Source organism: Streptomyces sp. CB02009, assembly GCF_001905825.1.
Taxonomy (GTDB): Bacteria; Actinomycetota; Actinomycetes; order Streptomycetales; family Streptomycetaceae; genus Streptomyces.
This window is the reverse complement of record NZ_LIVV01000001.1, coordinates 259,596-716,266: the sequence shown is the minus strand read 5'-3', so window position 1 is coordinate 716,266 and position 456,671 is coordinate 259,596. Positions and strand designations below refer to the sequence as shown.

383 protein-coding genes, 2 tRNA genes, 8 pseudogenes and 1 riboswitch (2 of these 394 cut by a window edge) are annotated in these 456,671 nt (G+C 73.2%); of the genes and pseudogenes, 202 read left to right on the top strand and 191 right to left on the bottom strand.

All coding sequences use genetic code 11. The features are described 5' to 3' along the window. From AMK27_RS03170 to AMK27_RS03145, 6 genes are all read right to left on the bottom strand, one after another. On the bottom strand, positions 1-2,409 hold the 5' portion of the coding sequence (locus tag AMK27_RS03170) for an ATP-binding protein (protein WP_073903874.1). It extends 435 nt beyond the left edge of the window; 2,409 of the gene's 2,844 nt are visible here — the first part of the coding sequence; it begins with the start codon at positions 2,407-2,409; the stop codon falls past the left edge of the window. A 658-nt stretch (positions 2,410-3,067) separates the two neighbouring features. Then, positions 3,068-3,487, bottom strand: a complete 420-nt coding sequence (locus AMK27_RS03165; protein ID WP_073902471.1) for an ACT domain-containing protein — start codon at positions 3,485-3,487, stop codon at positions 3,068-3,070. A gap of 36 nt (positions 3,488-3,523) precedes the next feature. After that, the gene (locus tag AMK27_RS03160) at positions 3,524-4,708 is read right to left on the bottom strand and encodes a thiolase domain-containing protein (protein ID WP_073902470.1); all 1,185 of its coding nucleotides are present in this window, start codon (positions 4,706-4,708) and stop codon (positions 3,524-3,526) included. Continuing rightward, positions 4,698-5,768, bottom strand: coding sequence for a thiolase domain-containing protein (locus AMK27_RS03155; RefSeq protein WP_073902469.1), 1,071 nt, complete (start codon positions 5,766-5,768; stop codon positions 4,698-4,700). Before AMK27_RS03155 ends, AMK27_RS03160 begins: the two co-directional genes overlap by 11 nt. Next, complete coding sequence (locus tag AMK27_RS03150) at positions 5,765-6,754, bottom strand: OB-fold nucleic acid binding domain-containing protein (protein WP_073902468.1); 990 nt, start codon at positions 6,752-6,754, stop codon at positions 5,765-5,767. The genes AMK27_RS03155 and AMK27_RS03150 overlap by 4 nt, the downstream gene beginning before the upstream one ends. A 70-nt stretch (positions 6,755-6,824) precedes the next feature. Continuing rightward, complete coding sequence (locus AMK27_RS03145; protein WP_073903873.1) at positions 6,825-7,634, bottom strand: crotonase/enoyl-CoA hydratase family protein; 810 nt, start codon at positions 7,632-7,634, stop codon at positions 6,825-6,827. 164 nt (positions 7,635-7,798) lie between these two features. Here AMK27_RS03145 and AMK27_RS03140 point away from each other — a divergent pair, with 164 nt between their 5' ends. Beyond that, entirely contained in the window at positions 7,799-9,424 is a 1,626-nt protein-coding gene (locus AMK27_RS03140) for an acyl-CoA synthetase (RefSeq protein WP_073902467.1), read from the top strand. Between the two features lie 25 nt (positions 9,425-9,449). Here AMK27_RS03140 and AMK27_RS03135 read toward each other — a convergent pair whose 3' ends face one another. Further along, positions 9,450-9,863 carry a VOC family protein gene (locus AMK27_RS03135; protein ID WP_073902466.1) on the bottom strand — a complete coding sequence of 138 codons (414 nt, stop codon included), beginning with the start codon at positions 9,861-9,863 and terminating at the stop codon, positions 9,450-9,452. 173 nt (positions 9,864-10,036) lie between these two features. Continuing rightward, positions 10,037-10,732, bottom strand: coding sequence for an NADPH-dependent F420 reductase (locus tag AMK27_RS03130; RefSeq protein ID WP_198955789.1), 696 nt, complete (start codon positions 10,730-10,732; stop codon positions 10,037-10,039). Positions 10,733-10,808: 76 nt separating this feature from the next. Here AMK27_RS03130 and AMK27_RS03125 point away from each other — a divergent pair, with 76 nt between their 5' ends. Next, complete coding sequence (locus AMK27_RS03125) at positions 10,809-11,159, top strand: winged helix-turn-helix transcriptional regulator (protein ID WP_073902464.1); 351 nt, start codon at positions 10,809-10,811, stop codon at positions 11,157-11,159. Between the two features lie 40 nt (positions 11,160-11,199). Here the strand turns inward: AMK27_RS03125 and AMK27_RS03120 are convergent, their stop codons facing one another. Continuing rightward, on the bottom strand, positions 11,200-12,726 hold the full coding sequence (locus AMK27_RS03120; RefSeq protein WP_073902463.1) for an alpha/beta fold hydrolase: 1,527 nt from the start codon (positions 12,724-12,726) through the stop codon (positions 11,200-11,202). Between the two features lie 103 nt (positions 12,727-12,829). Between AMK27_RS03120 and AMK27_RS03115 the strand changes: the two genes are divergently transcribed. Beyond that, positions 12,830-13,645 carry a pentapeptide repeat-containing protein gene (locus tag AMK27_RS03115; RefSeq protein ID WP_241847286.1) on the top strand — a complete coding sequence of 272 codons (816 nt, stop codon included), beginning with the start codon at positions 12,830-12,832 and terminating at the stop codon, positions 13,643-13,645. 25 nt (positions 13,646-13,670) lie between these two features. Here the strand turns inward: AMK27_RS03115 and AMK27_RS03110 are convergent, their stop codons facing one another. Beyond that, the gene (locus AMK27_RS03110) at positions 13,671-14,447 is read right to left on the bottom strand and encodes a GNAT family N-acetyltransferase (protein ID WP_073902461.1); all 777 of its coding nucleotides are present in this window, start codon (positions 14,445-14,447) and stop codon (positions 13,671-13,673) included. Between the two features lie 287 nt (positions 14,448-14,734). Here AMK27_RS03110 and paaK point away from each other — a divergent pair, with 287 nt between their 5' ends. Further along, positions 14,735-16,024, top strand: coding sequence for a phenylacetate--CoA ligase PaaK (gene paaK, locus AMK27_RS03105; RefSeq protein ID WP_073902460.1), 1,290 nt, complete (start codon positions 14,735-14,737; stop codon positions 16,022-16,024). Positions 16,025-16,163: 139 nt separating this feature from the next. Next, positions 16,164-17,780, top strand: coding sequence for a serine/threonine protein kinase (locus AMK27_RS43350; protein WP_073902459.1), 1,617 nt, complete (start codon positions 16,164-16,166; stop codon positions 17,778-17,780). On the opposite strand, the gene AMK27_RS03095 is transcribed toward AMK27_RS43350, so the two are convergent. Beyond that, positions 17,759-19,285 carry a fatty acyl-CoA synthetase gene (locus tag AMK27_RS03095; RefSeq protein ID WP_073902458.1) on the bottom strand — a complete coding sequence of 509 codons (1,527 nt, stop codon included), beginning with the start codon at positions 19,283-19,285 and terminating at the stop codon, positions 17,759-17,761. The two genes, AMK27_RS43350 and AMK27_RS03095, sit on opposite strands and share 22 nt — an antisense overlap. Positions 19,286-19,442: 157 nt before the next feature. Between AMK27_RS03095 and AMK27_RS03090 the strand changes: the two genes are divergently transcribed. After that, complete coding sequence (locus AMK27_RS03090) at positions 19,443-21,875, top strand: penicillin acylase family protein (protein ID WP_073902457.1); 2,433 nt, start codon at positions 19,443-19,445, stop codon at positions 21,873-21,875. Positions 21,876-21,905: 30 nt separating this feature from the next. On the opposite strand, the gene AMK27_RS03085 is transcribed toward AMK27_RS03090, so the two are convergent. Both AMK27_RS03085 and AMK27_RS03080 read right to left on the bottom strand, forming a co-directional pair. Then, a complete protein-coding gene (locus AMK27_RS03085; protein WP_073902456.1) occupies positions 21,906-23,003 on the bottom strand; it encodes a calcium:proton antiporter in 1,098 nt (365 codons plus the stop codon). A gap of 41 nt (positions 23,004-23,044) precedes the next feature. Next, on the bottom strand, positions 23,045-23,449 hold the full coding sequence (locus tag AMK27_RS03080) for a MarR family winged helix-turn-helix transcriptional regulator (protein ID WP_073903872.1): 405 nt from the start codon (positions 23,447-23,449) through the stop codon (positions 23,045-23,047). Positions 23,450-23,602: 153 nt separating this feature from the next. On the opposite strand from AMK27_RS03080, the gene AMK27_RS03075 reads away from it, so the two are divergent. Further along, the gene (locus AMK27_RS03075) at positions 23,603-24,571 is read left to right on the top strand and encodes a nitroreductase/quinone reductase family protein (RefSeq protein WP_079188163.1); all 969 of its coding nucleotides are present in this window, start codon (positions 23,603-23,605) and stop codon (positions 24,569-24,571) included. 51 nt (positions 24,572-24,622) lie between these two features. On the opposite strand, the gene AMK27_RS03070 is transcribed toward AMK27_RS03075, so the two are convergent. Then, positions 24,623-25,327, bottom strand: coding sequence for a GNAT family N-acetyltransferase (locus AMK27_RS03070; RefSeq protein ID WP_073902454.1), 705 nt, complete (start codon positions 25,325-25,327; stop codon positions 24,623-24,625). Between the two features lie 254 nt (positions 25,328-25,581). Here AMK27_RS03070 and AMK27_RS03065 point away from each other — a divergent pair, with 254 nt between their 5' ends. Then, on the top strand, positions 25,582-27,075 hold the full coding sequence (locus AMK27_RS03065; RefSeq protein WP_073902453.1) for an MFS transporter: 1,494 nt from the start codon (positions 25,582-25,584) through the stop codon (positions 27,073-27,075). Positions 27,076-27,112: 37 nt separating this feature from the next. Here the strand turns inward: AMK27_RS03065 and AMK27_RS03060 are convergent, their stop codons facing one another. Together AMK27_RS03060 and AMK27_RS03055 are read right to left on the bottom strand one after the other, a co-directional pair. Further along, positions 27,113-28,669, bottom strand: coding sequence for an acyl-CoA synthetase (locus AMK27_RS03060; RefSeq protein WP_073902452.1), 1,557 nt, complete (start codon positions 28,667-28,669; stop codon positions 27,113-27,115). Then, entirely contained in the window at positions 28,666-29,790 is a 1,125-nt protein-coding gene (locus AMK27_RS03055) for an NAD(P)H-dependent flavin oxidoreductase (RefSeq protein WP_073902451.1), read from the bottom strand. The genes AMK27_RS03060 and AMK27_RS03055 overlap by 4 nt, the downstream gene beginning before the upstream one ends. Positions 29,791-29,961: 171 nt before the next feature. On the opposite strand from AMK27_RS03055, the gene AMK27_RS03050 reads away from it, so the two are divergent. Continuing rightward, entirely contained in the window at positions 29,962-31,779 is a 1,818-nt protein-coding gene (locus AMK27_RS03050; RefSeq protein ID WP_073902450.1) for a serine hydrolase domain-containing protein, read from the top strand. 16 nt (positions 31,780-31,795) lie between these two features. Here AMK27_RS03050 and AMK27_RS03045 read toward each other — a convergent pair whose 3' ends face one another. From AMK27_RS03045 to AMK27_RS03015, 7 genes are all read right to left on the bottom strand, one after another. Next, on the bottom strand, positions 31,796-32,704 hold the full coding sequence (locus AMK27_RS03045) for a LysR family transcriptional regulator (RefSeq protein ID WP_073902449.1): 909 nt from the start codon (positions 32,702-32,704) through the stop codon (positions 31,796-31,798). A gap of 37 nt (positions 32,705-32,741) precedes the next feature. Next, complete coding sequence (locus tag AMK27_RS03040) at positions 32,742-33,941, bottom strand: glycine C-acetyltransferase (protein ID WP_073902448.1); 1,200 nt, start codon at positions 33,939-33,941, stop codon at positions 32,742-32,744. Positions 33,942-33,944: 3 nt separating this feature from the next. Continuing rightward, positions 33,945-34,979: an L-threonine 3-dehydrogenase gene (gene tdh / locus AMK27_RS03035; RefSeq protein WP_073902447.1), complete on the bottom strand. Its 1,035-nt coding sequence runs from the start codon at positions 34,977-34,979 to the stop codon at positions 33,945-33,947. A 236-nt stretch (positions 34,980-35,215) separates the two neighbouring features. Beyond that, on the bottom strand, positions 35,216-36,832 hold the full coding sequence (locus AMK27_RS03030; protein ID WP_073902446.1) for a phytoene desaturase family protein: 1,617 nt from the start codon (positions 36,830-36,832) through the stop codon (positions 35,216-35,218). A gap of 357 nt (positions 36,833-37,189) precedes the next feature. Beyond that, on the bottom strand, positions 37,190-39,574 hold the full coding sequence (locus tag AMK27_RS03025; RefSeq protein ID WP_073902445.1) for a serine/threonine-protein kinase: 2,385 nt from the start codon (positions 39,572-39,574) through the stop codon (positions 37,190-37,192). Between the two features lie 26 nt (positions 39,575-39,600). Then, positions 39,601-40,464: an oxygenase MpaB family protein gene (locus tag AMK27_RS03020; RefSeq protein WP_073902444.1), complete on the bottom strand. Its 864-nt coding sequence runs from the start codon at positions 40,462-40,464 to the stop codon at positions 39,601-39,603. A 145-nt stretch (positions 40,465-40,609) separates the two neighbouring features. Then, complete coding sequence (locus tag AMK27_RS03015; protein WP_073902443.1) at positions 40,610-41,980, bottom strand: FAD-binding oxidoreductase; 1,371 nt, start codon at positions 41,978-41,980, stop codon at positions 40,610-40,612. 230 nt (positions 41,981-42,210) lie between these two features. Between AMK27_RS03015 and ppnP the strand changes: the two genes are divergently transcribed. Continuing rightward, entirely contained in the window at positions 42,211-42,492 is a 282-nt protein-coding gene (ppnP, locus tag AMK27_RS03010; RefSeq protein WP_073902442.1) for a pyrimidine/purine nucleoside phosphorylase, read from the top strand. Here ppnP and AMK27_RS03005 read toward each other — a convergent pair. The 5 genes from AMK27_RS03005 to AMK27_RS02985 all read right to left on the bottom strand — a co-directional run bounded on the left by AMK27_RS03005 (position 42,471) and on the right by AMK27_RS02985 (position 50,326). Beyond that, a complete protein-coding gene (locus AMK27_RS03005; protein ID WP_073902441.1) occupies positions 42,471-44,129 on the bottom strand; it encodes a sodium/solute symporter in 1,659 nt (552 codons plus the stop codon). The two genes, ppnP and AMK27_RS03005, sit on opposite strands and share 22 nt — an antisense overlap. Beyond that, positions 44,126-44,773, bottom strand: a complete 648-nt coding sequence (locus AMK27_RS44300; RefSeq protein ID WP_079188162.1) for a DUF485 domain-containing protein — start codon at positions 44,771-44,773, stop codon at positions 44,126-44,128. Before AMK27_RS44300 ends, AMK27_RS03005 begins: the two co-directional genes overlap by 4 nt. A gap of 233 nt (positions 44,774-45,006) precedes the next feature. After that, positions 45,007-46,197, bottom strand: a complete 1,191-nt coding sequence (locus AMK27_RS02995; protein WP_073902439.1) for an acyl-CoA dehydrogenase family protein — start codon at positions 46,195-46,197, stop codon at positions 45,007-45,009. 218 nt (positions 46,198-46,415) lie between these two features. Then, the gene (locus AMK27_RS02990; RefSeq protein ID WP_073902438.1) at positions 46,416-46,616 is read right to left on the bottom strand and encodes a hypothetical protein; all 201 of its coding nucleotides are present in this window, start codon (positions 46,614-46,616) and stop codon (positions 46,416-46,418) included. A gap of 275 nt (positions 46,617-46,891) precedes the next feature. Continuing rightward, the gene (locus tag AMK27_RS02985) at positions 46,892-50,326 is read right to left on the bottom strand and encodes a BTAD domain-containing putative transcriptional regulator (RefSeq protein WP_073902437.1); all 3,435 of its coding nucleotides are present in this window, start codon (positions 50,324-50,326) and stop codon (positions 46,892-46,894) included. Between the two features lie 282 nt (positions 50,327-50,608). On the opposite strand from AMK27_RS02985, the gene AMK27_RS02980 reads away from it, so the two are divergent. Next, positions 50,609-52,690, top strand: coding sequence for a SpoIIE family protein phosphatase (locus AMK27_RS02980; RefSeq protein ID WP_073902436.1), 2,082 nt, complete (start codon positions 50,609-50,611; stop codon positions 52,688-52,690). 33 nt (positions 52,691-52,723) lie between these two features. Further along, the gene (locus AMK27_RS02975; RefSeq protein WP_073902435.1) at positions 52,724-53,749 is read left to right on the top strand and encodes a PHP domain-containing protein; all 1,026 of its coding nucleotides are present in this window, start codon (positions 52,724-52,726) and stop codon (positions 53,747-53,749) included. Positions 53,750-53,792: 43 nt separating this feature from the next. Here the strand turns inward: AMK27_RS02975 and AMK27_RS02970 are convergent, their stop codons facing one another. Together AMK27_RS02970 and AMK27_RS02965 are read right to left on the bottom strand one after the other, a co-directional pair. Continuing rightward, positions 53,793-55,190, bottom strand: a complete 1,398-nt coding sequence (locus AMK27_RS02970) for an NADP-dependent succinic semialdehyde dehydrogenase (RefSeq protein WP_073902434.1) — start codon at positions 55,188-55,190, stop codon at positions 53,793-53,795. Between the two features lie 160 nt (positions 55,191-55,350). Continuing rightward, positions 55,351-56,016: a ThuA domain-containing protein gene (locus AMK27_RS02965; RefSeq protein ID WP_073902433.1), complete on the bottom strand. Its 666-nt coding sequence runs from the start codon at positions 56,014-56,016 to the stop codon at positions 55,351-55,353. A 244-nt stretch (positions 56,017-56,260) separates the two neighbouring features. Between AMK27_RS02965 and AMK27_RS02960 the strand changes: the two genes are divergently transcribed. After that, entirely contained in the window at positions 56,261-57,067 is an 807-nt protein-coding gene (locus tag AMK27_RS02960) for a class II aldolase/adducin family protein (protein WP_073902432.1), read from the top strand. On the opposite strand, the gene AMK27_RS02955 is transcribed toward AMK27_RS02960, so the two are convergent. Continuing rightward, a complete protein-coding gene (locus AMK27_RS02955) occupies positions 57,031-57,699 on the bottom strand; it encodes a TetR/AcrR family transcriptional regulator (RefSeq protein WP_073902431.1) in 669 nt (222 codons plus the stop codon). The two genes, AMK27_RS02960 and AMK27_RS02955, sit on opposite strands and share 37 nt — an antisense overlap. Before the next feature lie 103 nt (positions 57,700-57,802). Here AMK27_RS02955 and AMK27_RS02950 point away from each other — a divergent pair, with 103 nt between their 5' ends. The 4 genes from AMK27_RS02950 to AMK27_RS42930 all read left to right on the top strand — a co-directional run bounded on the left by AMK27_RS02950 (position 57,803) and on the right by AMK27_RS42930 (position 62,449). Next, positions 57,803-60,340: an FHA domain-containing protein gene (locus tag AMK27_RS02950; protein ID WP_073902430.1), complete on the top strand. Its 2,538-nt coding sequence runs from the start codon at positions 57,803-57,805 to the stop codon at positions 60,338-60,340. 4 nt (positions 60,341-60,344) lie between these two features. Then, positions 60,345-61,145: a hypothetical protein gene (locus AMK27_RS02945; RefSeq protein WP_073902429.1), complete on the top strand. Its 801-nt coding sequence runs from the start codon at positions 60,345-60,347 to the stop codon at positions 61,143-61,145. Further along, positions 61,145-62,128 (top strand): serine/threonine-protein kinase, encoded by a 984-nt coding sequence (locus AMK27_RS02940; RefSeq protein ID WP_073902428.1) that lies wholly within the window; start codon positions 61,145-61,147, stop codon positions 62,126-62,128. The genes AMK27_RS02945 and AMK27_RS02940 overlap by 1 nt, the downstream gene beginning before the upstream one ends. Before the next feature lie 165 nt (positions 62,129-62,293). Continuing rightward, positions 62,294-62,449: a hypothetical protein gene (locus AMK27_RS42930; protein WP_198955788.1), complete on the top strand. Its 156-nt coding sequence runs from the start codon at positions 62,294-62,296 to the stop codon at positions 62,447-62,449. Here AMK27_RS42930 and AMK27_RS42610 read toward each other — a convergent pair. Together AMK27_RS42610 and AMK27_RS02930 are read right to left on the bottom strand one after the other, a co-directional pair. Further along, positions 62,433-64,421 carry a hypothetical protein gene (locus AMK27_RS42610; protein WP_073902427.1) on the bottom strand — a complete coding sequence of 663 codons (1,989 nt, stop codon included), beginning with the start codon at positions 64,419-64,421 and terminating at the stop codon, positions 62,433-62,435. The genes AMK27_RS42930 and AMK27_RS42610 overlap by 17 nt on opposite strands. Before the next feature lie 57 nt (positions 64,422-64,478). Further along, a complete protein-coding gene (locus AMK27_RS02930; RefSeq protein ID WP_073902426.1) occupies positions 64,479-65,459 on the bottom strand; it encodes a helix-turn-helix transcriptional regulator in 981 nt (326 codons plus the stop codon). Between the two features lie 164 nt (positions 65,460-65,623). Between AMK27_RS02930 and AMK27_RS02925 the strand changes: the two genes are divergently transcribed. The 3 genes from AMK27_RS02925 to AMK27_RS02915 all read left to right on the top strand — a co-directional run bounded on the left by AMK27_RS02925 (position 65,624) and on the right by AMK27_RS02915 (position 67,998). After that, complete coding sequence (locus AMK27_RS02925) at positions 65,624-66,019, top strand: RidA family protein (protein WP_073902425.1); 396 nt, start codon at positions 65,624-65,626, stop codon at positions 66,017-66,019. A 165-nt stretch (positions 66,020-66,184) separates the two neighbouring features. Beyond that, positions 66,185-66,742, top strand: coding sequence for a hypothetical protein (locus tag AMK27_RS42605; protein WP_158076892.1), 558 nt, complete (start codon positions 66,185-66,187; stop codon positions 66,740-66,742). Positions 66,743-66,969: 227 nt separating this feature from the next. Next, entirely contained in the window at positions 66,970-67,998 is a 1,029-nt protein-coding gene (locus AMK27_RS02915; protein ID WP_073903871.1) for a hypothetical protein, read from the top strand. 215 nt (positions 67,999-68,213) lie between these two features. Here AMK27_RS02915 and AMK27_RS02910 read toward each other — a convergent pair whose 3' ends face one another. Then, a complete protein-coding gene (locus tag AMK27_RS02910) occupies positions 68,214-69,608 on the bottom strand; it encodes a streptophobe family protein (RefSeq protein ID WP_079188158.1) in 1,395 nt (464 codons plus the stop codon). A 277-nt stretch (positions 69,609-69,885) separates the two neighbouring features. Here AMK27_RS02910 and AMK27_RS02905 point away from each other — a divergent pair, with 277 nt between their 5' ends. Beyond that, on the top strand, positions 69,886-71,313 hold the full coding sequence (locus AMK27_RS02905; RefSeq protein ID WP_198955787.1) for a DUF6777 domain-containing protein: 1,428 nt from the start codon (positions 69,886-69,888) through the stop codon (positions 71,311-71,313). A 51-nt stretch (positions 71,314-71,364) separates the two neighbouring features. Here AMK27_RS02905 and AMK27_RS02900 read toward each other — a convergent pair whose 3' ends face one another. Then, complete coding sequence (locus tag AMK27_RS02900; protein ID WP_073902423.1) at positions 71,365-71,583, bottom strand: hypothetical protein; 219 nt, start codon at positions 71,581-71,583, stop codon at positions 71,365-71,367. A gap of 100 nt (positions 71,584-71,683) precedes the next feature. On the opposite strand from AMK27_RS02900, the gene yczR reads away from it, so the two are divergent. Both yczR and AMK27_RS02890 read left to right on the top strand, forming a co-directional pair. After that, the gene (yczR, locus tag AMK27_RS02895; RefSeq protein WP_073902422.1) at positions 71,684-73,153 is read left to right on the top strand and encodes a MocR-like transcription factor YczR; all 1,470 of its coding nucleotides are present in this window, start codon (positions 71,684-71,686) and stop codon (positions 73,151-73,153) included. Positions 73,154-73,217: 64 nt separating this feature from the next. Beyond that, positions 73,218-73,721, top strand: coding sequence for an FBP domain-containing protein (locus AMK27_RS02890; protein ID WP_073902421.1), 504 nt, complete (start codon positions 73,218-73,220; stop codon positions 73,719-73,721). A gap of 117 nt (positions 73,722-73,838) precedes the next feature. Here AMK27_RS02890 and AMK27_RS02885 read toward each other — a convergent pair whose 3' ends face one another. Next, positions 73,839-75,047 carry an acyl-CoA dehydrogenase family protein gene (locus AMK27_RS02885; protein WP_241847285.1) on the bottom strand — a complete coding sequence of 403 codons (1,209 nt, stop codon included), beginning with the start codon at positions 75,045-75,047 and terminating at the stop codon, positions 73,839-73,841. 135 nt (positions 75,048-75,182) lie between these two features. Between AMK27_RS02885 and AMK27_RS02880 the strand changes: the two genes are divergently transcribed. Next, positions 75,183-76,379 (top strand): CaiB/BaiF CoA transferase family protein, encoded by a 1,197-nt coding sequence (locus AMK27_RS02880; RefSeq protein ID WP_073902420.1) that lies wholly within the window; start codon positions 75,183-75,185, stop codon positions 76,377-76,379. 79 nt (positions 76,380-76,458) lie between these two features. Beyond that, the gene (locus AMK27_RS02875) at positions 76,459-77,130 is read left to right on the top strand and encodes a GntR family transcriptional regulator (RefSeq protein ID WP_073902419.1); all 672 of its coding nucleotides are present in this window, start codon (positions 76,459-76,461) and stop codon (positions 77,128-77,130) included. Between the two features lie 34 nt (positions 77,131-77,164). Here AMK27_RS02875 and AMK27_RS02870 read toward each other — a convergent pair whose 3' ends face one another. Further along, a complete protein-coding gene (locus AMK27_RS02870; RefSeq protein ID WP_073902418.1) occupies positions 77,165-77,593 on the bottom strand; it encodes a VOC family protein in 429 nt (142 codons plus the stop codon). A 39-nt stretch (positions 77,594-77,632) separates the two neighbouring features. Between AMK27_RS02870 and AMK27_RS02865 the strand changes: the two genes are divergently transcribed. The 3 genes from AMK27_RS02865 (at position 77,633) to AMK27_RS02855 (ending at position 81,053) form a co-directional block, all read left to right on the top strand. Next, on the top strand, positions 77,633-78,211 hold the full coding sequence (locus AMK27_RS02865; RefSeq protein ID WP_073902417.1) for a 3'-5' exonuclease: 579 nt from the start codon (positions 77,633-77,635) through the stop codon (positions 78,209-78,211). Positions 78,212-78,260: 49 nt separating this feature from the next. After that, entirely contained in the window at positions 78,261-78,854 is a 594-nt protein-coding gene (locus tag AMK27_RS02860; protein ID WP_073902416.1) for a TetR/AcrR family transcriptional regulator, read from the top strand. A gap of 135 nt (positions 78,855-78,989) precedes the next feature. Further along, complete coding sequence (locus tag AMK27_RS02855; protein WP_073902415.1) at positions 78,990-81,053, top strand: galactose-binding domain-containing protein; 2,064 nt, start codon at positions 78,990-78,992, stop codon at positions 81,051-81,053. 65 nt (positions 81,054-81,118) lie between these two features. Here the strand turns inward: AMK27_RS02855 and AMK27_RS02850 are convergent, their stop codons facing one another. After that, a complete protein-coding gene (locus AMK27_RS02850) occupies positions 81,119-82,405 on the bottom strand; it encodes a YncE family protein (RefSeq protein ID WP_073902414.1) in 1,287 nt (428 codons plus the stop codon). A 255-nt stretch (positions 82,406-82,660) separates the two neighbouring features. Here AMK27_RS02850 and AMK27_RS02845 point away from each other — a divergent pair, with 255 nt between their 5' ends. Next, positions 82,661-83,335 carry a CBS domain-containing protein gene (locus AMK27_RS02845; protein WP_241847284.1) on the top strand — a complete coding sequence of 225 codons (675 nt, stop codon included), beginning with the start codon at positions 82,661-82,663 and terminating at the stop codon, positions 83,333-83,335. Between the two features lie 88 nt (positions 83,336-83,423). Here the strand turns inward: AMK27_RS02845 and AMK27_RS02840 are convergent, their stop codons facing one another. From AMK27_RS02840 to AMK27_RS43340, 5 genes are all read right to left on the bottom strand, one after another. Next, on the bottom strand, positions 83,424-83,723 hold the full coding sequence (locus AMK27_RS02840) for a DUF1876 domain-containing protein (RefSeq protein ID WP_073902413.1): 300 nt from the start codon (positions 83,721-83,723) through the stop codon (positions 83,424-83,426). A 173-nt stretch (positions 83,724-83,896) separates the two neighbouring features. Then, complete coding sequence (locus tag AMK27_RS02835; RefSeq protein WP_107425462.1) at positions 83,897-84,718, bottom strand: maleylpyruvate isomerase family mycothiol-dependent enzyme; 822 nt, start codon at positions 84,716-84,718, stop codon at positions 83,897-83,899. Positions 84,719-84,812: 94 nt separating this feature from the next. Beyond that, positions 84,813-84,959: a hypothetical protein gene (locus AMK27_RS42600; RefSeq protein WP_158076891.1), complete on the bottom strand. Its 147-nt coding sequence runs from the start codon at positions 84,957-84,959 to the stop codon at positions 84,813-84,815. Positions 84,960-85,167: 208 nt separating this feature from the next. Further along, positions 85,168-86,517: a diaminopimelate decarboxylase gene (lysA, locus tag AMK27_RS02830; RefSeq protein WP_073902411.1), complete on the bottom strand. Its 1,350-nt coding sequence runs from the start codon at positions 86,515-86,517 to the stop codon at positions 85,168-85,170. 14 nt (positions 86,518-86,531) lie between these two features. Further along, positions 86,532-86,942 (bottom strand): SAV_915 family protein, encoded by a 411-nt coding sequence (locus AMK27_RS43340; RefSeq protein WP_073902410.1) that lies wholly within the window; start codon positions 86,940-86,942, stop codon positions 86,532-86,534. 474 nt (positions 86,943-87,416) lie between these two features. Here AMK27_RS43340 and AMK27_RS02820 point away from each other — a divergent pair, with 474 nt between their 5' ends. Continuing rightward, complete coding sequence (locus AMK27_RS02820; RefSeq protein ID WP_073902409.1) at positions 87,417-88,112, top strand: type 1 glutamine amidotransferase domain-containing protein; 696 nt, start codon at positions 87,417-87,419, stop codon at positions 88,110-88,112. A gap of 89 nt (positions 88,113-88,201) precedes the next feature. Next, positions 88,202-89,167: a LysR family transcriptional regulator gene (locus AMK27_RS02815; RefSeq protein ID WP_079188156.1), complete on the top strand. Its 966-nt coding sequence runs from the start codon at positions 88,202-88,204 to the stop codon at positions 89,165-89,167. Between the two features lie 7 nt (positions 89,168-89,174). Here AMK27_RS02815 and AMK27_RS02810 read toward each other — a convergent pair whose 3' ends face one another. Next, positions 89,175-91,247 carry a heavy metal translocating P-type ATPase gene (locus AMK27_RS02810; RefSeq protein ID WP_079188155.1) on the bottom strand — a complete coding sequence of 691 codons (2,073 nt, stop codon included), beginning with the start codon at positions 91,245-91,247 and terminating at the stop codon, positions 89,175-89,177. A gap of 95 nt (positions 91,248-91,342) precedes the next feature. Here AMK27_RS02810 and AMK27_RS02805 point away from each other — a divergent pair, with 95 nt between their 5' ends. Continuing rightward, positions 91,343-91,714: an ArsR/SmtB family transcription factor gene (locus tag AMK27_RS02805; protein ID WP_073902408.1), complete on the top strand. Its 372-nt coding sequence runs from the start codon at positions 91,343-91,345 to the stop codon at positions 91,712-91,714. A 3-nt stretch (positions 91,715-91,717) separates the two neighbouring features. Here the strand turns inward: AMK27_RS02805 and AMK27_RS02800 are convergent. Next, positions 91,718-92,083 (bottom strand): annotated as a pseudogene (locus tag AMK27_RS02800) (iron chaperone). 168 nt (positions 92,084-92,251) lie between these two features. Between AMK27_RS02800 and AMK27_RS02795 the strand changes: the two are divergent. After that, positions 92,252-93,052, top strand: a complete 801-nt coding sequence (locus tag AMK27_RS02795; protein ID WP_073902407.1) for a sulfite exporter TauE/SafE family protein — start codon at positions 92,252-92,254, stop codon at positions 93,050-93,052. 130 nt (positions 93,053-93,182) lie between these two features. Here AMK27_RS02795 and AMK27_RS02790 read toward each other — a convergent pair whose 3' ends face one another. Then, positions 93,183-93,386 carry a cold-shock protein gene (locus AMK27_RS02790; protein ID WP_030213732.1) on the bottom strand — a complete coding sequence of 68 codons (204 nt, stop codon included), beginning with the start codon at positions 93,384-93,386 and terminating at the stop codon, positions 93,183-93,185. A 167-nt stretch (positions 93,387-93,553) separates the two neighbouring features. Then, positions 93,554-94,255, bottom strand: coding sequence for a 2-phosphosulfolactate phosphatase (locus tag AMK27_RS02785; RefSeq protein ID WP_073902406.1), 702 nt, complete (start codon positions 94,253-94,255; stop codon positions 93,554-93,556). 6 nt (positions 94,256-94,261) lie between these two features. Between AMK27_RS02785 and AMK27_RS42595 the strand changes: the two genes are divergently transcribed. Further along, complete coding sequence (locus tag AMK27_RS42595) at positions 94,262-94,429, top strand: hypothetical protein (RefSeq protein ID WP_158076890.1); 168 nt, start codon at positions 94,262-94,264, stop codon at positions 94,427-94,429. Between the two features lie 164 nt (positions 94,430-94,593). Then, on the top strand, positions 94,594-96,480 hold the full coding sequence (locus AMK27_RS02775; RefSeq protein WP_073902404.1) for a propionyl-CoA synthetase: 1,887 nt from the start codon (positions 94,594-94,596) through the stop codon (positions 96,478-96,480). A 16-nt stretch (positions 96,481-96,496) separates the two neighbouring features. Here AMK27_RS02775 and AMK27_RS02770 read toward each other — a convergent pair whose 3' ends face one another. Further along, positions 96,497-96,775: a hypothetical protein gene (locus AMK27_RS02770; protein WP_073902403.1), complete on the bottom strand. Its 279-nt coding sequence runs from the start codon at positions 96,773-96,775 to the stop codon at positions 96,497-96,499. 201 nt (positions 96,776-96,976) lie between these two features. On the opposite strand from AMK27_RS02770, the gene AMK27_RS02765 reads away from it, so the two are divergent. The 8 genes from AMK27_RS02765 (at position 96,977) to AMK27_RS02730 (ending at position 102,582) form a co-directional block, all read left to right on the top strand. Then, positions 96,977-97,480 (top strand): hypothetical protein, encoded by a 504-nt coding sequence (locus AMK27_RS02765; RefSeq protein WP_241847283.1) that lies wholly within the window; start codon positions 96,977-96,979, stop codon positions 97,478-97,480. Between the two features lie 59 nt (positions 97,481-97,539). Next, positions 97,540-97,695 carry a CsbD family protein gene (locus AMK27_RS02760; RefSeq protein WP_382505626.1) on the top strand — a complete coding sequence of 52 codons (156 nt, stop codon included), beginning with the start codon at positions 97,540-97,542 and terminating at the stop codon, positions 97,693-97,695. 228 nt (positions 97,696-97,923) lie between these two features. After that, entirely contained in the window at positions 97,924-98,079 is a 156-nt protein-coding gene (locus AMK27_RS42925; protein ID WP_198955786.1) for a DUF6131 family protein, read from the top strand. A 57-nt stretch (positions 98,080-98,136) separates the two neighbouring features. Next, positions 98,137-98,961 (top strand): YhjD/YihY/BrkB family envelope integrity protein, encoded by an 825-nt coding sequence (locus AMK27_RS02750; RefSeq protein ID WP_073902400.1) that lies wholly within the window; start codon positions 98,137-98,139, stop codon positions 98,959-98,961. 225 nt (positions 98,962-99,186) lie between these two features. Continuing rightward, on the top strand, positions 99,187-99,555 hold the full coding sequence (locus tag AMK27_RS02745; protein ID WP_073902399.1) for a PRC-barrel domain-containing protein: 369 nt from the start codon (positions 99,187-99,189) through the stop codon (positions 99,553-99,555). A 272-nt stretch (positions 99,556-99,827) separates the two neighbouring features. After that, complete coding sequence (locus tag AMK27_RS02740) at positions 99,828-100,421, top strand: snapalysin family zinc-dependent metalloprotease (RefSeq protein ID WP_073902398.1); 594 nt, start codon at positions 99,828-99,830, stop codon at positions 100,419-100,421. A 156-nt stretch (positions 100,422-100,577) separates the two neighbouring features. Then, complete coding sequence (locus AMK27_RS02735; protein ID WP_073902397.1) at positions 100,578-101,831, top strand: hypothetical protein; 1,254 nt, start codon at positions 100,578-100,580, stop codon at positions 101,829-101,831. Further along, entirely contained in the window at positions 101,815-102,582 is a 768-nt protein-coding gene (locus tag AMK27_RS02730) for an alpha-ketoglutarate-dependent dioxygenase AlkB (RefSeq protein ID WP_073902396.1), read from the top strand. Before AMK27_RS02735 ends, AMK27_RS02730 begins: the two co-directional genes overlap by 17 nt. A 10-nt stretch (positions 102,583-102,592) precedes the next feature. Here the strand turns inward: AMK27_RS02730 and AMK27_RS02725 are convergent, their stop codons facing one another. Then, a complete protein-coding gene (locus AMK27_RS02725; RefSeq protein ID WP_073902395.1) occupies positions 102,593-104,008 on the bottom strand; it encodes a short-chain fatty acyl-CoA regulator family protein in 1,416 nt (471 codons plus the stop codon). Positions 104,009-104,375: 367 nt separating this feature from the next. Between AMK27_RS02725 and aceA the strand changes: the two genes are divergently transcribed. From aceA to AMK27_RS02690, 7 genes are all read left to right on the top strand, one after another. Further along, positions 104,376-105,677 (top strand): isocitrate lyase, encoded by a 1,302-nt coding sequence (gene aceA / locus AMK27_RS02720; protein ID WP_073903860.1) that lies wholly within the window; start codon positions 104,376-104,378, stop codon positions 105,675-105,677. Positions 105,678-105,777: 100 nt separating this feature from the next. After that, positions 105,778-107,376, top strand: a complete 1,599-nt coding sequence (aceB, locus tag AMK27_RS02715) for a malate synthase A (protein ID WP_073902394.1) — start codon at positions 105,778-105,780, stop codon at positions 107,374-107,376. A gap of 122 nt (positions 107,377-107,498) precedes the next feature. Beyond that, entirely contained in the window at positions 107,499-108,392 is an 894-nt protein-coding gene (locus AMK27_RS02710; RefSeq protein WP_073903858.1) for a 3-hydroxybutyryl-CoA dehydrogenase, read from the top strand. A gap of 644 nt (positions 108,393-109,036) precedes the next feature. Next, positions 109,037-110,512 (top strand): xanthine dehydrogenase small subunit, encoded by a 1,476-nt coding sequence (locus AMK27_RS02705; protein WP_073902393.1) that lies wholly within the window; start codon positions 109,037-109,039, stop codon positions 110,510-110,512. Next, positions 110,509-112,953, top strand: coding sequence for a xanthine dehydrogenase molybdopterin binding subunit (gene xdhB, locus AMK27_RS02700; protein WP_073902392.1), 2,445 nt, complete (start codon positions 110,509-110,511; stop codon positions 112,951-112,953). The genes AMK27_RS02705 and xdhB overlap by 4 nt, the downstream gene beginning before the upstream one ends. A 1-nt stretch (position 112,954) precedes the next feature. After that, a complete protein-coding gene (gene xdhC / locus AMK27_RS02695; protein WP_107425461.1) occupies positions 112,955-113,758 on the top strand; it encodes a xanthine dehydrogenase accessory protein XdhC in 804 nt (267 codons plus the stop codon). Between the two features lie 11 nt (positions 113,759-113,769). Further along, positions 113,770-114,159, top strand: coding sequence for a hypothetical protein (locus tag AMK27_RS02690; protein ID WP_143204804.1), 390 nt, complete (start codon positions 113,770-113,772; stop codon positions 114,157-114,159). On the opposite strand, the pseudogene AMK27_RS44125 reads toward AMK27_RS02690, so the two are convergent. From AMK27_RS44125 to AMK27_RS02665, 5 genes and pseudogenes are all read right to left on the bottom strand, one after another. After that, positions 114,114-114,317: pseudogene (locus AMK27_RS44125) on the bottom strand (DUF1048 domain-containing protein); the annotation flags it as partial. The gene AMK27_RS02690 and the pseudogene AMK27_RS44125 overlap by 46 nt on opposite strands. Before the next feature lie 2 nt (positions 114,318-114,319). Next, a pseudogene (locus tag AMK27_RS44295) lies at positions 114,320-114,601 on the bottom strand (DUF1048 domain-containing protein); the annotation flags it as partial. After that, the gene (locus AMK27_RS02675) at positions 114,598-114,924 is read right to left on the bottom strand and encodes a PadR family transcriptional regulator (protein WP_073902389.1); all 327 of its coding nucleotides are present in this window, start codon (positions 114,922-114,924) and stop codon (positions 114,598-114,600) included. The pseudogene AMK27_RS44295 and the gene AMK27_RS02675, both read right to left, overlap by 4 nt. 119 nt (positions 114,925-115,043) lie before the next feature. Beyond that, on the bottom strand, positions 115,044-116,126 hold the full coding sequence (gene corA / locus AMK27_RS02670) for a magnesium/cobalt transporter CorA (RefSeq protein ID WP_073903856.1): 1,083 nt from the start codon (positions 116,124-116,126) through the stop codon (positions 115,044-115,046). A 134-nt stretch (positions 116,127-116,260) separates the two neighbouring features. Next, positions 116,261-116,476 carry a hypothetical protein gene (locus tag AMK27_RS02665; protein WP_073902388.1) on the bottom strand — a complete coding sequence of 72 codons (216 nt, stop codon included), beginning with the start codon at positions 116,474-116,476 and terminating at the stop codon, positions 116,261-116,263. A 337-nt stretch (positions 116,477-116,813) separates the two neighbouring features. On the opposite strand from AMK27_RS02665, the gene AMK27_RS02660 reads away from it, so the two are divergent. From AMK27_RS02660 to AMK27_RS02645, 4 genes are all read left to right on the top strand, one after another. Beyond that, the gene (locus AMK27_RS02660) at positions 116,814-117,317 is read left to right on the top strand and encodes a GNAT family N-acetyltransferase (RefSeq protein ID WP_073902387.1); all 504 of its coding nucleotides are present in this window, start codon (positions 116,814-116,816) and stop codon (positions 117,315-117,317) included. A gap of 145 nt (positions 117,318-117,462) precedes the next feature. Further along, positions 117,463-118,347, top strand: a complete 885-nt coding sequence (locus AMK27_RS02655; RefSeq protein WP_241847282.1) for a DUF4394 domain-containing protein — start codon at positions 117,463-117,465, stop codon at positions 118,345-118,347. Positions 118,348-118,570: 223 nt separating this feature from the next. Further along, positions 118,571-119,224, top strand: a complete 654-nt coding sequence (locus tag AMK27_RS02650) for a hypothetical protein (RefSeq protein WP_073902386.1) — start codon at positions 118,571-118,573, stop codon at positions 119,222-119,224. 229 nt (positions 119,225-119,453) lie between these two features. Further along, positions 119,454-120,122 carry a class F sortase gene (locus AMK27_RS02645; RefSeq protein WP_338014279.1) on the top strand — a complete coding sequence of 223 codons (669 nt, stop codon included), beginning with the start codon at positions 119,454-119,456 and terminating at the stop codon, positions 120,120-120,122. 259 nt (positions 120,123-120,381) lie between these two features. Here the strand turns inward: AMK27_RS02645 and AMK27_RS02640 are convergent, their stop codons facing one another. Beyond that, positions 120,382-121,650 carry an MFS transporter gene (locus tag AMK27_RS02640; protein WP_198955785.1) on the bottom strand — a complete coding sequence of 423 codons (1,269 nt, stop codon included), beginning with the start codon at positions 121,648-121,650 and terminating at the stop codon, positions 120,382-120,384. 197 nt (positions 121,651-121,847) lie between these two features. On the opposite strand from AMK27_RS02640, the gene AMK27_RS02635 reads away from it, so the two are divergent. Next, complete coding sequence (locus AMK27_RS02635; RefSeq protein ID WP_073902384.1) at positions 121,848-122,612, top strand: maleylpyruvate isomerase family mycothiol-dependent enzyme; 765 nt, start codon at positions 121,848-121,850, stop codon at positions 122,610-122,612. 140 nt (positions 122,613-122,752) lie between these two features. On the opposite strand, the gene AMK27_RS02630 is transcribed toward AMK27_RS02635, so the two are convergent. The 4 genes from AMK27_RS02630 to AMK27_RS02615 all read right to left on the bottom strand — a co-directional run bounded on the left by AMK27_RS02630 (position 122,753) and on the right by AMK27_RS02615 (position 127,014). After that, on the bottom strand, positions 122,753-123,403 hold the full coding sequence (locus AMK27_RS02630; protein ID WP_073902383.1) for a fasciclin domain-containing protein: 651 nt from the start codon (positions 123,401-123,403) through the stop codon (positions 122,753-122,755). A gap of 135 nt (positions 123,404-123,538) precedes the next feature. After that, on the bottom strand, positions 123,539-125,122 hold the full coding sequence (locus AMK27_RS02625) for a sulfite oxidase (protein WP_073902382.1): 1,584 nt from the start codon (positions 125,120-125,122) through the stop codon (positions 123,539-123,541). A gap of 263 nt (positions 125,123-125,385) precedes the next feature. Continuing rightward, positions 125,386-126,273 carry a PhzF family phenazine biosynthesis protein gene (locus AMK27_RS02620; RefSeq protein WP_073902381.1) on the bottom strand — a complete coding sequence of 296 codons (888 nt, stop codon included), beginning with the start codon at positions 126,271-126,273 and terminating at the stop codon, positions 125,386-125,388. Positions 126,274-126,444: 171 nt separating this feature from the next. Beyond that, the gene (locus AMK27_RS02615; protein ID WP_073902380.1) at positions 126,445-127,014 is read right to left on the bottom strand and encodes a CGNR zinc finger domain-containing protein; all 570 of its coding nucleotides are present in this window, start codon (positions 127,012-127,014) and stop codon (positions 126,445-126,447) included. A 100-nt stretch (positions 127,015-127,114) separates the two neighbouring features. Here AMK27_RS02615 and AMK27_RS02610 point away from each other — a divergent pair, with 100 nt between their 5' ends. Then, positions 127,115-128,287, top strand: a complete 1,173-nt coding sequence (locus AMK27_RS02610) for an epoxide hydrolase family protein (RefSeq protein WP_073902379.1) — start codon at positions 127,115-127,117, stop codon at positions 128,285-128,287. Positions 128,288-128,452: 165 nt separating this feature from the next. On the opposite strand, the gene AMK27_RS42920 is transcribed toward AMK27_RS02610, so the two are convergent. Next, positions 128,453-128,626: a hypothetical protein gene (locus tag AMK27_RS42920; protein ID WP_198955784.1), complete on the bottom strand. Its 174-nt coding sequence runs from the start codon at positions 128,624-128,626 to the stop codon at positions 128,453-128,455. 79 nt (positions 128,627-128,705) lie between these two features. After that, a complete protein-coding gene (locus AMK27_RS02605) occupies positions 128,706-129,014 on the bottom strand; it encodes a hypothetical protein (RefSeq protein WP_073902378.1) in 309 nt (102 codons plus the stop codon). 686 nt (positions 129,015-129,700) lie between these two features. On the opposite strand from AMK27_RS02605, the gene AMK27_RS02600 reads away from it, so the two are divergent. Then, positions 129,701-131,242, top strand: a complete 1,542-nt coding sequence (locus AMK27_RS02600; protein ID WP_079188253.1) for a M4 family metallopeptidase — start codon at positions 129,701-129,703, stop codon at positions 131,240-131,242. Positions 131,243-131,352: 110 nt separating this feature from the next. On the opposite strand, the gene AMK27_RS02595 is transcribed toward AMK27_RS02600, so the two are convergent. Further along, the gene (locus AMK27_RS02595) at positions 131,353-132,543 is read right to left on the bottom strand and encodes a serine hydrolase domain-containing protein (RefSeq protein WP_073902376.1); all 1,191 of its coding nucleotides are present in this window, start codon (positions 132,541-132,543) and stop codon (positions 131,353-131,355) included. 186 nt (positions 132,544-132,729) lie between these two features. Between AMK27_RS02595 and AMK27_RS02590 the strand changes: the two genes are divergently transcribed. After that, a complete protein-coding gene (locus tag AMK27_RS02590) occupies positions 132,730-133,086 on the top strand; it encodes a hypothetical protein (RefSeq protein WP_073902375.1) in 357 nt (118 codons plus the stop codon). Here AMK27_RS02590 and AMK27_RS44455 read toward each other — a convergent pair. Next, a complete protein-coding gene (locus AMK27_RS44455) occupies positions 132,984-133,409 on the bottom strand; it encodes a transposase (protein ID WP_445194828.1) in 426 nt (141 codons plus the stop codon). The genes AMK27_RS02590 and AMK27_RS44455 overlap by 103 nt on opposite strands. Positions 133,410-133,877: 468 nt before the next feature. Here AMK27_RS44455 and AMK27_RS02585 point away from each other — a divergent pair, with 468 nt between their 5' ends. Both AMK27_RS02585 and AMK27_RS02580 read left to right on the top strand, forming a co-directional pair. Then, positions 133,878-135,695, top strand: a complete 1,818-nt coding sequence (locus AMK27_RS02585; RefSeq protein WP_445194836.1) for an alpha/beta fold hydrolase — start codon at positions 133,878-133,880, stop codon at positions 135,693-135,695. 308 nt (positions 135,696-136,003) lie between these two features. Then, positions 136,004-136,903, top strand: a complete 900-nt coding sequence (locus AMK27_RS02580) for a DMT family transporter (RefSeq protein ID WP_241847281.1) — start codon at positions 136,004-136,006, stop codon at positions 136,901-136,903. A gap of 34 nt (positions 136,904-136,937) precedes the next feature. Here the strand turns inward: AMK27_RS02580 and AMK27_RS02575 are convergent, their stop codons facing one another. Beyond that, a complete protein-coding gene (locus AMK27_RS02575) occupies positions 136,938-138,317 on the bottom strand; it encodes an STM4012 family radical SAM protein (protein ID WP_073903848.1) in 1,380 nt (459 codons plus the stop codon). 261 nt (positions 138,318-138,578) lie between these two features. Here AMK27_RS02575 and AMK27_RS02570 point away from each other — a divergent pair. After that, positions 138,579-139,424 (top strand): annotated as a pseudogene (locus AMK27_RS02570) (DUF1152 domain-containing protein); the annotation flags it as partial. Between the two features lie 119 nt (positions 139,425-139,543). Here the strand turns inward: AMK27_RS02570 and AMK27_RS02565 are convergent. The 5 genes from AMK27_RS02565 to AMK27_RS02545 form a co-directional block, all read right to left on the bottom strand. Next, positions 139,544-140,422 carry a DUF389 domain-containing protein gene (locus AMK27_RS02565; RefSeq protein WP_241847280.1) on the bottom strand — a complete coding sequence of 293 codons (879 nt, stop codon included), beginning with the start codon at positions 140,420-140,422 and terminating at the stop codon, positions 139,544-139,546. A gap of 360 nt (positions 140,423-140,782) precedes the next feature. Then, complete coding sequence (locus tag AMK27_RS02560) at positions 140,783-141,388, bottom strand: GNAT family N-acetyltransferase (RefSeq protein ID WP_073902372.1); 606 nt, start codon at positions 141,386-141,388, stop codon at positions 140,783-140,785. Next, on the bottom strand, positions 141,381-141,998 hold the full coding sequence (locus AMK27_RS02555) for a hypothetical protein (protein ID WP_073902371.1): 618 nt from the start codon (positions 141,996-141,998) through the stop codon (positions 141,381-141,383). The genes AMK27_RS02560 and AMK27_RS02555 overlap by 8 nt, the downstream gene beginning before the upstream one ends. After that, positions 141,988-142,653 carry a TetR/AcrR family transcriptional regulator gene (locus AMK27_RS02550; RefSeq protein ID WP_073902370.1) on the bottom strand — a complete coding sequence of 222 codons (666 nt, stop codon included), beginning with the start codon at positions 142,651-142,653 and terminating at the stop codon, positions 141,988-141,990. Before AMK27_RS02550 ends, AMK27_RS02555 begins: the two co-directional genes overlap by 11 nt. 115 nt (positions 142,654-142,768) lie before the next feature. Then, positions 142,769-143,104 carry an SCO4225 family membrane protein gene (locus AMK27_RS02545; RefSeq protein WP_073902369.1) on the bottom strand — a complete coding sequence of 112 codons (336 nt, stop codon included), beginning with the start codon at positions 143,102-143,104 and terminating at the stop codon, positions 142,769-142,771. A gap of 298 nt (positions 143,105-143,402) precedes the next feature. Here AMK27_RS02545 and AMK27_RS02540 point away from each other — a divergent pair, with 298 nt between their 5' ends. Then, the gene (locus tag AMK27_RS02540) at positions 143,403-144,038 is read left to right on the top strand and encodes a VOC family protein (protein WP_073902368.1); all 636 of its coding nucleotides are present in this window, start codon (positions 143,403-143,405) and stop codon (positions 144,036-144,038) included. A gap of 151 nt (positions 144,039-144,189) precedes the next feature. On the opposite strand, the gene AMK27_RS02535 is transcribed toward AMK27_RS02540, so the two are convergent. From AMK27_RS02535 to AMK27_RS44445, 5 genes and pseudogenes are all read right to left on the bottom strand, one after another. Further along, complete coding sequence (locus AMK27_RS02535; RefSeq protein WP_073902367.1) at positions 144,190-144,915, bottom strand: peptidylprolyl isomerase; 726 nt, start codon at positions 144,913-144,915, stop codon at positions 144,190-144,192. A 526-nt stretch (positions 144,916-145,441) separates the two neighbouring features. Then, positions 145,442-145,752: pseudogene (locus AMK27_RS43330) on the bottom strand (IS5/IS1182 family transposase); the annotation flags it as partial. A 10-nt stretch (positions 145,753-145,762) separates the two neighbouring features. After that, positions 145,763-145,948 carry a hypothetical protein gene (locus AMK27_RS42590; RefSeq protein WP_158076889.1) on the bottom strand — a complete coding sequence of 62 codons (186 nt, stop codon included), beginning with the start codon at positions 145,946-145,948 and terminating at the stop codon, positions 145,763-145,765. Further along, a complete protein-coding gene (locus AMK27_RS44450; RefSeq protein WP_445194827.1) occupies positions 145,945-146,340 on the bottom strand; it encodes a LuxR C-terminal-related transcriptional regulator in 396 nt (131 codons plus the stop codon). The genes AMK27_RS42590 and AMK27_RS44450 overlap by 4 nt, the downstream gene beginning before the upstream one ends. 11 nt (positions 146,341-146,351) lie before the next feature. Beyond that, the gene (locus AMK27_RS44445; protein ID WP_445194826.1) at positions 146,352-146,576 is read right to left on the bottom strand and encodes a hypothetical protein; all 225 of its coding nucleotides are present in this window, start codon (positions 146,574-146,576) and stop codon (positions 146,352-146,354) included. 598 nt (positions 146,577-147,174) lie between these two features. On the opposite strand from AMK27_RS44445, the gene AMK27_RS02520 reads away from it, so the two are divergent. The 3 genes from AMK27_RS02520 (at position 147,175) to AMK27_RS02510 (ending at position 150,125) form a co-directional block, all read left to right on the top strand. Further along, the gene (locus AMK27_RS02520; RefSeq protein WP_158076888.1) at positions 147,175-148,194 is read left to right on the top strand and encodes a 3-dehydroquinate synthase family protein; all 1,020 of its coding nucleotides are present in this window, start codon (positions 147,175-147,177) and stop codon (positions 148,192-148,194) included. Beyond that, positions 148,191-149,159: a BadF/BadG/BcrA/BcrD ATPase family protein gene (locus tag AMK27_RS02515; protein ID WP_079188152.1), complete on the top strand. Its 969-nt coding sequence runs from the start codon at positions 148,191-148,193 to the stop codon at positions 149,157-149,159. The genes AMK27_RS02520 and AMK27_RS02515 overlap by 4 nt, the downstream gene beginning before the upstream one ends. Before the next feature lie 138 nt (positions 149,160-149,297). Then, complete coding sequence (locus AMK27_RS02510; protein WP_158076887.1) at positions 149,298-150,125, top strand: TIGR03619 family F420-dependent LLM class oxidoreductase; 828 nt, start codon at positions 149,298-149,300, stop codon at positions 150,123-150,125. Position 150,126: 1 nt separating this feature from the next. Here the strand turns inward: AMK27_RS02510 and AMK27_RS02505 are convergent, their stop codons facing one another. Then, entirely contained in the window at positions 150,127-151,326 is a 1,200-nt protein-coding gene (locus AMK27_RS02505; RefSeq protein ID WP_073902363.1) for a hypothetical protein, read from the bottom strand. A 103-nt stretch (positions 151,327-151,429) separates the two neighbouring features. Here AMK27_RS02505 and AMK27_RS02500 point away from each other — a divergent pair, with 103 nt between their 5' ends. Then, entirely contained in the window at positions 151,430-152,152 is a 723-nt protein-coding gene (locus tag AMK27_RS02500; protein WP_073902362.1) for an SDR family NAD(P)-dependent oxidoreductase, read from the top strand. Positions 152,153-152,319: 167 nt separating this feature from the next. On the opposite strand, the gene AMK27_RS02495 is transcribed toward AMK27_RS02500, so the two are convergent. After that, positions 152,320-152,571, bottom strand: a complete 252-nt coding sequence (locus AMK27_RS02495) for a hypothetical protein (RefSeq protein WP_073902361.1) — start codon at positions 152,569-152,571, stop codon at positions 152,320-152,322. A 327-nt stretch (positions 152,572-152,898) separates the two neighbouring features. Here AMK27_RS02495 and dhaK point away from each other — a divergent pair, with 327 nt between their 5' ends. From dhaK to AMK27_RS02450, 9 genes are all read left to right on the top strand, one after another. Then, positions 152,899-153,891, top strand: a complete 993-nt coding sequence (dhaK, locus tag AMK27_RS02490) for a dihydroxyacetone kinase subunit DhaK (protein ID WP_073902360.1) — start codon at positions 152,899-152,901, stop codon at positions 153,889-153,891. 26 nt (positions 153,892-153,917) lie between these two features. Next, positions 153,918-154,553 carry a dihydroxyacetone kinase subunit DhaL gene (gene dhaL / locus AMK27_RS02485; protein WP_073902359.1) on the top strand — a complete coding sequence of 212 codons (636 nt, stop codon included), beginning with the start codon at positions 153,918-153,920 and terminating at the stop codon, positions 154,551-154,553. Then, positions 154,550-155,029, top strand: coding sequence for a PTS-dependent dihydroxyacetone kinase phosphotransferase subunit DhaM (locus AMK27_RS02480; protein WP_073902358.1), 480 nt, complete (start codon positions 154,550-154,552; stop codon positions 155,027-155,029). The genes dhaL and AMK27_RS02480 overlap by 4 nt, the downstream gene beginning before the upstream one ends. A 110-nt stretch (positions 155,030-155,139) precedes the next feature. Then, positions 155,140-155,345, top strand: a riboswitch (cobalamin riboswitch). Positions 155,346-155,374: 29 nt separating this feature from the next. Beyond that, positions 155,375-156,073: an energy-coupling factor ABC transporter permease gene (locus tag AMK27_RS02475; protein WP_073902357.1), complete on the top strand. Its 699-nt coding sequence runs from the start codon at positions 155,375-155,377 to the stop codon at positions 156,071-156,073. Next, complete coding sequence (locus AMK27_RS02470; protein ID WP_073902356.1) at positions 156,070-156,531, top strand: energy-coupling factor ABC transporter substrate-binding protein; 462 nt, start codon at positions 156,070-156,072, stop codon at positions 156,529-156,531. Before AMK27_RS02475 ends, AMK27_RS02470 begins: the two co-directional genes overlap by 4 nt. A 6-nt stretch (positions 156,532-156,537) precedes the next feature. Next, positions 156,538-157,287 carry a cobalt ECF transporter T component CbiQ gene (gene cbiQ, locus AMK27_RS02465; protein WP_073902355.1) on the top strand — a complete coding sequence of 250 codons (750 nt, stop codon included), beginning with the start codon at positions 156,538-156,540 and terminating at the stop codon, positions 157,285-157,287. Continuing rightward, positions 157,284-158,144: an energy-coupling factor ABC transporter ATP-binding protein gene (locus AMK27_RS02460; protein ID WP_073902354.1), complete on the top strand. Its 861-nt coding sequence runs from the start codon at positions 157,284-157,286 to the stop codon at positions 158,142-158,144. Before cbiQ ends, AMK27_RS02460 begins: the two co-directional genes overlap by 4 nt. A 328-nt stretch (positions 158,145-158,472) precedes the next feature. Next, on the top strand, positions 158,473-160,488 hold the full coding sequence (locus AMK27_RS02455) for an NADPH-dependent 2,4-dienoyl-CoA reductase (protein ID WP_073902353.1): 2,016 nt from the start codon (positions 158,473-158,475) through the stop codon (positions 160,486-160,488). 32 nt (positions 160,489-160,520) lie between these two features. Further along, on the top strand, positions 160,521-161,057 hold the full coding sequence (locus AMK27_RS02450; RefSeq protein WP_073902352.1) for a PadR family transcriptional regulator: 537 nt from the start codon (positions 160,521-160,523) through the stop codon (positions 161,055-161,057). Between the two features lie 42 nt (positions 161,058-161,099). On the opposite strand, the gene AMK27_RS41590 is transcribed toward AMK27_RS02450, so the two are convergent. Further along, positions 161,100-161,489, bottom strand: a complete 390-nt coding sequence (locus AMK27_RS41590) for a hypothetical protein (RefSeq protein ID WP_073902351.1) — start codon at positions 161,487-161,489, stop codon at positions 161,100-161,102. Between the two features lie 172 nt (positions 161,490-161,661). On the opposite strand from AMK27_RS41590, the gene AMK27_RS02440 reads away from it, so the two are divergent. Further along, the gene (locus AMK27_RS02440) at positions 161,662-163,053 is read left to right on the top strand and encodes an FAD-dependent oxidoreductase (RefSeq protein ID WP_073902350.1); all 1,392 of its coding nucleotides are present in this window, start codon (positions 161,662-161,664) and stop codon (positions 163,051-163,053) included. Positions 163,054-163,124: 71 nt separating this feature from the next. Here the strand turns inward: AMK27_RS02440 and AMK27_RS02435 are convergent, their stop codons facing one another. Then, entirely contained in the window at positions 163,125-164,465 is a 1,341-nt protein-coding gene (locus tag AMK27_RS02435; RefSeq protein WP_073902349.1) for a DUF2252 domain-containing protein, read from the bottom strand. Between the two features lie 184 nt (positions 164,466-164,649). Here AMK27_RS02435 and AMK27_RS44115 point away from each other — a divergent pair, with 184 nt between their 5' ends. Then, on the top strand, positions 164,650-165,408 hold the full coding sequence (locus AMK27_RS44115; protein ID WP_073902348.1) for a GntR family transcriptional regulator: 759 nt from the start codon (positions 164,650-164,652) through the stop codon (positions 165,406-165,408). Positions 165,409-165,489: 81 nt separating this feature from the next. On the opposite strand, the gene AMK27_RS02425 is transcribed toward AMK27_RS44115, so the two are convergent. Together AMK27_RS02425 and AMK27_RS02420 are read right to left on the bottom strand one after the other, a co-directional pair. Next, entirely contained in the window at positions 165,490-167,025 is a 1,536-nt protein-coding gene (locus tag AMK27_RS02425) for an amino acid permease (protein WP_073902347.1), read from the bottom strand. A 63-nt stretch (positions 167,026-167,088) separates the two neighbouring features. Continuing rightward, positions 167,089-168,063: a hypothetical protein gene (locus tag AMK27_RS02420; protein ID WP_073902346.1), complete on the bottom strand. Its 975-nt coding sequence runs from the start codon at positions 168,061-168,063 to the stop codon at positions 167,089-167,091. A 302-nt stretch (positions 168,064-168,365) separates the two neighbouring features. Here AMK27_RS02420 and AMK27_RS02415 point away from each other — a divergent pair, with 302 nt between their 5' ends. The 5 genes from AMK27_RS02415 (at position 168,366) to AMK27_RS02395 (ending at position 173,444) form a co-directional block, all read left to right on the top strand. Next, entirely contained in the window at positions 168,366-169,925 is a 1,560-nt protein-coding gene (locus AMK27_RS02415) for an FGGY family carbohydrate kinase (protein ID WP_079188150.1), read from the top strand. Continuing rightward, a complete protein-coding gene (locus tag AMK27_RS02410) occupies positions 169,922-171,349 on the top strand; it encodes an FAD-dependent oxidoreductase (RefSeq protein WP_073902345.1) in 1,428 nt (475 codons plus the stop codon). The genes AMK27_RS02415 and AMK27_RS02410 overlap by 4 nt, the downstream gene beginning before the upstream one ends. A gap of 40 nt (positions 171,350-171,389) precedes the next feature. Further along, positions 171,390-172,616, top strand: coding sequence for an FAD-dependent oxidoreductase (locus AMK27_RS02405; protein WP_073902344.1), 1,227 nt, complete (start codon positions 171,390-171,392; stop codon positions 172,614-172,616). 37 nt (positions 172,617-172,653) lie between these two features. Further along, complete coding sequence (locus AMK27_RS02400) at positions 172,654-173,130, top strand: NUDIX domain-containing protein (RefSeq protein WP_073902343.1); 477 nt, start codon at positions 172,654-172,656, stop codon at positions 173,128-173,130. Positions 173,131-173,192: 62 nt separating this feature from the next. Beyond that, positions 173,193-173,444 carry a hypothetical protein gene (locus AMK27_RS02395; RefSeq protein WP_073902342.1) on the top strand — a complete coding sequence of 84 codons (252 nt, stop codon included), beginning with the start codon at positions 173,193-173,195 and terminating at the stop codon, positions 173,442-173,444. A gap of 96 nt (positions 173,445-173,540) precedes the next feature. Here AMK27_RS02395 and AMK27_RS02390 read toward each other — a convergent pair whose 3' ends face one another. Further along, positions 173,541-174,788, bottom strand: coding sequence for a cytochrome P450 family protein (locus tag AMK27_RS02390; protein WP_073902341.1), 1,248 nt, complete (start codon positions 174,786-174,788; stop codon positions 173,541-173,543). Positions 174,789-175,110: 322 nt separating this feature from the next. Then, on the bottom strand, positions 175,111-177,036 hold the full coding sequence (locus AMK27_RS02385; protein ID WP_073903846.1) for an NAD-binding protein: 1,926 nt from the start codon (positions 177,034-177,036) through the stop codon (positions 175,111-175,113). Between the two features lie 333 nt (positions 177,037-177,369). Here AMK27_RS02385 and AMK27_RS02380 point away from each other — a divergent pair, with 333 nt between their 5' ends. Together AMK27_RS02380 and AMK27_RS02375 are read left to right on the top strand one after the other, a co-directional pair. Continuing rightward, positions 177,370-178,689 (top strand): D-alanyl-D-alanine carboxypeptidase family protein, encoded by a 1,320-nt coding sequence (locus tag AMK27_RS02380; protein ID WP_073902340.1) that lies wholly within the window; start codon positions 177,370-177,372, stop codon positions 178,687-178,689. A gap of 90 nt (positions 178,690-178,779) precedes the next feature. Further along, entirely contained in the window at positions 178,780-179,511 is a 732-nt protein-coding gene (locus AMK27_RS02375; RefSeq protein WP_241847278.1) for a DUF6058 family natural product biosynthesis protein, read from the top strand. On the opposite strand, the gene AMK27_RS02370 is transcribed toward AMK27_RS02375, so the two are convergent. Together AMK27_RS02370 and AMK27_RS02365 are read right to left on the bottom strand one after the other, a co-directional pair. Further along, positions 179,474-181,852, bottom strand: a complete 2,379-nt coding sequence (locus tag AMK27_RS02370; protein WP_073902339.1) for an ATP-binding cassette domain-containing protein — start codon at positions 181,850-181,852, stop codon at positions 179,474-179,476. The genes AMK27_RS02375 and AMK27_RS02370 overlap by 38 nt on opposite strands. Before the next feature lie 213 nt (positions 181,853-182,065). After that, on the bottom strand, positions 182,066-182,308 hold the full coding sequence (locus AMK27_RS02365) for a DUF5133 domain-containing protein (protein ID WP_073902338.1): 243 nt from the start codon (positions 182,306-182,308) through the stop codon (positions 182,066-182,068). A gap of 141 nt (positions 182,309-182,449) precedes the next feature. Here AMK27_RS02365 and AMK27_RS02360 point away from each other — a divergent pair, with 141 nt between their 5' ends. Then, positions 182,450-183,487, top strand: a complete 1,038-nt coding sequence (locus AMK27_RS02360; protein ID WP_073902337.1) for an NAD-dependent epimerase/dehydratase family protein — start codon at positions 182,450-182,452, stop codon at positions 183,485-183,487. Between the two features lie 164 nt (positions 183,488-183,651). Here the strand turns inward: AMK27_RS02360 and AMK27_RS02355 are convergent, their stop codons facing one another. Then, complete coding sequence (locus AMK27_RS02355; protein ID WP_073902336.1) at positions 183,652-184,512, bottom strand: glutathione S-transferase C-terminal domain-containing protein; 861 nt, start codon at positions 184,510-184,512, stop codon at positions 183,652-183,654. Between the two features lie 433 nt (positions 184,513-184,945). Here AMK27_RS02355 and AMK27_RS02350 point away from each other — a divergent pair, with 433 nt between their 5' ends. The 4 genes from AMK27_RS02350 (at position 184,946) to AMK27_RS02335 (ending at position 189,012) form a co-directional block, all read left to right on the top strand. Further along, a complete protein-coding gene (locus tag AMK27_RS02350; RefSeq protein WP_073902335.1) occupies positions 184,946-185,401 on the top strand; it encodes an RrF2 family transcriptional regulator in 456 nt (151 codons plus the stop codon). 158 nt (positions 185,402-185,559) lie between these two features. Further along, a complete protein-coding gene (locus AMK27_RS02345; protein WP_079188149.1) occupies positions 185,560-186,936 on the top strand; it encodes an acyl-CoA dehydrogenase in 1,377 nt (458 codons plus the stop codon). Between the two features lie 203 nt (positions 186,937-187,139). Beyond that, complete coding sequence (locus tag AMK27_RS02340; RefSeq protein WP_073902334.1) at positions 187,140-188,012, top strand: universal stress protein; 873 nt, start codon at positions 187,140-187,142, stop codon at positions 188,010-188,012. Positions 188,013-188,163: 151 nt separating this feature from the next. Continuing rightward, positions 188,164-189,012, top strand: a complete 849-nt coding sequence (locus tag AMK27_RS02335; protein WP_073902333.1) for a CAP domain-containing protein — start codon at positions 188,164-188,166, stop codon at positions 189,010-189,012. A 16-nt stretch (positions 189,013-189,028) separates the two neighbouring features. On the opposite strand, the gene AMK27_RS02330 is transcribed toward AMK27_RS02335, so the two are convergent. The 6 genes from AMK27_RS02330 to AMK27_RS02305 all read right to left on the bottom strand — a co-directional run bounded on the left by AMK27_RS02330 (position 189,029) and on the right by AMK27_RS02305 (position 196,797). Next, on the bottom strand, positions 189,029-190,588 hold the full coding sequence (locus AMK27_RS02330) for a sigma-70 family RNA polymerase sigma factor (protein ID WP_073902332.1): 1,560 nt from the start codon (positions 190,586-190,588) through the stop codon (positions 189,029-189,031). Positions 190,589-190,685: 97 nt separating this feature from the next. Then, positions 190,686-190,976, bottom strand: a complete 291-nt coding sequence (locus tag AMK27_RS02325) for a hypothetical protein (protein WP_073902331.1) — start codon at positions 190,974-190,976, stop codon at positions 190,686-190,688. Between the two features lie 130 nt (positions 190,977-191,106). Continuing rightward, the gene (locus AMK27_RS02320; protein WP_073902330.1) at positions 191,107-193,326 is read right to left on the bottom strand and encodes an NADP-dependent isocitrate dehydrogenase; all 2,220 of its coding nucleotides are present in this window, start codon (positions 193,324-193,326) and stop codon (positions 191,107-191,109) included. Positions 193,327-193,369: 43 nt separating this feature from the next. Continuing rightward, positions 193,370-194,440 carry a phosphatase PAP2 family protein gene (locus AMK27_RS44110; RefSeq protein WP_073902329.1) on the bottom strand — a complete coding sequence of 357 codons (1,071 nt, stop codon included), beginning with the start codon at positions 194,438-194,440 and terminating at the stop codon, positions 193,370-193,372. Positions 194,441-194,609: 169 nt separating this feature from the next. Beyond that, positions 194,610-194,900 (bottom strand): hypothetical protein, encoded by a 291-nt coding sequence (locus tag AMK27_RS02310; protein WP_073902328.1) that lies wholly within the window; start codon positions 194,898-194,900, stop codon positions 194,610-194,612. 55 nt (positions 194,901-194,955) lie between these two features. Then, the gene (locus AMK27_RS02305; protein ID WP_073902327.1) at positions 194,956-196,797 is read right to left on the bottom strand and encodes a glycoside hydrolase family 15 protein; all 1,842 of its coding nucleotides are present in this window, start codon (positions 196,795-196,797) and stop codon (positions 194,956-194,958) included. Between the two features lie 216 nt (positions 196,798-197,013). Here AMK27_RS02305 and AMK27_RS02300 point away from each other — a divergent pair, with 216 nt between their 5' ends. From AMK27_RS02300 to AMK27_RS02260, 9 genes are all read left to right on the top strand, one after another. Next, a complete protein-coding gene (locus AMK27_RS02300) occupies positions 197,014-197,733 on the top strand; it encodes a glycosyltransferase family 2 protein (protein WP_241847277.1) in 720 nt (239 codons plus the stop codon). Between the two features lie 563 nt (positions 197,734-198,296). After that, positions 198,297-199,046, top strand: a complete 750-nt coding sequence (locus tag AMK27_RS02295) for a glycosyltransferase (RefSeq protein ID WP_073902325.1) — start codon at positions 198,297-198,299, stop codon at positions 199,044-199,046. 5 nt (positions 199,047-199,051) lie between these two features. After that, positions 199,052-200,503: a glycosyltransferase family 4 protein gene (locus AMK27_RS02290; RefSeq protein ID WP_073903844.1), complete on the top strand. Its 1,452-nt coding sequence runs from the start codon at positions 199,052-199,054 to the stop codon at positions 200,501-200,503. Further along, positions 200,500-203,184 (top strand): lipopolysaccharide biosynthesis protein, encoded by a 2,685-nt coding sequence (locus AMK27_RS02285; protein WP_073902324.1) that lies wholly within the window; start codon positions 200,500-200,502, stop codon positions 203,182-203,184. Before AMK27_RS02290 ends, AMK27_RS02285 begins: the two co-directional genes overlap by 4 nt. Continuing rightward, the gene (locus tag AMK27_RS02280) at positions 203,181-205,010 is read left to right on the top strand and encodes a glycosyltransferase family 4 protein (protein ID WP_073902323.1); all 1,830 of its coding nucleotides are present in this window, start codon (positions 203,181-203,183) and stop codon (positions 205,008-205,010) included. Before AMK27_RS02285 ends, AMK27_RS02280 begins: the two co-directional genes overlap by 4 nt. After that, on the top strand, positions 204,992-205,876 hold the full coding sequence (locus AMK27_RS02275; protein WP_073902322.1) for a PIG-L deacetylase family protein: 885 nt from the start codon (positions 204,992-204,994) through the stop codon (positions 205,874-205,876). The genes AMK27_RS02280 and AMK27_RS02275 overlap by 19 nt, the downstream gene beginning before the upstream one ends. After that, positions 205,873-207,561, top strand: a complete 1,689-nt coding sequence (locus tag AMK27_RS02270) for an ArnT family glycosyltransferase (protein WP_073902321.1) — start codon at positions 205,873-205,875, stop codon at positions 207,559-207,561. The genes AMK27_RS02275 and AMK27_RS02270 overlap by 4 nt, the downstream gene beginning before the upstream one ends. Beyond that, positions 207,548-208,642 (top strand): glycosyltransferase family 4 protein, encoded by a 1,095-nt coding sequence (locus tag AMK27_RS02265; RefSeq protein WP_073902320.1) that lies wholly within the window; start codon positions 207,548-207,550, stop codon positions 208,640-208,642. Before AMK27_RS02270 ends, AMK27_RS02265 begins: the two co-directional genes overlap by 14 nt. Then, complete coding sequence (locus AMK27_RS02260; protein WP_107425460.1) at positions 208,639-209,913, top strand: beta-galactosidase; 1,275 nt, start codon at positions 208,639-208,641, stop codon at positions 209,911-209,913. Before AMK27_RS02265 ends, AMK27_RS02260 begins: the two co-directional genes overlap by 4 nt. Here the strand turns inward: AMK27_RS02260 and AMK27_RS02255 are convergent. The 5 genes from AMK27_RS02255 to AMK27_RS02235 form a co-directional block, all read right to left on the bottom strand. Beyond that, on the bottom strand, positions 209,904-210,698 hold the full coding sequence (locus AMK27_RS02255; protein WP_073902318.1) for a class I SAM-dependent methyltransferase: 795 nt from the start codon (positions 210,696-210,698) through the stop codon (positions 209,904-209,906). The two genes, AMK27_RS02260 and AMK27_RS02255, sit on opposite strands and share 10 nt — an antisense overlap. Next, the gene (locus AMK27_RS02250) at positions 210,698-215,338 is read right to left on the bottom strand and encodes an aminotransferase class I/II-fold pyridoxal phosphate-dependent enzyme (protein ID WP_241847276.1); all 4,641 of its coding nucleotides are present in this window, start codon (positions 215,336-215,338) and stop codon (positions 210,698-210,700) included. Before AMK27_RS02250 ends, AMK27_RS02255 begins: the two co-directional genes overlap by 1 nt. Positions 215,339-215,479: 141 nt before the next feature. After that, positions 215,480-216,514 carry a LacI family DNA-binding transcriptional regulator gene (locus tag AMK27_RS02245; RefSeq protein WP_073902317.1) on the bottom strand — a complete coding sequence of 345 codons (1,035 nt, stop codon included), beginning with the start codon at positions 216,512-216,514 and terminating at the stop codon, positions 215,480-215,482. A gap of 106 nt (positions 216,515-216,620) precedes the next feature. Beyond that, positions 216,621-216,950, bottom strand: coding sequence for a putative quinol monooxygenase (locus AMK27_RS02240; RefSeq protein WP_073902316.1), 330 nt, complete (start codon positions 216,948-216,950; stop codon positions 216,621-216,623). Between the two features lie 45 nt (positions 216,951-216,995). After that, positions 216,996-217,757 carry an IclR family transcriptional regulator gene (locus AMK27_RS02235; protein ID WP_073902315.1) on the bottom strand — a complete coding sequence of 254 codons (762 nt, stop codon included), beginning with the start codon at positions 217,755-217,757 and terminating at the stop codon, positions 216,996-216,998. Positions 217,758-218,094: 337 nt separating this feature from the next. Here AMK27_RS02235 and AMK27_RS02230 point away from each other — a divergent pair, with 337 nt between their 5' ends. From AMK27_RS02230 to AMK27_RS02200, 7 genes are all read left to right on the top strand, one after another. Further along, positions 218,095-219,870: a VanW family protein gene (locus AMK27_RS02230; RefSeq protein WP_079188147.1), complete on the top strand. Its 1,776-nt coding sequence runs from the start codon at positions 218,095-218,097 to the stop codon at positions 219,868-219,870. 120 nt (positions 219,871-219,990) lie between these two features. Then, entirely contained in the window at positions 219,991-221,022 is a 1,032-nt protein-coding gene (locus AMK27_RS02225; protein WP_073902313.1) for a serine hydrolase domain-containing protein, read from the top strand. A 76-nt stretch (positions 221,023-221,098) separates the two neighbouring features. Continuing rightward, the gene (locus AMK27_RS02220; protein ID WP_073902312.1) at positions 221,099-222,544 is read left to right on the top strand and encodes a glyceraldehyde-3-phosphate dehydrogenase; all 1,446 of its coding nucleotides are present in this window, start codon (positions 221,099-221,101) and stop codon (positions 222,542-222,544) included. Between the two features lie 128 nt (positions 222,545-222,672). Then, positions 222,673-223,455, top strand: a complete 783-nt coding sequence (locus AMK27_RS02215) for a DUF817 domain-containing protein (RefSeq protein ID WP_073902311.1) — start codon at positions 222,673-222,675, stop codon at positions 223,453-223,455. A 214-nt stretch (positions 223,456-223,669) separates the two neighbouring features. After that, positions 223,670-223,873, top strand: coding sequence for a cold-shock protein (locus tag AMK27_RS02210; RefSeq protein WP_015031667.1), 204 nt, complete (start codon positions 223,670-223,672; stop codon positions 223,871-223,873). A 231-nt stretch (positions 223,874-224,104) separates the two neighbouring features. Beyond that, the gene (locus AMK27_RS02205; protein ID WP_073902310.1) at positions 224,105-225,559 is read left to right on the top strand and encodes a DEAD/DEAH box helicase; all 1,455 of its coding nucleotides are present in this window, start codon (positions 224,105-224,107) and stop codon (positions 225,557-225,559) included. Between the two features lie 105 nt (positions 225,560-225,664). Continuing rightward, a complete protein-coding gene (locus tag AMK27_RS02200) occupies positions 225,665-226,045 on the top strand; it encodes a MazG-like family protein (RefSeq protein ID WP_073902309.1) in 381 nt (126 codons plus the stop codon). Here the strand turns inward: AMK27_RS02200 and AMK27_RS02195 are convergent. From AMK27_RS02195 to AMK27_RS02180, 4 genes are all read right to left on the bottom strand, one after another. Further along, positions 226,032-227,225 carry an ABC transporter permease gene (locus AMK27_RS02195; RefSeq protein WP_073902308.1) on the bottom strand — a complete coding sequence of 398 codons (1,194 nt, stop codon included), beginning with the start codon at positions 227,223-227,225 and terminating at the stop codon, positions 226,032-226,034. The two genes, AMK27_RS02200 and AMK27_RS02195, sit on opposite strands and share 14 nt — an antisense overlap. After that, positions 227,222-227,992, bottom strand: a complete 771-nt coding sequence (locus AMK27_RS02190; RefSeq protein ID WP_073903840.1) for an ABC transporter ATP-binding protein — start codon at positions 227,990-227,992, stop codon at positions 227,222-227,224. Before AMK27_RS02190 ends, AMK27_RS02195 begins: the two co-directional genes overlap by 4 nt. An 86-nt stretch (positions 227,993-228,078) precedes the next feature. After that, positions 228,079-229,179 (bottom strand): peptidoglycan-binding protein, encoded by a 1,101-nt coding sequence (locus AMK27_RS02185; RefSeq protein WP_073902307.1) that lies wholly within the window; start codon positions 229,177-229,179, stop codon positions 228,079-228,081. Beyond that, on the bottom strand, positions 229,176-229,829 hold the full coding sequence (locus tag AMK27_RS02180; RefSeq protein ID WP_073902306.1) for a hypothetical protein: 654 nt from the start codon (positions 229,827-229,829) through the stop codon (positions 229,176-229,178). Before AMK27_RS02180 ends, AMK27_RS02185 begins: the two co-directional genes overlap by 4 nt. 134 nt (positions 229,830-229,963) lie before the next feature. Here AMK27_RS02180 and AMK27_RS02175 point away from each other — a divergent pair, with 134 nt between their 5' ends. From AMK27_RS02175 to AMK27_RS02165, 3 genes are read left to right on the top strand one after another with little or no spacing between them, the layout of a single operon-like run. Next, positions 229,964-230,659, top strand: coding sequence for a response regulator transcription factor (locus tag AMK27_RS02175; RefSeq protein WP_073903838.1), 696 nt, complete (start codon positions 229,964-229,966; stop codon positions 230,657-230,659). Next, positions 230,656-232,239: an ATP-binding protein gene (locus AMK27_RS02170; protein WP_445194825.1), complete on the top strand. Its 1,584-nt coding sequence runs from the start codon at positions 230,656-230,658 to the stop codon at positions 232,237-232,239. The genes AMK27_RS02175 and AMK27_RS02170 overlap by 4 nt, the downstream gene beginning before the upstream one ends. Then, on the top strand, positions 232,236-232,730 hold the full coding sequence (locus tag AMK27_RS02165; RefSeq protein WP_073902305.1) for a GerMN domain-containing protein: 495 nt from the start codon (positions 232,236-232,238) through the stop codon (positions 232,728-232,730). Before AMK27_RS02170 ends, AMK27_RS02165 begins: the two co-directional genes overlap by 4 nt. A gap of 39 nt (positions 232,731-232,769) precedes the next feature. Here the strand turns inward: AMK27_RS02165 and AMK27_RS02160 are convergent, their stop codons facing one another. Next, positions 232,770-233,207, bottom strand: coding sequence for an ATP-binding protein (locus tag AMK27_RS02160; RefSeq protein ID WP_079188146.1), 438 nt, complete (start codon positions 233,205-233,207; stop codon positions 232,770-232,772). A 258-nt stretch (positions 233,208-233,465) separates the two neighbouring features. Between AMK27_RS02160 and AMK27_RS02155 the strand changes: the two genes are divergently transcribed. Next, positions 233,466-234,419, top strand: a complete 954-nt coding sequence (locus AMK27_RS02155) for a SigB/SigF/SigG family RNA polymerase sigma factor (RefSeq protein WP_073902304.1) — start codon at positions 233,466-233,468, stop codon at positions 234,417-234,419. Between the two features lie 18 nt (positions 234,420-234,437). On the opposite strand, the gene AMK27_RS02150 is transcribed toward AMK27_RS02155, so the two are convergent. Together AMK27_RS02150 and AMK27_RS02145 are read right to left on the bottom strand one after the other, a co-directional pair. Further along, the gene (locus AMK27_RS02150) at positions 234,438-234,980 is read right to left on the bottom strand and encodes an ATP-binding protein (RefSeq protein ID WP_198955782.1); all 543 of its coding nucleotides are present in this window, start codon (positions 234,978-234,980) and stop codon (positions 234,438-234,440) included. A 34-nt stretch (positions 234,981-235,014) separates the two neighbouring features. Further along, the gene (locus AMK27_RS02145) at positions 235,015-235,407 is read right to left on the bottom strand and encodes an STAS domain-containing protein (RefSeq protein WP_073902303.1); all 393 of its coding nucleotides are present in this window, start codon (positions 235,405-235,407) and stop codon (positions 235,015-235,017) included. Positions 235,408-235,660: 253 nt separating this feature from the next. On the opposite strand from AMK27_RS02145, the gene AMK27_RS02140 reads away from it, so the two are divergent. Together AMK27_RS02140 and AMK27_RS02135 are read left to right on the top strand one after the other, a co-directional pair. Then, positions 235,661-236,236, top strand: coding sequence for a DUF6328 family protein (locus tag AMK27_RS02140; RefSeq protein ID WP_073902302.1), 576 nt, complete (start codon positions 235,661-235,663; stop codon positions 236,234-236,236). A 44-nt stretch (positions 236,237-236,280) separates the two neighbouring features. Beyond that, positions 236,281-236,613, top strand: a complete 333-nt coding sequence (locus AMK27_RS02135) for a plasmid stabilization protein (RefSeq protein WP_073902301.1) — start codon at positions 236,281-236,283, stop codon at positions 236,611-236,613. 123 nt (positions 236,614-236,736) lie between these two features. On the opposite strand, the gene AMK27_RS02130 is transcribed toward AMK27_RS02135, so the two are convergent. Continuing rightward, entirely contained in the window at positions 236,737-238,155 is a 1,419-nt protein-coding gene (locus AMK27_RS02130) for an amidase (RefSeq protein WP_073902300.1), read from the bottom strand. A 189-nt stretch (positions 238,156-238,344) separates the two neighbouring features. Between AMK27_RS02130 and AMK27_RS02125 the strand changes: the two genes are divergently transcribed. From AMK27_RS02125 to AMK27_RS02105, 5 genes are all read left to right on the top strand, one after another. Next, positions 238,345-239,130, top strand: coding sequence for an ArsR/SmtB family transcription factor (locus AMK27_RS02125; RefSeq protein ID WP_073902299.1), 786 nt, complete (start codon positions 238,345-238,347; stop codon positions 239,128-239,130). A gap of 213 nt (positions 239,131-239,343) precedes the next feature. Beyond that, on the top strand, positions 239,344-240,804 hold the full coding sequence (gene rox / locus AMK27_RS02120; RefSeq protein ID WP_338014290.1) for a rifampin monooxygenase: 1,461 nt from the start codon (positions 239,344-239,346) through the stop codon (positions 240,802-240,804). A 55-nt stretch (positions 240,805-240,859) separates the two neighbouring features. After that, positions 240,860-241,555, top strand: coding sequence for a 4'-phosphopantetheinyl transferase family protein (locus AMK27_RS02115; RefSeq protein ID WP_073902297.1), 696 nt, complete (start codon positions 240,860-240,862; stop codon positions 241,553-241,555). Between the two features lie 87 nt (positions 241,556-241,642). Beyond that, positions 241,643-242,314, top strand: a complete 672-nt coding sequence (locus AMK27_RS02110; RefSeq protein WP_073902296.1) for a HEAT repeat domain-containing protein — start codon at positions 241,643-241,645, stop codon at positions 242,312-242,314. 86 nt (positions 242,315-242,400) lie between these two features. Further along, positions 242,401-243,420, top strand: a complete 1,020-nt coding sequence (locus AMK27_RS02105) for a HEAT repeat domain-containing protein (protein ID WP_073902295.1) — start codon at positions 242,401-242,403, stop codon at positions 243,418-243,420. Between the two features lie 115 nt (positions 243,421-243,535). Here the strand turns inward: AMK27_RS02105 and AMK27_RS02100 are convergent, their stop codons facing one another. Further along, positions 243,536-244,324, bottom strand: a complete 789-nt coding sequence (locus AMK27_RS02100) for an alpha/beta fold hydrolase (protein ID WP_073902294.1) — start codon at positions 244,322-244,324, stop codon at positions 243,536-243,538. Between the two features lie 83 nt (positions 244,325-244,407). Between AMK27_RS02100 and AMK27_RS02095 the strand changes: the two genes are divergently transcribed. Beyond that, positions 244,408-245,325 carry a DUF6891 domain-containing protein gene (locus AMK27_RS02095; protein ID WP_073902293.1) on the top strand — a complete coding sequence of 306 codons (918 nt, stop codon included), beginning with the start codon at positions 244,408-244,410 and terminating at the stop codon, positions 245,323-245,325. On the opposite strand, the gene AMK27_RS02090 is transcribed toward AMK27_RS02095, so the two are convergent. Both AMK27_RS02090 and AMK27_RS02085 read right to left on the bottom strand, forming a co-directional pair. Next, the gene (locus AMK27_RS02090; RefSeq protein ID WP_073902292.1) at positions 245,322-246,974 is read right to left on the bottom strand and encodes a TROVE domain-containing protein; all 1,653 of its coding nucleotides are present in this window, start codon (positions 246,972-246,974) and stop codon (positions 245,322-245,324) included. The two genes, AMK27_RS02095 and AMK27_RS02090, sit on opposite strands and share 4 nt — an antisense overlap. Before the next feature lie 236 nt (positions 246,975-247,210). Continuing rightward, positions 247,211-248,482 (bottom strand): erythromycin esterase family protein, encoded by a 1,272-nt coding sequence (locus AMK27_RS02085; RefSeq protein WP_073902291.1) that lies wholly within the window; start codon positions 248,480-248,482, stop codon positions 247,211-247,213. A gap of 58 nt (positions 248,483-248,540) precedes the next feature. Between AMK27_RS02085 and AMK27_RS02080 the strand changes: the two genes are divergently transcribed. Next, positions 248,541-249,311 carry a TioE family transcriptional regulator gene (locus AMK27_RS02080; protein WP_073902290.1) on the top strand — a complete coding sequence of 257 codons (771 nt, stop codon included), beginning with the start codon at positions 248,541-248,543 and terminating at the stop codon, positions 249,309-249,311. Positions 249,312-249,436: 125 nt separating this feature from the next. On the opposite strand, the gene AMK27_RS02075 is transcribed toward AMK27_RS02080, so the two are convergent. The 5 genes from AMK27_RS02075 to AMK27_RS02055 are packed head-to-tail and all read right to left on the bottom strand — an operon-like array spanning position 249,437 to position 254,191. After that, positions 249,437-250,120, bottom strand: a complete 684-nt coding sequence (locus tag AMK27_RS02075) for an HAD family hydrolase (RefSeq protein WP_274535730.1) — start codon at positions 250,118-250,120, stop codon at positions 249,437-249,439. After that, on the bottom strand, positions 250,117-251,208 hold the full coding sequence (locus tag AMK27_RS02070; RefSeq protein WP_073902289.1) for an ABC transporter ATP-binding protein: 1,092 nt from the start codon (positions 251,206-251,208) through the stop codon (positions 250,117-250,119). Before AMK27_RS02070 ends, AMK27_RS02075 begins: the two co-directional genes overlap by 4 nt. A 3-nt stretch (positions 251,209-251,211) precedes the next feature. After that, entirely contained in the window at positions 251,212-252,186 is a 975-nt protein-coding gene (locus AMK27_RS02065) for an ABC transporter permease subunit (protein WP_073902288.1), read from the bottom strand. Next, a complete protein-coding gene (locus AMK27_RS02060; protein WP_073902287.1) occupies positions 252,174-253,073 on the bottom strand; it encodes an ABC transporter permease in 900 nt (299 codons plus the stop codon). Before AMK27_RS02060 ends, AMK27_RS02065 begins: the two co-directional genes overlap by 13 nt. Next, the gene (locus AMK27_RS02055; RefSeq protein ID WP_241847356.1) at positions 253,073-254,191 is read right to left on the bottom strand and encodes an ABC transporter substrate-binding protein; all 1,119 of its coding nucleotides are present in this window, start codon (positions 254,189-254,191) and stop codon (positions 253,073-253,075) included. Before AMK27_RS02055 ends, AMK27_RS02060 begins: the two co-directional genes overlap by 1 nt. Before the next feature lie 330 nt (positions 254,192-254,521). Between AMK27_RS02055 and AMK27_RS02050 the strand changes: the two genes are divergently transcribed. Beyond that, a complete protein-coding gene (locus AMK27_RS02050) occupies positions 254,522-255,271 on the top strand; it encodes a GntR family transcriptional regulator (RefSeq protein WP_073902285.1) in 750 nt (249 codons plus the stop codon). Between the two features lie 150 nt (positions 255,272-255,421). On the opposite strand, the gene AMK27_RS02045 is transcribed toward AMK27_RS02050, so the two are convergent. The 4 genes from AMK27_RS02045 to AMK27_RS02030 form a co-directional block, all read right to left on the bottom strand. Next, positions 255,422-255,506, bottom strand: a tRNA-Leu gene (locus tag AMK27_RS02045). 219 nt (positions 255,507-255,725) lie between these two features. Continuing rightward, a complete protein-coding gene (locus AMK27_RS02040) occupies positions 255,726-257,474 on the bottom strand; it encodes an acyl-CoA dehydrogenase family protein (RefSeq protein ID WP_073902284.1) in 1,749 nt (582 codons plus the stop codon). Between the two features lie 77 nt (positions 257,475-257,551). Beyond that, positions 257,552-258,175 (bottom strand): PadR family transcriptional regulator, encoded by a 624-nt coding sequence (locus tag AMK27_RS02035; protein WP_073902283.1) that lies wholly within the window; start codon positions 258,173-258,175, stop codon positions 257,552-257,554. A gap of 63 nt (positions 258,176-258,238) precedes the next feature. After that, the gene (locus AMK27_RS02030) at positions 258,239-260,062 is read right to left on the bottom strand and encodes a glycoside hydrolase family 15 protein (protein ID WP_073902282.1); all 1,824 of its coding nucleotides are present in this window, start codon (positions 260,060-260,062) and stop codon (positions 258,239-258,241) included. Positions 260,063-260,985: 923 nt separating this feature from the next. Between AMK27_RS02030 and AMK27_RS02025 the strand changes: the two genes are divergently transcribed. Further along, positions 260,986-261,903, top strand: a complete 918-nt coding sequence (locus AMK27_RS02025; protein ID WP_073902281.1) for a S1 family peptidase — start codon at positions 260,986-260,988, stop codon at positions 261,901-261,903. Between the two features lie 87 nt (positions 261,904-261,990). Here AMK27_RS02025 and AMK27_RS02020 read toward each other — a convergent pair whose 3' ends face one another. After that, the gene (locus AMK27_RS02020; RefSeq protein WP_073903828.1) at positions 261,991-263,331 is read right to left on the bottom strand and encodes an MFS transporter; all 1,341 of its coding nucleotides are present in this window, start codon (positions 263,329-263,331) and stop codon (positions 261,991-261,993) included. A gap of 37 nt (positions 263,332-263,368) precedes the next feature. Beyond that, positions 263,369-264,850, bottom strand: coding sequence for a glutamate--cysteine ligase (locus AMK27_RS02015; protein WP_073902280.1), 1,482 nt, complete (start codon positions 264,848-264,850; stop codon positions 263,369-263,371). Between the two features lie 217 nt (positions 264,851-265,067). Here AMK27_RS02015 and AMK27_RS02005 point away from each other — a divergent pair, with 217 nt between their 5' ends. Beyond that, positions 265,068-267,404, top strand: coding sequence for a DUF4139 domain-containing protein (locus tag AMK27_RS02005; RefSeq protein ID WP_241847275.1), 2,337 nt, complete (start codon positions 265,068-265,070; stop codon positions 267,402-267,404). A 6-nt stretch (positions 267,405-267,410) separates the two neighbouring features. Continuing rightward, positions 267,411-269,033 (top strand): mucoidy inhibitor MuiA family protein, encoded by a 1,623-nt coding sequence (locus AMK27_RS02000; RefSeq protein WP_079188143.1) that lies wholly within the window; start codon positions 267,411-267,413, stop codon positions 269,031-269,033. A 65-nt stretch (positions 269,034-269,098) separates the two neighbouring features. On the opposite strand, the pseudogene AMK27_RS44440 reads toward AMK27_RS02000, so the two are convergent. Both AMK27_RS44440 and AMK27_RS01990 read right to left on the bottom strand, forming a co-directional pair. Beyond that, positions 269,099-269,257 (bottom strand): annotated as a pseudogene (locus AMK27_RS44440) (hypothetical protein); the annotation flags it as partial. Between the two features lie 34 nt (positions 269,258-269,291). Then, a complete protein-coding gene (locus AMK27_RS01990) occupies positions 269,292-269,747 on the bottom strand; it encodes a Fur family transcriptional regulator (RefSeq protein WP_073902279.1) in 456 nt (151 codons plus the stop codon). Between the two features lie 248 nt (positions 269,748-269,995). Between AMK27_RS01990 and katG the strand changes: the two genes are divergently transcribed. Further along, positions 269,996-272,185 (top strand): catalase/peroxidase HPI, encoded by a 2,190-nt coding sequence (gene katG / locus AMK27_RS01985; protein ID WP_073902278.1) that lies wholly within the window; start codon positions 269,996-269,998, stop codon positions 272,183-272,185. A 79-nt stretch (positions 272,186-272,264) separates the two neighbouring features. Here the strand turns inward: katG and AMK27_RS01980 are convergent, their stop codons facing one another. The 6 genes from AMK27_RS01980 to AMK27_RS01955 form a co-directional block, all read right to left on the bottom strand. Then, positions 272,265-272,849: a GAF domain-containing protein gene (locus AMK27_RS01980; RefSeq protein WP_073902277.1), complete on the bottom strand. Its 585-nt coding sequence runs from the start codon at positions 272,847-272,849 to the stop codon at positions 272,265-272,267. 25 nt (positions 272,850-272,874) lie between these two features. After that, complete coding sequence (locus tag AMK27_RS01975; protein WP_073902276.1) at positions 272,875-273,720, bottom strand: S8 family peptidase; 846 nt, start codon at positions 273,718-273,720, stop codon at positions 272,875-272,877. Further along, entirely contained in the window at positions 273,717-276,884 is a 3,168-nt protein-coding gene (locus tag AMK27_RS01970) for an adenylate/guanylate cyclase domain-containing protein (protein WP_241847274.1), read from the bottom strand. Before AMK27_RS01970 ends, AMK27_RS01975 begins: the two co-directional genes overlap by 4 nt. A 246-nt stretch (positions 276,885-277,130) precedes the next feature. Then, positions 277,131-277,349, bottom strand: coding sequence for an aroma-sacti cluster domain-containing protein (locus tag AMK27_RS01965; protein ID WP_073902274.1), 219 nt, complete (start codon positions 277,347-277,349; stop codon positions 277,131-277,133). Then, positions 277,346-278,101, bottom strand: coding sequence for an iron-containing redox enzyme family protein (locus AMK27_RS01960; RefSeq protein WP_107425457.1), 756 nt, complete (start codon positions 278,099-278,101; stop codon positions 277,346-277,348). Before AMK27_RS01960 ends, AMK27_RS01965 begins: the two co-directional genes overlap by 4 nt. Further along, positions 278,098-279,285, bottom strand: a complete 1,188-nt coding sequence (locus AMK27_RS01955; RefSeq protein WP_073902273.1) for a radical SAM protein — start codon at positions 279,283-279,285, stop codon at positions 278,098-278,100. The genes AMK27_RS01960 and AMK27_RS01955 overlap by 4 nt, the downstream gene beginning before the upstream one ends. Before the next feature lie 743 nt (positions 279,286-280,028). On the opposite strand from AMK27_RS01955, the gene AMK27_RS01950 reads away from it, so the two are divergent. From AMK27_RS01950 to AMK27_RS01925, 6 genes are read left to right on the top strand one after another with little or no spacing between them, the layout of a single operon-like run. Next, the gene (locus AMK27_RS01950) at positions 280,029-281,234 is read left to right on the top strand and encodes a glycosyltransferase (RefSeq protein WP_073902272.1); all 1,206 of its coding nucleotides are present in this window, start codon (positions 280,029-280,031) and stop codon (positions 281,232-281,234) included. Continuing rightward, on the top strand, positions 281,206-282,240 hold the full coding sequence (locus AMK27_RS01945; protein WP_241847273.1) for a DUF6895 family protein: 1,035 nt from the start codon (positions 281,206-281,208) through the stop codon (positions 282,238-282,240). The genes AMK27_RS01950 and AMK27_RS01945 overlap by 29 nt, the downstream gene beginning before the upstream one ends. A gap of 20 nt (positions 282,241-282,260) precedes the next feature. Then, complete coding sequence (locus AMK27_RS01940) at positions 282,261-283,475, top strand: radical SAM protein (protein ID WP_073903818.1); 1,215 nt, start codon at positions 282,261-282,263, stop codon at positions 283,473-283,475. Between the two features lie 2 nt (positions 283,476-283,477). Then, positions 283,478-284,437, top strand: coding sequence for a DUF6895 family protein (locus tag AMK27_RS01935; RefSeq protein WP_073902271.1), 960 nt, complete (start codon positions 283,478-283,480; stop codon positions 284,435-284,437). Continuing rightward, a complete protein-coding gene (locus AMK27_RS01930) occupies positions 284,434-285,978 on the top strand; it encodes an MFS transporter (RefSeq protein ID WP_079188141.1) in 1,545 nt (514 codons plus the stop codon). The genes AMK27_RS01935 and AMK27_RS01930 overlap by 4 nt, the downstream gene beginning before the upstream one ends. Beyond that, the gene (locus AMK27_RS01925) at positions 285,975-288,305 is read left to right on the top strand and encodes a prolyl oligopeptidase family serine peptidase (RefSeq protein ID WP_073902270.1); all 2,331 of its coding nucleotides are present in this window, start codon (positions 285,975-285,977) and stop codon (positions 288,303-288,305) included. Before AMK27_RS01930 ends, AMK27_RS01925 begins: the two co-directional genes overlap by 4 nt. Before the next feature lie 212 nt (positions 288,306-288,517). On the opposite strand, the gene AMK27_RS01920 is transcribed toward AMK27_RS01925, so the two are convergent. From AMK27_RS01920 to AMK27_RS44105, 6 genes are all read right to left on the bottom strand, one after another. Beyond that, positions 288,518-290,389, bottom strand: a complete 1,872-nt coding sequence (locus AMK27_RS01920) for an AfsR/SARP family transcriptional regulator (RefSeq protein ID WP_073902269.1) — start codon at positions 290,387-290,389, stop codon at positions 288,518-288,520. 241 nt (positions 290,390-290,630) lie between these two features. Continuing rightward, the gene (locus tag AMK27_RS01915) at positions 290,631-293,771 is read right to left on the bottom strand and encodes a helix-turn-helix transcriptional regulator (RefSeq protein WP_073902268.1); all 3,141 of its coding nucleotides are present in this window, start codon (positions 293,769-293,771) and stop codon (positions 290,631-290,633) included. Positions 293,772-293,844: 73 nt separating this feature from the next. Next, the gene (locus tag AMK27_RS01910) at positions 293,845-294,045 is read right to left on the bottom strand and encodes a hypothetical protein (RefSeq protein ID WP_073902267.1); all 201 of its coding nucleotides are present in this window, start codon (positions 294,043-294,045) and stop codon (positions 293,845-293,847) included. A gap of 159 nt (positions 294,046-294,204) precedes the next feature. Beyond that, positions 294,205-297,417, bottom strand: a complete 3,213-nt coding sequence (locus AMK27_RS01905) for a type 2 lanthipeptide synthetase LanM family protein (RefSeq protein WP_073902266.1) — start codon at positions 297,415-297,417, stop codon at positions 294,205-294,207. A 167-nt stretch (positions 297,418-297,584) separates the two neighbouring features. After that, positions 297,585-298,268: a transcriptional regulator gene (locus tag AMK27_RS01900; protein WP_231075880.1), complete on the bottom strand. Its 684-nt coding sequence runs from the start codon at positions 298,266-298,268 to the stop codon at positions 297,585-297,587. 3 nt (positions 298,269-298,271) lie between these two features. Then, positions 298,272-300,695, bottom strand: coding sequence for a SpoIIE family protein phosphatase (locus tag AMK27_RS44105; RefSeq protein WP_274535729.1), 2,424 nt, complete (start codon positions 300,693-300,695; stop codon positions 298,272-298,274). A gap of 404 nt (positions 300,696-301,099) precedes the next feature. Here AMK27_RS44105 and AMK27_RS01885 point away from each other — a divergent pair, with 404 nt between their 5' ends. Next, entirely contained in the window at positions 301,100-301,585 is a 486-nt protein-coding gene (locus AMK27_RS01885) for a VOC family protein (RefSeq protein WP_073903814.1), read from the top strand. A gap of 54 nt (positions 301,586-301,639) precedes the next feature. Here AMK27_RS01885 and AMK27_RS01880 read toward each other — a convergent pair whose 3' ends face one another. From AMK27_RS01880 to AMK27_RS01870, 3 genes are all read right to left on the bottom strand, one after another. Continuing rightward, complete coding sequence (locus tag AMK27_RS01880; RefSeq protein WP_073902265.1) at positions 301,640-302,191, bottom strand: hypothetical protein; 552 nt, start codon at positions 302,189-302,191, stop codon at positions 301,640-301,642. Positions 302,192-302,316: 125 nt separating this feature from the next. Beyond that, a complete protein-coding gene (locus tag AMK27_RS01875; protein WP_073902264.1) occupies positions 302,317-303,483 on the bottom strand; it encodes an alanine--tRNA ligase-related protein in 1,167 nt (388 codons plus the stop codon). Positions 303,484-303,786: 303 nt separating this feature from the next. Further along, entirely contained in the window at positions 303,787-304,368 is a 582-nt protein-coding gene (locus AMK27_RS01870) for a helix-turn-helix transcriptional regulator (protein ID WP_073902263.1), read from the bottom strand. Between the two features lie 47 nt (positions 304,369-304,415). On the opposite strand from AMK27_RS01870, the gene AMK27_RS01865 reads away from it, so the two are divergent. Together AMK27_RS01865 and AMK27_RS01860 are read left to right on the top strand one after the other, a co-directional pair. Then, the gene (locus tag AMK27_RS01865) at positions 304,416-306,017 is read left to right on the top strand and encodes an MFS transporter (protein WP_079188140.1); all 1,602 of its coding nucleotides are present in this window, start codon (positions 304,416-304,418) and stop codon (positions 306,015-306,017) included. A gap of 183 nt (positions 306,018-306,200) precedes the next feature. Further along, on the top strand, positions 306,201-307,253 hold the full coding sequence (locus AMK27_RS01860; protein ID WP_073902262.1) for a terpene synthase family protein: 1,053 nt from the start codon (positions 306,201-306,203) through the stop codon (positions 307,251-307,253). Between the two features lie 66 nt (positions 307,254-307,319). Here AMK27_RS01860 and AMK27_RS01855 read toward each other — a convergent pair whose 3' ends face one another. From AMK27_RS01855 to AMK27_RS01835, 5 genes are read right to left on the bottom strand one after another with little or no spacing between them, the layout of a single operon-like run. Next, on the bottom strand, positions 307,320-308,783 hold the full coding sequence (locus AMK27_RS01855; protein ID WP_073902261.1) for a cytochrome P450: 1,464 nt from the start codon (positions 308,781-308,783) through the stop codon (positions 307,320-307,322). Continuing rightward, positions 308,780-309,403 (bottom strand): GTP-binding protein, encoded by a 624-nt coding sequence (locus tag AMK27_RS01850; protein WP_073902260.1) that lies wholly within the window; start codon positions 309,401-309,403, stop codon positions 308,780-308,782. Before AMK27_RS01850 ends, AMK27_RS01855 begins: the two co-directional genes overlap by 4 nt. Further along, positions 309,384-309,740, bottom strand: coding sequence for a DUF742 domain-containing protein (locus tag AMK27_RS01845; RefSeq protein ID WP_073902259.1), 357 nt, complete (start codon positions 309,738-309,740; stop codon positions 309,384-309,386). Before AMK27_RS01845 ends, AMK27_RS01850 begins: the two co-directional genes overlap by 20 nt. After that, on the bottom strand, positions 309,737-310,144 hold the full coding sequence (locus tag AMK27_RS01840; protein ID WP_229312772.1) for a roadblock/LC7 domain-containing protein: 408 nt from the start codon (positions 310,142-310,144) through the stop codon (positions 309,737-309,739). Before AMK27_RS01840 ends, AMK27_RS01845 begins: the two co-directional genes overlap by 4 nt. A 1-nt stretch (position 310,145) precedes the next feature. Beyond that, positions 310,146-311,546 carry a sensor histidine kinase gene (locus AMK27_RS01835; protein WP_079188139.1) on the bottom strand — a complete coding sequence of 467 codons (1,401 nt, stop codon included), beginning with the start codon at positions 311,544-311,546 and terminating at the stop codon, positions 310,146-310,148. 637 nt (positions 311,547-312,183) lie between these two features. Here AMK27_RS01835 and AMK27_RS01830 point away from each other — a divergent pair. The 5 genes from AMK27_RS01830 to AMK27_RS01810 all read left to right on the top strand — a co-directional run bounded on the left by AMK27_RS01830 (position 312,184) and on the right by AMK27_RS01810 (position 317,766). After that, entirely contained in the window at positions 312,184-313,059 is an 876-nt protein-coding gene (locus AMK27_RS01830; protein WP_073902257.1) for a peptidoglycan-binding domain-containing protein, read from the top strand. A 62-nt stretch (positions 313,060-313,121) separates the two neighbouring features. Continuing rightward, the gene (locus tag AMK27_RS01825; RefSeq protein WP_073902256.1) at positions 313,122-314,555 is read left to right on the top strand and encodes a choice-of-anchor A family protein; all 1,434 of its coding nucleotides are present in this window, start codon (positions 313,122-313,124) and stop codon (positions 314,553-314,555) included. 267 nt (positions 314,556-314,822) lie between these two features. After that, positions 314,823-316,211: an MBL fold metallo-hydrolase gene (locus AMK27_RS01820; protein ID WP_073902255.1), complete on the top strand. Its 1,389-nt coding sequence runs from the start codon at positions 314,823-314,825 to the stop codon at positions 316,209-316,211. A 98-nt stretch (positions 316,212-316,309) separates the two neighbouring features. After that, on the top strand, positions 316,310-316,897 hold the full coding sequence (locus tag AMK27_RS01815; protein WP_073902254.1) for a rhodanese-like domain-containing protein: 588 nt from the start codon (positions 316,310-316,312) through the stop codon (positions 316,895-316,897). After that, positions 316,894-317,766 carry a sulfite exporter TauE/SafE family protein gene (locus AMK27_RS01810; protein ID WP_073902253.1) on the top strand — a complete coding sequence of 291 codons (873 nt, stop codon included), beginning with the start codon at positions 316,894-316,896 and terminating at the stop codon, positions 317,764-317,766. The genes AMK27_RS01815 and AMK27_RS01810 overlap by 4 nt, the downstream gene beginning before the upstream one ends. Before the next feature lie 115 nt (positions 317,767-317,881). On the opposite strand, the gene AMK27_RS01805 is transcribed toward AMK27_RS01810, so the two are convergent. From AMK27_RS01805 to AMK27_RS01795, 3 genes are all read right to left on the bottom strand, one after another. Further along, the gene (locus tag AMK27_RS01805) at positions 317,882-318,274 is read right to left on the bottom strand and encodes a VOC family protein (RefSeq protein WP_073902252.1); all 393 of its coding nucleotides are present in this window, start codon (positions 318,272-318,274) and stop codon (positions 317,882-317,884) included. Beyond that, complete coding sequence (locus AMK27_RS01800) at positions 318,271-318,573, bottom strand: ArsR/SmtB family transcription factor (protein WP_055601884.1); 303 nt, start codon at positions 318,571-318,573, stop codon at positions 318,271-318,273. The genes AMK27_RS01805 and AMK27_RS01800 overlap by 4 nt, the downstream gene beginning before the upstream one ends. Before the next feature lie 130 nt (positions 318,574-318,703). Further along, positions 318,704-321,823: a phosphocholine-specific phospholipase C gene (locus tag AMK27_RS01795; protein ID WP_073902251.1), complete on the bottom strand. Its 3,120-nt coding sequence runs from the start codon at positions 321,821-321,823 to the stop codon at positions 318,704-318,706. Positions 321,824-322,114: 291 nt separating this feature from the next. Here AMK27_RS01795 and AMK27_RS01790 point away from each other — a divergent pair, with 291 nt between their 5' ends. The 10 genes from AMK27_RS01790 (at position 322,115) to AMK27_RS01745 (ending at position 341,112) form a co-directional block, all read left to right on the top strand. Continuing rightward, positions 322,115-322,783 carry a macro domain-containing protein gene (locus AMK27_RS01790; RefSeq protein ID WP_073903812.1) on the top strand — a complete coding sequence of 223 codons (669 nt, stop codon included), beginning with the start codon at positions 322,115-322,117 and terminating at the stop codon, positions 322,781-322,783. 124 nt (positions 322,784-322,907) lie between these two features. Continuing rightward, positions 322,908-324,560 (top strand): ADP-ribosyltransferase domain-containing protein, encoded by a 1,653-nt coding sequence (locus tag AMK27_RS01785; protein ID WP_073902250.1) that lies wholly within the window; start codon positions 322,908-322,910, stop codon positions 324,558-324,560. 281 nt (positions 324,561-324,841) lie between these two features. Further along, entirely contained in the window at positions 324,842-326,209 is a 1,368-nt protein-coding gene (locus AMK27_RS01780; RefSeq protein WP_073902249.1) for a chitinase, read from the top strand. 140 nt (positions 326,210-326,349) lie between these two features. Beyond that, entirely contained in the window at positions 326,350-328,650 is a 2,301-nt protein-coding gene (locus AMK27_RS01775) for an RICIN domain-containing protein (RefSeq protein ID WP_107425454.1), read from the top strand. Next, positions 328,647-329,912, top strand: a complete 1,266-nt coding sequence (locus AMK27_RS01770) for a ThuA domain-containing protein (RefSeq protein ID WP_073902248.1) — start codon at positions 328,647-328,649, stop codon at positions 329,910-329,912. Before AMK27_RS01775 ends, AMK27_RS01770 begins: the two co-directional genes overlap by 4 nt. A gap of 319 nt (positions 329,913-330,231) precedes the next feature. Further along, positions 330,232-332,577, top strand: coding sequence for an alpha-N-acetylglucosaminidase (locus AMK27_RS01765; protein WP_107425453.1), 2,346 nt, complete (start codon positions 330,232-330,234; stop codon positions 332,575-332,577). Between the two features lie 51 nt (positions 332,578-332,628). Then, positions 332,629-333,231, top strand: coding sequence for a maleylpyruvate isomerase family mycothiol-dependent enzyme (locus tag AMK27_RS01760; RefSeq protein WP_073903808.1), 603 nt, complete (start codon positions 332,629-332,631; stop codon positions 333,229-333,231). A 214-nt stretch (positions 333,232-333,445) separates the two neighbouring features. Beyond that, the gene (locus AMK27_RS01755) at positions 333,446-337,354 is read left to right on the top strand and encodes a Pls/PosA family non-ribosomal peptide synthetase (protein WP_073902247.1); all 3,909 of its coding nucleotides are present in this window, start codon (positions 333,446-333,448) and stop codon (positions 337,352-337,354) included. Between the two features lie 44 nt (positions 337,355-337,398). Next, on the top strand, positions 337,399-338,805 hold the full coding sequence (locus AMK27_RS01750; protein ID WP_073902246.1) for a M1 family metallopeptidase: 1,407 nt from the start codon (positions 337,399-337,401) through the stop codon (positions 338,803-338,805). A 66-nt stretch (positions 338,806-338,871) separates the two neighbouring features. Then, positions 338,872-341,112: a hypothetical protein gene (locus AMK27_RS01745; RefSeq protein WP_143204802.1), complete on the top strand. Its 2,241-nt coding sequence runs from the start codon at positions 338,872-338,874 to the stop codon at positions 341,110-341,112. Positions 341,113-341,318: 206 nt separating this feature from the next. Here AMK27_RS01745 and AMK27_RS01740 read toward each other — a convergent pair whose 3' ends face one another. Continuing rightward, a complete protein-coding gene (locus AMK27_RS01740) occupies positions 341,319-343,205 on the bottom strand; it encodes an AMP-dependent synthetase/ligase (protein WP_073902244.1) in 1,887 nt (628 codons plus the stop codon). 302 nt (positions 343,206-343,507) lie between these two features. Between AMK27_RS01740 and AMK27_RS01735 the strand changes: the two genes are divergently transcribed. The 7 genes from AMK27_RS01735 to AMK27_RS01705 all read left to right on the top strand — a co-directional run bounded on the left by AMK27_RS01735 (position 343,508) and on the right by AMK27_RS01705 (position 350,032). After that, the gene (locus tag AMK27_RS01735) at positions 343,508-345,184 is read left to right on the top strand and encodes an FAD-dependent oxidoreductase (RefSeq protein WP_073902243.1); all 1,677 of its coding nucleotides are present in this window, start codon (positions 343,508-343,510) and stop codon (positions 345,182-345,184) included. 101 nt (positions 345,185-345,285) lie between these two features. Next, positions 345,286-346,776 carry an ATP-binding protein gene (locus AMK27_RS01730; protein ID WP_073903806.1) on the top strand — a complete coding sequence of 497 codons (1,491 nt, stop codon included), beginning with the start codon at positions 345,286-345,288 and terminating at the stop codon, positions 346,774-346,776. Beyond that, a complete protein-coding gene (locus tag AMK27_RS01725) occupies positions 346,773-347,126 on the top strand; it encodes a UBP-type zinc finger domain-containing protein (RefSeq protein WP_073902242.1) in 354 nt (117 codons plus the stop codon). Before AMK27_RS01730 ends, AMK27_RS01725 begins: the two co-directional genes overlap by 4 nt. Before the next feature lie 103 nt (positions 347,127-347,229). Further along, positions 347,230-347,778 (top strand): HIT family protein, encoded by a 549-nt coding sequence (locus tag AMK27_RS01720; protein WP_241847271.1) that lies wholly within the window; start codon positions 347,230-347,232, stop codon positions 347,776-347,778. 243 nt (positions 347,779-348,021) lie between these two features. Beyond that, complete coding sequence (locus tag AMK27_RS41030) at positions 348,022-348,309, top strand: LysR substrate-binding domain-containing protein (protein WP_079188250.1); 288 nt, start codon at positions 348,022-348,024, stop codon at positions 348,307-348,309. A 170-nt stretch (positions 348,310-348,479) separates the two neighbouring features. Further along, positions 348,480-349,052 carry an antibiotic biosynthesis monooxygenase gene (locus tag AMK27_RS01710; RefSeq protein WP_073902241.1) on the top strand — a complete coding sequence of 191 codons (573 nt, stop codon included), beginning with the start codon at positions 348,480-348,482 and terminating at the stop codon, positions 349,050-349,052. A 317-nt stretch (positions 349,053-349,369) separates the two neighbouring features. After that, complete coding sequence (locus AMK27_RS01705) at positions 349,370-350,032, top strand: deoxynucleoside kinase (protein ID WP_073902240.1); 663 nt, start codon at positions 349,370-349,372, stop codon at positions 350,030-350,032. Positions 350,033-350,116: 84 nt separating this feature from the next. Here the strand turns inward: AMK27_RS01705 and AMK27_RS01700 are convergent, their stop codons facing one another. The 7 genes from AMK27_RS01700 to AMK27_RS01670 form a co-directional block, all read right to left on the bottom strand. Beyond that, on the bottom strand, positions 350,117-351,547 hold the full coding sequence (locus AMK27_RS01700) for a lamin tail domain-containing protein (RefSeq protein WP_107425452.1): 1,431 nt from the start codon (positions 351,545-351,547) through the stop codon (positions 350,117-350,119). A 164-nt stretch (positions 351,548-351,711) separates the two neighbouring features. Continuing rightward, positions 351,712-352,872, bottom strand: coding sequence for a PQQ-dependent sugar dehydrogenase (locus AMK27_RS01695; RefSeq protein WP_073902239.1), 1,161 nt, complete (start codon positions 352,870-352,872; stop codon positions 351,712-351,714). A 214-nt stretch (positions 352,873-353,086) separates the two neighbouring features. Beyond that, positions 353,087-353,911, bottom strand: coding sequence for a class I SAM-dependent methyltransferase (locus AMK27_RS01690; protein WP_241847270.1), 825 nt, complete (start codon positions 353,909-353,911; stop codon positions 353,087-353,089). A 144-nt stretch (positions 353,912-354,055) separates the two neighbouring features. Continuing rightward, complete coding sequence (locus tag AMK27_RS01685; RefSeq protein ID WP_241847269.1) at positions 354,056-354,871, bottom strand: ABC transporter ATP-binding protein; 816 nt, start codon at positions 354,869-354,871, stop codon at positions 354,056-354,058. Further along, on the bottom strand, positions 354,868-357,738 hold the full coding sequence (locus AMK27_RS01680; protein WP_073902238.1) for an ABC transporter permease subunit: 2,871 nt from the start codon (positions 357,736-357,738) through the stop codon (positions 354,868-354,870). Before AMK27_RS01680 ends, AMK27_RS01685 begins: the two co-directional genes overlap by 4 nt. Before the next feature lie 12 nt (positions 357,739-357,750). After that, positions 357,751-358,998: an ABC transporter substrate-binding protein gene (locus AMK27_RS01675; protein WP_073902237.1), complete on the bottom strand. Its 1,248-nt coding sequence runs from the start codon at positions 358,996-358,998 to the stop codon at positions 357,751-357,753. 125 nt (positions 358,999-359,123) lie between these two features. After that, entirely contained in the window at positions 359,124-359,528 is a 405-nt protein-coding gene (locus AMK27_RS01670) for an NTP pyrophosphohydrolase (RefSeq protein ID WP_073902236.1), read from the bottom strand. 136 nt (positions 359,529-359,664) lie between these two features. On the opposite strand from AMK27_RS01670, the gene AMK27_RS01665 reads away from it, so the two are divergent. Beyond that, positions 359,665-361,128: a catalase gene (locus AMK27_RS01665; RefSeq protein ID WP_073902235.1), complete on the top strand. Its 1,464-nt coding sequence runs from the start codon at positions 359,665-359,667 to the stop codon at positions 361,126-361,128. Between the two features lie 101 nt (positions 361,129-361,229). On the opposite strand, the gene AMK27_RS01660 is transcribed toward AMK27_RS01665, so the two are convergent. From AMK27_RS01660 to AMK27_RS01650, 3 genes are read right to left on the bottom strand one after another with little or no spacing between them, the layout of a single operon-like run. Continuing rightward, entirely contained in the window at positions 361,230-362,270 is a 1,041-nt protein-coding gene (locus tag AMK27_RS01660; protein WP_073902234.1) for a ComEC/Rec2 family competence protein, read from the bottom strand. Then, positions 362,270-363,637: a hypothetical protein gene (locus tag AMK27_RS01655; protein WP_073902233.1), complete on the bottom strand. Its 1,368-nt coding sequence runs from the start codon at positions 363,635-363,637 to the stop codon at positions 362,270-362,272. The genes AMK27_RS01660 and AMK27_RS01655 overlap by 1 nt, the downstream gene beginning before the upstream one ends. After that, the gene (locus AMK27_RS01650) at positions 363,634-364,812 is read right to left on the bottom strand and encodes a caspase family protein (RefSeq protein WP_073902232.1); all 1,179 of its coding nucleotides are present in this window, start codon (positions 364,810-364,812) and stop codon (positions 363,634-363,636) included. Before AMK27_RS01650 ends, AMK27_RS01655 begins: the two co-directional genes overlap by 4 nt. An 89-nt stretch (positions 364,813-364,901) precedes the next feature. Here AMK27_RS01650 and AMK27_RS01645 point away from each other — a divergent pair, with 89 nt between their 5' ends. The 6 genes from AMK27_RS01645 to AMK27_RS01615 all read left to right on the top strand — a co-directional run bounded on the left by AMK27_RS01645 (position 364,902) and on the right by AMK27_RS01615 (position 373,308). Continuing rightward, positions 364,902-366,032, top strand: coding sequence for a DUF2235 domain-containing protein (locus tag AMK27_RS01645; RefSeq protein WP_079188137.1), 1,131 nt, complete (start codon positions 364,902-364,904; stop codon positions 366,030-366,032). A 161-nt stretch (positions 366,033-366,193) separates the two neighbouring features. Then, on the top strand, positions 366,194-366,640 hold the full coding sequence (locus AMK27_RS01640) for a hypothetical protein (RefSeq protein WP_073902231.1): 447 nt from the start codon (positions 366,194-366,196) through the stop codon (positions 366,638-366,640). Next, positions 366,637-367,281, top strand: coding sequence for a hypothetical protein (locus AMK27_RS01635; protein WP_073902230.1), 645 nt, complete (start codon positions 366,637-366,639; stop codon positions 367,279-367,281). Before AMK27_RS01640 ends, AMK27_RS01635 begins: the two co-directional genes overlap by 4 nt. 2 nt (positions 367,282-367,283) lie before the next feature. After that, positions 367,284-371,996, top strand: a complete 4,713-nt coding sequence (locus AMK27_RS44100; RefSeq protein WP_079188136.1) for a putative T7SS-secreted protein — start codon at positions 367,284-367,286, stop codon at positions 371,994-371,996. 28 nt (positions 371,997-372,024) lie between these two features. Next, positions 372,025-372,624: a pentapeptide repeat-containing protein gene (locus AMK27_RS01620; RefSeq protein ID WP_073902229.1), complete on the top strand. Its 600-nt coding sequence runs from the start codon at positions 372,025-372,027 to the stop codon at positions 372,622-372,624. A gap of 351 nt (positions 372,625-372,975) precedes the next feature. Beyond that, positions 372,976-373,308, top strand: a complete 333-nt coding sequence (locus AMK27_RS01615; protein WP_073902228.1) for a hypothetical protein — start codon at positions 372,976-372,978, stop codon at positions 373,306-373,308. Positions 373,309-373,338: 30 nt separating this feature from the next. Here the strand turns inward: AMK27_RS01615 and AMK27_RS01610 are convergent, their stop codons facing one another. Beyond that, positions 373,339-374,178, bottom strand: a complete 840-nt coding sequence (locus tag AMK27_RS01610) for a LysR family transcriptional regulator (protein ID WP_073903798.1) — start codon at positions 374,176-374,178, stop codon at positions 373,339-373,341. Positions 374,179-374,313: 135 nt separating this feature from the next. Here AMK27_RS01610 and AMK27_RS01605 point away from each other — a divergent pair, with 135 nt between their 5' ends. Beyond that, entirely contained in the window at positions 374,314-375,039 is a 726-nt protein-coding gene (locus tag AMK27_RS01605; RefSeq protein ID WP_073902227.1) for an SDR family NAD(P)-dependent oxidoreductase, read from the top strand. 150 nt (positions 375,040-375,189) lie between these two features. After that, a tRNA-OTHER gene (locus AMK27_RS42585) sits at positions 375,190-375,269 on the top strand. 22 nt (positions 375,270-375,291) lie between these two features. On the opposite strand, the gene AMK27_RS01600 is transcribed toward AMK27_RS42585, so the two are convergent. Continuing rightward, complete coding sequence (locus tag AMK27_RS01600) at positions 375,292-375,522, bottom strand: hypothetical protein (protein ID WP_073902226.1); 231 nt, start codon at positions 375,520-375,522, stop codon at positions 375,292-375,294. Positions 375,523-375,787: 265 nt separating this feature from the next. Between AMK27_RS01600 and AMK27_RS01595 the strand changes: the two genes are divergently transcribed. The 7 genes from AMK27_RS01595 (at position 375,788) to AMK27_RS01565 (ending at position 388,851) form a co-directional block, all read left to right on the top strand. Next, positions 375,788-377,314, top strand: a complete 1,527-nt coding sequence (locus tag AMK27_RS01595) for a Re/Si-specific NAD(P)(+) transhydrogenase subunit alpha (protein WP_073902225.1) — start codon at positions 375,788-375,790, stop codon at positions 377,312-377,314. Position 377,315: 1 nt separating this feature from the next. Next, on the top strand, positions 377,316-378,734 hold the full coding sequence (pntB, locus tag AMK27_RS01590; protein WP_073902224.1) for a Re/Si-specific NAD(P)(+) transhydrogenase subunit beta: 1,419 nt from the start codon (positions 377,316-377,318) through the stop codon (positions 378,732-378,734). 89 nt (positions 378,735-378,823) lie between these two features. Then, the gene (locus tag AMK27_RS01585) at positions 378,824-380,191 is read left to right on the top strand and encodes a pyridoxal phosphate-dependent decarboxylase family protein (RefSeq protein ID WP_073902223.1); all 1,368 of its coding nucleotides are present in this window, start codon (positions 378,824-378,826) and stop codon (positions 380,189-380,191) included. Between the two features lie 303 nt (positions 380,192-380,494). Further along, a complete protein-coding gene (locus AMK27_RS01580) occupies positions 380,495-382,117 on the top strand; it encodes a sulfatase-like hydrolase/transferase (protein WP_073902222.1) in 1,623 nt (540 codons plus the stop codon). A 440-nt stretch (positions 382,118-382,557) separates the two neighbouring features. Next, complete coding sequence (locus tag AMK27_RS01575) at positions 382,558-386,025, top strand: M28 family peptidase (RefSeq protein ID WP_241847267.1); 3,468 nt, start codon at positions 382,558-382,560, stop codon at positions 386,023-386,025. A 119-nt stretch (positions 386,026-386,144) separates the two neighbouring features. After that, positions 386,145-387,329, top strand: coding sequence for a cytochrome P450 family protein (locus AMK27_RS01570; protein ID WP_073902220.1), 1,185 nt, complete (start codon positions 386,145-386,147; stop codon positions 387,327-387,329). A 154-nt stretch (positions 387,330-387,483) separates the two neighbouring features. Beyond that, on the top strand, positions 387,484-388,851 hold the full coding sequence (locus AMK27_RS01565; protein ID WP_073902219.1) for an MFS transporter: 1,368 nt from the start codon (positions 387,484-387,486) through the stop codon (positions 388,849-388,851). 77 nt (positions 388,852-388,928) lie between these two features. Here AMK27_RS01565 and AMK27_RS01560 read toward each other — a convergent pair whose 3' ends face one another. From AMK27_RS01560 to AMK27_RS01530, 6 genes are all read right to left on the bottom strand, one after another. Beyond that, positions 388,929-390,821, bottom strand: coding sequence for a helix-turn-helix domain-containing protein (locus AMK27_RS01560; protein ID WP_073902218.1), 1,893 nt, complete (start codon positions 390,819-390,821; stop codon positions 388,929-388,931). A gap of 160 nt (positions 390,822-390,981) precedes the next feature. Next, on the bottom strand, positions 390,982-391,824 hold the full coding sequence (locus AMK27_RS01555; protein ID WP_073902217.1) for a 3-hydroxybutyrate dehydrogenase: 843 nt from the start codon (positions 391,822-391,824) through the stop codon (positions 390,982-390,984). 55 nt (positions 391,825-391,879) lie between these two features. Beyond that, entirely contained in the window at positions 391,880-392,362 is a 483-nt protein-coding gene (locus AMK27_RS01550; protein ID WP_073902216.1) for an NUDIX hydrolase, read from the bottom strand. Positions 392,363-392,438: 76 nt separating this feature from the next. After that, the gene (gene lnt / locus AMK27_RS43290) at positions 392,439-394,256 is read right to left on the bottom strand and encodes an apolipoprotein N-acyltransferase (RefSeq protein WP_241847266.1); all 1,818 of its coding nucleotides are present in this window, start codon (positions 394,254-394,256) and stop codon (positions 392,439-392,441) included. Between the two features lie 85 nt (positions 394,257-394,341). After that, positions 394,342-394,914 carry a hypothetical protein gene (locus tag AMK27_RS01535; RefSeq protein WP_073902215.1) on the bottom strand — a complete coding sequence of 191 codons (573 nt, stop codon included), beginning with the start codon at positions 394,912-394,914 and terminating at the stop codon, positions 394,342-394,344. Between the two features lie 289 nt (positions 394,915-395,203). Continuing rightward, on the bottom strand, positions 395,204-395,998 hold the full coding sequence (locus tag AMK27_RS01530) for a glutamate racemase (RefSeq protein WP_073902214.1): 795 nt from the start codon (positions 395,996-395,998) through the stop codon (positions 395,204-395,206). A 58-nt stretch (positions 395,999-396,056) separates the two neighbouring features. On the opposite strand from AMK27_RS01530, the gene AMK27_RS01525 reads away from it, so the two are divergent. The 5 genes from AMK27_RS01525 to AMK27_RS01505 all read left to right on the top strand — a co-directional run bounded on the left by AMK27_RS01525 (position 396,057) and on the right by AMK27_RS01505 (position 402,629). Further along, positions 396,057-397,280, top strand: coding sequence for a glycosyltransferase (locus AMK27_RS01525; protein ID WP_073902213.1), 1,224 nt, complete (start codon positions 396,057-396,059; stop codon positions 397,278-397,280). A gap of 410 nt (positions 397,281-397,690) precedes the next feature. After that, a complete protein-coding gene (locus AMK27_RS01520) occupies positions 397,691-398,194 on the top strand; it encodes a DUF6643 family protein (RefSeq protein ID WP_073902212.1) in 504 nt (167 codons plus the stop codon). A 54-nt stretch (positions 398,195-398,248) separates the two neighbouring features. Beyond that, positions 398,249-399,073, top strand: a complete 825-nt coding sequence (locus tag AMK27_RS01515) for an MOSC domain-containing protein (protein ID WP_073902211.1) — start codon at positions 398,249-398,251, stop codon at positions 399,071-399,073. Positions 399,074-399,286: 213 nt separating this feature from the next. Then, a complete protein-coding gene (locus tag AMK27_RS01510) occupies positions 399,287-399,895 on the top strand; it encodes an Rv1733c family protein (protein ID WP_073902210.1) in 609 nt (202 codons plus the stop codon). A gap of 328 nt (positions 399,896-400,223) precedes the next feature. Then, entirely contained in the window at positions 400,224-402,629 is a 2,406-nt protein-coding gene (locus AMK27_RS01505; protein WP_073902209.1) for a right-handed parallel beta-helix repeat-containing protein, read from the top strand. Here AMK27_RS01505 and AMK27_RS01500 read toward each other — a convergent pair. After that, positions 402,599-405,034 carry a hypothetical protein gene (locus tag AMK27_RS01500; protein ID WP_073902208.1) on the bottom strand — a complete coding sequence of 812 codons (2,436 nt, stop codon included), beginning with the start codon at positions 405,032-405,034 and terminating at the stop codon, positions 402,599-402,601. The genes AMK27_RS01505 and AMK27_RS01500 overlap by 31 nt on opposite strands. A gap of 134 nt (positions 405,035-405,168) precedes the next feature. On the opposite strand from AMK27_RS01500, the gene AMK27_RS01495 reads away from it, so the two are divergent. From AMK27_RS01495 to AMK27_RS01485, 3 genes are all read left to right on the top strand, one after another. Further along, entirely contained in the window at positions 405,169-405,996 is an 828-nt protein-coding gene (locus tag AMK27_RS01495; RefSeq protein WP_073902207.1) for a DeoR/GlpR family DNA-binding transcription regulator, read from the top strand. Positions 405,997-406,018: 22 nt separating this feature from the next. Beyond that, complete coding sequence (locus AMK27_RS01490) at positions 406,019-406,459, top strand: SRPBCC family protein (RefSeq protein WP_073902206.1); 441 nt, start codon at positions 406,019-406,021, stop codon at positions 406,457-406,459. Positions 406,460-406,623: 164 nt separating this feature from the next. After that, a complete protein-coding gene (locus AMK27_RS01485; protein ID WP_073902205.1) occupies positions 406,624-407,124 on the top strand; it encodes an SRPBCC family protein in 501 nt (166 codons plus the stop codon). Here AMK27_RS01485 and AMK27_RS01480 read toward each other — a convergent pair. Continuing rightward, positions 407,084-408,226, bottom strand: coding sequence for a PLP-dependent cysteine synthase family protein (locus AMK27_RS01480; protein ID WP_073902204.1), 1,143 nt, complete (start codon positions 408,224-408,226; stop codon positions 407,084-407,086). The two genes, AMK27_RS01485 and AMK27_RS01480, sit on opposite strands and share 41 nt — an antisense overlap. 185 nt (positions 408,227-408,411) lie before the next feature. Here AMK27_RS01480 and AMK27_RS01475 point away from each other — a divergent pair, with 185 nt between their 5' ends. Together AMK27_RS01475 and AMK27_RS01470 are read left to right on the top strand one after the other, a co-directional pair. Beyond that, entirely contained in the window at positions 408,412-408,738 is a 327-nt protein-coding gene (locus AMK27_RS01475; RefSeq protein ID WP_073902203.1) for a hypothetical protein, read from the top strand. 181 nt (positions 408,739-408,919) lie between these two features. After that, complete coding sequence (locus AMK27_RS01470) at positions 408,920-409,555, top strand: ATP-binding protein (RefSeq protein WP_073902202.1); 636 nt, start codon at positions 408,920-408,922, stop codon at positions 409,553-409,555. Between the two features lie 34 nt (positions 409,556-409,589). Here AMK27_RS01470 and AMK27_RS01465 read toward each other — a convergent pair whose 3' ends face one another. The 3 genes and pseudogenes from AMK27_RS01465 to AMK27_RS01455 all read right to left on the bottom strand — a co-directional run bounded on the left by AMK27_RS01465 (position 409,590) and on the right by AMK27_RS01455 (position 413,421). Beyond that, complete coding sequence (locus tag AMK27_RS01465; protein WP_073902201.1) at positions 409,590-412,157, bottom strand: FtsX-like permease family protein; 2,568 nt, start codon at positions 412,155-412,157, stop codon at positions 409,590-409,592. Between the two features lie 206 nt (positions 412,158-412,363). After that, positions 412,364-413,125: pseudogene (locus AMK27_RS01460) on the bottom strand (ABC transporter ATP-binding protein); the annotation flags it as partial. Next, positions 413,122-413,421, bottom strand: a complete 300-nt coding sequence (locus AMK27_RS01455; protein ID WP_073902200.1) for an SHOCT domain-containing protein — start codon at positions 413,419-413,421, stop codon at positions 413,122-413,124. The gene AMK27_RS01455 and the pseudogene AMK27_RS01460, both read right to left, overlap by 4 nt. Positions 413,422-413,621: 200 nt before the next feature. Between AMK27_RS01455 and AMK27_RS01450 the strand changes: the two genes are divergently transcribed. Together AMK27_RS01450 and AMK27_RS01445 are read left to right on the top strand one after the other, a co-directional pair. Continuing rightward, the gene (locus tag AMK27_RS01450; protein ID WP_073902199.1) at positions 413,622-414,206 is read left to right on the top strand and encodes a TetR/AcrR family transcriptional regulator; all 585 of its coding nucleotides are present in this window, start codon (positions 413,622-413,624) and stop codon (positions 414,204-414,206) included. Positions 414,207-414,241: 35 nt separating this feature from the next. After that, on the top strand, positions 414,242-414,826 hold the full coding sequence (locus AMK27_RS01445; protein ID WP_073902198.1) for a DUF4865 family protein: 585 nt from the start codon (positions 414,242-414,244) through the stop codon (positions 414,824-414,826). Positions 414,827-414,933: 107 nt separating this feature from the next. On the opposite strand, the gene AMK27_RS01440 is transcribed toward AMK27_RS01445, so the two are convergent. Continuing rightward, on the bottom strand, positions 414,934-415,704 hold the full coding sequence (locus tag AMK27_RS01440) for an SAM-dependent methyltransferase (RefSeq protein ID WP_073902197.1): 771 nt from the start codon (positions 415,702-415,704) through the stop codon (positions 414,934-414,936). A 240-nt stretch (positions 415,705-415,944) separates the two neighbouring features. Here AMK27_RS01440 and AMK27_RS01435 point away from each other — a divergent pair, with 240 nt between their 5' ends. Further along, positions 415,945-416,628 carry a DUF4232 domain-containing protein gene (locus AMK27_RS01435; protein WP_073902196.1) on the top strand — a complete coding sequence of 228 codons (684 nt, stop codon included), beginning with the start codon at positions 415,945-415,947 and terminating at the stop codon, positions 416,626-416,628. A gap of 9 nt (positions 416,629-416,637) precedes the next feature. Next, a complete protein-coding gene (locus AMK27_RS01430) occupies positions 416,638-417,111 on the top strand; it encodes an SRPBCC family protein (protein WP_073902195.1) in 474 nt (157 codons plus the stop codon). 122 nt (positions 417,112-417,233) lie between these two features. Here the strand turns inward: AMK27_RS01430 and AMK27_RS01425 are convergent, their stop codons facing one another. After that, positions 417,234-418,460, bottom strand: a complete 1,227-nt coding sequence (locus AMK27_RS01425) for an ROK family protein (RefSeq protein WP_073902194.1) — start codon at positions 418,458-418,460, stop codon at positions 417,234-417,236. Positions 418,461-418,583: 123 nt separating this feature from the next. Beyond that, positions 418,584-418,817 (bottom strand): hypothetical protein, encoded by a 234-nt coding sequence (locus AMK27_RS01420; protein ID WP_079188133.1) that lies wholly within the window; start codon positions 418,815-418,817, stop codon positions 418,584-418,586. Between the two features lie 292 nt (positions 418,818-419,109). Here AMK27_RS01420 and AMK27_RS01415 point away from each other — a divergent pair, with 292 nt between their 5' ends. Continuing rightward, positions 419,110-420,339, top strand: coding sequence for an MFS transporter (locus tag AMK27_RS01415; RefSeq protein ID WP_073902193.1), 1,230 nt, complete (start codon positions 419,110-419,112; stop codon positions 420,337-420,339). 60 nt (positions 420,340-420,399) lie between these two features. Next, the gene (locus AMK27_RS01410) at positions 420,400-421,146 is read left to right on the top strand and encodes a maleylpyruvate isomerase family mycothiol-dependent enzyme (protein ID WP_073902192.1); all 747 of its coding nucleotides are present in this window, start codon (positions 420,400-420,402) and stop codon (positions 421,144-421,146) included. Between the two features lie 58 nt (positions 421,147-421,204). Here the strand turns inward: AMK27_RS01410 and AMK27_RS01405 are convergent, their stop codons facing one another. Beyond that, positions 421,205-421,603: a MarR family winged helix-turn-helix transcriptional regulator gene (locus tag AMK27_RS01405; protein WP_073902191.1), complete on the bottom strand. Its 399-nt coding sequence runs from the start codon at positions 421,601-421,603 to the stop codon at positions 421,205-421,207. Between the two features lie 87 nt (positions 421,604-421,690). Here AMK27_RS01405 and AMK27_RS01400 point away from each other — a divergent pair, with 87 nt between their 5' ends. Beyond that, positions 421,691-423,241: an MFS transporter gene (locus tag AMK27_RS01400; protein WP_073902190.1), complete on the top strand. Its 1,551-nt coding sequence runs from the start codon at positions 421,691-421,693 to the stop codon at positions 423,239-423,241. Positions 423,242-423,259: 18 nt separating this feature from the next. Here AMK27_RS01400 and AMK27_RS01395 read toward each other — a convergent pair whose 3' ends face one another. Both AMK27_RS01395 and AMK27_RS01390 read right to left on the bottom strand, forming a co-directional pair. After that, entirely contained in the window at positions 423,260-423,925 is a 666-nt protein-coding gene (locus AMK27_RS01395) for a response regulator transcription factor (protein WP_073902189.1), read from the bottom strand. Beyond that, entirely contained in the window at positions 423,922-425,280 is a 1,359-nt protein-coding gene (locus tag AMK27_RS01390) for a sensor histidine kinase (RefSeq protein ID WP_445194824.1), read from the bottom strand. Before AMK27_RS01390 ends, AMK27_RS01395 begins: the two co-directional genes overlap by 4 nt. A 298-nt stretch (positions 425,281-425,578) precedes the next feature. Here AMK27_RS01390 and AMK27_RS43285 point away from each other — a divergent pair. Next, positions 425,579-425,752, top strand: a pseudogene (locus AMK27_RS43285) (GNAT family N-acetyltransferase); the annotation flags it as partial. Positions 425,753-425,777: 25 nt separating this feature from the next. On the opposite strand, the gene AMK27_RS01380 reads toward AMK27_RS43285, so the two are convergent. Next, on the bottom strand, positions 425,778-426,473 hold the full coding sequence (locus AMK27_RS01380) for a TetR/AcrR family transcriptional regulator (RefSeq protein WP_073902188.1): 696 nt from the start codon (positions 426,471-426,473) through the stop codon (positions 425,778-425,780). A 180-nt stretch (positions 426,474-426,653) separates the two neighbouring features. Here AMK27_RS01380 and AMK27_RS01375 point away from each other — a divergent pair, with 180 nt between their 5' ends. Then, on the top strand, positions 426,654-427,148 hold the full coding sequence (locus tag AMK27_RS01375; RefSeq protein ID WP_073902187.1) for a nitroreductase family deazaflavin-dependent oxidoreductase: 495 nt from the start codon (positions 426,654-426,656) through the stop codon (positions 427,146-427,148). A gap of 131 nt (positions 427,149-427,279) precedes the next feature. Here AMK27_RS01375 and AMK27_RS01370 read toward each other — a convergent pair whose 3' ends face one another. After that, the gene (locus AMK27_RS01370) at positions 427,280-428,701 is read right to left on the bottom strand and encodes a geranylgeranyl reductase family protein (RefSeq protein WP_241847353.1); all 1,422 of its coding nucleotides are present in this window, start codon (positions 428,699-428,701) and stop codon (positions 427,280-427,282) included. Positions 428,702-429,124: 423 nt separating this feature from the next. Here AMK27_RS01370 and AMK27_RS01365 point away from each other — a divergent pair, with 423 nt between their 5' ends. Both AMK27_RS01365 and AMK27_RS01360 read left to right on the top strand, forming a co-directional pair. Continuing rightward, entirely contained in the window at positions 429,125-430,489 is a 1,365-nt protein-coding gene (locus AMK27_RS01365) for a dipeptidase (protein ID WP_073902186.1), read from the top strand. 85 nt (positions 430,490-430,574) lie between these two features. Continuing rightward, positions 430,575-431,288 carry an MBL fold metallo-hydrolase gene (locus tag AMK27_RS01360; protein ID WP_445194823.1) on the top strand — a complete coding sequence of 238 codons (714 nt, stop codon included), beginning with the start codon at positions 430,575-430,577 and terminating at the stop codon, positions 431,286-431,288. 226 nt (positions 431,289-431,514) lie between these two features. Here the strand turns inward: AMK27_RS01360 and AMK27_RS01355 are convergent, their stop codons facing one another. Then, a complete protein-coding gene (locus AMK27_RS01355) occupies positions 431,515-432,549 on the bottom strand; it encodes an NUDIX hydrolase (protein WP_073902185.1) in 1,035 nt (344 codons plus the stop codon). 156 nt (positions 432,550-432,705) lie between these two features. Between AMK27_RS01355 and AMK27_RS01350 the strand changes: the two genes are divergently transcribed. After that, positions 432,706-432,888 carry a hypothetical protein gene (locus AMK27_RS01350; protein WP_073902184.1) on the top strand — a complete coding sequence of 61 codons (183 nt, stop codon included), beginning with the start codon at positions 432,706-432,708 and terminating at the stop codon, positions 432,886-432,888. A gap of 57 nt (positions 432,889-432,945) precedes the next feature. On the opposite strand, the gene AMK27_RS01345 is transcribed toward AMK27_RS01350, so the two are convergent. After that, positions 432,946-433,896, bottom strand: a complete 951-nt coding sequence (locus AMK27_RS01345) for an ROK family protein (protein WP_073902183.1) — start codon at positions 433,894-433,896, stop codon at positions 432,946-432,948. Positions 433,897-434,091: 195 nt separating this feature from the next. Here AMK27_RS01345 and AMK27_RS01340 point away from each other — a divergent pair, with 195 nt between their 5' ends. Then, entirely contained in the window at positions 434,092-435,126 is a 1,035-nt protein-coding gene (locus AMK27_RS01340) for a LacI family DNA-binding transcriptional regulator (RefSeq protein WP_073902182.1), read from the top strand. Positions 435,127-435,244: 118 nt separating this feature from the next. Here AMK27_RS01340 and AMK27_RS01335 read toward each other — a convergent pair whose 3' ends face one another. The 5 genes from AMK27_RS01335 to AMK27_RS01315 form a co-directional block, all read right to left on the bottom strand. After that, positions 435,245-436,534 carry a DUF6986 family protein gene (locus AMK27_RS01335; protein WP_073902181.1) on the bottom strand — a complete coding sequence of 430 codons (1,290 nt, stop codon included), beginning with the start codon at positions 436,532-436,534 and terminating at the stop codon, positions 435,245-435,247. Between the two features lie 171 nt (positions 436,535-436,705). Further along, entirely contained in the window at positions 436,706-437,668 is a 963-nt protein-coding gene (locus tag AMK27_RS01330; RefSeq protein ID WP_073902180.1) for an electron transfer flavoprotein subunit alpha/FixB family protein, read from the bottom strand. 54 nt (positions 437,669-437,722) lie between these two features. Then, positions 437,723-438,508, bottom strand: coding sequence for an electron transfer flavoprotein subunit beta/FixA family protein (locus AMK27_RS01325; RefSeq protein ID WP_073902179.1), 786 nt, complete (start codon positions 438,506-438,508; stop codon positions 437,723-437,725). A 199-nt stretch (positions 438,509-438,707) separates the two neighbouring features. Beyond that, entirely contained in the window at positions 438,708-439,238 is a 531-nt protein-coding gene (locus tag AMK27_RS01320) for a flavin reductase family protein (RefSeq protein WP_073903791.1), read from the bottom strand. A gap of 197 nt (positions 439,239-439,435) precedes the next feature. Further along, a complete protein-coding gene (locus AMK27_RS01315) occupies positions 439,436-439,798 on the bottom strand; it encodes a TlpA family protein disulfide reductase (RefSeq protein ID WP_241847264.1) in 363 nt (120 codons plus the stop codon). Between the two features lie 328 nt (positions 439,799-440,126). Between AMK27_RS01315 and AMK27_RS01310 the strand changes: the two genes are divergently transcribed. Then, on the top strand, positions 440,127-440,849 hold the full coding sequence (locus AMK27_RS01310; protein WP_073902178.1) for a lysophospholipid acyltransferase family protein: 723 nt from the start codon (positions 440,127-440,129) through the stop codon (positions 440,847-440,849). A gap of 36 nt (positions 440,850-440,885) precedes the next feature. On the opposite strand, the gene AMK27_RS01305 is transcribed toward AMK27_RS01310, so the two are convergent. From AMK27_RS01305 to AMK27_RS01280, 6 genes are all read right to left on the bottom strand, one after another. Next, positions 440,886-441,578: a B3/B4 domain-containing protein gene (locus tag AMK27_RS01305; protein ID WP_073902177.1), complete on the bottom strand. Its 693-nt coding sequence runs from the start codon at positions 441,576-441,578 to the stop codon at positions 440,886-440,888. Positions 441,579-441,604: 26 nt separating this feature from the next. After that, the gene (locus AMK27_RS01300; RefSeq protein ID WP_073902176.1) at positions 441,605-442,213 is read right to left on the bottom strand and encodes a transglutaminase-like domain-containing protein; all 609 of its coding nucleotides are present in this window, start codon (positions 442,211-442,213) and stop codon (positions 441,605-441,607) included. A gap of 75 nt (positions 442,214-442,288) precedes the next feature. Beyond that, positions 442,289-443,368: a threonine aldolase family protein gene (locus tag AMK27_RS01295; protein WP_073902175.1), complete on the bottom strand. Its 1,080-nt coding sequence runs from the start codon at positions 443,366-443,368 to the stop codon at positions 442,289-442,291. Continuing rightward, positions 443,365-444,126: an SDR family oxidoreductase gene (locus AMK27_RS01290; RefSeq protein ID WP_073902174.1), complete on the bottom strand. Its 762-nt coding sequence runs from the start codon at positions 444,124-444,126 to the stop codon at positions 443,365-443,367. Before AMK27_RS01290 ends, AMK27_RS01295 begins: the two co-directional genes overlap by 4 nt. A 35-nt stretch (positions 444,127-444,161) precedes the next feature. Next, the gene (locus AMK27_RS01285; RefSeq protein ID WP_073902173.1) at positions 444,162-445,577 is read right to left on the bottom strand and encodes a DUF6421 family protein; all 1,416 of its coding nucleotides are present in this window, start codon (positions 445,575-445,577) and stop codon (positions 444,162-444,164) included. 157 nt (positions 445,578-445,734) lie between these two features. Beyond that, positions 445,735-446,286 (bottom strand): GNAT family N-acetyltransferase, encoded by a 552-nt coding sequence (locus tag AMK27_RS01280; protein WP_073902172.1) that lies wholly within the window; start codon positions 446,284-446,286, stop codon positions 445,735-445,737. Positions 446,287-446,458: 172 nt separating this feature from the next. On the opposite strand from AMK27_RS01280, the gene AMK27_RS01275 reads away from it, so the two are divergent. The 4 genes from AMK27_RS01275 (at position 446,459) to AMK27_RS01260 (ending at position 449,647) form a co-directional block, all read left to right on the top strand. Continuing rightward, positions 446,459-447,040: a DUF5134 domain-containing protein gene (locus tag AMK27_RS01275; RefSeq protein WP_073902171.1), complete on the top strand. Its 582-nt coding sequence runs from the start codon at positions 446,459-446,461 to the stop codon at positions 447,038-447,040. A 118-nt stretch (positions 447,041-447,158) separates the two neighbouring features. Then, a complete protein-coding gene (locus tag AMK27_RS01270) occupies positions 447,159-448,100 on the top strand; it encodes a M56 family metallopeptidase (protein ID WP_073902170.1) in 942 nt (313 codons plus the stop codon). Between the two features lie 89 nt (positions 448,101-448,189). Next, the gene (locus AMK27_RS01265; RefSeq protein ID WP_073902169.1) at positions 448,190-448,873 is read left to right on the top strand and encodes a phosphatase PAP2 family protein; all 684 of its coding nucleotides are present in this window, start codon (positions 448,190-448,192) and stop codon (positions 448,871-448,873) included. Between the two features lie 129 nt (positions 448,874-449,002). Further along, positions 449,003-449,647: a TetR/AcrR family transcriptional regulator gene (locus AMK27_RS01260; protein WP_073902168.1), complete on the top strand. Its 645-nt coding sequence runs from the start codon at positions 449,003-449,005 to the stop codon at positions 449,645-449,647. A 27-nt stretch (positions 449,648-449,674) separates the two neighbouring features. Here the strand turns inward: AMK27_RS01260 and AMK27_RS01255 are convergent, their stop codons facing one another. After that, positions 449,675-451,114, bottom strand: a complete 1,440-nt coding sequence (locus AMK27_RS01255; protein ID WP_198955805.1) for an LVIVD repeat-containing protein — start codon at positions 451,112-451,114, stop codon at positions 449,675-449,677. Positions 451,115-451,386: 272 nt separating this feature from the next. Between AMK27_RS01255 and AMK27_RS01250 the strand changes: the two genes are divergently transcribed. Further along, entirely contained in the window at positions 451,387-452,037 is a 651-nt protein-coding gene (locus AMK27_RS01250) for a DUF305 domain-containing protein (RefSeq protein ID WP_073902166.1), read from the top strand. 190 nt (positions 452,038-452,227) lie between these two features. Here the strand turns inward: AMK27_RS01250 and AMK27_RS01245 are convergent, their stop codons facing one another. Next, the gene (locus AMK27_RS01245) at positions 452,228-452,593 is read right to left on the bottom strand and encodes an ArsR/SmtB family transcription factor (RefSeq protein WP_073902165.1); all 366 of its coding nucleotides are present in this window, start codon (positions 452,591-452,593) and stop codon (positions 452,228-452,230) included. 124 nt (positions 452,594-452,717) lie between these two features. On the opposite strand from AMK27_RS01245, the gene AMK27_RS01240 reads away from it, so the two are divergent. Further along, positions 452,718-453,803 carry an NADH:flavin oxidoreductase/NADH oxidase gene (locus AMK27_RS01240; protein WP_073902164.1) on the top strand — a complete coding sequence of 362 codons (1,086 nt, stop codon included), beginning with the start codon at positions 452,718-452,720 and terminating at the stop codon, positions 453,801-453,803. A gap of 143 nt (positions 453,804-453,946) precedes the next feature. Then, positions 453,947-455,029 (top strand): WD40/YVTN/BNR-like repeat-containing protein, encoded by a 1,083-nt coding sequence (locus AMK27_RS01235; protein WP_073902163.1) that lies wholly within the window; start codon positions 453,947-453,949, stop codon positions 455,027-455,029. A gap of 176 nt (positions 455,030-455,205) precedes the next feature. Here AMK27_RS01235 and AMK27_RS01230 read toward each other — a convergent pair whose 3' ends face one another. Next, positions 455,206-455,883 (bottom strand): uracil-DNA glycosylase, encoded by a 678-nt coding sequence (locus AMK27_RS01230; protein WP_073902162.1) that lies wholly within the window; start codon positions 455,881-455,883, stop codon positions 455,206-455,208. Positions 455,884-456,020: 137 nt separating this feature from the next. On the opposite strand from AMK27_RS01230, the gene AMK27_RS01225 reads away from it, so the two are divergent. After that, a protein-coding gene (locus tag AMK27_RS01225) for an N-acetylglucosamine kinase (protein ID WP_241847263.1) crosses the window boundary here: on the top strand, positions 456,021-456,671 show its 5' portion. 414 nt of this gene lie beyond the right edge of the window; 651 of the gene's 1,065 nt are visible here — the first part of the coding sequence; its start codon is at positions 456,021-456,023; the stop codon falls past the right edge of the window.

Genomic DNA, 456,671 nt, shown 5'->3' with positions numbered 1-456,671 from the left:
CTCCAGGAGCTTCACGCGGTCGGCGGGCTCGGACACCTCGGCGGTCACGCGGAGCGCCTGGCCGATCGCGGAGGGCGCCCCGTACTGGCGGGCGCGGGCGACGGCCTCGTGGGCGGTGGCGAGGGCCTTCGACGGGGAGGTCGCCGCCTCGGCGAGCGCGAGGTGGAGCTGCCAGGGGCAGCAGGAGGGGTTGCGCTTGCCCCGCGGGTCGAGGCGCCTGCCGACGGCGGCCAGCTCCTCGGCGGCCTCCTGGGTGCGGCCGGTGGCGAGCAGCAGTTCGGCGTGGACGGTCTCGCAGTCGGGGATGGTGACGGCTGCGGGGAACGGCTCGCCGAAGTCGTGCTCGCGGGCGACCTGCACGGCCTCTTCCGTACGGCCGCGGGCGATGAGGACCTCGATCATGACGCCGGTGGCGTACCAGAGGGCGGGGGTGCGGGCGCCGACGCGCTCGGCGAGGCGGAGTCCGGCGCGGGCGAAGTCCTCGGCCTCCATCAGCCGGCCGCGCCGGAAGCGGATGTAGCCGATGAGGGTGTACGCGAAGGCGAGGTGCGCCCCGCGCCAGCCCTGCTTCTCGAATTCGGCGGTTCCGGCGGCGAAGAGCTCCTCGGCGCGGCCGGGCCGGTCGGCGTAGAGGTGGAGCAGGGCCACGAGGACCGGGACCTCGAAGCCCCGGCTCTCGTCGGCCCAGGTGAGGCCGCCTTCGAGGGCGCGCTCGGCCTCCTTCAGGGCGAGCGAGGCGGGTTCGGCGCGCAGGGTGGCGTCCCAGGCGCGGAGCCCGATGATGTACCGCTCGGTGACGTCGCGGCCGGTGAGCCGGTCGGCGAGCGCCGCGAGGCGCCGGGACCGGGCGGGCGACTCCGGTTCGTCGGCGCGCAGGGCGTCCCACATGAACTTCTCGGCCTGCATCCGCAGTCGGCTGCGGGCGTCGGTCGCGACCCGGGCCTCCTCGCCGAGCAGCTCGGAGGCCTCGACGAGGCGGTCGCTGTGGGCGAGGACCTGGGCGAGGCGGTAGACGATGCCGTGGCGGAGCGCCGGGTCGCCGACCGGTTCCTCCAGGGCGGCCCGCAGATGGTTGACGGTGGTGGCGGGCTCGGTGAGGAGCGAGGAGCAGCCGAGTTCGTAGAGGACGGCGGCCCGGTCGCCGGGGGCGGGCGGCTCCCGCAGGGCGCGGGCGAGGAAGCGGCGGGCCGCGTCGGGGGCTCCGGCGCGGAGGTTCTCGCCGGCGGCGGCGCGCAGCTGGGCGACGACCCAGGGGTCGCCCTCGGGATGGGTCTCCAGGAGGTGGCGGGCGGCCGCGGTGGGGCCGAGCCCGGCGTCGACGACGCACCAGGCGGCCTGACCGTGCAGGGCGACGCGGGTGGCGTCCGGGATGGAGCGGTAGACGGTGGTCGCGATGAGCGGGTGGACGAACTGGAGGGGATCGTCGGCCTGTTCGGCCTCGGCGAGGACGCGCGCCTCGCGGAGCCGGGCGGCGCAGTCGGCGACGGCCTCGTCCCCGAGACCGGCGACGGCGCCTGCCAGCTGGGGTGAGATCTCGGTGCCGAGGACCGCGCAGGCCCAGGCGAGGCGGACGGTGGCGGGTCCGAGCCGTTCGAGCCGGGTGACGAGGCCGCTGCCCTTGAGGGCGGCGGAGAGGTCGGGGAGTTCGTGGGCTCCGTCGGCGGTGGGTTCGAGGCCCTGGTCACGGACCTTGGCGGCGAGTTCGACCGCCTCGAAGGGGTTGCCGGCGGTGACGGACCAGAAGTCGCGGCAGAAGCTGTCGTCGGCGTGGGCGCCGACGCGGTCGCGGACGAGCCGGGCGACGGCGGACGAGGTCAGCGGGGCGAGGTCCAGAGGGCGCTGGCCGGACCGTCGTCCGGTGAACTCGACTCCCTCGGCGGGGAGTTCGTCGGGGCGGTAGGCGACGACGAGGAGCATGGGCAGCTCCTCGGCGCGCGGGGCGAACGCGGCGAGCCAGCCGAGGGACTCGGGGTCGGCCCAGTGGACGTCGTCCAGGACCACGACGAGGGGCGCGCGGCGGACGGCGAGGTGGGTGAGGACCCAGTCGAGTCCGTCGCGCAGACCCTGCGGGTCGGGCGGGGAGCCTTCGGCGGAGGCGCGGAGCCCGAGTGCGGGGCCGACGATGTCGTACCAGGAGCCGAGACGCTCGCGGAGTTCGGCGTCGGCGGCGTGGGCCAGCTGCGGCTGGAGGAGCTGCCGGGCGACGTGGAACGGGACCCGCTGCTCCTGGTCGCCGCCGCGCGCGGAGAGCACGGTGCAGCCGCGGGCGCCGGCGCGGCGCCGGATCTCGGTGAGCAGGGTGGTCTTGCCGAGGCCGGCGGGGGCGGCGTAGGCGAGTATGCCGCCGCGGCGGAGGACTTGGGGGCGCGCGGCGGTCGCGGCGCCGTCGTCGGCCGCGGAGGTGAACACGGAACCGGGGCCGGGCCGGTGCTCCGGAAGCGACGCGGGTCCGGCGCCGCTGTCGGGCACGGGTCGCAGCCCGGTACGGCCGCCGGGGCCCCGGTGGTCCGCGGACGGTGTGGGCAGCGGGCCGGTCGCCTGATCGGTGTCCTGGGCGGAGGATTCGTCGGGGACGGCGACGAGGTGCGGGCCGCGCGTCTCGCGGGGTGAGGGTACGGCGACCGGCCACAACGGCTCGTCCGACAGACCGGTCAGGAGGTCGAGCGCCTCCTCGGCTGCGGCGAGCGCGGCCTCGCGCTCGAAGAGGCCGGCTCCCTGACGGACCGACGCGCCTTCCTGACGTGCCACGTTCCACCCCCACACAGGGGGCGCGCGCCCGGCGCACGGTGAGGAGTGCCGAGCGGGAAGCCCCGCGAAAGTCCCAGCGTACGCCCGAAGGAGTGAGGTGGGGCGGTCAAACGGCCAAGCAAAATCCCGCCGTGTCGCAGCTGGCATATTCGGTTCGGCGCGGAGCGGTGGAAAGCGCCTTCGCCGCGGCCGTCGCGGCCGCGTCCGCCCTGGTCGGGCCGGTGTCGGCGGACCGGGTGACCTGCGGCTCCCGGCCGGCGGAGGTGCCGTCGGACGTCCGGTGTCCGACGGCCTCGCCCGGGTGCCCCGGCGACCGTCCTCAGGCCTGCCCGCGGGGGTCGCCGGATCCGCCTGCCGTGAGCCCTTCGAGCACGGCCAACGCCTCGTCCGCGCGCGCGTGTTCCACGAAGAGGTGGTCGTGGTGGAAGCCCGCCACCACGTTGCAGCTGAGTCCCTCCCCGGCGAGCGCGCCGGCGACGGCGGCCGTCAGTCCGACGGCGTCGAGCGCGGAGTGCACGCGCAGGGTGATCCGGCCCGCCACGTAGTCGTACGGGAGGCCGGCGGCGTCCGCCTCCTCCTGCCGTACGACGAGGGTGAGGCCCTCGTCCTCGGTGACGGTGACCACCGGTGCGACCCCGGCCGGGGCGGGGCCTTCCACCGTGGTGAAGACGTAGCGGCCGGGGTCGAGCTCCGGCCGCATCCCGGCGAGCAGCCGGGTGAGATCACGTTCCGCGTTCATGGCCGCCAGGGTAGGCGCCCGGCCCGGCGGCGCGGCTCACCCGGTGGGCGGGGTGTCTCCCACGAGCCACATGGCGAAGAACTGGGCGCCGCCTCCGTAGGCGTGGCCCAGGGCCCGGTGGGCGCCGTCGACCTGGTGCTCGCCCGCCTCGCCGCGCACCTGGAGCGCGGCCTCGGCGAAGCGGATCATCCCGGACGCCCCGATGGGGTTGGTGGAGAGCACTCCGCCGGACGGGTTCACGGGCAGGTCGCCGTCGAGTTCGGTCACCCCCGCCTCGGTGAGCTTCCAGCCCTCGCCCTCCTCCGCGAAGCCGAGGTTCTCCAGCCACATCGGCTCGTACCAGGAGAACGGCACGTACATCTCGACGGCGTCGATCTCACGTCGGGGGTCGGTGATGCCGGCCTGCCGGTAGACGTCGGCGGCGCAGTCCCGGCCCGCCTGCGGAGAGACGAAGTCCTTGCCGGCGAAGAGGGTCGGTTCGCTGCGCATCGCGCCGCCGTGCACCCAGGCGGGCGGGCGGGGCGAACGGGCGGCGCCCGTCCGGTCGGTGAGGACCATCGCACACGCGCCGTCCGACGAGGGGCAGGTCTCGGAGTAGCGGATCGGGTCCCAGAGCATCGGGGAGGCCTGCACCTTCTCCAGGGTGAGGTCGTGCTCGTGGAGATGGGCGTACGGGTTCTTGAGCGCGTTGCGCCGGTCCTTGTACGCGACGAGGGAGCCGATCGCGTCGGGCGCGCCGGTCCGCCGCATGTACGCGCGCACGTGCGGCGCGAAGAAGCCGCCGGCTCCGGCGAGCAGCGGCTGCTGGAAGGGCACGGGCAGGGAGAGGCCCCACATGGCGTTGGACTCGGACTGCTTCTCGAACGCCAGGGTGAGGACGGTGCGGTGGACGCGGGCGGCGACCAGGTTGGCGGCGACCAGCGCGGTGGAGCCGCCGACGGATCCGGCCGTGTGCACCCGGAGCATGGGCTTGCCGACCGCGCCGAGCGCGTCGGCGAGGTACAGCTCCGGCATCATCACGCCCTCGAAGAAGTCGGGCGCCTTGCCGATGACGACGGCGTCGATGTCCGCCCAGGTCAGCTCCGCGTCCTCCAGGGCCCGGACGGCGGCCTCGCGGACGAGTCCGGCGATCGACACGTCCCCGCGGGCGGCGACGTGCTTGGTCTGGCCCACGCCGACGACGGCGACGGGCTCCTTCGATGTCACGGCCTTACCGGACATGCGGCTCTCCTTCCAGGACGGCGACCAGGTTCTGCTGGAGGCAGGGCCCGGAGGTGGCGTGGGCGAGGGCGCGGTCGGAGTCGCCCCGGTGGATGCGGGCGGCGGCCTCGCCGAGCCGGATGAGGCCGGCGGCCATGACGGGGTTGGCGGCGAGCGCTCCGCCGGACGGGTTGACCCGCACGCTCCGGTCGAGGTCGAGGGCCCGGCGCAGGACGACCTCCTGGGAGGTGAAGGGCGCGTGGAGTTCGGCGGTGTCGACGGGGGCCTCGAAGGCTCCGGCGCGTTCGGCGGCGAGGCGGGTGGAGGGCGAGTCGGTGAGGTCGCGGACACCGAGGGAGTGGGCCTCGATGCGGTGGTCCATGCCCCGGATCCAGGCGGGGCGGGAGCAGAGTTCGCGGGCCCGGTCGCCGACGGCGAGGATCACGGCGGCGGCGCCGTCGCCGATGGGCGGGCAGTCGCCGGTGCGCAGCGGCTGGACGACGTACTCGCCCTGGGGGCGGGCGCCGGGCAGCTGGGCGTGGGGGTTCGCGGCGGCGTCCTCGCGGCTGCGGCCGGCGATCGCCGCGAGGGCGGGTTCGTCGGTGGCGCCCGCGTCGACGAGCGCCTGCGCCTGAAGGGCGGCGAGGGCGACCGAGTCCGGCCAGAGCGGGGCCAGGTAGTAGGGGTCGAGCTGGCGGGTGAGGACGTCGCGGACGGAGCCGGGCGAGCACTTGCCGTAGGAGTAGACGAGGGCGGTGTCGGCCTCGCCGGTGAGGAGCTTCACCCAGGCCTCGTAGAGCGCCCAGGCGCCGTCCGTCTCGACGTGGGACTCGGAGATCGGCGGCCAGGCGCCGACGCCGTCGAGTGCCATCGTGAAGGAGAAGGCGCGGCCCGCCAGGTAGTCGGAGGAACCGGAGCAGGTGAAGCCGATGTCGGAGGTCCTGAGGCCGGTCTGCCGCAGGACGTCGTGCAGGACGGGCATGACCATCTCGACCTCGGAGAGGTCGTCGGTGCGGCGGCGGTGGTCGCTCTGGGCGAAGGCGACGATCGCCACCTCGCGGGCCGGCCGGTGCGGCGTCACAGCAGCTCCTTGTAGGTGTCGTAGTCGGCGTCGGGCTCGCCGGTGGGCCGGTAGTGGTCGGGGTAGCGGCCTTCCTCGCTCCACACGGGCTCGACGCGCAGACCCATGCGGACCTGGTCGTACGGGATGCCGCCGATGCGGCCGTGGAGGGCGAGGCCGGCGCCGTCGAGGGCGATGTGGGCGTAGACGTACGGGACCTCGATGTCGAGGTTCTTCGCCTTGATGTTGACGATGCAGTACGTGGTGACGGTCCCGCGCGGTCCGACCTCGACCCGGTCGGTGGTGGCGACTCCGCAGGTGGGGCAGGCGCCGCGGGGCGGCACGTAGACCTTGGCGCAGGAGGGGCAGCGCTCGCCGACGGTCCGCCGCTCGCCGAGGGCGTGCAGGTAGCGGGTCTGGGCGCGGCCGGGGCTGTAGGTGTAGTCGAGGCGGGCGGGGGCGACGATGCCGGTGACGGGGTCGTCGAACCGGCCGTCGTGGGCGACCGGATCGGCGACCCGTTCGGCGACCGGGTCGGGGCCGGGTTCGGCGACCGGGTCGCTGTCGTGCGGCTCGAAGCACGCGATGTCCGTGATGGCACCGGACCGTTCGGCGGCCCAGCGGACACGGACGCGCATGCCGGTCCGGACGGCCTCGGGACCGGGGGCGTCGAGGGCGTGCAGGAGGGCGGTGTCGGCGCCGTCGAGACGGACGAGGACCCAGGCGAAGGGGGTCGCGAGGGGCTGCGCGGGGCGGGGCGCGGGGTTCCAGGCCCAGGTGGTGACGGTTCCGGTGGTGCCCACCTCGACGAGGTCGCGGAGCTCGGCGGCGGTGGCGGGGTCGTACTCGACGGGCGGGACGAGGACCTCGCCGGACTCGGTGCGGACGCCGAGGACGGTCCGCTCGCGGAGGCCGGTGAGGAAGGCGGACTGGACGGGGCCGAGGGAACGGGTGAAGGGGAATTCGACGACGAGGGGTGCGCGGAGGACTTCCGACGGAGGTGTCATGCGGGCTCCTTGTGGGCGGTCGGTGGTGGGTGCGGGGGCCGCTGCGCGGGGGTCTGACCCCGCTCGCCCGTCACTCCCGTCGGTACTCCGGCGTCCGCTTCTCGGCGAACGCCCTCGCCCCCTCCTTCGCGTCCGCCGTGTCGAAGACCGGCCAGCCGCGCTTGAGTTCGGCGGCCAGGCCCTCCGTCTCCGTCATCTCGGCGGTCTCGTAGACGGAGGCCTTCACTGCCTCGACGGCGAGCGGTCCGCAGGCGTTGATCCGCTCGGCGATGCCGAGGGCCGCGTCGAGGGCGGTGCCGTCGGGGACGACCCGGCCGACGAGGCCGATCCTGGCGGCCTCCTCCGCCGAGTAGGGGCGGCCCGTGAGGAGCATCTCGAGGGCGTGGGTCCGGGCGATCTGCCGGGGCAGGCGGACCGTGGAGCCGCCGATCGGGAACAGTCCGCGCCGGACCTCGAAGAGTCCGAAGGTCGCCGAGGCGGCCGCGACCCGGATGTCGGTGCCCTGGAGGATCTCGGTGCCGCCGGCGACGCAGTAGCCCTCCACCGCGGCGATGACGGGTTTGCGGGGGCGGTGGTGGCGCAGCATCGCCTTCCAGTGCAGGTCGGGGTCGGCCTTGAGCCGGTCCCGGTACTGCTCGCCCTCCATTCCTTTGCCGGCCAGGGCCTTGAGGTCCATGCCCGCGCAGAAGGAGCCGCCCGCGCCGGTGAGGACGACGGAGCGGATGCCGTCGTCGGCGTCGGCCTCCAGCCAGCCGTCGTAGAGGCCGACGAGCATCGGCAGCGAGAGGGCGTTCTTGGCCTCGGGCCGGTTCAAGGTGAGGACGAGCGTGGCGCCTTCGCGCCGTACGCCGAGGTGTTCGGTGCCAGCAGTGCCGCCCATGGGGGTCTCCCGTCTCCAGTTCTGGAACAGGTTGCAGTAGCCGGGGGTCCAGTTCAATAGTTTTCTGACACTCAGTCAGATTCTTCTGCGCACCCCCTTCCCCCTGTCGCCGGTCGGCGCTCTAATGACCGCCGAGTCAGTGCGAACCGGGGTCAGGAGGAACGGTGGAGTACAACCTTGCCGACCTGTTCGAATCGGTCGTCGACGCGGTCCCCGACCGCGAGGCGCTGGTGTACGTCGACCATCCGGGGACGGGCGAGGAGCGCCGGCTCACCTACGCCGGACTCGACGAGGCCGCCAACCGGATCGCGCACCACCTCGTCGACGCGGGCATCCGGCCCGGCGAACACCTCGGCCTCCACCTGTACAACGGCATCGAGTACCTGCAGACCGTCCTCGCCTGCCTCAAGGCGCGGATCGTTCCGGTCAACGTGAACTACCGGTACGTGGAGGAGGAGCTCGTCTACCTCTACCGGGACGCCGACCTGGCCGCACTCGTCTTCGACGCCGAGTTCACCGACCGGGTCGCGGCGGCGCTGCCGCAGACGGAGAAGCTGCGGCACCTCGTGCGGGTGGGGACCCCGCCCGAGAGCGCCGCGGAGGTGGACTGCGTCCCCTACACCGAGGCGGAGGCCGCCGGTTCACCCGCGCGCGGCTTCGGACCGCGCTCGGCCGACGACCTCTTCATCATCTACACCGGCGGCACGACCGGGATGCCCAAGGGCGTCCTGTGGCGCCAGGAGGACCTGTTCTTCGCCGGTCTCTTCGGCGGGGACCCCTCGGGCGAAGCGGTGAAGCGCCCCGAGGAACTGGCCGAGCGGGTCGCCGCCGGCGGCGCCGGCATCACCTTCTTCCCCGCGCCGCCCCTGATGCACGGCACCTCCACGCTGACCGCGTTCATCGCCTTCAACTACGGCCAGCGGGTCGTCCTGCACCGCAAGTACGTGCCGGAGGAGGTCCTGCGCACCCTGGAGAAGGAGAAGGTCTCCAGCATCTCCCTGGTCGGGGACGCGATGCTGCGGCCCCTCGTGGACGCGCTGCGCGGGCCGCTGAAGGGCACCGACCTCTCCGCCCTGTTCAGCCTGTCCTCGTCCGGGGCGATCATGTCCGAGACCGTACGGGCCCAGCTCCAGGAGCTGATGCCGAACGTCCTGCTCCTCAACAACTTCGGCTCGACCGAGTCCGGTTCCAACGGCCGCGCCACCGACGACTCCGGCCCCGCCAGGGGCTTCCGGCTGCACGTCAACGAACGCACCCAGGTCGTCGACCCGGCGACCCGCGCCCTGGTCGCTCCCGGTGAGATCGGCCGGCTGGCCCAGCGCGGCCACGTGCCGCTCGGCTACTACAACGACCCGGAGAAGACCGCCGAGACGTTCTTCGAGCGGGACGGGGTCCGCTGGGTGCTCCTCGGCGACATGGCGACCGTGGACGAGACCGGGGTGGTCACCGTCCTCGGCCGCGGCTCCCAGTGCATCAACACGGGCGGCGAGAAGGTCTATCCGGAGGAGGTGGAGCAGGCCCTGAAGTCCCACCCCGACGTGTACGACGCGCTGGTCGCCGGAGTGCCGGACGCCCGCTGGGGCAACCACGTGGCCGCGGTCGTCCAACTCCGCGCGGACGCGCCGCCGCTGGACCTGGAGACCCTCCAGACCCACTGCCGCCCCCGCCTCGCGGGGTACAAGGTCCCGCGCCAGCTGGTCCTCACCGACCGCATCCAGCGCTCCCCCAGCGGCAAGGCCGACTACCGCTGGGCCCGCACGGTGGCGGTGGAGGCGGACACGAACACCTAGGGGATGGCCTGTCGATCGGGCCGGGTCAGCTCTGCCCGGTGATGTTGACCATCCACGTGACGCCGAACCGGTCCGTGCACATGCCGAACACATCGCCCCACATCTGCTTCTCCAGGGGGACCGTCACGGTGCTGCCGTCGGACAGCCCGTTCCAGTAGCCGCGCAGCTCGTCGGCGTCGTCGCCGCTCAGGCTCACCGCGAAGCCGCCGGCCGGGGTCTGCTCGGTGCCCGGCGGATTGTCGGCGGCCATCAGCGTGAAGCCGCTGGGCGTCTCCAGCATGCCGTGCATGATCTTGTCGGCGTACCCGGGCGGCGCCTCGGCGCCGAACCCGCCGTACGTGTTGAGGTCGAGGCTGCCTCCCAGGACCTCCCGGTAGAACTCCAGGGCCTGCTTCGCGTCGCCGGAGAAGCTGAGGTAGGGGTTGAGTCGCGTGGTCACACCTGGCTCCTGTCATGTCGCACCGTGGCGATGTCGGGCACCGTCCGAGGGCGCCGCGCCACCGATCCTGCACCGGTGCCCGCCCGATCGGCCGAGGCGCGCCGCGCCTGGGCCGATCGGGCCATGCCGCGGACGCCCCCTCGGCACGCTGCCCCTGAGGCAGGCCGTTCCGGTCAGGCGGGATCGGGGGTGCCGGACGGGGCCTCGGCGCGCGCGGGCGTTCCTCCCGGCCCCTCCGCGAACTCGAGCGGCGGCGCCATCGCCCGGACGTCGGCGCCCTCCCCGACCCAGAGGCCGATGAAGAGGGCGGCCGTCGCCTCGAGCAGTCCCGCCCTGTCGAGGCCTCCCCCGGTCAGCGGTGCGCAGCCCGCGTCCCGCACCAGCCGCCGTACGAGCGTGAGCGCCGTGGCGTCGTCGCCGCACACCGGGACGGCGAGACGCTGCCCGTCGAAGACCGGAGGGTCCATCCTCCACACGTCCTCGTGGCACAGGTTGAAGGCCTTGACGACCCGGGCGGCGGGCGCCGCGGCCGCGAGGCGGCTCGCGGCCGAGGGGCCGCCGTCCGTGAGCAGCCGGAAGCCGGGCCCCACGGGGTTGGAGCAGTCGAGCAGTACCTTGCCCGCCAGGGTCGCCCGCAGTTCGCCGACGACCGTCTCCCCCGCCCCGTACGGCAGCGCGACGAGCGCCACGTCGCCGAACCCCGCCGCCGCGCGCAGGCTGCCGTACCCGGTCGCGCCGCCCAGGCGGCCCGCGAGGAGCCGTGCCCTCGCCTCGTCGCGGCCCCCGACGAGGACCTCGTGCCCCGCCCGTACCCAGTGGGTGGCCAGGGCGTCCGCCATGCCGCCCGTGCCCAGTACGCCGATCCTCATCGTCCGTCCCCTCTCCGCGCCGGAACTCGGCGCCTCGGGAACGACATTAGGAAGGCGGTCGGGCACCATCTGGTACGTGACTTCCGACGCCTATCTCGCCGACTGCCGCGCCCGTCTCGCCTTCGACCTGCTCTCCCACACCTGGAACGCCGTGGTGCTCTGGTCCCTGCGCCGGGGCCCGAGCCGCCACGGCGAACTCCGGGAGCGCATCGGCGGCATCAGTTCCAAGGTCCTCACCGAGACGCTGCGGCGGCTGGAGTTCAACGGCCTGGTGGAGCGGCGCGTCGAGGACGGCGCTCCGGCCAGGATCAGCTACGAACTCACCGATCTGGGAAGGAGCTTGCTCGGTCCGATCGACGCGTTCGGCGCGTGGGCCTTCGAGCACGGCGACGAGGTGATGGCGGCTCAGGAGCGGCACGAGGGGTGACGGCGGCCGTGGGGGCACGGCGCGTCGCCGGCGGAGGCCGTCACCTTCGGAGTCCGAACTCCCCCAGTGCGCGCAGGAACGCGTCCGGCGCGTCCGTGTGGACGAGGTGCCCCGCCCCGATCGTGACGAGCCGGGCGCCGGCGATGCGGTCGGCCAGCCAGGACAGCTGGTCCTGGCGGACGTGGCTGGTCGGGCCGCCGGCGACGACGAGCGTCGGGGCGGTGATCGCGGGGAGTTGCTCGCGCCAGGCGGGGTCGGGCTCGTTCAGCTGGGCGTCGGTGGCGGGGACGATCTCCCAGTCGAAGCCGAGCGGACCCGCGGGGCGTTCGAGCGGGGGGCGCGGCGGGTCGATCGGGAAGAACACGGGGACGTCCTCCAGGACGAGCCGCCCGATCAGGTCCGGTTCCACGGCGGCGAGGAGGTAGGCGGCCCCGCCGCCCATCGAGTGGGCGACGACGGTCGCGCCGCTGAGGCCGAGCGCCTTGAGGAATCCGCCGAGTTCGTCACGGAAGACGTCGAATCCGTAGCTGCCCGGCCGGTCGCTGAGTCCGTGTCCGCGCAGGTCGACCGCGTACACCCGGTGGTCGGCGGCGAGTTCGGCCGCGATCCGCGCCCAGGTGGTGCTGTTCTCGCCCCTCCCGTGGACCAGGACGACGGGCGGGGCGTCCTCGGAGCCCCGTACCCGGTAGGCGAGGCGGACGCCGTCCACCGTGACCGTGCGGACCTCCGGGTCGAGGAAGGCGGCGACGGGGCGGACGAACGCCTCCGCGTCGTCCACCCACGGGAAGTGTCCGGCTCCCGGCAGGACGACGAGCTCGGCGTCCGGGAAGAAGGCGGCGGCCTCGGCCGCCTTGGCCGGGGTGGGGCCGGCGTCGTACTCCCCCGCGAGGAGGAGCACCGGGGCCGTGAGCGCGCTGAGCGCCCGGCGGGTCGCCTCCGGGGTATACGCGCCCTCCGCGTGGTAGACGGGGGCCGCCTGCTGGTTCAGCTGCTCCACGTCGCGGGCCGCGTGGTCCTGGGCGGCGGCGTCCCAGCGGCCGTACGCGAAGGGCGCGGTGATCTCACGGACCCGGGCCTCCGGGGTCTCCGGGCCGATCGCGTCGAGCGCGGCCCTGGCCTGCGGGTACCAGGGCCGGTCGGCGAAGATCTCGACGGCCTCGTCCCACTCCTCGTCGGTGGTGCCGACACCGAGCGCGCGGCCCAGGCTGGTGACGAGCACCAGGGAGCGGACCCGCTCGGGGTGGGCGGCGGCGTACAGGGTGGCCAGGTTTCCGCCCGCCGAGTGGCCGAGCAGGTCGATCCGCTCCAGGCCGAGGTGGAGGCGGAGCGCCTCGACGTCGCCGACCTGCCGGTCACAGCGGTACGTGCCGGGGTCGGCGGGCTCGGCGCTCGCCCCGGTCCCCCGGGCGTCGAGCAGGATCAGGGCGCGGTGCGCGGCGAGTCCGCCCAGGTCACCGAGGTAGGCGGCGTCGCGCATCGGCCCGCCGGCGAGGCACACCAGGGGCTCGCCCTCCCCCACCGTCCGGTAGGCGAGCGCGGTTCCGTCGTACGAGGTGAACTGTGGCATGGCACCGATCCTCACGGACCACGAACGATCTTCGCAAGGACTTTGCCGGGGAGCGCGATACGGTGGGTGAACCGTCTCCGACCAGCGAAGGAACCCTCCCATCGTGCCCGAGACCCGGGATTCCGCACTGCGCGGCGACTGCGCCAACTGCTTCGGCCTCTGCTGTGTGGCGCTGCCCTTCGCGAAGTCGTCCGACTTCGCCGTGGACAAGGCGCCGGGCGAGCCCTGCCGGAACCTCCAGGAGGACTTCCGCTGCGGCATCCACACCCGGCTGCGGACGAGCGGGTTCCAGGGTTGCACGGTGTACGACTGCTTCGGCGCCGGCCAGCAGGTCTCCCAGGTCACCTTCGGCGGCGTGTCCTGGCGCGAGGCGCCGGAGACCGCGAGCCGGATGTACGACGTCTTCTACGTGATGCGCCAGCTCCACGAGCTGCTGCGCTACCTCACCGAGGCGCTGGGCCGCCCGGCGGCCCGTCCCGTCCACGCCGAGCTGCGGACGGCACTCGCCCGGGTCGAGGAGCTCACCGGCGGCTCGGCGGACGACCTGGAGAAGCTGCGGGTGCCGGAGGTGCGCGCCGAGGTGAACGAGCTGCTCCTGCGGACGAGCGGACTCGTCCGCGCCACGGCCGGCGGCAGGCCGAGGAGCCGGCGCGGGGCGGACCTGGTCGGCAAGCGGCTGCGCGGGGCGAAGCTGCGGGGCACCGACCTGCGCGGGGCGCTGCTGATCGCGGCCGATCTGACGGGCGCCGATCTGACGCTCGCGGACCTGATCGGAGCGGACCTGCGGGACGCCGATCTGTCGGGCGCGGACCTGACCGGCGCCCTCTTCCTGACGCAGCCCCAGCTGAACGCGGCGCGCGGGAACGCCGCGACCCGGCTGCCGGAGGGGTTCGAGCGACCCGCGCACTGGGCGTCCTGAGGCACGGCAGCGCGACGGGCCCGGTCTAACCGCCGTAGGTGTACGGGGTGGTGGTGGAGAGCGTGAGGAACCCGAGGCGCTGGAGGATGGGGCGGCTCGTGGCCGCCGCGTCGACCTGGACGTAGCGGTGACCGCGTTCGGCGGCGATGCGCGCGCGGTGGGCGACGAGCGCGCGGTAGAGGCCGCAGCCGCGCCAGGCATCGACGGTGCCGCCGCCCCAGAGGCCGGCGAAGTCGGTGCCGGGGCAGAGTTCGAGGCGTGCGGCGCTGACGGGTTCACCGTCGGCGAGGGCGAGGACGGCGGTGACCGTGTCGGGGTCGGCCGCGAGCCGGTCCAGGAGCTGGCGTTCGAGGTGGCTGCTGTCCGTGCCGAAGGCGCGTTCGTGGACCTCCGCCACCTGGCGCACCCCCGGCTCGTCGGTGACGGCCCGGAGTTCGACGCCCGCGGGCAGCGCCACGTCGTGCGGCAGCGCGGCGGCCTCGGTGGCCATCAGGGTCTCCGGGTCCTCGGCGGTGAAGCCCGCGGCGACGAGCCGCTCGGCGAGGTCGGCGGGGGTGTCGTGGGCGTACAGCTTCCACTCGAAGGGCAGCCCTTCGGCACGGTAGTGGTCGATCTGGCCGGCGATGGCCCGGTCGGCGTTCCCCGCGTCGAGAGCCGACCAGAGGACGCCGTTCCAGGCGTGCGCGGGTCCGGTCTGGCGGACGACGTCGCCGACGCGCTCGACCCGGCAGCCGGGCCCGTCGGGGCGGGCGTCGCGGCGGAGCTGGCGGTCGTACAGGTCACGGAGGTGCTGGGGTTCCATGCGGGCCACTCCAGCAGCCGGCCCCGCGCCCGGCAACGGGATTACCGGCTGGGGCCACGGAATGCCGGCGGGGCCACGGGATGTCGGCGGGGCCCGCCCGCCCACGGGCCCCGCGAGGGGCAGTCTTTCGGCCCTCTCGGCCCGAAACGCCCGGGACGGGGCGGGGGCACGACCCGGGAACCTTGCTCCGACCCCTTGCCAACCCCCCGGTGCGTCCGGTTTTACTGACCGGAACGGATCTACCGAATGATCGGTCGTCCGTTTTACGACCCCGGAGGAGTGGCGCGATGACGGAACTGCTGGACAGCGGCGAACGGCTCGGACGCGAGGAGCTCGCGGCCCTCCAGCTGGAGCGGCTGCGGGCGAGCCTGCGCCACGCGTACGAGAACGTGGACTTCTACCGGTCCTCCTTCGACGCGGCCGGGGTGACCCCGGACGACTGCCGTACGCTCGCCGATCTGGCCCGGTTCCCCTTCACCGCGAAGACGGACCTGCGCGACCACTACCCCTTCGGGATGTTCGCCGTCGCCCCGTCCCGGATCCGGCGCATCCACGCCTCCAGCGGCACCACCGGCCGGCCGACCGTCGTCGGATACACCGAGGGCGACCTCGACATGTGGGCGGACGTGGTCGCCCGCTCCCTGCGCGCCGCCGGCGCCCGCCCCGGGCACAAGGTGCATGTGGCCTACGGATACGGCCTGTTCACGGGAGGGCTCGGCGCGCACTACGGCGCGGAGCGGCTCGGGTGCACGGTGATCCCCGCGTCCGGCGGCATGACGGCCCGGCAGGTGCAGCTCATCCAGGACTTCCGTCCCGAGATCATCATGGTGACCCCCTCGTACATGCTGACGCTGCTCGACGAGTTCGAGCGGCAGGGCGTGGACCCGCGCTCCACCTCCCTCAGGGTGGGCGTCTTCGGCGCGGAGCCGTGGACGGAGGCCATGCGGAAGGAGATCGAGGAGGCCTTCGCGATCGACGCGGTCGACATCTACGGCCTGTCGGAGGTGATCGGCCCCGGCGTGGCCCAGGAGTGCGTGGAGACGAAGGACGGCCTGCACATCTGGGAAGACCACTTCTACCCGGAGATCGTGGACCCGTTCACGGGCGAGGTCCTGCCGGACGGCGAGGAGGGGGAGCTCGTCTTCACCTCGCTCACCAAGGAGGCCATGCCGATCGTCCGCTACCGCACGCGCGATCTGACCCGTCTGCTGCCGGGCACCGCGCGGGTGTTCCGGCGGATGGAGAAGGTCACCGGGCGCAGCGACGACATGATCATCCTGCGCGGGGTGAACCTCTTCCCCACCCAGATCGAGGAGATCGTCCTCCGCACCCCGGCCGTGGCCCCGCACTTCCAGCTCCGCCTCACCCGCGAGGGCCGCCTCGACGCCCTGACGGTACGCGCCGAGGCCCGCGCGGGCGCGACGGCCGAGCAGCGCGCGGAGGCCGCCCGGACGATCGCGGCGGCGGTCAAGGACGGGATCGGGGTCTCGGTGGACGTGGAGGTGGTCGACCCGGAGACGCTGGAGCGCTCGGTGGGCAAGATCAAGCGGATCGTGGACCTGCGGCAGGCGCCCTAGCCGATTACCCGTCATCTCTACGGCGGACACCGGCAGTTCGCGTGCGAACGGCCCCTGTGCATGTACCCGATCGCGTACGGTCTGTGTCAGGGGCGGGACCACTCAGGTCCCAGGCGACACGGGGAGCGGGGGACTCGGCATGGGCGGGCCACGGCTCGAACCGTTACAGGGGGACGACCCGCGCCGGCTGGGCGCGTACCGGCTGATCGGCCGGATCGGCTCCGGCGGCATGGGGCGGGTCTATCTCGGCCGTACCGTCAGCGGCCGGCTGGTCGCGGTGAAGACGCTGCTCGCCGACGGCGTGCCCGAGGAGTCCGACCGGCGGCGCTTCGCCCGTGAGGTCGCGCTGGCCCGCCGTGTCACCGGGGCCTTCACCGTCTCCGTGATGGACGCGGACGCGGAGGCCCCGAAGCCGTGGATGGCCACCGAGTACATCCCCGCCCCGTCGCTCGCCGAACTCGTCAGGGACGCGGGCCCGCTGCCCGCGCCGGCCGTGCGCTGGATCGCCGTCGGCATGGCCGAGGCCCTCGCCGACCTCCATGGCGCGGGCGTCGTCCACCGCGACGTCAAACCCGGCAACGTGCTGCTGCCCCTGTCCGGCCCCCGTCTCATCGACTTCGGCATCTCCCACGCCCTCGACCTGACCCGCACCACCCTGACGCTGGGCACGATGGCCTTCACCTCGCCGGAACAGGCACGCGGCGAGGCATCGACGGTGGCATCCGACATGTACTCCATGGGGGCGACGCTGCTCCATCTCGCGACGTCGCGGTTCCCGTACGGGCCGGTGAACGACGCGTTCCGGCTGCTGGCCATGGTCCAGCGGGCCGAGGTCGACGACCGCCTCCTGCCTGAGGAACTGCGGGAACTGGTCCTCCCGCTGCTCGCCCTGTCCCCGGCGGACCGGCCGACACCGGCGGTCCTGCTCGCCGGGTTCGCGAAGGACCCGACCGGCGGCAGCGAACTGCTCCCCACGGCGTGGACGGCCGCGATCAGGGCGCACCAGGACTTCGTGGCGCCAAGGACGGACGAGACGCCGGCGGCCGCGGAGGCCCCCGTGTCCGCGTCTCCCGACACGCCGGCGGAAGACTCCCTCGGGGCGCCCCCGGCCCCCAGCGCCCCGGCGGAATCCCATGAGGCGCCCACGCGCACGGCCCCGCCCCGCGCCCCCGCTCCCTCGTCCCGGCCCGCGCCGGTGTCCCGGGTGCCGCGGCAGCGCGTCCTGGGTGCGGTGGCCGGAGTGCTGGCCGTCGTGCTGGCGACGGGCGGCTATGTGGGCTACCGCCAGGGGCTGTTCGACGGTGGCGGACCCGAGTTCGCCGACCGGGCTCCCGTCGTCGGCGACTGCCTCGGGAACACCCGCACCGGCAAGGACACGTTCACTCCGAGCCGGCCCCGTGTGATCGACTGCGGCAAGCCCGGCGCCCGGACCGTCGTGAGCGGGGGACGCGCGGACGGAAGCTGCCTCAACGTGTTCGTCGTGGGCGAGCGCTGGGCCGCGCAGAAACTGTGCGTGTCACCGCACGTCGTGGCCGGTGACTGCCTCGACGCCGCCCAGGGCGACGTCGGATTCCTCTCCGCCACGGTGCTGTGGACGGAACGGGCCTGCGGCGAGGGGAAGCAGCTCAAGGTCGTCAAGGTCGTCGAGGCCCCGCAGGACGCGTTCACCGACTGCGGCGTCGATTGGAAGGCGCGGCCGGACAGCCTCCCGTACACGGAGACCTGGGACCGGGACTACTGCCTCAAGCCCGCCTGACCGTCCGCGTACCGCTCGCGCAGCTCACGCTTGAGGATCTTGCCGCTGGCGTTGCGGGGCAGTTCCGGGACGAAGTGGACGCGCTTCGGGGCCTTGAAGGGTGACAGGTTCTCCCGCGCGTGGGCGAGGAGTTCCGCCTCGCCGACCTCTCCGCGGGCCACGACCACCGCGGTGACCGCCTCGATCCATCGTTCGTCGGGGAGGCCGATGACGGCCACCTCGGCGACGCCGGGATGGGTGTAGAGCGCGTCTTCCACCTGGCGGGAAGCGACCAGCACACCACCGGAGTTGATGACGTCCTTCACCCGGTCGACGATCGTGAGATAGCCCTCGGCGTCGCGGACCGCGAGGTCGCCCGAGCGGAACCAGCCGCCCCGGAAGGCCTCCTCGGTCTCCTCCGGTTTGCGCCAGTACCCGTCGCACAGTTGCGGCGAGCGGTAGACGATCTCGCCGGGGGTGCCGTCGGGCACGTCCTTGCCGTCCTCGTCGACGACCCGCGCCTCGACGTGGCGGACGGGCCGGCCGCAGGAGTCCATCCGGCCCTCGTGCTCGTCGGGTCCGAGGACGGTGGCGAGCGGGCCGATCTCGGACTGGCCGAAGCAGTTGTAGAAGCGCAGTCCGGGGAGGCGCGCGCGCAGGCCCTCCAGGACCGGTACGGGCATGATCGAAGCCCCGTAGTAGGCCTTCCGCAGGGCCGACAGGTCGCGGTGCGCGAACTCCGGGCGGTTGGCGAGCCCGATCCACACCGTCGGAGGGGCGAAGACGCTGTCGGCGCGGCCCGCCTCGACCAGGTCGAAGAGGACGGCAGGATCGGGTCCGTCGACGATCGTGTTCTCGGCGCCGACGGCGAGGTACGGCAGCAGGAAGACATGCATCTGCGCGGAGTGGTAGAGCGGCAGCGCGTGCACCGGCCGGTCGTCCTCGTGCAGGTCGAGCGCCTCGATCGCGCTCGCGTACTCGTGGACGAGGGCCCGGTGGGTCATCGTCGCGCCCTTGGGCAGCGCGGTGGTGCCCGAGGTGTAGAGCAGCTGGACGACATCCCTGGCGTCGCGGTCGCTGTCGTACGCCTCCGGCTGCGCGAGCGCGTCGAGGAGCGAACCGGGCGCGTCCCGCAGCGCCTTGACCGCGAAGCCGTCCGGTACGCGCTCGGCGAGCGCGGGGTCGGCGAGGACCAGGGAGGTGTCGGACTGTTCCAGGAGGTACGCGAGGTCCTCGCCGGTCAGGTGGTGGTTGACCGGCACATGGATCAGGCCCGCCCGGGAGCAGGCGAGGAACGCGATGAGGTAGGCGTCCGAGTTGTGCCCGTAGGTCGCGACCCGGGCGGCCCCGGGCAGGCCGTGGCCGTGGTGCGGTTCCCGCAGGACGGCGGCCGCGGTGGAGACGGCCGCGTCCAGCTCGGCGTACGTCCAGGTCCGGTCGGCGTACCGGAGGGCGACCCGGTCGGGGACGCGCTGGGCGCTCATGCGCAGGACACCGTCGACGGCGCGGCTGAGGAGTCGATCCATGCGGTGATCCTCCGCGCGCACCGGGCGGAAGGTCAAGTACCGTGCGGGCGCGCCGGACAGGGCCGGACCTCGGATACCGAACGGGATGTTGACACAGCGGCGCGCGGCTGCGTGCATGGTCCAACCCGCAGTGCCCATCCGTCCGTTGGGAGGAACCTTGCACCTCCGTACCCGCCTGAAACACCTCGCGCTCACGGCGTCCGCCTTCGCCGTCGTCACCGCCACGCTGCCCGGCGCGGCGGCCGCCGACTCCGGGAGCCGGGGCCACCACCCGTCCGACCGGGGCCTTTCCGCGGTCATCCGGTACACCGAGTACGGCATCCCGCACATCGTGGCCAAGGACTACGCGAACCTCGGCTTTGGAACGGGCTGGGCCCAGGCCGCCGACCAGATCTGCGTGCTCGCGGACGGCTTCCTGACGGTGAACGGGCAGCGGTCGCGGTACTTCGGCCCGGACGCCGCCCCGGACGGCTCGCTGTCCTCCGCCTCCACGAACCTCTCCAGCGACCTGTACTTCCGCGGGGTGCGCGACGCCGGAACCGTCGAGGCGCTGCTCGCCACCCCCGCGCCGGCCGGTCCGAGCCGCGATCTCAAGGAGCTCATGCGCGGCTGGGCCGCCGGGTACAACGCCTGGCTGCGGAAGAACCGCGTCACGGATCCCGCCTGCGCGAAGGCCGACTGGGTCCGCCCGGTGTCGGCCCTCGACGTGGCCCGGCGCGGTTTCGCCGTCTCGGTGCTCGGCGGCCAGGGCCGCGCCGTCGACGGCATCACCGCCGCCCGGCCGCCGGCCGCTCCCACCGGCCTCGGGACCGGCAGGGGCGGGCGGACGCCCGTCCCGACCTCCGACGCCTCCGCGCAGACGCCCGATCCCGAGCGGGCCGCCGAGGCCGCGCGGGAGCTGTTCGCCGCCGAGAACGCCACGATGGGCTCCAACGCCGTCGCCTTCTCGGGGGCCGCCACGGCGAACGGGCGCGGCCTGCTCCTGGGCAACCCGCACTACCCCTGGCAGGGCGGCCGCCGGTTCTGGCAGTCGCAGCAGACCATCCCCGGAGAGCTGAACGTCTCGGGCGCCTCGCTCCTCGGGACGACCGTCGTGAACATCGGCTTCAACGACAAGGTGGCCTGGAGCCACACCGTCGCCACCGGTGTACCGCTCAACCTGCACCAGCTGGCGCTCGCCCCGGGCGACCCGACCTCGTACCTGGTGGACGGCCGGCCTGAGCGGATGACGCAGCGCCGGGTGACCGTCCCGGTCAAGGGCGGCGCCCCGGTCACCCGGACCCAGTGGTGGACCCGGTACGGCCCCGTCGTCGGCGGTCTCGGCGCGCAGCTGCCGCTGCCGTGGACGGCGAGCACGGCGTACGCGCTCAACGACCCCAACGCGAGCAACCTGCGCGGCTCCGACACGGCGCTCGGTTTCGGCAGGGCCCGCTCCACCCGGGACATCGCCGAGGCCCTGCGACGCACCCAGGGGCTGCCCTGGGTCAACACGGTCGCGGCGGACTCGTCGGGCCACTCCTACTTCAGCCAGGCGCAGGTGCTGCCCCGGATCACCGACGAGCTCGCGGCGCGCTGCTCCACGCCGCTCGGCCGGGCCACCTACCCCGCGTCGGGGGTGGCGGTGCTCGACGGCTCGCGGTCGGACTGCGCGCTCGGCTCCGACCCGGACGCGGTGCAGCCGGGCGTCTTCGGACCGTCGAGGATGCCGGTGCTGCGGGACACGCCGTACGTGGCGAACTCCAACGACAGCGCCTGGCTGACCAACGCCGACCGGCCGCTGACCGGCTACGAGCGGATCTTCGGCACGACCGCCACGCAGCGCTCGCTGCGCACCCGCGGGGGCGTCGAGGACGTGGCGGCGATGGCGGCGCGCGGCGGTCTGACGGTGCCCGACCTGCAGCGGCAGCAGTTCGCCAACCGCGCTCCGGCCGGTGATCTGGCGGCGGCCGACGCGGCACGGGCCTGCGGGACGGCGCTGCCGGACGATCCCGAGGCGTGCCGGGTGATCGGTGCCTGGGACCGGACGGTGGACACGGACAGCAGGGGCGCACTGCTCTTCGACCGCTTCTGGCGGAGGTTCACGGCGGCGGTGCCGTCGGCCCAGCAGTGGACGGTGCCGTTCTCGGCGGCGGACCCGGTCCGCACCCCGCACACCCTGAACACGGCGGCACCGGGCTTCACGAAGGCCCTCACGGACGCGGTGGCGGAGCTGCGGGCGGCGGGCATCCCGCTGGACGCACCGCTCGGCGCGCACCAGTTCGTGGTGCGGAACGGGGAACGGATCCCGGTGAGCGGCGGCACCGAGGCCCTGGGGATCTGGAACAAGACGGAGTCGGTGTGGAACCCGGCGGGCGGCGGCTACACCGAGGTCGCGCACGGGACCAGCCATGTCCAGGCGGTGGGCTGGGACGGCGGCCGGTGCCCGGTGGCCCGCACCCTGCTCTCGTACTCCCAGTCCTCGAACCCGGTGTCGCCGCACTTCAGCGACCAGACCCGGCTGTACGCGGGCGAGCGCTGGGTGACCTCCCGGTTCTGCGAGAAGGACATCCTGCGCTCGCCGGCGCTGCGGGTGGTGGTCGCCAGGGGCTGAACGGTTCCGCGCCGCCCGGCGCGGGGCCCGTCAGGGGCTGAACGACAGGAACACGAAGGCGGCGAAGATCGCGAGATGGACGCCGCCCTGGAGGAGCGTGGCCCGTCCGGGCACCACGGTCAGGGCACTCACCACGCCGGTGAGGACGAGCAGGACCATGTGGAGCGGGCCGAGACCGAGGACCAGGGGCCCGGACAGCCAGATCGAGGCGAGCGCGATCGCCGGAATCGTCAGGCCGATGCTGGCGATCGCGGAGCCGTAGGCGAGGTTGAGGCTGGTCTGGACGCGGTCTCTGCGGGCCGCGCGGACGGCGGCGAGCGTCTCGGGCAGCAGCACCATCAGGGCGATGACGACACCGACGACCGCCTTGGGGAGGCCCGCCGACTGGACGCCGTCCTCGATGGTCGGGGAGATCAGCTTGGCGTTGCCGACGACGGCGACGAGGGCGACCACGAGGAGTCCGAGGCTGGTCCAGGCGTCGCGCCGGGTCGGCGGGTCCGCGTGCTCGTCCTCCGACTCCTGGCCGGGACGCGGTACGGGGAGGAAGTAGTCCCGGTGCCGGACGGTCTGGACACCGACGAACACGCCGTACAGGCCGAGGGAGGCGACGGCGGCGAAGGCGAGCTGGACGCCGGAGAACTCGGGGCCCGGGTGGCTGGTGGTGAAGGTCGGCAGGACCAGCGTCATCGTGGCCAGGGTGCAGACGGTGGCGAGCGCGCCGCCGGAGCCCTCGGCGTTGAAGACAGCGACCCGGTTGCGGAGCGCGCCGACGAGGAGGGAGAGGCCCACGATGCCGTTGCAGGTGATCATGACGGCGGCGAACACGGTGTCGCGTGCGTAGGTCGAGGTCTTCTCGCCGCCTCCCACCATGAGCGAGACGATGAGTCCGACCTCGATGACGGTGACGGCCACGGCGAGGACGAGGGAGCCGTACGGTTCACCCACCCGGTGGGCGATGACCTCGGCGTGGTGGACCGCCGCGAGGACGGCCGCGATCAGGCAGAGCGCGATGAACCCGACGGCGAATCCCGGCAGATCGCGACCCCAGGCCGCGACAAGCGCAAGCGCCGCCACCACCGGCCCCCAGGTGGTCCACTGTCGTGTCAATGACGCCGTGCTCGAACTCATGATCCGCATCCTGCCACAAAGGGGGCTTTCGCCCGGTTCGGTCAATCCAAGGGGTCGCTGAGGCCGCGCTCGTACGCGGTGAGGGTCTCGAGGAACATCCGCCGCTGCGCCGCGTCGAGCGGGGCGAGGGCGGAGCGCCAGGCATCGGCGCTGCGGCCGAGCCAGCCGTCGATGGCGGCGGCGTGCGCCGGCGCGATGGAGACGATCTTGCGCCTGCGGTCGGCGGGGTCCTCGACCCGCTCCAGTACGCCCTTCTTCGCCAGGTCCCCCACCATGAGGCTCACGGTCGTCGGGGCGATCTCCAGGCGGGCGGCGAGTTCGTTGACGCTCAGCGACCCGTCGAACAGGAGATAGGCGAGCAGGGACAGATGGCGGGGCGCGAGCGTGAGCGTCTGCAGTTCCTCGGGAATCCTGATCCGCTTCGCCCGCGAGACCATGCGAGGCATGAGCAGCAGCAACGTCCGCACCGCCTCGTCGAGTTCCGGCCCGGCGGCGGCCTCGTCCCCCTCGTGTGCGGTTGACACGGTGCACCCTCCCTTTTAGCTTTGCTTTCAAAGCAAATAGATCCGTCGGGATCGATGCTACCGGAAGGCACAGCCATGCCCGATTTCAACCGACAGGTCATCGAGGAGTTCCGCGCCAACGGCGGCCGGGTGGGCGGGATGTTCGAGGGCGCGTCCCTGCTCCTGCTCACCACGACCGGCGCCCGCAGCGGGCGGGCGCACACCAACCCCGCCGTGTACGTGCGCGACGGGGCACGGCTGCTCGTCTTCGCCTCCAACGCCGGCGGCCCGAAGCACCCCGCCTGGTTCCACAACCTCAGCGCCGACCCGTACGTGACCGTCGAACTCGGCACCCCGGAGGGGACCGTCGAGCGCTTCGGGGCGACGGCGGTGGTGACGGAGGGCGAGGAGCGGGACCGGCTGTACGCGGAACAGGCGGAACGCGACCCGGGGTTCGCGGCCTATCAGGCGGCCACGGACCGGCTCATCCCGGTCGTCGCCCTGCACCCGGTCGACCTCGGGGACCCGGCGCGGCACCGGGCGATCGCCGACCACCTGGTCAAGGTCCACACCGAACTGCGCGCCGAGCTGACGGCGTTACGCGAGGGGCTGGGTTCCGCGGCGTCGGAGACGGCCGGTCCGGCTGACGCGGCGGATGTCGCCGGCCAGGCGGGATCGGCAGAGGCGACGGGCCCTGCAGGATCGGCGGCCACGGCCGACACCGTGGTACGGGGCACCCCGACGCTCGGCGGTCAGCTCGCCCGCCACTGCCTGACGTTCTGCGGCGCGCTGCACGCCCACCACCACAACGAGGACAGCGCCTTCGACCTCTTGGAGCGCGAGTTCCCGGAGCTGTCCGACTCGCTGGACCGGATGCGCGAGGAGCACAAGGTGGTCGCCCGCACGGTGGAGGAACTGGAGGCGCTCCTCACCTCGGGGGCCGCACCCGCGACCCTCCGTGCCGAGGTGGACCGGCTGGCCACCCGGCTGGAGGAGCACTTCACCTACGAGGAGGCCCAGCTGGTCCCGGCCCTCACGCGGTCCCGGCCCGAGCCCCGAACCTAGCCCCGGCGGCGGCCCGCACCCCCGCCCCGCCCTCCTCGCGGGCCTCGGTCCCTACGGCGTGCGGAAGCCGCGGAAGGTCACCTGCCTGCGCGTCACGAAGCCGAGCTTCTCGTAGAGGGCGCGGGCCCCGGCGTTCGCCTCGGCCACGTGGAGGAAGGCCCCTTCGCCCCGCGCCTCGATGCGTGCCGCGAGCGCGCCGACCAGGCGGGCGGCGTGGCCCTGCCCGCGCGCCTCGGGCGCGGTGCAGACCGCGCTGATCTCGGTCCATCCCGGAGGACGGAGCCGCTCTCCGGCCATGGCGACCAGGACGCCCTTCTCCCGGATGCCGAGGTAGGTGCCGAGTTCCGGGGTCCTGGACCAGAACGGCCCGGGCCGGGTGCGTTCGACCAGGTCCAGCATCTCGGGCAGGCTGTCCGCGCCCAGTTCGACCACGCCGTCGTCCGCCGCGTCGTCCGGGCGTCCTGACGCGCCGTCGCCCGGCCGGACCATCTGGCGGCCCTCCAGGACGAAGACCGGCTCCCAGTCCGACGGCGGGAGCACCGGGCAGCTGAACATGTCGGCGAAGGCACCCCGGCCGAGGAGTGCGGTGAGGTCGTCCCACTTCGCCGGATCCGGGTCGGTGGACACGGCGGCGAAGGTCGAGACGTCCGGCAGATAGGTGACGGCCTTGCCGACGCTGCGGGCCAGTGGGGCGTGGCGTCCCCTGAGGGACTCGCCCACGGGGTCGTCCAGTACGAAGGGATCGCGGCCCGCCATCGTGTTGTCCCTCTCAGTTCCGTGCCGTATGGGGAAGGCGGTCACCGTGGGAGACCTCCTCGCGCACGAAGTCTAGAGGGGGCCTCTCTGCGGGCCGCGGGCCCGGTCGGGTGACGGCCAGGTGGCGGGTTCGCGGGCCGGAGGCCGTGTCCGCGTCCGTGCGGCGGCACCGGGTGGGACAGCCTGGCACGGTTGCGCTCGACGCCCAGCGGCAAGAAGCGGTGTCATGCCCCCCGACGACAAGGAGCCGTGTCATGCCTCCCCCTGACGATGTGGTGATCGGCACCGTCACGACGAAGGTCCCGGCCCGGCTCGACCGGCTGCCGTGGTCGCGATGGCACTGGATGATCGTGATCGGCCTCGGCACCGTGTGGATCCTGGACGGCCTCGAGGTGACCATCGTCGGCAGCATGGCCGGCCGCCTCTCGGAGGAGGGCAGCGGACTGCCCATCACGGACGCGCAGGTCACCGGCACGGCCGCGGCGCTGTACGTGGCGGGCGCCTGCTCGGGCGCCCTGTTCTTCGGGTGGCTCACCGACCGCTACGGACGGAAGAAGCTGTTCCTGATCACCCTCGCGGTCTATCTGGCGGCGACGGCGATGACCGCGCTGTCGTTCTCCGTGTGGTGGTTCTTCCTCTTCCGCTTCCTCACCGGATTCGGCATCGGCGGCGAGTACGCGGCCATCAACTCCGCCATCGACGAACTCATCCCGAGCAAGTACCGGGGCCGGGTCGACCTCGTCATCAACGGCAGCTACTGGCTGGGCGCCGTCGGCGGCGCCCTGCTCTCGGTCGTGGCGCTGGACACCGACATCTTCGCGATCGACGTGGGCTGGCGGCTGACCTTCGGGCTCGGTGTCGTGCTCGGCCTCGTGATCCTGCTCGTCCGGCGGCACGTACCCGAGAGCCCCCGGTGGATGCTCATCCACGGCCGGTCGGAGGGCGCGGAGGAACTCGTGGCCGAGGTGGAGCAGCGGGTGGAGGAGGAGAAGCACACCCGGCTCCCGGAGCCGGACCGGTCGATCACCATCGAGCAGCGCCGCTCCATCGGCTTCGTCGAGATCGCCCGTACGCTCTTCCGCTCCTACCCGAAGCGGGCGGTCCTCGGCTTCTCCCTGTTCATCGGGCAGGCGTTCCTCTACAACGCCATCACCTTCGGCTTCGGCTCCATCCTGGTGAAGTTCTTCGACGTCCCGACCGGCAGCACGGGCTACTACTTCGCCGTGATCGCCTTCGGCAACTTCCTCGGTCCGCTGCTGCTCGGCCGTCTCTTCGACACCGTCGGCCGGCGCACGATGATCGCCGGAACGTACATCCTGTCGGGGCTGCTGCTCTTCGGCACGGCGTGGCTCTTCGACCGCGGCAGCCTCGACGCGACGACTATGACCGCCTGCTGGTGCGTGGTCCTCTTCTTCGCCTCCGCGGGCGCCAGTTCCGCCTATCTGACCGTCAGCGAGATCTTCCCCATGGAGACACGGGCGATGGCGATCGCGTTCTTCTACGCGATCGGAACGGCGGCCGGCGGCATCTCCGGCCCGCTGCTCTTCGCCGAACTGACGGAGAGCGGGGTCGTCGGGGACGCCGTCATCGCCTTCTGCGTCGGCGCCGCCCTCATGGTCCTCGCGGGTCTGGTCGCCCTGTTCTTCGCCGTAGCGGCGGAGGGCCGGTCGCTGGAGGACATCGCGACGCCGCTCTCGGCGAAGTCGACGCCCCAGGACGGCTCCCCGCCCGCGGACGCGACCCCCTGAAGGGGCGCAGTCCCCGGGCCGGGAGCCAGCCGGGTCGTCAGAGCGGGCGGTCGTGCCCCTCCCAGTACGGGTCGCGCAGGCGGCGCTTGTAGAGCTTGCCGTTGGGGTCGCGCGGCATGGCCGGGACGAAGTCGACCGACTTCGGGCGTTTGAAGCCGGCGAGGCGGTCGGCGCAGTGGGCCAGGATCTCCTCGGCGAGCGCCGCTCCGGGCGCGTGCCCCTCGGCCGCCTCGACGACCGCCTTGACCTCCTCGCCCCAGTCGGCGTGCGGGATGCCGAAGGCGGCGGCGTCGGCGACGGCGGGGTGGGCGAGGAGGGCGGCCTCGATCTCGGCCGGGTAGATGTTGACCCCGCCCGAGATGATCATGTCGATCTTGCGGTCGCGCAGGAAGAGGTAGCCGTCCTCGTCGAGGAGGCCGAGGTCCCCGACGGTGAAGAAGTCGCCGATGCGGTTCTTCGCGGTCTTCGCCTCGTCCTTGTGGTACTGGAATCCGCCGGTGTTCATCTTCAGGTAGACGGTGCCGAGTTCACCCGGCGGCAGGCGGACCCCGTCGTCGTCGAAGACGGCGAGTTCGCTGATGGGCCAGGCCCGGCCGACGGTCCCGGGCTTCTTCAGCCACTCCTCGGCGGTCGCGAAGGCTCCGCCGCCCTCGCTCGCGGCGTAGTACTCCTCGACGCACCGGCCCCACCAGTCGATCATCGCCCGCTTGACGTGCTCGGGGCACGGCGCGGCGCCGTGGATGGCGTGCCGCATCGAGGAGACGTCGTACCGGTTCCGCACCTCCTCGGGCAGGGCGAGCAGGCGGTGGAACTGGGTGGGGACCATGTGGGTGTGGGTGCAGTCGTACCGGTCGATGAGCCGGAGCATCTCCTCGGGAGTCCACCGGTCCATGAGGACCAGCGGGTGCCCGATGTGCAGGGCCGCGGCGGCGAACTGCAGCACCGCCGTGTGGTAGAGCGGCGAGCAGACGAGGTGGACGTTCCCGTCGGCCGGCCGGATGCCGAAGATGCCGAGGAAGCCGCCGAGGTGGGTCTCCTCGGGGAGCTTGCCGGGGAGCGGGCGGCGGATGCCGCGGGGGCGCCCGGTGGTGCCGGAGGTGTAGTTCATGACCCAGCCGAGGGTGCGGTCGGCGGGCGGGCTCGCGTCCTGCCCTTCGAGCAGGTCGCCGTACGCGCGGAAGCCGGGGATCGTCCCGACGGCGTACCGGTGGGTGGCGGGCAGTCCCGCCTCGTCGGCGGCGGGGGCCACGGCGTCGGCGAACCGCTCGTGGGCGAGGAGGACCTTGGCGCCGGAGTCGGCGACGATCCAGGCGATCTCGGGTGCGACGAAGTGGTGGTTGACCGGGACGAGGTAGAACCCGGCCTGGCTCGCGGCGAGATGGGCGGTGAAGAACTCGGGCCCGTTGGGCAGGACGACGGCGAACGCGTCGCCGCGTTCGAGGCCGGCCGCCCGCAGCCCGTGGACCAGTCGGTTGGCCTCGGCGTGCAGGCGGCCCGCGGTCCACTCCTCGCCGTCGGGTGCGATCAGGACCGTACGGCCGGGGTCCGCGGTGGCCTGGGCCCAGAATCCGGTGGCTGCGTTCGGCTGGCTCATGCCTCGCTCCGTCCGGCGATGCGGTTGATGCGGTCGACGGCCTTCTCGAAGCCGCGGGTGAGCTCGTCCACGACCTGCTGGACGCTGCGCTCGGAGTTCATCCGGCCGACGATCTGCCCGACGGGGGTGCCGAGCAGCGGTTCGACCTCGTACCGCTGGATACGGGAGACGGCCTCGGCGACCAGCAGGCCCTGGAGCGGCATGGGGAGCGGGCCGGGGCCCGCCGGGTCGTCCCAGGCGTCGGTCCACTCGGTGCGGAGCTGGCGGGCGGGCTTGCCGGTCAGGGCGCGGGAGCGGACCGTGTCGCCGGAACCGGCGGCGAGCAGCTTGGCGGTGAGGGCGCGGGAGTGCAGCTCGGCCTCGGTGGTGGTGAGCCAGACGGAGCCGAGCCAGACGCCTTGGGCGCCGAGGGCGAGTCCGGCGGCGATCTGCTCGCCGCTGCCGATGCCGCCGGCGGCGAGCACGGGCAGCGGGGAGACGGCGTCGACGACCTCGGGGGTGAGCACCATGGAGGCGATCTCTCCGGTGTGGCCTCCGGCCTCGTAGCCCTGGGCGACGACGATGTCGATCCCGGCGTCGGCGTGGTGCCGGGCGTGCCGGGGGCTGCCGGCGAGGGCGGCGACGAGGACGCCCTGGTCGTGGGCGCGGGCGACGACGTCCGGGGGCGGGGAGCCGAGGGCGTTGGCGAGGAGTCTGATCGGGTAGTCGAAGGCCACGTCGAGCTGGCTGCGGGCGACCTGCTCCATCCAGCCGGTGATGCGCCAGCCGGAGGCCTCGCCCTCGGCGAGTTCGGGCACGCCGTGCTTGGCGAGCGTGGCGCGGACGAACGCCCGGTGCTCCTCCGGGATCATGGCCTCGACCTCGGCCTCGGTGAGTGTCTGGTCTCCCGGGGCTTCGACCTTCTTGGCGGGCATCACGACGTCGAGGCCGTAGGGCAGGCCGTCGGTGTGGTCCTGCATCCAGTCCAGGTCGCGGGCGAGGTCGTCGGGGGCGGTGTAGCGGACCGCGCCGAGGACGCCGAACCCGCCGGCTCTGGTCAGTGCGGCGGCCACCGCGGGGAAGGGCGTGAAGCCGAAGATGGCGTGCTCGATCCCCAGGGTGCGACTCAGCTCCGTCTTCATGGGCGGCAGGATGCCGCAGCGGCGCGACGGAGGGAAGAGGTTTTCTGATGCATCGTCAGATTCTTTGGGGCGCCGGACGCTTCCGCGACCCGCCCGGGCTCCGGTAAGAAAGTTTCAGGATTTCCGGCGTGGCCGAAGTTTTCTTTCAAAGGGCTGTGGGAGAGGGTGGGCATGACGGAGGAGTCCAGGAGGGACCGGGGCCCGAGCCGCCGGGCGTTCGGCGGCGCGGCCCTCGCCCTGGGAGGTGCGCTGATGATCGGTTCGATTCCGGGGGCCGCGGCGGCGGACCCGGGGCCGGGCCCGGACGGCCGGGAAGCGACGGGCCCGGGAGCGGCCGATGGCGGAACCGCACCCGGCGCGCGCAGGACCACCCTGCGACGCGGGTCCGCCGCGCGGGCGGGACTCCTGCCGGAGCACCTGGACCGGCTGGTCACGGACGCCGAGGCCTTCCTCGCCCCCTCCCCCAGGCACCCCTGGTACGCGGGCGCCGTCCTGCTCGCCGGGCGGGGCGGGACGGTGGCCCTGCACCGGCCGATCGGCATGGCCGTGCGGTACGCGTCGTACGACGAGACGACCGACACCGGCGTGGAGCTGCCGCCGCACGAGCAGGTCCCGATGACCGAGGACACCGTCTTCGACCTGGCGTCGGTCTCGAAGCTCTTCACCTCGATCCTCGCCGTGCAGCAGATCGAGCGCGGGGCGCTGGAGCTCGAGGCGAGGGTCACCGCGTACCTGCCGGAGTTCGGCGGCGCCGGGAAGCAGGACGTCACCGTCCGTCAGCTGCTCACCCACACCTCGGGGTTCCGGGCGTGGATCCCGCTGTACAAGGCGCCGACGCGGGAGGGGAAGCTGCGGCTGATCTGGGACGAGGCGCCGGCGAATCCGCCGGGCTCGACGTACCTCTACTCGGATCTGAATCTGATCACGCTCCAGCTGATCCTGGAGAAGATCACCGGTCTCGGTCTGGAGGTGCTGCTCCACGACGAGATCACCGCTCCGCTCGGGATGCACCGCACTCGTTTCAATCCACCGCTCTCCTGGCGGCCGGGGATCGCCGCCACCGAGGACGCCCGCCCGCCCTGGTCCGGTCTCGACCGCGGCATGGTGCGGGGCGAGGTCCACGACGAGAACGCCCACAGCCTGGGCGGTGTCGCGGGCCACGCCGGGATCTTCTCCCGCGCCTGGGACCTCGCGATCCTCGCCCGCACCCTGCTCAACGGCGGGGCGTACGGCAGGTCCCGCATCCTCTCCCCCGCCTCGGTGGAGCTGATGTTCACCGACTTCAACACCGCGTTCCCCGGCGACGAGCACGGGCTCGGCTTCGAGCTCTACCAGCACTGGTACATGGGCGCGATGGCCACGCCCCGGACGGCCGGACACACCGGCTTCACCGGCACCAGCCTGGTCCTCGACCCGACGACCGACGCCTTCCTGATCGTCCTCGGCAACTCCGTCCACCCGGTGCGCTCCTGGCGCTCCGGATCGGCCCCCCGCGTCGCCGCGGCGGACCACCTGGCCCGCGCCGTCCCCGTCCGCCCCGACCGGGGCCGTACCGCCTGGTTCTCCGGGATGGCGAGCGCCACGACCGCCACGCTGACGCTCCCCCCGGTTCCGGACGCCGCCCGCCTGGAGTGCGCTCTGTGGTGGGACACCGAGCCGGGCGCCGACACGGCCGTCCTCGAGGCGTCGGCCGACGGCGGCACGACCTGGCGGCCGGTCCCCTTCACCACCGACGGCCGCACGGAGCACCCGGCGGGCGCGGTGGGCGGCTGGTCGGGCCGCGTCTGGCACACCGTGTCCGCGCCGCTGCCCGGGACGGACGCACTCCTGCGCTGGCGGTGCACGACGGACCAGCGGTACGTGGGGCGGGGCGTCTACGTGGACGGGCTGCGGCTTCTCGACGCCCGGGCACGCCCGGTGTTCGACGAGGCGCGACCGGCGGACGGGGCACGGATCACGGCGGACGGCTGGACCAGGTCCGCCGACTGACCCGCGGGGCCCGCCGTCAGGCGCCGGATTCCGAGGCCACGCCCAAGGCGGTCAGCACCGGGCTGATCAACGGATGGTCCTCCGCGCCCCGCCGGACGGCGGCGAACACCCTGCGGGTCGGGGCGACGCCCTCGATCGGACGGACCTCCACCCCCGTGAGCTCCATCCCGCGCAGGGCCGAACGCGGCACGAGCGCCACGCCGGCGGACGCGGCCGCGAGGGCGACGACGGCCCGGAAGTCGTCGGACGAGTGCTCGGGGTTCAGCGTGAACCCGGCGTACTCGCAGGCCAGGACGGTCACGTCATGGCAGGGGTTGCCGGCGGACTGGCCGATCCAGGCGTCCTTCGCGAGGTCGCCGAGCGCGACCCGCTCGCCGGCCGCCAGCGGGTGGCCGGGCGGCAGCACCGCGTCGAAGGGCTCCGCGTAGAGCGGGACGCGGGTCAGGCGGGCGTCGTCCTCGCCGGGCGCGCCCCGGTACTCGACCGCGACGGCCACGTCGACCTGCCGGTCGAGGACCATCATCAGGCTCTCGTCGCCCTCGGCGTCCCGCACCCGGACCCGGATGCCGGGGGCCGCGTCGGCCAGGGCCCTGATGGCCGGGGCCACCACGAGGCCGATGCCGGTGGCGAAGGCCGCGACCGTGACCGTACCGGCCTCGCCGGAGCCGTAGGCGGCGAGTTCCGACTCGGCACGCTCCAACTGGGCCAGGACGGCGTTGGCGTGGCTGAGCAGGATCTCGCCGGCCGGGGTGAGACGGGCGCCGCGGGCACTGCGGTCCACCAGGCGGTGGCCGGTCTCCTGCTCCAGCGCGGCGAGCTGCTGGGAGACCGCGGAGGGGGTCAGATAGAGCGCGGCGGCCGCCGCCGTGACCGTGCGGTGGTCGGCCACCGCACGGAGGATGTGCAACCGCCGCGCTTCGATCATTCCCCCAGTCTCGCAGGCCGGAGGGCATGCGAGCGCCTCAGCCCCGCAGGGCGGCGCGGGCGTCGACGAACGCGTCGACGGCCCGGTTCACGTCCTCCGTGGAGTGGGCGGCGGAGAGCTGGACGCGGATGCGGGCCTGGCCCTGCGGCACGACCGGGTACGAGAAGCCGATCACGTACACGCCGCGCTCCAGGAGCAGCTCGGCCATGCGGCCGGCCTCGGACGCGTCGCCGATCATGACGGGGGCGATGGCGTGGTCGCCGGGGAGGATGTCGAAGCCCTCCGCCGTCATCCGGGTACGGAACAGCTCGGTGTTGGCGCGCAGCCGGTCGCGCAGGTCGCCCGCGGACTCCAGCAGGTCGAGTACCTTGAGGGAGGCGGCGGCGATGACCGGGGCGAGGGTGTTCGAGAAGAGGTACGGGCGCGAGCGCTGGCGCAGCAGGGCGACGATCTCGGCGCGGGCCGCGACGTAGCCGCCGGAGGCTCCGCCGAGGGCCTTGCCGAGGGTGCCGGTGATGATGTCGACGCGGTCCATCACGCCGTGCAGCTCGGGGGTGCCGCGGCCGCCGGGGCCGACGAAGCCGACGGCGTGCGAGTCGTCGACCATGACCATGGCGTCGTAGCGCTCGGCCAGGTCGCAGATCTCGCCGAGCGGCGCGACGTAGCCGTCCATGGAGAAGACGCCGTCGGTGACGATGAGCTTGCGGCGGGCGCCGCCCTCCGTGGCCTCCTTGAGCTGCTGCTCCAGGTCGGCCATGTCGCGGTTGGCGTAGCGGAAGCGGCGGGCCTTGGAGAGCCGGATGCCGTCGATGATCGAGGCGTGGTTGAGGGCGTCGGAGATGACGGCGTCCTCGGCCCCGAGGATCGTCTCGAAGACACCGCCGTTGGCGTCGAAGCAGGAGGAGTAGAGGATCGTGTCCTCCTGGCCGAGGAAGGACGAGAGGCGCGCCTCCAGCTCCTTGTGCACCTCCTGCGTGCCGCAGATGAAGCGGACGGACGCCATGCCGTAGCCCCAGCGGTCGAGCGCCTCGTGGGCGGCGGCGACGACCTCGGGGTGGTCGGCGAGGCCCAGGTAGTTGTTGGCGCAGAAGTTCAGCACCTCGCCCGGGCGGCCGCCCGAGGTGACGGCGACGGTGGCCGACTGGGGGGTGCCGATGACGCGCTCGGGCTTGTGGAGTCCGGCCTTCTGGATCTCGTCGAGAGTGGCACGGATGTCGTCGCGTACGGAATCGAACATGGGTCAGGCTCCCGCAGTCCAGTCGAGGATGATCTTGCCGCTCTTGCCGGAGGCCGCGTCGTCGAAGGCGGCCTCGAAGTCGGTGTACGCGTACCGTCCGGTGACGACGGGCGAGAGGTCGAGTCCGCCCTCCAGGAGCACCGACATCGCGTACCAGGTCTCGAACATCTCGCGGCCGTAGATGCCCTTGATCGTGATCATGGAGGTGACGATCTTCGCCCAGTCGACGGCGAAGTCCTCGCTGGGCAGGCCCAGCATGGCGATCTTGCCGCCGTGGGTCATGTTGGCGACCATGTCGCGCATCGCGCGCGGGTTGCCCGACATCTCCAGGCCGACGTCGAAGCCCTCCTTGAGCCCGAGGGTGCGCTGGCCGTCGGCGATGGTCTGCTCGGCCACGTTGAGGGCGAGCGTGACGCCCGTCTTGCGGGCCAGGGCGAGGCGCTCCTCGCTGACGTCGGTGATCATGACGCTGCGGGCGCCGGCGTGCTTGGCGACGGCGGCGGCCATGATGCCGATCGGTCCCGCGCCGGTCACAAGGACGTCCTCGCCGACGAGCGGGAAGGAGAGCGCCGTGTGCACGGCGTTGCCGAAGGGGTCGAAGATCGCGGCGATGTCGAGGTCGACGGGGACGCGGTGCACCCACACGTTGGAGGCGGGCAGCGCCACGTACTCGGCGAAGGCACCGTCCCGGCCGACACCGAGGCCGATGGTGGCGCGGCAGAGGTGGCGGCGGCCGGCCAGGCAGTTGCGGCACTTGCCGCAGACGAGGTGGCCCTCGCCGCTCACCAGGTCGCCGGCGGTGATGTCGGCGACGTCACGGCCGACGGAGACGACCTCGCCGACGAACTCGTGGCCGACGGTCAGCGGCGTGGCGATCGTCTTCTGCGCCCAGCCGTCCCAGGAGCGGATGTGCAGGTCGGTCCCGCAGATACCGGTCCGCAGCACCTTGATGAGGACGTCGCCGGGACCGGTCTCCGGCTCGGGCACGTCCGTGAGCCAGAGTCCCGGCTCCGCCTTCAGCTTGACCAACGCCTTCAATGCCACGGCTCCCGACGTGCGTGTCCTGTGATGTGCGGGGTGCGGGCACGGCAGCGCGCCCAAGATCCCTGGAACAGAATCTTCCGTACGAAGCGCTCGCGGTCCATCGAGGATTTCTTAAGCGCGCTCGCAGATCAGCTTCACACCACAGGCGGGGGCGGGGCGACGTCAACGCGTCCGAACGGAGAGGCCCCCCGCGGGGGCCTTCCGTCCGGGCCGCGCGACGGGCCTCCGGGTCAGCGGCCGAGGGCCGCCATCGCCGCGTTGTGGCCGGGGATTCCGCTGACTCCGCCGCCCCGGATCGCGCCCGCGCCGCACAGGAGCACGTTGGCGTGGCGCGTCTCGACCCCCCAGCGGCCGGGGCTCGCGTCCGCACCGGCGCCGCCGCCCGTGCCGGTGCCGGCGTCCGCGCCCTCCGCCGCGCACGGGAAGGACAGGTCGCGGTGGAAGATGTGGCCGCCCGGGAGGCGCAGCTCGCGTTCGAGGTCGAGCGGCGTCTTCGCCTCGATGCAGGGACGGCCGTCCGCGTCGAGGGCGAGGCAGTCGGCGATCGGCTCGTCGAGGTGGGCGTCGAGCTGGTCGAGCGTCGCCGCGAGGAGCGCGGCGCGGGTGCCGTCGTTGTCGGCGGCGAACAGCCGGGCGGGGGTGTGCAGCCCGAACAGGGTGAGCGTGTGGTGGCCGGTGGCGGCGAGTTCGCCGCCGAGGATCGTCGGGTCGGTCAGGGAGTGGCAGTAGATCTCGGAGGGCGGCGCGGAGGGCAGCCTGCCGGCGGCGGCCTCGGCGTGGGCGGTGGCGAGCTGGCCGTACCCCTCGGCGATGTGGAAGGTGCCGGCGAAGGCCTCGTGCGGGTCGACGGAGCGGTCGCGGAGCTTCGGCAGCCGGGTCAGCAGCATGTTGACCTTGAGCTGGGCTCCTTCGGGGGCGGGCGGGGGTGCGTCGCCGAGGAGGGCGGCGAGGTCGCGGGGTGAGGCGTTGACGAGGACGTGACCGGCCTCGACGGTGCCCTCGCCGTCGGCGGTGCGGAAGGTGATCGCGGCGCGCTGCCCGTCGGTCTCGATCCGGGTGGCCTCGTGGCCGGTGCGGATGTCGGCCCCGGCGGCACGGGCCGCGTCGGCGAGGGCGTCCGTGAGGGCGCCCATGCCGCCGACGGGTACGTCCCAGTCGCCGGTGCCGCCGCCGATGACGTGGTAGAGGAAGCAGCGGTTCTGCAGGAGCGTCGGGTCGTGCGCGTCGGAGAAGGTGCCGATGAGGGCGTCAGTGAGGACGACGCCGCGGACGAGGTCGTCGGCGAACTCCCGCTCGACGGTGACGCCCAGCGGCTCCTCGAAGAGCATCCGCCAGGTGTCGGCGTCGTCCACCCGGGCGCGGAGTTCGGCGCGGGTGGGGAGCGGCTCCGTCAGGGTGGGGAAGATCCGGCGGGCGGCGCGGCCGGTGCGCTCGTAGAAGGCCTGCCAGGCCTCGTACTCGCGGTCGGACCCCGTGAGTTCGGCGAAGGAGGCGCGGGTGCGGTCGGCGCCGCCGCCGACGAGCAGGCCGCCGTCGCCCTTCGGGGTGTACGAGGAGATGGACCGCTTCCGTACGGCGAACCGCAGCCCGAGGTCGCGCACGATCTTCTCCGGAAGGAGCGAGACGAGGTACGAGTACCGGGACAGGCGGGCGTCCACCCCGGCGAACGGCCGGGTGGAGACGGCGGCCCCACCGGTGGAGCCGAGCCGCTCCAGGACGAGCACGGAGCGCCCGGCGCGGGCGAGGTAGGCGGCGGCGACGAGGCCGTTGTGTCCTCCGCCGACGACGACGGCGTCGTACGAGCGGGAGACGGGCCGGGCGTCCGGGAGCAGGTCAGGGGCAGTCATGGCTCATGCTCACACGGAGGCGGCGACCGGGGAAGAGGCCGGCACGCCGGGCCCACCGCCCCCGGGTTCCGCCCTATGGGGCCGGTCGCGGGGCGCGGCTCCTGCGGAGGGCGGGCGGGACGGGATCGGGGCTGCGGTGGCGGGCCCGGTCGGGTCTGGTCTGCGGCTGCCCTTTCCCTCGGGCCCGGTCGGCGGCAGGTCTGCCGCGAGCCCGGTCGGCTCCCGCATGCGGCCGTCCGGTCGGCTTCGGCCCGCCGTGGCAGGGCCGGGTCGCTCAGGGTTGTGGTGACGGGGCCAGGCCGCTCAGGGCTGCGGTGACGGAGCCAGTCGGCTGAGGCGCCGGAGGGGCCCGGCCGGTCAGGGTTGTGGTGGTGCGGTCGCCGCTCTCAGGTGGAGGGCGGCGGCCTCGGCGTGGCGGCCCAGGCGCTCCAGGCAGTGGGCCTCGTCGTCCAAGGCCGCGAGGGTGTCGGGATGGGCCGGGCCGATGAGCCGTGTGCGGGCCGCGGCGACCGCGCTGTGCGAGGCGAGCGCCTCCTCCCAGCGGCCGAGCCGGCCGAGGGCGACGGCGGTCTCCCGGCGGCTCAGCAGGGTGTCCGGGTGGTCCGGGCCGAGGACCCGCTCACGGTCCGCGTGGACGCTCTCGGACGCGGCGAGGGCCTCGTCCCAGCGGCCGAGCCGGCCGAGGTTGACGGCCAGGGCGTGGCGGGCGCGGAGGGTCTCGGGGCCGTCGGCGCCCTGCGCGCGGGTGCGTGCGGCGACGAGGTCGCGGCAGACGCCCAGCGCGTCCGCGGCCTGCCCGAGCCGGCCGAGGAGGACCCCGGTCTCGTAGCGGGCGGCCAGGGTGTCGGGGTGGTCGGGCCCGAGGGCGGCGGCGCGCGCGTCGGCGACCGCCCGGTACTGGGCGAGGGCCTCGTCGCCGCGCCCGAGCCGCCCGAGCGTGTAGGCCACTTCGCGCCGGGTCACGAGCGTGTCGGGATGGTCCTCGCCGAGCAGCCGCGCCCGCGCTTCCGCTACCTCCCGGGCCGTACGGTACGACTCCTCGTGGCGCCCGAGGCGGCCCAGCGTGAAGGCGAGGTTGTGGCGGCAGCGCAGGGTGTCCGGGTGGTCGGGGCCCACCGTGCGCTCGCGCGCGGCGAGCACCGTGACGTACACCTGGTACGCCTCGGGGTGCCGTCCGAGGCGGCCGAGCGCGTACGCCCGCTCCTGCCGGGCCGCGAGGGTGTCGGGGTGGTCCTCGCCGAGGACACGGGCGCGGGCGTCGGCGACCGTGCCGAAGACCCGCAGCGCGTCGGCGGGGCGGTCGAGCCGGGCGAGGGCGAAGCCGACCTCGTAGTGGCTGGCCAGGGTGTCCGGGTGGTCCTCGCCGAGGACCGCCGCGCGGTGCTCGGCGACGGACCGGTGCACGGACTCGGCCTCGTCCCAGCGGCCGAGCCGGCCGAGGCCCATGCCCGCCCGGTAGCGGCCGGCGAGCACGGCGATGAGCTCGGCGGACGCGGCGGGGCTCATCGGCGCGGGCGCGTGCGGCGCGGGCGTGCCGCCGGTGGTCGTGGCACCCGCGGTCGCGGCGGCGGTCGTCCATTCCGTGGTGAGGACGGCCGCGGCGGGGTCGTGGGCGACCGGGCGCGGCGCGCCTGCGGCGTCCGCGGGCCGGTGCCCGCCGGTGAGGGCCCGGACCCAGGCGGGCATGGGGACGGTCAGTCCGGGATCGGCACCGGTGCCGATCCCGGGCAGGGAGCCGGCCCCGGTCCCCGCCCCGGGTTGGGAAGCCGGGCCGGCGCCGGGCCCGCCCGTCGTGCCCGAGCCCGAGCCCGAGCCCGGCCCCGGCCCCGGAACCACGGTCGACCCGGCCTGCGACGCGCCGGCGACGCCGGCCGTCCCCGGCAGGGACAGCGCGACCCGCCCCGTCACGATCCGGCGGCGCAGGTCCCCCGCGTCGGCCGGCCGCTCCGCCGGTGCCTTGGCGAGCAGGTCGACGACGATCCGGTCGAAGTAGTCGGGGAGCTCGGCCCGGTGCGCGCGCGGCGGACTCGGCACCGTGTCGCGGTGTCCGATGAGGATCGCCCAGGAGTCGCCCAGGTCGAAGGGCGGGGCGCCGGTGGCGAGTTCGTACAGCACGCACCCCAGCGAGTAGAGGTCGCTGCGGTGGTCGATCTCGCCGCCGCCGATCTGCTCGGGCGACATGTAGTGGGGCGTGCCCATGGCGATGCCGGTGCCGGTGAGCTTGGACGTGAAGCCCACGTCCGCGCCGAGGCGCGCTATGCCGAAGTCGCAGATCTTCACCGTCCCGTCCCGCAGCCGCATGATGTTCGCGGGCTTCAGGTCGCGGTGCACGATCCCGTGCCCGTGGGTGTACGCGAGGGCGTCGGCGACCTGGTCGGCGATCTCGACGACGTCGTGGACGGGCAGCGGGTGCTGCGCGTTGGCGGCGAGGAGCTGGCTGAGGTTGCGTCCTTCGAGGAGCTCCATGACGAGGAAGAGCACCCCGTCGTACTCGCCGAAGTCGTGCACGACGGTGATGCCGCGGTGCTGGAGCGCGGCGGCCACCCGCGCCTCGCGCCGGAACCGCTCGCGGACCACGGTGAGGACCTGCGGGTCCTGCTGCGGTCCGATCGGCTTGAGGCACTTGACGGCGACCCCGCGGCCGAGCGCCTCGTCGGTGGCGCGCCACACCTCGCCCATGCCCCCGCGACCGATGACCTCGTGCAGGCGGTACCGGCCCTGGATCAGTCTGGAGTCCCCCATCGTGTGCTGCCGCCCCCGTCGATCTCCTACGCCTGTCCCGGCTCCTCCAGTATGGACGCCGGTTCGGACAGTGGGTACGGGGCGGGGTACGTGTAAGGGTCGGGTCGCGCTCCCGGGCCGAGCCGGTCCATGGCGCGGAGGATGTGCCCGGGCGGCAGCCGCCAGCGCAGCCGGGCGGGGACGCGGCGCAGCAGGGCGGCCGTGGTGGTCAGGCGGCGGGTGACGGTCTCCGGCGGCGGGGCGGGACGGCCGTAGAGCCGGTGGGCGTACGGGGGCAGGGTGTCGTAGGCGAGCGCCGCGACGCGCCGCCAGATCACCTCGCGCGCCGGTACCAGGAGGGGTTTCACCGGCGGCCGGCGCAGGAAGTCCTCGACGGTACGGGCGTCCGCGCCGGCCTGGAGCCGGGGCCGTACGGTCGCGAAGTACGCGGCGAGCGCGGCGGTGGAGCCGGGGACGGTGGCCGGGTCGAGCCCGACGAGCCGCGCCGAGGTGCGGTGTTCGTCGACGTACCGGTCGGCCTGGGCGTCGGTGAGCGGGATGCCCGAGCGGCGTGCGACCGAGAGGTAGGAGTCGGTCTCGGCGCAGTGCACCCAGAGCAGCAGCTCCGGGTCGTCCACGCCGAGCCGCCGGTGGATGCGGCGCACCCGTGCCCCGGCCGCCTCGGCGGCCTCGGTGGTCCCGTAGCTCAGGGTTCCGACGAAGTCGGCGGTCCGCATGAGCCGCCCCCAGGGGTCCTTCCGGAAGCTGCTGTTGATCATGACGCCGCGTACGGCGACGGGGTGCAGCGCCTGCAGCCACAGGGCCCGCACGCCGGCGATCCACATGACCGGGTCGCTGTGCACCTGCCAGGTCACGGAACGGGGTCCGAAGAGCCCCGGGTCGGCACTCAAGAAGCGTCCTCGCTCATACCGTTCAGGCTACGTCCGAACCGGCTCCGTGGAACCGGTCGTGCACGAGGGGCGGGCGGACGTCCGGGGAGCGCGGTCCCGGGATCGCCGGTGCGGGAGCGCCGGTGCGGGATCACCGATGCCGGCCTCAGGGCTCGATGTTCTGGTTCAGGTGGAACAGGTTGTCCGGGTCGTACGTCCGCTTGACCTCGACGAGGCGCTCGTAGTTCGCCCCGTAGTTGGCTCTGATCCGGCCCCGGTCGTCGTCGGCCATGAAGTTGATGTAGCCGCCCTCCTCGGAGTGCGGCGCGGTGGCCTCGTAGTAGTCGCGGACCCAGCCGATGTTGGCGTCGTTGGCGGAGGCGTCGGGCCACATGCCGGCGATGACGGTGGCGAACGAGGCGTCCCGGTAGGCGAAGGCCGTCGCGTCGGGGGCGACGCGGTGGCAGGCGCCGTTGATCGGGTAGATGTGGACCGTCGAGTTCACGGCGGGCAGCCCCGGGGCGTGCTCGACGTGCGCCGCGATCGCGGCGTCGGTCAGCTCGGTCACGAAGTTGGCCTTCCAGTAGTGCTGGAGGCCGGGCGGCACGAGGGCGTCGAAGGCGCTGTTCAGTGCCGGGTACGGCATGGGCCCGACGTGCTCGGCGACCACCGGCGCGAAGTCGTGGAGGGGCCGCAGGGCGTTCTCGCCCTCGTCGAGCGGTCCGGCCCAGCACGCCACGACCAGGGCGAAGGTGTCGCCGTGCCGGTCCTCCGGGATGAAGGGGAGCGGCGGGGCGATCTGGAAGGCGGGGAAGCCGCCCAGTTGCTCCGGGGCGTCGGCGATGTACTCGGCGAAGGAGCGGACGACGGTGGACGCGTCCTCCAGTTCGAAGAGCATCGGTCCGCCGTAGATGTCCTTGACGGGGGCGAGCCGGTACTCGAACGAGGTCACGGCGCCGAAGTTGCCGCCGCCTCCGCGCAGGGCCCAGAACAGGTCGGCGTTCTGCTCCTCGTCGGCGACGACGAGCCGGCCGTCCGCGGTCACCACGTCGGCCGAGACGAGGTTGTCGCAGCTCAGGCCGAGCCCTCGGGCCAGATAGCCGATGCCGCCGCCGAGGGTGAGCCCGCCGACGCCGGTGGTGGAGATGATCCCGCCGGTGGTGGCGAGGCCGAAGGGGTAGGTGGCCGCGTTGAAGTCGCCCCAGGTCGCCCCGCCCTCGGCGCGGGCGGTCCGCCCCACGGGGTCCACGCGGACGCCTCGCATCCCGGAGAGATCGGCCACGACGCCGCCGTCGCAGGTCCCGAAGCCGGGGACGCTGTGCGCGCCGCCCCGGACCGCCAGATCGAGCCCGTTCTCCCGCGCGAAGTCGACCGCGGCCATGACGTCGCCCGCGTTGACGCAGCGCACGATGACGGCGGGCCGTCTGTCGATCATGGCGTTGTGCACCGTGCGCGCCTCGTCGAAGGCGTCGTCTTCGGCCGTGACGACCGTTCCGCGTACCCGTTCGCGCAGCTGGTCGTTCGAGAGCTTGCCCATGGCCACCGCTCCTCGTTCGAATCATTTCCACGCTACGCCGATGGTGCCGGGCCTCAACCGGAGGCCCGGCACCGTCGGCACGGGTCCGCTCCGTCCAGTACGTGAGACCGGGTCGGTCGGGGATGTGCCGGTCTCGGCCGCGCCCTTAGGGTGCCCCTACGCGTGGCCGGTACACGTTGCCCGCCACCCCTCCCACTCACCCGATTCACCTGATTCGCCTGAGGATGCCCATGTTTACGGTCAACGAGTACTTCGACGGCACGGTCAAGTCGATCGCGTTCACGCAGGAGGGGGGCCCTGCCACCATCGGCGTCATGGCTCCCGGGGAGTACGAGTTCGGGACCGCCGCCGCGGAGATCATGCATGTGGTCAGCGGTGCCCTGACGGTGCGGCTGCCCGGCGCGGAGGAGTGGGAGACCTTCGCCGCCGGGGACCGGTTCGAGGTCCCCGGCGACAGCAGGTTCCAGCTGCGGGTCGCGGTGGAGACCGCCTACCTCTGCGAGTACCGCTGACCCTGCTCGGACGTCCGGCGGGACGCGGAGGCGCTGTCCGCCGCGGGGGTGCCCGCCAGGATCGTCTCCTCCACCGCTTCGTACCGCAGGCGCTGGCCGGCCGGGTCCCGTTCGCGGAGCACCGTGCCGAGCCAGCCCGCGAGGAAGCCCAGCGGGGCCGAGAGGATGCCCGACGTGGTGAACGGGAACCAGTTGAAGTCCTGGTCCGGGAAGATCGACTGGGGCGATCCTGACACCAGGTTGCTGCCGGTCATGAGCACGAACGCGGAGACGCTGCCCACGATGAGGGTGCAGAGCAGTCCCGTTCGGGAGTAGCGGCGCCAGAAGAGGCTGTAGACGAGGGCCGGTGCGACCGCGGACGCGCCGATGCAGAACGACAGGGTGAGCAGTGCCTGGAGGTTCAGGTGCCGTGCGCCGGCGGCGATCGCGATCGACACGAGCCCGACGCCCGCCGCGGCGATCCGGGCGATCGCCATCTCCGTGGAGCCCTTCAGTCGCGCCTTTCGGCGCAGCCCGTGCGTGACGAGGTCGTGCGCCAGGGTGTTGGCGCAGGCGAGGGTGATGCCGGCGACCGAGGCCAGCAGGGTGAGGAAGACGGCTGTCGCCACGGCCGTGAACAGCAGCGTCTCGACGGTCGTCTGGTCCGTCCCCATGATGGCCTGGCTGACCATGAGGAACGCCGTCTTGCCCTGCGGGTCGCCGGTGACGATCCCCTGGCGGCCGACGATCGCCGCCGCGCCGAAGCCGATGACGGTGATCAGCAGGCAGGTCACGACGACGGTCGACACGGCCCAGGACATCGAGCGCCGTACGGCTGTCGCGCTGCGGGCGGTGAACATGCGCATGGTGATGTGCGGCAGCACCGCCGCGCCGAGCACGACCGTCAACTGCGTGCTGATCATGTCGAGTTGATTGCCGCCGAACTGCAGACCCGAGGCGAGATAGGCGTCTCCCGCCCCGCTGCCGCGCTGGGCGGCGTCCAGCAGGGAGGGCAGGCTGAAGTCGAAGCGGTGGAGGATGAGCACGGCGATCGCGAGGGACGCGCCGAGCAGGGCGACGGTCTTGACGATCTGGATGAAGGCGGTGCCCTTCATGCCGCCGATCGCCGCGTACGCGATCATCAGCAGGCCCAGGAACACGATCGCCCCGGTCTTGAAGCCGTCGGATTCGAAGCCGAGGACGACGGAGAGGAGATCGCCCGCGCCCGCGAGCTGGAAGATCACCAGTGGCAGCAGGGCGGTCAGGGTGACCGCGGCCGTGACGATCCGCACGGCGGGGCCGGGCAGGCGCCGGGTGAGGACGTCGCCGATCGTGAACCGTCCGGCGTTTCGCAGCGGTTCGGCGAGCAGGAACATCATCAGGACCAGCGAGAGCACCGTGCTCAGGGCGAGCGTGACGCCGTCGTAGCCGACGAGCGCGATGATGCCGATGGTGCCGAGCACGGTGCCGGCGGAGATGTAGTCGCCGGCGATCGCGAGGCCGCTCTGCACGGGGGAGAGCGAGCGGTAGCCGGTGTAGAAGTCGCCCAGGTCGTCACGGTCGGGGCCGGTCATCACGCACAGCAGCAGCGTGACGGTGATGACCGCGATGAACGCGATCAGCGACATGGTCTGGGCCTCGGAGCTGAAGCCGGTCATGCGCGCCCACCTCCGGCGGACTGCCACACGGGGCGTCCGGAGCGGCTCTGGCGTTCCGGTCGGGGCGCGGCCGCCGCGGCCGCCTGCTCGGCGCGTTCGCGGATCGCTGCGGCGAGCGGGTCCACGCGCTTGCGGGCGATCCGCTCGTACAGCGCGATCGCGGCCAGGGCCACGGGCAGCTGGAGGAGTCCCAGGACCAGACCGGTGGTGAGACCACCGGTGATGCTGCCGGTCATCATCGAGGGGGCGTAGCCGGACAGGAAGAGGAAGACGACGAAGTAGCCGAGCGCGGTGAAGGTGGCGACGCGGCGGAGCCTGCGGTAGGCCGATCCGAGCCGGTGCAGGTCGTCACGCCCGCCGGCGGCGACGGGCGGTTGCGGTTGCCGCTCCGGCGGGGACGCGTACTGCTGGGCGGACGGGTCCCAGGGCTGCTGGGCGGGCGCGTCCCAGGGCTGTGCGACGTTCCCGGCCTGCTGCGCGGACTCCCACGCTCGCGGGGACTGGTCCCAGGCCGCCTGGGGGTCGGTGTCCCAGGGCGGCGGCCCGCCCACCCGGGGCGGGGACGCCGCCTCCTGGCGGTGCCGCCCGGCGTTCCGGTGCTGGGGTACGGGCGGTGGGCCGGGGAAAGGCTGGTGGTACGACATCGATCTTGCTCCTTGCCGCCCCGGGGGACGGGGGGTGGCGCCGGTGGTCCGCGAACGTTACTCATGGGTATAGCTCTCGCGTAAGGGGATTCCGACCGCTCGGTATGTCGGTTCGGTGACGATCCTGTGCGCGTGCCGACGAAACCGGCAGAAACCTCCGTCGTGGATCTTTCCGCAGGTCACGGGCGGGTCTCGGGCCTGAGTGACCGGTCACGGCGCCACCTGTCTTGGTGCTACCGGCGGACGCGGGGCATGCCCAGGCCGATCCACGAGATGATCTCGCGCTGGATCTCGTTGTTGCCGCCGCCGAAGGTGAAGATGACGGCCGAGCGGTAGCCGCGTTCCAGTTCGCCGTGGAGGACCGCGCCCGCCGACCCCTCCTTGAGGGCGCCCGCCGCGCCGACGACCTCCATGAGGGCCGCATAGGCGTCGCGGCGGGCCTCGGAGCCGTAGACCTTCACGGCGGAGGCGTCCTGGGGGGTGAGGGTGCCGTTCTGGACGGCGTTCACCATCTGCCAGTTGAGGAGCTTCATCGCGTCGAGCCGGGCGTGGGTGCGGGCCAGGGTGCGGCGCACCCAGGGCAGGTCGATGACGCGCCGGCCGTCGGCGAGCGGCGTGGCGGCGGCCCAGTGCTGGACGTCGTGGAGTGCGCGGATCGCCATCGTGCCGTGGGCGGCGAGCGTGACGCGCTCGTGGTTGAGCTGGTTGGTGATGAGCCGCCAGCCCTTGTTCTCCTCTCCGACCCGGCGCGAGGCGGGCACCTTGATGTTGTCGTAGTAGCTGGCGGTGGTGTCGTGCGAGGCGAGGGTGTTGATGATCGTGCAGGAGTAGCCGGGGTCGGAGGTCGGGACGAGCAGCATCGTGATGCCCTTGTGCGGCGGCGCGTCCGGGTCGGTGCGGACCGCGAGCCAGACCCAGTCGGCGGTGTCGCCGTTGGTGGTCCAGATCTTCTGCCCGTCGACCGTGTACGTACCGGTGGCCTCGTCCCCCTCGCGGACCGCCCTGGTCTTGAGGGCGGCGAGGTCGGTGCCCGCGTCGGGCTCGCTGTAGCCGATGGCGAAGTCGAGCTCGCCGGAGAGGATCCGCGGCAGGAAGTACGCCTTCTGCTCGTCGGTGCCGAAGCCCATGATCGTCGGTCCGACGGTGTTCAGCGCCATGAGCGGCAGGGGGACGCCCGCCTGCGCGGCCTCGTCGAAGAAGATGAACTGCTCCATCGGGGTCAGCCCCCGCCCGCCGTACTCGGTCGGCCAGCCGACCCCGAGCCAGCCGTCGGCGCCGAGCCGGCGCACGGTCTCCCGGTAGAAGCGCTTCTGCGCCGCCGGGTCCGCGTAGCGGGTGTGGACGTCCTCGGGGACCAGCTCGGCGAAGTAGGCGCGCAGCTCGGCGCGCAGGCTGTTCTGAGCGGGCGTGTATGCGAGGTGCATGGGGCGGGCCTCCCGTGGCGGCTGTCCTGCGGCGGCGTTGCTGCGGGGTCCTCGGCGTCACGTGGGCGGTGCGACGCGCGACGGCGGCCACGGTAGAACGTGTTTCACAAATGGGGAAGCCTCGGGGCGGCTCCGGACGCCCCTCGGCCCCGGTTCGCAGCTGGCGAACCGGGGCCGAGAGGTTGTCGAGAGGTACCGCGAGTCAGGGCCGGGGCGGCCTACGGCAGCAGCTCGTCCATGGAGGCGCGACCCTTCTCCGCCATACGGCGTTCCGCCCAGGCGAGGGTCTTCGGAGACACGTCACGGCCGGACGCGAGGACCAGGTCCTCGGCCGTGAACTCGCCCTCCGACCCGGAATGCAGCAGCCGGTCGGGCGTCGGGAAGTCCCCCTGGGACGTCTTGTCGGGCTCAGCGTTCATGCCGCCTCCTACGTGTTCGTCCGGCACTCGCCATTCTCGTGTCCGGCCACCGGGTCCGCATCCGGGAGCGACCGACGGACACCGGCGGCCCGCGACGGCCGGCTCCGTCCTCCGCACGGGGGCCGCCGACCGGCGCCCGGCGCGGAGGAGGGGGCCGCCCGAAGGCCGGCCGGTCGGTGCGGGACCGCGCGACGGTGCGGTCGGGGCGGTCGGGGCGGTCGGGGCGGTCGGGGCGGTCGGGGCCGTGGCTACGCCGAGTGTCACGGCGGCGCCGCTCAGCCGATGGTCCGTGCGTCCGGGGCCGCCCCCGCGTTCCGGACGAGCTCCGCGGCCGTGCGGGCCGCGAGCCCCGTCCCCTCCCCGTGAAGGCGGCCGTACGCCTCCGGGGTGAGCGCCGCCCGGAGGGTCTCCTCGGCTCGCGCCCTGATCAGCGCCTCCGTCTCGGGCGTGAAGGGCCGGAAGCCGCCGTCGGTTCCGGACCCGGCCTGGGCGTCGAACGCGCCGAGGAGCCGCGCCCCGGTCTCGGCGTCGCCCGGCCCGGCGCGCCCGCCGAGCGCCCACGCTGCCGTGGCGAACTGGGTGACGAGCAGGTACGGGGCGACCAGGTGGGCGAGGGTCTCCACCTCCGCGACGGCGCGCGCCAGCCGCTCCACGGCCCGGTCGTAGGCGCCGTCGAGGCAGTCGAGCCAGGCCCACGCCCCTCCGGCGAGACCCCAGAAGAGGCCCGGGGTCACGTCTCCGAACTCGACCTCCAGCCGGGTGAGCTGGGCCCGGGCGAGACCGGTGCGCCCGGTGTGGCCGTAGTGCTGGGTGAGCAACAGTCGTGCGGAGCCGGCGACCTCGGCGCCCCATTCCCCCGCCGCGTCGGCGGCTTCGACCAGGAGCTTTTCGGCCGCCGGATCCCCCTCCGGGTGGAGCCGGAGCCGTACGGCCGCGAGGCGCGCGGTGTAGAGCGGCACCTGGGAGCGCGCGCCGACGTGGGCGGCGGCGTCCGCGGCCCGCTCGAAGTCGGCGGCCGCCTCGCCGAGCCGGCCCGAGCGCTCGCGGGCCTCGCCCCGGGCGGCGAGCGATTCGGCGATGCCCCAGGAGTCCCCGGCTGCCTCGAAGAGGGCGAGCGCCTCGGTCGCGTCGTGGGGGCCGTGGACGACGAGCTTGGCCCTCATGAGCAGGGCGAAGGCCAGGTCCCAGCCGGGGGCGTGGTCGCGGCAGGCGTCGACGATGGCCGTCAGGGTGTCGCCGAGGCTCGCGAACTCGCCCGTCATGAGGCGGGCGAAGTACCACATCACGGCCGGCTGGCGGCAGGTCTGCGGCAGGCCGGGGCGGTACGCGGAGACCAGAGCGGCGAGCCTGGCGCGGGTCTCGGGGTGCTCGAACGAGGTGGCGCCCCGGCCGCCCTGGGTCGCGAGCGCGTAGAGCCGGCCGCCGCGCCGGGCCTCGACGAGTCGCTCGCCGTGCCACGGGGGCGGGACGTCCGTGCACCGGCCGTCGAACGGCTCGGCCGGGCGGACGGGCTCCTGGAACGGGTCGGGGCCGAGCCGGCCGGCCTCCACGGCCCATGTGCGGGCGTCGACCTGGTGGTGGCGCAGTTGCCAGAACCAGCTGAGGGAGTGGACGAGGCAGAGCACCTCCTGCTCCTCGCCGAGCGCGACGGCCGTCCGCAGCGCCCCGCGCAGATTGTCGTGCTCGCGCTCCAGGAGGGCGGTGGCGGCGACCTGTCCTGAGCCTCGCAGTTCGGGGTCGGCGGTACGGGCCAGCTCCCGGTAGTACGTGAGATGGCGCCGCTCGGCAGCGGGCCGCTCCCCCGACTCGTCGAGGCGCTCCCCCGCGTACTCCGCCACCGTCTCCAGGAGCCGGAACCGCATCCCCTCGCCGTCCCGGCCGGGACCGGCCACCACCAGCGACTTGTCGACCAGCGCACCCAGCAGATCCAGCACCTCAGGGGCGCCGCCGCCGGTGCACACCGCCTCCACCGCGCCGCCGTCCACCGCGCCGCCGTCCACCGCGCACGCCGTCGCCGGATCCGCTCCGTCCGCGCACACCGCCTCCGCCGCCGCGAGATCCGCTCCTCCCGAGAACACCGCGAGCCGCCGCAGCACCGCCCGCTCCGGCTGATCGAGGAGGTCCCACGACCAGTCGACCACCGCCCGCAGCGTCTGCTGCCGCGGCAGCACCGTCCGCGCCCCCGACGTCAGCAGCCGGAACCGGTCGTCCAGCCGCTCCGCGATCTGACGCACCGACAGCAGCCGCAACCGCGCCGCCGCCAGTTCGATCGCCAGCGGCAGACCGTCAAGGCGCCGGCACACCTCCTCCGCCGCCTCCCGGTCCTCCGCCACCGCGAACCCGGCGCGCGCCGCCGCACCGCGCTCGCCGAGCAGCCGCAGCGCCGTCCCCGTCGGCAAGGGACCCAGGGGCCGCACCACCTCCCCCGGCACCCCCAACGGCTCCCGGCTCGTCGCGAGCACCGTGACGTCCGGGCAGCGGGTGAGCAGCACGTGCGCGAGTTCCGCCGCAGCGGCGACCACGTGCTCGCAGTTGTCGAGGACGAGCAGCATGCGCCGCCCGGCGCAGTGTTCGACGAGCTCGGCGAAGGGGTCCTCCGGGTCCGTCGCGGCGACCGCCGCGCGGTGCCAGACGTGCGTCTCGCGCGCGCCCACCGCGCTGAGGACGGCCGCGAGGACCGTGGACTCCTCGCGTACGGAGGCGAGTTCGGCGAGGTGGACGGGGCCGTCCCGGTACGTCTCGGCGGCTTCGAGGGCGAGCCGTGTCTTGCCGACGCCGCCCGGCCCGGTGAGCGTGACGAGCCGCCGGGCACCCCAGTCCGCGGCGAGCGCGCCCAGGTCGTCCTCCCGGCCGATGAACGAGGTCAGCCGGGCGGGAAGGCCGACCGCCCGTCCCCTTCCGGTCGGCGCGGGCGGCGCAGCCGCGAGCAGCGCAGGCGCAGGCGCGGGCGCGGGCGCGGTGTCCGTCAGGAGTTCGGCGTGGAGGGCACGCAGTTCGGGTCCCGGGTCCGTCCCCAGCCGGCCCGCGAGGGCCGCGCGGACCTCCTCGTACCCGGCCAGGGCCTCGGCGGACCGCCCGGCCGCCCGCAGGGCCCGGATCCGCAGGGCCTGGAGGGGTTCGTCGAGCGGCTCTCCGGCCGCCAGGGCGGCGAGCGGCGCGAGGATCTCCGTGGCCCGTCCCAGAGCAAGGTCGGCGGCGAGCCGGTCGCGTCGCGCCTGGGTGTGCCGCTGCTCGACCCGGACGACGAGGGGGTCGGTGTCCCGGCCGGGCAGGTCCGCGAGGGCGGGGCCCCGCCAGAGCCCCAGGGCCTCGTCGAGGAGGCCGGCGGCCCGGGCGGGGTCCCCCGCGCCGAGCGCGGCGGAGCCTTCGGCGGCGAGCCGTTCGAAGCGGTGGAGGTCGACGGCGTCGGGGGTCGCGGCGAGCCGGTAGCCGCCTCCGGGCGCGGAGACGACGGCCTCCCGGCCCAGGGCCCGGCGGAGACGGCCGACGAGGGCCTGGAGCGCCGCCGTACGGTCCTGGTCCGGGTCCTCGGCACGGTCGGCTTCGCCCCACACCTGGTCGATCAGCGCGTGGGTGCCCACGGGTCGGCCGCCGGCCGCCGCGAGGGCGGTGAGCAGGGCGCGGAGCCTGGCACCGCTGAGGACGGCCTCCGTCCCGTCGTCGGTACGGAGGGCCTGGCACGGACCGAGAACACGGTAGGGCGGCAGCACCGGCCCATTCTGCCCCGGCGCGCGCCGGGGCCCGTCGGCATTTCGCCGCGGCGCCGCGGCGGCCGACCCGCCGAAGGCCCGGCACCTCGCTCTCGCCCGCCCGGCCGTCCGTCGGTCGGTCGGTCCGTCGGTCCGTCTGGCCGTCTGGCCGTCTGGCCGTCTGGCCGCTCACCCTTCCCCGCCTCCCTGCCGCACCCGTGTCGCTCCCCCGCCGAGGCGAACTCGCGCCACGCCGTGTCATCGCCATGGCGTCGGAGGGGTGCGGGTTCGACAATGGGGAGGATGACCGATGAAGACCGGCGTACGCGCAGTGGCGAGATCGGGCCCGCCGAGTGGCTCGCCATGAACCGGAACGGCAGCTTCGACTGGGATCTCGACACGGGCACCATCGATGTCGACACGTCCGGGCTGCTGGTCTTCGGGGTGGCCCCGGACGCCTTCGACGGCCGCCCGGTGACGCTGATCGCCCGCCTCGACCCCGAGGAGCGGACGAAGCTGGAGGCGGTCGTACGGGAGGCGGTCAGGAGCGGCGAGGTGTCGTACACCGCGCACTTCCCCATCCCGCAGGCCGACGGACCACCCCACTGGACGCATGTCCAGGCGCGGATCCTGCGCTCGCCGGACGGGCGGGCGCGGCGGATCGTCGGGGTCGTGCGGGACACGACCGCGGAGGTCACGCGCTTCGCGTTCGTCCAGGAGCTGGAGAAGCGCCGCGAGGTCCAGACGAACATCGTCGAACGGACGACGGCCGCGCTCTCGCGCGCGGTGACCGTGGACGACGTGACGGCCGCGCTGACCGGCCCCGGCGGGCTCGCCAGGCTCGGCGCGGACGGCCTGGCGCTCGGTCTCGTCGAGAACGGCTCGCTCAACATCATCGCGCTCAGCGGCGAAACCCTCGACGTGCTCGACGGCTTCCGGGTCCGGCGGCTCGACCGGGGCATGCCGCTCGCCGAGGCGGTGCTGAGCGGTCGGCCCCGGTTCGTCTCCTCGTTCCCCTCGCTCGGGCGGGACTTCCCCGAGCTGGCCCCCTACCTGGCACGGCTGGACTTCCGGGCGGCCTGCTATCTGCCGCTGGTGGCGCAGGCGCGGTCACTGGGCGGCATGGCGCTGTTCTACCGGGGCCGCACGTCGTTCAACGCCGACGAGCGCAACCTGGCCCTCGGGCTCGCGGCGATCGTCGCCCAGTCCCTCCAGCGGGCGATCCTCTTCGACGAGGAGCGGGAGCTCGCGACCGGGCTCCAGGCGACGATGCTGCCGCGCCGGATCCCGCGGATCACCGGCGGCGAGATCGCCGTGCGCTACCACGCCGCCTGGAGCGGACGGCAGGTCGGCGGCGACTGGTACGACGTGATCCCGCTGCCCCGCGGGCGGGTCGGGATCGTCGTGGGCGACGTCCAGGGCCACGACACCCATGCCGCCGCCATCATGGGACAGCTGCGCATCGCCCTGCGCGCGTACGCCGGGGAGGGCCACGCCCCGTCGACGGTGCTGGCCCGCGCCTCCCGCTTCCTGGCCGAGCTGGACACCAACCGCTTCGCCACCTGCACGTACGCCCAGGTGGATCTGGGCAGCGGCACCCTGCGGGCGGTACGGGCCGGGCATCTGGGGCCGCTGATCCGGCACACCGACGGCCGGGTCGGGCAGCCCAAGCTGCGGGGCGGGCTGCCGCTGGGGCTCGCGACGGTGTTCGGCGAGGAGGAGTTCCCGGAGACACGGCTGGACCTCGTCCCCGGAGAGACGCTGGTGCTGTGCACGGACGGGCTCGTCGAGCAGCCCGGGTCGGACATCGAGACCGGTCTCGTCGCGCTCTCGGGTGCCATCAGCAGCGGCCCGCCGCAGGCGGAGGCGCTCGCCGACCACCTCTCCGAGCGGCTGTGGGAGCGCTGGGGCTCGGGCGACGACGTGGCGCTCCTGGTGCTGCGGCGCAGCCCGGACCCGGGCACGCCCCGGGCGCCGCGCATCCATCAGTACATCCACCAGGCGGACCCGCAGGGCCTGTCGGACGCGCGTGCGGCCGTGGGGCAGGCGCTGCGCGACTGGGGCATGACGGAACTGGCGGACGACGCCGAGCTGCTGACGGGCGAGCTGCTCGTCAATGTCCTGCTGCACACCGAGGGCGGTGCGGTGCTCACCCTGGAGGTGCTGCCCGAACCGGTGCGGCGGGTACGGCTGTCGGTGCAGGACCGGTCGAGCGCCTGGCCCCGGCGGCGTACCCCGGGCGAGGCCGCGACCTCGGGGCGCGGACTGCTGCTGCTGGACGCGCTGGCGTCGCGGTGGGGCGTCGAGCCGCGCGGCGAGGGCAAGGCCGTGTGGTGCGAGATCGGTCCGGCGGAGGTGCCGGCGGACGCCGTGAACGGCGTCTGAGGAAGAACACCCGGAGAGGCGAGGAGCGACGTCATGGACCCTGTGGCCGCCCTGAACCGGATCGCGTTCCTCCTGGAGCGCGCCCAGGCTCCGGGGTACCGGGCCCGGGCCTTCCGTACGGCCGCCGCCGCGGTCTCCGCACTGCCGGACGGCGAACCGGCCGCGCGGGCGGCGGCGGGCACCCTCGAGTCCGTGAAGGGCCTCGGGCCGAAGACTGCGGCGGTGGTGCGCGAGGCGCTGGACGGGCAGGTCCCGGAGTATCTGGCGCGGCTGGAGGCGGAGTTGGAGGAGTCCCTGCGGACCGCCGGGCCGACGCACGGGGGCGAGGCGTTGCGGGCGGCCCTGCGGGGCGACTGCCATCTCCACTCGGACTGGTCCGACGGCGGCGCGACGATCGAGGACATGGGCCGTGCGGCGGCGGGGCTCGGCCATGAGTGGGCCGTGCTCACCGACCACTCGCCCCGGCTCACGGTGGCGCGGGGACTGTCGGCCGAGCGGCTCCTGGAGCAACTGGACGTGGTGGCGCGGCTGAACGAGGAGTGGGCGCCGTTCCGTCTGCTGACCGGGATCGAGTGCGACATCCTGGACGACGGTTCGCTGGACCAGGAGCCCGAGCTGCTCGACCGTCTCGACCTGGTGGTCGGTTCGGTCCACTCGAAGCTCCGGATGGACGGGAAGGCGATGACCCGCCGACTGGAACGGGCCGTGCGCAACCCGCTGATGGACGTGCTCGGGCACTGCACGGGCCGGCTGGTGGCCGGGGGGCGGCTGCGGCCGGAGTCGGAGTTCGACGCGGAGCGGGTGTTCGCCGCGTGCGCCGAGTCCGGGACCGCGGTCGAGATCAACAGCCGCCCGGAGCGGCTCGACCCGCCGCGGCGGCTGCTGCGGCTCGCCGTGGCGGCAGGCGCGTACGTCGCGGTGGACACGGACGCGCACGCGCCGGGCCAGCTGGAGTGGCAGATCCTCGGGTGCGCGCGGGCGGAGGAGTGCGGGGTGCCGGAGGACCGGGTGATCAACACCTGGTCGGCGGAGCGGTTGTCGGAGTGGACCCGGGCCTGAGGGGGGGACCCGGGCCTGAGGTGGGCGGCAGGCCCGCCGGCGGTCAGGCGCGCTGCCAGACCGTCGTCGCGTTGCAGAACTCGCGGATGCCGTGGCCGGAGAGCTCACGACCGTAACCGGAGCGCTTGATCCCGCCGAAGGGGAGGGCGGGGTGCGAGGCCGTCATGCCGTTGACGAACACGCCGCCGGCCTCCAGGTCGCGCACGAAGAAGGCGACGTCCTCGGCGGAGCGGGTCCAGACGTTGGAACTGAGGCCGAACGGGGAGTCGTTGGCGAGGGTCACGGCCTCCTCGATGTCACGGACCGCGTACACCGTGGCGACCGGCCCGAAGGCCTCCTCCTGGTGGATCCGCATCTCCGGGGTGATGCCGGTGAGGACGGTGGGGCGGTAGTACCAGCCGTTCGCGAGGGCCGGCTCCTCCGGCCGGTGTCCGCCGCACAGGGCGGTGGCGCCCCGCCGTACGGCGTCGTCGACGAGCTCCTCCAGGTCGGTGCGGCCCTGTTCGGTGGCGAGGGGGCCGACGTCGGTGGACTCGTCGAGGGGGTCGCCGACGGTGAGGGCGTTCATGGCGGCGGTGAAGCGCTCGGAGAAGTCGTCGTACACGTCCTGGTGGACGATGAACCGCTTGGCGGCGATGCAGGACTGCCCGTTGTTCTGCACGCGGGCGGTGACGGCCGTCTTCACCGCCCCGACGATGTCGGCCGAGGGCATGACGATGAACGGGTCGCTGCCGCCGAGTTCCAGGACGGTCTTCTTGACCTCGTCGCCCGCGACGGAGGCGACGGCCCGGCCCGCGGGCTCGCTGCCGGTGAGGGTGGCGGCGACGACCCGGGGGTCCCGCAGGACGCGCTCGACGTCGCGGGAGCCGATGAGCAGGGTCTGGAAGCAGCCCTCGGGGAATCCGGCGCGGCGGAAGAGGTCACCGAGGTAGAGCGCGGTCTGCGGCACGTTGGAGGCGTGCTTGAGGAGTCCGGTGTTGCCCGCCATGAGCGCGGGCGCGGCGAAGCGGATCACCTGCCAGAGCGGGAAGTTCCACGGCATGACGGCGAGGACGGGGCCGAGGGGCCGGTAGTGCACGCGCGCGATGTCGGCTCCGGAGTCCTGGACGTCGCTCTCCGCCGGGTGCTCGTCGGCGAGCAGCTGCTCGGCGTTGCGGGCGTACCAGCGCATCGCCTTGGCGCACTTGGCGGCCTCCGCGCGGGCTGCGGCGACGGGCTTGCCCATCTCGACGGTCATGGTGTGCGCGATGTCCTCGGTGTCCTCGTCGAGGAGACCGGCGGCGACGCGCAGCAGGCGGGCGCGTTCGGCGAAGGAGGTGGTGCGGTACTGGCGGTACGCATCGTGAGCGGCGGCGATCCGCCGCTCGACCTCCTCGGGCCCATGGGCCTCGTAGACGCGCAGCGTCTCACCGGTCGCGGGGTTCACGGTGGCGATGCCCATGACGGGTCTCCTCCTGACATCGGCCCCCGTCTGCACGCTTCCGCTAAGCGGGGCTCGGCGCAACAGGGGCGGCGCGGTGGGGTGACCCGAAAGGGGCGGCGACCTCGGGAAACCTGGGGAAAGCTCGGGAAACCTCGGGAAACACGGCCGACGGCGATTCTCAGGCGGTGAGCCAGTTCAGGGCTCCCGCGAGGTGGGCGCGGAAGACGGGGTCGCGGTACGTCTCCGGGGCGTGACCGAGCGCGGTGAAGAACACCCGCCCGCCGTCGATCTCCCGGCACCAGACCAGCGGGTGGTCGTCACCGTGGGTGCCGCCCCGGTACGAGGCCTCGTCGGCCCGCGCGAGGACCCGCACCCCGGACCCCGCGTCCCGCGGGTCGGACGTGAAGTTGTACCACTCGTCGGTCCAGTCCCAGCGGGCCGGCAGTTGCGCCGTCGCGGGGTGCTCGCGGTCGTCGACGAGGACGATGCCCGGCTGTATCTCGGGGTGGCCGTCGAAGCGGGTGCCGAGGAGCTCGCCGTAGAAGGGCCAGTCGGGCTCGGCGTTGGCCGCCGCGTGGACGGCGAGGAGGGCGCCGCCGCCCCTGAGGTACGCCTCCAGGGCGACGCGTCCCTCCGGGCTCAGGACGTTCCCGGTCGTGGACAGCAGGACGACGACGGCGCACCGGGCCAGACGCCCGGGCGTGAACGCGTCCGGGTCCTCGGTCGCCTCGGCCTTCCACCCGAGCTCGTGAGCCAGCTCCGTGAGCGCGGCGGCCCCGTCGGGGATCGAGTCGTGGCGGTAGCCCGTCGTGCGGGTGTAGATCAGGACGTCCGGGGTGGGCACGTGGGGCTCCAGGGGACGGGGACGGGGTGGCGGAGAGAGCTTCGGAGAGCGCTTGGGTAAGCACTTCGGTAAGCACTTCGGTAAGCGCTTTCTGAGCAGGTCGACCGTAGCGATCGAAAACCCCGGGCCGCAACCCTCGGCCCTCCGCGTGCCTGCTCCTCGCCATGGCTGATCCGTTGTCGTATCGGATACACCTCTGTATCTTTTGGCGCGCCCTGCCTCACCCGCTCTCCGAGGAGCCGTCATGAGCACCGTGCCGCCCGCGCTCGCCGCCGCCGTCGGGCCGTTGCCCGAAGGGGTCGTCCTTCCGCTGCCGCCCGTCTTCGACTCCGTCGAGGAGGAGCGCTGGTACCGCAAGGAGCAACTCGCCGCCGGTTTCCGCATCTTCGGGAGGTTCGGCTTCTCCGAGGGGGTCGCCGGGCACATCACCGTCCGCGACCCCGGCGACCCGAACGCCTTCTGGGTCAACCCCTTCGGCATGAGCTTCGGTCAGATCAAGGCCTCCGACCTGATCCTGGTGGACCACGAGGGGACCGTGCTGGAGGGGCGCAGGCCCGTGAACCGGGCCGCGTTCGTCATCCACTCGCGGGTCCACGCCGCCCGGCCCGACGCGATCGCCGCCGCGCACTCGCACTCCCTGTACGGCAAGGCCTTCTCCAGCCTGGGCATCCCGCTCGACCCGATCACCCAGGACGCCTGCGCCTTCTTCGAGGACCACGGGATCTACGACGACTACCGGGGCGTCGTCAACGAGACCGAGGAGGGCGAGCGGGTCGCCAAGGCGCTCGGCGACCACAAGGCGGTCATCCTCAAGAACCACGGGCTGCTGACCGTCGGTCAGTCCGTGGCCGAGGCCGTGTGGTGGTTCGTCACCATGGAGCGGTCCTGCCAGGCGCAGCTCCTCGCGATGGCGGCGGGCACCCCGCAGCACATCGACCGGGAGACGGCCCTGCTCACGCGCGGGCAGATCGGCGGGCATCTGGCCGGCTGGTTCCAGGCGCGCCCGCTGTGGGATCAGATCACGGCATCCGACCCGGACCTCTTCGACTGACCCTCGCCCTCGGCACCGGCGCCGGGAATCTCCCGCGTCGACGCCTCCAGGAGCGGGGCGAGGAACTGGCGCTCCAGGCTGCCCGGCGGCAGCTCCGCCGGCTCCACGTAGCTCTGCGCGAGTCCGCCCTCGCGCAGGGCGATGAGGAGGCGTGCGAACCGGTCGGCGTCCACGGTCAGTTCGCGCCCGGCACGGCGCAGGACGAGGGTGAGCCCGCGGGCGATCTCGGTCCGCAGTCGCGCGTCGTGGCGCGCGAGCACCCAGGCGGCCTGCGGGTCGCGGATGGCGTGCAGGGTGAACTCGGTGGTGACGAGGTACCAGTCCCGCTCGTCCGGTTCGACCCGGGCGGCGAGTTCCGCGAGCCGGGTCAGGGTGTACTCCTCCGCGGTGAGCGCGTCGATCGACTCGGCGAGCCGTCGCACGGTCCGGTCGCTGTGCTCGTCGAAGAGGGCGAGGAAGAGCTCTTCCTTGCTGGCGAAGTTCGAGTAGTACGCGCCCCGCGTGTATCCGGCGCGCTCGCAGATCTGCTCGATGGTCGTCGCGTGGAAGCCGTGCTCCGCGAAGGTCTCCAGGGCGGCCTTCAGCAGCGCCGCGCGGGTACGGGGCCGCCGCCTGGTGACACCTTTCGGCACGGGTGCCTCCTCCTTCGTCCTGGGCCGCTTCCCGCGGCGGACGACCACCCTACCGGCGGTCTCATCCCGGGCAGGGATGACCACCGGCGGATAAAATTCACGCATGGGAGAGCGGCCCGTCGTGCCCGCGGCGCCCGATCTGGTCCTCGAGATCGACGGGGACGCGACCCGGATGATTCCGGGCCGTGTCTATCGCATCGGGCGTGACCCCACCAGTGACATCGTGCTCGCGGACGCGCGCGCGTCCTGGCACCACGCGGTGCTGAGCGCGCCCGCCGGCCACTGGACGCTGGCGGACGAGAGCAGTACGAACGGCACCTTCACGGACGGTCTGCGGGTGGACGGGCCACGGGAGGTGGGTCCCGGGACGGTCGTGCGGTTCGGCCATCCGGAGGACGGACCGCGCGCGGTGCTGTCGTCGGGTGCGGCCCCGGCCGCCCCGGAGGCGATGCCGTCGGCCCAGCCACCGATGCGGCCCGCAGCGGAGCCGGAGGCACAGCCACCCGTACAGCCGGAAGCACAGCCGGAGACTCGTCCGCCGGTGCGGCCGGAGGCGGAGCCCGCCCCCGCGCCGTACTCCGCCGTGCCCTCCGACCCCGCCACCCCGCGGAACACGCCCCCGCCCCGGCCCTCCGCCGTCTCGCACCCCGCCGCCACCGGCACCTTCCGGCAGCCGACGTCCGTGCGGCCGCTGCCCGCGCACAGCATCCGGATCGGCCGTTCCCCGGACAACGACGTCGTCGTCCCCGACCTGGTCGTCTCCCGGCACCACGCCGAGCTGCGCGCCCACCCCGACGGCACCTACTGGATCCATGACCTGGGCAGCCACAACGGCACCTACCTCAACGGCGCCCCCGTCGCCGACGCCCGCGTGACGCCGGACGACATCGTCGGCGTCGGCCACTGCGCGTTCTGCCTCATCGGCGGCCAGCTCGTCGAGTTCACCGACACCGGTGAGGTCTCCCTCGACGTCCAGTCGCTCGCCGTCACCGTCGACCACGGGCGCAAGACCCTCCTCGACGAGGTGTCGTTCCCCGTGGGCGAGAGGTGCCTGCTCGGGGTCGTCGGGCCGTCCGGCGCTGGCAAGTCGACCCTCCTCGGCGCGCTCACCGGTCAGCGCCCCGCCGACCGGGGCACGGTGCTCTACGACGGCCGCGACCTGTACCGGGACTACGCCGAGCTGCGGCAGCGCATCGGTCTCGTCCCGCAGGACGACATCCTGCACCTCCAGCTGAGCGTGCGCCGGGCCCTCGGCTACGCCGCCGAGCTGCGCTTCCCCGAGGACACCGATCCGGACGAGCGGCGGGCGCGGGTGGACGAGGTCATCCAGGAGCTGGGGCTCGTGGAGCGCGCGCAGCAGCCGATCCACAGCCTCTCCGGCGGCCAGCGCAAGCGGGTGAGCGTCGCGCTCGAACTGCTCACCAAGCCGTCTCTGCTCTTCCTCGACGAGCCGACGTCCGGTCTCGACCCGGGCATGGACCGGTCCGTGATGCACATGCTGCGCGGGCTCGCGGACGACGGCAGGACGGTCGTCGTCGTCACGCACAGCGTGCTCAGCCTGGATGTGTGCGACCGGCTGCTCGTCCTGGCGCCGGGCGGCCGGGTCGCCTACTACGGGCCGCCCGCGGACTCCCTCGGCTTCTTCGGTTTCGACGAGTGGCCGGAGGCCTTCGAGGCGTTCGAGAACGACCGGGACCGCGACTGGGCCGGCCTGTACCGGTCCTCCCGCTTCCAGCGCCGCTACGTCGACGAGGCGACGGCCCGCCCGAACGTCCCCGTTCCGGGGGCCGCCCCGGTGGAGCGGGAACCGGCTCCGCCGCCGAAGGCGCAGAGCTGGGGCTCCCAGCTGCGGACGCTCGTGCGCCGGTACACCGCGGCGCTCTCCGCCGACCGCACCTTCCTCGCCATCATGATCGCGTTGCCGTTCGTGATGGGGGCGATGGCCAGGGCACTGTCCGAGGGCGGCTTCAACCAGGAGTCGACGCTGAACGTCCTGCTCATCCTCTGTGTGGGCGGTGTCCTCACCGGCGCGGCGAACGCCGTCCGCGAACTCGTCAAGGAACGCACGATCTACCGGCGCGAGAGAGCCGTCGGCCTGTCCCGCTCGGCGTACCTGGCCTCGAAGGTGGTCGTGCTCGGCACGATCACGGTCGTCCAGGCGGTCGTCCTGACCTTGGTGGCCCTGATCGGGGTCCCGCTGAACGTGCCCGGCGGCAAGGGTGTCCTCATGCCACCGCTCGTGGAGATCACCCTCGCCGTCGCGCTGCTCTCGTTCACGGCGATGATGCTCGGTCTGCTCGTCTCCGCCCTGGTCCGCAAGGAGGAGGTGACGATGCCGCTGCTCGTCCTCCTCGCGATCGTGCAGGTGGTGTTCTGCGGGGCGCTCCTGACCGTACGGGGGACGCCCGTCCTCGAGCAGCTGGCCTGGCTGGTGCCGTCGCGGTGGGCGTTCGCGGCGATGGGCGCCACGGTGGACATCGGAGCGGTCTCGCCGAGCGACAAGACGGCGGATCCGCTGATGGACCACACGGCGGCGGCCTGGCTCTTCGACATGGGCATGATGGTGGTGCTCTGTCTCGTCATCGGCCTGGTCGTGGCGCGGCTGCTGCGCCGCCACGAGCCGGTCGTCATGCGGAGGTAGGCCCGTGAGCGTCCCCGTACCCGAGTACGTGCCGGACTTCCGGCCCACCCATGTCGTACCGCGCGACGGTCTCGACGCCTGGGAGGGGCCGGATCCGGGGCTGCCCACGGCGCCGCTCGACGCGTTCCTGCCGGTACGGCTGGAGGAGCGGGCCGGTGACTGGGGGCGGATCCTCTGCTCCAACGGCTGGACGGCCTGGGTCGACGCGCGGCTGCTCGTCACCGTCCCGGACGATCCGCCGGCGGCGGGGCAGCAGCTCACCAGGACCGCCGATCCCCGCCCGCTGATCGCCCGCGCCGAGGACGCGCTCGGCCGCTACCGGCGGGCGGCGGAGGAGCTGGGGGCGGGGCGCCTCGACGGCGAGAACTTCCGGCTGCGGACGCGCGGGCTGCGGGTGGGCATGGTCGTCGACGGCGAGTCGGTGTGGCTGTACGACGCGGAGCACGAGCGGTGGGTGTACTGCGACGGCGTGGGGCTGAGTACGTACGCGGCGTCGTCGGCGCCCTCGGTCACCTCCCCGGTCTCCCCCGCCGCCGGCGCGGGCAAGCGCGACCAGGACGCGGAGGCCGACGGAGCCGACGGAGCCGACGGAGCCGACGGCCATGATCGGGCCGCCGCCGCGCCCCTCGACCACGAGCCGACCCAGGTGGTGCTGCGGGGCGACCCGCCGGCCGCCGACGCGCCCCCGGCCACCGGACCGCCGCCGACCCAGGCCGTGCCGCAGCCGCAGGCGGACCCCGCCGCGGCACCGCCGCCCACCCAGGTCGTGGAGCGGCCGCCGCCCCGAACGGCCGGTGAGGAGTGATGGCCGACGCGCCGCGCGACGAACCGGAGCTGCCGGCGGGCCGTCCCTCCGGGCTCCTCGGCAAGGAGATCGCGGGCTACCGGGTGGAGAGCGAGATCGGCCGCGGCGGAATGGCGGTCGTGTACCGGGCCCGCGATCTGCGGCTCGACCGGACCGTGGCACTGAAGCTGCTCGCCCCCGAGCTGGCCCGCAACGACACCTTCCGCCGGCGCTTCGCACACGAGTCGCGGGTCGCCGCCTCGATCGACCACCCCCACATCGTGCCGGTCTTCGAAGCGGGCGAGACGGAGGGCGTGCTGTACATCGCCATGCGGTACGTGGCGGGGCAGGACCTGGTGGCCCTACTGGACCGCGAGGGTCCGCTGCCGCCGGGGAAGGCGGGGCGGATCGCCGTACAGGTGGCGTCGGCCCTGGACGCGGCGCACGCGCACGACCTGGTCCACCGGGATGTGAAGCCCGGCAACATTCTGGTCGCTGAGGGCACGGACCGGGACCATCCGGAGCACGTGTACCTCACGGACTTCGGCCTGACGAAGAAGTCGCTGTCGCTGACGGGGTTCACCACGGTGGGCGAGTTCGTCGGCACGCTGGACTACGTGGCCCCCGAGCAGATCTCGGGAAAGCCGGTGGACGGCCGGTGCGACGTCTACAGCCTGGCGTGTGTGGTGTTCGAGACGCTGGTGGGAGCGCCACCGTTCCGCCGTGACACCGACTGGGCGGTGCTGTGGGCGCAGCAGTACGACCCGCCACCCCCGCTGTCCGAGGTCCGGCCCGGGCTGCCGGAGTCGGCGGACGCGGTGTTCGCGAAGGCGCTGTCGAAGACACCGGAGGAGCGGTACGGGACGTGCCTGGAGTTCGTGGCCGAGCTGCGGGCGGCGCTGACGACGGGCGGTGGCGGGCCGGTCGTGACGAAGGGCCGGGACCCGCTGACCCCGCCGCGCGACCCGCCCGCGTGGGCGCGGCCGGTGTTCCGGAGCCGTTAGCCAGTGCGGCGGTCGCCCCGCCTCACCACCCGGGTACCCGCCCCGCGTTCCTGAGTACCCGTCTGAGTACGCGGCCCCTTCGGCCCCGGAACCCGGGCGTGCGAAAGTGCGTCCGTACGGGCCGAGGGGCCGGGTGCGGCCCGGGGACGGGGAGAGGGGACGGACGTGGACCTGTTCGACGGAGAGCTGGGCGGCCGGGACGAGCACCAGGTGGACGCGGGGGGCGGCTGCTCCTGGTTCTCCGTGGTCCTGATCGGGCTCGCGATCCTCGTGGTCATCGGCATGAACTGGTTCTTCGACTTCGTCAGAAGCCTGTTCTGACGGTGTCCGCCGGAGCGGCGGCATCCGCACGCCCGAGGGCCTCCTCGACCAGGCCGCGCAGCTCCTTGTCCTGGACGATCCTGGGGTAGGACCATTCCACGCACAGGCGACGCTCCGACTGCCGCACCGTCAGCAGCGCCGTGCGGATCGCCGGGCTGATCACGCCCATGCGGATCACCGCCCTGAGGGCGTCCCGGAAGAACCCGTAGTCCTCTCCGCCGCCGGCGATCGGCAGGATGAACTCCTCCAGGACTTCCAGGGTCGGTCGGACCCTTCCGGTGATCTCCCAGAGCGTGATCGCCGCGGTCAGCCGGTACCAGTGCGGGCCGTTCTCCATCACGGCCCGCACCCCGTCCGCGTAGGGCGCCGCGTCATGACCGAACTCGGCCAGGGCGGTGAGGGATGCGCCCCAGGAGTCCTCCGCCTGCAGGACCGCCTCGCCGGCTGCCCTCAGCAAGGCTTCTCGGTCCCCGCCGATCCGCAGCACGGTCCGGGCCACCAGTGCGTGGTTGCCCGGATGGTCCAGGACCTGACAGGTGCGCACGGCGGGTGCGGCCGAAGCAGCGGCAGGTCCCATGGCCGCCAGCAGCCTGAGCACCGTGACCGAGGTCCGGGTGTCGGTGAGCAGCGGGAGGAGGTCGGGCAGCGCAGTTGCCCGTACGCCCCCGCCCCAGGCCTCCAGCACGCCGAGGAACGTGCGGGTCGCACCGGATGCGGGCCCGCTCTCCCGGATCGTCTCCAGCATGGCGGGCAGCAGGACGTCCGCGTGCGCGCGCAGGGGTGTCAGGACCTCCCAGGTCTCCGGCCGTCTGGGCTCACTGACGACGTAGCCCCGGCCCTGCTCCTCCTCCTGCGCGCGGAGTTGCTCGATCAGCCCCGGCAGGGCGCGCGTGTCGTCGATCCGCGTCAGTGCCCACCGGGCGAACTCCCGGACCGTTCCGTCCAGGAGGTCGTCGGACGCGTCGTCGTCGAGCAGTCCGGCGAGCGCGTCGGCGTAAGGGGCCGCCGCCCGGCCGAGCACCGCGAGGATGTTCGCCGCCCTCAGCCGTACGGGCCCGTCCGCGTCGGTCAGCAGTGCGCCGGCGAGCGGCAGCAGGACGGCCTCCGTGGACCGCTTGTCGGAGAGCAGGAGCCACGCCGCGTCGAGTGCCTCCCGGCACAGCGCGGTGTCCGCCGAGCGTCGGGACGTCTCGATCAGCGTGACGACGAAGGAGAGTGCGGCGTCGACGTCGTGCGCGAGCAGTTCGGCCGTCGACCGCACCAGGTCCTCGCGGGTCCAGGGGCCGTCGACGTCCGGGGTGTGCCAGACCTCTTCGAACCGCGGTCTCAGGGCGGGGTCGGAGAACACCGCGATCAGCCTGTCCATGTGCCGGACGGGCAGGTCGCGGTCGAGTCCCGCCGAGGCGTGCACGGCCGCCACCCACAGGACGGGGTCGTCGGTGTCCAGCAGGTCGGCCAGCACCGCCCGCACCTCATCGGCCCGCTCCCCGGCCCGTCCGGCGGCGACCTCCTCTCCGAGGGCGAGCAGCAGCGGCAGCCGTACCGTCGGGTCCGTCTCCACCCGCCATCGCTCCAGGAGTCTCCCGGTTCCCCCGGACAGTGCCGTCGCCGCCCGCCGTACGGCCGGCTCGGGGTCCGCGAGCAGGACCCACGCCCCGGACCAGTCCTCGCTGTTCGGTGCGGGTGTCCGCATCGCCACCAGCACGTCGACGAGTGCGCGGCGCACCACGACCGGCAGACCGGGGTCGGCGGCGAGGGCGATGACGAACGGCAGGGCCACCGCGGCCGCGGACGGCGGCTCGCCACCGTCCCTCGCGACGAGCGCGTAGAGGGGGTAGGTGTCCTCTTCCGTCGCCGCCGCCCCTGCCGTGACGAGTCGACGAAGAGCCCGCCGGACGTCAGCGACCGGTTCCGACGGGCTGCCCGTCTCAAGGCCGGCCCACTCCACCGCGTCGAGCGCTCTCAGCAACATCCCGTCCCCACACCCTCGTTCGCCCCCGCTTCGGCCCGCCGGGCCGCCTGCGCGGCCTCATTCTGCGGCATCGGGGGCCATGTAACGGTCGGCGAGCGCGGTGGCACGGTCGCGCAGGGCGGCACGCAGGGACTGCGGTGCCAGCGCTTCCGCGTCCATGCCGAGCTGCCACAGGGCCCATTCGGCGTGCCGTGCGTCCTGGTAGGTCAGCTCCAGACGCAGCCGGCCGTCCGCGTCCGGCTCTTCGGCGCGGACGGCCACGGCGGTGTCGAGCAGGTCCTCGCGGCGCGCCGGGTTCACCCGGACCAGGACGGTGAGGTGGCCGTCGCTGAGGAACCGCGCGGAGCGTTCCCGCCAGATCCGGTCCAGGTCGACCCGCTGGGGCCGCTCGGCCGTCTCGGCCAGTTCCTCGGCGGCCAGCACCCGCGACAGCCGGTACGTGCGGTCCGCCCCCGCTCGTGTGGCCAGCAGGTAGCCCCGGCCCCGCACCGTGACCAGACCGACCGGGTCCACCGTGCGCCACTCCGGTTCCTGGCCCGTGGCCGCGTAGTGGATGCGCAGCCTGTGTCCGGCGAGCACCGCGCGCCGGACCTCCCTCATCGTGGTGGCCGCCACCTCGTCGGCGACCGCCCTGCGCGAGAGCAGGTCCGCCTCCGGCTCGACCAGGAAGCGCTGGACGGCGTCGCTCGCGGTGGTCCGGTGGTTCTCGGGCAGCGCGTCGAGGACCTTCCGCACGGCCGAGGCCCGCGCCGAGCCGAGGCCGAACGCCTGCTCCCCGCGGCCCGGTCCGGCGGTCAGCAGAGCGAGGGCCTCGTCGTGGTTCAGTCCGGTGAGTTCGGTCCGGAAGCCGGGCAGCAGCGCGAAGCCGCCGTGCCGGCCGCGTTCGGCGTAGACGGGGACGCCGGCGGAGGAGAGCGCGTCGATGTCGCGCAGCACCGTACGGGTGGACACCCCCAGCTCGCGGGCGAGCGCGTCCGCGGTCAGGCGACCGCGCTGACGGAGCAGGAGCACCAGGGAAACCAGCCGGTCGGCGCGCATGCGAGAACGCTAACGGAATACATGACCAAGGGTGTCGTGATTTGTTGGCAGGCTCGTGAGCACGGCATCGGAGCGGGCGGCCGCCGCGGCGCTGGACGTACGGACTCCCCATGGAACGACATGGGTCGAACGAATCGAACGAATCGAATGGAGCTGATGTGGCGATGGAGCGAACCGCGGTCAACCCGGTGACGTGGTCGGTGGAGATGGGGTTCAACCAGGGCGAGCTCGTCTCCGGGCACACGCGGACCCTGTACGTCTCGGGCCAGACGGCGATGAGCGACGAGGGCAAGCCCCTGCACGACGGCGACATGGCCGGGCAGTTGGCGCTGAGCATCGACAACGTCGAGGCCGTGCTCGGTGAGGCCGGGATGTCCCTCGCGAACCTCGTACGGCTCAACGTCTACACGACCGACGTCGACCTGCTCTTCCGGCACTACGGCGAGCTGGCGGGCCGGTTGGGCGCCGCCGGGGTGGCACCGGCCACCACGATGCTCGGGGTGACGCGCCTGGCGGTCCCCGGCCAGCTGGTCGAGCTCGAGGGCACCGCCGTCGCGTGACGCGGCCCCGGCACCACTGCTCCTCGCGCCGGGCGCCCCGGCGGGAGGGGTCGGTCCGGGTTCCGCGGTACGCACGCCGGGACCGCCCCCGCGCGCGCTCGTCGACCTGCTCGCGCGGCTCTCCGGGAGCACTGTGGAGGTAGGCGTTCGAGGAAGGTGACGGGCATGGGAGTCACACCTGGTCAGCAGCCCCCGCCCTGGGGCGGTCAGCCGCCTCCCCCCGGCGGCGGCCCGGGAGGTCGTCCGCCGTCCCGGGACGGCGGACGGGGCGGTCCGCCGCCTCCCCCGGGCGGCGGCTGGGGCGGCGTGCCACCGCAGCCGCCGCGGAGGTCGAGGACCTGTCTGGTCGTCGGCCTCGTTCTCGGCGGCCTCGCGCTGCTCGCGGTGATCGGCCTCGTCGCCCTCGTGGTCTCGGTGGACGACCCCGCTCGGGACGATCCGGACGGGCCCGCCGGGGACGTGCGGATCACGGCCTGCCAGGTGGACGCCGGGACGAAGTGGCCGCACGCGCAACTGGACGTCACCAACCGCAGCAGCAAGCCGAGCGACTACGTCATCGGCGTGGAGTTCACGGCGGCGTCGGGCGAGCGCCTCACCGAGGCGCACGCCGCGGTCACCCACCTGGCTCCCGATCAGGTCGCCCACGAGCGGGCCCAGAGCCTGACCCAGGTCGACGAGCCCGTCGCCTGCCGGATCACCGAGGTGACACGGGTCGCCTCCTGACTCCCCACCCCGGTCTCCGGCGGCCTCCCTCCTCGTGGCGGCCCGGGAACGGGGTGACGCAGGGAACACGGGGACCGGGGCAACCATTCGGCACAGTCGTAGGTCTTCTGTTCGATCACGCCGGTGATCGAACCTACGAGGAGACCATCATCACCGCTATTCGCAAGACCCTCACCGCCACCGCAGTCGTCGGCGCCGTCCTGGCGGGTTCGGCCGCCTGCGGCACCGTGGAGCAGCTCTCTGCCGGGAAGAAGCTGGACCAGGCCTTCGAGAAGCTGGGCAAGGAGAAGTCGGTCTCCTTCGAGCTGGACCTGGACGTCGACGCGAAGACCATCAAGCTGATGGACGCCGAGTCCGACCCGGAGCCCGGCGACGAGATCCCCGACGAGGCCGCCGAGCTGATCAGCGGTGCGAAGATCAGCGTCACGGTGGAGTCGAAGAAGGCGCTCGACGAGTCCGAGGAGAAGGACTTCGTCGGTATGGCCATGAAGGTCAGCACCCCGAGCGGTGACCTCCTCGACTACCGGGTCATCGGCGACTTCATGTACGTCCGGTCCGACGTCAAGGCCCTGAGCAAGGCGCTGGGCTCGCCCATGCCGCCCGCCGACCAGCTGCCTCCGGAGGCGAAGGGCCTCAAGAAGGTGCTCGACGGCGAGTGGGTCAAGCTCAACACCAAGGAGATGGAGAAGGCCGGCCGGGACATGGCCGGGGAGATGGGCGAGGCCCCCGGTGCCAAGCCGTCGGCGGAGCCCTCGCTGGACCCCAAGACGCAGAAGAAGCTCGTGGAGGCGCTCCGCGAGGTCATCGCCCGCGAGGTCGACTTCAAGACCGCCGGCGGCGAGGACGGCACCGAGCACATCACCGCGACCGCCCCGCTCCGCACCCTGCTCACCGAGATGATCGGCGAGCTCCGTCCGCTCGCCAAGGACCTGCCGCCCGGCATGGACCTGCCGACGGACAAGGACCTCAAGGACACCCCCGACACCAAGGTCTCGGCGGACTTCACGCTCAAGAACGGCGAGCTGACCGAGGTGTACGTCGACCTCGCCAAGCTGGCCGAGAACGCGAAGGTCAAGAAGTTCGGCCTCGTGCTCAAGATGAGCGGCGGCACGAAGCCGGTGGCCCCGGCCGGCGCGACCGAGATGAACCTGGAGGAGCTCATGGGCGGCTTCTTCGGCGCCATGATGCCGGACGAGGGCATCGAGGACGGCTTCGACGGGGAGTTCGAGGGGGACTTCGCCGAGAGCGCCGCGTAGGCACCCGGCACAGCGCCCGGTCCCGCGCACGGGGGGAGGCGCGGGACCGGGCTGTTCCTCACGGTACTGGCCGCGGGCGCCGCCGCGAAGGGTCCGCGGCGCCTCTCGCTTGCCGGGTTCACCCCGCTCCGAAGCCGGGTTCACCCCCGTCGCCCCTGTGCTCCCTGTCGCCTCGGTCGTCTCTGTCGTCCCGGCGGCGGAGCGCTCGGGCCGCGCTAGGTCGGCGGCGGCACGCCGGGACCGTTCTGCTTCCCGGGCCGCGCCGGCGGCGGAGGCCCGGTCCTGGTGTCCGCCTCGCCCTTGCGGCGGACACGGGTGGCGAGCAGGCCGCCCAGGAAGCCGAAGAACAGGCCCCAGAGCAGGGCGAAGCCGACCGTCTTCCAGATGTGGGGGCGGAGGATCACCTCGCCGCCCAGGGCGTCCAGGTCGCCGATGCCGAGGACCGAGAGGCCGAGGCGGGCCTCCACCAGGGTCAGAGGGGTGACGACCAGCATCGTCAGCGCGAACGCGATGCCCAGGTGCAGGGCGTGCTGCCAGATCCTGGTTCTCGCCGGGGAGCGGACCGCCGCAAGGAAGGCCGCCGCGAGGACCAGGACGGCCGCCACCGGGAGCAGCCACCAGGCCCGCGCGTCCTCCGCCGCGAGCGAGCCCAGGTCGATCGTCGAGAGGTCCGTGCTGTCGCCCGTGCCGTCGCCCTGGCGCAGGACGGCGTCGAGGATCTGCGGCATCGGCAGGCCGAACGGGCCGTCGACCCGGCCCTCCCAGGAGCCGCCGATGCCGACGCCGAGCGCGAGCCAGGTGACGTTGGGCAGGCCGAGCAGGAGGACGGCGAAGGTCTCCGCGGCGTGGCCCTTGGTCGCCGCGACCACCACGCCGATGACCAGCCCCACGACCACGTACGCGAGGAGCAGCAGGAGCATCGCGTGCGCCGCCGGCCGTACGGGTTCGTGGTAGCGGACGAGCCGGGGCGGCAGCGGGGTCCTGCGGGACACGAGGAGCGCGACGACGAGCACGCCGAGGATCCACAGCAGCCCGTAGAAGAGGGTCGGTCCGACGTCGGTGCGGAAGCCGACCGTCGGGTTCACGGCGTCCAGCAGCTCCCCGAAGATGTCCATCAGGGCGTCCTGGTCCTCCCCGCCGCCGATGGTGAGGGGGAAGTCGTGCCGGGCGACGGCGGAGACTCCCGCCAGGGCCACCAGCCAGAGGACGACCGTGCTCACGGCGCGGAGCAGGAGTTCGCGGGACTCGGCCACGGCGTGGTGCCGCAGGGGCCGCAGGAAGCAGTAGCCGACGACCAGTGCGCCCACCAGGGTGACGGTCAGCGGCATCGCGGTCAGTTCGGCCTGGGTTCCGGCGAGGCCTCCGGCGTCGCCGGAGAGTTCGACCTTGCCGCCCCCGGCCATGACGACGACGGCGGCCAGGACGGCGGTGAAGCCGCCGGGCAGGTCGCCCGCGCCCGCGGCCCAGAGGCCGAGGCCCGCGACGACGCCCATCGCGACGAAGCCGGCGACCACCGCGGCCAGGGACTGCAGGCCGACACGGGCGAGGAGCCCGGTGGTGGTCGCGGCGGGCCGCGTGGAGGTGGGGAGCCGACTGCTCACCCTGCCCACGCTAGTACCGGTGCCGGTCGGCCGCTTGCGGACGGGACCGCACGGGTACGGACCCCGCGCCGACCGGCCGGGCGGGCACCGGGCAAGCACCGGACGGGCACAAGGCCGCTCGTGCGCCAGGCCGCTGGTGTGCCGGGTCGCTCGCAGGGCCGGGGCGCTCGCAGGCCGGGGCGCTCGCAGGCCTGGGCGCTCGTGTTCTGCCACTCGGGGTCCTCCGCTTGCGGGTACCCACCGTTCGGCGCACACAATGGGCCCGGAACGGAAGAAAGGGAAAAACGTGACTTCCCACCCGCCGTCCGGCCCTCCGTCGGTCCCTCCCGCAGGTCCCCCCTCGGGCCCGCTCTCGGGCCCGGGCGCACGCCCGGGATCCGCCGGACACCCGCCACCGCCCCCAGGTCCGCCCCGCAGCGGCGCGGGCGGCGGTTCGGGCGGCGGCGGCTCCTCCGGCGGCTCCGGCGGTTCAGGCGGTTCAGGCGGCTCCGGCGGTCCGGGTGGACCCGGCGGAGCAGGCGGTTCCGGCGACGGCACGCCCGGCACCCCCGGCACCCCGCCGAACGGCGGCCGGGGCAAGGGCCCCTGGTGGCGTTCCGTCCCCAAGGTCGCCTCCGTCACGGCCGTCGTCGTCGCGGCGGCCGCCCTGGCCGTGGTGCTCACCAACAGCCCCGACGACAAGAGCGACACCGGGGGCTCCGGCGGCGGCGAGGTGTTCCTCCAGAACGCGGCCGCGTCCGGCCCCGACCCGTTCACCAAGTCGACGGCGCGCACCCAGCCGGCCTCCGCCTCACCGGCCTCACTGCCTCCCCGCACCAGCTCGGCGACCCCCGAGGTGTCGGGCTCGACACCCGGCCTCTACGGCGGGACGCAGTCGGTGGCCAGCTGCGACGTCGAACAGCAGGTCCGCTATCTCTCCGGCGAGCCCGCGAAGAACGCCGCCTTCGCCTCCACCCTGGGCATCCAGGCCGACCAGGTGCCCGGCTACCTGCGCTCCCTGACCCCGCTTCAGCTCCGGGCCGACACCCGCGTGACGAACCACGGCTTCAGGAACGGCGCGGCCACCGCGTACCAGTCGGTGCTCCAGGCCGGCACGGCGGTCCTGGTCGACGACCGCGGAGTGCCGCGGGTCCGCTGCGCCTGCGGCAACCCGCTGACCCTTCCCGTGGCGCAGAAGTCGCCGAAGACGACCGGCACGCCGTGGCCGGGCTACAACTCCAGCCAGGTGGTCGTGGTCGCACCGTCGGTGACGGTCGTGAACATCTTCGTGGTGTACGACCCGGAGGACGACAGCTGGTTCGCACGGCAGCACGGGGACACGGGCACGAAGGACAAGCCGACCCCGCCGCCGCCCACCAAGTCCCCGTCGACCTCGGCGTCTCCGTCCACCTCGACCTCGACGTCCCCGTCCGTCTCCCCCTCGACACCGGTGCCGTGCGTGACGGTGACGGGCGACGAGACCCCGACGCCGCGCGACGGCGTGACACCGTCGCCGTGCCCGTCGACGGTCACCCCCTCGGAATCGACGTCGTCGCCGCCGACATCACCCCCGGACACGTCCCCGTCGTCCCCGTCCACCCCGTCGTCCGACACGCCCCCGCCGGACACCACGACCTCGGACACCACGACGTCGGACGGCATCACCCCGCAGGACGACACGTCGTCGTCGGCCGACGCGCCGGGCCCCGAGTCAGCGCCGGTCACCCAGAGTTAGCCGGGCGGGCGGCCGCCCGGCACAGGGCGGCGCCGCGCCGCCCGTGGCCGGTCACGGCTGCTCCACGGGGCGAGGGCGGCTGCGCACCGGGGACGCCTTCGCCTCCGGGCGCGAGGACCGCGCGGCGAGCGTGCCGCGCGCGGCACGCAGGAGGTCGAGGTTCCGCAGGCCCCTCAACCGCGCCCCGAGCCTCAGGGGCCGGGCCGCCGCCCGCTCCTCCGCACGCCGCTGCCACAACCGCTCGTCACGGTCGGTGAAGTGTCCGGACATCAGCCGTCCCTCTCCTCGCTGGAAGGTGGCCACCAGGCCACTGAAAGGGAGTCTGTAACCTTATTGGCCCGGACAGCAGAGCCAATGAGGAGTGATTGGCATGGCAGTGGCACGCGTGGTCCATACAGCGGACCGGACCCTCACGGGCCGTCAGCTGGCCTCGCTCCTCACCCCGCCCGCCGAGGGCCGGTTCGGCTACCGGGAGCTCGCGCGGGCCGTTCGGGAGGCTCTTCTCGACGGGCGGGTGGCCCTGCGGCTGCGCCTGCCGGCCGAGCGGGAGCTCGCCACGGTGCTCGCCGTGAGCCGGACCACGGTCACCGGGGCGTACGACCTGCTGCGCGAGAGCGGGTACGCGCACAGCCGACGGGGCGCGGGCACCTGGACCGCGCTTCCGGAGGGCCAGGCGCCGACCCCGCTCGGGGCCTTCCACGACGTCACCGGGGCGACCATCGACCTCGCCCTCGCCGCGCCGGAGGCCCCCGCCGCGGAGCTCTCCGCCGCGCTCGCCTCGGCCGCCGCCGAGCTCCCGCGCTACGCCGGCACGCAGGGCTATCACCCGTACGGTCTCCCCGCGCTGCGCGCCGCCGTCGCCGCGCGCTACACGGCCAGGGGCCTGCCGACGCTCCCCGAGCAGATCCTCGTCACCACGGGGGCGCAGCAGGCCCTCTCCCTGGCGCTGACGCTGCTCGGCCGTGCGGGTGACCGCGTGCTCGCCGAGAACCCCTCGTACACCAACGCCCTCGACGCGATGCGGGGCCGCATGCTCCGCATCACCCCGGTGCCGGTCACCGAGTCCGGCTGGGACACCGGGCTCGTCGATGCCGCGCTCCGTCAGACCGCGCCGCGGCTCGCCTATCTGATCCCCGACTTCCACAATCCGACCGGGCACCTGATGCCGCAGGAGCAGCGGCGGGACCTGGCGCGGTCGGCGCGGGCCACCGGGACCTGGCTGGTGGTGGACGAGACGCTGACGGACATCGCGCTCGACGTGCCCGCGCCGCCGCCGTTCGCGGCGGCGGCCGCCGGCGGTGACAGCGAGCAGATCGTCTCCGTGGGCTCGCTGAGCAAGAGCTGCTGGGGCGGACTCCGGGTCGGCTGGGTGCGGGCCTCGTCCCGGGTCGTGACGGAACTGGCCCGGGTGCGGATCACCGCCGACCTGTCCGGTTCCGTACTGGATCAGCTGGTGGCCGTCGCCCTCATGGACCGGCTCGACGCGATCCTGCCGAAGCGCCTGGCGGAGCTGCGGCTGCGCAGGGACGCGCTGGCCTCGGCGCTGGCCCGCCACGTACCCGAGTGGCGGTGGACGGTGCCGCCCGGCGGGATGTGCCTGTGGATCGACCTGGGCCGCCCGGGCGCCTCGAACCTCGCGGCCCGCGGCCTGCGGCACGGGGTGCGGGTGGAGGGCGGTGCCCGGTTCGGTGTGGACCCCGGCACCCACGAACACCGGCTGCGCATTCCGTTCACCCTGCCCGAGGAGGTGTACGAGCCGGCGGCGGAGCGGCTCGCCGCGGCCCTCGACGGGGCGCCGGGGCGCTTCGCCGACCCGGCGCTGCCGGACTGGGTGGCCTGACGGCCGCGCGCCGTCGGCGCTTATTCGGATGCCCGCCGACCGGGGTCCGTGTACGGTCCACCGAGTGGAACCATTGGCCGACAAACAGATCCGCTCGTCCTTCGTGAACTGCACCAAGGGCGAGGCGGCGCGCCTCAAGCTGCCGCTCGACTTCGCCGAACTCCCTTGGGAGGACCTGGACTTCCTCGGCTGGATCGACCCCGGTGCGCCGCTCCGCACCCATCTGGTGGTCCCCCGCGCGGACGGACCGGTCGGCGTGAGCCTGCGGGTACCGGCCGCCGGGCGGACCAGCGCCATGAAGTCGAGCATGTGCCAGGTGTGTCTGACCGGGCACGCCTCCTCGGGCGTCACGCTCCTGGTGGCGCCGCTCGCCGGGGCGCGGGGCCGCGAGGGGAACACCGTCGGGATGTACCTCTGTGCCGACCTCGCCTGCTCCCTGTACGTGCGGGGCAAGCGGCAGCCGAAGCTGCGCGGCCGGCGCCAGGAGGAGTCCCTCACGGTCGACGAGCAGGTCGCCCGTCTGACGGGCAACCTGGACGCCTTCGTGGACCGGGTGACCTCGGCCTGAGCCCGGGGTCGTTCCCGTGTCAGGCCGCGCGCGGGTCGGGCCCGGCCCGCGTCGGTCCCGGCAGGCCGGGACAGCCGTGCCGGGACGGCCCGTACGGGGACGGCCTTCCGGTGCGGCTCAGCGGAAGGCCTGTTCGCCGGTGAGCGCCTTGCCGATGACCAGGGAGTGGACCTCGCTCGTGCCCTCGTAGGTGAGCACCGACTCCAGGTTGTTGGCGTGGCGCAGCACCGGGTACTCCAGGGTGATGCCGTTGGCGCCCAGGATCGTGCGGCACTCGCGGGCGATGGCGATGGCCTCCCGGACGTTGTTCAGCTTGCCCACGCTGACCTGCTCCGCGGTGAGCGCGCCTGCGTCCTTGAGCCGCCCCAGGTGGAGGGCGAGCAGCATGCCCTTGCCGAGTTCGACGGACATGTCGGCGAGCTTCTGCTGCGTGAGCTGGTACGAGGCGAGGGAGCGGGCGAAGACGGTCCGGTCGCGGGCGTACGAGATCGCCGTCTCCAGACAGTCGCGGGCGGCGCCGAGGGCGCCGAAGACGATGCCGAAGCGGGCCTCGTTGAGGCATCCGAGCGGGCCTGACAGGCCCCGGGCCCCGGGCAGCACGGCGTCGGCCGGGAGGCGGACGTCCTCCATGACCAGTTCGCTGGTGACGCTCGCGCGCAGCGACAGCTTCATCCTGATCTCCGGGGCGCTGAACCCGGGGGTGCCGGCCGGCACGAGGAAGCCGCGTACGCCGTCCTCGGTGCGGGCCCAGACGACGGCGACGTCCGCCACGGAGCCGTTGGTGATCCACATCTTGGTGCCGTTGAGGACCCAGTCGGAGCCGTCGCGCTTGGCGTTGGTCCGCATGGCGCCCGGGTCGGAGCCGGCGTCGGGCTCGGTGAGGCCGAAGCAGCCGATGTACTCCCCCGCCGCCATCTTCGGCAGCCACTGCTGCTTCTGCTCCTCGGAGCCGTACTTCCAGATCGCGTACATGGCGAGCGAGCCCTGCACCGAGACGAGCGAGCGCAGTCCGGAGTCGACCGCCTCCAGCTCCAGACAGGCGAGGCCGTAGGCGACGGCGTTGGTGCCGGCGCAGCCGTAGCCCTCCAGGTGCATGCCGAGCACGCCGATGCCGCCGAGGGTGCGGGCGAGCTCGCGGGCGGGGATCTCGCCCTTCTCGAACCAGCCGGCGACATGCGGCCGCAGCTCGCGGTCGGCGACGGCGCGCACGGTCCGGCGGATCTCGCGCTCCTCGTCGGTCAGCAGTCCGTCGATGGCGAGCAGGTCGAAGGGGTGGACGGGGGCGGAGCTGGACTGCGACGACGATGGCGACTGCGACGACTTCACGGACGGCCTCCTGGCGGCTGTGGCGACTCGGCGAGGCGAAGCGTAGCCCCCTACCGGATATTGGATCCAGTATTGAAAATCCGGTATCCCGGCCTTACGGTCCGAGGGATCCGATCGCCACCGAGGGAGAGCGGAATGCGCGCAGACCAGCCGGGCACACCGGGCTCCACGGCAGCCGGCGCCCTGTCCGGGATCGTCGTCGCCGACTTCGGCCGGGTCCTGGCGGGGCCGTACATGACGATGCTCCTCGCCGACCTGGGCGCGGACGTGATCAAGATCGAGCGGCCGGGTTCCGGCGACGACACGCGCGCCTGGGGGCCGCCGTTCGCCGGCGGCGAGGCCACCTACTTCCTCGGGGTGAACCGCAACAAGCGCTCGGTCGCGCTCGACCTCACAGACCCTGGCGACCTGGCGGCGGCGCGCGCGATCGTGGACCGCGCGGACGTCCTGGTGGAGAACTTCCGCCCCGGCACGATGGAGCGGCTGGGCCTCGGGTACGAGGAGCTGCGGGCGTCCCGCCCCGATCTCGTCTACTGCTCGGTGACCGGCTTCGGCACCGACGAGGGTGCCCGGCTGCCCGGCTACGACCTGCTCGTCCAGGCGATGGGCGGTCTCATGAGCGTGACGGGCGAACCGGACGGGCCGGGGACGAAGGCCGGGGTCGCCCTGGTCGACGTCATCACCGGGCTGCACGCGGGCATGGGCGTCCTCGCCGCCCTCCGCCACCGCGAGCGCACCGGCGAGGGCCAGCGGGTCGAGGTCTCCCTGCTCTCCTCCCTCCTGTCGGCGCTCACCAACCAGGCGGCCGCCCACCTCGGGGCGGGGGTCGTGCCGCGCGCGATGGGCAACCGGCACCCGAGCATCGCTCCGTACGAGGTGTTCGAGGCGCGGGACCGGCCGCTGGTCCTGGCCGTGGGCAACGACCGGCAGTTCCGGGTCCTGTGCGAGCGGCTCGGCCTGCCCGGGCTCGCCGACGATCCGCGGTTCGCGACCAACACGGCCCGGGTCGCCCACCGGGACGAGCTGGTGGCGGCGCTCGCCGGGCCGCTGGGGACCCGTACCGCCGACGGCTGGTTCGAGGAGCTCACCGCGGTCGGCGTGCCGTGCGGGCCGATCAACGACCTGGCGGCCGCGTTCGAGCTCGCCGACCGGCTGGGGCTCGCCCCGCGGGTCCCGGAGTCCGCCGCCGGTCCCGGCCAGGTCGCCCATCCGGTCCGGCTCGGTGCGACCCCGCCCACGTACCGCGCCGCTCCCCCGCGGCTCGGCGAGCACACGGAGGACGTGCTGGCCTCCCTGGCGCGGGCCGGGGAGAGCGCCGCGGGAGATCCGTGACCAGGGGCGGAGGAAGATGGTCGGCACCGGTGAGGAGTTCGTCCGGTGGACAGCACGAGGGATCGGAAGGTCACAGGCGATGAGCAGCGCGGTGCAGAGACGGCGGCCGCAGACCGCCCAGCAGTTCGTTCTGGAGGAACTGCGGCGCGCCATCACCAGCGGGGAGCTGAGGCCCGGCGGGCAGATCCGTCAGGACGCCCTCGCGGCCCGGTTCGAGGTGAGCCGGGTGCCGCTGCGCGAGGCCCTGAAGGCCCTGGAGGCCGAGGGTCTGGTCGTCCATCACATCCACCGGGGCTACTTCGTCGCGGAGCTCTCGCTCGCCGACCTGGAGGAGATCTACCGGATCCGTCAGCTCCTGGAGACGGAGGCCGTGCGGACGGCGGTGCGGCGGATGCCGGACGGCATCGTGGCCGCGCTGGAGCGCGTCCAGCGCGAGGTGGAGCAGGCGGCCGAGGAGGGCGACGTGGCGGCGATGGCGGCGGCGAACCGCCGCTTCCACTTCACCCTCGTCGAGGCGTCGGAGATGCCCCGCCTGGTCCGGCTGATCGCGACGCTGTGGGACTCCACCGACGCGTACCGCTCGCTGTACTACACCGAGGACCCGCACCGGCAGCAGGCCGTCCGCGAGCACCGCGCGGTCATCTCCGCGATCCGGAACGGCGACGAGGACGCAGCCGTCCGCTGGTTGGACGAGCACCGGGCGCACGCGGTGGCGGCCCTGCGCGAGATCCTGGACCTGGAGCGGGACTGAACCAGCGGCAGGGTGCTCACCGGGGCGGGCACACTCAGTCGAGACAGAACTCGTTGCCCTCGACGTCCCGCATCACGATGCACGCGTCGTGACCGTCGTACAGCAGGCGCTCCCGTACCGCGCCGAGCGCGACCAGCCGTGTGCACTCGGCCTCGAGCGCGGCCAGGCGCTCCTCACCCACGAGCCCGGTGGCGACCCGTACGTCGAGGTGCACCCGGTTCTTGACGACCTTGCCCTCGGGTACGCGCTGGAAGTACAGACGCGGCCCGTCGCCCGAGGGATCGGCGCAGGCGCACCACGCTCCGCGTTCCTCGGCCGGCCGCGAGCGGTCGTACTCCGCCCAGGTGGCGAACCCGCCGGGCGGCGGCGGTACGGCGTATCCCAGCACCTCGCACCAGAACCGGGCGACGCGTTCGGGATCCGCGCAGTCGAAGGTGACCTGGAACTCCCTGATCAACGGCATCGGCGCACCCTAGCAGGGGGACCGACTAGGCTTCCGGCCATGTATCACGGGGGATTGGTCAACATCGTCGACGTCGAGGCGACCTGCTGGGACGGCGAGCGTCCGCCCGGCGCCGTCAGCGAGATCATCGAGATCGGGCTGACGGTGGTCGATCCGGGCGCGGGCGAGCGGGTCTCCCGGCACCGGATCCTGGTGCGGCCGACCCGTTCGAAGGTCAGCGCGTTCTGCACCGAGCTGACCGGGCTCACCCAGGCGGAGGTGGACACGGGGCTGGACTTCGGCGCCGCCTGCCGGCTGCTCGCGACCACGTACGAGGCGGGTCTGCGGCCCTGGGCGAGCTGGGGCGACTACGACCGCAAGCAGTTCGCCCACCAGTGCCGGGTCTCCGGCACCCCGTATCCCTTCGGGCGCCACCACACCAACGCCAAGGCCGTGTTCACCGAGGCGTACGGCCTTCCCAAGCGCCCCGGCATGGCGCGCGCCCTGGAGATCGCGGGGCTGCCCCTGGAGGGGCGCCACCACCGGGGCGAGGACGACGCGTGGAACATCGCGGCGCTGGTGCTGCGGCTCGCAGAGCGGGGCGCGTGGCCGCGGGCCGGCGCCGTGGACGTTCCGTAGGCGCCTCGGGGACCTGCGGTTACCCTGGCGCCGGACGCGAGGAGGAACCATGGGGCGGATGCCGTCGGCCGAACGACGCAGACAGCTGGTCGACGCGGCGATCAGGGCGATGACCAGGGACGGGGTCGCCCGGACCACCACCCGGTCGATCTGCGCCGAGGCGGGTGTCTCACTGAGCGTCTTCCACTACTGCTTCGAGTCCAAGCAGGCCCTCCTCGAAGCCGCGATCGAGACGATCAACAGCGACTACGTGGCGCGGGTGATGTCGGCGGTCGAGCCGGGAGCCACCCTGCGCGAGACCGTACGGGGCGCGCTCCAGTCGTACTGGGACCATGTCACGGCCCACCCCGGCGAGCACATGCTGACGTACGACCTCACCCAGTACGCCCTGCGGGAGCCGGGGTTCGAGCATCTGGCGCGCGCCCAGTACGAGCAGTACGTGGTGTCGGCCGCCGCGCTCGTCGAGCAGGTCCGCGCGATGCGGGACATCGAACCGCGGGTGCCGGTGGAGACGATCGCCCGGTACCTGGCGGCGGCGATCGACGGTCTCACCCTCCAGTTCCTGGTCGTCGGGGACGAGCGGACGGCGGCGACCCTGCTCGATCTGACGGCCGATCAACTCGTGTCGCTCATCGACGGATAGGGGGCTTACGGTCCGTTCCGTGGAAGTCTCATGACCATCAACAGGTCATCTGTCCCGGACTATTGACTCACTCCTCCATCACCGCGATCCTCGGGGCGCCCGGTACTCCCCCACCGTCCGGAGGCATCGCCGACCATGACTCGACCCATCACGCGCAGGACCGGCGGCAGATCCGCCCTCCTCGCGCTGTTCCTCGCCCTGGCCGCCGTCCTCTTCGGCTCCGGTCCCGTCCCCGCTGCCGCCGCCGGCGGCGCGTGGTGGGAGCCGGTCTCACGGCCCGCGGCCGACTCGCAGATCAACGTCACCGGCACTCCGTTCACGGGAACGGACGCGCAGGGGAAGGTGCGCGGCTTCGTCGACGCGCACAACCACCTGATGTCCAACGAGGGGTTCGGCGGCCGGCTCATCTGCGGCCAGACGTTCTCCGCGGCAGGCGCCGGCGAGGCGCTCAAGGACTGTCCCGAGCACTATCCCGACGGCTCGGGCGCGCTGTTCGAGAACATCACCGGCGGGGCCGACGGCCATCACGACCCGGTCGGCTGGCCCACGTTCAAGGACTGGCCCGCCCACAACTCCCTGACGCACCAGCAGAACTACTACGCGTGGGTGGAGCGCGCCTGGCGCGGCGGGCAGCGCGTTCTCGTCAACGACCTGGTGACGAACGGCCTCATCTGCTCGATCCTGCCCCGCGACCGGAGCTGCGACGAGATGACGTCGATCCGCCTCCAGGCCCGCAAGACGTACGAACTCCAGGACTACGTCGACGGGATGTACGGCGGCCCCGGCAAGGGGTGGTTCCGGATCGTCACCTCGGCGGCGCAGGCGCGCTCGGTGATCGAGCAGGGCAAGCTCGCGGTCGTCCTCGGCGTCGAGACGTCGGAGCCGTTCGGCTGCAAGCAGATCCTCGATGTCGCGCAGTGCAGCAAGGAGGACATCGACCGCGGTCTCGACGAGCTGTACGGGCTCGGGGTCCGGAGCATGTTCCTGTGCCACAAGTTCGACAACGCGCTGTGCGGTGTCCGCTTCGACTCCGGCACCATCGGTACGGCGGTCAACATCGGCCAGTTCCTGTCGACGGGCACCTTCTGGGCGACGGAGAAGTGCGCGGGACCGCAGCACGACAACCCGATCGGGCTCGCGGCCGCCCCGGTGATGGCGTCCAAGCTGCCGCCGGGCGTGAGCACCCCCACGTACGCCTCCGACGCGAAGTGCAACACGCGTGGTCTGACCCGGCTCGGTGAGCACGCCCTGCGGGGCATGATCGACCGCGGCATGATGCTGGAACTGGACCACATGAGCGTCAAGGCGGCCGGGCGGGCGCTCGACATCCTGGAGTCCGAGGAGTACCCGGGCGTCCTGTCCAGCCACAGCTGGATGGACCTGGACTGGACGGAGCGCCTCTACAAGCTGGGCGGCTTCGTCGCCCAGTACATGCACGGCGCGGAGGGCTTCGTCGGCGAGGCGGGCCAGAAGGCCGCGCTGCGCGCGAAGTACAAGGTCGGTCTCGGCTACGGCACCGACATGAACGGCGTCGGCGGCTGGCCGGCCCCGGTGGGCAGCGGGGCGCCGAACGCGGTGAAGTACCCCTTCCGCAGCTTCGACGGCGGCTCGGTGATCGACCGTCAGGTGACGGGCCAGCGCACCTGGGACCTGAACACCGACGGCGCGGCGCACAACGGCCTGGTGCCGGACTGGGTCGAGCAGATCCGGCTCAGCGGCGGCCAGGGCGTCGTCGACGAGCTGGCGGCCGGCGCGGAGTCGTACCTGACCACGTGGAAGGCGACCGAGAACCACGAGCCGGGGGTCAACCTCGCGAAGGGCCAGCCGGGTTCGGCGAGCTCCTCGGAGTGGAACCCGTTCGTCAGCTACGCGCCGGGCCGCGCCCTCGACGGCGACACCGGCTCGCGCTGGGCCAGCGACTGGTCGGACGACCAGTGGCTGGGCGTGGACCTCGGGGCCGTCCGCAGGGTGGGCAGGGTCACCCTGGACTGGGAGCGGGCGTACGCGCGCCAGTACCGGATCGACGTGTCGGAGAACGGCACGGACTGGCGGACGGTGTGGTCCACGAGCGCCGGTGACGGCGGGTACGACACGGCGGAGTTCCCGTCGACGTCGGCCCGCTACGTGAGGATCCACGGCGAGCGGCGGGCGACCCAGTGGGGCTATTCGCTCTACGAGGTCGCGGTGCACAGAGCCTGAGCACGAAGCGGCGGGGGCCGTCCGGACCGCACATCGTGGTGCGGACGGCCCCCGTTCGCCGCTGTTCAACTCCCCGAGGGGCCGGTCCAGTCGGCCGGGACGCGGGCGAGCCGCACCCGCTGCGGGTGGTCGCCGACGTCCACGGAGGCGACGCGCCGCCCGGTGGCGAAGTCGATCGCGGTGACGCGGTCGGCGCCGCTCTCGGAGATGACGCAGGACCGTCCGTCCCCGCTCACGGTCGCCCAGTACGGCTTGGACGCCTCGACGAGCGGGCCCTCCTGGAGCGTGGCGCGGTCGACCACGGTGGCGTAGTCGTCCATCGTTCCCGCGACGCAGAGCCTGTCGCCGTCGGGGCTCATCGAAAGGCCGTGGTGGCGCGAGTCGTTGACCCAGGTGGTGCGATCGGGATCGGTCCTCGGGTTGCCGGGGAGGACCTTGGCCCGGGTGATGCGGTCGGTGGTGACGTCGTACTCCAGGAGGCCGTTGTAGAAGGAGACCTGGAGGTAGAGCTTCTTCTCGTCCGGGGTGAAGGCGACGGGCCGGACGGCGTCGGAGAGGTCGCCGCGGCCGAAGGCGTCGAGACGCTCGCGCATGTCGATGACGCGGACGGTCCTGAAGGTCGTGGCATCGACGACGGTGATGCGGCGGTCTCCCTTGGTCCAGTCGAGCCAGGCCGCGTCGAGGGCGGTGGTCACCTCGCCGATGGACATGTTCCACAGGAGGCCGTCGGAGGTGAAGACATTCTCGTGGGGCTTGTCGCCCGTCCGGAAGGAGCCGATCTCGCGGCCGGTGCCGATGTCGAGGACGTGCACGGTGTTGGCGGTGGAGGCGGAGACCGCGACGCGGGTTCCGTCGGGCGAGACGGCCATGTGGTCGGCGCGGTAACCGGCGACGGGGAAGCGCCAGTTGATCCTGCCGGTGCGCAGGTCGAGGGAGACGACATCGGCGAAGCTCGGCCGGGAGACGACCATGGAGGAGCCGTCGGGGGTCGCGTACATGTCGTCGACGAACTGGTCGTGGCCCTCCCCCGGGCCGCTGCGCACCCCGAGGAAGAACGCGAGCTTGACGGGGTTCAGATAGATCTCGCGGAGGCGTTCCTCCTTGTCGGGAATGACGTTCACGCGGCCGATGCGGTGGAAGTCGCCCCGGGCGGCGATGACGTCGGCGGTTCCGTCCCAGTTGTTGCCGACGAACATCGCCTCGCGGAGCGCGGCCGCCTGCGGCGCGCCGGTGGCCGCCCCTCCGGGGAGGGCGGAACCGGTGCCACCGGCCGTGGCGACGAGAGCGACGGCTGCCGCGAGGGCGGCGGCGAGGCGGCGGGGGCGGGCGGACGACGTGCGGAGAGAGCGCATGAGGGGTCCTTCTTCCGGCTCGGTGGGCTGAGTCGAGGTGGGCGTGAGGTGCGGGGTGAGGTGCTGCGCGAGGGGCGGGCGAGGGGCGGGACGGGGGACGACTCCTGGTGCGGCTCCCGGCGCGACGGGCGGCGCGACTTACCCGAAGTAACCATGTCCATGACAAGTCTTGCAAGTCCCCGCGGCCCCCTCGTCCCGCTCCGGCGCCGGGTAGGAGATCATGGACTCCGGAACCCAGAAGGGACGGAACGGACGATGAGGCACCGCAGTGTCGCCGACCTGATGACGCCGACCGCGGTGGCGGTACAGCCGGGGACGTCGTTCAAGGAGATCGCGCGGCTCCTCGACGAGTACGGCATCACCGCCGTCCCGGTGGTCGACGAGGAGAACCGGCCCGTGGGCGTGGTCTCCGAGGCCGACCTCCTGCGGCGGCACACCGCGAAGGACGGGCCCAGCACCGCGGAGGCCATGATGTCGAGCCCCGTCGTGACGGCCAGGCCCTCCTGGACGGCCGTCGAGGCGGCCCGCCTCATGGAGCGCCACCGGGTGAAGCGACTTCCGGTCGTCGACGCCGAGGGGAGGCTGATCGGGGTGCTGAGCCGGAGCGACCTGCTCCAGCTGTTCCTGCGCAGGGACCGCTCGATCCAGGAGGAGATCCGCGAGGACGTGGTCGTCCGCATCCTGCGGCTCTCCCCCTCCGCCGTCCACATCGACGTCGACGAGGGCCGGGTGACGCTGAGCGGCACGCTGGACCGCGCGGGGACCGGTCCGATCCTCGTCCGGCTGTGCGAGACGGTGGACGGGGTCGTGGAGGTCGAGGACCGCCTGACGTACGAGGACGCGACGGTCCAGGACGAGGCGGTCGCTGCCGTCGAGGCGGTCGAGGCCGCCGAGCGGAGCTCCGAGGGCGCGGAGGGCGGGGCGGCGTAAGCGGTGGGTGGGCGCGCGACCGGCCCCTACTCGGCGCCGCGCTCGCGTGCAGCCGGGTCTCCCCGCCCCGCCGGCGCCGACCGGCCGGTCAGGAGACCGCCTCCGGCCAGCCGTAGCCGGGTCCGGTGTGCTGGGGTACGGTCCCGGCCCCCACCGCCTCCATCTCCCGGTTGGCCTCGCGCATGAGCTTGCCGGCCAGGTCCCTCATCGCCCTGCTCGCCGCGAGTTCGTCACCGATCGCCGGAACGTCGACGTCCGACGGGTTGCAGCGGGCGGAGCCGTGGCCCGTGAGGGTCGAGTTGCCGGTCAGGAGCCGGGCCTCGGCCTTGGTCCTGCCGTCGTCCTCGACCAGCTCCACGCCGACCGTCCACTCCAGAGTGCGGGTCATGATCTGCCTCCTCGCACAGCCGGCCTCGCGCGACCGAGGCGCGGCCCCTTCCGATACCTCCAGGATCCATCGGCGCGCGCCGGGCGGCACGCCGCGCGCCGGGAGCGGTCACGGAGCCGGAGCGCGCCCGCACGCTCGGTGGCCGGCGGAAGGGGCGCCGGCGGCGCTCCGGCCTACGGGGCGCGGAAGAGGCGCGGGAAGCGCGGGGCCAGCCAGGGCTTGCGGCCCCAGCCGAGGGCCTTGCCGCGGGCGATCACGGGCCAGGGGTCGAGCCGGCCCAGGCCGAGGAGGAGGAAGGCGACCGGCTCGGTGAGGATGGTGCAGTCCGGGCGGGCGGGCGGCTCGTGGGTGGTCTCGACGGCGCCGTCCGTGACGAGGACGCCGAAGCTCGGGCCGCTGCGGAGCCGTACCGCGAAGCGGGCCGTCAGACCGTCGACGGCGACCGGGTCGGTGACCCGGGGCATCGCCTCGATCATGAACGGCAGGGTGAGGCCGACCCGGTGCGCGTCCAGCATGTGCGGGCGGCCGACGGCGAGAGCCAGGTCGTAGCCGTGCCCGAGCATGTGCGTCAGGAGGTACGAGCCGAGGACGGCCGGGCGCATGGCGCCGAGCGGGGTGGAGAGGAGCTCCTCCGGATCGCGGTCCTCCACGGAGGCGAGGAAGGCCTCCGCCTGGGCGATGATCATCTCGGCGAGGGGGCCGGGGGCCCGCTCCTCGAATCCGGCCAGCGCGCGTTCGTTGGCGTCGGCGAGGCTCCCGGGCGTGCCGTCGCCGTAGGGGCGCTCGTGACCGGCGGCCAGGTCGGCCATGAGGGCGTTGGCCTGCGCCAGGTGGGCGGCGGCCTCCCCGAGGGTCCAGGTGGACCGGGGTACGGGAAGTCCGGCGCCGTCCCCGACCGGTGCCGCGCGCAGCACCGCGGCGATGTCCTCGGCCGTCCCCCGTATCGCCTCGGCGAGCTCCTCGGGCAGCACCCCGACCGCGTCCGCGTGTCCCACTGTCACTCCGCACCCCTCCCGACCCGGCGGCCTCACATGAAGCCCGGTTGGTCAGGGACCGTACCAGTGAGTAGCTCCCTCGGCACCGGTCCCGTCAGCCGCACGTCAAGGTCGGCCATGGTCGTGTCAGCGCCTCGTCCTCGGCGACGCGGACGGCGGGCCGGCGGAGGTCGCGCTGCGCGTCCTGCTCCGCGACCCGGGTCTGCGGCCGCTCCTGGAGGCGGACGCGCGGGCCTCCCACGCGCGGGGGACCCCGGCGCGCCGCCGGGACGTCGACCGGCTCGCCCGACGGGTCGAACGGGACACCGCCGACCCGGTGTTCAGGGTCTCGGGCCTGCGCTGACCCGGCCCGCACCGCGGGCCGACCGCCCTGGACCGGCCGCCCTGGACCGGCCCGCGGTGGGCCGGCCCGCGGTGGGCCACCTCGACGGCACCCCCGTCGTCTCGGGCTACATGCCGATGTCCCGGGCCCTGAGGTCCTCCATCGTCTCCCTGCGCACCAGGAGGCGCGCGTGCCCGTCGCGCACCGCGACCACCGGCGGGCGGCCCACGAGGTTGTACGACGAGGCCATCGAGAGGTGGTACGCGCCGGCCACCGGCACCGCGAGCAGGTCGCCCGGGTGGGTGTCGGCGGGCAGCGGCACGTCCTCGGCCAGGATGTCCCCGGCTTCGCAGTGGCGGCCGACGACCGTCACGCTCTCGCTGTCGGCCGGTGAGTGACGGCCGATCAGACGCGGGGCGTAGCGCACCCCGTAGAGCGCGGGGCGCGGGTTGTCGCTCATGCCGCCGTCCACCGCGACGAAGGTCCGGCCGGGGGTGCGCTTGACCGCGAGGACCCGGTAGACGGCGACTCCGGCGGGTCCGGAGACTGCACGGCCCGGCTCGATGACGAGGCGCGGAACGGGGAGGCCGGCGGCGGCGCAGCTCTCGGCCAGTTCGGCGCGGACCCTGCGGGCGAGCGCGGGGAGGTCGAGGGCGGGCTCGCCAGGGCGGTACGCGATGCCGTGCCCGCCGCCGAGGTCGAGCTCCGGCAAGGTGACCCCATGGGTGTCGCGCACCCTGGCCATGAGGCCCACGAGCCGCCGTACGGCCACGAGATACGGCTTGGCGTCCGTGATCTGCGAGCCCAGGTGGCAGTGGATCCCGGTGAGTTCGAGCTGCGGCTGGTCGAGTATCCGGGCGATCGCGTGCTGGGCGTGGCCGTCCCTGAGCGGGAGGCCGAACTTCTGGTCGTCGGAGCCGGTGCGGATCTTCCGGTGGCCGCCCGCGCTGATGCCGGGCGTCACGCGGACCATGACCTTCTGGTGGCCGCCGGTGCCCACCGCGGCGGCGATGCGCGCGATCTCGGCGGGGGTGTCGATCACGATCCGGCCCACGCCGAGGCGCAGTGCGGTACCGAGGTCCTGCGGCGACTTGGCGTTGCCGTGGAGCAGGATCCGGTCGGCCGGGAAGCCGGTGGAGACGGCGAGCTCCAGTTCCCCGGCGGAGCACACGTCGAGGCCGAGTCCCTCCTCCTCCACCCAGCGGGCGAGGGCGCGGCAGAGGAACGCCTTGGCCGCGTAGTGGATCTCGGCGTCGGGGAAGGCGCCGCGGTAGGCGCGGCAGCGGGCGCGTACCTCGTTCTCGTCCAGGACGTACACGGGTGTGCCATGGCTCTCGGCGATCTCGGTGAGGGGCACACCGCCGACGAGGAGGCCGCCGTGCGGCCGCTCGGTGGTGGACGCGGGCCAGACGGAGAGCGGGTCGGCGCCGGGGGACGTTCCGGCCGCGGAGCGGGGCCGGGTGTCGAGCGTGGTCATCTCCGGGTCTCCCGTCAGCTCGCGAACGCGGTCAGGGGCCGCGGCAGCGGCTCGGGCTCGGGCTCCGGCTCCGGCTCCGGCTCCGGCTCCGGCTCCGGCTCCGGCTCCGGCTCCGGCAGGGATACGGAGATGGCGGCGGGCCGCGGAGCCGTCAGGACCGGGTCGATCCTCAGGTCGCGGACGCCCAGCGGCTCCGTCAGCGCCCGCAGCGCGGCTTCCGACAGCGGGATCCAGGGCTGGTCGGCGCCGAGGACGGCCCTCAGCCGCGCGGGGGCGGTGAACGCCACGGCGGTCCTGCCGCCGACCGGTGTGCGGAACAGGCGGGTCACCGAGGCGCGGGTGCCCGGCCGGACGGGCACGCAGAGGCGTCCGGCCGGGAACGGTTCTCCGGGCTCCGGATCGTCTCCGTACAGAGCGTCTGCCATGGGTTCCTCCCGAGGAGCGAAACACGGTCCCCGGCACGGTCGCGCCGGGGGTGTCCTCGACGCTATGCCCGGTGATCACCACTCCCGGGTCCGTCCTGACGCGGCCCTGACGCGCGGCGGCCCGATGCATACACCCCGCTGACACGCGTGCGTCCGCGCAGCCCCTCCGGGCGAGGTCCCCCGTGCCGCCATCGGGGTCACGCCGCTCGCCCGTCGGAGCGCCTTCCGGGGCACGGTGCCGGCCGCGGCCGGGGCGGCGGGCGTCCGGCCTTTCCGCAGGCCAGGAGGGTGTGCCTATTCCCCTGCCGCCATCGGAGTTCCTATGGCAGCCATGGGATTCCGCATTGGAAAGGTCTCCGGGACGGGGCTACGTTCGAGGACATCGCCCCACCGACGGTCCCCGCTCCGGGGCACGGGTGGGCGATCACCGCTCTCCGGGCCGGAACCCGGCCCGTACCTCCCGGGAGAACCCTCATGCCCAAGATCCTTTTCGTGTTGACCGGCACCGACTTCTGGACCCTGGCCGACGGTACGAAGCACCCGACCGGCTTCTGGGCCGAGGAGGCGGCCGCGCCGTACCAGGCGTTCACGGCCGCCGGGTACGAGGTCGTCGTCGCCACCCCCGGCGGTGTCGTCCCGACCGTGGACAGGAGCAGCCTCGCCCCGGAGTTCAACGGCGGGCAGGAGGGGGCCGACAAGGTGGCCGCGGTCATCGCCTCGCTCACCGCGCTCCAGCACCCGATCCGCATCGAGGACGTGGACCTGGCCGACTACGCGGCCGTCTTCTACCCGGGCGGCCACGGGCCCATGGAGGACCTCGCGGTCGACGCGGCCTCGGGCCGGCTGCTGATCGACGCCCTGGACTCCGGCAAGCCGCTGGCCGTCGTCTGCCACGGCCCGGCCGCGCTGCTCGCCGCCACGAAGGACGACGGCACCAACGCCTTCGCCGGCTACCAGGTCGCCGCGTTCACCAACGAAGAGGAGACCCAGTCCGGTTTCGCCGACAAGGCGAAGTGGCTCCTGGAGACCCGGCTGGTCGAGGCCGGCGTCGACGTGCGGACCGGCGAGCCGTGGGTGCCGAACGTCGTCGTCGACCGCAACCTCATCACCGGCCAGAACCCTGCCTCGTCCGCCCCGCTCGCGGACCGGGTCCTGAAGGAACTCGGCTGACACGACGCCCGCACGGCCAGGTGACCCGGCGCCCCGCACCCTGAGGGTGCGGGGCGTCTCCGCCATAGGGATGCCGATAGGCTTCCGATGTGAGGCATACGGATCCCGATGGTTCGACCGGCGCTCCCCGCCCCGGTCCGGCGCCCGGCGGCGGCACCGGACCGGCGGACCTGAATCTGCTGCGCACCTTCCTGGCGGTCTACCGCTCCGGATCGTTCACGGCGGCCGCCGGGCTCCTGGGGCTCTCGCAGCCCACGGTGACGACCCAGATCCGCTCCCTGGAGCGGCAGACGGAACGTGAGCTGTTCGAGCGGCTGCCCCGCGGCGTCGCCCCGACCGCGGTCGCCCACGACCTCGCGGCCCGCGTCGCCGCTCCCCTGGACGCGCTCGCCGGCGCCACCGGCCAGGACGCCGAACCCCGCGAGCGGGCCGCCCCGGTACATCTGGCGGGCCCCGCGGAGCTGCTCTGCACCCGCGTCCTGCCGGCCCTGGCCCCGCTCGCGGCCGAAGGGGTACGGCTCCGGATCACGCCGGGGCTCACCGAACCGCTCCTCGACGAACTCCGTGCCGGACGGCACGACCTGGTGATCGCGACCTACCGCCCCCGTGGACGCGCGCTGACCGCCGTACCGCTGATGGACGAGGAGTTCGTGCTCGTCGCCGCCCCCGTCTGGGCCGACCACCTCGGGGAGCGCCCGGCGGAGCAGGGCCCGGCGGCGCTGCATGCCGTCCCCCTGGTCACGTACGCCGAGGACCTGCCGATAGCCCGTCGCTACTGGCGCCACGTCTTCGGCGCCCGGCTCTCCCGCTCCGCCGCGGTCACCGTCCCCGACCTGCGCGGCGTCCTCGCGGCGGTCACCGCGGGGGCGGGCTTCACGGTCCTGCCCCGCTACCTCTGCGCGGCGGAACTGGCCTCGGGGGCCCTCGTAGCCCTGCATCAGCCGGACGACCCGCCCATCAACACCGCCTACCTCGCGCAGCGCCCCGGCCGCGCCTCCCACCCCGACGTCGACCGCGTCCGCGACCTCCTGGTGGAGGCCGGACGCGGCTGGTGACGCCTCCTCAGGCTGCTGTTCCGGCAGGCCCGGTGCAGTCCGGCCCCGTGCCTGCGGGCCCGGTCCCTGCGGGTGCGGACCCGGCTGTCGACGTCGCGGTCGCGGCCGCGCGCTGCCAGGCTGCCTCCCGGAGGAGGCGCAGCCCGTTGAGGCCGACCAGCACCGTGGAGCCCTCGTGGCCGAGGACGCCGAGCGGCAGCGGCAGCGTGCCCGCGAGGTCCCAGAGCACCAGGCCGGCGATGAACGCTCCGGCGATGACCAGGTTCTGCACGACCAGGCCGCGGGCGCGACGGGAGAGTGCGACGACCGCGGGGACGGTGGCCAGTTCGTCCCGGACGATCACCGCGTCCGCCGTCTCCAGAGCGAGGTCGGAGCCCGCGCGGCCCATGGCGATGCCGGTGTGGGCCGCGGCCAGTGCGGGCGCGTCGTTGACGCCGTCCCCGATCACCAGGACCCTGCGTCCGGCCCGCTCCCACTCCTGGACGGCGGCGACCTTGTCCTGGGGCAGGAGTCCGGCCCGTACGTCGGTGATGCCGACATCGGCGGCGAGGCGGGCGGCGGCGCGCGGGTTGTCCCCGGTGAGCAGCGTCGGCGCGGTGCCGGTCAGCCCGGCCAGGGCGGCGACGGTGCTGGCGGCGTCCGGGCGCAGCCGGTCCGCGACGCCGAGGACGCCGACGGGCATGCCGTTGAGCTTGACCAGGACCGCGGTGTGTCCGTCCGCCTCCAGGGCGGCCGCGAGGGTCGCGGCCACGGCGGCGGCGCGGGCGGTGCGCGGGTCGCCGGCCCGGTGCAGGAGTCGGGCGGGGGCGCCGACCTCGACCGTGTCTCCGTCGACGGTGGCGGTGACGCCGACGCCGGGGGTGGACGTGAAGTCCTCGGCGGGCAGGAGCCGATGGCCTCGCGCGCGGGCCGCGAGGACGACGGCGCGGGCCAGCGGGTGCTCGCTGGGGTGCTCGGCAGCCGCCGCGAGGGCGAGGAGCCGGTCCTCGTCCACGTCGCCGCCGCCGGGGACGGGGCGGACGGCGGTGACGCGCGGGGTGCCCTCGGTCAGCGTGCCCGTCTTGTCGAGGGCCACGGTGTCGACGAGGCCGAGCCGTTCCATGACGACGGCGGACTTCACCAGGACGCCGTGCCGGCCGGCGTTGGCGAGGGCGGAGAGCAGCGGCGGCATGGTGGCGAGCACCACGGCGCACGGCGAGGCGACGATCATGAAGGTCATCGCGCGCAGCAGGGCGTCGGTCGGCCCGGCACCGCACGCGAGGGGGACGAAGAACACCGCGAGGGTGGCCACCACCATGCCGAGCGAGTAACGCTGTTCGACCTTCTCGATGAAGAGCTGCGTGGGAGCCTTGGTCCCGGAGGCCTCCTCGACCATCCGGACGATCCGGGCGATCACCGATTCCGAGGGGTCGCGCCCGACCTCGACACGGAGCGCGCCGGTGCCGTTGAGGGTACCGGCGAAGACCTCGGCGCCGGGCTCCTTGACCACGGGCAGCGGCTCCCCCGTGATGGTGGCCTGGTCGACCTCGCTCGCCCCCGCCAGGACCCGGCCGTCGGCCCCGATCCGCTCCCCCGGCCGGATCACGACGACGTCCCCGACCGCGAGTTCGGCGGTCGCGACCGTCTCCTCCACGCCGTCGCCGAGGAGCCGGGTCGCGGTGGCGGGGGCGAGGTCGAGCAGGCCGCGTACCGAGTCGGCGGTACGGGCGGTGGCCACCGCCTCCAGCGCGCCGGAGGTCGCGAAGATGACGATCAGGAGCGCTCCGTCGAGCACCTGTCCGATGGCGGCGGCGCCGAGGGCGGCGACCACCATGAGCAGGTCGACGTCCAGGGTCCTGCCCCTGAGGGCCTTGAGGCCCTCCCGCGCCGGTTCCCAGCCGCCGGTGAGGTAGGTGGCGGCGAAGAGCGGCCCCGACGTCCACGCGGGGGCGCCGAGCAGCTCGAGGGGAAGCCCGACGAGGAACAGCACCAGGGAGGCCAGCGCCCAGCGGGCCTCCGGCAGGGCCAGGACGCGGGTGCGGCGACGGACGGACCGGTGTCCGGCGGAGGGCCGTGCGGCCGCGGTCAGGGTGGAGGCCATGGCGGGGGGAGTCCTTCACGGGAGGTGTCGTACGCCCCACCATACAGGAATACTTGAACATCCATTCATGTATGGGCTTCCGTAGGATGGCACCCATGGGCCACGGAGTGAACGCACCGGACAGCAGCGCGGCACCGCGCACCCGTCTGACCCCCGAGAACGCCCAGCAGGTCGCCACCACGCTCCAGGCGCTGTCGACCCCGTCGCGGCTGCTGATCCTGGCCCGGCTGCGCGAAGGACCGTGCGCGGCGACCGAACTGGCGGCGGCCGCGGGCATGGAGCAGTCCGCCTGCTCCCACCAGTTGCGCCTGCTGCGCAACCTCGGCCTCGTCACCGGCACCCGCGAGGGCCGCTCCGTCGTCTACGCGCTGCACGACGACCACGTCGCGGGCCTCCTCGACCAGGCGCTCTACCACGTGGAGCACCTCCGCCTCGGCGTGACCGACGCGGCCGCGGCGACGCGCTGAGGGTCAGCAGACCGTGCCGGGGCGGACCGCGGTGGCCCTCAGGAGGTCGCAGACCAGAGCGAAGTCGATCCGCTCGGGCTTCCTGAACCGCAGGCAGCCCTTGCCCATGTCCTCCCCCGCGAGCCGCTCCGCGAAGGCCTCACGGACGTCGCCGCGCATCAGCTAGAAGGAGATGTACTGCTTCTGGCCGGCGAAGGCGATCTCGGCGCTGCCGTCCCGCTCGTAGACCGGCATGCCGTACGCCATCGACTCCGTGAAGCCGGCCAGTTCCTCCCGGCACAGCTCCCGCAGCCGCCGCAGCGCCTCCTGCCGGGGCGCGGGCACCTCGGCCAGGTATCCGTCGACGTCTTCAGCGTTGCTCTGGACCATACGGCGAGCCTACCGACCGGCCCTCTCCGCGGCCCGCCCGCGGGCAGGGCACCGGGTGCGCCGTGCGTCGACGTATGAACATCACGTTACCGCCGGGCCCCTGGACGACCGCCCGCGGACACGGCCCGGTACTGTCCGGGCGGCGGCGGAGGCGGAACGGGGAGCCGGGTGGACTGGACGGTGGGGGCGGGCCTGGTCGCCGGGCTGCTGATCGCGGTGGTGACCGCGCCGGTCGGCGTGTCCGGGGCGGTGTTCCTGCTTCCGGTCCATCTGAGCGTCTTCGGCGTTCCGAACCCCGCGGTCACTCCGACCAACCTCCTGTACAACGTGGTGGCCGGACCCGGCGCCCTGTGGCGCTACCGCCGCGACGGCACGCTGCGGGGCCCTCTGACCCGGCGTCTGATCGCTGGAACCCTGCCGGGCGTCGTCCTCGGTGCCGTGATCCGCGTCCACGCCCTCCCGGGCCCGGAGGTCTTCCAGGTGCTGGTCGCGGTGCTCCTGCTGCCGCTCGGACTCTGGCTGTGCGCCCGCACGCTCGCCCCCGCGCGCCGTACCCGGGCCTCTGCCGCCCCACCGGGGGAACCGCGCCCGGCGGTGCTCACCGCACTGGCCGTGGCGGTGGGGGTGTTCGGCGGGATCTACGGCATCGGCGGCGGCTCGCTGCTCGGGCCGATCCTGGCCGCCCGGGGCATGCCCATGAGCCGGGTGGCACCGGCCGCGCTCGCCGCCACGTTCGCGACCTCCCTCGTCGGTGCGGCCGCCTTCGTTCTGCTGTCCCTGGCCGGTTCCGGCGACATCGCCCCCGACTGGTGGCTCGGTCTGGCGTGCGGGCTCGGCGGGCTGGCCGGCGGCTACCTCGGCGCCCGCCTCCAGCCCCGGCTGCCCGAGAGGGCGCTGCGCCTGCTGCTCGGCGCACTCGCGGCCGCGATCGGCGTCTTCTACGCCGCGCGGGCCGTCGGATCCCTCTGAGGGTGCCGGCCGGCGGGCCCGCACCCGGGAAGGCCACGACACCTCGACGGCGCCCGCACGAGGTGCGGGCGCCGTCGACAGCGGGTCGCCGTCAGGAGGGAGACAAGCCCGCCGCAGCGGGCCCCGGAGCTCAGCCCCGGACGATGTTCTCCGCCTGCGGACCCTTCTGGCCCTGGGTGATGTCGAACGTCACGGCCTCGCCCTCGGTCAGCTCGCGGTATCCGTTGCCCGAGATGTTGGAGTAGTGGGCGAAGACGTCCGGTCCGCCGCCGTCCTGGGCGATGAAGCCGAAGCCCTTCTCGGAGTTGAACCACTTCACGGTGCCGCTGGCCATGCTCGTCCTTCTGGTCAGTCCGGCGACGGTCCGGGGTGGGGCCGTCGCGACGCCCTTCCACGGGTGCCACACAGGTCTTCCCCCGACACACCCCCACCTACACCCACTGATCCGATCTTGTTACTCCGATGTGATGATCTTCCGGTCGCCCGGGGTCTCTCCGGCGGTCAGACCGCGGCCGTTTCCCCGGGCGCGGGCACCCCGTGGGAGCGGAGGACCATGAGCCCGTCCTCCGTGGCCGCCACCATGGCGAAGGGGAAACGGTCCAGTTCGAGGCAGAGGGCGACGTCGTCCGGGTGCGCCCCCTCGCGCACACCCTCCGTCAGTTCGGCGGCGGCGCGCGACGCGGCGCCGCGGCGGAGGAACGCGGCCGCGTCCGTCGCCGTCCCGGTCGCCCTCCGGGCGATGTACTGCGCGCACGCCAGGTCCTCGTCGGCCCGACCGTCCTCGCCCGTGACCACGAACGTGACGTCGTCGCAGCCGCGCGCCCGCAGCGTCCGGGCCGTCGCCTCGGCCACCACGAAGCCGGCGCACAGCACGAGCGACGCGTCCTTGACCGCGAGGGCGCCGACCGTCCCGGCCGTGGTCTTCTGCACGACGGTCCGTCCGCCCAGGTCCACGGACCGCAGCAGCCCCGGCGAGTTGACGGCGTCGAAGCCGGGCGCGGGAGCGCCGTCCTTGAGTGCCACCCAGTCCGGGTGACGGGCCTTCAGCGCCAGGGCGTCGTCCTGCGACTCGGCGAGAACGATCTTCTCCGCGCCGCGGGCGAAGGCCCAGGCGGCGACCGTGTAGGCCCGCATGACGTCGATCACGACCGCCACGGACGGGGGTTCGGCTATCTCCGCGATACCAAGGAAACGAGCGTCCATCCCGTCATGATCGATCATGTCCGGCCCGGAGTGACCCGACAGTGGCACGCATCACGTCGTCCCGCTCGCCGGCCCGGCGGCCCGCCGGCCCTCTTCGGCTTCGGCTTCGGCTTCGGCTTCGGCTTCGGCTTCGGCTTCGGCTTCGGCTTCGGCTTCGGCTTCGGGAGGCCGTGACTCGCCGCCCGGTCGGTCACGGTCGCAGACCGCGGACCGCGGACATACGGTGTGCGTGGTCCGCCACGCCCCGCCGATCACCGCACCGCCCGGCCTTCACGGAGGCCGCAACCGCAGCCCGACCCCACGGCGTTGGAACCCCGACGCGACAAGAGGAGTCCGCGATGGGAATGTACGAGGATGTCTTCCGCGCCAGCATGGACGACCCCGAGGCCTTCTGGCTCGGCGCCGCCGAGGGCATCGACTGGGACGTCGCCCCGCGACGGGCCTTGGACTCCTCGGGCGCCCCCTTCCACCGCTGGTTTCCCGACGGACGGCTCAACGTCTGCTTCAACGCGCTCGACCGGCACGTCGAAGCCGGCCGCGGCGACCAGCCCGCGCTCGTCCACGACTCCCCCGTCACCGGCACCCTGCGCACGTACAGCTACGCGCGGCTGAGGGACGAGGTGGCGGCCTTCGCCGGGGCGCTCGCCCAGCTCGGCGTGGGACGCGGCGACCGGGTCGTGATCTACCTGCCGATGGTTCCCGAGGCGGCCGTCGCGATGCTGGCCTGCGCCCGGATCGGCGCGGTCCACTCGGTCGTCTTCGGCGGGTTCGCCCCGCGCGAGCTGGCGCTCCGCATCGACGACGCCACGCCCAAGGTGGTCGTCTCCGCCTCCTGCGGCATCGAGGGCAAGCGGGTCATCCCGTACAAGCCACTGCTCGACCGGGCCGTCGAACTCGCCTCCCACAAGCCCGAGAAGAGCGTGATCCTGCAACGTCCGCAGACCCCGGCCGAGTTGGGACCCGACGACCTCGACTGGGCCGACCTGGTGGCCGCCGCACCGCCGGCCGCATGCGTTCCCATGTCGGCGAACGATCCCCTGTACATCCTCTACACCTCCGGGACGACCGGGAAGCCCAAGGGAGTGGTGCGTGACTGCGGCGGTTACGCGGTCGCCCTGCACTGGTCGATGGGCGCCGTGTACGACATCGGACCCGGCGAGACGATGTTCACCGGATCCGATGTCGGCTGGGTCGTCGGTCATTCGTACATCGTCTACGGGCCGCTGCTGGCCGGCGCCACGACCGTCCTGTACGAGGGCAAGCCGGTCGGCACACCGGACGCGGGGCAGTTCTGGCGCGTGGCGGCCGACTACGGCGTCAAGACCATGTTCACGGCGCCCACGGCCTTCCGGGCGATCCGCAAGGAGGACCCGGAGGGAGCACGTGCCGCCGACCACGACCTCTCCCGCCTGCGCTACCTGTTCCTCGCCGGCGAGCGCCTCGACCCCGAGACCTACCGCTGGGCGAGCGCCCTCCTGGACGTCCCGGTGATCGACCACTGGTGGCAGACCGAGACGGGCTGGCCCATCGTCGCCAACCCGGTCGGCATCGAGGCCGCCCCCGTCAAACCCGGCTCCCCCACCCGCCCGCTGCCCGGCTGGGACGTCCGCGTCCTCGACGCCGCGGGGAAGCCGGTGCCCGCGGGCGTCGACGGCGCGATCGTGGTCAGGCTGCCGCTGCCGCCCGGAGCGCTCACCACCCTCTGGAAGGACGACGAGCGCTACCTCTCCTCCTACCTGTCCGCCTACGACGGCTACTACCTCACGGGCGACAGCGGGCACATCGACGACGACGGGTACGTCTTCGTGATGGGCCGCACCGACGACGTCATCAACGTCGCGGGCCACCGGCTGTCCACGGGCAGCATGGAGGAGGCCCTGGCCGCCCATCCCGACGTGGCCGAGTGCGCGGTCATCGGCGTCGCCGACGCCCTCAAGGGGCAGGTGCCGCGGGGCTTCGTCGTCCTGAAGGCCGGCACCGCCCGCGAGCCGGGCGAGGTGGAGGCCGAACTCGTCCGGCTGGTGCGCGAACGGATCGGCGCCGTCGCCTCCCTCAAGGACGTGGCGGTCGTGGCCGCCCTGCCCAAGACCCGCTCGGGAAAGATCCTCCGCAAGACGATGCGCGGCATCGCCGACGGCCTCGACGAGCCCGTGCCGTCCACTGTCGACGACGCGAGCGTCATCGACGCGCTGCGCCGCGGCGGTCCGGGCGACCGCACCTCGTGAGCGGGGCTCGGTGGGGCTAGGCCGCCGCGGGCCGCGCGTGCGGGGCCACGCGGATGGGTCCGACGACCGTCAGCGGTGTCCCCAGGCCCTCGCAGAGGCGGCGGGCGCGGGCGAGCACGCTGAGTGAGGCCGGGGAGGGGTCGGACGTGGGCAGCTGTATCCGGACATGCCGTGGGCCATGGGCGGCAAGGAGTGTCTCGATGTGCAGGGCGACGGCCGCACGGCCGGTGACATCGAGGTCGCGCAGGAGAGTCACGTGCAGGACGCGATCCTCGAAGACATGGCTGATGAGCATGAACCCTCCTGCCACACGTCGGTCCACCCGCTGCCCCGGCCCGCTGCGGGCGAGGGAGGGGTGGTCGGAACCAGTATCCGACAACCTGTGCGAAGCGGCGCGCGGGACGCCCGGGGGCGGGCCGCCGCCCGGGTCCTGACGTGCTCCCGCGGTTTCGGCGTACGTCGGGACCCGGGTGTACGCCCGTGGTTTATCTCGGCCGTGGTGCTGATCGTCCTGATCGCGTCGGCGTCCGCGCTGGTCCGTCGGCGCCGGCACCGGTCGAGCGAGCGCCGCGGGCCGGAGGAACAGCACGACGCCGTCGACTCCCGCCCCCTGCCGGAGCACGTGCGGGAGCGCTATGTCCGGGAGTGGCAGGGCGTGCGGGCGCAGTTCGCCGACCGGCCGGAGGCGGCGGTCCACGACGCGGACCGGCTGGTGAGCGTCCTCATGCGGGAGCGCGGCTTCCCCACGGAGGATTTCGAGCAGCGGACCCGCGATCTGCCCGTGGAGCACGGCCGCGCCCTGGAGCACTACCGGGAGGCCCACGAGATCGGCCTGCTGGCCGCCGCGCACCGGGCCACCACCGAGCAGCTGGACGCGGCGATGGCCCACTACAGGGCCCTCTTCGGCGCACTCCTCTCCGACGGCGACCAGGACGGCTCCGGAGGCCCCGGTCACGGGGACCCGGGCGGGCCGACGTTTACGGGGCAGGAAAACGGCTAGCCGCGATACATCAGAGGACCGCGCAGGAGAGGAGCACGACCGTGTCGGGCGAGGAGAAGATGAAGGCCAAGAAGGAACAGGCCAAGGGCAAGGTCCAGGAAGCGGCCGGCCGGGCCGTCGGGAACGAGCGCCTCACGGCGAAGGGCCGCGCCGAGCAGATGAAGGGGGACGCTCGGCAGGCCAAGGAGAAGATCAAGGACACGACGAAGGACTAGCACCGCCGTTCGACCACCCGCGGTGCGGGACACCGGCAGTGCGGAGCACGGGCGGTGCCGCGCCAACCGCGGTACAGGGCGGGTTCGGACAAGGCCCCCGGTCCCCGGCCCGCCCTCGGCCCGCGCATCGGCAGAGGGGCCCGGGCAGGCGCCGCCCCCGGAGCGTCACACACGGCCCACTTCCAGAGCGTCACGCACATGGCTCACCTCCAGAGAGCGAGGCACATCATGATCCTTGTCGGAGTCATTCTGCTCGTCATAGGTTTCGTCACCGGAATCTCCATCCTGTGGACCATCGGGCTCGTCCTGCTTCTCATCGGCGCCGTCCTGTGGGTCCTCGGAGCCGCCGGCCACGCGGTGGGAGGCCGGCGCCACTACTGGTGACGCCGATCCCGCCCGCAGACTGATGGTGCCGGGAACGGCTCGCGCGCGGGACAGCTGATGAACGGCCGTCCCGCCGGGCGCCGTTCTGCGTTCGAGCGGATACGAAGCGGGATCCGCCGCGTGCGCGCCGGGCACCGGTGGGGTCCGGTCAGCGAACTCGACCTGTGGCAGCGTGCGCTGGGGTTCGCGGCGCTGGGGTTCCTCACCCTGATCCCGCTGTTGATCGTCGTGTCCGCGGCCGGGGCGGGCAGCGGCAAGGGATTCGCGCAGTGGCTCGGTGACGCGCTCGGGGTCTCGGAGCCCGCCAGGATGGAGATCGAGCGGCTGTTCGCGCTCCCCGGTCAGGTGCGCCGGACCACGACGGCGTTCGGTCTCACTCTGCTCGCGGTGTTCGGCCTCTCGTTCGGCACCGTGGTGCAGAGCGGCTACGAGAAGGTCTGGGACCTGCCCCCGGCGCGCTGGCGGGCCAGATGGCGGCATGTGCTGTGGCTGGCCGTCCTCCTGGGGGTCCTGTATCTGCTCGCCGTCGCCGCCTTCTGGCGCCGGGGCCCGACCGGCGGCGCAGTCTCCCTGCTCAGCGGCATCCTGTTCTTCTGGTGGTCGCAGCGCCTGCTGCTCGGGGGCAGGGTCGGGTGGACGGCGCTGCTGCCCGGTGCGGTGGCCACCGTGCTCGGACTGCTGGGGCTGAGGGTGTTCTCCCATCTCGTCTTCTCCCCTCTGATCGCGTCGAGCGCCGTCAGCTACGGGCCGTTCGGCGCGTTCCTGGTGATCGAGACCTGGCTCGTCGCGGTGGGCGTGGTGGTGTTCGGCGGCGCGCTGGCGGGCCGGCTGTTCGACGACGAGCTGCCCCGGGTGGCACGGAGGACGAACCGGCGGAAGTGACCCCGTGGGTGATCGGGGGCATGGGTGGCCGGGGCCGGGGCAGGCGGAGTACGGACGGGTACGCAACCCGCCACGCACGAAGGAACGACGTACGAAGCGCAGCGCGTGGAGCACGGAGCGCAAAGCACATCGCGCAGAGCACGAAGCACGAAGCACGAAGCACGGAAAGGGAGTACGGCGGGGAATCGCACGCCGTCCTCTGCCTACCGGAGGAGTTGTTTTCGCGTGACCGAGCACATCTGGAGCTACAAGTCGACCGCTGGCCACCTGGCCGGGACCGATCTGACCGGCTACAAGGTCGAGGCGACCAACGGCAGTATCGGGAAGGTCGACAAGCACTCCGACGAGGTCGATGACGCCTATCTGGTCGTGGACACCGGCCCCTGGATCTTCGGCAAGGAAGTCCTGCTGCCGGCCGGCACCGTCGTCCGCGTCGACCTGGAGGAGCGGAAGGTCTTCGTCGACGGGACCAAGGAGCAGATCAAGGACGCTCCCGAGTTCCACCGCGACACGCACCTGGACGACCCCGCCTACCGCCAGGAGCTGGGCGCGTACTACTTGCTGGGCGGCCCCTTCGGCAACCGCCTGGTCTGACACCCCCGCGCGACGGAGGGCCCGAACTCGACGAGTTCGGGCCCTCCGTCGTCCGCGCGTGCACCCTGGAATCTCAACTCACCTTTGAGACTGACAGGTTGACAGAAGTTGGCCTGTCAGGTGCATGACTTATCTGGTCGTCTGCGCATACCGTCGGAGGGCCCCGGAGGATCGGCGGTCCGGCCCTACCCAGGCCGACCCGCACCAGCGCCGCTCCTCCCGCACTCTCGGTTCCGCCGGGTTCCGAGTCCCCCCACGAGTGAAGGAGCAGCATGTCGCTCTACACATGGCTGAGGACGGCCACCGTCGGCTTCACGATCGTCCTCGCCACGGCAACGGCCACGACGGCGAACGCCGCACCCACGCCCGCGGCGGAGCCGTCGGCCACGGCGAGCGCGGCGGCCGTGGTGACACTTCGCTACGACGACAGCCGGGCCGGAGGCTGGGAGGCGGCCATCGCCGCCGGCGTCGCCTCGTGGAACGCGAACGTCGACAACGTCAAGCTGGTCGAGGCAGCGCCGGGCACCCGGGCGGAGATCGTGATCGTGGCGACCACCGGCTGGCCCCAGGCCACGCTCGGGCCCGTCCGCCCCGGCCGACAGGTCCGGGTCGAACTCGGGAGCCAGGCCGTGAGCCAGGGCTACGACAAGACCCGTATCGCCGCCCATGAACTCGGCCACAGCCTGGGCCTCCCCGACACGAAGCCCGGACCGTGCTCGCAGCTGATGTCGGGGTCGAGCGCGGGTACGGCGTGCGTGAACGCGATCCCCAACGCGGCCGAACAGGCCCGGGTGGAGTCCGCCTACGCCGCCGGTGCCGCCTCGCTCGTCGCCACCGACGGCCGCGTCCTGGTGGACGCCCCGTAAGGTCCGCTCTCCCCCGAACGGCGACGGCGGGGCGCCCGACAGCAGTGCACGATCGGGGGCCCCGCCGTCGCCGCACCGCGGAACCGCGTTGTGATCGCCGCGGACGACGCAGTACCGTCCGGAGGTTGACGGCAGCGTTCGAACGGCGGGCACGGTGTGACGTACACGGCAGATCCGACAGCGGCGGAGGCCCGCATCGCGGATGCGGGCAACATCCTCGTCGCCCCTTCCACCCTGCGGGACCATCCCCTGGTCAGGGACTTCTTCGGATCCACGATCACACCGGAGGCCCTGGCCTCCGCTCCGCAGGCCCTCGCGGGGAAGAGCGTCTACCTGTGCGGCGACCTGTCAGGGATCGATTCGGCGACCAGCGGTCAACTTCGTTCGGCGGCACGGGTGTTCCTCATCCGGGAGCTCGCGCACGGAGACCACGGGAACGTCGACGCACCGTGCACGGTCATCGGCCTCGGCCGTGTGCCCGTCCGCGTGCACGGCGCCGGCGTGTACTACCGCCGCTTCTTCGAGCCCGACGCCGATCACTTCGGACGGATCGGCGCGGAGCACGCCTTCCAGTCCCTGACGGAGTCCACCAAGCCCGGAACGGCGCATCGCAGCGGGATCTATCTGACCCCCGTCACCCGGGACGGCGACGCCCTGCGTTTCCGCCTGCTCCGGTGCTCCACGAACTTCTCGGGGCCGACCGAGACCTTCCGCCCGACGGACACGGACATCGTCGAGGAGCTGAACCGCGAGGCCTCCGCCGTCTTCCGGAACCAGGCACCGCTCAATCACGTCCTCGCCCAGATCTACCACAACACCGGTGCCACGGCGGAGCGCAGGCAGTCCAAGGCCAGGATCTCGGCCCACGCCGACAAGACCAAGGACATGCCCGTCAACGGCGTCATGGCCTTCTGCACGTTCTACGACGGTCTCGACAGGCTGCACCCGCTGGCCGACGACCCCTTCGACCACGGCGTGAAGGGCGTCAGCGGACTCACCCGGCTCCGCTTCCGCCTCAAGGAGCCGGCCTCGGAGCACGACGGGGCCGCGTCGGCGCTCCCGTCCCGGTTCACCGTCACGCTGTACCCCGGCTCCGTCTTCTTCATGCCGCTGTCCACCAACCGCTACTACACGCACGAGATCCGGCCCTCGTCGCTGGACGCCGAGCTGCTCCCGACGCGGCTGGGATACGTGGTGCGCTGTTCGAGCACCGAAGCCGTCCACCGGAACGGGCACACGTTCCTCGCGGCGGGCGGAGACCTGGTGCCGATGGAGCCTCCGACGGAGGACGGCATGAACGAGCTGCGGAGACTGTACGCCGAGGAGAACAGCACCTCGTCCTTCGTCGACTACGGCGACAGGTTCCTCTTCAGCATGAACACGGGAGACTATCGTGCCCCCCGCGCCTAGGCTTTCGGACGAGATCCGCACCTACGCCGTTCCCGGCGGCGACCTGTTCGCCGAGCTGTCCGCGTCGGCCTCCCTGGAGGACGTGGGGAAGGGCCGCCGGGGCGCCACGCTCACCCGGGCCGACGAGGCGGACGGTGTGCCGCTCGTACGGACGACGACGCGCTACGGCAGCCCGACGCAGCGCTTCCGGGCGGTGCACGAACGACTGGCGCGGCAGATCCAGGAGCGTGCGGCGCTCCCCGTCGGCTTCAACAACGCCCTCCTCGAGACGTACACGAACGCCTACACCACCATGGGCGCCCATTCCGACCAGGCCCTCGATCTGGCCGACGACTCGTTCATCGCGGTCTTCTCCTGCTACCGGCACCCCGAAGCGGGCCCGCCGCGGAAGCTGCTCTTCGCCTCGAAGGGGACCGCGGGCGAGACGTTCGAGGTCCCGCTCGCCCACCACAGCGTCGTCGTGTTCTCCGTCGAGGCGAACCGGCGGCTGCGGCACAGGATCGTGCTGGAGAAGCCCGTCCCGGCGGCGGACAACGAGTGGTTGGGCGTGACCTTCCGCACCTCGAGGACCCTGCTGCGGTTTCGCGACGGACAGGCCCGACTCCCTTGGGGCGAACGCCTCGTGGCGGCCGACGAGGAGCAGCGGCGCGAGTTCTACCGGCTGAGGCGCCGCGAGAACGACGAACGGGACTTCGTGTACCCCCCGCTGACGTACACGGTCAGCGAGAGCGATCTCGTGCCGCCCGTCTGAAGCCGGGGCCTCACGCCCGGTCGTCGGCGACCCGGTACGGCACGAACGTGCTGGTGTTCTCGTCCACGGCGAGCGGCCGGCCCAGGGGCGGGACCGCGCGCTGCGGGCAGTCGAGGCGCTCGCAGAGCCGGCACCCCATGCCGATCGGGGTGGCCGCCCCGGCGTTGTCGAGGTCGATACCGTCCGAGTAGACCAGCCGGGAGGCGTGCCGGATCTCGCAGCCGAGGCCGATCGCGAAGGTCTTGCCGGGCTCGCCCCAGCCGCCCCGGTGCCGGGTGACCGCTCGGGCCGTCCACAGGTAGCGCTGCCCGTCGGGCATGGCGGCGACCTGGACGTGGATCCGGCCGGGCGACGCGAAGGCCTCGTACACGTTCCACAGCGGGCAGGTGCCGCCGACGCGGGAGAAGTGGAATCCGGTCGCGGACTGCCGCTTGGACATGTTCCCCGCCCGGTCGACGCGGACGAAGGAGAAGGGGACCCCGCGCAGCCTGGGGCGTTGGAGGGTGCTCAGCCGGTGGCAGACCGTCTCGTAGCCCAGACCGACGTGGTCGATGAGCCGTTCGATGTCGTAGCGGAACTCCTCCGCCGCCGTGTGGAAGGCGCGGTACGGGAGGATCAGCGCGGCGGCGAAGTAGTTGGCGATGCCGATCCGGGCCAGGCCGTGCGGGGTGGAACCGACCGGGAAGTCCTCGGCGGCCAGCCGGTCGAGTTCGTCCCCGTACTCCAGGAGCGCCAGCTGTGTGGCCATCCGGAAGGCCTGCTGGCCGGGCCGCAGCCGGGCGGAGAGGTGGAGCACGCGCCCGGTTCCGTCGTAGTGGTGGAGCCGCTCGGATCCGGCCGCGGAATCCCCGGCCACCCGTACGCCGTGCCGGTCCGCGAGCCGGGTGGAGAGGGCGTGGACGACCGCTCCGGGCCGGATGCCGATGCCGAGGGCCAGTTCCTCGGCGGCGAGGTCCATCTCGTGGAGGTAGTTCCGGCGGCGGTAGAAGAACTCGCGGATCTCCTCGTGCGGCGAGAGGGGACCGCCCCGGTCCCCGTCCCGGCCGTCCGCCACCCCGGCCAGGCCCTCGGCGAGCCGCTGCCCGCGGCGGCCGAGATCGAGCAGGACCTGGGCGACGGCCGGCATGCGGGAGGCGAGCTCGGCCAGGTCGGTGGCCGAGACGCGGGCCTCGGCGACCTCGCCGGCCAGCGCCTCGCGCAGGTCCGCGACCAGGCGGCTGGTGTCGCGCTCCGAGAAGAAGCCGGGATCGACACCGAAGGCCTCGGTCAGCCGCAGCAGGACCGGCACGGTCAGCGGGCGCGAGTCGTGCTCCATCTGGTTCAGATAGCTGGGCGAGATGGCCAGGACGCGGGCCAGTTCCGCCTGGCTCATCCGCCGCTCCTCACGCAGCCTCCGCAGCCGCGCACCCGCATACGTCTTGCTCACCCGACCCCCTCGGTTCCCGCCTCACACTACGCCGGAATCCCTGCGGGGCACCCTTCGCAGACTTGGCAGATCGACGCCGGAAGATGCGCAGAAGTTGGCAGACGTCCCCCCTTGATGGCACCGAGTGTCATTGGGAGAGTCGTCCTGCGGCCCGCCGATCCCGTCGGCGCAGGCGGTACCACCGGGCACGACTCACGCCCTGACGTCGGTGATCCCGGCAGGTATCCGTCGGTGATTCGGCACGATTGCTCAGTTCGTTCCACGCAGGACGGCGGGCCGCACCCTGAATGACGGCACAGAGTGCCAGGTCTTTGCACCCTTTGATGTGCACGGCCCGCTCGAACGACTCATGGAGACGGTGACGGTCATGGCAGACACGAACACGACGGCAGCGACGACGACGGCCGCCGCGGAGCAGCTGGCCGCGCGCTGGGCGACGGACCCCCGCTGGGCCGGGATCGAGCGCACGTACACCGCGGAGGACGTCGTACGCCTCTCGGGCAGCGTCCGCGAGGAGCACACCCTGGCCCGGCGCGGCGCCGAGCGGCTGTGGCGTCAGCTGCACGAACTCGACTACGTCCACGCGCTCGGCGCGCTGACCGGCGGGCAGGCCGTGCAACAGGTCCGGGCCGGCCTCCAGGCGATCTACCTGTCGGGCTGGCAGGTCGCCGCCGACGCCAACCAGGCCGGACACACGTACCCCGACCAGAGCCTCTACCCCGTCAACTCCGTTCCGCAGGTGGTCCGCCGGATCAACAACGCGCTGCTGCGCGCCGATCAGATCGCCACCGCCGAGGGCGGAGCGGACACCACGGACTGGCTCGCGCCGATCGTCGCCGACGCCGAGGCCGGCTTCGGCGGTCCGCTCAACGCCTTCGAGCTGACCAAGGCGATGATCGCGGCGGGCGCCGCCGGCATCCACTACGAGGACCAGCTGGCCTCCGAGAAGAAGTGCGGCCACCTCGGCGGCAAGGTCCTCGTGCCCACCGCGCAGCACATCCGGACCCTCAACGCGGCCCGCCTCGCCGCGGACATCGCCGACACCCCGACCCTGGTCATCGCCCGCACCGACGCCCTCGCGGCCAACCTGCTCACCAGCGACGTCGACGAGCGCGACGCCCGGTTCACGACCGGCGAGCGCACCGCCGAGGGCTTCTACCGCGTCCGGAACGGCATGGCGCCCGTCATCGCCCGCGGCCTCGCCTACGCCCCGTACGCCGACCTCATCTGGGTCGAGACCGGCACCCCCGACCTGGCGCAGGCCCGGGAGTTCGCCGAGGCCGTCCACGCCCGTTACCCGGACCGGATGCTCGCGTACAACTGCTCGCCGTCCTTCAACTGGAAGGCGGCGCTCGACGACGACCAGATCGCCAAGTTCCAGCGCGAACTCGGCGCCATGGGCTACAAGTTCCAGTTCATCACCCTGGCCGGCTTCCACTCCCTCAACCACGGCATGTTCGACCTCGCCCGCGGCTACGCCGAACACGGCATGACGGCCTACGTCGACCTCCAGGAGCGGGAGTTCGCCGCGCAGGCGCAGGGCTTCACCGCCGTCAGGCACCAGCGCGAGGTCGGCACCGGCTACTTCGACCTGGTGTCCACCGCCGTGAACCCGGCCTCCTCGACGACCGCGCTCGCCGGCTCCACCGAGGAGGAGCAGTTCCACTAGCCCGCCCGTCGGCGCCCGACCGGCCCGCGCGTCCGGAGGAACGGGGGCGGGCGGCCGTCCCCGCCCGCCCCCGTTCCCCCTCGCAGTCCAGGAGAGTCCGATGACCACCACCGCCCCGACCCGTCCCGTCCGTGTCCTGGCCGCCCCCCGCGACCGCCACGAAGAGATCCTCACACCCGCAGCCCTGGACTTCGTCGGCAGGCTCGCCGCCGCCTTCGGCGAGCGCCGCCAGTGGCTCCTGAAGGAGCGGCGACGGCAGGCCGTCCGGCTCGCCACCGGATCGCCGCTCGACTTCCCGGTCGCCACCGCGTCCGTCCGCGCCGACCGCACCTGGCGGGTCGCCCCGCCGGCCCCCGGCCTGACCGACCGCAGGGTCGAGATCACCGGCCCGCCCGAGCGCCGGACGGCGGTGAACGCGCTCAACTCCGGGGCCCGCGTGTGGATGGCGGACTTCGAGGACGCCACCGCGCCCACCTGGGACAACATCGTCGGCGGGCAGCTGGTCCTGCTCGACGCGATCGAGCGGCGCCTCGACTTCACCACGCCCGAGGGCAAGGAGTACCGCCTCGGGGACGACCTCGCCACGATCATGGTCCGGCCGCGCGGCTGGCACCTCGACGAGGAGCACCTGGAGCTCGACGGCCGTCCCGTCCCCGCGTCGCTCGTCGACTTCGGCCTGTACTTCTTCCACTGCGCGCAGCGGCAGATCGACGCCGGACACGGCCCGTACTTCTACCTCCCCAAGCTGGAGAACCACTACGAGGCCCGGCTCTGGAACGACGTGTTCGTCCTCGCCCAGGAACTCCTCGGCATCCCCCGGGGCACCGTCCGCGCCACCGTCCTGATCGAGACGATCACCGCGGCCTTCCAGATGGAGGAGATCCTCCACGAGCTCCGCGAGCACAGCGCGGGTCTCAACGCCGGGCGCTGGGACTACCTGTTCAGCCTGATCAAGACCTTCGGCCACCGGACCGACTTCCTGCTCCCCGACCGGGCGAAGGTCACCATGACCGCCCCGTTCCTGCGCGCCTACACCGATCTCCTGGTCCGCACCTGCCACCGGCGCGGCGCCCACGCCATCGGCGGCATGGCCGCCCAGGTGCCCAGCCGGGACCCGTCCGCCCACGAGGCGGCCCTGGCCACGGTGCGGCTCGACAAGGAGCGGGAGGCCGAGGACGGCTTCGACGGCTCCTGGGTCGCGCACCCGGGGCTCGTCCCGGTCTGCCGGGCGGCCTTCGACGACGTACTCGGCGACCGGCCCGAGCAGCTCGGCCGGACCCGGGACGACGTGGAGACCACGGCTGCGGACCTGCTCTCCGTGCGCCGGATCAGCGGTCCGCCGACGGAGGAGGGCGTGCGGACCAACATCGCGGTCTCCCTGCGGTACTTCGACGCGTGGCTGCGCGGGCAGGGAGCCGTCGCCCTCGGCGGGCTGATGGAGGACGCGGCCACGGCCGAGATCGCCCGCGTCCAGATCTGGCAGTGGCTGCGCCACCGGGTGATCGACCGGGAATCCGTGCTCCTGGTGCTCGACGAGGAGCTGGCCGGGCTCGGCGCGGAGTACCCGTGGGCCGCGCTCGACGAGGTCCGCGAGCTGTTCGAGAGGACCGCGCTCGCGGCGGAGCTGCCGCAGTTCTTCACCCCGGAGGCGTACACCCGCCACCTCGTGCGCACCACGGCCACGGAGCGGCGGGCATGAGCGCCGGGCACGGCACCCCGGACGTGAGCGCCGGGAACGGCGCCGCGGGCATGAGCATCGGGAACGACGCCGTCGGCGCCGGCGCCTCGGACCGGCAGGCCTCGGGCATCGGCACCGCGGGCGTGAGCGCCGCCGGCATCCGCCGGGTCGGGGTCGTCGGCGGCGGCCTGATGGGCGCCGGTATCGCCGAGGTGAGCGCGCGGGCGGGACTCGACACCGTGCTCTGCGAGGCGAGCCGCCCGGCGGCGGCGAAGGCCCGGGAGCGGATCGCCGCCTCCCTCGAACACGCCGTGCGGCGTGGCAAGCTCGACCGCCCCTCGGCCGAGTCCGCCCTCGCACGGGTCACCGTCACCGCGGAAATCGCCGATCTCGCCGACCGGCAGCTGGTCGTCGAGGCCGTGACCGAGGACACCGACGCCAAGACGGCGGTGTTCGCCGCCCTCGACAAGGTCGTCGCCGATCCGGCGGCCGTCCTGGCGACGAACACCTCCTCCCTCCCCGTGATGCGGCTGGGCATGGCCACCGGCCGCGCCGACCGGGTCGTCGGGCTCCACTTCTTCAACCCCGTTCCGGTGCTGCCGCTCGTGGAGGTCGTCACCACCCTGCACACCTCGGCGGACGTCACGTCGCTCGTGACCGACTTCGCCACCGGCGTCCTCGGAAAGACCGTCATCCACTCCGGGGACCGGGCCGGCTTCGTCGTCAACGCCCTGCTCGTCCCCTACCTGCTCTCCGCGATCCGCATGACCGAGTCCGGCTTCGCCGCCGCCGCGGACGTCGACCGCGGAATGGAACGGGGCTGTGCCCACCCGATGGGTCCGCTGCGGCTCGCCGACCTGATCGGCCTCGACACCGTCTCCGCCATCGCCGAGTCCCTCTACGAGGAGTTCAAGGAACCCCTGTACGCCCCGCCGCCGCTGCTCCTGCGCATGGTGGAGGCCGGCCTGCTCGGCCGCAAGACGGGGCGGGGGTTCCACACGTACGACCGGGAGGAGAGGCCCGGTAGCCCGGGCTGAGGGGTCCGGGCGGCGCGGGAGGCGCCGGGTGAGGGACCGGCGCCGTGCGCGCGGGAGGGCGGGAAGCGTGGAGGCTTCCCGCCCTTCTGCCGTCAGTCCGTGCCGAGCTCGTCGGGAGTCGTCATCGGCAGGGCCGGCTCCTTCGGCGTCGTCGCAGATAAGGAACGGCGACCAGGTCGCCTTCACCTGGACCTCTTTCTGACCGTCGGCGTTCCCCGGGCGGCCCGGACTTCCGCGGACCGGGCCGCTCCGCCTCGCACGCACCGCGGTCCACGGTGCCCTCGACGGGTGGCGGGCAAGGGCTTGACCGGGGAACTTCGTCATCGTAGGTTCGGGCGCACCGGCTGTCCCGCGAGAACTGGAAGGAGGCGACGTCGGATGTCGATCATCTCCGAGCTGTCCCGCCTCCCCCACCAGACCGCCTGGGCTCCGGGTCTCATAGCACACGGCTGCTGAACAGCCCTCTTCCGGCGTGCCCGATCGCGGCCCCGGCACCTTCGCATGTCTGTCACCGCCCCGGGCCGCGCCGTCGCGTGCCCTGCGTGGCGCGCTCCGGGTCAGTGAGCCGCGCCACCGAGAGAGAAAGCTCCTGAGATGGCGACTTGGATAGTCACGACAACCGCGCGCCCGGACGGGGACGTTCCGTGGTAGCGGCACGGCCCACGGCCACCGTCACGGTCAACGGCGGAGAGGCGCCGATCTCACCGGCCCCGACCCACACCACCGTGCTGGACTTCCTGCGCGAACGCGGCCTCACCGGGACCAAGGAGGGCTGCGCCGAAGGCGAGTGCGGCGCCTGCTCGGTCCTCGTGGCCCGTCCCGGGACCGACAAGCCGACGGACTGGGTGGCGGTCAACGCCTGTCTGGTCCCGGTCGCCTCGCTCGACGGTCAGGAGATCGTCACCTCGGAGGGGCTCGCCACCGCCGGCGTGGCCGGCGCACCGGCCACGCTGCACCCGGTGCAGGAGGAGATGGCCGTCCGTGGCGGTTCCCAATGCGGTTACTGCACACCGGGATTCGTGTGCAGCATGGCCGCCGAGTACTACCGGCCGAACCGCTGCGCGCACCCGGAGACGCCCCACGACGGCGATCCCGAGCACGGTCCGAACGGTTTCGACCTGCACGCGCTGAGTGGCAACCTGTGCCGCTGCACCGGCTACCGCCACATTCGCGATGCCGCGTTCGCCGTCGGCACGCCCGCCGAGGACGACCCTCTGGCGCGTCGTCGCGAGCTGTCCCCGCCCGAACCGGTGGCCACCCGGTACGCCCAGGACGACCGCGTGTTCCTGCGCAGGAGCACCCTGGCCGAGACCCTGCGGGACCTGCGTGAGCGGCCCGACGCGGTCGTGGTCGCCGGTTCCACGGACTGGGGCGTGGAGGTCAACATCGGTTCCCGCCGCGCGGACTGCGTGATCGCCGTCGACCGGCTGCCCGAACTGCGGGAGCTGCGCGTCGCGTCGGACCACATCGAGATCGGCGCGGGGCTGACGCTCACCGAGATCGAACGCCGTCTCGACGGCGAAGTCCCCCTGCTGGCGGAGCTGTTCCCGCAGTTCGCGTCCCGGCTCATCCGCAACAGCGCGACGCTGGGCGGCAATCTGGGAACCGGTTCCCCCATCGGGGACAGCCCGCCGGTCCTGCTCGCGCTCGAGGCGTCGGTGGTCCTCGCCGACGCCGACGGCGAGCGCGAGGTTCCCCTCGCCGACTACTTCACGGGCTACCGGCAGAGCGTGCGCCGGCCCGGCGAGCTGATCCGCGCGGTGCGCGTGCCGCTGCCGCTGTCGCCGGTCGCGGCCTTCCACAAGATCGCCAAGCGGCGTTTCGACGACATCTCCAGCGTGGCGGTCGCCTTCGCGCTCGACATCGAGGACGGAATCGTCCGCAAGGCGCGCATCGGCCTGGGCGGCGTGGCCGCCACCCCGCTCCGCGCCCTCGCGGCGGAAGCGGCCCTGGAGGGCGAGCCGTGGACGGCGGAGACCGTCCAGGCCGCGGCCCGGGTGCTGCGGTCCCAGGGCACCCCCATGGACGACCACCGCGCCAGCGCCGACTACCGCGCCGCGATGCTCGGCCAGAGCCTGCTGAAGCTGTACGCGCGAACCACCGAGGCGGTGTCGTCATGAGCCAGTTGTCCGAGCGTCCCGAGAAGCCCGTCGTCGGTGTCTCGATGCCGCACGAGAGCGCCCGCCTGCACGTCACGGGCGCCGCGCTCTACACCGACGACCTGGTCCATCGCACCAAGGACGTCCTGCACGCCTACCCGGTCCAGGCGACGAAGGCGCACGGCCGGATCGTCGCGCTGCGCACCGGGCCCGCGCTCGCCGTCCCCGGTGTGGTCCGCGTACTGACCGGTGCCGACGTGCCCGGCGTCAACGACGCGGGGATGAAGCATGACGAACCGCTCTTCCCCGACGAGGTCATGTTCCACGGCCACGCGGTCGCCTGGGTGCTCGGCGAGACCCTGGAGGCGGCGCGGCTCGGTGCGGCGGCCGTCGAGGTGGAGCTCGACGAGCGGCCCTCGCTGATCTCGCTGCGGGACGCGATCGAGGCCGGGAGCTTCCACGGCGCCCGGCCCGTGATGCGGACCGGCGACGTCGACGCCGGGTTCGCCGACTCCGCGCACGTGTTCACGGGCGAGTTCCGGTTCTCCGACCAGGAGCACTTCTATCTCGAGACGCACACGGCCCTGGCCCTCGTCGACGAGAACGGGCAGATGTTCGTCCAGAGCAGCACCCAGCATCCTTCGGAGACGCAGGAGATCGTCGCGCACGTCCTGGGCCTGCACAGCCACGAGGTGACCGTGCAGTGCCTGCGGATGGGCGGCGGCTTCGGCGGCAAGGAGATGCAGCCGCACGGCTTCGCGGCCGTCGCCGCGCTCGGCGCACGGCTGACCGGCAGGCCGGTCCGCGTACGGCTCAACAGGACCCAGGACCTGACCATGTCGGGCAAGCGCCACGGGTTCCACGCCGAGTGGAAGATCGGCTTCGACGGCGACGGCCGCATCCAGGCCCTGGACGCCACCCTCACCGCCGACGGCGGCTGGAGCCTCGACCTGTCCGAACCGGTCGTCGCCCGCGCGCTGTGCCACATCGACAACACCTACTGGATTCCCCACGCCCGCGTCGCCGGCCGCGTCGCGAAGACCCACAAGGTCTCCAACACCGCCTTCCGCGGCTTCGGCGGACCGCAGGGCATGCTGGTGATCGAGGACATCATGGGCCGGTGCGCACCGCTCCTCGGCCTGGACCCGACGGAGCTGCGGGAGCGCAACTTCTATCGGCCGGGGCAGGGCCAGACGACGCCGTACGGGCAGCCGGTGACTCACGCCGAACGGATCTCGACCGTGTGGCAGCAGGTGCGGGACGACGCGGCCCTCGCCGATCGCCGGCGCGAGATCGCGGCCTTCAACGCCTCGCACCCGCACACCAAGCGGGGTCTCGCCCTCACCGGGATCAAGTTCGGCATCTCGTTCAACCTCACCGCCTTCAACCAGGGCGGCGCGCTGGTGCTGATCTACAAGGACGGCTCGGTCCTGATCAACCACGGCGGCACCGAGATGGGGCAGGGCCTGCACACCAAGATGCTGCAGGTGGCCGCGACCACGCTGGGCATCCCGCTGCACAAGGTACGGCTGGCCCCGACGCGCACCGACAAGGTGCCGAACACCTCCGCGACGGCCGCCAGCGCCGGGGCGGACCTCAACGGCGCTGCGGTGAAGAACGCCTGCGAGCAGTTGCGCGGGCGGTTGGCGCAGGTGGCCGGCACCCAGCTGGGAGTGAACGCCTCGGACGTGCGCATCGTCGAGGGCGTCGCGCGCGCCCTCGGCCACGACGGGGAACTGGCCTGGGACGACCTGGTGCGCACCGCGTACTTCCAGCGGGTGCAGCTGTCTGCGGCCGGTTTCTACCGGACCGAGGGACTGCACTGGGACGCCAAGGCGTTCCAGGGGTCCCCGTTCAAGTACTTCTCCTACGGCGCGGCCGCCGCCGAGGTGGAGGTGGACGGGTTCACCGGAACGTACCGCATCCGGCGGGTGGACATCGTGCACGACGTCGGCGACAGCCTCTCCCCGTTGATCGACATCGGTCAGGTCGAAGGAGGCTTCGTCCAGGGCGCTGGGTGGCTGACGCTGGAGGACCTGCGCTGGGACACCGGTGACGGACCGCACCGCGGGCGGCTGCTGACCCGGGCGGCCAGCACGTACAAGCTGCCGAGCTTCTCCGAGATGCCCGAGGATTTCCACGTCCGCCTGCTGGAGAACGCCACCGAGGAGGGCGCGGTCTACGGCTCCAAGGCCGTGGGCGAGCCTCCGCTGATGCTGGCGTTCTCGGTACGGGAAGCGCTGCGGCAGGCCGCGGCGGCGTTCGGGCCCGCCGGCGTCAGCGTGGAACTCGCCTCGCCCGCGACACCGGAAGCGGTGTACTGGGCGATCGAGGCGGCCCGCGCCGGCGGCACGGGGCACGAGGCCCGGCGCGAGGCACGGGGCGAGGCCCGGCGCGAGGGCGACCACGCTCGCGACGGCGACGCGATCCGCATCGACGCGGGCTCCGCGAGCCATGCCTGACATGACCTGGGTCACCGCGGTCGCGCGGTTGCGGGCCCGCCGGGAACCCGGCGTGCTCGTGACCGTCGCGACCGTGCGCGGCCACGCGCCCCGCCGGGCCGGCGCCAAACTCGTCGTGGGACGGACGGAGGCCTGGGGCTCCATCGGCGGCGGCAACATCGAGGCCGTCGCGATCGACCGGGCCCGCGAGCTGATCGGCACGCCCGATCCCGAGCCGGAACTGAAGGAGTTCGCCCTCAACGACAAGGTCACGGGGCCGCACGGCGTGCAGTGCTGCGGCGGGGCGGTCACCGTCCTGCTCGAACCGCTCCCGGTGGTGCGGGCCGTAGCGGTCTTCGGGGTCGGGCACGTCGGCCTCGAGCTGGCACGCATCCTGGCCCGCCACGACCTCGACCTGCATCTCACCGACAGCCGCGCCGACATGCTCACGGACGGCCGGCTCGGTGTGCTCGCGGACGCGGTGGCGCAGATCCACGTGCACCACAGACCGCTGCTGCCCGAGGAGACGCTCGCGGAGCTGCCGGCCGGCACCCACGTCCTGATCATGACCCATGATCACGCCGAGGACGCCGCGCTGTGCGACGCCGCGTTGCGCACCACCGGTCTCGGCTCGATCGGGCTGATCGGCTCGGCCGCCAAATGGACGCGGTTCCGTCGACGGCTGGCCACCGAGGGCGGCCACGACGAGGAGACCATCGACCGGATCACCTCCCCGATCGGCATCGCCGAGATCACCGGCAAGGAACCCGCCACGATCGCCTTGAGCGTCGCGGCCGACCTCCTGCGGAGCGTCGCCTCCGCCTGACGGCTCTCCAGGTGGGTCGGACCTCTCGTCTCCTCGACGCCCGACGCCTGCCGCCCGACGCCCCAGGGGTGGCCCAGCGGCGGCGCCGCGCGCGAACCGAGGTGCGGGCCGCGGCGCTGAAGGCGCTGGTCGGCGAGGCGGCGGACTGGCGGGAGTTCATCGTCAACGGCGCACGTGAGGCCCACAAGCGGGACGTGGCGAAGGAGCTGGAGCTGGAGCTGGAGGAGCAGAACCGCAAGGAGGCCGAGCGCCGCAAGGAACTCGCCGCTCGCCCCCTGAGCCGCCCTGGCCGCCCGGCCCTGCCCCGCGCGGGGCGGGGCGGGGCGGGCAAGGCAGGGGGGCGGGGCGGCGAGCACTACTTCTTGGCCGCGCCGGTTCCCCCACCGAGGGACTCCTGGTAGACGTCCGCGTAGGTGCGTGAGTCCTTGACCAGGTCGTCGCAGAACGCGGCGACGTCGGTGCCGATGAGTTCCAGGACTCCCCTGCCCGAGGCGGCACCCTCCTCGAAGAAGTCGACGATCCCGGGGAGCAGGGGCCCGTCGGGTCGGTCGACCGGACCGGGGCCCCCGCTCCACCGGCCAGCGCCGCGCAGAAGCCCGGGATGTCGTCGCCGAGGGCCTCGTGGAGGCTCTGCCCGTCCGCGGCCGTCTGTTCGAGCAGCCCGAGGGCGGCGTCGAGGATCGGCAGCAGGTTGCGGCCGGTGAAGTCCCCGTGGGGGAAGAGGTGGCACTTGATCTGTTCCCACGCCGCCCGGTGGTCGGCCGGCAGGACCTCGGCCCGGGCTTCGAAGGCCTTCCATTCCCTGGTGAGATCACTGCCCGTGACGGTCTCCCAGAAGTTCATCTCCCGCCCTCCTTGAGCCTGTCGATGCGTGATGAGACGTACTGCCATTTCGCCCAGAACCTCGCGAGCTCCTCGCGACCGGCTTCGTTGAGTGCGTAGAACTTGCGCGGCGGACCGACCTCGGACGGTCGCTTCGTCACCTGGACGAGTCCGTTCCGCTCCAGCCGCAGCAGGATCGTGTACACCGTTCCCTCGACGACGTCGGCGAAGCCGAGCTCGTTCAACCGGCGGGTGACGGCGTACCCGTAGGTCTCCTCGCTGCCGATGATCTCGAGCACGCACCCTTCGAGCGTGCCCTTCAGCATCTCCGTCAGGTCATCCATCGCGCCCCTCCTCACCCTCACCCGGTACTGCGTAGCACCGAGTACCACTACACGGTATCACCGAGTAGTGGGGGTGTCAGCGGTCCGCGAACGCGGCCGGGCGGCACGCAAGAGGGAGGTCAGAGCCAGCCGTTGCGGCGGAAGCCGCGGTGGATGACGAAGCAGGCGACGGCCATGACGCCGAGGACCACGGGGTAGCCGTAGGTCCAGCGCAGCTCGGGCATGGTGTCGAAGTTCATGCCGTAGACGCCGCAGACCATGGTCGGGACCGCGATGATCGCGGCCCAGGCGGTGATCTTGCGCATGTCCTCGTTCTGCGCGACGGTCACCTGCGCGAGGTGCGCCTGGAGGATCGAGTCGAGGAGCGTCTCGTACGAGGCGACCTGCTCGGTGACCCGCGCCAGGTGATCGGTCACGTCACGGAAGTAGGCGCGTATCTCCGGCGCGACCATCGGCAGCGGGTCGACCGTGAGGCGCTGGAGCGGGCGGCCCAGCGGCGCGACGGCCCGCTTGAGTTCGAGGAGCTCACGCTTCAGCTGGTAGATCCGTCCGATGTCCTTCCGGTGGCCCTGCTCGGAGAAGACCGCGGTCTCGATCGCGTCCAGATCGTCCTGCACGGCCTCGGCGACGGCGAGGTAGTCGTCGACGACATGGTCCGCGATCGCGTGCAGCACCGCGGAGGGCCCCTTGGCCAGCTGCTCCGGCTCCGACTCCAGGGCCTCACGGAGCGGGCCCAGCGAACCGTGCCCTCCATGCCGGATCGTGATGACGAAGTCGCGTCCGGTGAAGGCCATCAGCTCGCCCGTGTCCACCACCTCGCTCGACGCGGTGAGCTCCTCGTGCTCCACGTAGCACACCGTCTTGAAGACGGCGAAGAGCACGTCGTCGTACTGCTCCAGCTTCGGCCGCTGGTGGGCGTGGACGGCGTCCTCGACCGCGAGCGGGTGCAGCCCGAACAGCTCGGCGAGCCCCGTGAACTCCTTCTCCTCCGGTTCATGCAGACCGATCCACACGAACCCGTCACCCGACGCGCGCACGCGCCGCAGGGCCTCCTCCACCGACCGGACCTCGTCCTGCCGCACTCCGTCGCGGTAGACGACGCAGTTGACCACCGTGCTGCCGAGCGGCGACCTGGCCGGGTGACTGAGGTCGACAGCGCGCCGGTACGTACGGCGGACGGCGCTGCGCAGGCGGTGGATCATCGACACGCGGGGCTCCTTCGGCAGATCGCCGGACAGTCTGCCAGCAGCGCGCGGGGGGCGACAGGCCGTGCCACCCGCGTCCGGGTCGGACGGTCCGGGGACCTTCGCACCGCGGGGCGCGATGAGCAGCACCGTCAGAAAGTCCGGGCCCCTTGTCCGACGTCGCGGGCGTCCAAACCCGTGCGCGGCGACCCGGCGGAGGCCCGGGGCCCGGTGACGGCACGGGCGGTGAGCGTCGGGTCGACGGTCAGCAGCTCCACGTGCGTTCCCGGCCGGAACGGGACGTACAGGAGCCCGGCCGGGTCGGGTTCCTCGGGCTCGGAATCGTCGTCGTACTGGAAGAGGCACATGGGGCGCTCCTTGAGGAATCTCGAACGGGTGGAGGGCGCCGGACCTGCGGACCCGATCCGGCAGGGCACGGCACGGCACGGCACGGCACCGAAGCTATCCCCGGTTCCCCGGCCCTGTCGTCGACCCCTGACGGGACCTTGACGGCCACCGGCCGCCTCGGTTCGCCTCCCTGACACGAAGTGGTCGGTCGGGGCGGGCCTGTGTCCCGGTGCGGCTGCCGCGCGGCAATCGCCGACCACCGACGTTCCCGGGGTTCTGCGCGACCGCAGGTCAGGGCTCTGCTGTGGCGGAATATCCAGGGGAACGGACGGCCGCGCGCTGCTACGGTCGGGCGGCATGAGCTGGCTTCCCGATGACTTCGTCCACCCCGTCCTGGTACCGCTGCCGGGCGGCGGCCAACACCTGCGGCCGATCCGGGAGGCGGACACCGCGCTCGACTATCCGGCGGTGATGGGGTCGCGCGAGCGGCTGTGGACCCTGTTCGGCCCGGCCTGGGGCTGGCCCGCGGCCACCATGACCTACGAGGCCGACCAGGCCGACCTGTTGCGGCACGAGAAGGAGATCGACGCACACCAGTCGTTCAACTACGCGCTGTTCGACGCGGCGGAGACGGCTCTGCTCGGCTGTGTCTACATCGACCCGCCGGAGAAGGCCGGCGCGGACGGCGAGATCGCCTGGTGGGTGGTGGACGAGCTGGTGGGCGGCGAGGTCGAGCAGGCCCTCGACGCGCTGGTACCGCGGTGGATCGCCGCCGACTGGCCGTTCGAGCAGCCGCGGTTCCTCGGCCGCGAGATCTCCTGGCCGGACTGGCTCGCCCTGCCGGAGCATCCCGACGCGTAAGGGTGACGAAACGGGCGCGGCGGTAGGACTAATGCGGCCGAAGGAGGGGTCTGCGCTCCGCGACACCATCCACGCACCGCGGGGCGCCGAAGGACGCACAGACGTGCCTCACCGTTGAGGCGCGCGAACCGATCGGAGCCTTCCTGTGCGTACTCGTCGAGTCGTCGCCACCTCTGTGGCGGCCGCCGCGATGACCGTTTCCCTGCTGTCCCCCGTTCTGGCCTCGGCCGCGGCCGCGGGCGGCGATCCGTTCGGTCCGCAGAGCCGCGCCGCGGGCCACGGCCTGATCAGCGTGGGCCTGACCGCCGACCAGCGTCTCGTCGGCTTCGACGTCCGCAACCCCGCCGACACCTGGTCGCTGGGCAAGGTCAGCGGCCTCCGGGGCGACGGCAAGCTGGTCGGGATCGACTTCCGCGTCCAGAACGGCAAGCTGTACGGCGTCGGCGACAAGGGCGGCGTCTACACCGTCGACAGCAACGCCAAGGCCGTCAAGGTCTCGCAGCTGACCGTGGCGCTGCAGGGCCGGTACTTCGGTGTCGACTTCAACCCCGCCGCCAACCGTCTGCGCGTCATCAGCGACACCGGGCAGAACCTGCGCCACAACATCGACGACCCCGCCGCCCCCACCACCACCACCGTAGACGGCACCCTCACCAACCCGACCATGCCGCCGTCCACCGCCCTCGGCGTCACCGGCGCCGCGTACACCAACAACGACCTCGACGCGGCGACCGCGACCACGCTGTTCGACATCGACACCACCAACGACCGCGTCTCGCTCCAGTCCCCGGCCAACGCCGGCACCCTCGCACCGACCGGCGGCCTCGGCGTGAACGCCGGCCCGTCGGCCGGGTTCGACATCTACTACCAGGCCTCCGACGGCTCGAACCGCGGCTACGCGGCCCTGTCCACCGGCGGCAAGCAGCGCTTCTACAAGGTCGACGTCCTCAGCGGCAAGGCCACGGCGGTCGGCGACTTCCCGGCCGGCCGCCAGGTCGTCGACGTCGCCCTCCCCCTCAACCAGCACTGAACCTCATAGGCGGTGGAGGCGGGCCCGTCCGGCCCGCCTCCCTCGCACCCGACCTGACGCGCACACAGGAGGCGCACACCGGACGCGTGTGAGCAGCGCGGGCTGCTCGATTGCACTAACCCCAGTGGCAGGCGGACACGCCACAGCTGACGGTGGGCCATGTCGCTGCGTATCGAAAGCCGACAGTGGGTCAGCTGACGCAGCAGACGAAAGGAAGCCGAAGATGCGCTCTGCCCGCATTCTTTTCGCCGCAACTGCCGCCGCCGGCACCCTGGCGCTCGCCGCACCCGGCGCCTACGCGATCACGGCCGGAGACTGGGACAAGGAAGACTCCTCCCACAGCCGCGACCACGACAAGCCGCACGGCGGCATGCACACCGGCTCCGGTGCGCTGTCCCTGGTCGACGCCGACGACTGGTCGAAGGACGAGCAAGGCAAGAAGGACGAGCACACCAAGAAGGACGAGCACGGCAAGAAGGAGCACGACAAGCCGCACGGTGGCGTCCACACCGGCGGCGGAGCGCTCACCGCGGTGAGCGGCGACGAGTGGTCGAAGGACCACGACAAGGGCGGCAAGCACGAGAAGGACCACGACAAGCCGAAGGGCGGCATGCACACCGGCTCCGGTGCCCTGTCCGTCGTCAACGCCGACGACTGGTCCAAGGACAACGAGAAGGAGAAGGAAGACGGCGGCTGGTCCAAGGAGAACCAGAAGGAAGAGGGCGGCTCCCAGCACGAGAAGCCCAAGGGCGGCATGCACACCGGCGGCGGCGGCCTCACGAACAGCGGCACCAGTCTGACGGGCGCCCTGGTCCTGGCGGGCGGAGTGGCCGCGTTCGTCCTCTACCGCCGCAAGCAGGGCTCCGCGGCGGCCTGACGCACGGCCTGTGCGGGGGCCGGCCCGAGGCCCGGCCCCCGCGCACGGCCCAGGGTCCCGCGGCCCCGCGGCCATCCCGGCCCCCGGGGCCGCGGCCCCGCGGCCCCTCCCGTCTCGATCCGCCTCGATCTCGCGCGTACGGCTTCGAAAGGTGCTCACAGTGAAGACCCGCCCAGACTCCGTCGGTGGAGAAGCGCCTCGGCGTGGCACACGGTGGGCTGTCCCCGCGGTGTTCTGGACGCTGGTGCTGGCAGCGCTCCTCTTCGTCTTCCGCCCGGGAATGCTCGACCAGGACGCCGACTCCACACCCGGGTCCACCGCCACGGCGGTGACGGGGAACGCCCCCGCCGGCGCGGCCGCCCCTTCGAGGCCCGCGGTGCCGGACTCCCCGCAGAAGACCGGCACGAGCCCCGACGCGGCGATGCTTCCGCCGGCCATGCCGCGGTCGGCCCCCACCCGCCTGAAGATCCCCAAGATCGGAGTGAACGCACCGTTCACCGCCCTGGAGATCGGCTCCTCCGGGGCGCTGGACCCGCCGCCCGCAGACGACACCAACCTGGTCGGCTGGCACGCCGCCGGGGTCTCCCCCGGTGAGCGGGGCACCGCGCTCATCGCCGGACACCTCGACACCGCCACCGCCCCGGCCGTCTTCGCCCGGCTCAGTGAACTCGACGCCGGCGACACCTTCGAGGTCAGCCGCGCCGACGGCACGACCGCCGTCTTCCGCATCGACTCCGTGGAGAGCTTCGAGAAGGACGACTTCCCCGACCAGCGCGTGTACGACGACACCCCCAGCGCGCTCGTCCGACTCATCACCTGCGCGGGCGCCTACGACCGTACGGCGAAGGACTACACCGAGAACCTCGTCGTCTTCGCCCACCTGCAGCCCGCCGACTGATGCCCGAGGGATCACTCCTTGGAGTGACAGGACTCAGGCGGACCCGTCCGACCGTGGCAGCGGTCCGAAGCACGACTGGAAGACGTCGGCTCCTCCCGGTGAGTGTCCGGGGCGGGAGGGTCCGGCGGATCCGCCGGATCGACCGTACCCCGCGCAAGGCGGAGTCATAGGTACGGACGAGACGGGCGGGAGGGCGGAGGACAGCGGAGGCTGTCCTCCGCCCTCCCCGCGTCTCACGCCCCATGGAGCCGGGGAGCCCTCAGGTCTTGTCCGGCCATGTCAGGCGGCGGGCGAAGTGCGCCCCTGCGGCCACGACACCCAGCACGGCCACGACGCCGCCGAGCGTCATGACCGTGGACGGGGAGGTCCCGTCCACGATGAGGCCACCGGCCATCGCGCCGAGTGAGATCGTCATCTGGAAGGAAGCGGTGAACAGCACCGACGCCGCCTCGGGCGCGTCGGGGATCGCCTTGGCGAACCACGTCTGGGAGGAGACGGGGACCGCGCCGTAGGCAACGCCCCAGACGATCAACAGGGCGAGGGCGCCGATCTGCCAGCGCCCCAGTATCGGCAGCAGCACGGTGGCAAGTGCGATCATGCCGGCGGCGATGCCGAAGGCGGCCCTGGGATGGCGGGTGACCACCGCTCCGCCCAGGAAGTTTCCGACGATGCCCGCAGCACCGTAGACCAGCAGGAAGACGGTGATCAGTCGCGGGCCGACCTCGGTGACGTGCTCCAGGAACGGAGTGATGTAGGTGTAGGTCCCGAAGTGCGCCAGCACGACGAGGAAGGTCAACAGCAGCGCGAAACGCGCGTGGACGCTCCTGAACGTGCCGCGCAGCACACTCGGACGGGTCGCCCGGTCGGGCGGCAGCGACGGCATGACCAGGAGCAGCAGGGCCAGTACGCCCACGGTGAGGGCACCCATGACGACGAAGGCCGTGCGCCAGCCGGCCAACTCCCCGATGAACGTGCCGGCCGGGACCCCGAGCACGGAGCCCAGCGGTACGGCGGAGAAGATCACCGCCGTGGCGCGGCCGACCGACTCCGCGGGCACCAGACGCCCGGCCAGTCCGGCGCCGATCGACCAGAAGCCCCCGATGACGATGCCGACGATGACACGCGAGACCAGGAGCAGCCAGTAGTCGGGGGCCGCAGCGGCCAGGAAGTTCGCGACGGCCAGCAGGAACATGAACACGCCCAGCATCAGGCGGCGGTCGACGCGTGCGGTCGCCACGGTGACCACGGGCGCCGAGAGGGCCGCGAGAAGCCCGGGCATGGTGATCATCAGCCCGGCCGACCCGTCGGAGACGGCGAAGCCGGCGCCGATCGTGGTGAGCAGCCCGATCGGCAGGATCTCGGTGGTGACGATCGAGAAGATGCCCAGCATCACCGAACTCACGGCCAGCCACCCGATCAGGGGCGAGGGTGTCGGCGTTGGCGTTGGCGTCGGCGTTGGTGTCGATGCCGGTGTCGGTGTCGGTAAGCCGACGTCGCCGGAGGGGCGTGTAATGTTCGTCGAGGCCATGAGTTCCGTCCCGTGGAGCGCCTGCGGTTGCGTGTGTCAGTGCAACAGGCGCCGCCCGGTGAGGGCTGGCAGGTCTGCGACATCAGCGTGGTGGGACAAGGGTGATGTCGCGAATCTGCTGAGCTGGTACGGCAGTTGGCGGGTTGGGCGGCCTTAATCGAGTGCAGGGGCCGCGGTCCGGGTGGTACAAGGTCTGCGTGACTGATCATCTCCACTTCCCCGCCCTGCTGCGGATGATCGACGAGCGGTCCGCCGCGTTCCGCGCCGCCGTCGCCGAGGCCCCCAGCCTCGACGCCGACGTCCCGTCCTGCCCGGGCTGGACGCTGTACGACCTGGCGAACCACCTCAGCGAGGGGGACCGCTTCTGGGCCCACATCGTGCTGAACACCGCGCCGGGCGACGAGCGGCCGAGCAAGGACGGGCTGGCGGCACCCAGGGAGCGCGAGGAGCTCATATCCTGGCTGGCCGACTCGACGGATCAGCTGCTGACCGCTCTGCGCGAGGCCGGCCCGGACCGGAGCTGCTGGGCCTGGTGGGAGCCGCTGGCCTCGCCGCACACGGTGGCCGCCGTGGCCCGCCGCCGCGTCCCGGAGTCGCTGATCCACACCTACGACGCCCAGCTGGCCTCCGGAAATCCGCAGGAACTGCCGGCCACCGAGGCGGCCGACGCCATCGAGGAGTTCCTCTCCACCGTCTGCACCGGCACGGTCCCGTGGCCGGGTGAGCCCGCCACCATGGACTACCACGCAGCCGAGGCCGGCTCCTGGCGCCAGACGGTGGACGCAGCCGGTTCCCGCTTCACCCGCCTCACCGCGGCGGAGGCGGACGGGAGCAAGCCCACCGCCGCCGTCTACGGCACGGCGAGCGAGATGGCCCTGCTCATGTACATGCGCATCCCGTCCGACACGCTGCGGATCGAGGGCGACACCGACCTGCTCCAGCGGCTGCAGGACTGGGGCTGACCGACCGGCGCCGACCGACCGGCGTACGGATCACGTGAGGCGCCGGGTGGTGGGGCGGCCATGGACACGGAGCTGGTGGTCCTCCGTACCTGTGAAGGACGGCGGACCACCAGCGGTGTCGGGCGGGACGAGGGCGTCGGCTACTTGGGCATGAGGACCGTGTCGACGATGTAGACGTTGGCGTTGGCGGTCTTGACGTTGCCGCACACGACCTTGGAGGAGTCGTTCACGGTGTACGCCTCGCCCGAGCCCTTGGTGGTGATCATGCCCTTCTGGAGGGTCTCGTAGGAGCCGTTCTCGAGCTGCTTGGGAGCGAGCTTCTGACCGACGACGTGGTACGTGAGGATCTTCGTGAGCGTCGCCTTGTCGGCGAGGACCTTGTCGAGGTCGGCCTTCGGGATCTTGGCGAACGCTTCGTTGGTCGGGGCGAACACGGTGATGTTCTGGGCGTTGTTCAGGGTGTCGACCAGGCCGGCCTTCTTGACGGCGGTGACGAGCGTGGACAGGGCGGGGTTGTTGGAAGCCGCGGTGGCCACCGGGTCCTTCGCCATGCCGTCGAAGGAGCCCGCACCGTCCTTCGGAACACCGGCACACGCCGGGCCGAAGGGCTCGTCCATGGCCGTGGCGTCCTGGCTGGGAGCGTCGGCGGACGTGCTGGAGTCGGCGGTGGCCGAGGAGGGCGCGGACGCCTTGCTCTCGTCACCGGAGTCCGAGCACGCGGCGAGCGAGAAGGGGAGGACGGCGGCCGCTGCGACGGCGATGGCACCACGACGGATACGGAGAGAGTTCATGCTGACTGCTCCTTGAGTGAGTGAGTGAATGAGTGAGTGAGTGATCGGGATCGGTACGTCAGGGTTGGCGATGCTCTGTCGGCGCGTTGGCACGCCGACAGTGGTCTGGGGGACGGTGGTCCAGGGGGCGGTGGTCTAGGGGACGGTGACGAACACGCTGTGCCAGCCGCTCGCTCCGTCGGGGATGGTCCGGGCCCGCTGTTCGGTCTGCACCTGTCCCGTGCCGTCGGTGGCGCGGACGGTGAGGGTGTGTCCGCCCGGTGCGGCCTGCCAGCGGTAGGACCACTGGCGCCAGGTGTCGAGGGTGTCCTGCGCGGCGAGGTCGGCGTCCTGCCAGGGACCGTCGTCCACGCGGACCTGGACGCGGGTGACGCCCCGGTGCTGTGCCCAGGCCACACCCGCCACGGTCACGGTTCCGGCGGTGGGACGTGCGAACGGCTTGGGGGTGTCGATCCGGGACTGCGTCTTGATCGGCGCTCTGCGAGCCCACTTCCTCTTGACCCAGTAGGGGTCGTAGGCGTCGAACGTGGTGAGTTCGATGTCCTCGATCCACTTGCAGGCCGATACGTAGCCGTACAGGCCCGGGACGACCATGCGGACGGGGAATCCGTGGTCGAACGGCAGGGGTTCGCCGTTCATGCCGACCGCGAGGAGGGCGTCCCGGCCGTCCATGACGTCCTCGACCGGTGAGCCGAGCGTCATGCCGTCCACGGACCGGGCCACCAGCTGGTCGGCGCCGCCTCCCGCGGAGGGCGGCTTCACCCCGCACTCCGCCAGCAGGTCCGAGAGCTTGACTCCCAGCCACCGGGCGTTGCCGGCATACGGGCCGCCGACCTCGTTCGAGACGCAGGTCAGGGTGATGTCCCGCTCGATCAGCGGTCGGTTCAGAAGGTCGGCGAGAGTGAAGGTCCGGGGGCGGGACACGCCCTTGCCGTGGATCCGCAGCCGCCAGCTCCCCGCGTCGACCCTGGGGACGACGAGTGCCGTGTCGACACGGTAGAAGTCCCCGTTGGCCGTGGTGAACGGAGTGATCCCGGAGACCTTGAGCTGTGCGCCCCGGGGCACGGGCGGAGCCGGTGAGGCGGGGGCGGGAAGCACCAGGCCCTGTCGGGAGGCGACGGCTCCTTGGCTCTGACGGCCGGTGAGGTACCGGCCGAGGAGTCCGGCCGAGGTCGCACCGACGGCGGTGACGCCCGCCGCGACGAGGAAGCCACGTCGGTTCCAGCCTCCTCCACTCCCGCCGTCCTCCGTCGCGGAGCCCCGGGAAAGCCGGCCCGCGAGGACGTACAGGACGAGGGCGCCTGCCACCGCCCCCGCCAGCGACGGCAGGATGTCGCCGACGCCCTGGGAGTCGGGGCGGCTCAAGGCAGCCACCGCTCCGACGACGCCGAACGCGAGGACGCCGCACGAGGCCGCCCGCCGGTGACGGAGACCGAGAACGCCCAGCCCGGCCGCGAGCAGCGCGAGGACGAGAAGGATCCCCAGCTGGAGGACCGTCTTGTCGTCCTCCCCGAACGTGCGGATCGCGAAGTCCTTCACGGCCGCCGGCGTCCGGTCGATCACCGCGCCACCGACGACCGTGACGGGACCGGCGGCGGGCCGGACGAGACCCGCGACCAGCTCAGCGACGGCCAGAGCGGCCAGGCCGGCGAGAAGCCCGGCCGACGCACCCAGGGCGATGCGGATGAGGTTGGTGCGGAAGTTGCTCACGACCGGCATTCGGCGCCCGCCGCCGAACGGATTGGTCTGTCAGTCGAAAAGGTGACGGTCTGATGTTCTGTTCGACTCGGACGCGCGAGGCCGAGCGGGTGGACGCGTCCGTGTCGGCGTCGGCGTCGGCGCCGATGGCGGCGGGTCCGGGGGCGGTCACGAGGGCTCCGCAACTCGGTCGCCCGGCAGCCGGATCGGCGGGAGCGGCCGCGGCCGCTCCCGCTCGGCGTCTGTCCGTTCAGGCCAAGCCCGGTCAGGGCCCGTCGTCCGGGTCAGGCCGGGATGCGGGTCCCCGTGCCGCTGACCCGGATCCTGCGGTCGTCCGCCCGCAGTTCCACCGTGAGGACGCCGGGGCGTCCCATGTCCTCCCCCTGGTGGAGGGTGAGGACCGTCGCCTCGGGCACGAGGCCGAGCTCACGGGCGTACGCGCCGAAGGCGGCGGCCGCCGCACCGGTCGCCGGGTCCTCGACCACACCGCCCACCGGGAACGGGGCGCGGACGTGGAAGACCTCCGGAGAAGCGCGCCAGACCAACTCCAGCGTCACCAGGTCGAGCCGGTGCATGAGCGCTTCCAGGCGGGCGAAGTCGTACGCCAGGTGCGCCAGGCGCTCCCGGCTCGCGGCGGCGAGGACCAGATGGCGGGCGCCCGCGAAGGCGATGCGGGGCGGCAGGGCGGGATCGAGGTCGCCGGCCGGCCAGTCGAGCGCGGCCAGCGCCTCCGCCAGGTCGTCGGCCGCGACCTCCTCGATGTGCGGCTCGACGCTCGTGAGGGTGGCCCGCAGTGTCCCGCCCTCGCGCGTCACGGTGACAGGGACGATTCCGGCGCGGGTGGTGAACACCAGGTCGCCGGGGCCGATGCGCTCGCCGAGGGCCACGGCCGTGGCGACGGTGGCATGACCGCAGAAGGGCACTTCCATCTTGGGGCTGAAGTAGCGAACGGAGTACGCCCGCCCGGCGGCCGACGCGCCGGAGTCCGCTCCCCCGGAAGGCGCTGTCAGGAACGCGCTCTCGCTGTAGCCGACTTCGGCGGCGATCGCCAGCATCTCCTCGTCGCTGAGGCCTGTGGCGTCGAGAACGATTCCGGCGGGATTGCCTCCCTCGGGGTCGTCGGAGAAGGCGGTGTAGCGCAGGACGTCAGGGGATACACGCAGGGAGCTCATGCCGGGGCAACGGCACGGATCCCGGGATTGATTCCCCGGTCAGGGACCTTCGCCCTGCGCCCCTCCAGGGGCGGTCCGGCTCGTCATCGACCGGACAGGTCCCAGGAGACCGCCGTCCGTACGGGCGAAGGCTCGCCCCATGGAGAACGCGCCCGGCCATCTGCGACGGCATCATGGACGTGGTGTTCTGGATCTGTTGGCGTTGAAGCGCGCCTTCTTCATCCGGTTGCCGCACGTATTCATCTCACACCACCTGCGGGTACGGCTTTGACTGGTGTCGAAGAAGGCCGCCTGACAGGTCGGCGATGCGCACAGCGCCAGAGTCCCGTCGCGTTCGCCCGAGACGATCTCGATCGCGTCGGCCGCGATCACGCCGAGGGCATCCTCGACGCGGGAGCCCGGGCTCAGCTGCCAGCGCCGCTTGCCGTCGGAGGTCAGGACGGCTGAAGCGCGGCCTCGTGCGCTGCGGCCGTTGATGACCTGGACGGCCGACTCGGGGAGATCCTCCTGGAGCGCGGCCGCTGTCGCGGCCGCGTGGATCGACTCCCTGAGCTCCCGGGCGAGGGCGAGTTGGGCCGGGGTGACCGAGTCCACGGCGAGGCCGCTCACCGCCAGCCAGTCGAGGAGGCGGTGCGGCACGGCGATGTGCTCGACAGGGTCGCCGCGGCGCTCCGTCAGAGTCGCCGTGAAGCTCGTCGCGAGCACCTTGCCGAGGCGGAAGGGGGGGAACTCAGCACGCATGGAACCACCTTAGGCGGTTGCGGTGAGGGGAAGGGACTTGTTAGAACCGTCTTAGCCGGTTCACCACAGAGTCGGCTCCACGACGGTCACAGGAGGTTCCATGAACCGCCCCGACAGCGACGTACATGCCTTCGAAGCCCACGCCGACGACGCCGACCTCGACGATCTGCGCGCGCGACTGGCCGCGGCGCGGCTGCCGGAGGCCGAGACGGTCAGAGGCGCTGCGCCCGGTGCCGGCCGCTGGGCCCAGGGCGTCCCGCTCGCGGACCTCGTCGATCTGGTGGAGTACTGGCGCACCGCGTACGACTGGCGGGCATTCGAAGAGCGTCTCCACCGCGTCGGCCAGTTCCGTACGGACATCGACGGGCTGGGCATCCACTTCCTGCACCGCCGATCCGCGCGCGCGGATGCCACACCGCTCCTCCTGACGCACGGATGGCCGGGCAGCGTCGCCGAGTTCATCGACGTGGTGGACGAGCTGGCCGATCCGAAGGATGCCGACGCGCCCGCGTTCCACGTCGTGGTGCCCTCACTGCCGGGGTTCGGCTACAGCGACAGGCCGGCCACCACCGGGTGGGGAACCGAAAGGATCGCGGCTGCCTGGGTGGAGCTGATGAAGCGGCTCGGCTACGACAGGTTCGCCGCCCACGGCGGCGACTGGGGCGGCAACATCACCACGGTTCTCGCGGGCAGGTTCCCGGAGCAGGTCCTCGGCATCCACACCCTGTTCGCGGAGGCGCCGCCGGGGCTGACGACGGACGGACTGTCGGCGGTCGAGCGCGCGTGGACCGAGGAGACCCGCGACTTCTGGCAGCGCCGCGCGGCGTACGCAAAGCAGCAGGCGAGCCGGCCGCAGACCATCGGCTACTCGCTCGTCGACTCGCCCGTCGGGCTTCTCGCCTGGATCCTCGACAAGTTCGCCGAGTGGTCGGACACCGAGGACAGCCCGTTCGAGACGATGTCCAGGGACCGCGTCCTCGACGACGTCACCCTGTACTGGCTGACGCGGACGGGCGCGTCAGCAGCCCGTATCTACTACGAGAGCCACAATTCACTGGACCCTGAGCTGCGGGTCGACGTACCGGCAGCGATCACCATGTATCCCCGCGACATCGAGAAGACCCCTCGCCCGTGGGCGGAGGAGCGCTACCGGCGCATCGTCCGATGGAACGCGCCCGAGACCGGCGGCCACTTCCCGTCGCTGGAAGTCCCCGACTACTTCGTCAAGGATCTCCAGGAGGGCCTCGCGGCGGTCCTGGCCGCCGCCCGCTGATCGCTCGCCCTCCGGCCCGGTGCACGGGTCGGAGGGCGGCCCGTGGCCGGGCGACCCGAGGGGTCGCACCCTTGGCGATACGGAGTCTCCGGCCGTCGTAGCGCAGCGGAGCCCCGGCCGCAGTAGCCGGCACGGGGCTGAATCGAGTGCTGCCGCGGTTTCCCGTCAGGAGCGCCGGCGGATGCTCCGGCCTGCGCCGATGCCCGCCACCTGCAGGGCCAGGGCGGTCAGTCCGAGCAGCATCACGTTCGTCGAGGAGAACGTGTCGTTGGTGCCGATGTCCGCCGCGTTGATCAGGAAGGCGATGAAGAACAGCACCGCCGCAACTATGCCAAGCATGCTCAGGCTCCTCTCGAAGGGTGGTGTCCGTATGCCCCCGCATCGGCCTCGTAAGCCGGGACGAGCGTTCGTCTACGCGTCAGAGATCGCTGTCGATGCCGGTGACGGCCGGCGGTGCGAGCGGGGCGTCCGCTTCCGCGATTCCCGCCTCTCGCAGGGCGGCCGACACGAGCCTCGTCGCGTCCAGTTTCGCCTCGTAACGGTCGGCGGCGTCGACCTCAAGACGGATGGCGAACGTGCCGTCCTCGTTGAGCGTCAGCAGGTTCACCCCCTCGCTCTCGCTCACGTCCGTGTGCTGGGGGGCCAGCTTCTGTTCGAGGACGGCGCGCTCCGAGTCGGTGATGTCCGAGGTGAACGTGCCGGGAACGGTGATGACGAAGGTGGTCATGAGTACTCCTCGCGTGGGGCGGAGGGTGAGCGTCGTTCTCCTCATCCTCGGTGATGACGCGGCTCCGACAGGCCTCTGACATGGCATCGGGCCGCGGTGACGAGTGGGTGCGTCGTGTTCCCCTCTCAGGCGCTCGCGTGGCGCGGAGCGGGTGCTCCTCGCGTTGCGGCGTGATGCGTGTGCGGGTGGCCCAGGGGTATGCGGGCGCGCCGCGGTCCGGCCGACGCCGTGGCGAGCGGGCCGTCGCGCACCCGGCGCAGCCGCCAGGCGGCCCGCAAGGACGTGACGTGTTCGCTCTTCGTCGACATTCCGCCCGTGTACCCCGATTCGCGCCGCCCATCGGCGGTGACGGGGATCTGTCCGGGTGGTCGTGAGGCGCCCTGCCACGACACGCGACCTGCAGGCGTGCGGTGCGGATCTTCACGCCGCCCTCATCCCCTCTCCTGAAGGAACCACCAACTGGCCGCATAGCGAACACAGTTCTCTGTCCTTCGGACAACAGATGGTCAAATCCTTGTTGCATACCTGCCAAACACGTCGGCTCGCTGGCACGCTCACAGCCGCACCACCCCCGCACCACACCCCCCACGATTCCCACGCTTCGCAGCGAAGGAGCCCGCGTGACCCGCCAGCAGTCCTCGCACCGCCGTACCGCCACCGCCACCGCCCTGATCGCCTCGGCCGCCATGGTCGTCGTCGGAGTCCAGACCGGCTCCGCCAGCGCCGATGCCCAGCGCGAAGCCGGCGCGACCGCGCTCGTACTGTCCGCCACGCAGCGTGCCGCCGCCGTCCAGGAGGCCCAGGCGGGAGCCGATGCCACGGCCCGGGCCATCGGCCTCTCAGGCCAGGAGAAGCTCGTCGCCCGGGATGTCGTCAAGGACTCCGACGGCACGGTGCACACCCGGTACGAGCGCACCTATGAGGGTCTCCCCGTCCTCGGCGGCGACCTCGTCGTGCACCAGAAGAAGAACGGCGGCCGCGCCACCACCAAGGCCACCGACGCCCGTATATCCGTGGCGAGCACGACCGCATCGGTCACCGCCACGAGCGCGGGCAAGTCCGCCGCCGCCTCCTCCGAGGCCCGGTCCGCCGCGCCCGCCTCGTCCCGCAAGGTGGTGTGGGCGGCCACCGGCAAGCCGACGCTCGCCTGGGAGACGACCGTCACGGGCGTCCAGGCCGACGGCACGCCGAGCAGGCGTCACGTCATCACCGACGCCACCTCGGGGAAGGAGCTGTACTCCTACGAGGCGGTCGAGACGGGCGTCGGCAACACCCAGTACAGCGGCCAGGTCACGCTCGGCACGGCGCCCTCGTTCACCCTCACGGACACCGCGCGCGGCGGCCACAAGACGTACGACCTGAACGGTGGCACCAGTGGCACCGGGTCCCTCTTCACCAGCAGCACGGACACCTGGGGCAACGGCCTGGCGACGAACCGGGCCACCGCCGCCGCGGACGCCCATTACGGCGCGGCCGTGACCTGGGACTTCTACAAGAACGAGCTCGGGCGCAACGGCATCCGCGGTGACGGCGTCGCCGCCTACTCCCGCGTCCACTACGGCAACGCGTACGTCAACGCCTTCTGGGACGACTCCTGCTTCTGCATGACGTACGGCGACGGAACGGGCAACACCAAGCCGCTGACCTCGCTCGACGTCGCCGGCCACGAGATGTCCCACGGCCTGACCGCCTCCACCGCCGGACTGAAGTACAGCAAGGAGTCGGGCGGCCTCAACGAGGCCACCTCCGACATCCTCGGCACCTCGGTCGAGTTCTACGCGGCCAACGCCACGGACGCCGGCGACTACCTGATCGGCGAGAAGATCGACATCCGCGGCAACGGCACCCCGCTCCGCTACATGGACAAGCCGAGCCGCGACGGCAACTCCGCCGACTACTGGTCCAGCAGCGTCGGCCGCCTCGACGTCCACTACTCCTCAGGCCCGGCGAACCACTTCTTCTTCCTGCTGTCCGAGGGCAGCGGCGCCAAGACGATCAACGGCGTCTCCTACAACTCCCCGACCAGCGACGGCTCCACCCTCACGGGCATCGGCCGCGCCAAGGCCTACAAGATCTGGTACAAGGCCCTCTCCACCTACATGACCTCCTCCACCACCTACGCCGGCGCCCGCACGGCCACCCTCTCCGCGGCCACCGACCTCTACGGCGCGGGCAGCGCCGAGTACACCGCGGTCGCCAAGGCCTGGACCGCGATCAACGTCAAGTAACCCTGCACCGCAACCGGCGGCGCGCGCTCCGTGCGTCTGCCCGCCCGAGCCCGCCCCGCACACTCTCCGTGCGGGGCGGGCTCGCGTGTCGACCGACCCCGGGTCGCCGGTCAGTTCCTCAGCAGGGCGCAGACGAAGTCCTCCTGCACGGCGCGGACCTTGGCAAGGAGCTCCGGCTTGACGCTCTTGCTGGTCTGGGTGTTGATCGAGAACGTCAGCGAACGCCTGCCGTCCGCCGTGCCGACCGCGAGCTGGGTGTAGCCGGGGAAGTTGCCGGTGTGGCCGTAGACCGTTCCGCATCGCGTGGTGTAGCGGAAGATCGCCAGCCCGCCGGCGTTGACACCGGGACCGGCGGGCTCCGACGCGGCGCCGGGGATGAAGGTCCGCTGCTCGCTGCGGGTCCCCTCCGACAGGAAGCCGCGTCCGCCGGCCCAGGCGCGCACGAAGGCGTTGAGGTCCTTCGGTGTCGAGACGATGCCGCCGGAGGCCCAGACGCCTGAGGCGCCGATGACCTCGCTGATGTCCTCCGGCGGGGCGGGCGGCGTCACGTCGTAGCCGTGCAGGTACGGCCTCGGCAGCCGGTAGCCCTGGGGCAGGCTGGTCTGCCGCAGGCCCAGCGGCCGGTACACGAGCTGCGCGAGCAGCCGCTCGTACGGCTGTCCCGTGACCGCCTCCGCCATCAGCGCGACGGCGATGTTGTCGGAGTTCGAGTACGCGTACGTCGATCCCGGCGGGAACAGCAGGTCCTGGTCGGCGACGAAGTCGAGCAGTCGGCGGGAGTCGAAGTGATGCCTGGGGTCCTCCTGCAGGATCGCGAGGAACGCCGGCGCCGTCGAGAAGTCGGGGAGCCCGCTGGTGTGGTTGAGCAGCTGCCGCAGCGTCACCTGGTGCCACGCTGCGGGCAGGGACGGCAGGAGCTCGCCGATCGTGTCGTCGAGGTCCAGCTTCTGCCGGTCCACCAGGCGCAGGGCGACCGCTCCACTGAAGGCCTTGGCGACGCTCGCGATCCGCATGTGATCGGTCGTACGGGGCGGGCGGCCGGTTCGCGTGTCGGCGACGCCCGCACGGTAGACCGACGTCCGGTCGCCCTGCCGCAGCAGCGCGATCGCTCCGGGCGGGCCGCCGGCGGTGCGGACGAGGTCGTCCAGCTGCTTCTGCAGGCCCCTGTCCGGGGCCGGCGGCGTGCCGGTGGCCTGGGCGGGATGGACCAGGGCGGCGAGAACCGCGGACGCGGCCAGGCCGGCGACGGACAGCCGCAGGCGTACGCGCGGACGGCGACGGACTTCAGAACGTGGCGGCACCGGGGCTCCTTCTCGGTCCTGCCGGGCGGACGGACTCGCCCGGTTCAGAGGGTTCGCCCCAGCTTCGGGCGCATCACCGGGAGCCGCCTGCCCGGTGACGCATTCGGCCCAGGAAACCCCTCCCCCCCGACCGCACGAGCGCGTCGTCGGGTCGCGCGGCGCCGCCGAGCTGCCAGGCTGTGACAGATGACGGCTGATGCGCGAGGGCCCGCCAGGACCGCTGACGGGCGGTACGTGATCGTCGACGGCAGACGCTGGCGGGCCACGGATCCCGAGGTTCCGGAGGACGTCGCCGCACGCCTGCGCTCTCACCTCATGTCGGCGCGTCGTGCGGTGGCCACCGCCCGGCGCGCCCAGGACGCGGAGGCCGAACGCGCCGCCCGGACCCGGGTGCACACGGCGAAGGTAGCCCTCGGCGAGCGCGGCACGCCGTGGTGGGATCAGCCCGATTCGGAGCGCCGCGCCCGTTGGACGGAGGGACTGGCGGCCCTCGACGCAACCACGAGCGAGGAGCCGGCAGAGGAGTCCGCCGGCGAAGGATGAGCCTCGCCACCATGGACGGACTCCGACGGAACGTGGTCCATCGCGTCCATCGGCACCGTCTCTGCCGCGTCCGCGACGAACTCTGGCCCGGCCTGCGAGGCGGCCTGCGGCGTGGAGTGGGCGCCGGGGCGGCGCTCATCGGCGGCCCGGATCCAATCCCTCAGCGTCTCGGCGTCCACCCCGAGATCACCGGCGACCGACTTGATCGTCGCTCCCTGCCTCGACCGAGGCAACGCAACCGAGTGCCGGCTGAAACGTTTCCGACGTACGACAGCAGCTTTCGCAGCCGAGTCTTTGTCCAGCAGCGGCGCAGGAGGACACACCTCCTGCCGACTGTCCGGTTCGGCCCCGTCCCGGGTGCCGTCACCACGCGGCGCCCTCCGGACCGCATCCGTACCACCACGTTGCCGTCTCCCACCGAAGAGGTGCAGATCATCTTGCGGTATTCGACCGTCCCCTCGATCGCAGCCGGAATCAGCGTCGCCGCCTCGCTGATCACCCTGTCAGCCGTTCCCGCCGACGCAGCGTCCACCCCGGCCCCGGAAGGCGTGCAGTGGGAGCTCTGCCGGGATGCGGTGTCGGACTGGAATCGCAACGACAACCGCAGCGAATGCACACTCATCCCTGTCCCGGTGGACTACTCCAAGCCCGAGGGCAGGAAGATAGATATCGCGGTGAGCAGGGTCAAGGCCACCGGAAAGCGCACCGGCGCTCTCTTCGGCAACCCGGGAGGGCCCGGTCTGGCCGGCACCCCGTCCGCCCGTGAACTCCTCAGCAGCCGTCTGGCGCCCATGAACGAGACATTGGACTTCATCGGCATCGACACCCGCGGGACCGGCTACAGCGCCCAGATCTCCTGCGACGAGCCAGAGTTCCAGGGCAGTGAAACAGAAGAAGAAATGTTCGAGATGCGTGCGCATGCGAAGCGCGCATGCATCGCCAAGGACCCGGCACTGGCACTCTCCATCAGCATGGAGAATGCCGCCCGGGACATGGATCGCATCCGGCAGGTCCTGGGATTCGACAAGATAAACTTCTACGGAAATTCCGGCGGGACGGCGCTTGGCGCAGTCTATCGCTCCATGTTCGACAAGCGCGTCGACCGCATGTGGCTGGACTCCATCATGTCCCCGGCCGGTCAGAGTGCAGCGGTCGAAGCAGAAGCGGCCGCATACGATGCCGGATACCAGCGGTTCTTCAAATGGCTGGCCGGCAAAGACTCCACCTACGGGTTCGGCACCTCGCCCAAGAAGGTCGAATCCGCATTGAAGGAGCTGCAGAAGAAGGTCGGAAGGGAAGGATTCGCCGCCCTCCTGGATACCAACTTGGAAGCCATCCCTGATCGGTGGGAGCGATCAGCCGCAAAGTTGATGGAGGTCCGGGACAGCGGAGCAGAGGTGACCTCCGCGCAGCCGAATGCAGACCGGAAGGCTTTCGGCTTCGGGGAGATGGGGCGTAATTACGGCTTCACCCACGACGCCTTCATGTGCAACGCCAGCCCCGACGGCCGGACGTATGCCGATCTCGTCCGGATAAGGAAGGAACGGCAGGCGAAGTACCCATTTTCCACCGACTTCAACAACGAGCCGGTCGCGAACTGCGCCGGCTGGCCCGCGGGCAAGCCGTGGGCATTGAAGCCCGGAAAGAGCCGGCTGCAGCTGTCCGGCCACAAGTTCGAAACCGTCACGCCTTACGTATGGGCCAAGATGATGCACGAGAAGATCGGCGGATCGCTGCTGACCGTCATGGACGCGGAGCACTCCACCATGAAGTCCAAGGACTTCGCGTGCGGCTCCAAGGTGCTCGACTTCTTCCGGGACGGCACACCCGCGAAGGGCAGCTGCGCCGGTTTCCCCGCCGACCGGACGGGCCCCCCGGGACCGGCCGGCAACATGGCGGGAACCGTGAAACTCCCTTACTGCTCCGCTTCGCTGGTCCGCCCCCGCACAGCCCGCGACGAGGACAAGGCGCTCCTACTCACCAACGGGCACTGCCACCCTGCGGGACGGCCGAAGCCGGGTGAAGTGATCACCGACAGGAACGCCCCTATCGAAGGCACCGTCATGAGCCCGGCAGGCCGCGAACTCGGCCCGGTGACCGGGCGGGTCCTCTACGCCACGATGACCGGAACCGACATCACGCTGGCCCAACTGGACTCCACATACGCGGAGATCCAGCAGAAGTACCAGGTTGAGGCATTCCCGCTGGCCTCGTCCTCGCCCGTGCCCGGGCAGAAGATCAAGGTGGCGTCCAGCTTCCTGGAAAGCGTCTGGTCGTGCCAGGCCGAGGCCGTGGTCCCGACCCTCAAGGAGGGCGACTACACATCGACCCATGCCATCCGCTACGCGAAGGAATGCGACACCCGGCCCGGAAGCTCCGGCTCGCCCGTCATCGACGCCGGGACCCGGGAGCTCATCGCCGTGAACAGCACCAGCAACCGCGACGGCAAGGAGTGCGAACCGAACAACCCCTGCGAGGTCGACGGGACGGTCACCACCGTCCACCAGGGACGCGGGTACGCCACCCGGACCGCGGCGATCGCCGCGTGCATCGGAGACGACAACACCCTGGATCTCACGCGCCAGGAGTGCACCCTGCCCAGGCCCTGACCTGAGCCCGCCTCACCTCACCCCCTCCCTTTCCGCCCCTCTGCCCACGGTCCCCTTCCGAAGGGAGCCCGAGGCGGAGGGCGGACCCCGTGCGTTCGCGGTCCGCCGCCATCCTTCACAGGTCCGCAGCCTCCGCTCCGCGAGGCCCGCGGGCTGCCGAGGCCGTTCCTGGTCCTGAAACCGCGCCGTACGGTGCGAGAGCGTCGTATCCGCCGGTGACGCGAGCCGGATCTCATGGGTTTCGCCAGGGTCCTGGAGGCTCTGCGCGCCGGTACGTTCGCCCGGTATTCGCCAGGGAGGGGATCGGTGTGAGCGGCGTGGTGTTGGTACTGGTGGCTGCGGTGTTATGGGGAACGGTGGGGCCGGCGCAGGTCTGGGCCGGGAGCGGGGCGCATCCTGTGTCGCTGGGGGCGGCCAGAATGCTGGTGGGTGGACTGTTGCTGGCGGTGGTGATGGTGCGGCCGGCCGGGCTGCGTACCTTGCTGGTACGCGGGGTGCGGCGGTGGGTGATGGTCAGCGTGCTGGTGACCGCCGCGTTCCAGGTGTGCTTCCTGCAGGCGGTCGAGCGGTCCGGGGCGGCGCTGGCGACGGCGTCGGCGTTCGGTGTGGTGCCGGTGGTCACCGGAGTGTGCGGGCTCGTGCTGTCCGGTGAGCGGCAGTCGGGGCGGTGGAGTGCGGGGACCCTGTGCGCGGTCGTGGGGGTCGGCTTGTTGCTGTTGCCCAGCGGTGAGGGGCGGGCGGACGCCCTCGGCGTGGTGTTCGGGGTGATGGCGGGTGCCAGCTTCGGCGTCTACATCGCAGCGACCAAGGAGGTGGGTGCGCGGGGCGGCGATCTGGACACGGCGGCGCCGGTGAGCGTGCTGTGCGCCGGTCTGATGGTCTCGCCGTTCCTCCTTGTCGCTCCGGAGGGGCTGTTCACGGCGCGCGGGGCGGCGCTGGTGGGGTGGCTGGCGCTGGGTACGACGGCTCTGGGGTATCTGCTGTTCACGCGCGGGGTGGGGCGGCTCAGCGCCGCCACGGTGGGGACGCTGAGCCTGGCCGAACCGCTGGTGGCCACCGCGCTGGGTGTGGTGCTGCTCGGTGAGCGGCCGGGGCCGGTCGCCGTCGCCGGCGGCGTGCTGCTGCTGGGCGGGCTGGTGGCCGTCTCGGTGCCGGGGCGTCGGCGGACGGTGGTCCCGGAACCTCGGCCCGAGCCGGTGGGCAGGTGAGGGGGTCGGGCGGCTCGCCGGTCCTGGTGGCCGTCTACCGGTCCTGGTAGCTGCTCATGTTCGCGCGCACGTGGTCGGAGAAGAACCGCGGGCCGATGGCGTCGGCGCGGGCCATGCCCTCCGGCGTGAGCAGCAGGACCGCGCCGACGGCACGGACCCAGTTGCGGGCGAGGAGGGTGTCGAGCTGGGTGGCGAAGTCGCTCTCGAACCGGGTGCCGAAGTGGCGTTCGTAGCGGGTGCCGTCGAGTCCGGACGATTCGAGCAGGTGCTGGAGGACGTACATCCGGCGTCGCTCGTCGTCGTTCATGGCGAAGGCCCACTGGGCGCGGCGGAAGCGCTCGCTCGGGGTCGCGATGTAGTCGTCGATGATGCGGCGCACCTCGGGGACGGCGACGGCGTAGTCGGTGGTGTAGTGCAGGTCGGTGGTGAAGGAACGGGCGCCGACGCCGAGGCCGACCATGCCGGCCTGCTGGTTGTACTCGCTGATGCTGCTGCTCTCGTCGTCCTCGATGGCGGCGCTGCCGAGGCGCCTGAAGACGCGCATGGACGTCTGCTCGTATCCCGCCGACAGGAGGTGGTCGCGGCCGAAGCGGTAGAGGTGCAGTCGCTGGTCGTCCCAGTCGGCGGGACTGGTGGCGTGGCGGGAGCTGAGGCCGGTCAGCGGGCGGACGTAGAGGGGGTAGAGGTAGATCTCCTCGGGTTCCCAGGCGAGGGCGGCGTCGAGGGAGACCTGGAAGGTGCGTTCGGTCTGGCCGTCGATGCCGTAGATGAGGTCGATGTTCAGGATGGGGAAGCCGGCGTCGCGCAGGCGGCCGAGGGCGGATTCGACCTCCTGGCGCTTCTGCGGGCGGACGGCGGCGCGGACTTCGTCGTCGAGGAAGCTCTGTACGCCGATGCTCAGTCGGGTGGCGCCGCGTTCGGCGAGGACCGCGAGCCGGTCTGTGGTGGCGGTCGCGGGCGATGTCTCGACGGACCAGGACGCCGCCTGCAGGTCGGCGCCCATGATGTTCTCGGAGATGTCGCAGAGCCGGGTGAGTTCGCCGGCCGTGAGGTAGGTCGGGGTGCCGCCGCCGAAGGCGGCGAGAGTGAAGCGTAAGGGGTGGCCCTGCGCGTCGAGGGCTTCCCTGGTGACACGGGCCTGGCGTTCGAGGGTGTCGAGGAAGGCGGCGGTGACCTCTTCGGGGGCGCCGGTGCGGGTGAAGAGGTTGCAGAACCCGCATCGCATCTCACAGAAGGGCACATGGGCGTAGAGGGAAAGGCTGTCGAGCCGTTCCCCGGACCACAGGTCGCTCAGGAGCGGGCCGTCCTCCAGGAGGCGGTAGGCCTTCTGGTGCGGGTAGGCGTAGACGTACTGCTGGTAGGGGGTCTCCCTCTCGGTGGGTGCCGTGGTGGGAAGAGAGGGGGACGGGAGCATGACGAAGTTGCCCATGGGCGGTGTGCCTCACTTTTCTGATGGATCGTCACGGATGGTGACAGCTCGGTACCTTAGAGCTGTCTAGGAACTGATATCTGTAGTGCGATCAGCAAAAGATGCGTTTCATGCTCTAGATGTTCGTCTGCACTTTTCGCGAGGAAAGTACTTCGTCCCGAATTGCCGCCCCTGGCGCGGGCCGTGAGCGATCCGGACCGCTCGATACGGCTGACGGAGCGGGCGCCATGGGGTTGTGTGGGTGCCATGACGCGACTTCTCATCGCTGCGGGAGGTGGCGGGGACGCCATCACGGCAGCCATGGTGCACACCGCCCTGCACGGCCGGCGCGCTCCCGCCCTGGTGCTCACCTACGCGTGGGAACGACTGGTCGTCGACCCCGTGCCCGGGCCGCGTGGCATCGCGGACTTCACGGCACTCGACCACCTCGCGCCCCATCTGGCACTCGTCACCGCACACACCGCGCCCAAGGCTCCCGCCGGATCGCTCCTCCCCCGGCTGGCCGGCGGCCTGCGGCCCGCACTGGGACTGCTCGACCCGTACGACGGCACGGTGGGTCTCACCCGGCAGATCCAGGCGGCGGCCCAGTGGTGCGGCGCCGACCGGGTCGATCTCGTGGACGTGGGCGGCGACATCGTCGCGCGCGGCGACGAACCGACGCTGCGCAGTCCGCTCGGCGACGCGCTGGTCCTGGCCGCCTGCGCCGCGACGAACCTTTCGACCAGCGTGTACGTCGCCGGACCGGGCCTGGACAACGAGGTACCGCGGTCCGTTCTGGCTCCACGACTCGGGGCCCCGGCCTTCGCCCTGGCGCCCGAGGACACCGACGACGCACTGCCCGTCCTCGACTGGCATCCCTCGGAGGCCGGCGCGATGCTCGTCGCGGCGGCCCGCGGCGTCCGAGGCGCCTGCGGCACCCGCGACGCCCCCGCCGCCGTCGTCCTGGACGACTCCTCGCCCCTGGTGTACCGGCTCGCCGTAGAGGACGCGCTCCGCCTCAGCCCTCTCGCGCAGGCACTCGCTCTGTGCCCGAGCCTGGACGCCGCCGAGAAGGTCTCACAGGCCGTCTGCGGCTTCTCCGAGATAGCAAGGGAACGTCGGCGTGCCGCCCTCCTCCCCCCGCCGGCCGCGCCACGTCCTCCCAGGGACCCCGATGTCGTCCTGGACCGGTACCTCGCCTTCGAACACGCCCGTCGCGCCGAGGGCCTCGCCTACGTGACGACGCGCAGGATCACCGAGGACCTCGCCCTCACGCCGACCGAAGCCGATGCCCTGTACGCCTCTCTCGCCACGGGTTCACCCACTCGGCGCGTGGCACCGCTGTGGCGGCTGGCACCGGCCTGAGGGGCATCGGCGCGGTGGGGACTTCCGGGGGTTGGCCACGCGGCCGAACAGCAGGATCGTGACGCCCATCGCGACCACCACGCATGCACCCCGGCCCCGACGAGCTCGGCTGAGGTCCGCCTCCGCTTCGCCATGCCGGCGAAGACGAGGGCCAGCAGATTGGACACGAACAGGACGAAGGATCCCAGGGCCAGCCACCACGCGGCCTGCCCGAGGCAGACGCCGGTCACCACCAGCGGTGGTACGAGCGAGATGGCGATCGCCACTCCGGGCAGGACCGCGGCGACGTCCCGGCGGGCCAGTGCCAGAGCGCCCGCGAAACCGGTGGCGAGCGCGGCGACCAGATCCATCAGACCGGGCGATGTGCGGCTGGAGATCTGGCTGTTCGACAGCAGGTCGTAGGAGGAGGGCAGCACCAGCGAGAACAATGCTCCGAGTGCCACGACCAACAGCCCGCCGGCGCCGACGAACAGAGCCGCCGTCGACCGTCGACGCTGTACGGCGCCGAGGGCGATCCCCATGATCGGCGTCGAGAGGGGTGCGACGATCATCGCCCCGATCACCGTGGCCGTCGAATCCGTCAGCTCTCCTCCGGCCGCGATGACGGCCGACAGGAACAGCATGGACCAGAACGCGGACTGTTTCGCGCGGATGTCTCCGGCGGACAGGTCCAGGTCCTCCTCCAGTTCCTCCAGCGTCCTTCGCTGGTGGTCAGGGAGCACGCGGTCGCGGAGGCTGCTGAGCATCCCCACAGTCTCGCGCCGCGCCGCGCCGTGCCGAGGACGCCTGAGCCACCCCCGGCAGTCCCTCCAAGAGAGCACAAGGCGGAACGCCCTCAACGGCCCGCTCGCAGAACGTCGGCAGGCGCCGCCCCGCAGGGCTCGGGTCGGTCGGCCGTCATCGCCCGCGCGGCGTCCGGTGTCTGTCCAGAGGCCGGGCGCCCGCTCCGGGCGGCCTGGAACCGGGCCGGATCCGGCCCCCTCCGGCCGTTGCCCACCGGTGCGCGACCGCGTCCCTGCGCCCATAGCCGCACAAAGGTTCCGCCGCGTCCGGCCGCACCCTCAAGGATCGCGACGCATGCGGCGTGGTGCGTTTCAGGAAGAGGATCACGCTCCCGCACGGCTCATGGACGTGACGCTCAGCGGTCCCAGCGGGGTTCTGCCCAGGGTGGCGAAGCCGAAGTGCTCGTAGAGGGGGACGTTCGCCGGGTCCGCCGTGGTCAGGTACAGGCCACGAGGGGCGGGTGTGACCGCCAGGACGTGGTTCAGGAGGAGGCGTCCGACGCCGCGTCCGCTCAGGTCGGGGCGGACGCCGACGAACTCCAGGGTCCAGGCCTCCGGAGTGACGCCGCCCGAGGTGGCGTCCAGGTAGCGCATGGTCCGGCCGAGAGCCCTCGGTCCGCAGCGCAGCACGGTGCGGGACGCCCAGCGGGCCCGGGCGCCGATGCCGGGAGTCGCGCGCGGCGGGGTGAGTACGGCTGCCGCGAGGAGCCGGCCGTCCGCGCCCACGACTGCGTGACGGCGAACCCCGTCGAGTCGGGCATGGGTGCGCAGCGTGGCCCTGAACCAATGGGTGCGTGCGCGGGCCGAGTCGCCGCAGATCCAGGAGACGGCGGGCTCCCGGGCGAAGGCGGCGGCCAGCAGGTCGGCGCAGGCGAGCGGGTCGGGGCCGGTGTCGATCTGCCAGGAGTGCTCCGCCGTCGGCTCAGGCATCGCGCTTCCGTTCCAGCGGCGCCTCGGGCACGAGGTGGCAGACGAGCAGCTTGAGGAAGAACAGCGGCGCGAACCAGGCGAGCGCGGTGGGCACCGATAGCCAGAACAGGTTGACCAGGACGGCCGCCGTCAACAGGGCCATCGCCACCGGCCGTCTGAGGTGCAGGGGGGCGTATTCCACGGTCACCGCCCCACCGAGCAGCAGCGCGGCATTCGTGAGCGTCCACGTCAGATCACCGGACAGGACGACGAGCCCCATGGCGGCGAGGTGGGTCAGATGCGCGGAGACGAACAGCAGTCGGGCGCGTCGGGCGCCCGGGGCGGCGCGGTGGTACCAGCGCTTCGCGGCGTTGGTGGCGTTGGTCAGTACCCCGCCTATGAGGTCGAGTCCCGCGAGGGCGACCACGACGAGTTGCGCGGTGGACAGGTCGCGCAGGATCCCGGAGGTCGACAGGCCGGCGGCCAGGAGGGATGCGCAGCCGAGAAGGCCGAGTGTCTCCACTACGGACTCGGATCGCGACTTTCCGGGGCCCATGAACCGCTCCAGGCGTCCCGCGAGGCCGGGCGGGGTCGCCGGTACCTCCCAGGAGATCTGCACGTCACCTCGCATCGGCCGGGCCCCCTCCGGTGGTCGTGGCGGCGCCGGTGGTCGTGGTGACGGCGGCCCCGCCCCACATTCCGCGCAGAAGGCACCACAGCTGTGCCGGGGCTTCGTCGTCCGGGGAGTCCACGGCTTCGGGAGGGATGCGGTCGCTCGTCATACGGGCCAGGGCCCAGGCGTCGGCGGCCCTGATGACCGCCGCGGTCGCGGACACCAGAAGCCCGTGGTCCACGTCGGTGCGGATCATCCCGAGCCGCTGACCGTCCGTGACCAGGGCCTCGAACCATGCGAGCCACGGGCCGGTGTGGGTGCGCCCGATGGCGGCGTCGGCGAGGGCCAGGTCCTCGGGGTGGTCCCGCAGATGGGTGGCGAGGGCGGCGGAGCCGCCGGCGAACCTGGAGCGGAAGTCGGCCTCGTCACGCGCCGGGGCCCACGGGCCGAGGGCGCCGAGAAGTCGCGCGAGCACACCGTCGAGGACCGCGTTGAGCAGGTCCTCGCGGCCGTCGAAGTAGTGGTAGGCGGCGGTCTTGGAGACTCCCGCGGCTTCGATGATCTTGTTGTAGGACGCACCCTCGGCACCGTGCTCGGCGAAGTGCCGACGCGCCGTCCCCAGGATGTGCTCACGGCGTTCCGCAGGCAGGCGGTCGAAACGAGGTAGAGGCATAACTGCAAGGTACCACTGGGGTGTACCAGCAGTACACCCCAGTGGTACCTGCGCGACGTGGACTGTCGGCCGACACAGAGAGAGGCGACCGAGAGACACGACGAGGAGAGGGTCTTCACGCAATGGTGCGGGCTTGCCGCGCCGGCTTTCCCCGGAGTCCCCGGTACACGAGACCGAGGAGGAACGACTGGAGCAGCGCGGAGAGGGCCAGCGCCGCGAGGAAGTACCCGGTCGCCGGGCCCGAGTCGCCGTCCGCGAAGTCGGGGAGGAGCAGGAGCATGCTGGTGGGCGCGGTGATCAGGAGCATCCAGACGGCCGCGAAGCTGCTGTCCGCCGTCGCCGAGGCGAACACTATGGGGAGCGCTGCCGCGGTCACCATGCCGAGGTAGACCAGCGAGGCGGGGTTGGCGAACGTGAGCCGGACGAGTGCGCGGGGGCGACTGTCTCGCATGATCGATTCCTCCTGGACGGATCCGTCCCGCCGTGTCGACGAGGGTTCCAGCGTGCGGCGGGGCGACCCCTGACGCCTGAGTAGCGCTACTCACATCGCCGTGGGGGAAGGCGCGTTGCGGGCCCGCTGATCACGACAACGGCCGCCGCGAGGACGGCGACGGCGGCCGGGGTGCGTACCGGTCCGCCCCGCACCGCCCCGCACCACACCGCTCCACGACTGGATCCACGGCGCACGCGGCCGGGGAGGCGGGCGTGGCGTCGGGACATGGACGGGTTTGTCGGGTGATGATGCCGAAGTGCGACTTGATCACGTGTCCTATGCGGTGGCCCGCGACAGCTTCGTCTCGACCGTCCAGCGGATCGGGTCGGCCCTCGGCGCCGGGTTCGTCGACGGGGGCGTACACCCGCGATTCGGGACCCGCAACTTCCTTCTCCCGCTGAGCGGCGGCACCTACGTCGAGGTCGTCACCACGCTCGACCACCCCGCCGCCGACCGCGCACCCTTCGGCCAGGCGGTCGCGCGCCGCGCCGCCGAGGGCGGCGGCTGGCTCGGCTGGGTGGTCTCCGTCGACGACATCGCCCCGGTCGAGACCCGCCTCGGCCGCACCTCGACCGATGGCCACCGTGTCCGCCCCGACGGGTTCGACCTGAGGTGGAAGCAGATCGGCCTGCTGGAACTCATGGAGGACCCGCAACTACCCTATTTCCTGCAGTGGTTGATTCCCAGCCAGGAGCGACCGAGCGCCGACCCGCGTACCTCCACCACCATCCGAGGAGTCTCCATCGCCGGCGACGCCGACTCCATCGCCGAATTCCTCGGCGAACCGGCGGACCACCCCCTCGACCAGATCGACGTCACCTGGGTCGAGGATGAAGAACCGGGCCTGGTCTCGGTCGAGTTCGCCACCGCCCACGGCCCGGTCACCATCTGAGAGAGGCCCGACTTCCCCGCGAGAGCAGCCGGCTGGGGTCTCCTGGCCCTCCCCTGCCGCACGCGGTTCCTTCACTCGGTCGGCGCCGTCCGCCTGGGGTGGCCGCAGGCGCCGGGCAAGCTCATCGAGGACGTGGCCGCGTCGTGGTGCGTCAATGCCGGCAGGACGGCCGGACGCGGAGCAGTTCGGTTCGAAGGACGGGAGTGCCGTCGACCGGTGCCGGGTTCTCCGCCGTCGGCTCGATGCCTGCGGCGGCGATCTTGTCGAGTGTTGTCAGACCGTTGGGGCCGACCGTGCCGAACACCGTGTAGTTCGGTCGCAATGCGGAGTCGCCGTAGACGACGAAGAACTGTGAGCCGTTCGTGTTCGGACCGGCATTGGCCATCGCCAGCAGGCCGCGCCCGTAGAGGCGGCGCGTGCCGGTGGGATCGGTGGGTGCGGGCGGCAGGGCCACCGGCAGCTCGTCCTTGTACTTGTATCCGGGGCCGCCCTCACCGGTACCGGTCGGGTCGCCGCACTGCAGGACCTTCAGCGTCGGATACGCCGTCAGACGGTGACAGACCGTGCGGTCGTAGAACCCGTGCCGTGCCAGGTGCAGAAAACTCTGCACCGTGCACGGCGCCTTGGCCCGGTCCACCTGCAGCTGGAGCGGGCCCTGGCTGGTCGGAACCGCCATGTCCACCGTGCCACGGCTGGGCGTGCGCCGCGGGTCGGGCGGCAGCGGAACAGGCCGCGCAGGCGGCTCGTCCGGGGTCTGCGTGTACTGGCAAGGGCCGTGCGTGGTGCGTGGCGGAGCGCTGTCGGAAGCGGTGGCGACGCTCCCCCCGGACACGACTAACGCCACGGCCGCGAATGCGCTGATCAGTGCTCGTCTCATCTTGCACACCCTCCCGGTGATCTCCAGGTCTTGGAGCGGTCGCAGTCTAGGGCGTGGTGTTGCCTGCGGGAGGGAAAGTTCCGGCCGATCAGCGTGACCACAGCCCATGCTTCCGGAAGACACGTCCTCGCCCGTGTCAGGACAAGGGGATCCGCAGCCGGCACACCGATCATCAGGACTGCTCGCCTCGCCGGCCGCGGCCCTTCCCTGCTTCAACGTGCGCGAGTGGACCCGCTCCCGCACCCAGAGTCCTGCAGCTTGGCCGCGTGCGCGCCGCCGCAGGCGAGGATGCCTCGCTGTTCAGCGGCAGGGGATGCGCCGGTGGGACTGCGCACCGTTCAGGCGCGCAGTCCGTACTCCTCAGTCGCTTGTACCCGCCTGGAGCATCCAGTGCTGTTTCTCCCGAACGCCGGTGATGCCGATCAGAAGGTCCTGCGTGACCGGGTCGGTGATGCCGGTCTTTCTCGGCAGGCTCCCCTTCCAGGTCGCGTCTGGGCAGTTCAGGGCCGGTTTCAGGCTGGCCGGGTCACGCTGTCATGGCGAGGTTGTGCATGTGGGCGACGGCCTGGGCGGCGTGGTGGAGGCCGTTGCCGCGCTGTCGGCAGTCGCGGAGGAGTAGTGCTTCATGCGGGCGAAGGCGTGCTCAACACGGGCCCGGACCTTGCGGTGCTCGGCGTTGTCTTCCTCCTCGTCGGGCAGCAGGGCCCGGCCGGGGCGTTTGCGGTGTGGGACGACAAGCCCGGTGGACCTGGTGTCGGCGTCGATGATGACCTGCACGTTCGCGGAGAACCGGTAGTTGCGTGAGGACGCGCGGGTCTTCCGGTCGCGGACCGGGATCGGTGATGGTCTACTCCAGCCCGCCGGGATCCAGGGTGTCGATGCTCTGGGCCGCTGACTCGGCGAGCGTGGATGGCAGCCGGTCGAGCAGACTGCGGAACGACGCGTACTCGTCCAGCTTCCCGAAGCTCCGCTGCGACCAGCCGACCCCGCGTACACGCCCATCGCCTGCCGCCTGGTCTACCGCTGGCTTCACGGCGTCAGGCCGGCATCTCGGGCAAGGAGCGCGGCTTGCACGCGGTTGCTCACCTGGAGGGCGCTCAGGATCCGGCTGACATGGGTCTTCGCGGTGCTTTCGCGCATGCCTAGCCGCTGCGCGATCTCGGCGTTCGCATCGCCGCGCGCAAGGAGGGCGAGGACGCCGCTCTCCCGGGGAGTCAGGGGCGCAATCCGGGCTCGCGCGGTGATGGTCTGTGGCTGGTTGGTGCGGTGGTAGCGGTCGGCAAGGCGACGGGCGGCGGTGGGGCTGAGCATGGCGGATCCCGAGGCCACGAGGTGGACGACGCGCTGGATCTCCGTCGGGTCGGTTTCTTTGAGGAGGAAGCCGTCGGCACCGGCGGCCAGCGCGCTGTAGACGAACTCGTCCAAGTCAAAGGTGGTCAGTGTGATGATCTTCGGGCGGGCAGGGCGAGCAGGTGAGGAATCGCAGCGATGCCGTCCATGCGGAGCATGCGAACGTCGACGAGAGCGACGTCGATTGCACGGGCTGCGGCCCGCTCGACGGCCTCCAGCCATCGGAGGCTTCGGCGACGACCTCGATACCCCTCGTCGCCGTCGAGGAGGTCCGACAGACCGAGCCGGCCCAGGACGTCGTCGGCGATCATTGCATGGATCATGTGGGAGAGCTGATTTGCTCGGTACTGGGGTGTGGAATGCGGGCGGCAAGTCGCCAGGCGCCAGACCACCGCCCACGGAGAGCACCCGAACCCACCTGTTCGCGGACCGGGTGCGTTTGCCGTTCGACGCCGGAGAGGGCCTGGCCGCCGACCTGGCTCAGCACAACCCGGCCCGCGGAAGGCGCGTCCTGGCCAGCTACCGCCACCCCAGGCGAACTCGGCACCGGAGCAGGGCCTGCCGCCCGGGCGGTGCCCACGCTCCGGCGGTCCCGCGCCCGTACGGGACGTTGCGAGCCCTGTCGCGTCCAGGTCGTGACTCCGCCTCGGTGACGGGACCGCCTGAGCATCCGGCGGGGAATGCCGGGGGCATGCAACCAGGAGTCGAACAACGTGGGCCACCGGGGCCGGAGCTCCCGGCCGCTCCGGTGGAGGCCTCTTGACAGAAGAGCGATCGCGGAGCCTCAATGAGGCAAATGCCATCCGGTCTGGGAGGGTTGTGCACCCCTTATCGAGCCCGATCGTTCGCCATCTGCACTTTCGCTACTTTCGTGAGTTCTCCGGGGCCGTCGCCATCGGCTCAGGCAACGTGGAGCGTGATCTGTGCCAACAGGTGGCTGATGCCCGACCTTTCGTTCTGGCAGATCGTGCCGTCTGGGGCAACGGGACGGGAGCGCGGGTGCTGTCGGCCCTGGGACCGCTGGACGACAGCCGGCAGCACCTTCTCACGGCCGGCGAGGGCATCAAGTCGATCGACGCCTGGCGTGGTGTCGTGGAGTGGATGCAGGATGCCGGCATGCGGCGCCACGACGTGCTGGTGATCGTCGGAGGTGGCTCCCTCACCGACTTGGGGGGCTTCGCCGCTGCCACCTATCTGCGCGGCGTGCCCTACATCAACGTCCCGACGACGATCCTCTCCCAGGCGGATGCCGCCATCGGCGGAAAGACGGCGATCAATTCCCCCGCAGCCAAGAACGCCTTGGGCGCCTTCCACCACCCTGTCGGGGTGGTCACCGACGTCACTCTCCTGGAGACCCTGGAACGCCGTGATGTCAGTGCGGGCCTCGCCGAATGCATCAAGGTGAGCGCCGCGCAACGCTCCGGTGCGTTGTTCGCGTACCTCACAGAGCACGCGGAACTCCTGCTGGCGAAGGACGGACCCTCGCTGATGGACGTGATCGGCGCAGCGGTGGAGGAGAAGTTGAGGCTGCTCGCCGACGACCCGTTCGAGACGGACCTGGCGCGTGTGCTGAACTTCGGGCATTCCGTCGGCCACGCCCTGGAGAGCGCCGACCAGTACCGCAACTGGCGTCACGGCGAGGCGGTCGCCATCGGCATGGCCACCGCGGCGAGGACTTCCGCCCTGCTGGGCATCTCGGACCGTGAGACCTGCCGTGCTTTCCTCCGCCTGCTCACCCGGTACGGACTCCCTCTGTCCGTACCGGACGCCCTCATCGACGCGGTCGTCGAGCATCTCGACGGCATCCGGCGCGTTCGCGGCGGAAAGCTCCGGTACGTGCTGCCTCGCACAGTGGGCGAGTTGGTCGTCCTGGACGAGGTGGATACCGAAGTGCTGGTACGAGCGATGCGAGAGCGGGCAGCCGCATGAGCCGCCGCGTCATGCGCTTCGCCATCGACAGCGGAGGAACGAACACCCGGTTGGCGATCGAAGGGCCGCGGCGCTCCACTGCTCGCCCGTACGGGTTCGGGTCTCTCAACCCGGCCTCGTGCGACGCGGAGGAAGCTCGTGCGTCGCTCCGCGCCACCGTGAATCGTGTGGCGGAGTACGTCCGGCACAACGACGACATCCCCGTGTCCGGGATACTGGCAGGTGCGGCGATCAGCGCGGAAACCCTGGGCCACTGGGCCGAGGTGATGACGGAGTGCCTGAGCAGGTCGGCCATCGTGGGCGAGATGGTCCTCACCAACGACATCGACGGCTTGATCGTCGCACCGCCGGTGGCGGGGGCCGGCGGGGTGTTGGTGGCAGGGACCGGCAGTGGCGCGATGGTGATGAACCGGAGCGGGACTGTGATCCGGGTCGGCGGCTGGGAGTACCTCGCCTCGGACGAGGGCAGTGCCTTCTGGATGGGCCGTGCCGGCCTCGCCGCGGCAGTACGGGCCGGCGACGGACGGGGGCCGGCGACGTCAGTGACCGACCGCATCGAAGCCGACGCAGGTCGACCGGTACGGGAGGTGGCCAGGCGGGTGGCGGAGCAGCCGCACCCTCGGCAGGCCGTGGCGCGCTTCGCGCGCTGTGTGACGGGCGCCTGGTCAGAGGACGGAGACCTCGTGGCGAGCGGCCTGGTCGACGCGGCCGTGGACGAACTGCTGCTCCTGGTATCGACGGGGATGCGCCGGGCCGGTGGAACGCAGCCGGCTTGGGCGGTGACAGGCGGCCTCGTCGTCGAGTGCGGGCCGTTCGCGGACCTGCTGGTCGGGCGGATCAGCGCGCTCGACCCCACGACACGAGTGACGGTGGTCGACGAGCCGGTGAACAGCCTGCTGCGGAGCCGTCCGCTGCAGTCGTACCCCCCGGAACTCGTGCGCCTCACCCTCACCATGCCCGCGTAGCGCGGACCGGGCGGAGACGATGCGCGACACGGCCGTCCAGGAGTGCCCGATTCCCGCGTACGCGCTGAGGCAGCGGACGAGGAGCGGGACGGTTTCCGGCTGCCTTCTGGCCCTCCCTCGGAGGCCGGCTCAAGGATGGTGAGCGTCGGGCTCCGCGGTCTGAACGTCGCCTGGCGAGGTTCCTCCTTCCTGCGAGAGATGGCGCACGCGGCGGAGGAGGCGGAGGTGGAGTCGTTGTGGGTCTCGGACCACGTGGTCCTCCCCTCTGCTCCCCAACTCCACGAGCAGGCCCGAACGCAGGGGGAGTTCGTGGATGCGTTCGCCTCCCTGGGGTACCTCGCCGCCGTCACCAAGCGGGTCCGGCTCGGCGCGGCGGTGGTGGTACTGCCTCTCCGTCATCCGCTGCTGGTGGCGAAGGCTGCCGCCGGCGTGGCCGCTCTCTCCGGAGGGCGGCTTCTCCTGGGAGTGGGATGCGGCTGGCTGGAAACGGAGTTCCGGGCCCTCGGCATCGGCTACGCCGACCGCGGCCCCCGCACCGACGAGTACCTCGCCGCACTCCGGGCCGCGTGGGGGAACAGCGAGGACGGGTTCGCAGGCCGGTACGCGGCCTGGCGGGGTACGGCAGCGGTGGCACCTCGTCCACCGTCGGGAGAGGTGCCGATCGTCGTGGGCGGCGAGACCGGTGCGGCCCTGGAGCGCGCTCTGCGCCACGGGGACGGCTTCTTTCCCACCGGGCCGGGCCGCCTCGCCCTCGCGGAGGCCTTCCGACGCCAACGGCCGGGCACTCCAATCACGTTGCCCGTGCTGCCCGATGGCGCCGACCTGAGGGATGCGGTGCGCACGGCGGACCGTGTGGTGCTCACGGTGCGGCCGGGGGCTCCGCGCGCCGACTTCGGCGTCGCAGATCCTGCCGAGGTGGCCCCGGCAGTTGCCCGGGTGCACGACATGGCAGCCGGGCCTCAGTGAGTCACGCGGCAGAACCCGGGGCCGTGACGCCCTCCCGTGTCAGCAGATCGCGAGTCTGAGCCAGGGTGAAGGCGCAGGCAGGCGTGAAGCGATGTGACAGCAGCGCGTCCGAGAGCTCGAAGCCGAAGAGGTCCCAGACGAAGATGCTGCGGATCTCCCAGTTGCCGACCAGCCTGCTCAGTTCCGTGCGGGCGAACTCGGGATCCCTGATCTCCGCGACTCCGCCGATGATCAGCTGCCCGTTGACCGCGTCGAAACCGAAGCCGAGCAGCCTCAGGCGCAGGTCCCCGGCCTCCATCCGGCCCACCACGTAGGCCATCTCGGGCTCCCCGAGGAACCAGCTGGGATCGACGCGGAGACTGCCGCTCTGGACGGACGAGCCGTCGTAGAGCTCCTCGTAGACCTCGCGGAGGAAGTTGTGAGTGAGGGAGACCGGCGTGACATCGGAGAGGTCGTGCGTCTGGCACCCGAACATGGGGACGATACCGAGGCCGCCACCGTAGGTCGAAACCGCGGGGGACCTCTCCTGGACGATGACCTTGGGCACCCCGTCCTGCCAGAACACCAGCGCGACGGTCATGCCGATGGAGTGGGCTCCCATGCCGCACTCCGCGGCTCTGGCCGCAGAGGACAGGTGCTGGTCCCGGATGGGCGTGGCGCGCTCCGGACGGACGACAGCCGCATACGTCTCGTCCTCAAGTGCGCCGCACGCGGTGACGTACTGGAAGTAGTCACTGACGAAAACCTGTATGCGGGGTCCGTCGGGAGTGGAGGTGACCGCGCGGGCGCAGGCATGGAGGTCGTTCCAGACATCGGGACTGTCGATCTCGGCCGGATCCTGAAGGCGTGCTGCGACGGTGCGACGGTTGAACACGACGCTCGAGTGTTCGTGGGGCGGGGACTGGAGAAGCAACAGCGTCTCGTCCTGGTCGACTTGACGCCACTCTGCGGTGGCGAGGAAGGGGATGCTCACCGCGCGTGAGCCGATGACAATGCGGTACAGGTCGTCGAGACGACCGCGTTCACGGTAGTAGCGCGCTATCCAGTCGGCCGCGAAGTCGGGCTTTCGCTGACGGCCCACCTCCTGCCGCCTCCGTGCAGTCCGACGCCGTTGCACCCGTACTTTCAACGGCCTGAAGCAAAGGCCGAGTACGAAGGCGATTCCCGCGGCGGCAAGGTTGACCAGCAGATCCTGGAACATGAGTCTCCTGCAGTGAGTCAGAACGCTGTGGTGCCGAGGGGCGGACTCGGCGAGGGGCGGCACGTGAGGCGTCGGTCCGGACGGCGGAGGGTACGTTGCCCGGGTGGACGAAGACGCGCGGAAGTACGGTGCGCAGACAGAGCGGCCGCCCGTCCTTGTGGTCGGAGGCAGCCGCGGGATCGGACGGGCGAGTGCGGTGGCACTGCACGGTGCGGGGCACCCGGTCGTCGCCTGGTCCCGGTCGGTCCGGGAGGGGGCCTCGGATCCCGCGATGCGTGGGATCGCACGGGCCGCTGTGGACGTCCGGGAACCGGACGCGGTGGCAGCGGAGTTCACGCGCAGCGCCGACGCCGGCCAGCGGCCGGAGGTGCTGGTGTACTCCGCGGCGACCGTCGGGCGCGGAACCGTGGGCACGATAGGGGCGCGGACCTGGCGGGACACTCTCGAGGTCAACGCCGTCGGCGCCCATACCGTCCTCGACCAGTACCTGAGGGCCTTCGGCCGGCATCCGTCGCGGGTCATCGGACTGACCTCGGAGGCCGCGCTGTTCCCCGCAGCGGGACGATCCGCCTATGCCGCGTCCAAGGCCGCGCTCGGAACCTTCCTCGAGGCGTACCGGGAGGAGGCCAGAGGATTCGGCACCCTGGTCACCGTGCTGTACCTGGGCAAGGTCAACACCACGCTCTCCCGCCGGTCCACTGCGGACAACATGCGCGCACTCCAGCCGCCGGATGTGGCTCAGGTGCTCGTCTGTTTGCTCGAACTGGCTCCCCATGTGGAGGTCCGTTCTCTCGAAGTGACCTCGGTGCGCTCCAAATACGGATGATCACGTGCGGTGTCCGGCGAACTGCACGGAGACAGAATCCCACGCTTCGGACGCCAGGAGGAGGGGGCCGGAAGGGGGGGCCACTCCTTCCTGGGCTCAGGACGTCAGGAACGAGCCGAGCGCCTCCGCGACAGCCGCCGGATCCTCCAGTTGGAAGTAATGCCCGACTACCAGGCAGCAGCGGGGAGGGCGCTGGAGACCGCCAGGTGCAGAGGGGCGCGCAGCAGCTCCGGAGTCACCGTGCTCAGGTTGTCGGGGTCGTTCCCGCACGCGGTGAGTACAGCGCGTACCGACTCTTCGGTCAGATCCCCCACGAGGAATCTCTCCGCCTGGGCGTCCGCCGTGATCAATCTGCTGAGCCTGCCATCCTGATCGATGTCGACGGTGCGGACCACCAAGAGCACGTTGATGTGCGGCAAGCATGCATCCTCATACGGACACCAGCCATCCAGCCGATCGCAGGTCAGCCCAATCCGCCGCACGAAGCCTGTCGGCAGAGAACCGGACTTTCCGGCCGCGACGCACCAGTGCGCGACCACATCCCCATGCCGATAATTGCGCCATCATGCACAGGCGCAAAGAGCACCCGTCACAAGACGCCCAAGTCGACGACGGGTCGGCGTCAGTACCGCGCGCAGCCGCGCCCCAGTGCCGTGGACCGCCAAGATCAATCGCACGCCTTGCCCATCCTGACCTGCGAAAAGCCTGCTCAATTACGTGCCTGCTCGTCTCACCAGGAGGTATCCGTGAGGATGCTCATCAACGTCCCCGAGACCGTCGTCGCCGACGCGCTGCGGGGGATGGCCGCCGCTCATCCCGAGCTCACCGTCGACGTGGAGCGGCGGGTCGTGGTGCGGCGCGACGCGCCCGTGGCCGGGAAGGTCGCGCTGGTGTCCGGCGGCGGCTCCGGGCACGAACCCCTGCACGGGGGGTTCGTGGGGCCCGGGATGCTGGCGGCCGCCTGTCCCGGGGAGGTGTTCACGTCGCCGGTGCCCGATCAGATGGTGCGGGCCGCAGCCGCCGTCGACAGTGGCGCCGGGGTGCTCTTCGTCGTCAAGAACTACACCGGTGACGTGCTGAACTTCGATATGGCGGCGGAGCTCGCCGAGGACGAGGGCGTCCGGGTCGCCAGGGTCCTGGTCGACGACGACGTGGCCGTCACCGACAGCCTCTACACCGCCGGCCGGCGCGGGACCGGCGGCACGCTCTTCGTCGAGAAGATCGCGGGCGCCGCCGCCGAGGAGGGCGCGCCCCTGGAGCGCGTGGAGGCGGTCGCCCGCCGGGTCAACGAGCGCTGCCGCTCCTTCGGGGTCGCCCTGAGCGCGTGCACGACCCCCGCCAAGGGCAGCCCCACCTTCGACCTTCCCGAGGGAGAGCTGGAGCTGGGCATCGGCATCCACGGCGAACCGGGCCGCGAACGGCGCCCGATGATGACCTCTCGCGAGATCGCCGACTTCGCCGTCGACGCCGTCGTCGAGGACCTCCGCCCGTCCGGGCCCGTCATCGCCCTGGTGAACGGGATGGGCGCCACCCCGCTCCTCGAGCTGTACGGGTTCAACGCCGAGGTGCAGCGCGTCCTCGGCGAACGGGGTGTGCCGGTGGCCCGGACCCTCGTCGGGAACTACGTGACCTCGCTCGACATGGCCGGCTGCTCCGTGACCCTGTGCGAGGTGGACGAGGAGCTCCTGCGCCTCTGGGACGCGCCCGTGGAGACGCCCGCGCTGCGCTGGGGCCGGTGAGACACGTGACGGAAGAGAGGACCGGCATGACGCAGACGTTCGAGGCGGACTTCCTGGTGCGCTGGCTGGCCGCCGTGGCCGAGGCCGTCGACCGGGAGGCGGACCGGCTCACCGAACTCGACTCGGCCATCGGCGACGCCGACCACGGCGCCAACCTCCGGCGCGGCTTCGCCGCCGTGACCGAGACGCTGGCCAAGGACCCGCCGACGACGCCGGGCGCGGTGCTCACCGCCGCCGGGCGGCAGCTGATCTCCACCGTGGGCGGCGCTTCGGGGCCGCTGTACGGCACGCTGCTCCGCCGTACCGGCAAGACGCTCGGCGACGACGAGCGCGTCACCCGCGAGCAGTTGGCGGAGGCGCTCGGCTCCGGCGTGGCCGCCGTGTCCCAGCTGGGCGGCGCGCAGGTGGGCGACAAGACGATGCTCGACGCGCTCACGCCGGCCGTGGAGGCACTGCGGGAATCGTTCGGCGCGGGCCGCGCGGCGGCCGAGGAGGGCGCCCTCGCGACCGTACCCCTGCGGGCGCGCAAGGGCAGGGCCAGTTATCTCGGCGAGCGGTCGGTGGGACACCAGGATCCCGGGGCCACGTCCTCGGCGCTGCTGTTCGCCGCGCTCGACGAGACCGCCCGCGCGGAGGCCCCGGGCGCCGAGGAGGCGTCATGAGCCAGACGGCTTCGGGTGCGGCCGCATCCACGTCCGCCGATTCCGGTGCCGGGTCGGACGGTTCCGATGCCCGGTCGGGTGCCGTCGGCATCGTGCTCGTCTCGCACAGCGCCGCCGTCGCGAGCGCCGTCGCCGAGCTGGCCCGGGGGCTCGCCGGTGGGGGTGACCTCGCCCCGGTCCGCCCCGCCGGCGGCACCCCCGACGGCGGTCTGGGGACGAGTTCCGAGCTGATCACCGAGGCGGCGAAGGCCGTCGACGGGGGCGCCGGGGTGGCGCTCCTCGTCGATCTGGGGAGCGCGGTGCTCACCGTGAAGGCCCTCCTCGCCGAGGGCGACGAACTGCCGGAGGGTGCCCGGCTCGTCGACGCGCCGTTCGTCGAGGGCGCGGTCGCGGCTCTCGTCACGGCGAGTGCGGGCGGGGACCTGGACGCCGTGGCGGCAGCCGCATCGGAGGCGTACGCCTACCGCAAGGAGTGACCCGGGGGATGCCCCCGCGGTCGCCCGGGGGCATCCCCCGGGCGACTGCGGGGAGTGAGCGGGAGGCCGCACCCGGTGGCGACCGTGTTGTGATCCAGCAGGTCAACGCACTAATGTCGCAGGGCCTTGGTGTACGGGAAACCGGTGCAGTACCGGTGCGGCCCTCGCCACTGTGATCGGTAGGTCCGGTTCCACCCCCGCGGGAACGCCCTCGGGGAAGCCACTGGACCACGTCGGGAGACCGTCGTGGTGTGGGAAGGCGGAGTCGGGCGGAATGACCGTCAGCCAGGAGACCGGCCAGGGTGCGTTGTCCATCCACGAGGTGCTGGAGAGGGTCTCCCAACCATGCATATAGCCGAGGGGTATCTGCCCCCTGTGCACGCGGCCGCCTGGGGCGTCGCGTCCGCGCCGTTCGTCGTCCACGGGGTCCGCGCGCTGACCCGCGAGGTGCGGTCGAATCCCGAGTCCACCCTGCTGCTCGGCGCCGCCGGCGCCTTCACGTTCGTCCTGTCGGCACTCAAGTTGCCCTCGGTGACCGGCAGCTGCTCACATCCGACCGGCACGGGTCTGGGTGCCATCCTGTTCCGGCCGCCGATCATGGCGGTCCTGGGGACGATCACCCTGCTCTTCCAGGCGCTGCTGCTCGCCCACGGCGGGCTGACCACGCTGGGCGCGAACGTCTTCTCGATGGCGATCGTCGGCCCCTGGGCCGGATTCGGGGCCTTCGTCCTGCTGCGCCGGTTCGGTGCGCCGCTGATGGTCGCCGTGTTCTTCGGCGCGTTCGTCGCCGACCTGTCCACGTACTGCGTGACCAGCGTCCAGCTGGCGCTCGCCTTCCCCGACCCGGGCAGCGGCATCCCCGGCGCGCTCGCCAAGTTCGGCGGCATCTTCGCCGTCACGCAGATTCCGCTCGCGGTCAGCGAGGGCCTGCTGACCGTGCTCGTGATGCGCCTGCTCACCCAGTCCAGCAAGGGCGACCTGATCCGGCTCGGCGTCCTCGCCGGCCGGACGTCGGAGCGACGCGAGGAGGCGACCGCGCGATGAACCGGAACACGAAGATCAACGCCCTGCTGCTGCTCGTCGTCGCGGCGCTCGCGGTCCTGCCGCTCGCGCTGGGCCTCGGGGACCACAAGGAGGAACCCTTCGCGGGGGCCGACGCGGAGGCCGAGACCGCCATCACGGAACTCCAGCCCGACTACGAGCCGTGGTTCAGCCCGCTCTACGAGCCGCCGTCCGGTGAGATCGAGTCGGCGCTGTTCGCCCTCCAGGCCGCTCTCGGCGCCGGGGTCCTCGCGTACTACTTCGGCCTGCGGCGCGGCCGTCGGCAGGGGGCGGCTCGGGCGGAGGCAGTCGGGTCGGCCGGTGCCGGAGCCCGTGGCGATGACGGTGCCGATGACGGTGCCGATGCCGATGCCGGTACTGCGACAGCAGCAGCCGCGACCCCGACCGCGGACGACGCGGGCGGAGGCGGCGGCCGGTCCGCCGGCGGTCCGGGCGCGTAGCCGCCGATGCTGCCGATCGACGCGGCGGCGCACAGCAGTCGCTGGCGCCGCCGACATCCCGCCGAGAAGGCGCTTCTCGGCTTCGGTCTGACCCTGTGCGCGGTCGGTCTGCCGCCGTGGCCGGGCGCGGTCCTCGTCGCGGCGGCCACGCTCACGGTGCTGCTCGGTCCGGCCGGTGTGCCGGGCCGGGCGCTGTGGCGCGCGTTCCGGATCCCGCTCGGGTTCTGTGTCACGGGCGCGATTCCGCTGCTCTTCGAGGTGGGCGGCGCCCGGGGGCTCGTGGCCCTCGCGCCGGACGGTCCGACGCACGCGGGCGAGTTGCTGCTGCGGACCGCTTCGGCCTCGCTCGGGGTGCTGCTCTTCGCGTTCACGACGCCGGTGTCCGACGTCCTGCCCCGGCTGGTACGGGCCGGGGTTCCGGCGCCGGTCGTGGACGTGGCGCTGGTGATGTACCGGATCATCTTCCTGCTGCTCGACGCGATGTCCAAGATCCGGCAGGCACAGGCGGCCCGGCTCGGGCACACCACCCGGGCCGCGACCTGGCGTTCCCTCGCCGGCCTCGGTGCGACGACCTTCGTCCGGGCCTTCGACCGGGCGCAGCGCCTGCAGTCGGGGCTCGCCGGGCGCGGGTACGACGGGACGCTGCGGGTCCTGGTGCCCGCCGCCGCGCTCTCCCGCCCGTTCCTCGGGGCGACGGGCGCGCTGCTCGCCTGCCTCGTCGCCCTCACCCTCGTACTGGAAAGGCTCCTTCCGTGACGTCTCGGACCCCTGTCGTGGAACTGGTGCAGGCCGGCTTCGCCTACGAGGACGGGCCCCCGGTCCTGTCCGGCGTGGACTTCGCCGTCGCGGAGGGGCGGGCGGTCGCGCTGCTCGGGCGCAACGGCAGCGGCAAGACGACGCTGCTGCGCCTGCTCAGCGGCGGGCTGCGGTGCGTGAGCGGGGCGCTGCGCCTGGACGGTACGGAGGTGGCGTACGACCGCAAGGGGCTGACCAGGCTGCGGACGACCGTGCAGCTGGTGGTGCAGGATCCCGACGACCAGTTGTTCGCCGCGTCGGTGGAGCAGGACGTGTCGTTCGGTCCGATGAACCTGGGGCTGGCAGAGGACGAGGTGCGCGGGCGGGTCCGGGAGGCCCTGGAGGCGCTGGACATCACCGCGCTCGCCGACCGGCCGACGCATCTGCTGTCGTACGGGCAGCGCAAGCGGGCGGCGATCGCGGGCGCGGTGGCGATGCGGCCCCGGGTCCTGATCATGGACGAGCCGACGGCCGGTCTCGATCCGCACGGGCAGGAGCGGCTGCTCGACGCGCTCCAGCGGCTGCGGGAGGCGGGCACGACGGTGCTGATGGCCACGCACGATGTGGATCTGGCGCTGCGCTGGGCGGACGAGGCGGCGGTGCTCGCCCCGTCGGGGCTGCGGACCGGGCCGGTCGCGGAGCTCCTCGCGGACGACTCGCTGCTCGACGAGGCCCGGCTGCGCCGCCCCTGGGGTACGGCGGTGGCCCGGCTGCTCCGCACCCACGGCCTGCTGGCGGCGGGGGCGGCCGAGCCGCGGACGCCGGAGGAACTGGACGCGTGGCTGGGAGCGGCGGCGAGCCCGCTGCGTACCGAGTAGCCGGGAGCGGCGAGCCCACTGCGTACCGAGTACCTGGAGCGGCGGCCCCGCTGCGTACCGAGTACCCGGGGCGGCGCGCCCCCTGCGCACCGAGTGGCCCGGAGCGGCGCACCCCCTGCGCACCGAGTGGCCCGGAGCGGCGCGCCCCCTGCGTACCGAGTAGCCCGGAGCGGCGCGCCCCCTGCGTACCGAGTGGCGGTGGTCACCGGACACCACCGGAAGCTACCGAGTAGTAGATGTCACGTCCCGATTCTTCTGCAACTAGTTGCACAAAGGGAGGGGGTCGCCTAGAACTGAGGGCGACGATCCTGCGCGAGGAGGCGCCCGCATGACCCCGTACCCGCACCTGCTGAGCCCGCTCGACCTCGGGTTCACCACCCTGCCCAACCGGGTGATCATGGGGTCGATGCACGTCGGCCTCGAGGAGACCGAGCACGGCTTCGAGCGCATGGCCGCCTTCTACGCCGAGCGGGCCCGCGGCGGTGTGGGCCTCATCGTCACCGGTGGCATCGCGCCCAACGACGCCGGCCGCCCCTGGGACGGCGGCGCCAAGCTGACCACCGCCGACGAGGTCGCCGAGCACCGGCTGATCACCGACGCCGTGCACGCCGAGGGCGGCCGGATCGCGATGCAGATCCTGCACTTCGGCCGGTACGCCTACCACCCCGCGCTGGTCGCGCCCAGCGCCCTCAAGGCCCCCATCAGCCCGTTCGTACCGAACGAGCTGACCGACGCCGAGGTCGAGCAGACCGTCGAGGACTACGCCCGCTGCGCCGAGCTCGCCAAGGAGGCCGGGTACGACGGCGTCGAGGTGATGGGGTCCGAGGGCTACCTCATCAACGAGTTCATCGCCGCCGCGACCAACCAGCGCACCGACCGCTGGGGCGGCTCCTACGAGAACCGCGTCCGCTTCCCGCTGGAGATCGTCCGCCGGATCCGCGAGTGCGTCGGCGAGGACTTCATCCTCGTCTACCGCCTCTCCATGCTGGACCTCGTGCCCGGCGGCTCCACCCTGGAGGAGGTCGTCCAGCTCGCCAAGGAGATCGAGGCCGCCGGCGCCACCATCATCAACACCGGCATCGGCTGGCACGAGGCGCGCATCCCCACCATCGCCACCTCCGTGCCGCGCGGCGCCTACACCTGGGTGACGAAGAAGCTGATGGGCGCGGTCTCCGTGCCGCTCGTCACCAGCAACCGCATCAACACCCCCGAGGTCGCCGAGGAGATCCTCGCCGACGGCCGCGCCGACCTCGTCTCGCTGGCCCGCCCCTTCCTCGCCGACCCGGACTTCGTCGCCAAGGCCACCGCCGACCGCGCCGACACCATCAACACCTGCATCGGCTGCAACCAGGCCTGCCTGGACCACACCTTCAACCTGAAGATCACGTCCTGCCTGGTCAACCCGCGCGCGTGCCACGAGACCGAGCTGGTCCTCTCCCCCACCCGCCGCGCCAAGCGGATCGCCGTCGTCGGCGCGGGCCCGGCCGGCCTCTCCTGCGCGGTGTCGGCGGCCGAGCGCGGCCACTCCGTGACCCTCTTCGACGGGGCCGCCGAGATCGGCGGTCAGCTGAACATCGCCAAGAAGGTCCCCGGCAAGGAGGAGTTCGACGAGACGCTCCGCTACTTCCGCGTCCAGCTCGCCGAGCGCGGGGTCGACGTGCGCCTCGGCACCCGGGTCGCGGCCGGCGACCTGGACGCGTTCGACGAGGTCGTCGTCGCCACCGGCGTCTCCCCCCGCACCCCCGGCATCGACGGCGTGGACCACCCGAGCGTCCTCAGCTACCTGGACGTGCTGCGGGACGGCGCGCCGGTCGGCGAGCGGGTCGCGATCATCGGCGCCGGCGGCATCGGCTTCGACGTCGCGGAGTTCCTGACGGACGGCGGGGAGGGCGCGAGCCAGGACCCCGAGACGTACTTCCGCCAGTGGGGTGTGGACACCTCGTACGAGAACCGGGGCGGGCTGCGCGCCCCCGAGCGCGAGGCGCCGCCGCGCCAGGTCCACCTGCTCCAGCGCAAGGAGTCCAAGGTCGGCGCTGGCCTGGGCAAGACCACGGGGTGGATCCACCGCACCGAGCTCAAGCACCGCGGCGTCGCGATGGTCGCCGGTGTGTCGTACGACCGGATCGACGACGAGGGCCTGCACGTCACCATCGGCGGCGAGCAGCAGCTCCTGCCCGTGGACACCGTCGTGCTCTGCGCGGGCCAGGAGCCGCGCCGGGACCTGTACGAGGAGCTGGTCGCGGCGGGCCGCGTGGCGCACCTGATCGGCGGCGCCGACGTGGCCGCCGAACTGGACGCCAAGCGCGCCATCGACCAGGGCACCCGCCTCGCGGCCACCCTGTGATCACCGTGGCCGGCCACTTCTAGGATGCGCTCATGTCCCTCCCGCACGCGATCCTCACCGCGCTGCTCGAGAAGCCGTCCTCCGGCCTCGAACTGACGCGCCGCTTCGACAAGTCGATCGGCTACTTCTGGTCGGCCACGCACCAGCAGATCTACCGCGAGCTGGGCAAGCTGGAGCAGGCGGGGCACATCCGCGCCCTGCCCGCCCCGGTGCCGGTGCGGGGACAGCGCAAGGAGTACGAGGTGCTGCCCGCTGGCCGTGAGGAGCTCGGCGCCTGGGTGGCGAGGTCCGAGGACCCCAAGCCACTGCGGGCCGCCCTGCTGCTCCGGATGCGGGCGGCCGCGGTGGTCGGGGCGCCGGGCCTGCGCGCCGAGCTGACCCGCCATCTCGCCCTGCACCAGGAGCAGCTGGACGAGTACCTCGCGATCGAGACCCGCGACTTCCCGAGCGAGCGCCGCCGGTCGGAGCCCGACCGGCTGCGCCATCTCGTCCTGCGGGGCGGGATCGAGATGGAGCGCTTCTGGGTGGAGTGGCTGACGGGGGCACTGGCGGAACTCGGGACGGAGTGACCTCCGGGCGGGTCCTCTCCGGACCCGCCCGGTCCACGCCGTTCAGGCGAACCAGAGACCGCAGCGCCGGTGCCGTGCCGGGGGTACGTCCACGGTGTCGGCGGCCCCCGGATCGAGGGTCCCGCCGGGCAGGTTCACGAGCCGCAGCAGGAGGCCCGTCCGGATGCGCAGGCGCGTCCGGGCCCGGCGTTCCTCCATGGCGGCCCAGTGCGCCACGGTGCGGTCCTGCTGGAAGCGGGGCCAGTCGTACAGGGCCACGGTGCGGCGGATCGCGCGCGGGCGGGGACGGGCGCCCTCCCGCGCCGCCTCGGTGAGGCAGGCGGCATCGCGGCGGAGGTCGTACAGGACGAGGGAGAGGTAGGGGTCCCGCCACGGGTCCTCGTCCGCGAGCCGTCGCCGTGAGCGGGGGATGTGATGTGCGGTGCGTGCCATGGGGACTCCGTGGGTCGGCACCGCCGGGGACCTCCCGGCGGGCTACCTGAACCCCGTGGGCCCGTAGGCCCGTTCGCCTGCCATGTGGCTGATCCTAGCGGCGCCGACGCGACGCGGCCCGTGCGGTTGTGGATACTGGGAGGTTGGAGTTCCACGACACGAAAGGGCGGGTATGGCCGACGACTTGGGGCACCGCGCGACACGTCACGCGGTGGTCATCGGGGGAAGTCTCGCCGGGCTGCTGGCCGCCCGGGTGCTGGCCGAGCACGCGGAGCGGGTGACGGTCGTCGAGCGCGACCGGCTGCCCGAGGGGCCGGAGGCGCGGGCGGGCGTCCCGCAGGGCAGGCATCTGCATGTGCTGATCGAGGGCGGGCAGCGGGCGTTCGACGAACTGCTTCCGGGTTTCACGGACGAGTTGACCTCGCTCGGCGCCCCCACGGTGGGCGCGCCCGAGGACATGGTCCAGTGGCAGAACGGCCGGTGGTTCCGCCGCACCGCCGCCACCACCCGCCACTACACCGGCCCGCGCCCCCAGCTGGAGTGGCTGGTGCGGCAGCGGGTGCTCGCCGATCCGCGCATCGAGCTGGTCGAGGGCACCGAGACCGTGGGCCTGACGGGCGACTCGTCGCGGGTCAGGGGGGTGCGGCTGCGTGAGCGGGGAGCCGGGGCCGACAAGAAGACGCGCACCCTGGCCGCCGATCTGGTGGTGGACGCCTCCGGGCGCTCGACGAAGTCGGCGGACTGGCTGGCGGGGATCGGCGCGGAGGCCCCGCACGAGGAGACCCTGGACACGGGTCTCGCGTACGGCACGCGGGTGTACCGCGCCCCGGCCGAGGACGCCGGGACCGACGCGACGGGCTACTACATCGTGCCCGACCCCGCCCAGGTGTACGGCGGCGTGGTGCTACCCCTGGGCGACGGCCACCACCTGGTGACCCTCTCGGGGTTGCGCGGCGACGAACCGCCCACCGAGGAGGGCTCGTTCGAGGAGTACGCGAAGCGGCTGCCGCATCCGGTGATCAGCGACTGGCTGGCGCGGGCCGAGCCGGTCTCGCCGGTGTACGGCTTCCGCAGGACCGCCAACATCCGGCGCCGGTACGACCGTCCGGGCCGCCGCCCGGCCGGCTTCCTCGCGATCGGCGACGCGCTGTGCGCGTTCAATCCCATCTACGGGCAGGGCATGGCCGTCGCCGCGCTCAGCGCGGTCGCGCTGCGCCAGGCGCTGGCCGACCCGAAGCGCACCCCGACGACCCGTACGGTGCAGCGCGCACTGCTCGACGCCTCCCGGCAGGCCTGGGACATCTCGGCGGGCGCCGACAAGAAGATGCCGGGCGCGACCGGTGACGCGGCCCGGCCGGGCCCGATGGACCGCGCTGTCGGCTGGTACCTGGGCCGGGTGGTGGAGCGCGCCGCGGGCAACCCGGCCGTGGGGGCGTCGTTCCGCGCGGCGATCACCCTGACCGCGCCGCTGACGAGCCTCTTCGCCCCCTCGGTGGCGCGGGCGGTGCTCTTCGAACCGGTCGGCGAGACGCCGTCGGGGCCGCCGCTGCGCCGCGACGCGTAGGGAGCGGGCTCCCGGGGCCGGCCGCTACCGTGAGGCGCGGCCGGCCGCCGCGTGCGGCCTCGTGCTCCTTCTCAGACCCCCGGCGCCGCCACCACCATCCCGGCGGCGATGGCCCCGCCGAGTGCCGCGTAGTCGTCGGCGTTCTGGCCCGCGTAGGCGTGGGCGAAGTCGGCGACGGCGTGGTCGAAGACGTCCGAGCCGCCGAGGTACGCGGCGATCGCGATGCGGTCTCCCGAGCGGGCGTGCGCCCGGGCCAGGGCGCGGCCGCAGAGTCGCGCGTAGTCCCGCAGCATGGTGGCGGTCATGGTCTCCACCTCGGCGGAGCCCTTCATGTCGCGCAGCTGGCGCCAGTAGAAGTGGCGCTTCTCGGGTCCGGTCATCCAGCCGAGGAAGATGTCGCTGGCGGCCTGGGTGAGGCGCTGCCCGTAGACGACGCGGCGCCCCTGGTGGGCGTATGCGCTGGGCTCCAGGTACGGCTCGAGGACCGAGCCGACGGCCTCCTTGATCTGGAGGATGAGCGGGTCGCCGTCGTCCCTGCCTTCGAGGAGGAGCACGAAGCAGCGGGTGCCGACGCTGCCGACCCCGACGACCTTGCGCGCGGCTTCGAGGAAGCGGTAGCGGTCGAGGAGGACCCGCCGCTCCTCGGAGAGGGAGCTGCGGTAGTCGTGGTAGATCTTGCCGAGGGTGACCCGGTCGATGTCCGTGGTCCGTTCGAGGAGCGGCGGGTCGTCGACGAAGTGCCGCCTCCCGGTCGCGTCTGTCTCGGTGAGCTTGGCGAGCGCGTGGAGGCTGGTGCGCCGGCGGGCGCGGGCGAGCCGGTTCTCGAACCGGGCGCGTTCGTCGCGGCGCACCAGCGGGACGAGGTCCTCGGCGGCGATCCGCTCGTACCAGACGGCGAGCTCCCCGAGGTCGGCGAGCCGTCGCATGGTGGTCCGGTACGACTCCACGGCGACGAGGGCCGCGCGGCGGGCCTTGGCCCTGCCGCTGCCGTTCTGGAGGGCGGCGACGGTGATGCTGGCGGCGAGCCGCTTCACGTCCCATTCGAAGGGGCCCGGGAGGGTCTCGTCGAAGTCGTTCACATCGAAGAGGAGCGTCCGTTCGGGTGAGGCGTACACCCCGAAGTTGAGGAGGTGGGCGTCGCCGCAGAGCTGGACGGTGAGTCCGGTGTGGCGCTGGGCGGCGAGGTCGGCGGCCATGACGGCGGCGGCGCCGCGGAGGAAGGCGAAGGGGGAGGCGGCCATCCGGCCGTACCGGAGGGGCACGAGGTCGGGCAGCCGGTCCTGGGCCTGGCGTTCGAGCACGCCGACGGGGTCGGGGCGCTGGGAGCTGGGGATCCATCGGCCGTGGGAGGAGCGGGGGACGCGCTTGCGGGCCGCACGGCCCTGCTCGGCACGCTCTGACGGTGTCGTCATCCGGCCTCACCCGCCTCGTCCGCGGTCACGGTCTCGTCCCCGTCACCTGCTACCTCATTACAAGATGACTCGCTCGTTTCGGCCACTCTGCCGGGCGACCCTGGCAAAATGGTTTAGACCAATGATAGGAATTGGTGACCCGCACGACCCATGCGGTCACGCTGAGCGAAGAGAGGGTTTGATCATGGCCGAGCCCGAATCCGAGGCGGCGGCAGACGCGCCGCTCTATCTCCGGGTCGCCGCCGCGCTGCGCGAGGACCTCGCCCACCGCCGCATCTCCCCCGGCAGCAGGCTCCCTTCGGAACGATCCCTGTCCCAGCGCTACCACGTCAACCGTCAGACGGTACGCAGTGCGCTCCAACTCCTCCGGGACGAACGGCTCGTGGTGACCGACCGGCGCGGCACCTTCGCCGCCTCCGGAGCCGAGGGCGGGAGCGAGCCCGTCGCCCCGGCCCTCACGGCACGCCGGCCGTCCTTCCCGGGCGGCCCCCGGGCGGCCGAGGCACTGGTACGGGCCTCGCTCACCTGGGAGCCGCCGCCCGCGCCGCTGACGGCGCGGCTGCTGCTCACCCCGGGCGAGCCGACGCTCGTCCACCGGCACGTGGTCCTCGGGCCGCAAGGAGGGGCCCTCCAGCGGGCGGTGTCGTGGTTCTCGCGGGCCGCGCTCACCGAGATCCCGCAGCTCGCCCGCTACCGCCGGGGGCGGGACGGGCGCCAGCAGCCCGATCTGCGGCTGCTCTACCACTGGATGCACCAGGCGGGGCTGCGGGTCACCCACCGGGAGTCGGTCGGTGTGCCCGGCCCGGCCACGACGGCGGCCGGCGGCGCGGCGCGCCTGGTCGTCCACCGGGTGGTGAGCGACCAGCACGGGCACGCGCTGGAGATCACGGACATCGACTTCTCGGCCCAGTCGGCGGCCTGGACGTACGAGTTCAGCGCCTGAGGGCGGGCCGGTTCCTGTCCGGTACGGGGACAGGAACCGGCTCTCTCCGGGTCTCCGGGTCTCCGGGTCTCGGGGTCTCCGTCAGATGATCCCTTCCGAGATCTCCGCCTCCTCGCGGGCGTTGCCGTACGCCGTCGGAGTGCCGTACGAGCGCCGGGCGACGTACCACCACACGCTGGCCAGGACGAGCACGACGGCCAGCGCGATCACGGCGTAGTTCATGGTGTCCACCGTCACCGGGGACTTCTGCGGCAGGCAGAACAACACCGTCACGAACGCCACCCAGACGACGGCGGTCCAGCCGATCGGCTTGCTCCAGCGGCCCAGGCTCCACGGGCCGGGGGTGAACCGCTTCCCGGCGCGCAGACGCAGGTAGATCGGGATCGCGTAGGCGGGCGTGATGCCGATGACGTTGATCGCGGTGACGGCGCCGTAGGCGGTGGCCGAGTACAGCGAGGGAAGGGCGAGGACCGCGGCCACGGCCACCGAGAGCCAGACGGCCGGGACCGGGGTCTGGGTGCGGCCGCTGACCTTGCGCCAGACCGCCGAGCCCGGAAGGGCGTTGTCGCGGCTGAAGGCGAAGACCATGCGGCTGGCGGCGGCCACCTCGGCGTTGCCGCAGAAGAGCTGGGCCACGATGACGACGAGGAGCAGGGCGGTGGCGCCGCCGGTGCCGAGCGCGTCCAGGAAGATCTGGGCGGGCGGGACGCCCGTGGCGCTGTTCTGCGTGGCGGTGTAGTCCTGGATGGCGAAGCTCAGCCCGGCGAGCAGGGCGAATCCGGCGAGCCAGGAGACCCAGATGGCCCGCACGATGCCCCGGGAGGCGGCGACGGAGGCGTTGGAGGTCTCCTCGGAGAGGTGGGCCGAGGCGTCGTAACCGGAGAACGTGTACTGCGCGAGGAGCAGGCCGATCGCGGCGACGTAGAAGGGGTTCGCCCAGCCGGTGTCGTTGACGAACTCGGTGAACACGAAGTCGACGGACTGGTGCCGGTCGGGGATGAACGCGAGGGCGCCGACGATGATCGCCACACCCGCGAGGTGCCACCAGACGCTGATCGAGTTGAGCACGCTGACGAGGCGGACGCCGAAGAGGTTCAGGACGGCGTGGAGGAGCAGGATCGCGAGGAAGATCAGGAAGGTGGAGCCCGCGGTGGGTTCGAAGCCGAACTGGAGGTTCAGGAAGGCTCCGGTGAAGAGCGCGGCGCCGTAGTCGATGCCCGCGATGGCGCCGAGGAGACCGAGCAGGTTCAGCCAGCCGGTGTACCAGCCCCAGCGGCGTCCGCCGAGCCGGTCGGCCATGTAGTAGAGGGCGCCGGAGGTCGGGTAGGCGCTGGTGACCTCGGCGAGGGCGAGGCCCACGCACAGCACGAAGAGTCCGACGCCGATCCAGCCCCAGAGCATGACGGCGGGGCCGCCGGTGCCCATGCCGAATCCGTACAGGGTCATGCATCCGGACAGGACGGAGATGACCGAGAAGCTGATCGCGAAGTTGCCGAAGCCGCCCATGCGGCGGGCGAGGACGGGCTGGTAGCCGAGCTCTCTCAGCCGCGCCTCCTCGTCCTGCGCCGGGGGTGGCTTGCGCAGCGCGTCGGTGGGGTCGGGGGCGGTGCGGGACATGCGTTCCTCCGGGGACGGGGGTGAGCGGGGGGGGGAGGGTGGAGCTGGGGGGAATCGCCGGGCTCAGCTGCCGAGACAGCGGGCGCGTGCCCGGAGGAAGACCTCTTCGGCGAGCACGCGGTCGTCCGGGTGAGGAGTCCGGTACGCCCACGGCAGGGTCGTGTAGTACGGGCCGAGCGCTTCGAAGACCCGGGCCGCGTCGGGGAACCGGAGGGCTCCGAAGAGGGCGTGCGCCAGGTGGTTGACGTCGAGCAGGGAGGCTTCGTCGGTGGCGCAGAAGAGGAACCAGGTGTCGAGGGCGCGCTGGGCTTCGCGGACGGCGTCCTCGGCGACCCAGTGCAGGTCCAGGGCGCGTTCGTGACCGCGCTCGCGCCGGTAGCGTTCGACGCGGACGTACAGCGGGAGGACGTGCAGGGCGGAGCCGACGGGCGCCGAAGAGGCGGCCCAGTGCGCGTAGTTGACGGCCTCGGAGAGGGGGCCGGGGCGTCGTGCGTACACGAACTGGAGCATGCGGTGGTGCGCCTCGCGGTTGTGCGGGTCGCGCTTCTCCGCCTCGGCGAGCAGGCCCCAGGGGCCGGGCGGCAGCATGGGGGCCGGCGGGGACAGCCGGTGCTCCTCCATCCGCTGGCGGCCGTCGAGGGCGGCGAGGGCGATCAGGCCCACCCAGGGCACCGGGTCGTCGGGGGCGAGGTCGGCCGCCTCCCGGCACGCGGTCCAGGCCTCCTGCCACAGCTCCCGGGTGCGGGCGTGCCCGGCGCGGTGCGCGCGTACGGCCCGCTCGACGGTCACGCGGCTGTGCATCACGGTGGCGGCGAGGCTCCCGGGCTGCTCGGTCCGCCACATGTGGACGACGTCCGTGCCGGCGGCGACGGCGGCCAGGACCTGGGTGCGCCGGGTCCAGCCGTCCCAGCCGGTCGTCTCGTCGAGGAGCCGCGCCATCGCCACCCAGCGTCCGGTGCGTAAGTCCTGGACGGCGTTGCGCAGGGCGTGGTCGTGGCCCGCGGGGTGGTAGACGGGTCTGAAGCCGTGTCCGGCCATCAGGGGGTGGTGCGTGCTGTGGATGACATGGGTCCTCGGTGGATGGGAGGGGGTGGTCAGTCCCCCGGCGGGCGTCCCGGCCGTTGATCGGCGATCACTATAGAGGGCTCTGGATCCGACCGGTCCACTTTCTTTTCTGACGGTAATTATCAAGCCAACGACTAAATTTGACTTACTGTCAGGTTCGGCGATCGACCTGACGTGATCACCCGGCGAGGCTTGACGGAGCGTCGCGACGACGGCACCCTGACCCTTTTCGGTGATCGGATGATCACCGAACGTCCACGGACAGGAGCAGCGCGATGACGGGCGGCCCGGTACTCGCCGTCGACCAGGGCACCTCGGGCACCAAGGCCCTCGTCCTCTGCCCCGAGCGCGGAGTCGTCGGCAGCGGTACGGCTCCCGTACGGCCCCGGTACCTGCCGGGCGGTCTGGTCGAGGTCGACCCGCGTGAGCTGTACGACTCCGTGGTCACCGCGGGCCGCGCGGCGCTCGCCGAGGCAGGCACACCGGTCGTCGCCGTGGGTCTCGCCAACCAGGGCGAGACGGTCCTCGCCTGGGACCGCGCCACCGGCGCGCCACTCACCGACGCCCTGGTCTGGCAGGACCGCCGAGCAGCCTCCGTGTGCACCGAACTCTCCTCACATGCCGCGCAGTTGAGGCATCTGACCGGCCTTCCTCTCGACCCCTACTTCGCCGCTCCCAAGATGGCCTGGATCCGCCGCCACGCCACCGGCGCCGGCGTCGTCACCACCAGCGACGCCTGGCTCGTCCACCAACTGACCGGCGCCTTCGTCACCGACGCGGCGACCGCCGGACGGACCGGACTCCTCGACCTCGACACCGTCGCCTGGTCGGAGACCGCCCTCGACCTGTACGGCCTGGGCGGTGAACGCCTCCCCCGGATCGTGGACTGCGACGCGCCCGTCGGCACCACCACCGCCTTCGGCCCGCCGCTGCCGCTCACCGGCCTGCTGGTCGACCAGCAGGCGGCGCTGCTCACCCAGAGCGCCGACGACCCCGCCGCCGCCAAGTGCACGTACGGCACGGGGGCGTTCCTCCTCGCACAGACCGGCCCCGAACCACGCCGTGCCTCGTCGGGCCTGGTCAGCTGCGTCGCCTGGCGACTCGGCGGACGGGTCGCCCACTGCCTGGACGGCCAGGTGTACACCGTCGCCTCCGCCGTGCGCTGGCTCACCGACCTCGGGGTGATCGGCGGCGCGGCCGAGATCGACCCGGTCGGCGCACGGGTACCGGACACCGGCGGTGTCACCTTCGTGCCCGCGCTCGCGGGGCTCGCCGCACCCTGGTGGCGGGGCGACGTGCGCGGCTCGCTCACCGGGCTCGGCCTGGACACCGCGCCGGGCCATCTGGTCCGCGCCCTCTGCGAGGGCATCGCCGCGCAGGTGGTGGATCTCGCCTCGGCCGTGGCCTCCGACCGGGGCGCGCCGCTGACCTCGCTGCGCGCCGACGGCGGCCTCACCCGGTCGGCGCTGCTCATGCAGACCCAGGCCGACCTCCTGCAACGTCCTGTCGAGGTCTCGTCGTTGCCCGACGCGACGGCGCTCGGCGTCGGCGCGGTGGCCCGGCTCGGCCACGAACCGGGGCTCGCGCTCCGTGAGGCCGTACCGGAGTGGAAGCCCTCGGCCGTGTACGAACCCCGGATCTCGGCCGACGAGGCGGGCGCGCGCCTCGCACGGTTCCGGGCCGAGGTGGCGGCGCTGGTCGAGCGGACGGGACCGCCCTCGGGGGCCCCGACGCCCGAGGGCTCTGGTTCAGGTTCCGCTTCGCGTTCCGGCTCAGGTTCCGCTTCGGGCTCCGGCTCCGGCTCCGGCTCCGGCTCCGGCTCCGGCTCCTCATGAGTGTCACCCGGACAGGTCCCCTCCCCGCGGGCGCCGACGCGACGTACGACGTCGTGGTCGTCGGCGCGGGGGTCGTCGGCTCCGCGATCGCCCGGACCCTGGCCCGCCACCCCCTGCGCGTCGCCCTCGTGGAGGCCGCGAACGACGTCGGCGACGGCACGTCGAAGGCCAACACCGCCATCCTGCACACCGGTTTCGACGCCGAGCCGGGCACCCTGGAGGCGCGGCTCGTCCGTGAGGGGCACCGGCTCCTCTCCTCGTACGCCCAGGAGACCGGCATACCGGTGGAACCGGTGGGCGCGCTGCTCGTCGCCTGGGACGAGCAGCAGCGGGCCGCCCTCCCCCGCCTCGCGGCGAAGGCCGGACGCAACGGGCACCACACGACCGGACTGCTGACGGCCGGCGAACTCCAGGCCCGCGAACCGCACCTGGGGCCCGGGGCGCTCGCCGCACTCGACGTTCCCGGCGAGGCGGTGATCTGCCCGTGGACGACCACCCTCGCGTACGCCACCCAGGCCGTCCGCTCGGGCGTCGACCTGCACCTCGGCTGCCGGGTGGAGAAGGTCATTCCGGGCGATCCCCACCACCGGCTCGTCACCCGGCGCGGGGTGCTGCGGACCCGGCACCTCGTCAACGCCTGCGGTCTCCACGCCGACGCGTTCGACGCGCTGGTCGGCCGCGAGGACTTCACCGTCACCCCGCGCCGGGGGCAGCTGCTCGTCTTCGACAAGTTCGCCCGCGACCTGGTGCGGCACATCCTGCTCCCGGTGCCGGGCCCGCTCGGCAAGGGCGTGCTGATCGCGCCGACGGTGTACGGCAACGTCATGCTCGGGCCCACCGCCGAGGACCTGGACGACAAGACCGCCACCGGCACGACGGCCGAGGGACTCGCCGGCCTCCGCGAGCAGGGCGGCCGGATCCTCCCGGCGCTGCTCGACGAGGAGGTCACCGCCGTCTACGCGGGACTGCGGGCCGCCACCGGGCAGGAGGACTACCGGATCGCCGCGCACCCGGCACTCCGGTACGTGACGGTGGGCGGGATCCGGTCCACCGGACTCACCGCCTCCCTGGCCATCGCCGAGCACGTCCGCGGGCTGCTCGCCGACTGCGGTCTCGACCTGGGGCGCGAACGGCCCCTCGCCCGGCTCCGGATGCCGAACCTCGGCGAGGCCTTCCCCCGCCCGTACCGGGACGCCCGGCTCATCGCCCGGGACCCCGAGTTCGGCGCGGTCGTCTGCCACTGCGAGCGGGTCACCCGGGGCGAGATCCGGGCCGCGCTCACCTCGACGATCCCGCCGGGCGGCCTCGACGGACTGCGCCGCCGCACGCGCGCGCGTGGGGGCCGCTGCCAGGGGAACCTCTGCGGCGCGGAAGTACGGGCGCTGTTCGAGGAGCACACGGAGCGCCGGAAGGGGACCCGGTGAGCCGTACGGGCGCGGTCGTCCGAGGACGAGGAGGAGCCGGGTGAACCGTACGGTCGACGTGCTCGTGGTGGGCGCGGGTCCCGCCGGGCTCGCCGCGGCCGCGCGCCTCGCCGCGTCGGGTGCGGGCCGCGTCGAGGTCCTGGAGCGGGAGCCGGCCGCCGGTGGAGTCCCCCGGCACTGCGCCCGTCCGGGATTCGGCGCGGACGCCCGGGGCCGCCCCCTGGACGGTCCGGGCTACGCGCGCCGCTCGGTGCGCGCCGCCCTTAGGGCCGGGGCCGTGGTCCGTACGGGGGTGTCCGCCACCGGCTGGGCGGGGCCGCTCACCCTCGACGTCACCGCGCCGACCGGACTCGAACGCATCCGGGCCCGCGCGGTCGTCCTCGCCACCGGGGCCCGCGAACGCCCCCGCAGCGCACGGCTCGTCCCCGGGTCGCGGCCCGCCGGAGTCCTGACCACGGGCGAACTCCAGCGGCTGGTCCTCCGGTTCGGGGCGCGGCCGGAGCACATCGGGCGGCGGGCGGTGGTCGCCGGCGGCGGTCCCGTGGCCCGCGCCGCCGTGCGGACGCTGCGCGCCGCCGGCGTCGAGGTGGTGGGCGTCGTCTGCGAACACCCGGCGCGGAGAACGGCGTTCGGCACGGTTCCGGTGCTGAGCGGTGCGGTCGTATCGGAGCTCCACGGCCGGGGGCGGCTGACCGGCGTCTCGGTCGGGGGCGGGACGGACGGTGCGGCACGAATCACGCTGCGGTGCGACACCGTGGTCTTCACCGGGGACTGGATCCCGGACCACGAACTCGCCCGCGCCCGCGGACTGCCGCTCGCGCCCGGCACGCGGGGCCCCGCGACGGACGGCGCCTTCCGCACCGCCGCTCCCGGGGTCTTCGCCGTCGGCAACGTCCTACGCGGCGTGGAGCCCGCGGTGGTGGCCGCCGCGGAGGGGCGCGCGGTGGCGGCGGCCGTGGTCGACCTGCTCGACGGAGGGGCCTGGCCTGCGGACAGGGTGCCTGTGGGAGTGGCGGCGGGATCGACGGGGCCGCTGCGGTGGGTGACGCCCGGTCTGCTCGGCCCGGCGGCCGCGCCGCTGCTCGTGCGGCCGGAGCGCCGGCTCGTACGCCCGGTGCTGACCGTCACCCAGGACGGCGTCCCGCTGCGGCGGATACCGCTCGGCGGCTCGCTCGTCCCGTGGCGTTCGGTGCGGTTGCCGGCGGCGCGGTGGGCGGACGGGGTGGACCTCGGGGGCGGTCCGGTGGTGGTCGACGCCGAGGAGTGACGTGTGCGGTGGGGGCCCTTCGGCCACAATTGCCCGCATGTCTGACAAACGCAGTGCGGGTCTGCTCGTCTTCCGCCGTACGACGGACGGCGGCGTCGAGGTACTCATCGGCCATATGGGCGGGCCCCTCTGGGCGTCCCGCGAGCAGTCGGCCTGGTCCATCCCCAAGGGGGAGTACGAGCCGGACGAGGCCCCGGAGGCGGCGGCGAGCCGTGAGTTCCTGGAGGAGCTGGGGCACCCGGCACCCGAGGGCGCGTGGCTGGACCTCGGCGAGAACCGGCAGCGCAACGGAAAGCTCGTCACCATCTGGGCCGTCGAAGGAACCCTCGACCCCGCCGCGATCGTGCCGGGCACCTTCACCATGGAATGGCCGCCGCGCTCCGGCGTCCTGGGCGAGTTCCCCGAGATCGACCGAGTGGGCTGGTTCGCCCCGGAGACGGCCGCGCCGCTGCTCGTGGAGGGTCAGCGGGTGTTCCTCGACCGGCTGGTGGAGCGGCTCGACGGGCGGGGCTGAGGGCGATTGTCAGACCCGTACGAGAGGGTGGTGAGCGCCGAACTGTCGAGAGGGAGCCCGACATGACCACGACCACGATCACCGCAAGCGAGCGCGCCGCCGCCCAGGCCTACCTGCGGTTGCTCGAATCCACCCAGGCCGTGCTGACCGACCCGCAGCTCGCCCCGTACGCCGGGGTGATGCTCACCCACCCGATGGCCGAGGCCGACGAGGCGCTCCGCGCGGCCGGCCTCGTGGGGAACGAGGCACGGCTCCTGCGGCTCGTCTCCTCCCTGCGCACCTCCCCCGCGACCGCGTGGGGACGTAGCGGTTGAGGAGGAGCGCGGGTCCCGAGCGCGCCGAGCGCGGGGGCGTGCGCGGGGCCGTGCGCGGGGGTGAGTCGCTCCTCCCCGCGCACGGCTCGGGGACCGTCAGCCGCCCGGCCTGACCGGGAGCGTCCTCACACTGTTGCCGACGAAACCGGCGTGGCGGGGCAGTTCCGCGTCCGGGACGGCCAGGTCCAGTTCGGGGAAGCGGGTGAAGAGCGCTTCCAGGGCGACGGTGGCCTCCAGCCGGGCGAGCGGGGCGCCCAGGCAGTAGTGGGGGCCATGGCCGAGCGACAGGTGCTTCACCCTCGCCGTACGGGTCACGTCGAAGCGGTCGGCGTCCGGGCCGTGGGCCTTGGTGTCCCGGCCCGCCGCCGAGTAGCCGGCCAGCACGGGGGTGCCCCGCGGGATGAGGGTGCCGTCGACCGTGAGGTCCCGGGTCGGATAGCGGAACGGGAAGTAGCTGACCGGGCTGTCCCAGCGGAGGGTCTCCTCCACCACGTCCGCCCAGGTCGCGCGGCCCTCGACGACCAGGGCGAGCTGGTCGCGGTGGGCGCAGAGCGCCCGGACGGCGTTGGTCAGCAGGTTCAGGGTGGTCTCGTGGCCCGCGACGATCAGCAGGAGCAGAGTGCCGATCAGTTCGGCCTGGTCGAGCCGGTCGCCGTCCTCGTCGCGGGCCGCGATCAGCGCGCTCGTGAGGTCGTCGCCGGGGGCGGCGGCCTTGCCGGCGGCGATGGAGGCGAGGAGTTCGACGAGTTCACGGTTGGCCGCGACGGCCCGTTCGGGCGTGGTGTCGGTCGCGACGACGAGGCTGGACAGGTGGTGCAGTCGGTCCTGATGGGCGGCGTCGACGCCGAGCAGTTCGCAGATCACGCCCAGCGGGAGCGGAAGCGCGTAGTGGCGGCGCAGATCGGCGACGCCGTCACCGGTCCCGGCCGCCTCGGCGAGCCCGTCGAGGAGCCCGGCGGTGACCGCCTCGACGCGCGGGCGGAGTTCCTCCACCCGGCGGGTGGTGAAGGCGCTGCTCACCAGGGCGCGGAGGCGGCGGTGGTCGGCGCCGTCCGCGGTGATCATGCCGGGCACGGTGGCGAAGGTCCGCAGGGGCCAGCCGTCGGGTATGCGGCCCTCGGACAGTGCGGTGAAGTGCTGGGGGCCCTTGGCGACGTCCGGGTGGGAGAGGAAGTCCCGCAGGGCGTCGTGGCCGAGGACGGCCATGCCGTCGATCTCGCCGGGGAGCACCACCGGGGTGACGGCGCCTTCGGCGAGGAGACGGGCGTTGTGCGCGTGGGGGCAGCCGCCGGCGGGGTCCGGGCGGTGGGGTGGACGGGGGGTGGGCGCGGGCCGTGCGGTCACGTCGGCGACTCCTGTCTGCGGGCCTTCGGGCGGGGCGACGGCGGTGAGGGGCCCAGGACGCGGGGCCCTCGTGGTGCGGGATCCGGGTGGCCGCCCGTCCCGCCCCGGGGCCCCCCAGACGAGGTCCGAGGGAGGGACGACGGCTCACATGGGGTGGGCGAGGTGGGGCGCGGTTGAGGTCGAGGCCGGGTCGGCGTTCGTGCGAGGCCGGGTCGGGGTTCGTGCGAGGTCGGGTCGGGGCTGTGCGAGGTCGGGATCGTGCGGGTGCGGGGTGGCGCGGGTGCGGGTGCGGGGGGGGTCCGGGTCCGGGTCGAGCCTACGGTCAATTCCGTTCCGCTCGCGGCGGGTTGGCCGAGGTCGGGGCGCCCCGGCCCAGGAGTTCGGCCAGCCCACGGCGGGTTGCCGCCACGACGACCCGGTCGTCCGGCTTCAGTACGCGGTCGGGGTCCAGGCGCCAGGCCTGGCCCGTACCGGGCTTCGTGCCGCCGCCGTCCATGGCGATGACACGCCACCTGCCCGGCTGGAAGGCCTCGGCCACGGTCAGGCCGTCCAGGAGCGGGTGGGCCTCGACGTCGACCGCGGCGAAGAGGAGGACCCGGCGCTCGACCGGTACGGCACCGAGCACCTGACGGCCCAGCATGGCGCCCGCGAAGGCGGGTGCGGCCAGGTGGGAGACGCTGCGGCTGCGGGTGAGGGCCGCCGGGTGGGCCGTACGGAGCGTGCGGAAGACCGCCGTGGCGAAGTCGTCGTCGTACAGGCGGAGGACGACCCTCAGCTCGGGGCTGACGGCACGGGCGGAGAGCGCCGCCTCCAGGTTGGTGATGTCGATGCTGGTCAGGGCGAGCAGGGCGTGGGCGCGGTCGATGCGGGCGGCCTCCAGGACGCCCTCCTCCGTCACGTCGCCGATGACGGTGGGGACGCGCAGCCGTCGGGCGACGGCGATGCCGCGGGCCTCCGGATCGGACTCGACGCAGACCACGGGGATGTCCAGCCGGCGGAGTCGGGCGAGGACGCGGGTGCCGACCTTGCCGAGGCCGAGGAGGACGACGTGCCCGGAGAGTCCGCGCGGCGGCCTGCGCAGGGTGGTCGCCGTGCGGAAGGTGCCGAGGCCCTCGATGAGAGCGGCGACGATGACCGGCAGCAGGAGAAGTCCGACGAACCCGGCGAGGATCTGGAGGACCTGGCGGCTGGTCGACTCCCCCACGGCGGGGTCGCCGATGGCGAAGATGTCGAGCAGCGTCAGATAGGCGGCGTGCAGCGGATGGTCGCCGGTGGTGAAGGTGGAAGCCAGGGCGAGCGCGAGGACCGCGGCGGCCGCCCCGGCCAGGGACCAGCGCAGTCGCCGTGAGAAGAGCGAGGCGACGGGCAGCGCGGAGGCGGCGAGCCGGGCGGACGCCGCGGCGGGGCCCGCCGCGGTGACCGCTTCGAGGGTGACGGCGGCCCGGCCGGTGGCGGCGGCCACCGTGCGGTCGTCCGGCAGCAGTCGGGGCCCCGCGTCGCCGCTCCGCTCGGAGCCCTCGCAGCCCGCCGGGTCGCCGGCGGTGGCCGAGAGCAGGGCCAGGGTGCACAGGCCCGGGTCGGGCGCCTCTCCGGCGGCGGGCAGCCGCTCCACCGCGTGCAGGAGGAGTCCGCCGGCCTGGACCACCTTGCTGGTGCCGGCGACGGCGGCCGCGGCGAGGCCGGGGGCGGCGGTGTCGACGTCCGAGAGGACGGTGGTGGCGGCGGTCGGCCCGTCGGGGTCGAGGCCCGGTTCGGCGACGGCGGCGGCCTGGTCGAGGAGGGTCTCCAGGTGCTGGCCGAGCTTGCGGTTGTAGAGCCGGATGACGAGGCGCAGCCGGGGGTTGAGGCGGCGGGCGGTGAGCGCGGCGCGGATGTTGGTCTCGTCGTCCTCGTGGACGAGGGCGAGGGCGGTGGCCCGCTCCACGCCGGCCTCCGTCAGGGCCCGGTCGTCGGCGTCGGCGGACTCGACGACGCGCAGGGTGCCGGCGGGTTCATCGCCGTCCGTGCCGGCTGCCGCCGGGGCGACCGGGACGGAGGTACCGGGCGCGCCCGTCTGAGCAGGGGTGCCGGTGGTCCGGATGGCGGCCGTGACACGTCCGAAGAGGGCCAGTGCTCGGCCCGTGCGGGCGGTGGGCGTGCGCGGAGCGTCGGGCCGGACCGGCACGAGGAGGGTGACCTGCTCCCCGTACACCTCGTTCAGCTCGCCCGCGAGACGGTGGGCGAGGGCGTCGTCCCCGCAGACGATCATGTGCCCGGTGGTGGTCCGGCGCGGCTGGCGCTCGGCGCGGAACGCGGGCGCGCCGAACGGCCCCGCGCCGGGGGCCGCCGAGGACCTGGCGGGACCGGGCACGGACCGGGAGGCCTCTTCGGCGGGAGGGGCTCCGGCGCTCTCCGCCGGAACGCCGCTGCTCTGGTACGGGTGTGAGGGCACGTCACAAGGATGCCCTGCGCCACCGACAGCGGGCCGGGGAGGGCGCCACCACCCGGGCGGGCTCACGACTCGCCGCCGTACGCCACACCCGCTACGCCGGTCGGCTCACTCCGATCTGCGCGTTCCGCAGCACCTTCCTACGGTTACTGAATGATCGTCACGTCAGCTGTCCGTCATGCTGCCGCCGGTACCGCGGCGGTGCTGCTCGTGCTGCCCGTTCCGTCGGCCACGGCATCTCCTGTCACCTCGACCGCGACCGTCACCTCGACTCTCTCCCCCTCCGCCGGGTCGCCCCGGGCCTCGCTCCGGGAGCCCTCGCCGCCCGTGCGCCGGTACGTCGACCGGGCCCGGCTCGACCTGAAGGGCACCCAGGTGCAGCCCCTGCCGGGCGCGCCCGACGTGCCCTCGCTCTCCGCCCTGTCGTGGGTGATCGCCGACGCCTCCTCCGGCGAGGTGCTCGCGGCGCGCAACGCCCACCGCAAGCTGCCGCCGGCCAGCACCCTCAAGGCGCTGTTCGCACTCACGGCGCTCCCCCACCACGAACCCTCCGAGCAGCACACCGTCGCCGATGCCGAGCTGACCGGGATCGGGGACGGCAGCAGCCTGGTCGGGGTGAAGGAGGGGTACACGTACAAGGTCTCCGACCTGTGGAACGGCGTCTTCCTCAGCTCGGGGAACGACGCGGTGCACGTCCTGGCCTCGATGAACGGCGGCTGGGAGTCGATGTCCCGGCAGATGCAGGAGAAGGCCAGGTCGCTGGGCGCCCTGGACACCCACGTGGTGTCCCCCGACGGGTACGACGCCCCGGGCCAGGTCTCCTCGGCCTACGACCTGGCGGTGTTCGGCAGGGCCGGGCTCCAGGACGCCGGTTTCGTCCGGTACTGCTCGACCCGGTACGCCGACTTCCCCGCGGGCTCCTGGTCGTACGGCATCGCCAACACCAACCGGCTCCTGACGGGCGCGGACGGAGTGGACCGCTACCCGGGGCTCATCGGGATCAAGAACGGCTACACGAGCAACGCCGGCAACACGTTGATCTCGGCGGCCCGGCGCGGTGACCGGACGCTCGTCGTCTCGGTGATGAACCCGCAGCGCGGCGGCGGACTCGCCGTGTACGAGGAGGCACGCGAACTCCTCGACTGGGGCTTCGAGGCGGCGGACCGGGTCCAGCCGGTGGGCTCGCTGCTCCCCGTGCCGACCGAACCGGCGAAGCCGGAGACGAAGGCGGCGGCGGCCGGTTCGGGCGGTCGTACGGTGGCGGTGGCCCGTGACCGCGGCGAGGCGAAGCCGGAGACTCGGGTACCCCGGGCAGGAGCGGAGGCTGCGGCCACGGCCGCGCCGGCCAAGGACCACGCGCGCGCGGCGGAGCCTTCGGGGGCGTCGCCCGGTCTTCCGCTGGCCCTGGTCGGCTCGGCCTGCGCGGCGGCGCTCGCGCTGTGGGGCCTGCGGCGCAGGGCGGCCCGTCGGTGACTGTTCGGCGGGCGCCGCACGGTCACGCTTCTAGCCTGCGGAGACGCCGTCCGGGACACGCTCGGGCGGTCGTCCCGAGGGAGTGATGTGATGGCGGACCGGGCACTGGCACGGCGGATCGCCGAGCGGTTCCGCGAGGTGAACGGCGACCATCCGATGACCGCGGCCGACGACGCGTACGTCACCGCGCAGTTCGTCCCCCTGGAGGCCCTCTGCGCCTCCCTCGGTCGGGACTCCGACGAGGCCCGGCGGCTGATGCTCGGGCGGCTGCTGCCGCTGCCGGGCTATCTGCGCTCCGACGGCGCCGAGATGGTGCCGCGCGATCTGTTCGGCCTCACCGACGCGGCCGGCGGATCCGGTCGGCTGCGCGCCTGGTTCACCGCGCACTGGGAGGACCGGGCGCGCGGCGAGGCGGAATGGGAGGCGTATCTGAGCGGTCAGTACGTCTGCCTGCGCTCGGTGACGCCGGCGCACATACGGCGCAAGGACGAGCTGACCGCGGAGATCACCGCGGCGCTGGCCGCGGCGAGGACCGGAACGGCGGACGGGCCCGGGCCGGCGGACGGGCCCGGGCCCTCCTCCGCGTGGCGGGCCGCGCTCCACGCGCGCGTGGACGAGCTCGACGCGCTGGAGCCGGCGTTCACGGCGTACGACCGGCTGCGTTTCGGCGGCCCCACCTCGCGGGACACCTGCGTGGACGCGCCGCGCGCTCTCTTTCCGCGCGTGGGCCCGGCGGCCCGGGTGCACGGGCCGCCGGGCCGGCAGCGGACGTCGGACCCGGCCGTCACGCCCCCACGTACGCCGCCAGGTGCTCGCCCGTGAGCGTCGAGCGGGCGGCCACCAGGTCGGCGGGGGTGCCCTCGAAGACGACCTTTCCGCCGTCGTGTCCGGCGCCGGGGCCGAGGTCGATGATCCAGTCGGCGTGGGCCATGACCGCCTGGTGGTGCTCGACGACGATGACCGACTTGCCGGAGTCCACGAGCCGGTCGAGCAGGCCGAGCAGTTGCTCGACATCGGCGAGGTGCAGCCCGGTCGTCGGCTCGTCGAGGATGTAGACGCCGCCCTTCTCGCCCATGTTCGTGGCCAGCTTGAGCCGCTGGCGTTCGCCGCCGGACAGCGTGGTGAGCGGCTGCCCGAGGCTGAGGTAGCCGAGACCGACGTCCGCGAGGCGGGCGAGGATGCGCTGGGCGGCGGGGGTGCTCGCCTCGCCCGATCCGAAGAACTCCACCGCCTCGGTCACGGACATCCCGAGCACCTGGCTGATGTCGCGGCCGCCGAGGAGGTATTCGAGCACGGAGGCCTGGAACCGCTTGCCCTCGCAGTCCTCGCAGGTCGAGGTGACGCCGGCCATGATGCCGAGGTCGGTGTAGATGACGCCGGCGCCGTTGCAGGTGGGGCAGGCGCCCTCGGAGTTGGCGCTGAACAGCGCGGGCTTCACGCCGTTGGCCTTGGCGAAGGCCTTGCGGATCGGGTCGAGCAGCCCGGTGTACGTCGCCGGGTTGCTGCGGCGCGAGCCCCGGATGGGGCTCTGGTCGATGGAGACGACGTCGTCGCTCGCGGGGATCGAGCCGTGCACGAGCGAGCTCTTGCCGGAGCCGGCCACCCCGGTCACGACGGCCAGGACCCCCAGCGGGATGTCGACGTCGACGTCGCGCAGGTTGTGGGTCGTCGCGCCGCGGATCTCCAGGCTGCCGGTGGGCTCCCGCACGGTGTCCTTGACGGAGGCCCGGTCGTCGAAGTGCCGGCCGGTGACGGTGCCGCCGGTCCGCAGTCCGTCCACGGTGCCCTCGAAGCAGACGGTGCCGCCCTCCGTACCGGCGCCGGGGCCGAGGTCGACGACGTGGTCGGCGATCGCGATCGTCTCCGGCTTGTGCTCCACGACGAGCACGGTGTTGCCCTTGTCCCGCAGCTGCAGGAGCAGTTCGTTCATCCGCTGGATGTCGTGCGGGTGCAGGCCGACGGTGGGCTCGTCGAAGACGTACGTGACGTCGGTGAGCGAGGAGCCGAGGTGGCGGATCATCTTCACGCGCTGCGCCTCGCCGCCGGACAGCGTGCCGGCGGGCCGGTCCAGGGAGAGGTAGCCGAGGCCGATCTCCACGAAGGAGTCCAGGGTCAGCTGGAGCGCGGTGAGCAGGGGCGCGACCGAGGGCTCCTTCAGGCCGCGGACCCATGCGGCGAGGTCGCTGATCTGCATGGCGCAGGCGTCGGCGATGCTGACCCGCTTGATCTTGGACGACCTGGCGCCCTCGGCCAGCCGGGTGCCGTCGCACTCCGGGCAGGTGGTGAAGGTGACGGCGCGGTCCACGAAGGCCCGGATGTGGGGCTGCATGCCCTCCTTGTCCTTGGCCAGGAAGGACTTCTGGATCCGGGGGACGAGCCCCTCGTACGTCATGTTGATGCCCGCGATCTTCATGCGGGTGGGCTCGTGGTGGAGGAAGGCCTGGAGTTCCTTCTTCGTGTACCTGCGGATGGGCTTGGCCGGGTCGACGAGGCCGGATTCGCTGTAGAGGCGGTAGTTCCAGCCGCCGGGCGTGTAGCCGGGGATGGTGAGCGCGCCCTCGTCGAGCGACTTGGAGTCGTCGTAGAGCTGGGTGAGGTCGATGTCGGAGACCGAGCCCCGGCCCTCGCAGCGGGGGCACATGCCGCCGGTGCGGTTGAAGGTCGCCTTGACGGTCTTCTTGTCGCCGCGCTCGACCGTGATGGCGCCGCGCGCGGTGACCGAGGGGACGTTGAAGGCGTACGCGCTGGGCGGGCCGATGTGCGGCTTGCCGAGCCGGCTGAAGAGGATGCGGAGCATCGCGTTGGCGTCGGTGGCGGTGCCGACGGTGGAGCGGGGGTCGGCGCCCATGCGCTGCTGGTCGACGATGATCGCGGTCGTCAGGCCGTCGAGCACGTCGACCTCGGGCCGCGCCAGGGTCGGCATGAAGCCCTGGACGAAGGTGCTGTACGTCTCGTTGATCAGCCGCTGGGACTCGGCGGCGATCGTGTCGAAGACGAGTGAGCTCTTGCCCGATCCGGAGACGCCGGTGAACACCGTAAGCCGTCGCTTCGGGATCTCGATGCTGACGTCCTTGAGGTTGTTCTCCCGCGCGCCGTGCACACGGATCAGGTCGTGCCGGTCGGCCGGGTGCGGCTGCTTGTCCGCCCTGGGGGCCTTGCTCATCGTCTCTCCAGCTGTCGCGCGGGGCCGAAAAACGGACCGGCGCGGCGCGTCGTGGGCGACGTCTGCCGTTTCGCGAGGTCCATGGCAGCCACGCTAGCGGCGGCCGGATGCGGACGCTTCTCTCATCCTGATCAGTGCCAGGGAGGTGATCGGTCCCGGTCAGGTGATCGGTCCCGGTCAGGCGATCAGTCCCGATCCGGTGATCGGTCCCGGTCAGGCTCCCGGGAGGCCTTCGAGGGTCGGCCGCGCGGCCGGGCGGGTTCCGGCCACGTAGTGCTCGGCCGCCAGGACGGCCTCGCGGGCGGTCCGCTCCCCCATCAGCACACACAGCGTGTACGCCGTGTCCTCGAAGCGCCGGCGCGCCGACAGGTCGCACGGCCTGGCCAGCACGGTCCGCTCCTGGTCGCGGTAGTGCCGGACCAGCCGGTCGACCGTGTTCCTGTCGGGCAGCAGCATCGTGTCCTCCTTCTCCTGAGTCGCTCCATACTCCCGGTCGTCGGCCACACTCGCGACCGACACGGACACGCTGGGTGACGGGCAGGTGTCCGGAACGCCCCCGGAGTGCGGTTCCGCCGCCGATGGCGGAGGGTCGGAGACATGAACCCGAGCGAGATCTCGCGGGTGGTCGTCACCGGCGCCACCGGCAACGTGGGCACCAGTCTGGTACGGCTCCTGGCGCGCGAGCCGCGCGTCGGCTCGGTGCTGGGGCTCGCCCGCCGCCGGCCGGGGCTGGAACTGCCCGGGGTGGAGTGGGCCGAGGTGGACCTGTCCCGGGAGGGCGACGAGCCGCTCCTCGCGCGGCACCTCGCCGACGCGGACGCGGTGGTGCACCTGGCGTGGCGGTTCGGGCCGACCCACGATCCGGTGGAGACGTGGCGGACCAATGTGCTGGGCGCGGTGCGCGTCTTCGAGGCGGTCGCGGCGGCGCGGGTGCCGGTCCTGGTGCACGCCTCCTCGGTGGGGGCGTACTCACCGGGTCCTGCCGGTGGTGCCCCGGTGTCCGAGGCGTGGCCGACGCACGGCTGGCCGGGTGCGGCGTACACCAGGGAGAAGGCCTATCTGGAGCGGGTCCTGGACACCTTCGAGCGGGACCATCCGCAGATCCGGGTGGTACGCATGCGTCCGGCGTTCCTCTTCAAGGAGGAGTCGGCGAGCGGGCAGCGAAGGATCTTCGCGGGGCGTTTCTTCCCCGGGCAGCTGGTGCGGCCCGATCTGCTGCCGCTGCTCCCGGAGTTCGACGGTCTCCGCTTCCAGGTCCTGCACACCGAGGACGCGGCGGACGCCTACCGGCGGGCGCTGCTGCGGGACGCCCGCGGCGCGTTCAACCTGGCGGCGGAACCGGTGATCGACGGCGCGGTCCTGGGCGAACTCCTCGACGCCAAGCCCGTGCGGGTGCCGGCGGGCGCGGTGCGGGGCGCGCTGTCGGCGGCCTGGCGCCTTCGGCTCGCGCCCGCGTCCCCCGACCTCTTCGACGCGATGCGGCACATGCCGTTGCTCGCGACGGAGCGGGCCCGGCAGGAGCTGGGTTGGGAGCCGTCGAGGAGCTCGCTGGAAGCGCTGGAGGCGTTTCTGCGCGGCGTGCGTACGGGGGCGGGCGACGACACGGGGCCGCTGGCGGGCCACCGCATCGGCTGACCGGGGTGGCCGGGGTGGCCGGGAGCGCTGCTTGCCCGACCATCCCGTACCTCGTCCGGTGGTGCCCCCGTCCGTGCCGTGTGCGGGCCGGCCGGGGGTGTGGCGGCCGGCCGGCGCCTCAGGTCAGTCGCTCGGGTGGGAGCCGTCAGTCGGTCGGGGAGCCGTCAGCCGGTCGGGCCGGACCAGTCGACCAGGCGGATGCCCGCGCCGGCGGCCTCGCGGCCGCGGCAGTGGGTGCGGTGGCGGCGCAGGATGCCGTCGATGTCGAGTCGGTGGGCGAACTCGGGGCGGGCGGCGAGGCGTCGGGCGTAGGCCCAGAGGGCGGGGTAGCCGGCGACGCGGTCCATCGCGGCGGCGTCCAGGTGCCAGCGGTGGACGGTGTCGAGCTGGACCAGGGTGACCCAGACCTGCACGTCGGCCGCGGTCGGCGCGTCGCCGAGCACGTACGGGTGGCGGGCGAGGCGGCGTTCCAGGGAGCCGAGGGCCGCGAAGAGGACGGTGAGGGGGTCGTGGTGGGCGGCTTCTCCGTCGAGTCCGAGCTCTCCGGCGCGCTGGGCGGCCCGGTTGACGCTCCGCTCGCAGAGGTCGGCGATGGCCTCGATCTCGCCGCGGTGCTCCTCGGGCAGCAGGTCGGGGCCTTCGCCGCGGAAGCGGAGGGCGAGGTCCCGCAGGATGTCGGGGACGTGGGTGCTGACGATCCGTCCGGTCCAGCCGTCGCTGAGGACGGGCGCGGCGGCCGGCCCGTCGTAGAGGTGCGCGCTCGCCTCGTACAGCGGGCGGAGGGCGGCGTACCCGCCGTCGGGCGTGTCGGGGCTCTCGGGCAGGACGGAGAGCGGGAGCGTGTCGTCGAGTCCGAGCAGGCTGTGGGTCACGGCGATGCTCAGACAGCCGGGGTCGTACGGGGCGACGTGGAGGCGGTAGCGGTGCGGTACGGCGTAGTGGCCGCTGTGCTCGTCGCGTCCGATCCGGCCCCGGAAGGCGGGCACGGCGGAGGCGGGCAGCAGCGAGGACGGGACGACGGACATGCTTCTCCCTTGAGGGTGCTCGGTGCTGGGTCCGGGCGGCGCGCGGCGCGGTACCGGTCGCGGCGGCGCGACCGCGGCACCGGCCCACGGGGCCCGGAGGCAGCAGAGGTACGGGAAGAGGAGAGGGGCGCGGCGCTGCGCCCGCGGGGGCGGTGCCCCCTCGGCGAACAGACCCTCAGCGGGTGGGGTGGACCACCCGGCGGCGCCCGCGACTCGCCGCGCTGCAGACCCGCAGCAGGTCGATGTGGCGGCGGGAGGTGAGGGGCAGGGAGCGCGGGAGGGGTGCGGCGGGTGGCGTGTCGTGTCGACCGCTGCGTCCCATGGTTCCCTACCTGTTCGCTCGGTTTCCCCGTCCTGAGTGTCCGACCGGCCCAGGGCGACGTCAAGGGTGCGGTACGGGCCGGCTCAGGCGAGCGTGCGGAATAATGCGCGCATGCGCATTTCAGCCAGGGCCGACTACGCGGTGCGTGCCGCCCTCCAGCTCGCCGCCGCCCAGGACGCGGGTCCGCTGAAGGCCGAGGCCATCGCCGAGGGCCAGGGCATCTCGCACAAGTTCCTCGAAGGCATCCTCGGGGACATGCGCAAGGGCGGTCTCGTGCAGAGCCAGCGTGGCGGCAACGGCGGTTACTGGCTGGCCAGGCCCGCGGAGTCGATCTCGGTCGCCGAGGTCATCCGCTGCGTGGAGGGGCCGTTGGTGTCGGTCCGGGGGGAGCGGCCGCCGGACCTGTCGTACACCGGTCCGGCCGAGTCGCTGCTCACTCTCTGGATCGCGCTCCGGGCGGGCGTCCGCGAGGTGCTCGGGGTGTCGCTGGCGGAGGTCGCGGCGGCCCGGCTGCCGGACACGATCGTCGCGCTCGCGGACGACCCGGAGGCCTGGACCAACCCCTGAGTCCTCGGCCCAACCTGTCGCGACCTGCGCCGAAGTGACTTCTTCTCACGTGGCGAGACGACGTTGTCCAGCTTGCGGACGCCTCTTGGGGCGGCGGCCTCCCCTCTGCCACTATCCCTACTATTCCAGTGGGGATATGACGAGCCATGTGAGGTGACGTGAGTACGCCGAGGAAGTCGCCGAAGAGACCAGCGATACGCACCGCCTCCGCACCGGCCGCAGGACCCGTCGCCCGCCCCGCCGAGCGGCCCGGCGAGAGCCCGTTCGACCGGCCCGCAGACGATGCGCTCTGGCCCCGCGTCACCCGCGAACTCGCCGACGACCTCGCCGTCGACGCCCTCGCGAGGGACCGGGCGGGCAAGGACCCGTTCGACGAGGTCGCCCGTCTCCAGGAGGCCGGGCTGCCCGCCCTCCTGACGGCCCCGGGACCGAACCGGCGGGGCGCCGCGTGGCAGGCCGCGTGTGCGGTGGTACGGGAGATCTCCGCCGCCGACAGCTCCGTGGGCGAACTGCTCGCCCACCACTACGCCCTGTCCTGGAGCAGCCGCTTCTTCGGCGGCCCCGCGCGGGACCCGGGCACCTCCTTCGTGAACGACCACCCCCTCGACGTACGCACCACCGAGGGACGCTGGCTGCTCGCCGGGGGCGTCGAGGCACCGCGCCCGGAGACCGGCGCCGGCCTCACGCTGACCCCCGCCGACTCCGGCAGGGGCTGGATCCTCGACGGGACCCGTACCTTCGCGTCCGCCGTGACGGTCGCCGACCGGCTCGTCGTCGGGGCCCGCCCCGGCGGCAGCGGCGACCTCTTCGTCGTCCTGGTGGACCCCGCCGAACCCGGGGTGTTCACCGACGCCGGGACGGAACGCGTCGGCCAGCGGTTGGCCGGCGCGGGCACCGTCACCTTCGACCGGGTCCCCGTGGCGCCCGAGGACGTCCTCGGCGCACTCCCCCACGACGAGCACGCCGTCGCCCCCTTCTCCACCCTCGCCCCGCTCGTCCTGCGGCTGCTCCTGGTCCACGTCGGGCTGGGCATCGCCGAAGGGGCGCTCGCCGAGGCAAGGGACATCAGCCGCGCAGGTCAGGCCGGACCGGGACCGGCGGACCGTTCCGGCGGCCCCTCCGGCGGCTCCGAGCCGGCCGGCGCCGGGGACGACCCGTACCTCCTGCTCGCGTACGGGGAGCTGGCGACGGCCGCGCACGCCGCCGCCGCCGTCGTGGAGCGGGCGACCGGCGCGATGACCCACGGCCTGCTCGCCGCCTGGTCGCTCGGTGTGGAGGAACGCGCCGACATCGCGGTCCTGGTGGCGGCCGCCGAGACGGTCACCGGCCGGGCGGCCGTGCACATCACCACCCGCATCCTCGAACTGGTCGACGGGACGGCGGGCGCCGACGCCCGCGCCGGAGGTCCCGGCTTCGACCGCTTCTGGCGCAACGCCCGCGCCCTCACCGCCCCGACCCAGGCGGCGCACCGGCTCCGCGACATCGGCGACCACTACCTCAACGGCACCCACGCAGGGCTGACGCTGCTGGCCTGACGGGGCGGGCCCGCCCCGGCCGTGTCGCCCCGCACCCACCGAGGGGGCGGGGCGACACGGCGTCCCGGCGGGGACGAAGGGACGGACGGACCGGCATGTCGGGACGTCCGGCCCTCACGCCGGACGGCCGAAGGGCCCAAGCTGGGAGCTGCGGGGTCCGGCCGTCCGGCGGGCCCGACACGGCAACCCACGGAGGCAGCCTGATGAGTCGTGAGATCGTCGCAGGGGTGGACGGATCCCCGGAGAGCCTCGCCGCGGCGGACTGGGCCGCCCGCGAGGCGCTCCACCGGGACCTCCCGCTACGGCTCGCGCACGCGTGGCGCTGGGAACCGATCGACCTCCCCCTGGTCCAGGACCGCGCGAGCCAGGAACGCGTCGCGGACGCGGTCCTGCGCGAGGCGGAGGCCACGATCGGGCAGCGCTATCCGAAGCTCACCGTCACCGCGGAGGTGCTGACCGATACGCCGGTCGCCGCGCTGCTCGGCGCCGCGGAGCGGGCCGAGATGCTCGTCATCGGCTCGCGCGGGCACGGGGCCGTCGCCGGGTTCCTGCTCGGCTCGTACGGCCAGCAGATCATCGCCGACGCCACCCGCCCCGTGGTGGCCGTCCGCTCCCGCGACGGCGATCCGGCCGAACCGCCCACCGGGCACGTGCTCGTCGGGCAGCTCGGAGACCCGGAGGACAGCGCCGCCGCGCTGGGCTTCGCCTTCGCGACCGCCGCCGCGCGCGGGGCGTCCGTACGGGCCGTGCGGGCGTGGAGCCTGCCGGCGCTGTACGCGTACAGCCCGGCGTCGATGCGCCTCGCCGACGAGGCCGGCGGGCTGGTCCCGTACGAGGAGAAGTCCTTGCGCGAGGCCCTCGCGCCCTGGCGCGAGCGCTACCCCGACGTGCCGGTCACCGAGCACGTCGAGCTGGGCAGCGCCGGGCAGGTGCTGCTCTCCGCCTCGGGGGCCGCCCAGCTCCTCGTGGTCGGCCGGCGGGCCAAGCGGGGCGCCGTCGGGCCGCGCATCGGTTCCGTGGCGCACGCGGCCCTGCATCTCGCGCCGTGTCCGGTGGCGGTCGTCCCGCAGGGCTGACAGGGTGCGATACAGGTTGACGCGCGAGGTTGACGCGTCAGGTTGACGAGGAGTGTCGGGGTGGCCGGGGCCGGAAAGTGTTACCGCCGTCGCCCCGGTGGCTCTCCCCAGCGCCGGACCGTACGCGACCACGGCGAGAGAGCGGAGCTCCATGCGGCACCAGGACCGTCCCGGTCACCCCGGCACCTCTGAACCCACCCCGCACCCGGCGGACGTCTCGGCCGCACGCGCGGGCGGGCGGCACCGCAAGCGCGGCGGAGCGGGGCGGCGCGCCGCCCGCCGGCCGTCGTTCCGGACCGCCGTCACCCTCGCCGGGTCCGTGGCCGCCGTCCTGACGGTGGTCACCGGGATGTACGTCTCCTCCCTCGGCACCGGCGGGACGACCGCCGCGCCCTCGGCCGCCACCGCGCCCACCCCCCGTGCGGCGGGTACGGCACCGGCCGGCTCCGCGCCGGAGGCGCCCCCACCGGCGGCACCTCCGAAGGCGGAGTTCGAGCGGCAGCCGGAGCCCCCGCCCGGACAGGCCGCGGAACAGCCGCGACCGGCGCGGCCCCAGGAGCGCCGACAGGAACAGCAGGGCGCGGCCCCCGTGGCGGAGGCACCGGCGGGCAAGGCAACACGGTACGTCCGGGACGTCATCGCGCTCGCCAACGCCGAGCGGGAGAAGACCGGTTGCGGCCCGCTGCACTCCGAGAACCATCTGCGAACCGCCGCCCAGGGCCACGCCGACGACATGTCCTCCCGTGACTACTACGAGCACGACGACCCGGAGGGCCGCGACGCGGGCGACCGGATGACCGGCGCCGGGTACGCCTGGTCGACCTGGGGGGAGAACATCCACCGCGGGCCGAAGACCCCGGCCAGGGCGATGGAGGACTGGATGGACAGTCCCGGCCACCGGGCGAACATCCTCAACTGCTCGTTCAAGGACATCGGCGTCGGCGTGACGCTGACGGCCAACGGCCCGTGGTGGGTGCAGAACTTCGGTGCCAGGCGCTGAGCGGCCGACCCCCCGGTCAGGAGGCGGGAGCGGCGAGCTTCTGCACCCAGACCGTGCCGCCGGGACCGGGCGCCGACGCCACTCCGGTGTCCCGGTACCGGCAGTCGAGCATGTTCTCCTCGTGCATCGAACCGTCCGTCCAGTCGTCGACGACGGACGCCGGGTCGGCCGTGCCCTGGTCCAGGTTCTCGGCCCAGGCGCTCCAGGCGTAGCCGGCGGCGGTGATCCGGGTGTCCGCGAACTCGCCCTCGGGGCTGGCGTGTCCGAAGTAGCCGCGCGCGGCCATGTCGCGGGCGTAGCCGCGGGCCGCCTCGGTGAGCCGGGGGTCGATGCGCAGCGGGGCGCAACCCGCCTTCGCCCGCAGCTGGTTGACGAGTCCGGTCACCCGCTCTTCCCTCGTGGGCGCCGGAGTGGGACGCGGGGTGCGGCGCGGGGTCGGGGGCGCGGTCGTCGGCGTGGGGGTGGCGGCGCGGGTGGGGGTCGGCGACGGCGGGGGCGTCGTCGGGGCGGGGGTCGCCGGGGGCGCGGCGACCGGGCTGCCCGGCGCCATGCGCGCGTGCGGCTGCTGGGGTACGAGGAGGGCGACGGCGCCGAGGACGGCGACGGCCGCGGCTCCGGCGACCCCGGCCCGGCGCAGCGGTGTCCACCGGGTGACGCCGTCGGGGACGCCGTGGGCCGGTGCGGTCCCGTCGGTCCCGGGCGGCTGCGCCGCGGAGGTGCCGGGGGCAGGGACGGCCGTGTCGGACGCCACCGTGTCGAGGGCGACGGGTGCGGCGGTGGGGCCGTCCGCGAGACCGGTCACCAGCGGGGGTACGAGGCCGAGGCCGACGAGCAGCCCTTCGACGGGGGCGAGGCCGCTGCGGCCGGTGACCCTAGCCGTACAGGCGGTGCAGGTCCGTACGTGGCGGGCGACGCGTTTGCGCCAGAGCGGGGAGGGACGGCCGTCCCAGGCCGCGACGGTCTCGGCGAGGTCGGGGCAGATCGGCACGGCGTCGAGGGCGCGGACGACGGTGCGGCCGGTCTCCAGGCGTTCCTTCATCCGCTGGACGCGGACGGCGGCGTGCTGCGGGGATATCCCGCCGAGGCCCTCGGCGAGCTCGGCGCGGGTCAGCTCGCCCGCGGCCTCCAGCCACCACAGGGCGAGCAGTTCCCGGTCGTCCTCGTCGAGCCAGCGGGTGGCGCGGGCCACGTCGCGGCGCTGTCCCGACAGACCGAGCCGGAGGATGGTGACCTCGGTGAAGTCGCCGGCGGCCGGGTCGGCGAGGTCGGTGGCCCGGTCGAGTCCGGAGACGGGTGCCTGCTGGCGTTCGCGCCAGCGGCGGCGGATCCCGTTCATGGCGATGGCGACGAGCCAGGACCGGAACCGGTCAGGGTCCCGGAGGCCCGTCAGGCCGTCGAGGGCGCGGACCATCGTCTCCTGGACGATGTCGTCGGTGTCTGCATGGCCGTCGAGGGCCCGGCCGACGATGTTGTGGACGAGGGGCAGGTAGGCGCGGACCAGCGCGTCCCTGGCGTGCGCGTCACCGGCCCTGGCGGCTTCCACCAGCGCGGTGGTGCGGCGCTCGTCGCTGTGCATGGATCTGCTCCCTCATCCCTGGTGCGAGTCCCCCGTGGTTCGGAGACCCGTGGGCGAGGGAGGGATAACACTTATCGGTGATCGGCGCCGGCGTCCATCACCGCGGGGGTACGGGCAGGGTCGGGACCGTGGCCCCGCTGCCCTCCCGGACGGCGGCCACGACGGCGTCGTGCAGATCGCGGCTCTCCTCCTCCGACGCGCACGGAACGGGACTGCCCGACATGGTGAACCAGTCGGACGCGCCGCTGTACTGCACGGCCACGCGTGCCTCGTTCTCGGCCCAGGTCGTGTGCACGGTCAGATCGCCCGTGACGACTCCGGCCTCGACGGTCAGCACCCCACCTCGCCCGGTGTAGACACCGGCGGTCGTCCAAGATGCCCAGCTCATCCATCCAGGTTCACACCCGGACGGCGGATGCGCCACCGACGGGACCGCCCCGGTCGGAAGAGTTCCGTCCGGGGCGGCGCCACGGGTGTGCCGGACGGGGCGTGGGAGGCGGTGGGCCTCCCGTGCCGCGTCAGGCGAGGGAGGCGACGGCCTCGTTGAAGGTGGCGGACGGGCGCATCACGGCCGCGGCCTTGGCCGGGTCGGGCTGGTAGTAGCCACCGATCTCGGCCGGGGAGCCCTGGACGGCGACGAGCTCGTCGACGATCTTCTGCTCGTTGGCGGAGAGGGTCTCGGCCAGCGGCGTGAAGACCTTGGCCAGCTCCGCGTCCTCGGTCTGGGCGGCCAGCTCCTGGGCCCAGTACAGGGCCAGGTAGAAGTGGCTGCCGCGGTTGTCGATACCACCGAGGCGACGGGTCGGCGACTTGTCCTCGTTGAGGAAGGTGCCGGTGGCGCGGTCGAGGGTGTCGGCGAGGACCTGGGCGCGGGAGTTGCCCGTGGAGGTCGCGAGGTGCTCGAAGCTGGCGGCCAGGGCGAAGAACTCGCCGAGGCTGTCCCAGCGGAGGTAGTTCTCCTTGACGAGCTGCTGGACGTGCTTCGGGGCGGAGCCGCCGGCGCCGGTCTCGAAGAGGCCGCCGCCCGCCATCAGCGGGACGACCGAGAGCATCTTGGCGCTGGTGCCCAGCTCCAGGATGGGGAAGAGGTCGGTCAGGTAGTCGCGGAGGACGTTGCCGGTGACGGAGATGGTGTCCTCGCCGCGGCGGATCCGCTCCAGGGAGAACGCCGTGGCCTCGACCGGGGAAAGGATCTTGATGTCCAGGCCCTCGGTGTCGTGCTCCGGCAGGTACTGCTCGACCTTGGCGATCAGCTGGGCGTCGTGGGCGCGGTTCTCGTCCAGCCAGAAGACGGCCGGGGCGCCGGTGGCGCGGGCGCGGGTGACGGCGAGCTTGACCCAGTCCTGGATCGGCAGGTCCTTGGTCTGGCAGGCGCGGAAGATGTCGCCCTCGGCGACCTCCTGCTCCAGGACGACGTTGCCCTCGGAGTCGACCAGGCGGACGGTGCCGGCCTGGGCCATCTCGAAGGTCTTGTCGTGCGAGCCGTACTCCTCGGCCTTCTGCGCCATGAGGCCGACGTTCGGGACGGAGCCCATGGTCGACGGGTCGAAGGCGCCGTGGGCGCGGCAGTCCTCGATGACGGCCTGGTACACGCCGGAGTAGCTGTGGTCGGGGAGGACCGCGAGGGTGTCGGCCTCCTGGCCGTCCGGGCCCCACATGTGGCCGGAGGTGCGGATCATGGCCGGCATCGAGGCGTCGACGATGACGTCGGACGGCACGTGCAGGTTGGTGATGCCCTTGTCGGAGTCGACCATGGCCAGCGCGGGGCCCGCGGCGAGCTCGGCCTCGAAGGAGGCCTTGATCTCGTCGCCCTGCGGGAGGGACTCCAGGCCCTTCAGGACGCCGCCGAGGCCGTCGTTCGGGGAGAGGCCGGCGCCGGCGAGCACCTCGCCGTACGTGGCGAAAGTCTCGGGGAAGAAGACGCGGACGACGTGGCCGAAGACGATCGGGTCGGAGACCTTCATCATCGTGGCCTTGAGGTGCACGGAGAAGAGCACGTTCTCGGCCTTGGCGCGGGCGACCTGCTCGCCGAGGAAGGTGCGCAGGGCGGCGGCGCGCATGACGGCGGCGTCGACGACCTCGCCGGCGATGACCTTCAGCGGCTCGCGGAGCTCGCTGGTGGTGCCGTCGGCGGCGGTGAACTCGAAGCGGAGGGTGTCGTCAGCGGTGACGACGACGGACTTCTCCGTGGAGGCGAAGTCGTTCTCACCCATGGTGGCGACGTTGGTCTTGGACTCGGAGGTCCAGGCGCCCATGCGGTGGGGGTGGTTCTTGGCGTAGTTCTTGACCGAGCCGGGCGCGCGGCGGTCGGAGTTGCCCTCGCGCAGGACCGGGTTGACGGCCGAGCCCTTGATCTTGTCGTAACGGGCGCGGACGTCCTTGTCCTGGTCCGTGCGCGGGTCGTCCGGGTAGTCCGGGAGGGCGTAGCCCTGCGCCTGGAGCTCGGCGATCGCGGCCTTCAGCTGCGGGATGGACGCCGAGACGTTCGGCAGCTTGATGATGTTGGCGCCCGGCGTCTTGGCCAGGTCGCCGAGCTCGGAGAGGGCGTCGGCGATGCGCTGGCCCTCCTCGAGGAACTCGGGGAAGACGGCGATGATGCGGCCCGCGAGGGAGATGTCCCGCGTCTCGACCGTGACGCCGGCCTGCGAGGCATACGCCTGGATCACGGGCAGGAACGAGTACGTCGCCAGGGCAGGCGCCTCGTCAGTGTGGGTGTAGATGATGGTCGAGTCAGTCACCGGGTGCTCCGCTCCACGTCTGCGTATGCGAGATTGCTCGACATCAAGATATCTCGTGATCGAGGTCCTCGGTAAAGGGCCCCACGAGCTCGCCGTCCCCGGGCACTCCGGCGGCCTCGACGAAGGGCCCGCCGAGCCGGTACGGGGTGGGGGCGCCCTCGACGTCCACCCGGCGGAGCAGGCCGAGCAGGACGAGGCCCGCGGCGGCGGCCACGCCCGCGGCGAGCGCCTGCCCGCAGCGGTGGGCGAGCCGGAGATCGGCCGGATCGTAGGGGGCGGCGCTCGGCAGGGTGAGGGTGTCCCCGAGGAGCCAGAGGCCCGCGCCGAGCCCGCCGGCGGCGATCAGGACGAGCGGCACGGTCACCGCGAGGCCGGGGAGGGCGGGCCCCCGCCGGGCGCCGGGGCGCACCTGGCCCCTGCGGGCGAGGAGGGCGAGGGCGCCGCAGAAGACGGCGAGGACCACCAGGGCGGCGGCGATGACGTCACCGGGCCGGTGCTGGCCCGCGGCGACGGTGTACGCGCCGACGCCGACGGCCCAGAGGGTGGCGGCGCCGACGGCGGCGGCGCGCAGCCGGTAGGGGACGACGAGGACCAGGCCGAAGGCGATGCCGAGGGCGAGCGTGGTCTGGGCACTGGGGAAGCCGGTGGACACGAGCCCGCCGGCGTCGGCGAGCCGGGGGCGTGGCGCGTAGCGCTGGAGGAGTCCGGTGAGGGCGAGGGCGGTGACGACCGCGCCGGCGGCGAGGCCGGTGAGGGCGTACCGCTTGCGTATCAGGCCGGCGGCGAGCAGCAGGACGCAGCCGAGGACCAGGGAGAGGGTGGTGAGCCCGGCGAGGGACGGGTGATCGCGGAGCACGGTGGTGGCGGCGCCGTCGGCGCGCCGGCCGGTCATGGCCGCGTCGCCCCAGCGGCGGCCGGTCGCGGTGAGCACCAGGCCCGCGTAGACGACGGTCAGCAGGAGCACGGCCCCGAGGCAGCCGCGCCGGGTCCGGGTGCGGACCCGGGTGCTGAACGATCCGGCGGCCTCGCCTGCCACGGCGGCGTACCACCAGGTGTCACCGGTCTTCAGCGGCCTCGGGGAGCCGCCCGCGCGGGGCCTGTCGTAGGAAGCCATGCCCCGATTCGAACCCACGCGCGGCGGCCCCGCCCGCTGGGCGCACCCGAACGAAACGCGCCGGGGACGGCGCGGCGGGGCGGCGCGGGTCAGACGACGAAGGCGGGCCCGACGGCTGGGGCCCTCGGCTCACCGGTCCGGGGGTCGGCTCAGCCCGCCGGCCCTCGGCTCAGCGGTCCGGACTCGGGCGCTGCGCCAGGACCGCGAGGACGAGTCCGCCGAGCAGGGCGAAGAGGGCGACGAGTCCGGGGACGAGGCGGGCCTCCCCCTCGTCGAGGAGCTGCCCGGCCACCTGGGCGGCGAAGGCCGCCGCCAGCACCAGCTGTGCCCAGCCGAAGAGCCGGGTGCGGTACACGCGGCGCCGCTGGAACGGCAGGATCCAGCCGTTCCGGATCGCCGCCACGCCTCCGGCGACGAGCAGCGCGCCGAGGACGCTCGGCACGACCACGGACCACGACATGTTCCACCCCCTGAACTCCCGGAGCGTGCCCGGCGGGCACCCTGGGTGGGCGCGATCATGCCACAGCGAGATGGCGGGACCCCGTACGGTCGTGGCGCCGGGTCCCGTACAGCGTGAACGCCGTGTTCACCAGGGCCACATGGCTGAGCGCCTGGGGCATGTTGCCCAGCTGACGGCCGCTCACCGGGTCCCATTCCTCGGCGAGCAGGCCGACGTCGTTGCAGACGTCGAGGACCCGCTCGAAGACCTCGCGGGCCTCGCCGGGGCGTCCGGTCATGGCGAGCGCGTCGGCGTACCAGAACGTGCAGGCGACGAAGGCTCCTTCGGTGCCGCCGAGGTCGTCGAGCTGGTGCGTCCCGCCGTCCCGCACGTCGCCGTAGCGGCGGAGGAATCCGTGGTCGTCGAGCCGTGCCATCGCCCTGACGGTGCCGAGCACGCGGGGGTCGCCGGCCGGGAGGAAGCCGAGCCGGGGGATCAGCAGGGCGGTGGCGTCGACCTGGTGGCTTCCGTAGTACTGGGTGAAGGACTGCTGTTCGTCGCTCCAGCCCCGGGCGCAGATCTCGGCGCGCAGTTCGTTGCGCAGCGCCTGCCAGTGCCTGAGCGAGCCGCGGAGCCCGGCGACCCGGGCGAGGCGCACCGCCCGGTCGGCGCCGACCCAGGCCATGACCTTCGAGTGGACGAAGTGGCGGCGTGGTCCGCGGACTTCCCAGATGCCCTCGTCCGGCTCCTGCCAGCGCTTGCCGAGGTACTCCAGGAGCGAGGCGACCAGCGCCCAGTCCGGGGCGTCGAGGGCGACGCCGGCCCGGACGGCCGAGTAGACGGTGTTGAGCACCTCGCCGTAGATGTCGAGCTGGAACTGGTCGACGGCCGCGTTGCCGAATCTGACCGGGCGTGAGTTCTCGTATCCCGGCAGCCAGTCCGCGTGCGTCTCGGGCAACTGCCGCTGCCCCTCGACCCCGTACAGCGGCTGGAGGTCGACGGGGTCGCCGGCGATGGCGCGGACCAGCCAGTCCTTCCAGGCGAGCGCCTCTCTGCGATAGCCGCCGCGCAGCAGGCAGGAGAGGGTGAACGTGGAGTCACGCAGCCAGCAGAAGCGGTAGTCCCAATTGCGCTGCCCGCCGAGGGACTCGGGGAGGGAGGCGGTGGCCGCGGCGACGATGCCGCCGGTCGGGGCGTAGGTGAGGGCCTTGAGGGTGAGGAGGGAGCGGATGACCGCCTCGCGCGCCGGGCCCTCGTAACGGAGGGCGGCGGCCCAGTCGTTCCAGAGGGCGAGGGTGCGGGTGAGGGCGGCGTCGAGGTCGGCGGGCGCGGCCGCGCCGGGCGCGGGGGTGTGCGAGGGGCGCCAGCCGAGGACGAAGGAGACGCGGCGGCCGGCGGTGACGGTGACGTCGACGGTGGCGCGGTCCGGGGTGACGACGGGCTCGACGCCGGGTTCGCAGGTCAGGTACGCGGCGTCGGGTCCGGCGACCCAGGCGACGGTACGGCGGTCCACCGAGCGGGTCCAGGGAACGATGCTGCCGTGGTGGAAGCGGACCCTCAACTCGCTGCGCACGTCCACCCGTCCGGCGATCCCCTCGACGACGCGGACGATGCGCGGGGCGTCCTCGCTCGGGGAGCGCGGGGGCATGAAGTCGGTGACGCGGACGGTTCCGGTGAGGGATTCCCAGACCGTGTCGAGGACGAGGGTGTCGCCCCGGTAACTCCTGCGCGTGCAGCGGGCCCTGCCGACGGGGGCGAGGAGCCACCGGCCGTTCCCCGGGTCGCCGAGCAGGGCCGCCAGGCAGGCGGGCGAGTCGAAGCGCGGCGCGCACCACCAGTCGACGGACCCGTCGGTCCCCACGAGAGCCGCGGTCTCCAGGTCACCGACGAGGGCGTAGTCCTCAATTCGCCCTGCCATGACGGGATTGTATGCCTGATGGAATTCTCGTGCAGAGGGAAGGCGAATGGTTTCGTGGCGGCACGCATATTCTTCCTGATTTCTTGACGGCATCGTCCACGGGACAGGATCCTGAAGTTCGCGGGTTTCTCCGTGCGGAAGGCCGTACTTATGAGTAGCGATTCGCATCCCCTGCGCCGTTCGACCGACCGCGCATCCGGTCCCGGAACGCCCGCGGTGAGTCTCGTCCTCACGGTCCGCCCCGGCGGCGGGGACCCGCGGCCGGGTCTCGACCTGCTCCTCGACCAAGTGCCGTCGAGCGTGGGGGACGTGGTCCTGGTCGGCGGTCCGCCCGGCGAGCGCCGGGCCCGCCCGGGACTCACCGTGCGCGGGCTCGGCCCCTGGGACGCCTCGCGCGGCGACATCCCGCACGCGGGCCTGCTCGCGGCCACGGGTGATCTGGTCGTGCTGATGAATGCCGACGGCAGCATGTCGCCGCACGAGATCCCGCACTATCTGCACTACCTGGAAAGCGGTTACGACTTCGTCAAGGGATCACGCTTCATCGCGGGTGGGGATTTCGCCGACTATCCGCTTTCGCGCCGGCTCGGACATCGCGCGCTGCTACGGGTCGCGCACCGGATGTACGGCCAGAACCTGACGGATCTCTGGTACGGGTTCTGCGCGTTCCGGCGCTCCTTCGTGGATCTCCTCGACCTGCGCGAGGACGGGGTCGAGCTGGGCGCCGAACTGGTCACCCACGCCCTGCACTACGGCCTCCGGGTCGCCGAGGTGCCCAGCGTCGAACGGCCGCGCCGCCAGGAGCCGGTCCGTCACCGCACGGTCCGCGACGGCTCGCGGATCCTGGGCACGCTCCTCGACGAGCGGCCGCACAACGCCCTGTCGCGGCTGGCGCACCGGCGGCGCCCGCGCGCCGCCCGCACGTCCTCCGGTTGACGAATCACCCGTAAGGGTGTTACCGCTGGAAAGAGCACTATTTCAGGACAGACCCTCGGCAGGGTCGGTTGCCGGAAGAGGTACGTCGTGGCCTCCAGCCAGTTCGACCGATCGCCGGTGGCATCCGCACCGCATCCCCTGCGGCGGATGACCGACTGGCCGCTCGTCGACGCCCGGCGCCGCTCGCACCGCCGCCCCGTCCACCGCCCGACCGCCCACCCGGCACGCCGGGCGGCCGACCGGATCACCGCCGCGGCCCCGCCGCCGCGGAGCCGGGCGTGCAGGCCCCGGGGATCGGCACGCCGGCGCCGCGCCCGTACGACGCGCACCCGCACGCGCGCCGCGCGGCGAAGCCGCGGCTCCGACGGTCCAGCCGGTTCGTCCGAACCAGCGCCGGCGGGGGTCCGCACAGCGCGACCGTCCCGCGCTCGCCCACCGCACCGACCGGGCGAAACGCCGCGTCACCGCTCCGGTGAAGCCGGCCACCGCCCCGTTCCCGTACTGATCCCCCGCGCGCCGGTGCGCCCCGCACCCCGCGCCTTCCCCCGAGGAGGCGTGGCGTGATGGCCACCGCCCGCTCACACGCACCGCTCGCCCAGCAGCTCCTCCGCCCGCAGGTGGAGCTCGAACTGCTCATCCCGGCCTACAACGAGCAGCGCAGGCTGCCCTCGACCGTGGCCGCCACGGTCGACTTCCTGGCCGGACGGCCGTGGTCGTCGGCGGTGGTCGTGGTGGACAACAACAGCGCCGACGGCACCCTCGACGTCCTGGAGCGGTTCGCCCGGTCCCCCGTCACGGTCCATGCCATCGGGTGCAGCGACCAGGGCAAGGGCGCGGCGGTCCGGCGCGGGATCGAGACCTCCTCGGCACGGTTCATCGGCTTCGCCGACGCCGACAACGCCACCCCCGTCGAGACCCTGGACCGGGTGATGGAGCTGCTCCGGGCGGGCCACGGCGCGGTCATCGCCTCGCGTCACGCGCCGGGCGCGCGGCTCGACGTGGAGCAGTCGGCCCTGCGGCGCGGCGGCGGCCGGCTGTTCCGCTCGCTCGCGCATCTGTCGCTGCCCGGGGTCGCCGACACCCAGTGCGGGTTCAAGTTCTTCTGCGGTCCGCTCGCCCGCTCGATCGCGCGGGACTGCCGCATCGACGGTTTCGCCTTCGACGTGGAGCTGCTCTCCCGTGTCGTACGGGCCGGGCGCGATGTCGTGGAGGTGCCGGTGGTCTGGCACGACGTACCCGGCTCGACGTTCTCGGCACGGCGCGACGGACTGCGTTCGATGGCCGATCTCCTGCGCATCTCGCTGGCCCGGTGATGATCATGACCGCACTCGACCGGCTCGCCCGCACCGACCTCGCCTTCCTCAACTGGCGCGACCCCACGCACCCCGACGCGGGTGGCGCCGAGGCGTACTGCTGGGAGATCGCCCGGCGGTTCGCGGCGGCGGGTGCCCATGTCACCCTCGTCTCGTCGCGGTACCCCGGCTCGCGTGCCCGTGAGTACCGCGACGGGATCCGCATCGTGCGCGCCGGCGGCACGTTCGGCGTGTACGCGGCCGCCGCGGCGCACCTGCTGCGGAACCGTCACGCGTACGACGCCGTGGTCGACTTCCAGAACGGGATCCCGTTCTTCTCGCCCCTGTTCACGCCCCGGTGGACCGCGGACCTCTGCGTCATCCACCACGTCCACCAGCACCAGTTCGACACCCGGTTCCGGTGGCCGATGAACGCCGTCGGCCGCGTCCTGGAGAAGCAGGTCAGCCGGCGCGTCTACCGGGGCCGGCCCGTGGTCGTCGTCTCGCCCTCCACCCGCGAGGGCACCCGGCGGGAGCTCGGCTTCGGCAACCCGATCCACATCGTGCCCAACGGGCGCCCCCGCCCGCTGCCCGCGGGTCCCGTCGGGCAGCGCTCGGCGACCCCGGCGCTCACCGTCGTCAGCCGGCTCGTGCCGCAGAAGCGGGTCGACCTGATCCTGCGGGCCATGCCGGCGCTGCTGCGCCGTCTGCCGGAGCTGCGCGTCGACCTGTGCGGGGACGGGCCCGAGGGCGAGTCGCTGCGCAAGCTCGCCGCCGGTCTCGGCATCGGCTCCGCCGTCGAGTTCCACGGGCACGTCTCCGACGAGCGCAAGCAGGAGCTGTTCCACCGGGCGTGGCTGACGGTCGTTCCGTCGGTCGCCGAGGGCTGGGGCCTCGCCGTCATCGAGGCGAACACCGTCGGCACCCCCGCGCTCGCCTTCGACGTGCCGGGGCTGCGGGACGCGATCCGCCCGGGCGTCAACGGATGGCTCCTCGACCGCGACGCCGACCTGGCGGCCGGCATCGCCTCGGCCCTCGACGCACTGTCCACGGCCGAGGCGCGGGACCGGGCCGCCGACCGCTGCCGCGCCTGGGCCGCCGCCTTCTCCTGGGACGCCAGCGCCGAACGGCTCGCCCAGGTCGTGGTGGAGGACCTCCAGCGCATCCACCGGCACCGGCGTTCGCGCCGCTCGACCAGCGACCTGTCCGTCATCACGCGCTTCACGTCCCCCGACCCCGAGTCCACCGAACGCGCGGTGCGCCGCGCCCTGCGACAGACCGACGCCTGGCAGCGGAAGGGCGACGCCTTCCGGTTGCTGCTCCACGGCTGCGACGAGATGCGGGCGTTGAGCGCGCTGCGCCGCCTCGACGTCGCCGAGGCCGACATCGCCCTGGCGAACGGCCATGACGTCCTGCTCGGCGCGGCCGAACCCGGTGAGGGGTCCGCCGGCGGTCCGGCCCCCGGGCGGCCGTCATGACCTCCGCCGCGCGCGTCGCCGAGCGGTCGCCCGTCCACCAGGACGAGGTCACCGCCGTCCACGGCGCGCGCTGGATCGCGACCGCGGTGGTCGTGGTCGGCGCGGTGAACTACGCGTACACCCTGATCCTCACCCGGCTCCTCGACGTCTCCGGGTACGCCACGTTCGCCGCCGGTCAGGGGCTGGTCGTGTGCACGGCCGCGGTCGCCGTGGTGACCGTGCCCTGGATGCTGGCCCAGGCCCTGGCCCGCGCGGGGTCGGACGCCGAACGCGGTGAGGCGGTCCGCTTCGCCATGATCACGGCCGTGCTGGGCGGCTCGGTCGCCGCGCTCGCGGTGGGCTGTGTGTCGATGGAGTTCGCGGGCACCCTGACGACGCTCGCCATCGCGGGCTCGACCCTGGCCATCTACGTCACGCGGGTGAGCGTGGGCTGGCTCCAGGGCACCGAGCGGCTGCGGACCCTCGCGGTCCTCACCGCCGTCGAGGCCCTCCTCAAGTTCGGTGTCGGACTCTTCTTCGTGTCGGCGCTGGGGCTCGGCGAGACCGGAGCCCTCGCCGCCTTCGCCGTCGCCGTCCTGCCGTACCTGTTCTTCTGGCCGAACCGGTTCCGCAACGCGCCGCGCCGGCCGTGGCGCGCGGTGAGCGCCGACCGGGACCTGTGGCGGCGGGCCTCCGGCGTCGCCTCGCTCCAGGGCGTGGTGGCACTGCTCGCCTCCGTGGACATCGTCCTCGTCGCGATGCTGCCGACCGACCGTGCGGCTGCGGCCAGTTACCAGGCGGCGGTCATGCTGGGCCGGGTCCCGCTGTTCCTCGCCGGGGCCGTCTCGATGGCCTTCCTGCCCGCGCTCTCGCGGCGCCGGGCGGGCGACCCGCTGACCGCGAGCGCGCTCCGGATGTACCTGACCGTGGCGCTGCCCCTGACGGTGGTCGCCGCGACGGTGCCGAACGCGCTCCTCACCAAGGTCTTCCCCTCGGGCTACTCGATGGTCTCCACGCTGATGGCCTGCACGGCGACGGCGGGCCTCGCGCTCGGCGCGCTCGCCCTCCTCGTGACCTTCGCCCAGGCCGTCGACGACTACGGGTGCCTGCGCACGCTGCTCGTGGGACTCGGCCTGTACGTGGCCGCCCTGGCGTCCGGCTGGGCGACCGGCGGTGTGCTCGGCATGGCGATCGGCGGGCTGTGCGGAACGGTCGCCGCGCTGGTCCTGCTGGCCGTGCGGCACTCCCGCCGGCACGGGTTCGGGGTCGCCGACAGGCCGTTCGGCCGAGTGGTGCTGCCCCTGCTCGCGCTGGCCGCGGGCCTCGCGCTGCTCCGTCCCTACACCTACGTGTGGTTCGCCGCCGCGCTGGTGGTCACCACGGTCGCCCTGTGGCAGTTCTTCGGACGGCGGCGGACCCCCGTACTCGAGACCGGACCCGGCGAAGGCCCCGGAGGCGGGCCTGCGGACGGGCCCGGCGAAGGACCCGGTGCGGGACCGGGTCACGGGCCCCTGGCGGGGCCCCGGAAATCGCCCCTGAACGGCGGGACCGGTGCGGCTCCGATCGCGGAGCCCGTACCCGGGCGGCGGGAGCCGCCGCCCGCCGAGGCTGGAGGGACCCGGGCCGCGGTCCACGACGAGCGCGCCGTGCACCTTCTCGTCGACGCCGTGTGGCGGGGTCGGGTCCGGCCCGCCGCAGACGAGGAGCTCCTCGGCGCGCTGGCCGCGGCCCGGCGCAACCAGGTCGAGGGCCGGCTGGCCCGCGCGTACCCCCGTCAGCTCGCGGCCGCGCTCACCGAGGTGGAGAGCGCGACCGGGCTGTTCCGGCGGAACCTCGTCGAGTCCACGGACCGGCTGCGGGCGGCGGGCATACCGACCGTCCTGATCAAGGCCGATCTGGCGGGGGACTACGTGTACGGCAACTTCGACCTGGTGGTGCCCCCGGGGCGGCTGCGAGCCGCGCAGGCCGCGCTCGACGGCTGGTACGCGCACCGCACGACGTACTGGCTGGAGCGCTCGACGAAGGTGCTCCTGGAACCCCCGAAGGGCCCGGCGGCCCATCTGCACGGCTCGGTCTCGTGGTTCGGGGTCCCGGTGGTGCCGACCGACCGGCTCTTCGCCCGCGCCGAGCACGTCGCACGTCCCGGTCCCGCGAACGGGGACGCCCCCGGGCACGCCGAGGGGTACGCACACGGGCAAGCCGACGGGCACGCGCACGGGCAGGCCGACGGACGGCCGAACGGCTCCCCTGACGGACACCCGCACCACACCGCGGACGGCCCCACCGCCATCGACGACGGCGACGGCTACGCCTGGCTGACGCCCTGCCCCTCCGACCGGCTGCGGATCTGGCTGGCGCACGCCCTCTTCCAGAACCTGACCCTGGACCTCTCCGAACTCCTCGCCCTGCGGGCGCTCCTCCACCCCGACATCGTGGCGGAGGCCCGCCACGAGGCCGCCCGCGAGGGCTGGTCCGCCGGCAGCCGGCAGGCGCTCGACACGGCCGTGGACGCGATGGCACGGCTCGACCGGGGCGAACGTGTCCCGCTGCCGCTGCCGCTCCCGGTGACGACCTCGCTCCGGGTGGGGGCCGAGCACTCGGGCCACCTCCTCGGCGAGGGCCGGCTGCGGGCCGCGACCCGCGAGGCGTCGCTGCGGGTGCCGCTCGTGATGACCAAGAAACTGCGGAGGCGAGTGCCATGACCCGTTCACACCGCCCCCTCCTGGTCGCCGTGTCCGGACCGGACGGTGCAGGCAAGTCCTCCCTGGTCCGCCGGCTCGCTGCGCTCCTCGACGAGCGCGAGCTCACCGTCGTCGCCCTGCACACCTACGGCTGCTTCCTGTGCCGAGGGTTCCCGGTTCCCCCCGAGGCCGCCGGGACGGGACCGGGCGGGGGCGAGTGGGCACGGCGCGCCACGGATCCCAAGCGCCGGGGATCGCGGCTGCACCGTGCCCACGCGCTCCTGGACGCGGCCGAACTGGCCGCCCGGATCGCGGTCGCCGAAGGGCGGGCCCGCAGGCGCGCGCGGGGCGGGGAGTCCGTGGTCCTCACGGACCGCGGGCCGCTCGACGGCCTGGTGAAATTCGACCCGTCGGCCCACTCGGCGGCGGCGGCCGTGTTCCGCCGGATCGCCGACCGCTACGGACTGACCCTGCTCGTGGAGACCGGACCAGACACCCTGCGGGACCGCGGGTGGGAGGAGGGCGCCGGTCCCCCGGCCCTCTGGTGGGCCCGCTACCGGAACTGGTCCCAGCGGCTGCCGCGGCTCGCGCGGATCGACGGCGAACGATCGCGGCCCCGGGTCGCGGGCGAGGCGCTCGACCGGGTCCTGGACGCCGTCCGCGAGCGGCAACGGCTCCGGCACACGACCCTGCGGCGGCGGCACGTGGTGGTGTCCATCTACGACGACGCGGAGAACCCCGCCTACCGGGGCGGCGGCGCCCTCGTCGTCGGCAAGGTGGCCCGCCGGCTCGCCGAGGACTTCCGCGTCACCGTCGTGACCGCCGGCCGCGACGGCGGCAGCGAGGAGCGCGACGGCATCCGCTACGTCCGGCTGCCGGTCTGCCGGGCCGGCCCGCGCGCCGGGCAGCTGCTGTTCCTGACGCTGCTGCCGTTCGTCGCCCGCCGCATCCGCCACGACCTGTGGCTGGAGAGCTTCACTCCCCCGTTCTCGACGAGCTTCCTGCCCCTGACGACGGGCGCCCCGGTCATCGGCGTCGACCAGGGCCGCAGCGCCGAGGCCCTGTGGCGGCGCTACCACATCCCCTTCTTCCTGGTCGAACGGCTCGGACTGCGCTGCTACCGGCACATCGTCGTGATGAACGCGGCCGACGGATCGGAGATCCGGCGGCACAGCCCCCGGGCCGACGTCCAGGTCATCGCCAACGGGGTCGAACAGCGGCTCCTCGACGAGAGCCGGCTGGGCGGCGGTCAGTTCATCCTGTTCCTGGGACGCGTGGACACCTGGGTCAAGGGCCTCGACCTCCTCCTCGACGCGTACGAGAGCGCCCGGCCGCCCCTGGAGCTGCTCATCGCGGGCAGCGGCACCCCGGCCGAGGAGCGCCGGCTCGCCGCCCTCGTGGCCGCCCACGCCGGCGGATCGAAGCCCCGGATCCACTGGGTCGGGTTCGCCGAGGGCGACCGCAAGCGCCAACTCCTGCGCGACTGCGCCTTCCTGGTCGTTCCGTCCCGCCACGAGACCTTCGGTCTGGTCGCCCTCGAAGGCATGGCGTACGGCAAGCCCGTCCTGCACTTCGACCTGCCCGCGCTGCGCTGGATGCGCGACGGCGGCGATGTGACCGTGCCGCCGTTCGACGTGGCGGCTTTCGGCCGGCGGATGAACGAGCTGGCCACCGACGCGGCACTGCGCCGCCGGCTGGGGCGGCGCTCCGGTATCGCCGCCCAGCACTACACGTGGGACGAGATGACGGGCCGCTATCTGGCCCTGGCCCACCGGCTTCTGGACACTCCCGCGCCCGCACGGCGGCCGAGGAGGAAGAGGGGTGCGTCATGGCAGTCGACCCGCTGACCGGGTTCGTCCGGACCGTCGTCGGCTCGGACGTGCCGATCCTGGTGCTCTCGCCGCATCTGGACGACGCCGTGCTGTCCTGCGGCGGGCTGCTCGGATGGGCCGGGCGCCGGGCGCCGGTGACGGTCGCCTCCCTCTTCACGGAGGCAGCGGCGCCGCCGCACACCCTGTCCGCCCGCCAGTACCTGAGGCAGACCGGCGCCGAGAACGCCGACGACCTCTACGCCGCACGACGGGCCGAGGACCTGCGGGTCCTGGAGCTGCTCGACGTCGGGTGGCGCCATGTCGGGCTGGTCGACGGGCTGTTCCGGCGGCTGCCGCGGCCGCGCCCGGGTACCGCGCTCCTGGCCGGGCTGCTGCCCGAACTGGCCCATGTGTACCCGACGTACCGGCTGCACCTGTCCCGTGGCCGCGTCTCCCCGTACGACGAGGAGACGCTCCGCGCCGTGGGCGAGGCGATCGACGCCCTGCTGCCCGGCACCGACGGCGGCCTCGTCCTCGCCCCGCTGGGCGTGGGCGGGCACGCCGACCACATCCTCGTCCGCACCGCGGCCGAGCGGTGCGGACACCCGGTCGTGTACTACAGCGACTTCCCGTACAACCAGCGCGCCGACCCCGACACCCGGTTCACCGCCCGGCACGGTCTGGTCGCCCGCGACTGGGAGCGCGGACTCGACCGGAAGGCCGAGCTGATCCGGGGATACGGGACCCAGGCCGACGCCATGTTCCCCGAGGGCCGCGTCCCCATGACGCCCGAGGTCTACCTCCTGCCCGAGACGGCGGACGCGGCCTTCCGCCCCCGGCCGACCCGCCCCGAAGCGCTGTACGGCTTCCACGGGCTCCGCGCCCCGAGGGGTGTGTCGTGACGATCCCGCGCACCGCTCCCCCGTCCGCCGGGACCGAACCGGCCACGGCCGCCCCGCCCTCGCCCGCGCGTCGGCGCGTCCGGCTCGGCTCGGTCCCGACCCCCGTGTACGCGGCCGCCGCGGCGCTCCTCACCGTGGTCCTCCGGCTGGTGGAGATCAACCGGGCGGGCGACCTGTTCATCGACGAGCCGATCTACCGGCAGCTCGGGGAGAGCGCCGCGGCGGGCGGCTTCCCCCGGACCGACGAGGGCCTGTTCTTCCTCCACCCGCCCGGCTACTTCTACGTCGAGGCCGGCTGGACCAAGCTCGTCGGGGAGCACTCCGACATCATCGCGGGGGTGCACTCCTCGCGGGTGCTCAACGCGCTCCTGGCCGGGATCACCGCGGCCCTCATCGTCTTCCTCGTCGCCCGGGTGCGGTCACGCGGCGCCGGCGCGGTCGCCGGTCTGGTGTTCGCCGTGGACCAGTACTGCATCCGGCAGAACAACCGGGTGCTCCTGGAGACCTCGACGATGGTGTGGATCCTCGCGGGCTATCTGGTCCTGGTGGGGCTCACCCGCGCCGGACCTCAGCCCCGCGCACGGGCCCGGGCGGTGCTCGCCGGAGTGTTCTTCGGCCTGGCGATCCTCACGAAGGACCACGCGGTGCTGATCACCGTGCTGCCGCTGCTGGCCGCGCTGCTGCTCGGCTGGGGTCCGCCCCGCAGACTCGTCGCCCTCACCACCGGGGTGACCGTCCTCTCGTACGTCGTCTACGTGGCCCTCCTGGCCGGGTTCGGGCACTTCGGCGAGTTCTGGGAGGCCAAGACCGCCGGCGTCCGCCGGCTGCTCGGCGTCGTGCAGGAGACCGGGTTCAACGCGACGGGCACGCCCTCGCTCGCGGACCGGCTCCTCGCCGAGATCTCGGCGTACGCGAGCACGTACCTGCTGCTCGTCCTCACTCCCGTGGCGCTCTTCCTGCTGCTGCGCCGCAAGGAGCCGGTGTACCGGCTGCTCACGCTCTTCCAGGCCTCGGCGATCGTCACGCTCGGGTACGCGCTGGCCCTGGGCACCCTTGAGGAGCAGGCGCTGTACCTGCTCTTCGTGCCCAACCTGGTGGCGCTCGCGGTCACCGTGCGGGTGCCGTCCCGGAACCGGCCCGGACTGCGCCTGGCGGCCTGGGCCGCCCTCGTCGCCGTGATCGCCGCCCCCGCCGCGGTGTACGCCCGCGAACGAGGGACACCCGACGACGGCTTCGACCGGCTGCGCTCCTATCTGCTCACCCATGTGCCGGCGGGCAGCGGGATCGTCACGGTGGACGGGCAGCGGGCGCGCGGTGTCACGAGCTGGGCGCTGAACGACACCTACCGGCTCGGGCACTGGACGACCCCCGAGGAGCAGGCGGCCAACGACGCCCGGTACCTGATCGTGCCGTGGCGGGTCGTCGAGCAGGGGTACGGGCAGTCCTCACTCGCCGAGACGGAGCGGCTCACGGCGGGGCTGCGGCCGGTGTTCGCGTTCGACGGTCCCATGTACGGCACGCTCGCCCTGTACCGCCTGCCGTCGCCCCTGCCGGGACCCAGCGTGACCGCGCTCGCGGTACCGGGATCGACGGTGAACGGCCCGCTGCTGCCGGCCCCGCAGGCGACTCCGGTGGAACCGGGCGGCGGCGCCCCCGAGACGGGAGCGGGCGATGCCTCACGGTGAGCGCCGTCCGCGTGTCCTCCTCCTGACCAGCAGCCCGCTGGACGGGGCGGAGGGATGCGACGTGCGGCTCGCCACCGACGTCCTCGGAGCCCTGCCCGACGTCGACTTCGTCTGGTTCTCCCAGTGGCCGAGTCACCGGCAGCCCCCGCCGGGGCGCGGCCGGCCCGTGCGCGTCCTCTCCAGCGACGGTGTGCCGCACGTTCCCGTGCGGGCGCAGTCCGCCGTCCTCGGCGCGTTCCTGTCCCGCCGGGTCGACCTGGTGCACGCCTTCCTCACCATCGGCCGGACCTTCCCGGCCTTCTCCCGGCTGCGCCCGCTGCTGATCGGGCGGCGGCCGGTCGTGCACACCGTGCCGGGGGTGATGGACGCCCGGTTCCTGCACCACGTCCGGCCGATGGGGACGACGATCGCCCTGTCGGAGTCCAGGGCACGGCGGCTGCGGGCCGCGGACTTCGGTGACGTACGGGTGATCCCGCCCATGATCGGCCTGGACGAGTGGCCGTACCTGCCGCGTCCGAAGGGGTTCCCCGTGGTGCTGTTCGCGGGGCACCACGATCCGCACGGCGGTGCGGAGACGGCGATCGACGCGGCGGCGGAGGCCGTGCGGACGGGGGCGCGGTTCCATCTCGTGCTCGCGATGCGCGGGCGGCCGGGGCAGGACGGCGTGATGCTCGACGAGGCCCTGCGGGAGCGCGCCGGAGCGGCGGGGCTGACCGACTTCGAGGTGCGCGGGTACGTCGACGACATGCACGCGCTGCTGTCCGGCGTCCATGTGCTGCTGTTCGCGCCGACCGTCCTCGGCGGGAAGGCCGACATCCCGCTGACCGTGCTGCAGGCGCTCGCCTCGGGGCGGCCGGCGATCCTCAGCGACCTCCCCCAGTTCGCCGACTTCGGGCACGCGGTGCTGCGGGCGCCGGCGGGCGACGCGCGCCGCACCGGGCAGCAGCTGGCCTGGCTGCTCGACCAGCCGCGTTCGTGGGACGTGCTCGCCGACCGGGGCCGGGCGCTCGTGGAGGACCACTTCGGTCCCGAGCGGTTCGCGGCCCGGTACGGGGCCCTGTACCGGGAGCTGCTGTCATGACGGCACCGCGGTGGAAGAGGTCCCGGAGGGCGCCGGCGACCCTGGTGGCGCTCGCCGTGCTGCTGCCGCTCGTGGGGGCGTTCGGCGGTCCCCTGAGCGAGCGGCCCGATCCGGAGCCGTATCTGTACGGCACGCTCCAGACCGATCCGGACCGGGCGGTCACCGAGTACGAGCACGGCATCCGGGTGGCGCATCTGGAGATCGACTGGAGCAGGTTCGAGCCGGAGCCCGGCGTGTACGACGCGGACTACGCGCGCGAGGTGCGCGACCGGCTGGACGCCTTCCGCGCGGCGGGGCTGCGGGTCGAGGCGGGACTGGGCCTGAACGACGCGCCGCGCTGGCTGGGGGAAGCCTTCCCGGAGTCCGTCTACGTGGACCAGTTCGGCGAGCGGTCCGCCGACACCCCCAACATCGTGTTCAGCGCGGCCGTACGGGAGCACGTCGCCGCCTACGTGCGCGCGGTGGACCGGCTGATCGGTCTCGACGGCTTCTGGGCCCTCCGCGTCGGCGTCAACGCGAGCGGCGAGTTCGCGTACCCCGGCCCGGTCTCGGAGGACGGCGGTCCCGCCGCGTTCTGGGCCTACGACAGCCACGCCCAGCGGAGCAGCCCGTACCCGGGGTGGCGCCCCGGGGAGCGCACGTACCACGGGAAGCCGTTCACTCCGGAGCAGGTGGCCCACTGGTACGACTGGTACGTCGGGAAGCTGGCCGGGGCCGTGAACTGGCAGCTCGACCTGTACACCTCGCTCGGATACCGGGGAGAGCTCAAGGTCCTGGTTCCGGGCGCCGGCTTCTACCCATCGGACCTGCGGGCGGCGGTGGACGCCGGGCTCGTCGGCTCGCCGTCGATCCGGCTCGTGTCGCGCGGCGCCGGGTTCTTCCTGACGCTCCCCCTCGTCGAACACCGGGACACCGTGCGGATCGTGACCACCGCCCTGGTGGACGGCACGGGCGACCCCGTGGACAACGGCTGCGCGCCCGCCGACGCGAGGACGGACGTCGACGCCCCGGACGACGCGCTGGTGCGCGACTGGTCCTCGGCGCGCTGGGTGGTGGCGGTGGCCAGGAGCGCGGGCTTCACCCGGCTGACCGGGGAGAGCGCCGGGCCGCAGGTCTCCCCGTACCGGCCCGGGGTGACGGAGACGGCGTACCGGCAGATGGCGTCCTGCGGTCTCGAGGGCATGATGTGGGCCTTCGACGCCCAGCTGTACGACGGGACGCCCGGCTCGTCCCTGCGGGAGTACGCGGAGACGATCCGCCGTCACCCCTGAGACGCGGGGCCGCCGGCCGCGGCCGGGGGCCCGGTCGGCGGCCCGTCCGGTCGCCCGGCGGTGAGGAGCAGGATGCCGGTGTCCCCGTACTCGGGCAGGGTGGGGTCCTTGGCGACCCGGGCGATCCGCAGACCGGTGGTGCGGGGCCCGAAGACGGACCGCAGGGCGGCTTCGTCGACCGGAAAGGCGGGCCAGACCGGTCCCGTGCCGATGCGGTAGCTCGGCATGCGTTCCATGAACGCGGCGAGGAGCCGTCCGCCGGGGCGGACGGCGCGCACGAACGCGTCGCAGAACAGGGTGAACTCGGCGGCGTCCTCGGTGACGCTCTCGGCGACGAAGTTCATCGAGGCGAGGTCGTACGTGCCGGGCACCAGGTCGCCGATGCCGCCGGGCACGACCCGTACCGGGCGCAGCGCCTCCGCGCCGCTCTCGGGCAGGGCGGGGTCGAGGGAGCGGCACAGCGTGTAGAAGGGCTGCCAGCTGGCGTCCGGTCCCTTGTCGAGCTGGTGGCGCAGATAGCGGAGGTTGGCGGCGCTGGGTTCGAGGGCGTCGATCCGCCGGCTCGCGGCGCCCGCGAGCATCAGCGGGTAGAGGTTGGGCCCGGCGCCGAGTTCCAGGGTGCGGGCCAGGCTGCCGGGGGCGCAGTCCCGGTAGACGGCGGCGTGGTGGTGGATGACCTCGGTGTCGCAGGGGTGGAGCCGGCGGTAGTTCTCGGCGAGGTAGTCGGCGACGGGCCAGGCGTCCCAGTCGGCGTCCTGGTTGCGGCGCACCCGGGCCGGGCCCATCACGGGGGCTCCGGTGTCCGGCCGGCCGTGACGGCGGAGGGCCGTGCGGCGTCGGCGGCCTGCAGGGAGAAGCGTGCGGCGAGCCCGGTCAGCGCCGTGCAGAGTTCGTCGATCTCCTCGTCGGTGTTGGCGGCGGTGATCTGGACGCGGAAGCCGACCCGGTCGCGCGGGACGAGCGGGTAGGAGGCGAGGGTCACGTAGATGCCGTGCTCCCAGAGGAAGCCCGCGACCTGGTCGAGGTCGTCGGCGTCGGCGAGCGGGATCTCGATGATCGGCAGTCCGTCGGTGTTGGGAGTGGCGATGCCGAGTGCGCGGACGTGGTCGAGCACGCGGGCCGTCATGCGGTGGAGTCCGGCCCGGATCTCGTCGCCGCGCGCGTCGTTGACGTCGAGTCCGGCCAGGGCGGTGGCGAGCGAGGCCGTCGGCGAGGGGCCGGAGTAGAGGTAAGGGGCCGCCGCCACCTTGAGGTGGTCCTTGAGCCACTTGGGTACGGCGAGGAAGGCGAGCAGCGAGGAGTACGCCTTGGAGAAGCCGCCGACCAGGACCAGGTCGTCGTAGGTCTCGCCGAGGTGGCGGACGATGCTGTTGCCGCGCGAGCCGTAGGGGCTGGTCTCGCCGGGCAGCCGCTCCCCGATGACTCCGAAGCCGTGGGCGTCGTCGATGTACAGCAGGGCGCCGTTCTCGCGGGAGACGCGGGCCAGGGTGGGGAGGTCGGGGAAGTTGCCGGTCATGCTGTTGACGCCGTCCATGCAGATGAGGCGGTTGGCGTCGGCGGGCGCGCCGCGCAGCAGCGCCTCCAGCTCGTCGGGCCGTTCGGCGTGGAAGCGGTGGATCTCGGCGCCCTGGCCGCGGGCGGCGACGCAGCCGTCGTACACGGTGCGGTGGGCCTGTGCCTCGACGAAGACCTGCCCGGTGCCGGCGAGGAGCGGGATCACCGACTGGTGGATGAGGGTGATGGTGGGCAGCAGCAGGGTGTCGGAGGCGCCGAGGAGTTCGGTGAGCCGCTCCTCGATCCGGGGGTAGAGCCGGGGGCTGCCGATGAGCCGGGACCAGCTGGGGTGGGTGCCCCAGCGCCTGACCTCCGGCTCGATCGCGTCGATGACCGTCGGGTCGAGGTCGAGGCCGAGGTAGTTGCAGGACGCGAAGTCGATGAGCCAGTCGTCGCCGACCCGGATGCGGCGGCCGTCGATCTCGTCGATGACGGCGTCGCACATGCGGCTGGTGCGGTGGAGGTGTTCGAGGTCGCGCCAGCGGGACGCGCGCGGGGGGTGTCCGGCGCGGGCGGCGGGGCGGACGGCGGGCCGGGCGGGCGGGCGCTCGCCGGACGGCGGGGCGCGGTGCAGATAGGACTCGGCCTGGTGGGCGGTCATGGGGCGGGCGAAGAGATAGCCCTGGCCGTAGCGGCAGCCCATGTCGGCGAGGAGCGCCCGCTGTTCCTCGTTCTCGATGCCCTCGGCGACGACCTGGAGGCCGAGGACGTCGGCGATGCGGACGATGCCCTCCACGAGCGCCACCTGCTGCGGATCGGTCGTGATGCTGTCGATGAACGACTTGTCGACCTTCAGGACGTCGATGGGGAACTCCCTGAGGTAGCTCAGCGAGGAGAACCCGGTGCCGAAGTCGTCGATGGCGATGGAGACCCCGAGGTCCTTCAGGGCGGCCATGGTGGTCCTGATCTGCGCGTCCCTGCGCATCAGGACGGTCTCGGTCAGCTCCAGAATGAGGGAGCCGGGCGCGAGACCGGAGGAGTGCAGGGTGCGGCGCACCCCTTCGAGGAATCCCGGGTCGCGGAACTGGCGGGCGGAGACGTTGACGCTGGCGTACAGCGGGGACGTTCGGGGGCGGGCGCGCTGCCAGCGGGCGATGTCGAGCGCCGCGTGTTCGAGGACCCAGGCGCCGAGCGGCATGATGTGGCCGCTCTCCTCGGCCAGGGCGATGAACTGGTCCGGCGGGACCATGCCGCGGCGGGCGTGCGGCCAGCGGATGAGCGCTTCGAAGCCGGCCGGCGCACCGTCGCGCACCTCGACGATCGGCTGGTAGCGCAGCGCGAACGCCTTGTCGGCGATGGCCGTGTCCATGCCCGCCTGGAGTTCGTGCCGGGCGACGAGCCGGGAGTGGAACTCGGGGTGGAAGAGCCGCCAGCGCTTCTTTCCGGCCGCTTTGGCCGCGTACAGGGCGAGGTCGGCGTGGCCGAGGAGTTCCTCGGCGTGGGCGCTGTCGAGGACGGTCGCGATGCCGACGCTGGTCGACACGGAGACGGCTCCGTCGGTGAGGTGGAACGGCTGGCTCAGGGTGTGCACGATCTCCGCCGCGAGGGTCTCGGCGTCGCGGGGTTCGCGCGCGCCCTCGATGAGGACGGCGAACTCGTCGCCGCCGAGCCGGGCCGCGGTGTCGCTGAGCCGCAGGACGGAGGTGAGGCGGCGGGCGACGGCCACCAGGAGTTCGTCGCCGACGGAGTGCCCCATGGTGTCGTTGACGACCTTGAAGTCGTCGAGGTCGACGAAGAGCATGCAGGTCAGGGTGGACTCACGGCGTCCCCTGAGCAGGGCGCGCTCGACGCGTTCGAGGAGCAGGACGCGGTTGGGGAGCCCGGTGAGGGAGTCGTGGAAGGCCCGGTGGGTCAGCTCGCGCTCCAGCTTCCGCTGCTCGGTCACGTCGCGGAGGGTGAGCACCAGGCCGTGCACGGTGTGTTCGTCGCGGAGGTTGCTGCAGCGGACCTCCACCTCCAGGTCGGCCTGGCCGCCGTGGAGGAGCTTCCAGTCGTCGCGGACGTCGACGGCGGCGCGGGTGCGCGCGTCCGCCAGGACGCGCAGGGCGGAGGCCGTGTCGGCGGGCGCCACGAGCTCGGTGAGGGGGGTGCCGGGGGGCAGGGAGCGGCCGAACATGGACTCGGCGGAGGGGCTCGCGTACCGGACGGTGTCGTCGTCGTCCACGATGAGGATGACGTCCGAGGTGTTGTGCACGAGGGTGCGGAAGTAGGCCTCGCTGGTACGGCGGTTGACCTCCTCGCTGAGCGCGAAGCGTTCGAGGGCCAGGGCCGCCTGGGAGGCGAGGGACTGGGCCGGGCCGGAGATCTCGGCGAGCTTCTTCTCCGGGCCCGCGATGAGCAGGACGCCGAGCAGGGGTTCGGGGCCCGCCGGGGCCTGGAGTTCCAGGGGGCAGAGCAGGGCGAAGGGCTCGGGGGCGAGCTCCGCGGCGATGGCGGGGTCGAGCCGGGACACGGGGATGAGGCGGATGCCGTCGGAGACGGTGTCGGGCCAGGCGTTCTCCGGGGACTGAGGGGGCCGGCCGTCGGCGGCACGGGCCGGATCGGTGGCGGGAGCGGCCGCGCCGGTCGGGGAGGCGGCGGGCTGCCCGTTCCCGGTCGGCTCGCTCGCGGGCGGACCGGAGTCGGACCGTGTCGGGTCCGGCGCGCCCGGCGTCCGGGGTGCCGAGGCCGGGGGCCGGGTCAGGTCGTCCGTGCGGCAGCTCCACGGGTGGCCGGTGGTGGCGACGCCGCTCAGGCCGCCCCGCCGGTCCCTGGTGAGCAGGAGGACCTGGTGTCCGGTGCCGGGGCCGAAGAGGGCGGCGGACGCGGTCTCCACGGCTCCGGCGACCTCGCGGGGGCTCAGCGAGGCGACGAGCGACGCGGCGGCGATCCGGAGGCTGCGTTCGCGCGCCTCGGCCTTGCCGTGGTCGTTCATCATGCCCCAGAGACGGGCGAGGACCAGCAGGAACATCAGCGCCGAGAAGATCGCGATGACGGCGATGTCCTGGTCGCGGTCGTGCCGCAGCGACTGGAAGAGCAGCAGGGCGGGGGCGACGAGCGAGGCACCGGCGAGCAGGGCGAGCCGTCGCTCGGCGACGTGCGGGGCGGGTTCCGGCGCGCGCTCGGTGAGCCCGGTCATGGAGGGGTGGAGGGCGGCGAGCCCCCAGGCGGTGAAGAAGACGACCCAGCCGAGGTCCCAGGGGGTGCCGACCTGCCAGGTGCCGCGCAGCTGGAGCGTGCCGTAGATGACGTCGGAGGCGAGGATGCCGCAGGTGCCGAGGGTGAGGAGCTGCACGGACCGGGATCTGAGGCCGCCGGGCACCAGCAGCCGGGCGAGCATGGCGAGCATCAGCACGTCGCCGAGGGGATAGGCGATGGAGATGGCCTTCTCGGTCCAGCTCATCTCGTCGCTCCTGGCCAGCGGGGTGATGAGGTTGACCCAGGAGAGCAGGGCGAGGCCCGAGGTGAGGATCAGCGCGTCGAGGACGACGCCGAGGTCGCGGCCGACGGCCCGGTAGCGGATGAAGCCGAACAGGCCGATGGCGAACAGCGGATAGGTGACCAGGTACAGGGCGTCGGCGACGGAGGGGAACGGCCTGGTCTGGCCGAAGAAGGCCTCCAGGGCGTTGTACGCCGTGTCGCCGCCGACGAAGGCGAGGTTGGCGGCGGCCAGGACGAGCCAGGGCCAGCGCCGGGACGGCTTGTGGAGGTGGACGCCGACGAGGATAGCGACGACGCCGCCGAGGCCGATGAGGGCCCACAGCACGGTGTGCCGCTCGGGGAACTCCAGGTAGGCGGCCGTCAGCACGGCCACGATCACGAGGTAGACCAGGGTCCATCGGCGCAGTGACCCGGTCGCGGGGGACGGCCGGTTCGGCTGGCGCAGCGACATCGTCGACCGCCCCCTTGCCGGGTCGGACGGACGCCGTCGGGAGCGCCCTGTTCGCGGATAGGACCCCGTACGGTGTCCATTCTCCGGGGCCCCCGTGGCCCTTGCATCTCGGAGCCGGTCGCAGGCTCGCGGGGCTCCCGGTCAGGAGGAGGCGCGGACCACGAGTTCCGTCGGGAGCATCCGCCGGGGCTGGTCGTCCGGCTCGCTGGGCGCGGCGATCTCCTGGAGCAGCAGCCGGGCCATCGTGCGGCCCATCTCCTCGATGGGCTGCCGGACGCTGGTCAGCGGCGGGTCCATGTGCCGGGCGATGGCCGAGTCGTCGACGCCGACGAGCGCCACGTCCTCGGGGACCCGGCGGCCCGCCTCGCGCAGGACGCCGCGCGCGCCCGCCGCCATGACGTCGGACGCGGCGAAGACGGCGTCCAGGTCCGGTCTGCGGTCGAGGAGTTGGCGCATGGCGCGCCGCCCGCCCTCCTCGGTGAAGTCGCCGGTGGCGACGAGCCCGTCGTCGGCGGCGAGTCCGGCCTCCGCCAGGCCCTGCCGGTAGCCGTCGAGCCGGCAGCGGGCCACGTACATGTCGAGCGGTCCGGTGATGGTGGCGACGGCACGTCGGCCGCGTCCGGCGAGATGGGCGACGGCGGTCCGCCCGGCGCCGGTGTTGTCGGAGTCGACGAAGGCGACGCGTTCGTCCTCGGTGCGGCGGCCGTTGAGGACGGCGGGCAGCCCGAGGGCGCGGACCTGGTCGGGCAGGGGGTCGGCGGCGTGCACGGAGACGAGGAGGACACCGTCGACGCGCTGGGCGCCGAGGTACTGCTCGAAGCGCTGCCGCTCCTGCTCGCTGCGGATCAGGGTGAGCAGCAACTGCTTGTCGGCGTCGGCGAGTTCGCTGCTGACGCCGCGGATGATGTCGAGGAAGTACGGCTCCGCGAAGAGCCGGGCCTCGGTCTCGGGGATGACGAGCGCGACGGCGTCGGTCCGGCTGCCCGCCAGGGCGCGGGCGGCCCGGTTGGGTACGTAGCCGAGCTCGGCGACGGCCTGTTCGACGGCGGCCTTGGCCTGTTCGCTCACCCGGGGGGAGCCGTTGATGACCCGGGAGACGGTGCCGCGGCCGACTCCGGCCCTGGCCGCGACCTCCTCGAGGGTGGGCCTGCCGGTCTGCCGCCCGCTCACCGCCATGTGCCGCTTCTCCCCTCGGGCCGCCCGCCCCGCCTGCGTGTGCACGCGAACCTATCAGGCGGGGCGGGGCGGTTCCGGGGGTGCCGGGGAAGGTCCCGGGAAACGCTCAGGCGCCGGTCGGCGCGAGCTCCGCCATGGCGCCCCAGCCCTGCTGCGGGACCTCGACGTTGATGATCTCGGGGGTGGTGGCGATGGCTCCGGCCATGGCCTCGAGACCGGCCGTGAAGTGCGGGGAGGCGACGTGGGCCGCGCCCGCCTCGGCGTCCGCGAAGGCCTCCAGGAGGACGAAGACGTTCGGGTCGTCGACGCTGCGGGACCAGTCGAAGAAGAGGTTGCCGGGCTCCTCGCGGGTGGCGCGGGTGAAGTCGGCGACCAGGTCGAGCCAGCGGTCGGCGTGGTCGGGACGGGCGGTGAAACGTACGGCGATGAAGATCATGCGTTCAGCCTGCGCCGCCCGGGCCCGGGCGGCCAGTCGGTCAGGTCAGGATTCCGGCAGGGCCGGAAACTCGGGTACGGCGCGGGTGAGCGCCGCCCGGATTTCTCCCTGCCGCCGCCCGAAGTCGGCGGTGGGCAGCGAGACGGACAGGGCGTGCACGATGCCGTCGCCGCGTTCGGGCAGGGCGACGGCGAGACAGGTGTACGCGGGGTCCGCCTCGCCCACGGACACGGCGACGCCCTGCCCGCGCACACGGTCGACCTCGGCCTCGAAGCGCTCGGCGCTGGTGATCGTCCGCTCGGTGAGGCGGGCCATCCCGTGCTCCGCGAGGTAGCGGCGGCGCAGCGGCCGCGGCAGCGCGGCGAGCAGGGCCTTGCCGTGGGCGGTCGCGTGGGCGCGCTGCTCGGGGCCGGGCGCGAAGGGGTGGGCGGCGTCGGTGACCGGGGCGGTGGTGTCGACGACGGTGATCAGTCCGTCGCGGTAGGCGGTGTGGTACGCCTCCGCGCCGGTGGCCCGCCGCAGCCTGCCCAGGAGCTCGCCGGTGCCGGCGCCGAGCCCGTGGTGCCGCTGGTGGGAGCGGTGCAGGGCCGGGACGCGGGGCCCGGGGGCGTACCCCTCGGCGGTGCGGACGAGGTAGCCGCGCGCGAGGAGGGGCCCGGTGAGGTGGTAGACGGTCGAGAGGGCGCAGCCGAGGTGCCTGGCCAGCGCCTTCGCCCCGACGGGCCGGTCGGCGTCGGCGACGGCGTCGAGGACGGCGAGGGCCCGGTCGACGGACTGGGGCCCGGTGCTCGGGGACGGGGCAGGCATCGGTCCAGCTTAGGCGCGCGGCGCGAGGGCGCGGCCGACGGGCGGCACGGGAGGGGCGCGGCCGGCAGGTGGCATGCACGGGGGCGTGGCCGGCAGGCACCCGGAGACCGGAGGGCCAGCGACCGGAGGGACCAGCGGACCGGAGGGGCCAGCGGACCGGATGAGGACCGGGCGACCGCGCGACCGGCAGACCGGCAGACCGGCAGACCGGGCGACTCTCCGTGCCGCCTCCGCTCCCCTCCGTATCGCCGCAGGTCAAACACCCCTTATGTGCATAAGACACTCTTTCGGCGTACCGTCGAGTGTTCCCCTGATCCTCGACGCCACGGGAGAGCGCGTGCCCCGCTCCACGACCGACCATGCCCCGACGCCCCGCGAGGGGCGCCGTCCGCGTCTCCGGACAGCGGCGATCGCGACAGGCGTGGTCGCCGTCGCCGCGGGCGGCCTGTACGTGGCGGGGCTCGTCGCCACCGGCGACGACATATCCGCCGGCACCCGCGTCGGCGGCGTCGACATCGGCGGCATGAGCAGGGCCGAGGCCGAGGCCAGGCTGGCGGCCGAGGCACCGGCCGCGTGGAGCGCCCCGATACCCGTGCGGGTCGGCGGCAGCGACGCGACCGTGTCTCCGGCGTCCGCCGGACTCACCGTGGACCTGGCGAAGACCGCCGAGCTGGCGGCCGATCCCTCCCGCGACCCGTTCACCGTCATCGGCCGGCTCTTCTCGTCCGGCGACCGCGAGATCGAGCCGGTCCTCGCGTACGACGCCGGCAAGACGAAGGCCGCCGTGGCGGAGCTGGCGAAGAAGAACGACCGCGCGGTGCGCGAGGGGGCCGTGGCCTTCCGCGAGGGCAAGGCCGTCGCGACCCGCCCCGTCACCGGCCAGAAGCTGGACGCGGGCAAGGCCGTCGAGACCCTGCGCGCGGCCTACCCGGCCGCCACCGGCGCCTCGCCCGTCACGCTCCCCGTCGCCGTGACCGAGCCGAAGCTGCCCGCGGCCGAGTTGAACCGCTTCCTCGACACGTACGCGAAGCCCGCCGTCTCGGGCCCGGTGACGCTCACGGCGGGCGCGGACCGGCTGCGGATCTCCGCCGCGACGCTCGGCGACCACCTCACCGTGAAGAGCGAGAACGGCCGGCTGACCGCCGACCTCGACGCCGAGGCCCTGCTGCGCGACCCGGACGTGGCCGACCCGATCTCCTCCCTGACCGGCGCGCCGGTCGAGGCGGCCCTCGGCGTGCGGGACGGCAAGGTCGTCGTGGAGTCGGAGGGCCGGCCGGGGCACGAGGTGACGGCGAAGGCCCTCGGCGACGCCGTGCGCCCGCTGCTGACGCGGTCGGGGGACGCGGCGCGGACCGCCGCCGTGGCCACCACCGTCACACAGCCCGAGCTCACGTCCGGCTCCCTGGCGCGGCTCGGGATCACCGAGCAGATGTCGACGTTCACGGTGAACTTCCCGAGCGCCCCGTACCGGACGACGAACATCGGCCGGGCCGCCGAGCTCATCAACGGCTCGATCGTGCAGCCGGGCGAGGTGTGGAGCTTCAACAAGACGGTCGGCGAGCGCACCCCGGACAACGGCTTCGTCGACGGCACGATGATCCTGGACGGCCAGTACCGCTCCGCGCCGGGCGGCGGAGTGTCGGCGATGGCCACCACGATGTTCAACGCGATGTTCTTCGCCGGGGTGAAGCCCGTCGAGTACGGCGCCCACTCCTTCTACATCGAGCGCTACCCGGCGGGCCGGGAGGCGACCGTCGCCTGGGGCCAGCTCGACCTGAAGTTCCGCAACGACTCCGGCAAGCCGATCTACATCAAGGCCGGCGCGACGGACTCGTCCGTCACCGTGAGCTTCCTCGGGACGAAGAAGTACGACTCCGTGGAGGCGGTCGCCGGCGAGCGCACCAACCTCACGCAGCCGAAGAAGGCCGAGGGCACCGGCAAGGCCTGTGTGCCGCAGCCGCCGCTGGAGGGTTTCGACATCTCGGTCGACCGGGTCTTCAAGAACGACGGCGCCGAGGTCAAGCGGGAGACGTTCAAGACCCACTACACCCCGCGCGACGAGGTCACCTGCAAGCCGGTCGACAAGCCCGACAAGGAGACGGACGCCAGGTGACCGGCGCGCGGCCGGTGGGGAGACGGACGCCCGGAAGGGTGTCTTCCCGCACGGCCGGGGCATGACTCCGGAGCACGGCCCACCAGGCCAGGGCCGCCCTCAACCGTCCGGAGGCCCGCCTTGGCGCAGCGCAGCGACCCCTTCGAGCGGCTCCTCTCCGACGCCGTGCGCGCGGGCGTCTGCCCCGGCATGGTGTGGGCCGTGGGCGACGCCCGTACGACCCTGTCCGCCGGCGCCGTCGGTCTGCTCGACCCGGCGCGGCCGGACGAACCGATGCTCCGCGACACGCTGTTCGACGTGGCGAGCCTCACCAAGATCCTCGCCGTCTGGGCCGTGATCGGCACCCTCGTCGACGCCGGGAAGCTCGATCCGGCGGCTCCGCTGGGCGACTACTGGCCCGAGGCGGCGGGGCGGCCGCTCGCCGATGTGACGGCGCACCACCTCCTCACCCACACCGCCGGCATGCCGCTCCGCGCCAACCTCCGGCACCTCTACGGCTCCGACCCGCAGGACGTGCGGGACGGCGTCCTCGCCGAACGGCTCCGGCACCGGCCCGGTGAGGCCGTCGCGTACACCGACCGGGCGGCCCTGATCCTCGGCTACCTCGCCGAGCACCTCACCCGCCGCCCGCTCCCCCGGCTGGCCGAGGAGCGGGTCTGGAGCCCGCTCGGGATGGCGGAGACCCGGTACGGTCCGCTGCCCGCCGCGCTCAGGGAGCGGTGCGCGCCCACCGAGTACGACGAGGAGAGCGGCCGGCACCTGAAGGGCACCGTCCACGACTTCTCGGCCCGGCTCCTCGGGGGCGCCTGCGGGATCTCCGGGGTGTTCACCACCGTCGGCGACGTCGGCGGCTTCCTCCGCCATCTGCTGGCGCCACGGCCCGGCACCTTCTCTCCCGAGTGGACGGCGGGATCGCTCCGGGTCCACACCGGTGGGCTCGAACCGCCCCGCGGCCTGTTCTGGCATCCGGCCCCGTACACGGGCCCGGCGGACGACGTCTGGTCGCACTTCGGCTTCACCGGCACGGGCATGTGGGTCTCGCCGACGCGGGGCCGCTGGGCGGTGCTGCTCACCAACCGCCTCCACCTGACGCGCGACCCCGGTCCGCTGGCCAGGGCCCGTGAGGTGTTCCGGAAGCTGGCCTTCCCGTGACCTTCGCCACCCTCTTGATCGATCAAACAGGCCGCGGGTTAGCATATGAGCGCCGCCTAGCTCGAAAGATAAACTTGTGACTGTCAATGACGACTCGTTCACCAGCTGGAAGAACCGCGAGGAGATCGCGGAGTCGATGATCCCGATCATCGGGAAGCTGCACCGGGAGCAGGACATCACCGTCCTGGTCCACAGCCGCTCCCTGGTGAACAAGTCGGTGGTCAGCATCCTCAAGACCCACCGCTTCGCCCGCCAGATCGCCGGCGAGGAGCTCTCGGTCGTCGAGACGCTGCCCTTCCTCCGGACGCTGACGACCCTCGACCTCGGCCCCTGCCAGATCGACATCGGCGTGCTGGCCGCGGACTACAAGACGGACAACCGCGGTCTCACGGTGGAGGAGTTCACCGCGGAGGCCGTCGCCGGTGCCACCGGTGAGAACAAGATCGAGCGCCGCGACGGACGCGACGTCGTCCTCTACGGCTTCGGCCGCATCGGCCGCCTCGTGGCCCGCCTCCTCATCGAGAAGTCCGGATCGGGCAACGGTCTGCGGCTGCGCGCGATCGTCGTCCGCGGCGGCGGTGAGCAGGATCTCGTCAAGCGCGCCTCGCTGCTGCGCCGTGACTCCATCCACGGCCAGTTCCAGGGCACGATCACGGTCGACGAGGCGAACAGCACGATCGTCGCCAACGGCAACACCATCAAGGTGATCTACGCCAACGACCCCTCCGAGGTCGACTACACGGCGTACGGCATCGAGAACGCCATCCTCATCGACAACACCGGCAAGTGGCGCGACCGCGAGGGCCTGTCGAAGCACCTGCGCCCCGGCATCGACAAGGTCGTCCTGACCGCGCCCGGCAAGGGTGACGTGCCGAACATCGTGCACGGCGTCAACCACGACACGATCAAGCCGGACGAGCAGATCCTCTCCTGCGCCTCCTGCACCACCAACGCGATCGTGCCGCCGCTGAAGGCGATGGACGACGAGTACGGCGTGCTCCGCGGCCACGTGGAGACGGTCCACTCGTTCACGAACGACCAGAACCTCCTGGACAACTACCACAAGGCGGACCGCCGCGGCCGTTCCGCGCCGCTCAACATGGTGATCACCGAGACCGGTGCCGCCTCGGCCGTCGCCAAGGCGCTGCCGGAGCTCAAGGCCCCGATCACGGGCAGCTCGATCCGCGTCCCCGTCCCGGACGTCTCGATCGCCATCCTGAGCCTGCGCCTGGGCCGCGAGACCACCCGCGACGAGGTCCTCGAGTACCTCCGCGACGTCTCGCTGCACTCGCCGCTGAAGCGTCAGATCGACTTCACCACGGCCCCCGACGCGGTCTCGATGGACTTCGTGGGCTCGCGCCACGCGTCGATCGTCGACGCCGGCGCGACCAAGGTCGACGGCGACAACGCGATCCTCTACCTGTGGTACGACAACGAGTTCGGCTACTCGTGCCAGGTCATCCGGGTCGTCCAGCACGTCTCCGGCGTGGAGTACCCGACCTTCCCGGCTCCGGCGGTCTGATCCCCACCCGTCCACCGGCACGGCGGCGCGCCGCACTTCCTCCGGGAGGTGCGGCGCGCCGCCGTCCGTCGTCCGTCCGCCTCCCCCGGCGGGCGAACCGACCGCCGCCGCGCGGCGTCCCTCCCCCCATGGACACGTTCACGCACGGGATACGCCATCTGCTGCGGTTCGCGGTGCTGGAGGCGCGGTGCTGCGCCTTCGCCGTCGCGCTCGTCGGGGGGATCGCCGTCTCGTCCCTGCTGCCCGAGCTGCCGGTCGCCCGCTACGACCTGCTGCTCCTGTACGGGATCGGCCTCACCGTCGTGGCCTGGAAGGTCGGGTGGGACACGGGGCGGGACATCGCGGTGATCGCCGCCTGCCACGCCACGGGCCTGCTCTTCGAGCTGGTCAAGGTGCGGATGGGCTCGTGGAGCTATCCGGAGGAGGCGCTGACGAAGGTCGGCGGGGTGCCGCTGTACGGCGGGTTCCTCTACGCGGCGCTCGGCAGTTACGTCTGCCGGGCCCGGCACCTGTTCGACCTGCGCCTGACGGGCTACCGGCCGCGCGCGACGGCCGTGCTCGCCGCCGCCGTGTACGTGAACTTCTTCAGCCACCACTGGCTGCCCGACGCCCGCTGGCTCCTGGCGGCGCTGCTGCTCGTGGCGACGGCGGGAACCTGGGTGCGGTTCCGGGTCGGCGACCGGGACCACCGGATGCCGCTGGCCCTGTCGTTCGTCCTGATCGGCTTCTTCCTCTGGGTCGCGGAGAACGCGGCCACGTACGTCGGCGCCTGGAGCTATCCGGACCAGCTGGCCGGCTGGCAGCCGGTGTCCCTCGCCAAGTTCGGCGCCTGGGCGCTGCTGATGACCGTCACGTTCGTCCTCGCCATGTCCTCCCGCTCGGTGCGCCAGGAGACGCGACACGAGAATTGACGCGGCAATTCCGTGCACCGGTGCAGGGGCCGTGGTACAGTCGACGACAGTTGCAGTTGTGGTTCCCAAAGAAGCTTACAAGTGCCTTCGACGATTCGACATCGTCAGGCACTTTCTGTGTTTTCGGTGCAGTTTTCCGAACGGGGCAATCATCACGGCGACTCCGGGGTCCGCACAGTGCGGCCCCCAGGGCTACGCCCCGAAGGAGAATGACATGGCTAACGGCACCGTGAAGTGGTTCAACTCGGAAAAGGGCTTCGGCTTCATCGAGCAGGAGGGTGGCGGCCCGGACGTCTTCGCCCACTACTCCAACATCGCCACCTCTGGCTTCCGTGAACTCCAGGAAGGCCAGAAGGTGACCTTCGACGTCACGCAGGGCCAGAAGGGCCCCCAGGCGGAGAACATCCTCCCCGCCTGACGTTGACACGTCCGACGCAGCCGGTGTCCTCACCCGTGTGGTGAGGGCCCCGGCTCGTCGCATTTTCCAGGCTTTTTCACCTGTTCCCGGGCTTTTCACCGGCCGGCCGCCGATTCGATCCCCTCGGCATGACCGGATCCGTACACCCGTGGCATTCGGTACGTTCCAGTAATTCATCGGGCCCGCGGCCCCTCGCGAATTCCTCGAAGCGCACCGTTTCGAGGAGGACCCATGAACGACACGAACAGCGCGAAGAGCGCACCCCGTCCGGACCGGGCGGCACGCGGCGCCGCCGGCACGGACCCGTGGGCGGCGCTGCCCGCCGGCACCCCGTCCCTGCCGCCCGCCGCCACCTTCGCCGAGCTCGCTCTGCCGGCCGAGGTCCACGACGTCCTCACCGGGCTCGGCGTCGACACGCCGTTCCCGATCCAGTCCGCGACCCTGCCGGACGCCCTCGCGGGCCGTGACGTCCTGGGCCGCGCGCGCACCGGCTCCGGCAAGACCCTCGCCTTCGGCCTGCCCCTGCTGGTCCGCATCGCCGGCCGGCGCGCCGAAGCCCACAAGCCGCTCGCGCTGGTCCTCGTGCCCACACGTGAACTGGCCCAGCAGGTGACGGACGCCCTCGACCCGTTCGCCCGGGCCCTCAAGCTGCGCCTGGCCACCGTCGTCGGCGGCATGTCGATCGGCCGGCAGGCCACGGCGCTGCGCGACGGGGCCGAGGTCCTCGTCGCCACGCCCGGCCGGCTCATGGACCTCGTCGAGCGCAAGGACTGCCGACTGGAGCGGGTGGGCGCGACCGTCCTGGACGAGGCCGACCAGATGGCCGACATGGGCTTCATGCCGCAGGTCACCGAGATCCTCGACCTGGTGCCCGCCGGGGGCCAGCGGTTGCTGTTCTCCGCCACGCTCGACCACAACGTCGACCTGCTGGTCGAGCGGTACCTCACGGACCCGGTCGTCCACTCCGTGGACCCGTCGGCGGCGACCGTCTCCACGATGGACCACCACGTGCTCCACGTGCACGGCGCCGACAAGTTCGCCACCGCCACGGAGATCGCCGCCCGCGACGGACGGGTCATCATGTTCCTGGCGACGAAGGCCTCCGTCGACCGGTTCACCAAGCACCTCCTCGGCAGCGGTGTGCGCGCCGCCGCCCTGCACGGCGACAAGTCCCAGCCGCTGCGGACCCGCACCCTGGACCGCTTCCGCAGCGGCGAGGTCCCGGTGCTCGTCGCCACCAACGTGGCGGCGCGCGGCATCCACGTCGACGCTCTCGACCTCGTCGTCAACGTCGACCCGCCGGCCGACCACAAGGACTATCTGCACCGCGGCGGACGCACCGCGCGCGCCGGCGAGTCCGGGATCGTCGTCACCCTGGTCACCCCCGAGCAGCAGCGTGACGTGGCCCGGCTCATGGCGGACGCCGGCATCCGCCCCCAGGTCACCAAGGTCAGGTCGGGCGAGGCCGCGCTGAGCCGCATCACCGGTGCCCGCACCCCCTCGGGCGTGCCCGTCGCCGGTGCCGCGCCCAGCCAGGAGGGCGCCAAGCGCGGCGGGGCGGCCTTCCGCGGCATGGGCACCGTCCCGGGCCGCCCGGGACGCGCCAAGAACGAGTCCCGCAAGGCCGCCGAGGCCCGCAAGACGGCCGAGGCGCGGCAGGCCGCCCGCATCCGCCGCGGCAAGTAGGCGGCTTCCCGCGGGGCATGCTCGCAGGGTGCCGGCCGACCGCGGCCGCCCCGGCGGCCGTGGCGGCGGCCCGGCACGCCGTCACCCGCCGACCGGAGGAGACCCGTGAGGGACAACGACCCGTGGGACACGATCCGTACGCTCGCCACGCGGTTCGCGGAGTTCGACGCCGAGCGGGGGCTCGCGGCGGAGGAGCAGTGGACGCTGCAGGTGCTCAAGCTCTCGGAAGAGGTGGGTGAGGCCGCGCAGGCCGTCATCGGAGTCCGGGCGGCGAATCCGCGCAAGGGCCGCAGCCACGACTGGGAGCAGGTGCAGGAGGAGGTCGTCGACGCCGTCATCACCGGCATGGTCGCCCTCACCCGGATGCGCCCCGACGACGCACCCGAGTTCTTCGCCTCCGTACTCGCCCGCAAGTCGGCCGCGTTCCTGCCGCACACGGATCCGCCGCCCCCGCACGACGGCGGCCCGGTGGTCACGTCGCGTTGAGCGCCACCGTCGGGTGGAGCCGGGAGGCGCGGATCGCCGGATAGAGGCCGGCGATCACCCCGATCAGGAGGGTGGCGGCGAGGCCGCCCGCGAGGGACCAGGGCGGGACGACCGCCGTCCAGCCCTGGACCCGCGCGAAGCCGTACGTCGCCGCCGCCCCGAGCAGCGCGCCCGTCGCTCCGCCGAGCACGGAGAGCAGCAGTGACTCGGTGAGGAACTGGAGCCGGATCGCGTTGCGGGTCGCGCCGAGGGAGCGGCGCAGGCCGATCTCCTGACGGCGCTCCAGGACCGAGATGACCATGGTGTTGGCGACGCCGACGCCGCCGACGAGGAGCGCCACCGCGCCCAGGCCCAGCATCAGGGTCGTCAGACCCTTGTCGGTGGCGGCCTTGGCGGCGAGCGCGTCGGAGGGCCGCGAGACCTTGACGCCCGCCTCGCCGCCGGGGCTGATCGTGCGGGCCAGGATGGCCCGTACGTCCTCCACCGAGGCGTCGGTGGAGCGCTCGAAGATCGTCGTCGGGTGGCCGTCGAAGCCGAAGTGGCGCTCGGCGGCGGGGAATCCGACCATCGCCACCCGGTCGAGGTTCGGCACCAGTTCGAGCGGTTTCAGGATGCCGACGACGACCACGCGGGTGTCGTTCATCATGATCGTCTCGCCGGTGCGGGTGATGCCGAGCCGCTCGGCGGCCACCGCTCCGAGGACCGCGACCGGGAGCCGTTCCCCGGCCGGGTCCAGCCAGGCTCCCTTGGCGACCTCGCCGCCGAGTGCGGCCAGGAGGTCGGTGCGGACCGCCTGGGTGGTGACGCCTGCGGTGCGCTCCTCGGGGACGAGGTCGCTGCGGCGGATCCGGGCGTCGACGTCTCCCGTTCCGGTGGCGTGCTGGACGGGGCCGATGCGCTCGACCATCGCGACCGCGTTCCTGGGGAGTCGGATCTCCCTGCCCAGGGCGTCCTTGCCCGCCTCCGCGGTCAGGAGGTTGGTGCCGAGCCGGTCGAGGCGGGCCATCAGGTCCGCGCGGCTGGACTCGGAGAGGCCGACGACCGCGACCATGGTCGCGATGCCGATGGCGATGCCGAGCGCGGACAGCACCACGCGCGCGCGGCGCGCGCGGAGACCGACGGCGCCGACCCGCAGGATGTCGCCTGCGGAGAGGCGCGAGGGCTTGAGGGAGGCGTTCACGGCGCGGCTCCTTCCCAGGGGAGGACGCCGCGCCGGCCCGGACGGGCACCGCGCTCGTCCGAGACGATCTCGCCGTCCTTGAAGCGGACCCGGCGCGGCAGCGAGTCCGCGATCCCGTGGTCGTGGGTGATGACGCAGATCGTGGTGCCGGCGGCGTTCAGTTCGTGGAGCAGCTCCATGACGATCTCCCCCGAGGCGGTGTCGAGGGCTCCGGTGGGCTCGTCCGCGAGCAGCAGCCGGGGCTCCCCCACCAGCGCGCGGGCGATGGCCACGCGCTGCTTCTCGCCGCCGGAGAGTTCGTTCGGCGTGTGGGAGTGGCGGTGGCCGAGGCGCACCCGGTCCAGCGCGGCCCGCGCCCGCGCCCGTCGTTCGCGCAGCGGCACGCCCGCGTACAGCAGCCCGTCGGCGACGTTGTCGACGGCGTCGCGGCCCGCCGCGAGGTGGAAGTGCTGGAACACGAAGCCGATGTGGCGGGCGCGGAGTGCGGAGAGGCGGTTGTCGGAGAGTGCGGACACGTCGTGGCCGGCGATCCGGACGGTGCCGCCGGTGGGCTTGTCGAGGGTGCCCATGACGTGGAGCATCGTGGACTTGCCGGATCCGGAGGGGCCGACGACGGCGAGCAGTTCGCCCTCGCCGATCGTGAGGTTCACTCCGCGCAGGGCGTGGACTCCTCCGGGGTACGACCGGGTGGCCTCCCGCAGTTCCACGACGGGGACGGGTGCGGTGGGCCGGGCGCCGTCCACCGGTATGGCGTCGTCCGTAGGCATGGCACTGTCCGTCGTCATGGCACTGTCCGTCGTCATGGCACTGTCCGTCGTCATGGCGCCGTCCCTCGTCATGGCGCCGTCCCTCGTCATGAGGCCGCCATTCCGACTTTCAGGCCTTCCTTCACGTCCGGGCCGGAGACCTCGATCCGCCCGTCGGCGGTCATCCCCGTCTCCACCCGGATCGTCCTCGTGGTGGTGCCCCGGACGACCTGGAGGCCGTAGCCGCCGTTCTCGCCGCGCAGGGCGAGGACCGCCTCGACGGGCACCGCGAGGACCCCCTTGCGCGCCTCGCTGACGAACCTGACACTGGCCGAGGCCTTCGCGTCCTCGCCGGAGGCCGCGCGCGCCCCGCCGTCGAGGACGACCTCGACGACGATGCCTTCCTGCGCCACGGCACCGTCCCCGGAACCGGCCTCCTCGGGGCGTACGGTCCCGGCGACCCGCCCGGCCACGGTCTTCCCGCTGGGCAGCGTGACCTCGACCGTGGTGCCCGCCGCGGTGAGCGCGCCGTCGGTCTGGTCCAGGTGGGCCCGGACGACGGGTCTGGTGGAGGCGACGGTCAGGACGGCGCCACCGGGAGCGACCTGGTCGGCGAGCGCGGCGTCGACGGCGACCACCTTCACCTGGCCGGGCTGGAAGACGACGTCGCCCCTGCCGACCCTTCCGGTGGGCTCGCGGTTCAGGGACTTCTGCCACTGCTCGACCGCCGCCTCGGTGCCCTTGTCGTAGCGCGTGTCGACGTGCACCCCGGCGCCGTACCCCAGGTCGCGCAGGTTGCGCTCCAGTTGGAGCACATCGCTGCCCCGGTCGCCTTCCTTCATCTCGCGGAACATCGGGACGGGGCCGTAGAGGAGGGTGACGGGCTTGTCGTTCAGTTCGTACAGCGCCTGCCCCCTGGACAGGGTCCTGCCCTCGGTGGCGGCGACCGTGACGGTGCCGTCGACGGCGGCCTTCACCGGGCGGCGCTGCGCGAAGTCGAGCCTGCCGTCGACGGTCTTGGACCGGACGAGGTCGGTCCGTACGACGGTCGCGGTGGCGGGCGGCAGGTCGCCGCCCTTCCCGTCGGCCCCGGAGCCGTGCTCTCCCCGGTCGAGGAGCCCGAAGTCGCCGAGGAGGACGGCTCCCCCGGTGACGGCGGCGGCGACCGTCACCGCGCCGAGCGCGCGGAGGGCGGATCGGCGCTTCACTGCATGCCGTCCAGGCCGTCGAGCAGCTTCGTCGCGCACGCCTCGCGGGCCTGCTTGTACACCGGTGAGGTGTGGTCGATCGTCGGGGACGCCGGGTTGGGGTCGCCGCCCGGCTGGGCGTTGCCGCCGCTCATCGTCGGGTTGGTGAACCGGGAGACGCCGTTGTCCCGCATGCACGTGGCGTGCGCCAGCATCGACTCGTAGTCCTTCTGCTGGTCCCGCTCGGGTTCGGCCAGCATGACCTTCTGGAGTTCGTCGACGCAGACGCCGTTCCTGCCGCCCTTCGCGGCCTCCATCTGTCCGGGCCGGGAGGAGATCTCCTCGACCTTCCCCCAGTCGAGGTGCCCGCTGAGCTTCGGGTCGGGGAAGTCCTTGTAGCCGCCCTTGACGCGCATGCACCGGACGTAGTCCATCTGGGCGTCGTAGAAGGCGCTCTTCCCGGCGGGCCGGGTGCTCGGCGCGGTGTCGTTCCGCGTGGACGGCGAGGCCGTCGTGGTCTCCGGTACGGAGGCGATCGCGTCGCTCTTGCCGGCACCGCCGGCGCTGTCGTCGCCGCTGCCGCAGGCCGCGGCGAGGGCGAGGAGGGGGAGCACGGCGAGGGCGGTCAGGCGCCGTCGGACCGGGGTGCGGGAGCGTGTCTTCGAGGTCATGGCCACCACCCTCGCCACGGCACGTGATGGCGATTCCATGGCGACATGATGAGAACGTAACAATGCCCCCCACCTGGGCATCGGGCCTCGGCCCGGGCGCCGGACGGGTCCGCGCGGCACCCATAATCGACGGCATGCCGCATGTACTGCTCATCGAGGACGACGCGTCCGTACGGGACGGGATGGAGCTCGTGCTGCGCCGGCACGGGTACGCCGTCGACACCGCGGCCACCGGCGAGGAGGCGCTCGCGCTGCTCGGCACCCCGGCCGGCGCGGAGATCGAGCTGGCCGTCCTCGACCTGATGCTGCCGGGGATGGACGGGTTCGAGGTGTGCCGACGCGTCCGCGCCCGTACGGCCGCGCTCCCGATCATCATGCTGACCGCGCGCGGGGACGACCACGACATCGTGACGGGTCTGGAGGCCGGTGCCGACGACTACGTGGTCAAGCCGGTCACCGCACCCGTCCTGGAGGCCCGCATCCGGGCCGCGCTGCGCCGCGCGGAGCCGTCGGCGCCGTCGCGGGACGCCGAGGCCGACCCCGCGGGCCTGGTGATCGACCGCGCCGGACTCACCGTCACCAAGAACGGCGTCCTGATCCCGCTGCCGCCCACCGAGCTGCGGCTGCTCCTCGAACTGTCCGCCTCGCCCGGCCGGGTCTTCAGCCGCGAGCAGCTCCTCGCCTCGGTCTGGGACCACACCTTCCTCGGTGACTCCCGGCTGGTCGACGCGGCGGTCGGCCGGCTGCGGGCGAAGCTGGAGGACGTGGCGGCGAAACCCCGGTACGTCCAGACGGTACGGGGCTTCGGCTACCGTTTCGGGCCGCTGTGAGCGGGACCGGAGGGGCGGGTCGCCGGGGCCGCCCCCGGTCCTCGGGCGGCCGCCAGGAGCGCCGCTCGCGGCGGCTCGTCGGAGGGCTGCGGACCCGGCTCGTCGTGACCTTCGTCGTCGTCGCGCTCATCAGCGCGGTGACGGCGACCGCGCTCGCCTACCGGGACGCGCGGACCGCCGTCCTCCGGCGCACCCAGGACGCGGCGGTGAACGACGTACGGACGCGCGTCACCGCGGTGGCGGCCGAGGTCGACCTGCCGCCCGACCAGCGGTCGCTCGCCCGGTTCGCGGCGAAGGTCTCGGACGGCCTCGGCGCCCGGATCGTCGTCGCCCGCTACCAGGACCTCGTCGCGGTGTCCGATCCGCTCGCCGACACGGAGGGCCGGATCACCGTCGCACTGCGGAGCGCCGTACGGGCCGGGGACGGGGCCCGGTTCCAGCGGGTGATGTGGCGGAACGAGCCGTATCTGGTGGTCGGCATGCCCGTGACGTACGCGGACGGGGACCGCCGCTTCTCCGGCCTGGAGGTCTTCGCGATCACGGATCTCCGCGCCGAACGCGACGACACCGCGGCCCTGTTGGACTCCGTGCGGGCCGGGCTCCTGCCGGTGGTGGTGCTGGCCGCCGTCTTGGCGCTGCTCGCCGCCGGAACGGTCCTGCGCCCCGTACGGAAGCTGGGGCGGGCCACCCGTGAGCTCGCGGAGGGCGACCTGGGGAGCCGGGTCACGGTCACGGGGCACGACGAACTCGCCGATCTGGCGCGGACGTTCAACGAGACGGCGGACGCCCTGCAGGCCTCGGACGCGCGGCTGCGCGAGCAGGAGGCGAAGGCGCGCCGCTTCGTCGCGGACGTGTCGCACGAACTGCGCACACCGCTCGCGGCGATGACGATGGTGGCGACCGTCCTGGAGGAGGACGCCGACCAGCTGCCGGCGGACGCGGCGCGGGCGGCCCGCACGGTGGGCGCGGAGACGGCGCGGCTCGCGCGGCTCGTCGAGGACCTGATGGAGATCTCGCGTTTCGACGCGAACGCGATCCGGCTCAACGCGGCCGAGACCGATCTCGCCGACACGGTACGGGCGTCACTGGCGCTGCGCGGCTGGACCGACCGGGTGGAGGTGCGTCTCGAGGAGGGCGTACGGGCGGTGGTCGACCGGCGGCGCGTCGACGTGATCGTGGCGAACCTGGTGGGCAACGCGCTGCGGCACGGAGCGCCGCCGGTCACCGTGACCCTCGGGACGGGGCCGGCGGCGAGCGCTCCGGGCACGCCGGCGGGCGCCCGGGGCGGGGCGAGTGCCGGCCCGGACCCGGAGTGGGTGACGGTGGAGGTCGCCGACCACGGCCCGGGGCTGCCGCCGGAGGCCAGGGAGCGGGTCTTCGACCGGTTCTACAAGGCGGACGCGGCCCGCACGCGGAGCGCCGCCGATACCGGCGGACAGGGCAGCGGCCTGGGGACGGCGATCGCCCTGGAGAGCGCGCGGCTGCACGGCGGCACGATCGACGTCGCCGAAGGAGCGGAGGGCGGAGCGGTGTTCACCCTGTGGCTGCCCCTGCGGCGTACGGGAGAGGACGCGGAGTGAGGGTACGGGCGGGCCTCCTGGTCACCGTCCTCGGGTTCGCCCTGGTGGGCTGCGGTGTGCAGCCGACGGGGGTGATAGGGGCGGGCGAGCCGGCGACCGGGCTCACGCGCGGGATCCGGCTGTACTACGCGTCGGACGGCGGACTCCGGGGGGTGCCCGTGCTCGACAGGGAGGTCGAGAACCTCGCCTCGGTGGTGAAGCTGCTCGCGAGCGGCCCGCCGCCGGCCGAGCAGCGCGGCGGCCTCACCAACCTCGTCGAGCTGGGCGGCTACACGGTGGCGGGCCGGGGCACCCGGGTCACGGTGCGCCTGGAGAGCCCGTACGCGGGGACGGGCCGGGACCAGGGGACGGGACAGCTGGTGTGCACGCTGGCCCGCGCCCAGTCCGTCCTCGACCCGACGGTCGGGGCCGACGAGGTGGAGGTCACGCTGCGCCGGCCGGAGGGCCCGGACCTGGGCCCCTACCGGTGCGCCGAGTTCCTCGCCGGGTAGGGCGTGCCGGGCGGTCACGCTCCGCCGCGCGTCCCGCTCTCAGCGGAGCGGCAGCCGTACCTCGATGGTCTTGCCGCCCCCCGGCGGGAGGGTCAGCCTGATCTCCTGGGCGAGCAGTCTGATCAGGGACCATCCGAAGCCGCCCTCGGGCGGACCTGAGGCGCTTTCCGTCCCGCGGCCGCCCGTGAGGCGCGGGAGTTCGCCGCTCGCGTCCGCGACGGTGATCGTCACCGCGCCCGGGTCCAGGTCCACGTCGAACCCCGTGAGGCCTCCCCCGTGGCGCAGCGCGTTGGTCACCAGCTCGGACGTCACCAGCAGCGCGTCCCCGACGGCGGTCGTGGACGGCGGGCTCCCCGTACTCGTCGCCGCCCCCCGCAGTGCTTCCGCCACCCGGGCGCGCGCCTCGGCCACGTCGTGCGGGACGAGGGGCCGCTGCCGGTCCGGTACGGGACGTCCCGTGCGGTGTCGCGTGGTCACTGTTCTTCCTCCCCGGTCTCCGCTCGGCCCCACGCACGATCCGCCCCAGCCCTCCCCCGCTCCGCCTCCGGAACCCGTCGCTTTCGGGGCTCAGCAGGCCCCTGCCCCAACGATTCGCCCGCATTCACCCCGACCTCTCCCGATATTCCCGCACACCCCGGCATCCGCCGTCCTCTGCGCTCCGTCACCCCCGGCGCACTGCTCGTGTGGGGCACGAGCGGGTAGAACGCATGTGGGGGGTTCTGGCAAGGAGCCTTGATGTCGAACTACCGCACCGCCGTCCGGGGCCGCAGCGACCTTCGGCCTGTCAGCCGCACGCCCGAGCCACCGGCCGGCCTTCCGGAGATCTCGGATCCCCTCGCGGTGAGCACCGCGGACGCCCGCGCGCTGTCGACCACCCTGTTCGAGCGGCTGCGCTCACTTGAGGAGGGCACTGCGGACTACTCGTACGTGCGCAACACCCTCGTCGAGCTGAACCTCAGCCTGGTCAAGTACGCCGCGACCCGTTTCCGCCGTTCTCCCGAGTCCTGGGAGGACATCGTCCAGGTCGGCACCGTCGGTCTCATCAAGGCGATCAACCGGTTCGACCCCGAGCGGGGCAACGAGTTCATGTCGTTCGCCCTGCCGACCGTGCTCGGTGAGATACGGCGGCATCTGCGGGACACCAGTTGGAGTGTGCACGTACCGCGCCGCCTGCAGGAGCTGCGCCTGCACGTGGCCAAGGCGAACGACGCCCTGGAACAGGACCTGGGCCGACCGCCGACGGACGCCGAGCTCGGCGCGCACCTCGACATCACGGAGGACGAGCTGCGCGAGGGCCGGCTCGCCGCGAACGGGTTCACCAGCCGCTCTCTCGACGTTCCCGTCGACGACGAGGACAACGGCCCCGGCATGCTCGCGCGCCGTCTCGGCAGCGATGACGACGCCTTCGAGAAGATCGAGAACCTGGAGGCGCTCAAGCCGCTCGTCGCCGGGCTCTGCACGCGCGACCGGACGATCCTGGCGCTGCGGTTCGGCGACGAGCTGACGCAGGCGGAGATCGGCGAGCGCCTCGGCCTCTCGCAGATGCACGTGTCGCGTCTCCTCCACCGCATCCTCGGCGGCCTGCGCACGGCACTGACGGCGGACGAGCCCGAGGAGGCGACGCGGTCGGACGCGTCCCCGACCACAGCCGCCACGACCGTGACCGCAGCGGTCCGATCGGCCCGGTAGCCGCAGGGCGATGGAACGTCACGGGCCGCCGCCCGGGAGCGGGGCCGCCACCTCCATCCAGAAGGACTTGCCCGTCTCCCCGGGGACGGCCCCCCAGGCGCGCGCGAGCCGGTCGATCACGCGCAGACCGTTGCCCCCGGGCTGCCCCGGTGCTCCCCGCGGCCGGAACTCCGGAATCCGGCTGCTCCGGTCACTCACCTCGATCCGCAGGTCACCGGCCGCACCGCCGGTCGTACGGGGCGGCGGTCCGCCGCTCTCCCCGCCGCCGCCCGCCGGCTCGACGGGCGCGGTGGGAACGGACGGGGCCAGCCGGATCACCAGCTCCGTGGGGCCGCCGGCGTGCAGGCAGGCGTTGGTCACGGCTTCGGACACGACCAGGAGCACGTCCTCGACCGCCAGCTCACGCTCCTCCTGGGTGAGCCCGTCGCCCTCCGGCGGGCCGGGCCAGTCCCAGTCGCTGAGCGCGACACGGCAGAAGTCACGGCACCGCGCGACCACCGACTGGCCGCTTCGCAGGACGAGCCGTCGGGTCTGTCCCCTGGATTGGACCGGTTCGCTCATCCCCGCCTCCACCGTGCCCGGCGCCGTGCCTCGTTCACGAATGCTCCTCCCCGACCAGTTCGGCGGGCAGCTCGTCGTACACCGTGAAGAGCGCCACGACGCCGGTGACGTCGAAGACCCGGGCGACGGGCGGGCGCAGCGCGGCCAGCTCGAACCGGCCGCCGTCCTCCAGCGCCTCCAGCCTCGTGGTCAGCAGCAGGTTGAGTCCGGTCGAGTCGCAGAACGTCAGTCGTCCGCAGTCCACGACGATCCGTTCGGGGCGCCGGTCCAGGGCCTCGGTCAGGGCCGCCCGCAGGGGCTCCTGGGTGTCGCGGTCGAGCTCCCCGGCCACCGTGACGACGGCCGTGTCACCGTGCCACCGCACCACGGCCGTCAGACGGGGGCCGATGAGCCCGGCGTCACCCGACGCTGTCGCATCCCTTGGCATCCGGCACTCCGGTTCCCGTCGGCGCACACTTCCGAGCTGAGGCCGACGATACGCCGGGGGCTCCCGGCACGGCCAGCGGAAGTCCTCCGGCCGCGTGGATCACTCGCTCCCGTCCGTCTGCCCCGCTCCCGACCGGGTATGCGTGTGATGCGAGGAAGTGCCACGGTGGCGTTGCCACGACCGGACCGGGGCGGGAGGACGCGGAGTACGGCCCCCGTCCCGCACGGGCCACCGGAACCGGAAGGTGGGACGGATGACTGACCACGAGACCGGGTGGGGACGCGGCGGAGGACGGCCGGAGGGCACGCGCGGAGACGGGGAGACCGCGCGCGGTCGCCAGGAGACCGCGGAGGAGCGCGCCGACCGTCAGTGGCAGGACCTCATGCAGGAGATCCGGGTGGTGCAGACCGGGGTCCAGATCCTCCTCGGCTTCCTCCTGACGGTCGTCTTCACCTCCCGGTACGAGAGCCTCGGCTCGACCGACAAGGGGATCTACGTCCTGACGGTGGTCCTCGGCTCGCTGGCCACGGGCGCGCTGATCGGCCCGGTCTCCTTCCACCGCCTCGTGGCGGGCCGGCGGATCAAACCCGAGACGGTCGTGTGGGCGTCCCGGCTGACCTTCGTCGGGATCCTGCTCCTGCTGGCCACCCTCACGAGCGCGCTCGTCCTCATCCTCCGTGTGGCCACCGACGGCGCGGTCGTCGCATGGCTCGTGGGCGGGGTCCTGGCCTGGTACCTGCTGTGCTGGTTCGCCCTGCCGCTGTGGGCCCGCGGCCGGTACACCGCGCAGGGAGGCAGTGACGGGAGTGCGGGCCGGGACGGCGGGTAGCCGCATCGGAGAACTGTTCCGGCGCACCAGGAGAGGAGCACGCCATGCCTCGCGGATCCAGCCCGAAGCGGGAACGGCAGTACGAGCACATCAAGGAGAGCGCGGAGCGGCGCGGCGAGAGCGAGAAGCGCGCCGAGGAGATCGCCGCCCGCACCGTGAACAAGGAGCGGGCGCGGCACGGCGAGTCCAGGACGGCGAGCCGGCTGTCCCTGGAGGACATGTCGTCCGGTGAACGCGGCGGCCGGCGCTCCCACAGCGGCGCCCGGGGGCGCACGTACGACCAGCTCTACGAGGAGGCCAAGCGCCGCAACATCGAAGGCCGTTCGAAGATGAACAAGGCGCAGCTGCAGCGCGCGCTCGGAGGAGAGGGAGGCTGATCGGCGCGCACCTCGTGCCCGCGTCCCCCGGCGGCTGATCGGCGCGTTCCCCGCGCCCGCTACCCCTGGCGGCTGCCCGCCTCCTCGCCGCGCAGCCGCCCGGCGCCGTGGGCCACCCGCCTGTCAGACGTCCTGGATGCGCCGGAACGGGCGGTCCGCCTCCAGGGTGTAGGCCACGTCGAGCAGCGTCCGTTCGCTGCCGGGGCGGCCCGAGAACATGACGCCGACGGGCAGCCCGTCCTCCGTCGCACCGGTGGCGGGGACCGAGATCGACGGTGTCCCGACGACGTTGTTGACCGGTGTGAAGGCGACGTACGCGAGGATCCGCTCGACCAGCTCGGCGTACGGCACGGTCGGGCTGAGGTGGCCGATCCGCGGCGTGGTGTGCGCGAGCACGGGCGTGAGGACGAGGTCCAGTCCGCGGAACGCCGCCGCGTACGCCTCCTTGGTCCGCTTCAGCCTCCGCAGCACGCCCGGGGTGCGCCGCCAGTTCTTCAGGTACTCCTCGCGCAGTCCCCGGCTGAGGCCGTCCATCCGGTGCCGGTCGAAGTCCGGGCCGAGGGTCCGGCCCGTGACGCCGAGGAGGAACGACAGCATGCCCCAGTAGGTGAGGAAGTCGTCGGTGAAGCGGGGGTCGAGGTGCAGCTCCACCGGCTCCACGGTGTGGCCGAGCCGTTCGAGGGTCGCGGCGGTGTCCATGACGGCGGTCCTGGTCGCGGTGTCGGCGTGGACGCCGTTCGGCGAGTCGACCAGGAACCCGATGCGCAGGCGTCGCCCGGAGGGCCCCTCGACCAGTCCGAGGGGCGGCAGCTTCGGGTTGCGCCAGTGGGTCTCGGCGGCGGCGAGGAACGCGGCCGTGTCCCGTACCGAACGGCTCACGATGCCGTCGGAGACGATGTCCAGGGGCAGTTGGCGGCTCTGGGCGTTCGTCACGACCCGGCCGCGGGTCGGCTTGAGGCCGACGAGCCCGCAGCAGGCGGCGGGAATTCGGATCGATCCGCCGCCGTCGTTGGCGTGGGCGATCGGCACCGCCCCGGCGGCGACGAGCGCCGCGCTGCCGCCCGACGAACCGCCCGCCGAGAAGCCGGTGTTCCACGGGTTGCGGACCGGTTCGGCGGCCTCGTACTCCGTGGCGGGGCTGAATCCGAACTCGGGCAGCCGGGTCTTGCCGAGGACCGTGACGCCGCTGCTCAGGAGCTGGCGGGCGAAGGGCGCGTGGCGCCGGGCGACGCGCGGGGTGAAGGCCGCGCTGCCGTGACCGGTGGGCAGGCCCAGGTAGTCGGTGTTGTCCTTGACGAAGGTCGGCACCCCGGCGAAGGCGCCGTGGCCCGTTCCCGCTGCGTACGCGGGGGCGTCGATGTGGACCTGGACCGCGTGGAGCCGGTCCTCGACGTCCCGGACGCGCTCGGCCGCGTCCCGTGCGACCTCGGCCGCGCCGACCTCGCCGCGCCGTAGCGCCGCGGCGAGTCCGACGGCGTCGTGCTCGCCCAGCGCGTCGTCCCGGAAGGCGTGCACCGTGGCCCGTTCCTCGAAAGTCGTCACCGCTACCTCAGCCCCCGGCCGTGTGGATGGTTGGCCGCCAGCATGCCCTACCAACCAGTAACACGCGAGTGATCCCGGACAACTGGCCGGTCGGCGGGGCCCGGCGGGGGCGCTTCGTTTGACGAGCAGCCGAGTGGCTGCCTATCGTGAAATGCAGCCGCTGGGCTGCATGACAGGGAGTGGCAAGCCATGGACAGCGTGTTCAAAGCCCTGGCCGATCCGAGCCGCCGGAAGCTGCTCGACCGGCTCCGCGACCAGAACGGAATGACCCTGCGCGACCTCTGCGCGGGCCTCGGCATGGCCCGGCAGTCGGTCAGCAAGCACCTCGCCGTACTGGAGGCCGCCGAGCTGGTCACCACGGTGCGGCGGGGCCGCGAGAAGCTGCACTACCTGAACGCCGCCCCGATCAACGCCATCGCCGAGCGGTGGATCCACCGGTTCGACCGCGGCCGGGTGGACGCCCTCGCCGACCTCAAGAGGACTCTGGAGCAACCCCCCATGGACACCAGGACGTTCCTGTACACGACCTACATCCGCACCACCCCCGAGCAGCTCTGGCGGGCCCTGACCGATCCGGTCTTCACCGAGCGCTACTGGGGCGTCGCCTTCGAGAGCGACTGGACCAAGGGCTCGTCCCTCGTCTGGAAGCAGGGCGGGGCCACCATCACCGACCCGGAGCAGGTCGTCCTCGTCTCGGACCCGTACCGCCGGCTGTCGTACACCTGGCACACGTTCACCGAGGAGTGGGCCGAGGCCGTCGGCATCGGCGAGGACGTCCGCGCCGAGATCGCCGCCGAGCGCCGCTCGACGGTCACCTTCGACATCGAGCCGCAGGGCGACCTGGTCAAGCTGACCGTCACCCATGACTTCGACGCCGCCGGCACGGTGCACGGCATGTGCAGCGAGGGCTGGCCGGCCGTCGTGGCGAGCCTCAAGACCCTCCTGGAGACGGGCGAGCCGCTGCCCACCGCCTGACGGCGGAGGCGGGAGAGCGAGCGAGGCCAAAAAGAAGGGCAAGGAGATGAATCCTCTCCTCGCCACTCTCAAGGTATAGCGCACAGGGGGCCTTGCGGCAAGGCCCCCGTCGTGGTGCAGAATCTCCAGCCGTAGCCGGTGACCTGCGGAAATCGACTCCTTCGCAAGATCGTCGCGCTCGTGCGGGGCAGACACCCCACGACCGGCGGCCGGCTGGACGCAACCAATCGAAACGGGGCGGTTCTCATGTTTGACGTGATCGTGGTGGGCAGCGGTCCGACCGGCTTGATGCTGGCGTCCGAGCTGCGGCTGCACGGCGTCCACGTGCTCGTGCTGGACAAGGAGGCGGAGCCGACCCGGCAGTCGCGCGCCCAGGGTCTGCACGTACGGAGCATCGAGGTGATGGCCCAGCGCGGCCTGCTCGACCGGTTCCTCGAAGCCGGGCAGCAGATCACGGCCGGCGGCTTCTTCGCCGGGCTCGCCAAGGCCTGGCCCGAACGCCTGGACACGGCCCACTCGTACGTGCTCGCCATTCCGCAGCAGGTCACCGAGCGGCTGCTGACCGAGCACGCCACCGAGGCCGGCGCCGAGATCCGCCGCGGCCGCGAAGTGGTCGGCCTGAGCCAGGACGAGGACGGCGTCACCGTCGGGCTGGCCGACGGCGAGCAGCTCCGCGCGCGGTACGTCGTCGGCTGCGACGGCGGTCGCAGCGCGGTGCGCAAGCTGCTCGGCGTCGCGTTCCCCGGCGAGCCCTCCCGGGTGGAGACGCTGCTGGGCGAGATGGAACTGACCGTCGCGCAGGAGGAGTTGACGGCGGTGATGACCGAGGTCCGCAAGACCCAGCTGCGGTTCGGAGCCATGCCCCTGGGCGACGGGGTGTACCGGGTCATCGTGCCCGCCGAGGGGGTGGCCGAGGACCGTTCGACCGCGCCGACGCTCGACGAGTTCAAGACGCAGCTGCGCGCGGTCGCCGGAACGGACTTCGGCGCGCACGCGCCGCGTTGGCTGTCCCGCTTCGGCGACGCGACCCGGCAGGCCGAGCGGTACCGGGTCGACCGGGTGTTCCTCGCGGGCGACGCGGCGCACATCCACCCGCCCACCGGCGGCCAGGGGCTCAACCTCGGTATCCAGGACGCCTTCAACCTGGGCTGGAAGCTGGCCGCCGCGGTCGCCGGCTGGGCGCCCGAGGGCCTCCTCGACAGCTACCACGCCGAACGCCACCCGGTGGCCACCGACGTCCTGGACAACACCCGCGCGCAGATCCAGCTGATGTCGACCGACCCGGGCGCCCGGGCGGTGCGCCGACTGCTCGCGGAACTCGTGGAGTTCGACGACGTCAACCGGTACCTCATCGAGAAGATCACCGCCATCTCGGTGCGCTACGACTTCGGCGGGGGCGCCGAACCCGTGGGCCGGCGGATGCGCGACCTCAAGCTGAAGGAAGGCCGCCTCTACGACCGGATGCACGAGGGCCGCGGACTGCTCCTCGACCGGACCGGCCTGCTCTCCGTCGAGGGGTGGGCGGACCGGGTCGACCAGGTCGTCGACACCGGCGCAGAACTGGACGTGCCCGCCGTCCTGTTGCGACCGGACGGCCACGTGGCCTGGGTCGGCGACGACCAGCGGGAGCTGCTCGCCCACCTGCCGAGGTGGTTCGGCGCTGCCACCCGCTGACCAGGCCGGGCCGGGCGCCCGGACGCCCCCCGCGCGACCGGTGCAGAATGGTGGCATGACCATGGAGATCACCCCCGTACGGGTGTTGCGCGCCGGCAACACGCCGGAGTCGGCCCTGCTGCCCGTCACCGACGGAACGGTGGCGCTCTGGCTGCTGCCCATGGCGGAGGACCCCGGTGCGCCCGCTCTCCTGGACGCCGAGGAACACCGTCGGTGGAAGAGCCTGATACGGGCGGACCACCGGGCGCGGTACCTCGCCGCGCACGGCGGGCTCCGGCGTCTCCTCGGGCGCTACCTGGGGATACGGGCGGACGAGGTCGCGTTCGTCCGCGAGGACTGCCCGGTCTGCGGAGGCCCGCACGGCCGGCCCGCGGTGCGGGACGCCGGGTTCCACTTCTCGCTCTCCCACAGCGGGGACCTGGCGCTGGTCGGCATCGCCACCACGCCCGTCGGCGTGGACGTCGAGGCGCACCCCGAGGCCGAGGTATCGGCGCTCGTGGCCGACAGCCTGCACCCCCGGGAGCGGGAGGAGTTCGCCCGGCTGCCCGCGGAGGAGCGGCCGGCCGCGTTCGCGCAGTGCTGGGCGCGGAAGGAGGCGTACCTCAAGGGCACGGGAGAAGGCCTGTCCGGGGGCCTCGACCGCACGTACATGGGCATGGGCGCCGAGCCGGCCGCCCTGGAGGGCTGGTCGCTCGCCGACGTACGGGTCGCGCCGTCGTACGCGGCGGCGGTGGCCGTCGCAGGGCGGTAGGGGCCACGTCACCGCCACCGGCGTGGCGTCGGGCTTGACCTTGACACGATGACAAGGTCTTGACTGCCGGGCAAGGAGGTGGTCCCGATGACCATGACGACCCACGACAAGGACACGACCCGCGCTCTCCAGGGCCTGGAGGACGGCAGCTCGTCGGTACGGCTGCGGGCGGCGCTGGCGGTCGGTACGGCCCCGGACCCGCGGTTCGTCGACAAGCTCGTCGAGCGGTGCGCGATCGAGCCCGACTTCTCCGTGCGCGAGATGCTCACCTGGGCCCTCACCCGGCACGACCCGTCCCGCACGCTCCCGGGACTCCTCGGCGAGCTCCGCTCGGAGCGGGCGCAGGCGCGGAGTCAGGCGCTGCACACGCTGTCCAAGATCGGTGACCGGAGCGCCTGGCCGGCGATCACCCGGGAGCTGCTGTCCGACGCCGACGACGAGGTGGCGCGGAGCGCGTGGCGGGCGGCGGTCGTGCTGGTGCCAGAGGAGCAGGCGGCCGAGCTCGCGGAGGGGCTGGGGACACAGCTCGGGCGTGGCGGACGGGAGACGCAGTTGAGCCTCAGCCGGGCGCTGACCGCTCTCGGCGAGGTGATCCTGCCGACACTGGGCGCCGCGCGGGCGCAGGGCACTCCCGCCGCGCGCCGGCACGCGATCGCCACGGAACGGCTGCTGCGCGACCCGGATGCCGGATTCGAGTTCTCCATCGAAGAGGCGAAGCGTGTCGCCGTCCTCGGAACGACCGGCCAGGAGGGACAGTGACGCATGCGGACCGGTGAGGTGCCACGGCGTTCCGGGGGCCGGCGCGCGGTGAACGGCGCGGTGTCCGGACGGTCAGGGGCCGGCGCGTGCTGATCGGCGAGGTGGCGAGGCGGTCCGGGGTCAGCGCCCGCATGCTCCGGCACTACGAGTCGCTGGGCCTGGTGCGGCCGACGGGCCGTACCGGGTCCGGCTACCGGGAGTACTCCGGCGACGACATCCGGCGGATCTTCCACATCGAGAGCCTGAGGTCCCTGGGGCTCTCGCTGCGCGAGGTGGCGAGCGCGCTGGACGATCCCGGCTTCGCGCCGACCCGGCTCGTCGAGGACCTCATCCGCGGGACACGGGAACGCATCGCGGCCGAGACGGCCCTGCTCACACGGCTCCGCCGGATCGGCGCCGCCGAACCCGCGGGATGGGAGGAGGTCCTGCAGATCGTGGCGCTCCTGCACGCGCTGGGCTCGGAGAGCGCGGGCAGGCGGCAGCGCGCGGCCCTGTCCTCGGTCGAGGAGGTCCCCGTACCGGTGGAGGCGCTGGTCGAGGCGGCCCTGGGCGAGACGGACCCGATCGTCGCCGGGGCCCTGCGCTGGGCTCTGACGCGGTCGGGCGACGACGGTTCGATCGCCCTGTTGGAAGAGGGACTGCGCTCACCGGCTGCCGAGGTGCGGGAGCGCGCCGTGCGGGCCGTCGCCGAGATCACGGGCGACGACGCGACGGCGCTCCTGCGCGGGGCGCTGGCGGACACCGACGTCGCCGTCCGCAGGCACGCGGCGCTCGCGCTGGGGGCACGCGGAGCGGCCGAGGCGGTCCCGACACTCCTCGACATGGTCGTGGAGGAGGCGAACGACGTGGACGCGGCGGACGCGCTGAGCGCGCTGGCGAGCCGCCCCGGTCAGGCGGACCGGATCGCCACCGGCCTCGTCGCCCGCCTGGCGCGCGACACGGTCGACGCGCCGGCGCGCCGCCGGCTGGCGCAGGCGCTGGCGGACATCCCGGGGAGCACGGCGGATCGGGCACTGGAGACGCTGTCGCACGACGAGGACCGCGGGGTGGCGCTGACGGCGGCGTACGTTCTGGGGCTGCGGGAGGCGCGCGAGGGACCGGTGTGACGGATCGGACCGACGGACCGTCGAAAGCGCGGGGGCGAGCGGGTGGGCCGACGGCCAGGGGGTCTCTTGTCGATCAGGCCAGACCCCGCGAGCCCGGCCTGACGCAAGACACCCCCTAGGTCTGCGCGCGGATGAAGGCGCGCACCGCTGCCGTGAAGGCCTCCGGCGCCTCCAGGTTGCTCATGTGGCCCACGGCGGGGATCACCACGAGCTCGGCGTGCGGGATGGCGTCCTGGAAGGCGTACGCGACGTCCAGGGGTGAGCGGGCGTCCTCCTCGCCCCACAGCAGCAGGGTCGGGACCGAGATGCGGGGCAGCAGGTCCGTCTCGTCGGCCTCGGCCATCAGGGACAGCTGCGCGGCCATGGACTCCGGCCGGACGTCCCGGTTCATGGCGTCGAGCACCACCGTGAAGCGCTCCGGCGGGCCGGCGGCGAAGAGCCCCGGCAGCGTCGGGTCGAACTCCTCCCGAGGGGCAGCGAACATCCGCCGGGCCCCTTCGACCCGCGCCTCGACCTCCTCGGGCGGCAGCGAACCCTTCCACCCGGCGTACGTGTCCACCATCAGCAGCGAGCGCACGAGGTCGGGCCGCCACCGGTACAGCTCCAGGACCACCGTCCCGCCCCAGGACAACCCCGCGACGTGCGCGGGCCCGAGCCCCACGTCCTCGATGACGGCGGCGAGGGCGCGCGCGAAGTCCTCGAGCCCGAAGCCCGCCGGCAGCGCTCCGGAGCGTCCGGCGCCCGGCTCGTCCCAGGCCACCACCGTGAACTCGTCGGCGAGCGCTTCGACCTGCGGCTGCCACATCCGCCCGTCGCTCCCCGCCCCGTGGGCGAGCAGCAGGACGGGCCCGTGCCCCGTCCGCGTATAGGCCACGTCGACGCCACCGCTCCGCACCACTGCCATGCCTCCAGGCTAGGGGGTGGGGCGTCGGGACGCCCGGGCCCCGGGCCGGAGGGAGTGTCAGACGCGTCTGACAGAGTCTCCCCATGCTCGAGATCGTGGTGAAGACGGAGAACGGGGAGCGGCACGTCCGCGTGTCCGCGGAGGAGCTGGCCGGACTCGTCCGGCGCATCGGCGACGAAGGGGACCGGTTCCTCGTCGTCCAGCGGATTCCGGACCTGCCCGACGCCTTCGCCCAGGTCTGGCACGAGAAGGGCGGCGACTACACCCTGGAGCACCGGGACGGCGCCGCCACCCGCCACTTCCAGGTGACGGCAGACGGGCCGGGGACCGTGGTCGCGGCGCTGACCGGGTGGGCGCGCCAGGATGCCGGCTGGGACGCGGGCCTCGACTGGGCGCTGCTGGACATGGGCCCCGCCCGCGAGGTGCCGCCGCTCGACCTCGACGCGCGCGAGAGCGAGGAGTTGGAGCGGCGCGTCCGGGAGATGCTGGCGGGCGGCTACGCCTCCCGCGCCGAACTGACCGAGATCGCGGAGGAGTACCTGGTCAGCGGGGACCGTCGCCCCGTCTCGCGCGAGCAGGCAGGGGCGCTGGTCGACCGGATGTGGCTGGAGCGGGTCGAGGAGCAGTCGAGCTGGCGTGGCGAGACGGACCCCGAGCGCCTGACCCGCGCGTTCGAGGCCCTGCGGGAGTCCGGGATCACGGCCCGGGAGAACTTCACCTGCTGCCGCACCTGCGGCGAGTCGGAGATCGGCGGCGAGGGCGGTCCCGACGCCCGCGGCTTCGTCTACTTCCACACCCAGTGCACGGACTCCGCCGCCGCGGGCCAGGGGCTGATGCTCCTGTACGGCGGCTTCGACGGCTCGTCCGAGACGACGACGGCCGTCGGCCACGAGGTGGTCGCCGCGTTGAAGGCGACCGGGCTCCCCACCGAGTGGGACGGGAGCCCGGACCGGGCCATCACCCTCACCCCGCTGGACTGGCGCCGCCGCCTGGTCGGCTAGCGGGTTTCTTCCGGGAGTCGGCCTCCGGGCGTCCGCGGTCGGCCCGTCTCCTCGTGGGGCGTCCAGGGCCACCTCGCCCGGAGGCCGGACTCGATGAGCGGGATCATGCGGAAGGCCGCGTCCGTCAGGCCGCCGAAGGTGTGGCGGTGGGGGCCCGTGGGGGCGTGGGCGGGGTGGTAGCCCGCGAGGTTCCAGGTGTAGACGGGGATCTCCGCCGGGACCGGTTCGGATGGGCCCCCGGGGTGGTACGGAGCGGCCTGTTCGTCGGTGACGATGACCACGCGGTCGTGCTCACGGTAGCGTTCCCGCAGGGCCTTCACGGTGTGGGTGCCGCCGAGCCGGTGGAAGCGCTTCTGCACGTCGAGCACGGGTTCGCCGGACGTGAAAGGGACTTCCTTGGTGGACCAGCCGAACTCCACCAGGTCGGCCTGTTCGGCCCGCAGGGCCAGCGCGCAGCCGAAGACGGCCGCCGCGTCGGCCCTGGTCAGGACGGAGCGTTCCGAGACGGTGTCCCAGAACATGGAGTCCGACCGGTCCACCAGGATCAGCGTCCGGCCGGGCAGCGCCGGTACGTTGGCCAGGGAGTGGCCCAGTGCCTCTTCCAGGGCGGGCGCCCAGTGCTCCTCCGGCGCGTGTGTGCGCGCGGCCAGATAGCGCAGGGGGAACTGCCGTGACCTGGCGACCTCGTCGGCGTCCGAGATCCTGGCCGCGACCCTGCCCGCCGCCTCTGCCGAGATCGTCGCGGCGTCGAAGTTCCGCAGGTTGCGCAGGAGCGCCATCGGGCCCATCGCGGGGATGACGGCCTCCCACACGGCGGCGTCCAACGGCCCGTGGAGCCAGCCCGCCAGAGCCTCCCAGGTCATGCCGGCCGCGGCCAGCCGTTCGCTGCCTCCCGGCCCGGTCACCACGGCCCGCCGCTCGTCCACGGGGACGTCCATGAGGGCCCGGTGCGCCGTCAGCACGGTGTCGGACGGCGGCGGAACCGCCTTCTCCGGGTGGTGCCGGCGGTCCAGGGCGTACCGGAACAGCGCGCCCTGCCACGGCTTCTCCGGGTCCGGGGTGGCGTGCACCAGGTTGAGCACGTCGCCGAAGCGGAAGGCGTGGGACGCGGTGTCGTACTTCAGGAGGGACCGCGACGAGTACAGCCTGCGTACGGCGTCGGCGACGCCCCGCTTCACGGGCTGCGGCACGTTCCGCCCGTACGCCGAGATCCAGTGGGCGAGCAACTCCCCCGGTTCGTCGGCTCGTTGCAGCACCGAGTCGATCACGGACCGGTTGGAGGGACCGTGGGAGACCCGCTCGTCGAGCCGGGCCCGTACGTACGCGGCGGCGCCGACCAGGGACGCCGTGCGCAGGTGGCCCTCGCTCCGCAGCCAGCGGAGCAGGCCGGCCGTCCACGCGGGGTCCTCGACGGCGAGTCGGCGGACGAGCCGGACGTACCGTTCGTCGCGTTCCGTGCCGCTCTCGTAGAAGGTCCGCTGGGCGACGAAGTTGCCGACGGCCAGCAGGAAGAGCTCGTCCCGGGGCTCCCGTACGAAGGCGGGTCCGCCCTCGTGCGTGAGGAACTGCCGTGGGGCGGGCGGGTGATGGGCCCAGACCGGCTGGGGCATCGCGCGGGCGGCCGCCGAGACGTGCGGGGCCACGAGCATCTCGGACCAGACCTTCGAGACGCGTCGGGTGTAGCGAGGCAGTGAATCCCCCCGGATCCAGAGGAAAGGAACGGACGGCCGCGGGACAGGTCGACCGGGGCCGAGGCGGCCGCGCCCACCGGGATCAGGGATGGCGGCGGCGTCACTTGGTTTCGGAAGAAGTAGCCGCAGCCGAGCGCATCGGGGGCGCGGTCGCGGGATCAGCCTATGCGGGCCGATCCGCCGGGCACCACCGATTAAACGCCCCCGGCCTCGCGGACGTCCTTCACGAACACGAGGCCCTCGATGTCGGCCAGGTGCGCCGGGTCGAGCGGCGCGTAGCCGAACCACGGGGACACCCGCGGCGCGGGCGGGACGTCGCCGAAGGAGGCGGCCAGACCGCGGGCGTCGACGACCGAGCACTCCTCCTGTCCCGCGTACAGGAGTCCTTCGACGGTGTCCCGCGGCGGCGCGTCCACTCCCCGGTGCCGGATCGTGCCCAGTGCCGTCGCCAGGAAGGCGTACCGCGCGCCGAGTCGGGCGCTGACGATCGCGCCCGCGCTCCACCACTCGACCGGCCGGCCGCCCATCCGCATCGTGCTCAGGCTCCGCTGGAGATGGCCGTTGTGGGCGTGGACCAGGACCGGGGCACGATCGGCGAGGGGTTCCGGGCCGGCGGCCCCGACGGCGGCGGCGTCGGTGTCGGCACCCGCGAGAGCGAGGAGGTTGTCGGCCATCATCCGGTCCCGCAGGCTCACCAGCCGCGTCATGCGCTGCGGCGAGGTGTCAGCCGTCCAGTAATGGTAGCGGAGCAGGCCGGTGGCGGTGCGGCCGTACAGGCGTGCCCGGTCCCAGTCGTCCCGGGAGCTCGTCGCGATCAGGTGCGGCCGCTGCGTGTCGAGGAGCGCCACCAGGTCGTCGGCGAGCAGGCGCAGCTCCGTGGCTTCGGCCGACCGCCCCGCGGACCGGGACGGGTCCGTCATCGCGTCGGGGTGCGTCCACCGGTCGTCGGGGCCGAGCAGGCGGTCGAGCGTCGACGCGTCGCAGGTGGCGTCGAGGAGGTCCGCGTCCACCCGGGCGGAGAGGTAGCCGCGGAGTGCGGTGAGGGCCTCCCTGGGGCTCTCGGCGCCGGTGATCTCCAGCGGGCCGTCGAAGCCCGCGAAGCGGACCCGGTCGCCCGCCGGGCGGCCGTCGTTGAAGGCGCGCATCCAGCGGACGAGTTCGCGGTTGGCGGCCGACGCGCCCCAGCCGTGGCTGAACCCCTTCCCCATGGCCTCGTCGAGCGTGCCGGCGCCGGTGGTGACGTAGGCGTCCACGAGCAGGCCCCGCAGGCAGTCGCTCTCGATCGTGATCGTGCGGTAGCCCTCCTGCTCGACGAGTTGCCGGAACAGTTCGTTGCGTACGTCGAGCAGCGCGTCCTCGCCGTGCGTGGGCTCGCCCAGGGCGAGCAGCCTCGGCCTTCCCCGGACGAGGCCCATGACAGCGGCCGCTTCGACGGCGTGGGTGACGTCCTTGATGTCGGTAGCCATGGCTTCAACGGTATCGTTGAACACTCGGTTGAGACTTTCACGCGATATCGGCGGCATCATGGGACGCAACCCTCAAAGCAGCGGACGGCTTCGACCTGTCGACCTGGCGCGCGAGCACGGTCTGTCCACGCAGGCGATCCGGAACTACGAGGAGGCCGGCGCCCTTCCGCCCGCCGCCCGCACGCCCTCCGGATACCGCGCCTACACCGCATTGCACGTGGCCGCGCTCCGCGCCTTCCTCGCCCTGCTGCCCGGCCACGGGCACCGGACGGCGACGGCGATCATGCGCGCGGTGAACGAGGACGCGGCCGAGGAGGCGTTCCGCCTCGTCGACGAGAGCCATGCCCTGCTCCTCGACGACCGGCGGACCCTCCGCGCCGTGGAGAACGCCCTCCGGGACCTGGAGCCCCCCGCCGCGACCGCCGCGACCGGGACCGGGTCCGCGACGGGGCCCGGCGGCGCGCCCGTCGTGCCGGGCGCCGCCCTCTTCATCGGGCCCCTCGCGGAGCGACTCGGCATCCGGCCCGCGACGCTGCGCTCCTGGGAGCGCGCAGGGCTGGTGCGCCCGCGCCGCGATCCGCTCACCGGCTACCGCGTCTACGACGAGGCCGATGTACGGGACGTGCGCCTCGTCCACCAACTCAGGCGCGGCGGCCACCTGCTGGAGCAGATCGCCCCGCTGATCACCCAGGTGCGGGCGGCCGGCGGTCTCGCGCCGCTGGAGGCCGCGCTCGGCGACTGGCGCGACCGGCTGTCCGCGCGGGGCCGGTCGCTGATGGCCGGGGCCGCCGCGCTCGACGCGTACCTGCGCGAGCGCGAGCGCGACTGAGGCCTCGGCCGCGGGAGACCCCCGGGCGGCTCGGGCCTCGACCGGGGCGCACCCGCGCCGTGGGGGGCAATGGGCCCCTGTGCGCCGCCGCCTCGTGCGCCGGGCCCCTCGTGCGCCGGGCCGCCTCACCCGTCCCCCGCCGCCCGGCCCTCGCCGCCACCCGCCACGTAGCGGCGCAGGCCCGCGACCGACACCTGCTCCAGGGTCTCCGCGAAGATCCGCCCCGGTCGGGCCGGGACCGGCAGCATGGACGGGACGACGAGGACCGTGCAGCCCGCCGCGTCGGCCGAGGCCGCCCCGTCCGGCGAGTCCTCGACGGCCACGCACGCCGCGTCCGGTACGCCGAACCGGCGGGCGGCCGCGCGGTACGGGTCGGGGTGCGGCTTCGTCCGTACGGTGTCGTCCGCCGAGAGGGTGAACGCGAAGGGGACGTGCGCGAGCGCGCCCCCGACCACTGAGTCCACCACGGACCGCGGCGAGGCGCTGACCAGGGCGAACGGCACTCCCTCCGCGGTGAGTTCGGCCAGCAGCCGGTCCGCTCCGGGGCGCAGCGGAGCGCCCCGGTCGACCCGTTCCTGGAAGGCGGCGGTGAGGTCCGCCGCCACGCCGTCCGCGTCCGGTTCCCCCGTCACGCGGACGAGGTGGGCGGCGGTGTCCCCGACGGCGCGTCCGACGACCTCGGGGGCGTCCGCGTCCGTCAGCCGGTGTCCGATGCGGGCGGCGATCTCCGCCGTGGCCTCCCACCACAGGACCTCGGTGTCGACCAGGGTGCCGTCCATGTCGAAGAGGACGGCGGCGAGTTCGGTCACCGCTCCGCCCTCGGCGCGACGAGCGCGGGGTGCGGGGCGAGGCCGAGGGTGACGCGCGCGCCGGGGGTGAGCCCGGTGGCCTCGCGGGAGGAGAGGTCCGCCTTGACGCGCGTACCGGCGTGGTCGAGATGAACGCGGGTGACGGAGCCGAGGAAGGAGGTGGAGACGACGGTCGCGTCGCCGTCGGCGGCCTCGGCCACGGTGACGTTCTCGGGGCGTACCAGGACGTCGACCTCGCGGAGCTTCGGGGCCTCGCCGTCGACGGGCAGCCGGGTGCCCGCGACCTCGACCTGGCCGGAGTCGGTGAGGACGCCCGGGAGCCGGTTCATGGTGCCGACGAACTCGGCGACGAAGGGGGTCGCCGGGCGGCGGTAGAGCTCGGCCGGGGCGGCGCACTGCTCCAGCCTGCCGGCGTTGAGGACGGCGACGCGGTCCGCCATGGACAGCGCCTCCTCCTGGTCGTGGGTGACGAAGACCGTGGTGATGCCGAGGGAGAGCTGGAGGCGGCGGATCTCCTCGCGCAGGCTGAGCCTGACCTTGGCGTCGAGCGCGGACAGCGGCTCGTCGAGGAGGAGGACACGGGGGCGCAGGGCGAGCGCCCGGGCGAGTGCCACGCGCTGCTGCTGGCCGCCCGACATCTGGTGCGGGTAGCGGTCGGCGTGCTGGGGCAGGCCGACGAGGTCGAGGAGTTCGGCGGCCCTGGCGCGCCGTTCGGGCGCCTTGACCTTCCGGACGCGCAGACCGAAGGCGACGTTGTCGGCGGCCGTGAGGTTGGGGAAGAGGCTGTACGACTGGAACACCATGCCCGCGTCACGGCGGTTGGCAGGGACCTGGGTGATGTCGGCGCCGTCGACGAGGACTTCGCCCGCGTCGGGCCGCTCGAATCCGGCGAGGACGCGGAGCGCGGTGGTCTTGCCGCAGCCGGACGGGCCGAGCAGGGCGAGGAGTTCGCCGGGCTCGACGGTCAGGTCGAGCCCGTCGAGGGCGGTGGTGCTGCCGAACGTGCGTCGCAGGCCCCGGAATTCGACGCGCGCCCCGCCGACCGCGACCGGCTCGGTCCGCTCCGCTGTTGCTGTGGACGAGGACATGGGTCAGGACTCCTTGGGTGAGGTGCGGGACGGCGTGCGGGAACTGCGTGCCCTGCGCGCGGGGTTCGCGGCGCCGGGTGCGCCGGCCGGCGCCGTTCCCGCCCGGGAGAGGGCGAGCAGCAGGACCCAGGTGATGACGAGGCTGAGCAGCGACACGGCCACCGACATCCGGGCGTGGGCGCCGGAGATGGACACGATCCACACCGCGAAGGGCCGGAAGCCGAGCAGCGAGGCGATGGTGAACTCGCCGAGGACCAGGGCCAGGGTGAGGAACGCGGCGCCCGCGAGGGAGGACCGCAGGTTGGGCAGGATGACGCGGAACATCACGTACGGCCAGCCCGCCCCGCAGTTGCGCGCGGCCTCGACGAGGGTGGGGACGTCGAAGGCCCGCAGTCCGGCGTCGAGGGACCGGTACACGAACGGCAGGGCCATCACCGTGTACGCGAGGACCAGGACGAACGGGAAGCTCTCGTTCTGCACGGCGAGGAAGGTCTGGTAGAGCGGGGTCCGCGAGAGGTGGTCGGGGCCCCAGCGCAGCACGGTGCTGATGCCGGTGACGAGCGCGATGGGTGGCACCACGAGCGGCAGCATGCACATCACCTCGACGACCGGCCGCAGCCGGGGCGCCCCGATCCGTACGGCCACCAGGGCGGGTACGGCGAGCAGCAGCGCGAGGGCGATCGTCGCGGCGGCCAGGCCCAGGGAGAGCAGCAGGCTCTCGGTGAAGCCGTCGGCGGCGAGCAGCGCGGTGTACGCCTCGAAGGAGACTCCCTGGCCGGGCGTGTGCACGGTGAAGACGAACGAGGCGATCAGCGGGACGAGGAAGTACGCGCCGCCGAGGCCGAGGACGACTCCGCGCCAGACGCGGGGCCGGCGCCGGGTCCGGCTCCGGGTGGGGGCGGCCTGCGGGGTCGGGTCCGCGTCGTCCGTGCCGGGCTTCGGCGCGGTCTCCCGGGCGGTGGGGGTCATCGCAGCCATCGGGCGCTCCTGCGCTGGAGGGGGAGGTAGACGGCCATGACGGCCCCGGCGATGAGGATCATGTCGAGGCCGAGGGCGAGGGCGACGTTCTCCTGGCCGACGAGGACGTTCCCGGAGAGGGCGTCGGCGATCTTGAGGGTGACCAGGGGGACGGAGCCGCCGACGAGCGCCGCCGCGGTGGCGTGCGCGGCGAAGGCGCTGCCGAAGAGCAGCACGAACCCGCCGAGCAGGGACGGGGCGAGGACGGGGACGCCGACGTGACGCCAGTACTGGCGGCTGCCCGCGCCCGCGTTCTGCGCGGCCTCGCGCCACTGGGGGCGCAGCCCGTCGAGCGCGGGGAGGATCACCAGGACCATGAGCGGGATGAGGAAGTACAGGTAGACCACGGTGAGGCCGGTGAACGAGTACAGGTTCCAGCCGAGGGCGCTCAGGTCGGCGAGCTGGGTGACGACGCCGGAGATGCCGAGGGTCGCGATGAACGCGAACGCGAGGGGTACGCCGCCGAAGTTGGCGAGCACTCCTGAGGCGGTCAGTACGGCGTTGCGCAGCGCCTGGGAGCGGGAGGTGACGACGGCCTGGGCGATGAGGACGCCGAGGACGGAGGCGATGAGCGCGGTGAGGGCGGAGAGCTGGACGCTGCCGACGAGGGAGCCCAGGTAGGGGCCCTGGAGGGAGCGGCCGAGGTGCTCGCCGGTCAGGGAGGTGGCGCCGGTGCCGGGGTCGGTGCGGGTGACGGCGCCGTACAGGAGGGCGCCGAGCGGGAGGCCGAAGCACAGCCCGGTGAAGGCGATGAGGGGAAGGGCGGCGAGCCAGGTGCGCGGGCCGCGCCGCCGGCGGCGGGTGCCGCCGGCGGTTCCCCCGGTGGGGGTGGAGGAGGCGGAGGTCATCAGGAGACGGCCTTGTCCCACTTCTCGGCGAGGGTGGCCTTGGCCTTGTCGAGTTCGGCGGAGGCCGGGAAGGCGGGGGTGCCGGTGACGGCGGGCAGCTTGGCGACGAAGGCCTTGTCGGCGGTGCCGTCGGCGGTCATGGCCGGGAGCAGCACCGGGCGGGCGTAGCCCTTGAGCCAGAGGTTCTGGCCCTCGGCGCTGTAGAGGTACTCCATCCACAGGCGGGCGGCGGCGGGGTGCGGGGCGTCCTTGTTGATGGCCTGCGAGTAGAACTGGGCGTAGACGCCGTCGGTGGGCACGGCGACCTGCCAGTCGACGCCCTTGTCCTTGAACTGGTCGGCGTAGCCGGCGTTCAGGTAGTCCCAGTCGATGCTGATGGGCGTCTCGCCCTTCTCGACCGTGGCCGGGGTGGACTCGACGGGGATGAAGTTGCCGCTCTTCTTCAGCGTGCCGAAGAAGTCGATGCCGGGCTGGATGTCGGCGAAGGAGCCCTTGTTGGCGAGGGCCGCCGCGTACACGCCGCCGAAGGCGGAGCCGGACTTGGTCGGGTTGCCGTTGAGGGCGACCTTGCCCTTGTACTCCGGCTTGAGCAGGTCGGCGAAGGTCTTCGGGCAGTTCGGGATGCGCTTGGCGTCGCAGCCGATGGAGACGTAGCCGCCGTAGTCGTTGTACCAGCGGCCGGCCTCGTCCTTCTGGGCGGCGGGGATCTTGTCCCAGGCCTCGACCTTGTACGGGGCGAACAGGCCCTCGTCGGCGCCGCTGCGGGCGAAGGCGATGCCGAGGTCGAGGACGTCGGGGGCGCGCTTCTGGCCCTTGCGGGACTTGACGGCGGCGATCTCGTCGGCGCTCGCGGCGTCCGGGTTCTCGCTCTCGATCTTGATGCCGTACGTGGTCTCGAAGGTCTTGATCAGTTCGCCGTAGTTGGCCCAGTCCGGCGGGAGAGCGATGACGTGCAGGGCGCCTTCCTGCTTGGCCGCCTTGACGAGGGCGTCCATGCCGCCGAAGTCCTTGGCCGACGCCGCGGTGGCCGCCTTGGCACCGTCGCCGTCGGCTCCGGCCGCGCCCTCAGGTGCGGCGCCACAGGCGGTGACGGTGGTCAGGACGGCGGCGCCGAGCAGCACGGCGGCACCGCGGAAGGGGGTTCTGCGCACGGGTTCTCCCAGAGGCGAGTGAAGGAACTTGTCTGAACAAGCCGCCCTTAGTTCGCCCGTGCATCCTGTCCGAGACATGAACGGAACATGACCGGATCCGGGCGCCTCCCGGAAGAGCCGGGTGCGGTGAACGCCAGGTGAATGCAGTGCACTTGGACCTACTTGGGAACTCAACGCGGGACCGTCCGGTCGGGTTACGCTGACCCCCGCAGCGCACACACGGTGACCAGCTGCGCACAGCCGTACGCGGTGACCCGCAGGGGCACACCGCCACACGCGAGCGAGAAGGGGGATGCCGTGACGGCGCTCTACGTGGAGATCGCGGAGGGACTCCGCCGCTCGATCCTCAGCGGCGAGTACCCCGTCGGCGCCCGCCTGCCCTCCGAGAGCGACCTCGCCACCCGCTGGGCGGCGTCGCGCGGCACCGTACGCCAGGCCGTCGCCCTGCTCACCTCCGAGGGGCTCATCGGCTCACGCCAGGGGGCCCGCCGCATCGTCCTGCGCCGGGAGCGCCGGCACAGCTTCGCCGAGCTCCACAGCTTCGCGCAGTGGGCGCGGGCCATGGGCTACCAGGCGACCAGCCGCTTCCTCCACCGGAGACGCCGTACGGCCACCCCGGAGGAGGCGCGCCGGCTCGCGCTGCCGGAGGGGGCCGGGGTCCTGGACGTCCTGCGCCTGCGCCTCCTGGACGGCGAACCCGTCATGGTGGAACGCACGGCCTACGCGGGCTGGGTCGCGCCGACGGTCGAGGCGCTGCCCGCCGACTGCGCCTCGATCATGGACAGCATGGCGGCGGAGGCCGGCATCGTGGCGCACTACGGCGAGCACCTCATCGACGCCGTTCCCGCCGGCAGTGACGACGCCCGGCTGCTCAGGGTCCGCCGCGGAAGCCCGCTGCTGCGCCAGCGGCACCTGACCAGCAACCCGGACGGCCGCCCGATCGAATGGACCGAGGACCGCTACCGCGCGGGCAGCGTGACCTTCAACGTGAGCAACTCGGTGGGAACGGCGCCGCTGGTGAGGGACCCGGGCTCGCTGCTGATGTGACCTGCGGCGCGGACCGGACGGGGCTGGACCAGGCTGGACCGGACCGGGCTGACCGGGCTGAGCTGGACCTCATCGCACCGGACCGCGCCGGAAACGGCGAAGTGGTGGTCGGGAGCGCTCCCGACCACCACTTCGTACGACGAATCGTCGTGTCCGAGGGGGGACTTGAACCCCCACGCCCGATAAAGGGCACTAGCACCTCAAGCTAGCGCGTCTGCCATTCCGCCACCCGGACAAGGTGTGCGTCGCGGTGAGTGATGATCACCCGCAGCGACAAGATGAATATATCAGGGCTCTGACCTGCAGTTCACCTCCGTTTTCCGCTCCCGTCCCCCCTCACGCGTACCGCGATGACCTCTTCACGGAGCGTGACACACCCGGTCCCCTGATGGGCGTCGGGCCGTGCGGGGAGCGGGGCCGGGGCTCGCGCGCCCCGGCCCCCTCCGGCGGGACCTTACGGTGCCATCTCGTACGTGCCGGACAGCGCCTCGACGCGCTGCCAGACCCGGGCCGAGCGGGCCTCGTCGACGACCGGGCGCCGGACGGCGCCCAGCGCCCACGCCTGCTGCTGGCCGGTGGCGGAGTCCTTGCCGTGCAGCTCGATCGCGTGGGCGGAGAAGTCCCGTACGAGCACGGCGAACAGCTCGTCGAGGACGTCCTCGTCGAGTTCCGTCAGACGGGCCTGCTCCAGGACCAGCTGGCCGTGCACGACCAGCGCGAAGAGCTGGCCGACGGCGAGGAGGAGGTCGAGGTCGCGGCTCTGCTCCTCGTCCGGCGCGGCGGTGAGGACGAACTCGCAGAGGGCGTCGGCCTGTTCGCGGAAGCGGGCGACGTTCGGCAGGGCGGCGTACGCGTCGTACGCCGGGCGCCAGTCGTGGAAGCGGACGGAGCCCAGGCCGCGGGCCGGTCCCTGCCGGAAGAGGAAGGTGTCGTCGGCCGCGTCCAGCCGGGTCGGCACGGGCTCGTAGTCGGCCGGCGCGAGGAGGTGGTTGCGCATGAACTTCAGGATCAGCGCCAGGTTGACGTGGACCGTGCCCTCCAGCTTCGGCAGGCCGCGGATCTCGACGGCCGCCTGGGCGAAGTAGTTGTCCTTCTCGAAGCCCTTGGCGGCGATCACGTCCCACATCAGGTCGATGACCTTCTCGCCCTCCGTGGTCACCTTCATCTTCGTCATCGGGTTGAAGAGGAGGTAGCGGCGGTCGTCGGGACCGGCGGAGCGGAAGTAGTCGACGGCGCGGTCGCTGAACAGCTTCATGCCGACGAGGCGGACGTACGCGTCGGCCAGCTCGCGCCGCACGTGCGGGAAGGCGGTGACGGGGCGACCGTAGAGGATGCGGTTCTGGGCGTGGGTGACGGCCTCGTACATCGCGTGCTCGCAGATGCCGATCGAGGCGGTGCACAGGTTGAACTTGCCGACGTTGACGGTGTTGAGGGCGGCGTCGAAGGCGGCGCGGCCGGTGTGCAGGACGTCCTCGGCTGCGACCGGGTAGTCCTCCAGGCGGAACTCGCTGACGAACTTCGACGAGTCGACGACGTTCTTGACGAGGTGGTACGCCGGGTGGCGGCTGTCGGCGGCGAAGAAGACGTAGCCGTCGGGGCCCTCGACGTCGGTGCGGCGGCCGAAGACGGAGACGAGTCCGGCGGCGTTGCCGTTGCCGATGTAGTACTTGGAGCCGGTGGCGCGGAAGCCTCCGTCGGCCCCGGGCTCCAGGAGCATGTCGGTGGAGTAGATGTCGGCGCCGTGGCTCTTCTCGGAGAGTCCGAAGGCGAACACCTCGCCCTGGGCGAGGAGTTCGGCGGCACGGGCGCGGGCGGCGGCGTTGTCGCTCTGCCAGACCGGGCCGAGGCCGAGGATGGTGACCTGCCAGGCGTACCAGTAGTCGAGCCCGTAGAAGCCGAGGATCTCGTTGAGGGCGGCGATGCGGGCGGTGTCCCAGCGCTTGTCCCGCGCGCCCTCGGAGGCGTCGGCCCCGGACGCGGCCCCCGCCTCGGCGGACGGCGTCAGGAAGGTCTCGAACAGGCCCTCCTTGGCGGAGAAGGCGAGGAAGTCGCCCAGCCAGGCCCGCGTGCGGTAGTCCTCGATGATCCGGCGCTTGCCGCGCGCCTCGAACCAGTCGACGGTGGCGCGGAGCAGCCGCCGGGTCTCGGGGTCGAAGTGCGCCGGGTCGTAGGTGTGCGGGTTGAACAGCAGCGGGTCGGCCATGGGCTCCGTCTTTCGGTCCGGTGGGGTGCGGTGGAGTGGAGTGCGAGGGGGTGCGCAGGACGCTCTGGTCGTGGCGGTCAGGGGCGCGTCTCAGCGCGCGCGGCGGCCAGCCGGCGGAGGGTGGCGAGGACGTCGTCGAGCCAGGCCAGCGTCATCCGCTCGTACGCGATGCCTCCGCGCAGGACGACGTGCTGGAGCTCCCGGCCGGCGTCCGGCGGACCGGAGGCATCGGGCCCATCCGAGACGGCGGCCGGACCCGAGGCGGCGGGCGCGTCCTCGTCCCGTGCGGGGAAGTCGCGCTGCTCGCCCGCGAGGTAGTGGGCGAGGCGCTCGGTGTGCGCGCGCCGGTGCCGCTCGACCTCGTGGATCAGCGCGGCCGGGTCGTCGAAGGCCGCGCCCCTGATCTTCACGGCGAGGTCGTGCCGGATGCTCTCGGGTTCGATGGGCTCGTGGATCCAGCTGGACAGCACGGCCTGCCCGAGGTCCGCGACGGTGTACTCCTTCTTGTCCGGACGGCCCTGCTGCGGCACGTCCCGGACGTCGACCCAGCCGTCGCCCTCCATCCGCTTGAGCACGCGGTAGATCTGCTGATGACTGGCGGTCCAGAAGTACCCGATGGACCGCTCGAAGCGCCGGGCCAGCTCGTAGCCGGATCCGGGCTTCTCCAGGAGGGACACGAGAATCGCGTGTTCGATCGCCACACCCGGAATCCTTCTATGCAACTCGTTGCATAGGCAAGCGCGACCGCCCGGGTGAGACGCGGCTCACCTCAGGTCGGCGGCCCTGTCGAGTTCCTCGTCGAGGGCCATCGCCGCGGTGATGAGGGCGAGGTGGGTGAACGCCTGCGGGAAGTTGCCGAGTTGTTCGCCGGTGCGGCCGATCTCCTCCGCGAAGAGGCCGACGTGGTTGGCGTACGTGAGCATCTTGTCCATCGCGAAGCGGGCCTGGTCGAGGCGGCCGGCCCGGGCCAGGGCCTCCACGTAGAGGAAGCTGCAGAGCGAGAAGGTGCCCTCCGAACCGCGCAGCCCGTCGGGGGACGCCTCGGGGTTGTAGCGGTAGACGAGGCTGTCGGTGACGAGTTCGCGGTCCATGGCGTCGAGCGTGGAGAGCCACGAGGGAGCCCGCGGCGAGATGAAGCCGACCAGCGGCATGAGCAGCAGGGACGCGTCGAGGACCTCGCTGTCGTAGTGCTGGACGAAGGCCTTGCGCTCCGGGTTCCAGCCCCGCTCCATGACCTGGACCAGGATCGCGTCGCGCTGCGCGGTCCAGCGTGCGAGGTCGGCGGGACGGGCGTACTCGTGGGCGAGCCGGATGCCGCGGTCCAGCGCCACCCAGCACATCATCCGGCTGTACGTGAAGTCCTTGCGTCCGCCGCGCGTCTCCCAGATGCCCTCGTCGGGGCGGTCCCAGTGGTCGCAGAGCCAGTCGAGGAGCGCGGAGAAGCCCTTCCACCCCTCGTAGCCGGCGAGCTCGGCCAGATCAGCCGAGTGGGTCATCGCGTAGGCGAACTCGCCGTAGATGTCGAGCTGGAGCTGGTCGGCGGCGCCGTTCCCGGCCCGTACGGGGTAGGAGTCGCGGTAGCCGGACAGGTGCGGCAGGACCTCCTCGGCCAGCTCGGGGTCGCCGTCGACCCGGTACATGATCTGCATCGGCTCCCCGCCCGGCCGGGCCGCGCGGCCGCGGCCCCCGAGCCAGCGGCGGAAGGCGTCCGCCTCCTCGATGAACCCGAGGTCGAGCAGGACCCGCACCGAGAACGACGCGTCACGGATCCAGGTGTACCGGTAGTCCCAGTTCCGCTCGCCGCCGATCTGCTCGGGGAGCCCCATGGTGGGGGCCGCGATCGGGGCGCCGGACGGGGCGTAGATGAGCAGCTTGAGCGTGATGGCCGAGCGGTTGACCATGCTCTGCCAGCGGCCCCGGTAGCGGCACCGGCGCATCCATCCGTGCCAGAAGACCCGGGTCCGGTCCAGCGCCGCCTGCACGGCCTCCTCGGTGACCGGCTCGGGGACGGAGGTTCCCGGCGCGGAGGTCTCCAGGACGATTCCGGCGGTCTGGCCGTGCCGGAGGGTGACGGTGGCGCGCACGTCCTGCCCCTCGGCCTCCAGGGGGACGCTGCTCCGCAGGTGGACGTCGAGGCCGGGGCCGTGGAAGGTGGCGGCGGCACCGTCGAGCGCGAGGGTGTGCGGCGCGCGCCCGTAGTCGAAGCGCGGCCGGCAGGTGACGTCGAAGGTGAGGGTGCCGCGCACGACCCGCAGGGCGCGTACGAGGCGGTGCCGGTCGGTCGGTACGTCCGGCCGGTCGCTCACGGGCATGAAGTCGACGACCTCGCCCACCCCTTCCGGGGTGAGGAACCGGGTGATCAGGACGGCCGTGTCGGGCAGGTAGAGCTGGCGGACGGTGACCTCGTCGTGCACGGGGGCGATGGTGAAGTGACCGCCGCGCTCCTGGTCGAGGAGCGAGGCGAAGATGCTCGGCGAGTCGAATCGGGGCGCGCAGAACCAGTCGACGGCGCCGTCGGCGGAGATCAGCGCGGCGGTCTGCAGGTCGCCGATCAGACCGTGGTTGGCGATCGGGGGGTACTCGGGCACGAGCGACCTCGTTTTCTCCCGCGACTCCGGGTTCTCCCGCGACTCCGGGCCTTCGGCGCCACCTCGGCACCGCTCCTCCGCGACAGTCGGCACCGCTGCTCGGCACCACGTCGGCACCACTGCTCGGCACCACGTCGGCACCGGTCCTCAGGTCCACGCAACCGGTCCCCGGACGTCCCGGCAAGGCGGAGGGACCGACCGGGCGAACCCCGCCGCGCGCCCGGACGTCCCCGTGCGCGGCGACCCGCGAAGGACGGCCCTGGTCGAGGCGCTGTACTCGGTGCTCCGGCGGCGGGCTACAGCGGGAACCGGCCATTCGGTCGGCCCCGACGGAGGGCACGATTCCGGCATTGGGGGGCGTCCGCGGCTGGACCATGCGCGCGGGAACGTCCTTTCCGCCGCCCCCGGAGGGCCCGCCCGTACCCCGGCCCCCCGAGCGCCAGGGCGGCCGGATCTGTGCGGCTGCTACTCCTCGGGCGGGCGAGGGGCGATCCACTCGCCGGGCCACGGCATGGACGCGCCGGGAGCCGGCGGGGCGGGCGGCGGCGCAGGGGGTGAACTGGGAAATCGGTACCTACCCTTCCGCTTCCTGCGTCGATCGGATCCCGCGCGGCGCGCCTCTCCACCGGGGCCCCTGAAGGAGCATCAGCAAGTTTCCGTAAGCAGTTGCACACCCTCGACACCGCCCGCTCGCGGCGGCGTCCCTCGCGACGCGACAGACGACTCCCGCCGCTCGAACCGCATGGACGCGCGTAGATCGGCCGAAAGGCGTTCTTGTCGGCCGGCCGCCCTGATTCGAGGATTCCCCTGTCGAGATTGACAGGTCCATGGCGAGCCAGACTCCCTCGTCGGCGATCCGTCCGCTCGGCGCCGAAGGGATCGCCCACCCAGCGGTTCCCCCCACTCCCCCACCGGAGGATCCAGTGAACCTCAAGCGTCTGTCCCCCCTCGGCGGCGCGGCCAAGGGTGCACGGCTGATCGCCGTGGCCTCCGCCCTGCTCGCCGCCTCAGCGCTTGCCGTGCCCGCCTCGTCCGCCGCCACGACCGTGGAAGGCCGGGCCACCGCCGCCCAGCTCGCCGTGGCCGACCAGGCGGTCCGCGGAGCCGACGTTCCCGGCACCGCGTGGTACACCGACCAGGCGACCGGGAAGATCGTCCTCACCGCCGACTCCACCGTCTCCGCCGCCGAGATCGCCAAGATCAAGGAGGCCGCGGGCGACCGCGCCGCCAGCCTGGAGATCAAGCGCACGCCCGGCACGTTCAACAAGCTCATCGCGGGCGGCCAGGCCATCTACGCGGGCGGCGGGCGCTGCTCGCTCGGCTTCAACGTCCGCAGCGGCTCCACCTACTACGCCCTGACCGCCGGCCACTGCACCAACATCGGCAGCACCTGGTACACCAACTCGGGCAACACCACGGTGCTCGGCACCCGGGCGGGCTCCAGCTTCCCGACCAACGACTACGGCATCATCCGGCACTCCAACGCCTCGGCCGCGGACGGCCGGGTCTACCTCTACAACGGCAGCTACCGCGACATCACCGCGGCGGGCAACCCCTCCGTGGGCCAGTCGGTGCAGCGCAGCGGCAGCACCACCGGTCTGCGCAGCGGTACGGTCACCGGTCTCAACGCGACCGTCAACTACGGCGGCGGCGACGTCGTCTACGGCCTGATCCAGACCAACGTGTGCGCCGAGCCCGGCGACAGCGGCGGCGCGCTCTTCTCCGGCACCACGGCGCTCGGCCTCACCTCCGGCGGCAGCGGCAACTGCTCCAGCGGCGGCACGACGTTCTTCCAGCCGGTGACGGAGGCGCTGAGCGCGTACGGCGTCAGCGTCTTCTAGCGGCCGGGCGGGCGTCCGCCGCTCTCTCCGCCCGCGCACACAGGCCGGCGGCCCCTCGGGGCCGTCGGCCTTCGGCGTCCCGCCGCGTCAGCGGTCCAGTTCCTTGTGGGCGGTCTCCGGCAGCCGGAAGTACACCGCGGAGGAGACGAGGCACAGGGCCGCCACGTACCAGGGGAAGAGGCCGGCCACGTCCCACTCCTTGAAGAGCGTCCCGACATACGGTGCCGTGCCGCCGAAGAGCGCCACCGTCAGCGAGTACGGGAAGCCGATCCCGGCCGCCCGCACGCGCGCGGGGAACAGCTCCGCGTTCACCGCGGCGGAGATCGACGTGAAGCCGGTCAGCAGCACCATGCCCGCGCACTGCACCAGGAGGAGGGAGAGGAACGAGCCGTCGAGCGCGCGCAGCAGCGGCACGGCGAGCACCGCGAAGCCGATGCCGAAGAACAGCAGCGACGGCTTGCGGCCGAAGCGGTCGGAGAGCAGTCCGCCGACCGGTTGCAGCAGGGCGAAGAACGCCAGGGAGAGGGTCCCGGCCAGCAGCGCGTCCGCCTTGTCGATGCCGGTGTTGAGCTCCGCGTACGTCGGCAGGTAGGAGGTCCACGTGTAGTACGCGAGGGTGCCGCCGGCCGTGATGCCGCCGATCAGCAGCGAGGCGCGGGGGTGGTGGCGCAGGGCCTCGAAGAGCCCGGGGCGGGGGGCCTCCCGCTGGGCGGTGCTCCGGGTCTCCTCGGCGCCCCGGCGGATCCAGAAGCCGGCGAGGCTGAACACCGCGCCGAGCAGGAAGGGGATCCGCCAGCCCCAGCCGTTCATCCGGTCCTCGCCGAGTTGGCTGACCAGCAGCGCGGCGATGCCGGAGGCGGCGAGCTGCCCTGCGGAGGTGGAGACGTACTGGAAGGAGGAGAACAGGCCGCGCCGGCCGCGTCCTGCCGACTCGACGAGGAAGGTCGTCGAGGCCGCGAACTCCCCTCCGACCGAAAGGCCTTGGAGGAGGCGGGCGGTCACGAGCACGACGGGGGCGAGGACGCCGGCCGCGGCGTACGTCGGGGTGAGGCCGACCAGCAGGCTGCTGCCGCCCATGAGCAGGATCGTCGCGGTGAGCGCGGTCCGCCGGCCGCGCCGGTCGGCGAGCGCGCCCATGAGCAGTCCGCCGACGGGGCGCATGAAGAAGCCGACGGCGAAGACCGCGAAGGTCGACAGGAGGGGGACGAGGGAGTTCCCCGAGCTCTTGGGGAAGACCTGGTCCGCGAGGTAGGCGGCCAGGAAGGTGTACGCGTACCAGTCGTACCACTCCACCGCGTTGCCGACGGAGGCCGCGAGGAGCTGCCGTAACGGGCGGCGGGAGGACGGTGGTCGCGGCGCGGGGCCGGGGGACGTGGTCGTGGTGGCACGGGCGGGGGCGTCGTCGTGCCCGGGGGGCGTGTCGGTCATGATCACGCCTCTGCCCCGCCCCGTCCCGGCGTACGCGTCAGTCGACCGGCCAGGTGTGCGCGGGCGCGTTGAGATGCATGTACTCGATGTACTGCTGGGTCATCCGCCGCAGCGCCTGGTGCCGGTCCGCGTGGTCGATGTCATGGATGTGGTGGAACATGTCGGACTGCCACTGGGCGCCGTTGCGACCGCTGACGCAGCGCTGCTCGATGACCCCGAGGAGCGGCTCCCGCCGGGACGCCTCCAGGCCCATCCGTTCGAGCCCGCGGTCCGCGAGCGGCAGCAGGCGCCGCAGGACCAGTTCGGTCACCGGGACCTCGCCCATCCCGGGCCAGTAGACCTGCGCGTCGATGCCGTGCCGGGCGGCGGTGTGCAGGTTGTCCTCCGCGGCCGCGAAGGACATCCGCGACCAGACGGGCCGGTCCTCGTCGACCAGGGCCCGGATCAGCCCGTAGTAGAACGCGCCGTTGGCCAGTGTGTCGGCGACGGTGGGTCCCGCGGGGAGCACCCTGTTCTCGACGCGGAGATGCGGGACGCCGTCGACCACGTCGTAGACGGGGCGGTTCCAGCGGTAGACGGTGCCGTTGTGGAGGGTGAGTTCGGACAGTCCCGGGGTTTCGCCCCGGCCGAGCGTCTCCTCCGGGTCCTCGTCGTCGCAGAGGGGCAGCAGAGCCGGGAAGTAGCGCGCGTTCTCCTCGAAGAGGTCGAAGACGGAGGTGATCCACCGCTCGCCGAACCACACCCGGGGCCGCACGCCCTGCACCTTCAGCTCGTCGGGACGGGTGTCGGTGGCCTGCTCGAAGAGGGGGATGCGGGTCTCGCGCCACAGCTCCTTGGAGAACAGGAACGGCGAGTTCGCCGCCAGTGCCACCTGCACGCCCGCCACGGCCTGCGCGGCGTTCCAGTAGTCCGCGAACTCGTCCGGCGACACCTGGAGGTGGAACTGGGTGCTGGTGCAGGCCGCCTCCGGCGTGATCGTCTCCGCGTGGGTGCGCAGCCGCTCCACGCCGTCCACGGAGATCAGCAGGTCCTCGCCCCGGGCGGCGAAGATCTGCTCGTTCAGGAGGTGGTAGCGGGGGTTCTCGGAGAGCGACGCGGGACCCGCGTCCTGGAGTTCGAGGGTCGGCAGGATGCCGATCATCACCAGGTGCGCGCCGATCCCCGCCGCCTGCTGCTCGGCGTGGTTGAGGGCGTCGCGGATCTCCTGCTCCCAGGAGTCCGGGCCGCCGCCCGCGCTGAGCCGCCGCGGTTCGAGGTTGATCTCCAGGTTGAACCGGCCCAGCTCCGTCGACCAGGCGGGATCCGCGATCGCCTCGAGGACGTCGGTGCTGCGCATGGCCGGTTCGCCGGTGGCGTCCACGACGTTCAGCTCGATCTCCAGGCCCACCTGCGGCCGCTCGAAGTCGAACCGCGACTCGCGCAGCATGCGCGCGAACACGTCGAGGCACGTGTGCATCTTGTTCCGGAACCGGCGGCGGTCTTCACGGGTGAACTCCAGCGCCGGGACGTCACGTCCCATCGGGCCCTCCCGAGTCTCGTCGGCACGACCTCCACCCCCAGCGTCCCACTCCCGGGCCCGGCCAACCACCGAAGCGGATCGGAAGCGCTCCCCGGCGCACCCGCGCAACCGGTGCGCGGCACTCCGGAAAGCCCTGGGTGCCTGTCGGTGCCCGGGCGTAGGCTTCGTCACGCCGCCGGCGAAGCCGGGCGGCGCGACAGGACGGGGGCGGGGGCGGATGACGGCTGACGCAGCGGGAACGACGACCGGAGCGGCCGGGACGAGCGGCTCGACCGGTGTGGCCGGGACGACGGGAGTGTCCGGGACGAGCGGGGTGCCCGGGGCCTCCGGCGTGGCCGGGACGACCGGGCCCACCGGCCCGAGCGGGACGGCGTCCTCGTGGGGTTCGGCCCTCGACTCGGTCGTCGTCTACGCGCAGGGCGCGCTCTGCCGCCGCCTGGCCCGCGGGCCCCTGCCCGCGGACGGCCGGGTGCGCGTCACCGGGCTGCCGCGCTCCCTCGACCCCGGCTCGCTGCGGGCCCGGGTGCTCGGCACCACCGGGACGCGGGTCGCCGAGGCCAGGGTGGAGACCGAGGCCGAGCCGCTGGGCACCGCGTCCGGCGCGCCGGAGGGGTTGCGACGCGAGGTCGAGCGGCTGCGTGACGCGTACGAGGCGGCCCAGGGCCGCCGGGACCGACAGCAGGGACTGATCGCCGAGGTCGGCGGGCTGCGCCCGGTACCGCCCGCCCGCAAGCGCGACGAGCCGCACCGCCGCACCCCCGTCGACGCGTGGCTGGAGCTCGCCGACTTCGTCGACACCCGGCTCACCGGACTGCACGCCCGGCTCGCCGAGCTGGAGGAGGAGCTGCTGCGGGCCGAGCACGACCTGTCCGTCGCGGCGGACCGGCTCGCCCGTGCGTCCAGCGCCACGCCGTCGACGCACGTGGAGACCACGGTGTCCGCGGTCCTGACCCTCGTGGCAGCGGACGGTGACGCCGACGCGGAGGGCGGCCCGCAGGACGCGGCGGAACCGCTCGTCGAACTGGAGCTGGAGTACAGGGTGCCGGGCGCCGTCTGGGTGCCGGCCTACCGCCTCAGCCACCGTCAGGGCGACGGCACCGGCCGCCTGGTGCTCCGCGCCTCGGTCGCCCAGCGCACCGGAGAGGACTGGACCGGGGTGCGGATCGCCCTGGCCACCGCCGATCTGCGGCGCCGTACCGATCTGCCGAAGCTCCGCTCGATGCGGATCGGGCGCCGCCAGGCGGCCCCCGCTCCCTCCGGCTGGCGCGAGCCCCCTGCGGGGCTCGCCGACCTGTTCGCCGGATACGCGGCGGCGGGCCCGCGCCCCCCGGCGCCCCGTGGCACCGGGGCCGCTGCACCGGGGGCGGGCGGCGGCATTCCGCTGCCCGTCGCGGCCGGGGGCGGCGCCGTGCCCGCCCCCGTACCGCCGCCGGCGCCACTGGCCCCCGGCGGACCGCCGATCCCCCCGCCCGCACCACAGGCCTACGGCGCACCGCCGCCGGCGCCGGGAGGCGGCTACGGCGCCGCCCCCGAGGCCTTCCGACGCGAGGCTTCCGCCGACTTCGCCCGGCGGGCGCCGGCCCAGCCCGGCGGCATGCCGCGCGGCGCCGGCCGGTCCTTCGCGGGCGCCCCGGCCCCCGCGGCGATGGCCCCCGCCGCCTCCGCGCCGCCCGCCGGTGCCGCTCCGGCACCACCGCCCCCTCCCCCGCCCCCCGGGCCGCCGCGGCCGAGCGGCGACGAGCTCGACTACGCAGCCCTGGTGATGTCGGGACCGGACGAGCCCAGTGCGCGCAGGGGACGGCTGTTCCCCGCCCCGTCCTCCGACGCGGTGGCGGCCGAGTACCGCCGTCGCGCCGATACGGTGGCCTCGCTGCCGCTGCCCGGCCATGCCGTGCGGCCGCGCGAGTCGGCCGGCTCCTTCGACCACCGCTTCGACGCCGCCGCGCGCGCCGACGTGCCGGCGGACGGCACCTGGCACACCGTCACCGTCGGCGAGATCCCGGTCGGTCTGCGCACCGAGTACCTCTGCGTGCCCTCCGTGGAGCAGACCGTGTACGCGACGCTGGTCCTCTCCAACGCCACGGACCAGGCGCTGCTCGCCGGCCCGGTGGAGGTCACCGTCGACGACGACTTCCTGCTGACCACCGCGCTGCCCACCCTCGCCCCCGGCGGTGTGCGCCGGGTGGGGCTCGGACCGGCCGAGGGCATCCGGGTCACCCGCCGCACCCATCTGAACGAGACGACCGCCGGTCTGCGCAACAACGTCACCGTGCTCGACCACCGCGTCCACGTCGAACTGGCCAACGGGCTCGCGAGGCCCGCCACGGTCGAGATCCGCGAGCGGGTGCCGGTCACCTCCGACCCGGACGTACGCATCGAGGAGCGGGCCGGCTGGACGGAGCCCGAGGACGGCGGGGCGTCCGAGCGGCATGCCCCGGGCACCCGCGTCTGGCGGGTGGACCTGCCCGCCGGTGGCACCAGCGCCCTCGACGGCGGTTACGAGATCCGCATCCCGGCCGGCAAAGCCCTGGTCGGCGGAAACCGCAGGAGCTGAGACACCATGTCCACCGCCTCGAAGACGAGCGCCGGCGACGGCACGGTCGTGCCGTCGTCCCGCGTGCCCGCTGCCCCCCTCCCCGTCACCGCCGCTCCGGTCACGGCCGTCACCTGCCTGGAGGACCGCGCCCTCGTCGAGCGCGCCGTCGCACTGGACCTGGCGGGCGGGGTCCAGCGGCTGCGGCTCGGCCCGGTCAGCGCGCTGGCCGTCGACCGCACCCTCCATGCCGAGTTGACCTCCGGTCAGTCGGCCACCGTGCTCGACGTGCGCGTCGTCCGCAGGTGGGAGCCGCGCGCGCCCCGGCCGCCGGCCGCCGACGACTCCGCGCTGCGCCACCGCGTCCACGCCCTCGACGAGGAGCGCCGGGCCCTGGAGCAGCGGCGCGAGCGGCTCCGGAGCCGCCTCGACGTGCTCGGCCGCCTCGCCGCCGACGTCCTGCGGGACATCGGCGAGGGTGCCGGTTCCGGGGAGGCCGAAGGGCCGCGCTGGACCCGCGAACTGGACCGGGTCGACGCCGAGCGCGCCACCTACGGCGACCGACTCCGTACGACTGAGGCCCGGTTGTCCGCCCTGGCCGCCGAACTCGACGAGGTCCGGCGGGCCATGGACACCACCGAGGACGAACCGGCCGAGCTGCTGGCCCATGTCGAGCTGACCGTGGAGGCCGCGGCAGCGGGTCCGGTCGGGCTGCGCCTGACCCACCTCGTCCCGTGCGCGCTGTGGCGGCCCGCGTACCGGGCCGTGCTCGACGGCGGCTCCGTGAGCCTGGAGACCGATGCCGTGGTCTGGCAGCGCACGGGCGAGGACTGGACCGGCGTCGACCTGACGCTGTCGACCGCCAGGTCGGCGCTGGCCACCGAGCCGCCGTCGCTCGGCGAGGACCGGCTGACGCTCAAGGACCGCACGGCGGCGGAGCGGCGCACGGTCGACGTCGAGCTGCGCGAGGAGGACATCGGCGACCTGGGGCCGGTCCCGGTCCTCGGACTGCCCGGTGTGGACGACGGCGGCGAGACACGGGTGCTGCACGCCCCCGCCCCGGTCTCCGTGCCGTCGGACGGCCGGGCGCACCGGGTGCGGCTCTCCGTCTTCCGGGCGGCGGCCGGCAGCGAGTACGCCTGCTCGCCCGAGGTGTCTCCGCTGGTCACCCAAGTGGTCCGGTTCGACAACCGGTCCGGGCACGTGCTGCTCGCCGGACCCGTCGACCTGATCCGGGGCAGCGGCTTCACCGGCCGGGGCACGCTCGGGTTCACCACCCCCGGCGCCCCGGTCGAGCTCGCCTTCGGCAGCCGCGACGACCACCGGGTGGTCCGGGAGACCGAGGAGACCCGGGAGACCGCCGGGCTCACCCAGCGGACGGTGGTGACCCGCACGGTCCGGCTGCACGTGTCCCGGTTCTCGGCGCCCGGGGAGTCGGACGACCGGGTGGTCGTGCTCAGGGAGCGGATCCCGGTCTCGGAGGTCTCGGCGGTGGAGGTACGGCTCCGCAAGGAGGCCTGCTCACCGGCGCCCGACGGGGTCGACGCCGAGGGCATCGCCCGCTGGGACGTCACCCTGCCGCCCGGCGGCCGGCGCACGGTCACCCTGGTGTACGAACTGTCGGCGGGCTCCAAGGTCGCCGGGCTCTGACGGGGCCGCGACGGCACGGCGGCCCAGGAGCGGAGGGGCGAGGCGCTCGGCGAGGCACGAGGGCCGAGGGCCGAGGCGCGAGGGCCGAGGGCCGAGGCGCGAGGGCCGAGGGCCGAGGCGCGAGGGCCGAGGGCCGAGGCGCGAGGGCCGAGGGCCGAGGCGCGAGGGCCGAGGGCCGAGGGGCGAGGGCCGAGGGCCGAGGGGCGACAGGCGACAGGCGACAGGCGACAGGCGACAGGCCGGGGGCGACGGCCGCGGTCACCTCGGGGCGTTCGGCGCGCCCGGCCCCCGGCCCGGAGCGCACTCCGGGCACAGTCCCCAGTAGGTGACCTCCGCCTCGGCCACCGTGAAGCCGAACCGGTCCTCGGCCGGGAGGGCGGCCAGCGCGGCGACCGGGTCGCCGGTCGGGTGGACGTCCCGGACGGTGCCGCAGCCGGAGCACACCAGGTGCTGGTGCGGGCGGTGCGCGTTCGGGTCGTACCGCTTCGCCCTGCCGTGCACGGAGACCTCCACGACCTCGCCGAGCCGGCCCAGTTCCCCCAGGATGTTGTAGACGGTCGCCCGGGAGATCTCCGGCAGCCGCTCCGCCGCGCGGGCGTGCACCTCGTCCGCCGTGAGGTGGACGTGCTCGCCGTCGAGGACCTCGGCGACGACGCGCCGCTGCGAGGTCATCCGCCAGCCGCGCCCCCGCAGCCGCTCCAGCAGGTCGCTCATAGGATTTCACCTTTCTCGCACGAATTACGTGACCGGTCATTCCTTCGGCCGCCGAACCGGCCCGTGGACGCCTTTTCGGATTCCGCCCGCTTGTTACGCGCAGGAGCCCTGCGTGTTCTCTTAGCAGTGCGGTCCCCAGTGCGCGACCATACGGACGCCGAGTCGCCGTGCTCGACACCTGAAAAGCAGACGACGTCAGCAGCATGCGGCCGGCAGACGGAAACATCGCGACAGGAAGAAGGACGTACGTGTCCGGCAGCGACAGCGAGAACCCGGCAATCCCCTCCCCGGCCCCGAAGGAGACGCGTCCCAGGACGAACCGGGACTGGTGGCCGAACCAGCTGGACCTCACGGTCCTCCACCAGCACTCGCCCCAGGCCAGTCCGATGGACGAGGGCTTCGACTACGCGGCGGAGTTCGCGACCCTGGACGTCGACGCGCTGAAGCAGGACGTCTTCGAGGTGATGACGGCCTCGCAGGACTGGTGGCCGGCCGACTACGGCCACTACGGGCCGCTCTTCATCCGGATGAGCTGGCACGCGGCGGGGACGTACCGCATCGAGGACGGCCGGGGCGGCGGCGGTTCCGGCGCGCAGCGGTTCGCGCCGCTCAACAGCTGGCCGGACAACGCGAGCCTCGACAAGGCACGCCGGCTGCTCTGGCCGGTGAAGCAGAAGTACGGCCGGAAGATCTCCTGGGCCGATCTCCTGGTTTTCGCCGGTAACTGCGCCATGGAATCCATGGGATTCAAGACCTTCGGATTCGGTTTCGGCCGCGAGGACATCTGGGAGCCCGAGGAGGTCTTCTGGGGTCCCGAGGACACCTGGCTCGGAGACGAGCGGTACAGCGGCGACCGGGAACTCGGCGGTCCTTTCGGTGCCGTGCAGATGGGCCTGATCTACGTCAATCCGGAAGGCCCCAACGGAAATCCGGATCCCGTCGCCGCCGCCCGCGACATTCGCGAGACGTTCGGCCGCATGGCGATGAACGACGAGGAGACCGCCGCGCTGATCATCGGCGGCCACACCTTCGGCAAGTGCCACGGCGCGGTCGACCCCACGTGCATCGGTCCCGAGCCGGAGGCCGCTCCCCTCGAGCAGCAGGCCATCGGCTGGCGCAACACGTGCGGCAGCGGCAAGGGCGCCGACGCGCTCACGAGCGGCCTGGAGGGCGCGTGGACCACCGCGCCGACGCGGTGGGACAACGGCTTCCTGGACAACCTCTTCCGGTACGACTGGGAGCTGACGACGAGCCCGGCCGGCGCCCAGCAGTGGACCCCGAAGGACCCCGCGGCCCAGGGCACCGTGCCCGACGCCCACGATCCGTCGAAGCGGCACGCCCCGATCATGCTGACGACGGACCTCTCGCTGAAGCTCGACCCCGTCTACGGGCCGATCGCGAAGCGCTTCCACGAGAACCCCGACCAGCTCGCGGACGCCTTCGCCCGCGCCTGGTACAAGCTCCTGCACCGCGACATGGGGCCCGTCTCGCGGTACCTCGGGCCGTGGATCCCCGAGCAGCAGCTGTGGCAGGACCCCGTTCCCGCCGTCGAGCACGCGCTGGTCGCGGACGCGGACGTCGCCGGCCTCAAGCGCCGGATCCTCGACTCGGGCCTCACCGTCTCCCGGCTGGCGACCACGGCGTGGGCGGCGGCGGCGAGCTTCCGCGGCACGGACAAGCGCGGCGGCGCCAACGGCGCGCGGATCCGGCTCGCGCCGCAGAAGGACTGGGAGTCCAACGCCCTTCCCGAGGTGACCGAGACGGTGGCGGCCCTCGACCGGATCGGGCGGGAGTTCAACGACGCCCAGTCCGGCGGAGTGCGGATCTCGCTCGCCGACATGATCGTCCTGGGCGGCTGCGCGGCCGTCGAGCAGGCCGCGCGGAACGCGGGCCACGACATCACGGTCCCGTTCTCGCCGGGGCGCACGGACGCCTCGCAGGAGCAGACCGACGTGGAGTCGTTCGCCGTGCTCGAACCGCGGGCGGACGGGTTCCGCAACTACCTCCGGGCGGGCGAGAAGCTGTCGCCGGAGACCCTGCTCCTGGACCGCGCGAACCTGTTGACGCTGACGGCGCCCGAGATGACGGTCCTCGTCGGCGGCATGCGGGCGCTGGACACCGGCTTCCGCGGGTCGAAGCACGGGGTGTTCACCGACCGGCCGGAGTCGCTGACCAACGACTTCTTCGTGAACCTGCTGGACATGGGCACGGAGTGGAAGCCGTCGACGGCCACCGAGAACGTCTACGAGGGGCGGGACCGCGACACGGGCGAGGTCCGGTGGACGGCCACCGCCGCCGACCTCGTCTTCGGCTCGAACTCCCAGCTCCGCGCGCTGTCGGAGGTCTACGGGTCCCGGGACGCGGGCGAGAAGTTCGTCCGTGACTTCGTGGCGGCGTGGAACAAGGTGATGGACCTGGACCGGTTCGACCTCTCCTGACGTCGCCCGCGTCCGCCCCGGCCGCCTCCCCGGCGGCCGGGGCGGACGCGGTCCGGCCTCCCGCGCGGCCGCCGGGTTCTCACTCCTCCAGGAGGCGGCGGGCCTCCCCGAGGAGGCGCAGGAGTTCCGCCCGCGCGGGGTCCTCGGGAGCGGCGGGCTCCGCCCCGCGGGGCGCGTGGGTGGTGAGGACGTGCAGGGCGACGGCGGCCTGCCGGGCGAAGAGGCTCAGCAGGTCGAGCTCGGACAGGCTGGACCGGGCCTGCGGAGACGGGTCGAGGACCTCGAGGACGCCGAGGACGCGGTCCCCGTGCACGAGCGGCGCGGCCATCAGGGCGTTCGGCACGAAGCCGGTGGACTGGGCGACGTCCCGGTCGAAGGACGTACTGTCGTGGAGGTCGTCGACGACCATCGGCTCGCCCGAGGCGGCGACCCAGCCTGCGATCCCCCGGCCGGCCGGGAACCGCCGGCCCACCAGGAACTCCTGCCCCTGCCCGGAGACGGCCTCGAAGACGAGCTCGTCCGCCGCCGCCTCCAGGAGCAGGATGGAGCTCGCCTCCGCGCCGAAGATGGCGCGGGCGGTGTCCACGACCGACTGCAGAAGCTCCGCCATGGCCGGATCGGGACGGGGTGCGGAGGGGACGGCGGGGGCGATCGTCTGAGCCATGGGGGTTCCCTTCCGGCGCCGGTCGTTACCGGCTGCCGTGGACACGGACGTTGGCGGCGGACAGGTACAGGGCGTTCTTCAGCTGGAACGGCGTCAGGCGCGGCCGGCTCGACAGGATCCGCGCGCAGAGCCCGGCGACGAACGGGGTGGCGAAGCTGTTGCCGGAGGTACGGATCGACGTACCGCCGAGCCAGGCCACCTGCACCCGCTGGCCCGGGGCGAAGAACTCCACCGGCGGGTCGGGGTTGTAGAGGTGGAGGTCGGGGTCGTCCTCCTGGTGGCTGCCGACCGAGATCACCGAGGAGAAGCGCCAGGGAAAGCTCTCCACGTGGGTGTTGTGCGCGGAGGCGACGATCACGGTCTGCTGGAAGTACGCCTCGTCGGCCAGCCTGCGCAGGTCCTCCACGAAGCGGTCGCGGCTGGTGGAGAGGCTGAGGTTCACGACGTCGAAGCGCTGGCGGACGGCCCAGCGGATCCCTTCGAGGAGGATGTCCCCGCTGCCGGAGAACCGCTCGCCGAGCACACGGACGCTGGACAGCTCGCAGTCCGGGGCGGTGCGGCGGATGATCCCGGCGCAGGCGGTGCCGTGACCGCAGGCGTCGCCCTCGTCGGTCTCCTCGACGTGGACGCCGTCGTCGTCCTTGAAGACCCGCCAGGACCGGTCGACGGGGCCGACCATGGGGTGGTCCCGTTCCACGCCGGAGTCGACCACGCAGACGCGGACGCCGCGCCCCGTCCCCCCGAGCAGACCGCCCTCGGGCGGCTCGGGCGGGTGGTCGGCCTCCACGGGTACGTCGTCGGGGCCGCGGCCCCGGAGGCCCCAGGTGAGTCCGGGGGCGGGAGCGGGGGCCGGTCGCTGGCCGGTGGTCATCGCTGGGCGTCCTTTCCTGTTCCGTCGGCCGCCGCCCCGACGGAAGCGGTCCCGTCGGTCCGGTGGCCCTGGCAGCGCAGGACGACGGCCTCCGCCTCGCGGGCGGCGGGCAGGTGGCCCTTGGCGGCGAAGCTCCACCGGGCGCGTACCGCCGCCTCCGCCGCGTCCTTCGTGTGCCCCAGCGCCAGGGCGGTACGGGCCGCGTCGAGCGCGGCGAGGCCCTGGACGATGGGCGAGTCGGTACGGACGGCGGTGGCGAGCGCCCGGTCCGCCAGGCGGGTGGCGGTCGCGGCCTCCCCCCGTACGGCGGCGATCCGGGCGCGCAGTCCGTCGAGGTCGGCCGATTCGGCGCGGGGCCGGGCCGCTTCGGACTGCCCCGCCGTCGGTTCGAGTGCGGCGAGGGTGCCGTGCGCGGTGCGCCAGTCGCCGAGGTCGAGCCGGATGCGGGTGGCGTCGAGGAGGGCGCTGCGCAGGAGTCCGGTGGCGCCGAGCGCCCGCGCGGCGGCCGCGGCCCGCTCCAGGCCGGCGAGGGCCTCCTCACGGCGGCCCGCCAGCTCGTCGACGGTGGCGGTGAACAGGGGCAGGAAGGCGTCGGTCTCGGCGTAGCCGAGCCGCTGGGCGAGCTGTTCGGCCTCCGCGAGGCAGGCGCGCGCGCCGTCCTGGTCGTCGTGGAGGGCGAGGACCACGGACAGCGGGCAGTTGAGCGTCAGCCGCACGGCCCGGCGGCCCGCCCCCTGCTCGGCGAGCAGCGCGCGGCAGCGGGTCACGGCGTCCACGACCGGAAGGGGCCCGCGCCAGAGGGAGACCCCCATGGCCCCGAGGGCGGCGGCCCGCTCCGGTTCGGCATCGGCCCGTACGGCATGGCCGAGGGCCCGGTCGAGCAGCCGCTCGGCCTCCCGGTGCCGGCCCTGCTCCTGGGCGTGCTGGGCGAGCCGCAGGCAGGCCCGCGCCTGGCCGAACTCATCGCCGGCGGCGGCGAAGACGGGCAGCGTGGCGGCCGCGGCCTCGGCCGGCGACTCACCCCCGGGGCCTTCGGCGGGTGCCTCCGCCGTGCGGCGGTCCGTCCCCGCCCCACGGGGGTCCGACCGGCCGCCCGCCGGGCCTCCCGCCGACGCCAGGCCGAGCCGGGCGTGCGCGGCCTCCACCGCGTCGCCGCCGGGGCCGTCCGCCGGAACGTCGCCGAGGACCTCTTCGAGCAGCGCCCGGCCCTCCGCCACGCGGCCGAGGTCGAGCAGCGTCTGGCCGAGTCGCCGTCGCGTGGCCGCGCTGCCCGGCTCGCCCGCCGCGTACCGGTCCGTGGCCCTGCCCAGCAGGTCGGCGGCCCATACGGGGTCGGCGTGGGCCAGCGCGAGACGACCGCCCTCCGCAAGGGCGTCGGCGGCGCGTCGCCGCAGCCCGTCGGTGTGCGCGTCCTGGGCGCCGAGCTCGACGCGGTAGCGGTACGCCTGCTCCAGATGGGCCCCGACCGCGGCGCTGCCGCGCTGCCGGACCGTGTCGAGGCGGGCCGCGCGCTCGTGCCGGTCGGCGCGGTCCTGCTTGGACTGGCTGGTGTGGACGACCTCCTGGATCAGCCCTCCGGCGAAGCGGAACGCCCGGCCGTCCGGCCTGATGAGACGGTGCCGGACGAGCCGGTGGAGGGTGGTGCGCAGCTCGGGCTCGGTCCACGCCTCGGCGGGATGTCCGGCGAGCGCCGTGAGTTCGTCGGCGGTGAAGTCGCCGCCGAGGACGGACGCCAGGCCGAGGGCCTGCTGTTCGGGCGGTTCGAGCGCGTCGATCCGAGCGCCGATCAGGGCCTGGAGGGGCAGCGGGACGCTGTCCGCGTCGACGGGGTTCCCCGCGACGAGCAGCTGCTCCAGATGCAGCGGGTTCCCGCCGACCCGCGCCAGGACCCGCGGGGCGAGCGGCGCGCCGTCGGCCGGCCGCCCCGTGAGCTCGGCGGCGAGGAGTTGCGCCTCGGTGTCGGAGAGGCCGCCGAGGAGGACGGCGCTGGGGGCCAGTTCGGGCCGCGCGTCGAACAGCTGGGGCCGGGTGAGCAGGACGATCAGCACGGCCGCGTCGGTCAGGGCGCGCAGGAGCCGGTCGAGGGCGTCGAAGAGCGGCTGCGCGGCCCAGTGGCAGTCGTCGACGACCAGCACGACGGGCTGGTCCCCGGACAGCTCGGCGAGCACCCTGGCGAGTGCGGCGCAGGTGTCCGCCGGGGAGGGGTTGGGGGTCCCGTCGAGGAGCAGGCCTTGGTGGAGCAGATCGAGTTCGGGGGACGGCACGGCGCCGCCGGCGCTCTCGAGCAGCCCCGCCACGGCGTCGGCGAGCGCCCCCAGACTGGGCTGCTCGCCCCGGGCCCGGCAGCGGCCGACGCCGTACCGGGGGGCGGTGGCGGGGAGCGGGGAGAGCGGCGGTGCGCCTCCGTCCGTCGGGCGCGTGGCTGCCGTGCCCGCGTCTGTCATGCGGTGGAGCCACTCCCGTACCAGCCGGGTCTTCCCCTGGCCCGCCTCTCCGACCACCACCAGGCGGTCGACGCTCCCCGTGCGCGCCACCCGGCCCAGCACCTCCTCCATCAGCGCCAGTTCGCTCCCCCGGCCGACGAAGCCGATGTCGAAGCGGCGGAGGGCCTCCGGTCCGTCCTCCTCGTCCAGGGCCATCAGGCGGTGCGCCGCCACCCGTTCGCTCTTGCCCTTGAGGAGGAGGGGGCCGGTCTCCGTCGTCCGGATGCCGGGCCCGGCCGCCGCGAGGGTGTCGGGACCCAGCAGGATCTCCCCGGCGGCGGCGTTCTGCTCCAGGCGGGCGGCCACGTTCACCACCTCGCCCGAGACCATCGCCTGCCGCTGCGTGGCCGAACCGGTCACCGCCTGACCGGTGTTGATGCCGATCCTCATCTCGAGGCGTACCCCCACGGCCTCCTCCAGGCGGGCGTTGAACCCGGCGAGCGCCTCCCGCATCGCCAGGGCGGCGGACGCCGCCCGCCGTGCGTCGTCCTCACGGACCGTCGGTACGCCGAAGACCGCCATCACGGCGTCCCCGATGAACTTCTCCACGGTGCCGCCCTGCTCCTCGATCCGCAGGCGCATCAGGTCGAACCAGCGGAGCGTCACCGAGCGCAGCGTCTCGGCGTCCAGCGCCCCGGAGAGCGCGGTGGAGCCCACCAGGTCGCAGAAGAGGACCGTCACGACCTTGCGGCCCGTCGGCCTGGCCGAGGCCGGCCCCGGAGCGCACGGGCTGCCGCAGGACGGGCAGAACCGGGCTCCGGGCGGCGGGGCACTCCCGCACGAGGCGCAGGGCATGGGTTCCTCCGGGGGCGGGGGACGGTGGACGGGGGGATGTGAGGTACGAGAGGTCGGCAGGGGGACGGGGGACGGGGGGCGGCGAGGGGCGGGGGTGGCAAGGGGCGCCGCCCGGGCGGCGGTGGGCCCGGGTCAGAACAGCGCGCCGCCCGCCACGTCCGCGTGGGCCTGGACCTCGGGGGCCGCCGCGTCGAGCCGGCCCCTGATGTCGACCAGCAGGGCCAGCTCGTCCGGCGTCAAGGCCCGTACGACGTCCTGCTGTTCCTCACTCAGGGCGTCCACGTTGAAGCCCGCGGCGGCGAGTGCCTCCAGGGTGGGCTCCGGGCCGTGCGGGGTCGCGTGGTCGGTCACGGGTGTCCTCCGTTGTCCTCGGCGAGGGAAAGGAACAGGCGGGTGAGCAGGTTCGCCGTGTGCAGCGCGCTGACCGCGACGGCCGTCTGCCGGGCCGGGCTCGGCGCGAGCGCGTCGAACACCCGGTACAGGTCGTCCAGGTGGCCGCCGTCGAGCTCCGCGTGCTCCCTGAGCGTGCGGAAGGCGCCGGCCGGCAGCCCGGTGACCTCGGCGAGGCGGTCCGCGAGCCGGGGCCCGGGGGCGTTGCCCTCCAGGACGGCGATGTAGCCGAGCAGGGCCACGGGGTGCTCGTGTTCGATCCGGTAGTACTGCGCCCCGGCGAGTTCCACGACGATCGGGTGCGGCACGGCCGCGGGTCCCGCACCCGCTGCTGCCAGGTCGTCGAGCAGCCAGGCGTCGTGGTCGCGCTCCTCCTCGGCGTGGCGGAGGCAGTACGCGGCCAGGCGCCGCGCGGCCGGGTCGTCGGGCTCGGCGGCGCACCGCTCGGCCGCCCGCAGGAGAAGCGGCACCGAGGCCCGTACGAGCCGATGCATGGCGGTCAGATAGCGCACGTACCGCTCGCGGAGGCCGTCCGGCCGCCAGAGCGCGGCGGTCGCGGCCCTCAGGACGGGGGCGGTGGGTGTGAGTTTGGTGCGGAGCGCCAGGGATGCGGTGACCGTGGCGGTGGCGGTGCCCGCCGCCGGGACTGTGCGGGTCTCGGGGGCTGCGGCTCCTGCTGTGGCTACTGCTGCGGCTGTGGCTGTGGCGTTCATCGACTGCTCCTCGCCTCTGCGGTTGGCGGCGCCTGGGTGAGTCGGGGCTCCTTCGTGGGCACGGGTTCCTCTCCGGGCGGCGGCTCGACCAGGTGCGCGTAGCGCGCGCACCCCATGCGCCGTACCAGGGCCGCGGGTCCAGCCGCGCGCTGCTGCGCCGTGGTGAGCCGGTCGAGGAGTTCGCCGACGCGACCGCCCGCGTCCCGGGCCGCGCCCTCCAGGACGCTCGGGCGGTCGCCGAGCGCGTGGCAGCTGCGGCAGTAGCCGGCCGGCGCGGGCGCGGTCTCGTAGCGGGCGTGCAGCCGCCGCGGGCCGACCGCGCGCAGCATCCGCAGCACCGGGGAGCCGAGGGAACGCTCGCGGACGGTCGGCCAGTCGTCCTCGGCGATGTGTCCGAGCCGCAGGTGCGGGGGCACGGGCCGCCGGTCGACGGTCCACTGGTTGCAGCAGGCCGCCACCGTTCCGTCGAAGGCGACGACGGGCCAGGCCGCGAGGGCGCAGGGCGCCGCCACGTCGTCGTCCGGGCCCGGCGGTGTCGGCCGGACGAGGCCGGCGGCGCGGCCGAGCGGCCGCACCTCGTTGACCAGCATCGGCATCCGGGCGCCGAAGACACGGCGGACGTCCGCGACGACGTCGGCCAGGTACGGGTCGCCGGAGTCCGCGCCGGTCTCCGGCCCGGGGCCCTCGCCCGTGCCGGTGCCGGTGCCGGTTCCCGTGAGGTGGATGCTGGCGGGGATCCCGGCGTCGAGTACGGCGCGGAGGGCGCGCAGGACGTCCGCGCGCGGGACCTCGCGCTCGTGGTGGACGTCCAGGCTCGCAGAGAAGTGGTCCAGAGCGGTGATCGTCCGCATGATCCGGTCGGGGACGCGTCCCCCGCGGGCGAAGAACATCCCGCTGAGCAGGGCCACCCGGGACCCCTTCGCCTGCGCGAGACCGGCCACGCGGGCGGCCAGCTCCGGGAGGAGCAGCGGTTCGCCGCCGGTCAGCATGACCACCTCGGGACGGTCCTCGACACCGAACGAGTCGATGAATCGCAGGAGTTGCCGCTGGTCGGGCTCCTCCGACGCCGTCATGGACGAGGCCGTGGAGCAGTGCGCGCAGCTCATGGGGCAGCGGCGGGTGAGGGCCACGAGGAGACCGCCGCAGGGCACCGGCCGCAGGCCGATGAGCTCCGCCAGGTCCATGTCCGTCTCCTCCTCGTCGGGTTCGCTCCGCGCCCGGTCCCCCGGCGGGTTCCCCCGGAGGTCGCCGCCGACGTGCTGTCAGGACACCGTCGGCCCGCACTCGTCCCGCGCGCGGAGCGTTCCCGGATCGTGCCCCCGGGCGGCAGACTTCCGGTTCACGAACGCCTGGTGAACGGTTAAGTCCCAGGTCCCGCAGGGTGCGGCGGGCACCGGACGGGTGCGGGGAAGAGCGCGGCCGGGCCGCGGGCGGCCGGGTCCCGCGGTCCGGCTCGGGCATCGGCCCACGTCACGAAGGTGTGGCGGGTCCGCTCCGGTGACGTATACCGGCGTCGAACCGACGGCCAGGCGTTCCCATACCCGCCGTTCGTACGTTCTTCTCAGCCGGCGCAGCGACGCCGTCAAACGAGGAGGACGAACATGCCCGAGAACACGAACCCGAAGCCGGTCGAGGACGAGGACATCGAGGTCGTGGCGCACGGGGAGGCCGAGGAGGACGAGGCCGGCTGCATCATCAACAACTCCAGCGACATCTCCTGACGCGACTCGTCTCGTCCTGAGTACCTCGCGGGCCACCCGGTTCCCGGCGCATCACGCCAGGACCGGGGGGCCCGCGGCCACTCACGGGCCCGCGCACCGTCACCCTGCGCTCTCCGGCCCGATCCCCTCCGCACGTCACCCACCGCCGACTGCTCTCCACCCTCCGTCTTCCATCGCCCGCCCGACCCCGAGGGAGCGCGCTCGTCGTGAAGATCCTGCTCTGCCCGCTCAGCGACGGCGGCTACCTCTACCCGGCGCTCGCGGCCGGCCGCGAGCTGCGCCGCCGCGGCCATCACGTCAGCGTCCTCGCCAGGTCCTCCGCAGGCCCCGTCGTGGCCGAGGCAGGGCTGCCGTGCGCGGTGGCCGAGGACTTCGGCGGCCACCGGGCGTTCTCCGCCACGTGGTGGGGGAAGACCGGTGCCGCCCAGTACCGGGCGGTCCTGCGCGCGGCCCGGGCGGCGAGGGCCGATCTGCTCGTCACCTCGGTGCTGTGCAACGGCGCGCTGCTCGCCGCCGAGGCCCTGGACATCCCGGTGGCGGTGGTCGGGCTCTCGGTCCATCTGTGGGACTACCGGAGCGGCGGCGACGGGGAGCCGCACCTGGGCAGGACCCGGGAGAGCCGGACCCTCGACAGCCTGGACCTCCATGCCGCCACACGGGAGGAGGTCGGCCTGGCCGGGCGCGCGCCCCGCTGGGCGCACGATCCGCTCCTCGGCGACGCGCTGCTGCTCCGCGGGGATCCGGCGCTGGAGCATCCGGGGGCGGAACTCCCCGAGCGGGTGGCTCACGTGGGGCCGCTGTCCTGGGAACCCGCGCCCCGTCAGGGCGAGTGGGAGGCTGTCGAGGAGCACGTGGGGAGGACGGGCGGGGGGAAGCCCGTCGTCTACGTCCATCTCGGCCGCTTCTTCGGCGGCCGGACGCTCTGGCCGCGGCTCAACGAGGCGTTCACCGGCGGACCGTTCCAGGCGGTGGTCGAGCAGGGCCGGTCCACCGACCCCGCGCCCGCCCCTGAGGCCGACATCCTGCTCGTACGGAAGCCCTGGATGGGACCGCTCGTCGACGCGGCCGACCTGGTGCTGGCCAACGGCACGTCGGCCCCGGTCCTTTCGGCGCTCCTGCGCGGCCGCCCTCTGGTGCTCTCGCCCAACGGGTCCGAGCAGCCGCTGCTCACCGGCGCCTGCGTACGGGCCGGCGTGGCCGTGCGCGATCCGAAGACCCCGTCCGTGGACCTGTCGGCGCTGCTGGAGTCGGTGTCGCGCGACGAAGGACTGCGGAGCCGAGCCCGCGCGCTCGGCGACAGGCTGGCCGCGGCGGACGGCGCGGCCCGCGCGGCCGACATCGTCGAGCGGGTGGCTCAGGCATCCGCGATCCCGAAGGAGAACCATGAGTACGCGATCAGTCGGCCTCGATGAGGCCGTGGCGAGTCTGTCCATGGGTGCGCGGCACTGGATCGCGCGGCACGCGGGGTACCTCGACTCCCCCGCCGGGCACGCCGAACTGCCGGTGACGCCGCGCGTCAAGGCGCTCCTGCAGCTCGCGCTGCTCTGCCGCTACTGGGGAGAGTCCGCCCCGGCGGAGACCGCCCTGGGCGAGGCGGCCTCGATCGTCGAACAGGCCTGGCAGCGACCGGACTTCCGGCGTCTCCTGACCCTCGACGGCCGGTACGCACGGCAGTTCGAGCTGATGTACGCGGCACTGGCACCGGCCGGAACCGCCACCGGGGCCTCCCGCGCCGTCCTCGCACGGCTGAAGGGCGACGGCTATCTCGCGCCGGGCCGCAAGGCCCCGTACCTCCACCTGGAGGCGAGGTTCTACGCCGATCTCGCGGGGGCGGAGCACACGTTCGCCTCGTACGACGAGCTGTACGCGGCCAGCCTGCCCGCCCGGGCCGCCACCCTGCCGGTGGCCGACCTGGACGCCTGTGTGGTCACCCACACCGTCTTCTACCTCAGCGACTTCGGCCTCCGCGATCCCGGCCTGACCGACGAGGCCCGCGAGCAGGCCCTGCAGGTCGTCGAGCGGCTCACCCACCACTGCCTGGGCCTCGGCGAATGGGACCTCGTCGGCAAGCTCGTGCTCGCGCAGCACTGCCTCGGCGCGGATCCCCTCGGTACGCCCTCCGGGGCGGCCGGCATCCGGATGCTGGCCGAGGTCCAGGAGGCCGACGGGGCGATCCCCGGGAAGTCCGTGGTCAGGCGCGCCCCGGCGGACGCGACGCCCGTGCAGTACTTCCGGAAGTCGTACCAGGCGACCCTCGTCACCGCGCTCACGACGCTGATCGTCGGCAGCGGCCGGACGGCCGCGCCCGGCGGGCCCGTCGCGCGCTCCACCTCCGCCGCGGGAACCGCAGGAGCCGCAGGAGCCGCGGGAACCACAGGAACCACGGGAAAGACGGCCGTACGGGAGGCGACACGGTGAGCATCGACCAAGCGACGGGCATCGACCGGCAGCCGGCGCCCGCCGTCCCGGCCGGGACCGACCTCGCCTCCTCCGGCGCGCGGCTCCTCCGGGGCGAGCGCACCTGGTGGTTCCTCGGTCCGGGCGGCGTCGCCCGGCTCGCCGACCGCCATGTCACCCCCGACGGGAGCCTGCGTCCCGAGGCCGAGCAGCGGCTGCGGGAGAGCGGCATGCTCACCCCCGCCACGGTCCGCGCCTACGCCCTGACCGTCCTCACCAGCACCCACTGCAACCTCGGCTGCGGCTACTGCTTCCAGAACACGGCGCAGGACCTGGCGGGCGGGAGCCGGCCGCCGCGGATCGCCCGCACCCGGCTCACCTCGGAGACGATCACCTCGATCCTCGGGTTCACCGAGCGCCGCATGGCCGCGGTGGGACTGGAGAAGCTCAGGATCCTCCTCTTCGGCGGCGAGCCCCTCCTCAACCCTCGTGGGTGTCTCGAACTCCTGGAGCGGGCCGCGGACATCGCTCCCACCTCGGCCTGGATGATCTCCAACGCCACCCTGCTCACCCCGTCCCTCGCCCGTCGGCTCCACGACCGCGGCCTGACCTCCGTGCAGGTCACCTTCGACGGCGACCGTGACGACCACGACCGGATCCGGGTCGGCAGGGCGGACGGCAGCGGCACCTTCGACAAGATCGTCCGCAACATCGTGAAGGCCACCGAGGCCACACCGCTGCGGTGGACCCTGCGGGTCAACGTCTCCCAGGAGACCTTCCACGGGGTCGACGCGCTGATCGACCGGCTGGCGGGCGCGCTCGACCCCGCGCGCTGCACGCTGTACTTCGCCCGCATCGGCGACGTCGGCGTCGGGTACGCCAACAGCCTCCTGCACACCGGCGAGCTCTCCGCCGCCTTCACCCGCTGGCAGCGCAGGGCCCTGGAACTCGGCTTCGCCGTGAACCGCCCCGGCGGCCGGAAGACCTGCGTCACCTGCGGCCACACCGACGGCCGGTACGGCGCGGTCGTGAGCGCGGACGGCACCCTGGCCAGCTGCTGGGAGACCGCGGGCAAACCCGACTGGGAGGTCGGCACGGTCACCGACGGCTACCTGCCGAGCGCCGAGACCGCCGACCGGTGGATCGCCTGCCAGGACCTCTACAGCTACGACGAGGACGCCCGGACGCTCGCCAGGTTCCGCGACACCGTCGACACGGCCCTGCTCGACCATCTGCACGAGACGGGGCGCCTGTAGCCATGCCTCCCTCACTCCTGGAGCAGCTCTCCGCCGGCGCGCTGGACTGGCTGGGCGGGAACCTCGACCACTTCGACCCGTTCGCCACGGCCGCCGGGTCGGACACCCGGTCGACACCGCAGGCGAAGGCCAAGGCCGCACTGGAGCTGGGGCTGCTCTGCCATCGCGCGGCGCGGCCGGACGGCTCCGCCCCGGACCCGCTGGGCGGAGCGGCCGCACTCGTACGGAAGCTCTGGCAGGACCCGGACTTCCCGCGGCTCTTCGACGGCAGTCCCGTGTACGCCTCCACGTACCGGCTGGTCTACGCCGCGCTCGCGCCCGACGGGATCGACACCACGCAGTGCCGTGAGGCCCTCGCCCGGCTGGACCCCGACTTCCTCTCACCGGGCGGGAAGTCGCCGTACCTGCGCATCGAGATCCGCTACTACGCGGACAAGGCGGGCGTCCGCCACACCATCGAACCGTACGCCGCACTCCTCCCGCGGAGCCCTCTCCTCGCCCACCCCGCCGACGGCCCCGCGGTCGCGGCCGGGACCGCGGGGGGCGCGGTGCGGCCGCTCACCGTCCCGCAGGCGTACGCGCTGACCCACACCGCCTTCTACCTCGGCGACTTCGGCCGCGCCGAGCCCCGGCTCACCGGAGCCGGCCTGGACCACGCCCGGGACCTCACCCACCGGATGCTGCTCCACTGCGTCGCGCACGAGCTCTGGGACCTGGCGGCGGAGCTCGTCCTCACCCAGTTCGTCCTGGGCGAGGACCCCCTCCGTACGCCCTCGGGAGCGGCGGCCGTGGAGTGCCTGGCGCGCGCCCAGCGGGCCGACGGGGCGATCCCCGGGAGGTCGGCCGAGCTCAGGGCCGGGCCGGGTGCCACAGCCGGCGAGTTCTTCCGGAAGGCGTACCACACGACTCTGGTGACGGCCCTCATGGCGTCGATCGTCTCGTCACCGAGGGAGGTCTCATGACACCGCGCCTCACACTGATCAACCGCGACTACACCCGCCTCTGGTTCGGCCAGGCCGTCTCGTCCGTCGGAGACGCCGTCTTCAGTACCACCCTGGTGCTGTGGGTGGCGACCGTGCTGGCGAAGGACGAGTCGTGGGCGCCGATGGCGGTCAGCGGGGTGCTGATGGCGTCCAGCGTCGCCGTCCTGGGCATCGGACCCCTCGCGGGCGTGTTCGTCGACCGCTGGGACAAGCTCGCCACCCTGCTCCGCACCGAGGTGGTGCGCGGGGCGCTCGTGGTGGTGCTGACGGCCGTCTCCTTCCTGCCGGTCGACGCGCTCCCGGCAGGTGTCTGGCTCGCCCTCGTCTATGTGACCGTCCTCCTGCTGCACGCGGCCGGCCAGTTCTTCTCTCCGGCACGCTTCGCGATCCTGGCCGACCTCGTGAAGGGGGACGCCAACCGCGCCCGGGCCGCCGGCATCGGCCAGGCGACCGGCGAGACCGCGTGGATCATCGGCCCTCCGCTCGCGGCTCCGCTGCTGTTCGCCGCCGGCATCCAATGGGCCCTGCTCTTCAACGCGTTGTCCTACGCGGTGTCGTACGTGGCGATCCGGTCCATCGACCTGCCCGCGCCGGCCACGACGGCCGGCGGCGGGAGGCCCGCTTCCGGGTCCGCTCCGGAGGACGCGAAGCCGGCGCCGCAGAAGCCCAGCCTCGGCCGCGAGTTCGCGGAGGGGGTGCGGTTCTTCGCGCGCAGCAGGTTCCTGGTCGTACTGCTTCTGCTCGCCGTCATCGGGCAGTTCGGGCTCGGCGCGCTGAGCACCCTGAACGTCTTCTTCACCACCGGCAACCTCAACGCCGACGCCCATCTCTACGGGTACATCGGCATGGCGATGGGAGTGGGCGGCATCGCGGGCGCGTTGAGCGGGGGCCGGGTCGTGCAGTGGCTCGGCGCGCGCCGGAGCACCTGGATCAGCCTGCTGGTGAGCGGCACCCTGCTGATCGCCTACTCCCGGCAGACGACCTTCCTCGGCGGCATCGCGCTGCTCTTCGTCTTCACCGTTCCGCTGACCGTCCTCAACACCGCGATGGCACCGCTGCTGCTCGCGGCGGCTCCCCCGGACCTCAGGGGACGGGTGATGGCGGTGTTCTACCCGGTGACGAAACTGGCGTCGATGCTCGCCGCGGTCCTGTCCGGCTGGCTGGCCGGCTCGGTGCTGACGGACGTCGCGGGCTCGTTCGGCGGTGTCAGGTTCGGTCCCATCGACACGATCTTCGCGGTGTCCGGAGCGATCGTCGTCCTGTCGGGTGTCTTCGCGTGGCTGGCGCTGCCCGGCACGGGGAGCGCGGAGAAGGAGCCGGGCGAGGACGCCGCCGGAGGTCCCGGGGAACCGGCTGCGAAGGGCGCGGGGGAACCCGTCGGGGAGGCTACGGAGGCGGAGGATGCCACGGTCGGTGGGACCGCCGCCGAGCCGGCCGTCGCGCTCACGGCCGACGTCACCTCTCCGGCCGGATCCCGAGGCCACCGTCCGCCCGATCACGAACGAGGGAGACCGGAGTGACCACCGACGCCCGACGGACACGGCGCCCGTACCCGCACGCCGAGCGGCAGGACGTCGTCCAGGAACTCCACGGGGTGCGTGTCCCGGACCCGTACCGCTGGCTGGAGAACGCCGAGACCGCCGAGACGCGCCGCTGGAGCGCCGAGCAGGAGGCCCTGTACGCCGCGGAACGGACCGCCCTGCCCGGTCTGGAGCAGTGGGAGGCGGCGGTCTCGGCGCTCGGCGACGGCGATCGTGTCCGGTCGCCCAAGGTCCGCGGCGGCAGGGTGTTCTGGCTGCGGCAGGAGGCCGGCCAGGAGCACCCGGTCCTGGTGGTGGCGGACGCCGGAACGGGGACGTCTGCTTCTGCTTCTGCTTCTGCTTCTGCTTCTGCTTCTGCTTCTGCTTCTGCTTCTGCTTCGGAGCGCGTACTGCTCGATCCCAGCGTCCTCGATCCGTCCGGCCGTACCGTCCTCGACGCCTGGGAGCCCTCCGTGGAGGGCGATCTGGTGGCCTGCCAGGTGTCCCGGAACGGCACGGAGGACTCGCTGCTCCGGGTGATCGACGTGGCCACCGGCGAGGTCGTGGACGGGCCGTTGGACCGGGTGCGGAAGTCGTCGGTGGGCTGGCTTCCCGGCGGCGGGGCGTTCTACTACGTCCGGCAGCTGGACCCCCGGCTGAACCCCGGGGAGGAGCGCTACCACCGCCGCGTCTGCCTGCACCGGGTCGGCACGTCACCGGAGACGGACGCCGTGGTCTTCGGCGAGGGGCGGGACAAGACCCAGTTCTACAGCGTCTCCGTGACCGAGGACGGCCGCTGGCTCGCCATCACGGCCACGCTCGGCACCGGCCGCGGGACCGACGTCCACCTGGCCGACCTGTCGGCCGCGCCGCTCGACCGTCCGCTGCTGCGGCCGGTCCAGGAGGGCATGGGGGCGGCGACCAGGCTGCATGCCGTGCCCGGTACGGGCCCGGCGGACCGGGTGTGGCTCCGCACCGACCGCGGCGCGGCGCGCGGTCGCATCGTCGCCTGTCGGCCGGACGAGGTCCACCTGGGCCCGGACGCCTGGCACGAGGTCGTCCCCGAACGGCCGGACGCGGTGCTCACCCACCTGGTCGTGCTCGCGGGTCCCGAGCTCAAGAACCCGCTCGGCCTGGCCGCCTGGACCCGCGACACCGTGGCCGAGGTGACGTTGCACGATCTGGTGGAGGGCCGGCAGGTGGCCACGGTGCCGCTCCCCGGAACCGGCGCGGTCGGCGATTTCACGGCCGTGGCGTCGGGTGGTCACGAGGCGTGGTTCGCGTACACGGACTTCGTCACGCCGGTGCGCGTCCTCCGCTTCGACGCGCGTACGCACCGCCTGACCCGCTGGGAACGGGACGGGGGTGCCCATGCGCCGGGCGATCCGGACAGCCCGGCGACCGACGGTCGGGCGGCCGACGGCCGGGCGGTGGGTGGTCCGGCGGCGGGCCGTCCGGGGACGGGCGGCGCGGTGACCCGCCAGGTCGCGTTCCCGTCGCGGGACGGGACGACGGTCCGGATGTTCGTCATCTCCCCCGGCGGGCGGCCGGACCGGCCGCGCCCGGTACTGCTCACGGGGTACGGCGGCTTCGGCCGCACGATGTCGCCCCGCTACCGGGCGCAGGTCCTGGCCTGGGTCGGGGCGGGCGGGGTGTTCGCCTGGGCGGGCCTTCGCGGCGGCGGCGAGGAGGGCGAGGCGTGGCACCGGGCCGGGAGCGGCGCGCACAAGCAGAACACCTTCGACGACTTCGCCGCGGCGGCCGACCGGCTGATCGAGGCGGGCTGGACCGAGCCGGGCCGGATCGCCATCATGGGCGGCTCCAACGGCGGGCTGCTGGTCGGAGCGGCCCTCACGCAGGAGCCGGAGAAGTACGCCGCCGTGGTGTGCTCGTCCCCGCTCCTGGACATGGTCCGCTACGAACTGTCCGGCCTCGGCCCGAGTTGGACGCCGGAGTACGGCAGCGCCCAGGACCCGGCGCGGCTGCCGGTGCTTCTCGGCTACTCGCCGTACCACCGGGTCGTGCCCGGGACCGCGTACCCGGCGGTGCTGCTGACCGCCGCGGACGGCGACACCCGCACCGACCCGCTGCACGCCCGCAAGATGTGCGCCGCGCTCCAGCACGCCACGTCGGGCACCGGCCCGGTCCTGCTGCGGCTCGAGCACGGAGTCGGCCACGGGGAACGGTCCGCGTCCCGCGCGGCGGCACTCCAGGCCGAGTGCCTGGCCTTCCTGGCATCCCACGTGGGCCTACCGGCTCCGGGCTCGGCTCCGGGCTCGGCTCCGGGCTCGGCTCCGGGCTCCGCCGCGGGTGCTCCGCCGCGGTGACCGCCGGCGCCGGCGCGTCACGGCCTCGACGCGTCGGCGCCGCGCCAGGCGGGCGCCGCTTGGTGGGCCGTGCTTGGTGCGCCGTGCTCGGGGGCGGCGCCCGGTGAGGTCGCGCTCGGTGGAGTCGCGCTCGGTGGCGGGCCCGGCCCGGCCGGGACACGCCTCCGGCCGGGCCCCACAGGCACCCCGCGTACCGCCGCCCCCCTCCCCCGCTACGTCAGCACCGGCGTCCCGTGACCCGCGCCCCGTGCGTACAGCCGTATCAGGTGGGGCATGTCGTACTGCGCCGCGTGTGCGGTGACCTCACCGCCCGGCGACGTGACCATGCCGGCGTCGATGAGCGCCTCCACCACCCGCACCGCGTGCCGCTCGTCGCAGCCGAGCGCCTCCGCCGCCTCCGTCAGACCGAAGGGGCCGTCCCCGGTGCCCGCGGCCAGCCGGCCCGCGTCCCTGCCCCGCTGCTCGGGGAGCGTCTCCCAGCCGTGGGCCAGCCGCTGCCGTACGGACACGTCCCCGGCGGTCAGTTCGTCCAGGGCGCCGCTGGGATCCGTCAACCGGTCGGCGAACTCCCGCAGCGGTACGTGGCGGAGCACCGCGAGCCGCATCCCGCTCACCCGGACCGCGAGCGGCGAACCGCCGCACGCCCGTACGATCCGCAGCGCGGCCTCCCGGTCGGCCCGCACCCGGCGCGGGCCGACGAGCCCTGCGAGGAGTTGCACGGCCTCGGCCGTGTCCAGCGGCGGAACGGTGATCCGCCGCACCGGGGCGAGGCCGCCCAGTTGACCGCGCGCGGTGATCAGCACCCTGCCCTGTCCGCCGCACGGGAGCAGCGCTCGTACGGCGCGCTCCTCGGGTACGTCGTCGAGGATGACCAGGACCCGGTGCCGTCCCAGCCACTCCCGCCACGCCTCGGGGGTCGACAGTCCGGTCCGCCCCGTCCGTTCGCCGAGTTCCGCGAGGACGGCGGACGTACATCGGGGGCGTCCGTCCGCCTCCCGCAGGGAGACGCAGAGCCGCCCCTCGGGGAATCGGCCCGCGAGGAGGTGGGCGGCTCTGACCGCCAGCGCGGTCTTCCCCGATCCCGCGGGGCCGGACAGCAGCACGACGGCGCCCGGGTCTCCCGCCTCGCCCGGAGCGACCCCCTCGCCGTGCTCCAACAGGTCCAGGAGGTCGTGGAGTTCCTCGCCGTGTCCGGTGAAGTCGGACAGGTCGGGCGGCAGCAGGACGGTCGGCTTCGACGAGGCGGCCGCGGGTCTCCCGCCCGGCGGCCCGCCGGCCGTGCCCGCCCCGGCGGCCCGGGCGTCCCCCCTGAGGATCTGCCGGTAGCGGGCGGCCATCGCGCCGCTCGGCTCCAGGCCCAGCTCCCTGGCCAGCAGCTGCCGGTAGTCGTCGTAGACCGCGAGCGCCTCCGGCTGCCGGCCGGAGCCGCTCAGCGCGCACATCCAGGCCGAGCGGAGCCGCTCCCGCAGCGGGTGCCGCTCCACCAGGTCGCGCAGCCCCTCGACCACGGCGGGCGCGCCGCCCAGCTCCAACTCGGCCTCCGCCCAGCTCTCGTAGGCCGTCACGTGCCGCAGCCCGAGCCGCTCGGCCTCCTCGGCCAGCGTGGGCGACTGCCGGAGGTCGTCGCCCAGCGGCGGTCCCTGCCACAGGTCGAGGGCCTGTCCCAGCAGGCGTGCGGCCACCTGGGGCGGCTGGCCCTCGGCGGCCCGGACCAGGGAGCGGAACCTCAGCAGGTCGAGTTCCTCCTCCGCCGCGCGCAGGACGTATCCGCCTCCGGTGTGGGCGAGCCGTGGCGGGTCCGGCGCCTCCCGGTCGTCCGGCCCGAAGAGCGCCCGCAGGGCGCTGACGTACACCTGGATGTTCTTGCGGGCGGTACGAGGGGGCTCCTCCGGCCAGACGGCCTCGGTCAACGCGTCCACGGACACCGGTGAGTTGGCGGATGCCAGGAGCGTCGCCAGTATGATGCGCTGCTTCAACGGGCCCAGCGGCAGGGCCCGTTCGCCCTGGAAGGCCGCGAGCTGGCCGAGGACGGTGAACCGGAGTGTGCCGGGTGAGGCGACGGGCCGCGCGGACGGACTCGGCATCGAGCGAACCTCCGTGTGGTGACGGGAGTTGGTCGGTCCGCTCGATGATCCGCCGCGCCGGACCTTCACACATCGGTACCGAACCCTCACAGTCGTGCCGTCGCGGAACGGGTCCTGGGGGACCCGCCCCCAGGGGATCGGGTACGGCCCCCATCCCGGGGCCGACGAGCCCCCACGTCGCCGGACCACACCGGACCGGGCGGGTGGGTGGGCGGCGGGGCGACCGCCGTCCCACTTCGGATCAGGCCGACGGCTGCCGGAACGCGATCCGGGCCGGCCCGGCCGGCGCCCCGTCCTCCGCCCGCTCCGCCGACAGCGCGCACAGCGCGGAGCGGTCCGCACAGCCGGTCTTGGCCATCAGGCTCGCCATGTGCTTCTCCACCGTCCTCGGTGAGATGCACAGGCGCTGGGCGATCTGGAGATTGCCCGGACGTTCCATGAGCAGCACGAACACCTCGTACTCGCGCGGCGTGACACCGGCGGTGCGCAGCTCGGCCGGGATCCGTTCCCGGCCACCTCTGCGCTGCGGCACACTGACGCCCGCCTGGCGCAGGAGCGCCCGGCAGGCACCGGCCACCGGCTGTACGCCGGCCTCGTGGAAGTACTCCTCCGCCGTCCGCAGCCAGGCGACCGGCTCGCCCCAGGAGTCGGCGAGCGCCGCCTCCGCGACCAGCCGCAGGGCGAGATGCCAGACGTGCGGGAACACCGCCGCGACACGGCCGGCCTCCTCCACCGCGCGCCGCGCGCCGATCGGGTCGCCGCCCCGGCCGCGCAGGACGGCGTCCGCCAACCCGAGGAACATCCGGTTCCAGGCCAACTGCCCGCCGGGTGAGGCGAGCGCCTCCCGGTACGCCTCCCGGGCTCCGCCGAAGTCCTCGCCCCCACCAGGGTGATCGCCGTCCAGGATGCGCAGCAGCGGGCGGAGCCCGTACCGCCCGCTGAGGTAGAAGAAGCTCGGATGCTCCCGCTCCCAGGCGAGGGCCGCGTCCAGCTCGGCCGTGGCCCGCTTGCGGTCCTCGGCCATGAGCGCGCCGACGGCCTGGCACAGTCCGCGTTGCAGGGGGACGAGCATCGACTCCTCGCCGCCCGCCCTGCGGAACCGGACGAGGGCTCGCTCCTGTTCGCGGCCCCGCCCCTGGTGGGCGGCGAGCGTGGCGTCGACGAGGAGCAGGTAGCGGTGCGCCGACAGGTTCTGGAGGCGGGCGCTCGCCTCCACGGAACGGTCGACGATCTCCCGGGCCCGGTCCCATCGCCCGGCGAGCACGCTCTGCATGGCGAGCAGTCCGTCGACGGTCTGGAGCACGCTCAGGGAGCCGAGTTCGTGCGCCGCCGCGCGGGCGGTCTCCAGCTGCGTCGCCTCCCCGGTCCGCATGAACGCGTTGGTGCCGAGCCGTACCAGCGCCTCGGCCCGTGACACCGCGAGCCGGTGCTTCTCGGCGACCTCCAGCATCCGGACCAGGCAGGCGTCGGCCTCGTCGAACCCGCGCTGCCGGGACAGCAGGGCGAGGAGCTGCCATGCCTGGCAGGCGACGACGGGCCGGCCGCGCTGCTCCGCGGTGAGCGCGGCGCTCCTGGCGGAACGTTCCGCCTCCTTCAGGCGCTCACGGCCGGCCCGGCCCGCCGCGCCCCGTCCGCCACCCTCTCGGCCCGGTCCGCCGCCTTCTCCACCCCGTCCGCCGTCTTCTCGGCCCCGGCCGGCCGGGCTCCCCCGGTCGTCCTCGCCGTCCCGTCCGTCCTGCTCCGGCAGCAGCGCCAGGTGCCCCTCGACGACCACGAGCGCCGCCTCCTGCTCCGGACGCGGCTCGGGCCCGAGCAGGGCGCGGGCCGCCCGGATCCGGCGGCGGGCCTCCTGCTGCTGCTCGGCCATCGTCGCGACCCAGGCGACCTGGGTGTGTGCCTGGGCCCGCTCCTCCGCCGCAGGGGAGCCGACGGGCACCGGCGCCAGGTCGTCGAGCAGTGCGGATGCCAGGTCGGTCCGCCCGGACTCGGCCTGCGCGATGGCCAGTTGCACGGTGACGTCGTCGCGTTCCCCGTCGGCCGCGAGGCCCCGGGCCCGTTCGAGGAGCACGGCGGCCGATCCGGAGGCGCCGGCGTCCAGCATCTGCCGGCCGACCTGGGCGAACTGCCGGGAGGCCGCGACCTTGTCACCGGCCGCGAGGCGGAGCGTGGCCACCAGCTGGCTCTGCTCCCCGGAGAGTTCGCCGGGACGGTCGCGGGAGAGCGACGAGCCTGCGGACTCCTCGATCGCCTGGGCCGCGCGGCGGGCGAGCGCGGCCTGCTCGGCGGGCGGCAACGACGCTCTGAGCGCGTCCGCGGTCAGCACGTGGCGGAAGGTGTAGTGGTCGTGGGCCGCACCGTCGGGGGCGATGATCCCGGCCTCGGACGCGGACCGGAGGTGGGCGAAGAGGGCCCGGTCGTCGAGCCCGGTCACCACCCTCAGCGCCCCGACCGAGAACCGGCCGCCGAGCGTCGCCGCGATGAGGAGCAGTTCGCGCACCGGCTCGTCGAGCCGGGCGAGCCGGCGCGCCCAGCTGCGTACCGCTCCCGTGGGAACCGTCTCCTCGCCGTGATCGGCGAGGAGCCATCCATCGTCCGCCCTGCTCAGCCGTCCCATGTCCAGCAGGTCGGCCAGCAGCACCTCCACGAGGTACGGGTTCCCGCCCGCGCGCCGGGAGAGGTGCCGGTGCGCGGCCGGGGGCACCTCTCCCGGGGCCGCGTCGAGACAGGCGTCCACCATGTGCCGTACGGCGGTCTCGTCCAGCGGCGCAAGTTCCGTGACGGAGGCGGTGTTGCGCAGCTCGGCGGCGAGCGCGAGGTCCAGCGCCGGTCCCGGATCGGGGCGGAGCGTGCCGACCAGCAGGACCGGGAGGTCCGCCACGTTGTCGGCGACGTACTCGACGACCGCGATGGTCTCGGTGTCGGAGTCGTGCAGGTCCTCCAGGAGGACCGCGCAGCCGCGTTCGCGCCCCAGCACGGCAAGTAGTCTGAGGAGCGCCTCGGCCAGTTCGACGAGCGAGATCGTGTAGCCGGGTGCCGTCGCGGCGGCCCGCCATTCCGGCACGAGGCCGGCCAACGCGGGCCGGTACGGGTCGAGTTCCGGATCGTTCGGTGCGCCGGCCGCCCTGAACCGCGAGGACAGCGCCTCGACCAGCGGCCGGAAGGGGACGACGAGCCCGGTGGACGTGGCGCGGCCGCGCAGCACCGGCATGTCCCGGTCGTAGGCGCGAAGAGCGCACTCGCCGGCCAGCCGGGACTTTCCGATCCCCGCCTCGCCGACGAGGAACACGGCCCGTCCGGCGCCCCTCCGGGCGCTCTCCAGGGCCTCGTCGAGTAACCCGATCTCGGCGTCCCGCCCCACGATGACCGACGACGTCGCACGCATGTCCGCAGGCTACTTGATCCTTTTCGTGCACGGCAGTGGGCCGGGAAGCCCCCGGCCCACGTCCGCCCTCGCGTCAGGACACCGTGATGGTGCCCGTGGTGTACGGCATGTCCCATGTGGCGACCGTGTCCAGATCGGCCGTGCGGAGCAGCCGACTGCGCCGCCCCAGCATCCCCGCGGTGCCGAGGGTGACCTCGCCCACCGGGTCGTCCTGGGCCGCGCCCTCCGCGCCGGCACCGCCGTTGACGTACGTCACCGAGTCACTGATCTGCATGGTCCTCACTCGTCCTTCGGGTCCGCGGGAGTGGTGGTGGTGCCGTGGATGGTGCGGGTGGTGCGTGCCCTGCGGTCGTGCGTGGTGCGGTCGTGCGTGGTGCGGCCGTACGTGGTGCGCCCTTCGTGAGATGCGGTGGCGGGTCGTGCGTGGTGCGGCTCAGCGGTCCTGGTGCCCCTCCGTGGTGCGCAGGAGGAGGAGCGACGGTACGCGCTCCGGGAATCCCGCCCGGAGGAGTCCGTGGCCGATCCCCGCGAGACCGGTCAGCAGACCGGGGTGCGGGACTCCGTCCGGGGCGCCGCTCCTGGCGTCGCTCTCCTCGACGGAGGCGAGGAGAGCCCCTGCTCGGCGGAGCCAGTGGGGTCGCGCTTCGGGGAGCGCGGTGTGGCCGAGGAGTTCGCAGAGGCCGGCCTCGCCGTGGCAGAGGCTGTCGTCGGGAGCAGCCCCGTTCTGTCCCAGCCGCTCGGCGGTCCCCCGCGCCCAGGCCGCGAGGTGCGGGTCGGCCAGGGCGCCCGGTGCGTCCAGCACGGCGAGTGCGACGCCCGCTTCTCCCCGGCACCAGGCCGAGGCCCTCGCCGTGTCCGCCGGTCCGCCGCCCGGGGTGGGGGCGGAGACTCCCCTGCGGTCTCCGCCCGGCCCCGGTCCACCGCCCGGCGCGGCCGCCCCGACGGCCGCCCGGATCGCGGACAGCCCCGCGAGCCGGTACCGCTCGGCGGCACGGAGCCCCGCGCCGCCCCCGACGGTGTCCTCGGCACGCTCACCGGCGAGGCCGGCGGCGGATTCCTCCGCCTCGGCGAACCTCAACAAGGCCCATCCGATCCCCGCCGTCCCCTCCGTGAAGCCCCTGGAGAGGGAGGCGAGTTCGGTATCGGCGGGACCGGTGGCGGCGGCATGGACGGCGACGACCAGCCGGTCCGCACAGGCCCGCGCGGCCCCCACGATCTCCGGAACAAGGCCCGGTACGCCCCTCGTGCCCGCTCCCGTACGCGAACCCGTTCCGCTCCCCGCACCCGTGCCCGTACCCGTGCCCGTACCCGTGCGGCGTTCGCGCGCGGTCGACAGGGCCACCAGGCCGCCCGCGAGCCCGGCGCCCACACCGTACCCCGGCTCGGCCCCGGTCGCCGCGGCCGCCAGCCGCAGGGCGCCCGACGCCCAGGCGCCGACCTCCGGATCGTCCAGCAGCCGGGCCGTCTCGGCGAGGGCGTACGCGATGCCGCCGAGGCCGGAGAAGGCACCCGAGCCCACCGCGCCGAGTTCCTCGGGCCTGGCGCGCAGCGCTTCGAGCAGTCCGGGCACCGGCGTCAGGGCCGTACGGGCGGCCTCGGCGTAGTGACCGGCTCCGGTGAGAGCCGCCAACTGGGCCAGGAACAGGGCCGGCCCGGTGTAGCCGTCGGCCAGGTCGGCCGCCATCGGACCGATCCGCCAGTAGCGGTCGTCGAGGAGCTCCAGACCGATCCAGTTGCTGCGCGGCCCGTCGCGGTACGCGAGGGAGACCAGCTGGTCCCCGACGGACCGGGCGGCCGAGAGCAGCCGCTCCGGCTCGGGGGCGCGTCCCGCGGTCAGGGTGCGCCGCCCCGCGGCCGGCCGGTGCGCGGGGACGCGGGAGGTCGTCGCCATCGCGGCCCGTACGATCCACTCCTGGTCCTGCCGGTCGACGGTGTCCAGGGCGTCGAGCTTCGCGGCGACGCGCGCGGTGCCGGGCAGGTCCGCGCGGTCCACCGCGGGTCGACCCGGTGCGCCCCTGAGGTCGCGGTGACCGGGCTTCGCGGTGAACAACGGTACGTCACCCGCCCAGAGTTGGGCGATCTCCTCGTCGATCACGGCGGGCGGGAGGACCGGCCCGAACTGCTCGGTCCGCAGGGTCTCCAGGACTCGCTGCCGCGCGTGCGCGTCCTTCAGGAGGTCGGGATGCGTCGACTCGTCGAGCAGCAGCGAGTACACCCAGGTGGGACGCACGACCACCCGCACCTCGTCCTCCGCGAACGAGGCCAGCAGGCCGGAGTCCCCGCGCAGTTCGTCCACCGCTTCACCGATGGCCGTGTACCCGGCCCGGAAGCCGGCGCAGAGCGCGTCGACGTGCGCACCCGGGTCGACGGGCCCGCCGGCCGCCGTCCGCGGCAGGTTGGCGGACTCGCCGAACGTCCCCGGCCTGCGCACCAGTCGCATCCGGTCGGTACCGGCGTCGGCGAAGTCCGCGCGTTCCACGGGCGACACGCCCGCACGGCCGCCGCCGACCGCGGACACGTCCAGGGCGCTGTGGTCGCCGACCAGGAGTTGCGGCAGCAACCCCACCCGGTAGACCGAGTCGTGGAGCGCGCGGGCGGCGGGGTCGGAGGTGCCGGAGCCGGGCAGGGGCGGGTGGAACAGGGTCTCCACGTCGACGAGGACCGGGTGGGCGCCGACGGCGATCAGGTTCTCGTGGTGCAGGTCGGTCCCGTCGAGCAGGTGCAGCAGCGCGAGCAGCGCGCCCTGGCGGCGGTAGAACGTCCCGATCTCTGCGGCGGAGGCGCAGGGGCGGGCGGCGACGAACTCCACCCATCCGTAGGCGTCCCGGTCGAGCAGCCGCAGGGTACGCAGGTCCACGGTGCCGGGAAGCCCGTTGAACCAGGCGACGAGGTCGTTGAAGTGGCGGTGCACGGCGAGGGGGCGCGGCTTGTACACCAGCCGCGTGCCGTCGGCGAAGCGCAGCAGCATCACGGTGCGCCCGCCCCGGTGGCCGTCGCCGGCGCCGGGCTCGATGCCCACGAGCGGCCCCGGGCCGCCGCCGGACTCGGCAAGGAGGCCAGAGGCCGCCAGGAGGGTGCGATCGTCCGCGAGGCGTTCCAGCGCCTCGGCCATCGCGTCCGCCGCGTCGAGCGCCGCCCGGCCGAGGATCCGCGCGAGTACGGGACGCCCGGCCAGCAGGTCGGAGAGTCCGCGCCGGGAAGCGGTACGCGTCAGGAAGTCCCGGAACCGGGCCCGGGAGTCGTCGCCTTCGAGCCTCCCGGCGCCGCGCGCCTCGTGCAGTTCGAGGACCAGCGTCCGGGCGGCGGCCCGTGCCAGCCTGCCGCCGATCTGCCGCTCCAGGTCGTGCCGTACGGCCGCCATGTCCACGAGGCCGCGCGCCCGGCCCGACAGGCGCCGCTCCCACCGCGCCCCGGCGCGGCCGGTGAACGTCCGCAGGACCCACTCGAATCCGCTGAGTCCGGTCAACTCCCCCTCGGGCGCGCCGGATTCGGCCGCATCCGGCGCGGCGGCCACGGCCTCCTCGGCCAGCACGGCCCAGTCCGGCCGTTCCGCGTCCCCGTCGTCGCGGACCAGTCCGCTGTCCCACCACCGCTCGATCGCCGACAGCGACGTCGCCGCCCGCTCGTGCCCGGCCCTCACCGCCATCGCCCCTCCTCGCACCGACCCGGCCCACCGCTCCCGGGCCAGGTCCGATCCTGGTACGAGGCAGGCCTGCGCGGCATGGGGAACATCCCCCCATGTTTTCCACCGGACGACGGCGGGGCCGACGGCAACGCCGCCGTCCGGGCACCGGACGGCAGCTCGCCCACGGGCTAGGCGCGCACCGCGGGTTCCTCGCCGCGGGCGATGCCGAGGGTGGCGAGCAGGTCCTCGTGGAGTTCCATCCACACGGTGTGGCAGGAGTCCTCCTTGACCCGGTCGACCCAGGACAGTTCACCGCGCCGGACACGGGCGAGCGCGCCGGTGAAGCGGGGGCCGTAGCCGCCGAGTCGGCCGATCCGCGTCCCCAGCTCGTCCGACAGCAGGTCGATGACCCCGCCCAGTGCGGTGAGTTCGTCGAGCACCCGCCCGTCCCACGCCGCGTCCCCGTGGTCGTTGACCGCGAGCCGCCCCGCTCCGTCGGGCCGCACCTGCCAGTCGGTGCAGGCCCGGAGACAGCGGGCGTTGTGGGCGAGGAACGTCTCGTACCGCTCCCGTACGAAGGGTCCGAGCCCCGCCGCCGCCAGCTCCCCGGCGAGCTGCCGCTCCCCCTCGGCCCGGCCGGAGTCGGTGAGCGTCCACCCCCGTGTCCCGGCGAACGCCCGGCGGGTCACCCAGCCCCTCGCCTCGTGGTCGAGCAGCGCTTCCCGTACGACCTCGGCGTCGAGGCCGTAGCGCGCCGCCGCCTCGTCGTCGTCGGCAACGCCCTTGAGCCGTACGGCGTGCAGGGCGAGCAGCTCGGGGGCGGAGGCGACGGGGCCGGCCGCGAAGTCCTGGGGATCGCTGGGGTTCACCACACGTCAGAGCATAGGTCGCCGGACCAGGAGGAGAGCCACGTCGTCGGTCCTGTGTGCGGCATCCCTGACGTGCAGGGTCAGCTCGTCCGCGAGCCGGTCCAGGTCGGCGGCGCCCGACACCCCGAGCCGCTCCGCCAGGTCCTCCATGGCCGTACCGATGTCGAGGCCCGGTGCCTCGACGAGCCCGTCCGTGTACAGGGCGAGGACGGAACCGGGTTCCCAGGGCAGCTCCATGGTGTCGTACGTGACGTCCGTCGCGATCCCCAGGAGGAGCCCCGGTGGGACCTCCAGCACCTCGGCGCTGCCGTCCGCCCGGCGCAGGAGGGGCGGCGGATGGCCCGCGCTCGCCAGCCGCAGCCGGTGTCGCGCGAGGTCGAACTCGGCGATCAGGCAGCTGGTGAAGCGGTCGGCCTCGAGGTCGTCGAGCAGCCGGTTGGTGCGCGCCAGGATGTCGCCGGGCGACGCGCCGGCCGTCGCGTGCGCGTGGACGCCGGTCCTCACCTGCCCCATGAGCGCGGCGGCGGTCGTGTTGTGTCCCTGGACGTCGCCGATGACGGCGACGACGGAGGTGGGCGTCGCGCGGACGAGGTCGTAGAAGTCGCCGCCGATGTCCATGCCGTGCCCCGCCGGCAGATAGCGGGCCGCGACGTCGAGACCGGGGAGCGGGGTCAGTCGGTGCGGCAGCAGGACGTTCTGGAGGCTCCGGGCGAGCGAGCGGTTGGCGTCGTACAGCCGGGCCCTGTCCAGGGCCTGGGCGATGAGCCCGGCCAGCGAGGTGAGCAGCGCGCGCTCGGCCGAAGGGAAGGGGCGCGGCTGTCCGTACGACAGGACCAGCGAGCCCACGGGACGCCCGGAGGCGATCAGCGGCAGGAACGCCCAGGCGTTGCGCCCTTCGTAGCGCGGGGACTGGGGGTGGGCGCGGCGGAGGTCCTCGTAGGTGGGGTAGAAGACGGGGACGCCGGTGGAGAGCACCTGCGCGTCGGCGACCGGCGCCGTGAGCGGTTTGCCGTCGAAGTGGTCGACGAACGCGTCGCTGTAGCCGCGGTGGCCGATGACGCGCAGTCGGCCCTCGTCGACGCTCAGGAGGACGAGGCCCTCAGGGCCGAACGCGGGCACGATCTGGTCGGCGACCAGATCGACGACGTCGCGCACGCCGGCCGCCTCGGCCAGGGACGCCGCCAGGTGCATCAGCTGGTAGACGGCCGTCGCCCCGACCGGCTCGCCGGGGCGGTTCGGCAGGGTCGGGACGGAGGCGAACGCGGGGGCGGCGGGAGGCACACGGCCGGACGGCGCGGCCGAGCCGGGGGCGGTCGCGGAGGCAGGTGGGGTCCCGGAGGTGGGGGCGGTCCCGGAGGCAGGGCCGGTCCCGGAGGCGGGGGCGGTCCCGGCTGCGGATGAGATCCCGGAGGCGAGTGGGGACACGGAGGCGGGTGGGGTTCCGGGAGGAGCCGCGGAGCCTCGCACGGATCCCTCGTACGGAACAGCCCCGTCCTGCGGTCCGGGCGGCCCGTCGTGGGGCGGCGTCCCGTCGTCCTTCGGGGTGATGAGCACGCTGATGCCGGTCTCGTCGGGATACAGCTCGAACAGCAGCGGTGCCGCCGACCGTCGCAGCACCGTGAACGACGTCGGCCGCCGGGTCACGACCGCGGCGCGGTACCGGTCCTCGAAGGCGGGGTCGTTCAGCCACAGCAGCGTCTCCCACGGACGCTTCCCGAGGAGCGCGGTCGAACCGGCGTTCACCAGGTCGGCGGCGGCGGTGTTGATGAACGTGATGCGTCCGTCGAGGTCCAGGGCGCAGCACCCCACCGGCAGCCGCTCCGCGAGGTCCAGAGCGGCCGCCGCGAGCGCCGGGTCGGCCTCGGAGGGGCGCTCGGGGTGGACGACGTACGGTTCGGTGGGGTGCGGCGGCGGGGGATCCTGGTCGGCGGCCCGCCGCAGCAGCCGGGCCGACAGGCGGCAGTGGGCGTCGAGCGTCTCCTGCTCGCGCGCGTCGAGCTCCGGCGCGTGCGAGACCGGCCAGAGCAGCACGACACCGCCCCATACGGTGGTGTCGTCGGCGATGGGGGCGGCCGCCAGCATGAAGTCGTACGGCAGCACGATCCCGATCCGCGGATAGCGGTGGGCGATGTCCTGCAGGCCGCTCAGCCATACGAGCTTCCGCTCGCGCATGGCGTCGGCGACCGGGATCGGCGCGTCGACCGGGATCCGCACCCAGGGCGCGGCGATCTCCCGGGACAGGCCGGAGATGAGCACGAGGCGCAGCATCCGGTCCCCGGGGATCAGCAGATAGACGAGACCCACCGAGGCCTCGGTGTCCCGCATGAGACCGGTGAGCACGGCGGCCATCCGGCCGTCGGCGAAGACGTCCTCGGGCCCGCTGCCCGCGGTCCCGCCACCCCCGGTGCCGTCACCCGCGGTCCCGCCCACGGGTCTCACCCGCCCGCGGTGGCCGACACGGCACCGCGCGGGTCCGGGCGCGGAGCGCGGCGGCGCCCACCGGACCACGTGCCCGGGCCCGGCGGCCCGGAGCGCGGTCGACGGCGGGATACGCGCTCGTCACGCATATTCGGACGATACGTCGCCCACCCGGCACCCGCGCGGCGGAGGCGGGGCCGACGGCGCACGCCTCCGCCGCGCCGAGGCGGGGCCGACGGTTTGCGCCTCCGCCGGCCGGCCGTCGTGCACCGTCACCGGCCGGTCGGCCGCTGCCGCTCTTCGGGGCATCCCGTCGTCGGCCGCCGCGCGGCTTCGGTGCGTGGTTCGGAGGCCGGGATATCAGTGGGCGGAGAGGGCGGTCGACGGCGGCCGCCGTGCCGGGAAAGGCGGAGACCGTGACCGTACAGCCCATCCCCGAGGGGTATCCGCGGGTCACGCCGTACCTCTGTGTCGACGGGGCCGCGGCCGGGATCGACTTCTACGTGGACGTGCTCGGCGCCGAGGAGCGCATGAGGATGCCGGCCCCGGGCGGCAGGATCGGCCACGCCGAGCTGGCCGTCGGGAACTCGGTCATCATGGTCGCGGACGAGTTCCCGGAGCTCGGGTTCCGCTCCCCCACCACGATCGGCGGCACGCCGATCACCCTGCACGTGTACGTGTCGGACGTCGACGCCGTCTTCGCCCGCGCCCTCGCGCGGGGCGCGAAGGAACTGTCGGCGGTCAAGAACGAGTTCTACGGCGACCGCACCGGCCAGTTCGAGGACCCCTTCGGGCACCGCTGGAACGTCGCCTCGCACATCGAGGACGTCCCGGAGGACGAGATGGCCAAGCGGGCCGAGGAGGCCCTCGAATCCGTGGAACCCGGGTCGAACGCCGCCTGATCCTCTCCCCCCTCACGGGCGCGCCCGTTCGCGCCCGGTCGCGCCCGTGCGCCGTCAGCGGCCGTACAGTCCGCGGCACAGGTCGGCCGCGCCCATGGGAGCGTCGATGTCCTGGGCCTGGCGGCACAGCCGGCGCATCTCCGGAGTCCCCGCGCTCGTCTGCGGCGGTCCCCCGCGCGCGGCGGACGGCGCCTCGGGCCGTGCCGTCCGCCGGCCGGGCGGCACGGCCGTCCGCGGTTCCTTCCGGGCGCGGGGGCGAGTCCTCCCGTCGGCCGCCTCGGCCGGCTTCGCCGTTCGCCGCTCCGTTGTCCGCCCGGCGGCGGGCTCCTCGGCGGGTCCCGCCACACCCCGGGTGACCGGCCGGCCCTTCGGCCTGTCGGCCGGCGTCCCGGGGAGCGGTTCCGTGTCGGCGATCTCCTCATGCGGCACGGGCTGCGCGGGTACGGGCCACGCGGGGGTCGGGATCGGCGCCGGGGGCCGGTCGGCGGCCGGGGCCGGCCCTTCGGGCGCGGGCGGCGGCCCGGGCCGCGGCGGGTGCGGGACGGCCACGCAGCCGGCCGTGAGGAGTACGGAGAGCAGGAGGAACGTCGTACGGCGGGGGTGCATGGGGATCACCGTGCCCGAACCGGCCGGGGTCGCGTGGGGGCTCGGGCCGGGTCCACCGTCACGGGTGAACCCGGTCCTGTCGTACCGAGAGCGATGCCACTCCGCGTTCCGCCCCCTCCCTCCCCTCATACCTCGCGCAGGGTCCTCACCAGATCCCGGGGCAGACCGTGCGTGTCGTGGAGGTAGTGGAGGTCCTCCTCGTCCAGCGGGCCTCGGAACCGAGGGCGGGAGAGCACCTGGCGGCCGCGTTCCAGGAGCCGTCCGAACCGGCGTTCCTCGTCGAGCAGCATCCGGCGCACCTCGCCCGGGTCCGTTTCCTGCCGGAAGTGGTCCAGGGTGTGTTCGATCAGCTCGGACGGCAGGTCGCCCAGCGTGCGCGTCGGGTCGTCCCGCCACAGCACGGTGAGCACGCGGCGCACCAGCCGGCGCACGACGTATCCCCGTCCGGTGCTGCCGGGGCGCACCCCGTCGCCGCTCACCACGACGGCCGAGCGCAGGTGGTCGTGGACGAGCCGGCTGGTCGGTTCGTCCAGTGTCCAGATCAGGGGGACGAGGCGGCGCCAGGGATCGAAGACGTCGCAGGCGAACACGGACGACTTCCCCTGGAGCAGTGAGGCGAGCCGCTCCAGACCGAGGCCGGTGTCGATGTTGCGCTGGGGAAGCGGGACGAGCGAGCCGTCGTCGAGGCGGCGGTGACGCATCATCACGTGGTTCCACACCTCCACCCAGCGGTCGTCCTCGGTGGGTGTCGACCGCGGCGGGGTGTCACCGCTCCACAGGAAGATCTCCGAGTCGGGGCCGCAGGGGCCGGTCGGTCCGTTGGACCACCAGTTGTCGCCGACGGTGAGTTCCACGGGGACGCCGCGGTTCTGCCAGAGTTCCAGGGAGGCGGTGTCGGGTCCCGTCCGCTCGTCCCCGGCGTACACCGTGGCGTGGAGGAGGCCGGGGTCCACGCCGAGGCCCTCGGTGAGCAGGTCGTATCCCCATTCGAGGCTCTGCGGCCCCTCGTAGTCGCCCAACGACCAGGTCCCGAGCATCTCGAAGACGGTCAGATGGGTGGCGTCGCCGACCTCCTCCAGGTCGGTCGTGCGCAGACAGCGCTGCACGTTGACGAGGCGCCGGCCCCCGGGGTGGGGGCGCCCCTCCAGATAGGGGGTGAGCGGGTGCATGCCGGAGGTGGTGAACAGGACCGGGTCGCCGGGCGGCGGCAGCAGCGTCGATCCGGTGATGCGGTGGTGGCCGCGCTCCTCGAAGTACTCGACGAACGTGCGGACGATCTGCTCGGTCTTCATGGGATGACTCCTTCGCGTACGCAAGGGAGGCACCGGAGAACGGGCCGGCGGGGTCGTCGATGCGGGTGCGGGAGCCGCGGAACCACCGGCGGGCCGTTTCCGGTCGCCGGTGGGAAGGGGAAGGTCAGGCGGCGGCAACCGGCGAGCTGGTCGCTCGCGCGGTCGCGGTGAGGCTTCGGCCGGTGACGTTCATACGGCCGACGATAACGCGCCGCCGTCGTCCGGGCACGCGATTATTCGGCGCGGGCCGCTGTCTGCCGGCCCCCGAGGCCGCCGCTGTGTGTCGGCCCCACGAGCCTGCCGTTACGACGACCCGCTCGGGTCCTTCTCCGCCCGGTGGCCGCGGCGGGCGTCGCGGTCGAAGATGCCGAGGATCTCGCACGGGCCGCCCTCGGCGCCGATGGCGTGGGGCAGCATCGTGGGGAACTCCGCGGCCTGGTTGGTCTCCACGCGGATCCGGCGGTTCCCGAGCAGCAGGACGGCGGTGCCGGAGAGGACGACGAGCCACTCGCGGCCCGGATGGGCGCGCAGGCGTGCGGGGCTCTCCGGCGGAGGTTCCGTCATCCGCTGGCGTACGACGGTCATGCCCGGTTCCGCCTTGATGGGCCAGCGCATCAGCCCGTGCGCACCGTCGATCATCGGGCTGGTGACGACGTCGTCGGTGGCCGTCTCGACCAGCTGGTCGAGGGAGGTGTCCAGGGCTCGGGCGAGGGTGACGAGCTGGTCGAGGGCCAGGCGGCGCCGGCCGTTCTCGATGCGGCTGAGCGAGGACTGGCTGAGGTTCGCACGGGTGGCCAGTTCTTCGAGGGACCAGCCCTGGGCGACGCGCAGGGCGCGGATCCTCTTGCGTACCAGGCTGTCCAGCTCACCATCTTCTTGCGTCATAGGCATCAATGTATGCCCCGTCCGCAAGTCCTGCCTACCGTCGGGGAATGAATCCGAACAAGCCTGCCCAGGTGAGCGCCGACGCGCGGCGGCGTCGCACCGTACTGATCGCCGTCTGCGTCGCCCTCATGGCCGTCGTCGCCTCCGTGTCCGGTCTGAACGTGGCCCAGCCCGACCTCGCGATCGCCTTCGGCGCCTCCCAGCGCACGATCCTGTGGATCATCAACCTCTACACGCTCACTCTGGCCGCCTTCCTGCTGCCGCTGGGCGCCCTCGGCGACCGGGTCGGCCGGAAGCGCGTGCTGCTCGCCGGCCTGGCCGTCTTCGGGGTGGCGGGGGTGATCGCCGCGCTCGCGCCCTCCGCGGAGGTCATGCTCGCGGCGCGTCTGCTCAGCGGCGCGGGTGCGGCGATGATCACGCCGATCACCCTGGCCGTGATCACCACGACCTTCCCCGAGGAGGAGCGCGGTCGGGCGATCGGGGTGTGGACGGGTGTGGCCGGCGGTGGCGGCATCCTGGGCATGTTCCTCTCCGCCGCCCTGGTCGACGTGGCGAACTGGCGATGGCTGTTCGCGCTGCCCGTCGTTCTCGTCGCCGTGGCCTTCGCGATGACCCTGCGGTCCGTTCCCGACTCCCGCGAGTCCTCGGGGCACTCCTTCGACACGGTCGGCGCGCTGACCTCGGTGGTCGCCGTGGTCGGCCTGATCCTCCTCCTCCAGGAAGGCCCGGAGCGGGGCTGGACCGCCCCGGCGACCCTGGCCGCCGGAGCCGTCGCGGCCGTCGCCGCCGTCGGCTTCGTCGTGGCGGAGCTGCGCCGCCGGGATGCGGCGCTCCTGGACCTGCGCGTCTTCGGCCGGCGCTCGGCGGCCGCCGGATCGCTCACGCTCCTGGCGCTGTTCGGCGTCCAGGCGGGTGTCTTCGTGGTCCTCTTCCCGTTCTTCCAGGCCGTGCTGGGCTGGTCGGGCCTGCTGTCCACGCTGGCTCTGATGCCGATGGCCGTGGCCATGATGGCGTCCTCGGGCCTCGCTCCGAGGCTCGCGGGGCGGGTGGGCGTCCGTTCGACGATGGCGGCGGGCATCCTGCTGGGCGGTACCGGCCTGGCCCTGATGGCCGTCTTCGTCTCGGTCGACGGGGGCTACCTGTCCGTGCTGCCCGGCATGCTCGCCATGGGGACCGGCATGGGTCTGGCCATGACGCCGTCGACGGAGGCCATCACCGCCTCCCTGCCCCGCGGGCGTCAGGGCGTCGCCTCCGCCCTCAACGACGTCACCCGCGAGTTCGGCACCGCGCTCGGCGTCGCCCTGCTCGGCTCGCTGGTCTCCGCCGGCTACCGCGGCGCCCTCGGCGCGCGCCTGGACGGTGTGCCCCAGGAGGTGGCCGACACCGCCGGGGAGGGCCTGGCGAACGCCGTCGAGGCGGCGGGCGGAGCCGGCTCCCGCGGTCCGGCGCTGATCCACGCGGCCCAGGAGTCCTTCGTCGACGGCTGGCAGCGGGCCATGGCGGCGGGGGTCGTCGTGATGGCCGCCCTCCTCGTCTGCATACTCGTCCGGGGCCCGAAGGACGGTCGACCGGAGAGCGTCGTGAAGGATGACGACAGTTTGCGTGGAATTACGGAACGTTCTCCAGAAGGATCGTTTCCTTCCGCATGAAGCTGTTCTGAATACTGGTCAGGAACAGTTGAGGGGTTGACGATCGCTGGTGGCGGGCAGGTTTGGAGGGCCGCGGGCCGGGCATCGTCCGGCGTCACGGCAGTGCGGCCGTCACCCCGTGCGGGAGTGCACACAGCCCCACCGCGTCCCTCCGCGGCCGAACGAAGAAGGAGGTTGGTCCCCATGACAGTGCGTGCTCTCGAGCAGCCCCGGATGTGGATGCCCTATCCACTGCGGGTGAATCCGTATCTGTCGGCTCTGCACGAGGAGAGCGAGACGTGGGCCCGCGCGATGGGCATGCTGGACGGCGCGGAAGGACCGTCGGGCCCTCCCCCGATCTGGACCCGGTCCCAGTTCCACGCCATGACGGTCGACCAGTTGACCGCCTGGGCCCTGCCCGACGCCTCGTTCGCCGACCTCCGGCTCAACCACCGCTTCAACATCTGGGCGTTGGCCTGGGACGACTACTTCGCCGCCGCGTTCAAACAGACCGGTGACCTGCCCGGCGCCGTGGCCTTCACCGCCAGGCTGCACGAGTTCCTGCGGCCGGACCCCGGCGGCGGCGCGCGGCCGCCCGAGCCGTCGAACCCGGTCGAGCGGGGCATCGCCGATCTGCAGCGCCAGCTCTTCCCGCCCCGACTGGCGCACTGGCGGCACGAGTTCAACCGGGCCCTGGTGCGCTACGTCGACGCGGGGGTCGAGGAGCTGGTCAACAGCCGCGGCGGGCGCGTCCCCCATCTGATCGAGTACGCCCCGTTCCGCCGCGAGAGCTTCGCCGCCCACACCGCCCCGTACTCCGTCGAGCTGGCAACCGGCGCACGGATACCCGAGCAGATACGGCACAGCCGTACCGTACGGGCCCTGCTCGACGCCTTCATGGACTACATGGGCCTGGCCAACGACCTCGCGTCGTACGAGCGCGAGGTCAACGAGGAGCACGACGTCAACAACCTGGTCGTGGTCCTCGGCACGTCCCTGGGCATCGCCCTCCACGACGCCGTACCCGCCGCCCTCAACCTGGTGAACACCCGGCTGCGGGACTTCGAGCACCTCCGGCAGAGCGAACTGCCGCAGCTGGTACGGCGATCCGGCCTCGACCACGACGAGCGGGCCGAACTGGAGACCTGGCTCCAGGGGGCCTGCGGCTTCCTGTCCGGCCTCCACGCCTGGTACACGGGAGCGCCCCGCTACGCCGCCGCGGACCTCTCCGTACCGGAACAGCGGCAGCGCTCCTGACCCGCCGAGGGGGACACCGACGGACGGGCGTCGGCAGCCCCCTCGGCATACGACCCGCTCCCGCGCTTACCCCCTCCGCAGCAGGCGCTTGAGCCGCGCCCGCCACGAGGGCCGGGGTTCGGGCCGGCGCTCCGGCTCGGGCGCGGGCGCGGGCTCCGGCTCGGCCGTCCGCCACGGCGGCGCCGCCGGCGTTCCGACGCTCGGGGCCGGCGGGGCCGGCAGCGGGTTCGGGACGTCGAAGTCCTGCGGGGCGCGGGCGGCGAAGCTCACGGGCAGGGCCGTCAGGTGCCGGGCCCAGGTGGAGGAGCGCCAGGTGAGGTTCTCCTCGGGGATCGACAGGGCGATGTCCGGGAGCCGGGTCAGCAGGATGTCGATGCCGGTGTCGGCGATGATGCGGCCGATGTCCTGGCCGGGGCACTCATGGGTGCCGGCGCTGAAGGACAGGTGGGCGCGGTTGTGGTGCACCGGCGTCGCGGGATCCGGCCGGATCGCCTCGTCGACGTTTCCTGCGGCGAGGCCGAGCAGGAGCATGTCCCCCGCCCTGATCTGCTGTCCTCCCAACATGGTGTCGCCGTTGGCCCAGCGGCCGGGGCACACCATCAGCGGGGGCTCGTCCCAGAGGACCTGCTCCACCGCTTCCGGCAGGGTCATCTGGCCGCCGGCCAGCGACCCGCGGAACCGGGGGTCGGTGACCACCATGCGCAGCACGTTGGACATGAGGTTGGCGGTCGTCTCGTACCCGGCGAGGAGGATGAGACGCAGGTGGTGCTGCACCTCCTCGTCCGACAGGTTCGCGGGGTGGGCCATCAGCGCCGACGCGATGTCCTGTCCGGGGCGGACCCGCTTGGCGTCGACGAGCTGGGCGAGGCTCTCCAGGACGTACGCGTTGCTGGCGAGCGAGGTCTCGGTGGCCTTGAAGAGGTCACGGGCGGCGTGGACGAGCCGGGGGCCCGCCTCGTCCGACATGCCGAGCAGATGGGTCAGCGTCAGCATGGGGACGTGCTCGGTGAACTGGCCGACCAGTTCCGCCTCGCCGTCCTGGCAGAAGGTGTCGATCACCTGGTGCGCGATGCGGGTGATGTGACGACGGACGCCGCGGTGGTCGAACTGGCTGAGGCCGGCCGTGACCGCGCCGCGCAGCCGCTGGTGCTCCTCGCCGTCCGCGCAGACGCAGTCGGGGCGCCAGCCGATCATCGGCACCAGCGGCGAGGTGGCGGGGTCGATCTCGCCGCTGCGCCAGCCGTGCCAGACGCGGGGGTCGCGGGAGAACTGGGTGGGGCGGCTGGCCACGTCCCGGTTCTCCAGGTAGCCGAGGACGAGCCAGGCGCGGACGTCGCCGTCGAGCAGCACGGGCGCCACCGGGCCGTGCTTGGCGCGCAGTTCCTCGTAGAGGCCCATGGGGTCCGTCTCGGCGGCGCCGCCGTAGAGACGGGTCGCTCCGCCGGGTCCGGTGGCGGCGTGGGCCGGGCAGCCCGGAGGGGGGACCGCCCCGGTCAGGGCGGCGGTGTGTTCGGCGGGTGGGAGGGTCATACGGTCTCCTGGGCGGCGGCGAGGGTGCGCAGGTAGACCATCAGCGACAGCAGGGCGTCACGGCAGGACGCCCGGTCACGTGCGTCACAGGTGACCATGGGCACGGATTCGCTGAGGGCCAGAGCGGCGCGCAGGTCTTCTACGGGGTGGTGCGGAGCCTCAGGGAACGTGTTCACGGCCACGACGAAGGGGACGCGGCGGTCCTCGAGGCGGGTGATGACTTCGAAGCAGACTTCGATCCTTCGGGTGTCGACGAGGACGACGGCGCCGAGCGCGCCTTCGAAGATGCCGTTCCACAGGAACCAGAAGCGCTCCTGTCCCGGCGTGCCGAACAGATAGAGGATCAGCTCCTCGTTGATGCTGATCCGTCCGAAGTCCATGGCGACGGTCGTGGTGTTCTTGCCCTGGGCGCCGGGGTTGTGGTCGATGCCCACGCCGGCCTGCGTCATGGTCTCTTCGGTGGTCAGGGGCGGGATCTCGCTGACCGCTCCGACCATGGTCGTCTTGCCGACGCCGAAGCCCCCGACGATCACGACCTTGACGCCCCTGGCACTGTGGGGCAGGGGCATGTCCGTGCCGCGCGGGCCGGCGAGGCTCACGTCAGAGCTTGCGTAGTCCATGGATCACCGCCTCCAGCAGGCCGCGTTCGGGGAACGCCGCGACGGGCACGGGTGCGATGGCCTCGACCCGTTCGTCCTCGACGAGTTGGGAGAGCAGCGTGGTGACGACGCTGAAGGGAAGGCTGAGGTACGCGGACACCTCGGCCACCGAGAGCGGGTAGAGGCACATCGTGAGGATGGCCGCCTGCTCGGGCTGGGTCGCGGCGTCCGGTTCGGAGCGCGTCGCGATGAGGGTGACCAGATTGAAGGCGTTCGCCGCGGAACCTGTGCCCCCGGTGATGACGTAGAGCGGAACGGGATCGGTTTCATTCCAGGGGTCCTGGTTCTCCGATGTCACATCGCCTGCCCGACGTCCTCACGAGGAGGGCTGGTCATGTGCTGTCCGATCCGTACCACCAGGGTCCGCATGCGGTCGCCCAGCAGGCCGGCGTCCACCTGGTCGTCGGCGAGCACCGCGAGGTACGCGCCGGGCCCGGCCGCCATCAGGGAGAAGTAACCGCCGTCGGCCTCGATCCCGACCATCCGCGTCGAGCCGTCCCCCTCGGGGAACCGCTGGGCGATGGCCCTCGCCAGGCTCTGGATGCCGGAGCAGGCCGCGGCGATCGCGTCGGCCGTGTCGGGCTCCGTGTTCGACTGCCCGATGCACAGGCCGTCCGCCGACAGCACGACGACATGCCGTACGTACGGGACGCCGCCCACGAGCTCCTTGAGCATCCAGTCCATGTTCGGCAGTGGCAGCATGTTAGTCGACCTCATCTGAAGGCTCGCTGTGTGAAGGGGAAGGTTCGGCGGCCGCGCGCTTGTCGCCGTTGAAGGCCTCCCACATCAGACCCGGCTGACGGGTCGTGCCGGAGGAACCCCGGGTGGCGGCCGGAGCGGGGGGTGTCGGGCCCACCTGGACGATCGGGGTCTGGACGGGGGTGTCCCGTCGCCTCTGCGGGAGTCCGTTGACGGTCTTCGCGGCCTCCGCGGATTCCGTCGGAGCGTCGCCCGGGGGCGTCGGCCTGGGCAGGATCGGGCCTCCCGTCCGCCGTCGGGCGGGCGGCTGGGGGTACCGCACGGCGGACTGCGGCACCGTGGTGATCAGGTTCCTGGGCACCAGCACGACGGCCCGTACGCCTCCGTAGGCGGAGGTGCGCAGATCGACCTCGCAGCCGTGCTCGCGGGCCAGCCGGCTGACGACGGGCAGACCGAGCTGCGTCACCTCGCCGAGTCCGGCCAGGTGGATGCCCGAGGCCGACTGCGCCATGATCCGCTCGACGCGCCGGCGCACCTCTTCGGTGAGTCCGACGCCGCGGTCCTCGATCTCGATGGCGATGCCGGAGGGCACCTCGCTCGCGGACACCTCCACCGGGGTGTGCGGCGGCGAGAACGTGGTGGCGTTGTCGAGCAGTTCGGCGAGGAGGTGCATGAGCGGCTCGGCTCCGGGGCCGACGACGGCCACGGCGGTCACCGACTGCAGCTTCACCCGGGGGAAGTCGACGATGCGCGACATGGCGCCGCGCAGCACGTCGTAGAGCGGGATCGCCTTCGACCACTGACGTCCGGGCCGCGCGTCGCCGAGGACGGCGATGCTTGCCGCGAGGCGGCCGATCAGTGCGGTGCGGTGGTCGACGCCCTGGAGGCCTCGGGAGACCACGAGGTCGGTGCCGTGGACGATCTGCATCTGGTGCAGATCCTTGGCCAGCTGGTGCACGATCGCCTGGACGCGGCGCGCGACGGCGACGAGTGCCCGCTGGGATGCGTCCCTGGTGTACTCCTCGGCCTCGACCGCTTCCAGGAGCGTCTGCAGTGCCCCCCGGACCGCTTCGGTGAACTCCTCGTCCAGGTGCTCGCCGAAGTTGACGGACCGGAGGATCTCCGACGCGGGGTCGCCCTTCTTCATCCGGGCGACGGCGGCCGGGAGCAGCTCCTCGGCGAGCCAGACGGTGGTGGCGCGCTGGTCGGCCAGGCGTCCGAGGAGGGCGGACTCGCGTTGCGCGTAGTACTCCTGCGCGTCGGCGACGGCCTGCTCGTAGCGCACGACGGCCCCCGACCGCAGTCGGCGCGCGGTCACGGCGGACGTGGCGGCCGTCAGCGCGACCGCGGCGAGACCGCACCAGGCGACCGTTGTCCGTATCTGCGCGGAGGAGAAGAGAAACACCAGGGCAAAGGCTCCGGCCAGAACTCCAGGGGGGAGGAGCCACACGCGATCGACCGCGGGTGGCCGGGCTCTGGAAATTGAACCTGCACGAACCATCAAGGGGTCCCTAATCAGTCTGGAATGAACGGACTGAGGTGAAGCGATGCACCGACGGGAACGAATCGGGCTTCTTTTGGGCGATTGCCACGTTCCGTCCGCCCGACGCCACAGCGGTCATGACTCGCTGTGATCGCGTCGCAACACAGTGGGGAGCATAGTCAGTTCGGGTTCGCCATGTGCCCGTGCGGGAAGGGCCGCCTCCACTGGTCATTCTCGGCCCATAAAACGACTATTCACTGCACGAAAAATGCAATGAACCGATCACGTCCTGACGACCCTTCATCAGATTTCGCGACCTCCGAACAGACGACCGCCTCGCGAAGCGCCGGCCCCGCCGGAGCCCCAATCCCACTCCGGGTGGCATCGCCACCCCCTCACGCGTGAGGTGCGTCACGCCTTAAAAGTCTTTTAAGGAACAAGGTCGGAAAGCTTCCGATTCGGCACGTATTGATGCCAGTTGACGCCCCCTTTGAACGATGGTCAAGATCTCCACGACTTCCCCACACACCCCCCGGCTTCACCTCATCTGGAGCACTCGATGCGCAACAGGACTGCCCTGACCACAGCAGTCACTCCCGTTCGGGAGGCAGCGCGCCCGGAGCACCCGTCCGATCGCGTCTTCGGCAAGGTCGCCCGACTCGACCACAGCGGTGCGGGAGTCCGCGGACAGGACATCGAACTCTTCGACGCCGTCGTGCGGCCGCCGAAGGCCACAGCACCCGCCACGGCCCCCGCCTCGGCGCCCTCCCCCGGGGCGCACCGGTCCCGGCGCCCCCGCCCGGCCCCCCACGCGCGGCGGTCCCTGTCGCTCCCCCTCGTGGTCGCGGGCGCGTTCTCCGCGGGACTGGCCGGTGCGCTGACGGTCTGGCTCTCCGCCGACCCCGAGCCCGCACCGCAGTCGCCCCCGTCCCGCGCCGTCGCGGTCCCCGACCTCGTGGCGGCCGCGGCCCCGACGGGGAACCCCTCGGCCGACGACAGCCTCCCCCCTGCCGTCGCCCGCCCCTCGACCGCGGCGGGCGACGCCCGTGGCCGAACCGCCCGCAGCACGCCTTCCCCGGCCCCGACCTCGCCCGCGCCGCCCTCGGCCAGCCCTTCCCACACCCCCGCCCCCACACCCACGCGCTCTCTCGTCCCCGCGACGACGCCTCCTCCGCCACCGCCTTCCCCGCACCGCCCGCACCGGACCGGACGACCCGCGCCGCGCGAGATCACCGTGGGCAGCACCGGCCCCGACGTCGCCGACCTCCAGCGGCGGCTCCAGCGGCTCTACCTCTACCTCGGCTCGGCCGACGGCGTGTTCACCGCGTACGTGGGCGAGGCCCTGAGCCGCTTCCAGATCGCCCGGAACATCCCGGAGGCACCCGGCGTGTACGGCCCCCTCACCCGCGCCGCCCTCCAGGCCGAGACCGACTGAGTCCCGCACTTCCCTCCCCACCCGCCCCTCCCCTTCGCGGACATCCAGAAAAGGACCAGTACATGAGCACCACCGGTAGAACGGGTCTTCGGCTGAGCAGCGCCGTGGCACTCGGCGTCGTCCTCGGCGTCACCGCCGCGGGCCCCGCTCTCGCCGCGCCCCTCGCCCCCGCCGCCCCCGCCCCGGGGAGCACCCGCACCTGCCCGGCTCCCGGCGAGGAGCCCGGTATCGGCAACGAACCGCGGTTCACCGACGCCAACGTGGCCCTGTTCGCCGGCGGCGACTACACCGTCGACGGCGCGTCCGCGGAGGCCGAGGGCCTGCTGGTCGTCGCCGGCGACGCCACCTTCGCCAAGGCCTCCGGCGGCGTGTTCAACGTCGGCCGCGCCGGGGCGGGTTCCGGCATCGTGCCGCCGGCGGGGTCCGTCATGCTGGCCGTCGGCGGGAACCTGGCGATAGCCGACGGGACGACGGTCGACGTCGGCCACGGCCTCACCTCCACGTCCGGCTACGGCGGTGCGGTCCGCGTCGGCGGCACGATCGACGAGAAGGGCAGGCTGGAGACGAACGGCGGGAGCCGCACGGCGGGCCTGGGAGCGCGCGACGCCCTCACCCCGTACGACACGTTCGCCGGCACCGTACGGAACGAGTCGGCGTCCCTCGGGTCGCTCGAGCCCACGGGTACGACTGTGCGCAAGGGCGACACCGTCACCTTCGAGGGCGGCAAGGCCGGCTCCGGCCCGCAGGTGTTCGAGATCTCCGCCAAGGAGCTCGACGGCGCCTCGTCCTTCGACTTCCGGTCGATCCCCGAGCGGGCGGCGGTCGTGGTGAACGTGACGGGACGTCAGGCGGTCGGCATCTCCCCGATGTCCGTCGGCTTCAACGGCGACCGCGTCGACGCGTACAGCTCCGCGCACTTCGGCGAGGCCGCGTCGCGGATCCTCTACAACTTCGAGGCGGCCCCGTCGCTCACCCTCGGCGGCGGCGGGAACTTCATGGGGTCGATCCTCGCTCCCGAGGCGTCCGCGGACCTGACGGCCAGCACGAACGGCCGCGTCTACGTCGGCGGTGACCTGCGCACCCACGGCACCGGGAACGAGACCCACAACTACCCGTGGACCGGTTCGCCGACGTTCACCTGCAAGCCCACGCCCGGCGGCCCGAGCGCCACCCCCACGCCGACGCCCTCCTCCACGACGCCCACGACCACGTCGCCGACCCCCACGTCCACCTCCTCGCAGCCCGCGGAGGAGACCCCGGGGACCCCGGAGACGACGGCCCCCGAGGGCTCCGCCCCTCCCACCGAGAGCAGCTCCGCGCCGGCCGCGCCGGGGACGACGCCGCCCTCGCCGTCCGCCACCGAGCCGGGCGACGAATCCCTCGCGACCACGGGTGCGCAGCTCACGCCGTACGCCGTCGGCGCCGCGGCGCTGGGCGCGGTCGGTGCCGCGTTCCTCGTGCTGGCCCGTCGCCGCCGCGCGGGAGCCCAGCGCTGAACCGGTGACCCGGGGTCACGCGCCACCACGGGCGAGGCCACGCACGCACACCCCACAGAGCCGCCCTCCGGCCGGGAAGTCTTCCCGGCCGGAGGGCGGCTCTGCGTCGTCCGCCGCCTCCGGCGCCTCCCACCCCGCCCTGATGGATACCTAGGGGGGTATTTGACTTGCCGCGAGAGGTGCCCGTACGGTCGAGCAAAGATACCCAGGGGGGTATCAGATGCCCTGGGGTACCCCGGTGCGTGCATACCGCACGAAAGGATGGCCGTGTTCTTCGCCCAGTACTACCTCGACTGCCTCTCCCAGGCGTCCTACCTGGTCGCCGACGAGCGGACCGGCCGGGCCGTGGTCGTCGACCCGCGCCGCGACGTCTCCGAGTACCTCGCCGACGCCCGCGAACGGGGCCTGACCGTGGTCGGCGTCATCAACACCCACTTCCACGCCGACTTCGTCGCCGGCCACCTGGAGCTGGCCGACAGCACCGGTGCCTGGATCGGCTACGGCAGCCGGGCCGAGACCGAGTACCCCATCCGCGCGCTGGCCGAGGGCGAGCGGATCGTCCTCGGCGACGTCGCCCTCGAGATCATGGAGACCCCCGGGCACACCCCGGAGTCGATCAGCGTCCTGGTCTACGAGCACGGCGACGACACCGTCCCGTACGGCGTCCTGACCGGCGACGCCCTCTTCATCGGCGACGTCGGCCGCCCGGACCTCCTCGCCTCCGTCGGCGTCACCGCCGAGGAACTCGGCGCGATGCTCCACGACAGCGTCCAGAACAAGCTGATGGCCCTCCCCGACGAGGTGCGGGTCTTCCCCGCGCACGGCGCCGGCTCCGCCTGCGGCAAGAGCCTCTCCACCGAGAAGCAGTCCACGATCGGGGCGCAGCGCGCCACCAACTACGCCTGCGCGCCGATGAGCCGGGAGGCCTTCGTCGCGCTGGTCACCGCGGGCCAGCCCGCGGCGCCGGGCTACTTCGCCTACGACGCCGAGCTGAACCGCAGGAACCGGGACCGGTACGACGCCGCGTCGGCGGCGCGCCGCCTCTCCCGGGCGGAGTTCGCCGGGCTGCGCCGCTCGGGCGCGGTCGTCGTGGACGCGCGCTCGCCCCAGGACTTCGCGGCGGGGCATCTCCGCGGCGCCGTGAACGTCCCCGCCGACGGCCGGTTCGCCGAGCAGGCCGGCAGCGTCCTCGACCCCGCCGCCGAGCTGGTCGTCATCGCGCCGGAGAACCGCGAGGAGGAGGTCGTCACCCGCCTCGCCCGCATCGGCTTCGACCGCGTGGCGGGCTCGCTGCGCGACCCCGAGGACGACCTGGAGGCGCTGGCCGACGAGGTCTCCCCGGCGAGCCGGCTGACCGCCGCCCAGCTCAGGGCCGCGCTCGCGGGCGAGCGCCCTCCGGTCGTCGTGGACGTCCGCACCGACGGCGAGCGCGAGGCGAACGGCTTCCTCGACGACGCCCTGCACATCCCCCTGAGCGAACTCCCCCGGCGCACGGACGAGCTGCCCGCCGACCGGCCCCTGGTCGTGCACTGCGCCGGCGGCCACCGCTCGTCCATCGCGGCGAGCCTGCTGCGCCACCGCGGCTTCCAGGACGTCTCCGACGTCCTGGGCGGCCATGCGGCCCTGGCCCAGCCCGCAGGCCTGCCCGCCGCCTGATCCACACCCTCCCGCATCCGACGCCCCACCCCTCCCCCACCCTCCCTCCACCCGTCACCGACACCTCCGTCCGTCTCTCCCTCCCTCCGGAGTCACGCATGAGCGCCGCGCCCTCACCCGCCCCGCCCGCCCTCACCCCCGTCGCCCTGCACCGGCTCGTCCAGGAAGGGCTCGCCCCGCGCCTCCTCGACGTCCGCACGCCCGGCGAGTTCCGTACCGTCCACATCCCGGGCTCGTACAACGTCCCCCTGGACACCCTGCGCGAGCACCGCGCCGAGCTGCTCTCCCACCTCGACGAGGACGTCGTCCTGGTCTGCCGGTCGGGGGCCCGGGCCGCGCAGGCCGAGCAGGCCCTCGCCGGGGCGGGGCTGCCGAACCTCCGCGTCCTCGACGGCGGCGTGAACGCCTGGGAGGCGGCCGGTGCCCCGGTGAACCGCGGCCCCGAGCGCTGGGACATGGAGCGCCAGGTGCGCCTCGTCGCGGGCTCCGTCGTCCTGGCCACCGGTCTCGTGGGGGTCCTGGTGCCGGGCGTCCATCTGATCGGGACGGCGATCGGCGCGGGACTGACCTACGCCGCCCTCAGCAACTCCTGCATGATGGGCGTCCTGCTCTCCCGGCTGCCGTACAACCGCGGCCCCCGCCCCGACGTCCGCTCGGTGATCGCGGAGCTGCGGAGCACGCCGTGACCGTGCTCGTCGTCGCCGCCTCCCTGCTCATCGGCGTCAGCCTGGGTGTGCTCGGGGGCGGCGGCTCGATCCTGACGGTGCCGATCCTGGTGTACCTGGCGGGTCAGGGCACCAAGGAGGCGGTCGCCACCTCGCTGTTCGTGGTCGGCGTCACCGGTCTGGCCGCCCTGGTGCCGCACGCCCGGGCGCGGCGGGTCCGGTGGCGGACCGGCCTGCTCTTCGGCGCGTTCAGCATGGCCGGGGCGTACGGGGGCGGGCGGCTCGCGGAGTACGTGCCCGGCACGGTCCTCCTCGTGGGCTTCGCGGTGATGATGCTGGCCACGGCGGCGGCGATGCTCCGCAGGCCGCGCGGCGGGGCCCACCACGGGCTCCGAGCGGCCCCGCCCGAGAAGGGCGGCCGGGCCCTCGCGGGCCTCGCGGCCAAGGGCCTGGCCGTGGGTGCCGTGACGGGTCTCGTCGGCTCCGGCGGCGGCTTCCTGGTCGTCCCGGCCCTGGCGGTCCTCGGCGGGCTGCCGATGGGCCTCGCGGTCGGGACCTCGCTCCTCGTCATCGCGATGAACTCGTTCGCCGGGCTCGCCGGCCATCTCGCGGGCGTGACGATCGACTGGGGACTCGCCCTGACGGTCACCGGGACCGCCGTGATCGGCAGTACGGTCGGCGCGCGCCTGGCGGGCCACATCGCGCAGGACACCCTGCGGGCCGCCTTCGGCTGGTTCGTCGTCCTCATGGGGGTCCTCGTCCTGGCCCAGCAGCTCCCCCCTGCCGCCTGGACGCACCCCGCCACCTGGGCGGTGCTCGGCGCCGCGTTCGGCAGCGGCACGACGGCCGTGGTCGCCTCCCGCGTACGGCGCGTCCCGCGGCACCCCTGAGGGGGCCCGCGGGTCGGCTGCGGCACGACGTTGCGGCACGACGCTGCGGCACGACGCCGAGGTACGACAGCGCGCGGGTGCCCTCGCCGGACGCACGAGGGCCCTCCGCAATGCCCTACCGGGGCTGGGTCGCGATCTGGATCAGGTTGCCGCAGGTGTCGTCGAAGACGGCCGTGGTGACCGGCCCCATCTCCAGGGGCTCCTGGGTGAACCGGACGCCGAGGGCGGTCAGGCGCTCGAACTCCGCCCGGACGTCGTCCACGGCGAACTGGGCGAGCGGGATGCCGTCCTGTACGAGCGCGTCACGGTACGGCTTGACGGCCGGGTGTCCGGCGGGCTCCAGGAGGAGTTCGACGCCGTCGGGCTCGTCGGACGGGACGACGGTCAGCCAGCGGTCCGTTCCGCCCAGCGGGACGTCGTGCTTCTTCACGAAGCCGAGGACCTCGGTGTAGAAGCGCTCGGCCTTCGCCTGGTCGTCGACGAAGACGCTGGTCAGATGGATCTTCATGGGGTGTTCTCCTCCGGTCCTGACGGGTGGGGTGCGAGCCATCGGTCGGCGATCCGGCGCAACGGGGCCGTGTTCAGGTCGTGGAACTTGTACCGCCCCTCCCGCCTGGTCTCGACGAGCCCGGCGGCCTCCAGCACCGCGAGGTGCTGGGAGACGCCCTGGCGCGAGATGCCGAGCTGATGCTTCATGCTCAGCCGGGCGCAGATCTCGAACAGCGTCTGCCCGGACTTCTGCGTCAGCTCGTCGAGGATGGTGCGGCGGGTGGGGTCGGCCAGGGCTTTGAAGAGGTCGTCGGCCACCACCCCAGGATAGGCAAGCTTCCACTTGCCTATCAAGTCGGGGCGGAGCCCCCGGAGGCCGGGCCGCCGAGGCGACCGGCTTCAGCCACCGCGGCGACCGGCCTTCCCGGGGGCTCCGCCCGTGCCCGCGTCAGCCCAGACGGATGTGGTCCACCGCCCAGTACCAGTTGTTTCCGGCGTCGTACATCCGGAAGCGGAGGGACACCGCGCGGGCGCCCGCCGGGACCGTGAGGTCCTTGCCGACCGCGATGTTCTCGGCGTCCGCCGAGCCGGGGCCGTACCGCAGCACGATCTGCTCCTCGCCGGAGTCGAAGACCGCGCGGACCTCGGCCTTCTGGTCGCCCTCCTGCCGGTAGTGGGAGTCGAAGTCCACCCGCAGGGTCGTACGGCCCGCCGGGATCGGGACCGTGGGCGAGACCAGCGTCGAGTCGAAGCGGCCCTTGCTCGCGGGCGCGCCGGTGTCGTCCCAGTCGTCCGGGTCGGCGACCGCGACGATGCCGAGGCCCCGGGTGAAGTTCGGCCGGTTCTGGGCGCCGGCCGACCAGGCGCGGCGGGTGTGGAAGGTCCAGCCCTGGAACATCGGCGTGCCCTGCGGCATCGCGGCCGCGTTCACGACCGACCAGCCGTCCGGCGCCGTCGCCGTCCAGCCGAGCACCTGACCGCGCTTGACCAGCTTCCCGGCGAGGGACTGGAAGTCCTCCGCGAGCAGACGACCGCTCATGGACGGGGCGATCCGGGCCTGGATCTCGCCGTCGGCGAGGCGCAGTCCGTCCGCCGCCCGGCCGCGGGCGACCGCGAGCAGCCGGGCGGAGCCGTACGCGGGGGCGTCGGCGGGCGCGGTGACGTCCCAGCTCGCGACCGCCGAGGAACCGGCGGGCAGGGTCCGCGGCGGGGTGTCCGCGACGGGCTTCGCCGTCCATCCCCGGGGGGCCGCGAAGGCGAGGACCACATCGTGGAGGTCGACGGGGCCGTGGTTGGTCACGGTGGCGGTGAACCGGGCCGTGGTCCCGCCCGCGACGACCGGCTCGTCGCCGGCGGCGGTGGTGACCTCGACGGCGAGGGCGTCGGGGAGGCCCATCGCCGGATCGGTGACACCGCGGGTACGGCCCCGGTCGCGGCCGTGGTGGCGGTCCTGGTCCCGGTCGGCGAAGCGGCCGGCGAAGCGGCGCAGGAACCGCGGGTCGTCGGCGGCGCTCACGGCGATGTCGTACCAGCGCTCGGCCGGCACCCGCAGCTTCACGGTGCGCTCGTCGCGCGCGCCGATCCGGACCTCACGGACTCCGCCGCCGTACGCGAGGTCGCCGACGAGCACGGTGCGGGAGCGCCGGCCGCGGTTCTCGATCTCGATCTCCACGTACGCGCGGTCGCCCTCGGACTCCTCCTTCAGGCGGGCCTCCAGCGCGTCGCCGGCGTCGCCGCGCAGCACCCACAGCGAGCCGTTGGGGCCGTGGACCCGCAGGTCGTAGGCATCGCCCTGGAGCGCGCGGGCGCCGGAGAGCCGCTCGCCCGCGCCGACGGTGTAGAAGTCGGGGGTGCTGCCGGGCTCCGCGTACACCTGGAAGACGGCGGCCTGGCGGCCCTTGTTGCGCAGGTCGAGCGCGACCTCGCCGCCGCGGACCCGGGAGCGCAGCGACAGGGCGTACGGCACGGGGCGGGCGGGCCGGGTGCCGCGCCGCTGGCGCGGGAAGAACTGCGGCGAGGGGACGGCGATGGACGGCTTGCCGGAGGCGGCGTCGCCCTTCGCCACGTTGCCGTCGGTGTCCGGCAGTTCGGGCCGGGCGACGTCCTGGCCGGAGAAGTCGAAGACGGACGTCAGGTCGCCGGAGACGGAACGGCGCCAGTCGCTGATCTGGGGCTCGCGCACGCCGAAGCGCCGCTCCAGGAAGCGGATGACGGAGGTGTGGTCGAGGACGGTGGAGTCGACGACACCGCCCCGGGTCCACGGGGACACGACGACCATCGGCACCCGGAGGCCGAGGCCCATGGCGTGCGGCCCCGAGACCAGGGTCTCCCCTGCGGGCAGGGTGTCCGACCAGCCGAGGCCGCCGTCGGCGCTGCGCACCCGGTAACGGCCGTCCTGGGAGACGACCCGCATCGCGACGGCGCCGTCGGCCTGCTTCACCCGGACGACCACCTCGCCGTCCACGGACATGGTGGCTTTGCCGCGGTCGGCGGAGAGCGGCGGCACGGGCGGCATGCAGTGGTCGAAGAAGCCGCCGTGCTCGTCGTAGTTGAGGATGAAGACGGTCTTGGCCCACACCTCGGGGTGGTCCGCCAGCGCCTCGATCAGTCGGGCGGTGAGGTCCTCGCCGAACGGCGGGGGCCAGCTGGCGTGCTCGGACAGGGCCTCAGGGGCGACGATCCAGGACACCTGCGGCAGGCGGTCGCCCGCCACGTCGGCGCGGAACGCCTCGACGAGCGCGTCGCCCATCTTGTGCCCGTCGCCCTGGTCGGCGGCGGCGCCGACCATCGCCATGCCCCGGTCGTGGAGCGGTTCGCCGGGCTCGGCCTGCTGGAACGGCCGGAACCAGGCGAGGGCGTTGTCGTCGTAGTTGTCCCGGGCCTGGTACGTCTTCCAGCTGACACCGGCTTTCTGGAGGCGCTCGGCGTAGGTGGTCCAGGTGTAACCGCCGGGAATGACGGTGTTGTTGTAGACGACCGTGTCGTTGACCGTGCCGCCGCTGGTGCCGGTCATGAAGTGGTCGCGGTTGGTGTTGGTGTTGCACTGGACCGACGCGTGGTACTGGTCGCAGACCGTGAAGGCGCCGGCCAGCGCGTTGTAGAACGGCATGTCGGCGGGCTCGTAGAAGCCGTGGCCGAGCCAGCCGCTGCTGCGGCCGGTGACGTAGCCGTCGGCCCGCCCGTCGTTCCAGAGCGGGAAGGAGTCGACGAACCCGAAGGCGGGGGCGCCGTTGCGGTAGGCGTTGGTGTGGGCCGCGTTCATCGCGAAGGGAACGAGGTGGCCCTCGGGGCGGGAGGGGTCGGGCTGGTGGAAGACCGACCTGCCGTTGACGCCGCGGACGGCGGTGCGGTCACCGAGGCCGCGGACGCCGGGCAGGGTCCCGAAGTAGTGGTCGAAGGAACGGTTCTCCTGCATCAGGACGACGACATGCTCGATGTCTTCCAGCCGGCCGGGGCGGGCGGGCGCGGCAAGGGCCTCGCGCACGCTGAACGGCAGCGAGGCGAGCGCGGCGGCGCCGGCGGCACCGCCGAGCAGCGTGCGGCGGGAGACGTCGGGGGAGGGAGGCATGACGGGGGACTCCTTGGATCTTTCGCATCGGGACCCTCTGTGGTCCAGACCCGTTATGTCTAGGAGATCGTGGAGTCCCGGGCGGGGGCTGCCGGTGAACGGGAGACGAACACCGCCTACGCGTCCGCCCGCACCGCCCCGGTCCTGATACGGGGTCCGGCCCGGGACGCGGCGGGACGCCGAGGGCGGGCGCCGGGGTCCGGCCCGGAGCGGCCTTCGCCGCGACCCCGTTGTCAGTGCCTCGCGATAGCTTCGATCTTGTTCGAGCGGTTGCGCGAGAGGGGCGAATTCGTGGGTTTCGAGCATGCGTTGAGGGTCGTTCTGGTCGATGTCAACGCCGAGGTGGTGGCGGCCTGGCGGTCCGCGTTCGCGGACACGCCCGAGGTGGAGATCCGGCGCGGATCCCTGCTCGACGTCGATGTCGACGCGTGGGTGTCCCCCACCAACGCACGGGGCCGGATGGACGGTGGCGTCGACGCCGTCGTCAAGCGCCACCTCGGCGCAGGCATCCAGGTGAGGGTGCAGCGGGCGATCCGCGACCGGTTCGGCGGGAGCCTGCCGGTGGGCAGCGCGGTGTGCGTACCGTCCGGCGCGGCCGTACCCCGGTACCTGATATCGACGCCGACCATGCGGCAGTCCTCGCAGAACGTCAGCGAGACGATGAACGTGGCCCTGGCGTGCGCGGCGGCGTTCCAGGCGGTGCACCTGCAGAACCGGGTGAAGCCGGGCAGCATCAGGTCGGTGGCGCTCGTGGGGATGGGCGCGCAGACGGGCCGGGTGCCGGCGGGGGTGTGCGCCAACCTGATGTGGACGGGCTACGCGCTCTTCCACGACCACGGGTTCACGGACTACGACGAGTTGAGGGCCGCGGTGCTCGGGCAGCTCGACGACATCGAGGGAGCGGGGTCCGCACGGCGGGTCCGGATCAACGTCCCGCAGCGACGTTCCTTTCGCCCCTGACGCGAAGGCTCCGCAGGCCGGCACCGGCCAGGGCGAGGCCGCCGGAGGCGACCTCACCGATTCCGTACAGCCTGCCGGTGCGCCCGAGGGGGCAGCCGGTCCGATCTCCGGGAGTTCTGCCGAAGTGAACGATGACGATGTGACGGCCGCCGGCGGTACGGGTCCCTCCGCCGGGGACCCGCTGGGCCTCGCCGAGCTGTTCACCGGTGGCGGTGAGCCGTGGCTCCCGCTGCTGGCTCCGGTGATCGAGGCGCAGCCGGGGGCCGCCGACTTCATCGGTCCGAAGCGCAGTCCGGAGGTGGTTCCGGTGCGCGAGCTGACGTTCCAGGCGTTGAAGCCCCATCCGCCGCACAAGTGGAAGGTGGTCGCCTTCGGGCAGAACCCGTACCCGCGGGCGGAGAGCGCGACCGGCATCGCGATGTTCGACAACACCTTCAACGACTGGAAGGACAGCCAGTTCGGCCGTGTGGTCAGCATCCGCTGCATCATCAAGGCCGCCGCGATGTGGAAGTACGGCATCGTCAAGAAGACGCCGATCGCCGACGTCCGGGCGCTGCTGAAGAAGGAAGCCACCGTCGCGCCGCCCGAGTGGTTCCAGGCGATGCTCACCCAGGGCGTGCTGCTGCTCAACGCCTCGCTCACGGCGAGCGCGGACGGGGCGCTGCCGACGGACCGTCACACCTCCTTCTGGCGGCCGGTGGCCGAGCAGATCGTCGAGGAGATCCTGCGGGCGAAGCAGGGCGCCGCGGAGGAGGACCGGGGTGTGGTGTTCGCCTGGTGGGGCGCGCACGCCCGGAGCCTGAAGAGGGTCGTCCAGCGGCTGGAGAAGAAGTATCCGGGGGTCGAGGTCCGGCACCTCGACCACGCGAACCCGGCCGCCCAGGGCGACATCTTCTGCGACGGGGACCACTTCGCCCAGGTGAACGACGCGCTGGCCGCGGTGGGCGCCGAGCCGGTCGACTGGTTGCCGAGCAAGGGCTGGGACCGGAGGCCCTCGGGCGCGGGCGGCGCGGAGGGCGGGGACGTCGCGGAGCGGATGGGGGCGTTCATCGCCTCGACGATGGAGCTCCACCAGCTCTATCTGGAACGCCTCACGAGCGTCAAGGACGAGGGACTCGTCCTTCCGGCCGTCACCGGGGTGTTCGACACGCCGCTGATGGACTTCCGCAAGGCCGTCGAGCCGGTGTCGCGGGTCCTCGCCCGGCTGGACCGGCACATCGAGAGGTCGAGCGTGTTCGGCGAGTCGAAGATCGCCGAGGGGGCGCTCGGGGACTCCGCGTACGGGGAGGGGCTCTCCGCCGACGCGATCGCGGCGCTGCACCTCTACACCTGCGAGTCGGCGTTCTACCGCGAGATCAACGCCGTCCTGCGGTCCCCCGACCGGGAGCGGCTGGTCCCCTACCTGCCGTATCTGCGCCTGCTGTTCTCCGCGATGGAGTCACTGCCCGCGCAGACCCGGCCGCTGTGGCGCGGTGTGGCCCTGGATCTGCGGTCGCAGTATCCGCTGGGGCAGACGGTGACCTGGTGGGGCGTGTCGTCGTGCACGTCCGAGCTGGGCGTGGCGAAGGCGTTCCTCGGGAGCCGCGGCCGGCGGACCCTGTTCGAGGTCACGCCGGCGCGGGCGGTGGCGATCCGGCGGTTCTCCGCGTTCACGGGCGAGGAGGAGTACATCCTCGCGCCGGGCACCCGGCTGAAGGTGACGGAGGTGAAGGCGGAACGCGGCGGGCTCTGCACCGTGCGGCTGACCGAGCTGGAGGGTGCGGGCCTGGTGTCCTAGCGGCCTGATGCCCCGGCGGCCCGGTGTCCTGGCGTGCCGTCAACACTTCACACCAGCCCCCGACAAAACCCAACTCGGGTTCCTGTCGGGGGCGTTGTGCGTTCAAGGCCTGAATGCGCGAACCCTTGACGCCTCTGGTTCAGACCTTTACTTTTGCCGCTCAGAAAGTGGAACGGCGTTCATGTCCTTGAACAGCCTGGTCGACCCGGTGGATCCGCCGGAGGCGCCGCCGCCCGGCCCCGCCCACCGCCGGACCCTCCCCCACCCGAGAGGACCCCCACATGCACCGGACCCGTCTGCCCCTCACGGCGGCCGCCCTCGCCCTCGCCGCCGGCGGCCTCACCGTCGCCACCGACGCCCCCGCGGAGGCCGCCGCCGGCCGGATCACCGGCATCGCCGGCAAGTGCGTCGACGTCGCGGGGGCCAACCCCGCGAACGGCACCCCCGTCCAGCTCTACGACTGCAACGACACCGCCGCCCAGACCTGGGACGTGGGCGCCGACGGCACCGTCAAGGCCCTCGGCAAGTGCCTGGACGTGACCTCGGGCGGTACGGCCTCCGGAACGACGGTCCAGCTCTGGGACTGCAACGGCTCCGCCGCGCAGCGCTGGACCGTCACCGCGGCCCGCGACCTCGTCAACCCGCAGGCCGACAAGTGCCTCGACGCCACGGGCAACAGCTCGGCCAACGGCACCCGGCTGCAGATCTGGACGTGCACCGGCGCCGCCAACCAGAAGTGGACGGCGCCTCCGGCCGGCGGCACCGGACCCGCCCCGGGCGGGAACATGGCGGTCGCGCCGTACCTCTACAACGGCTGGGGCAGCCCGCCCAGCCCCACCACCGTCATGAACGCCACCGGCGTCAAGTGGTTCACGCTCGCCTTCGTCCTCAGCAACGGCTACTGCAACCCGCAGTGGGACGGCGGGCGCCCCCTCGTCGGCGGCGTCGACCAGCAGACGGTCAACACGGTCCGGGCGGCCGGCGGCGACGTCATACCGTCCTTCGGCGGCTGGAGCGGCAACAAGCTGGAGAGCTCCTGCTCCAGCGCGGGCGAACTCGCCGCCGCATATCAGAAGGTCATCAACGCGTACGGCCTCAAGGCCATCGACATCGACATCGAGGCCGCCGCCTACGACAGCCCCACCGTCCAGCAGCGCACGGTCGACGCCCTGAAGACGGTCAAGGCGAACAACCCCGGCCTGAAGGTGTACGTCACCTTCGGGACCGGCCAGAACGGACCCGACACCAGCCTCGTCAACCGCGCCGCCGCGGCCGGTCTCACCGTCGACAGCTGGACCATCATGCCGTTCAACTTCGGCGGCAACGGACAGAACATGGGCGCCCTGACCGTCCGCGCGGCCGAGGGACTCAAGACCGCGGTGAAGAACGCGTACGGCTACAGCGACGACCAGGCCTACCGCCACACCGGCATCTCCTCGATGAACGGCGTCACGGACGTGGGCGAGACCATCACCCAGGCGGACTTCCGCACGATCCTCGCCTACGCCCAGCAGCGGCACCTGGCCCGGCTGACCTTCTGGTCCGTCAACCGCGACCGGCCCTGCACCGGCGGCGGCGCCGACACCTGCTCCGGAATCGGGCAGCAGGCCTGGGAGTTCACCCGGATCCTCGCGGCCTACAACGGCTGACGCACACCCACGGGCCCCGTTCCTCGCGGCCTGCAACGGCTGACGCACACCCACGGGCCCCGTTCCTCGCGGCCTGCAACGGCTGACGCACGCCCCGGGCCCCCCTCCGTACCCCCCTCCCGTCCCCACCAAGGAGATCCATGTCCGCCCCCACCTCCCCGCCGCGGGGCGCCGCACCCCGGCGTCCTGCCCGCGCCCGCCCACGACCCCGGCGCCTCGCGGCGGTCCTGGCCACCGGCGCGGTGCTCTGCTCGGCCCTCGTCGCCCTCTCCCCCGGATCGCCCGCCGCCGCCGTCTCCCCCGGATCGCCCGCCGCCGCCGTCTCCCCCACCGGGGCGGAGGCCGCCGCGGCCGAGATCCCCACCGGCACCGTCACCTTCGTGAACGCCGGCAGCGGCAAGTGCCTCGACGCCCGCGCCGCCGCGACCGCCAACGGCACCGCAGTCCAGCAGTACGCGTGCAACGGGACCACCGCCCAGCAGTGGACCGTCGCACCGACCTCGGACGGCCACGTCCGGATCGGCGCCCGCGACGACTCCGCCCAGGTGGTCGACGTCAGCGACGTCTCCACCGCCGACAACGCCGCCGTCCACCTGTGGACCTACGGCGGAGGCCTCAACCAGCAGTGGCGGGCCGTCGACGAGGGGGGCGGCGCCTTCCACCTCGTCAACCGCAACAGCGGGAAGTGCCTGGACGTCCCCGCCGCGTCCACTGCCGACAGCGTGCGGCTCGTCCAGTACACCTGCAACGGCACGGCGGCCCAGCGCTTCCAGGTGACGCCGGTCGGCACCGCGCCCAGCGGCGTCGACCTCGGGCCGAACGTCGTCGTCCTCGACCCGTCGATGCCCTCGGCGACCGTCCAGGGCCGACTGGACACCATCTTCCGGCGCCAGGAGACCAACCAGTTCGGGCCGGAGCGGTACGCCGTCCTGTTCAAGCCGGGCACGTACAACAACGATGTCAACGTCGGCTTCTACACTCAGGTCCTCGGTCTCGGCCCGTCGCCCGACTCCGTGACGATCAACGGCGCCGTGCACGTGGAGGCCGACTGGTTCCCGCCGCAGAACGCGACCCAGAACTTCTGGCGCGGCGCCGAGAACCTCTCCGTCACCCCGACCGGCGGCACCGACCGCTGGGCCGTGTCCCAGGCCTCGGCGTACCGCCGGATGCACGTCCGCGGCAACCTCGAACTGAGCGACGGCGGCTGGTCCAGCGGCGGCTTCATGGCCGACACCAAGATCGACGGCCAGGTCCGCTCCGGCACCCAGCAGCAGTGGCTGACCCGCAACTCCCAGCTCGGCTCCTGGACGGGGTCGAACTGGAACATGGTCTTCGTCGGCAGCCAGGGCGTCCCCGGCACCAGCTTCCCCAACCCGCCCCACACGACCGTGGACCGCTCCCCCGTCGTCCGCGAGAAGCCGTTTCTCACGGTGGACGCCACCGGGGCCTACAAGGTCGTCGTGCCCGCCCCGCGCACCGACTCCACGGGCACCACCTGGGCGGCCGGCGGTGCTCCCGCCGCGACCCAGCTGCCCATCGACCGCTTCCACGTGGTGAAGCCGGGCGCGACCGCGGCCCAGATCAACGCCGCCCTCGCCGCGGGCAAGGACCTCCTGGTCACCCCCGGCGTGTACCACCTCGACCAGACCCTCCGGGTCACCCGCCCCGGCACCGTGGTCCTCGGCCTCGGCCTCGCCACCTTCGTCCCCGACCACGGCATCACCGCGATGACCGTGGCCGACGTCGACGGCGTCAAGATCGCCGGTGTCCTCTTCGACGCCGGCACGGTCAACTCGCCGACCCTGCTCGAGCTCGGTCCCGCCGGATCGTCCGCCTCCCACGCGGCCGACCCGACCTCGCTCCACGACGTGTACTTCCGCGTCGGCGGCGCGGCCGTCGGCAAGGCCACCACCAGCCTGGTCGTCAACAGCGACCACGTCATCGGCGACCACCTGTGGGTCTGGCGCGCGGACCACGGCACGGGCGTCGGCTGGAACACCAACACGGCCGACACCGGCCTCGTCGTCAACGGCGACGACGTCACCATGTACGGCCTGTTCGTCGAGCACTACCAGAAGCACCAGACCGTCTGGAACGGCAACCGCGGCCGGACGTACTTCTACCAGAACGAGATGCCGTACGACCCGCCCAACCAGGCCGCCTGGATGAACGGTTCGACCCAGGGCTACGCCGCCTACAAGGTCGCCGACTCGGTCACCAGCCACCAGGCCTACGGACTCGGCAGCTACTGCTACTTCAACGTCAACCCGGGCGTCGCCGCCGAGCACGCCATCGAGGCCCCCGTCCGGCCCGACGTGCGCTTCCGGAGCATGGTGACCGTCTCCCTCGGCGGGACCGGCACCATCCGGCACGTCGTCAACGACCGCGGCGGCCCGTCCAACTCCTCCACCAACGTGGCGAACCTGGTGAGCCACCCATGAGACGACACCTGATACGGCTCCTCGGCCTGATGGCCCTCGTCCTCGGCCTCGGTGCCGTCGGACCCGCCCAGGCCGCCCCGACAGCACCCGACTTCCGTGTCATCGCGTTCTCCAACGGCACCTGGGACGCCGCCCACATCGACTTCGTGAAGGAGGCCGACGACTGGTTCGCCCGGACGGCCGCCGGCCAGAACTTCTCCTACACGACGACCACCGACTGGAACCTGCTGGCCAACGGCGGCGTCGACGCGTACGACGTCGTCCTCTTCCTCGACGACGCCCCGCAGAGCGCCGCCCAACGCGCGGGATTCGAGCGGTACATGCGCAACGGCGGCGGCTGGCTCGGCTTCCACGTCTCGGCGTTCACGACGAACGCCGCCGGCTGGAACTGGTATTACAACCAGTTCCTGGGCAGCGGGAACTTCCGCTCCAACACCTGGGGGCCGACCACCGCCGTCGTCCGTACGGAGAACGGCTCCCACCCGGCCGCGGCCGGTCTGCCCACGACGTGGACCACCGCCGTCAGCGAGTGGTACAGCTGGTCGAACAACCTGCGGTCCAACCCGTCGATCAAGGTGCTCGCCTCGGTCGACCCGGTCAGCTTCCCGCTGGGCACCGACCCGAACCAGTCCTGGTACAGCGGTGACTACCCGCTCGTGTGGACCAACACGCAGTACCGGATGCTGTACGCGAACTTCGGCCACAACGCCATGAACTACTCCACCGGCACCCGGCTCTCCTCCACCTTCGCCAGCCCCACCCAGAACCGTCTCCTCCTCGACGGCCTCCGCTGGCTGGCGGGCGCCGGCACCGCCCCGCCCGACCCGTTCCCCGGGGACTCCTGGTACACCCTCACCGCCGAGGCGAACGGCCTGTGCGTCGACGTCAGGGCGGCGGGCACGGCCGACGGCACACCCGTCCAGCAGTACACCTGCAACGGAACCCGGGCCCAGCAGTTCCGCCTCACCCCGACGAGCGACGGCCACACCCGGATCGGCGTCCGCACCGCCCCCCAGCAGTCGGTCGACGTCACGGACCGGTCGACGGCCGACGGGGCGCCCCTGCAGCTGTGGGCCTACGGAGGCGGCACCAACCAGCAGTGGCTCCCGGTGGCCGAGCCCTCCGGCCGGTACCACTTCGTCGCCCGCCACAGCGGCAAGTGCCTCGCCACCACCGGCACGGGCGCGGTCGGCGCCGCCCTCGTCCAACGCCCCTGCGACGGATCCCCGGCGCAGAGCTTCCGCCCCACCGCGACGCCCTGACGGTCCCCCAGGGCATCCCGCCCCCGCGTTCCCCGGACACACCGTGCCGGGGGACGCGGGGGCCTCGCGTCCACGCGGTGCCCGGATACCGCCGCCCCCCGGGCGGCGGTATCCGCATGCGCGCCCGGCGCCCCCGAACGATCATCCGTACATGGCAGGAACTCCCCCACGCCCCCGGCCGTCCGGTGCCGCCGACGCCCCCGCACCCCGTCGGAAGCGCGCGCCCGCGGCACGGCCGGCCGCGGTGTCGCTAGGCTTCGTCGGCCGGACCTCCCGAAGCACGCCCCGCCGTTCCGCTCGACCCGCAGCAGGGAGCCAGATGGGCCGCCGCCTGATCCTTCGATGCCGTGCCGTCCTCGTCACCACGGTGTTCGCCGCCGTGGCGGCGGCGAGCGCGCCCGCGGTGCCGCTGGCGGGGGCCACCGCGCAGGCGGCCACGCCCGCCCCCGGCCCACGGCACGCGTCCGCCGGGTCGGGCACGCCAGACGCCGGGTCGGTCACGCCAGGCGCCGGGTCGGTCACGCCGGGCTCCGGCGCCCGGGCGTCCGCCGCCGACGCCTCGTCCGCCCTCTTCGACCCCGCGCCCGCCCGGGCGAGCCTGGAGCGCCTGCTGCCCTCCCACGCCTCGCAGTTCACCCTGCTGCCGGTCGCGGAACCCGCCTCGGGCGACTCCTTCACCGTCTCGGGCACGGCCGGGGCGATCGAGGTCCGCGGCACCTCCCCCGCCACGCTCCTCACCGGCGTCGGCTGGTACCTGGAGCGGATCGCCGGGGTCGACCTGGGATGGCCCGGCTCCAGTGTCGGCCGGCTGCCCGACACGCTCCCCGCGGTCGCCACGCCCCTCACCCGGTCGGCCTCCGTGCCCCACCGCTACGCCCTGAACGACACCGACGAGGGGTACTCGGGCGCCTACCGCGACTTCGCGTCCTACCGGCACGACATCGACCTGATGGCGCTCCACGGCGTGAACGAGGTGTTCGTACCGACCGGGGCCGAGTACCCGTACTACCGGGCCCTGCAGGAGTTCGGCTACAGCGCGGCGGAACTGCGCGCCTGGATCCCCGCCCCGGCCCATCAGGGCTGGTGGCTGCTGCAGAACCTGTCGGGGTTCGGCGGGCCCGTCTCCGAACAGCTCGTCGAGGCCCGGGCGGCGCTCGGCGGGCGGATCGCCGGCCACCTCCGCTCGCTCGGGATGACGCCCGTGCTGCCGGGCTTCTTCGGCACCGTGCCGGCCGGCTTCGCCGCGCGGAACGCCGGGGCGGTCACCGTTCCGCAGGGCACGTGGGTGGGCTTCGCCCGGCCCGACTGGCTGGATCCGACCGGGCCCGTCTTCGCCCGGCTCGCCGCCTCCTACTACCGCTTCCAGCAGGAGCGGTTCGGTGCGAGCGACATGTTCAAGATGGACCTGCTGCACGAGGGCGGGGTCGCGGGCGGGGTCGACGTCGCGGCCGCCGCCGGGGCCGTCCAGCGGGCCCTGGACACCGCGCGTCCCGGCGCTGTCTGGGTCATGCTCGGCTGGCAGAACAACCCCACCCCGGCGCTCCTGAGCGGCGTCGACCGCCGCCGGGTCCTGATCGTCGACGGGCTCTCCGACCGGTACGACGGGCTCGACCGCGAGACCCAGTGGGGCGGCACGCCGTACGCCTTCGGCACGATCCCCAACTTCGGCGGCCACACCAGCATCGGCGCCAACACCGGCGCGTGGGCGGACCGGTTCCACGCCTGGCTCGGCAAGCGGGACAGCGCGCTGCGCGGGATCGCGTACCTCCCCGAGGCGACCGGCGCGAGCCCCGCCGCGTTCGACCTCTTCACCGAACTCGCCTGGCAGCCGGGTCCGGTCGACCGGAAGAGCTGGTTCGCCGAGTACGCCGCCCGGCGCTACGGCGGTGCGGATCCCCATGCGGCGGCCGCGTGGGAGCAGCTGCGCCTCGGCCCGTACAGCATGGCGTCCGGGACCTGGAGCGAGCCGCAGGACAGCCTCTTCGCCGCCCGGCCCGCTCTGACGGCCGCGACCGCCGCGAAGTGGAGCCCGAAGGCCATGCGGTACGACGCCGCGACGGTCGAGCGGGCGCTCGCGGAACTGCTCCAGGTGGCGCCCCGGCTGCGGACCACGGACGCGTACCGCTTCGACCTCGTGGACGTGGCGCGCCAGGCGCTCACCAACCGCAGCCGGGTCCTGCTGCCGCGCATCAAGGCGGCCTACGACGCCGAGGACCTGACGGGCTTCCGGGCGCTGGTGCGGGAGTGGCAGGGGCACGAGGAGCTGCTGGGGCGGCTCGTCGGCTCCGACGAACGGTTCCTGCTCGGTCCCTGGCTGGCCGACGCGCGGGCCTGGGGCGCCGACCCGGAGGAACGGGACGGGCTGGAGTACGACGCCCGCTCGATCCTCACCACCTGGGCCGGCAGGGGCCCGAGCGAGACGGGCGGTCTGCGCGACTACGCCAACCGTGAGTGGTCCGGCCTCGTCCAGGACGTCTACGCGCCGCGCTGGGCCGCCTACTTCGCGAGTCTCGACCGTGCGCTGGTGACCGGCACGGCCCCGGTCGCCGTCGACTGGTTCGCGCGGGACGACGCCTGGGCGCGCGGCCACCAGCGCTACCCGACGACGCCCACGGGCGACCCCTTCGCCCTGGCGGGCGAGGTGCGGGCGGCCCTGGCGGCATGACCGAGAACCGATGAGGACGAGGGAGAAGCCGTGACCGACGACGTCTGGCCGATGGTGCACGCCGAGCGGGCGGCGCTGATCGGCGACCTGACGCGGCTCGACGACGCGCAGTGGAGCAGGCCGTCGCTCTGCGACGGCTGGACCGTGCACGACGTGCTCGCCCATCTGGTCGACAACGCCCGTGCGACGCGCATCGGTTTCCTCACGGACCTGGTGCGCGCCCGGTTCGACTTCGACCGCCAGAACACGCGCGGGGTGGAACGCGCGCGCGGGACCACTCCGCAGGAGACCCTGGAGCGGTTCCGCCGGGTGGCGTCGAGGACGTCGGCGCCACCCGCTCCCCTGGACAGCCGGCTCGTCGAGGAGATCGTCCACGGGGAGGACATCCGTCGGCCCCTGGGCCTCGCCCGCGCCTACCCGCCGCGGGCCGTCGACCGGGCCCTCCGGCTCCAGGCGCGCACCCCGGTGTCGTTCGGCGGAGCGAAGGAGACCCTGTCCCGTGTCCGGATCACGGCGACGGACGCCGACCTGACGATCGGGACGGGGCCGGAGGCCGAGGGCCCCGCGCTGTCCCTGCTGCTCGCGGTGACGGGCCGCACGGCGGTGCTGACGGACCTCCGCGGTCCGGGGGTCGCCGCGCTGGCGGGTGGCTGAGGCGGCGGACGCCCGCCTGTCACCGGACACCGGACGGTCACCCGGAATCCGCCTTCCATACCTTCCGCAACCAGCCACGCGCAAGGTGTCGACCGGAGAATCCTGGCCGACGCATTAGACTGGCGGGCTGTTTGGCGTCGGATCGGAACAACCCGGGCAGACCCGGGCTCCGCCCGACGACCCGGACGTTGCCGGGAACGAGACGCGAGGTCCGATGGCAGCCACACCCGAGCACGGTGACACCACTCTGCTCCACGACGGGGATCCGTGGGAGGAGGAGTCCGGGAAGTCCGCCCGGTTCTCCGCCGGGCCCGCCGCCCCGGTGCGCACCCTCGTCGACATCTTCGAGGCCTCGGTACGGGCCTACCCCGACGAGCTCGCCCTGGACGACGGCACCGTCCGGCTGACCTACCGGGCCCTGGCCGCGGAGGTCGAGCGGCGCAGGCGCGCCCTCGCGGCCGCCGGTGTGGGGCTGGGCGACCGGGTGGGCATCCGGGTGCCGTCCGGGACGAACGAGCTGTACGCGTCCGTCCTCGCCGTGCTCGCCGTGGGAGCCGCCTACGTGCCGGTCGACGCGGAGGACCCGGACGAGCGGGCCGAGCTGGTCTTCGGCGAGGCCGGCGTGCGGGCCGTGGTCGGCGCGGAGCAGCGGATCGACGTCGTCGGGCGGGAGGCCGCGGCGGCCGCCGCGGCGCGCCCCGGGCCCGGCCACGACGCGTGGATCATCTTCACCTCGGGCTCCACGGGCAAGCCCAAGGGTGTGGCGGTCAGCCACCGCAGCGCCGCCGCGTTCGTGGACGCCGAGGCCGCGCTGTTCCTCGCCGACGAGCCGATCGGACCCGGCGACCGGGTCATGGCGGGCCTCTCCGTCGCCTTCGACGCCTCGTGCGAGGAGATGTGGCTGGCGTGGCGCTACGGCGCCTGCCTGGTGCCCGTCCCCCGGTCGCAGGTGCGCAGCGGCGCGGACCTCGGCCCCTGGCTGGTGGAGCAGGAGATCACCGTGGTCTCCACCGTGCCGACCCTCGCCGCGCTCTGGGACCCGGAGACCCTCGACGAGGTCCGGCTGCTGATCTTCGGCGGCGAGGCCTGCCCGCCCGAGCTGACCCAGCGCCTGGTCACCGAGGGCCGCGAGGTGTGGAACACGTACGGCCCCACCGAGGCGACCGTCGTCGCCTGCGCCTCCCTGCTGACCGGTGAGGAGCCGATCAGGATCGGCCTCCCGCTGAACGGCTGGGAGCTGGCCGTGGTCGACGAGTCCGGCGAGCCGGTGCCGATGGGCGGCAGCGGCCAGCTGGTGATCGGCGGCGTCGGTCTCGCCCGCTACCTCGACCCCGAGAAGGACGCGGAGAAGTACGCCCCGCTGGAGTCGCTCGGCTGGGAGCGCGCCTACCGCAGCGGCGACCTGGTCCGCGCGGAGCCGGAGGGGCTGGTCTTCCTGGGCCGCGGCGACGAGCAGATCAAGCTCGGCGGCCGGCGCATCGAGCTGGGCGAGGTGGACTCCGCCCTCCAGGGCCTGCCCGGTGTCGCCGGCGCGGCCGCCGCCGTCCGCACCGCGCGCAGCGGCAACCAGCTGCTCGTCGGCTATCTCGTCACGCAGGAGGGCTGGGACCACGCGGCGGCGGTCGAGCGGCTGCGGGCCGAGCTCCCCGCGGCCCTCGTGCCGCTCCTCGCGCCCGTCGCCGAGCTGCCCACCCGCACGTCGGGCAAGGTGGACCGGGACGCGCTGCCGTGGCCCCTCCCCGACCTGGAGACCACCGGTCCCGCCGAGCAGCTGTACGGCACGGAGGCCTGGCTCGCCGAGCAGTGGAGCGAGACCCTCGGGGTGGCCGTCACCGGCGCCGCCGACGACTTCTTCGCGATCGGCGGCAGCAGCCTCGCCGCCGCCCAGCTGACCACCCGGCTGCGCACCCGCTATCCGAGCGCGGCCGTCGTCGACATCTACCAGCAGCCGACCCTGCGCAAGCTGGCCCGCCGCCTGGAGAAGTCGGTCCAGGACGACGGGGCCGTACGGACGATTCCGCCGGTTCCGTTCCGGGCCGGGTTCCTCCAGAGCGTCCTGCTGCTTCCGCTGTTCACCGTGATCGGGCTCCGCTGGACGGTGGCGCTGCTCGCCCTGGGCAACGTCCTGCACCGGTTCGGGGCCTACCCGTGGGCGCCGACCGCCTCGTGGTGGGTGGTGGCCGCCGGTGCGGCGCTGCTGTTCAGTCCGCCCGGCCGGCTGGCGATCGCCGCGGGCGGCGCACGGCTGCTGCTGCGCGGGGTGAGGGCCGGCCGCCACCCGCGCGGCGGCAGTGTCCATCTGCGGCTGTGGACGGCCGAGCGGCTCGCCGAGTTCGTCGGCGCGACCTCGCTCACCGGATCCTGGCTGGAGCGGTACGCGCGGGCGCTGGGCGCCAAGGTGGGCCCCGACGTGGACCTGCACTCGCTGCCGCCGGTCACCGGCATGCTCAAGCTCGGCCGCGGCTGCGCCGTGGAGTCCGAGGTGGACCTCTCCGGCTACTGGCTGGACGGCGACCGGCTGGAGATCGGCCCCGTCAAGGTCGGCGCGGGCGCCGTGGTCGGCACGCGCAGCCTGCTGTTCCCCGGGGCGCGGGTCGGCAAGCGGGCCGAGGTGGCCCCCGGCTCGGCCGTGGCGGGGCAGATCCCGACCGGGCAGCGCTGGGCGGGCGCGCCCGCGGGCAAGCTAGGCAAGGCCAAACGGAACTGGCCCAAGGAGCGGCCGGCCCGCCCGCTCCACTGGCGGGCCGTGTACGGGGCCACCGGCTTCTTCCTGTCGGTGCTGCCGGTGCTCGCCGCCGTGCCCGCGCTGCTGGTCGTGAGCCGCTTCGTCCCCGCCGGCGCGGGGCTGGCCGAGGCGCTGCGGGGAGCGCTGCTCGCCGTGGTGCCCGGGGCCCTCGCCTACGGGCTCGCCTACGCCTCGCTCGTCCTCGTCCCGGTCCGGCTGCTGAGCCTCGGGCTGCGCACCGGCAGCCATCCGACGCACAGCCGGGTCGCCTGGCAGGCGTGGACCGTCACGCAGCTGATGGACCTGGCGCGCGAGACGCTGTTCCCGCTGTACGCCGGGCTGATCACCCCGGTCTGGCTGCGGCTGCTCGGGATGAAGATCGGGCGGGGCGCCGAGGTGTCCACGGTGCTCGCGCTGCCGAGCCTCACCACGGTCGGCGAGGGTGCCTTCCTCGCCGACGACACCCTGACCGCCCCGTACGAGCTGGGCGGCGGCTGGGTGCGGATCGGGCACTCCGAGATCGGCCGGCGGGCGTTCCTCGGCAACTCGGGCATGACCGCTCCGGGCCGCACGGTGCCGGACGACGGACTGGTCGGCGTGCTGTCGGCGACGCCGAAGAAGGCCAAGAAGGGCAGCTCGTACCTGGGCCTGCCCCCGGTCAGGCTGCCGCGGTCCGCGGCGGCCTCCGACCGGAGCCGTACGTACGACCCGCCCGCGCGGCTGCTGTGGGCGCGCGGACTCGTGGAGCTGTTCCGGCTGCTCCCGGTGTTCTCCTCGGCCGCACTGGCGGTGCTGACCGTGGCGGCCCTCTGCGCCCTGGCCACGGCGACCGGCCTGGGCGTCTGGGGCGCGGCGCTGCTGTCCGGGGCGGTCCTGCTCGCCGCGGGCGCGGCCGCGTGCCTGCTCTCGGTGGCGGCGAAGTGGCTGCTCGTGGGCCGGCACCGGACGGGCGAGCACCCGCTCTGGTCCGGCTTCGTGTGGCGCAACGAGCTGGCCGACACGTTCGTCGAGGTCCTCGCCGTGCCGTGGCTGGTCGGATCGGTGCCGGGCACCCCGCTGCTCAACCTGTGGCTGCGCGGGCTCGGGGCCCGGGTGGGCCGGGGCGTGTGGTGCGAGAGCTACTGGCTCCCCGAGACGGACCTGGTCGTCCTCGGTGACGCGGTCAGTGTGAACCGCGGGTGCGTCCTGCAGACTCACCTCTTCCACGACCGGATCTTGAGGACGGATACTGTGGTCCTCCGCGAGGGCGCCACTCTGGGTCCGGGCGGAATCGTCCTGCCCGGCAGTTCGGTCGGGGCCCGCAGCACGCTGGGTCCCGCCTCTCTCGTGATGGCCGGGGAATCCGTCCCCGCCGACACCCGCTGGCTGGGCAATCCGATCGAGGCGTGGCGGGCCTGAACGGGCAGCACGAGCACGGCACAGGGCAGGGAGCGGGAGCAGAGTTGAGCGGCGAGCGGACAACGGCACAGGACCCGTACTTCCCCGACCACGGCGACTCCCGTTACCGCGTGCATCGGTACGAACTCGCTCTGGAGTACCGTCCCGGTCCCAACCGGCTGGCCGGGACGGCGCGGCTCAGCGCCATCGCCGGCCGGGCGCCGCTCACCGAGTTCCATCTGAACCTCTCCGAGTTCAAGGTCGGCCGGCTCCTGGTGAACGGCCGCGCCCCGCACTACACCCACCGCGGCGGCAAACTCCGCGTCCGGCCGGCCAAGCCGCTGTCCGCGGGCGCCGCGTTCACCGTCGAGGTGCACTACGCGGGCAACCCCAAGCCGGTGCGCAGCCCGTGGGGCGGGCTGGGCTGGGAGGAGCTGACGGACGGCGCGCTGGTCGCGAGCCAGCCCGTCGGCGCCCCCTCCTGGTACCCGTGCAACGACCGGCCCGCCGACAAGGCCTCGTACCAGATCTCGGTGAACACGCCCTCCGCGTACACGGTGGTGGCGGGCGGGCGGCTGCTCACCCGTACGACCAAGGCCAGCACGACCACCTGGGTGTACGAGCAGTCCGCGCCGACGTCCAGCTATCTGGTCGGGCTCTCCATCGGCATGCACCAGACGGTGCTGCTCGGGGACCCCGGGCTCGGCGGGGTGCCGCAGACCGCCCATGTGCCGGCGCACCTGCTGCCCCGCTTCTCCCGTGACTTCGCCCGGCAGCCCGCGATGATGCAGCTGTTCGAGGAACTGTTCGGGCCGTATCCGTTCGGCGAGTACGCGGTGGTCGTCTCCGACGAGGAGTTCGACGTGCCGGTGGAGGCCCAGGGGCTCTCTCTCTTCGGCGCCAACCACGTGGACGGCGGGCGCGGTTCGGAGCGCCTCGTCGCGCACGAGCTCGCGCACCAGTGGTTCGGCAACAGCGTGACCATCGGCGACTGGCGGCACATCTGGCTGAACGAGGGCCTGGCGAAGTACGCCGAGTGGCTCTGGTCGGAGCGGTCCGGCGGCCGCACCGCGCAGGAGCTCGCGGGGACCGCGTACCGGCTGCTCGCCACGCAGCCGCAGGACCTGAAGCTCGCCGACCCCGGGCGCAAGCTGATGTTCGACGACCGGCTGTACGAGCGCGGGGGTCTCACCGTGCACGCGATCCGCTGCGCCCTGGGCGACGCCGCCTTCTTCCGCATGCTGCGCGACTGGGCGACCGCGCACCGGCACGGCGTGGTGACCACGGCGACCTTCACGGCCCATGTGTCCCGCTACGCGACGGAGCCGGTGGACGGACTCCTCAGGGCCTGGCTGCAGCAGCCGTCCCTGCCGCCCCTCCCGGCCACCCACGGCTCCCCCGCCATTCCGGAACGCCCCGCGTACCCGCCCACGAACGGCGGATCCGGGGGCCTGGGCAGGGCCTCGGCGTAACGCCCGTACAACCACTCGAAGCGATCATGAGTCTGACCGGACACACTGATCTCATTCGGGGGAACCGTGAACCACCGCATGTCCGGGCGCCGCCTCGCCGCCGCCCTCCTCGCCCTGAGCACCGTCACCGCCGTGACGGGGACGCTCGTCACCGCCCCGGCCGTCGCCGCGCCCACCGCCGCCTCCGCCGACGGGCGGTGCGTGCCGACCGCCCCCGGCCTGCTGCCCGCCGCGGCCGAGATCGTCTCCACCGGCTCCTTCGGGTACGTCACGACCTGCACGGACGAGAACGGCGCCGTCGCCCTGGAGTGGCACAGGAACGACGGCAGCGTGTCGCCCCTGGGCGGGCCGCACGGCTACGACTCCGTCTCCGACTACATCGTGACGGGCGACGGCAGCAGAATCGTCGCCTACCACCCGACGACCTCCACGTACGTCAACCACAGCGTCGGCACGTTCGGTTTCGGCGCCGAGGTCGTGGGCGTGGCCGGCTCCGTCCTGTACGTGAGCGTGCCCACGACCGGCACGGGCCGGGAGCTGTGGCAGCTGGAGAACGTGAACGGCGTCGTCCGGAAGACGAAGCTGTCGAACACGTACCGCGACGAGACCGAGACCGCGCACAAGGTCGTCGCCGCGGGCAGGGGCGCGGACGGCAGGCCCGTCGTCCTGATCCTCGGCAAGGGGTTCCGCGGCCCGGTCGACCGTCCCACCCCGTACGCCTGGGAGGCCCGGGTCCCCGTGACCACGGGCACCCCCATCGACCAGGAGTGGACCGGCGGCGCGGGGAACTGGGACGAGGCGGCGGCGACGGGCGCGTTCACGCCGAAGTACCGCGCGTGGATCCAGGGCGCCACGGCGGGCGGCCACGAGCTGGCCGTGCGCGCCTCCGGGATCGCCAGGAGCATCCCGCTCGGCGACATCCCGGGGCAGCCGGTCCTCGCCGGGATCGTCGGCGACACGGCCCTGTACGCGGCACGGCGCGACCCGTCCGCCGGACCCGAGGTCCTCACCCCGCTGTACGCGCGGAACATCGCCACGGGCGGCGCGCCCGCCAAGCTCCTGGTGAACTACTCCTCCGTCGCGCACTCCCCCGACGGCAGCCTGCTGGTGCGGGGTGCGACGACCGAGTCGGACGGCCTGTTCCGGATCACCGAGGGCCCCGGCGGCACGCCGACGGTGAGCCCCGTCGCCGACACCGGCCGGGTGCTCGGCGTGCAGGTGACGGAGTCGAAGGTCCCGACGGCGGTCGACCTGGAGAAGCCGGTCACGACGGCGATGGAGTGGGCGCTGTCGCGCGGCGACGCGCGCGTGGAGCTGACGCTGACCCACCAGCGGTCGGGCAGGAAGCTGGTGACGCGCCTGACGGAGTCCGGCGTTCCCGCCCGCTTCGCCTTCGCGTGGGACGGGCTCCTGAACGGGGCGAGCGCCCCGAACGGCGCCTACTCCTGGCAGCTGACGGCCACTCCGCTCGACGGTGTCGGCGCTCCCGGCACGGCCTCAGGAGCGTTCACGGTGTCCCGCCGGGCCAGCCTCCACGACTTCACCGACAACGGCTCCGCCGACCTCCTCGCCCGTGACTCCGCCGGGGTGCTCTGGAGCGACGACCTCTTCGACTGGCCGGTCGGCGGGCAGGCGACGCCGTCCAAGCGGACGAAGGTCGGGCCGGGCTGGAACACCTACCGGCAGATCGAGGCCGTCGGGAACATCGGCGGGGGGACGAGCGGCGACCTGGTCGCCCTGGACGGCACCGGAGTGCTCTGGCACTACCTGGGCAAGGGCGACGGCACCTTCGCCACCCGCTACCGGATCGGCGCCGGCTGGGGCGGCTACACCAGGCTCGCCGGCGGCTCCGACCTCGCGGCGGACGGCAGGGCGGACCTCTTCGCCGTCGACACCGCGGGGTACCTGTGGTTCTACCCGGGCACCGGGGACGCCGCGAAGCCGTACGGGACCCGGGTCCGGATGGGCGGCGGCTGGGGGGCCTACAACCAGCTGACCGCCGTCGGCGACATCGCCGGCGACAAGGGCGGCGATCTGCTCGCCCGGGACAAGGACGGCGTCCTCTGGCTCTACCCGAGCAACGGCTACTCGTACTCCACCCGCGTGCGCGTGGGCGGCGGCTGGGGCGGCTTCAGCCAGCTCGTCGGCGCCGGCGACGTGACCGGCGACGGCCGCCCGGACCTGGTCGCGTACGGCGCCGCCGGCACGTACGTCTACCGCTCGACGGGCTCCGCCACGGCCCCGTTCAGCCGCCAGACGACGCCGCTGTACGCGGGCGAGGGCAGCAGGTTCAACCACATCGCGTAGGGGTCCACCGCACACAGGGTGCCGCGGTCGGGCACCCGGTGCGTACGGGGCGAGGCGAGGCGGGGCGGGGGCGCCGGGGCGGCCCCACGGGACCGGGCCGCGGAGGGCGTCACGCCTCGCGGGACCGGCCCGCGGAGGGCGTCACCCCTCGCGGGACCGGGCCGCGGAGGGCGTCATCCCTCGCGGGACCGGGCCGCGGAGGGGCGTCACGCCTCGCGGGCGCCCTCGTACAGCGCCTCGACGACCTCGGCGTACTGCCGCTCCACGACGGGCCGCTTGACCTTGAGGCTCGGGGTGAGCTCACCGTGCTCGATGTCGAGGTCGCGCGGCAGGACCGCGAACTTCTTGATGGTCTGCCACCGCTGCAGGTCGCCGTTCACCCGCTGGACGAAGCCGTCGATCAGCGCGTGCGCCTCCGGCGAGGTGACGACCTCCGCGTAACTCCGCCCGTCGAGGCCCTGCGAGGCCGCCCACGGCATGATCACGCTCTCTTCGAGCGTGATCAGCGCGGTGCAGTAGTTGCGGTTGTCTCCGATGACCAGGATGTTGCTCGCGTACGGGCAGACGGCCTTGAACCGGCTCTCGATCTCGGTGGGCGCGATGTACTTGCCGCCCGAGGTCTTGAACAGGTCCTTCTTGCGGTCGGTGATCCGGAGGAAGCCGTCCTTGTCGATCTCGCCGATGTCGCCCGTGTGGAACCAGCCGTCGCTCTCCAGCACTTCGGCGGTCTTCTCCGGCAGGTTGTGGTAGCCGCGCATGACACCGGGCCCCCTCAGGAGGATCTCCCCGTCCTCGGCCACGCGGACCTCGGTGCCGGGCAGGGGTCTGCCGACCGTGCCCACCCGGAAGTCCTCGGCGGGGTTGACCGTGACGCCCGCGCTGGTCTCCGTCAGGCCGTAGCCCTCCAGCACGGGCACGCCCGCTCCCGCGAAGAAGTAGCCGATGTCGGGGGCGAGTGCGGCGCTGCCCGAGGCGCTGCCGCGGAGTTCGCCGCCGAACGCCGCCCGGATCCTGCCGTAGACGAGTCTGTCGGCGACGGCGTGCTGCACGGAGAGCCACCGGGGCAGCGTGCGCCGGCCCGTCGCCACCACGGTCTCCTGCCCGGTCCTGGCGTGGTCGCGGGCGACCCGCGCCGCCCACAGGAAGATCTTGTGCTTGATGCCGCCCTCGGCCTTCGACCTGGCGGCGATCCCGTTGTAGACCTTCTCGAAGATCCTCGGTGCGGACGCCATCACGGTGGGCCGGACGGCGGGCAGGTTGGTGATGATGCGGTCGATGCGGCCGTCCACCGCGATCACGCTGCCGGTCTTCACCTGACCGGCGATCAGGGCGTTGCCGAAGACATGGGACAGCGGCAGCCACAGGAACTGCACGTCGTCGGGGAGCAGCAGCCCGCTGACCTCCTGGGCGACGGCCTGGTAGGACCAGCAGTCGTGCACCAGGCGGACGCCCTTGGGGCGGCCGGTCGTGCCGGAGGTGTAGATCAGGGTGGCGAGCTGGTCCGGCAGGATGGCCCCGACCGCCGTCTCGACGGCATCCGGATGCTCCCGCAGATGCGCCGCGCCGCGCTTCTCCAGCTCTTCGAGGGTCAGCACGTCCAGCCCCTCGGCCCGCGGCATGTCCGGCTCGGGGTCGAAGACGATCACGGTGTCGAGGCCGGGCAGCTCCGCCGCGCGGCCGGCCACCTTGGCCAGCTGCCCGGCGTTCTCGACGAAGATCGCCCGGCTGCCGGAGTCGGCGAGGATGTACGCCGTCTCCTCGGCGTTGGTGCTCGGGTAGACGGCGGTCGCCGCGACGCCGGCGCACATCATGCCCAGGTCGGCGAGGATCCACTCGATCCGGGTCGAGGAGGAGATGGCCACCCGCTCCTCGGGGCGCAGCCCGAGGGTGAGCAGGCCGGCCGCGATCGTCCTGACCCGCTCCGCGGTCTGGGCCCAGGTCAGCGAGCGCCACTCCTCGGCGCCCGCCGCGGCGGGGCCGACCGCCACGGGATGGCGGTAGGCCTCCCGGTCGGGCGTGGCCGCGACCCGGGAGAGGAAGATGTGCGCCACCGACGGCGGGCGGCTTTCGAGAAGGTGCTGCGCGGAACTCATCCCAACCCCCCGGGATTGAACGGCCCGTCAACGCTTCCTTGACCGGCCGGTAACGTGCCGGTTTTCGGCGAGGCTAGGGGGAAACGCGGCGGGGCGTAAGGGAGCAGGCGAAGAAAGATACGGCGGGCCCGGCCCGCGCGCCCGGATCCGCCCCCGTCCCGGAGGTCCGTGGCGCACAGCCGCCGGCGGTGCACGGGCCGTCGCCATCCGGAGCGGTCCCACGGGATCGAACTTACGATGGGCGGGAGCCGGCGTCGGCAGCCCGCCGTGCCGGCCGTCCGAGGCGAGCAGGGCGGAGACGCATGGCACAGGTCACCGACGCGGCACGTACCGTGATCCTGACGGTGGACGACGACCCGGGGGTGTCCCGCGCCATCGCCCGCGACCTGCGGCGCCGCTACGGCGGCGGGTACCGGATCGTGCGCGCCGAATCCGGCGAGTCCGCGCTCGAAGCGCTCCGCGAGCTGAAGCTGCGGGGCGACCTCGTCGCCGTGATCCTCGCCGACTACCGCATGCCGCAGATGAACGGCATCGAGTTCCTCGAACAGGCCCTCGGCGTGTACCCGGGGGCCCGGCGCGTCCTGCTGACCGCGTACGCCGACACCAACGCGGCCATCGACGCGATCAACGTCGTCGACCTCGACCACTACCTCCTGAAGCCCTGGGACCCGCCGGAGGAGAAGCTCTACCCCGTCGTGGACGACCTCCTGTCGGCCTGGCGCGCCAGCGACTACCGGCCGGTGCCCGCGACGAAGGTGGTCGGTCACCGCTGGTCGGCGCGGTCCTCGTACGTACGCGAGTTCCTGGCCCGCAACCAGGTGCCGTACCGCTGGTACTCCTCCGACGAGCCCGAGGGCCGGCGCCTCCTCGAAGCGGCCGGGGCCGACGGCCGCCGACTGCCCCTGGTGATCACGCCGGACGGCACGGTACTGGTCGAGCCGGACGCGCCCGAGCTGGCCGCCCGGGTGGGGCTCGCCACGACACCGGCCGCCGACTTCTACGACCTCGTCGTCATCGGCGGCGGCCCGGCCGGGCTCGGCTCGGCGGTGTACGGGGCCTCCGAGGGGCTGCGGACCGTGCTGGTCGAGCGCTCGGCGACCGGCGGACAGGCCGGCCAGAGCTCCCGGATCGAGAACTACCTCGGCTTCCCCGACGGCGTCTCCGGCGGGCAGCTCACCGAGCGCGCACGGCGCCAGGCCACCCGCTTCGGTGCCGAGATCCTGACCGCGCGCGAGGTCACGGGCCTGGAGGTGAACGGCGCGGCCCGCGTCGTCCGCTTCTCGGACGGCACGGAGGTCGCCGCCCACAGCGTCATCCTCGCGACCGGGGTGTCCTACCGGCAGCTCCTGGCCCCGGGCTGCGAGGACCTGACCGGGCGCGGTGTGTACTACGGCTCCTCCCTCACCGAGGCGTCCTCCTGCCAGGACCAGGACGTGTACATCGTCGGCGGCGCGAACTCCGCCGGGCAGGCCGCGGTGTTCCTGGCGCGGGGCGCGAAGTCGGTGACGCTGCTCGTACGCGGCGAGTCGCTGGCGGCGTCGATGTCGTACTACCTGATCCAGCAGATCGAGGAGTCGCCGAACATCACCGTGCGGCCCCGGACGGTCGTCGAGGCGGCGCACGGCGAGGAGCACCTGGAGCGGCTGACCCTGCGGGACGCGGTGACCGGCGCGACCGACGTCGTGGACGCCCAGTGGATGTTCGTCTTCATCGGGGCGGCCCCCCTGACGGACTGGCTCGACGGGACGGTGCTGCGCGACGAGCACGGCTTCATCCTGGCGGGGCCGGACCTGACGCCGGACGGGCGGCCACCGGCCGAGTGGGCCCTCGACCGGCCGCCGTACCACCTGGAGACGAACGTTCCCGGCGTGTTCGTGGCGGGCGACGCGCGCGCCCAGTCCGCCAAGAGGGTCGCCTCGGCCGTGGGCGAGGGAGCCATGGCCGTGATGCTCGTCCACCGGTATCTGGAGCAGTCATGAGCGGACAGGGCGAAGACGGACCGGGCGGGGACGGACGGGTCCCGGGCGGGCCGGACGCGGGCGGCGCGGGCTCGGGCGGGCAGGACGCGGGCGGCGAGGTCATGCCCTGCGACCAGCACGAGATCGGCTCGCTCTTCCTGTTCGAGAAGCTATCCCCCGAGCAGCTCTCGCGGCTGTGCGCCGAAGGGCGGGTGGAGCGGTTCGGCCCCGGACCCGTCTACACCGAGGGCGACCCCGCCACCTGCTTCTACGTGATGATCGAGGGCACCGTCGTCCTGTACCGCCGGGTCGGCGGCGACGACGTGGAGGTGAGCCGCACCTCGCAACGCGGTGTGTACGCGGGAGCCATGCAGGCGTATCTCGGCGACCGGGTGCCCCAGACGTACAACAACTCCATGCGGGTGACCGAGCCCACCCGGTTCTTCGTCATGCCCGCGCAGTCGTTCGCCGACATCATGGCCGAGTGGTTCCCGATGGCGGTGCACCTCCTCGAAGGGCTGTTCTTCGGCTCCAAGAACACCCAGCGCGCGATCGGCCAGCGTGAACGGCTCCTGGCGCTCGGCTCGTTGTCCGCGGGGCTCACCCACGAGCTCAACAACCCGGCCGCGGCGGCGGTCCGGGCCACGGCGTCGCTGCGGGAACGGGTCGGCAAGATGCGGCACAAGCTGTCCGTCATCGCCAAGGGCCCCTACTCCCGGGAGGCGCTCGCCGAGCTCATCGAGATCCAGGAACGCACCGCGGAGCGCGTCGCCAAGGCGCCGGTGCTGAGCCCGCTGGAGGCGTCCGACCGGGAGGACGAGCTCGCCGACTGGCTGGAGGACCACGGCATCCCGGAGGGCTGGCGCATCGCGCCCACCTTCGTCCAGGCCGGTCTGGACACGGACTGGCTGGAGCAGGTGGCGGCCACCGTGGCCGACGACGTGCTGCCGGGGGCGGTCGGCTGGCTCAACTACACCGTCGAGACAGAGCTGTTGATGGACGAGATCGACGACTCCACCAACCGCATCTCGCACCTGGTGGACGCGGCCAAGCAGTACGCGCAGCTCGACCGCGCCCCGCACCGCGAGGTCGACGTCCACGAACTCCTCGACAGCACGCTCCTGATGCTGTCCGGCAAGATCGGCGACCGGGTGCGCGTCGTCAAGGACTACGACCGTTCGCTCCCCGACATACCCGCCTATCCGGCGGAGCTGAACCAGGTGTGGACCAACCTCATCGACAACGCGGTGTCCGCCATCGGGAGCGACGGCGGCGACGGCACCCTCACGGTCCGTACGGCCCGGGAGGGCGACCGGCTGCTCGTGGAGTTCCGCGACACGGGCCCGGGCGTCCCCGAGGAGATCCGCAGCCGCATCTTCGACCCCTTTTTCACGACCAAGCCGGTCGGCGAGGGCACCGGCCTCGGCCTCGACATCTCCTGGCGGATCGTGGTGAGCAAGCACCACGGAAGCCTCCAGGTCGAGTCCGTCCCGGGCGACACCCGGTTCCAGGTACTGCTGCCGCTGACCGCACCCCCAGACACCGCGGACACCGCCGACACCCCGGACGCGGACACCACGGACACCCCGGAGACCACCGAGGAGCACGCATGACCGAGATCGAGGGAATCGACCCGAGCGTCCCGCCCGCCGGCCCGGGCTGCGGCGACTGCGACGCGGCGGGCGGCTGGTGGTTCCATCTGCGGCGCTGCGCCCAGTGCGGGCACATCGGCTGCTGCGACTCCTCCCCGGCCCAGCACGCCACCGCGCACTGGAAGTCCACCGGGCACCCCCTCGTCCAGAGCTACGAGCCGGGCGAGAACTGGTTCTGGAACTACGCCACCGACGACCTGTACGACGCGGGACCCCCGCTGGCCCCGCCGGACGGCCACCCCGCCGACCAGCCGGCCCCGGGCCCGGCCGACCGCGTCCCACAGGACTGGCGGCAGCACCTCCACCGCTGAACGCCGCCGGACCCCGGGCGGCCGAAGTGGCGGCGTAGGCCCGGTCGTCGGCCTCCTCGGCCGTCACGTCGGGGACGACCATGGGCCGGTAGGGTCGACTGCCATGACGAAGGACATCGCGGACGGGATCACGGACGGAACCACGGACGAGTCGGCGGACGGCACGGCGAGCGGCACGGCGATCGACTGGCGGGCGGACCGCATCGGCAGCGCGCTTCGCGGCACGAACCCCTCGGTCCTCCGGCGGCTCGACACCGGATTCGCGGTCGTCGGGGACGTCCAGTTCCTGCCCGGGTACTCCGTTCTCCTGGTGGACGATCCCGCGGTGCAGCGCCTGTCGGAGCTGCCGAAGGACCGGCGGCTGCGGTTCCTCGCCGACATGGACCTGCTCGGCGAGGCCGTCGAGCGTGCCTGCCGGCGGCTCGACCCCCAGTTCCGCCGGGTGAACCTGGAGATCCTCGGGAACACCGACGGGTTCCTGCACGCCCACGTCTGGCCCCGGTACGAGTGGGAGCCCGCCGATCTCGTGGGCATGCCGGTGTGGCTGTACCCGAGGGAGCGGTGGACCGACGAGCGGTACGCGCTCGGCCCGCAGCACGACACCCTGCGCGGAGCGATCGGCGACGCGCTGGACCGCCTCGCCGGCGCGTGATCCGCCCCGGCGTCGCGCGGGCCGACCGGACCGGGAGGCGCGGGACGCGGGGAACGGGCGGCGGTGGGGAACCCGTCGGGTGTCTCAGTCGACGACGCGCAGCCGGGTGACGCCCCGGTCGAGCGCCCCGCGGACATGGCCGTTCGGCGCCGTCGCGGTCCGCTGCAGGAAGCGTACGACCTCGGCGGTGATGACCTCGCCCGGCAGGACGTTGGGAATGCCGGGCGGGTACGCGGCCCCAGCGTGTCCGCGGAGATCCGTCCACGCCTCGTGCCCCGCGATGCCCCCGGCCCGGGTGTCGAGGGCGTGGTCCAGGGCCTCGTGGCCGCCGGGACGGGTGTGGCCCTCATCCCCCGGCTCGCCCTGGGGGCGCCGCGCCCCGACCTGGTCGTCCGCCCCCTGGCCGGACCGGTCCTGGCGCGGGAGATCAGCGTCGCCGTGCTGCGCTCGGCCTCGAACCGGGCGGCCCAGGAGCTGGTCTCGGCTCTGCGGGAGCAGGCCGCGCTGGTCGCGGAACGCTGGGCCGGGTGAGGACGGGCGGCCGCGCCCGCCCCGCCGAGGGTCTACGAGCCCGCCCCGCCAAGGGTTTCGACGAGCCCGACCCGCCGGGGACGGGCCTCTCGGATTCGCCCGCCGGGCACCGCACGTGGCGGTCCCTGCGTAGAGTACGGCCGGGCGCGGTGAGATCAGATGGAGTTCCTATGACCGCGATCAGCCTTGAGCACGCCACCGTCCCCGCCGACACGGGCGAGGTGACCCTCCTGATAGCCCGCCGGGTGGAGCCCGGCTACGAAGCGGCCTTCGAGCTGTGGGCCCGGGGCATCCTCGACAGCGCGGCCGCCTTCCCCGGCCATCTCGGCCACGGTCTCTTCCGCTCCTCCGGCGGCGACGCCCCGTGGTTCCTCGTGCACCGCTTCCGGAACGAGGCGGCGTGCCGGGCCTGGCAGGACTCACCGGAGCGGGCCGCCTGGTTCGCCGACTGCGAGGGGCATCACCACACGGAGATCGCCCGGCGCACGCTGACCGGCATGGAGACCTGGTTCGCCAAGCCGGGCTCGACGCGGCCCGCCCCGCCCCGGTGGAAGATGGCGATCAGCGCGACCCTGGCGATCTACCCGATCTCGGTCCTGGGCAGCCTCCTCCTCGTCCCCCGGCTCACCGGTCTTCCCCTGCTGCTCAGCAGCGCGATCGTCGCCTGTGTGTTCAACGTGCTCATGACCTATGTGGCGATGCCCGCCGTGAGCAGGCTGCTGCGCGGCTGGCTCACGCCGTAGCCGACCGGGCGGCGGCCCGCCCCGGGGGCGGTGCGGCGGGCGCCCGCGATCCGGCCCGTCCGGGGCTGGTTCGTCATCTAAGATTCAGGGCGGCCTCAGGGCCGCGGCCCGTCGCTGCGCGCGGCGGCCGCGGAACGGTCAGGCCGGTCCGGGACAGCGGCCCTCCGGGGCCTCGGTCCGGACGGGACCACATGACGCTGATCACAAAGATCCCAGGGAATCGGGTGACCGCCGGCGTGCGTCTCATTGGTGCGGGTTTCCCAGCTCACCCGGCTCACCCGCCCACGCTAGAGAAGACCCCCAGGGAGAAGTGAGGTATGTCCGTGATCTGCGTCGGCGGCATGATCGGAATCGGCAAGACGAGTGTGGCCGAGCTGATCGCCAAGGAGCTGGGCAGCGACGTGTTCTACGAGAGCGTGGAGGACAACCCGATCCTGCCGCTCTTCTACACGGCGAGCCCCGAGGAGATCCAGGCGAAGCGGTACCCCTTCCTCCTCCAGCTGTACTTCCTCCAGACGCGCTTCGCCGCGATCAAGGAGGCGTACAAGAGGGGGGACAACGTCCTCGACCGGTCCATCTACGAGGACTGGTACTTCGCCAAGGTCAACCACGACCTGGGACGGATCAGCTCCCTCGAGATGCAGGTGTACGAGGGGCTGCTCGACGAGATGATGCGGGAGATCGACGGCCTGCCGTACCGCAAGGCCCCCGACCTCATGGTCTACCTCAAGGCGGACTTCGAGACCGTGCTGCACCGCATCGGGCTGCGCGGCCGCGACTTCGAGCAGGACGAGAGCCTGGTCGAGTACTACCGGACCCTGTGGTCCGGCTACGACGACTGGGTGCACAAGCACTACTCGGCCAGCGACGTCCTGGTCGTCGACATGAACCACACGGACATCGTCAACAACGCCGAGGACGCGGCCCGGGTGGCCCAGGAGGTCAGGAACGCGCTGGCGGAGGCCACCCGGCGCGCCTGACGCGGCGCGCGGGTCCGGCGGCCGGGAGCTCCGGCCGCCGGACGGCTCACCCGTCGTCGGGTGTCCGTGCCGCCGCCGTCGGGCTCAGCAGGCCAGGGTGCCCCTGCGCAGGGCGTGGCCGCCCGTGTTGCTGTCGTCCGACCAGTACACCGGCTTGGTGCCGCCGACGCACTCGTCGGCACCGGCCACGGCGAAGCCCTCGTTGTTGAGGTCGGGCATGCCGCTGGGGCGCTGGTAGGACGCGGCGGGGGCGAAGGTGCCGGCGGCGCCGATCTTCATGGTCCTGTGCTGTCCGCCGCAGGTGTCGTCGCAGACCACCCACAGCCGGGCCGCCTGCGGCTCCCACTGGAGCTCCATCACGCCGGCCAGGCCGCTGGCGACGGTGGCGACGCGGGTGGCGGTACCGCTGTCCTGGAGGACGTACGCGTGGACAGCGCCGGTGCCCTCCACGCCGAGGAGGAAGACGCCGCCGGTGTGGGCGCCGTACCGGTTCGGGTCGTAGGCCGCGCCGGTCGACTCGTCCTTGAACCCGGCCGCGACGAGGGTGGTGTCGGGGATCCAGGTGATCGCCTCGAAGCCGAGGTTGGAGCCCACGGCCGGCAGGCCGGCGGTCAGGTTCCACTCCTTCGTGGCGGTCAGGGTGCTGCCGGTGCCGGTGGCGACCTCGTAGCGGAGCACGGACAGGCGGCTGGTGCCGGAGGCGTCGCCGTTCCGCTCGGTGGCGACGTACGCGCCGCCCGCGGCGCCGGCGGAGGTCAGGGTGACCGCCTCGCCGTCGGGGCTGCCGCTCCCGCCGGGGTAGCGCAGCGTCTTGCCGGAGGTCCAGCCGTTGGCGGTGTCCGGCCGCCAGCCGCCGGAGCCGTCCCGGACCAGACGCCACAGCCTGCCGGTGTTCTGGGCGGCCCAGAGGACGGACCCCTCCTGGTACAGGCCGCTGAGGTCCTCGCCGAAGACGTCGGAGCCGTCGGCCGTCGACACGGAGCCGCCGCCGGGCCAGGACACCGGGTTCGTGCCGCCCCCGGTACCGCAGCCGTTCGGCGCGCCGAGGGTCAGGGCCGCCTTCCCGAAGGCACCCGTGCCGTCGGGGCAGCGCGACCAGGACGGGGCGGAGTGGGCGGTCCAGGTGAAGCTGTCGACGAGGGTGCTGCCGCCCGGCAGGTAGAGGCGGGCCTTGTCGCTGGAACCGAGACCGAACGCCGCGGCCACGGCGAACGCGCGCGCCGCCCCCGGAGCGAGCGTCGTCCCGGCCGGAACCGTGAAGGTGTGGCTCGCGTCGTCGTCCTTGAGGACCCAGCCGGAGATGTCGACCGCGGCCGCGCCCTTGTTGTACAGCTCGATCGAGTCGTCGACGCTGCCGGTCGTCACCACCTCGTTGATACGGACGTCGTCCGCCGGAGCGGCGTGCGCGGCCGGGGCGGTCAGCGTCGCGGCGGCGAGCAGCGTGGCGGCTGCGGCCACGGCGAGGCGGAGCGGGGCGAGGCGGCGACGCCCCCGGGGGGCGCGAACTTCGTGCACGGAGTGTCCGTCCTGAGAGAGTGGCGAAGGGCGTCACGAGACTCACGCCCGCCGCCGAACGCCGGTCGGCGTCGGACCCGTTGTCACATGAACGCCCGTCGAACGGCAGGCGGCCCGCCGCGGCCCGACCCGGGATCGGGTCGGGGCGTGGCGGGCCCCTTCGGCTACGCCGGGTCGATGCGGGTGATGGCGCCGCCCTGCGCCAGGACGTACAGCTCGCCCGCGCCGCCCTCCACGAACGAGACGACCTCGCCGCCGTTGACGACGAGGTCGTTCACCGCGGTCACCTTCCCGTTCCTGAGCCCGAGGGAGCGGATGGTGCCGTCGCAGTAGTCGCTGAACACGTACTGGCCCCTGAGGGCCGGGATCGCGCTCCCCCGGTAGACGAACCCGCCGGTCACCGCGCAGCCGAGACCGGTGCGGGGGTACTCGTGGATCGGGCGCGCGTGGTTCGCCGGCTCGGTGCCGCCCCGGAAGGGGTGGTTGCCCTCCATCTGGGACCAGCCGTAGTTCTCGCCGCCCCTGCTCCTCGCGGGCGCCCGGTCGATCTCCTCCCAGTCGTTCTGACCGACGTCGCCGATGAAGAGGTCGCCCGTGCGCGCGTCGAAGGAGAACCGCCACGGGTTGCGCAGCCCGTACGCCCAGATCTCGCCCCTGGCGTTCGGGTCGCCGACGAAGGGGTTGTCCGAGGGGATCGCGTACGGGGTGCCTCCGCGCGGGTCGATCCGCAGCATCTTGCCGAGCAGCGTGTCGAGGTTCTGCCCGTTGCCGTGCGGGTCGCCGCCCGCGCCGCCGTCGCCGAACGCGATGTAGAGGTATCCGTCGGGCCCGAACCTGATGTCGCCGCCGTTGTGGTTCGCGTACGGCTGCGTCTGGGTGAGGACGGTGCGCCGGGTCTCCGGCCGGATCCGGCCCTTGCGTACGGCGAACTCGTCGATGGTGCTGGTGCCTTCGAGATTCGTGTACGAGAGGTAGAGGTGCGTGCGCGCGGGGTCGAACGCGATGCCGAGCAGGCCGCGTTCACCGTCGGTGGTGGTCTCGGCGGAGATGTCGAGCACCGGCTCGCCCAGCCCCTTCGGACCCAACACCCTTACTGTGCCTGCTCGTTCGGCGATCCAGACTGCTCCACCCGGACCGACGGCTCCGGCGATCGGGTTGCGCGCCGTGGCGACGGGGGTGAGCGAGATCTTCGCGACCTTCGCGGCCTTCGCGACCGGCTGCCGCAGGCCCGCGTCCTCTGCGGAGGCGGAGGCGGAGGCGAGCGCGAGGGTGGTGACGAGACCGAGGGCGCAGAGGAGGGCAGAGCTTCTCGTGCGAACGTTCACCGTGATCCTCCTGGAGGCGGTGCATGGGGGGACCCGGCTGCTGGGGGCAGTGGTCGGGATCGTCGTCGCCCGCGCCAGCACGCAACCGGGGGTGGGGGGAACGGGTGTACCGCTGGCCACGGAGGAGACTACTGGGACGCGGGCAATTGGTATAGGCCAAGTGCGCGCCCGTGTGGGCGCCGGAGGTGCGCGACGGCGGAACCGGACCCCGCGGTCAGTCCTGCGGGCGGCCGGCCGTGACGAGGTAGTAGTCGAGATGGCGCTGCTCGTAGGCCTTCAGGAAGTTCCGCGGCCAGGTTCCCGGCTTCCACTGGTCCGCGAGCCAGCGGTCCCAGCCGTGCCACACGTCCGGTCCGATGGACACGGCCCGCGCGTCCGTCAGGCCGGCCCGGGTCAACGCGTCGGTCAGGACGGTGACGGGCCGCGCGACGTCCAGGCCGTCGGCGAACGTCTCCAAGTACGACGCGAGCCTGGCTCCGTGCTCCGGGTCGTCGTCCGGGGTGAAGAAGCTCGCGACGGCCACCCGGCCGCCGGGCCGCAGCAGCCGGGCCGCCTCCCGGCCGAAGGCGGCCATGTCGTCGAAGTGCTGGGCGGCCTCGACGCTGTAGACGCAGTCGAACTCGCCGTCGCCGAACGGCATCTCCTCCGCCGCGCCGCGCACGAACCGGAGCGCCGACGGCGAGGCCTCCAGCAGCACCGCGTTCGTCCGGCGGGCACGGTCCAGCTGCTGCGGATGGATGTCCATACCGGTCACCCGCTCCGGCCGGTACTCACGCAGGGCGAGCGCGCAGCCGACACCGAGCCCGCAGCCGACCTCGACGATCCGCCGGCCGTCGAGCGGACCGGCGGCGCCGAGCACCTGCCGGTACATGTCCTCCTGGCTGCGGACCCGGTCGTCGACCGCGAGCGGTCCGGCGAGGTCGATCGCCCGCCAGTAACCGAAGTTGATGAACCCTCCGGCGAACACCGGCACCGAACTGAGGTCGGCCGGACCGTACGTCTCCCGAACAGCGGCCCGCATCGGCACCTGCTCCACCACCCGCGTCACCTCCGCGACCAGTCTGCCGCCCGCCCCCACCCCTGTCGACGGCGCCTCGCGCCACTCAACCCGAAAGGGCGCACGGACCCGGGCCCCGCGCGGTCGGCGCACAGCCCGCCGCACGGCCCGCGGAACGCCAGCGGCTCAGCGTCGACGACCGGGCTGATCGTGTTCCGCGCCGCCGACACCGCCCCGGCCGCCCGCGCCGCTCCCGCCGCCGACACCGCCCCCACCGGTGCCGAGGTACGCCTCGCGCACCGCCGGGTCCGCGTGGACCTCCCCCGCCGACCCTTCGGCGAGAACGCGGCCGAGATCGAGCACCACGACGCGTGAACACAGCTCCATCACGAAGGCCACGTCGTGCTCGACGAGCAGCACCGCGCAGTTCTCCTCGTCCGCCATGTGGCGGACGACGGCGGCGAGTCCGCGCCGCTCCTCGGCGGTCGTCCCGGACGCGGGCTCGTCCAGGAGCAGGACCCGGGGCGGATCGGCGAGCGCGCGAGCCAACTCGACCAGGCGGGCCTGTCCGACGGGCAGGCCGCCCGCGTACGCGTCGGCGAGGGCGTCGAGCCCGCACTCGTGCAGCACCGCCGCGGCCCGCTCCCGGCGGCGCCGCGCCGCGGGCCGTGCTCCGCCCCGCCAGTCCTGTGCCACCACGAGATTGTCCGCGACGGTCAACTGGCCGAAGAGCTGCTGGCGTTGGAACGTGCGACGGATGCCGTGCCGGGCCCGCCAGACGGGTGAACGGCGGGTGATGTCCGTACCGTCGTAGGCGACGGTACCCGCGTCCGGCCGCCGCATCCCCGACAGCACGTCGAAGAGCGTCGTCTTGCCCGCGCCGTTCGGACCGATGAGGCCGCAGATCTCACCGGGGCCGACGGAGACGGTCACGTCGCGCAGGGCGTGGACGCCGCCGAAGCGGACGCCGATCCCGCTCGCGCGGAGCAGAGGGTGGCTCATCGGCGGGCTCCCGTCCCCAGGTAGGCCTCGGCAAGCCGGTCCCGGTCCACCTCGGACCGCGGGCCGGACCAGGCGATCTCGCCCTGCGCGAGGTACGCGACGGTGTCGGCGATGCCGAGCACCTCGGCCGCCTTCTCCTCGACGAGAACCAACGCGGTTCCCTGATCGCGCAGTTCGGTCAGGAGGCGGAAGACCTCCTCCACCACGAGCGGCGCGAGCCCGAGGGACGGTTCGTCGGCGACGAGGACGGCCGGCGGCCGCTGGAGGAGCGGGGCGAGGGCCAGGAGCTGCTGTTCGCCGCCGGACAGTGAGCCAGCGGCGACGGTCCGGCGGGCGGCCAGCGCGGGGAACCGGGCGTACACGGCGTCCCGGTCCTCCGTCTCCGCCAGCTGGAGGGCCAGGTTCTCCTCGATCGACAGTCCGGCGAAGATCCCCCGGCCCTCGGGGGCCAGCCGTACCCCCCTCCGGGCACGGGGGACCGCCGTGTCGCGGATGGCGTCCGCACCCCGCACCCGCACGAGCCCGCCGGCCGGCCGCAGGAGGCCCGCCGCCACCCGGCAGAGGGTGGACTTCCCCGCCCCGTTGGGCCCGAGCAGCACCAGCACCTCGCCGCCGCGCACCACGAGGTCCACGCCGCGCAGCACGGGCGCGCCGCCGTACCCGGCGTGGACGCCGCTCAGTTCGAGCGCGCCCGGTCCCGGCGACCCGCCGGGGCCGGCGCCAGGTCCGACGCCGGGTCCCGCAGCGCTGCCCGCCGCGCCGACGCCGTTCGCGGGCCGGGGCGCGGCGGCCGGTTGCGGCACCCGCGCGAGGCCCGGTGCGAGACCCGGCGCGGAGACCGGCACGGAACCCGCCACAGGACCCGGCACGGGACCCGCCACAGGACCGGGCCCAGAACCCGGCACGGGCCCCGGCCCAGGACCCGATACGGTTCCCCCCGCCGCCGCCCCCCGCTTCGCCGCTCGCCGGGCGGCCCGCCGCGACGGCAGCGCCGCGCAGTAGCCGTCCGGGTCGTTGGCCAGCGCGAGCCCCGCCAGGCCGAACAGGATCACCGGCAGATGCGCGGACTCCGTCACGTAGGTCGCCATCAGATGCGGGACCACCGCGAAGACAAGCCCCGCCACCACCGCGAACTGCGGCCTGCGCACTCCGGCGGCGACGACGACCGCCAGCCACACCAGGCCCGTCATCGCCGTGAAGTCGGTTGCCGTGATCCGGGTGTTGTACGAGGCGTAGAGCACCCCTCCGAAGCCCGCGAGGCCCGCCGACACCGTGAAGAGCAGAAGTTTCGTCCGTACCACCGACACCCCCGAGGCGGCGGCGGCCTCCGGGGCCGAGCGGACCGCCAGCATCGCCCGGCCCCAGCGGGAGGCGCGCAGCCGGGTGAGCAGCGCGACGAGCACCCCGCTGAGCAGCACGAGCGCGAGTCCCATGGCCCGGTCGTCGCCCAGGTCGACGGGTCCGGCCACCGGCCTCGGGATCTCCCACCCGGTGTCGCCGTTGCGCAGCCAGCCGAGCTGGAAGAGCACCTGATCCGCCAGGAACGCGAGCGCCAGGGTGGCCAGGGCCAGTGATCTGCCCCCGAGCCGGAGGGCGGGCAGCGCGGCCACCGCGCCGAGCAGGGCCGCCGCCGCCGTGCCGACCGCGGCCGCGGCGACGAAGGGCCAGCCGTGGCTCATCAGCAGGCCCGCGACCAGGGCGGCGCCGGTCACGAACGTCGCCTGGGCGAGGGACACCATGGCACCGAGCCCGGTGACCACGGTGAACGACATGAAGACGAGCCCGATCGCGAGCCCCTGGGTCAGGATCCCGCTCCAGAAGGGGGTGGTCACGGTGTAGAACGCCGCACCGAGGAGCACGCCGGCCACCAGCCACGCGCCCCAGCGGCGCCCCCACCCCTTCCCGGCGAGGTACTCCACCGGCGGCGGGTCCACGGCCGCCGTGCCCGCCGCGCGGCGCCGCCGCCGTACCAGGACGACGAGACCGGCGAAGAGGATGAGGAACGGCACGGCGGTACGGAAGCCGGTGATGCCCTCGGCGAACGAGGCGTACCCCGCCACCAGGTTCTGCAGCACCCCGAGCCCGAGGCCGCCCAGGAAGGCGAGCGGCACCGACGCGAAGCGCCCGAGGACCGCCGCGGTCGCCGAGACGAACAGGAACAGCGTGTAGTCGTGCGCGGAGAGCCCGAGGAGCGGGGTCGCGAGGACACCGGCGAGGCCCGCGAGACCGGAGGACAGCATCCACGCGATCGATGACAGCCGGTCCGCGCTGATGCCCCGGAGCTCGGTCAGCGCGCGGTTGTCGACCGCCGCCCGCAGCCGCAGACCGAGCCGGGTGTGCCGCATCAGGACCCACAGGCCGGCCGCCGCGAGGGCGGTGGCGATCCAGGTGATCAGCTGGTCGGAGTCGACGCCCACCCCGTCGAGCGGCTGCCAGGACACCGCGGGGCTCGGCCCGACGCCCGGCAGCCCGAACTGGTTCTCGGCGGGAAGCACCGGGGCGCCCGCCCGCTCCAGGAGTTCGACCGCCCACAGCCCGGCCGCGGGCAGCGCGACCAGCAGTCCGATGGTGGCCACGATCTGCGCCGTCTCGCCGACCTTGGCCAGCTTTCTGAACATCAGCCGGTCCAGGCCCCAGCCGAGTCCGGGCGCCACCACGCACACCAGGAGCAGGGCGGTGGGGACGGCCGGCCAGCCGAAGCCGGAGTGGAGCTCGTAGAACGCCAGCGCGCACAGGTAGGCGGTGGCGCCGTGCGCGAAGTTGAAGAGCCCGGAGGCGGAGTACGACAGCACGAGTCCGGTCGCGAGCAGCGCGTACAGCGCGCCGGAGACCAGCCCGCTCAGGACGAAGCCCAGCAGGTCACCCACGTGACGCGCCCCTCAGCCGAAGGGGATCGGCGGGTAGCACCGGAACGGCACCGCCACCTCGTACCGCCCGTTCTTCAGCCGGACGAGCGCCCCGCAGCCGAAGCTCTCCTTCTGCCCCTTGGGCAGCGCGCGGTCGCCGACGAGTGTGCCGGTGTCGGAGAACCCGGACGCGGCCTTCTGGAAGGACTCCACGGTGAGGTCCTTGCCGGCCTTCGCGGCGACGGAGAGGAAGAGGTCGGCGCTCATGTACCCGGTCATCATGTGCATGTTGAGGGGTACGTCCGTGCCGCCCGCGGCCTTCTTGATGTCCTCCTTGAACTGCCGCATCGCCGGACCGTCCGACTCGAAGGGCTGGAACTGCAGCAGCACGTGCACCCCGTCGAGCGCCTGCTTCGTCGCGTCCTTCGCGAGCAGCCCGGGGTCGTAGTCCGTCGGGTCGGTGATGACCCCCTTGTAGCCGGACCGCTTGAGCGCGGTGAAGAGGCCGATGTTGTACGGCGTCTGCATCACGGAGACGACGGCGTCGGGTGCGCCGCCGCCGGGGCCCGAGCGGAGGATCTCCTTGGTGTACGCCGACCAGTCGCTGGGCATCGAGGTCGCCGGCACCACGGCCTTGGCGTACCCGACCTGGAAGCCGGCCGCCTTGAAGCCCTGGGTGAAGGTGCGGATGCCGAATTTGCCGGCGTCGTTGTCGCCGGCGATCAGGGCGACCGACTTGCCCCGCGAGCCGCCGAGGACGGACGCGAGGCCCTCGGGCCAGGTCTGGTTGAGCGTGCCGCCGGGCGTCGGGACGAGGCAGCCGTTGAAGCCGTAGAGATGCGCCGGGCCGCAGAACGAGGGGAGCGTGCCCCAGCCCACCGTCGGGACCTTCTGGGCGTCGAGGAAGTCGGCTCCGGCGAAGGTGACCGAGCTCATGGGCGAGACGGCGAACACCTTGTCCTGCTGGACGAGCTTGCGCGCCGCGGCCAGGTTCCTCGCGGGGTCCTGGCCGTCGTCCTCGGCCCCCAGGTAGTCGATCTTCCGTCCGTTGATCCCGCCCTCCGCGTTGGCCCGGTCGTAGCGGGCCCGGGCACCGAGGTCGGTGTCCTTCTTGGAGTAGCCGCTGGCGGTCGTCATGGAGACGATGCCTCCGACCTTGATCGTGTCGGCGGTGACTCCGCGTACGGAGGAAGGGGTGCTCCCGCCGGTGGAGGCGGAGTTGCAGGCGGTGACGAGGAGCAGCGCGAAGCTGGCGGCGATGACGCGCAACGGTCGAGGCACGGGCGATCCCTCCGTCGGGTGCCCGCATTCTGTAACCGACCTGACGAACCGTCAATGACTGACGCAACGTCAATTGACGAACCGTCAGCTATTGATTCCCCTCCTGTCAGATGCGGGTTCGCCTCCTAGTGAGGCGCAGCGGGAAGGCTGCGGGGGCCCGTGCAGCGGGCGCCCGCAGCCTCCACCCGCCGGCGCAGTTCGCGGTCGGCCGTGACGACGAGGCACGGCCTGCCGCTCGCGCCGCGGGCCAGCTCGGCGATCAGGTCGTCGCCGCTGCCCGGCGCCTCCTCGACCCGCACGCCGGGTACGAAGGCGACGCCCCGGGCACGGCCCTCCACGACCAGCACGATCTCGTACGGCCCCGGGAAGGGGCCGTCGGCGGGGCCGCCCGTCAGGGCGAGCCGGTCGCGCAGTCGCTCGGCGGCCCCGCGCCGGTCGCGCCACCACCCGTCCGGCACGGATCCCACGACATTGGCGCCGTCCACCACGAGCAGGGGACGGAGGGGCGGATCAGCGGGGCTCTGGCTCATCGTCCCAGGATGTCAGCCGCCCCGGCGGCCAGGTGGCGACGGTGCGGTGCCCGGCGGGATCGGCGGGGACTCGGGTGGCGGCTTTCACCGGGGAGGAAGAGGGTAGGCGGGGGCGACGACGAAAGGCAGCGTATTCATGACCGAGCACCGACCCGCGACCACGACCGACTCGGGCGCCCCCGTGGAGAGCGACGAGCACTCGCTCACCGTGGGTCCCGGAGGGCCGATCCTCCTCCAGGACGCCTACCTGATCGAACAGATGGCACAGTTCAACCGGGAGCGCATCCCGGAACGCCAGCCGCACGCCAAGGGCAGCGGCGCGTTCGGCCGGTTCGAGGTCACCCACGACGTCAGCCGCTACACCAAGGCCGCACTGTTCCAGCCGGGGACCCGTACCGACCTCGTCGCCCGTTTCTCCACGGTGGCCGGTGAGCGCGGCAGCCCGGACACCTGGCGGGACCCGCGCGGCTTCGCGGTGAAGTTCTACACCTCCCAGGGCAACTACGACATGGTCGGCAACAACACGCCGGTGTTCTTCGTGAAGGACCCGATGAAGTTCCAGCACTTCATCCGGTCCCAGAAGCGCCGTGCCGACAGCAACCTGCGCGACCACGACATGCAGTGGGATTTCTGGACCCTCTCCCCCGAGTCCGCGCACCAGGTCACCTGGCTGATGGGCGACCGCGGCATCCCGCGCAGCTGGCGCCAGATGAACGGGTACACCTCCCACACGTACATGTGGATCAACGCGTCCGGCGAGCGGTTCTGGGTGAAGTACCACTTCAAGACCGACCAGGGCATCGACTTCCTCACCCAGGACGAGGCCGACCGCCTGGCGGGCGTCGACCCGGACTTCCACACGCGGGACCTGTTCGAGCACATCCGGGACGGGGACTTCCCGTCGTGGACCCTGCACGTCCAGGTGATGCCGTACGAGGACGCGGCCGGGTACCGGTTCAACCCCTTCGACCTCACGAAGGTCTGGCCGCACGGCGACTACCCGCTGATCCCGGTGGGCCGCATGACCCTGGACCGCAACCCCACCGACAACCACGCGGAGATCGAGCAGGCCGCCTTCCAGCCGAACAACCTGGTCCCCGGCATCGGGCCGAGCCCCGACCGGATGCTGCTCGCCCGCCTCTTCTCCTACTCCGACGCCCACCGGGCCCGCATCGGCGTGAACTACCAGCAGCTCCCGGTGAACGCACCCGTCGTCGACGTCCACACGTACTCCAAGGACGGGGCGATGGCGTACCGGAAGACGTCCGATCCCGTCTACGCGCCGAACTCCAAGGGCGGGCCCGCCGCCGACACCGAGCGCTACGGCAGTCCGCCGAGCTGGTCCGCCGACGGCGAGATCACCCGGACGGCCTACGTCTCCCATCCGGAGGACGACGACTGGGGCCAGCCCGGCACCCTCGTGCGCGAGGTCCTCGACGACGCCGCCCGCGACCGGCTCGTGGACAACGTCGTCGGCCACCTCCTCGACGGCGTGACCGAGCCGGTCCTGGAGCGTGCCTTCACCTACTGGACGAACATCGACGCGACGCTCGGCAAGCGCATCGCCGAGGGGGTCCGCGCCAAGCAGCAGGCCTCGTAGAGCCGCGGGGCGTACGGCATGGGGCACGGCCCGCGGCTTGAGGCGCGGGCCGTGCCCGTCGTGTGCGGCACTCCCCCCGCGGTTCAGAACTCCACCGTGGTTCAGAACTCCACCGTGATGAAGCCGTCCTCCTCGTCCTGCGGCGGCGCGTGCACGGTGTAGCCGAACCGGTCCCTGAGGTCGGGCACGTCCCAGTTCGCCGCACGATCGCGGTAGTTGAAGAAGAGCTCCTTCGTCACTCCGCCGTTCTTCAGGATCCGGGCGATCGCGATGTCGTCGGGGTGGCCGTGGACGCTCCCGTTCGTGGAGATCAGATAGCGGTCGCAGTCGAGGAGGCCGAGGAGGTTGTTCGACAGGTTCTTGGCGCTGCCGTGGTGGGCGACCTTCAGGGCGTCGATCCGCAGCCGGCCGTTCTCCTCCTCGGCGCGCGGGCGGAGCGAGGCGACCAGGCGCGGGTCGTCCGCGTCCCCGGTGAGGACCACGCGGGTCCCCTCGAACTCGAAGAGCAGACCGATGCTGGTCGGGTTCGTCCGGGAGCCGTCGCGCCGGAAGGGCGTGGCGGCCAGGGCGTCGACGTCGACCGCCCCGAAGCGTTCGATCCCGGCCTCCGGCTGCCTCTCCAGGGGGTCGACCCCGGGGATCAGGCCGGCTTCCTCGCACTTCGTCCTCCAGGTGTCGATCAGCGACTCCAGGAGCCGGCGGTCCGGGGCGAGCACCTCCATGGTGGAGCCGTCGTCGAACCACGCCGGGGAGTGGTCGACCTCGATGCTGCGACCGGCGAAGGCGGCGTTCCAGGGGAGCTGCTCGGTCATGAGCGCGGTGGTGAGCAGCTCTCCGTCGACGGCGCCGAAGACCTCGCGGTCGTGCAGGTGGTCGAAGCCGTTGAACCACACGTCTCCGAGCTCCACCGGCCGCTCGGGGTCGCCGAGCAGGGCGAGCACGCCGAGGATGTGGTCCTGGTCGACATGGGTCACGACGAGCACGTCGATCCGGCCGCCCAGGCCGGCAAGGAGCGGTCTGATCCGCGCGTAGGTGCCCCGCCGTCCGCCGTCGACGAGGATCCGCCGGACGAAGTCGTCGTTCCCGTACTCGAGGAGCAGGCAGTCGCCGTCCTCCGCGGGCAGCATGCTGAGGCGGATCATCACGCGCTCCCTTGACGCAGGTCGAGGATCAGGAACGGCTCGCGCATGTCGGCCAGCCAGGACAGCCGGCGGACCTGGTCGAGCCGGGTCGCGCACCTGGGGTCGTCGGGGAAGGCGGCGAGCCCGTCGGCGAGCCAGGTGAGACCGAGGGTGTAGAACGGGATCCCCCGGTCGAAGGCGTCGAGGAGCCCGTTCCGGGCCTCCTCCAGGTCGGCCCCGGGCCGCCGCAGCAGCCGTACGGCCCGCAGGATCGCGCCGTCGCTGAGCCAGGGGTAGCGGCCGGCGAGCAGCCGCAGCCAGGGGTCCCAGTGCGTCTCCTCGGTGCGGTGGTCGGTGCCGAGCAGGACGTACGATCCGGCGGTCGCCGCGAGCGGGTTCGCGGGTGCGGAGTGGAGCGCCTTCCCCACGTCGGTGAGGAGGTGCGCCGCCGTGTCGAGGGCGCCCTGCGCCATGTAGGCGATCCCGGCCCCGAGCCGGGGGTCGCGGACGGTCACGGCCACGGCGCTTCCGGTCGGGCTCTGCCGCAGGTTGACCAGGACCTCGACCTCGCTGGTCCCCCAGGGCAGGGGCAGGGTGACCAGGCGTACGGCTCCGGCCGCCTCCACCACGAGGAACTGCCGCTCACCGACCGGCCCGGCGTCGCCGGCGGCCGGGACGGGACTGTCGGAGCCGACGACCGGGACGGGGTCGCCGGGGGCCGGGACTGGCCCGCCGGAGCCGGCGGCCGGCACCGGGCCGTCGGGGCCGAACCGGTAGAGCGGGGTGACGTCGGCCCCGTGGTCGGCGGGAACAGGCAGCGGGCGGGGGGCGCTCCGGGCGATCAGCGGGGCGACCGACGGCTTCGCCGGGTCCTGTTCGAGGGCGAGCATCGACGCGTAGGACCAGCGGGCGGGCAGCGAGTCGCCGATCCAGGTGGCGCGCGCGGGGACGTCGACGGCGGACTCGGGCAGGAAGCCGTCGTCCCCGGCGGCGGGCGCGACCATGGACCGCGAGGCGACCGACTCGGGGAGCGGGACCCCGTTGGCGCCGTGGTAGACGCGCTCGGGTTCGATGTTGCCCATGAGGTACTGCCAGGCGTGCGTCCCGTACGGCGAGTCGGTCATGTCGAAGTCCACCGCCGCCGAGCGGCCGTCGACGGCCTCGGCGTCCTTCGTCAGCACCATTCCCGAGGGCAGGGTCACGGACACGAGGTAGCGTCCCGGGTCGACCGGGTACGAGATGGGCTCCGGCGAACGCCCGCAGGGGACGAGGATGTTGCGCAGCGAGGTCCCGTCGAGGCCGGCCGGGCGGATGTCGCCGACGATCACCGCCTCGTTGAACTCCCCGGCGGGAGAGAGGAGGAGCCGGACGGCGAGCGTGGCGGTCATGGTCGGCCCAGGACGACGCGGAACATCGGAGGGCGGGCGTCGAACGTCTCGCGGCGGGTGTCGCCGGGCCCCAGGAGGGCCTCGACCTCGTACCGCCCGAACGGCAGGAACAGCGGCCACTCGCCGTCGTCCGCCTCGCCGTCGGCGGGCGGCGGGCGGCGCCGCTCCTCCTGGGCCGGGTGCCGGCAGACGAACTCCGCGCGGGCGTTGTCCTCGGCGGGATCGCAGCCGACGTACACGGGGACGACGGGGTCTCCCCTCAGTTCGTGGAAGTCGAAGTCGAAGGACTCCGGGCTGGCCGGGACGGCGGCGCCTGCGAGGGTGCCCGCGAAGGGGATGGCCCTCATGAACTGGCTGATCGCGTGCATGAGGGTCTGGGTCGTCACCCGCCACACCCGGCCCTGGGTGTTCTCGCTCCCGGCACCGTCGAAGCTCCGGAGCAGTGCGTCGGTGAACAGGCTGACCCGGCCGGCGCGGCCGAAGGACTCCTGGCCGTGCAGGGTCGCGAAGTAGACGGCGTGCTTCCTCGGCACGAGGCCGTCGGGACGCAGGGTGCTGCCGCTGAGCGGGACCCGCCCGAGGTTGTCCGTTCCCACGCGCTTGACGAGCGTGTCGGAGCCCGCCCGGCAGGCGTCCACGAAGAACACCTGTTGTGCGGCACGGCAGTTGTTGAGCCCGTTCTTCAACGCCTCGAACTGCAGGGCCCCGTTCATCGGGCTGTCGCGGTCGGCGAAGACGTCCGACGCCAGGAGGGACGTGGTGATGCCGAGGGAGACGCCGTGGCCGCAGAAGTAGAAGACGAGCCGGGCGTCGTCGTGGTCTCCCCGGTCCTTCCACTCCGTGACGGCGGCGACGATGTTGTCGATGGTTGCCTCTTCCACGACCTGCTCCGCGCCCGTCACCGGGTGGACGAAGGGCGCGGGCACGGCCTCGCTGAGCAGCAGCGCGAGGCTCCCCAGGGGTCTGCTCCCGTCGTGGTACCCGCCGATCATCCAGCTCGCGAACCCGCGCGCCGAGAGGGGCGGCGAGGAGAGCTGCCGCATGCCCAGGGCGCCCGGATGGTCGGTCGGCGACGGGCCGCCCTGCAGATGCGCGTACGCCCCGACCCCGATGACGAGTGCGTGGGTCGCCGCTGCGCCCGCGTTCTCGGAGACGTGGACGGTGAATCCGGCCATGGAACCTCCACGTGACGCACTGGCAGGCCGGTGGGAGGCTTTGCTTCTAGCATAGGAGGAAGAGCGGCACATGTCCCTCGGAGGCCGTGATGGGAAAGAACATCGTGGTGTGCCTGGACGGGACGGGAAACCAGCTGAAGGCCCGCGGCAACACCAATGTGGTCACCCTCTACGAGATGCTCGACCTCGGTGACCCGGCGGCGCAGGTCGCCTACTACGACCCCGGCGTCGGCACGTTCTCCGCCACGGGCGCCTGGACCGTCCCGGCCCGGAAGCTCTCCCGTCTCCTCGGCCTCGCCTTCGGCGCCGGGCTCAAGGAGAACCTGGCCGAGGCGTACACGTACCTGATGCACCATTACGAAGCCGGCGACCGGATCTTCCTCTTCGGCTTCAGCCGCGGCGCGTACACCGCACGTGCCCTGGCCGGACTGCTCAAGGCGGTCGGCCTGCTGCGGCCCGGCTCGGAGAACCTCGTGCCGTACGCGATCTCCGTGTACGCCAGGAACAGGACCTGGAGCGACGACGACTGGAGGCAACTGCACCGATTCGCGGGGGCGTTCAGCAGGAAGGTGGACGCCCGCACCGGAATCCCCGTTCACTTCATGGGGATCTGGGACTCGGTCAAGGCCGCGGGACTGCTGCGCTGGAACCTGCGCTGGCTCTTCACCCGGCGGATCCCCAACGTGGGCCGCGTCCGCCACGCCGTCTCCCTCGACGAGAAGCGCCGGCCGTACGAGGAGTACCTCGTCCTGCCGCCGGAGGAGCCGGGGGCGCCGGGCCCGCTCGTCGACGAGACCTGGTTCGCCGGAGTCCACTCCGACGTGGGCGGCACCTTCGACGACGACCCGAGGCTGCCCGCCGTCGCGCTCAAGTGGATCGTGGACGGCGCCCTCGACGCGGGCCTCCTGCTCGAGGAGAAGGCCTACGGCAGGCACCTCACGCTCGACGCGGACCACGCGCTGGGCACGGTGCACCGCATGGGCGCCGTGTGGGCCCTGCTCACGTACCGGCCGCGTCGCGTCCCCTCCGGTGCCCGGGTGCACGCGAGCGTACGGCGGCGGATCGAGTCGGACGCCGGGTACGCGAAGCGGATCCCGGACGGGGTGATCTGGACGGACGAGGAGTGGCTGACGCCGCACCCCCGAGCCGGAGCGGGGACCCGGGCCGGGGCTGGGGCCGGGCCCGGGAACGGGCTGGGGCCGGGTCGACACCGCCGCTGATCAACCGGCCACCGGAGAGGGACGCAGCCTCAGGCACACCCACTTCGGACACACCCGCCTCTTCACACCGGCGGTCGATCCCGGGAACCGTGCGGGGAGAGCACGCGTGTACTCCCGAGAAACGGGGGAGGCCCCGGGTACGACGTCGGGGAGGCGGGGCGATGGGCGGAGCGACGGTACTTGCGGAACGGATCGCCGAGCGGCGGGCCGGGCTCGGTGACCCGAGGGATCTGGTCGGGGAGCTGCGGCGTGCCCTGGTCCTCGTCCCGGTGGACTCCGGCGGTCTGTGGACGGCGGAGTTCGGCGGGGTGCGCTGGATCTGCGCCTTCACCGACGAGGCGGCCCTTGCCCGGTTCGCCCGGGCCCGGGGCGCGGCGGGCGGCGACGCCGGGCGCGAGGCGGGCGAAGGGTGGGAGTTCGCGGAGCTGCGCGGGGCGCGGCTGCTCGACGAGATCGTCCCGGCCCTGGGCGTCCCCGCCGGGGTGGCCGTCGACATCGCCGACCCGGACGGGGCGATGGCCTTCCCGCCGGTCCGGGGCATCGTGCCCGACGACGTGGCGATCGACGCCCAGGCCGACGGGCCGGCCGCCGAAGGGAGTGTCCGATGAGCGGGGGCGGGCCGGAGGACCTGCGGTTCGACGCGGAGAGCATCAAGAAGATCACCGAGGGGATCCGCGCGGCCACCGCCGAGCTCCGGGACATCGGCACGGGCACCGGAGCCGTGCTCGGCAAGGGCTTCTCCGACCTCTCGATGACCGGCATGGAAGCCGGGCACCACGGTCTCTCGGTGGACTTCGAGGACTACTGCGAGCGCTGGGAGTGGGGTGTACGGGCGCAGATCCAGGACGCCAACACGCTGGCGGCCACGCTGGGCCTCGCCGCCGGACTCGTCTGGGAGGAGGACCAGTACCTCCAGGGCACCTTCAAGATCGCCGTGAACTCCGCCGTGGGCAACCCGCACGCCTCCGAGGCCGACATCGTCAAGCAGGACTGGGGCGATGTGTTCACCCCGGACTACCTGAACCCCGACTGGAGCCCCGAGTCGTTCCAGCGCGCCGGGGACGAGGCCGCGCAGACCTGGAAGGACACCGGGCGGGCGGTCCTCACGGAGGGCCAGGGCGGTAGCCGGGCACGGATCCTCAACGAACTCCTCGGGGTGGACCAGGGCGAGTTCGACCGTGCCGTGGACGAGACCTTCGGCCCGTCGCCCGAGCAGCGGGCCCAGCAGCAGGACACCGGGGGGAACTGAGCGTGGGTATCGGGGACTTCATCAGCGACATCACTCCGGATGTCGTCGAGGACGCGGTCGAGGACGGCGTCGAGTGGGTGGGCAACCGGGTCGAGGACGCCGGGAACTGGACCGCCGACCGGCTGGACGACGTCGGCTGGGAGTCGGGCGCCGACTGGGTGCGCGAGCAGTCCCGCTCCCTGGCGAACCGGATGGGCGCCGAGGTCGACGAGATGGACCTCGGGCAGACCGAGGACAAGACCAAGCTGATCTACGGCAGTCCCTCCAAGCTGCGGGACACCGCGTCCCACCTCAGGGACCTCCAGGCCTCCTTCGAGAAGGTCGGGCAGGGACTGAAGGGCCTCGACTCGTCCGCCGTGAAGGGCCAGGCGGCCGACGCGTTCCGGGAGAAGGTCGCGGTCGAGCCGCCCAAGTGGTTCAAGGGCGCGGACGCCTTCGGCAAGGCCGCCGACGCCCTGGCGAGCTTCGGCCTCACCGTCGAGTGGGCCCAGGGCCAGGCCCAGACCGCCATCGACAAGTGGAAGGCGGGCACCAAGGCGTCGGCCGACGCCGCCGACGCGCACAACAAGAGCGTCGGCGACTACAACAAGGCCGTCGACAGCTACAACGCCCAGCCCGCCGACAAACGGAACCCGGCTTCCCTGCCGCCCAAGCCGGGTGCCTTCACCGACCCCGGCAAGGCGGGAATGCAGGAGGCGCAGGAGATCCTCGCCGAGGCCCGCAAGCAGCGGAACGCCGCGGCCGAGACGGCCCGCACCGCCGTCCGTGCCGCCCGGGACGCGGCCCCGCCCAAGCCCTCGTACGCCGAGCAGGCCATGGACGGGCTCGACGAACTCCAGGTGATGCAGACCCACTTCGGCGGCGGCATCGTCAAGGGCACGGCGGGGCTGCTCAGCTTCGTCCGGAGCGTCAACCCCACCGACCCGTACAACATCACCCACCCCGCCGAGTACCTCACCCAGCTCAACAGCCTCGCCTCCGGCCTCGTCCTCATGGCCAACGACCCGTGGGGCACGGGCAAGCAGATGATCGACAACTTCATGAAGGACCCGGCGGAGGGGTTCGGCCGGCTCGTCCCCGACCTGCTGCTCACCGCCGCCACCGCCGGCGGTGGCGCGGCCGTCAAGGGCGTCCGGGTCGCCGCCGAGGGAGCGGACCTGGCCTCCGACGCCAACCGCGCCCGCCGGCTGATCGACGGAGCGCCGAACGGCACCCACAACCGCCCCGACGCCCACCGACTCGTCGACGAGACCGACCCGGTGGACCTCGCCTCGGGCCGGATGTTCCTGCCCCAGACCGATGTCTCGCTCCCCGGCACCCTCCCGCTCGCCTTCACCCGGCGCGTCGAATCCGGCTACACCGCCGGGCGCTTCCTCGGCCCGTCGTGGTCCTCCACCGTCGACGAGCACCTGGAGATCGACGCGCGCGGCGTCGTCCACGTCACGGACGACGGCCTCCTGCTCCCCTACCCACACCCCGTGCCGGGCCTCCCCACGCTCCCCGAGTCCGGCACCGGCCGCCGGCCGCTCGCCCGCGACGAGTCGGGCGACTACACGCTCACCGATCCGGACACCGGCCTGACCCGGCACTTCGCCGCGCCCGCCGGCACCGAACCCGGCGGCGACGGAGAGGCCTGGCTCGTACGGACGGTGGACCGCAACGGCCACGCCGTCACCATCGACCGCACCGCGGACGGCACCCCGCTCGCCCTCGTCCACACGGCCGGCTACCACGTCGACGTCACCACCGAGCACGGCCGGGTGACGCGCCTCGCCCTGCGCCTGCCCGACGGCACCGGGCAGGAACTCGTCCGCTACGGCCACACCGACGGCGACCTGACGGCGGTCACCAAGCCCTCCGGGGCGACCCTCGCCCTCGCCTACGACGACCGGCACCGGGTGATCACCTGGACCGACTCCAACGGCAGCCGCTACGACTACGCCTACGACGAGCTCGACCGGGTCGTCGGCGAGGGCGGCGAGGAGGGACACGTCCAGCTCACCCTCGCCTACGGCCACCCCGATCCGGCCACCGGCCACCGCACCACCACGCTCACCACCGCCGACGGACGGGTCACCCGCCATCTGATCGACGGCTCCTGCCGCGTCCTCGCCACCGTCGACCCGCTCGGCCACGCCACCCGGCTCGGCCACGACGCCCGGGGGAACCTGCTCACCCGCACCGACGCCCTCGGCCGGACGACCGCCTTCTCGTACGACGAGGAGGGCCGGCTGCTCACGGTGCTCCGGGCCGACGGCAGCCGCCTCTCCACGGTCCGGGACCACCGGGGCCTGCCCGTGGAGTTCACCGACGCCGACGGCGGGCGGACCCGCCAGGAGTTCGACGACCGCGGCAACCTCACCGCCGTCACGGACCCCGCCGGCCACACCACCCGCTACGCCTACGACGACCTGGGCCACCTCGTCGCCACCACCGACCCCTCCGGCGCCGTCACCACCTTCCGCTGCGACCCCGCCGGGCTCCCCCTGGAGGTCGGCGACCCCCTCGGCGGCACCACGCGGTGCGCACGCGACGCCCACGGCCGGCTCGTCCGCGTCACCGACCCGCTCGGCGCCGTCACCGCCCTGGAGTGGACCGCGGACGGCGAACTCGCCCGGCGGACCCGCCCGGACGGCACCACCGAGGCCTGGGCCTACGACGGTGAGGGCAACTGCACCGCGTACACCGACCCCCACGGCCTCACGACCCGCTTCGAGTACACCCACTTCGACCTGCTCGCCGCCCGCACCGGCCCCGACGGCGCGCGCCACGCCTTCGAGCACGACGCCTCCCTCCGCCTCACCCGGGTCACCGACCCCCAGGGACTCACCTGGGACTACGTGTACGACCGGGCGGGCCGCACGGTCGCCGAGACCGACTTCGACGGGCGGACCGTCGACTACCAGCTGGACGCGGTCGGACAGGTCACCGCCCGCACCGCCCCCACCGGCCAGACCGTCCGCTACGAGCGGGACGCGCTCGACCGGGTCGTCCGCAAGGACGCGGCCGGATCCGTCACCACCTACGCGTACGACGCCGCAGGCCGGATGGTCCGCGCCGAGGGCCCCGACAGCGAGCTCGTCCGGCAGTACGACCGCCGCGGCGAACTCAAGGCCGAACTCGTCGACGGCCGCCCGCTCACGTACTCCTACGACGACGACGGACGCCTCGCCCGTCGCGTCACCCCCACCGGACACGTCACCCGCTACGCGTACGACGCCACCGGCCGGCTCGCCCGGCTCACCAGCGGCACGCGGCAGATCTCCTTCGCCCACGACACGGCCGGACGGGAGCTGCGCCGCGCCTTCGGCGACACCCTCGCCCTCACCACGTCCTGGGACCGCTCCGGACGGCTGGCCGGCCAGCACCTGACCGCGGGCAGCAGCACCGTCAACCGCCGCGCCTACACCTACCGGGCCGACGGCCACCTCACCGCGCTCGACGACGCCCTGCGCGGCTCCTTCTGCTACGGCCTCGACGCCACCGGCCGGGTCACCACGGTCACCGCCGCGGGCTGGCAGGAGTCGTACGCCTACGACGCCTCCGGCAACCAGACCTCCGCGTCCTGGCCCGGCGGCCACCCCGGCCAGGACGCCACGGGCCCCCGCAGCTACACCGGGACCACCCTCACCCGCGCCGGAGCGGTCCGGTACGCGCACGATTCCGGCGGCCGGACCACCCTGCGCCGCCGGGTCACGCTCTCCGGTAAGGCGGACACCTGGCGGTACACCTGGGACGCCGAGAGCCGCCTCACCGCCGTGACCACCCCCGACGGGACGCGCTGGCGCTACCGGTACGACCCGCTCGGCCGCCGCACAGCGAAGCAGCGGCTCGCCGACGACGGCGAGACGGTGGTCGAGGAGACCCTGTTCACCTGGGACGGCCCGACCCTGTGCGAACAGGTCACCACCGCACCCGAGCTGCCCCGCCCGGTCGCCCTCACCTGGGACCACCGGCACGCCAAGCCGCTGGCCCAGACCGAGCGGGTCCTCGGCGCCGACGCCTCGCGGGAGGCCGTCGACGAGCGCTTCTTCGCGATCGCCACCGACCTCGTCGGCACCCCCACCGAACTCGTCGACGAGACCGGCCGCGTGGCCTGGCACAGCCGCGCCACGCTCTGGGGCACCACCACCTGGAACAGCGGGGCCACCGCCTACACCCCGCTGCGGTTCCCCGGTCAGTACTTCGACCCCGAGACCGGCCTCCACCACAACTACTTCCGGCAGTACGACCCGGAGACCGCGCGCTACCTCACCCCCGATCCGCTGGGGCTCCTCCCCGCCCCCAACCCGGCCGCCTACGTCCACAACCCGGTCACCTGGTCCGACCCGCTCGGCCTCTCCCCCTACCGCGGGCTCGGGCTCAGCGACGAGGCGATGAACGCCATCCAGAAGCTGGAGAACATCAAGGCCGACCCGATCGGCCGCATCAACTCCGAGCCCAACCACAACCACTACTCGGCGGCGCGGCGCGAGGCGGGCGGCGAGGTGGTGGCCCGCAAGCCGGACGGCACCCCGTTCGACCACGTCCAGGACCTCACCCAGGCCGCGAACGGTCTGGAGAACGTCCGCAAGGCCCTGTGGAAGGAGATGGAGAAGCTACCGGAGGGCATGACCGAGCGCGGGCTCGAAGTGCTCCTCAAGAAGCACGACGAGACCGTCTACCACCTGGACCGTGTGAAAGGCTTCCTGCACCAGATCAAGCAGCAGCCGTGACCGACCCCAGAAACGGAACAGTGCGCCCATGACCGACGAGAACAGCCACGCCACCGAGGTACGGGACCGGTGGGCCCGGCCGGAGAACGCCCCCGCCCTCGACGGCATCCGCGCCGCGCTGGCCGGCGGCGGGGACTGGCGTGCCCTCGTGCGCGAGTGGACCCTGCCCTGGGGCACCGAGAACGACCTGGCCGGCATCCCGCTCGCCGGCGTGCGCCTCGGCGGCGTGGACCTGACGGGCGTCATCCTCAGCTACGCCGACCTCAGCGGCTGCGAGCTCAGCGGCTGCGACCTCACCGACGCCTTCCTGACGGAGACCGACCTGCGCGGTGCCACGCTGGTCAACGCGACCCTCACCCGCGTCAACGCCGGGCTCTGCGACCTCAGCGGCGCCGACCTGACCGGAGCGCACGCGGACGACGCCGTGTTCTCCCGCGCCCGCCTCGTCGGCACCCGGCTCTCCGGCGCCTCCCTGCGCCGGGTGAAGTTCGTCGCGGCCGAACTCGGCGACGCGGACTTCACGAACGCCGACCTGTCGGAGGCCGTCCTGGTCGCCGCCAGGACATCAGGCGTGATCCTGGACGGCGCCCGCCTGGAGGGGACGCGGCGCGGCTCACTGAGGCCGTGAGCCGCGGGCGGGCCGGGACCGGGCGGGGGTGAGTGGGGGCCGGTCGGACCGCTGCCTCGGCCGAACGAACGCAACGGGAGGGTGGACCGTGACGGACCGGCACCAGGGCGAGGAGCATCATGAGCGGGGGCGACGGGCCCGCCGACGGCTGGGGGCGACGGCGGGCATCGCCGCGTTGCTCCTGGCGACGGCGGTGGGCGCCCCCGCCCTCCTCAAGGGCACGGCAGAGCAGGGGGAACGGGTCCCGGCCGCCTCGACCCAGTGTCTGCGGAGCACCGTCCAGAACCTCAGGGACGGCCGGCAGGCGGGCTTCCGTGCCGTGTACGGGGAACTGCGGGCGGGCAGCCTGACATGGAGGACGGCATCACCAGTGGTTCGGCCTTCCGCTTCGACATCGACGGCACCCTCATGGACGGCGGCGGCGTCCCCTCCACCGGCCCCGCCCTGACGTGGTACCCGGTGGCCGAGGCGCATCTTCCTCGCCCCGGCCGCTACGTGCTGCTGCTCACCGAAGCGGAGCGCCCCGCGAAGGACGGCCGTCGGCTCTTCGAGTTCAGGCCCGATGACGTACTGCCGCTCGGCACCGACGGCCGTGTGCGGTTGACGTGCGAGAACGGCACCGCGGGCAGCGTGGAGAGGGAACACCTGCGCACCGAACTCGCCGGGCCGAAGTCCACGGCGTAGAACGGGCGTCCGTGGCGACACTCCCGTCGGCTAGAGGCGTGTCGCGGTGCGGACCAGGGCAGCCACGGCATGGGATCTGCTGTGCGGTGGCCAGGCGATGACGGTCGTCACCGGCGGTGCGTCCGGCACCGGCACCGTCGCGTGATCGTCGCGCAGGTGGGCCCGGAGGGACTCGGGCACGACCGCGCAGGCCCGTCCGAGCGCGATCAGCTGGAACAGCTGGGTGTGGTCGCGCACCTGCGGGCCCGGTCCGTCCGGATAGCCCCCGCCCCGTCGGGGCCAGCGGGGCAGGGGCAGGTCCTCCAGGGCGGTGACCTCGGCCATCGACAACTGCGGTCGGCCGGCCGAGGGGTGCCCCGCGGGCAGGACCACCACCTGCCGCTCGGTGAGCAGGTCCTCGGTGTCGAGTCCGGCCGTCGTGTCGAAGGGCCGCTGGAGCAGAGCGACATCGGCCCGTCCGTCGCGCAGCATCCGTTCCTGCTCGGCGGGCCCGCACAGCATCACCTCGACGGCGACCGCACCGGGCTCGGCGGCATAGGCGTCCAGCAGCTTCGCCAGCAGTTCGCTGGACGCTCCGGCCTTCGTGGCCAGGACCAGACCGGGCGTCTCGGCCGCTGCGCGGCGGGTGCGGCGCTCGGCGGCTTCGACCGCGTCGAGTGCGGCCCGGGCCTCCCGCAGCAGCACCGACCCGGCCTCGGTCAAGGCGACCGCGCGAGCCGTGCGGTCCAGCAGAACCACTCCGAGCCGCCGCTCCAGCTGCTGGATCGCCCGCGACAGCGGTGGTTGCGCCATGGCGAGCCGCTGCGCCGCCCGACCGAAGTGCAACTCCTCCGCGACGGCGACGAAATACCGAAGCTCCCGCGTCTCCACGGCGTCATCGTATCGGGCGGCCATCCGCGCTCGAGAACGCTCGACAGTGCTCACCACGGCCGATATCCGTGCGGTATCACCGCCCACCCAGCCGGTCTTGGACGTGCCACCCGGGCCCGCAGCAGGCTGGACGGCATGACAGAGCAGACGATCGCGCTGGTGACCGGCGCGAACAAGGGAATCGGATTCGAGATCGCGGCGGGCCTGGGCGCCCTGGGCTGGCGCGTCGGCGTGGGCGCGCGGGACCGGCAGCGCCGGGACACCGCGGTGGAGAAGCTGCGCGCGGCAGGGACCGACGCGTTCGGCGTTCCGCTCGACGTGGCGGACGACGCGAGCGTGGCCGCGGCGGCGGAGCTGATCACCGACCGCGTCGGCGGGCTCGACGTCCTGGTCAACAACGCGGCGATCACCGGCGTGATGCCGCAGACGCCCAGCACGGTCGATCCCGCGACCGTGCGGGACGTCGTGGAGACCAACGTCATCGGGGTCATCCGCGTCACCAACGCGATGCTGCCGCTGCTGCGCGGCTCGGCGTCGCCGCGGATCGTGAACATGTCCAGCAGCGTCGGCTCGCTCACCCTGCAGACCACGCCCGGCATCGACATGGGACCGATTCCCACCGCGTACGTGGCGTCCAAGACCTTCCTCAACGCCGTCACCGTCCAGTACGCCAAGGAGCTGAGCGGCACCGGCATCCTGGTCAACTCCGGCTGCCCCGGCTTCACCGCCACCGACCTCACCGGCTTCCGGGGCGTCCGGACTCCCCAGCAGGGCGCGGCGATCGCGCTTCACCTCGCGACCCTGCCCGCCGACGGGCCGACCGGCGGATTCTTCGACGACGGTGGATCCGTGCCCTGGTGACGGACGCGTCGGCCCCGGCAGCGCGCGGTACGGGCTCCGGCCGCGCGCCACCGCCACCGCCACCGCCACCGCCACCGGCACCGGCACCGGCACCGGCACCGGAAACCCTCGTGCGCCGCTTCACCCCCGCCCCGTACGATGGCGGACATCCCTCGTCGTCCAGCGGCCAAGGACACCGGTCGCCGGTTCGCCCGGCATCGGAAACCCGGGTTCGAATCCCGGCGAGGCAATCCGCCCCCCCGCAGGGCGCACCTACTCCTGACCGGGCCTTTGCGCGCAGGGGCCGACCTTCCAACCGGGTGACTCGGCCAGCTCATCGCTGGAGAACGAGCCCGGGTACTCCGCGTACCGGGGGTCCACGTCGACGCCGGCCACCTGCCATCGACTCCTGTCCTCCAGCGCCTCCCGGAGGTCCCGGTCCAGATCGAGGCTGTCGGGGTACTCGGCGACCGCGGCGGCGGACGGCCAGACCAGCGCGGTCACCGGCTTCCAGTCGGATGACTCATGCCACCGATCCTGTCACCGGCCTCTGACAGACCCTGCCGCCGCGCCGGGCGCCCTCTGGTGGGGATTCCGCTCCGCCGCCCGCCGCGGTTGCGGCAGGGTAGGGCATGGATCACCGTCGGCACGCTTCCGATCGAGGCGACAGCGGACCGGTTCCGAGGGACGACGAGAGCTCGATGAAGAGTCGTGATGAAAGACGGGCCGCGACGGCCCATGACGGCCTGGTAGCGAACGGAGAACACGCGTGATTGTCGGAGTCCTCAAGGAAGCGCGGGCAGGTGAGAGTCGCGTCTCGGCCACGCCCGCCACTGTCGAGCAGATCCGCACCCTGGGATACGGCGTGGTCGTCGACGCGGGCGCGGGCATCGCGGCCGGCTTCACCGACAGCGCCTACGAGGCCGCCGGTGCCACCGTCGGCGACGCGGTGGCGATGGACGTGGTGCTCGGGGTCAACGCCCCGGCCCCGTCCCAGCTGGACCGGATCCGGCCGGAGGCGACGGTGATCGCGCTGTTCGCGCCGGCCTTCGACCCGGCGATGGTCGAGGACCTGGGCAGGCGTCCCTTCACGGCCCTGTCGATGGACGCCGTGCCGCGCATCAGCCGCGCGCAGTCGATGGACGTCCTGTCGTCGATGGCGAACATCGCCGGCTACCGGGCCGTCATCGAAGCCGCGCACGAGTTCGGCCGGTTCTTCACCGGGCAGGTGACGGCGGCGGGCAAGGTGCCCCCGGCGAAGGTCCTCGTCGCGGGAGCCGGCGTCGCCGGGCTGGCGGCGATCGGCGCCGCCGGCTCGCTCGGCGCGATCGTGCGCGCCACCGACCCGCGCCCGGAGGTGGCCGACCAGGTCCGTTCCCTCGGTGGCGAGTACCTGTCGATCGAGTCGCCCGAGACCGAGGTCTCCGCGACCGGTTACGCCAAGGAGATGGGCGACGACTACAAGGCGCGCGAGGCCGAGTTGTACGCCGCCCAGTGCCGCGAGGCCGACATCGTCGTCACCACCGCTCTGATCCCGGGTCGTCCCGCGCCGACGCTCGTCACCGCGGAGATGGTGGCGAGTATGAAGCCCGGTTCGGTGATCGTCGACATGGCGGCCGCCAACGGCGGCAACGTCGAGGGCACGGTGAAGGGCGTGAAGACCGTCACGGCGAACGGCGTGACGATCATCGGGTACACCGATCTCGCGGGCCGACTGCCCGCGCAGGCCTCGCAGTTGTACGGCACCAACCTGGTGAACCTGCTGAAGCTGATGACGCCGGACAAGGACGCCCGGCTCCTCCTCGACTGGGAGGACCCGGTACAGCGCTCGATCACCGTCGTACGCAAGGGCGAGTCGGCCTGGCCTCCCCCGCCGGTGCAGGTCTCGGCCGCCCCGGCCACGGCACCCGCGGCGGCGCCGCCGGAGCCGGCGCCGAAGAAGCCGCCGATGACGGCGAGGCGGAGGTTCGGCGGCGTGGCCGTCGCCGCCCTGGCGCTGTTCCTGGCCGCCGGGTTCGCCCCCGCAGCGCTGCTGCCCCATGTGACCGCCTTCGTCCTGGCGATCGTGATCGGCTACTACGTGATCGGCCATGTGCACCACGCCCTGCACACGCCGCTGATGTCGGTGACGAACGCGATCTCCGGGATCATCGTCGTCGGCGCGCTGCTGCAGATCGGGCACTCGAACACGGCGGTCACGGTGCTCTCCGCCGTGGCGATCCTGCTGGCCAGTATCAATGTCTTCGGCGGCTTCGCGGTGACGCGTCGCATGCTCGCCATGTTCAACCGGAGCTGACATGTCTGCGACCCTTGCTGCCCAGGCGGCCTACCTTGTTGCCGCGCTGCTGTTCATCCTCGCGCTGGCAGGACTCTCCAAGCACGAGACGGCCCGGCTCGGCAACGCGTTCGGCATGCTCGGCATGGGCGTCGCGCTCGTCGCGACGGTCGTGCTCGCGATCGACGGCGACGTCAGCACCGCCGGCCTCGCCCTGATGGGCCTCGCGATGCTGATCGGCGCGCTGATCGGCCTCCAGCGGGCCCGTGGCGTCGAGATGACCGGCATGCCCGAACTCATCGCGCTGCTGCACTCCTTCGTCGGTCTGGCCGCCGTACTGGTCAGCTGGAACGGCTTCCTCGACGTCGAGCACGACCCGACCGGCCACGAGGCCGGGGCCCTGGACGCGCTCGGGACCCTGGGCATCCACCACGCCGAGGTGTTCGTCGGCGTGTTCATCGGCGCCGTCACCTTCACCGGCTCCGTCGTGGCGTACCTCAAGCTCGCCGCGAAGATCAGCTCCAAGCCGCTGATGCTGCCGGGGAAGAACGTACTGAACCTCGGTGCGCTGGGCCTGTTCGTCGCGCTGACGGTGTGGTTCGTGATCACGCCGGAGCTGTGGCTGCTGATCGCCGTGACCGTCCTCGCGCTGGCGCTGGGCTGGCACCTGGTGGCCTCGATCGGCGGCGGCGACATGCCGGTCGTGGTCTCGATGCTGAACAGCTACTCCGGCTGGGCCGCGGCGGCCTCCGGCTTCCTCCTCGGCAACGACCTGCTGATCATCACCGGCGCGCTCGTCGGCTCCTCCGGTGCCTACCTGTCGTACATCATGTGCAAGGCCATGAACCGCTCGTTCCTCTCCGTCATCGCCGGCGGCTTCGGCATCGAGGCGCCTTCGGGCTCCGACGTCGACTACGGAGAGCACCAGGAGATCACCGCCCAGGGCGCCGCCGAGCTGCTCGGCTCCGCCCGGTCGGTGGTCATCACGCCCGGCTACGGCATGGCCGTGGCACAGGCGCAGTACCCGGTCGCGGAGCTCACCTCGAAGCTGCGTGCCAGGGGCGTCCACGTGCGGTTCGGCATCCACCCGGTCGCCGGCCGTCTGCCCGGCCACATGAACGTGCTGCTCGCCGAGGCCAAGGTGCCGTACGACATCGTCCTGGAGATGGACGAGATCAACGAGGACTTCGCCGAGACCGACGTCGTCCTCGTGATCGGCGCCAACGACACCGTCAACCCGGCCGGGGCCGAGGACCCCAGCAGCCCGATCGCCGGCATGCCGGTCCTCACGGTCTGGGAGGCCGGCAAGGTGATCGTCTTCAAGCGCTCGATGGCCTCCGGATACGCGGGCGTGCAGAACCCGCTCTTCTTCAAGGAGAACACCTCGATGCTCTTCGGCGACGCGAAGGCCAGGGTCGAGGACATCGTCGGCGCCCTCTGACGCACGACGACACCGAGAGCGTCACCACGGCACCCCGGCACCCCGGTGTCCGCTTGCGGGGCGCCGGGGACAGTCGCATAGTCCCAGGTATGGACGCGCGTGAGGCAGCGCTCCGACAGGCGTACGAGCATGCCGTCCGGTGGCTGGCGAGCCTGCCCGACCGCCGGATTCCCGCCCACGCCTCGGTCGACGAGGTCGTGAGCGCGCTCGGTGCCGAGCTGCCCGCCGGGCCCGGCGCCCCCGCTGACGTCGTCGACCTGCTGGCCACGGCCTGCGAGCCGGGGCTCACCGCGTTCCCCAGCGGCCGCTTCTACGGGTTCGTGGTGGGCGGCACCGAGCCGGCCGCGCTGGCTGCCGACTGGCTGGTCAGCGCCTGGGACCAGAACTGTGTGATGCGCACCGTCTCCCCCGCGTACACGGCGGTCGAGGAGATCGCCGGCGCCTGGCTGCTCGATCTGCTCGGCCTGCCGGAGGAGAGCTCGGTGGGCTTCACCACGGGTGCGACGATGGCGAACTTCACCTGCCTCGCCGCCGGGCGGGACACGGTCCTGCGGCGCACCGGCTGGAACGTCGCCCGCGACGGCCTCGCGGGTGGCCCGGGGGTACGTGTCCTCGCCGGGGAGTCCCGGCACATGGCCATCGACCTGGCCTCGCGCTACCTCGGGCTCGGTCGGCCCGAGCTGGTGGCGGCCGACGGTCAGGGACGGATCGAGCCCGAGGCCCTGCGGAAGGCGCTGACGGACGGCGGGCAGCGCCCCACGATCGTGATCCTCCAGGCCGGCGACATCCATTCCGGCGCCTTCGATCCCTTCGCCGCGAGCATCCGCGCGGCGCGCGAGGCGGACGCCTGGGTCCATGTCGACGGCGCGTTCGGGCTGTGGGCGGCCGCCTCCCCGCCCCACGCCCACCTGACGGCGGGCTGCGCGGACGCGGACTCCTGGGCGACGGACGCCCACAAGACGTTGAACGTGCCCTACGACTGCGGACTCGCGATCGTGCGCGACGCGTCCGCGGTCCGGGCGGCGATGGGCCTGCGGGGCGACTACCTCATCCAGCACGAGCACGGCGACCCCATCGACAAGGTGCCCGAACTCTCGCGGCGCGGCAGGGCGTTCACCGTGTGGGCGGCCCTCAGGTCCCTGGGCCGCTCGGGCGTCGCCGACCTCGTCGAGCGGCTGTGCCGCCACGCCTCCGCGTTCGCCGCCGGCATCGCCGGGATCGAGGGCGCGTCCGTTCTCAACGAGGTCGCGTTCACGCAGGTCTGCGCCGAGTTCGGCAGCGACGGGCGCACCGACCGGGTGCTCGACCGGCTGCTCGCCGACGGCACCGCGTGGATCAGCGGCTCCACCTGGCACGGCCGACGCGTCATGCGTATCTCGCTCAGCAACTGGTCGACGACCGACGAGGACGTGGCGCGCACGCTCGACGCGATCCGGCGCGCGGCCGCCGGGACCTGACGACCTCCGCACCCGCCCCTCGCACGCCCCTGAGCGCGGGGCGGACCTGCGTCCGATAGGCGGCATGTCCGTCACCTGGACGGATGCACCGGATCCACGTCGTGGCTTCCCCGCGCGTGGCACGGGTCCGCGCGCCCTAGATTCGGCGAGGTGCGCGTACGAGATGCGTGCACGGAGGAGATGCGTACACATACGAGGTGCACACACGTGGGAGGTGCGTGCACCCACCAGGTGCGTGCACGTCTCGCGTGCACCTGCACGGTGCGGCGCCCCCGCAGGTGCAGCATGTCGAAGGGAATGGCCATGCCCCGTCGCCCCAACATCCTGCTGATCGTCACGGACGAGGAGCGGGCGGCGATCCCCCGCCCCGACGGCTTCTCCCTGCCGGCACGGGAGCGGCTGGCCGCACGCGGCACGGTCTTCGACCGGTTCTACTCGGCGTCCGCGATGTGCAGCTCCGCCCGGTCCGTGCTCTACACCGGCCGGCACCTGCCCGCCACCGAGATCTACGACAACGACAACATGCCGTACATCCGGCCGCTCGATCCGGGCCTCGGGACCTTGGGCACCATGCTCCGCTCGGCCGGCTACTACTGCACCTACCAGGGGAAGTGGCACCTCTCGAACGCCTACGTCACGCCGGAGCGCCCCGCGCCGACGACGGACGCCCTGGAGCCCTACGGATTCAGCGAGTTCAACGACTGGGGCGACATCGACGGCGGAGCCTGGGCGGGGCTGAAGGTCGACCCGGTGATCGCGGGCCAGGCGGTGGGCTGGCTGCGCGACAGGGCACCGGTCGTGGCGGAGGACCAGCCCTGGTTCATGGCCGTCAACTTCGTCAACCCGCACGACATCATGAGCTTCGACTACGGCGGCTCCCCCCAGGTCGAGCTGCCGTTCGGTCTCGCTCACGCGGTGGTGGCCAAGGCCGCGGCCGACATCCCGGTGTACCGGAAGCGTTGGGACTTCCCGCTGCCCGAGAGCCTGCGCGACGACCTGTCCGGCGCGGCGCCCGCCGTGGCCGAGTACGCGCGGATGCTCGACACCGTCTTCGGGCCCGTCGCCGACGAGGCGCACTGGTACGACGGCCTGAACTTCTACCTCAACGCCCTGCGGGACGTGGACCGCAGCGTCGAGCTGGTGCTCGACGCGCTGGAGGCCTCCGGCCAGGCGGACCGTACGGTCGTCGTCTTCACCGCCGACCACGGGGAGATGGCCGGATCCCACGGTCTCCGGCAGAAGGGCAATCTCGTCTACGACGAGAACTTCCACGTCCCGTTCATCCTCTGCCACCCCGACAACGCCGGTGCCACGCGGACCGACGCCCTCGCGTCGGCGGTCGACCTCGCGCCGACCCTGCTCGACTGCGCGGGCATCGCTCCCGAGGACGTCGCCACCCGCTTCCCCGCGCTCAAGGGCCACTCGCTGATGCCGGCCCTGAACGGATCGGCGGTACGCGAAGGAGTCCTGTCCGCCGTCGAGTCGCTGGTGACCCTGGACGCCTCGTTCTGGTTCGAGTTCGCCGACCCCGAGGCCCCGGCACGCGTCCAGGACGGCACCCTGCGCCCCGACTGGACCAAGCGCGGGTTCCTCCGCGGCTACACCGACGCCCGCTACACCTTCGGCCGGTACTTCTCCCCGCTGAACCCCAACCGCCCGGCGGACCTGGAGGCGCTCTTCGCCGACAACGACGTCGTCCTCTACGACCGCAGGGAAGACCCGGCCGAAACCCGTAACCTCGCGGCCGACCCCGCCCACCGGGACCTCGTCCTGCGGTACTCCCGCCGGCTGGAGGCCCTGATCGACGCCGAGATCGGCACGGACACCCGCGCCTGGGTGACCGAACGCCCCCGTCTCCTCGGCTGGCCCACCTGGCACGGCGACACCGACCGCCCGACCACGGCGGCCGGCAGCACCGGACGGTAGCCCGAGCCGACCGCGCGCCCCGCCCCCGTGGGCGGACGCGCTCCGAGGATCGTGGGCGCTCGCGTCCCGGGGATCGCGGGGGGGCGCGCCCCGGGGATCGCGGGGGCCGCAGCGTCCCGCGCCCCAGCCCGCCGACCGTCCAGATCCCGGCCGCCCGGATCCCGGCCGCCCAGACCCCGGCCCCGTCCACGCGCCCGGCTCAGCAGCCCGCGAACCCAACCGGAGCATCGCGCGCCGTCGGGGCGTGCGCAGACCCGAACCAGCCACTTCCCGGCGGCGCACGTGGGGTGCTGCCGACGGGGCCATAACCCCGGTCTTATGCCCGCAGGGATGACTTCCGTTCATCATGTCCACGCCCATACTCGGCGGCGATGACACCCGATCCCCCACGAACGGAGTGGACGTTGCAGCCCACCAGATGGACGGCGGCCGTAACAGCGATGGCGCTGTCCGCAAGCCTCGTCGGCGCCATCGCCGGAACGGCGTCGGCGGCCCAGCCGGCACCACCCCAGAAGGACAGCCCCGTGTCCCGCGCGGTCGCGGCCGCGGACCTGGCAGTCGACAGCGGTCTCGACACGCTGGTCAACTCGGCCCAGGAACAGTACGAGCGGCGTCTCGTCACCCCTTGGGTGAAGGACCTCTACTCGGTGTCGTACGAGCGCAGCTACCGCGGCCTGCCGGTCGTCGGCGGTGACGCTGTGGTCCTCGCCGACGGCGCCGGCAAGGTCCGCGCACTCCAGTCCGCCTCCTCCGCGCGCATCGACGTGGCGACCCGGCCGTCGGTCACCGCGAAGAAGGCCGAGGCGGCCTCGCGGAAGCGGCTGGCCTCGGTCGACAAGGTCGAGAGCAGCCGGCTGGTCGTCCGCCTCAAGGACGACGCACCGGTGCTGGCCTGGGAGACCGTGCTGCGCGGCCGTACCAAGAGCGCCCCCAGCAAGCTGCACGTCTTCGTCGACGCCCGTACCGGTGCCGTCGTCGACAGCTACGACGACGTGGTGGCGGGGACCGGCAACAGCAAGTGGAACGGGCCCGGTCCGGTCGGCATCGACACCACCGCCTCGGGCTCCACCTACTCCCTCCGCGATCCGAGCCGGACCGGCCTGAGCTGCGCCGACTACAGCACCAACACCGTCTTCTCGAAGTCCTCCGACTCCTGGGGCACCGGAAACCCCACGAGCAAGGAGACCGGCTGCGTCGACCTGATGTTCGCCGCGCAGAAGCAGTGGGACATGCTCGGCCAGTGGCTGGGCCGCAACGGCGTCAACGGCAACGGCCGCAGCTTCCCCGCCAAGGTCGGCCTGAACGAACTCAACGCCTACTGGGACGGCAGCGCGGTCACCATCGGGCGCAACAGCGCCAACGAGTGGATAGCCGGCGTGGACGTGGTGGCCCACGAGTACGGGCACGCCATCGACTCCAACACCCCCGGCGGCACCAGCGGCCAGGAGTCCGGGCTCGGCGAGGCCACCGGTGACATCTTCGGCGCCCTGACCGAGGCGTACATCAACCAGCCGGCCCCCTACGACGTCCCCGACTACACGGTGGGCGAGGTCATCAACCTCCAGGGCCGGGGCCCGATCCGCAACATGTACAACCCGCCGGCCGTCAACAACGACCCGGCCTGCTACAGCTCGGCGATCCCCGGCACCGAGGTGCACGCCGCAGCGGGCCCGCTGAACCACTGGTTCTACCTGCTGTCCGAGGGCACCAACCCCGGCGGCGGCAAGCCCAGCAGCAGCACCTGCAACCAGAGCACCCTGACGGGCGTGGGGATACAGACCGCCGGCAAGATCTTCTACGGTGGCATGCTGCTCAAGACCAGCAGCATGAGCTACAAGAAGTACCGCACGGCGACGCTCAGTTCCGCGAAGTCGCTCGACGCGACCTGCGGCCTCTTCCTCAAGACGAAGGCGGCCTGGGACGCGATCAGCGTGCCCGCCCAGTCGGCGGACCCGACCTGCACCCCGAGCGGTCAGAACAACGACTTCTCGATGTCGCTCACCCCCTCGTCCGGCACGGTCCAGCAGGGCGGCTCGGTGACCACCACCGTCGGCACCGCCACCACGACCGGCACCGCCCAGTCGGTGGCGCTGACCGCCACCGGCCTGCCCGCCGGGGTGACCGCGTCCTTCAACCCCGCGACGGTGCAGTCCGGCCAGTCCTCCGTGCTGACCCTGACGGCCGGCTCCAACGCGGCACCCGGCACGTCCACGGTCGTCGTCAAGGGCCAGGGCACCACGCTGTCGCACACCACCGACTACACGCTCAACGTCGGCGGAACCCAGCCCGGCAACGACCCGCCGGACATCGACGTCGCCAACGTGCAGGCGCACCTGAGCCAGTTCAACACCATCGCGGGCCAGAACGGCGGCAACCGCCGTGCGGGCAGCGCCGGCTACACCCAGTCGCTGGCCTATGTGAAGGGCAAGCTGCAGGCCGCCGGATACACGGTGACCGAGCAGAACTGCACCTCCTGCACCTACCCGTCGAACAACCTGATCGCCGACTGGCCGGGCGGCCCCGCCGACCAGGTCGTCATGTTCGGCGCTCACCTCGACGGCGTCTCGGCGGGCCCCGGCATCAACGACAACGGCTCGGGCTCCGCGGCCCTGCTGGAGAACGCCCTCGCCCTCGCCCAGAAGAACCCGACGATGACCAAGCGCGTGCGCTTCGCCTGGTGGACCGACGAGGAGCAGGGGCTCAACGGCTCCGCGTTCTATGTCAACCGGCTCACCGCGGCACAGCGCGCGACCATCAAGGCCTACTACAACTTCGACATGGTCGGCTCCACCAACGGCGGCTACTTCATCAACAACCTCAACTCCACCGCCGCCGCGCCCCTCAAGGCGTACTGGACCTCGCTGAACCTGGCGCCCGAGGAGAACACCGAGGGCCAGGGCCGCAGCGACGACTACTCCTTCCAGCAGGGCGGCATCCCGACCTCCGGCTACGCGGCCGGCGCGAGCGCCCGCAAGACGTCGGCGCAGGCGCAGAAGTGGGGCGGATCCGCCAACACCGCCTACGACTCCTGCTACCACAGCGCCTGTGACACCACGAGCAACATCAACGCGACGGTGCTGAACCGCAGCTCCGACGGGATCGCCTACGCCCTCTGGAAGCAGGCCGTCGGCGGCACCGCCCCGGCGCAGGACTTCTCCGTCGGCGTGAGCCCGTCCGCGGGCAGCGCGGCCCCCGGCGGGTCCGTCTCGGCGACGGTGAACACCGCCACCGTGAGCGGCGCCGCCCAGACCGTGGGGCTCTCCGTCTCCGGCGCGCCGGCCGGCGTGACCGCCACGCTCAGCCCGACGTCCGTCCAGTCCGGCAGCTCCTCGGCCCTCTCCGTCCAGGTCGGCGCGAGCACCACGCCCGGCACCTACACCCTGACGGTCACCGGCTCGGGCACCGTCAGCCACACCACCACCTATACGCTGACCGTCACGGGCGGCGGCGGCTCCTGCACGGCGCGCCAACTGGTGGTCAACGGCGGCTTCGAGAACGGCACCAGCCCGTGGAGCGCGAGCGCGGGCGTCATCACCAACGACGCACGGCAAGCGGCGCACGGAGGCAGCTACAAGGCGTGGCTGGGCGGAAGGGGTTCCAGCTACACCGAGAACGCCGCGCAGTCCGTGTCCATCCCCTCGGGCTGCGCCTCGTACCGCCTCTCGTTCTTCGTCCACATCGACACGGCCGAGACCGAGAACGTCGCCTACGACGTGGCCACGGTCAAGGTGGGCGGCACGCAACTGGCCTCCTACTCCAACCTGGACGCGGCCACGGGCTACGTCGAGAAGTCGTACGACCTCTCGGCCTTCGCCGGCCAGACCGTCAGCCTCACCTTCACATCGGTGGAGGACCAGTCCCTGCAGACGTCGTTCGTCCTGGACGACGTCGCCATCCGGGTGAGCTGAGACCAGCCCCCCACCGAACCGCCCCAACCGGCCCGGCCCCCGCTTCCGGGGGCCGGGCTCCCGGCGCTCCTCACGGAAACCGCTCGGCGGCACCGGATGATCGGCTTAGGCTGCCGATCATGGCTACTGTCTCCCCTGACCTGTCCGCGCTGGTCTCCGACCCTCACACCACGTATGCCAGGCTCCGGGAGGCCGGGCCCGCGCATCGGATCACCGGGCCGGACGGTATGCCCGTATGGGTCGTCACCCGCTACGCGGACGTACGCCGACTGCTGGCCGATCCACGACTCTCGCTGGACAAGGCACATCGGCTCCCCGGCAACTACCGAGGCTTCTCACTGCCTCCGGCCCTCGACGCCAACCTGCTGAACATGGACCCGCCCGACCACACCCGCATCAGGCGGCTTGTCACCAAGGCGTTCACGCCCGGCCGCGTGGACCGGATGCGCCCGGGCATTCAGCTCCTGGCCGACCGGCTGCTGGACGCCGTGGCCGACCGCGGGCACGCCGACCTCATCGCCGAGTTCGCCACGCCGCTGCCGATCACCGTCATCTGCGACCTGCTCGGCGTCGAGCAGGACGCACGCCGAGACTTCCGCGCCTGGACCGACGCACTGATCGCCCCGGATCCCCGGAACCCCGGCGCGGCGAAGCGAGCCGTGGCCGCGATGCTGACGTACTTTCCGCAACTGATCGCCGACAAGCGCCGTACCCGCGGCAACGACCTGTTGTCCGATCTGATCGACGCGCGCGACGACGGTGACCGACTCACCGAGGACGAGCTGACTTCGCTGGCGTTCCTCATCCTGTTCGCCGGCTACGAGAACACGGTGCAGCTGATCGGCACCGCTGTGCTGGCGCTGCTGGACCATCCGGAGCAACTGGCCGAGCTGCGCGACAACCCGGACAAGGTCGAAGGCGCGGTCGAGGAGTTCGCCCGCTTCGACGGCCCGGCGCTGCTGGCCATCCGCCGGTTCCCGGTCGACGACGTGGAGATCGGCGGGGTCACCATCCCGGCAGGGGAGACCGTCATGCTGTCGCTGGCCTCCGCCAACCGTGACCCTGACCGCTTCCCCGACCCCGACCGACTCGATGTGCACAGACGGGACGGCGGTCATCTGGCGCTCGGTCACGGCATCCACTACTGCGTGGGCGCCCCTCTGGCACGGCTGGAGACACAGATCGCCGTGAGCACGCTTCTGCGCCGGTTCCCCGATCTGGAACTGGCCGCGCCTCGTGACGATCTGCGGTGGCGGCCGTCGATGCGGGCCCGCGGATTGATCGCGCTGCCGGTGCGGTTCTGAGTTCTCGCGGCAAGGGTCCCGACAGCAGGCCATGGCGGCCGGGCGCACACAGCGCAGGCGAACTATGGTGTCCCACCACATACGCCCCTGACCTGCCGCTTCCTACGGTGTGGCGACACCGAATCGTCCCCGTACTTGCCTGGAAGTGGTGCACATGGCCGCCGCAACAACCTCCCCGACGCCACCCGGTTCCCTCAAGCGGATCGTCGCCGCCAGTCTCATCGGCACCACCATCGAGTGGTACGACTTCTTCCTGTACGGGTCCGCCGCCGCTCTCGTGTTCAACAAGCTGTTCTTTCCCGAGTCCGATCCGCTCGTCGGGACCCTGCTGTCCTTCCTGACGTACGCGGTCGGGTTCGCCGCGCGGCCCCTCGGGGCGCTGGTGTTCGGGCACTACGGCGACCGCCTCGGGCGGAAGAAGCTGCTGGTGCTCAGCCTGCTGCTGATGGGCGGGGCCACCTTCGCCATCGGTCTGCTGCCGACGCACGCGACCGTCGGGTCCGCCGCGCCGGTGCTGCTGACGGTGCTGCGGCTCGTGCAGGGGTTCGCGCTCGGTGGTGAGTGGGGCGGCGCCGTCCTGCTGGTGTCCGAGCACGGGGACGCCAAGCGGCGCGGGTTCTGGGCCTCGTGGCCGCAGACCGGTGCCCCGGCCGGTCAGCTGCTGGCGACCGGTGTGCTGTCCGCGCTGACCGCGCTGCTCTCCGAGGACGCCTTCGCCTCGTGGGGCTGGCGCATCCCCTTCCTGCTCTCCGGCGTGCTCGTGATCGTCGGCCTCTGGATCCGGCTCTCCGTCGACGAGTCGCCCGTCTTCAAGGCGGCCCTCGCCGCCGCCGAGGAGCGCAAGGCCGTCGCCGGCCAGGTCGAGAAGATGCCGCTGGTCGCCGTCCTGCGGCACCACTGGCGGGACGTGCTCGTCGCGATGGGCGCCCGCATGGCGGAGAACATCTCGTACTACGTGATCACCGCGTTCATCCTGGTCTACGCGACCACCCAGGTCGGGCTCTCCAAGCAGACCGCGCTGAACGCCGTCCTCATCGGCTCCGCCGTCCACTTCGCCGTGATCCCGCTCTGGGGCGCGCTCTCCGACCGCGTCGGCCGCCGTCCCGTGTACCTGATCGGCGCCATCGGTGTCGGCGCCTGGATGTTCCCGTTCTTCGCGCTCATCGACCGGGGCACCTTCGGCTCGCTGCTGCTCGCCGTGACGGTCGGCCTGGTCCTCCACGGGGCGATGTACGCGCCGCAGGCCGCCTTCTTCTCCGAGATGTTCGCGACCCGGATGCGGTACTCCGGTGCCTCCATCGGCGCCCAGTTCTCCTCTGTGGCCGCCGGCGCGCCCGCCCCGCTCATCGCGACGGCGCTCCTCGCCGACTACGGGAACTCGACTCCGATCGCCCTGTACGTGATCGCCGCCGCGCTGCTCACCGTGGTCGCCATCGCCTGCGCCAAGGAGACCCGCGACCGCGACCTCGGGGAGATCGAGGAGCGGACCCCCGCGGACGCCAAGGTCGGCGCCGACGCCTGAGTCCCGGGGCGTTTCCTTCCAGGACATCCGTGAAAGCCCGGTGCCCCGCTCGCGACGAGCGGGGCACCGGGCCTTTCTCATGGGGTCGTGACCGCGTCCGCCAGGGCGTGCAGGCGCAGCGCCAGCTGGATCTCCAGGGCGCGGGCCGGGGACTGCCAGTCCGGGCCGAGGAGGCGTCCGATCCGCTCGAGACGCTGCGCCACCGTGTTGACGTGGACGTGGAGTTCGTCCTTGGTACGGGCCGGGCTCATGCCGCTCGCGAAGTAGGCGTCCATGGTGCGGATCAGGTCCGTGCCCCGGCGCCGGTCGTAGGCGACGACCTGACCCACCGTCCGGTCGACGAAGCCGCCGATGTCCCGGCCGTCGGCGAGCAGCAGGCCGAGGAAGCCGAGGTCCTCGGCCGCGGCGCCCTGGCCGGCCCGGTGCAGGAGGCGGAGCGCGTCGAGGCAGCGGCGGGCCTCCTCGTACGCGACGGCCACCTGGTCCGGGTGGTCGAGGGGTGCCCGTACGGGAGCGGAGGCGCCGACGGTGACGGGTTCGCGCAGGGTGCCGCCGAGGCCCCGCGCGGTCTGCCGGGCGAGCTCGGCGGCGCTCTCGCCGGGGCCGAGGGGCAGCAGCAGGACCGTTCCGCCGTCGCGGGCGGAGGCGAGTCCGTGGCGGGTGGCGGCCAGGTGGGTGGCCGCCGACCAGAGGCGCTGGCGGTCGGCGCTCTCGCGGCCTCCGGTGTCCTGGTCGGCCGTGCCGCCGGCCCGGTCGATCCGTGCGGCGAGCACCACGTGCGGGGCTTCGCTGTCGGTACGCAGCCGGGCGGCGCGCTCCTTGAGGAGCCGTCGGTCGCGGTCGGGGGCGTCGAGGAGGTCGTCGAGGAGTTCGCCCCGTACCCGCTGCTCGGCCTCGCCCGCCGAGCGGCGGGCGAGCAGGAGGAGGGAGGTGACGAGGGCGGCCCGCTCCAGGGTGCGCTGGTCGACCGGGTCGAGGTCCGGCTGCCCGTGCAGCACGAGGGCGCCCAGGGTCTCGCCGCCGGCGGAGACGGCGGCGACCCAGTCGTCGCCCTCGCGGACGGCGTGGCCCCCGGCGCGGCGGGCGGTTCCGGCGCCCTCCTCGGTGAACTCGACGGTTCCGCCGAGGACCTCGGAGACGGCGTGGGCGACGTCGTGGACGCCGCCGCCGTGCAGGACGAGTTCGGACAGCCGGTCGTGGACCTCGGACGCGCGCTCGATGACGCCGCTGTGCTCCCGGATGATGTCGTTGGCGCGCTCCAGCTCGGCGAGGGCCGAGCGGGTCTCGGCGAGGAGGTTGGCGGTGTCGATCGCGACGGCGGCGTGCGCGGCGAAGGATCCGAGCAGCGCGACCTGTTCGCGTTCGAAGACCCTGGCCCGTCGGTCGGCGGCGAAGAGGACGCCGATGACCTGGCTGCCGAGGCTGAGCGGGACGCCCAGGATGGCGACGAGGCCCTCGTCCCGTACGGCCGTGTCGATGGTCCGGGTGTGCTGGAAGCGCGCGTCGTCGAAGTAGTCGTCGGTGACGTACGGGCGGGCCGTCTGGGCGACGAGGCCGCCGAGTCCCTCTCCCATGCCCAGCCGGAGCTGCTGGAAGCGGGCGGAGACCGAGCCCTCGGTGACCCGCATGTACGTGTCGCCGGCGGCCGGGTCGTTGAGGCTCAGATAGGCGCACTCCGTGCCGAGGAGCGCGCGGGCGCGCTGGACGATGGCGCGCAGGACCGCGTCGAGGTCGCGGAGTCCCGCGAGGTCGTGGGCGGTGGCGAAGAGCGCGGACAGTTCCGCCTCGCGGCGTCGCCGCCCCTCCAGCTCGGCCCGGACCCGCAGGGCGAGCTGCTTGGCCTCTTCCAGCTCGGCCAGCGCCTCCGGGCCCGCGCCGCTCGCACGGGCGAGCAGCACGGGCCGGTCGTAGGCCTCCGTCGCGGCTCCCCTGGTGAGGAGTTCGAGGTAGGAGACGTGTTCGTGGGACATGGACACAGGGATACCTGCCGAACGTGTGGTCGCACCACCCCTGTGGACGACCTTCACGGGGAAGCAGGGACACCAAGGGCGCCAGGGGCAGGGGCCCCGGGGGCGCCACGGGGGCGGCGGCCCCGGAGGCGCCGTGAGCGGGGGGCCTCTGGGGCGTTCCTCAGTGGGCGGTCCAGCCGCCGTCGACGGTCAGGGAGGTACCCGTGATGAACGAGGCCTGGGGGGTGCAGAGATAGAGCACGGCCTCGGCGACCTCGTCGGGCTCGATGAGCCGCTTGAGCGCCGAGTCCTTCAGCAGGACCTCGGAGAGGACGCGCTCGGGCGGAATGCCGTGGGCGGCGGCCTGGTCGGCGATCTGCCGTTCCACGAGCGGGGTCCGCACATAGCCGGGGTTGACGCAGTTGGAGGTGACCCCGTGCGGGGCGCCTTCGAGGGCGGCGGTCTTGGAGAGCCCCTCCAGGCCGTGCTTGGCGGCCACGTACGCGGACTTGAAGGGGGAGGCGCGCAGCCCGTGGACGGAGGAGAGGTTGACGATCCGGCCCCAGCCCTGGGCGTACATGTGCGGAAGGGCTCCGCGGATCAGCCGGAAGGGGGCTTCCAACATGACCGTGAGCACGGTGTGGAAGACGTCCGGCGGGAACTCCTCGATGGGGCGGACGAGCTGGAGTCCGGCGTTGTTGACGAGGATGTCGGCGCCGTCCGCCGCCGCCTCTGCGGCGTCCAGGTCGGTGAGGTCGAGGAGCCGGGGTTGGAGGCTCCCGGGGAGCTCGGCGGCCTCCTCGACGAGGGTCTCCAGGCCTTCGGCCGCCCGGTCGACGGCTCTGACCTGAGCCCCCGAGGCGGCGAGCCGCAGCGCGCAGGCGCGCCCGATACCGCCGGCCGCGCCGGTGACGAGCGCGGTGCGGCCGGTCAGGTCGAGGACGACGGCACGGGGCTGGGGTGCGGCGGCGGGCGAACCGAGGTCCGTCCCGGTGCCGTGGGGGGCGGTGATGGGGGCGCTCATGCTCCGCACCCTATGAAGCGCCCACTCCCCCACCGATGTGTTCCGGGCCCATAGTTCAGCTGGTTGCTGTGGTGCGGAACCATGTGGGTTCATCGGCGAGCGCCTTCTCGATCCGCAGCAGCGAGAAGCGCTTCATCTCCGGCAGGTCGTTCACGTCGAACCAGCCGACCTCGGTCGACTCGTCGTCGTTGACCCGCGCCTCGCCGCCGACCGCGCGGCAGCGGAAGGAGATGTCCACGAACTGGCACTGGTCGCCGTTGGGGTAGACGACGGGCTTGCGCAGGGTCTCGACGAGGACGACCCGCTCGACCTCGCAGCGCACGGCCGTCTCCTCGAAGACCTCGCGCACCGCGCAGTCGGCGGGCTGCTCGCCGGGCTCGATGATGCCCCCGACGATCGCCCAGCGTCCGTTGTCGGCGCGCCGGCCGAGCAGCACCCTGCCCTGGTCGTCGAAGACCACGGCGCTCACTCCGGGCAGGAAGAGGAGCTGGTGGCCGGCGGTCTCTCGCAGGGCCCGGATGAAGTCAGGGGTAGCCATGCACCGACCCTAGATCATCCGCGGACCGCCCCACCCGGGCGGCGGACCCGCCTCCTCCGCCCCGGTGCGGACCCGGCTACTCCGCCGCGGTGCGCCGGGCCCGTACCGAACGGAAGGCCGACCAGCCGAGACCGGCGGCCGCGAGCGCCACCAGGAGGGCCTCCGGCAGGGTGCCCATCCGGGTCGCCGGGGTCAGCGAGGAGCGCAGCGGCACCTTCTCGACCAGGACGTCCGGGGTGAACATCTTCGTCTCCGCGACGATCTCGCCGTCGGGGCGGATGACGGCGCTGACCCCGCTGGTGACGGGCACGACCACCGCGCGGCTGTGCTCGACGGCCCGCACCCGCGACATGGCGAGCTGCTGGTAGGTCATCTCGCTGCGGCCGAAGGTGGCGTTGTTGCTGGGGACGCTGATGAGCTGGGCGCCATGGGTGACCGTGTCGCGCACGGCCCAGTCGAAGGCCGCCTCGTAACAGGTGGCGAGGCCGACCTTCGTACCGGCCAGGTCGAAGACCCCGACCTTCGTACCGGCGCCGAAGTCGCGGCTCACCCGGTCGACGTTGCTGTTGAAGACGCGCACGAGGGACCGCATCGGGATGTACTCGCCGAAGGGCTGGACGTGCCGCTTGTCGTAGGTGGCGACGGGGCCGCGGTCCGGGTCCCACTCGATGAGGGTGTTGCGGAGCTTGCTCGTCTCGGGGGCGATGACCGCTCCGATCACGGTCGGGACGCCGATCGCGCGGACGGCGCCGTCGATGACGTCGGCCGCGTCGGCGTTCGCGTACGGGTCGATGTCCGAGGAGTTCTCGGGCCACAGCACGAAGTCGGGCTGCGGCGCGCGGCCGGCCTTGACGTCCTCGGCGAGTTCGCGGGTGCGGGCGACGTGGTTGTCGAGGACGGCCCGGCGCTGGGAGTTGAAGTCGAGGCCGAGGCGGGGCACGTTGCCCTGGACCGCGGCGACGGTGGCGGTGCCGTCCTCGGCCGAGTCGTCGACGAGCGGCAGTGCCGCGAGGGCGCCGGCAAGCGGGACGAGCACGGCGAGCGCGGCGGCCACGAGCGGGCCGCGCGGGAGGGGGCGGGGGCGGGCGCCGCCGGCCGCTTCGATCCCGGTACCGGTGCCGGTACGGGCGGGCGTGACGGTGGCGGGCGTCCGGGCCGGGACGACGCCACCGGCCTCGGTGTCCGTACCGCCTTCGGTGCCCGTGCCGACCTCGTTGCCCGCGCCGGCCCCGGTGCCCGTACGGGTGTCCCCGCCGGTGCCGGTGTCCTCGTCGCGGACCGTGCCGGTCTCCGTCCCCGCGGCCCGGCGGGCCTGGATCTGGCGGTACGCCTCGTAGAGGCCGAAGCCGCAGAGGGCGACGGCGAAGCTGAGCACCGGAGTGCCGCCCACGGCGGCCAGCGGCAGGAACATCCCGTCCGCCTGGCCGAAGGCGATCTTGCCCCACGGGAAGCCTCCGAAGGGCACGCGCGCGCGGACCGCCTCCGAGAGGATCCACACCCCGGCGGCGAAGAACGGCCACCACGGGAGCCGGGAGACCGCCGCGATGCCGAGGCCGGCGAGGGCCACGAACAGCGCCTCGACGGCGGCCAGGGCGAGCCAGGGCCCCGGGCCGACCTCCTCGCCGGTCCAGACGAGGAGCGGCAGCAGGAAGCCGAGCCCGGCGAGGTACCCGAGGCCGAATCCGGCGCGCAGCCGGCGGCCCCGCAGGCTCCAGCCGAGCAGGGCGAAGGCGGGCAGCGCGAGCCACCACAGGGGGCGCGGCGGGAAGCTCAGGTAGAGCAGGAGCCCGGACAGCAGTGCCGCCCCGGGCCGGACGAACCGCCGCCACCGGGGAGCCGGTGCGGGGACGGTGTCGGCTGCGGACGCGTCGACGGGGGTGATGGTGGCGCTCACCTTGCGGAGTCTACGGGTCGTTCCTGTCGACGGAGCAGGGCGGGCGGGCCGGGCGTGTGGGCCGGTCGAGCCGCTTCGGCTCCGGTCAGAGGGGGTGTCCGCTCGGCGTGGGCGGCGCGGGCGGGGCCGTCTCGCGGAGGCGGTCGCGGATGACGCGGACGGCGGATTCGGCGTCGTCGACGGTGACGGTGAACGTCCGTCCGTCGCCGAGGCGCAGGATCAGGCCCTCGCCCCGTCGGACGACGACGGCCGTGCCCTTCTCGGGGCGCCAGCGGTAGCCCCAGCCGCCCCAGTGGCGCGGGGTGACGCTGGGCTCGAAGTCGGCGCCGACGACATGGGAGAGGAGGATGCGGCGGCGCGGCACGCCGATGTGGCCGCAGCGCACCTCCATCGCGCTGTCGTCCACCTTCACGGCCACATGGACGAAGGCGAGCGTGCCGAAGAGGACGAGGAGCCCTGCGGCGACGCAGCCGATCACGGCCATCAGCAGGGGTGCGATGCCCGAGGTCCAGGCGGACTCGACGGCGAGGGCGATGCCGAGGGCCACGCAGGCGGCACCGGCGACCGCCGCGACCCACTGGAAGCGGTTGGTGGCGCGGCCGGTCCAGACGGCGGGCGTCCGCTCGTCGGCGTACTGATTCCGGGCATGGTGCCTCATATCGGGAAGAGTACCCAGGATCGTCCGGAACAGCGCGACGGAACGAGGTGACCCGGGCACGCTCGGTGAGCGGCCTCCGGCGTGGGGCAGATGAGGGCTACGGCGCCGGGCGGCCGGTGATGTCGGCCACGCTGTCGGCGGGCGGGGGCGACCGTCGTTCGGTGAGCCGGGAGGGGCGACCGCCACGCGGTGAGACGGGCGAGGGGCCGACGTCACCCAGCGGGCGGGGACCACCGCCTTTCACCGGGCGAGGGCCACCGCCACCCACCGGGCGGGGCGAGACCGCAGCTCAGCGGGCCGAGGCGACCGCAGCGAGGAGTCGGCCCTCGGCGTAGCCGAGTGCGGTGGCGGGGAGCGGGCCGGGGCGGCCGCTGAGCAGGACGGAGAGGCTGCCCGTGGGGTCCGCGTCGGGGGCGGGGCGGGCGCCGACGCGGCGCAGCGCCTGTGCGGCGACGGCGTCGGCCGAGCCGTGGAAGACGAGCGGGGGCAGTCCGGCGCGGCCGCGGGCGTCGAGCGCGGCGCGGATGCGTTCCTCGACCAGTTCGTAGTGGGTGCAGCCGAGGACGACGGTGCGGACGTCGCGGGGGGTGAGCGCGGCGGCGGCGGCAACCGCGCGGTCCACGGCCTCGGGGTCGGCGTGCTCCACCGCGTCGGCGAGGCCCGGGCAGGGCACCTCGGTGACCTCGGCGCCGTCGGCGAAGTCGCGGATGAGACCGCGCTGGTAGGCGCTGCCGGTGGTGGCCGGGGTGGCCCAGATGGCGACCTTGCCGCCGGCGGCCGCGGCCGGCTTGATCGCGGGCACGGTGCCGATGACGGCGATGTCCGGTTCGAGGGCGGCGCGGATGGCGGGCAGGGCGTGCACGGTGGCGGTGTTGCAGGCCACGATCAGCGCCTGCGGGCGGTGTTCGGCCGCGGCGAGGGCGACGGCGACGGCGCGCTCCGTGAGGTCCTCGGGGGTACGCGGTCCCCAGGGCATCCCGTCCGGGTCGTTCGAGAGGAGGAGGTCGGCGTCGGGCCGGAGCCGCCGCACCGCGGCCGCTGCCGGGAGGAGGCCGATTCCGGAGTCCATGAGCGCGATCTTCACCCGGTCACCCTAGCCGATGAGTGTTCTGAGGCCCTTGATCTGGGGCAGACTGCCGCGAATGAGCACCCTCGCCTGGTTCGCGCTCGTCTCCCTGGCCGTCTGGGTCTGGCTGCTGTTCGGCCAGGGCTTCTTCTGGCGCACGGACCAGCGGCTGCCGTCGGCCCCGCGGGGCCGGGAGCGGCGCACGGGCGGGGAGCCGGAACGGTGGCCCCGGGTGGCGATCGTCGTGCCGGCCCGGGACGAGGCCGAGGTGCTGCCGATGAGCCTGCCGTCGCTGCTCGCGCAGGACTATCCGGGCGTCGCCGAGGTGATCCTGGTGGACGACGGGAGTACGGACGGCACGGGCCGGCTGGCGGTCGAGCTCGCCGCCCGCCCCGGCGGGCTTCCGCTGACCGTGGTGTCACCGGGTGAGCCGGAGCCGGGCTGGACGGGGAAGCTGTGGGCGCTGCGGCACGGCATGGCGCTGGCACGCACGCGTGGACCCGGATTCCTGCTGCTGACGGACGCGGACATCGCCCATGAGCCGGACAGTCTCCGCCTCCTCGTGTCGGCGGCGGAGGCGAACCGTCTCGACCTCGTGTCGCAGATGGCCCGACTCCGGGTGGAGAGCCTCTGGGAGCGTCTCGTCGTGCCGGCGTTCGTCTACTTCTTCGCGCAGCTCTACCCGTTCCGCTGGATCAACCGTCCGCGTCCGCTGGCGACGGCCGCCGCGGGCGGCTGCGTGCTGCTGAGGACGGAGACGGCGGTGGCGGCGGACGTGCCGGAGGCGATCCGGCAGGCGGTGATCGACGACGTGTCACTGGCGCGGGCCGTGCGGCGCTCGGGTGGCCGGATCTGGCTGGGGCTCGCGGAGCGGGTCGACAGCGTGCGCCCCTATCCGGGGCTCGGCGATCTGTGGCGGATGGTCGCCCGCAGCGCGTACGCGCAACTGCGGCACAGCCCGCTGCTGCTCGCGGGGACGGTGGCGGGTCTCGTCCTCGTCTACCTGGTGCCGCCGGTGGCCCTGTCGGCGGGCGCGGTGAGCGGGGACGGGGCGGCGGCCTGGGCGGGTGGTGCGGCGTGGGCGGTGATGGCGGGGACGTACGTGCCGATGCTCCGCTACTACCGGCAGCCGCTGTGGCTCGCGCCGCTGCTGCCCTTCACCGCGTTCCTCTATCTCCTGATGACGGTGGACTCGGCGGTCCGGCACTACCGGGGCGTCGGCGCGGCATGGAAGGGCCGGACGTACGCGCGGCCGGAGGCGGCACCGGACCGGTGCGGCGACGTGGCGCCGGGCGAGTGACCGCGACGCCGGTCCGGCCGCGTGACCGTGACGTCGCTTCAGGTGAGCGCGCGGCCCTCTTAACGGAAATAGTTTTCCCGACACGGGGAGTAGCGCCGTCAATTCGGCGTGTGCACATCGCCCCGGAGATCCGTGGATTGACTCTTAAGCATGCCCATGATCACTCCCCGCACCCCTTCCGGGCACCTTTTCTTTATGTGTTCTTCATGCCCGGCGTCGGTCGGCCCGTCCGGGGTCCCCGACCCGTCGGTAACCCCCTCCGAACTCGGCTTTTACATGATCTTGGCGCGTTCCGCCGCCCGTTTTTGGCACGTTCGCTCGGATTGGGGATCCACATCTTCACGAAGCCCGTCAAACAACCCTCTAATCAGGCTCCCCAACCAGCACATCGTGGGCTTAACTTATGTGCCATGACCTCCCCCCGCTCCACCTATGGAGGCGGTTACCACACCGCGCCGTCCTTCCCGGACACCCCGATCTACGACTCCCTGGTCGCGGAGCGGGGCACGCCTCAGATCGCCCCGATCCGAGTGCCCGCCGCCTACGACACCGGCAGCAGCTTCCCGGCCACCGGCAGCAGCTTCCCCTCCAGCGGTTCCTACCTGCCGGCGCTCCCCGCGGCACTGCCCGCCCTCCCGGCGGCGCCCAGCCCGCAGCCCTCCTACGGCAACGGTTACGGATACCCGCAGCCGGCGCAGCAGATGGCCCCCGTGCCCCTGCAGCACGCCCCCGCCCCGTACATCCCGCAGCAGCAGGCGGCCCCGCGCGGCTACCAGGGCGGCCAGTACGCGCAGCCGCCCCGCCCCGCCCCCGCGGGGTACGAGGCGATGCGCCCGGCGGCCCCCCGGCCGGCGCCCGCCCCGATGCAGTACGACGACCCGTACAACCGTCCGTACCAGGGCGGAGGCTACTGACCGGCTTTCACCCACCGGACGACGTCGGGTCCGGAGCGCTGGCAGGATGACCGCATGCCGACTCCGCTGCTCCGCTCCGTCCACGTCCACCCGGTGAAAGCCATGCGTGCGCTGGCCACCGCGGAGGCCGAGGTCCAGCCCTGGGGGCTGGCCGGGGACCGTCGCTGGGCCGTCGTCGACGCGGCGGACAAGGTCGTGACCCAACGCCGTCACCCCCGGATGGCGTTGGCCACGGCGGAGCCGCTGCCGGGCGGCGGCATCGTCCTGTCGGCGTCCGGTCGTCCGCCGCTGACCGTCGAGGTACCGCGCCCCTCGTCCACGGTCACGGTGGACGTCTTCGACAAGCCGGTGGAGGCCGTGCCGGCCGGCCCCGAGGCGGCCGGCTGGCTCTCGGCGTACCTGGAGGGCGAGTTCCGCCTCGTCCACATGGACGCACCCGAGCACCGGCGTCCGGTCGACCCGGACTACGCGCTGCCCGGCGAGACGGTGAGCTTCGCGGACGGCTATCCGCTGCTCGTCACCACCACGTCGTCGCTCGACGCGCTCAACTCCCTGATCGCTCAGGGGGACCACGCCCATGAGGGCCCGCTTCCGATGAACCGGTTCCGGCCGAACCTGGTGGTCGAGGGCACCGCCCCCTGGGCGGAGGACGGCTGGACGCGGCTCGCCGTCGGGGAGGTCACCTTCCGGGTCGCGCGGCCGTGCGGGCGCTGTGTCGTCACCACGACGAACCAGTTCACCGCCGAGCGCGGCAAGGAGCCGCTGCGGACGCTGGCCCGGCACCGCAGGAGCGACGGCCGGGTCATCTTCGGCCAGAACCTCGTCCCCGAGCACACCGGCACCGTCCGGGTCGGCGACGAGGTGAAGATCCTGGACTGAACCGCCGCCCCTCCGTACCTCCCGGCACCTCTCCCTTCCGCCCGGCACTCCACCGTTCCTCCCGGCGCACCCCCTCCGTTCCTCCCGGCGCACCCCTCCGTTCCTCCCCGGACCCCTTCGGGACCCCGGTCACACTTCTCCGGCCCGACAGGCGGGGAACCCGCCCCCGGGGCACACTCGTTGAAGGAGCTGTGAACAACGAGGGGGTTCGACGTGCGCGCTGCCATCGGACTCTGGCGCTGGCGGCACAACCCCCTGCGCCGGACCACGGACCTCGTCGAGGCCTGGGTCGCCTTCGTCGCGGTCGCGCTCCTCTGTCTCGTCGTGCCCCTGACCGGCTGGGCCGCCGGCGCCTCCGCGCACGGCTCGCTCCAGCGTGCCGTCCGCACCCAGGAGGAGCAGCGCGTACCGACGACGGCGCGGGTGCTCCGGCCGACCGACCGGCCGACGGGCGGCCCCAGGACCGCCGAGGCGGCCGGCGAGGAGCGTCTGCGCCGCTCCGTCGTGGCCGAGTGGACCGCACCCGACGGCTCGGCCCGTACGGGGACGGTGACGACGGCCCGGCGGACCTCCGCGCCGGGCACCACCTTCCCCCTGTGGACCGACCGGTACGGACATCCCGTGGCCCCGCCGATGCACGCGGAGACCGCCCGCGCCCACGCGGTCGTCGCCGGTCTGACGGCGGCTCTGCTCGCCGGACTCATGGTCGAGATCGTCCGCCGTCTCGCCGTACGACGGCTGGTGCTCACGCGGTACGCGCGCCTCGACCGCGCGTGGGCGGCGACCGGCCCGGACTGGGGCCGCACCGGAACCGGCAGCTGACCCGCGGCCGCCGCCCCGCCGAATCCCGGGAGGGAGATCACCGCCCGACCGACGACCGACTTCAGCCGGAACCGGTCAGCTTCGGGTCGGCTTCGGGTCGGCTTCCGGTCGGTGCTTCAGGGCGGCTTCCGGCAGCGCCCCTGCGCGACCGAGCCCGACCGACCTCGACCATCGGCGACCGTCCCCTGACCGGGCGTGACATGCACCCGCGCCCACCCCGCCGCGGGTTCGCGCGCGGGTCCGCGACCCGTCAACCCCGTGCCCTCGCGCGCGCTACGGTGGGGCATCGGATCAGCGGCAAGGCATGAGGCGGGGGCAGGACACACCCATGGCACAGGGCACGGTCCAGGTGACGCACACCGGCACATCGCGGTGGCGGCGCCGCACGGGTGAGTACCCCTCGCTCGCCGCCGCACTCGAGGCGGCCGGGGACGGGGACGTGCTCACCATCGCTCCCGGTACCTACCGGGAGAACCTCGTGGTGCGGCGCGCCGTCACCCTGCGCGGCCCCGAGGGCTCGATCGGGTCGGTGCGGATCGCACCGCCGGACGGGGTGCCGCTGACGCTGCGCGCCTCCGTCACCGTCCAGGACCTCCACATCGAGGGGCAGGACGTCGCCGCGCCGGCGCTGCTCGTCGAGGACGGCACCCCGGAGCTGCTCGATCTGCGGATCATGACCCGCTCGGCGGCCGGGATAGAGGTGCGGGGCGCGGCCAGGCCGACGGTCCGCCGCTGCACCGTCGACAATCCCGCCGGGGTGGGCATCGCCGTGGTCGACGGCGCGGGCGGGGTGTTCGAGGAGTGCGAGGTGGTCTCCGCCGGGCAGGCGGGCGTCTCGGTGCGGGGCGGCGCGCATCCCCGGCTCGAACGCTGCCGCGTGCACCACGCCTCGGGCGCCGGGATCGCCGTGACCGGTGAGGGCAGCGGACTCGAGGGCGTCGGCTGCGAGGTGTACGAGATCAAGGGCGCCGGTCTGCAGATCGCGGCCCGCGCGACCGCCCATCTCACCGACTCCTCGGTGCACCGCACCTCAGGCGACGGCATCACCCTCGACACCGACGCGGTGCTCACGCTCTCCGACTGCGACATCCACGACGTCCCGGAGAACGCCGTCGACCTGCGCTCGCGCTCGGTGCTCACCCTGACCCGGTCGACCGTCCGCCGCTTCGGCCGCAACGGCCTCTCGGTGTGGGACCCGGGGACCCGGGTGGACGCCAACCAGTGCGAGATCCACGACAGTACGGGCGACTACCCGGCGGTGTGGGTCAGCGACGGGGCGACCGCCGTCCTCGACGCCTGCCGGGTGCACGACGTACCGGACGCTCTGTTCGTCCTCGACCGGGGCTCGCGCGTGGACGTCGTCGACAGCGACCTGTCGCAGGTGCGGAACACGGCGGTGTCGGTCAGCGACGGGGCGACCGCCCAGCTCGACGACTGCCGGATCCGCGAGGCGTCGACGGGCGCCTGGTTCCGGGACCACGGGAGCGGCGGCACCCTCGGCGGCTGCACGATCGACTCCGTGCAGACTGGGGTCATCGTCACCAAGGGCGCCGATCCCACGATCGACCGGTGCACGGTCACCTCGCCCGCCGAGGCCGGCTTCTACGTGTCGGCGGAGGGCCGCGGCTCGTTCACCGGCTGCCGGGTCACGGGCAGCGGCGGGTACGGGTTCCATGTCACCGACGGCTGCCGTACGACCCTGCGCAAGTGCCGTACGGAGCGGTGCGCGCGCGGCGGTTACGAGTTCCCCGAGGAGGGCGCGAGCGCCGAGGACTGCACCAGTGACGAGAGCGCGGTCCGGTCCTCCGTGCCCGACGGCGGCACGGTCCTGACGGCCACCCAGTCCGGAGGGCTGCTCGGGACGGTCCCCGCGCCGCGTGTCCAGGCCGCCGCACCCGTCCCGGAGGTTCCGGCGGTGGACGCCCGCTCGTCGCAGGACGTGCTCGGGGAACTCGACGCCCTCGTGGGCCTGGAGAGCGTCAAGCTGGAGGTGCGGACCCTCACCAACATGATCGAGGTGGGGCGCAGGCGCCAGGAGGCGGGGCTCAAGGCCGCCTCGGTCCGCCGCCATCTGGTCTTCACGGGCAACCCGGGCACGGGCAAGACGACGGTGGCCCGGCTGTACGGCGAGATCCTGGCCTCCCTCGGCGTCCTGGAGCGCGGGCACCTCGTGGAGGTGTCCCGGGTGGACCTGGTCGGCGAGCACATCGGCTCGACGGCGATCCGTACCCAGGAGGCCTTCGACCGGGCGCGCGGCGGAGTGCTGTTCGTCGACGAGGCGTACGCCCTGTCGCCGGAGGACTCGGGCCGCGACTTCGGCCGCGAGGCGATCGACACGCTGGTGAAGCTGATGGAGGACCACCGGGACGCGGTGGTGGTCATCGTCGCCGGCTACACGGCGGAGATGGAGCGCTTCCTCACGGTCAACCCCGGTGTGGCGTCCCGTTTCTCCCGGACCATCACCTTCGGGGACTACGAGCCGCAGGAGTTGCTGCGGATCGTCGGGCAGCAGGCCGACGAGCACGAGTACCGGCTCGCCCCGGGCACCGACGAGGCGCTCCTCGTGTACTTCACGAAGCTGCCCAAGGGGCCGGCCTTCGGCAACGGCCGTACCGCCCGCCAGACGTTCGAGTCGATGGTGGAGCGGCACGCGGGCCGGGTGTCCGTGCTCGCCGAGGCGAGCACGGACGACCTGACGCTGCTCTACCCGGAGGATCTGCCCGAACTCCCCTGATCGGCCGACGCGTTCGGCTCGCGCTGGTGGGGTACGTCGGGCGGGAGCCGGTCCAGGAGGGCGCCCCGCCGGCGGGCGAACGCCGGGTCGGCCTGGTAGTCGGAGTGGCCCAGGATGGGTTCGGGCAGCGGGTGGGCGCGGGTGCGGCCGTAGGCGACCGGGTCGAGGAGGACCGCGGCGTCGACGGCGGGCCTGCCGCCCTCGGCGGGGACGCGGACGGGTCCGCCGATGGGGTCGGTGGCGCGGTACAGATTGGTCCAGCAGTGGACCGTGCGGTTCAGGGCGCGCAGTGCCTCCGGGCCGAAGTAGGCCGGGAACCAGCGCCCGTAGAGCCGCTCCAGGGGTGACCCGTAGGTGAGGAGCGCGACCCGGCCGCGGGTGGCGGGCGGCAGCTGCCAGACGGCGGCCGCGGCGAGCACGCTGCCCTGCGAGTGTCCCGAGATGACGAGCCGGCCGCCGGTGCTCCGGGTCCAGGAGCTCATCCGCCAGGTGAGGTCGGGGACCGCCCGTTCGGCGTAGCAGGGCGGGGCGAACGGGTGGGCGGCGCGCGGCCAGAACGTGCCGACGTCCCACAGGATGCCGATGGTGCGGCGGGCGGAGGCGTCCCGGTAGGCGCGGCGGCCCCAGGTGACGAAGAGCAGGAAGCCGAAGCCGATCATCCAGGAGCCGATGGCCTGGGTGACGGTGGCCAGGGAGGCGATCGCCGGGTGTGCCCCGTCGAAGGCCCGGCCGGGGACGTTTCCGCTGGCCCAGGCGCCCGCGACGGAGCCCGCCCCGAGGAGCAGGGTGGCTCCGGAGACCACGCCGACGAGGACGGGTGCCGAGTCGGTGAGCGACGCCCGTGCCCGGCCTGCCGCGATCTGGCCGGTGCGGACCGGGTCGCGTTCGTCGGCGGCGTCGTACTCGGCCTCGACCTGGGCCCGCAGTTCACGCCCGGCGAGCACGGTCCGTACGGCGAGGAGGACGGCGGGCACGAGCAGCAGCAGGAGCAGGACCGGGATGACGGACGCCTGCCAGCTGAGGAGTACGGGCGGGCTGATCCGGGCGCCGCTGTCGCCCATGCCGGGGGTGGCGGGGCCGTCGAGCCAGTCGGCGACACGCTGGGCGACACCGCCGGACATCACTCCGGCGAGGGCGCAGGCGAGCATGGCGACGGCCGGTCCGCCGAGGCCGCGCAGCGCGGTGCGGGGGTCCCGGCGCGACCGCTGGAGGAGCACGGCGGCGACGCCGAGCGCGACGACGAGGCCGCCCTGGGCGAGGGTGAGTCCGCCGAAGGCGATGTTCCCGGGCAGGGCTCCGCCGGAGGTCCAGCCGGGGCGGGACCAGCCCGCGTACAGGGCGGTGAGCGCGAGCACGGTGAGCGAGACTCCGGGCAGCCAGGAGACGAGGGCGCGTTCGAGGCGCAGGTCGAGGCGGCGCTCGCTGCGGCCCCGGCGGCAGACGACCCAGAGGACGAGCACCGCGAGGGCGGCGACGGCGGCCTGGAGGACCCGGCCGAGCGAGGCGCCGGCGCCCCCGGTGGCGGCGTCGTGCCGGGCGGCGGCCGTGACGAGGGCGGCGGCCACGGTGAGGAATCCGGCGGCGGTGTGGGCGGCTCTGAGGCGGGCGACGAGGCGGCGGCCGTACCAGAAGCCGGGGCGGCCGAGGGCGGGCCGCAGCTCGACGGGGCCGGGGCCCTCCTCACCCCGGTCGGCACTCTCCGTGTCGCCGGAACCGTCCGCGACCGGGGCCGGCCGCGCGGCGGCCCGCGGTGCCGTCACGGGGTCGTCGTATCCGGTGGGCGGGCGCTGGGCCTCGTACGCGCTCCACGTCCGGTTCGACAGGTACCAGAGGAGGCCGACGAGCAGGGTCGGCACCAGGGCGGCGAGGGCGAGGCGGCGGCCGGGCGCCGACCACCAGCCGCCGCGCGCCTCGGAGAGGAATCCGAGCCAGGAGTAGGCGTCGGTGCAGGCGGTGCTCGCGGCGCACTGCCAGGCCGTCAGGTCGAGGGCGACCTCGCAGGCCGCGGCCGTCAGCAGCACGGTGAGAGTCAGGGCCACCAGCCGGACGAGGACGCCGTACGTCCGGACGAGTCCCGGTCTGCCCTGGGCGGGCGGGCGCATCCAGTGCGCGAGATTGGCGACCATGAAGGGCAGGAGCAGCAGCCACAGGGCGCGGGCGCCGTCGCCGGAGGTCAGGTTGGACCAGACGTACGCCTCCGGGACCGGGCGGGCCGCGTACCGCTCCGGGTGGTCCTCGGCGTCGAGGTCCTCGGCCCGCCGGTGCATGGCGGCGGTGCGGTCGCCGGTGATCCGTACGGTCCTCGGGTCGTCGAGCATGTCCTGGGGGGTGGCTCCGCCGACTCCGTGGACGAGGAGTTCGAGCGCCGCGCCGCCGCTCTCCGGAGCGGGTGTGGCAGGGGACACTGAGGGGACTTCCTCTCAGGGTGGGAAGATGCGACGTCGGCACCAGGATCGCGGACAGTGGTGCGCCCGCGCACCGTTCCTCACCGAATCCGACACCCATCCCCTTGTCTCCTGCGGAAGGACCGGCCCCGGCGGTGACTGACAACCAGAACCTCCTCGCGGAGCAGCGGCGTGCCCTGATCCTCGACGAGGTACGGCGGCGCGGCGGTGTACGGGTCAACGAGCTGACCCGGCGCCTCAGCGTCTCGGACATGACGATCCGTCGCGACCTGGACGCGCTGGCCCGGCAGGGCATGCTCGCGAAGGTGCACGGCGGGGCCGTTCCGGTGGTCGAGGCGAGTACCCACGAGCCGGGCTTCGAGGCCAAGTCGGTGCTCGAACCGAGCGCCAAGGACGAGATCGCCCGGACGGCGGCGGCGATGGTCGCGCCGGGCAGCGCGATCGCCCTGTCGGGCGGAACGACGACGTACGCCCTGGCCCGGCATCTGCTCGACGTGCCGGACCTGACCGTGGTGACGAACTCGGTCCGGGTCGCGGACGTGTTCCACGAGGCCCAACTGGCGGGCGGTGGCGGGGAGTCGCGGCGCGGGGCGGCCACGGTCGTCCTGACGGGCGGGGTGCGCACCCCGTCCGACGCGCTGGTGGGGCCGGTGGCGGACCGGGCGGTCCGCTCGCTCCATTTCGACCTGCTGTTCCTCGGGGTGCACGGCGTCTCGGTGGAGGCGGGCCTGTCGACGCCGAACCTGGCGGAGGCCGAGACGAACGGTTGCCTGATGCGGTCGGCGCGCCGGGTCGTCGTGGTCGCCGACCACACCAAGTGGGGCACGGTGGGGCTGAGTTCGTTCGCCGGTCTGGACGAGGTGGACACCTGGGTGACGGACCGGGGCCTGCCCGAGGACGTACGGGCCGAGGTGGCGGAGCAGCTGCCGGGGCTCGTGGTGGCGGGCGAGGAGCAGGCATGAGCGTCCTCGCCGGGGTCCTGGCATGAGCCTCTTCCGGGTCGAGCGGACCGTGTCGCCGTCGCCCGGCGAGGTCTGGCGGCGGCTCACGGACTGGCAGGCCCACGGCAGCCAGGTGCCGCTGACCCGGACGAGGGTGCTGACGCCGGGGCCGAACCGGGTCGGGACCCGGTTCACCGCCCGTACCGGCGTGGGTCCGCTGTCCTTCGACGACCCGATGGAGGTCGTGGTCTGGGAACCGCCGGGGCCGGGCCGGGCCGGCGTGTGCCGTCTGGAGAAGTCCGGCCGGGTGGTGCGGGGGTGGGCCCTCGTCGAGGTGACGGAGTCACCGGGCGGCGGAACCCGGGTGGTGTGGACGGAGGAACTGTCCGTACGCGGCCTGCCCCGGGCCTTCGACCCGGCGCTCGGGCGGGCGGGCCGGATCCTCTTCGGCCGGGCTGTGGACGGGCTGCTGCGCGAGGGCTGAGGCGGACCCGCGATTGGTTCGGGCCCTCGGTGGGCCGGGCCCTCGCCTGCCCCGCGGAGTGAGCGGGGCCACCGTCCGTACCCCCTGTGCTGTTGACATTCCGTCAGCTAGGGTGCACTTCCGCTTCCGCTTCCGTCCTGTTCCATCCTGGGGAGGGTTGGTCCATGGCACGCCGACTGAGGCCGGTGGAGCTCGACTTCACCGCGTCCGCGCCCGTCCGTCTGGTCTTCACGGCGACGCTCGCCGCCCCGCCCCCGACCGTCTACCGGTCCCTCGCCGTGGAGGTGGGAAGCCTGCCCGCCTGGTTCACCGCGGTCTCCTCCGCCGTCCCGTCGGGCGACGGGGCGGGCCGGACGGTCCGCCTCCGGGGCGGGATCGTCTTCGAGGAGACGATCCTCGCCGCCGAGCCCGACGCGCGGTACGCCTACCGGGTCGACTCGACCAACGCCCCCGGCGTGGCGGCCTTCGCGGAGGAGTGGGCCCTCTCCCCCGTCGGCAAGGGCACCCGGATGCGCTGGACGATGGCCGCCGACGGAGCCGCGCCGTTCCGGCTGGCGCTGCGCCTGGCGGGACCGGGCGTGGGGCTGTCCTTCCGGGACGCCGCGCGCCGGCTCGACCGGCGGCTCACTCCGGCCAGGCCCCCGTCGCCAGGAACCGCTCGATAGCGGCGCTGTAGGGGCCGATGTCCAGGCCCTGGGCGGCCAGCCAGTCGTCGGAGTAGTACTTGTCGAGGTAGCGCTCGCCCCCGTCGCAGATCAGGGTGACGACACTGCCGGTCCGCTCGTGGGCGACCATCTCGGCGATGATCTTGAAGGCGCTCCACAGTCCGGTGCCGGTGGAACCGCCCGCCTTGCGGCCGATCGCCGCCTCCAGGGCGCGGACGGCCGCGATGCTGGCCGCGTCCGGCACCTTCATCATGCGGTCGACGGCGCCGGGCACGAAGCTCGGCTCCATCCGGGGACGGCCGATGCCCTCGATCCGCGAACCGCAGTCGGCGGTGGCGTGCGGGTCGTGGTGCGTCCAGCCGTCGAAGAAGCAGGAGTTCTCCGGGTCGGCGACGCAGATGCGGGTGTCGTGCTGCTGGTAGTGGACGTAGCGGGCGATGGTCGCCGAGGTGCCGCCGGTGCCCGCGGTGGCCACGATCCAGGCGGGCTCCGGATAGCGCTCCAGCTTCAGCTGCTGGTACATCGATTCGGCGATGTTGTTGTTCCCGCGCCAGTCGGTGGCCCGCTCCGCGTAGGTGAACTGGTCCATGTAGTGACCGCCGGTGCGCTCGGCGAGCGCGGCGGCCTCCTCGTACATCGTGCGCGAGTCGTCGACGAAGTGGCACTGCCCGCCGTGGAATTCGATCAGCCGGCACTTCTCGGGGCTGGTCGTGCGGGGCATCACGGAGATGAAGGGGACGCCGATCAGCTTCGCGAAGTACGCCTCGGAGACGGCGGTCGAGCCGCTGGACGCCTCGATGACGGGCTTGCCGGGCCGGATCCAGCCGTTGCAGAGGCCGTACAGGAAGAGGGAGCGGGCGAGGCGGTGCTTGAGGCTGCCGGTGGGGTGGGTCGACTCGTCCTTGAGGTAGAGGTCGATGCCCCACTTCTCGGGGAGCGGGAAGCGCAGCAGGTGCGTGTCGGCCGAGCGGTTGGCGTCGGCCTGGACCTTGCGGACGGCCTCCTTGAGCCAGGACCGGTACGCCGGATCGGTGCGGTCGACGTCGACGGTCACCGCCGCGGCGGTGACACCGCTCTCCACACTGTTCTCGGTGGTGCTCATCCGCGCCTCTCCTCGATCACGTCCCACTGTTCCCCCGCAGCCGACAATACCCCTCTCACCTGGGCAAACGTTTCCTTTGACTGTCCATAGGGATGACTTGCGGACGCCGTACGGAAGGACCTCTGGTGCGGGCCGCGACGGCCCGGCACACTGGGAGGGCAAGCGGGTGAAAGGGGCGGATCGGCATGTCGGAACCCGAGTTCAGCGCCAGGGGCGTACGGATCGCCCGCTGGCCGCGTTCACTGACACGCGCCGGCGAGGTGCGGATCGAGGACGGGCGGCTCGCCCTCCTCACGAGTTACGGCAGCGAGATCGACAGCGCGCCCGTGACGGCGGTCCGGGCGGGGCGGCCGTGGTTCGCCAAGCCCGACGAGGCGGTGGCCACCGTGAACGGCACGCGCTACCGGCTGACCCTGGACAAGGGCGGCGCGACCGGCGGCGACGACCGCGCCGCGTCGGAGGAGTCGGGACGGTTCCTGGCGGCGCTGAAGCGCGCGGCGGGGCGGCGCTGAGACGACGCACGGCGTGTCGCGGGTCGCCGTGAGTTGCGGGACGCTCACCGCTGGTCCAGGCTGGTACCACCTCACCGAGGGTTGACCGGTGGTGACAGTGCGCTCAGGTCGCCACCCTGCTGTACCGCATGTGAGATCCGAATCTTCGTCTTCTTCCGGACTACTTCGGGGAGTCGCAGCCGTGATCAGCGAGCCGAGCAGGTACTACGCGGTGGAGCTTCAAGCCCTGCCGTCGCGGATCGGACAGGTCCGCAGGATTGTCTCCGCGCATCTACGTCATTGGCAGCTCGACGCATTGATCGACCATGCCGTGCTCGGTGTCACCGAGCTCCTGACGAACGTCCACCGGCACGCCCGGCCGGACAAGCGCTGCACCGTCGAGATCGAGCTGCTGCTCGACCGCCTCACGGTCTCCGTCCGGGACCACGACCCCCGCATACCGCAGGCCGTCGGCTGCCCGGACCCGCTCGACGCGTTCGAGGGGGGCGAGGGGTACGACGAGCTGGCCACGTCCGGCCGCGGCCTGGCCATCGTCGGTGCGCTCAGCGAGAGCTGGGGTGTCCGGCCGTGCGGGGCCGACGGCAAGGTGGTGTGGTTCACGCTCGCCGCGCCGCCGCCCGCCGTCCCGGTCGAGACGCGTTCCTACGCCGTGTACGGCACGGCGGGCGAGGGCCCGTTCCGGGAGTACGCGCCGTTCCCCGGTGTTCCGCTCAGCGCCCCGGCCGACCCGGCCCCCGCGCCGGCCCTCGAACCCGCTCTCGCCCCGGCCCCCGCCGTGGCCACGGCCCGCCGGGTGCCGGCGGGCCGCACGGGCTGACAAGACACCCCCTGGCGGGCTCGCCCCGGGCCCCTCACTCCGTGGCGATCGCCCGGAGGATCTCCAGACGGGCCGCCCGGCGCGCCGGGCGCAGGGCCGCCACGGCCCCGGCGACCACGCCCACCAGGGCCACCGTCGCCAGCTGCGCCGCCGGTACGGCGAAGGCGAACGCGCTGTCGCCCGAGCCCTCCGACGCGCGGACCAGCACCCAGCCGAGGAAGCCGCCGAGGACGAGTCCGCCGAGCGTGCCGAACGCCGCCACCAGGACCGACTCCCAGCGGACCATGGCCCGCAGCTGCGCACGGGTCTGTCCGACGGCCCGCAACAGGCCCAGCTCCCGAGTCCGTTCGTGGACGGACAGCGTCAGCGTGTTCGTGATGCCGAGCAGCGCGATCAGGACGGCGAGGGCGAGCAGCGCGTACACCAGGGTGAGCATCATGTCGATGCCGCCCGCCGAGGACTCCGCGTACTCCTCGCGCGTCTGCACCTCTGGCTGCCCGTAGCGGTCCGCGACCGCGGTCACGGCCGCCTTGCCCTCTTCGGCGCCGATCCCGTCCGCGAAGGAGACGGCGACCAGGGTGTCGGAGTCCTGGGTGCGGTGCGGGGCCCAGGCCTCGCGGGTGACGAGGTAGTCGCCCGCCAGGTCGGAACGTTCGTAGACCGCCCGGACGGTGAAGGTGTGCCGGCTGCCGTCCGTGAACGTGAGCTCGGCCGTCCGCCCGGGTGCCAGTCCCGCGGAGGCCGCCTCGTCGGCGGCGACGGCGAGCCCGTCGGCACCGAGGCCGGTGAGGGAGCCCCGGACCTCGCCCAGGTCGAGGGTCCGGGAGAGCGCGGCCGGGTCGGTGACGGTCAGGGCGCGGCCCCTGCCGTCCACCTCCGCCACACCGCGCCCCAGGCCCACGGCCGTGTCGACCTCGGGCAGCGCGCCGACGGCCGGCGCGAGGCGCGGGCTGAGGCCCGCGCCGCCGGCGCCGAACGCGGCGCCGCTGATGGCGACGTCGCCCGCGAAGGAGCGGTCGACCGTGCGGTCCATGGTGGCCTTGAGCGAGGCGCCGAAGACGGTGAAGAGGGTGACCACCGCGACGCCGATCATCAGGGCCGTCGCGGTCGCCGCGGTACGTCCCGGGCTGCGCAGGGCGTTGCGGCGCGCGAGGCCGCGGTTGGCTCCGCGCAGGGGGCGGCCGAGGACCCGCACGGCGACCGAGGCGGCCACCGGGCCGAGGACCACGAAGGCGGCGACGGCGAGCGCCGCCCCGGTCGCGGCGAACCACAGCGAGGGAGCGCCGAGCACACCGGCGAGGACCGCGCCGACCGCCGCGGCGAGCAGCACGCCGCCGGTCGCCACGCGCGCGCGTGACGTGCCCGAGGCGTCCACCTGCGTCTCGCGGAGCGCGGCGAGCGGGGCCGTGCGCCCGGCCCGTACGGCGGGCAGGAGCGCCGAGCCCGCGCAGACCGCGAGGCCGACGGCGAGCGGCAGGGCGAGGGAGGTCCCGGTCACGACCAGGTCGCCCTCGGGGAAGGGGAAGCCGATGGCGGGGAAGAGGGCCTGAAGGCCGGCCGCCACGCCGATTCCTGCGACCAGTCCGGCGAGGGAGGCGAGCAGACCCACGGTCAGCGCCTCGGCGAGGGTGCCGGCGACGACCTGCCGGCGGGCGGCGCCGATCGCGCGGAGCAGGGCGTTCTCGCGGGTCCGCTGGGCGACGAGCACGGCGAACGTGTTGTGGATGCTGAAGACGGAGACGAGCACCGCGACCCCGCTGAACACCAGCAGGAAGGTGGTGAAGAGGCTGAGGAAGCGGCCGGAGACCATCTCGGTGTTCTCCTCGGCGGCGCGCTGCCCGGTGATCGCCTCGACGTCGTCCGGGAGGGCGGGGGCGAGGGCGGCGACCAGTTCCTCCTGGGAGACGCCGGGCCCGGCCCGTACGGCGATGCTCGTCGCCTCGCCGGGGCGGGCCGTCAGATACCGCTCCGCGTCCGCGCGGGTCAGACCGGCCCAGGTGACCTGGCCCATGCCGTCCGCGCCGCCGAAGGTGGCGAGACCGACCACGGTGACGCGCACCGGGTCGGGGGTGCGCAGGACCGTCGTGTCACCCAGGGCGAGACCCGCGGCCTTCGCGGCACCCCGGTTGACGACGGCCTCGCCGGGGGCGCTCGGAGCACGGCCCTCGGCGAGCTTGTACGGGTTGAGGGCCGGGTCGTCGATCCAGTTCCCGGCGAGGGTCGGCGGGCCCTTGCCGCCGACGGGGGTGCCGTCGGCGGCGAGGAGCTGGCCGGCGCCCTCGATCCGGGGCGCGGCGGCGGCGACCCCGGGCACGCGCGCGAGGCGCTCGGCGAGGTCCGCGTCGACGGGGCCGCGGGTGCCCTGGGCGTCGCCCGACGCCGTCACCGTGACGGCGCTGCGGACGACGGCGCCGGTGCCCCGGCTCGCGCCGGTGAACATGGAGTCGAAGCCGGCGCGCAGGGTGTCGCCCATGACGAGGGTGCCGGTGAGGAAGGCGACGCCGAGGAGGACGGCCACGAAGGTGCCGAGGAACCGGCGCCGGTGGGCGCCGAGCGAGGAGCGGGCGAGGCGGAGCGAGGCGGGTGCGGTGGGCCTCCTCATGGGGACACACCCCCCGAGGTGAGGGAGCTCGGGTGCCCGTCGGCGGGGGTGGGGCCGGTCGGATCGTGGCCGCCGGGCTCCGGGCCGGTCGGGCGGCCGTCGGCCGGGCGGGCCCCGGCAGGACGGGCCCCGGTCCCGACCCCGACCTCGGCCTCGGCCCCGGCCCCGGCCCCGGCCCCGGTGCCTGTCCCGGCCCCGGTCGTCGTCTCGAACGCCTTCATGCGGTCGAGGACCCGGTCGGCCGTGGGGGCCTCCATCCGGTCGACGAGACGCCCGTCCGCGAGGAAGATCACCTCGTCGGCGTGGGCGGCGGCGACCGGGTCGTGGGTGACCATGACGACCGTGCGGCCGGTCTCGCGCACGGTACGGCCGAGCAGGCTCAGCACCTCCTCGCCGGAGCGCGAGTCGAGGTTGCCCGTGGGTTCGTCGGCGAAGACGACGTCCGGGTCCCTGGCGAACGCGCGGGCGACGGCCACCCGCTGCTGCTGTCCGCCGGAGAGCTCGCTCGGCCGGTGGTGGAGGCGGTCGCGGAGCCCGACCGTGTCGACGATCCGGTTGAAGCGCTCCCGGTCCACGGGGTGGCCGGCCAGGTCCAGCGGGAGGGTGATGTTCTCGGCGACGGTGAGGGTCGGCAGCAGGTTGAAGGCCTGGAAGACGAAGCCGATCCGGTCGCGGCGCAGCAGCGTCAGACGGCGTTCGTCGAGCGTGGCGAGGTCGGTGTCGCCGAGGAGGGCGGCGCCGGAGGTGAGCGTGTCGAGCCCGGCGGCGCAGTGCATCAGGGTGGACTTGCCGGAGCCCGAAGGACCCATGACGGCGGTGAAGCGGCCGACGGGGAAGTCGACGCTCACCCCGTCCAGGGCTCTGACCTCCGTGTCGCCGCGCCCGTAGACCTTGACGGCGTCGACGACACGGACGGCTGCGGGGCCGGCGGCGGGCACGGTCCGCGGGCGCTTCTCGCTGGTGGTCATGCCCGGCGCCCCTTGGAGTCGGTACGGCGGCCGAACTGCTCCTCCAGGACGGTCAGGCGGCGCCAGTACTCGTCCTCGTCGATCTCCCCGGCGGCGAAGCGGTGACCGAGGAGGGCGATGGGCGAGCGGTCGTCCGGCCCCTCGGCGCGGCCGGGGCCGCCGTCGCGCCACGGGCCGCGGCCGCGGCGCCAGCCGGCGCGGCGGGCGACCGTGACGATGCCGACGACCGCCACCGCCCAGACGAGGGGGAAGAGAAGGGCCCACGGGCCGGGGCCCGCGTGGGCGAGTGTGTTCATGGGGGTTCAGCTCCTCGGAGCGCCGCGGTCGGGGCCCTGTGGCGGGTGCGCCGTGACCGGTGCGCGGTAGGGGTCTTGTTCCGTGGTTCGAGACTCCCTCCGGGCGGGGGTCGGGCGCGTCGTACGGGCAGCGGCATCGCGTGTACGACGGCGGGAGTACGGGGCGGCTCCGGCCCTCCTTCCGTTCTGTACCTACTGGTATGTACAGTGCGGTCATGAGCACCTCCGAGCGACTGATCGAGGCGACCCGCGAGCTCCTCTGGGAGCGGGGGTACGTGGGGACCAGCCCCAAGGCCGTGCAGCAGGCGGCGGGAGCGGGGCAGGGCAGCATGTACCACCACTTCGCGGGCAAGCCCGATCTGGCGCTGGCCGCGATCCGGCGGACGGCCGAGGAGATGAGCGCCGCCGCCGAGGCCGTCCTGAGCGGTGACGGCACCGCGTACTCCCGCATCGAGGCCTATCTGCTGCGCGAGCGGGACGTCCTGCGGGGCTGCCCGCTGGGCAGGCTGACGATGGATCCCGAGGTCGTCGCCGATCCCGTGCTGCGCGCGCCGGTCGACGAGGTGCTCGGGCAGCTGCGGGACCGCATCGCCGAGGTCGCCCAGGAGGGCCTGGACAGCGGCGAGTTGAACACCTCCCTCCAGGCGCGGGACATCGCCGCGACCGTCCTGGCCACCGTCCAGGGCGGTTATGTGCTGGCGCGCGCGACAGGGGCGCGGGAGCCCTTCGACAGTTCCGTGCGCGGGTTGCTGGGCCTGCTCGCCCCCCGTACCGCCGCCGGCTGAACAGACCTGCCCCGAGAGACGATGGGAGCCTTCCCGTGCACGCCATGCAGTACGAGATCACCCTGCCCGCCGACTACGACATGGGGATCATCCGCACGCGGGTGGCGACCAGGGGCCATCTGCTCGACGACTTCCCGGGGCTCGGTCTGAAGGCGTACCTGGTGCGGGAACGCGGGGACGCGTCACCGGTCAACCAGTACGCGCCGTTCTATCTGTGGGCCGCCCCCGAGGGCATGAACTCCTTCCTCTGGGGCCCGGGTTTCCAGGGCATCGTGAACGACTTCGGCCGGCCCGTGGTGCAGCACTGGACGGGCCTGGCGTACGAGGAGGGGCCCGCGTCCCGTGCCGCACCGGTCGGCGCGACGCGTCGCAGGGCCCCGCTGGGGGAAGGGGCCCCGCCCGGCGAGGCTGTGGCGGACGCGGTGGCCCGGCACGCGCGCGAGGCGCGGCGGGACGGCGTGGTGGCCTCCGCGCTGGCGATCGATCCGCGCCGCTGGGAGCTGCTCGCGTTCACCCTGTGGGCCGACGGGGAAGCGCCCGCCGACGAGGGCGACCGCTTCCGCGTCCTGCACCTGTCCGCGCCGGGGCGGGAGCTGTTGGGGGCGGGGCGGCAGTGGTGAACGGGGGGGCAGTGGTGACCGGGCGGCAGTGGTGACCGGGGGCAGTCGTGACCGGGGGGGCGTGACCAGGGGCGGGGCGGCCTCGGCGTCCGCCTGAGCCCGGTCGGTCAGGCCACGGCGACGAGCGTCAGATAGGCCATGCCCAGGACACGCCGGTAGCCGTTCACCCACGTCGAGCGCTGCCGGTCGACGCGCTCCCGGGTCTCGGCGGCGAGCGGGTGGTCGGGGTGGACGGCGAGCCAGAGCTCGGTGTCGTACCGGTAGCCCGACTCGAACTCCTCCCACTCCTCGGCGGTCGCCGTCTCGATCCACGCGGGCCGGAAGCCCGCCTCGACCGCGAGGTCGACGAGGGTGCCGAGGGAGGTGTGCTCCCCCTCGTTCGCGCCCGGCCACATCCCGGCCAGCTCCTCGTCCGTGGGAGTGCGCTCCCAGAAGCACTCCCCGAGCACGACGTGTCCTCCGGGCCTGACGAGGCGGCGGAGTTCGCCCAGGGCCGCGGAGAGGTCGTGCGGCTGCTCGGGGTCGCAGAGGGCCTGGCTCGATCCGTGGCAGAGGACCACGTCGACGGGTCCCCGGTCGGTGCCGAGCGCCGACTCCTCGACGAACTCGACGCGGTCGCCGAGGCCACGGGCCTCGGCCAGCGCCCGGCCGCGGGCCAGGTCCTCGCCGTTGATGTCGATGCCCGCGCCCTTGGCCGCCGGTGCGGCCTCGACGACACGGAGCAGCAACTCGCCCCAGCCGCAGCCGATGTCGAGCACCTCGGCGGGCTCGACGGCGGCGAGCCGCGCGACCATCCGGGCCGCGCGGGCCTCGGAGAGCGGACTGTGGAAGGTGAGGCTGCCGAGTCGCGGCGGCAGTTCATGATCGGAAGAGGTCATGAGGCGGAACGGTACGTCGTCCCCGGGGCACCGGCCACGGGTTTCCGGTCGCGGAGGCGCGCGGCGGGGGTTCACCCGGCCGTCGCCGTGGTGATTTCGGCAAGCCGCCGTCACCAAGCCGTGAAGTTTCTTCGGGATTCTGGGAATCGGGGCCGACCAGGCTCGGCCCTGGTCGGTTCGATCATCCGGCCGACTCGCTCGTCACCGCGCCCTGCGCGCTTCTCATCGGGGGACACCGTCATGAGCACCGTCCGCAGATCCGCCGTCGTCCTCGTCACCCTCGCCGCCGTCGCGCTGACCGCCTGCGGGCCCGGCAAGGACGGGGCGGCAGGGAGTCCCGCCGCACCGTCGGCGACGCCGTCGACGCCCGTGACACCGACGGGCGCACCGACGAAGGCCCCCACGGAGCCCCCGACCGAGGCACCGACCACGGCGCCGACCGATGCCTCCACGAAGCCTCCGGCCCCCTCGAAGCCCGCGACGCCGACTCCCCCGGCCGACCCCGACTACGACGTGTTCCCGTGCAGCACCTACGACGTGACCTTCACCGCCACCCTGGCGGAGCCCACCACCAGCAGCTACCTGCTGAAGATCACCAACAAGAGCGGCAAGCCCTGCCGTGCGCTGGGACACCCGGTCGTCGCCTTCGGCGACCTCGACGGGCGGGCCGTCGAGCGGGGTCCGGCCCCCGGCATCGAGGACGCGATCCGGCTGGCGCCGGGGCAGTCGGCGTACGCGGGGCTCATGGGCGGCCTCAAGGACGGCAAGGGGAAGACCGTCGCTTCCATCGCGATGACGATGAGCACCGACTCCGACCTGGAGCAGAAGCCGCTCAAGGCCTCGACCCCAGGTCTGTACGTGTCGCCGGACAAGAACTCGGTGACCGCGTGGATGACGAACGCGGAGGACGCGCTCAGCCTCTAGCCTGGAGACGTGTACACCACGCGCGTGTCCCGCCATGTCGACGCCCCGCCCTCGGCCGTCTACCGGGCCCTGCTGGACCCGGAGGCGGTCGCGCGCTGGCGCGTGCCGTACGGGATGACCTGCGAGGTCCATGAGTTCGACGCGCGCGAGGGGGGCGTCTTCCGGGTCTCCCTCACGTACGACGGCGCGGACGGCACCGGCAAGTCGGGGGCCCGCACGGGCACGTACCACGGGCGCTTCGTGGAGCTGCTTCCGGACGAACGGGTCGTCGAGGTAACCGAGTTCGAGACCTCCGACCCGGCGCTTCAGGGCCCCATGACCCTCACCACGACCCTGATCGCCCTGGAGGGCGGCACGGAAGTGCTCCTCGTGCACGCAGGGGTGCCCGACGGCGTGGCCCCCGCCGACAACGAGGCCGGTACGCGGACGGCCCTGGAGCGGCTGGCCGCGCTGGCCGAGGGGCGGGCCGACCCCCAGGCGTGACGCCCCTGACGGCCGGGCGCGCTGTCGGGCGTACTGCCGGGCGCCCTGTCATGCGCCGCGTCGGCTCCGCTCGCGCGGAGCGGGCCGGGCCGGGCCGGGCCGGAACCGCGGGCGGCGGGCTGTCAGACCCGCTCTCGGCTCAGGGCCGCCAGCGGGTCGTCCAGGACCGGCTGCCATGCCAGCTCCGCGGCGCCGACGAGGCTGTTGTGGTCCAGGGTGCAGGGGAGGATCGGCACTCCGCCGCTGCGGCCCCACAGGCTGCGGTCGGCGACGACCGCGCGGAGGCGCTCCGGATCGGCGTCCAGGAGCTCGCGGTGGAGGCCTCCCAGGATGATCCGGTCGGGGTTGAGGATGTTCACCAGGCCCGCGAGGCCGAGGCCCAGACGGTCGATCAGCTCGCCCACCGCGACCCGTACGCCCGGGTCGTCGGGGCTCGTGCGCAGCAGGTCGCGGGCCTGCTGGAGCAGGGACACCTCGGGGCCCGGTGCACGGCCGGCGGCGGTGAGGAAGGCGAGCGGGTCGGTCTCCACGTCCAGGCAGCCGCGGCTGCCGCAGTGGCAGGCGCGTCCCTCCGGGTTCACCGTGAGGTGGCCGACCTCCAGGGCCAGGCCCGCGCTGCCGGTGTGGAGGCGGCCGTCCAGGACGAGCGCGCCGCCGACCCCGCGGTGGCCGGTGGCCACGCAGAGCAGGTCGCGGGCGCCGCGGCCCGCGCCGTGGCGGTGTTCGGCCAGGGCGGCGAGGTTCACGTCGTTGCCGGTGAAGGCGGGGCCGTCGATGCCGGCGGCCCGTACCCGCTCGGCGAAGATCTCCCGGACCTGCGCACCGGCGGGCCAGGCGAGGTGCAGCGGGTTCAGCGCGGTGCCCTCGGGCTCCGCCACGGCCGAGGGGGCGGCGAGCCCCGCGCCGACGCAGCGGCGGCCGCTCTCCCTGAGCAGGGCGACTCCTGCCTCGACGACCTCGCCGAGGACCTGGGCCGGGTCGGCGGAGACGGTGACGCAGCCGGGGACGGTGGCCACGATGGTGCCGCCGAGGCCGACGAGTGCGGCACGGAAGCCGTCGGCGTGGACCTGGGCGGCCAGGGCGACGGGGCCCTTCTCGTCGACGGCGAGGCGGTGGCTGGGGCGGCCCTGGGAACCGGCGGCGGCGCCGGGGTTGGAGTCCACGCGGATGAGGCCGAGGGCCTCGAGTTCGGCGGCGACCGCGCCGGCGGTGGCGCGGGTGACGCCGAGCTCGGCGGTGAGGACGGCCCTGGTGGGAGCCCTGCCGGTGTGCACCAGCTCCAGTGCGGGGCCGAGCGCGTTGCGCCCCCTGTCCAGCCGTGTCCGGGTCGTCGTCGCCTTGCCGTTCATGGGGGCGAGTCTCCCATGATCGGAGGGTGGGGTGTCCCGGTCCCCCACTCCCCCAGGTCACCGGCCCGTCCGCCGTGCGGGCCCGGGCGAGGGCTGCGTCCTCGCCCGGGCCGGTGCGTCAGGTCAGTGCGCGCCGAGGAACGCGCCCTCGGCGCCCTTCTCCCAGCCGTCCTCGTGGCACGAGCCGGTGAAGATCGTGCCGTAGACGGCCGGGACGCCGGCCACCGAGCAGTGCGAGCTGAAGCCCGCGCTGCCGGCGGAGAAGTACCCCGCCCCGAATCCGTCGTTGGCGAGCGCGGAACCGGCGCCGCCCAGCAGGATGCCCACGGCCAGGACCGACGCGGCGAGAGAACGCATGACTACTCCTCAAGATCTCGGAATGACGGGCCGGAAGGGGCTCGTCTGCCGGTCAAACGCCGCCGGAAATGGCGAGACACGGCGTCTCACTCCAATGCCGAGCGGGCGGATCCGGCGCAGAAACGATGCTTTCCAGTGGCCCGTTGGGGAGTTCTGACCTGGGCTTTGTCACCCGGACAGCGTCATCGGAGCGCGCGTCACGCTGTGGGACCCCGCCGATGATCAAGGGCCGCTCCCGGGTTCGCCCGCCGCTCGCTTGATTGCGGCCGGGGCGTCCCCCTATCCTGAGTTTGTGCCGCTACTAAACAAAGTACGGACGGCCGTTCCGGGGGGCTCCGGCGGAGACACCGCCACCCACTCCCTGTCCCGCCTCCGCGTCGCCCTGACCCTGTTCTTCGCTCTCGACGGCTTCCTGTTCGCCGGCTGGGTCGTCCGGATCCCCGCCGTCAAGCAGCAGACCGGCGCCTCGGCCGGCGACCTCGGCCTCGCCCTCCTCGGGGTGTCCGCCGGTGCCGTCATCACGATGACGCTGACCGGGCGGCTCTGCCGGCGCTACGGCTCCCACGCCGTCACCGTCGCCACCGCCGTCCTCCTGTCGCTGTCCGTCGCCCTGCCGGCACTGACCCGGTCACCGCTCGCCCTCGGCCTCGTCCTGCTCGTGTTCGGAGCGGCGTACGGCGGGATCAACGTCGCCATGAACAGCGCGGCCGTGGACCTCGTGACCGCGCTCCGGCGCCCCGTGATGCCCAGCTTCCACGCCGCGTTCAGCCTCGGCGGCATGATCGGCGCGGGGCTCGGCGGACTGCTCGCCGGGGGCCTGTCCCCCACCGCCCACCTGCTGGGGCTCACCGTGGTCGGCCTGGCGCTCACCGCCGTCGCCGGGCCCGTCCTCCTGCGCCACCCCGCCCCCGCCCCGCCGCCCGAGTCCCTGGCACCCGCCGCCGGAGCGAAGGGCGGACGGTCCGGCGGGTCGCGGCGCGTCGTCCTGGTCTTCGGCGTGATCGCCCTCTGCACGGCGTACGGCGAAGGCGCGCTCGCCGACTGGGGCGCCCTCCACCTGGAGCAGGACCTCGGCGCGCACCCTGGAGTGGCCGCCGCCGGGTACTCCGTCTTCGCGCTGACCATGACCGCGGGCCGGCTCTCCGGCATCACGCTGCTCGAACGCCTCGGCCAGACCCGGACCCTGGTCCTCGGTGGCGCCACGGCCGCCGCCGGCATGCTGCTCGGCGCGCTCGCGCCGAGCATCTGGGCCACCCTGCTCGGCTTCGCGATCACCGGCCTCGGGCTCGCCAACATCTTCCCCGTCGCCGTGGCCCGCGCCGGCGCCGTCGCCGGTCCCGGCGGGGTCGCGACCGCGTCCACGCTCGGCTACGGGGGCATGCTGCTCGGCCCGCCGTCCATCGGGTTCCTCGCCGACTGGTTCTCCCTGCCGGTGGCCCTCACGACCGTCGCCGTGCTCGCGGCCGGGGCCGCCGCCATGGGCTACTGGGCGCGGAACGCCGGAGCCTCCCGGACGAGTTGAGCCCTCCGGCGCGCCCGCGGCTGCGATCATTCACCCATGGACGCGTCGCAGGGGGAAACGTTGGAGGTCGTCGACCACGTCGACGCCCTGGAGACCGCAGGCCGGGCCCTCGCGGTGGCCGCGGGCGAGGCCGGGCCGGACGCGGAGGTGCCGACCTGTCCCGGGTGGCGGGTCCGGGACCTCCTCCGGCACATCTCGATGGTGCACCGCTGGGCCACCGATCTCGTGGTCCACGAACGCACCGCGTACCGGCCGGAAGACGGTGAGACCTCGCTCGACGGTGAGGAGCTGCTGGCGCACTTCCGCGAGGGGCACACGGCTCTGGTCGCCGCCCTGCGGGCGGCGCCGGAGTCGCTGGAGTGCTGGACCTTCCTGCCCGCGCCCTCGCCGCTCGCCTTCTGGGCGCGGCGGCAGGCGCACGAGACCACCGTCCACCGCGCGGACGCCGAGGCGGCGCTCCCCGCCGGGCCGCTGCCGGTGCAGCCGCTGATCGCGGCCGACGGCATCGACGAGCTGCTGCTCCGGTTCCACGGCCGGAGCCGGAGCCGGGTGCGGACGGCCGGGCCCCGGACCCTGCGGGTGCGGGCGACCGACACGGGCGACGTGTGGACGGTGCGGCTGTCGGCGACCGAGCCGCCCCGGACCGAGCGGGCCGGGAGCGCGTCGGAGCCGGTGGACGCCGAGTTCGCCGGGGCCGCCGACCGGCTGTACCTCTTCCTGTGGAACCGGCTGCCCGTCGACGCCGTGACGCTCACCGGCGACGCGGAGCTCGCACGGACGTGGCGCGAGACCTCCGGGATCGTCTGATCCCGAGCCGGGGCGGCCCGGGCGGTCCGGGGCGGGCGGGACGGTCCGGGCGGTCCGCTCAGGCCGTTCCGTCCAGCATCCGGGTCAGTACCTCGCGCTGGAGGGGCCGGACCTCGGCATGGCGGGCGAGGCCCTTCTCGGTCAGCCTCACCTGGACGCCGCGCCGGTCCTCCGCGCACATCCCCCGCACGACCAGGCCGTCCTTCTCCAGGCGTGCGATCAGCCGCGACAGGGCGCTCTGGCTGAGGTGGACCCGGCCGGCCAGCTCCTGGACGCGCCAGGAGGCCGGGCCGTCCTCCGCCGCGCCCTCCGCGAGCACGTCGAGGACCTCGAAGTCGCTGGCACCGATGCCGTACGGGTGGAGCGCCCGGTCGAGCTCACAGGTCGTACGGGCGTGCAGGGCGAGGACGTCACGCCACTCGTCCACGAGCGCGCGTTCGGACTTGTTCGCTGCCATGGCCGCACGGTAGCAGAAACGGCCCCTTTTGTTGCACGGGAATTAAATGCACTCGCATTCAATGCATGTGCATGTACTGTCCTGTCCATGACCTCTCCGCTCACCGACGCCCCCGCCGGCGTGCCCGACTCCACCCCGGAACGCTGGAGTCCGCGCCTCTGGGGCACCCTGCTCGTGCTCTGCGCCGCGATGTTCCTCGACGCCCTCGACGTCTCCATGGTCGGCGTCGCCCTGCCCTCGATCGCCACCGACCTCGGCCTCTCCACCGCCACCCTCCAGTGGATCGTGAGCGGCTACATCCTCGGCTACGGCGGCCTGCTCCTCCTCGGCGGCCGCGCCGCCGACCTGCTCGGCCGCCGCCGGGTCTTCCTCATCGCGCTGGCCGTCTTCGCGCTCGCCTCCCTGCTCGGCGGGCTCGTCGACTCCGGGCCCCTGCTGATCGCCAGCCGCTTCATCAAGGGGCTGAGCGCCGCGTTCACCGCCCCGGCCGGCCTGTCGATCATCACCACGACCTTCAAGGAGGGCCCGCAGCGCAACCGGGCCCTGTCGATCTACACCACCTGCGCCGCCACCGGCTTCTCGATGGGCCTGGTCCTGTCCGGGCTCCTCACCGAGCTGAGCTGGCGCTGGACGATGCTGCTCCCCGCCCCGGTCGCCCTCGTCGCCCTGGTCTTCGCGCTCCGCCTCATCCCGCACAGCGCCCGGGAGAACTCCTCCGGCGGCTACGACCTGCCGGGCGCCGTCACCGGCACGGCCGCGATGCTGCTGCTCGTCTTCACCGTCGTCCAGGCCCCCGAGACGGGCTGGACCTCCGTGCGCACCCTGCTGTCCTTCGCGGTGGCCGCCACGCTGCTCGTCTCCTTCGTCCTGATCGAACGCCGCAGCGCGAGCCCCCTCGTGCGGCTCGGGGTGCTGCGGTCCGGCTCGCAGGTGCGGGCCCAGCTCGGCGCGGCGGCGTTCTTCGGCTCGTACGTCGCGTTCCAGTTCATCGTGACCCAGTACATGCAGTCACTGCTCCACTGGTCGGCGCTCCAGACGGCCCTCGCGTTCCTGCCGGCCGGAGTGTTGGTGGCGCTCTCCTCCACCAAGATCGGCGGCATCGTGGACCGCTTCGGCACCCCCCGGGTGATCGCCGCCGGCTTCACGCTGCTCGTCGTCGCGTACGCCCTGTTCCTGCGGATCTCCCTGACCCCGCAGTACGCCGCCGTCATCCTGCCGTCGATGCTGCTGCTCGGCGCGGCCTGCGCGCTCGTGTTCCCCTCGCTCAACATCCAGGCCACCAACGGGGTCGACGACGACGAGCAGGGCATGGTGTCGGGACTCCTCAACACCTCGATCCAGGTCGGCGGCGCCCTGTTCCTCGCCGTCGTCACCGCCGTGATCACCGCGGACGGCGGCGAGGGCACCGCCTCGCCGCAGGCGGTCCTGGACCACTTCCGTCCCGGCCTCGCCGTGGTCACGGTCATCGCCCTGGCCGGACTGCTCATCACGCTGCCGGGCCTCCGGACGAAGCGGCGGCAGGACGGCGAGCCGTCGGTCGTCGTCGCCCGCTCCGCACCGCCGGAAGCGGACGCCGCGGCGGCCGGCAGCGGTACGGCCACCGAGGAAGCTCCGGCGAAGGTCGCCGTCCGCGACTAGGCGCCGCCTCCGTCGGGGTCAGCCGAGCCAGCCGGGCCGTACGAGGCCCGACTCATAGGCCATCACGACGAGTTGGGCGCGGTCACGGGCGCCGAGTTTCACCATGGCGCGGCTGACGTGGGTCTTGGCGGTGAGCGGGCTGACGACCAGCCTGCGGGCGATCTCCTCGTTCGACAGGCCGATGCCCACCAGGGCCATCACCTCCCGCTCCCGCTCGGTCAGGGCGCCGAGGGCCGCCGTCGCCCCCGGCGCCTTGGAGCGGGCCGCGAACTCCTCGATCAGGCGGCGGGTCACCCCCGGGGAGAGCAGGGCGTCCCCGTGGACGACGGCGCGCACGGCCCGCAGCAGCTCCTCCGGCTCGGTGTCCTTGACCAGGAAGCCGGAGGCACCCGCGCGGATCGCCTCGAAGACGTACTCGTCGAGTTCGAAGGTGGTCAGCATGACGACCCGGACCTCGGCGAGGTCCGGGTCGTCCGTGATGCGGCGGGTGGCCTGGAGCCCGTCGAGCCCCGGCATCCGGATGTCCATGAGGACGACGTCGGGGCGCAGGGCGCGCACCCGCGCCACGGCCTCGTCGCCGTCGGAGGCCTCCCCCGCGACCTCGATGTCAGGCTGGGCGTCGAGCAGCGCGCGGAACCCCGCCCGGACCAGCGACTGGTCGTCGGCGAGCAGCACTCGGATCACGGGGTCTCCTGCGGTGACGGGGGCTCTTCCTGGTGGAGCGGGAGGACGGCGTGGACCCGGAAGCCGCCGTTCGGGCGTGCGCCCGCCTCGATGGTGCCACCGAGGGCCGCGGCCCGCTCCCGCATGCCGGCGAGTCCGTTGCCGCTGCCCCCCGCCTCGGTTCCGGTGGCCGGGCCGTCGTCGTCGACCATCAGGTCCAGGTGCCCGGAGCCGTACCCGATGCGGACCCTGGCGGTACGCGAACCGGAGTGGCGTACCACGTTGGTGAGCGCCTCCTGCACGATCCGGAAGGCGGCGAGGTCGGCGCCGGGCGGCAGGTCGGTGCGCGGTCCGGTCCTCGCGACGGTCACGGTGAGGCCCGCGGCGGCGGCCTGTTCGACGAGCTCGGGGAGCCGGCCGAGCCCGGGGGCGGGCGCGCGGGGCGCCTCGCCGCGGGTGCGCAGGGTGTCGAGGACCTGGCGCACCTCGCCGAGCGCCTCCTTGCTGGCCGCTTTGATGGTGGTCAGCGCGGTGCGGGCCTGCTCGGGGTCGGAGTCCAGGAGGGCGAGGCCGACCCCGGCCTGCACGTTGATGACGGAGATCGAGTGGGCGAGCACGTCGTGGAGTTCCCTGGCGATGCGGAGCCGCTCCTCGTCGGCGCGCCGCTGCTCGGCTGCGGCCCGGTCGGCCCGTAGCTGCGCCCGCTGCTCGCGCCGGACGCGGACGGTCTCGGAGGCGGCCAGCACGGCGACGGCGAACGCGGCCGCGGGCAGCTCCTGCCCCCAGGGGGCGGGGCCGTCGCCCGCCGGTGGCAGCCAGCGGTAGAGCCAGTGCGAGAGCAGCAGGTGACCGGTCCAGAGCAGGCCGAGGGCCCAGGCGGCGGCGGTCCGGTGCCCGTGCACGACGGCCGCAAAGCAGGCGACGGCGACCATGACGAACACCGGGCCGTACGGATAACCGGCCGCGAGATAGCCGAGGGTGACGGCCGCGACGCCGGACACCACCGGTACAGGCCACCGGTGACGGAACAGCAGGGGCGCGGCTCCGAGGAGCAGCAGGGCGCGGCCGAGCGCGTCGAGCGCCTCCCGGTCGGGCTGGTTCCTCGCGGCGAACCCGGTCCCCGCCATGACGACCACGGCGACCAGGAGCGTGGACCGCCAGGGCAGGCCGTGTCCGCGGTCCCCGCGCTGCCACCGGCCCCAGGCACGGCCGGCCGGCCGGGCCGGGCGCTCGTGCGGGCGGGATGCGCCCGCCCGGGATGCGCTCCTGCGGGATGCGCGCGCCCGGGACTCGCTCCCCGGCGCGCGCGCCGACTCCGCGTCGCCGCGTCCGCGCCCTGGTCCGCGCTCGTGCCCGCGCCTCCGCTCCTGATCCATGTCCGCCACGCTAACCGTGCGGAACCCGTGGAAACGTCAGCCCGACGGGGTGGTCACCCGTACTCCCGTCGGAGTAGGCGACACCCCGGCCCTGCCGGAGCGAGCGGGATGCCGTCCACACCGACGACTCCCGTCGACTCACGGCGACTGACGGCGACTGACGGCGACTCACGGCCGTACCGGAGCGAGCGCGGATCAGCAGGTGGTGCAGGCGCATCCGCCGTCCGGTGCCTCGGCGGTCCCGGCGGGGAGGCCGGCGTCGGCCTTGACGACGTAGACCTCCCAGGGCTCCTTGCCGGGGCCCTGGACCCAGACGGTCCAGTCGGGTGTCTTCCCGGAGAACACCGCGAGCCTCGTGCTCCACGCGAGGGCGGGCTTCCGCGTCGTGGGCACTCGGGAGCGCCTCGGCCGCCACCGGGGCGCCTGGCGGGACGTCATCCTCGTCGAACGTCGCAGCCCCGCCGTCGACTGACCGACCGGCGGCGATTCCGGCGGCCTCAGGAACGTGGCAGCAGCCCCACGTCCTGGCCGAGGCGGCGGGCCGACGCGGCGAAGAAGGCGTCGCGGTCCTCGACGATGTTGTGGAAGTGGCCGAACACCTCGAAGGAGATCAGCCCGAAGAGCTGCGACCAGGCCGCCACGAGCGCGACGGCGAGGGCCGGCGGAAGGTCCGGGGCGATGTCGGCGGCCAGCCGGGCGGCCTCGGGGCGGAGCCCTTCCGGGAGCGGGGGCAGGGCGACGCCCTCGCCGGTGTGGGCACTGCGCGCGGCCTCGATGAGGACGAGGCCGACGCGGGAGGCGGGGACGATCGTGTCCTGGGGCGCGCTGTAGCCGGGGACGGGGGAACCGTAGATCAGTGCGTACTCGTGCGGGTGGGCGACGGCCCAGACACGGACGGCGCGGCACACGGCGGTCCACCGGTCGAGGGGGCGCTGCCCCGCCGTCTCGGCGGCGGCCTTCTCCGCCGCGGCGCCGATCGCGTCGTACGCGTCGACGATCAGCGCGGTGAGCAGGTCGTCCCGGCTCGGGAAGTAGCGGTAGAGCGCGGAGGAGACCATGCCCAGCTCGCGGGCGACGGCCCGCAGGGACAGTTTGGCGGCCCCCTCGGCGGCGAGCTGGGTGCGGGCCTCGTCCTTGATGGCGGCGGTGATCTCGATACGGGCGCGGGCGCGGGCTCCTCGAACGGTCGTCATGGAGAGCAGTGTGCCACTTCCAGAGCACCGATACGAAACGAGAGCGGCGCTCTTGATTGTGAGCACCGATTCCTGCACACTCGCATCAAGCGAGAGCAGTGCTCACACTTCGCCTCTCCCGGCTGCGCCGCACCCGCGACCGCAACCACCCGGCAGCGCCCGATCCTCCAGGAGGACCTCATGTCCGCACGGCCCACCGGCTCCGACCCCGCCACCCACGTCATGAAGCCCGGCTGGCTCACCGTGAACGTCCTCAACCGGACCGTCGCCTGGGCGACCCGGCGCGGCATCAGCGTCTGGGGTTCCCGCGTACTGGCCGTCCGCGGCCGCAAGAGCGGCGAGTGGCGCCGCACGCCCGTCAACCTCCTGACGGTGGACGGCGTCCGCTACCTCGTGGCCCCCCGCGGCCACGTCCAGTGGACCCACAACATGCGTGCCGCCGGCGGCGGGCGGCTGATCCTCGGCAAGCACGTGCAGGACTTCACCGCCGTCGAGGTCGCCGACGACGACAAGCCCGTCCTCCTGCGCGCCTACCTCAAGCGCTGGAAGGCCGAGGTCGGCGTCTTCTTCGGCGGCGTCGGCCCCGACTCCTCCGACGAGGAACTGCGCGCCATCGCGCCGAAGCACCCCGTCTTCCGCGTCACGCCGACGGGCCCCACCACTCCCGCCGCGTGAAACCGGCCGGAGCGGCGGAGCCCGTCCACCGCACGCACTTCATGGGCGCCGCCAGGTGCCCCTGGTGCGACACCTGGTACGCCTGCTGCACCTACTGCAACCTGGTGCGCCTGGTGCGCCGATCCGAGGTGTCAGACCACTTCCGGAGTTTCGGGAGCCTCCGGCTTCGCGGAGGCGTCGGCCTTCGGGCCGGTCTGCGGCTCGTCCCGCACCTCCGCCTTCGCCTCCGCCGTCGCGTCCGTGTCGGCTTCCGCCTCGGCCTCGGGTGCGGACCGCTCCGCCTTGCCGACGCCCCGGCCCGCCGGACCGACGCCCGACGACGTGTCCATGCGCTTGTCGAGCATCTCCAGCGCCCGCCGGGCCATGCCGTTCGAGCGGACCATGCCGCCGAGCGTCGCCGAACCCCGGGTGATGTCGGCGAACGCGTTCCAGGCGGGACGCAGCCCCGTCAGCGTCGCGTGCAGCAGCCCCGGCCGCCGCTCGAACACGGCGAGCATCCGCCGCCCGACGGCCATCTCGACCCCGAGCCCGGCCTTGATGGCGAAGGCGTAGTTCAGGGCCTGACGCCGTGCGTCGACCGCGTCGTTGGCCTCGGCGACCCGGACCGCCCACTCGCCGGCGAGCCGGCCCGAGCGGAGCGCGTACGAGATGCCCTCACGCGTCCACGGCTCCAGGAGCCCCGCCGCGTCACCGCAGACGAGGACCCGTCCGCGGGAGAGCGGCGAGTCGTCGGTGCGGCAGCGCGTCAGATGGCCGGAGGAGACCGTGGGCTCGAAACCGGACAGGCCGAGCCGGGCGACGAAGTCCTCCATGTACCGCTTGGTGGCGGCGCCCTCGCCGCGCGCCGAGATGACACCGACCGTCAGGGTGTCGCCCTTGGGGAAGACCCACCCGTAACTGCCGGGCATCGGGCCCCAGTCGATGAGGACGCGGCCCTTCCAGTCCTCCGCCACGGACGGCGGTACGGGGATCTCCGCCTCCAGGCCCAGGTCGACCTGACCGAGCTTCACCCCGACGTGCGCGCCTATCCGGCTGGCACTGCCGTCGGCGCCCACGACCGCGCGCGCGAGCACGGTCTCGCCGTCGGCGAGGACCACGGCGACCGTCCGCCGGTCCGGGACCGCAGGACCGTGCTGCTCCACGCGGGTCACCGTGACCCCGGTGCGCAGCTCGGCGCCGGCCTTCTGGGCGTGCTCGACGAGCTGGGCGTCGAACTCCGGGCGGTTGATGAGCCCGAAGAGCATCTTCCGCGAACGGCGGGTACGGGCGAACCGGCCGTCCAGGGAGAAGGTGACGGCGTGCACCCGGTCCTGGAGGGGCAGTTCGAAGCCGGGCGGCAGACAGTCGCGGGAGGGGCCGATGATGCCGCCGCCGCAGGTCTTGTAGCGGGGCAGCTCGGACTTCTCCAGGAGCAGCACCCGTCGCCCGGCCACCGCCGCGGCGTAGGCCGCGGACGCGCCGCCGGGGCCGGCGCCGACGACCACGACGTCCCAGATCTCGGTGTTCTCGGCGTCCACGCCGTCGACGCCGTCCGCGCCCGCCGGGGCGGTCACGGCGTCGGCTTCCACGAGGTCCGAGGCCTCCTCCGCGGCCGCCTCGTCTTGCGGCACGGGGGACGCCTCGGCATCCGTGACCCCGTGCGCGACCTCGTCCGCAACCCCGTGCGCGACCTCGTCCGCAACCCCGTGCGCGACCTCGTCCGCGACGTCGTGCGTGGCCTCGTCCGGCACCGCGTCCGTGATCCCCTCAGGAGCCGCGCCTCCGGGCGCGGCGTTCTCCGGACCGGCGTTCTCCGCTTGCTCGCTGCTCACGATGTGCTTCTGCTCCTGATCCGACCGGTGGTCTGCTCCTGACGCATCCTACGGCGCGGTAGCCAGAGGCCCGCGCCGTAGGATCGGCGGTGCGTTCGCCGTACCACGACATACGCCGAACGCCGTCCTTACGTCGTAAACGTCGCACCCACCAGGAGCGTGCCCATGACCTCGAATCCGATCGCCGAGACCGTCCGGTCCCTGATGCCCCGGGCCAAGGCCGAGCTCACGGAGCTGGTGGCCTTCGAGTCGGTGGCGGACGAGGCCGTGGCGCCCCGCAGCGAGTGCGAGGGCGCCGCGAACTGGGTCGCGGACGCGCTGCGCGCCGAGGACTTCCAGGACGTGGCACTGCTCGACACCCCGGACGGCTCGCAGGCCGTGTACGGCCTCCTGCCCGGTCCGGCCGGCGCGCCGACCGTCCTTCTCTACGCGCACTACGACGTGCAGCCGAAGCTGGACGAGTCCGCCTGGCTCACCCCGCCGTTCGAGCTGACCGAGCGGAACGGGCGCTGGTACGGGCGCGGCACGGCCGACTGCAAGGGCGGCTTCATCCTGCACCTGCTCGCGCTGCGCGCCCTCAAGGCGAACGGCGGCGTTCCGGTGACGGTCAAGGTGATCGTCGAGGGTTCCGAGGAGCAGGGCACCGGAGGCCTGGAACGGTACGCGGAGCAGCACCCCGAACTGCTCGTGTCCGACGCGATCGTGATCGGCGACGCGGGCAACTTCCGGGTGGGGCTGCCGACCGTCACGGCGACCCTGCGCGGCATGACGATGATCCGGGTGGGGATCGACACCCTGGAGGGCAACCTGCACTCGGGTCAGTTCGGCGGCGCCGCGCCGGACGCGCTGGCCGCGCTGATCCGCGTCCTGGACTCGCTGCGGGGCCCGGACGGCTCGACCGTCATCGACGGGCTGCCGGGCGACCAGGTGTGGGAGGGGCTGCAGTACCCGGAGGAGGACTTCCGCCAGGACGCGAAGGTCCTCACGGGCGTGGCACTGCCGGGGGCCGGCACGGTCGCCGACCGGATCTGGGCCCGTCCCGCCGTCACCGTCATCGGCATCGACTGCCACCCGGTGGCCGGGGCGACCCCGTCGATCCCGTCGTCGGCCCGCGCGCAGCTCAGCCTGCGGGTGCCGCCGGGCCTCGACTCGGCCGAGGTGACGAAGCTGCTCTTCGCGCACATCGAGAAGCACACGCCGTGGAACGCCCGGGTCTCCCTCGAACAGGTCGGCCAGGGCCAGCCGTTCCAGGCGGACACGTCGAGCCCGGCGTACGCGTCGATGGCCGAGGCGATGCGGATCGCGTACCCCGGTCAGGAGATGCAGACGGCGGGCATGGGCGGGTCGATCCCGCTGTGCAACACGCTGGCCTCGCTGTACCCGGAGTCGGAGATCCTGCTGATCGGTCTGAGCGAGCCGGAGGCGCAGATCCACGCGCCCAACGAGTCCGTCTCGCCGGACGAGCTGGAGCGCCTCTCCGTGGCCGAGGCGCACTTCCTGGTCAACTACGCCCGCCAGAAGCAGAACTGACGAGCGGACGTGTTCAGCGCTCGGCGAAGCTCGCCGAGAGCGTAGAAGCGTACGGCGGACCCGCGGAGCTCCGTAGGTTCGCCGTATGGCATCCATCGAGCTCACCAGGATCACCCCGCGGCTGCACCTCCTCGACTACTCCGTCGGCCAGGCCTACCTCTGGCAGGACGGCGAACCAGGACGGGAGGAGCTGACCCTGATCGACGCCGGCTGGGCCGGCTTGGCGGACGAGACGGCCGCCGCGATACGGTCCGCCGGTCTGGATCCGGACCGGCTGCGCCGGATCGTGCTGACGCACTGCCATCGGGACCATGTGGGCTCGGCGCAGGAGCTCGCGGACCGGCACGGGGCCGAGATCCTCGCGCACGGGCTCGACGCGCCGGTGATCCGGGGTGAGGCGCCGGTGCCGGAGCCGCACCTCCTGGACTGGGAGGTCCCGCTGCTGGAGCACGGCGTCGGCGTGCCGGAGGCGCCGCCGACCCGGGTCGACCGGGAGGTCGAGGACGGCGAGGTGCTCGACTTCGGCGGCGGCGCGGTGGTGGTGCACGGTCCCGGCCACACGCCCGGTTCGATCGCGGTCCATCTCCCGCGCCACGGTGTGCTGTTCGCCGGGGACACGGTGGCGTCGGTGCCGGACGTGATGTTCGGTGTGTTCCACGTCGACCGCGCTCTGGCGCTGGACTCGATGCGGCTGTTCGCGAAGCTGGGCCCGTCGGTGCTGTGCTGCGGTCACGGCGCTCCGGTGGCCTCGGACACGGCGGCGCGGTTGAGCGCGGCGGCGGCGACGGCGACGGCCTGACCACGAGGGCTCCGGAGCCTGCCCCGGTCTCTCCGCGCGGAGGCCGACCGCGAGGGCTGCGCACTCGACCGCGGTCCCGCCGCGCGGGCCCGACCGCGGTCCCTCCCCGCGGGCCCGACCGCACTGCCTCCGCGCGGACCCGGCCGGGCCCCCTGCCGGGAAGCCGGCCGTGGTCCCCCTGCGGGGAGGCCGGCCGTGCTCCCCGCAGGCATGCCGGCCGCGGCCGTCAGCCCACCGGGTCCCCGGCCTCCAGGTTGAGCACCGTGCCGCGCTCGCGGGCGCGCAGGGCCCAGCGGAGGCGGCGGTAGCGGACCGGGGGCAGGAGGTCGGCGGCCTCCTCCTCGGTGACGAAGCGCCAGTCGCGGAGTTCGGCACCGGGGAGCCGGAGGCGCCGCGTGTCGGCGGGGCCGAGGGTGCCGCCGTCGAAGAGGAGGCGGAGCCCGCCGTGGCCGGGGGGCGCGGGGCGTTCCCAGTCGACGAGCAGGAGGCGGGGTACCGCGTCGAGTTCGAGGCCTATCTCCTCGGCCACCTCGCGCATTCCGGCGCGGGCCGGGGGCTCGCCGGCCTCGACGACTCCGCCGGGGAACTCCCAGCCCGGCTTGTAGGTGGGGTCGACCAGGAGGAAGCGGTCCCGCTCGTCGAAGAGCAGGACTCCGGCGGCGACGGTCTCGGCGGTCGGCTCGGGGGTCTGGACGATGCCGCAGGGGGCGGCGCGGCCGGTCCGGACGGCGTCGGCGACGGACCGGGCGGCCTCGGCCGCGGTGAGCGCCGAGGTGTCGACCGCGTAGGCGTCGTCGGCGAGCCAGTCGAGCGCGGCGCGGTACGGCGCGAGATGGCCGTGGCACCACTCCCGGACGCGGGCGTCGACGTCGGGGTCGCCGTAGTCGGCCCTGCCGTCGATCCGCCGCCGCAGGATCGTTTCCTCCGGGGCGAGGAGGACATGGCGGACGTCGATGCGGCGGGCCGCGAGCCCGCCGAAGATCTCGTCCCGGTACTCCTGGCGCAACAGGGTCATGGGGACGACCAGGACCCCGCCGAGCTCGGCGAGCAGGGCGGCGGCGGTGTCGACCACGAGGCGCCGCCAGATCGGCAGGTCCTGGTAGTCCTCGACCTCGGCGAGCCGCTTGGGCGGCAGCAGGCCGCGCAGGCCCGCGCCGGTGGCCTCGGGGTCGTACAGCGTGCTGTTCGGGATCAGATCGACCAGCTCGCGCGCGGTGCTGGACTTGCCCGCGCCGAACGCACCGTTGACCCAGACGATCACGATTCCCCCTCTTCGACAGCCCCCTGTGGATTGCCCCCAACACCCTGCCACGAAAACCACGAACACATGTGCTGGCATATGCGTCCGCCTGGGCATGAGCGTGACACTTCCGCGCGGGGGTCGTTGAGAACGGCAAGCACGAGGGGGTGCGCAGAGATGACGCGTAGGGTTCTGGAACGTTTTCCGGCCGGCGGCCCGCGGGGCAGCTGGCCGGCGGAGGAGTTCGCCGGAGCGCGCAGGGACGAGGGGGTGCCGGCCCGGGTCGTGATGGACCTGGAGTCCGACGCCTTCCTGGTGATCGTCGAACAGCGGACCGCCGAGCGGGTACGGGAGGAGTGAGCCGGGGCCGGACCGCCGACGGGCTCCTCAGGCCGTCGCGGCGGACTTACGGGCTCCTCAGGCCGTCGCGGCGGCCGCGGCGGCGCCCAGGAGGCCCGCGTCGGTGCCCGTGAGGGCCGGGACGACCGTCAGGTTCCGGACGAAGTCGAGCGTGGCGTACGTCGAGAGGCCGCGGCGCAGCGGGGCGAAGAGGACCTCTCCGGCGCCCGCCACCCCGCCGCCGACGACCGCGATGTCGATCTCGACGAGGGTCGCCGTCGCGGCGATGCCCGCCGCGAGGGCCTGGGCCGCCCGCTCGAACGAGGCGACGGCGACCGGGTCCCCCGCGCGTGCCGAGGCCGCGACGGCGGCGGCGGAGGCGTCGCCGTCGGGTCCCGGGCGCCAGCCGTGCTCCAGGGCGCGGCGGGCGATGTGCGGGCCGCTGGCGATGCGTTCGACGCAGCCGCGTCCGCCGCAGGCGCAAGGCTCGCCGTCCATGTCCACGACCATGTGGCCGATGTGACCGGCGTTGCCGGTGGGACCCGGGTGGAGTCTGCCGCCGAGGACGAGGCCGCCTCCGACGCCGGTGGAGACCACGAGGCAGAGGGCGTTGTCGTGGCCGCGGGCCGCGCCGAGCCAGTGCTCGGCGGCCGTCATGGCGACGCCGTCGCCGACCAGGGTGACGGGCCGTCCGCCGGCCGCCTTGTGGACCCGTTCGACGAGCGGGAAGTCGCGCCAGCCGGGCACGTTGACCGGGCTGACACTCCCTCGGCAGGCGTCGACCGGGCCCGCGCTGCCGATGCCGACGGCCCTGGCGGCCTCCCACAGCGGCGAGCGGGCGAGCTCGGCGAGCACCTCCTCGACCGCGCCCATCACCGTCTCGCCGTCCTCACGCGCGGGCGTGGGCCGCTGGGAGCGGACGCGGATGCGCCCCTCGCCGTCGACCAGGGCACCGGCGATCTTGGTGCCCCCGATGTCGAGAGCGGCGACGAGTCCGTCGAGGGGTCCCGTGGCGGGATCGGTCTGCATGGGGGCGGGGTCTCCAGTCGGCGACGGGCGGACGACACGGTGTCTATGGTGTCCCGTTCCGTACAGTCTCCCCTCCCATGACAACGTTGTCCAGGCCCTATGATTCGGCCAGGGAGTCGATCAGACCCCACCGCAGGACCGACCGGACCGCTCTTCGGCCGGACACCCCGACCTTCGACGGAGGAACCGCGCACCGTGGCCGACATCGCCCGCCGCACCGAGCACCGCTACGGCAACCGGCCCACGATGAAGGACGTCGCCGCGCGCGCGGGCGTCGGCCTGAAGACGGTGTCCCGGGTCGTGAACGGCGAGCCAGGGGTCACCCCGGACACCGAGCGCCGGGTCCAGGAGGCCATCGAGGCGCTCGGCTTCCGGCGCAACGACAGCGCCCGCGTCCTGCGCAAGGGCAGGACGGCGACCGTCGGCCTCGTCCTGGAGGATCTCGCCGACCCGTTCTACGGGCCGCTCAGCCGCGCAGTCGAGGAGGTCGCCCGGGCGCACGGGGCGCTGCTCATCAACGGTTCCAGCGCCGAGGACCCGGCCCGGGAGCAGGAACTGGCGCTCGCCCTCTGCGCGCGCCGGGTCGACGGTCTGATCGTCATCCCCGCCGGTGACGACCACCGGTATCTGGAGCCGGAGATCAGGGCGGGCGTCGCCACCGTCTTCGTCGACCGCCCCGCGGGGCTGATCGACGCCGACGCCGTGCTGTCCGACAGCTTCGGCGGGGCACGCGACGGCGTGGCCCATCTGATCGCCCACGGACACCGCCGGATCGGCTTCATCGGCGACCGGCCCGGGATCCACACCGCGTCCGAGCGGCTGCGCGGCTACCGCACCGCGATGGAGGACGCGGGCCTGCCCGTCGACGACAGCTGGGTCTCGCCGGGCTCCACGGAGCCCGAGCGGGTGAGGAAGGCCGTACGGGAGATGCTCGACGCGCCGGAGCCGGTGACGGCCCTGTTCGCGGGGAACAACCGGGTGATGGTCACGGTGGTCCGGGCCCTCGCGGGGCATCCGAGGCCGGTGGCCCTGGTCGGCTTCGACGACATGGAGCTGGCCGACCTGCTGGGCGTCACGGTCATCGCCCAGGACGCGGCCGCGCTCGGCAGGACGGCGGCGGAGCGGCTCTTCGCGCGTCTCGACGGGGTCGACGACGCGCCGGAACGGGTGGTGCTGGGCACCACGCTCCTGGCGCGCGGTTCGGGCGAGATCCCTCCGTCGGCCGTCTGACCGAGGGATGCCGGGCCGGTGGCCGGCCCGGCGGGTGGGGCGTCGGGACCGCGGCCGGCCGCGTCCCGGTGCCCGCGGGGGCCGCCCGTCGCGCGGCGGCCCCGACGGGGTGGTCCCGCTATTCGGCGGAGGCCGTCAGGTCGCCGCGACGCGGAGCCGCGAAGCGGTCGAGGGCCGCGCGGTTCATGCCGGTGAGCGCGTCGACCTCGGCGGTGTCGAGGGCGCCGCAGTCGATACCGCGCAGCAGGTAGGAGCTGAGGGCCTTGGCGGTCGCCGGCTCGTCCATCACGTCGCCGCCCGCGTGGTTGGCGTACGCGGAGAGGCGTTTGGCGGCGGCCTCGAAGCCCTCCCGGTAGAAGGCGAAGACGGCGGCGTAGCGGGTGGGGATGTGGCCCGGGTGCATGTCCCAGCCCTGGTAGTAGGCGCGGGCGAGCGCACGGCGGGTGAGGCCGTAGTGGAGGCGCCAGGCCTCGTGCACGTGCTCGGTGGAGCCGACCGGGAGGACGTTGGTGGAGCCGTCGGAGACCCGTACGCCCGTGCCGGCCGCGGCGACCTGCATGATCGCCTTGGCGTGGTCGGCGGCCGGGTGGTCGCTGGCCTGGTAGGCGGCGGAGACGCCGAGGCAGGCGCTGTAGTCGAAGGTGCCGTAGTGCAGTCCGGTGGCGCGGCCCTCGGCGGCGCCGATCATGCGGGCGACGGCGGCGGTGCCGTCGGTGGCGAGGATGGACTGGCTGGTCTCGATCTGGATCTCGAAGCCGAGGCGGCCGGCGTCGAGGCCGTGGGCCTTCTCGAAGGCCTCCAGGAGGCGGGCGAAGGCGGACACCTGCTCGGGGTAGGTGACCTTGGGGAGGGTGAGGACGAGCCCGTCGGGCAGGCCGCCGTTCTCCAGGAGGCCGGTGAGGAAGACGTCGGTGGTGCGGATGCCCCGGTCGCGGACCGCGGACTCCATGCACTTCATCCGGATGCCCATGTACGGAGCGGCCGTGCCGTCGCGGTACGCCTCCGAGATCAGCCGGGCGGCGCGGGCGGCGTCCTGGTCCTCGTCGGCGCCGGCGTAGCCGTCCTCGAAGTCGACCCGGAGGTCCTCGATCGGCTCGCGCTCCAGCTTGGCGCGTACGCGGCCGTAGACGTCCTCGGCGAGGGCGTCGGAGAGGCCGAGCACGGCGGCGAACGAGGCGGCGTCCGGGGCGTGCTCGTCGAGGGCGGCGAGGGCCTGGTCACCCCACGAGCGGATGGTGCCGGCGTCGAAGACGTTGCCGGGGACGTAGACGGTGTGGACGGGCTGGCGGGTGCCGGGGTCTCCCGGGTACCGGCGGTCGAGCTCGGCGTCCACCGCGGCGAGGGAGGCGCTGATGCCCTCGCTGACCGCGCCCGCGAGGCTCGTCGACACCTTCTCCTGCTGACCCATCCCACATCCTCCAATTTTCCGCTTCACGGAATCAACAATCCGTATGGCGAAGTTAGTAGTCCGTCGGGACCTGCGTCAATGGCTGTCCGAAACGGCCGGGGGCCGCGTGGTGATCATCACCACGCGGCCCCCGGACCGTACAGACGCGCAGGTCACGCCCGCGCGGCGAGATCAGCCCTTGCGGGACTTGACCTCTTCGGTCAGCTGCGGGACGACGTCGAAGAGGTCGCCCACCACGCCGTAGTCGACCAGGTCGAAGATCGGCGCCTCGGCGTCCTTGTTGATCGCGACGATCGTCTTCGAGGTCTGCATGCCCGCGCGGTGCTGGATCGCGCCGGAGATGCCGGAGGCGATGTACAGCTGCGGCGAGACCGACTTGCCGGTCTGGCCGACCTGGTTGGAGTGCGGGTACCAGCCGGCGTCGACGGCGGCGCGCGAGGCGCCGACGGCGGCACCGAGCGAGTCGGCGAGCGCCTCGATGATGCCGAAGTTCTCGGCACCGTTGACGCCGCGGCCACCGGAGACCACGATCGCGGCCTCGGTGAGCTCCGGGCGGCCGGTCGACTCGCGCGGGGTGCGGCCGGTGACCTTGGTGCCGGTGGCCAGCGCGCCGAAGGTGACCGCGAGGGCCTCGACGGCACCGGCGGCCGGGGCGGCCTCGACCGGGGCCGAGTTCGGCTTGACGGTGATGACCGGGGTGCCCTTGGAGACACGGGACTTGGTGGAGAAGGAGGCGGCGAACGCGGACTGCGTCGCGACCGGGCCCTCGTCACCGGCCTCCAGGTCCACGGCGTCGGTGATGATGCCGGAGCCGATGCGGACCGCGAGGCGGGCCGCGATCTCCTTGCCCTCGGCGGAGGAGGGGACGAGCACGGCGGCCGGCGAGACAGCCTCGTAGGCGGCCTGGAGGGCGTCGACCTTCGGGACGACCAGGTACTCGGTGAACTCGGGGGCGTCGGCCGTGAGGACCTTCACCGCGCCGTGCTCGGCGAGGGCGGCCGCGGTGTCGGCGGCGCCGTTGCCCAGCGCGACGGCGACCGGGTTGCCGATGCGGCGGGCGAGGGTCAGCAGCTCCAGGGTGGGCTTGCGGACGGCTCCGTCGACGTGGTCGACGTAGACGAGAATCTCAGCCATGGGACTTCAATCTCCTGCGAACGAAAGGGGCGGTCTGAGCGGCTCGCGCGAGCCTTAGATGAACTTCTGGCCCGCGAGGAACTCGGCGAGCTGCTTGCCGCCCTCGCCCTCGTCCTTGACGATCGTGCCGGCGGTGCGCGCCGGACGCTCGGCGGCGGAGTCGACCGCGGTCCACGCGCCGGCGAGGCCGACCTCGTCCGCGTCGATGTCCAGGTCGTCCAGCTCCAGGGACTCCACCGGCTTCTTCTTGGCGGCCATGATGCCCTTGAAGGACGGGTAGCGCGCCTCGCCGGACTGGTCGGTCACGGAGACGACGGCCGGCAGGGAGGCCTCGAGCTGCTCGGAGGCGGTGTCGCCGTCACGGCGGCCCTTGACGACGCCGTCCTCGATGGAGACCTCGGAGAGCAGCGTGACCTGCGGGACGCCCAGGCGCTCGGCGAGGATCGCCGGGAGGACACCCATGGTGCCGTCGGTGGAGGCCATACCGGCGATGACGACGTCGTAGCCGGTCTTCTCGATCGCCTTGGCGAGCACCAGCGAGGTACCCATGACGTCGGTGCCGTGCAGGTCGTCGTCCTCGACGTGGACGGCCTTGTCGGCGCCCATGGAGAGCGCCTTGCGCAGCGCGTCCTTGGCGTCCTCGGGGCCGACCGTCAGCACGGTGACCTCGGCGTCGTCCGCCTCTTCGGCGATCTGCAGTGCCTGCTCGACGGCGTACTCGTCGAGCTCCGACAGCAGGCCGTCGACGTCGTCGCGGTCGACCGTCAGGTCGTCCGCGAACTTGCGGTCTCCGGTCGCGTCGGGCACGTACTTCACACAGACAACGATCCTCAAGCTCACGCCGGCTCTCCTACTGCATCGTCATAACTGGGCTGCCTTGTTGCTCGCAGCATAGGCGCCTGAAGGGCGGGTTTCCGGTCGGGGCGCCGGACGCCCCGACCGAAATATTACTCGCCAGTACACCCAGTCCGTTACCAGTAAGCAAGCGCTCAGCGGTGTGATCTGCCCAACGCGCGGAGAGCGGCGCGCCCGGGAACTCTCAGTCGCGCAGCGCGTTGAAGCGGCCGTGGTGGTAGAGGAGCGGCCGGCCCGCCCCGTCCGGATCCCCGGCGACGGCCTGCGCGATCACGATCCGGTGGTCCCCGGCGGGCACCCGGGCGACCACGCGGCAGACCAGCCAGGCGAGCACGCCGTCGAGTACGGGCACCCCCTCGGGTCCGACGCTCCAGCGGGTCCCCTCGCCGAAGCGGTCGGCCCCGCTGCGGGCGAAGGTGGCGGCGAGCTCCTGCTGGTGTTCGCCGAGTATGTGGACGCCGATGTGCTCGGCCTCGGCGAGCACGGGCCAGCTGGAGGACGTCGTGCCCACTCCGAAGGAGAGGAGCGGGGGTTCGGCGGCGACGGAGTTGAGCGAGGTCGCGGTGAAGCCGACGGGACGCTCCCCGTGCGCGGTGACGACCGCGACGCCGGCCGCGTGCCGGCGGAAGACGGAGCGGAGCAGATCCGGGGAGGCCTGGCGGGGTGCGCCGATGGTGGGAACGGTGCCGGGTCGGAGGTCGGGCGTGACCGTCATGGAGTTGTCCTTCTGCGAGGGCGGCATGAGAGAGGTCCGGGGGTGCTCAGACGCCCGGACAGCGCGCGCTCGCGTTGCGGGCCAGGTCCACATGGGTCCGGCCGTAGAGAAGGAGTTCTTGGGGCACCCCGTCAGAGTGGCGATCGTTGCCGCGTGCAGTCAAGTGCGTACCGGGATGTGGGAGAAGTGTCACCGCGTCAGACCGCCCGCCCCAGGGCGGCGATGACGTCCGCCCTCCGGGGCTGTCCGGCGGCCCGGCGGACGACCCGGCCGGTCCGGTCGAGGACGAGGACGGTGGGGGTCCTGGCGATGCCGAGGGCGCGCACGAGATCGAGCCGTTCCTCCGCGTCGATCTCCACGTGCCCGACGCCCGGGACCATCGCGGCGACTTCGGCGAGGGTGCGCCGGGTGGCCCGGCAGGGCTGGCAGAAGGCGGTGGAGAACTGGACGAGGGTGGCGCGCTCCCCCAGTTCGGCACCGAGCGCCTCGGGTCCCAGCGTGTCGGGTCCCGGGATGTCGGGCTCCCTCGTGCCGGGTCCCGGCGCCTCGGCTCCCCTCATGTCCGGTCCCAGCTCCTCGGGACCCGTCGCGTCACCCGGCGCCTCGAGCCCCCTCGCGTCCGGTCCCCGCGTGTCGGCTCCGGGATTCCCGGGATCGTCCGTCACCCCTGCGCCCCTTCCTGTCGGCCTCTCACCTGGTGCAGCGTCGCACGGGAGAGTTCAATTCCCGCCACGACCACCGCGAGTGACGAGAATCTCCCTGTACGAAGCCGCCTGGACTGGTCACGGCGGCCCACATGGGGCACGATCTGCCCAAAGCCGAAAACCTACGGCTGCGTAACTTCGCCGGGAGAACCCTCCCCAGGCACAGAAGAAGGGTTCCTCTCCGATGGCAGAACTCGTGTATCGGCCGGTGGTCGGCGCCGCTCTGACCCTGTTCAAGGCGCTCGACCTGAAGATCGACACACAGGGTTCGGAGCACATCCCGCGCACGGGTGGCGCGGTGCTCGTCTCCAACCACATCAGCTATCTGGACTTCATCTTCACGGGCCTGGCGGCGCTTCCGCAGAAGCGTCTCGTGCGGTTCATGGCGAAGGACTCGGTCTTCCGGCACAAGGTCTCGGGGCCGCTGATGCGCGGCATGAAGCACATCCCGGTGGACCGCTCGGCGGGCGAGCACGCCTACAAGCACGCGCTGGAGTCGCTGCGGGCGGGCGAGATCATCGGCGTCTTCCCCGAGGCGACCATCTCCCAGTCGTTCACCCTCAAGGCCTTCAAGACGGGTGCGGCACGGCTCGCCCAGGAGGCCGGGGTCCCGCTGATCCCGATGGCGCTCTGGGGCACGCAGCGCGTCTGGACCAAGGGCCGCCCCCGCAACTTCAAGCGCAGCCACATCCCGGTGACGATCCGCGTCGGCGAGCCCATGGAGGCTCCCGCCGACCAGTACGCGGGCGCCATCACCCGACGGCTCCGCGGGCGCGTCCAGGAGCTCCTGGAGGCCGCGCAGCGCGCCTACCCGGTGCGCCCCAAGGACGCGAACGACACCTGGTGGGTGCCCGCGCACCTCGGGGGTACGGCTCCGACGCCGGCCGAGGTCAAGGACGCCGGCTGACGGCGGGACGCCGCTGGACGGCGCCCCGCTGAATCGTCACTCCGGGTCGCGGACCGTGATCCGGGCCCCGGGGCTGAGCTTCTCCAGGGACTCCGCCAGTTCGGTGCCCGCCGCGAGCAGCTCGTCCCGGGTCATCGGGGCGAGCGATTCGAGCAGGAAGAACGCGTCGACGGTGTCGTCGTCGATCCGGGTACGAGGGCCCTGGCGCCAGTTCCAGCGGCGGCAGGTCACGCCCTCCTCGTCGCACCAGACGACCTCCCCGGCCTCCGGGTGCTCCACCGTCTCCGTGCCGCCCGCCAGGGTGAGGAAGGGCTCGTCGCCGGTGGCGCGCACCAGGCGCATCGCGCCGCTGATCCTGCCCAGGTCCTCACCGCCGACCGGGACGAGGTGGGCGACGCTCACCGCGTTGTAGGCGTCGACGAGCCGGTTGATGCGGGGCAGGCCGCCGTCCGCGAGCGCCCGCCTGGCGAGTGCCTCCGCGGAGTTGCGGGTGCGGGAGGGCTTGGCGCCGAACGCGGTGTACGCGGCGCGCCAGGCGGCGATGTGCGGGTCCTGGTCCGGGGTCCGGCCGTCGAGCCGCTCGGCGAGCCGGCGCGCGGCGTCGTCGAGGAGTGCGGAACTGGCCTCGTCGCTGGGTCCGTTGACCAGGCCGTGGGCCTCGATCACCAGAGCGGTGAAGCCGGGTACGAGGGTGCGCACCTCGTCGGAGACGGTGAGCGTGAGGGTCATGGTCCGCCGTTCGCTGGTGTCCGGGGTCAGAGCTCCGTGGGGAGCGTCCGCCAGAGGTGGGGCCGGTCGGGCGCGGCGCGCAGCGCGTCCAGAACAGCCGCATGCGGTTCAGTGTAGAGCACTGGATAATCCACTTCATTGCACTCTGGTCGCACGGTCCAGGCCAGGCGCTCCCCTTCCAGGGAGAACTGGGCGTCGACTCCGGGCTTGTTCCCGCGTACGTCCTGGCGGGCCCAGGTCCGCTCACCGGGCAGCAGCACGGCGACGAGGCCGTGGAGCACCGGACGGGAACCGTCGTCTTCGGCGAGCCGCTGGTAGCACAGGGCCGCCGGGATGCCCCGGGCCCGCAGGAGCGCGGCGTACGCGATCGACTTGGCGTAGCAGATGCCGGTGCGCTGCTCCAGGACGTCGGAGGCGCGCCAGGTGACGCGGGGGTCGTCGGCGTCGGCGGAGTGCGGGACGGTGTCGCGCACATGGCGATAGGCCGCTTCGGCGTATGCGTATGCGCCGGGGTGCTCGGCGGCGAGGCTGCGCACGACCTCCCGGACCACCGGGTGTTCGTGGTCGACGGCCTCGCTCGCGGCCAGATAGGCCGAGATGTCGGGGTTCTGCTGGATGAGCTCCCTGGGTTCCATGCGCGTGGAGCGTACGGAAACGACCGGACGGAAGTCAATGACTTTCCGCCCGGCCGTATAGTCATGCAGCGAGAGCTAGCGTGCCAGCTCTTCCTTCAGGGCCTGGAGGAAGGCGTCCACGTCGTCCTCCGTGGTGTCGAAGGCGCACATCCAGCGCACGTCGCCCGCCGACTCGTCCCAGAAGTAGAAGCGGAACCGCTCCTGGAGCCGCCGGGTGACCTCGTGCGGCAGGCGGGCGAAGACCGCGTTGGCCTGCACCGGGTAGAGGATCTCCACCCCGTCGAGCTCCCGCACCCCGGCCGCGAGGCGCTGGGCCATCGCGTTGGCGTGGCGGGCGTTGCGGAGCCACAGGTCCTTCGCGAGAAGGGCCTCCAGCTGCACCGACACGAAGCGCATCTTCGACGCGAGCTGCATGGACAGCTTGCGCAGGTGCTTCATGTGGCTGACCGCGTCGGGGTTGAGGACGACGACCGCCTCACCGAAGAGCATGCCGTTCTTCGTGCCGCCGTACGAGATGACGTCGACGCCCACGGCGTTGGTGAACGCGCGCATCGGCACGTCGAGCGAGGCGGCGGCGTTGGCTATCCGCGCCCCGTCGAGGTGCACCTTCATGCCCTTGGCGTGGGAGTGCTCGACGATCGCGCGGATCTCGTCCACCGTGTAGACGGTGCCCAGCTCGGTGTTCTGGGTGATCGAGACGACCTGCGGCATCGCCCGGTGCTCGTCCTCCCAGCCCCAGGCCTGCCGGTCGATCAGCTCGGGGGTGAGCTTGCCGTCCGGGGTCGGCACGGTGAGCAGCTTGAGGCCGCCCATGCGCTCCGGCGCCCCGCCCTCGTCCACGTTGATGTGCGCGGACTCGGCGCAGACGACGGCGCCCCAGCGGTCGGTGAGCGCCTGGAGGGCGGTCACGTTCGCGCCGGTCCCGTTGAAGACCGGGAAGGCCTCGGCGGTGGGGCCGAAGTGGCCGTGCATGATCCGCTGGAGGTGCTCGGTGTACTGGTCCTCGCCGTAGGCGACCTGGTGGCCGTCGTTGGCGAGGGCGAGGGCCGCGAGGACCTCGGGGTGGGCGCCGGCGTAGTTGTCGCTGGCGAAGCCCCGGACCGACGGGTCGTGGTGACGACGTGCGTCGGTCCTGGGGCCGAGGGCCGCGGTCACGGCTTGGGGGTCAGCCACAGACGCTGTCCATTCACTTCCTGGGCGGGCTTGTCCCAGAGCCCGGCGATCTCGTCGGCCAGCTCCTTGACGTCGGTGAAGCCCGCGAACTTCGCGTTGGGGCGTTCGGCGCGCATGGCGTCGTGCACCAATGCCTTGATCACCAGGATCGCAGCCGCCGCCTGCGGACCGTCGTCGCCCCCCAGCTTGCGGAACGAGTCGGCCATGGCGAGGGTCCAGGCCTCGGCGGCCGCCTTGCCGGCGTTGTACGCGGCGTTGCCGGCGAGCGGCTTGTGCGCGCCGACCTGGCTGATCAGGGCGTAGCGGCCGCGGCCGCCGGCCCGCAGGAGCCCGTCGTGGAAGGCGAGCGAGGTGTGCTGGACCGTGCGGATGAGGAGCTTCTCCAGGAAGTCCCAGTCCGCGATGTCGGTCTCCGTGAAGGAGGAGCTGCCGCGCCAGCCGCCGACGAGGTGGACCAGGCCGTCGATCCGGCCGAACTCCTTCTCGGTCTTCGCGGCCCAGTCGCGCGTGGCGTCCAGGTCGAGCAGGTCGACGGTGTCACCGACGACCTTGGCTCCGCCGTGGGCGTAGCGGGCGGCGTCGACGGCCTCGGCGAGGCGCGCCGGGTCCGCGTCGGCGCCGACGACGGTCGCGCCCGCTTCGGCGAGGCGCATCAGGGTCGCGCGACCGGCCGGGCCGGCCGCACCGGCGACCGCGATGACGGCGCCGTCGAGCGGCCCGCCGTTTCCGTTGGCGGTCATGGGCGACGCCTCCTCCGTGTCATCGGTACGAGCGCTCACGCGGCAGCCCGCTCGGCCGGCTCGGTCCGCGAGACGTCGGCGGCGGTGATCCCCTTGGTGTCGGCGATCACGCCCTTCAGCTTCTTGGCGAGGGCCTCAAAGAACATGCTGAGCGGAAACTCGTCCGGAAGCACGTCGTCGACGAGCTTGCGGGGCGGGAGGGAGAGGTCGAGCGCGTCGGGGCCCTTGGCCCACTTCGAGCCCGGGTGCGGCGCGAGGTAGGTGGAGACGAGCTCGTACGCCTTGAACCAGTGGACGAGCTTGGGGCGGTCGATGCCGTCGCGGTAGAGCTTCTCGATGTCGGCGCAGAGCTGGTTGGTGACCTCGGGGGCCCGCTGCCAGTCGATCTTGAGGGTGTTGTCCGTCCAGCGCACCACGTCGTTCTTGTGGAGGTACGCGAAGAGGAGCTGGCCGCCGAGACCGTCGTAGTTGCGGTTGCGGTCGCCGGAGAGCGGGAAGCGGAACATCCGGTCGAAGAGGACCGCGTACTGCACGTCGCGGCCGTGGGTGTTGCCCTCGGCCTCCAGCTTCACGGCCTCCTTGAAGGCGGTGAGGTCGCAGCGGAGCTCCTCGAGGCCGTACATCCAGAACGGCTGGCGCTGCTTGATCATGAAGGGGTCGAACGGCAGGTCGCCGTGGCTGTGGGTGCGGTCGTGGACCATGTCCCAGAGCACGAAGGCCTTCTCGCAGCGCTCCTGGTCGTCGATCATCGCGGCGATGTCGGCGGGCAGCTGGATGCCGAGGGTATCGACGGCGGCCTCGGTGACCTTGCGGAAGCGGGCGGCCTCGCGGTCGCAGAAGATCCCGCCCCAGGTGAAGCGCTCGGGGGCCTCGCGGACGGCGATGGTCTCCGGGAAGAGGACGGCCGAGTTGGTGTCGTAACCGGCGGTGAAGTCCTCGAAGGTGATCCCGCAGAACAGCGGGTTGTCGTAGCGGGTGCGCTCGAGCTCGGCGAGCCACTCCGGCCACACCATGCGGAGGACGACGGCCTCGAGGTTGCGGTCGGGGTTGCCGTTCTGCGTGTACATGGGGAACAGCACGAGGTGCTGGAGCCCGTCCACGCGGTCGGCGGCCGGCTGGAAGGCGAGCAGCGAGTCCAGGAAGTCCGGGACGGCGAAGCCGCTGCCAGCCCACTTGCGCAGGTCGGAGACGAGGGCGCGGTGGTAGGCGGCGTCGTGCGGGACGAGCGGGGAGAGCTGCTCGACCGCGGCGATCACCCGGTCGAGGGTCAGGCCGGCCAGGGCCTTGCCGGGCGCGTCCTCGCGCTCGAAGTCGATGGAGCCGTCCGCGCTCTGCCAGGTGCGGATCTCCTCCACGACGCTCTTGAGCTCGGGCCAGGCGGGGTGGTCGATCACCCGGGCGGCGAGGGATATCTCCCCACCGGTCACGTCCTGCACAAGAATTTCCGTCATGCCTCTTCCTCCACAGGAGAACCTCGCGTGCAGCCACCGTAACCGTGGACGGTTCTCGGCCACAAGAGGGGGCAAGGGAAATTATCCTGCGGGACCCCCCTGATCGCAGAAGTTTTTCCTGTCAGCCAGGGGGGAAGCCACCCTTCCGTCGTGTTTGTCAGCTCAGCGGCTTCACCAGGAGCTCGAACTCCAGGTCGTCGCGCTGCGGCAGACCGAAGCGCTCGTCGCCGTACGGGAAGGGGGTCATCCGGCCGGTGCGCCGGTAGCCGCGGCGCTCGTACCAGGCGATGAGCTCCTCCCGTACGGAGATCACCGTCATGTGCATCTCGCGGGCGTCCCAGAGCTCGCGCACCCGGCGCTCGGCCTCGGCGATGATCTGCTTGCCCAGACCCGCGCCCTGAAGCTCGGGGCGGACCGCGAACATCCCGAAGTAGGCCGCCTCGCCGCGGTGCTCCAGCTGGCAGCAGGCGACGATCGCGCCGGCGCGCTCGACGACCAGGAGTCGGCTGTCCGGCGTGGTGATCACGGCGGCGACGCCCTCGGGGTCGGTGCGCTGCCCCTGGAGGATGTCCGCCTCGGTGGTCCAGCCGCCCCGGCTGGCGTCGCCCCGGTAGGCCGACTCGACGAGCGGGACGAGGGCCGGGACGTCGTCCAGGACCGCCTCGCGGTAGCTGATCCGGCCGGTCTCGTGCGACGTGGCGGTGTCCATGTGAACGGGGCTCCCCTCGGGTGCTGACGATCGCCGTACGCGATCGTCCCGAGCCTAACGCCCGCACCTTTCACTCCCCCTCGTACGCCTGTGCGCACCCGTGCGCCCGCGTGTGCCCGGCCGGCCGCGGGCATCCTCCGGGGAGGGGACGGCGTCGAGGGGGAGGTGGGCCGTGCACGGACCGGCCCTGTCCGGGTGGCTGATGGTCGTGCTCTGCGCGGTGACCGGCGTGTACTGCCTGCTGCGGATGCGCGCGTCCGCCGGGGAGGAGCGGCGGGCGGCCGGCGGCGAGGCGGTGATGGGCTTCGGCATGGCCACGATGGCGCTCCCCTCGGCGGCGCTCACCCCGCCGGAGTGGAGCTGGGCGGTGTACGCGGCGGTGTTCGGGGGCGCGGCGCTGCACGGTCTCGCGGCGGTCCGGCACGGCGGACACCATCTGCACCACTTCGTCGGCTCGCTCGCCATGGTCTACATGGCGGTGTCGATGGCGGCCCCCGGCGCGGGGGCGCACACGGGGCACACGGCCGTCGCGGCGGGCGGCGTACCCGTCCTCACGGGCGGACTGCTCCTCTACTACATGGTGTACGTGCTGCACGCGGGGGCCGGACTCGTGCCCGTCGCGATGCCGGCGACGGCGGGCGGGCCCGGTCCGGGCCGCGGTCCGCGGCCGGCCTGGGCCGCCCGCCCGGAACTGGCGCTCGCCTGCCGGCTGTCGATGGCGCTCGCGATGCTGGCCATGCTGGTCACCCTGTGAGTCCGACCCTGCGCGCGGGCGGGCTTCCCTGCGCGGGCGGCCCAACCAAACCGTGGCGTACGTCACTTGCTACTCCGGGGCATACCCCCGACCAGTACCGCGCTCATAGGCTGGCGCCATGTGGGTCTCCCTCGCGCTGTTCCTGCTCGGAGTTCTGACCGCCCTCGCGGCCCCCCGGCTGCTGTCGCGGGCGGACTGGGTCGAGCGAGAACCCGTGGTGGCCCTCTGGGTGTGGCAGTGCGTGATCGCCGCCGTGCTGCTGAGCTTCGCGCTCTCCATGACGTTCAGCGCGTCGACCGCCTGGCAGGCCGTACGGGGGCAGATCTTCGCGCCCGCGCCGCGCGCGGTGATCGACGCGTACGAACTGGGCACGACCGGTCCCTGGTCGGCGGTGCTCGCGGTGGCGCTGGCCGCCGGCGGCGTGTGGTCCGGGGCGATGCTGGGCCGGGAGTTCAGCCAGGCCAGGTCACGCCGCAGGCAGCGCCGCTGCGACCTCCTCGTCCGCGCCCCCCTGCTCCCCGGCGAGCAGCCGGGCGGCGAGCGCCTGGTGGTCCTGGAGGGCGAGCGGGCGAACGCCTGGTGGCTGGCGGGGAGCACGCCCCAGCTGGTCATCACCACGGCGGCGCTGCGCCGGTTGAAGGGCCGCCAGCTGGACGCCGTCCTCGCGCACGAGCAGGGTCACGCGCGGGCCCGGCACGACTGGCTGCTGCACTCCTCGGCGGCGCTGGCCGCGGGATTCCCGGGGATCCCGGTCTTCACGGCCTTCCGCGAGGAGATGCACCGGCTGGTGGAGCTGGCCGCCGACGATGTGGCCTCGCGCCGGTTCGGACGGCTCACGATCGCGCTCGCGCTGGTCGAACTGAACGAGGACCGGGGCGTGTTCGGGCCCGGTCAGGGACCGTACGGCGATCTGCCGCGCCGGGTGAACCGGCTGCTCACCGCGGCGCCCCGGCTGACCGCGGGCCGCCGGCTCCGGCTGACCGCGGCCGCCTCCCTGGTGCCGGTGGTCCCGGTACTGGTGGCCTTCGTCCCGGCGCTCAGCGCGCTGGGACAGGGGTGACGGCGGACTCGCCGGTCCGGTCGCGCGCGACGGCACGCGCGGAGGGCGGGAGGAACAGTGCGCCGCCGGTCGTCGGGCAGGATCGACCTATGCGTTCCTCCGCCGTGATCTCCGGACTTCTGGCCGCTCTCCTGCTCGTTCTCGTCGCCGTGGGATGGGCACCCCTGCTCTCCTTCGACCGGTCGGTGACCGAGGCGCTCCACCGCGACGCGGTGGCCGAGCCGGGACTCACGCAGGTGCACCGCTTCCTCAGCGACTGGGTGTGGGACCCCTGGACGATGCGCGCGCTGGCCGCCGCGACGGTGGTGCTGCTGTGGTGGCGGCGGGAGCGCCGGCTCGCCCTGTGGGTGGCCGGGACCAGCCTGCTGGCCGTGGCGCTCCAGCAGGGCCTCAAGACGCTGGTGGGCCGGGACCGGCCGCAGTGGACGGATCCGGTCGACTCGGCGCGCTTCGCCGCCTTCCCGTCCGGGCACGCGATGACGGCCATGGTCACCTGCGGGCTGCTGCTCTGGGTCCTCGCCCTGCGGTGGCGGGGCGAGTGGCGCGGCTGGGGCGCCCTCACGAGCCTGGCGGTCGTCTCCGTGCTCGGGGTGGGATGGACGCGGGTCTATCTGGGCGTCCACTGGCCCTCGGACGTGCTCGGCGGCTGGCTGCTCGGCTGGTGCTGCGTGGCCACCGCGATCCTGACGTACCGCCGGCGCGAGCGCCGTGCGCCGCGGGCCGGTCTCGCGGAACGCGACGGCGAGGGGAGCAGAATGGGAGAAGCAGGATGAAGCCGCCTGTTCTGGACGATCCCCCGTGTCGCCCAGAACAGACGGCGTCCCCGGCGGTCTGCCACGAGGGCAGCCCGACGGGATGCGCCGAGTATATTGGCCGGCAGCCAGTCAACGCAGGAGTCAAGCATGTCCCCGCGTAGCCCATCGGTCAATGAAGAGCTTCGCCGCAGGTCCCGGGAGCGCATTCTGCAAGCCACGGTGGAGCTCGTCGACACGCGCGGCTACGAGGCGACGACCCTCGGCGACATAGCCGAGCGGGCCGGTTCGGCGCGCGGACTGATCTCGTACTACTTCCCCGGCAAGCGGCAGCTGCTCCAGTCGGCGGTGCACCGGCTGATGCACCTCACCCTGGAGGAGGCGCTGGAGCGCGAGCCGCGCACGGAGGACGGCCGCGAGCGCATGGCCCGCGCGATCGACGCGATCCTGGGGCTCGCCGCGGCGCGGCCGACCCTGATGCGGACCCATATGGCGGGGATCCTGCAGGCCGAGGGCTTCGTGCAGTGCCCGGAGCAGCAGCGCCTCGCGTTCCTGCTGCGGGACACGGTGACGCGGTACGGTTCCGAGGACGTGGACACGGATTATCCGATGCTGCGCGCCCTGCTGATGGGCGCGGTGGTGGCGGTGCTGCTGCCGGGGGCGCAGATGCCGCTGGCGCGGCTGCGGTCGGAGCTGTTCCACCGCTACGGCCTGGACTGGGAGGCGGGGACGCCGCCGGACGGGGGTCCGCCCGACGGCGCGCCGGTGGGCCGGGCCGTCAGCCGGCCGTCGTGAGCCGACGGCCGGCGGTCACGGCTCCGGTCAGTGGTCGAAGTCGAAGTAGTCCGGCTGGGTCTGGACGTTGAGCTCGTCCATCCGGATCCGCTTCGCGGGGTCGGTACGGCGGTCGGAGAGCTTCAGGACGTCGAAGCCCTTGGCGATGTCGTTGGAGTAGATGTAGCCGTTGTAGTAGTACGCGGACCACGAGCCGCCGGTGGCGATGGTGGTGGCGGACAGCGGGCCGCGCTCGAAGTAGGCGATCTCCTTGGGCTTGCGGGAGTCGGTGAAGTCCCAGACGGAGATGCCGCCCTGGTACCAGGCCTGGACCATGATGTCCTTGCCCTTGACCGGGATCAGCGAGCCGTTGTGGGCGACGCAGTTCTCGGTGTCGGCCTGGTGGCGCGGGATCTTGAAGTAGCTGCGGAAGACGAGCTTGCTCTTCTTGCCCTTGCCGACGATGTCGTAGATGCCGTCGGCACCGCGGTTCGGGCCGACCTCGGCGTTGCAGGTGGCCGCGCCGCCGCCGCCGAGCTCGTCGGTGAAGACGACCTTGTCGGCCTTCTGGTTGAAGGTCGCGGAGTGCCAGAACGCGAAGTTGACGTTGTCCTGGACTCGGTCGATCACCCGCGGGTGCTCCGGGTCCTCGATGTCGAAGAGGATGCCGTCACCCATGCACGCGCCGGCCGCGAGGTCCTTCTCGGGGAGCACGGTGATGTCGTGGCAGCCCGTGGTCTTGGAGACGCCCGGGTTGGTCGGGCCACCGGGGTTGCCGCCGCCGTCCGGGCCCTCGCCCGGGAAGAGGACGGGGAAGCCGACGAGCGCGGCCTTCTCGGGGGCCTTGCGGGGCACCTTGATGACCGAGATGCCGTCGTGCGGGGGCTGGCAGTCCGGGAAGGCGGCGTTGGGCGAGTACGACGAGACGTAGATGTAGACGTCCCGCTTCTTGGGAACCAGCGTGTTGGTGTGCGAGCCGCACGCGGTCTCGACGGCGGCGACGTACCGGGGGTTCCGGACATCGCTGATGTCGAAGATCTTCATGCCCTCCCAGGATTCCTTGACCGAGGCGGGCTGCGTCGTGCTGGCGCAGGAGTTGTCGCTCCGGGAGGAGTCCGTCGAGAGGAACAGCAGGTCCCCGGAGACGGAGATGTCGTTCTGGGAGCCCGGGCAGAGGACCTGGGCGACGGTCTTCGGGGACTTCGGGTTGCTGATGTCGAAGATCCGGAAACCGTCGTAGTTGCCGGCGAAGGCGTACCTGCCCTGGAAGGCGAGGTCCGAGTTGGTGCCCGGGAGGGCGTCCTTGGGGATGTTGGCAAGGTGCTCGATGTTCGAGCTGTGGACGATCTCGTCCACGCCGGGTATCTCACCGCTCTGTATCGCGGCACGCGCCTCGGCCGCCTGCGCCGAGGAGACCTTGCCCTGGGCGGGCGCGTCTCCCGGGTCGGGGGTCGCGGTGGCGGGGCCCGCCATGAGCATCGTGGCCATCAGTCCGGCCGCGGCGGAAGCCACGCCAAGGCGTCTGAGCCTGGCACGCGGGTCGCGCGTGATGGACGTGGTACGCGGGGTACGCAACGAAGTCACTCCGTCCTCCCTGGTATCCGTTCAGCCTTGAACGGGTGTTGGACCCCGGCAGTATCTTCCTTGCCGTGCACATCTCAACAGATGGCAACACAGACGTAATGAAGGTTTTTGATCGGTAGCCCCGAGAAAAGTGCTAGGAACGGTCACTGTCCCCGCAAGAACATCTGGAGGTCGCGTTGTTGATCCGCCGTCAGCGTGCCGTCGTCGCCGTGGCCCTGTCCGCCGTCGCCGTACTCGCCCTGACCGCCTGCGAGTCGGGGCCCGCCAAGGGCGCACCGGAGGCGGCCGGGGGATCGGCGGGGACGGTGGTCGCGCCGGGCAAGCCCGGCGAAGCGGCCAGGCGGATATCCCCCGAGGAAGCCGCGAAGCTGCTTCCGGACCAGAGCCCGAACAGCGCCGACTTCAACTATGCGCAGATGATGATCGTGCACCACCGGCAGGCCCTCACCATGACCGCGCTGGCCCCGGAGCGGGCGGCCTCGGCTCAGGTGAAGGGGGTCGCCGAGCGGATCGCGGCGGCGCAGAAGCCGGAGATCGGCGCGATGGAAGGTTGGCTGAAAAACAACGGTGGCCCGCGCGAACAGGCGGGCCACGACCATCACTCGATGCCGGGCATGGCGAGCGAGGCGCAGCTGGAGCAGCTCAGGAACGCGAAGGGCAAGGCCTTCGACGCGCTGTTCCTTAAGCTGATGATCACGCACCACGAGGGAGCGGTGACGATGGCCGCCGAGGTGCTGAGCGAGGGCAACAACGTCCTCGTGGAGGAGATGGCGAACGACGTGATCGCCCAGCAGTCGGCGGAGATCGGGAGGATGCGGTCCCTGTAGCCCGAGGTGCGGCCCAGGAGCCCGAAGTGGGACCCAGGAGCCCGAGGTGCGGCACCGGAGCCCGAGGTGCGGCCCAGGGAGCCCTAGGTGCGCCCAGGTCCGTCGGGGCTGATGCCGGTCGCCTCCTCCCCGTGGGGGCTGAGCGCCGAGTTCGTGGTCGCGCGGACGGCCCGGGCTCCGGGCGGGCCTCTCAGGCGGTCGGGGGCTCGGGCGTGTTCTCGCGTGCGGCCTCGGCGCCGGCCGCCGTCAGGACCGCGTCGAGCAGGCCGGGGAAGAGGGCTTCGAGGTCGTCCTCGCGCAGGGCGTTGAGCTTGGCCGTACCGCGGTACGTCTGCCGGATGACGCCGCCCTCGCGCAGCACCCGGAAGTGGTGCGTCGTCGTGGACTTGGTCACCGGGAGGTCGAAGTACGAGCAGCTCAGTTCGGCGCGCTCGCGCGCCATGTCCCGCACGATCCGCAGGCGTACCGGGTCGGCGAGCGCGTGCAGCACCGCCTCCAGTCGTATCTGGTCGCGCGTGGGGTGTTCGAGGGCGCGAGGGCTGGTGGCGGTCGTCATGGCGGCGGCTCCACTTCATCCGGGATACGGGCCATTGTACGAGAACCCTCGTAGTTTGACAGGTGCCGTACTACGATGGGTACCGTACTAGCGTCCTTCGAGGCATCCCGAAACGGAGTCCGTCATGAGCGTCGCCCTGTTCGAGCCCTACACCCTGCGGTCGCTGACCGTCCCCAACCGGGTGTGGATGGCGCCCATGTGCCAGTACTCGGCGGAGATGACCGGACCGAACGCCGGTGTCGCCACGGACTGGCACTTCGCCCACTACGCCTCCCGGGCCACCGGCGGGACCGGGCTGATCCTGGTCGAGGCGACCGCCGTGTCCGCCGAGGGCCGGATCAGCCCGGCGGACCTCGGCCTCTGGAACGACACGCAGACCGCGGCCCTCCGCCGCATCGCCGACTTCCTCAAGGACCACGGCACCGTGCCCGGCATCCAGATCGGGCACGCCGGGCGCAAGGCCTCGACCAAGCGCCCCTGGGAGGGCCGCGGGCCCGTCCCCGAGGGCGGTCCCGGCTGGCAGCCCGTGGGGCCGAGCCCCGTCGAGTTCGCCGACGGTCACCCGGTGCCGACCGAGCTCACCGTCGACGGGATCCGGGAGATCACCGCGCAGTTCGCGGACGCGGCCCGGCGCGCGCTCGACGCCGGCTTCCAGGTCGTCGAGGTGCACGGCGCCCACGGCTACCTGATCGGCGAGTTCCTCTCCCCGCACAGCAACCACCGCACCGACGCGTACGGCGGTTCCTTCGAGAACCGGACCCGGCTCGCCCTGGAGGTCGTCGACGCCGTCCGGTCCGTGTGGCCCGAGGACCTGCCCGTCTTCTTCCGCATCTCCGCCACCGACTGGCTGGAGGAGCAGGGCTGGACGGCCGACGAGACCGTACGGTTCGCCGCGCTCCTCCGCGAGCACGGCGTCGACCTCCTCGACGTCTCCAGCGGCGGCAACGGCGGACCGGCCCGCATCCCGGTCGGACCCGGCTACCAGGTTCCCTTCGCGGCCCGCGTCAAGGCCGAGACCGGGCTGCCGGTGGCCGCCGTCGGGCTGATCACCGAGGCCGACCAGGCGGAGAAGATCGTCGCCAACGGCGAGGCCGACGCGGTCCTGCTCGGCCGCGAGCTGCTGCGGGACGCCTCCTGGGCCCGCCGCGCCGCCCGCGACCTGGGCGCGACCACGCACGCGGCGCCGCCGCAGTACGCCTGGGCGATCTGAGGACCCCCGCGCCACGCCGTACGCCCGGAGCACGGGCGTACGGCGTGGCGCGGGGGCATCCGGGAGTGTCCGGGAGCCGTTGTCAGTGGCCGGGTGCAGACTGGCCCGTATCCGTGACAACGGCGTCCTGGAGGTTGGCAGCCATGCCCGACGTACTCCTCACCGTAGGCACCCGCAAGGGGCTCTTCATCGGCCGCAGGCACGAAGGCCGATGGGAGTTCGACGATCCGGCGTTCCCCGCGCAGGCGGTCTACTCGGTCGCCATCGACACCCGCGGGCCGACCCCGCGGCTGCTCGTGGGCGGGGACAGCTCCCACTGGGGGCCGTCCGTCTTCCACTCCGACGACCTCGGCAGGACCTGGACCGAACCGGCGCGGCCGGCCGTCAGGTTCCCCGAGGACACCGGCGCCTCCCTGGAGCGCGTCTGGCAGCTGCACCCGGCACCCGAGCACTCCCCCGGCGTCGTGTACGCGGGGACGGAGCCGGCCGCGCTCTTCCGGTCCGGGGACGGCGGGGAGTCCTTCGAGCTCGTCCGCCCGCTGTGGGAGCACCCGACCCGCTCCCAGTGGGTGCCGGGCGGGGGCGGCGAGGCCGTGCACACCGTGGTGACCGACCGGCGCGACCCGGCGGCCGTCACCGTCGCCGTGTCCACCGCCGGGGTGTTCCGCTCACAGGACGGCGGGGCCGCCTGGGAGCCCGCCAACAAGGGCGTGTCGGCGGTGTTCCTGCCGGACCCGAACCCGGTCTTCGGGCAGTGCGTCCACAAGATCGCCCAGGACGCGGGCGATCTCGACCGGCTCTACCTGCAGAACCACTGGGGCGTCTTCCGCAGCGACGACGCGGGCGCCAGCTGGACGGACATCGGCGCGGGCCTGCCGTCCGACTTCGGCTTCGCGGTCGCCGCGCACCCGCACCGCCCCGACACCGCCTATGTCTTCCCCATCACCGCGGACTCCGACCGGGTCCCGGCCGGCCGCCGGTGCCGGGTCTACCGGACGACCGACGCGGGAGCCACCTGGGAGCCGCTGAGCCGCGGCCTGCCCGAGGGCGACCACTACGGGACGGTGCTCCGGGACGCGCTGTGCACGGACGACGCGGACCCGGCGGGCGTGTACTTCGGCAACCGCAACGGCGAGGTGTACGCGAGCGCGGACGACGGCGACACCTGGAGCCTGCTCGCCGAGCACCTGCCGGACGTGCTGTGCGTACGGGCGGCCGCGATCTGAGGCGTGATTCCCGCGGGGGCCGAGCGGCTCCCGTGCCGGGGCGGCCGGGCCCTCCCATGCCGGAGTGGGAGGGCAGGGGCGGTCCCGTCGGCAGGGGCGGTCTGCCGGTGAGGGCCATCCGCCGGCAGGGGCCGACGGTTCCGTGGCCCCCTCCGTACGAAGGGGCCGCGGTCGGGTCAGGGCAGGCGCCAGTCCACCGGCTGGGCGCCCTGCTTCAGGAGGAGTTCGTTGGCGCGGCTGAAGGGGCGGGAGCCGAAGAAGCCGCGGTCCGCCGACATCGGGGACGGGTGCGCGGACTCGATCGCCGGCAGATCGCCGAGGAGCGGGCGGGCGTTGCGCGCGTCGCGGCCCCACAGGATCGACACGAGGGGCTTGCCCCGGGCGGCGAGCGCGCGGATCGCCTGCTCGGTCACCTCTTCCCAGCCCTTGCCGCGGTGCGCGGCGGGCTTGCGCGGGGCGGTGGTCAGCGCCCTGTTGAGGAGGAGGACGCCCTGTCGGGTCCAGGGTGTCAGGTCGCCGTTCGACGGCCGGGGCATCCCCAGGTCGGTGTGCAGCTCCCGGAAGATGTTCTCCAGGCTGCCAGGCAGCTGACGGACCTCGGGCGCGACCGCGAAGCTGAGCCCGATCGCCATGCCCGGTGTCGGATAGGGGTCCTGACCCACGATCAGGACCCGCACGTCGTCGAAGGGCTGCTGGAACGCCCGCAGTACGTGCCCGCCGGCCGGCAGATAGGTCCGGCCCGCGGCGATCTCCGCCCGCAGGAAGTCGCCCATCTCCGCCACGCGGCCTGCCACGGGGCTCAGAGCCTCCGCCCAGCCGGGCTCCACCAGTTCCTTCAAAGGTCGCGCTGTCACGGTCCGTCACTCTACCGGCCTACTGTGACACCCCGGTTCGGGCGCCGTGCGGGGCCACCCCCTAGACTCCGCCCACTCCCCCGCCCCACTCCTCGCGAGGACGGTGCACCGTGCCCCCTGTCGTCTCAGCGGCCTCCGTGAACGACCCTTCCGCCGGCCTGGTCGTCGGTGTCGACTCCGGGGGTTCGGGACTCCGGATCGCGCTGGCCGAGGCGGCGAGCGGCGCCGTGCTCGACACCCGCGCGTCGCGCGAACCGGTGCGGACCGGCCCCGGCGGCATCTCCGCCCGGCACTTCCTCGACCAGGTCCTCCCTGCCGTCAGGGCTCTGACGGAGCCTCACCACGGTCGCCCGGTCGTCGCCGCGGCCGTGGGCGCCGCCGGGATGGCGACCCTCGGGGACGAGCTGCGGGCCGAGCTGCCGGGCGCCTTCGCCGAGGCCTGGGGCGTACGGCGGCTCGTGCTGGCGGCCGACGCCGTCACCGCGTACGCCGGTGCCCTCGGACAGCGGCCGGGAGCCGTCGTCGCCGGGGGAACGGGGATGATCGCGCTCGGCACGGATCTGGTGTCCTGGCGGCGGGCCGACGGCTGGGGCCATCTCCTCGGCGACTGCGGCAGCGGCGCCTGGATCGGCCGGGCGGGCCTGGAGGCGGCCATGCGCGCGCACGACGGGCGGCGCGGCGGTTCGGCGGCGCTCCTGGCCCGGGCGGAGAAGCTGTTCGGTCCGGCGGCGGGCCTGCCGGGCGCCCTCTACCCCCGGACCGACCGGCCCGCGGTGCTCGCCTCCTTC

What these genes read in the sequence shown, in the direction of transcription:
- AMK27_RS03165 (WP_073902471.1), bottom strand. Translation starts at nt 3,487, where the DNA reads ATGAACGCGGAACGTGATCTCACCCGGCTGCTCGCCGGGATGCGGCCG.
- AMK27_RS03160 (WP_073902470.1), bottom strand. Translation starts at nt 4,708, where the DNA reads ATGTCCGGTAAGGCCGTGACATCGAAGGAGCCCGTCGCCGTCGTCGGC.
- AMK27_RS03150 (WP_073902468.1), bottom strand. Translation starts at nt 6,754, where the DNA reads ATGACACCTCCGTCGGAAGTCCTCCGCGCACCCCTCGTCGTCGAATTC.
- AMK27_RS03145 (WP_073903873.1), bottom strand. Translation starts at nt 7,634, where the DNA reads ATGGGCGGCACTGCTGGCACCGAACACCTCGGCGTACGGCGCGAAGGC.
- AMK27_RS03130 (WP_198955789.1), bottom strand. Translation starts at nt 10,732, where the DNA reads ATGAGGATCGGCGTACTGGGCACGGGCGGCATGGCGGACGCCCTGGCC.
- AMK27_RS03120 (WP_073902463.1), bottom strand. Translation starts at nt 12,726, where the DNA reads ATGCCACAGTTCACCTCGTACGACGGAACCGCGCTCGCCTACCGGACG.
- AMK27_RS03110 (WP_073902461.1), bottom strand. Translation starts at nt 14,447, where the DNA reads ATGGAACCCCAGCACCTCCGTGACCTGTACGACCGCCAGCTCCGCCGC.
- paaK (WP_073902460.1), top strand. Translation starts at nt 14,735, where the DNA reads ATGACGGAACTGCTGGACAGCGGCGAACGGCTCGGACGCGAGGAGCTC.
- AMK27_RS43350 (WP_073902459.1), top strand. Translation starts at nt 16,164, where the DNA reads ATGGGCGGGCCACGGCTCGAACCGTTACAGGGGGACGACCCGCGCCGG.
- AMK27_RS03095 (WP_073902458.1), bottom strand. Translation starts at nt 19,285, where the DNA reads ATGGATCGACTCCTCAGCCGCGCCGTCGACGGTGTCCTGCGCATGAGC.
- AMK27_RS03085 (WP_073902456.1), bottom strand. Translation starts at nt 23,003, where the DNA reads ATGAGTTCGAGCACGGCGTCATTGACACGACAGTGGACCACCTGGGGG.
- AMK27_RS03080 (WP_073903872.1), bottom strand. Translation starts at nt 23,449, where the DNA reads ATGCCTCGCATGGTCTCGCGGGCGAAGCGGATCAGGATTCCCGAGGAA.
- AMK27_RS03075 (WP_079188163.1), top strand. Translation starts at nt 23,603, where the DNA reads ATGCCCGATTTCAACCGACAGGTCATCGAGGAGTTCCGCGCCAACGGC.
- AMK27_RS03070 (WP_073902454.1), bottom strand. Translation starts at nt 25,327, where the DNA reads ATGGCGGGCCGCGATCCCTTCGTACTGGACGACCCCGTGGGCGAGTCC.
- AMK27_RS03065 (WP_073902453.1), top strand. Translation starts at nt 25,582, where the DNA reads ATGCCTCCCCCTGACGATGTGGTGATCGGCACCGTCACGACGAAGGTC.
- AMK27_RS03060 (WP_073902452.1), bottom strand. Translation starts at nt 28,669, where the DNA reads ATGAGCCAGCCGAACGCAGCCACCGGATTCTGGGCCCAGGCCACCGCG.
- AMK27_RS03055 (WP_073902451.1), bottom strand. Translation starts at nt 29,790, where the DNA reads ATGAAGACGGAGCTGAGTCGCACCCTGGGGATCGAGCACGCCATCTTC.
- AMK27_RS03050 (WP_073902450.1), top strand. Translation starts at nt 29,962, where the DNA reads ATGACGGAGGAGTCCAGGAGGGACCGGGGCCCGAGCCGCCGGGCGTTC.
- AMK27_RS03045 (WP_073902449.1), bottom strand. Translation starts at nt 32,704, where the DNA reads ATGATCGAAGCGCGGCGGTTGCACATCCTCCGTGCGGTGGCCGACCAC.
- AMK27_RS03040 (WP_073902448.1), bottom strand. Translation starts at nt 33,941, where the DNA reads ATGTTCGATTCCGTACGCGACGACATCCGTGCCACTCTCGACGAGATC.
- AMK27_RS03030 (WP_073902446.1), bottom strand. Translation starts at nt 36,832, where the DNA reads ATGACTGCCCCTGACCTGCTCCCGGACGCCCGGCCCGTCTCCCGCTCG.
- AMK27_RS03025 (WP_073902445.1), bottom strand. Translation starts at nt 39,574, where the DNA reads ATGGGGGACTCCAGACTGATCCAGGGCCGGTACCGCCTGCACGAGGTC.
- AMK27_RS03015 (WP_073902443.1), bottom strand. Translation starts at nt 41,980, where the DNA reads ATGGGCAAGCTCTCGAACGACCAGCTGCGCGAACGGGTACGCGGAACG.
- ppnP (WP_073902442.1), top strand. Translation starts at nt 42,211, where the DNA reads ATGTTTACGGTCAACGAGTACTTCGACGGCACGGTCAAGTCGATCGCG.
- AMK27_RS03005 (WP_073902441.1), bottom strand. Translation starts at nt 44,129, where the DNA reads ATGACCGGCTTCAGCTCCGAGGCCCAGACCATGTCGCTGATCGCGTTC.
- AMK27_RS44300 (WP_079188162.1), bottom strand. Translation starts at nt 44,773, where the DNA reads ATGTCGTACCACCAGCCTTTCCCCGGCCCACCGCCCGTACCCCAGCAC.
- AMK27_RS02995 (WP_073902439.1), bottom strand. Translation starts at nt 46,197, where the DNA reads ATGCACCTCGCATACACGCCCGCTCAGAACAGCCTGCGCGCCGAGCTG.
- AMK27_RS02990 (WP_073902438.1), bottom strand. Translation starts at nt 46,616, where the DNA reads ATGAACGCTGAGCCCGACAAGACGTCCCAGGGGGACTTCCCGACGCCC.
- AMK27_RS02980 (WP_073902436.1), top strand. Translation starts at nt 50,609, where the DNA reads ATGACCGATGAAGACCGGCGTACGCGCAGTGGCGAGATCGGGCCCGCC.
- AMK27_RS02975 (WP_073902435.1), top strand. Translation starts at nt 52,724, where the DNA reads ATGGACCCTGTGGCCGCCCTGAACCGGATCGCGTTCCTCCTGGAGCGC.
- AMK27_RS02970 (WP_073902434.1), bottom strand. Translation starts at nt 55,190, where the DNA reads ATGGGCATCGCCACCGTGAACCCCGCGACCGGTGAGACGCTGCGCGTC.
- AMK27_RS02960 (WP_073902432.1), top strand. Translation starts at nt 56,261, where the DNA reads ATGAGCACCGTGCCGCCCGCGCTCGCCGCCGCCGTCGGGCCGTTGCCC.
- AMK27_RS02950 (WP_073902430.1), top strand. Translation starts at nt 57,803, where the DNA reads ATGGGAGAGCGGCCCGTCGTGCCCGCGGCGCCCGATCTGGTCCTCGAG.
- AMK27_RS02940 (WP_073902428.1), top strand. Translation starts at nt 61,145, where the DNA reads ATGGCCGACGCGCCGCGCGACGAACCGGAGCTGCCGGCGGGCCGTCCC.
- AMK27_RS42610 (WP_073902427.1), bottom strand. Translation starts at nt 64,421, where the DNA reads ATGTTGCTGAGAGCGCTCGACGCGGTGGAGTGGGCCGGCCTTGAGACG.
- AMK27_RS02930 (WP_073902426.1), bottom strand. Translation starts at nt 65,459, where the DNA reads ATGCGCGCCGACCGGCTGGTTTCCCTGGTGCTCCTGCTCCGTCAGCGC.
- AMK27_RS02925 (WP_073902425.1), top strand. Translation starts at nt 65,624, where the DNA reads ATGGAGCGAACCGCGGTCAACCCGGTGACGTGGTCGGTGGAGATGGGG.
- AMK27_RS42605 (WP_158076892.1), top strand. Translation starts at nt 66,185, where the DNA reads ATGGGAGTCACACCTGGTCAGCAGCCCCCGCCCTGGGGCGGTCAGCCG.
- AMK27_RS02900 (WP_073902423.1), bottom strand. Translation starts at nt 71,583, where the DNA reads ATGTCCGGACACTTCACCGACCGTGACGAGCGGTTGTGGCAGCGGCGT.
- yczR (WP_073902422.1), top strand. Translation starts at nt 71,684, where the DNA reads ATGGCAGTGGCACGCGTGGTCCATACAGCGGACCGGACCCTCACGGGC.
- AMK27_RS02880 (WP_073902420.1), top strand. Translation starts at nt 75,183, where the DNA reads ATGCGCGCAGACCAGCCGGGCACACCGGGCTCCACGGCAGCCGGCGCC.
- AMK27_RS02875 (WP_073902419.1), top strand. Translation starts at nt 76,459, where the DNA reads ATGAGCAGCGCGGTGCAGAGACGGCGGCCGCAGACCGCCCAGCAGTTC.
- AMK27_RS02870 (WP_073902418.1), bottom strand. Translation starts at nt 77,593, where the DNA reads ATGCCGTTGATCAGGGAGTTCCAGGTCACCTTCGACTGCGCGGATCCC.
- AMK27_RS02865 (WP_073902417.1), top strand. Translation starts at nt 77,633, where the DNA reads ATGTATCACGGGGGATTGGTCAACATCGTCGACGTCGAGGCGACCTGC.
- AMK27_RS02860 (WP_073902416.1), top strand. Translation starts at nt 78,261, where the DNA reads ATGGGGCGGATGCCGTCGGCCGAACGACGCAGACAGCTGGTCGACGCG.
- AMK27_RS02855 (WP_073902415.1), top strand. Translation starts at nt 78,990, where the DNA reads ATGACTCGACCCATCACGCGCAGGACCGGCGGCAGATCCGCCCTCCTC.
- AMK27_RS02850 (WP_073902414.1), bottom strand. Translation starts at nt 82,405, where the DNA reads ATGCGCTCTCTCCGCACGTCGTCCGCCCGCCCCCGCCGCCTCGCCGCC.
- AMK27_RS02845 (WP_241847284.1), top strand. Translation starts at nt 82,661, where the DNA reads ATGAGGCACCGCAGTGTCGCCGACCTGATGACGCCGACCGCGGTGGCG.
- AMK27_RS02840 (WP_073902413.1), bottom strand. Translation starts at nt 83,723, where the DNA reads ATGACCCGCACTCTGGAGTGGACGGTCGGCGTGGAGCTGGTCGAGGAC.
- lysA (WP_073902411.1), bottom strand. Translation starts at nt 86,517, where the DNA reads ATGACCACGCTCGACACCCGGCCCCGCTCCGCGGCCGGAACGTCCCCC.
- AMK27_RS43340 (WP_073902410.1), bottom strand. Translation starts at nt 86,942, where the DNA reads ATGGCAGACGCTCTGTACGGAGACGATCCGGAGCCCGGAGAACCGTTC.
- AMK27_RS02820 (WP_073902409.1), top strand. Translation starts at nt 87,417, where the DNA reads ATGCCCAAGATCCTTTTCGTGTTGACCGGCACCGACTTCTGGACCCTG.
- AMK27_RS02810 (WP_079188155.1), bottom strand. Translation starts at nt 91,247, where the DNA reads ATGGCCTCCACCCTGACCGCGGCCGCACGGCCCTCCGCCGGACACCGG.
- AMK27_RS02805 (WP_073902408.1), top strand. Translation starts at nt 91,343, where the DNA reads ATGGGCCACGGAGTGAACGCACCGGACAGCAGCGCGGCACCGCGCACC.
- AMK27_RS02790 (WP_030213732.1), bottom strand. Translation starts at nt 93,386, where the DNA reads ATGGCCAGCGGCACCGTGAAGTGGTTCAACTCCGAGAAGGGCTTCGGC.
- AMK27_RS02785 (WP_073902406.1), bottom strand. Translation starts at nt 94,255, where the DNA reads ATGGACGCTCGTTTCCTTGGTATCGCGGAGATAGCCGAACCCCCGTCC.
- AMK27_RS42595 (WP_158076890.1), top strand. Translation starts at nt 94,262, where the DNA reads ATGATCGATCATGTCCGGCCCGGAGTGACCCGACAGTGGCACGCATCA.
- AMK27_RS02775 (WP_073902404.1), top strand. Translation starts at nt 94,594, where the DNA reads ATGGGAATGTACGAGGATGTCTTCCGCGCCAGCATGGACGACCCCGAG.
- AMK27_RS02770 (WP_073902403.1), bottom strand. Translation starts at nt 96,775, where the DNA reads ATGCTCATCAGCCATGTCTTCGAGGATCGCGTCCTGCACGTGACTCTC.
- AMK27_RS02760 (WP_382505626.1), top strand. Translation starts at nt 97,540, where the DNA reads ATGAAGGCCAAGAAGGAACAGGCCAAGGGCAAGGTCCAGGAAGCGGCC.
- AMK27_RS42925 (WP_198955786.1), top strand. Translation starts at nt 97,924, where the DNA reads ATGATCCTTGTCGGAGTCATTCTGCTCGTCATAGGTTTCGTCACCGGA.
- AMK27_RS02750 (WP_073902400.1), top strand. Translation starts at nt 98,137, where the DNA reads ATGAACGGCCGTCCCGCCGGGCGCCGTTCTGCGTTCGAGCGGATACGA.
- AMK27_RS02740 (WP_073902398.1), top strand. Translation starts at nt 99,828, where the DNA reads ATGTCGCTCTACACATGGCTGAGGACGGCCACCGTCGGCTTCACGATC.
- aceA (WP_073903860.1), top strand. Translation starts at nt 104,376, where the DNA reads ATGGCAGACACGAACACGACGGCAGCGACGACGACGGCCGCCGCGGAG.
- aceB (WP_073902394.1), top strand. Translation starts at nt 105,778, where the DNA reads ATGACCACCACCGCCCCGACCCGTCCCGTCCGTGTCCTGGCCGCCCCC.
- xdhB (WP_073902392.1), top strand. Translation starts at nt 110,509, where the DNA reads ATGAGCCAGTTGTCCGAGCGTCCCGAGAAGCCCGTCGTCGGTGTCTCG.
- xdhC (WP_107425461.1), top strand. Translation starts at nt 112,955, where the DNA reads ATGACCTGGGTCACCGCGGTCGCGCGGTTGCGGGCCCGCCGGGAACCC.
- AMK27_RS02675 (WP_073902389.1), bottom strand. Translation starts at nt 114,924, where the DNA reads ATGGATGACCTGACGGAGATGCTGAAGGGCACGCTCGAAGGGTGCGTG.
- corA (WP_073903856.1), bottom strand. Translation starts at nt 116,126, where the DNA reads ATGATCCACCGCCTGCGCAGCGCCGTCCGCCGTACGTACCGGCGCGCT.
- AMK27_RS02665 (WP_073902388.1), bottom strand. Translation starts at nt 116,476, where the DNA reads ATGTGCCTCTTCCAGTACGACGACGATTCCGAGCCCGAGGAACCCGAC.
- AMK27_RS02660 (WP_073902387.1), top strand. Translation starts at nt 116,814, where the DNA reads ATGAGCTGGCTTCCCGATGACTTCGTCCACCCCGTCCTGGTACCGCTG.
- AMK27_RS02650 (WP_073902386.1), top strand. Translation starts at nt 118,571, where the DNA reads ATGCGCTCTGCCCGCATTCTTTTCGCCGCAACTGCCGCCGCCGGCACC.
- AMK27_RS02640 (WP_198955785.1), bottom strand. Translation starts at nt 121,650, where the DNA reads ATGGCCTCGACGAACATTACACGCCCCTCCGGCGACGTCGGCTTACCG.
- AMK27_RS02630 (WP_073902383.1), bottom strand. Translation starts at nt 123,403, where the DNA reads ATGAACTCTCTCCGTATCCGTCGTGGTGCCATCGCCGTCGCAGCGGCC.
- AMK27_RS02625 (WP_073902382.1), bottom strand. Translation starts at nt 125,122, where the DNA reads ATGCCGGTCGTGAGCAACTTCCGCACCAACCTCATCCGCATCGCCCTG.
- AMK27_RS02620 (WP_073902381.1), bottom strand. Translation starts at nt 126,273, where the DNA reads ATGAGCTCCCTGCGTGTATCCCCTGACGTCCTGCGCTACACCGCCTTC.
- AMK27_RS02615 (WP_073902380.1), bottom strand. Translation starts at nt 127,014, where the DNA reads ATGCGTGCTGAGTTCCCCCCCTTCCGCCTCGGCAAGGTGCTCGCGACG.
- AMK27_RS02610 (WP_073902379.1), top strand. Translation starts at nt 127,115, where the DNA reads ATGAACCGCCCCGACAGCGACGTACATGCCTTCGAAGCCCACGCCGAC.
- AMK27_RS42920 (WP_198955784.1), bottom strand. Translation starts at nt 128,626, where the DNA reads ATGCTTGGCATAGTTGCGGCGGTGCTGTTCTTCATCGCCTTCCTGATC.
- AMK27_RS02605 (WP_073902378.1), bottom strand. Translation starts at nt 129,014, where the DNA reads ATGACCACCTTCGTCATCACCGTTCCCGGCACGTTCACCTCGGACATC.
- AMK27_RS02600 (WP_079188253.1), top strand. Translation starts at nt 129,701, where the DNA reads ATGGTCGTCGTCGGAGTCCAGACCGGCTCCGCCAGCGCCGATGCCCAG.
- AMK27_RS02590 (WP_073902375.1), top strand. Translation starts at nt 132,730, where the DNA reads ATGACGGCTGATGCGCGAGGGCCCGCCAGGACCGCTGACGGGCGGTAC.
- AMK27_RS02585 (WP_445194836.1), top strand. Translation starts at nt 133,878, where the DNA reads ATGAACGAGACATTGGACTTCATCGGCATCGACACCCGCGGGACCGGC.
- AMK27_RS02575 (WP_073903848.1), bottom strand. Translation starts at nt 138,317, where the DNA reads ATGCTCCCGTCCCCCTCTCTTCCCACCACGGCACCCACCGAGAGGGAG.
- AMK27_RS02565 (WP_241847280.1), bottom strand. Translation starts at nt 140,422, where the DNA reads ATGCTCAGCAGCCTCCGCGACCGCGTGCTCCCTGACCACCAGCGAAGG.
- AMK27_RS02560 (WP_073902372.1), bottom strand. Translation starts at nt 141,388, where the DNA reads ATGCCTGAGCCGACGGCGGAGCACTCCTGGCAGATCGACACCGGCCCC.
- AMK27_RS02555 (WP_073902371.1), bottom strand. Translation starts at nt 141,998, where the DNA reads ATGCGAGGTGACGTGCAGATCTCCTGGGAGGTACCGGCGACCCCGCCC.
- AMK27_RS02550 (WP_073902370.1), bottom strand. Translation starts at nt 142,653, where the DNA reads ATGCCTCTACCTCGTTTCGACCGCCTGCCTGCGGAACGCCGTGAGCAC.
- AMK27_RS02545 (WP_073902369.1), bottom strand. Translation starts at nt 143,104, where the DNA reads ATGCGAGACAGTCGCCCCCGCGCACTCGTCCGGCTCACGTTCGCCAAC.
- AMK27_RS02535 (WP_073902367.1), bottom strand. Translation starts at nt 144,915, where the DNA reads ATGAGACGAGCACTGATCAGCGCATTCGCGGCCGTGGCGTTAGTCGTG.
- AMK27_RS44445 (WP_445194826.1), bottom strand. Translation starts at nt 146,576, where the DNA reads ATGATCGCCGACGACGTCCTGGGCCGGCTCGGTCTGTCGGACCTCCTC.
- AMK27_RS02515 (WP_079188152.1), top strand. Translation starts at nt 148,191, where the DNA reads ATGAGCCGCCGCGTCATGCGCTTCGCCATCGACAGCGGAGGAACGAAC.
- AMK27_RS02505 (WP_073902363.1), bottom strand. Translation starts at nt 151,326, where the DNA reads ATGTTCCAGGATCTGCTGGTCAACCTTGCCGCCGCGGGAATCGCCTTC.
- dhaL (WP_073902359.1), top strand. Translation starts at nt 153,918, where the DNA reads ATGACGCAGACGTTCGAGGCGGACTTCCTGGTGCGCTGGCTGGCCGCC.
- AMK27_RS02480 (WP_073902358.1), top strand. Translation starts at nt 154,550, where the DNA reads ATGAGCCAGACGGCTTCGGGTGCGGCCGCATCCACGTCCGCCGATTCC.
- AMK27_RS02475 (WP_073902357.1), top strand. Translation starts at nt 155,375, where the DNA reads ATGCATATAGCCGAGGGGTATCTGCCCCCTGTGCACGCGGCCGCCTGG.
- AMK27_RS02470 (WP_073902356.1), top strand. Translation starts at nt 156,070, where the DNA reads ATGAACCGGAACACGAAGATCAACGCCCTGCTGCTGCTCGTCGTCGCG.
- cbiQ (WP_073902355.1), top strand. Translation starts at nt 156,538, where the DNA reads ATGCTGCCGATCGACGCGGCGGCGCACAGCAGTCGCTGGCGCCGCCGA.
- AMK27_RS02455 (WP_073902353.1), top strand. Translation starts at nt 158,473, where the DNA reads ATGACCCCGTACCCGCACCTGCTGAGCCCGCTCGACCTCGGGTTCACC.
- AMK27_RS02450 (WP_073902352.1), top strand. Translation starts at nt 160,521, where the DNA reads ATGTCCCTCCCGCACGCGATCCTCACCGCGCTGCTCGAGAAGCCGTCC.
- AMK27_RS41590 (WP_073902351.1), bottom strand. Translation starts at nt 161,489, where the DNA reads ATGGCACGCACCGCACATCACATCCCCCGCTCACGGCGACGGCTCGCG.
- AMK27_RS02440 (WP_073902350.1), top strand. Translation starts at nt 161,662, where the DNA reads ATGGCCGACGACTTGGGGCACCGCGCGACACGTCACGCGGTGGTCATC.
- AMK27_RS02435 (WP_073902349.1), bottom strand. Translation starts at nt 164,465, where the DNA reads ATGACGACACCGTCAGAGCGTGCCGAGCAGGGCCGTGCGGCCCGCAAG.
- AMK27_RS44115 (WP_073902348.1), top strand. Translation starts at nt 164,650, where the DNA reads ATGGCCGAGCCCGAATCCGAGGCGGCGGCAGACGCGCCGCTCTATCTC.
- AMK27_RS02425 (WP_073902347.1), bottom strand. Translation starts at nt 167,025, where the DNA reads ATGTCCCGCACCGCCCCCGACCCCACCGACGCGCTGCGCAAGCCACCC.
- AMK27_RS02420 (WP_073902346.1), bottom strand. Translation starts at nt 168,063, where the DNA reads ATGGCCGGACACGGCTTCAGACCCGTCTACCACCCCGCGGGCCACGAC.
- AMK27_RS02415 (WP_079188150.1), top strand. Translation starts at nt 168,366, where the DNA reads ATGACGGGCGGCCCGGTACTCGCCGTCGACCAGGGCACCTCGGGCACC.
- AMK27_RS02410 (WP_073902345.1), top strand. Translation starts at nt 169,922, where the DNA reads ATGAGTGTCACCCGGACAGGTCCCCTCCCCGCGGGCGCCGACGCGACG.
- AMK27_RS02400 (WP_073902343.1), top strand. Translation starts at nt 172,654, where the DNA reads ATGTCTGACAAACGCAGTGCGGGTCTGCTCGTCTTCCGCCGTACGACG.
- AMK27_RS02395 (WP_073902342.1), top strand. Translation starts at nt 173,193, where the DNA reads ATGACCACGACCACGATCACCGCAAGCGAGCGCGCCGCCGCCCAGGCC.
- AMK27_RS02385 (WP_073903846.1), bottom strand. Translation starts at nt 177,036, where the DNA reads ATGATCGTCTGCGGGGACGACGCCCTCGCCCACCGTCTCGCGGGCGAG.
- AMK27_RS02380 (WP_073902340.1), top strand. Translation starts at nt 177,370, where the DNA reads ATGATCGTCACGTCAGCTGTCCGTCATGCTGCCGCCGGTACCGCGGCG.
- AMK27_RS02375 (WP_241847278.1), top strand. Translation starts at nt 178,780, where the DNA reads ATGGCGGACCGGGCACTGGCACGGCGGATCGCCGAGCGGTTCCGCGAG.
- AMK27_RS02370 (WP_073902339.1), bottom strand. Translation starts at nt 181,852, where the DNA reads ATGAGCAAGGCCCCCAGGGCGGACAAGCAGCCGCACCCGGCCGACCGG.
- AMK27_RS02365 (WP_073902338.1), bottom strand. Translation starts at nt 182,308, where the DNA reads ATGCTGCTGCCCGACAGGAACACGGTCGACCGGCTGGTCCGGCACTAC.
- AMK27_RS02360 (WP_073902337.1), top strand. Translation starts at nt 182,450, where the DNA reads ATGAACCCGAGCGAGATCTCGCGGGTGGTCGTCACCGGCGCCACCGGC.
- AMK27_RS02355 (WP_073902336.1), bottom strand. Translation starts at nt 184,512, where the DNA reads ATGTCCGTCGTCCCGTCCTCGCTGCTGCCCGCCTCCGCCGTGCCCGCC.
- AMK27_RS02350 (WP_073902335.1), top strand. Translation starts at nt 184,946, where the DNA reads ATGCGCATTTCAGCCAGGGCCGACTACGCGGTGCGTGCCGCCCTCCAG.
- AMK27_RS02340 (WP_073902334.1), top strand. Translation starts at nt 187,140, where the DNA reads ATGAGTCGTGAGATCGTCGCAGGGGTGGACGGATCCCCGGAGAGCCTC.
- AMK27_RS02335 (WP_073902333.1), top strand. Translation starts at nt 188,164, where the DNA reads ATGCGGCACCAGGACCGTCCCGGTCACCCCGGCACCTCTGAACCCACC.
- AMK27_RS02330 (WP_073902332.1), bottom strand. Translation starts at nt 190,588, where the DNA reads ATGCACAGCGACGAGCGCCGCACCACCGCGCTGGTGGAAGCCGCCAGG.
- AMK27_RS02325 (WP_073902331.1), bottom strand. Translation starts at nt 190,976, where the DNA reads ATGAGCTGGGCATCTTGGACGACCGCCGGTGTCTACACCGGGCGAGGT.
- AMK27_RS44110 (WP_073902329.1), bottom strand. Translation starts at nt 194,440, where the DNA reads ATGGCTTCCTACGACAGGCCCCGCGCGGGCGGCTCCCCGAGGCCGCTG.
- AMK27_RS02310 (WP_073902328.1), bottom strand. Translation starts at nt 194,900, where the DNA reads ATGTCGTGGTCCGTGGTCGTGCCGAGCGTCCTCGGCGCGCTGCTCGTC.
- AMK27_RS02305 (WP_073902327.1), bottom strand. Translation starts at nt 196,797, where the DNA reads ATGGCAGGGCGAATTGAGGACTACGCCCTCGTCGGTGACCTGGAGACC.
- AMK27_RS02295 (WP_073902325.1), top strand. Translation starts at nt 198,297, where the DNA reads ATGGCCACCGCCCGCTCACACGCACCGCTCGCCCAGCAGCTCCTCCGC.
- AMK27_RS02290 (WP_073903844.1), top strand. Translation starts at nt 199,052, where the DNA reads ATGACCGCACTCGACCGGCTCGCCCGCACCGACCTCGCCTTCCTCAAC.
- AMK27_RS02285 (WP_073902324.1), top strand. Translation starts at nt 200,500, where the DNA reads ATGACCTCCGCCGCGCGCGTCGCCGAGCGGTCGCCCGTCCACCAGGAC.
- AMK27_RS02280 (WP_073902323.1), top strand. Translation starts at nt 203,181, where the DNA reads ATGACCCGTTCACACCGCCCCCTCCTGGTCGCCGTGTCCGGACCGGAC.
- AMK27_RS02275 (WP_073902322.1), top strand. Translation starts at nt 204,992, where the DNA reads ATGGCAGTCGACCCGCTGACCGGGTTCGTCCGGACCGTCGTCGGCTCG.
- AMK27_RS02265 (WP_073902320.1), top strand. Translation starts at nt 207,548, where the DNA reads ATGCCTCACGGTGAGCGCCGTCCGCGTGTCCTCCTCCTGACCAGCAGC.
- AMK27_RS02260 (WP_107425460.1), top strand. Translation starts at nt 208,639, where the DNA reads ATGACGGCACCGCGGTGGAAGAGGTCCCGGAGGGCGCCGGCGACCCTG.
- AMK27_RS02255 (WP_073902318.1), bottom strand. Translation starts at nt 210,698, where the DNA reads ATGGGCCCGGCCCGGGTGCGCCGCAACCAGGACGCCGACTGGGACGCC.
- AMK27_RS02250 (WP_241847276.1), bottom strand. Translation starts at nt 215,338, where the DNA reads ATGTCGCTGCGCCAGCCGAACCGGCCGTCCCCCGCGACCGGGTCACTG.
- AMK27_RS02245 (WP_073902317.1), bottom strand. Translation starts at nt 216,514, where the DNA reads ATGGCGGTGAGCGGGCGGCAGACCGGCAGGCCCACCCTCGAGGAGGTC.
- AMK27_RS02240 (WP_073902316.1), bottom strand. Translation starts at nt 216,950, where the DNA reads ATGATCTTCATCGCCGTACGTTTCACCGCCCGTCCCGACCACGCCGAC.
- AMK27_RS02235 (WP_073902315.1), bottom strand. Translation starts at nt 217,757, where the DNA reads ATGCCTGCCCCGTCCCCGAGCACCGGGCCCCAGTCCGTCGACCGGGCC.
- AMK27_RS02215 (WP_073902311.1), top strand. Translation starts at nt 222,673, where the DNA reads ATGGACACGTTCACGCACGGGATACGCCATCTGCTGCGGTTCGCGGTG.
- AMK27_RS02210 (WP_015031667.1), top strand. Translation starts at nt 223,670, where the DNA reads ATGGCTAACGGCACCGTGAAGTGGTTCAACTCGGAAAAGGGCTTCGGC.
- AMK27_RS02205 (WP_073902310.1), top strand. Translation starts at nt 224,105, where the DNA reads ATGAACGACACGAACAGCGCGAAGAGCGCACCCCGTCCGGACCGGGCG.
- AMK27_RS02190 (WP_073903840.1), bottom strand. Translation starts at nt 227,992, where the DNA reads ATGCCTACGGACGACGCCATACCGGTGGACGGCGCCCGGCCCACCGCA.
- AMK27_RS02180 (WP_073902306.1), bottom strand. Translation starts at nt 229,829, where the DNA reads ATGACCTCGAAGACACGCTCCCGCACCCCGGTCCGACGGCGCCTGACC.
- AMK27_RS02175 (WP_073903838.1), top strand. Translation starts at nt 229,964, where the DNA reads ATGCCGCATGTACTGCTCATCGAGGACGACGCGTCCGTACGGGACGGG.
- AMK27_RS02155 (WP_073902304.1), top strand. Translation starts at nt 233,466, where the DNA reads ATGTCGAACTACCGCACCGCCGTCCGGGGCCGCAGCGACCTTCGGCCT.
- AMK27_RS02150 (WP_198955782.1), bottom strand. Translation starts at nt 234,980, where the DNA reads ATGAGCGAACCGGTCCAATCCAGGGGACAGACCCGACGGCTCGTCCTG.
- AMK27_RS02145 (WP_073902303.1), bottom strand. Translation starts at nt 235,407, where the DNA reads ATGCCAAGGGATGCGACAGCGTCGGGTGACGCCGGGCTCATCGGCCCC.
- AMK27_RS02140 (WP_073902302.1), top strand. Translation starts at nt 235,661, where the DNA reads ATGACTGACCACGAGACCGGGTGGGGACGCGGCGGAGGACGGCCGGAG.
- AMK27_RS02135 (WP_073902301.1), top strand. Translation starts at nt 236,281, where the DNA reads ATGCCTCGCGGATCCAGCCCGAAGCGGGAACGGCAGTACGAGCACATC.
- AMK27_RS02125 (WP_073902299.1), top strand. Translation starts at nt 238,345, where the DNA reads ATGGACAGCGTGTTCAAAGCCCTGGCCGATCCGAGCCGCCGGAAGCTG.
- AMK27_RS02115 (WP_073902297.1), top strand. Translation starts at nt 240,860, where the DNA reads ATGACCATGGAGATCACCCCCGTACGGGTGTTGCGCGCCGGCAACACG.
- AMK27_RS02110 (WP_073902296.1), top strand. Translation starts at nt 241,643, where the DNA reads ATGACCATGACGACCCACGACAAGGACACGACCCGCGCTCTCCAGGGC.
- AMK27_RS02100 (WP_073902294.1), bottom strand. Translation starts at nt 244,324, where the DNA reads ATGGCAGTGGTGCGGAGCGGTGGCGTCGACGTGGCCTATACGCGGACG.
- AMK27_RS02095 (WP_073902293.1), top strand. Translation starts at nt 244,408, where the DNA reads ATGCTCGAGATCGTGGTGAAGACGGAGAACGGGGAGCGGCACGTCCGC.
- AMK27_RS02090 (WP_073902292.1), bottom strand. Translation starts at nt 246,974, where the DNA reads ATGCTCGTGGCCCCGCACGTCTCGGCGGCCGCCCGCGCGATGCCCCAG.
- AMK27_RS02085 (WP_073902291.1), bottom strand. Translation starts at nt 248,482, where the DNA reads ATGGCTACCGACATCAAGGACGTCACCCACGCCGTCGAAGCGGCCGCT.
- AMK27_RS02080 (WP_073902290.1), top strand. Translation starts at nt 248,541, where the DNA reads ATGGGACGCAACCCTCAAAGCAGCGGACGGCTTCGACCTGTCGACCTG.
- AMK27_RS02070 (WP_073902289.1), bottom strand. Translation starts at nt 251,208, where the DNA reads ATGTCCTCGTCCACAGCAACAGCGGAGCGGACCGAGCCGGTCGCGGTC.
- AMK27_RS02065 (WP_073902288.1), bottom strand. Translation starts at nt 252,186, where the DNA reads ATGGCTGCGATGACCCCCACCGCCCGGGAGACCGCGCCGAAGCCCGGC.
- AMK27_RS02060 (WP_073902287.1), bottom strand. Translation starts at nt 253,073, where the DNA reads ATGACCTCCGCCTCCTCCACCCCCACCGGGGGAACCGCCGGCGGCACC.
- AMK27_RS02040 (WP_073902284.1), bottom strand. Translation starts at nt 257,474, where the DNA reads ATGGCCGACCCGCTGCTGTTCAACCCGCACACCTACGACCCGGCGCAC.
- AMK27_RS02020 (WP_073903828.1), bottom strand. Translation starts at nt 263,331, where the DNA reads ATGACCGACACGCCCCCCGGGCACGACGACGCCCCCGCCCGTGCCACC.
- AMK27_RS02015 (WP_073902280.1), bottom strand. Translation starts at nt 264,850, where the DNA reads ATGGGACGTGACGTCCCGGCGCTGGAGTTCACCCGTGAAGACCGCCGC.
- AMK27_RS02005 (WP_241847275.1), top strand. Translation starts at nt 265,068, where the DNA reads ATGACGGCTGACGCAGCGGGAACGACGACCGGAGCGGCCGGGACGAGC.
- AMK27_RS02000 (WP_079188143.1), top strand. Translation starts at nt 267,411, where the DNA reads ATGTCCACCGCCTCGAAGACGAGCGCCGGCGACGGCACGGTCGTGCCG.
- AMK27_RS01990 (WP_073902279.1), bottom strand. Translation starts at nt 269,747, where the DNA reads ATGAGCGACCTGCTGGAGCGGCTGCGGGGGCGCGGCTGGCGGATGACC.
- AMK27_RS01980 (WP_073902277.1), bottom strand. Translation starts at nt 272,849, where the DNA reads ATGGCTCAGACGATCGCCCCCGCCGTCCCCTCCGCACCCCGTCCCGAT.
- AMK27_RS01975 (WP_073902276.1), bottom strand. Translation starts at nt 273,720, where the DNA reads ATGACCACCGGCCAGCGACCGGCCCCCGCTCCCGCCCCCGGACTCACC.
- AMK27_RS01960 (WP_107425457.1), bottom strand. Translation starts at nt 278,101, where the DNA reads ATGAACGCCACAGCCACAGCCGCAGCAGTAGCCACAGCAGGAGCCGCA.
- AMK27_RS01955 (WP_073902273.1), bottom strand. Translation starts at nt 279,285, where the DNA reads ATGGACCTGGCGGAGCTCATCGGCCTGCGGCCGGTGCCCTGCGGCGGT.
- AMK27_RS01945 (WP_241847273.1), top strand. Translation starts at nt 281,206, where the DNA reads ATGAGTACGCGATCAGTCGGCCTCGATGAGGCCGTGGCGAGTCTGTCC.
- AMK27_RS01935 (WP_073902271.1), top strand. Translation starts at nt 283,478, where the DNA reads ATGCCTCCCTCACTCCTGGAGCAGCTCTCCGCCGGCGCGCTGGACTGG.
- AMK27_RS01930 (WP_079188141.1), top strand. Translation starts at nt 284,434, where the DNA reads ATGACACCGCGCCTCACACTGATCAACCGCGACTACACCCGCCTCTGG.
- AMK27_RS01920 (WP_073902269.1), bottom strand. Translation starts at nt 290,389, where the DNA reads ATGCCGAGTCCGTCCGCGCGGCCCGTCGCCTCACCCGGCACACTCCGG.
- AMK27_RS01915 (WP_073902268.1), bottom strand. Translation starts at nt 293,771, where the DNA reads ATGCGTGCGACGTCGTCGGTCATCGTGGGGCGGGACGCCGAGATCGGG.
- AMK27_RS01910 (WP_073902267.1), bottom strand. Translation starts at nt 294,045, where the DNA reads ATGCAGATCAGTGACTCGGTGACGTACGTCAACGGCGGTGCCGGCGCG.
- AMK27_RS01905 (WP_073902266.1), bottom strand. Translation starts at nt 297,417, where the DNA reads ATGGCGGTGAGGGCCGGGCACGAGCGGGCGGCGACGTCGCTGTCGGCG.
- AMK27_RS01880 (WP_073902265.1), bottom strand. Translation starts at nt 302,191, where the DNA reads ATGCACCCCCGCCGTACGACGTTCCTCCTGCTCTCCGTACTCCTCACG.
- AMK27_RS01875 (WP_073902264.1), bottom strand. Translation starts at nt 303,483, where the DNA reads ATGAAGACCGAGCAGATCGTCCGCACGTTCGTCGAGTACTTCGAGGAG.
- AMK27_RS01870 (WP_073902263.1), bottom strand. Translation starts at nt 304,368, where the DNA reads ATGACGCAAGAAGATGGTGAGCTGGACAGCCTGGTACGCAAGAGGATC.
- AMK27_RS01865 (WP_079188140.1), top strand. Translation starts at nt 304,416, where the DNA reads ATGAATCCGAACAAGCCTGCCCAGGTGAGCGCCGACGCGCGGCGGCGT.
- AMK27_RS01860 (WP_073902262.1), top strand. Translation starts at nt 306,201, where the DNA reads ATGACAGTGCGTGCTCTCGAGCAGCCCCGGATGTGGATGCCCTATCCA.
- AMK27_RS01855 (WP_073902261.1), bottom strand. Translation starts at nt 308,783, where the DNA reads ATGACCCTCCCACCCGCCGAACACACCGCCGCCCTGACCGGGGCGGTC.
- AMK27_RS01850 (WP_073902260.1), bottom strand. Translation starts at nt 309,403, where the DNA reads ATGGACTACGCAAGCTCTGACGTGAGCCTCGCCGGCCCGCGCGGCACG.
- AMK27_RS01840 (WP_229312772.1), bottom strand. Translation starts at nt 310,144, where the DNA reads ATGCTGCCACTGCCGAACATGGACTGGATGCTCAAGGAGCTCGTGGGC.
- AMK27_RS01830 (WP_073902257.1), top strand. Translation starts at nt 312,184, where the DNA reads ATGCGCAACAGGACTGCCCTGACCACAGCAGTCACTCCCGTTCGGGAG.
- AMK27_RS01825 (WP_073902256.1), top strand. Translation starts at nt 313,122, where the DNA reads ATGAGCACCACCGGTAGAACGGGTCTTCGGCTGAGCAGCGCCGTGGCA.
- AMK27_RS01815 (WP_073902254.1), top strand. Translation starts at nt 316,310, where the DNA reads ATGAGCGCCGCGCCCTCACCCGCCCCGCCCGCCCTCACCCCCGTCGCC.
- AMK27_RS01805 (WP_073902252.1), bottom strand. Translation starts at nt 318,274, where the DNA reads ATGAAGATCCATCTGACCAGCGTCTTCGTCGACGACCAGGCGAAGGCC.
- AMK27_RS01795 (WP_073902251.1), bottom strand. Translation starts at nt 321,823, where the DNA reads ATGCCTCCCTCCCCCGACGTCTCCCGCCGCACGCTGCTCGGCGGTGCC.
- AMK27_RS01780 (WP_073902249.1), top strand. Translation starts at nt 324,842, where the DNA reads ATGCACCGGACCCGTCTGCCCCTCACGGCGGCCGCCCTCGCCCTCGCC.
- AMK27_RS01775 (WP_107425454.1), top strand. Translation starts at nt 326,350, where the DNA reads ATGTCCGCCCCCACCTCCCCGCCGCGGGGCGCCGCACCCCGGCGTCCT.
- AMK27_RS01770 (WP_073902248.1), top strand. Translation starts at nt 328,647, where the DNA reads ATGAGACGACACCTGATACGGCTCCTCGGCCTGATGGCCCTCGTCCTC.
- AMK27_RS01765 (WP_107425453.1), top strand. Translation starts at nt 330,232, where the DNA reads ATGGGCCGCCGCCTGATCCTTCGATGCCGTGCCGTCCTCGTCACCACG.
- AMK27_RS01760 (WP_073903808.1), top strand. Translation starts at nt 332,629, where the DNA reads ATGGTGCACGCCGAGCGGGCGGCGCTGATCGGCGACCTGACGCGGCTC.
- AMK27_RS01755 (WP_073902247.1), top strand. Translation starts at nt 333,446, where the DNA reads ATGGCAGCCACACCCGAGCACGGTGACACCACTCTGCTCCACGACGGG.
- AMK27_RS01740 (WP_073902244.1), bottom strand. Translation starts at nt 343,205, where the DNA reads ATGAGTTCCGCGCAGCACCTTCTCGAAAGCCGCCCGCCGTCGGTGGCG.
- AMK27_RS01735 (WP_073902243.1), top strand. Translation starts at nt 343,508, where the DNA reads ATGGCACAGGTCACCGACGCGGCACGTACCGTGATCCTGACGGTGGAC.
- AMK27_RS01730 (WP_073903806.1), top strand. Translation starts at nt 345,286, where the DNA reads ATGCCCTGCGACCAGCACGAGATCGGCTCGCTCTTCCTGTTCGAGAAG.
- AMK27_RS01725 (WP_073902242.1), top strand. Translation starts at nt 346,773, where the DNA reads ATGACCGAGATCGAGGGAATCGACCCGAGCGTCCCGCCCGCCGGCCCG.
- AMK27_RS01720 (WP_241847271.1), top strand. Translation starts at nt 347,230, where the DNA reads ATGACGAAGGACATCGCGGACGGGATCACGGACGGAACCACGGACGAG.
- AMK27_RS01710 (WP_073902241.1), top strand. Translation starts at nt 348,480, where the DNA reads ATGACCGCGATCAGCCTTGAGCACGCCACCGTCCCCGCCGACACGGGC.
- AMK27_RS01705 (WP_073902240.1), top strand. Translation starts at nt 349,370, where the DNA reads ATGTCCGTGATCTGCGTCGGCGGCATGATCGGAATCGGCAAGACGAGT.
- AMK27_RS01685 (WP_241847269.1), bottom strand. Translation starts at nt 354,871, where the DNA reads ATGAGCCACCCTCTGCTCCGCGCGAGCGGGATCGGCGTCCGCTTCGGC.
- AMK27_RS01670 (WP_073902236.1), bottom strand. Translation starts at nt 359,528, where the DNA reads ATGAGCCAGAGCCCCGCTGATCCGCCCCTCCGTCCCCTGCTCGTGGTG.
- AMK27_RS01665 (WP_073902235.1), top strand. Translation starts at nt 359,665, where the DNA reads ATGACCGAGCACCGACCCGCGACCACGACCGACTCGGGCGCCCCCGTG.
- AMK27_RS01660 (WP_073902234.1), bottom strand. Translation starts at nt 362,270, where the DNA reads ATGATCCGCCTCAGCATGCTGCCCGCGGAGGACGGCGACTGCCTGCTC.
- AMK27_RS01655 (WP_073902233.1), bottom strand. Translation starts at nt 363,637, where the DNA reads ATGACCGCCACGCTCGCCGTCCGGCTCCTCCTCTCTCCCGCCGGGGAG.
- AMK27_RS01650 (WP_073902232.1), bottom strand. Translation starts at nt 364,812, where the DNA reads ATGGCCGGATTCACCGTCCACGTCTCCGAGAACGCGGGCGCAGCGGCG.
- AMK27_RS01645 (WP_079188137.1), top strand. Translation starts at nt 364,902, where the DNA reads ATGGGAAAGAACATCGTGGTGTGCCTGGACGGGACGGGAAACCAGCTG.
- AMK27_RS01640 (WP_073902231.1), top strand. Translation starts at nt 366,194, where the DNA reads ATGGGCGGAGCGACGGTACTTGCGGAACGGATCGCCGAGCGGCGGGCC.
- AMK27_RS01635 (WP_073902230.1), top strand. Translation starts at nt 366,637, where the DNA reads ATGAGCGGGGGCGGGCCGGAGGACCTGCGGTTCGACGCGGAGAGCATC.
- AMK27_RS01620 (WP_073902229.1), top strand. Translation starts at nt 372,025, where the DNA reads ATGACCGACGAGAACAGCCACGCCACCGAGGTACGGGACCGGTGGGCC.
- AMK27_RS01615 (WP_073902228.1), top strand. Translation starts at nt 372,976, where the DNA reads ATGGAGGACGGCATCACCAGTGGTTCGGCCTTCCGCTTCGACATCGAC.
- AMK27_RS01605 (WP_073902227.1), top strand. Translation starts at nt 374,314, where the DNA reads ATGACAGAGCAGACGATCGCGCTGGTGACCGGCGCGAACAAGGGAATC.
- pntB (WP_073902224.1), top strand. Translation starts at nt 377,316, where the DNA reads ATGTCTGCGACCCTTGCTGCCCAGGCGGCCTACCTTGTTGCCGCGCTG.
- AMK27_RS01585 (WP_073902223.1), top strand. Translation starts at nt 378,824, where the DNA reads ATGGACGCGCGTGAGGCAGCGCTCCGACAGGCGTACGAGCATGCCGTC.
- AMK27_RS01580 (WP_073902222.1), top strand. Translation starts at nt 380,495, where the DNA reads ATGCCCCGTCGCCCCAACATCCTGCTGATCGTCACGGACGAGGAGCGG.
- AMK27_RS01575 (WP_241847267.1), top strand. Translation starts at nt 382,558, where the DNA reads ATGGCGCTGTCCGCAAGCCTCGTCGGCGCCATCGCCGGAACGGCGTCG.
- AMK27_RS01570 (WP_073902220.1), top strand. Translation starts at nt 386,145, where the DNA reads ATGGCTACTGTCTCCCCTGACCTGTCCGCGCTGGTCTCCGACCCTCAC.
- AMK27_RS01565 (WP_073902219.1), top strand. Translation starts at nt 387,484, where the DNA reads ATGGCCGCCGCAACAACCTCCCCGACGCCACCCGGTTCCCTCAAGCGG.
- AMK27_RS01560 (WP_073902218.1), bottom strand. Translation starts at nt 390,821, where the DNA reads ATGTCCCACGAACACGTCTCCTACCTCGAACTCCTCACCAGGGGAGCC.
- AMK27_RS01555 (WP_073902217.1), bottom strand. Translation starts at nt 391,824, where the DNA reads ATGAGCGCCCCCATCACCGCCCCCCACGGCACCGGGACGGACCTCGGT.
- AMK27_RS01550 (WP_073902216.1), bottom strand. Translation starts at nt 392,362, where the DNA reads ATGGCTACCCCTGACTTCATCCGGGCCCTGCGAGAGACCGCCGGCCAC.
- AMK27_RS01535 (WP_073902215.1), bottom strand. Translation starts at nt 394,914, where the DNA reads ATGAGGCACCATGCCCGGAATCAGTACGCCGACGAGCGGACGCCCGCC.
- AMK27_RS01525 (WP_073902213.1), top strand. Translation starts at nt 396,057, where the DNA reads ATGAGCACCCTCGCCTGGTTCGCGCTCGTCTCCCTGGCCGTCTGGGTC.
- AMK27_RS01520 (WP_073902212.1), top strand. Translation starts at nt 397,691, where the DNA reads ATGACCTCCCCCCGCTCCACCTATGGAGGCGGTTACCACACCGCGCCG.
- AMK27_RS01515 (WP_073902211.1), top strand. Translation starts at nt 398,249, where the DNA reads ATGCCGACTCCGCTGCTCCGCTCCGTCCACGTCCACCCGGTGAAAGCC.
- AMK27_RS01505 (WP_073902209.1), top strand. Translation starts at nt 400,224, where the DNA reads ATGGCACAGGGCACGGTCCAGGTGACGCACACCGGCACATCGCGGTGG.
- AMK27_RS01490 (WP_073902206.1), top strand. Translation starts at nt 406,019, where the DNA reads ATGAGCCTCTTCCGGGTCGAGCGGACCGTGTCGCCGTCGCCCGGCGAG.
- AMK27_RS01485 (WP_073902205.1), top strand. Translation starts at nt 406,624, where the DNA reads ATGGCACGCCGACTGAGGCCGGTGGAGCTCGACTTCACCGCGTCCGCG.
- AMK27_RS01480 (WP_073902204.1), bottom strand. Translation starts at nt 408,226, where the DNA reads ATGAGCACCACCGAGAACAGTGTGGAGAGCGGTGTCACCGCCGCGGCG.
- AMK27_RS01475 (WP_073902203.1), top strand. Translation starts at nt 408,412, where the DNA reads ATGTCGGAACCCGAGTTCAGCGCCAGGGGCGTACGGATCGCCCGCTGG.
- AMK27_RS01465 (WP_073902201.1), bottom strand. Translation starts at nt 412,157, where the DNA reads ATGAGGAGGCCCACCGCACCCGCCTCGCTCCGCCTCGCCCGCTCCTCG.
- AMK27_RS01455 (WP_073902200.1), bottom strand. Translation starts at nt 413,421, where the DNA reads ATGAACACACTCGCCCACGCGGGCCCCGGCCCGTGGGCCCTTCTCTTC.
- AMK27_RS01450 (WP_073902199.1), top strand. Translation starts at nt 413,622, where the DNA reads ATGTACAGTGCGGTCATGAGCACCTCCGAGCGACTGATCGAGGCGACC.
- AMK27_RS01440 (WP_073902197.1), bottom strand. Translation starts at nt 415,704, where the DNA reads ATGACCTCTTCCGATCATGAACTGCCGCCGCGACTCGGCAGCCTCACC.
- AMK27_RS01435 (WP_073902196.1), top strand. Translation starts at nt 415,945, where the DNA reads ATGAGCACCGTCCGCAGATCCGCCGTCGTCCTCGTCACCCTCGCCGCC.
- AMK27_RS01425 (WP_073902194.1), bottom strand. Translation starts at nt 418,460, where the DNA reads ATGAACGGCAAGGCGACGACGACCCGGACACGGCTGGACAGGGGGCGC.
- AMK27_RS01420 (WP_079188133.1), bottom strand. Translation starts at nt 418,817, where the DNA reads ATGCGTTCTCTCGCCGCGTCGGTCCTGGCCGTGGGCATCCTGCTGGGC.
- AMK27_RS01405 (WP_073902191.1), bottom strand. Translation starts at nt 421,603, where the DNA reads ATGGCAGCGAACAAGTCCGAACGCGCGCTCGTGGACGAGTGGCGTGAC.
- AMK27_RS01400 (WP_073902190.1), top strand. Translation starts at nt 421,691, where the DNA reads ATGACCTCTCCGCTCACCGACGCCCCCGCCGGCGTGCCCGACTCCACC.
- AMK27_RS01390 (WP_445194824.1), bottom strand. Translation starts at nt 425,280, where the DNA reads ATGGATCAGGAGCGGAGGCGCGGGCACGAGCGCGGACCAGGGCGCGGA.
- AMK27_RS01380 (WP_073902188.1), bottom strand. Translation starts at nt 426,473, where the DNA reads ATGACGACCGTTCGAGGAGCCCGCGCCCGCGCCCGTATCGAGATCACC.
- AMK27_RS01375 (WP_073902187.1), top strand. Translation starts at nt 426,654, where the DNA reads ATGTCCGCACGGCCCACCGGCTCCGACCCCGCCACCCACGTCATGAAG.
- AMK27_RS01365 (WP_073902186.1), top strand. Translation starts at nt 429,125, where the DNA reads ATGACCTCGAATCCGATCGCCGAGACCGTCCGGTCCCTGATGCCCCGG.
- AMK27_RS01360 (WP_445194823.1), top strand. Translation starts at nt 430,575, where the DNA reads ATGGCATCCATCGAGCTCACCAGGATCACCCCGCGGCTGCACCTCCTC.
- AMK27_RS01350 (WP_073902184.1), top strand. Translation starts at nt 432,706, where the DNA reads ATGACGCGTAGGGTTCTGGAACGTTTTCCGGCCGGCGGCCCGCGGGGC.
- AMK27_RS01345 (WP_073902183.1), bottom strand. Translation starts at nt 433,896, where the DNA reads ATGCAGACCGATCCCGCCACGGGACCCCTCGACGGACTCGTCGCCGCT.
- AMK27_RS01335 (WP_073902181.1), bottom strand. Translation starts at nt 436,534, where the DNA reads ATGGGTCAGCAGGAGAAGGTGTCGACGAGCCTCGCGGGCGCGGTCAGC.
- AMK27_RS01330 (WP_073902180.1), bottom strand. Translation starts at nt 437,668, where the DNA reads ATGGCTGAGATTCTCGTCTACGTCGACCACGTCGACGGAGCCGTCCGC.
- AMK27_RS01320 (WP_073903791.1), bottom strand. Translation starts at nt 439,238, where the DNA reads ATGACGGTCACGCCCGACCTCCGACCCGGCACCGTTCCCACCATCGGC.
- AMK27_RS01315 (WP_241847264.1), bottom strand. Translation starts at nt 439,798, where the DNA reads ATGAGGGGAGCCGAGGCGCCGGGACCCGGCACGAGGGAGCCCGACATC.
- AMK27_RS01310 (WP_073902178.1), top strand. Translation starts at nt 440,127, where the DNA reads ATGGCAGAACTCGTGTATCGGCCGGTGGTCGGCGCCGCTCTGACCCTG.
- AMK27_RS01305 (WP_073902177.1), bottom strand. Translation starts at nt 441,578, where the DNA reads ATGACCCTCACGCTCACCGTCTCCGACGAGGTGCGCACCCTCGTACCC.
- AMK27_RS01300 (WP_073902176.1), bottom strand. Translation starts at nt 442,213, where the DNA reads ATGGAACCCAGGGAGCTCATCCAGCAGAACCCCGACATCTCGGCCTAT.
- AMK27_RS01290 (WP_073902174.1), bottom strand. Translation starts at nt 444,126, where the DNA reads ATGACCGCCAACGGAAACGGCGGGCCGCTCGACGGCGCCGTCATCGCG.
- AMK27_RS01285 (WP_073902173.1), bottom strand. Translation starts at nt 445,577, where the DNA reads ATGACGGAAATTCTTGTGCAGGACGTGACCGGTGGGGAGATATCCCTC.
- AMK27_RS01280 (WP_073902172.1), bottom strand. Translation starts at nt 446,286, where the DNA reads ATGGACACCGCCACGTCGCACGAGACCGGCCGGATCAGCTACCGCGAG.
- AMK27_RS01270 (WP_073902170.1), top strand. Translation starts at nt 447,159, where the DNA reads ATGTGGGTCTCCCTCGCGCTGTTCCTGCTCGGAGTTCTGACCGCCCTC.
- AMK27_RS01265 (WP_073902169.1), top strand. Translation starts at nt 448,190, where the DNA reads ATGCGTTCCTCCGCCGTGATCTCCGGACTTCTGGCCGCTCTCCTGCTC.
- AMK27_RS01260 (WP_073902168.1), top strand. Translation starts at nt 449,003, where the DNA reads ATGTCCCCGCGTAGCCCATCGGTCAATGAAGAGCTTCGCCGCAGGTCC.
- AMK27_RS01255 (WP_198955805.1), bottom strand. Translation starts at nt 451,114, where the DNA reads ATGGCCACGATGCTCATGGCGGGCCCCGCCACCGCGACCCCCGACCCG.
- AMK27_RS01245 (WP_073902165.1), bottom strand. Translation starts at nt 452,593, where the DNA reads ATGACGACCGCCACCAGCCCTCGCGCCCTCGAACACCCCACGCGCGAC.
- AMK27_RS01240 (WP_073902164.1), top strand. Translation starts at nt 452,718, where the DNA reads ATGAGCGTCGCCCTGTTCGAGCCCTACACCCTGCGGTCGCTGACCGTC.
- AMK27_RS01235 (WP_073902163.1), top strand. Translation starts at nt 453,947, where the DNA reads ATGCCCGACGTACTCCTCACCGTAGGCACCCGCAAGGGGCTCTTCATC.